This is a genomic window from Sphingobacterium sp. SYP-B4668, from assembly GCF_027627455.1.
In the GTDB taxonomy this organism is placed as follows: Bacteria; Bacteroidota; Bacteroidia; order Sphingobacteriales; family Sphingobacteriaceae; genus Sphingobacterium.
Genome location: NZ_CP115483.1, coordinates 2,998,915 through 3,460,287 on the forward strand (window position 1 = coordinate 2,998,915; position 461,373 = coordinate 3,460,287).

At 41.2% G+C, this 461,373-nt stretch carries 362 protein-coding genes, 1 tRNA gene and 2 pseudogenes (2 of these 365 cut by a window edge); 132 read left to right on the forward strand and 233 right to left on the reverse strand.

All coding sequences use genetic code 11. The features are described from left to right. The 4 genes from OQ289_RS12485 to OQ289_RS12500 form a co-directional block, all read left to right on the forward strand. A protein-coding gene (locus OQ289_RS12485) for a hypothetical protein (protein WP_270087191.1) crosses the window boundary here: on the forward strand, window positions 1-471 show its 3' portion. It extends 231 nt beyond the left edge of the window; only the last 471 of its 702 coding nucleotides appear in the window; the start codon falls outside the window, past its left edge; the stop codon is at window positions 469-471. A gap of 113 nt (window positions 472-584) precedes the next feature. After that, window positions 585-1,001 (forward strand): Rrf2 family transcriptional regulator, encoded by a 417-nt coding sequence (locus OQ289_RS12490; RefSeq protein ID WP_270087192.1) that lies wholly within the window; start codon window positions 585-587, stop codon window positions 999-1,001. 7 nt (window positions 1,002-1,008) lie between these two features. After that, the gene (locus OQ289_RS12495) at window positions 1,009-1,650 is read left to right on the forward strand and encodes an NAD(P)-dependent oxidoreductase (RefSeq protein WP_270087193.1); all 642 of its coding nucleotides are present in this window, start codon (window positions 1,009-1,011) and stop codon (window positions 1,648-1,650) included. Between the two features lie 151 nt (window positions 1,651-1,801). Beyond that, window positions 1,802-3,283, forward strand: a complete 1,482-nt coding sequence (locus OQ289_RS12500; protein WP_033562615.1) for an amino acid permease — start codon at window positions 1,802-1,804, stop codon at window positions 3,281-3,283. Between the two features lie 44 nt (window positions 3,284-3,327). Here the strand turns inward: OQ289_RS12500 and OQ289_RS12505 are convergent, their stop codons facing one another. Further along, entirely contained in the window at window positions 3,328-4,791 is a 1,464-nt protein-coding gene (locus tag OQ289_RS12505) for an aminoacyl-histidine dipeptidase (RefSeq protein ID WP_270087194.1), read from the reverse strand. A 176-nt stretch (window positions 4,792-4,967) separates the two neighbouring features. Between OQ289_RS12505 and OQ289_RS12510 the strand changes: the two genes are divergently transcribed. Beyond that, window positions 4,968-5,564, forward strand: coding sequence for a sugar O-acetyltransferase (locus OQ289_RS12510; protein WP_270087195.1), 597 nt, complete (start codon window positions 4,968-4,970; stop codon window positions 5,562-5,564). 2 nt (window positions 5,565-5,566) lie between these two features. Here OQ289_RS12510 and OQ289_RS12515 read toward each other — a convergent pair whose 3' ends face one another. Then, window positions 5,567-6,136 (reverse strand): 2'-5' RNA ligase family protein, encoded by a 570-nt coding sequence (locus OQ289_RS12515; protein WP_270087196.1) that lies wholly within the window; start codon window positions 6,134-6,136, stop codon window positions 5,567-5,569. A 341-nt stretch (window positions 6,137-6,477) separates the two neighbouring features. Between OQ289_RS12515 and OQ289_RS12520 the strand changes: the two genes are divergently transcribed. The 3 genes from OQ289_RS12520 to OQ289_RS12530 are packed head-to-tail and all read left to right on the forward strand — an operon-like array spanning window position 6,478 to window position 8,766. After that, window positions 6,478-7,347 (forward strand): DUF4846 domain-containing protein, encoded by an 870-nt coding sequence (locus OQ289_RS12520; protein WP_270087197.1) that lies wholly within the window; start codon window positions 6,478-6,480, stop codon window positions 7,345-7,347. Between the two features lie 56 nt (window positions 7,348-7,403). Next, window positions 7,404-8,246, forward strand: coding sequence for a universal stress protein (locus OQ289_RS12525; protein WP_270087198.1), 843 nt, complete (start codon window positions 7,404-7,406; stop codon window positions 8,244-8,246). A gap of 46 nt (window positions 8,247-8,292) precedes the next feature. Beyond that, a complete protein-coding gene (locus tag OQ289_RS12530) occupies window positions 8,293-8,766 on the forward strand; it encodes a copper resistance protein NlpE (RefSeq protein WP_270087199.1) in 474 nt (157 codons plus the stop codon). A 51-nt stretch (window positions 8,767-8,817) separates the two neighbouring features. On the opposite strand, the gene OQ289_RS12535 is transcribed toward OQ289_RS12530, so the two are convergent. The 3 genes from OQ289_RS12535 to OQ289_RS12545 all read right to left on the reverse strand — a co-directional run bounded on the left by OQ289_RS12535 (window position 8,818) and on the right by OQ289_RS12545 (window position 11,222). Then, entirely contained in the window at window positions 8,818-10,290 is a 1,473-nt protein-coding gene (locus OQ289_RS12535; protein WP_270087200.1) for a L,D-transpeptidase family protein, read from the reverse strand. A 122-nt stretch (window positions 10,291-10,412) separates the two neighbouring features. Beyond that, window positions 10,413-10,703, reverse strand: coding sequence for a GNAT family N-acetyltransferase (locus OQ289_RS12540; protein ID WP_033562622.1), 291 nt, complete (start codon window positions 10,701-10,703; stop codon window positions 10,413-10,415). A gap of 165 nt (window positions 10,704-10,868) precedes the next feature. Further along, on the reverse strand, window positions 10,869-11,222 hold the full coding sequence (locus tag OQ289_RS12545; RefSeq protein ID WP_270087201.1) for a single-stranded DNA-binding protein: 354 nt from the start codon (window positions 11,220-11,222) through the stop codon (window positions 10,869-10,871). Window positions 11,223-11,409: 187 nt separating this feature from the next. Here OQ289_RS12545 and OQ289_RS12550 point away from each other — a divergent pair, with 187 nt between their 5' ends. Both OQ289_RS12550 and OQ289_RS12555 read left to right on the forward strand, forming a co-directional pair. Then, window positions 11,410-11,772 carry a hypothetical protein gene (locus OQ289_RS12550; RefSeq protein WP_270087202.1) on the forward strand — a complete coding sequence of 121 codons (363 nt, stop codon included), beginning with the start codon at window positions 11,410-11,412 and terminating at the stop codon, window positions 11,770-11,772. Between the two features lie 126 nt (window positions 11,773-11,898). Continuing rightward, window positions 11,899-12,630, forward strand: coding sequence for a DsbA family oxidoreductase (locus tag OQ289_RS12555; RefSeq protein WP_270087203.1), 732 nt, complete (start codon window positions 11,899-11,901; stop codon window positions 12,628-12,630). A gap of 197 nt (window positions 12,631-12,827) precedes the next feature. Here OQ289_RS12555 and OQ289_RS12560 read toward each other — a convergent pair whose 3' ends face one another. Continuing rightward, entirely contained in the window at window positions 12,828-13,295 is a 468-nt protein-coding gene (locus OQ289_RS12560; RefSeq protein ID WP_270087204.1) for an Lrp/AsnC family transcriptional regulator, read from the reverse strand. A gap of 106 nt (window positions 13,296-13,401) precedes the next feature. Between OQ289_RS12560 and OQ289_RS12565 the strand changes: the two genes are divergently transcribed. After that, window positions 13,402-14,316, forward strand: coding sequence for a DMT family transporter (locus tag OQ289_RS12565; protein ID WP_270087205.1), 915 nt, complete (start codon window positions 13,402-13,404; stop codon window positions 14,314-14,316). Window positions 14,317-14,446: 130 nt separating this feature from the next. Beyond that, complete coding sequence (locus tag OQ289_RS12570; protein ID WP_270087206.1) at window positions 14,447-15,118, forward strand: hypothetical protein; 672 nt, start codon at window positions 14,447-14,449, stop codon at window positions 15,116-15,118. 33 nt (window positions 15,119-15,151) lie between these two features. Here the strand turns inward: OQ289_RS12570 and OQ289_RS12575 are convergent, their stop codons facing one another. Next, on the reverse strand, window positions 15,152-15,973 hold the full coding sequence (locus OQ289_RS12575) for a class I SAM-dependent methyltransferase (protein ID WP_270087207.1): 822 nt from the start codon (window positions 15,971-15,973) through the stop codon (window positions 15,152-15,154). Here OQ289_RS12575 and OQ289_RS12580 point away from each other — a divergent pair. Both OQ289_RS12580 and OQ289_RS12585 read left to right on the forward strand, forming a co-directional pair. Next, window positions 15,959-16,831: a LysR family transcriptional regulator gene (locus tag OQ289_RS12580; protein WP_270087208.1), complete on the forward strand. Its 873-nt coding sequence runs from the start codon at window positions 15,959-15,961 to the stop codon at window positions 16,829-16,831. The two genes, OQ289_RS12575 and OQ289_RS12580, sit on opposite strands and share 15 nt — an antisense overlap. 83 nt (window positions 16,832-16,914) lie before the next feature. Next, entirely contained in the window at window positions 16,915-17,754 is an 840-nt protein-coding gene (locus OQ289_RS12585; RefSeq protein WP_270087209.1) for an MBL fold metallo-hydrolase, read from the forward strand. A gap of 151 nt (window positions 17,755-17,905) precedes the next feature. On the opposite strand, the gene OQ289_RS12590 is transcribed toward OQ289_RS12585, so the two are convergent. The 3 genes from OQ289_RS12590 to rpe all read right to left on the reverse strand — a co-directional run bounded on the left by OQ289_RS12590 (window position 17,906) and on the right by rpe (window position 24,024). Then, complete coding sequence (locus OQ289_RS12590; protein WP_270087210.1) at window positions 17,906-20,173, reverse strand: aconitate hydratase; 2,268 nt, start codon at window positions 20,171-20,173, stop codon at window positions 17,906-17,908. A 50-nt stretch (window positions 20,174-20,223) separates the two neighbouring features. Then, window positions 20,224-22,986 (reverse strand): bifunctional aconitate hydratase 2/2-methylisocitrate dehydratase, encoded by a 2,763-nt coding sequence (locus tag OQ289_RS12595; protein WP_270087211.1) that lies wholly within the window; start codon window positions 22,984-22,986, stop codon window positions 20,224-20,226. A gap of 357 nt (window positions 22,987-23,343) precedes the next feature. Then, window positions 23,344-24,024, reverse strand: a complete 681-nt coding sequence (rpe, locus tag OQ289_RS12600) for a ribulose-phosphate 3-epimerase (RefSeq protein ID WP_270087212.1) — start codon at window positions 24,022-24,024, stop codon at window positions 23,344-23,346. A 165-nt stretch (window positions 24,025-24,189) separates the two neighbouring features. Here rpe and OQ289_RS12605 point away from each other — a divergent pair, with 165 nt between their 5' ends. Beyond that, a complete protein-coding gene (locus OQ289_RS12605) occupies window positions 24,190-26,319 on the forward strand; it encodes an HD family phosphohydrolase (RefSeq protein ID WP_033562633.1) in 2,130 nt (709 codons plus the stop codon). Between the two features lie 125 nt (window positions 26,320-26,444). Then, window positions 26,445-26,531 (forward strand) — tRNA-Ser (locus tag OQ289_RS12610). Between the two features lie 391 nt (window positions 26,532-26,922). Here the strand turns inward: OQ289_RS12610 and OQ289_RS12615 are convergent. Genes OQ289_RS12615 through OQ289_RS12625 form a run of 4 tightly spaced genes read right to left on the reverse strand, consistent with a single transcriptional unit; the run spans window position 26,923 to window position 28,624 of the window. After that, a complete protein-coding gene (locus tag OQ289_RS12615) occupies window positions 26,923-27,843 on the reverse strand; it encodes an IS3 family transposase (protein ID WP_443020440.1) in 921 nt (306 codons plus the stop codon). Then, on the reverse strand, window positions 27,786-28,088 hold the full coding sequence (locus OQ289_RS22165; protein ID WP_443020409.1) for a transposase: 303 nt from the start codon (window positions 28,086-28,088) through the stop codon (window positions 27,786-27,788). Before OQ289_RS22165 ends, OQ289_RS12615 begins: the two co-directional genes overlap by 58 nt. Window positions 28,089-28,140: 52 nt before the next feature. After that, window positions 28,141-28,485 (reverse strand): recombinase family protein, encoded by a 345-nt coding sequence (locus OQ289_RS12620; protein WP_270087214.1) that lies wholly within the window; start codon window positions 28,483-28,485, stop codon window positions 28,141-28,143. Continuing rightward, window positions 28,454-28,624 (reverse strand): hypothetical protein, encoded by a 171-nt coding sequence (locus tag OQ289_RS12625; RefSeq protein ID WP_270087215.1) that lies wholly within the window; start codon window positions 28,622-28,624, stop codon window positions 28,454-28,456. The genes OQ289_RS12620 and OQ289_RS12625 overlap by 32 nt, the downstream gene beginning before the upstream one ends. A 234-nt stretch (window positions 28,625-28,858) precedes the next feature. Here OQ289_RS12625 and OQ289_RS12630 point away from each other — a divergent pair, with 234 nt between their 5' ends. Further along, window positions 28,859-29,065, forward strand: a complete 207-nt coding sequence (locus OQ289_RS12630) for a helix-turn-helix domain-containing protein (protein WP_270087216.1) — start codon at window positions 28,859-28,861, stop codon at window positions 29,063-29,065. A gap of 346 nt (window positions 29,066-29,411) precedes the next feature. Here the strand turns inward: OQ289_RS12630 and OQ289_RS12635 are convergent, their stop codons facing one another. Beyond that, window positions 29,412-29,939, reverse strand: coding sequence for a class I SAM-dependent methyltransferase (locus OQ289_RS12635; protein WP_270087217.1), 528 nt, complete (start codon window positions 29,937-29,939; stop codon window positions 29,412-29,414). A 282-nt stretch (window positions 29,940-30,221) separates the two neighbouring features. Between OQ289_RS12635 and OQ289_RS12640 the strand changes: the two genes are divergently transcribed. Continuing rightward, entirely contained in the window at window positions 30,222-30,665 is a 444-nt protein-coding gene (locus OQ289_RS12640) for a GNAT family N-acetyltransferase (RefSeq protein WP_270087218.1), read from the forward strand. 156 nt (window positions 30,666-30,821) lie between these two features. Here the strand turns inward: OQ289_RS12640 and OQ289_RS12645 are convergent, their stop codons facing one another. After that, window positions 30,822-31,853 carry a serine hydrolase domain-containing protein gene (locus OQ289_RS12645; protein ID WP_270087219.1) on the reverse strand — a complete coding sequence of 344 codons (1,032 nt, stop codon included), beginning with the start codon at window positions 31,851-31,853 and terminating at the stop codon, window positions 30,822-30,824. A 180-nt stretch (window positions 31,854-32,033) separates the two neighbouring features. Continuing rightward, on the reverse strand, window positions 32,034-32,768 hold the full coding sequence (locus OQ289_RS12650; RefSeq protein WP_270087220.1) for a ComF family protein: 735 nt from the start codon (window positions 32,766-32,768) through the stop codon (window positions 32,034-32,036). A 36-nt stretch (window positions 32,769-32,804) separates the two neighbouring features. Between OQ289_RS12650 and OQ289_RS12655 the strand changes: the two genes are divergently transcribed. Next, complete coding sequence (locus OQ289_RS12655; protein WP_270087221.1) at window positions 32,805-32,996, forward strand: hypothetical protein; 192 nt, start codon at window positions 32,805-32,807, stop codon at window positions 32,994-32,996. Between the two features lie 72 nt (window positions 32,997-33,068). On the opposite strand, the gene OQ289_RS12660 is transcribed toward OQ289_RS12655, so the two are convergent. The 5 genes from OQ289_RS12660 to OQ289_RS12680 all read right to left on the reverse strand — a co-directional run bounded on the left by OQ289_RS12660 (window position 33,069) and on the right by OQ289_RS12680 (window position 35,910). Beyond that, window positions 33,069-33,602 (reverse strand): hypothetical protein, encoded by a 534-nt coding sequence (locus OQ289_RS12660; RefSeq protein WP_270087222.1) that lies wholly within the window; start codon window positions 33,600-33,602, stop codon window positions 33,069-33,071. Between the two features lie 88 nt (window positions 33,603-33,690). Next, window positions 33,691-34,035 (reverse strand): YciI family protein, encoded by a 345-nt coding sequence (locus OQ289_RS12665; RefSeq protein WP_270087223.1) that lies wholly within the window; start codon window positions 34,033-34,035, stop codon window positions 33,691-33,693. Between the two features lie 71 nt (window positions 34,036-34,106). Continuing rightward, a complete protein-coding gene (locus OQ289_RS12670; protein ID WP_270087224.1) occupies window positions 34,107-34,943 on the reverse strand; it encodes a sigma-70 family RNA polymerase sigma factor in 837 nt (278 codons plus the stop codon). A gap of 83 nt (window positions 34,944-35,026) precedes the next feature. Then, complete coding sequence (locus tag OQ289_RS12675; protein WP_270087225.1) at window positions 35,027-35,284, reverse strand: hypothetical protein; 258 nt, start codon at window positions 35,282-35,284, stop codon at window positions 35,027-35,029. Between the two features lie 176 nt (window positions 35,285-35,460). Beyond that, entirely contained in the window at window positions 35,461-35,910 is a 450-nt protein-coding gene (locus OQ289_RS12680; RefSeq protein WP_270087226.1) for an Hsp20/alpha crystallin family protein, read from the reverse strand. A gap of 260 nt (window positions 35,911-36,170) precedes the next feature. Between OQ289_RS12680 and OQ289_RS12685 the strand changes: the two genes are divergently transcribed. Beyond that, window positions 36,171-36,380 (forward strand): histone H1, encoded by a 210-nt coding sequence (locus tag OQ289_RS12685; protein ID WP_270087227.1) that lies wholly within the window; start codon window positions 36,171-36,173, stop codon window positions 36,378-36,380. A gap of 273 nt (window positions 36,381-36,653) precedes the next feature. On the opposite strand, the gene OQ289_RS12690 is transcribed toward OQ289_RS12685, so the two are convergent. From OQ289_RS12690 to OQ289_RS12700, 3 genes are all read right to left on the reverse strand, one after another. Beyond that, window positions 36,654-37,082, reverse strand: a complete 429-nt coding sequence (locus tag OQ289_RS12690; protein ID WP_270087228.1) for a putative quinol monooxygenase — start codon at window positions 37,080-37,082, stop codon at window positions 36,654-36,656. Between the two features lie 77 nt (window positions 37,083-37,159). After that, a complete protein-coding gene (locus OQ289_RS12695; protein WP_270087229.1) occupies window positions 37,160-37,816 on the reverse strand; it encodes a histidine phosphatase family protein in 657 nt (218 codons plus the stop codon). A gap of 29 nt (window positions 37,817-37,845) precedes the next feature. Next, window positions 37,846-38,220, reverse strand: coding sequence for a winged helix-turn-helix transcriptional regulator (locus OQ289_RS12700; RefSeq protein WP_270087230.1), 375 nt, complete (start codon window positions 38,218-38,220; stop codon window positions 37,846-37,848). 114 nt (window positions 38,221-38,334) lie between these two features. Here OQ289_RS12700 and OQ289_RS12705 point away from each other — a divergent pair, with 114 nt between their 5' ends. After that, window positions 38,335-39,312: an NmrA/HSCARG family protein gene (locus tag OQ289_RS12705; RefSeq protein ID WP_270087231.1), complete on the forward strand. Its 978-nt coding sequence runs from the start codon at window positions 38,335-38,337 to the stop codon at window positions 39,310-39,312. A 136-nt stretch (window positions 39,313-39,448) separates the two neighbouring features. Here OQ289_RS12705 and OQ289_RS12710 read toward each other — a convergent pair whose 3' ends face one another. Further along, on the reverse strand, window positions 39,449-39,826 hold the full coding sequence (locus OQ289_RS12710) for a hypothetical protein (RefSeq protein WP_270087232.1): 378 nt from the start codon (window positions 39,824-39,826) through the stop codon (window positions 39,449-39,451). 684 nt (window positions 39,827-40,510) lie between these two features. Here OQ289_RS12710 and OQ289_RS12715 point away from each other — a divergent pair. From OQ289_RS12715 to OQ289_RS12730, 4 genes are all read left to right on the forward strand, one after another. After that, on the forward strand, window positions 40,511-41,227 hold the full coding sequence (locus OQ289_RS12715; protein ID WP_270087233.1) for a LytR/AlgR family response regulator transcription factor: 717 nt from the start codon (window positions 40,511-40,513) through the stop codon (window positions 41,225-41,227). Between the two features lie 84 nt (window positions 41,228-41,311). After that, entirely contained in the window at window positions 41,312-41,941 is a 630-nt protein-coding gene (locus tag OQ289_RS12720) for a dioxygenase family protein (protein ID WP_270087234.1), read from the forward strand. After that, entirely contained in the window at window positions 41,934-42,587 is a 654-nt protein-coding gene (locus tag OQ289_RS12725) for a YceI family protein (protein ID WP_270087235.1), read from the forward strand. The genes OQ289_RS12720 and OQ289_RS12725 overlap by 8 nt, the downstream gene beginning before the upstream one ends. Window positions 42,588-42,983: 396 nt before the next feature. Beyond that, a complete protein-coding gene (locus tag OQ289_RS12730) occupies window positions 42,984-43,376 on the forward strand; it encodes a hypothetical protein (protein WP_270087236.1) in 393 nt (130 codons plus the stop codon). 113 nt (window positions 43,377-43,489) lie between these two features. Here the strand turns inward: OQ289_RS12730 and OQ289_RS12735 are convergent. From OQ289_RS12735 to OQ289_RS12775, 9 genes and pseudogenes are all read right to left on the reverse strand, one after another. Beyond that, window positions 43,490-44,323 (reverse strand): annotated as a pseudogene (locus OQ289_RS12735) (TraM recognition domain-containing protein); the annotation flags it as partial. A gap of 166 nt (window positions 44,324-44,489) precedes the next feature. Next, window positions 44,490-45,752: a hypothetical protein gene (locus tag OQ289_RS12740; RefSeq protein ID WP_270087237.1), complete on the reverse strand. Its 1,263-nt coding sequence runs from the start codon at window positions 45,750-45,752 to the stop codon at window positions 44,490-44,492. A gap of 190 nt (window positions 45,753-45,942) precedes the next feature. After that, a complete protein-coding gene (locus tag OQ289_RS12745; RefSeq protein WP_270087238.1) occupies window positions 45,943-46,944 on the reverse strand; it encodes an NADP-dependent oxidoreductase in 1,002 nt (333 codons plus the stop codon). A 14-nt stretch (window positions 46,945-46,958) separates the two neighbouring features. Next, a complete protein-coding gene (locus tag OQ289_RS12750) occupies window positions 46,959-47,765 on the reverse strand; it encodes an SDR family NAD(P)-dependent oxidoreductase (protein ID WP_270087239.1) in 807 nt (268 codons plus the stop codon). 31 nt (window positions 47,766-47,796) lie between these two features. Beyond that, on the reverse strand, window positions 47,797-48,564 hold the full coding sequence (locus tag OQ289_RS12755) for an SDR family oxidoreductase (RefSeq protein WP_270087240.1): 768 nt from the start codon (window positions 48,562-48,564) through the stop codon (window positions 47,797-47,799). Between the two features lie 23 nt (window positions 48,565-48,587). After that, window positions 48,588-49,316 (reverse strand): SDR family oxidoreductase, encoded by a 729-nt coding sequence (locus OQ289_RS12760; RefSeq protein WP_270087241.1) that lies wholly within the window; start codon window positions 49,314-49,316, stop codon window positions 48,588-48,590. A 23-nt stretch (window positions 49,317-49,339) separates the two neighbouring features. Next, entirely contained in the window at window positions 49,340-50,455 is a 1,116-nt protein-coding gene (locus OQ289_RS12765) for an alkene reductase (RefSeq protein WP_270087242.1), read from the reverse strand. A gap of 72 nt (window positions 50,456-50,527) precedes the next feature. Then, window positions 50,528-51,118, reverse strand: a complete 591-nt coding sequence (locus tag OQ289_RS12770; RefSeq protein WP_270087243.1) for a TetR/AcrR family transcriptional regulator — start codon at window positions 51,116-51,118, stop codon at window positions 50,528-50,530. A gap of 733 nt (window positions 51,119-51,851) precedes the next feature. Next, the gene (locus tag OQ289_RS12775) at window positions 51,852-52,304 is read right to left on the reverse strand and encodes a carboxylesterase family protein (protein ID WP_333485541.1); all 453 of its coding nucleotides are present in this window, start codon (window positions 52,302-52,304) and stop codon (window positions 51,852-51,854) included. On the opposite strand from OQ289_RS12775, the gene OQ289_RS12780 reads away from it, so the two are divergent. Further along, complete coding sequence (locus OQ289_RS12780; RefSeq protein ID WP_270087245.1) at window positions 52,214-52,927, forward strand: helix-turn-helix domain-containing protein; 714 nt, start codon at window positions 52,214-52,216, stop codon at window positions 52,925-52,927. The genes OQ289_RS12775 and OQ289_RS12780 overlap by 91 nt on opposite strands. Before the next feature lie 179 nt (window positions 52,928-53,106). Here the strand turns inward: OQ289_RS12780 and OQ289_RS12785 are convergent, their stop codons facing one another. The 11 genes from OQ289_RS12785 to OQ289_RS12835 all read right to left on the reverse strand — a co-directional run bounded on the left by OQ289_RS12785 (window position 53,107) and on the right by OQ289_RS12835 (window position 69,762). After that, window positions 53,107-53,838 (reverse strand): SDR family oxidoreductase, encoded by a 732-nt coding sequence (locus OQ289_RS12785; protein WP_270087246.1) that lies wholly within the window; start codon window positions 53,836-53,838, stop codon window positions 53,107-53,109. Window positions 53,839-53,948: 110 nt separating this feature from the next. Next, window positions 53,949-54,923, reverse strand: a complete 975-nt coding sequence (locus OQ289_RS12790) for a helix-turn-helix domain-containing protein (protein WP_270087247.1) — start codon at window positions 54,921-54,923, stop codon at window positions 53,949-53,951. A gap of 54 nt (window positions 54,924-54,977) precedes the next feature. Then, window positions 54,978-55,277, reverse strand: coding sequence for a helix-turn-helix domain-containing protein (locus tag OQ289_RS12795; protein ID WP_270087248.1), 300 nt, complete (start codon window positions 55,275-55,277; stop codon window positions 54,978-54,980). 1,471 nt (window positions 55,278-56,748) lie between these two features. Continuing rightward, complete coding sequence (gene pepF, locus OQ289_RS12800) at window positions 56,749-58,623, reverse strand: oligoendopeptidase F (protein WP_270087249.1); 1,875 nt, start codon at window positions 58,621-58,623, stop codon at window positions 56,749-56,751. 377 nt (window positions 58,624-59,000) lie between these two features. After that, window positions 59,001-60,269, reverse strand: coding sequence for a hypothetical protein (locus OQ289_RS12805; RefSeq protein ID WP_270087250.1), 1,269 nt, complete (start codon window positions 60,267-60,269; stop codon window positions 59,001-59,003). An 81-nt stretch (window positions 60,270-60,350) separates the two neighbouring features. After that, complete coding sequence (locus OQ289_RS12810) at window positions 60,351-61,247, reverse strand: endonuclease/exonuclease/phosphatase family protein (protein WP_270087251.1); 897 nt, start codon at window positions 61,245-61,247, stop codon at window positions 60,351-60,353. Between the two features lie 45 nt (window positions 61,248-61,292). After that, window positions 61,293-62,717 (reverse strand): SusD/RagB family nutrient-binding outer membrane lipoprotein, encoded by a 1,425-nt coding sequence (locus OQ289_RS12815; RefSeq protein ID WP_270087252.1) that lies wholly within the window; start codon window positions 62,715-62,717, stop codon window positions 61,293-61,295. A gap of 11 nt (window positions 62,718-62,728) precedes the next feature. After that, the gene (locus tag OQ289_RS12820) at window positions 62,729-66,208 is read right to left on the reverse strand and encodes a SusC/RagA family TonB-linked outer membrane protein (protein WP_270087253.1); all 3,480 of its coding nucleotides are present in this window, start codon (window positions 66,206-66,208) and stop codon (window positions 62,729-62,731) included. A 222-nt stretch (window positions 66,209-66,430) separates the two neighbouring features. After that, complete coding sequence (locus OQ289_RS12825; RefSeq protein WP_270087254.1) at window positions 66,431-67,588, reverse strand: FecR family protein; 1,158 nt, start codon at window positions 67,586-67,588, stop codon at window positions 66,431-66,433. Between the two features lie 55 nt (window positions 67,589-67,643). After that, window positions 67,644-68,204, reverse strand: coding sequence for an RNA polymerase sigma factor (locus tag OQ289_RS12830; RefSeq protein WP_270087255.1), 561 nt, complete (start codon window positions 68,202-68,204; stop codon window positions 67,644-67,646). Between the two features lie 304 nt (window positions 68,205-68,508). Beyond that, on the reverse strand, window positions 68,509-69,762 hold the full coding sequence (locus OQ289_RS12835) for a hypothetical protein (RefSeq protein ID WP_270087256.1): 1,254 nt from the start codon (window positions 69,760-69,762) through the stop codon (window positions 68,509-68,511). Between the two features lie 181 nt (window positions 69,763-69,943). On the opposite strand from OQ289_RS12835, the gene OQ289_RS12840 reads away from it, so the two are divergent. Further along, window positions 69,944-71,155, forward strand: coding sequence for a purple acid phosphatase family protein (locus OQ289_RS12840; protein ID WP_270087257.1), 1,212 nt, complete (start codon window positions 69,944-69,946; stop codon window positions 71,153-71,155). 107 nt (window positions 71,156-71,262) lie between these two features. Beyond that, entirely contained in the window at window positions 71,263-71,844 is a 582-nt protein-coding gene (locus OQ289_RS12845; protein WP_270087258.1) for a pentapeptide repeat-containing protein, read from the forward strand. A gap of 67 nt (window positions 71,845-71,911) precedes the next feature. On the opposite strand, the gene ybaK is transcribed toward OQ289_RS12845, so the two are convergent. Continuing rightward, window positions 71,912-72,394, reverse strand: coding sequence for a Cys-tRNA(Pro) deacylase (ybaK, locus tag OQ289_RS12850; protein WP_270087259.1), 483 nt, complete (start codon window positions 72,392-72,394; stop codon window positions 71,912-71,914). 86 nt (window positions 72,395-72,480) lie between these two features. Continuing rightward, on the reverse strand, window positions 72,481-73,557 hold the full coding sequence (locus OQ289_RS12855; protein WP_270087260.1) for a class I fructose-bisphosphate aldolase: 1,077 nt from the start codon (window positions 73,555-73,557) through the stop codon (window positions 72,481-72,483). Window positions 73,558-73,750: 193 nt separating this feature from the next. Here OQ289_RS12855 and OQ289_RS12860 point away from each other — a divergent pair, with 193 nt between their 5' ends. The 3 genes from OQ289_RS12860 to OQ289_RS12870 all read left to right on the forward strand — a co-directional run bounded on the left by OQ289_RS12860 (window position 73,751) and on the right by OQ289_RS12870 (window position 77,966). Next, a complete protein-coding gene (locus OQ289_RS12860) occupies window positions 73,751-74,461 on the forward strand; it encodes a DUF4397 domain-containing protein (RefSeq protein ID WP_270087261.1) in 711 nt (236 codons plus the stop codon). Window positions 74,462-74,727: 266 nt separating this feature from the next. Continuing rightward, window positions 74,728-76,125, forward strand: a complete 1,398-nt coding sequence (locus OQ289_RS12865; protein ID WP_270087262.1) for an alanine/glycine:cation symporter family protein — start codon at window positions 74,728-74,730, stop codon at window positions 76,123-76,125. A gap of 248 nt (window positions 76,126-76,373) precedes the next feature. After that, window positions 76,374-77,966: an ABC-F family ATP-binding cassette domain-containing protein gene (locus OQ289_RS12870; RefSeq protein WP_270087263.1), complete on the forward strand. Its 1,593-nt coding sequence runs from the start codon at window positions 76,374-76,376 to the stop codon at window positions 77,964-77,966. A 78-nt stretch (window positions 77,967-78,044) separates the two neighbouring features. Here the strand turns inward: OQ289_RS12870 and OQ289_RS12875 are convergent, their stop codons facing one another. From OQ289_RS12875 to OQ289_RS12890, 4 genes are all read right to left on the reverse strand, one after another. Next, window positions 78,045-79,490, reverse strand: a complete 1,446-nt coding sequence (locus tag OQ289_RS12875) for a c-type cytochrome domain-containing protein (RefSeq protein ID WP_270087264.1) — start codon at window positions 79,488-79,490, stop codon at window positions 78,045-78,047. Beyond that, on the reverse strand, window positions 79,490-80,371 hold the full coding sequence (locus OQ289_RS12880) for a sugar phosphate isomerase/epimerase family protein (protein ID WP_270087265.1): 882 nt from the start codon (window positions 80,369-80,371) through the stop codon (window positions 79,490-79,492). The genes OQ289_RS12875 and OQ289_RS12880 overlap by 1 nt, the downstream gene beginning before the upstream one ends. 167 nt (window positions 80,372-80,538) lie before the next feature. Beyond that, window positions 80,539-82,038 carry a DUF1501 domain-containing protein gene (locus tag OQ289_RS12885; protein ID WP_270087266.1) on the reverse strand — a complete coding sequence of 500 codons (1,500 nt, stop codon included), beginning with the start codon at window positions 82,036-82,038 and terminating at the stop codon, window positions 80,539-80,541. 7 nt (window positions 82,039-82,045) lie between these two features. Then, window positions 82,046-84,799 carry a DUF1553 domain-containing protein gene (locus tag OQ289_RS12890; protein WP_270087267.1) on the reverse strand — a complete coding sequence of 918 codons (2,754 nt, stop codon included), beginning with the start codon at window positions 84,797-84,799 and terminating at the stop codon, window positions 82,046-82,048. Window positions 84,800-85,244: 445 nt separating this feature from the next. Between OQ289_RS12890 and OQ289_RS12895 the strand changes: the two genes are divergently transcribed. Further along, entirely contained in the window at window positions 85,245-87,488 is a 2,244-nt protein-coding gene (locus OQ289_RS12895; RefSeq protein ID WP_270087268.1) for a glycosyl hydrolase family 95 catalytic domain-containing protein, read from the forward strand. A 318-nt stretch (window positions 87,489-87,806) separates the two neighbouring features. On the opposite strand, the gene OQ289_RS12900 is transcribed toward OQ289_RS12895, so the two are convergent. From OQ289_RS12900 to OQ289_RS12955, 13 genes are all read right to left on the reverse strand, one after another. Beyond that, a complete protein-coding gene (locus OQ289_RS12900; protein ID WP_270087269.1) occupies window positions 87,807-90,059 on the reverse strand; it encodes an alpha-L-fucosidase in 2,253 nt (750 codons plus the stop codon). Window positions 90,060-90,511: 452 nt separating this feature from the next. After that, a complete protein-coding gene (locus OQ289_RS12905) occupies window positions 90,512-91,282 on the reverse strand; it encodes an SDR family NAD(P)-dependent oxidoreductase (protein WP_270087270.1) in 771 nt (256 codons plus the stop codon). 56 nt (window positions 91,283-91,338) lie between these two features. Further along, window positions 91,339-91,557, reverse strand: coding sequence for a glycoside hydrolase family 95-like protein (locus tag OQ289_RS22095; RefSeq protein WP_333485601.1), 219 nt, complete (start codon window positions 91,555-91,557; stop codon window positions 91,339-91,341). Between the two features lie 20 nt (window positions 91,558-91,577). Continuing rightward, window positions 91,578-91,685 (reverse strand): glycosyl hydrolase family 95 catalytic domain-containing protein, encoded by a 108-nt coding sequence (locus OQ289_RS22170; protein ID WP_443020441.1) that lies wholly within the window; start codon window positions 91,683-91,685, stop codon window positions 91,578-91,580. Between the two features lie 195 nt (window positions 91,686-91,880). Beyond that, window positions 91,881-92,321: an L-rhamnose mutarotase gene (locus tag OQ289_RS12915; protein ID WP_270087272.1), complete on the reverse strand. Its 441-nt coding sequence runs from the start codon at window positions 92,319-92,321 to the stop codon at window positions 91,881-91,883. Next, entirely contained in the window at window positions 92,305-93,945 is a 1,641-nt protein-coding gene (locus tag OQ289_RS12920) for a sodium:solute symporter (RefSeq protein ID WP_270087273.1), read from the reverse strand. Before OQ289_RS12920 ends, OQ289_RS12915 begins: the two co-directional genes overlap by 17 nt. Before the next feature lie 11 nt (window positions 93,946-93,956). Then, the gene (locus OQ289_RS12925) at window positions 93,957-95,177 is read right to left on the reverse strand and encodes an enolase C-terminal domain-like protein (protein ID WP_270087274.1); all 1,221 of its coding nucleotides are present in this window, start codon (window positions 95,175-95,177) and stop codon (window positions 93,957-93,959) included. A gap of 266 nt (window positions 95,178-95,443) precedes the next feature. After that, window positions 95,444-96,493, reverse strand: coding sequence for an alpha-L-fucosidase (locus OQ289_RS12930; protein ID WP_270087275.1), 1,050 nt, complete (start codon window positions 96,491-96,493; stop codon window positions 95,444-95,446). A gap of 258 nt (window positions 96,494-96,751) precedes the next feature. Next, entirely contained in the window at window positions 96,752-97,498 is a 747-nt protein-coding gene (gene pstB / locus OQ289_RS12935; protein WP_270087276.1) for a phosphate ABC transporter ATP-binding protein PstB, read from the reverse strand. Next, the gene (pstA, locus tag OQ289_RS12940) at window positions 97,488-98,345 is read right to left on the reverse strand and encodes a phosphate ABC transporter permease PstA (protein WP_033562671.1); all 858 of its coding nucleotides are present in this window, start codon (window positions 98,343-98,345) and stop codon (window positions 97,488-97,490) included. The genes pstB and pstA overlap by 11 nt, the downstream gene beginning before the upstream one ends. Next, window positions 98,335-99,225 carry a phosphate ABC transporter permease subunit PstC gene (pstC, locus tag OQ289_RS12945; RefSeq protein ID WP_033562672.1) on the reverse strand — a complete coding sequence of 297 codons (891 nt, stop codon included), beginning with the start codon at window positions 99,223-99,225 and terminating at the stop codon, window positions 98,335-98,337. Before pstC ends, pstA begins: the two co-directional genes overlap by 11 nt. A 48-nt stretch (window positions 99,226-99,273) precedes the next feature. Then, a complete protein-coding gene (locus tag OQ289_RS12950; protein WP_270087277.1) occupies window positions 99,274-100,125 on the reverse strand; it encodes a PstS family phosphate ABC transporter substrate-binding protein in 852 nt (283 codons plus the stop codon). 326 nt (window positions 100,126-100,451) lie between these two features. Then, a complete protein-coding gene (locus OQ289_RS12955; protein ID WP_270087278.1) occupies window positions 100,452-102,245 on the reverse strand; it encodes an alpha-1,3-galactosidase-related protein in 1,794 nt (597 codons plus the stop codon). 275 nt (window positions 102,246-102,520) lie between these two features. Here OQ289_RS12955 and OQ289_RS12960 point away from each other — a divergent pair, with 275 nt between their 5' ends. After that, on the forward strand, window positions 102,521-103,006 hold the full coding sequence (locus OQ289_RS12960) for a hypothetical protein (protein ID WP_270087279.1): 486 nt from the start codon (window positions 102,521-102,523) through the stop codon (window positions 103,004-103,006). Window positions 103,007-103,207: 201 nt separating this feature from the next. Here OQ289_RS12960 and OQ289_RS12965 read toward each other — a convergent pair whose 3' ends face one another. After that, window positions 103,208-105,880: a beta-galactosidase gene (locus tag OQ289_RS12965; protein ID WP_270087280.1), complete on the reverse strand. Its 2,673-nt coding sequence runs from the start codon at window positions 105,878-105,880 to the stop codon at window positions 103,208-103,210. A gap of 284 nt (window positions 105,881-106,164) precedes the next feature. After that, complete coding sequence (locus OQ289_RS12970; protein WP_270087281.1) at window positions 106,165-107,160, reverse strand: hypothetical protein; 996 nt, start codon at window positions 107,158-107,160, stop codon at window positions 106,165-106,167. On the opposite strand from OQ289_RS12970, the gene OQ289_RS22175 reads away from it, so the two are divergent. Together OQ289_RS22175 and OQ289_RS12975 are read left to right on the forward strand one after the other, a co-directional pair. Beyond that, the gene (locus tag OQ289_RS22175; RefSeq protein WP_443020409.1) at window positions 107,129-107,431 is read left to right on the forward strand and encodes a transposase; all 303 of its coding nucleotides are present in this window, start codon (window positions 107,129-107,131) and stop codon (window positions 107,429-107,431) included. The genes OQ289_RS12970 and OQ289_RS22175 overlap by 32 nt on opposite strands. After that, window positions 107,428-108,294 carry an IS3 family transposase gene (locus OQ289_RS12975; RefSeq protein ID WP_443020442.1) on the forward strand — a complete coding sequence of 289 codons (867 nt, stop codon included), beginning with the start codon at window positions 107,428-107,430 and terminating at the stop codon, window positions 108,292-108,294. The genes OQ289_RS22175 and OQ289_RS12975 overlap by 4 nt, the downstream gene beginning before the upstream one ends. A gap of 15 nt (window positions 108,295-108,309) precedes the next feature. Here OQ289_RS12975 and OQ289_RS12980 read toward each other — a convergent pair whose 3' ends face one another. Both OQ289_RS12980 and OQ289_RS12985 read right to left on the reverse strand, forming a co-directional pair. Then, window positions 108,310-108,444, reverse strand: a complete 135-nt coding sequence (locus tag OQ289_RS12980; protein ID WP_270087282.1) for a hypothetical protein — start codon at window positions 108,442-108,444, stop codon at window positions 108,310-108,312. Between the two features lie 414 nt (window positions 108,445-108,858). Continuing rightward, window positions 108,859-109,611: a hypothetical protein gene (locus tag OQ289_RS12985; protein WP_270087283.1), complete on the reverse strand. Its 753-nt coding sequence runs from the start codon at window positions 109,609-109,611 to the stop codon at window positions 108,859-108,861. A 150-nt stretch (window positions 109,612-109,761) separates the two neighbouring features. Between OQ289_RS12985 and OQ289_RS12990 the strand changes: the two genes are divergently transcribed. Beyond that, window positions 109,762-111,246 carry a hypothetical protein gene (locus tag OQ289_RS12990; protein ID WP_270087284.1) on the forward strand — a complete coding sequence of 495 codons (1,485 nt, stop codon included), beginning with the start codon at window positions 109,762-109,764 and terminating at the stop codon, window positions 111,244-111,246. A 24-nt stretch (window positions 111,247-111,270) separates the two neighbouring features. Further along, on the forward strand, window positions 111,271-111,903 hold the full coding sequence (locus OQ289_RS12995; RefSeq protein ID WP_270087285.1) for a hypothetical protein: 633 nt from the start codon (window positions 111,271-111,273) through the stop codon (window positions 111,901-111,903). Between the two features lie 319 nt (window positions 111,904-112,222). On the opposite strand, the gene OQ289_RS13000 is transcribed toward OQ289_RS12995, so the two are convergent. From OQ289_RS13000 to OQ289_RS13010, 3 genes are all read right to left on the reverse strand, one after another. After that, window positions 112,223-113,317: a DUF695 domain-containing protein gene (locus tag OQ289_RS13000; protein WP_270087286.1), complete on the reverse strand. Its 1,095-nt coding sequence runs from the start codon at window positions 113,315-113,317 to the stop codon at window positions 112,223-112,225. A gap of 632 nt (window positions 113,318-113,949) precedes the next feature. Continuing rightward, window positions 113,950-114,393, reverse strand: a complete 444-nt coding sequence (locus tag OQ289_RS13005) for an RNA polymerase sigma factor (protein ID WP_270087287.1) — start codon at window positions 114,391-114,393, stop codon at window positions 113,950-113,952. Between the two features lie 219 nt (window positions 114,394-114,612). After that, a complete protein-coding gene (locus OQ289_RS13010; protein ID WP_270087288.1) occupies window positions 114,613-114,912 on the reverse strand; it encodes a hypothetical protein in 300 nt (99 codons plus the stop codon). A 410-nt stretch (window positions 114,913-115,322) separates the two neighbouring features. On the opposite strand from OQ289_RS13010, the gene OQ289_RS13015 reads away from it, so the two are divergent. Next, window positions 115,323-116,345: an LLM class flavin-dependent oxidoreductase gene (locus OQ289_RS13015; protein ID WP_270087289.1), complete on the forward strand. Its 1,023-nt coding sequence runs from the start codon at window positions 115,323-115,325 to the stop codon at window positions 116,343-116,345. Window positions 116,346-116,468: 123 nt separating this feature from the next. On the opposite strand, the gene OQ289_RS13020 is transcribed toward OQ289_RS13015, so the two are convergent. Then, window positions 116,469-117,887 carry an aminotransferase-like domain-containing protein gene (locus tag OQ289_RS13020; RefSeq protein ID WP_270087290.1) on the reverse strand — a complete coding sequence of 473 codons (1,419 nt, stop codon included), beginning with the start codon at window positions 117,885-117,887 and terminating at the stop codon, window positions 116,469-116,471. A 110-nt stretch (window positions 117,888-117,997) separates the two neighbouring features. Here OQ289_RS13020 and OQ289_RS13025 point away from each other — a divergent pair, with 110 nt between their 5' ends. Next, window positions 117,998-118,894, forward strand: a complete 897-nt coding sequence (locus OQ289_RS13025) for a DMT family transporter (RefSeq protein WP_270087291.1) — start codon at window positions 117,998-118,000, stop codon at window positions 118,892-118,894. An 83-nt stretch (window positions 118,895-118,977) separates the two neighbouring features. Here OQ289_RS13025 and OQ289_RS13030 read toward each other — a convergent pair whose 3' ends face one another. The 17 genes from OQ289_RS13030 to OQ289_RS13110 form a co-directional block, all read right to left on the reverse strand. Continuing rightward, window positions 118,978-120,894: an alkaline phosphatase gene (locus OQ289_RS13030; protein ID WP_270087292.1), complete on the reverse strand. Its 1,917-nt coding sequence runs from the start codon at window positions 120,892-120,894 to the stop codon at window positions 118,978-118,980. Window positions 120,895-121,002: 108 nt separating this feature from the next. After that, a complete protein-coding gene (locus tag OQ289_RS13035) occupies window positions 121,003-122,574 on the reverse strand; it encodes a RagB/SusD family nutrient uptake outer membrane protein (protein WP_270087293.1) in 1,572 nt (523 codons plus the stop codon). A 14-nt stretch (window positions 122,575-122,588) separates the two neighbouring features. Next, window positions 122,589-125,669: a SusC/RagA family TonB-linked outer membrane protein gene (locus OQ289_RS13040; RefSeq protein ID WP_270087294.1), complete on the reverse strand. Its 3,081-nt coding sequence runs from the start codon at window positions 125,667-125,669 to the stop codon at window positions 122,589-122,591. An 87-nt stretch (window positions 125,670-125,756) separates the two neighbouring features. Continuing rightward, a complete protein-coding gene (locus OQ289_RS13045) occupies window positions 125,757-126,827 on the reverse strand; it encodes a FecR family protein (protein ID WP_270087295.1) in 1,071 nt (356 codons plus the stop codon). Window positions 126,828-126,909: 82 nt separating this feature from the next. Beyond that, complete coding sequence (locus OQ289_RS13050) at window positions 126,910-127,512, reverse strand: RNA polymerase sigma factor (RefSeq protein WP_033562697.1); 603 nt, start codon at window positions 127,510-127,512, stop codon at window positions 126,910-126,912. A 253-nt stretch (window positions 127,513-127,765) separates the two neighbouring features. Continuing rightward, entirely contained in the window at window positions 127,766-128,428 is a 663-nt protein-coding gene (locus tag OQ289_RS13055; RefSeq protein WP_270087296.1) for a 3-keto-disaccharide hydrolase, read from the reverse strand. Between the two features lie 23 nt (window positions 128,429-128,451). After that, window positions 128,452-129,723: a Gfo/Idh/MocA family protein gene (locus tag OQ289_RS13060; RefSeq protein WP_270087297.1), complete on the reverse strand. Its 1,272-nt coding sequence runs from the start codon at window positions 129,721-129,723 to the stop codon at window positions 128,452-128,454. Next, window positions 129,716-130,657, reverse strand: a complete 942-nt coding sequence (locus OQ289_RS13065) for a DUF1735 domain-containing protein (protein WP_270087298.1) — start codon at window positions 130,655-130,657, stop codon at window positions 129,716-129,718. Before OQ289_RS13065 ends, OQ289_RS13060 begins: the two co-directional genes overlap by 8 nt. Before the next feature lie 62 nt (window positions 130,658-130,719). Further along, window positions 130,720-132,558, reverse strand: coding sequence for a RagB/SusD family nutrient uptake outer membrane protein (locus tag OQ289_RS13070; RefSeq protein WP_270087299.1), 1,839 nt, complete (start codon window positions 132,556-132,558; stop codon window positions 130,720-130,722). A gap of 11 nt (window positions 132,559-132,569) precedes the next feature. After that, window positions 132,570-135,875 (reverse strand): TonB-dependent receptor, encoded by a 3,306-nt coding sequence (locus OQ289_RS13075; protein WP_270087300.1) that lies wholly within the window; start codon window positions 135,873-135,875, stop codon window positions 132,570-132,572. Window positions 135,876-136,053: 178 nt separating this feature from the next. Continuing rightward, entirely contained in the window at window positions 136,054-137,229 is a 1,176-nt protein-coding gene (locus OQ289_RS13080; protein ID WP_270087301.1) for a FecR family protein, read from the reverse strand. Between the two features lie 259 nt (window positions 137,230-137,488). Continuing rightward, window positions 137,489-138,403, reverse strand: coding sequence for an NAD(P)/FAD-dependent oxidoreductase (locus tag OQ289_RS13085; RefSeq protein WP_270087302.1), 915 nt, complete (start codon window positions 138,401-138,403; stop codon window positions 137,489-137,491). 150 nt (window positions 138,404-138,553) lie between these two features. Continuing rightward, window positions 138,554-139,141 carry an RNA polymerase sigma factor gene (locus OQ289_RS13090; protein ID WP_270087303.1) on the reverse strand — a complete coding sequence of 196 codons (588 nt, stop codon included), beginning with the start codon at window positions 139,139-139,141 and terminating at the stop codon, window positions 138,554-138,556. Between the two features lie 283 nt (window positions 139,142-139,424). Further along, complete coding sequence (locus OQ289_RS13095; protein ID WP_270087304.1) at window positions 139,425-140,198, reverse strand: carbohydrate-binding family 9-like protein; 774 nt, start codon at window positions 140,196-140,198, stop codon at window positions 139,425-139,427. After that, window positions 140,179-141,597 (reverse strand): family 10 glycosylhydrolase, encoded by a 1,419-nt coding sequence (locus OQ289_RS13100; RefSeq protein ID WP_270087305.1) that lies wholly within the window; start codon window positions 141,595-141,597, stop codon window positions 140,179-140,181. Before OQ289_RS13100 ends, OQ289_RS13095 begins: the two co-directional genes overlap by 20 nt. Before the next feature lie 11 nt (window positions 141,598-141,608). Continuing rightward, window positions 141,609-142,829 carry a DUF5009 domain-containing protein gene (locus OQ289_RS13105; protein WP_270087306.1) on the reverse strand — a complete coding sequence of 407 codons (1,221 nt, stop codon included), beginning with the start codon at window positions 142,827-142,829 and terminating at the stop codon, window positions 141,609-141,611. Window positions 142,830-143,002: 173 nt separating this feature from the next. Beyond that, window positions 143,003-143,653 carry a DUF1349 domain-containing protein gene (locus OQ289_RS13110; protein WP_270087307.1) on the reverse strand — a complete coding sequence of 217 codons (651 nt, stop codon included), beginning with the start codon at window positions 143,651-143,653 and terminating at the stop codon, window positions 143,003-143,005. 96 nt (window positions 143,654-143,749) lie between these two features. Between OQ289_RS13110 and OQ289_RS13115 the strand changes: the two genes are divergently transcribed. Further along, window positions 143,750-144,523, forward strand: coding sequence for a response regulator transcription factor (locus tag OQ289_RS13115; protein ID WP_270087308.1), 774 nt, complete (start codon window positions 143,750-143,752; stop codon window positions 144,521-144,523). A gap of 15 nt (window positions 144,524-144,538) precedes the next feature. Here OQ289_RS13115 and OQ289_RS13120 read toward each other — a convergent pair whose 3' ends face one another. The 5 genes from OQ289_RS13120 to OQ289_RS13140 all read right to left on the reverse strand — a co-directional run bounded on the left by OQ289_RS13120 (window position 144,539) and on the right by OQ289_RS13140 (window position 149,629). Further along, window positions 144,539-145,090: a hypothetical protein gene (locus tag OQ289_RS13120; RefSeq protein ID WP_270087309.1), complete on the reverse strand. Its 552-nt coding sequence runs from the start codon at window positions 145,088-145,090 to the stop codon at window positions 144,539-144,541. A 146-nt stretch (window positions 145,091-145,236) separates the two neighbouring features. Further along, window positions 145,237-145,818 (reverse strand): hypothetical protein, encoded by a 582-nt coding sequence (locus OQ289_RS13125; RefSeq protein WP_270087310.1) that lies wholly within the window; start codon window positions 145,816-145,818, stop codon window positions 145,237-145,239. Next, entirely contained in the window at window positions 145,802-148,282 is a 2,481-nt protein-coding gene (locus OQ289_RS13130; protein WP_270087311.1) for an SEL1-like repeat protein, read from the reverse strand. Before OQ289_RS13130 ends, OQ289_RS13125 begins: the two co-directional genes overlap by 17 nt. A gap of 215 nt (window positions 148,283-148,497) precedes the next feature. Continuing rightward, window positions 148,498-149,019: a hypothetical protein gene (locus tag OQ289_RS13135; protein ID WP_270087312.1), complete on the reverse strand. Its 522-nt coding sequence runs from the start codon at window positions 149,017-149,019 to the stop codon at window positions 148,498-148,500. Window positions 149,020-149,230: 211 nt separating this feature from the next. Beyond that, on the reverse strand, window positions 149,231-149,629 hold the full coding sequence (locus OQ289_RS13140) for an NUDIX hydrolase (RefSeq protein ID WP_270087313.1): 399 nt from the start codon (window positions 149,627-149,629) through the stop codon (window positions 149,231-149,233). A gap of 128 nt (window positions 149,630-149,757) precedes the next feature. Here OQ289_RS13140 and OQ289_RS13145 point away from each other — a divergent pair, with 128 nt between their 5' ends. After that, window positions 149,758-150,141, forward strand: coding sequence for a (deoxy)nucleoside triphosphate pyrophosphohydrolase (locus OQ289_RS13145; protein ID WP_270087314.1), 384 nt, complete (start codon window positions 149,758-149,760; stop codon window positions 150,139-150,141). A 150-nt stretch (window positions 150,142-150,291) separates the two neighbouring features. On the opposite strand, the gene OQ289_RS13150 is transcribed toward OQ289_RS13145, so the two are convergent. From OQ289_RS13150 to OQ289_RS13170, 5 genes are all read right to left on the reverse strand, one after another. After that, on the reverse strand, window positions 150,292-152,616 hold the full coding sequence (locus tag OQ289_RS13150; RefSeq protein WP_270087315.1) for a mechanosensitive ion channel family protein: 2,325 nt from the start codon (window positions 152,614-152,616) through the stop codon (window positions 150,292-150,294). Between the two features lie 324 nt (window positions 152,617-152,940). Further along, entirely contained in the window at window positions 152,941-154,227 is a 1,287-nt protein-coding gene (locus OQ289_RS13155; RefSeq protein WP_270087316.1) for an acetylxylan esterase, read from the reverse strand. Between the two features lie 223 nt (window positions 154,228-154,450). Beyond that, window positions 154,451-156,166, reverse strand: a complete 1,716-nt coding sequence (locus tag OQ289_RS13160) for a RagB/SusD family nutrient uptake outer membrane protein (protein WP_270087317.1) — start codon at window positions 156,164-156,166, stop codon at window positions 154,451-154,453. Window positions 156,167-156,176: 10 nt separating this feature from the next. Beyond that, window positions 156,177-159,329 (reverse strand): SusC/RagA family TonB-linked outer membrane protein, encoded by a 3,153-nt coding sequence (locus tag OQ289_RS13165; protein ID WP_270087318.1) that lies wholly within the window; start codon window positions 159,327-159,329, stop codon window positions 156,177-156,179. Between the two features lie 255 nt (window positions 159,330-159,584). Further along, complete coding sequence (locus OQ289_RS13170; RefSeq protein ID WP_270087319.1) at window positions 159,585-160,787, reverse strand: glycosyl hydrolase family 28 protein; 1,203 nt, start codon at window positions 160,785-160,787, stop codon at window positions 159,585-159,587. Between the two features lie 291 nt (window positions 160,788-161,078). On the opposite strand from OQ289_RS13170, the gene OQ289_RS13175 reads away from it, so the two are divergent. After that, the gene (locus tag OQ289_RS13175; protein ID WP_270087320.1) at window positions 161,079-162,110 is read left to right on the forward strand and encodes a LacI family DNA-binding transcriptional regulator; all 1,032 of its coding nucleotides are present in this window, start codon (window positions 161,079-161,081) and stop codon (window positions 162,108-162,110) included. 23 nt (window positions 162,111-162,133) lie between these two features. Here OQ289_RS13175 and OQ289_RS13180 read toward each other — a convergent pair whose 3' ends face one another. From OQ289_RS13180 to OQ289_RS13190, 3 genes are all read right to left on the reverse strand, one after another. Further along, window positions 162,134-164,416 (reverse strand): FAD-dependent oxidoreductase, encoded by a 2,283-nt coding sequence (locus tag OQ289_RS13180; RefSeq protein WP_270087321.1) that lies wholly within the window; start codon window positions 164,414-164,416, stop codon window positions 162,134-162,136. Window positions 164,417-164,453: 37 nt separating this feature from the next. Continuing rightward, window positions 164,454-166,121: a sodium:solute symporter family protein gene (locus OQ289_RS13185; RefSeq protein ID WP_270087322.1), complete on the reverse strand. Its 1,668-nt coding sequence runs from the start codon at window positions 166,119-166,121 to the stop codon at window positions 164,454-164,456. 554 nt (window positions 166,122-166,675) lie between these two features. Beyond that, entirely contained in the window at window positions 166,676-167,854 is a 1,179-nt protein-coding gene (locus OQ289_RS13190; RefSeq protein WP_270087323.1) for a thiolase family protein, read from the reverse strand. 330 nt (window positions 167,855-168,184) lie between these two features. Between OQ289_RS13190 and OQ289_RS13195 the strand changes: the two genes are divergently transcribed. Together OQ289_RS13195 and OQ289_RS13200 are read left to right on the forward strand one after the other, a co-directional pair. Further along, the gene (locus OQ289_RS13195) at window positions 168,185-169,369 is read left to right on the forward strand and encodes an acyl-CoA dehydrogenase family protein (RefSeq protein WP_270087324.1); all 1,185 of its coding nucleotides are present in this window, start codon (window positions 168,185-168,187) and stop codon (window positions 169,367-169,369) included. A 98-nt stretch (window positions 169,370-169,467) separates the two neighbouring features. Beyond that, complete coding sequence (locus OQ289_RS13200) at window positions 169,468-171,582, forward strand: 3-hydroxyacyl-CoA dehydrogenase NAD-binding domain-containing protein (RefSeq protein ID WP_270087325.1); 2,115 nt, start codon at window positions 169,468-169,470, stop codon at window positions 171,580-171,582. A gap of 5 nt (window positions 171,583-171,587) precedes the next feature. Here the strand turns inward: OQ289_RS13200 and OQ289_RS13205 are convergent, their stop codons facing one another. Genes OQ289_RS13205 through prpB form a run of 3 tightly spaced genes read right to left on the reverse strand, consistent with a single transcriptional unit; the run spans window position 171,588 to window position 175,128 of the window. After that, window positions 171,588-173,039, reverse strand: coding sequence for a bifunctional 2-methylcitrate dehydratase/aconitate hydratase (locus tag OQ289_RS13205; protein WP_270087326.1), 1,452 nt, complete (start codon window positions 173,037-173,039; stop codon window positions 171,588-171,590). A 57-nt stretch (window positions 173,040-173,096) separates the two neighbouring features. Next, the gene (gene prpC / locus OQ289_RS13210; protein WP_270087327.1) at window positions 173,097-174,251 is read right to left on the reverse strand and encodes a bifunctional 2-methylcitrate synthase/citrate synthase; all 1,155 of its coding nucleotides are present in this window, start codon (window positions 174,249-174,251) and stop codon (window positions 173,097-173,099) included. Then, window positions 174,232-175,128: a methylisocitrate lyase gene (gene prpB / locus OQ289_RS13215; protein ID WP_270087328.1), complete on the reverse strand. Its 897-nt coding sequence runs from the start codon at window positions 175,126-175,128 to the stop codon at window positions 174,232-174,234. Before prpB ends, prpC begins: the two co-directional genes overlap by 20 nt. A 384-nt stretch (window positions 175,129-175,512) precedes the next feature. On the opposite strand from prpB, the gene OQ289_RS13220 reads away from it, so the two are divergent. Further along, on the forward strand, window positions 175,513-175,986 hold the full coding sequence (locus OQ289_RS13220) for a GNAT family N-acetyltransferase (RefSeq protein WP_270087329.1): 474 nt from the start codon (window positions 175,513-175,515) through the stop codon (window positions 175,984-175,986). 11 nt (window positions 175,987-175,997) lie between these two features. On the opposite strand, the gene OQ289_RS13225 is transcribed toward OQ289_RS13220, so the two are convergent. Next, window positions 175,998-176,450 carry a VOC family protein gene (locus OQ289_RS13225; protein WP_270087330.1) on the reverse strand — a complete coding sequence of 151 codons (453 nt, stop codon included), beginning with the start codon at window positions 176,448-176,450 and terminating at the stop codon, window positions 175,998-176,000. Window positions 176,451-176,658: 208 nt separating this feature from the next. Between OQ289_RS13225 and OQ289_RS13230 the strand changes: the two genes are divergently transcribed. Next, window positions 176,659-177,090, forward strand: coding sequence for a nuclear transport factor 2 family protein (locus OQ289_RS13230; RefSeq protein ID WP_270087331.1), 432 nt, complete (start codon window positions 176,659-176,661; stop codon window positions 177,088-177,090). 122 nt (window positions 177,091-177,212) lie between these two features. On the opposite strand, the gene OQ289_RS13235 is transcribed toward OQ289_RS13230, so the two are convergent. The 10 genes from OQ289_RS13235 to OQ289_RS13280 all read right to left on the reverse strand — a co-directional run bounded on the left by OQ289_RS13235 (window position 177,213) and on the right by OQ289_RS13280 (window position 189,984). Beyond that, window positions 177,213-178,130, reverse strand: coding sequence for a sugar phosphate isomerase/epimerase family protein (locus OQ289_RS13235; RefSeq protein ID WP_270087332.1), 918 nt, complete (start codon window positions 178,128-178,130; stop codon window positions 177,213-177,215). Between the two features lie 2 nt (window positions 178,131-178,132). Next, window positions 178,133-179,455, reverse strand: coding sequence for a Gfo/Idh/MocA family protein (locus OQ289_RS13240; protein ID WP_033562729.1), 1,323 nt, complete (start codon window positions 179,453-179,455; stop codon window positions 178,133-178,135). Between the two features lie 107 nt (window positions 179,456-179,562). Further along, window positions 179,563-181,077, reverse strand: a complete 1,515-nt coding sequence (locus OQ289_RS13245) for a RagB/SusD family nutrient uptake outer membrane protein (protein WP_270087333.1) — start codon at window positions 181,075-181,077, stop codon at window positions 179,563-179,565. 13 nt (window positions 181,078-181,090) lie between these two features. Further along, window positions 181,091-184,330: a SusC/RagA family TonB-linked outer membrane protein gene (locus tag OQ289_RS13250; RefSeq protein ID WP_270087334.1), complete on the reverse strand. Its 3,240-nt coding sequence runs from the start codon at window positions 184,328-184,330 to the stop codon at window positions 181,091-181,093. A gap of 182 nt (window positions 184,331-184,512) precedes the next feature. Next, a complete protein-coding gene (locus tag OQ289_RS13255; RefSeq protein ID WP_270087335.1) occupies window positions 184,513-185,892 on the reverse strand; it encodes a FecR family protein in 1,380 nt (459 codons plus the stop codon). Window positions 185,893-185,959: 67 nt separating this feature from the next. Beyond that, complete coding sequence (locus OQ289_RS13260; RefSeq protein WP_270087336.1) at window positions 185,960-186,559, reverse strand: RNA polymerase sigma factor; 600 nt, start codon at window positions 186,557-186,559, stop codon at window positions 185,960-185,962. Window positions 186,560-187,049: 490 nt separating this feature from the next. After that, window positions 187,050-187,910: a hypothetical protein gene (locus tag OQ289_RS13265; RefSeq protein WP_270087337.1), complete on the reverse strand. Its 861-nt coding sequence runs from the start codon at window positions 187,908-187,910 to the stop codon at window positions 187,050-187,052. A gap of 59 nt (window positions 187,911-187,969) precedes the next feature. Continuing rightward, on the reverse strand, window positions 187,970-188,347 hold the full coding sequence (locus OQ289_RS13270) for a GntR family transcriptional regulator (protein WP_033562734.1): 378 nt from the start codon (window positions 188,345-188,347) through the stop codon (window positions 187,970-187,972). Window position 188,348: 1 nt separating this feature from the next. Then, window positions 188,349-189,149 (reverse strand): hypothetical protein, encoded by an 801-nt coding sequence (locus tag OQ289_RS13275; RefSeq protein ID WP_270087338.1) that lies wholly within the window; start codon window positions 189,147-189,149, stop codon window positions 188,349-188,351. Then, complete coding sequence (locus OQ289_RS13280; protein ID WP_270087339.1) at window positions 189,142-189,984, reverse strand: ABC transporter ATP-binding protein; 843 nt, start codon at window positions 189,982-189,984, stop codon at window positions 189,142-189,144. Before OQ289_RS13280 ends, OQ289_RS13275 begins: the two co-directional genes overlap by 8 nt. A gap of 204 nt (window positions 189,985-190,188) precedes the next feature. On the opposite strand from OQ289_RS13280, the gene OQ289_RS13285 reads away from it, so the two are divergent. Next, window positions 190,189-191,565, forward strand: coding sequence for a WG repeat-containing protein (locus OQ289_RS13285; protein ID WP_270087340.1), 1,377 nt, complete (start codon window positions 190,189-190,191; stop codon window positions 191,563-191,565). Window positions 191,566-191,745: 180 nt separating this feature from the next. Here the strand turns inward: OQ289_RS13285 and OQ289_RS13290 are convergent, their stop codons facing one another. From OQ289_RS13290 to OQ289_RS13315, 6 genes are all read right to left on the reverse strand, one after another. Beyond that, entirely contained in the window at window positions 191,746-192,174 is a 429-nt protein-coding gene (locus OQ289_RS13290; protein ID WP_270087341.1) for a GNAT family N-acetyltransferase, read from the reverse strand. 58 nt (window positions 192,175-192,232) lie between these two features. Further along, the gene (locus OQ289_RS13295) at window positions 192,233-192,631 is read right to left on the reverse strand and encodes a barstar family protein (RefSeq protein WP_270087343.1); all 399 of its coding nucleotides are present in this window, start codon (window positions 192,629-192,631) and stop codon (window positions 192,233-192,235) included. Window positions 192,632-192,651: 20 nt separating this feature from the next. Next, a complete protein-coding gene (locus OQ289_RS13300; protein ID WP_270087344.1) occupies window positions 192,652-193,125 on the reverse strand; it encodes a DUF6438 domain-containing protein in 474 nt (157 codons plus the stop codon). Window positions 193,126-193,269: 144 nt separating this feature from the next. Continuing rightward, window positions 193,270-194,265, reverse strand: a complete 996-nt coding sequence (locus OQ289_RS13305; RefSeq protein ID WP_270087345.1) for a 2-hydroxyacid dehydrogenase — start codon at window positions 194,263-194,265, stop codon at window positions 193,270-193,272. A gap of 35 nt (window positions 194,266-194,300) precedes the next feature. Beyond that, complete coding sequence (locus OQ289_RS13310; protein WP_270087346.1) at window positions 194,301-194,936, reverse strand: hypothetical protein; 636 nt, start codon at window positions 194,934-194,936, stop codon at window positions 194,301-194,303. Window positions 194,937-195,012: 76 nt separating this feature from the next. Then, window positions 195,013-196,248 (reverse strand): response regulator transcription factor, encoded by a 1,236-nt coding sequence (locus OQ289_RS13315; RefSeq protein WP_270087347.1) that lies wholly within the window; start codon window positions 196,246-196,248, stop codon window positions 195,013-195,015. A gap of 417 nt (window positions 196,249-196,665) precedes the next feature. Between OQ289_RS13315 and OQ289_RS13320 the strand changes: the two genes are divergently transcribed. Then, window positions 196,666-196,887 carry a hypothetical protein gene (locus OQ289_RS13320; RefSeq protein WP_270087348.1) on the forward strand — a complete coding sequence of 74 codons (222 nt, stop codon included), beginning with the start codon at window positions 196,666-196,668 and terminating at the stop codon, window positions 196,885-196,887. Between the two features lie 56 nt (window positions 196,888-196,943). Here the strand turns inward: OQ289_RS13320 and OQ289_RS13325 are convergent, their stop codons facing one another. The 3 genes from OQ289_RS13325 to OQ289_RS13335 all read right to left on the reverse strand — a co-directional run bounded on the left by OQ289_RS13325 (window position 196,944) and on the right by OQ289_RS13335 (window position 200,040). Beyond that, complete coding sequence (locus OQ289_RS13325; protein WP_270087349.1) at window positions 196,944-198,290, reverse strand: anaerobic C4-dicarboxylate transporter family protein; 1,347 nt, start codon at window positions 198,288-198,290, stop codon at window positions 196,944-196,946. Then, window positions 198,287-199,699 (reverse strand): aspartate ammonia-lyase, encoded by a 1,413-nt coding sequence (gene aspA / locus OQ289_RS13330; protein ID WP_270087350.1) that lies wholly within the window; start codon window positions 199,697-199,699, stop codon window positions 198,287-198,289. Before aspA ends, OQ289_RS13325 begins: the two co-directional genes overlap by 4 nt. A 218-nt stretch (window positions 199,700-199,917) precedes the next feature. Then, window positions 199,918-200,040, reverse strand: a complete 123-nt coding sequence (locus tag OQ289_RS13335) for a hypothetical protein (protein ID WP_270087351.1) — start codon at window positions 200,038-200,040, stop codon at window positions 199,918-199,920. Between the two features lie 216 nt (window positions 200,041-200,256). Here OQ289_RS13335 and OQ289_RS13340 point away from each other — a divergent pair, with 216 nt between their 5' ends. The 4 genes from OQ289_RS13340 to OQ289_RS13355 all read left to right on the forward strand — a co-directional run bounded on the left by OQ289_RS13340 (window position 200,257) and on the right by OQ289_RS13355 (window position 202,325). Next, window positions 200,257-200,538 (forward strand): hypothetical protein, encoded by a 282-nt coding sequence (locus OQ289_RS13340; RefSeq protein ID WP_270087352.1) that lies wholly within the window; start codon window positions 200,257-200,259, stop codon window positions 200,536-200,538. Between the two features lie 173 nt (window positions 200,539-200,711). Continuing rightward, window positions 200,712-201,041 (forward strand): ArsR/SmtB family transcription factor, encoded by a 330-nt coding sequence (locus OQ289_RS13345; RefSeq protein ID WP_270087353.1) that lies wholly within the window; start codon window positions 200,712-200,714, stop codon window positions 201,039-201,041. A gap of 155 nt (window positions 201,042-201,196) precedes the next feature. Then, the gene (locus tag OQ289_RS13350; RefSeq protein ID WP_270087354.1) at window positions 201,197-201,664 is read left to right on the forward strand and encodes a DUF6428 family protein; all 468 of its coding nucleotides are present in this window, start codon (window positions 201,197-201,199) and stop codon (window positions 201,662-201,664) included. A gap of 22 nt (window positions 201,665-201,686) precedes the next feature. After that, entirely contained in the window at window positions 201,687-202,325 is a 639-nt protein-coding gene (locus tag OQ289_RS13355) for an arsenate-mycothiol transferase ArsC (RefSeq protein WP_270087355.1), read from the forward strand. A 12-nt stretch (window positions 202,326-202,337) separates the two neighbouring features. Here OQ289_RS13355 and OQ289_RS13360 read toward each other — a convergent pair whose 3' ends face one another. Beyond that, window positions 202,338-202,697: a DUF4180 domain-containing protein gene (locus OQ289_RS13360; protein ID WP_270087356.1), complete on the reverse strand. Its 360-nt coding sequence runs from the start codon at window positions 202,695-202,697 to the stop codon at window positions 202,338-202,340. 327 nt (window positions 202,698-203,024) lie between these two features. On the opposite strand from OQ289_RS13360, the gene murQ reads away from it, so the two are divergent. The 4 genes from murQ to OQ289_RS13380 are packed head-to-tail and all read left to right on the forward strand — an operon-like array spanning window position 203,025 to window position 208,169. Further along, on the forward strand, window positions 203,025-203,843 hold the full coding sequence (gene murQ, locus OQ289_RS13365) for an N-acetylmuramic acid 6-phosphate etherase (protein WP_270087357.1): 819 nt from the start codon (window positions 203,025-203,027) through the stop codon (window positions 203,841-203,843). Between the two features lie 10 nt (window positions 203,844-203,853). Continuing rightward, window positions 203,854-204,468 (forward strand): RNA polymerase sigma-70 factor, encoded by a 615-nt coding sequence (locus OQ289_RS13370; protein WP_270087359.1) that lies wholly within the window; start codon window positions 203,854-203,856, stop codon window positions 204,466-204,468. A gap of 40 nt (window positions 204,469-204,508) precedes the next feature. Next, entirely contained in the window at window positions 204,509-205,531 is a 1,023-nt protein-coding gene (locus OQ289_RS13375; protein WP_270087360.1) for a FecR family protein, read from the forward strand. A gap of 10 nt (window positions 205,532-205,541) precedes the next feature. After that, window positions 205,542-208,169 carry an outer membrane beta-barrel family protein gene (locus tag OQ289_RS13380; RefSeq protein ID WP_270087361.1) on the forward strand — a complete coding sequence of 876 codons (2,628 nt, stop codon included), beginning with the start codon at window positions 205,542-205,544 and terminating at the stop codon, window positions 208,167-208,169. A gap of 51 nt (window positions 208,170-208,220) precedes the next feature. Here the strand turns inward: OQ289_RS13380 and OQ289_RS13385 are convergent, their stop codons facing one another. Continuing rightward, on the reverse strand, window positions 208,221-208,421 hold the full coding sequence (locus OQ289_RS13385) for a hypothetical protein (protein ID WP_270087362.1): 201 nt from the start codon (window positions 208,419-208,421) through the stop codon (window positions 208,221-208,223). A 216-nt stretch (window positions 208,422-208,637) separates the two neighbouring features. On the opposite strand from OQ289_RS13385, the gene OQ289_RS13390 reads away from it, so the two are divergent. From OQ289_RS13390 to OQ289_RS13410, 5 genes are read left to right on the forward strand one after another with little or no spacing between them, the layout of a single operon-like run. Further along, complete coding sequence (locus OQ289_RS13390; protein ID WP_270087363.1) at window positions 208,638-210,113, forward strand: phytoene desaturase family protein; 1,476 nt, start codon at window positions 208,638-208,640, stop codon at window positions 210,111-210,113. A 10-nt stretch (window positions 210,114-210,123) separates the two neighbouring features. Beyond that, a complete protein-coding gene (locus OQ289_RS13395; RefSeq protein WP_270087364.1) occupies window positions 210,124-210,981 on the forward strand; it encodes a phytoene/squalene synthase family protein in 858 nt (285 codons plus the stop codon). A gap of 13 nt (window positions 210,982-210,994) precedes the next feature. Continuing rightward, a complete protein-coding gene (gene idi / locus OQ289_RS13400) occupies window positions 210,995-211,516 on the forward strand; it encodes an isopentenyl-diphosphate Delta-isomerase (protein WP_270087365.1) in 522 nt (173 codons plus the stop codon). An 11-nt stretch (window positions 211,517-211,527) separates the two neighbouring features. After that, entirely contained in the window at window positions 211,528-212,010 is a 483-nt protein-coding gene (locus OQ289_RS13405; RefSeq protein ID WP_270087366.1) for a sterol desaturase family protein, read from the forward strand. After that, complete coding sequence (locus OQ289_RS13410; protein ID WP_270087367.1) at window positions 211,994-213,160, forward strand: lycopene cyclase family protein; 1,167 nt, start codon at window positions 211,994-211,996, stop codon at window positions 213,158-213,160. The genes OQ289_RS13405 and OQ289_RS13410 overlap by 17 nt, the downstream gene beginning before the upstream one ends. Window positions 213,161-213,164: 4 nt before the next feature. Here the strand turns inward: OQ289_RS13410 and OQ289_RS13415 are convergent, their stop codons facing one another. Continuing rightward, entirely contained in the window at window positions 213,165-213,824 is a 660-nt protein-coding gene (locus OQ289_RS13415; protein WP_270087368.1) for a MarR family winged helix-turn-helix transcriptional regulator, read from the reverse strand. A gap of 245 nt (window positions 213,825-214,069) precedes the next feature. On the opposite strand from OQ289_RS13415, the gene OQ289_RS13420 reads away from it, so the two are divergent. Then, the gene (locus OQ289_RS13420) at window positions 214,070-214,855 is read left to right on the forward strand and encodes a phosphatase PAP2 family protein (RefSeq protein WP_270087369.1); all 786 of its coding nucleotides are present in this window, start codon (window positions 214,070-214,072) and stop codon (window positions 214,853-214,855) included. 55 nt (window positions 214,856-214,910) lie between these two features. Here the strand turns inward: OQ289_RS13420 and OQ289_RS13425 are convergent, their stop codons facing one another. The 5 genes from OQ289_RS13425 to OQ289_RS13445 form a co-directional block, all read right to left on the reverse strand. Then, window positions 214,911-215,948, reverse strand: a complete 1,038-nt coding sequence (locus OQ289_RS13425; RefSeq protein ID WP_270087370.1) for a hypothetical protein — start codon at window positions 215,946-215,948, stop codon at window positions 214,911-214,913. A gap of 209 nt (window positions 215,949-216,157) precedes the next feature. Further along, window positions 216,158-218,128, reverse strand: coding sequence for a fibronectin type III domain-containing protein (locus OQ289_RS13430; RefSeq protein ID WP_270087371.1), 1,971 nt, complete (start codon window positions 218,126-218,128; stop codon window positions 216,158-216,160). 10 nt (window positions 218,129-218,138) lie between these two features. Next, entirely contained in the window at window positions 218,139-226,433 is an 8,295-nt protein-coding gene (locus OQ289_RS13435) for a carboxypeptidase-like regulatory domain-containing protein (RefSeq protein WP_270087372.1), read from the reverse strand. A gap of 78 nt (window positions 226,434-226,511) precedes the next feature. After that, entirely contained in the window at window positions 226,512-228,245 is a 1,734-nt protein-coding gene (locus OQ289_RS13440) for a hypothetical protein (protein WP_270087373.1), read from the reverse strand. A gap of 45 nt (window positions 228,246-228,290) precedes the next feature. After that, entirely contained in the window at window positions 228,291-229,871 is a 1,581-nt protein-coding gene (locus OQ289_RS13445) for a hypothetical protein (RefSeq protein ID WP_270087374.1), read from the reverse strand. 558 nt (window positions 229,872-230,429) lie between these two features. Between OQ289_RS13445 and OQ289_RS13450 the strand changes: the two genes are divergently transcribed. After that, entirely contained in the window at window positions 230,430-231,545 is a 1,116-nt protein-coding gene (locus OQ289_RS13450; protein ID WP_270087375.1) for a glycoside hydrolase family 130 protein, read from the forward strand. Window positions 231,546-231,841: 296 nt separating this feature from the next. Here the strand turns inward: OQ289_RS13450 and OQ289_RS13455 are convergent, their stop codons facing one another. From OQ289_RS13455 to OQ289_RS13470, 4 genes are all read right to left on the reverse strand, one after another. Continuing rightward, window positions 231,842-232,006, reverse strand: a complete 165-nt coding sequence (locus OQ289_RS13455) for a hypothetical protein (RefSeq protein ID WP_270087376.1) — start codon at window positions 232,004-232,006, stop codon at window positions 231,842-231,844. Next, a complete protein-coding gene (locus OQ289_RS13460) occupies window positions 231,993-232,274 on the reverse strand; it encodes a hypothetical protein (protein ID WP_270087377.1) in 282 nt (93 codons plus the stop codon). Before OQ289_RS13460 ends, OQ289_RS13455 begins: the two co-directional genes overlap by 14 nt. Window positions 232,275-232,311: 37 nt before the next feature. Then, entirely contained in the window at window positions 232,312-232,719 is a 408-nt protein-coding gene (locus OQ289_RS13465; protein ID WP_270087378.1) for a DUF5675 family protein, read from the reverse strand. A 182-nt stretch (window positions 232,720-232,901) separates the two neighbouring features. Continuing rightward, window positions 232,902-233,657 (reverse strand): hypothetical protein, encoded by a 756-nt coding sequence (locus OQ289_RS13470; protein ID WP_270087379.1) that lies wholly within the window; start codon window positions 233,655-233,657, stop codon window positions 232,902-232,904. Between the two features lie 630 nt (window positions 233,658-234,287). Between OQ289_RS13470 and OQ289_RS13475 the strand changes: the two genes are divergently transcribed. Then, the gene (locus OQ289_RS13475; RefSeq protein WP_270087380.1) at window positions 234,288-234,482 is read left to right on the forward strand and encodes a hypothetical protein; all 195 of its coding nucleotides are present in this window, start codon (window positions 234,288-234,290) and stop codon (window positions 234,480-234,482) included. Window positions 234,483-234,534: 52 nt separating this feature from the next. Here OQ289_RS13475 and OQ289_RS13480 read toward each other — a convergent pair whose 3' ends face one another. Together OQ289_RS13480 and OQ289_RS13485 are read right to left on the reverse strand one after the other, a co-directional pair. Continuing rightward, the gene (locus OQ289_RS13480; protein WP_270087381.1) at window positions 234,535-235,605 is read right to left on the reverse strand and encodes a hypothetical protein; all 1,071 of its coding nucleotides are present in this window, start codon (window positions 235,603-235,605) and stop codon (window positions 234,535-234,537) included. 477 nt (window positions 235,606-236,082) lie between these two features. Beyond that, window positions 236,083-236,850, reverse strand: a complete 768-nt coding sequence (locus OQ289_RS13485; protein WP_270087382.1) for a DUF4382 domain-containing protein — start codon at window positions 236,848-236,850, stop codon at window positions 236,083-236,085. A 235-nt stretch (window positions 236,851-237,085) separates the two neighbouring features. Between OQ289_RS13485 and OQ289_RS13490 the strand changes: the two genes are divergently transcribed. Continuing rightward, on the forward strand, window positions 237,086-237,898 hold the full coding sequence (locus OQ289_RS13490; protein WP_270087383.1) for an AraC family transcriptional regulator: 813 nt from the start codon (window positions 237,086-237,088) through the stop codon (window positions 237,896-237,898). Here the strand turns inward: OQ289_RS13490 and OQ289_RS13495 are convergent. Then, window positions 237,895-240,339 carry a TonB-dependent receptor gene (locus OQ289_RS13495; RefSeq protein WP_270087384.1) on the reverse strand — a complete coding sequence of 815 codons (2,445 nt, stop codon included), beginning with the start codon at window positions 240,337-240,339 and terminating at the stop codon, window positions 237,895-237,897. The two genes, OQ289_RS13490 and OQ289_RS13495, sit on opposite strands and share 4 nt — an antisense overlap. Window positions 240,340-240,579: 240 nt before the next feature. Between OQ289_RS13495 and OQ289_RS13500 the strand changes: the two genes are divergently transcribed. The 7 genes and pseudogenes from OQ289_RS13500 to OQ289_RS13530 all read left to right on the forward strand — a co-directional run bounded on the left by OQ289_RS13500 (window position 240,580) and on the right by OQ289_RS13530 (window position 245,475). Then, window positions 240,580-240,906 carry an ArsR/SmtB family transcription factor gene (locus OQ289_RS13500; protein ID WP_270087385.1) on the forward strand — a complete coding sequence of 109 codons (327 nt, stop codon included), beginning with the start codon at window positions 240,580-240,582 and terminating at the stop codon, window positions 240,904-240,906. A gap of 83 nt (window positions 240,907-240,989) precedes the next feature. Further along, a pseudogene (locus tag OQ289_RS13505) lies at window positions 240,990-241,440 on the forward strand (DUF6428 family protein). A gap of 12 nt (window positions 241,441-241,452) precedes the next feature. Then, entirely contained in the window at window positions 241,453-242,061 is a 609-nt protein-coding gene (locus OQ289_RS13510) for an arsenate-mycothiol transferase ArsC (RefSeq protein ID WP_270087386.1), read from the forward strand. A 7-nt stretch (window positions 242,062-242,068) separates the two neighbouring features. Beyond that, a complete protein-coding gene (gene arsB / locus OQ289_RS13515; protein ID WP_270087387.1) occupies window positions 242,069-243,097 on the forward strand; it encodes an ACR3 family arsenite efflux transporter in 1,029 nt (342 codons plus the stop codon). A gap of 610 nt (window positions 243,098-243,707) precedes the next feature. Continuing rightward, on the forward strand, window positions 243,708-243,887 hold the full coding sequence (locus tag OQ289_RS13520; RefSeq protein ID WP_270087388.1) for a hypothetical protein: 180 nt from the start codon (window positions 243,708-243,710) through the stop codon (window positions 243,885-243,887). A gap of 89 nt (window positions 243,888-243,976) precedes the next feature. Next, window positions 243,977-244,504, forward strand: a complete 528-nt coding sequence (locus tag OQ289_RS13525) for a cyclic nucleotide-binding domain-containing protein (protein WP_270087389.1) — start codon at window positions 243,977-243,979, stop codon at window positions 244,502-244,504. Window positions 244,505-244,836: 332 nt separating this feature from the next. After that, the gene (locus OQ289_RS13530; protein WP_270087390.1) at window positions 244,837-245,475 is read left to right on the forward strand and encodes a MutS-related protein; all 639 of its coding nucleotides are present in this window, start codon (window positions 244,837-244,839) and stop codon (window positions 245,473-245,475) included. On the opposite strand, the gene OQ289_RS13535 is transcribed toward OQ289_RS13530, so the two are convergent. The 5 genes from OQ289_RS13535 to OQ289_RS13555 form a co-directional block, all read right to left on the reverse strand. Beyond that, window positions 245,433-246,068: a hypothetical protein gene (locus tag OQ289_RS13535; protein WP_270087391.1), complete on the reverse strand. Its 636-nt coding sequence runs from the start codon at window positions 246,066-246,068 to the stop codon at window positions 245,433-245,435. The two genes, OQ289_RS13530 and OQ289_RS13535, sit on opposite strands and share 43 nt — an antisense overlap. Before the next feature lie 92 nt (window positions 246,069-246,160). Next, window positions 246,161-246,817, reverse strand: coding sequence for a hypothetical protein (locus tag OQ289_RS13540; protein ID WP_270087392.1), 657 nt, complete (start codon window positions 246,815-246,817; stop codon window positions 246,161-246,163). A 250-nt stretch (window positions 246,818-247,067) separates the two neighbouring features. Next, window positions 247,068-247,898 carry a hypothetical protein gene (locus OQ289_RS13545; RefSeq protein ID WP_270087393.1) on the reverse strand — a complete coding sequence of 277 codons (831 nt, stop codon included), beginning with the start codon at window positions 247,896-247,898 and terminating at the stop codon, window positions 247,068-247,070. Between the two features lie 230 nt (window positions 247,899-248,128). Further along, window positions 248,129-248,944 (reverse strand): hypothetical protein, encoded by an 816-nt coding sequence (locus OQ289_RS13550; RefSeq protein WP_270087394.1) that lies wholly within the window; start codon window positions 248,942-248,944, stop codon window positions 248,129-248,131. A gap of 45 nt (window positions 248,945-248,989) precedes the next feature. Next, window positions 248,990-249,661, reverse strand: coding sequence for a hypothetical protein (locus OQ289_RS13555; RefSeq protein ID WP_270087395.1), 672 nt, complete (start codon window positions 249,659-249,661; stop codon window positions 248,990-248,992). Window positions 249,662-250,312: 651 nt separating this feature from the next. Between OQ289_RS13555 and OQ289_RS13560 the strand changes: the two genes are divergently transcribed. From OQ289_RS13560 to OQ289_RS13600, 9 genes are all read left to right on the forward strand, one after another. Further along, on the forward strand, window positions 250,313-250,633 hold the full coding sequence (locus tag OQ289_RS13560) for a low molecular weight protein tyrosine phosphatase family protein (RefSeq protein ID WP_270087396.1): 321 nt from the start codon (window positions 250,313-250,315) through the stop codon (window positions 250,631-250,633). A gap of 1,104 nt (window positions 250,634-251,737) precedes the next feature. After that, window positions 251,738-253,363, forward strand: a complete 1,626-nt coding sequence (locus OQ289_RS13565) for a vitamin K epoxide reductase family protein (RefSeq protein WP_270087397.1) — start codon at window positions 251,738-251,740, stop codon at window positions 253,361-253,363. Between the two features lie 129 nt (window positions 253,364-253,492). Beyond that, window positions 253,493-253,798: a hypothetical protein gene (locus OQ289_RS13570; RefSeq protein ID WP_270087398.1), complete on the forward strand. Its 306-nt coding sequence runs from the start codon at window positions 253,493-253,495 to the stop codon at window positions 253,796-253,798. A gap of 81 nt (window positions 253,799-253,879) precedes the next feature. Continuing rightward, window positions 253,880-255,343 (forward strand): TlpA family protein disulfide reductase, encoded by a 1,464-nt coding sequence (locus OQ289_RS13575; protein ID WP_270087399.1) that lies wholly within the window; start codon window positions 253,880-253,882, stop codon window positions 255,341-255,343. A 5-nt stretch (window positions 255,344-255,348) separates the two neighbouring features. After that, window positions 255,349-256,833 (forward strand): hypothetical protein, encoded by a 1,485-nt coding sequence (locus tag OQ289_RS13580; protein ID WP_270087400.1) that lies wholly within the window; start codon window positions 255,349-255,351, stop codon window positions 256,831-256,833. A gap of 6 nt (window positions 256,834-256,839) precedes the next feature. Next, window positions 256,840-257,631: a hypothetical protein gene (locus tag OQ289_RS13585; protein ID WP_270087401.1), complete on the forward strand. Its 792-nt coding sequence runs from the start codon at window positions 256,840-256,842 to the stop codon at window positions 257,629-257,631. A 73-nt stretch (window positions 257,632-257,704) separates the two neighbouring features. Beyond that, complete coding sequence (locus OQ289_RS13590) at window positions 257,705-259,891, forward strand: peptidase domain-containing ABC transporter (RefSeq protein ID WP_270087402.1); 2,187 nt, start codon at window positions 257,705-257,707, stop codon at window positions 259,889-259,891. Between the two features lie 4 nt (window positions 259,892-259,895). Then, window positions 259,896-261,176 (forward strand): HlyD family secretion protein, encoded by a 1,281-nt coding sequence (locus OQ289_RS13595; protein WP_270087403.1) that lies wholly within the window; start codon window positions 259,896-259,898, stop codon window positions 261,174-261,176. Between the two features lie 9 nt (window positions 261,177-261,185). Continuing rightward, window positions 261,186-261,956 (forward strand): glycosyltransferase, encoded by a 771-nt coding sequence (locus tag OQ289_RS13600; RefSeq protein WP_270087404.1) that lies wholly within the window; start codon window positions 261,186-261,188, stop codon window positions 261,954-261,956. Window positions 261,957-262,091: 135 nt separating this feature from the next. On the opposite strand, the gene OQ289_RS13605 is transcribed toward OQ289_RS13600, so the two are convergent. The 3 genes from OQ289_RS13605 to OQ289_RS13615 are packed head-to-tail and all read right to left on the reverse strand — an operon-like array spanning window position 262,092 to window position 264,263. Continuing rightward, window positions 262,092-262,673, reverse strand: a complete 582-nt coding sequence (locus OQ289_RS13605) for a hypothetical protein (RefSeq protein ID WP_270087405.1) — start codon at window positions 262,671-262,673, stop codon at window positions 262,092-262,094. 26 nt (window positions 262,674-262,699) lie between these two features. Further along, entirely contained in the window at window positions 262,700-263,902 is a 1,203-nt protein-coding gene (locus OQ289_RS13610) for an erythromycin esterase family protein (RefSeq protein ID WP_270087406.1), read from the reverse strand. Window positions 263,903-263,912: 10 nt separating this feature from the next. After that, complete coding sequence (locus OQ289_RS13615) at window positions 263,913-264,263, reverse strand: hypothetical protein (protein WP_270087407.1); 351 nt, start codon at window positions 264,261-264,263, stop codon at window positions 263,913-263,915. Between the two features lie 137 nt (window positions 264,264-264,400). On the opposite strand from OQ289_RS13615, the gene OQ289_RS13620 reads away from it, so the two are divergent. The 4 genes from OQ289_RS13620 to OQ289_RS13635 all read left to right on the forward strand — a co-directional run bounded on the left by OQ289_RS13620 (window position 264,401) and on the right by OQ289_RS13635 (window position 267,579). Further along, window positions 264,401-264,964 carry a TlpA family protein disulfide reductase gene (locus OQ289_RS13620; protein WP_270087408.1) on the forward strand — a complete coding sequence of 188 codons (564 nt, stop codon included), beginning with the start codon at window positions 264,401-264,403 and terminating at the stop codon, window positions 264,962-264,964. 897 nt (window positions 264,965-265,861) lie between these two features. Further along, on the forward strand, window positions 265,862-266,272 hold the full coding sequence (locus tag OQ289_RS13625) for a hypothetical protein (RefSeq protein ID WP_270087409.1): 411 nt from the start codon (window positions 265,862-265,864) through the stop codon (window positions 266,270-266,272). A gap of 422 nt (window positions 266,273-266,694) precedes the next feature. Further along, window positions 266,695-266,928 (forward strand): PLDc N-terminal domain-containing protein, encoded by a 234-nt coding sequence (locus OQ289_RS13630; protein WP_270087410.1) that lies wholly within the window; start codon window positions 266,695-266,697, stop codon window positions 266,926-266,928. An 84-nt stretch (window positions 266,929-267,012) separates the two neighbouring features. Next, window positions 267,013-267,579, forward strand: a complete 567-nt coding sequence (locus tag OQ289_RS13635; RefSeq protein ID WP_270087411.1) for a dihydrofolate reductase family protein — start codon at window positions 267,013-267,015, stop codon at window positions 267,577-267,579. Between the two features lie 116 nt (window positions 267,580-267,695). Here the strand turns inward: OQ289_RS13635 and OQ289_RS13640 are convergent, their stop codons facing one another. From OQ289_RS13640 to OQ289_RS13690, 11 genes are all read right to left on the reverse strand, one after another. Next, window positions 267,696-267,962 carry a hypothetical protein gene (locus OQ289_RS13640; RefSeq protein ID WP_270087412.1) on the reverse strand — a complete coding sequence of 89 codons (267 nt, stop codon included), beginning with the start codon at window positions 267,960-267,962 and terminating at the stop codon, window positions 267,696-267,698. 123 nt (window positions 267,963-268,085) lie between these two features. Next, complete coding sequence (locus OQ289_RS13645) at window positions 268,086-269,255, reverse strand: glycoside hydrolase family 27 protein (RefSeq protein ID WP_270087413.1); 1,170 nt, start codon at window positions 269,253-269,255, stop codon at window positions 268,086-268,088. A 64-nt stretch (window positions 269,256-269,319) separates the two neighbouring features. Next, window positions 269,320-270,831 carry a RagB/SusD family nutrient uptake outer membrane protein gene (locus OQ289_RS13650; protein WP_270087414.1) on the reverse strand — a complete coding sequence of 504 codons (1,512 nt, stop codon included), beginning with the start codon at window positions 270,829-270,831 and terminating at the stop codon, window positions 269,320-269,322. Between the two features lie 19 nt (window positions 270,832-270,850). After that, entirely contained in the window at window positions 270,851-274,339 is a 3,489-nt protein-coding gene (locus tag OQ289_RS13655; RefSeq protein WP_270087415.1) for a SusC/RagA family TonB-linked outer membrane protein, read from the reverse strand. A 77-nt stretch (window positions 274,340-274,416) separates the two neighbouring features. Further along, window positions 274,417-275,637, reverse strand: coding sequence for a FecR family protein (locus OQ289_RS13660; RefSeq protein WP_270087416.1), 1,221 nt, complete (start codon window positions 275,635-275,637; stop codon window positions 274,417-274,419). A gap of 103 nt (window positions 275,638-275,740) precedes the next feature. After that, a complete protein-coding gene (locus tag OQ289_RS13665; RefSeq protein WP_270087417.1) occupies window positions 275,741-276,343 on the reverse strand; it encodes an RNA polymerase sigma-70 factor in 603 nt (200 codons plus the stop codon). A gap of 304 nt (window positions 276,344-276,647) precedes the next feature. After that, window positions 276,648-278,096: an efflux transporter outer membrane subunit gene (locus tag OQ289_RS13670; protein WP_270087418.1), complete on the reverse strand. Its 1,449-nt coding sequence runs from the start codon at window positions 278,094-278,096 to the stop codon at window positions 276,648-276,650. Between the two features lie 34 nt (window positions 278,097-278,130). Then, the gene (locus OQ289_RS13675; RefSeq protein ID WP_270087419.1) at window positions 278,131-281,295 is read right to left on the reverse strand and encodes an efflux RND transporter permease subunit; all 3,165 of its coding nucleotides are present in this window, start codon (window positions 281,293-281,295) and stop codon (window positions 278,131-278,133) included. A 43-nt stretch (window positions 281,296-281,338) separates the two neighbouring features. Then, window positions 281,339-282,499 (reverse strand): efflux RND transporter periplasmic adaptor subunit, encoded by a 1,161-nt coding sequence (locus tag OQ289_RS13680; protein ID WP_270087420.1) that lies wholly within the window; start codon window positions 282,497-282,499, stop codon window positions 281,339-281,341. Between the two features lie 160 nt (window positions 282,500-282,659). Beyond that, on the reverse strand, window positions 282,660-283,595 hold the full coding sequence (locus OQ289_RS13685) for a helix-turn-helix domain-containing protein (protein ID WP_270087421.1): 936 nt from the start codon (window positions 283,593-283,595) through the stop codon (window positions 282,660-282,662). A gap of 106 nt (window positions 283,596-283,701) precedes the next feature. Next, window positions 283,702-284,388, reverse strand: coding sequence for a TetR/AcrR family transcriptional regulator (locus tag OQ289_RS13690; protein WP_270087422.1), 687 nt, complete (start codon window positions 284,386-284,388; stop codon window positions 283,702-283,704). Between the two features lie 414 nt (window positions 284,389-284,802). Here OQ289_RS13690 and OQ289_RS13695 point away from each other — a divergent pair, with 414 nt between their 5' ends. Continuing rightward, entirely contained in the window at window positions 284,803-285,405 is a 603-nt protein-coding gene (locus tag OQ289_RS13695) for a DUF6624 domain-containing protein (RefSeq protein WP_270087423.1), read from the forward strand. A 423-nt stretch (window positions 285,406-285,828) separates the two neighbouring features. Here OQ289_RS13695 and OQ289_RS13700 read toward each other — a convergent pair whose 3' ends face one another. Genes OQ289_RS13700 through OQ289_RS13710 form a run of 3 tightly spaced genes read right to left on the reverse strand, consistent with a single transcriptional unit; the run spans window position 285,829 to window position 291,938 of the window. Continuing rightward, complete coding sequence (locus tag OQ289_RS13700) at window positions 285,829-288,237, reverse strand: TonB-dependent receptor domain-containing protein (protein WP_270087424.1); 2,409 nt, start codon at window positions 288,235-288,237, stop codon at window positions 285,829-285,831. Between the two features lie 23 nt (window positions 288,238-288,260). Next, complete coding sequence (locus OQ289_RS13705; protein WP_270087425.1) at window positions 288,261-289,457, reverse strand: PepSY-associated TM helix domain-containing protein; 1,197 nt, start codon at window positions 289,455-289,457, stop codon at window positions 288,261-288,263. A gap of 12 nt (window positions 289,458-289,469) precedes the next feature. After that, window positions 289,470-291,938 carry a TonB-dependent siderophore receptor gene (locus OQ289_RS13710; RefSeq protein ID WP_270087426.1) on the reverse strand — a complete coding sequence of 823 codons (2,469 nt, stop codon included), beginning with the start codon at window positions 291,936-291,938 and terminating at the stop codon, window positions 289,470-289,472. A gap of 103 nt (window positions 291,939-292,041) precedes the next feature. On the opposite strand from OQ289_RS13710, the gene OQ289_RS13715 reads away from it, so the two are divergent. Beyond that, window positions 292,042-293,058: a helix-turn-helix domain-containing protein gene (locus OQ289_RS13715; protein WP_270087427.1), complete on the forward strand. Its 1,017-nt coding sequence runs from the start codon at window positions 292,042-292,044 to the stop codon at window positions 293,056-293,058. Between the two features lie 68 nt (window positions 293,059-293,126). On the opposite strand, the gene OQ289_RS13720 is transcribed toward OQ289_RS13715, so the two are convergent. After that, the gene (locus OQ289_RS13720) at window positions 293,127-293,876 is read right to left on the reverse strand and encodes a DeoR/GlpR family DNA-binding transcription regulator (RefSeq protein ID WP_033562811.1); all 750 of its coding nucleotides are present in this window, start codon (window positions 293,874-293,876) and stop codon (window positions 293,127-293,129) included. A 433-nt stretch (window positions 293,877-294,309) separates the two neighbouring features. On the opposite strand from OQ289_RS13720, the gene OQ289_RS13725 reads away from it, so the two are divergent. From OQ289_RS13725 to OQ289_RS13760, 8 genes are all read left to right on the forward strand, one after another. Beyond that, the gene (locus OQ289_RS13725) at window positions 294,310-297,384 is read left to right on the forward strand and encodes a SusC/RagA family TonB-linked outer membrane protein (protein WP_270087428.1); all 3,075 of its coding nucleotides are present in this window, start codon (window positions 294,310-294,312) and stop codon (window positions 297,382-297,384) included. Between the two features lie 56 nt (window positions 297,385-297,440). Continuing rightward, window positions 297,441-299,240: a RagB/SusD family nutrient uptake outer membrane protein gene (locus OQ289_RS13730; protein WP_270087429.1), complete on the forward strand. Its 1,800-nt coding sequence runs from the start codon at window positions 297,441-297,443 to the stop codon at window positions 299,238-299,240. Window positions 299,241-299,282: 42 nt separating this feature from the next. Next, window positions 299,283-300,644 carry a DegT/DnrJ/EryC1/StrS family aminotransferase gene (locus tag OQ289_RS13735; RefSeq protein ID WP_270087430.1) on the forward strand — a complete coding sequence of 454 codons (1,362 nt, stop codon included), beginning with the start codon at window positions 299,283-299,285 and terminating at the stop codon, window positions 300,642-300,644. A gap of 12 nt (window positions 300,645-300,656) precedes the next feature. Next, complete coding sequence (locus tag OQ289_RS13740; RefSeq protein ID WP_270087431.1) at window positions 300,657-301,859, forward strand: BT_3987 domain-containing protein; 1,203 nt, start codon at window positions 300,657-300,659, stop codon at window positions 301,857-301,859. 39 nt (window positions 301,860-301,898) lie between these two features. Continuing rightward, window positions 301,899-302,717 carry an N-acetylmuramic acid 6-phosphate etherase gene (locus OQ289_RS13745; protein WP_270087432.1) on the forward strand — a complete coding sequence of 273 codons (819 nt, stop codon included), beginning with the start codon at window positions 301,899-301,901 and terminating at the stop codon, window positions 302,715-302,717. Window positions 302,718-302,727: 10 nt separating this feature from the next. After that, window positions 302,728-304,473 carry a hypothetical protein gene (locus tag OQ289_RS13750; protein WP_270087433.1) on the forward strand — a complete coding sequence of 582 codons (1,746 nt, stop codon included), beginning with the start codon at window positions 302,728-302,730 and terminating at the stop codon, window positions 304,471-304,473. Between the two features lie 960 nt (window positions 304,474-305,433). Then, entirely contained in the window at window positions 305,434-307,926 is a 2,493-nt protein-coding gene (locus tag OQ289_RS13755; RefSeq protein ID WP_270087434.1) for a DUF1549 domain-containing protein, read from the forward strand. A gap of 23 nt (window positions 307,927-307,949) precedes the next feature. Beyond that, a complete protein-coding gene (locus tag OQ289_RS13760) occupies window positions 307,950-309,374 on the forward strand; it encodes a DUF1501 domain-containing protein (RefSeq protein ID WP_270087435.1) in 1,425 nt (474 codons plus the stop codon). A 100-nt stretch (window positions 309,375-309,474) separates the two neighbouring features. Here OQ289_RS13760 and OQ289_RS13765 read toward each other — a convergent pair whose 3' ends face one another. The 11 genes from OQ289_RS13765 to OQ289_RS13815 form a co-directional block, all read right to left on the reverse strand. Beyond that, on the reverse strand, window positions 309,475-309,852 hold the full coding sequence (locus OQ289_RS13765) for a DUF1801 domain-containing protein (RefSeq protein ID WP_270087436.1): 378 nt from the start codon (window positions 309,850-309,852) through the stop codon (window positions 309,475-309,477). Window positions 309,853-310,110: 258 nt separating this feature from the next. Beyond that, window positions 310,111-311,784 (reverse strand): DUF4998 domain-containing protein, encoded by a 1,674-nt coding sequence (locus tag OQ289_RS13770; protein ID WP_270087437.1) that lies wholly within the window; start codon window positions 311,782-311,784, stop codon window positions 310,111-310,113. A 194-nt stretch (window positions 311,785-311,978) separates the two neighbouring features. Beyond that, window positions 311,979-313,253, reverse strand: a complete 1,275-nt coding sequence (locus OQ289_RS13775) for a DUF4959 domain-containing protein (protein ID WP_270087438.1) — start codon at window positions 313,251-313,253, stop codon at window positions 311,979-311,981. Window positions 313,254-313,293: 40 nt separating this feature from the next. Beyond that, complete coding sequence (locus OQ289_RS13780; RefSeq protein ID WP_270087439.1) at window positions 313,294-315,249, reverse strand: RagB/SusD family nutrient uptake outer membrane protein; 1,956 nt, start codon at window positions 315,247-315,249, stop codon at window positions 313,294-313,296. Window positions 315,250-315,263: 14 nt separating this feature from the next. Next, a complete protein-coding gene (locus tag OQ289_RS13785) occupies window positions 315,264-318,386 on the reverse strand; it encodes a SusC/RagA family TonB-linked outer membrane protein (RefSeq protein WP_270087440.1) in 3,123 nt (1,040 codons plus the stop codon). A gap of 653 nt (window positions 318,387-319,039) precedes the next feature. Beyond that, window positions 319,040-320,215: an FN3 domain-containing metallophosphoesterase family protein gene (locus OQ289_RS13790; protein ID WP_270087441.1), complete on the reverse strand. Its 1,176-nt coding sequence runs from the start codon at window positions 320,213-320,215 to the stop codon at window positions 319,040-319,042. A 507-nt stretch (window positions 320,216-320,722) separates the two neighbouring features. After that, window positions 320,723-321,211 carry a hypothetical protein gene (locus tag OQ289_RS13795; RefSeq protein ID WP_270087442.1) on the reverse strand — a complete coding sequence of 163 codons (489 nt, stop codon included), beginning with the start codon at window positions 321,209-321,211 and terminating at the stop codon, window positions 320,723-320,725. A gap of 103 nt (window positions 321,212-321,314) precedes the next feature. Further along, complete coding sequence (locus OQ289_RS13800) at window positions 321,315-322,763, reverse strand: TlpA family protein disulfide reductase (RefSeq protein WP_270087443.1); 1,449 nt, start codon at window positions 322,761-322,763, stop codon at window positions 321,315-321,317. Window positions 322,764-322,953: 190 nt separating this feature from the next. Beyond that, complete coding sequence (locus OQ289_RS13805; RefSeq protein ID WP_270087444.1) at window positions 322,954-324,384, reverse strand: RagB/SusD family nutrient uptake outer membrane protein; 1,431 nt, start codon at window positions 324,382-324,384, stop codon at window positions 322,954-322,956. Between the two features lie 11 nt (window positions 324,385-324,395). Further along, entirely contained in the window at window positions 324,396-327,644 is a 3,249-nt protein-coding gene (locus OQ289_RS13810) for a SusC/RagA family TonB-linked outer membrane protein (protein ID WP_270087445.1), read from the reverse strand. Window positions 327,645-327,814: 170 nt separating this feature from the next. After that, entirely contained in the window at window positions 327,815-328,834 is a 1,020-nt protein-coding gene (locus tag OQ289_RS13815; protein WP_270087446.1) for a FecR family protein, read from the reverse strand. A 230-nt stretch (window positions 328,835-329,064) separates the two neighbouring features. Between OQ289_RS13815 and OQ289_RS13820 the strand changes: the two genes are divergently transcribed. The 4 genes from OQ289_RS13820 to OQ289_RS13835 all read left to right on the forward strand — a co-directional run bounded on the left by OQ289_RS13820 (window position 329,065) and on the right by OQ289_RS13835 (window position 332,778). Next, window positions 329,065-329,619 (forward strand): RNA polymerase sigma factor, encoded by a 555-nt coding sequence (locus OQ289_RS13820; RefSeq protein ID WP_270087447.1) that lies wholly within the window; start codon window positions 329,065-329,067, stop codon window positions 329,617-329,619. 94 nt (window positions 329,620-329,713) lie between these two features. Further along, window positions 329,714-330,712 (forward strand): hypothetical protein, encoded by a 999-nt coding sequence (locus OQ289_RS13825; protein WP_270087448.1) that lies wholly within the window; start codon window positions 329,714-329,716, stop codon window positions 330,710-330,712. A 321-nt stretch (window positions 330,713-331,033) separates the two neighbouring features. Beyond that, a complete protein-coding gene (locus OQ289_RS13830; RefSeq protein ID WP_270087449.1) occupies window positions 331,034-331,579 on the forward strand; it encodes a dihydrofolate reductase family protein in 546 nt (181 codons plus the stop codon). Window positions 331,580-332,241: 662 nt separating this feature from the next. Beyond that, window positions 332,242-332,778, forward strand: coding sequence for an RNA polymerase sigma-70 factor (locus OQ289_RS13835; protein ID WP_270087450.1), 537 nt, complete (start codon window positions 332,242-332,244; stop codon window positions 332,776-332,778). Window positions 332,779-332,819: 41 nt separating this feature from the next. Here OQ289_RS13835 and OQ289_RS13840 read toward each other — a convergent pair whose 3' ends face one another. The 5 genes from OQ289_RS13840 to OQ289_RS13860 form a co-directional block, all read right to left on the reverse strand. After that, entirely contained in the window at window positions 332,820-333,638 is an 819-nt protein-coding gene (locus OQ289_RS13840) for an endonuclease/exonuclease/phosphatase family protein (RefSeq protein ID WP_270087451.1), read from the reverse strand. Window positions 333,639-333,698: 60 nt separating this feature from the next. Continuing rightward, the gene (locus tag OQ289_RS13845; RefSeq protein WP_270087452.1) at window positions 333,699-334,700 is read right to left on the reverse strand and encodes a BT_3987 domain-containing protein; all 1,002 of its coding nucleotides are present in this window, start codon (window positions 334,698-334,700) and stop codon (window positions 333,699-333,701) included. A 35-nt stretch (window positions 334,701-334,735) separates the two neighbouring features. Next, window positions 334,736-336,601 carry a RagB/SusD family nutrient uptake outer membrane protein gene (locus OQ289_RS13850; protein ID WP_270087453.1) on the reverse strand — a complete coding sequence of 622 codons (1,866 nt, stop codon included), beginning with the start codon at window positions 336,599-336,601 and terminating at the stop codon, window positions 334,736-334,738. A 10-nt stretch (window positions 336,602-336,611) separates the two neighbouring features. Beyond that, window positions 336,612-339,977 (reverse strand): SusC/RagA family TonB-linked outer membrane protein, encoded by a 3,366-nt coding sequence (locus OQ289_RS13855; protein WP_270087454.1) that lies wholly within the window; start codon window positions 339,975-339,977, stop codon window positions 336,612-336,614. Between the two features lie 136 nt (window positions 339,978-340,113). Next, complete coding sequence (locus OQ289_RS13860) at window positions 340,114-341,166, reverse strand: FecR family protein (protein ID WP_270087455.1); 1,053 nt, start codon at window positions 341,164-341,166, stop codon at window positions 340,114-340,116. 440 nt (window positions 341,167-341,606) lie between these two features. Here OQ289_RS13860 and OQ289_RS13865 point away from each other — a divergent pair, with 440 nt between their 5' ends. Both OQ289_RS13865 and OQ289_RS13870 read left to right on the forward strand, forming a co-directional pair. Continuing rightward, window positions 341,607-341,801 (forward strand): cold-shock protein, encoded by a 195-nt coding sequence (locus tag OQ289_RS13865; protein WP_270087456.1) that lies wholly within the window; start codon window positions 341,607-341,609, stop codon window positions 341,799-341,801. A 277-nt stretch (window positions 341,802-342,078) separates the two neighbouring features. Beyond that, window positions 342,079-343,128: a fatty acid desaturase gene (locus tag OQ289_RS13870; RefSeq protein WP_270087457.1), complete on the forward strand. Its 1,050-nt coding sequence runs from the start codon at window positions 342,079-342,081 to the stop codon at window positions 343,126-343,128. 252 nt (window positions 343,129-343,380) lie between these two features. On the opposite strand, the gene OQ289_RS13875 is transcribed toward OQ289_RS13870, so the two are convergent. The 7 genes from OQ289_RS13875 to OQ289_RS13905 all read right to left on the reverse strand — a co-directional run bounded on the left by OQ289_RS13875 (window position 343,381) and on the right by OQ289_RS13905 (window position 353,548). Then, the gene (locus tag OQ289_RS13875; RefSeq protein WP_270087458.1) at window positions 343,381-344,664 is read right to left on the reverse strand and encodes a Gfo/Idh/MocA family protein; all 1,284 of its coding nucleotides are present in this window, start codon (window positions 344,662-344,664) and stop codon (window positions 343,381-343,383) included. 254 nt (window positions 344,665-344,918) lie between these two features. Continuing rightward, window positions 344,919-345,944, reverse strand: coding sequence for a hypothetical protein (locus OQ289_RS13880; protein WP_270087459.1), 1,026 nt, complete (start codon window positions 345,942-345,944; stop codon window positions 344,919-344,921). 34 nt (window positions 345,945-345,978) lie between these two features. Beyond that, window positions 345,979-348,129, reverse strand: coding sequence for a c-type cytochrome domain-containing protein (locus OQ289_RS13885; protein ID WP_270087460.1), 2,151 nt, complete (start codon window positions 348,127-348,129; stop codon window positions 345,979-345,981). A 14-nt stretch (window positions 348,130-348,143) separates the two neighbouring features. Continuing rightward, complete coding sequence (locus OQ289_RS13890) at window positions 348,144-349,622, reverse strand: DUF1501 domain-containing protein (RefSeq protein WP_033562840.1); 1,479 nt, start codon at window positions 349,620-349,622, stop codon at window positions 348,144-348,146. A gap of 41 nt (window positions 349,623-349,663) precedes the next feature. Then, window positions 349,664-352,036, reverse strand: a complete 2,373-nt coding sequence (locus OQ289_RS13895; RefSeq protein ID WP_270087461.1) for a PSD1 and planctomycete cytochrome C domain-containing protein — start codon at window positions 352,034-352,036, stop codon at window positions 349,664-349,666. A 248-nt stretch (window positions 352,037-352,284) separates the two neighbouring features. Continuing rightward, window positions 352,285-352,716, reverse strand: a complete 432-nt coding sequence (locus OQ289_RS13900) for a c-type cytochrome (protein ID WP_270087462.1) — start codon at window positions 352,714-352,716, stop codon at window positions 352,285-352,287. A 373-nt stretch (window positions 352,717-353,089) separates the two neighbouring features. Beyond that, window positions 353,090-353,548, reverse strand: coding sequence for a DoxX family protein (locus OQ289_RS13905; protein ID WP_033562842.1), 459 nt, complete (start codon window positions 353,546-353,548; stop codon window positions 353,090-353,092). Window positions 353,549-353,857: 309 nt separating this feature from the next. On the opposite strand from OQ289_RS13905, the gene OQ289_RS13910 reads away from it, so the two are divergent. After that, window positions 353,858-354,283 (forward strand): SRPBCC family protein, encoded by a 426-nt coding sequence (locus OQ289_RS13910; protein WP_270087464.1) that lies wholly within the window; start codon window positions 353,858-353,860, stop codon window positions 354,281-354,283. A gap of 43 nt (window positions 354,284-354,326) precedes the next feature. Further along, the gene (locus tag OQ289_RS13915; RefSeq protein WP_270087465.1) at window positions 354,327-354,878 is read left to right on the forward strand and encodes a DUF1697 domain-containing protein; all 552 of its coding nucleotides are present in this window, start codon (window positions 354,327-354,329) and stop codon (window positions 354,876-354,878) included. A gap of 105 nt (window positions 354,879-354,983) precedes the next feature. Here OQ289_RS13915 and OQ289_RS13920 read toward each other — a convergent pair whose 3' ends face one another. From OQ289_RS13920 to OQ289_RS13960, 9 genes are all read right to left on the reverse strand, one after another. Continuing rightward, window positions 354,984-360,713: a DUF3320 domain-containing protein gene (locus OQ289_RS13920; protein WP_270087466.1), complete on the reverse strand. Its 5,730-nt coding sequence runs from the start codon at window positions 360,711-360,713 to the stop codon at window positions 354,984-354,986. A gap of 630 nt (window positions 360,714-361,343) precedes the next feature. Next, a complete protein-coding gene (locus OQ289_RS13925) occupies window positions 361,344-362,414 on the reverse strand; it encodes a dihydrodipicolinate synthase family protein (protein WP_270087467.1) in 1,071 nt (356 codons plus the stop codon). After that, complete coding sequence (locus OQ289_RS13930) at window positions 362,414-363,436, reverse strand: NAD-dependent epimerase/dehydratase family protein (protein WP_270087468.1); 1,023 nt, start codon at window positions 363,434-363,436, stop codon at window positions 362,414-362,416. Before OQ289_RS13930 ends, OQ289_RS13925 begins: the two co-directional genes overlap by 1 nt. 1 nt (window position 363,437) lies before the next feature. Next, window positions 363,438-364,640, reverse strand: coding sequence for an Nramp family divalent metal transporter (locus tag OQ289_RS13935; protein WP_270087469.1), 1,203 nt, complete (start codon window positions 364,638-364,640; stop codon window positions 363,438-363,440). Window positions 364,641-364,649: 9 nt separating this feature from the next. Then, window positions 364,650-366,176, reverse strand: coding sequence for a PQQ-dependent sugar dehydrogenase (locus OQ289_RS13940; RefSeq protein WP_270087470.1), 1,527 nt, complete (start codon window positions 366,174-366,176; stop codon window positions 364,650-364,652). A gap of 202 nt (window positions 366,177-366,378) precedes the next feature. Then, the gene (locus OQ289_RS13945; protein WP_270087471.1) at window positions 366,379-368,106 is read right to left on the reverse strand and encodes a RagB/SusD family nutrient uptake outer membrane protein; all 1,728 of its coding nucleotides are present in this window, start codon (window positions 368,104-368,106) and stop codon (window positions 366,379-366,381) included. An 8-nt stretch (window positions 368,107-368,114) separates the two neighbouring features. After that, window positions 368,115-371,291 carry a SusC/RagA family TonB-linked outer membrane protein gene (locus OQ289_RS13950; protein ID WP_270087472.1) on the reverse strand — a complete coding sequence of 1,059 codons (3,177 nt, stop codon included), beginning with the start codon at window positions 371,289-371,291 and terminating at the stop codon, window positions 368,115-368,117. Between the two features lie 555 nt (window positions 371,292-371,846). Beyond that, complete coding sequence (locus tag OQ289_RS13955) at window positions 371,847-372,914, reverse strand: substrate-binding domain-containing protein (RefSeq protein WP_270087473.1); 1,068 nt, start codon at window positions 372,912-372,914, stop codon at window positions 371,847-371,849. A gap of 102 nt (window positions 372,915-373,016) precedes the next feature. Continuing rightward, complete coding sequence (locus tag OQ289_RS13960) at window positions 373,017-373,805, reverse strand: nucleotidyltransferase domain-containing protein (protein WP_270087474.1); 789 nt, start codon at window positions 373,803-373,805, stop codon at window positions 373,017-373,019. Window positions 373,806-374,129: 324 nt separating this feature from the next. On the opposite strand from OQ289_RS13960, the gene OQ289_RS13965 reads away from it, so the two are divergent. Together OQ289_RS13965 and OQ289_RS13970 are read left to right on the forward strand one after the other, a co-directional pair. Beyond that, complete coding sequence (locus OQ289_RS13965; protein WP_270087475.1) at window positions 374,130-374,999, forward strand: cation diffusion facilitator family transporter; 870 nt, start codon at window positions 374,130-374,132, stop codon at window positions 374,997-374,999. Window positions 375,000-375,299: 300 nt separating this feature from the next. Then, a complete protein-coding gene (locus tag OQ289_RS13970) occupies window positions 375,300-376,049 on the forward strand; it encodes a hypothetical protein (protein ID WP_270087476.1) in 750 nt (249 codons plus the stop codon). Between the two features lie 74 nt (window positions 376,050-376,123). Here the strand turns inward: OQ289_RS13970 and OQ289_RS13975 are convergent, their stop codons facing one another. Further along, the gene (locus OQ289_RS13975; RefSeq protein WP_270087477.1) at window positions 376,124-377,080 is read right to left on the reverse strand and encodes an arginase; all 957 of its coding nucleotides are present in this window, start codon (window positions 377,078-377,080) and stop codon (window positions 376,124-376,126) included. Further along, window positions 377,077-378,336, reverse strand: coding sequence for an ornithine--oxo-acid transaminase (rocD, locus tag OQ289_RS13980; RefSeq protein ID WP_270087478.1), 1,260 nt, complete (start codon window positions 378,334-378,336; stop codon window positions 377,077-377,079). The genes OQ289_RS13975 and rocD overlap by 4 nt, the downstream gene beginning before the upstream one ends. A gap of 100 nt (window positions 378,337-378,436) precedes the next feature. Here rocD and OQ289_RS13985 point away from each other — a divergent pair, with 100 nt between their 5' ends. Further along, window positions 378,437-378,913, forward strand: a complete 477-nt coding sequence (locus OQ289_RS13985; protein ID WP_270087479.1) for an Lrp/AsnC family transcriptional regulator — start codon at window positions 378,437-378,439, stop codon at window positions 378,911-378,913. Between the two features lie 37 nt (window positions 378,914-378,950). Here OQ289_RS13985 and OQ289_RS13990 read toward each other — a convergent pair whose 3' ends face one another. Next, on the reverse strand, window positions 378,951-379,268 hold the full coding sequence (locus tag OQ289_RS13990) for an RNA polymerase alpha subunit C-terminal domain-containing protein (RefSeq protein WP_270087480.1): 318 nt from the start codon (window positions 379,266-379,268) through the stop codon (window positions 378,951-378,953). A gap of 367 nt (window positions 379,269-379,635) precedes the next feature. On the opposite strand from OQ289_RS13990, the gene OQ289_RS13995 reads away from it, so the two are divergent. The 5 genes from OQ289_RS13995 to OQ289_RS14015 all read left to right on the forward strand — a co-directional run bounded on the left by OQ289_RS13995 (window position 379,636) and on the right by OQ289_RS14015 (window position 382,601). Further along, window positions 379,636-380,109 (forward strand): RNA polymerase sigma factor, encoded by a 474-nt coding sequence (locus OQ289_RS13995; RefSeq protein WP_270087481.1) that lies wholly within the window; start codon window positions 379,636-379,638, stop codon window positions 380,107-380,109. 5 nt (window positions 380,110-380,114) lie between these two features. Next, window positions 380,115-380,657: a hypothetical protein gene (locus tag OQ289_RS14000; protein ID WP_270087482.1), complete on the forward strand. Its 543-nt coding sequence runs from the start codon at window positions 380,115-380,117 to the stop codon at window positions 380,655-380,657. A 162-nt stretch (window positions 380,658-380,819) separates the two neighbouring features. Beyond that, window positions 380,820-381,524, forward strand: coding sequence for an SMUG2 DNA glycosylase family protein (locus OQ289_RS14005; protein ID WP_270087483.1), 705 nt, complete (start codon window positions 380,820-380,822; stop codon window positions 381,522-381,524). Between the two features lie 64 nt (window positions 381,525-381,588). Continuing rightward, window positions 381,589-382,017, forward strand: coding sequence for a PH domain-containing protein (locus tag OQ289_RS14010; RefSeq protein WP_270087484.1), 429 nt, complete (start codon window positions 381,589-381,591; stop codon window positions 382,015-382,017). Window positions 382,018-382,061: 44 nt separating this feature from the next. After that, window positions 382,062-382,601, forward strand: coding sequence for a GNAT family N-acetyltransferase (locus OQ289_RS14015; RefSeq protein WP_270087485.1), 540 nt, complete (start codon window positions 382,062-382,064; stop codon window positions 382,599-382,601). A gap of 88 nt (window positions 382,602-382,689) precedes the next feature. On the opposite strand, the gene OQ289_RS14020 is transcribed toward OQ289_RS14015, so the two are convergent. From OQ289_RS14020 to OQ289_RS14030, 3 genes are all read right to left on the reverse strand, one after another. Next, a complete protein-coding gene (locus tag OQ289_RS14020) occupies window positions 382,690-385,347 on the reverse strand; it encodes a DUF5916 domain-containing protein (RefSeq protein WP_270087486.1) in 2,658 nt (885 codons plus the stop codon). 385 nt (window positions 385,348-385,732) lie between these two features. After that, the gene (locus OQ289_RS14025) at window positions 385,733-389,782 is read right to left on the reverse strand and encodes a glycoside hydrolase family 2 TIM barrel-domain containing protein (protein WP_270087487.1); all 4,050 of its coding nucleotides are present in this window, start codon (window positions 389,780-389,782) and stop codon (window positions 385,733-385,735) included. Window positions 389,783-390,235: 453 nt separating this feature from the next. Next, entirely contained in the window at window positions 390,236-390,685 is a 450-nt protein-coding gene (locus tag OQ289_RS14030) for a GNAT family N-acetyltransferase (RefSeq protein ID WP_270087488.1), read from the reverse strand. Window positions 390,686-390,772: 87 nt separating this feature from the next. On the opposite strand from OQ289_RS14030, the gene pdxR reads away from it, so the two are divergent. Beyond that, window positions 390,773-392,236 carry a MocR-like pyridoxine biosynthesis transcription factor PdxR gene (pdxR, locus tag OQ289_RS14035; RefSeq protein WP_270087489.1) on the forward strand — a complete coding sequence of 488 codons (1,464 nt, stop codon included), beginning with the start codon at window positions 390,773-390,775 and terminating at the stop codon, window positions 392,234-392,236. Between the two features lie 50 nt (window positions 392,237-392,286). Here the strand turns inward: pdxR and OQ289_RS14040 are convergent, their stop codons facing one another. Further along, window positions 392,287-392,679, reverse strand: coding sequence for a VOC family protein (locus OQ289_RS14040; RefSeq protein ID WP_270087490.1), 393 nt, complete (start codon window positions 392,677-392,679; stop codon window positions 392,287-392,289). Window positions 392,680-393,097: 418 nt separating this feature from the next. On the opposite strand from OQ289_RS14040, the gene OQ289_RS14045 reads away from it, so the two are divergent. The 3 genes from OQ289_RS14045 (at window position 393,098) to OQ289_RS14055 (ending at window position 396,700) form a co-directional block, all read left to right on the forward strand. After that, on the forward strand, window positions 393,098-394,117 hold the full coding sequence (locus OQ289_RS14045; RefSeq protein WP_270087491.1) for a zinc-binding alcohol dehydrogenase family protein: 1,020 nt from the start codon (window positions 393,098-393,100) through the stop codon (window positions 394,115-394,117). A gap of 487 nt (window positions 394,118-394,604) precedes the next feature. Continuing rightward, on the forward strand, window positions 394,605-395,948 hold the full coding sequence (locus tag OQ289_RS14050) for a sensor histidine kinase (RefSeq protein WP_270087492.1): 1,344 nt from the start codon (window positions 394,605-394,607) through the stop codon (window positions 395,946-395,948). 62 nt (window positions 395,949-396,010) lie between these two features. Then, window positions 396,011-396,700 carry a LytR/AlgR family response regulator transcription factor gene (locus OQ289_RS14055; protein ID WP_270087493.1) on the forward strand — a complete coding sequence of 230 codons (690 nt, stop codon included), beginning with the start codon at window positions 396,011-396,013 and terminating at the stop codon, window positions 396,698-396,700. 111 nt (window positions 396,701-396,811) lie between these two features. Here the strand turns inward: OQ289_RS14055 and OQ289_RS14060 are convergent, their stop codons facing one another. The 4 genes from OQ289_RS14060 to OQ289_RS14075 form a co-directional block, all read right to left on the reverse strand. After that, window positions 396,812-399,991: a sensor histidine kinase gene (locus OQ289_RS14060; RefSeq protein WP_270087494.1), complete on the reverse strand. Its 3,180-nt coding sequence runs from the start codon at window positions 399,989-399,991 to the stop codon at window positions 396,812-396,814. An 11-nt stretch (window positions 399,992-400,002) separates the two neighbouring features. Further along, window positions 400,003-400,737 (reverse strand): LytR/AlgR family response regulator transcription factor, encoded by a 735-nt coding sequence (locus OQ289_RS14065; protein ID WP_270087495.1) that lies wholly within the window; start codon window positions 400,735-400,737, stop codon window positions 400,003-400,005. Between the two features lie 273 nt (window positions 400,738-401,010). Beyond that, window positions 401,011-401,532: a hypothetical protein gene (locus tag OQ289_RS14070; RefSeq protein WP_270087496.1), complete on the reverse strand. Its 522-nt coding sequence runs from the start codon at window positions 401,530-401,532 to the stop codon at window positions 401,011-401,013. Between the two features lie 26 nt (window positions 401,533-401,558). After that, entirely contained in the window at window positions 401,559-402,140 is a 582-nt protein-coding gene (locus OQ289_RS14075; protein ID WP_270087497.1) for a helix-turn-helix domain-containing protein, read from the reverse strand. A gap of 156 nt (window positions 402,141-402,296) precedes the next feature. On the opposite strand from OQ289_RS14075, the gene OQ289_RS14080 reads away from it, so the two are divergent. Genes OQ289_RS14080 through OQ289_RS14095 form a run of 4 tightly spaced genes read left to right on the forward strand, consistent with a single transcriptional unit; the run spans window position 402,297 to window position 406,391 of the window. Continuing rightward, window positions 402,297-403,376, forward strand: coding sequence for a zinc-binding dehydrogenase (locus OQ289_RS14080; RefSeq protein WP_270087498.1), 1,080 nt, complete (start codon window positions 402,297-402,299; stop codon window positions 403,374-403,376). Window positions 403,377-403,382: 6 nt separating this feature from the next. After that, window positions 403,383-404,636: an MFS transporter gene (locus tag OQ289_RS14085; RefSeq protein WP_270087499.1), complete on the forward strand. Its 1,254-nt coding sequence runs from the start codon at window positions 403,383-403,385 to the stop codon at window positions 404,634-404,636. Further along, window positions 404,629-405,366, forward strand: a complete 738-nt coding sequence (locus OQ289_RS14090; protein WP_270087500.1) for an HAD family hydrolase — start codon at window positions 404,629-404,631, stop codon at window positions 405,364-405,366. Before OQ289_RS14085 ends, OQ289_RS14090 begins: the two co-directional genes overlap by 8 nt. 26 nt (window positions 405,367-405,392) lie before the next feature. Continuing rightward, the gene (locus OQ289_RS14095; RefSeq protein WP_270087501.1) at window positions 405,393-406,391 is read left to right on the forward strand and encodes a metallophosphoesterase family protein; all 999 of its coding nucleotides are present in this window, start codon (window positions 405,393-405,395) and stop codon (window positions 406,389-406,391) included. 65 nt (window positions 406,392-406,456) lie between these two features. Here the strand turns inward: OQ289_RS14095 and OQ289_RS14100 are convergent, their stop codons facing one another. Both OQ289_RS14100 and OQ289_RS14105 read right to left on the reverse strand, forming a co-directional pair. Then, a complete protein-coding gene (locus OQ289_RS14100) occupies window positions 406,457-408,946 on the reverse strand; it encodes a mechanosensitive ion channel family protein (protein WP_270087502.1) in 2,490 nt (829 codons plus the stop codon). Between the two features lie 87 nt (window positions 408,947-409,033). Further along, window positions 409,034-409,768 carry a GntR family transcriptional regulator gene (locus OQ289_RS14105; RefSeq protein WP_270087503.1) on the reverse strand — a complete coding sequence of 245 codons (735 nt, stop codon included), beginning with the start codon at window positions 409,766-409,768 and terminating at the stop codon, window positions 409,034-409,036. A 312-nt stretch (window positions 409,769-410,080) separates the two neighbouring features. On the opposite strand from OQ289_RS14105, the gene OQ289_RS14110 reads away from it, so the two are divergent. From OQ289_RS14110 to OQ289_RS14120, 3 genes are all read left to right on the forward strand, one after another. After that, window positions 410,081-411,361, forward strand: coding sequence for an amylo-alpha-1,6-glucosidase (locus OQ289_RS14110; RefSeq protein WP_270087504.1), 1,281 nt, complete (start codon window positions 410,081-410,083; stop codon window positions 411,359-411,361). 154 nt (window positions 411,362-411,515) lie between these two features. Next, window positions 411,516-412,379 carry an AraC family transcriptional regulator gene (locus OQ289_RS14115; protein WP_270087505.1) on the forward strand — a complete coding sequence of 288 codons (864 nt, stop codon included), beginning with the start codon at window positions 411,516-411,518 and terminating at the stop codon, window positions 412,377-412,379. Between the two features lie 28 nt (window positions 412,380-412,407). Continuing rightward, complete coding sequence (locus OQ289_RS14120; RefSeq protein ID WP_270087506.1) at window positions 412,408-413,316, forward strand: AraC family transcriptional regulator; 909 nt, start codon at window positions 412,408-412,410, stop codon at window positions 413,314-413,316. A 76-nt stretch (window positions 413,317-413,392) separates the two neighbouring features. Here the strand turns inward: OQ289_RS14120 and OQ289_RS14125 are convergent, their stop codons facing one another. Continuing rightward, window positions 413,393-415,054 (reverse strand): glycoside hydrolase family protein, encoded by a 1,662-nt coding sequence (locus OQ289_RS14125; protein ID WP_270087507.1) that lies wholly within the window; start codon window positions 415,052-415,054, stop codon window positions 413,393-413,395. A gap of 437 nt (window positions 415,055-415,491) precedes the next feature. Here OQ289_RS14125 and OQ289_RS14130 point away from each other — a divergent pair, with 437 nt between their 5' ends. Next, complete coding sequence (locus OQ289_RS14130) at window positions 415,492-416,313, forward strand: hypothetical protein (RefSeq protein ID WP_270087508.1); 822 nt, start codon at window positions 415,492-415,494, stop codon at window positions 416,311-416,313. A gap of 410 nt (window positions 416,314-416,723) precedes the next feature. Here OQ289_RS14130 and OQ289_RS14135 read toward each other — a convergent pair whose 3' ends face one another. From OQ289_RS14135 to OQ289_RS14145, 3 genes are all read right to left on the reverse strand, one after another. Further along, window positions 416,724-417,860 carry an NAD(P)-binding domain-containing protein gene (locus OQ289_RS14135; protein ID WP_270087509.1) on the reverse strand — a complete coding sequence of 379 codons (1,137 nt, stop codon included), beginning with the start codon at window positions 417,858-417,860 and terminating at the stop codon, window positions 416,724-416,726. Between the two features lie 12 nt (window positions 417,861-417,872). Beyond that, window positions 417,873-418,823, reverse strand: coding sequence for an AraC family transcriptional regulator (locus tag OQ289_RS14140; protein ID WP_270087510.1), 951 nt, complete (start codon window positions 418,821-418,823; stop codon window positions 417,873-417,875). Between the two features lie 779 nt (window positions 418,824-419,602). After that, window positions 419,603-422,830 carry a sugar-binding domain-containing protein gene (locus tag OQ289_RS14145; protein WP_270087511.1) on the reverse strand — a complete coding sequence of 1,076 codons (3,228 nt, stop codon included), beginning with the start codon at window positions 422,828-422,830 and terminating at the stop codon, window positions 419,603-419,605. 263 nt (window positions 422,831-423,093) lie between these two features. Here OQ289_RS14145 and OQ289_RS14150 point away from each other — a divergent pair, with 263 nt between their 5' ends. From OQ289_RS14150 to OQ289_RS14170, 5 genes are all read left to right on the forward strand, one after another. Beyond that, the gene (locus OQ289_RS14150; RefSeq protein ID WP_270087512.1) at window positions 423,094-424,425 is read left to right on the forward strand and encodes an amidohydrolase family protein; all 1,332 of its coding nucleotides are present in this window, start codon (window positions 423,094-423,096) and stop codon (window positions 424,423-424,425) included. A 402-nt stretch (window positions 424,426-424,827) separates the two neighbouring features. Beyond that, window positions 424,828-427,599, forward strand: coding sequence for a TonB-dependent receptor (locus OQ289_RS14155; protein ID WP_270087513.1), 2,772 nt, complete (start codon window positions 424,828-424,830; stop codon window positions 427,597-427,599). 6 nt (window positions 427,600-427,605) lie between these two features. Then, complete coding sequence (locus tag OQ289_RS14160; RefSeq protein WP_270087514.1) at window positions 427,606-428,826, forward strand: DUF4876 domain-containing protein; 1,221 nt, start codon at window positions 427,606-427,608, stop codon at window positions 428,824-428,826. A gap of 2 nt (window positions 428,827-428,828) precedes the next feature. Next, a complete protein-coding gene (locus OQ289_RS14165) occupies window positions 428,829-430,391 on the forward strand; it encodes a DUF6850 family outer membrane beta-barrel protein (protein WP_270087515.1) in 1,563 nt (520 codons plus the stop codon). Window positions 430,392-430,427: 36 nt separating this feature from the next. Beyond that, window positions 430,428-432,650, forward strand: a complete 2,223-nt coding sequence (locus OQ289_RS14170; protein WP_270087516.1) for a HEAT repeat domain-containing protein — start codon at window positions 430,428-430,430, stop codon at window positions 432,648-432,650. Between the two features lie 65 nt (window positions 432,651-432,715). On the opposite strand, the gene OQ289_RS14175 is transcribed toward OQ289_RS14170, so the two are convergent. Next, a complete protein-coding gene (locus tag OQ289_RS14175; protein WP_270087517.1) occupies window positions 432,716-433,336 on the reverse strand; it encodes a hypothetical protein in 621 nt (206 codons plus the stop codon). 222 nt (window positions 433,337-433,558) lie between these two features. On the opposite strand from OQ289_RS14175, the gene OQ289_RS14180 reads away from it, so the two are divergent. Further along, window positions 433,559-436,042: a S9 family peptidase gene (locus OQ289_RS14180; protein ID WP_270087518.1), complete on the forward strand. Its 2,484-nt coding sequence runs from the start codon at window positions 433,559-433,561 to the stop codon at window positions 436,040-436,042. 69 nt (window positions 436,043-436,111) lie between these two features. Here OQ289_RS14180 and OQ289_RS14185 read toward each other — a convergent pair whose 3' ends face one another. Then, a complete protein-coding gene (locus tag OQ289_RS14185; RefSeq protein ID WP_270087519.1) occupies window positions 436,112-436,609 on the reverse strand; it encodes a thioredoxin family protein in 498 nt (165 codons plus the stop codon). A gap of 285 nt (window positions 436,610-436,894) precedes the next feature. Between OQ289_RS14185 and OQ289_RS14190 the strand changes: the two genes are divergently transcribed. Both OQ289_RS14190 and OQ289_RS14195 read left to right on the forward strand, forming a co-directional pair. Further along, the gene (locus OQ289_RS14190; RefSeq protein ID WP_270087520.1) at window positions 436,895-439,585 is read left to right on the forward strand and encodes an outer membrane beta-barrel protein; all 2,691 of its coding nucleotides are present in this window, start codon (window positions 436,895-436,897) and stop codon (window positions 439,583-439,585) included. Then, window positions 439,578-440,441, forward strand: coding sequence for a GLPGLI family protein (locus tag OQ289_RS14195; protein WP_270087521.1), 864 nt, complete (start codon window positions 439,578-439,580; stop codon window positions 440,439-440,441). The genes OQ289_RS14190 and OQ289_RS14195 overlap by 8 nt, the downstream gene beginning before the upstream one ends. 58 nt (window positions 440,442-440,499) lie before the next feature. Here OQ289_RS14195 and OQ289_RS14200 read toward each other — a convergent pair whose 3' ends face one another. The 10 genes from OQ289_RS14200 to OQ289_RS14245 form a co-directional block, all read right to left on the reverse strand. Then, on the reverse strand, window positions 440,500-441,918 hold the full coding sequence (locus OQ289_RS14200) for a Gfo/Idh/MocA family oxidoreductase (RefSeq protein WP_270087522.1): 1,419 nt from the start codon (window positions 441,916-441,918) through the stop codon (window positions 440,500-440,502). Window positions 441,919-441,956: 38 nt separating this feature from the next. Beyond that, window positions 441,957-443,360 carry a 3-keto-disaccharide hydrolase gene (locus OQ289_RS14205; protein ID WP_270087523.1) on the reverse strand — a complete coding sequence of 468 codons (1,404 nt, stop codon included), beginning with the start codon at window positions 443,358-443,360 and terminating at the stop codon, window positions 441,957-441,959. A gap of 116 nt (window positions 443,361-443,476) precedes the next feature. Beyond that, on the reverse strand, window positions 443,477-444,322 hold the full coding sequence (locus tag OQ289_RS14210) for a sugar phosphate isomerase/epimerase family protein (RefSeq protein WP_270087524.1): 846 nt from the start codon (window positions 444,320-444,322) through the stop codon (window positions 443,477-443,479). Window positions 444,323-444,665: 343 nt separating this feature from the next. Next, window positions 444,666-445,112, reverse strand: a complete 447-nt coding sequence (locus tag OQ289_RS14215) for a DoxX family protein (protein ID WP_270087525.1) — start codon at window positions 445,110-445,112, stop codon at window positions 444,666-444,668. A 360-nt stretch (window positions 445,113-445,472) separates the two neighbouring features. Then, the gene (locus OQ289_RS14220) at window positions 445,473-445,757 is read right to left on the reverse strand and encodes a hypothetical protein (protein ID WP_033562896.1); all 285 of its coding nucleotides are present in this window, start codon (window positions 445,755-445,757) and stop codon (window positions 445,473-445,475) included. Between the two features lie 152 nt (window positions 445,758-445,909). Then, entirely contained in the window at window positions 445,910-447,061 is a 1,152-nt protein-coding gene (galK, locus tag OQ289_RS14225; protein WP_270087526.1) for a galactokinase, read from the reverse strand. Window position 447,062: 1 nt separating this feature from the next. After that, on the reverse strand, window positions 447,063-448,115 hold the full coding sequence (locus tag OQ289_RS14230) for a UDP-glucose--hexose-1-phosphate uridylyltransferase (protein ID WP_270087527.1): 1,053 nt from the start codon (window positions 448,113-448,115) through the stop codon (window positions 447,063-447,065). A 55-nt stretch (window positions 448,116-448,170) separates the two neighbouring features. Then, window positions 448,171-449,832, reverse strand: a complete 1,662-nt coding sequence (locus OQ289_RS14235; protein WP_033562898.1) for a sodium/sugar symporter — start codon at window positions 449,830-449,832, stop codon at window positions 448,171-448,173. Between the two features lie 482 nt (window positions 449,833-450,314). Further along, window positions 450,315-450,683, reverse strand: a complete 369-nt coding sequence (locus OQ289_RS14240; protein WP_270087528.1) for a YkvA family protein — start codon at window positions 450,681-450,683, stop codon at window positions 450,315-450,317. A 360-nt stretch (window positions 450,684-451,043) separates the two neighbouring features. Then, window positions 451,044-451,313, reverse strand: coding sequence for a hypothetical protein (locus OQ289_RS14245; protein WP_033563240.1), 270 nt, complete (start codon window positions 451,311-451,313; stop codon window positions 451,044-451,046). Between the two features lie 195 nt (window positions 451,314-451,508). On the opposite strand from OQ289_RS14245, the gene OQ289_RS14250 reads away from it, so the two are divergent. Next, window positions 451,509-452,246, forward strand: coding sequence for an acyl-[acyl-carrier-protein] thioesterase (locus OQ289_RS14250; protein WP_270087529.1), 738 nt, complete (start codon window positions 451,509-451,511; stop codon window positions 452,244-452,246). A 52-nt stretch (window positions 452,247-452,298) separates the two neighbouring features. Here the strand turns inward: OQ289_RS14250 and OQ289_RS14255 are convergent, their stop codons facing one another. The 8 genes from OQ289_RS14255 to OQ289_RS14290 form a co-directional block, all read right to left on the reverse strand. Next, entirely contained in the window at window positions 452,299-452,931 is a 633-nt protein-coding gene (locus tag OQ289_RS14255) for a gluconate 2-dehydrogenase subunit 3 family protein (RefSeq protein ID WP_270087530.1), read from the reverse strand. 27 nt (window positions 452,932-452,958) lie between these two features. Next, entirely contained in the window at window positions 452,959-454,389 is a 1,431-nt protein-coding gene (locus OQ289_RS14260; protein ID WP_033562902.1) for a Gfo/Idh/MocA family protein, read from the reverse strand. Between the two features lie 21 nt (window positions 454,390-454,410). Continuing rightward, entirely contained in the window at window positions 454,411-456,096 is a 1,686-nt protein-coding gene (locus OQ289_RS14265; protein ID WP_270087531.1) for a GMC oxidoreductase, read from the reverse strand. A gap of 31 nt (window positions 456,097-456,127) precedes the next feature. Continuing rightward, window positions 456,128-457,372 carry an MFS transporter gene (locus OQ289_RS14270; protein WP_270087532.1) on the reverse strand — a complete coding sequence of 415 codons (1,245 nt, stop codon included), beginning with the start codon at window positions 457,370-457,372 and terminating at the stop codon, window positions 456,128-456,130. Window positions 457,373-457,463: 91 nt separating this feature from the next. Then, window positions 457,464-458,405, reverse strand: a complete 942-nt coding sequence (locus OQ289_RS14275) for a hydroxypyruvate isomerase family protein (protein ID WP_270087533.1) — start codon at window positions 458,403-458,405, stop codon at window positions 457,464-457,466. Window positions 458,406-458,409: 4 nt separating this feature from the next. Beyond that, complete coding sequence (locus OQ289_RS14280) at window positions 458,410-459,444, reverse strand: FAD:protein FMN transferase (RefSeq protein ID WP_270087534.1); 1,035 nt, start codon at window positions 459,442-459,444, stop codon at window positions 458,410-458,412. A gap of 9 nt (window positions 459,445-459,453) precedes the next feature. Further along, the gene (locus OQ289_RS14285; protein ID WP_270087535.1) at window positions 459,454-460,770 is read right to left on the reverse strand and encodes a Gfo/Idh/MocA family protein; all 1,317 of its coding nucleotides are present in this window, start codon (window positions 460,768-460,770) and stop codon (window positions 459,454-459,456) included. A 29-nt stretch (window positions 460,771-460,799) separates the two neighbouring features. Then, window positions 460,800-461,373, reverse strand: partial view of a formylglycine-generating enzyme family protein gene (locus OQ289_RS14290; RefSeq protein ID WP_270087536.1) — the 3' portion only. The gene runs 389 nt beyond the window's last position; only the last 574 of its 963 coding nucleotides appear in the window; its start codon lies off the right edge, out of view — the gene reads right to left on this strand; it ends in the stop codon at window positions 460,800-460,802.

Genomic DNA, 461,373 nt, shown 5'->3' on the forward strand with positions numbered 1-461,373 from the left:
GCTTTACCTGGCTACATTACTGACACTATCTTCCTTTACCAAGAAGGAGTCCAACGCGTTTATATGATGCGAGACGATAAAACCATCGTGCTTAGCGAAGCCCTTGTGAGTCGTCTAACAGACTCAAGACTTGACGATGAAATTGTCAAAGCCAAGCGACAAGGGCAGGTAGCAGATGCTAATATTTACAGCGGCGGTATTCGCATATCCCCTTCTCGTCTATTCGGGAAAAAGGCTAAAACAGCTCGCAGTAACCTTGATATTCTTCTACTCGAGAAAAATAATAGAATCATTGACAGAAGATTTTCAGACAAGCTAATTGCTTCTCTTACACCACTAGGAAGTTCCGAAATCCCCTTATTTAGAGAACAGTTTAGACCGTCACTTGAATTCATTCAAACCGTCAATGATGAAACGCTCAAAATATACATCATGGATTCATATGCCAAGTATAAAAAGAATAAAAAGTAAAAATCACATTAACCTTCTATTGTCATAGAAGGTTAATTTTTGAACATTACTGTAACAATTAATATTTCAGTATAAAATATTACATACCTTTGTCCAGCAACAACATTAATCGCATGTTCAACAATCTTAATTTCGCTACGGCAACTCATATCGTGGCTCTTCTCGCACTTAATAAGCACGATTGGACACCTTCTTCTTACATATCGGGCAGTGTAAATGTCAATGCAGTTATCATTCGTAAAGAAATAAAGAAACTTAAGGAGTCAGGATTGATTATCAGTAAAGAAGGTAAAAATGGAGGCGTTAGACTTGCGGACAATATCCATTCTAAAACGCTCGCTGATGTCTATGTAGCCTCTCAACAAGATACCGATACAGGCAAATACAACAATCCCAACCTAAGCTGTGTCGTAGGAAAAAGCATCAATAGCTATTTAAAGAATATTTATGACATAACTGCAAGCCAAACCATTGCCCATCTACGTCACTACCGTATTTCAGATATACAGCTTTTTTTCACACCCAAATAACAAAGACATGAAAGTAACACTAATAGGAGCCACTGGATTCGTAGGATCAAGCATCCTAAAAGAACTAATAGCACGCGGTCACGATGTGACTGCCGTAGCGAGGAACGTAAGTAAAATCGAAAAAACACAAGGGGTCCATCCCGTGGATGCTGACATCATGGACAGCGATGCGCTAAGTAAGCTAATTCAAGGAAGCGACGCTGTCATTTCCGCATACAATGCTGGCTGGAGCAACCCAAATATATACGAAGATTATTCCCGTGGCGCAAAAGCCATCCAAGAGGCAACGCAACAATCTGGAGTGAAAAGATTAATAGTTGTTGGTGGAGCAGGCAGTCTATTAACCGCTGATGGCACGCGTATCGTTGACGGCAGCGGATTCCCGGCTAGTATTAAACCTGGGGCCTTAGCAGCTGCCGATTATTATGATGTGCTTAAAAAAAACACAGCATTGGATTGGACCCTTTTTAGCCCGGCAATCGAATTAAATGATGAAAAAAGTCGTGGAGAATACCGCACAGACCTTGATCACCCAGTCCTAGACAGCAACTCACGTTCTAGACTATCTGTCTCTGATGCAGCAATTGCAATTGTTGATGAATTGGAAAAGCCACAATTTATCCAAAAGCGCTTCACGGCAGGTTATTAAGCCCCAATCAAAAAAATTAAAGCCAGGAAGAAGATTTTCTTCCTTTTTTTGTTTTAAAAATATACTTTTGAAGTAGAATACATAAATGCTAACCAGCACATATTACAAACTATTGGTCAGAACCATTAATCATTTTAAATCAAAAATATAGATGCTATTCAAGAAATCGATTACTAAACTCGTCTCAGAAGCCCATGAAAGCGGCGAGCATACACTGAAACGGACACTATCCAGTACAGGACTCGTTGCGTTAGGTGTTGGCGCTATTATAGGTGCTGGATTATTCTCGCTTACAGGTATGGCCGCTGCCGACAATGCGGGGCCTGCAGTAATGCTATCCTTCATCATTGCTGCTACCGGCTGCGCTTTTGCAGGACTCTGTTACGCTGAATTTGCTTCTATGATCCCAGTGGCAGGGAGCGCATATACCTATTCTTACGCAACCATGGGTGAATTAATGGCCTGGATCATCGGATGGGATCTTGTTTTAGAGTATGCCCTCGCCAGTGCTACGGTAGCGGTAAGTTGGTCCCAATATGTGGCCGAATTGATTCGTATCTTTGGCCTCAATATACCCGACTACCTTCTGCATGGTCCTTGGGAAGGGGGCTATATCAATATCCCTGCAATTATTATCGTATGTTTGCTTTCCTTATTGCTCATAAGAGGTACACAAGAGTCATCCATGGTGAATAACATTTTGGTTATTTTAAAAGTTTCGGTGGTTTTGATTTTTATCGGCTTAGGTTGGGCTTTTATCAATCCAGCTAACCATACCCCTTTCATTCCTGTCAATGAAGGAGAAGAGCTTTTGAAAAGTGGCAAGTTGTCTTGGGGAGAATTCTTCAAAGAAGGGTATTTCGGCAGCTATGGTATATCAGGTGTACTGCGGGCGGCAGGGGTCTTATTTTTTGCATTTGTAGGGTTTGACGCTGTCAGCACTGCCGCTCAAGAAGCTAAGAATCCAAAAAAGGGAATGCCTATTGGAATAATAGGTTCTCTACTCATCTGCACTGTACTATATGTATTATTCGCATATGTGATGACAGGTTTAGCGCATTATTCCGAATTTAAAGGTGATGCCAAACCCGTTGCAACCGCATTCGCCAAGACAGGATATCATTTTCTTAACACTGCACTAATCATTACCATTATCAGTGGATATACATCTGTTATTCTCGTGATGCTATTAGGTCAAAGTCGTGTGTTCTATTCCATGAGTAAGGATGGTTTATTACCAGCCTTCTTTTCCCACCTTTCAAAAAGACAAACACCATGGAAAACAAATGTTATATTCATGGTATTCGTGAGTTTATTTGCTGGATTCGTGCCAGTATCTGACTTGGGCCATATGGTAAGTATCGGCACTTTATTTGCCTTTACATTGGTTTGTATTGGTATTCTTGTACTCAGAAAGACAAACCCAGATATAGAACGCCCTTTCAAGACACCATTGGTGCCGCTCATACCAATATTAGGCATCATTGTATGTGTATTGATGATGGCCTCGCTACCAGTGGAAAGTTGGGAACGCCTTGGCATATGGCTGGGTCTAGGCCTTATCATATATTTTGTATATGGCAAAAAGCACAGCAAGATTAGAAAGGAGTACGAAGAAGGACTCAATAAATAAGTGATAAACAGAAAAGGAGGTGTTAACACCTCCTTTTCTGTTTATCACTTATTCGGAATATTTTCCAAGATTTCCAGTATAAATTTCCAGAATTTCTGAACAGAAGCAATTGAAACGCGTTCCGCAGGTGAGTGTGCACCCAATATCGTCGGTCCGAAAGATATCATATCCATTTTTGGATAATTCCGACCAAGGATACCACATTCTAGCCCGGCATGGCAAGCGACTACTTTTGGTTGCGTGTCATGCTGACGTTCATATATTCGAGTCAGTAAGCTCAAAATCTCGGAATTGGGATTAGGATTCCACCCAGGATAGTCACCGGCAAAGCTCACCTCCGCACCCATCAATTCAAAAGTAGACTTTAGCGCATTCGCTAAATCGTACTTTGCCGACTCAACAGACGATCTAGTTAGGCACTTCACAGCTATCTTACCCTCGCGCACCTCAATATTCGCGATATTATTAGAAGTTTCGACCAGATTATCAAAATCATTACTCATTCTATACACGCCATTCGGCGCAGCATATATTGCCTTAATCAGGTTTTCTTGTATATCCACCGGCAGTACGGTCACTGGGATATGTTCACTATCCTCGATCTGGATCTGTAGACCAGGATCTACCGTCTTATATTCGAGAACTATTGCATTAATCAATACAAGCAGTTCGTCCTTAAATAAATTCACTTTTGTATCGGGCACCATTACTTTTGCAACGCTTTCCCGCGGAATCGCATTCCTAAGACCTCCTCCCTTGATCTCGGATATACGTAATCCATATTTAGCATATGTATCGTAAAGTATCCGGTTCATAATCTTATTGGCATTACCAAGGCCCTTATGTATTTCCATTCCGGAATGACCGCCATTCAATCCCTTTACGGTAATCGTTAGCGGCACATATCCGTTCAATACAGGGTCAGAACTGTACGTTTTGATTGCCGTGACATCAATCCCTCCAGCACAACCAATATCAATCTCATTATCATCCTCAGTATCTAAGTTCAGTAGGATTTCACCATGCAACATCCCTCCTTGTAAACCAAAGGCACCTGTCATCCCCGTCTCTTCGTCTACTGTAAATAAGGCATCAATAGCAGGGTGTGCTATAGTAGTTGATTCAAGAATGGCCATGATAGTCGCTACGCCGAGTCCATTATCCGCACCTAAAGTTGTTCCTTCGGCCTTCACCCAATCACCATCCACAAACATTTTAATCCCCTCATTATCAAAATCAAATACAGTGTCATTATTTTTCTGATGTACCATATCTAAGTGCGACTGCAAAACAATACCCTTTCTATTTTCCATTCCAGCAGACGCAGGCTTCCTAATGACCACATTTCCAGTGTCATCCCTTAAGGTCTCTAGACCTAGAGATTTACCAAAATCCATAATGAATACAATAACTCTTTCCTCCTTCTTCGAAGCCCTTGGCACCGCGTTCAACAGGCCAAAGTTCTTCCAGATCGAAGCTGGTTCCAACATCAATATTTCTTGACTCATAACAATTCAATTTTATGCAAATGTAACGATAATAAATTTCTATATTCGGCTTATAGAATATCCAAGTAGCTACCATGGGACTTACACCAGCGGCTACAATTATCTAATAAATTCGTTATACTCGGGTTTGGAATTGCCAGCTGACGGACGAACATTGACAAACAGATTATACACATATGAAATCTTCAAAGGAATTAATGCTGGCTTCCGACCCCTATCGCGCAATGGGAAATGAGCTATTTTTAGAACGTCAGCATGCCAAAACAGAGTTACATGCATACAACTGCCTCGCTCCTGCCAAAGTACGCGAGCGCAATCAGATTTTGAAAAAACTACTGGGCAGTACTGGATCAAGATTTTTCATAGAGCCCCCATTTCATTGTGATTATGGCTACAACATTCAGCTTGGCGAAAATTTTTATGCAAACTACAATTGTACCATTTTAGATGGCGCCAAAGTCAGCATTGGCGACAATGTAATGTTTGGCCCCAATGTCAACCTTTACACGGCTGGGCATCCTATTCACTTTGAGCCCCGCAATGAGGGGTGGGAATATGCACTACCCATAATCATTGGCGCCAATGTATGGGTAGGTGGCAATACAGTCATCAATCCCGGCATTACAATCGGGGAGAATACTGTCATTGGATCTGGATCGGTTATCACGAAAGATATACCCGCTAACGTCATCGCTGTCGGGAATCCATGCCGTGTTCTGCGTCCAATTACAGACGAAGACAAAAAATATTACTACAAAAACAGACCCTTTTAATCCTAATTAAGCTCCAATCTCGTTTGGATTGCTTGGTTACGAGGTTCGCTTCTAAACTTAAATTCATCTGCAAAACGATACTGACTTGAGCCCTCATCAAAAATCCGAAGCACCACACGATCACAAAAGAAGTTAATGCTAATGCTCTCAAAACGCTCCAACGCAATCGCCAATTTTTCTTGGTTTAGCTTTCGAGCAATACTCATATGAGGATTAGTACTAGCCGAATTTTTGACGTTCAATGAGTTGGCAAAGCGTTTGGTAATATCCCTTAGATAGTCTTTAGAATAAGCCGTTGGCGCAATAAAAAAAGCTCCATTTTGTGGGAAAGCATCATATTTATCCAAATACACAAAATCGGGGCGCTCGGAATCTGCCAATTGTTTGAGTTTACGTTTAATCAAAGTCAGTTCCGCATCCGTCGCATTGAATTCGAGGATCGTAATATGCGCTTCAGAATTCTTACTATTATACCAGCCGATTATGCCAGCTAGGGCATCCTTTAAGTGTCGGACCAACGCCATAGAACGAGAACAAGGCTGGAATACCAGCGAATAATGTTTACTTTCCATATCCAAATAATAATTGATATCATTATAACGCCACTCTTGCTATAATATTTTATTGGACTGTACTTTTACTAGTTTGAAACCGATTTGTTACCTAAAAATGTTGACAAATTTAGCTAAACGGTCTTATTGCACACTATATGATCTGACCGACAAACTCCATTAATTACTTTCCTTGACATTATAAAAATGCTATCTTACCTTAATATTTTAAAACATATAAACTACCCATCTAGCAGCAACTATACATACATGACGACATAAACACCAGACATCATACAAGCACCCATTAACAATAATTGGTTACACGCTCCAATCATCCCTTACTAAGCAAGCATACATATATGAATATACACAAACTAATATTACTGTCCCTTTTATCGATAGGTGCTCCTGTCTTTTCGTCTTGTCAACCCAGATCTACATCAACGCCAGTCCATTCACCATCCAGTAGCAAAGAAATCCCTTCCTCAAAGAGCGCTCACTCCAACGGTTACAACGCTCAATACGTTAACGCGAGTGGGAAAACAGTCGAAGAACGCTTTATTAGTCCAATAGGATACACGCGTAAATCTTTTAACTCGAGTGAATTTGGATATTTTCTTAGGAACCTTCCCCTAAAAGATATGGGTAGTCCTGTTCTATATTACAACGGCAGCGAGAAAGCGTCCAAACAAATATATGTAAGTGTTGTTGATTTACCGATAGGCAAAAGGGATTTGCACCAATGCGCTGATGCAGTCATGCGGCTACGTGCAGACTATCTTTATCAGCAAAAACGGTACAAGGAAATACATTTCAACTTTTTATCAGACTCGAAACCCAGGTACTATCTCAACTACATTAAAGGTGATTATTCGGCCGCCAAATATTGGAAGTATATGGAGTACATATTTGCTTATGCCAATACTTCGTCCCTTCACGATGAGCTTCCTCCTGTCGCCTCTGTCAGAGATGTTCGGATTGGAGATACCTTTGTTCAAAAGGGTTCGCCAATAGGTCACGCCGTAATAGTTATAGATTTGGTTGAAAATGACCAAGGTGAAAAACTAGTATTACTTGCTCAAAGCTATATGCCTGCCCAGGAGATTCAAATTTTGAACAATCCTAGTGACAGCCAGCTCAGTCCTTGGTACAAACTTAATGAGGGCAAGCTCCAAACCCCCGAATGGTCATTTATGAGCAAGAATCTCCGAACATGGAACAATAGATAACATTTTGATTTACAAAGATAATTTGGTATATTGAGAGGGTATCAAAATCAATCATTATGAAGCGAATCCTCTTTCCCACCGATTTTTCAGAAGCTGCTAACAACGCCTTTGTATATGCATTGCATTTAGCTAAGAGTATAAATGCTTCGGTATATGTTCTACATGTTTATGAATTACCTATTTACTCCAGCATGTATGCCGGTCAGTTAGATTATGTCCAAAAACTATATCAAGACCTAGAGCTTGACAAATTTGACAACTACAAAGACAAGGTGCCTCAGTTGCACAACATCGCTAAGCAATATGATCTAGACGATATTGAAATATCATTTATCTTCGAAAAAGGCCTCTTTCAGGACGTTATCAAAACTGTTATAAAAAGAGACGCAATTGATATGATTGTCATGGGTACTACTGGATTAAATTCTGCAAACGGCACGCTCATAGGATCCAATACCGTCAACCTTATTAGATCAGTGTCCCAACCAGTGTTGAGCGTACCCCGTTTAGCGAAGTTTGAAGGAATTAAATCCATTGGATTTACCACCCTATTTAGAGATGCTGACAAGGAGCCTTTAACAGAGTTGTTGAAAATAGCTGATTTTTTTCAGGCACAGGTAAAGCTCTTACACGTACAGACTAAAGAGAATGAATCTATGCCCCAACTTTTGGAAGAATGGAAAGCCATATTTAATCATGAACGCTTATCTTTCCATATCATCAATAGTAAAGACGTAGAAAGTACGGCTTTACAATTTATTATTGACGAAAACATTGATTTTTTGGCGGTTGTCAAACGAAATCGAAATTTCTTCGATCGTCTTTTCAATTCGAGCATGAGTCAAAAATTGGCCTATCATTCGACAATCCCCGTTCTCGTAATTCGGGAAGGAGCATAGAAGTACAGTTTTTGCACTATTTAGATAACATAACATAGATTAGCATATGAAATATTTATTATTGGGCCTTTTGGCCGCCAACATGGTTTTATTTTCATGTCAAAACACCTCGAAGCAGACTTCAAACGCCACTGCAGATTCCAATGGTACAAATGGCACGATCGATTCAATAACGCACACGGGAGTCGATCATGCTCACAACAGTCAGAACGCGTTGGACTGGGATGGCGAGTACGAGGGTACTATCCCATGCGCAGATTGTGAAGGTATCAAAACTAACCTAATCATTCATATGGACAAAACGTACTCTAAAAAGATGGAATATCTGGGGAAAGAATCCGCTATTTTTTCTGAAGAAGGAACGTTTACATGGGACGATAATGGCAGTACCATTACACTCAAACTAAAAGATGGGGTTGAAAAATACAAGGTGGGTGAAGGTCGCATCTGGATGCTCGATCAAGAAGGCAATGCCGTCACCGGCAATTTAGCTGATCACTATATTTTAACGAAACAATAGTCGCTCATCTGACGCTATAAAAAACGGGAAGCTTAGGCATCCCGTTTTTTCTTAAATAGTCTTTGGTAAGTATTTTTTCATCGCTTTCCTCAAGCGTTCGTCATATCCATAGATGTCTGGAGCTTTGTAAAGCTCACCTTCATCATTTAACCATGTGGTATAGTACGTGATATAAACCGGGATATGCTTTTTCATCTTCACCCACCGACTGACGTTCAACGTGTCTACTATTTCAGATGCTATCTGCGCAGCTATTTCTTCGTCATCTATAAGAAAAGAAGCTAAAGCAGCTGGCTTCTCTACGCGTACACATCCATGACTAACTGCGCGATTCTTCGCTGAAAACATGTGCTTGGCAGGTGTGTCATGTAGGTATATTGCATACGGATTTGAAAAAATAAATTTGATGCTACCTAGAGAATTATCTGTTCCCGGGTTCTGCTTAAACCTGAAATTCAGAACAGAATCCGCTGACCAATTCACTGTGCTGGGATCCACGAGTTGTCCCCTTTTGTTATATGCGACCATATTACGCGACTCGAGATAATACGGATTAGCACGCAAACTAGCTATCAATTCCTTCTTGACTATACTGCTGGGGATATTCCAAACCGGATTAACCTGCATTCTATCCAACTGTCCACTCATCACAGGTGTCTCATGGTTACTTCCCCCCTCGCCCCTTTTTGCAAACGGAGCGTAAGTTGTTTCTCCAACACAGATATTCATGACATCCTCCACCTTACTATTAGCAACCATCTTCAGCTTTTGCTCCGGAATATTCACAAACACATATTTTTCAGGAAAATCGGTATTCATCCACCTTAATTTTTCCATCAAAAGATAGATATCCTCACGAGCTTGACTTGATAAGCCTTTCGACACCAATATTTTCTGCAATTTAAGGTAATAGGAATGAGTAGGTTGAATTGAAGGCAGCAATTCGCACATGTCTATACTGTCTAATACTTTGCGCGCATATGAAATTGTCATCCGATTTTGCTTCTCAAAATATCGACCATATAAGCGCTTTGGATTGACAGCTCCATGTTGCAATGCATTCACATAGGTCACATAGCCATCTGCCCCCAATAGATCCAATCTGGCAAGCAGTGGGTATAAATCTTCCACTCTACCTGTTTTGGACGTACTGATATCCTTATACAAGCCCCTTATCTCCTCTGCGTGAAAAGGTTCAGCCGATAGCCCATGTTCGCCAATGGCTGTAAGAAAGGAATATAATGTGTCAATTTTTCCTTGTGAAAGGTTCCGTCCAATAAAGGTCAACCCTTTTGAAGAATCCGCAAATTCGGCCATCCATTTTGGATTATTCAACTCAGTAGCCAATCGCTTTTGCTCGCTTTTAAAGACCGTGAAATAGGCCGTTGTATCAAACTTACTGTAGTTCTTTTGTCCGAACTGCTCCACCAACTCATCCCCGAAGGATTCTACTTTTGGACTACTACACGAATTAAATAGTAAAAGACCACCTAAAATAACTAAACTTAACTGTATTTTGCTCATATCTCTGCTCAAATCACGGCGACGTTATCGCCCGCTGACTTTCTTATCAAATCTGTTGTCAGTTACAATCGTTAAGACAAAAGACATTCCAAAGTTAAAAATTTAAGGTCTTTTTCTACAAACTATTCTTCCGTATCTAATACATCTTGAAAAGCAATTGTCTTTTCGAATATAGAACGTGCAAACGGACATTGAGGAATTATTTTCATCTCATTCCGTCTCGCATAATCAACTACTTCTAAAATCAACTTTTTTCCAATCCCATGTCCAGAAAAATGGTCTCCCACATCCGTACTTTCAATAATAAGCTTGTCCTCACCATCCTCATAATAATGTATCTGTCCACTTTGCTGACCATCTAAGTAGGCTGTAAATACTCCATTTCTGCCATTACTAGTTTGCTTAATATCCATAATGCTTACATATTGATTATTTTAAAAGAATAACAAGTTTTCCATTATTTTGTTTATCCCCAGTCTCCTTAAAATAGATTTAATTGAAAACTGGGGCTGTGCGCTAGCTTTACTTGCAGCTGCCTACCACAGAAGCGTTCTGTTCCGCAGCTGAACTTATATGGTTCAGGTATTTTCCTGCACAATTATTTTATCGATTACCTGAAGTTCCCTAACCTTGATTTCGGCATTTGTTCTTTTTACCCCAGCATTATCCACAAAATCCCTATACGTCAATGCACCTTCGATCAATACATGGGTACCTTTAGTACATTGCAATTCTACAGTTTTAACCAACCTTCCCCATACTACCAAATTGTGCCAATGGACATGATCTGTCCACTCCCCTAATTCATTCTTTGAGAATTGGTGCGTAGCTATACGCAAAGCTGCCATTTTGCTTCCTGTTTTTGTCATTCTAATAATTGGTTCTAAACCTACTCTACCCATCAATTGGATACTGTTTCGCATAGTGTTCATATTACAAATGTTTAAATAGTTAATAATATTTGCTATCTTACTATCGCTTGATCATCTAATCATGACCAGCTTTAAAGCAGTTACACAAAGTTGCCTATCAGACGAATTGACAACTGGTATTTAACCATTTATTTGCGACAATAACCATTTGTAAACGCTTATAGCTCAAATACAACAAACAACCGTTATGGAAATACAGTTGAGACTTTGCCAAGAATGCAAAGAACAAATTAGAGGTCGGTCCGACAAACGATTTTGCGATGATGCCTGTCGTAACAACTACAACAATAAAATCAATAGTGATGCTAACAACTATGTCCGTCAGATCAATACGGTACTAAGGAAAAATCGACGGGTCCTCGAAGAACTACTTGGACAAGAGGATAAAAAAAAGACCAGCCGCGAACTACTCCTGACAAATGGTTTTCAATTCAAATATTCGACTAACCAACACACCACAAATAGAGGATATACCTATTATTTTGTTTATGAATACGGATACCTCCTGCTAGAGCAAGAGCTCGTTTTATTGGTCAGACGTCGCGATTAAAATGTCATCCCAAAATAGCAAAAAATCACTTCAATGTAAGATTATGCAGCTTTTTCGAATTCCTGTGGCCATTAGTATTTCATGGAAGCTAGTTTTAGTAACTTTACCCGATATAAAAGCAATCACATGCAAAATACAGAAAAAAACAGAATGCAGGTCGAGATATGGAGTGACGTGATGTGTCCGTTTTGCTATATCGGAAAACGTAACTTTGAAAACGCCCTCCATACATTTAGCGAACGAGATGATATCGAAATTACTTGGAAAAGCTTTCAATTAGACCCATCTCTTCCTCAAAAAGAAGAACTCAACCACCAACAATACTTGATTGACCGAAAGGGCCTGCCTGCCGACCAAGTTAAATCCATGTTAGATCATGTGACCAACGTAGCGCGAGATGCAGGATTGGATTTTCATTTTGAAAGTGTGGTTACGGTAAATTCGTTCAATGCGCATCGAATTATTCAATTTGCCAAATCCAAAGGTCTGGGCGATACGGCTGAAGAGTCTTTCTTCAACGCATACTTCAAAGATGGTAAAGATATTGCAAATCAGAACACGCTCCTAGAATTAGGAAAGGAAATTGGTTTGACCGACATAGAGATAAAAGAAGCATTGACAAATGATGAGTATGCCTACAAAGTATCACAAGATATACAGGAAGCACAATCCATTGGAGTCAAAGGTGTCCCTTTCTTTGTTTTCGACAGGAAATATGCTATATCTGGAGCACAACCTACCGACGCATTTACTGATACGCTGACCAAGTCATTTACAGAATGGCGTTTACAGCATCCGATTTCATCCTTCGCAGTATCAAATGGCCCCTCCTGTTCGCCAGATGGACATTGTGAATAAGGGCAAATAAGCGAACAAAAAGCAATCTAAAAATAAGCGTTAGATTGCTTTTTCGATACGCCTTAAAGAAAACCCAATTCCCAATATGGATCTTCCCCTCTCAACAGCAGCAAAAGGGAAGTCTTGGAAATACCTTTAATTTTGCAGTTGACGATAGTATGAGTTACTCCAGAATTACAGATATGTTATGCACTTTTTCATCGGTCCAGCGGCACACTTAGTCCACACTTAACAATGTCCATAGCCACAAATGTTTTAAAATTACGGATATTGCTATTGCTGAAAAATAGCCGTCTAGTTAACAGTTCATAGTCATGCATCGTGGTGACTAGCACGATCAATACAAAATCCACTTCACCCGTTACATAGTAACACTGCTGTACTTCTGGAGCATTTTTAAAACTCTCTTTAGCTTCGTCGATTAACTCAATCCGTTCGTTATCCAGTGTCACCTCTACAAATAATGATATTGGACGCCCTACTTTAGCCCGATCTATAACAGCAACATTGGATTGGATTACTCTCGTTTCTTTCAATCGTTTGACTCTTCGTTGCACAGCTGCTGCAGATAAACCAATCTCCTCACCGATATCCCGCTGCGCTCTCATGTTGTCCTTTTGGAGCAAATTCAATATTGCAAGGTCAAATGTATCCAATTCTTCCATTTTCGAGTATTTTACGAAACAAAATTGCAAATATCACTCGAAATAAGATAAAAAAACACATCCATTTTGAATTATTTTTGCGTCGCATCGAGTTATTAATATTAACATGAATCAAACCGGACATTGGAAAGGAATTTCATTAGCCATTTTAGCCGCATTACTGTGGGGTATTTCAGGGTCTTTAGGCCAGTTCCTTATTCAACAAAGAGGCATAGATGTTGAATGGCTTATAGCCATGCGAATGTTGATCTCCGGCGTTGTCCTCTTGTTGATTGCGCTTTGCAGACGAGAGAAAATGTTGCTTAGCATTTGGAAAAGTAGGAAAGACGCCAGTAAACTATTGACGTTTGGTGTGGGAGGAATTCTTACCGTCCAGTATACCTATTTTGCCGCTATACAACATTCCAATGCTGCCGCGGCAACAGTATTACAATACATGGGGCCAGTTTTCATTGCCGTCTACCTAGCGACCAAAAACAAAAAAATCCCTCGCCCCATTGAGCTACTCGCTATTGGTCTTGCTGTATTAGGTACATTCTTATTGGTCACACATGGCGACATCCATAGTCTAAACATCTCCCCTACAGCTTTGATATTTGGTATTGCTTCTGCAGTAGCCCTAGCGATTTACACATTACAACCCATTTCTTTATTGCAAAAATACAACGCTACTGTGGTCATCGGCTGGGGAATGCTTATAGGCGGTATAACGATGTGCTTTATACACATCCCTTGGCAGATTGAGGGTATTTGGGATGCACATACCTACGGTTACACTTTTTTTATAGTGATTCCTGGCACACTAATCGCATTTTATGCATACCTAATCGCGGTAGGACAAATAGGAGGGCAAAAAAGTAGTTTGCTTGCATCTGCTGAGCCACTTTCGGCTACACTTATAGCCGTCTTATGGCTACAGACTCCTTTTGAACTAATGGATTGGATTGGCAGTCTACTCATCGTCTCGACAATTTTCATGCTGAGTGTCACTCCATCATCCAAAAAATCATTATCCGAGTGACAGTCCCAATAGACAAGTCCCTTTAAATCCACATCTATTTCACAGTAAAAATACAAGCCCTTTTGCAAATAATAATTGTATTTTTAAAGCTATATGAATCACAATATCGGCCCTGCAAATTTTTGATGTTATGAAAAATACGTTCTATCTCTTGATTACATTGTTCATATTCGCCTGTGGACAATCAAAAACACCAAACAAAAAAACGGACGCCCCTACATCCAATGATACACTTAGGTTAACATCAGACCTACCCCCTGCCACTCGAAATGTGGAAGAAAAGAAAATCCTGTGGCGTGCAGCGAAATATGATGAAATATCAAAGGATACTGTCGATATGATTGTCATTGATGACAAAGTTGTCGCAAGTCTTTCGGAAGCACAGCGCGCCGCTGTTGGTTACATTGCAACTTTCATAGGCAATGAATGCAGTTGGGATGGCCCATATCGTGACGATCGAAGCAATTTAAAATGTCGAATATTAACAGCACTCAAGCTTGGATATCAATGCTCCGCTCAACATTTGGATTTCTTACGAAAATGGTTTAAGCAAGATCAGACAGTCCTCTCCGAACTGGAAAACTGTCCTACAATACCTGATGGTGCCACTATTCAAGACACGTTCGAAGAGATTATCCTGAAGCAGGACGGAAATCAAATCATCATAAGCGTTAAAGTTACTGGATACAATATGCGAGAAGGTAAAAGTTGGCATTGGAGCGAGATAGATTACTTTCAGGTTCAGGGAAATACTATCGTTTGTTTGAAAAAGGAAAAAAGCGAAGTGGCATTCGCGAATTAGCAAATGCCTACATTGCTTCTTTCTAAAATTTTACTACTTAAAAGCTACAAAAGATGCGAAGCAGAGATGTTTGTGCAAAATATCCACCGATGAAAATCCAACTTTTCGCAATAGATCCAACTGGAAGTCGACGCTTCTAGGACTATCTTCTTTCTCTATATACGCAAATACGTGATCACGATAAGCTTCATCTTTCAAACCAGTCAAATATTCTCCATATTTGACCGTATAAATCAACTCTTGCATCCGAGCTTGGTTATGAGCGACTAGATCAAATATCCAGATGCTTCCACCCGGTTTTAGCCATTTGTAGCAATTTGAAAATGCAGATTCCCAGTCCGCATCATCTCGCAGGTGGTGCAATACAGCAGTAGCAATGATAACATCAAAGCTACATTCCTTTAAATTCGCACTCCTGAAATCGCCCTTTATTTCTCTAATTTCGCCAGAAGTCAACTTTTCAATCCGCTCGCGAGCCTTAGACAACATTGGCTTACTTAAATCAATTAGCGTTACGTTGGCATTAGAATTCGCTTTCATCAAGAGGTTTACGGGATAATTTCCAGCACCACATCCAATATCGAGCACGTCATGTATCTCCGGGTAGACTTGCAAAATCCCATCCGTAATGATATCCATATTGAATTTAGCATCCAACGTAGTTTGCTGACCCGTTTTCAAATTTGCAAATCTCGCAACATCGCGATCGAATCGTTCCTCTATTTCCTTTAATGTTGATTTGTTGTCCATAATCATAGCATCTTTAAAATTCAAAAATATAAAACTCATCAATACTCTAAAAATACTATATTTATCATCAATCAATACAAAATAAGTATCATGGAAATACGACATCTTATTTACTTCAAGACCTTAGCCGAAGAACTGCATTTCGGGAGGGCTGCCCAAAAGCTTTTTATATCGCAGCCTCCATTAAGCCGTCAGATCAAAGATCTGGAAGATGAGTTGAATGTCCTTCTATTTACCCGAAATAATAAAAGAGTGGCGCTAACTCCTGCAGGTCAATACTTTCTATCTGCTTCCGAAAAAATAATCCAACAATTAAACGATGCTAAGATTAAAGCCAAACAAATTCAGGATGCTGTCTCTGGTGAATTCAAACTGGGGTATATCAGTTCAATACCGAAGTATATCCTCGCACATATATTGAAAATTGTAAATGAACAATATCCATTGCTGCGCGTAAGTTTATATGAGGTGTCTACGGTCAAACAGAAAGCGGCTTTGGAAAGCGGGAAGCTTGATTTAGGAATTGTACGGGCACCGCTTTTGTCTGATAAGTTAGCGACAGTACCCCTGCTTAGCGAAAATTTTTGTTTGGCTACTCCTTCACCTTTCATCAATCGTCCGCCGGAGCTTGCCAAGTTACCTTATGTTTCCTATAACAGCCGATATGCTCCAGATTATCATCAACAATTTATAGCTGTTTGTCGCCATTTGGGCTTTGAACCTCAAGTAATTCACGAATGTAATAATATGTCTTCAATCCTTGAGCTGGTTGCACATGGCTTAGGCATCGCCATCGTTCCTGAGTCTGCCCAAGGTCTTCAAGTCCATCCTGGATTACACTTCTTCCCTCTCACAGATGTTCCTTTAGGGACATCTATTTTGTTGGCTTTTGACGAGCAGAGCCAGCACCCTGCTCTGCAATTCTTTATCGACAACATATCTGAACACTATATAAACAAGTAAGATGAAGAAAACAAGAGGTGACAATCATGCTCATAAAACCATGGAAATTTGGGATATTACCTTAATTATCCTAAATTTAGAGTATGCAACTTTACACGATTGATACTGGATTTTTCAAGCTAGATGGAGGTGCCATGTTTGGAGTCGTTCCTAAATCCCTCTGGCAAAAGACCAACCCACCAGATGCCCGCAACCTCTGCACTTGGGCGACCAGATTGCTGCTAATAGAAGACGGTGCACGGCTAATACTCATTGACACTGGCCTAGGCGACAAGCAAGATGCAAAGTTTTTCGGACATTACGACCTACATGGAGATGACACCTTGGACAAATCGCTTGCTAAACATGGTTATGCTAGACAGGATATTACCGATGTATTCCTTACGCACTTGCATTTCGATCATTGCGGAGGTGCTATCGCTCGTCAAGGTGACCGATTGGTACCAGCCTTTACCAATGCCATTTATTGGAGCAATGAACGACATTGGAATTGGGCTACAGTAGATCCCAATCCAAGAGAACGCGCTTCTTTTTTAAAAGAAAACATTCTCCCTATCCAAGAGAGTGGTCAGCTCCGATTCATAGAACAAGGTCAGAAGCTGACCAATCATATTGACATTCGATACACCTTCGGTCATACTGAGGCAATGATGCTTCCTCAAATTACTTATAAAAATAAAACAATTCTTTACATGGCCGATTTGCTTCCTTCTGTAGGGCACATACCCGTGCCCTACGTAATGAGTTACGACGTTCGCCCATTAACAACTATGGATGAGCGAAAGTCATATTGGGAAGAAATAGTCGATCACGAGTACATTCTATTCTTAGAACACGATTCGGTTCACGAATGTTGTACACTTCAACATACCGAAAAGGGAATTCGACTTAAAGACACCTTCTCTTTATCTGAAATATTATAGTCATCAAATATTCGTACGAGAAGAAGCGCACTTTTCCAATCAAAACGCGCTTCTCCTACTAATGGCCTTATCACTTAGTCTTTTGCATAAAAAAGCCCAGTACGCAATGTACCGGGCTATGTTAGAAAGAGGCTTGCGAAGTCCTCTTTATCTAGTTTTTTTGATTTTGACGAATAATATTCAATGCACCCCCTGCCTTGAACCAGTTGATTTGCTGTTCATTATAAGTATGGTTTGCTAAGATTTTATCTTCGCTACCATCAGCATGATGCAATACAATTGTCAAAGGAGTATTAGGCGCAAATGTAGTCAATCCCAAGATATCAATCGTATCGTTCTCTTGGACTTTGTCATAATCTTCTTTATTAGCAAATGTCAACCCCAACATACCTTGTTTTTTCAAGTTTGTTTCATGGATACGAGCAAAAGATTTCACTAATACAGCACGAACGCCCAAATGACGAGGTTCCATAGCGGCGTGTTCACGTGAAGAACCCTCTCCATAGTTTTCATCGCCCACCACGATCGAGCCAATACCTGAGGCTTTATAAGCCCGCTGTGTTGCTGGAACTGCACCGTACTCTCCTGTCAATTGGTTCTTTACCGAATCTGTCTTTTCGTTGAAGAAGTTAACGGCACCAATCAACATGTTGTTTGAAATATTATCCAAATGACCACGATATTTCAACCATGGGCCAGCCATAGAGATATGGTCGGTGGTACATTTACCCTTTGCCTTAATCAACAACTTCAACCCTTTTAGATCTGTTCCCTCCCAAGCTGCAAAAGGTTCCAACAATTGCAAACGATCAGAATCCGGGCTTACGGCAACGACCACATTCGACCCATCTTCAGCTGGAGCTTGATAGCCCGCATCTTCAACCGCAAATCCTCTTTGGGGCAATTCGTCCCCTACAGGTGGGTCTAATTTCACTTCCTCGCCTTTGCTATTCGTAAGAGTGTCAGTCAATGGATTAAAACCTAAATTACCCGAAATTGCAATAGCAGCAACCATCTCTGGTGATGTTACAAACGCAAACGTATTCGGGTTGCCATCTGCACGCTTAGCAAAATTACGGTTGAATGAGTGTACGATTGTATTTTTTTCCTGTTTATCCGCACCGACCCGATCCCACATACCGATACATGGGCCACATGCATTGGTAAAGATTGTTGCATTCAAATCTTCAAATGTTTTCAACAATCCATCACGATCCGCAGTGTAGCGCACTTGCTCTGATCCGGGATTTATACCAAATTCTGCTCTAGTTACCAAACCTTTATCTACTGCCTGCTTTGCAATAGAAGCAGCTCTTGACAAATCTTCGTAGGAGGAGTTCGTACATGACCCAATCAATCCCCACTCTACTGTCAGTGGCCATCCGTTTTTCTGTGCTTCTTCACGCATCCGCGAAATAGGCGTATATAAATCAGGTGTAAATGGACCATTCAAACTTGGTTCCAATTCAGACAAGTTAATTTCAATTACTTGGTCAAAGTATTTTTCTGGTGCAGCATAGACTTCTGGATCAGCCGTCAGATGCTCTTTGATTGTATTGGCAGCATCAGCAACATCTTCACGGTCAGTGGCACGGAGATAACGTTCCATAGATTCATCGTATCCGAATGTAGATGTTGTAGCACCAATTTCAGCCCCCATATTACAAATGGTTCCTTTACCCGTGCAAGACATAGATGTAGCACCTTCGCCAAAATATTCAACAATTGCACCAGTACCACCTTTGACAGTCAAAATACCCGCGACCTTAAGGATTACATCTTTTGGAGACGTCCAACCGCTTAATTTACCCGTTAATTTGACGCCAATCAATTTCGGAAATTTCAGCTCCCATGGCAATCCTGCCATGACGTCACATGCATCAGCTCCGCCGACACCAATTGCAATCATTCCTAAACCACCCGCATTCACGGTGTGAGAGTCGGTACCGATCATCATACCACCAGGGAAAGCATAATTCTCCAATACGACTTGATGGATAATACCAGCCCCGGGTTTCCAGAAGCCAATACCATATTTATTAGAAACGGAGCTTAAGAAATTGAATACCTCTGAGCTTTCCTGCTTTGCACGGTTCAAGTCCTTTTCGGCACCTTCCTTAGCCTGGATCAAGTGGTCGCAATGCACCGTTGAAGGCACGGCAACTTGCGCCCGACCAGCTTGCATAAACTGCAACAATGCCATTTGAGCAGTTGCATCCTGCATAGCAACACGATCCGGAGCAAAGTCAACATAAGAGTTTCCACGCTCGTAAGCCTCTTTGGCATTGCCATCCCAAAGGTGCGCATACAAAATTTTTTCAGATAGCGTCAAAGGCTTATTGACCAATTCACGAGCAGCACGGATGCGCTCATCATATTGGCTATATACCTTTTTTATCATTTCTATATCAAATGCCATATCTCTCAAATTTATGTTATTTAATTACTTTACTCAACTATCAATAAAGTTTATTTTGTCGGAATCGGAGCAAATTTAGTCAGGTTAATACCTTCTACAGCAGCCTTATATTCTTCCATATTAGGAATACGACCTAAAATAGCCGAAAGTACGACTACAGGCGTCGAAGCCAATAAAGACTCTCCCTTTTTGCCATCCCTATCCTCGACCACACGCCCTTGAAACAAACGAGTTGAAGTAGCCATGACAGTATCCCCTTTTGCAGCTTTTTCCTGATTACCCATACACAGGTTACAGCCTGGGCGCTCTAAGTACATAATATTTTCATATTCTGTACGGGCAGCACTCTTTGGTAGGGCATCGCTAAACTCAAATCCCGAATATTTTTGTAGAAATTCCCAATCCCCTTCGTCTTTCAACTCATCTATAATATTGTAAGTAGGCGCAGCAACGACCAACGGCGCCTTAAAAGTAACCGCACCTTGCTGCTGTTCAATATTTTTCAACATTTTTGAAACTATCTTCAAGTCGTCTTTGTGAACCATGCATGACCCCACAAATCCTAGGTCTACCTTTTTATTGCCGCCGTAGTATGACAATTCGCGTATAGTATCATGCGTATAACGCTTGGATACATCAGCATTATTGACATCAGGATCGGCAATCATTGGCTCCTCAATGATATTCAAATCAATAACGACCTCAGCGTAATATTTTGCATTTGTATCTGGAGTCAATGCTGGCTTAACACCAGATTTAATTTCTTCAATACGTCTGTTTGCTTTCTCAATTAAACCCTGTAGCACATTATTTTTATTTTCCATCCCCTTATCAATCATGATTTGGATACGGTTTTTAGCTATCTCTAAAGATTCAATTAACGTGTCGTCTTGTGAAATACAGATGGAAGCTTTTGCTTTCATCTCTGCAGTCCAGTCCGTAAATGTAAATGCCTGATCCGCTAAGAGCGTACCGATATGCACTTCGATGATTCTACCTTGGAAAACGTTTTCACCAGCAAATTGTTGTAGCATTTGTGATTGAGTAGCGTGGACAACGTCACGAAAATCCATATGCTCTTTCATGCTACCTTTGAAAGTAACTTTTACCGATTCAGGAATTGGCATAGAAGCCTCACCTGTCGCTAATGCTAAAGCAACAGTACCAGAGTCAGCACCAAAAGCAACACCTTTGGACATACGTGTATGCGAATCACCACCGATAATAATCGCCCATTCGTCTATCGTAATATCATTCAGCACTTTGTGGATTACATCTGTCATCGAGTGATAAGAACCTTTAGGGTCGCGCGCCGTAATCAATCCAAAGTCATTCATAAATTTCATCAGTTTTGGAATATTAGCTTGCGCTTTTTTATCCCATACCGATGCCGTGTGACATCCAGATTGATAAGCTCCGTCAACGGTTGGAGCGATTACTGTAGCCGCCATTGCTTCCAGCTCTTGCGCAGTCATCAGCCCCGTTGTATCTTGAGAGCCCACAATATTCACTTTTACACGAACGTCCGAACCAGCATGCAATACCTTACCCGGACTTACACCAACAGCATTCTTGTTAAAGATTTTTTCTACTGCGGTCAGTCCTTGCCCCTCGATTGTGATCTCTTTAGCAGGCGCAAATACCGCGGGAGCTTCTACCCCTAGAGTCTGTGCCGCGAAAGTTTGGATTTTTTTACCAAATACGATAGCATAAGAGCCACCTGCTTTGATAAATTCCATTTTTTGAGGAGTAAGTGCTTTCGAAATATCAATTAACTCCTCAGTACCATTGTATAATTTTTTTGTCTTCGTATTGATAGTTAGTACAGTACCTGTAGCAACAGAATATACTTCTTCTAAAATTGGTTCATCTTTTTCATTACGAACAACGTTTCCATTTGCATCGACCTTTTTCACCCAGTTTTTAAGATCGACACCAATACCACCGGTAACATCCACTGTCGTTAAGAAAATTGGCGAGATGCCGTTCGTACCTCCTACGATTGGTGCTATATTGACAAAAGGAACATAAGGGCTAGCTTGCTTACCCGTCCATAACGCTACATTATTGACACCTGACATACGTGATGAACCCACGCCCATCGTTCCCTTTTCAGCAATCAGCATCACACTTTTACCAACGTGCTGCCGCTGCAGGTCCTGAATCTGTTGTTGTGCTTCGGGCGTAATCATACATTTACCATGTAGCTCACGGTCTGAGCGCGAGTGCGCTTGATTACCTGGAGATAGCAAATCTGTCGAAATATCACCCTCGCCTGCTATAAAAGTGACAATCTGAATTTCTTCTGCCACTTCAGGAAGTTTAGTAAAGAATTCCGCTTTTACATAACTTTCTAGAATATCTTTTGCAATAACGTTGCCTTGTTCGAACGCTTCTTTCAAACGAGCTGTATCCGCATCATAAAGGAAAACTTGCGTTTTAAGTACTTCAGCAGCTTGCTGTGCTATAGCACTATCAGTACCCAAAGCTAAATCCAATAATACATCTATAGAAGGTCCACCCTTCATATGAGACAATAACTCAAAAGCAAAATTAGGAGCAATTTCAGCTACAGCCGATTCACCCAAAATGATTTCCTTTAAGAATTGGGCCTTAACCCCTGCTGCTGGAGTTGTACCCGGCAGAGTATTATAAATAAACAACTTTAGAGACTCTGCTCTATTCTCATTGTTCACGTCTTTAATTTGAGCAATTATCTCACTTAGTAATTCTGCTCCGTCAATTGGCTTAGGATGTAACCCTTGGCCTTCTCGTTCTACAACCTCTAGTACGTAATCGTTGTAAATACTCATAGATATCAATATTTCTATTTTAAAGGTAGTGCAAAATAAATATTTATTTTGCACTACCATTTTTGTTATAAATTTAAGCTAACGCTCCATGTGGTGACCTCCACCATCAGCCTTTAATTAGCTCGTTTGTTTCTCGTTTATGTGTTGATTGATTTATCGTAAAACAACTCTTACGATAAGCTGCAAAAATAGGGAAAATCAAACTTTAAACGCATGCATTCCATTTATTTAAGACAATTTGGAATTATTCTAAACAGACCCCTTAGAATCCCATGACGTTTTCTGAAATCTTTAATTTTGCATTCACAAAACTTCAAAAAAAAGAGGTGATTTATTTTACCAAACCACCTCTTCCTTTTATATATTTTGTACGTTTATATCAATATCTTTCAGCGATTTCACTGTCGCTATAGGGTCCTTCGCACTGAACACGAAAGAACCGGCGACCAAAACATCTGCCCCTGCTTTCAACAATCGAGCGGCATTATCTGTGGTAACGCCCCCATCGACTTCAATAAATAACCCATCATTGACACCTTGGGCCATACCTCGGAGTTCCTGAACTTTGGCATAAGTATTTGTGATAAACTTCTGTCCACCAAATCCAGGATTTACCGACATTAGACATACCAAATCCAAATCTGCCAAAACATCTTTTAGAAGTGCTACAGGAGTATGCGGATTTAACGCCACGCCTGCTTTACACCCCAATTCTTTAATTGCAGCAAGTGTCCGATGTAAATGTGTACATGCCTCATAATGAACCGTGATAATATCCGCACCTGAATCTTTACACACCTTCAAATAGCGATCTGGATCCACAATCATCAAATGTACATCTAAAGGCTTTGTAGCATGCTTCGCTATCGCCTGCATCACAGGAAAGCCAAAAGATATATTTGGGACAAACACGCCATCCATGATATCAATATGGAACCAATCGGCTTCACTATTATTGACCATTTGAATATCATCACGAAGATTTGCAAAATCAGCAGCTAGTACAGAAGGTGCTATAAGATGTTTTTGAAGAGACATTAATTTTTATAGTTTTTTGTTTCTGCTGCAAAGATACATAAGTCTATAGGATATCCGAATCCTTAATCTAAAAACTGAACATTCTCCGACAAATCACCGCTTTTGGCAATGGAAACACTCAAATATTAATTACATTTGTTACATAATATCGCTAATTTAACGCTTGTGGCAAGATTAAAAATTAAGTATCAACGAGAACAATTAAAGCAGAATACCTTGGTATTAAAGTACGCAATGGTCCTTACGACGATTGTACTCATCTGTGTTTTTCTACCAAAACAACCCCGTTTTCAATATGAATTCGAAAAGGGGAAAGCATGGAATCACGACAACCTTGTATCTCCTTACAATTTTGCGGTACTTAAGACCCAAGAAGAGCTAAACCAAGACCGTAAAAACATCTTGCACACCGTCCAGCCTATCTATAACTTAAGTGTTAGTACAGCCAAGGAGCAAATCGACCAATTCAATACAGATCTCGCTGAAAAATGGCAGACCAGCCAGATGGACTCTCTTAAAGACAAGATGTCGGACTACCGCGCAATAGGCTCCGAACTACTCAGTCATATATACATGAAGGGAGTCATTTCGCTCAATAATAGATATCAAAGTCGTGAAGGAGCTACCGGAGATGCTTCTGATGCATCCAAACAGTACAATTTCACGCTAGTCAACGATAATGTCGCTACACAAAAAAATACCGTTGACTGCTACACCATCGAGTCTGCATACAATTATATCGAATTGGCTTTGTCAAAATATTCTAAAGTCACACACAAGAAATGGCTACTGGAAACGCTCAAGAACTACATTACTATCAATTACATTTTCAATGAAAATCTTACCAATAAAATTGAGCAAAATGCATTAGCCAATATATCCACTACACGAGGTGTTGTTCAGAAAGGGGAGCTCATAGCAGAGAAAGATAAAATTATTAATAACGAAACTTATCAAAAGCTTGAATCTCTACGTAAGGTTTACGAAGATGAAGCTAAGATCAGTGGTAATCAAAACTATGTCGCCCTTGGACAATTTATGATTATCTCTTTATGCATCACATTATTGATGGTTTTTTTATACTTCTTTCGTAAAGACATTTACTATAACAACAGGCTATTGACCATTATATTCGTCGTCATTATTGCCATGCTAGGTGTTCTTTCTTGGTGTGTAAACCTTAAAATACCAAGCCTTTACTATATACCTTATTGCGGGGTCCCCATTATTATTCGTATTTTATTTGACACGCGCGTAGCCCTCAATATACACCTATTAATGGTCCTCATTGCAGCATTGTTTGTCCCCAATTCCTATGAGTTTGTCTTTTTGCAATTCGTGACCGGCATGGTATCCATCTACAGTATTAAGACGCTTGTCAAGCGTGAGCAGTTTTTAATTTCCAGTTTAATCATTCTAGCTACATATTTAGTTGCCTACATCGGACTTGGGTTAACACGCAATGGTTCCTTTAGCAATATCTATTGGAGCGATATCCTCCCTTTCATTGTCAGTGTAGGCCTAACACTTCTAGCCTATCCGTTGATTTATGCTTTTGAGCGGCTCTTCGGGATAGTATCCGATTTGACATTGATGGAACTCACCAACAGTAACTCCAAGCTACTTCGAGAGTTGTCATTAAAGGCACCTGGTACTTTCCAACATTCGCTTCAAGTAGCTAATCTAGCTGAAGCCGCCATCTACAAAATTGGAGGCAACCCGCTAATGGTAAGAGCGGGCGCTCTTTATCACGATGTTGGAAAGATGACCAATCCCCAATACTTCATTGAAAACCAAATATCTGGGCACAACCCGCATGATGAGCTTACCTCGGAGCAGAGTGCACAGGTCATCATCTCACATGTCCACAAAGGGGTCGAGATTGCCCGTAAAAATCTACTACCCGAAGTAGTCGTTGATTTTATACGGACGCACCACGGAACTACCCGTGTAGACTATTTCTATAATATGTTCATTAAGAATAATCCGGACAAACTGGTAGACGAAGCTTTATTCCGTTACCCCGGTCCAATCCCCTATTCCAAAGAAACAGCAGTTTTAATGATGGCCGATTCGGTTGAAGCTGCCTCTCGAAGTATGAAAGAGCATACAGAGCAATCCATCAATGATCTTGTCGATAAAATTATCGACCACAAAGTAGCACAAAAGCAATTCGTAGATAGCAACATTACGATGAGGGATATCACAGAAGCCGCACGGATTTTTAAGTCCATGCTTAAGAGTATTTACCACGTCCGCATCGATTACGACTTGAGTCGAAAAAAAAGTGATTAACACCGCATAAACAAACAAATTGAGACTCAGAAGCTTATTTAAAAACGTCATCTTTTTTTCAAAAAAAAGAGATTATTGACTTTGCGGAATGAAATATTTGCCTTATGTTTGCATCGTCGAAACAGGGAGAGGTGCCTGAGTGGCCGAAAGGAACAGTTTGCTAAACTGTCGTACTGGAAACGGTACCGCGGGTTCGAATCCCGCCCTCTCCGCTGAGAGGGACTTCTTTAAGAAGTCCCTCTTTTTTTTCGCACAACAGCAATCCCTTTTCCCTCATTATTTGGTAATTATGCGATAATTCATCTTTCAGATGAGGGGTTCGATAGGTGCCTTCCTTATAATACAAACCTCGGTCGAACCCCAGCTTAATGAATGTTCTTTTTTGAGTGGTGTCGCATTGGTTGTAAATACTTTTCAAGTCTGATAGCTTATCTAAATTCTTATGTAGAATCGTTTGGACACCATGACGGTCATTGTGGAGCTTCTCAATTGTACCTTTTAAGAGTCGGATGTTCACATTGATCTTCGCATACCATCTTTCGTAGGTCTCTTGATTAATGGTATTGTCTATCCATGGAATTGCAATAAACAAGTAGAGACATTTTAAGCAGCTTCTGTTTTATTTTTCATCATTTCTTTTTCAGCCTGAACTGGCGTTAGGTAATCGATTGATGAATGTCTTCTTTTTCTATTGTACCATACTTCGATATAATCAAACAGTTCAAGTTTTGCCTGTGCCCTGGTTTTAAATTTTCTGTGGTATACCATTTCTGTTTTTAAGGTTTTGAAGAAGCTTTCTGCAACGGCATTATCCCAACAGTTTCCTTTTCTTGACATACTTTGCAATACTGGCAGACCTTTAAAGCATCTACGGAACTCATTGCTGGCATATTGGATACCTCTGTCACTGTGAAAAATGAGTTCACAGTGCAACGGTCTGTTTTTTATAGCCATTTTCCATGCGTGTACAACAGTTGAACTGGCACTCATACTATTATCCATGCTCCAGCCAATTATTTTTCGATCCGCCAGGTCCATTATTATCGTCAGGTAGAGCCAGCCCTCACTAGTTCTGATATAGGTAATATCACTTACCCATTTCTCACCAATGCCAGTGGTGCTGAAATCCCTCAGCAGCAGGTTTGTGTTTACTGGATAAAGGTGGTTGGAATTGGTGGTAACCCTGTATCTTCGCTTCACTATACTTTTTATACCATTTCTACTCATCAGCTTGGCTATCCGTGGACGTGATACTTTTACACCTTCCGCATTTAATTCCTTGGTTATTCTCGGACTGCCATAACGCCCCTTGCTCATTGAATACACTACTTTGAGCTTATCCAACAGTTCGGCGTTCTGCCGTTGCCAGAAACCTACTGGATCTTTGGACCATTTATAATAGGCACTACTGGTAATCCCAAAAAATAACGACATCTTCTCTACGGGGTAAATTGATTTATGATCAGCTATAAATCTGTATACCTCCCGTCTCCCTTGGAGAAGATGCCTACTACCTTTTTTAATATATCACGTTCCAGTTCGGCATTCTTTAGTGCCTTTTTCAATCTCCTGATTTCCATCTGCTCTTCACTAAGACCTATTATATCCATCATGATCTTACCTCCATTGAAAGCTGGATTATTACGCCATTTACTTAGTCTTGAAGGATCCAAATCCAGCTCAATAGCTGCTTCCTTTACCGAATTCTTTAATCTGGACAATTCAACGGCCATCTTTTTGAATTCATCATCAAATACCCTGTGTTTCATATTAGTCAAATTTAAAATTACATTTCAAATCTGCTCTATAAAATGTCTCTACTCAAAGGTAGCAACTCCACTCGGTAACGCTAACGACTTGTATCTTGAATTTCATCTGGAGCTTCTTCACGTAAATCAAAGCCTCTCCAGCATCCCTACTAAACCTGTCCATTTGATCGACAAGCAGGTATTCTACTTTTTTATGATGCTTGGCCACAAATTCCTGTAGCTTCTGAAAGTCGGGCCGGTCAAATGTTTTGGCACTTTTACCACGGTCTATGAACGTATCGGTCAATTCGACCCTATTATTTTCGATCCATTGGTCGGTATACAATTCTTGTCTCTCAATGGACCCGTTGCTTTGTCCTTTTCTGCTAAATCTTAGATATCTTATCGCTCTTTTCATTTTGGTATTCTTTTAAAGCTGACTCCACCATTATTTCTCCTATTAGATCTAATAACTTTATCATACTTGGATGTATTGCATGCTCATTGGTAGCTGCTTGTTGTTCTAGGCTACCTTCCTCTTCACGTTTCTCCTTCATAACACAAACATTAAAACAACTTAATCCGCTCGAAGAACGGATCTGTAAACAATACGACGATGGGAAGTGAGGAAAAGGAGAAACAAAGTTAATTCCTAACGGTCGTATAAATTGGTGTTGCTTAAATTCTAAAGCTGTATTACGTTATATGCAATATAGTACAACATAATGTACTACGCAAATATATGGACTATTTCTTTTCACTATTTGATATAGTAAAACTATTTTTGGGACATGAGCTTTAAAAACCAAATTGGAGCTGCTTTGAAAGAGGCACGAATGAAAAAAGGAATGACCATGCAGGAGTTGGCCGACAAAATTGGTGTCAAAGGGACCAATACGATAAGCCGGTACGAAAGTGGTAGACTTAACCTTAGTGCGGACCTGATTGAAAAGATCTGTGACGCCATGGGGATAAAACCGCATATAACCTTGAATTGAACCCTTACCTGAAAACTACATCAAAAAGTATTTCCTAGGGAGAAGTTAGGCAACGGTAGATTACGAATACCTAGGAACTTGTCTCTGTATCGTCCAAAGGGCTATTCTGCGACAGGGATTACGATGACACCTAATTGCGTAGGTTTCATCCAGTGAAAGACCCCTATGGTATAGGGGTAAGTACTCCAATTAGCATTAGACCTTTTATTAATGTCCCAATTGCCGAACTTGGCTAAACATCTCAAGTATTCAAACGGCACATTACCCAACCTTGCTTCAAGCCCATAAACACGGCTAGTAGCCTGAATAGCGAATTAAGGATTTTTACGACCCTATCGCTAGTCTTCTAAATAGTCTTTTCGATTAATGCCGCATACATATTGCCATCTCCGAATATGGACTGCTGTTCTCCAAGCTTACTGATCTTAGAATAACCGCAGGTTTCGAACAATTGTTTCAGGCGGACAAAACCTATGGGATAGGGAACCCACTGATTAGCAATTTCAGTATCGTATTCGACAATGACAAATTTCTTATCCAATGACATATACTTCTCCAGTGTAACGATCAGCAAGCGCTTATCTTTCATGTAATGGAACGAATTGGCCATTAGAATACCATTCAGGTTTGAAAAATCAAAATCGGGTTGCTCCAGGTCGGCCATTATAAAGGATACGGAAACGTGCTCCCCCATTAGCTTTGGGAGGTACTGTACCGTTCTGTCCACGGCATAGATATGGCTTCCACTTGGCAGTATATGTGCCAGGGCAGTGGTGAAAACACCGTTCCCACAGCCCAAATCGGCCCATAACTGCGGAACACCGAAATGTGGCACCCCTTTTTCGATCAAATGGATAGCTTCTTGCTGTTTCATATCCTACGGGTCAAATACGCTTAGATTTATAGGTACATCCTAAAAATTTACAGTTCCAAACTTAACAAAATAAATCTGCGATCGCTTACCAAATACCTGACCTATTTCATGAGGTAACCTATATGGAGTTATATAGGCAGGTATATTGACCTTCGTTCGGGCCATATTGGAATGAATGACGGGGCAACGCAACTTACTGAAAAAGCCGATAATTAAATACAGGACCATTAATTTGTATATTCGCTAAACCTATTATAAAAAAGGTGTTCAATAATTGATCAAATGCTAATTAGAGAGGCGAACATTGCCGATATCGGTCAAATTCAAGTCGTGAGAAATGCAGTGAAAGAAAATACCTTATCGGATCCCAACCTGGTAACCGATGAGGATTGTAGGGTATTTATCACAGAAAGAGGCAAAGGCTGGGTTTGTGAGCTAAAGGATCAAATCGTCGGCTTTTCAATTGCGGATCTAGAAGAAAATAATATTTGGGCGCTGTTTGTTCAGCCAGCATTTGACAATCGAGGTATCGGCAGACTATTGCATGATGTGATGGTCGATTGGTACTTTACTAAAACAAAACAAACGGTTTGGCTAGGAACTGCTCCGGGAACACGAGCAGAATCATTTTATAGAAAAGCGGGTTGGAAAGAAGTGGGGGTACATGGAAAAGGTGAAATCAAATTTGAAATGACATTTGAGGACTGGCTTAATTCTGCAAGATAAATCCAATGGCTAAGACCCTGGGAACTGCTTCAGCATTTGGAAGGGATATCGGATTCGGGATGGTCGCCTGGTCTTTTCGCAGAGGTAGCCCAAAGGCTGCTGGGCTTCCGGTTGGGGAGTCGCCTTTACTTCGCGATGGCCTAGGACGTGGACCATTTATTTTACAAAGTATATTCTATTTGCCAGATTTTGTAAGTCAGCGGTGTCTGTGTTACAAAGAATTATTAAGATTTTGTCGAAGTTTTCGTTTAGCATGATTTCGGAATTAAATCCGTCAATACTTCCACTTCTTCTATAAACATTCAATTTATCATCGTAGTAGAAACCAAATGTAGGTTTTCCCGAAAGCCAATCTACATACTCGTTAGTTTGTGGTTTTAGAAGAAAATTATTTTTTGAGTTTTCAGAAATCAGTACATTGTTTTTGATCGAAAGTAAAAGTTTATATAGGTCTTCTGTAGTTGAATACATCCCACCTGCTCCGTAATAATTGGAGATGTATCTTCTATCATTAAAAAGAGGGTCATTTTTTTCTCCTTCTCCGAATGAATAGTTATGATAACCGTACGCTAAATGCTTCGTAATCTCATTCTCATTTACAAATCCTGTATTTTCCAGTTTTAGCGGTATGATAATCAAATCTTCGATTGATTTTGAGAATTTTTTCTTTGTAATATTTTCGATTACTTGAGAAAGTAGCACATAGTCAACATTGTTATAATTGAATTTTACCGTATCGTTTGATGGCTTTTTTGCAAATTCCTTTATGTAACTGTCGAGAGAATATTTATTAACTACGGCTTTTATGGGTTCGTTTTCTAATCCGGAATGATGGGTTAATAAATCTTGTATTGATATGATTTTACAATTTTCGGGGAGTTCAGGAATAAATTTTCCGAGGGTGTCTTTGAAATCGACCAACCCCTTTTCTTGAAGCTGTAAAATAGCGAGTGATGTGAAAAGTTTGGTTATGGATGCTATTGGAAATCGGGTCCTATCATTGATCTCTACATCAAACTGAATATTAGAAAATCCCTTGTTGATTTTTTGTGTTTGTTTTCCCTGAAAAAATAAAATACTTCCATTAAAATGCCCTTTTTCATATTCTTGGTCAATTATTTTTTGAATATCATTTTGACCAAACAGAATTAAAGGAAATACTAAAAATAGTAATAAGGAAAATTTCATATTTTGTTCTTTTACACCTGACTATTGTTAAAATTAATAGCAACCATTAATAATGGTAAATATAGAGAATTTGAAAATGCTTCAAATGGGAACATGATAAATATGAATAGGTAAATCTTACATCTAACGTCCCGGGCATACATCTTCCTATGACCTTGAATTAAAACCCTTTCCTGCAAATTACAGGAAGAACGTATTTTGATTGGAGAAGTCAGGCATGGGTAGGTCGCGGATATCCAGAAGCTTATCCCCGTACCCTTCGGCGGGTTCCTCGGCGGCCGGAAAGTACGATTGCCACCTGCTTCCATAGGGTACATCTGCTGATAAGTCGCTGTTGTATTCCGGGTCGTATACCGTTCGGGCCAAGGCATACACCCTAAAATCGATATCCGGATATTGGTCCAAAAGGGCTTTCCAAACGGCCCTGGCGGTTGCGCCGGTGGTGATGATATCATCTACGAACCAACACGTCCTAAACTGCCTCCGTGTAAACCCGTCCCCTACCTGATATACATCTTGTAAGGTGTTCCACCGCTGCTCCTTTGTCAGGAACTTTAAAGGTTGCGTTTCGCGGACCTTCTTTAGCATTTGGAAGGGATATCGGATGCGGGATGGTCGCCTGGTCTTCTCACATAGGTAGGCCAACGGCTGTTGGGCCTCTGATTTGGGAGTTACCTGCATTTCACGATGGCCTAGTGCGCGGACCATGATATCCTGTAGATCGCTTTCCAGCGGTAGGAAATCATCCAGCAGGTAGCGAAGCCAAAAGTGTATCGCCGTAAAGTTGCCCTGTTTCAATTTTAAGATACTTTCCGAGATTGGGTCGCCCCCCTGCCTCGAGGGAATATAGCCACAAATGTAGTAAACCGGAGCCTTTCGCCCGTCCAGTTCCAGCCATTCATTCGGATTTCTCATCTTACTAAGATATCAAAATGATTTTATAATCCGTATGTGGACCCTATCCGCCATTCGTTCTGTTCGGCACGTTTGGAAAAGATTCTTTATGCACCGCAAACCGGAAGATATTCATGCTGTTCGTCCAAGTATAATATCCTTGGCATTGCGGAAGCCAAGGAAAATGCCAGTGGTCAGTTGAACAAGCAGAATGGGAAAAGTGGTAATAGAGAAGATGGAAACGGATAGTAGAAGGATAAACCGTGATTTAATATAGATAGGTCAATCCAAAGAAGGGAATACCCTTCTTTGGATTTAAGGTTAAAGTTTCAAATCCTTCTTAGCAATAAACGTTATGGTCCCTGCCTGGATGGTATCTCTATTGAAGTTTAACAGGGAAACACCATATTCCATTTTTTCTCCGTCTCCAAACGTCAAGATCTTATCCACATCCTTCGGTAAAAGGAGCTTGTTGATCGGAATAGCTCCTTGTGTAGCATACACCGTGTCGCGCTTTTCCTGTTCAACTCTTTTGATCTCCCATGAAAGTGGACTATTTGCGGCTTTATTGCGATCGTCAAATTTTCCTTCGCAAGTAAACAATGCGAATGAGGTACTGCTTTCCACATCATAGTACAACCTTTGGAGCTTATCTTCAAACTTGAAATACAGCCCGTCTTTATTGACAAAGACCGTATCTGGGAAAATCTTATAAATATCCCCTGCTTTTGCACAAGGATGTTCTACATAAGGCTCCGGTTCTGGCTGGGGTTTTGGAAAGGGATTCTCGCTTTTACACGACACAACTGCTAAAAACAATACGCTTAGAAACGGAATAAATAATTTCTTTTTCATCAATTCAGCAATAACATAATAAATCTATAATCTTCTTGACAAATAAACGAAAATTATATTCGAAATACTACAGGCATGTAGGTATACTTTAATCCCGTTTCAAAACTTCCCTCACTTCGATGCTTCCCCCTACCTGGTCAAAAATGGGATTCGCTTTTGCGATTTCTACCGCCTCCTCAATGGTATCTGCTTTTACCACAAGGTAACCGCTGATAAATTCGTTGATTTCGGTGTGAACGCCATCGGTAACCACGTCGTTGGGCCTTATGGTTTTGGCACTTCCATTATTTGGCAGAAGTGTGTTGCCTTTGTCCACCAATTTGTTTTGTGAAGCAATTCCTGCTAACCAATCCCTACGTTCCTGCATCTGCTGGGGCGAGGGCCTGAAGTCGGACATGTCCTTTAGTCTGAAAATCAATGCAAATTCTTTCATTGTCTAAAAATTTATGTGTTTATAACAAGACAATCCCAACATGCATAACGTGACAATGGATAGAAAGAATTTTAAATGTTCAGCAGTTTATCAGGGTCCACAACCGAAAAAATACGGATGACTTTTCGTTCCGGGTTCAGCTCAAATATTTGGCAATTTATCAAGGTCGTACCTCGGTAAAATAGCAATGCGGGTTGATGGTTGATTTCTTCGATTTTTATATCCAGGTCTTTTTGATAGCATTCAAATACATACGTCATCAGCTTAACCGTATCTTTGATTCCCGAGGTTAATTGTGCTATGGCTTTTAACTTGTTTCCGGCGTCCGCCAGGACCTGCACTTCATCGGATAGCATTTGCTCCAGGCTATTGACGTCACCTTTACGGATTGCTTCCACATATTTTTCTAGTTGCGTGCTGTCTTTGGTGGTCGAAGTAACGACGTCCGGTTTCCGCAGTTTTAATTTCTTCTTAGCCCTTGTGAGCAGTTGTCGGGAATTTTCTACGGAGATGGCCAATATTTCGGCTATATCATCGTGTTCGTAATCGAACGCCTCTTTCAGCAGAAAAACGGCTCTTTCTTTTACGTTTAGTGCATCCAGTAACACAAGCAATGAATAGTTCAGTATTTCCTCCAATTCAATTTTCTGTTCCCCTTGATTGGTCACTATTGGTTCCGGCAGTATGATTTTCTTTTGCCTTTCCCTGTCGTTTTTCTTTTTCTGGTTTATCGCCTGGTTGATTACCGCCTTTACCAGATAGGCCTTTTGATTCGAAATTGAACCGAGGTCTTTTTCATTATAGCGTATCCATACATCCTGAATGACATCTTGGCTATCGTCGATATTACCCAAGATGTTGTAAGCATAAGGAAACAGCTTTTTGTCCAACACTTTCCAATCGTCCATTTTTTGATTTAATAAGGTAGACAAGTCTAAGGATAAAAATGTGACAAGTTTTGAAAAATTTACATTTCTATCCCCGTTTGCCGTTAACTCTCGAGGTTGAAGTACTTGAACGCATCCACGGTTATGATCCTGCAATTGTGTTCCAGCTGTTTCAGCGTACAGACCTTATGCGCCAAAAGCACATCTTTATCTTGATTTCTCTCTATGAGGTCCAGTCGGAGCATCCCAAGGGAAATGGTGTTGGCTTCACCGGAACATCTTACGAAACTTGTCAGGGCAGCATCTTTATCGTTCCCGATATAAAATCGAGCGTATTCCATCGTGTCCCGCCCTACTTTCATGTTTATCGTTATAAAATAAGTTGGTTTCATGATCACAGATCTATTGCAATGATTAATTCCTGAATCCCCTGTAAAGGAAGGGCACATCCAATTAAGTTTGTTCTTGGTCCCTCTATTTAATCTTCCCGTGGTAAATTAAGGAAGCCGTCTCTACAAATAGAGACGGCTTCGACATCTTAAGTAATCTCGATTTGCTTCGGTCCTTTATTTTTCGCTTCTTCCCTTTTGGGAATGGTCAGCATCAAAAGACCGTTCTCGTATTTAGCGACGATACCTTCTTCGTTCACCACCCCTTTGGAGAGCACCAAGCTTCGTTGGAAGGATTGGTAGCTGAATTCCCTTCGTGTGTACCCTTCCTCTTTTTTTTCGTCCACCTGCTCTTTTTGGGATGCGATGGTCAGTGTGTTCCCGTCCAACGAGATCTGGAAGTCTTTTTTATCCATACCCGGGGCGACCAACTCCACCTCGAAGCTTTCGGCCGTTTCCCGAATGTTTACGGCCGGCACCGTTGTGCTGGTTGCCGAGTAATTACTGTTGCCCCAGTTAAAAAGCTCCCGGTCAAAGAAATCGTCCAAAATCGCAGGGATAGCAGGTAACGAGCTTCCCCTTCTTCTCATGAGTGACATAATCAACCTCCTTTTTTAAATAAGTAAAACAATAAATAATGAACTTCAATCGGCTTTTAAAGCCTTTAATTTTTCCAAACCAAAGAATATGCCAAATCCAAATGGCTGAAAAAAAATCAGCTACTCTGAAATTTTGACAGCTATTATTTATTTGCATATAACGCTCGCAAGTGTTCCTTACGCGGATTTCAAGGAGGAGCCCCGCTGAAACCCACTTGACAAACAGCATCGCAACTCCTATATTTGAAAAAACCATAGTTATGAAAAACTATTACAAACTAAAGGATGTCATTTCGATTTTTGAAGACGATGCCGAGAAATTCTTCCAGAGTGGGAATAGTGCTGCCGGTACCCGATTACGGAAGGCCATGCAGGAGGTAAAAGTGCTTTCGCAAGCGCTCCGTTCCGAAGTGTCCGACATCAAAAAGAAAGCAGTCAAGGAGGTCAAGGAGGACCTTATCTTATATTAACATCACACCTAACTTGGAGCGTTCCGGAGTATTGGAACGCTTCTATTGCCGACCGCTTATAAGCCGAGATAAATTATTAAGGAGATTTTGGAAAAATCCGGGTCCCTGCGCAATCCTTACCTCCTTTAAAAGGTGGACATCCCGACATACTATATCTTGCTGGTAAACTCAATTTATCATCCAACTATTTCGGGGACCTTGTTGAGAAAGAAACCTGATTTTCTACCCATGCATACAGGAATCTAAATTAAATAAATCGGGTATACGCGGTCTTTATTGACCTAACTTTTTAAATATTTGGGGCATTGCCTGTCCATCCATAGCATCCATTTCTATCAACTTCAACGATTTAATCATATTGGTAGTTGCCGTTTTGTAATGTTTGAAATGAGGTGTTTGCAAATGTGCTTTGTATGCTTCTTCGTCCGCATAGATTTCCAATATTCTTACGTGTGTTGGATTTTCTTTTTGGAACATCGGATAAATTGAAATGACTCCAGGCTCTAATCTTACGGAAGCTTCCGCTTCTTCCTTGAGAATCGCAGTATATTCATCAAGGTAGTTGGGCTCGATTTCTATTTCCGCAATTCTTATCATCATATTTTCTGCTGGAAAGCTACTTTGGTTTTGTTGCTTCTGGCCACATGACAGACAAAACATCGTGATCAACAAAATCAGATATACATTTCTTTTAATTTTCATGCACTAACTTATTTATACTTCGTTACTAATTTACAATAAAAGCCAGGTAATTGTATTATTGACTTTCTTGACCTTAATCAGGGCTCAAATCGGTCAGCCCTGTTTTTTCCAGAAATACCCGTTAAAAAGGATGTGTCGCTTAATCTTCCGATTTTTCTTTTGCCATCGGTGGATTGATGTAAAAAAGAAACCCCTCCGCTGATACCATATAAATCTATTGCATTCAGCGCTTCTGCGCCAAATCCGAGCCACATCACGTTGAATACGCTTAGTGTGTCCCCATGAGAAACAATGATCATATTTTCCTCTTCATTGTTGACTATCGATTCATAAAAAGGCAATAACCTTTGCCACACATCAAACCTAGATTCGGCATCATCGAAGCATTTGTCATAAATCGTTTTCTCCTCCCTTTGGATATTCTCCTTCAGCCATTGTACCGATTTTCCAATGGCTTTGCCCAGGCTTCTTTCTTTTAACGCATCTGTCAGCCGAGGGACTATATTTAGTTTTTCGCCAATGATATCCGCCGTTTGTTTTGTCCTGATAAGTGGCGATGCATAAATCGAAAAGGTGCGCTCCTGAATTTCTGATATGAGGTGATCTGCAATGTTCCCTGCTTGCTGGACTCCCTTATCCGTCAGTTGCCAGTCTGTCCAAGACCCGATCATCCCGTTCGTATGATGAACGGATTCGGGATGTTGAACGGTAATTATATTCTTGCTTTTGAACATTGTCATTATCCTATTAAATCTTTCTAATACTAAGGGGCCTGTACAAACTCCCCATAATCATCTACGACCTGATTGCCCCATTTTGTGATTGCTTCCAACACAGGGACAAAGCTTTTCCCGAAATCGGTCAAGCTATAGATGACCTTGATAGGCGGCTTTTCCCCATATACTTCCCTTCGTATCAGTCCGTCTTTCTCCAATTGCTTTAATTGGAGGCTCAACGTCATTTCGGTCACCGACGGCATTTCCTTTCGAAGCTCGTTATATCTTTTGGGCCCGTCCTTTAAATGGTATAGAATGACGGCCTTCCATTTTCCGCCTACCAGATCCATTGTCAGGCTTACCGTACAGGGATAGATCTTCCCGTTGAGTTTTACTTGCTCAGCAATACATTCAGTCTTCATCTTACACTTTTATTCGACCTATCCATTTTGATAGTTATTGCAAATTTAAGATACTAAAAATAGTTTTGCAACTATACTAATTATAGTTGATTGGTTTTACTAAATACTAAAGAAATGGAATTTACTTTGAAAGGACTTGAAGCAATGACACAAACGGACAAGCCGCTCATCACCATTGTCGGTGTTTTGGGCAAGCAGGGATTTAGTGTGGCACTTTCGCTACTGGAGAGCGGCCGCTACCGTGTACGCGGCATTACCCGCAGGGTCCATTCACCGGAAGCCCTTAAATTGACCGAACTCGGAGCTGAGCTAATCAATTTACCACTTGACATGGGGCATCAAGAACAGTATGTGAAGGCCTTCCGGGGCTCTGCCGGTGCTTTCTTGATGACACCAAACCTTGCCCCTCCCGCTATCCACGAATTTGAACTAGGCAAGCAACTTGCGGATGCTGCCGTTGAGGCCGGTGTACGGCATATCGTTTTCAGCAGTTTGGAAAACGTGGACAAGATATCAGCGGGGAAATTGTTCGCTCCCCATTTTACGGACAAGGCCAAGGTGGAAGCCTATATCCGCACCCTACCCGTAACTAGCTCGTTCATCTACATGGCTTTCTTCTTCACCAATCTGTTGGAATTCTATACGCCAAAATTAGCAGGCGACGCCCTCGTATTTCCGGTTTATCTGCCTCAACACTTCCGTGCACCATTTGTTGATCCCCTTACCGCCACCGGGCCTGCTGTTTTGGAAATCTTCTCCGACCCGGAGCATTATTCCGGCAAGTCACTCCCTGTGATCGGTGATATGATTTCCCCCCAAGAGATGGTAGATACTTTTACGCGGGTTACCGGAAAAAAGGCGGTCTATAGTTCCGCCTATACCCGCAAAGAAATGCTTGCTCATTTCCCTGAGTTTAGTTCCAACGAGGATTTGGTAAGGGAGCTATTGGGCATGGCTACCTACGCTGTCGAATATGGCTATTTTGGCGCAGACCGTGACCTGGAATGGAGCCGGAACGTAAATCCCCAAAGCCTTACTTGGGAACAGTTTCTTCGGACTACGGGCTGGACAGGCCAAAAACTTCAATATTGAAACAATGATACTTCAAATGGCTTAACGATTCGATAAGCCATTTGAAGTATCATTACAATGTCGGTATTTTTGAAAAAAACTACAAATAGAAACAGAAGATGTTCACGAGTGAAGGTCTTCGGGTATCAATAGCTGCTTAAACCTGAAACATTTTGCCGCTGTTAATCATGGCATCTGTGGATAGCGAGGACTGTACCTGCCCTATCTTTTGTTCTACCTCCGTGTCCTTTTCATTCGTGCTGAGCTGTGCTTCGAGGATATCCCGGATCTCTTCGGAAACCGGTTTCGAAACAGAAATATTACGCATCCCATGCAGGATGTTGGTGGTTGCATCCACCAAGTATAGGTTGATGATATTGCCTTCCGCATTCAGCCAACTGTCCCTAGCCTCCCTATCGCTCACCTTAAAAATATTGATATGCACATCAAAATTCCATGTTGGCAGGTCGATGATGAAAAAAGGAACGGCATGTTTTTCAAAGAGCCCATACCGTAGGGCGCCCTGAAAATCCATTTCAAAAGAGGTGTTTTCCTCCCTGCTTTATTGGGGGGGGGGTGGCGATATCGATAGCCTTGATTATTAGCGAGAGGTTCTATCCTCGGGTTGACACGATCATTATCCCCCGGCTCGTAAAAGCACCTATCCAGCATACTTTCAAAGCATTAGATATCAATTATTAAAAGGCATCTGAAAACCTAAAAAAGAACGGGATAATGCTTGAAAAAGCGACTACCCTAGAAGAGCTTTGGACTATATATGGCGCTGATCCTGAAGAAGTCGTCGATATGATTATGGAATAATTGTTTATCAAGTCTTGCATATTTTCAGATTAAGCATTGCAGGAAGGATGATAATACTTTTGACAAAAAATGTTAAGCAGCAAACAATATTAAAAGGAAGTTTTTTCAGAATTTTGCTTGACAAGTAATGATACTATTGCCCGAATTATAAAATCGATCTTTGAAACTATTTTGGATATTATTGGCCTCATTAATCGTAAATGCTTTTTTATTATATTTGTTTAAGAAGGAAATTGTCGATTGCAAAACAAAGAAAGGTCAAAGATAACAACGTATGCTTTACTCGATTTCAAATACCGAATCCACATCAAGATTTTACCTTGACACAAAGAAATTATTCATAATACTTTCCGGAGTTTTCCTGTTTATTATAGGAATAACAATTATTCAAGACTTCTTGGAATCAAAGAGAAGTGGTTACAACTTCTACCTCAGCGAATCCCTGCTGTTTAAAACCGTTTGGTTATTGTTCGTCCCGATATTAATGACTCTGTACCGAAGATTAAAGAATCAGACACTCAATGGTGTTGCCAAAATTTTCATATTCATTGTTTCACCCCTTGTAGCCCATCTTTTCATTTTACCTTTTGTTACTAAGGTTGTATCTGTATTTTTCTATGACGGGAGATACGACATATTCAAGTTCTTTTCCTATACGATAGCAAACGATTTTTATAAATTGGTCATTGTCTATACGATCTTTGTATTGGGTTACAAGTATATTTCAAACCGGATAGTAAATACATCCATTGCAGAAAGTAAGTTTTTGTTAGACACAATTATCGTCAATAATGGGAAGGATAATGTAACAGTAAGCGTACAAGATATTGTGAAAATCACTTCTGCTACACCTTATATATCCATTCATCTTGAGAATAAGAAATATTTGCACTCGGAAACGTTGAAATCTATTTGTGAACAGTTGGATGCAAATATCTTTGTAAGGATACACAAATCCACCGTAGTAAACATTTCAAAAGTTATTTCGTTCAAATCCCGATTAAATGGCGATTATGATTTGCAATTGGCAAATGGTATTTCTGTTAGGTTAAGTAGAACCTATGCGACTGATTTTAAAAAGCAATTCAATACAGGTCATCGGGTTGGCATATAAACTCATCGGCTGAGACGATTTGATTTTCATACTCTTTTTTATAGCCATAATATTGTCGGTAAATACATTTAAAAACGACAAACTATGGATTTAAAAATTAAAGTTATTCCCTTCTTGCTATTAACGATAATATCGGCATTAACATCTTGTCAGGCACAAAGCACAAAAAAAGTTGGTGGAGCTTGCGAGGGATGCGAAGCAATCTATGAATATGAAAGCAAAATATTATCTTCAATGGACACCCTTCCCGAATTTCAACAAAATGAACCAAAATTGAAAATAACGGGTACCGTTTTTAAACCGGATGGTATAACGCCAGCAGAAAATGTTCTTATTTATATATACCACACGAACAGACAGGGTATTTATGAAACCAAAGGAAATGAAACAGGCTGGGCTGAACGACATGGGTTTATTCGGGGTTGGGTCAAAACGGGAAAAGACGGCCAATATACATTCTATACATTCAGACCTGCCCCATATCCCGATGGTAGCGAATCCGAACACCTTCACATCACGATAAAAGAATCTGACAAAAATGAATACTATCTTGACGAATATCTGTTTGAAGACGACCCATTATTGACTCAAAGCATAAGAAATAGGTTGAAAAACAGGGGTGGTTCAGGAATTGTAAACCCACAGGTTGAAAATAAAATTTTGACCATTAAACGAAATATTATATTAGGTAAAAACATCCCAAATTATGAATAGGATATATTTTTTACCTGTCTTTTTGTTGATGTTTTCTTGTATAGGCAAACATACTTCTGATGCACCAAAAGCGATAGTAAATCCAGTCATTGAAAACAGCGAAGATGTTAAAGCCGACACGCTAAGAATGAATGTTCAAAAATCTGTAATCCACTGGATTGCCACCGAAATGCGCGGGGCACGACGTCGAACAGGTATTTTTTCATTTAAAAATGGTTTTTTTCTAACTAGGAATGATGAATTAGTTGGTGGAAACTTCATAGTGGCTATGGAAACCATTGACGTAACTGATATGCCCACACACGAAATAATTGCTCGAAACAATCTGCTTAACCATCTGAAAAGCGTTGACTTTTTTAATATTGTAGAGTACCCACAATCAGTATTAGAGTTAACCAATATTCAAAAAGTAGGAAGTGACAGTCTTAGAATTTCAGGGAACCTTTCGATAAGAGAGGTTACGAAGAATATAAAATTTTTCGCTTATCAAAAAGATAGCGTTTTTAGAGCAAATTTTACGTTTAATCGGTTTGATTGGAATATTGCCTACGAAGGAAGTTGGGCTGACAAAACCCTTGTGGACAAAGACGTAGAACTGATAATCGAAATAATAACCGAACCCCTCTCTGCACATCAAGGGCAATAATCTGGACTCTTAGTTATCTCTTAAATTGTAGCATCTATTAAATAATCTAAATTTGCTTATGCTAACTTCATTCAAACCCAAATTTGATGTTGATGCAGGTGTTCAATGATGTATTTATATTGGAAGCGAATCAGGTGCAACTCAAGGTACAGCATTTCATCTGCAATCGATTCGGATAATTACTTGTGGGAAAAGTCATTGGAACTGTGGCAACGGGATCTGCTAATTTTAAGAAGGCGATTCAAACAGAAAAACATGGGTTGATACCGCTAAATGCCCTTCAATTATTAGCTTAAAAATAGAATGCAAAAAGTGGTAAATTTACTTTGTCACATAAGTCCATAGAACAATTGTCCAGATAAATTTAAGTATGTTACACATCCTAAAAGAAGGAAGATGAATCAAGATTTAAAAGATATAGTAAGCTTATTTGCAGCGAGTTTATCTCCAATAGTTGCCATTATTGCAATTTATATAGGCGTTAAAAATTACAAATTAGCTAAGAGAAAAAGGAATGATGACTTATTTGACCGTAGGTACAAATTCTTAAAAGACTTTGAAAAAGCATGGAAAACTACTGGCCCAGAAAGCATGGGCGCAGAAAAACCACATCTTGAGTGGGACGAACTCGAGGCTTTTGCTCAAGAAGCATATTACTTGTTTGGAAAGGATATTGCGGACCACATAAGATCTTATGAAGGTAAGAGCTATGGTAGACATTTTTCGTGGGTTCCAGACTTAGAGCTTGCAAAACCATTTAATAAATACCTTTGTTTTGAACGAGAATAAGATTCTTCCTATCGTAATGAAGAAGGCCCTCATTAATTTGACCTTATTTTTTTAACTTAATGGCCACTAGGATTCTAGGGACTGGATTTAAAACAAATTAATTAAGCAATAAATCATTTCCTGACAATCAATCTTTCCAATTCTGGGTTATTCATCATTCGTTGTATCTCGGCATTGACTATTTCTTGTACCTCTTCCCGTATCTGGTTGTAATTACGTTGGACCATTTGGCTGTCTATCTTGCGGATCACGGGGATAGGTTTATACGCTTTTTCCTCGGCGGCTAAAGCGGCATGGTCGTTCTGGATTTTGTTATGAAAGGCTTTAAGGTGGATTAGTTCATCGGGATTGTCGGCTACCATTCCGACGAACTCACCGCTGCTGAGCGCTGATATCTTGGAGGCAGGCACTGCTGATTCCAATTGCTTGGATTTGCTGATGGAGGTGTCGTTCCTGTTGATGGAAAGGCTCTGCCGGTCCTGCATGATCTTTCCGGTCCGGTCGGACAATAGCCTTGCCGTATCACCTGTTACCTGTCCAGATACGATATTCCCAACGATGCCCATTATGACATCGGCCTCTTCCTTACCGTAATCTTTTCGGAGCTGAGATAGGTCCTGGATCCCAAGACAAGTCGCTACTTTGTTGCTCCTTGCCGTGGCGATCAGGCTGTCTATCCCGTTTAGATAGATGGTGGGAAACTCATCAAATACCAGTGAGGACTTGAGCTTTCCTTTTTGGTTCACGAGTTTGATCAACCTGTTTACATACAAGGACAATACCGCTCCATATATCTGTACTTTTTGGGGATTGTTGCCCATGCAGACCAACTTTGGCGCATCCGGATTATTGATATCCAAGGTGAAATCATTGCCGCTCAACACGTAGTATAACTGTGGTGAAGAAAGCCTGGCCATTGCCACTTTAGCTGAGGCTATCTGTCCTTCCCTGCACATTCTATGGTAATTACGAGGTAAAATGTACGCAAATGCGTACATTTTACTTTTTAGGGTAACCCAGATTACAATTATGTAGAACCTATCGAACATAGGTATCCTTCACAGTTCAATTTGAAAGACAACTATGTAAAAGAACTTTGGATGTTTAATGGTTTTATGTCTGACAAACCATCTTACAAGGAAAGTTCCGGTTCTCTGTTAACCGCTGTTTTATACCTAATGCTATTTGAGTCTTAAAATGATGTTTGTCCGGTACAGCTCCGGCTAAAACCTCATAGGGTGTAAATCCATATAACTGAGCATTCGGTATTTGATTATAGCTTCTCACAGCATTTTTCAGTACGATGATCAGCTCATCAGTATTGGCAACCTGCTTTGTATAAAGAAAGCGGTATTTAAGTATTTTATTGGCAGCTTCAACCATGCTGTTGCTTTGGATGATATCAAGCTGTGCAATCAGTTTCTTCCAAAGCAGGCCGGGCTTGTTCATCCACTCTTCCAGCTTTCCTTTGTTTTCCATTCCATCATCAGTTACAAGTGCTCCTTCCCTGTTCATCAGATCATGCTTTTGGAGCACATCTTCTAAAGTTTGTCTGGCTACTTCACTGTTATATTCAGTGGCTACCTTACAGGCAAGGATAGCCCTGCTAAAATTGTCACGGATAACATAGATATAATGCTTGACTCCATTGATGGTTTTGAATATTGTGATATCCTGGTGCAATACCTTCAATGGCGCATCTGTGCGATAAGGAGAGTACTTTCTAGGGTTCTTGACACGCACCCTGGTAATGTTCAACAGCCTGCAATATTTATAAAATGTGCTAAGGCTGCAATGAACCTTTTGATCCCTTAACAGCTGATAATAGATACCACTAAGTGGCCAATGTTCATATTCTTTATTTGAACATCCTGTTTTTATTATTTCCTGTTCTGAAATAGAAAGCTGTTGTGGGTTTTGTTTGCGACAATAGCCTTGCAGGGAATTAACGCAATGTTTCTGCCCACTCCACGCCTTCCATTGCTTGAAGGAAAAAGGAAGGTATCTCCATATCAGTTTTTCGAATCCACTTCCATTACAAGAACGCATGAGCAGTTCGACACCTCTCTTGACTTTCAATACCTGGTTAGATTTAACGGATGACAATGCAGTCAAATCTTTATAGATCGAAACCAAATAGAAAAGAGACTTTACCTGAACCTTCAACTTCGCATTTTCTTTTTCCAACCGAAGCAGATGACCGTTATCTAACCTGTCCTCCTTTAGAGGATAAGGTGTCCAGAAGGATTGAATATTTTTACCTTTCCATCTTTGTTTGGTGGAGCGTGGAATGGTATTGTTAATATCAGATTGTAGTTTACCACTGGCATATTGGAGTTTTAGACCGGAATGATAGCTACGATAAACAGAAGACATGAAGAATTGGAAGATTATTGTTGGGCCGCAAAAGTAAATAGTATATAATAAATCTCATGCAATTGACTTTCATGTACGCAAATGCGTACATTTTGCTCAGAATGCCAATGTAACGTGCACCGCATAGTTTACGCCAATGGATTCAATTTTGGCTTAATCTAAGTCACCACCACTTCACAACTGTTTTATTTTATTTTATTTTGACAACTACCTTTCCTTTCGCCCGCCCACTTTCTATATAGGATAGCGCATCGTTCGTTTCTTTAAATGGGAATACCTTATCCAGTACCGGTTTGATAATACCCGATTCGATCAGTTTTGTAATCTGCTGTAATTGTTTTCCATCCGATTTCATAAAGAGAAAAGAGTAATCCACATCCAGATTTTTTGCTTTTTTTCGGATACCAAAACTAAGGAGCGAGATAATGAGCCTCACAAACCAAGGCGCCTTAACTGCTCTGGCAAAATCTGGTGTTGGCGGACCTGAAATAGAAATGGCCTTTCCGCCCGGCTTTAAGATCCGCAATGATTTTTCAAGTGTCTTTGTATCCTGGCTATTGAGCACCACATCGTAATCTTTCAAAACGGTTTCAAAATCCTGCGTCTTGTAATCGATCAAAACATCCGCTCCAAGGTTTCTGAGCATTTCAAAACTTTTTTCACTGGCAGTGGTAGCGACCGTTGCCTCCAGCTGTTTTGCCAATTGTATGGCAATTGTACCCACACCACCAGAACCAGCCTGAATAAAAATTTTCTGCCCCTTTTTCAGCCCTGCGGTTTCTACCAAAGCCTGCCAAGCGGTTAAAGCGACCAGCGGAATAGATGCTGCTTCTTCCATGGTGATGTTCCGTGGTTTAAATGCCACATCATTTTCGTTGATACTAATGTATTCGGCAAATGTTCCAATATGGAAATCTGTCGGGCGGGCATACACCTCATCGCCCACTTTGAACTGCTTTACACTTTTTCCAACCTGGGTAATTATACCCGCTACATCATGACCTAAAATCAATGGAAATTTGTAGGGAAGGAACAGTTTAAACTCCCCTGACTTGATCTTGGAATCCAACAGGTTTAATCCACTGGCATAAACCTCAACCAGAACTTCGTTGGCTGCCACCTTCGGCACGGGTATTTCAGCAAGCTGAATGCTTTCTTTTTTGCCGTATTTTTTTATTATGAATGCTTTCATATTGGTGCTGGTTTTTATCTTTTAAATTTATTGATATTTTTGATGATTGCGCTTTCAAACGTTTTGAAAGAAAAATACTGTATTGCAGGAAATAAGATAGATCCTTTACCCACTGGATGACTGAATGTTGGGTTTTTGCTTTCAACCAGTTTTAAAAGGGTTTGGATAACGGCGGTAGGCTCTTCTGATTTTGTAAACAGATCCTTCGTATAATCTTCAAGCGTTTTACGATAACTGTCGTAATCAGCTATTTTATTTTCCGCAACCATGGAGTTAGAGACGATATTGGTCTTAAAACCCACGGGCTCGACCATACTTACCTTTATGTTAAATTCATTTAATTCAAATCGCAAAGCCTGGAAATAGCCTTCAAGGGCATGCTTGGTGGCAGCGTAATAAGCACCGCCCGGAAGGCTGATCAATCCCATAATAGAACCTAATGTGATAATCTTGCCAGAAAGTTGTTTTCTGAAATAGGGAAGCAACTCATTGGTAAGTTTTACGGTTCCCCAAAAGTTGGTCTCAAACTGTTGCTTTCCCTGCTCAATGGTAGTTTCTTCAGCCAGTCCCGACAGATAGAAACCCGCATTGTTTATAAGTACATCCAATTTACCGATTTCAGAAAATAGTTGCTTGCCGAAAGATTGGATGGAGCTGTCGTCCGTTATATCTAATGCCAACATTTTGAAGGGTACCTGAGACTGATATTTTTCAGGATTTCGGCTTGTACCGATCACGTTATAGCCACTTTGATATAGCTTGTTTGCTGCCAGAAGTCCAAACCCTGATGAGGCTCCTGTTATTAGAATTGTCTGATTCATGTTATCAGTATTAATGATTTAATCTTTACTTCTATTTCCTTAAAAGTTGATGGCCCTTCTTTGGATTAAGCAATCCAAAGGCAAGTTTTGGGAAAAACCTGTTGATCAGGTTAAATAGTTTTGCGTCGCCCACCCGGATGGTATAACGGTCTTTTTGTAAACCATGTATCAGGCCTTTGACCATTTCTTCTGGAGATATTTTTTTGCCTTCCCTGTCTGCGGTCATTTCTGTAGCGACAAGCGGGGGGATCAGTTCAAATATTTTTACCTTACTGCCAATGATCTTTAAATGTTCACGGAGCGACACCGTATAGGAGGCCAGTGCTGCCTTAGATGACGAATAGGTAGCCTCAATGAGCGATGGGGCCTGGCTCAGTATCGATGTCGTATTGATTATCGCAGCCTCTTCCCTTGACTGGAGCATGCCCATAAAGAAATTGTTTAGCCTGATGACCCCAAGGTAATTGACTTCCATTTCGTATGCAGCACCTTCGGTATGTTTGTCATTTGCAATACCCAAATTAGATGGTGGAACAAGCACGGCAGCATTATTATACAAGATGTCGATACCGCCCAATTCTTTTACTTTATTAAATAGAGATGCTGCGTCTTCTTCATTTCCTGCATCACTTTTTATGACGATGAGAGCAGGGTGCAGTTTTTTAGCCCTATCTAGTTTGGCCTGGGTCCTGCCGGTGATGATTACTTTTGTGCCAATTGCCAAAAATTGTTTTGCAGCTTCCAATCCTATGCCTGATGCTCCGCCTGTAATCAGGATTGTTTTTTCTTTTAAGTTCATAATCTTGAGGTTATACCTATCGATTAATGGGGAATATGTGCTGTAATCGGGTCCATAAGAGCATGGATTTTTTTAGTGTCTCCAACCGGAACTTCAAACTGATTTTTTTCTAAAGCCATAAACAATTCATCCGCTACTTCTGCTGGTGGAATCCCGTTTGCTCCACCAATTTCTGCTGAGAACTCGGTATTGACCAAAGGCGGGTACACTTCATAAACATTCAACTTGTCGTTATCTGCAAAAGTATCCCTCAGGCCTTGGGTATAGCTGTGCAGTGCCGCTTTACTGGCAGAGTAGGTTGGCAGGTATTTATTAGACCTGAACACGGCGATCGAAGAAATATTAACGACAGCGGCCTCTTCCTGTTGTAAAAGTTGCGGCAATAGCAGTGATGTGAAATGAATCACACTGATGTAATTGGTATTGATTTCCTGATAGGCTTTTTCGGCTGCATTGTTATTGCTTTCACTCAAATCGTTCATATAAGCAGCCCCGGCATTGTTTATCACAATATTTACATCCGGATGCTGCACTGCTAATTCTTCGGCAATACGGATACGTTCAGATTCCACTGATAAGTCTCCCTGTATAGCTACGGCATTGTCCAATTCTTTTAAGGCATTCTGTAAGCGTTCTTTGTTGCGTCCATTAATAATTACTTTGTTGCCGGCCTCACTTAGTTTTTTAGCAATAGCCAAACCGATCCCGGCACTTCCTCCGCTGATGAACACGGTATTTCCTGTTGTTTTCATTATATATTTATTTGAGTTGAAAATTAGCTGTGTGATTTATTTAGGATAGGATAATCTGTGTATCCCTTTTCACCAGGCGTATAAAAGGTTGCCTGATCAGGCTGGTTAAGCGGTGCGTCGGTCATGAAGCGTTCTACCAAATCCGAATTTGCAAGGAAGGGAACACCAAAGGATACTAGATTGGCATCATTATCATTCAGGACTTTATTGGCCGTTTCTTTATTAAATCCCCTGTTGATGATGATAGCCCCCTTATACAGTTTACGGAAGTGCCTGGCCACTTCCTGTACCGCATCCGGATTCTCTGAAACATCCGTAAATGGCTCTATCAGGTGGATGTAGGCTAAATCATAGTCGTTCAGCCTGGTTATGATGTAGTCATACAGGGCGATGGTTTCCCCATCTGTCAAGATCCCCATGATGCCATGTAGTGATGGATTTAAGCGAACACCTACACGGTTAATATCAACGACTTCCTTTAGTTCGTCCAGGATCTCAAAGAGAATGCGGGCACGGTTTTCCACTGATCCGCCATATTCATCTTTACGTTTATTGGTATTCTGACTAAAAAACTGCTGTAATAAATAGCCATTTGCGCCATGCAGTTCCACCCCGTCAAACCCGGCTTCAAAAGCATTGACTGCCGCCTGTTTGAAATCACGAATAGTCCTTTTGATGTCTTCAAGGGTCATCGCCTGTGGTTCCTCTGAAGGCTTAAACCCCTCTGCTGTAAATACCTGCTGGTCTGGATTAACCGTTGAAGGTGCCAAAGGTTTTTTACCATTGTGCAGGTCAGGATGCGAATATGCCCCAGTATGCCATAATTGGGCAAAAATGGCACCACCCTCCTGATGCACGGCATTGGTTACAAGCTTCCAGCCTTCTACCTGAGCGGTGGTATAGATTCCTGGTACGTTAACCACACCGATAGCCTCTTCACTGACGAAAGTCCCTTCGGTAATGATCAGTCCTGCGGAAGCTCGTTGCCCGTAATATTTCGCAGTCAGTTCAGTAGCCACATTTTCCGGGTTGTTGGAACGGCTACGTGTCATGGGAGCCATGACCATACGGTTCTTTAATAGTAAGCCGTTTAGGCTGTATGATTCGAAAATCAATTTGTCACTCATGGTATTTTCCATTTAGGTAATTTGTATTTTTCAGTCTGTTATCAAGTTTAAAATATACTTTTTAGTCTATTTTAAACTAAAAAATTATAATGAATATTGGTCAAGTTCTGCTTTGAGATTTTTGATAAGTCCAAACATAGGTTTAATGGTATCCATGGTCCTGCACATCACGATTCCGCCTTCTATGGCTGCTACCATTTTGAAAGCAAAGACGGCAGGATCAAGTTTATCTGAAAACTCCTTATTGTCAATTCCTTCCTGAAGTAGAGCGACAAGCTCTTCCTGACCGGCCCTGAACACTTTGGCAACCTTTTGTTTCATACCGGGATAATTATCGTCGGCTTCAACTGCCGTATTGAATATGGGACATCCGCCCGGGATGTAGCTCTGGATAGGATCTTTGTAAAAATCCATAAAAGCAAATACTTTGTTTTTTGCCGACTTGCCTTTGGAAACAGCAAGCCGCACTTTGTCCGATACCATCCTTAGCGCCAGGTCTATAACCTGTTCGGAAAGGTCTTCTTTGTTTTCAAAATGACCGTAAAGACATCCCTTTGTCAGTTTTGTAGCTGCAAGGACATCATCTATGTTCACACCTGATATCCCTTTCTCATTGTAAAGGGGTACTGCTGTCTCCAGTATAAATTGTTTTGTTTTTTCTGCTTTTGTAAGCATTGCCTATTGAATTAGAATGCAAATATACCAAAAAGTATATTTTAGAACAAAATAAACAATTCCTATGTTGTTATTAAATTACACTTTCCAGACATTTCTGTTAGGCAAATGATTCCCTAAACCCTTCATCGAACACAAAAAAAAGTAACGGGTATCTATAAGGTTGTGGCACCTGGGCTACACCATTGCTGCCGTTAGCCACAGTATAGCTCTTTTTCTATGTTTTATATTATAAAAACTAACAGTAAAAAGTTCCAATGTGACGCAATGTCAAGGATAAAACCTATTTAACAGTATTAATGATATTTTACACTATTCATTTGCTCTAATAATTGGATGAAACTCTCGAAAATCACATGTTTTATAGAATGGTATTCTGATTTTCCGATTGCTTTATTTTGAATTGTATTTGACAGACGGCCTTGTAGATAGAGAGTGGCAAGGCCATGACCTTGCGCCGTGCAAATTCCGTGGTGATTATGAAGCAAAATGTACGCAAATGCGTACATTTTGCTTTTTAGGGTGGCCCAAATTACAATTATGTAGAACCTCTCAGACATAGCTACCCTTCACAGTTCAATTGAAAGGCAACTATGTAAAAAGAACTTTGGATGTTTAATGATTTTATGTCTGACAAACCATCTTACAAGGAAAGTTCTGGTTCCTGTTAATCGCTGTTTTATACCTAATGCTATTCGAGTCCTAAAATGATGTTTATCCGGCCTCGCTCCTGCTAAAACCTCATTTGGTGTAAAACCAAATAGCTGACCACCGCACGTTCTTCTGCACTCCAGGCAGGGACTAAACGCGAAGTCATACCAGAGAATGCGGCCAGGCGCTGGTAGAGGCCATCAGCCAATGGCGTCGCAAGAAGACCGAGGGTGCAAAAAGCGCCGGCACTGTGACCAGAGACAGTGACGTTCTGAGGATCACCACCGAATCGCGAAATATTCTCCTGCACCCATCGGAGTGCAGTTATAATATCCTGCAGGCCGAGGTTTGTGGCATCAGCAAACACACCTCCGTATTGGGAAAGTGAGAGCCAGCCAAATGGACCGAGCCGATAGTTCAACGATACACCAATGACTCTACCGGTTGCGGCGAGGCCTGAGGCATTTGTTGGTAGGCCGTGGCGATATCGTTTGCTCCTTTCCAGGCCAGGTTTGGCGTTGGCAGGAAAATACAAGATTAGAGGGTTATGCTTTAGTGTTTGAAGAAGATTTCCTGCTGTCCTTTTTCAGGGATAGATACTTCTTAAGAAATCTTAGTTATCTACAAGTTCTCCGCTCGTCGCCATTATTAACGGCAAGCGCAGCGCAATTTGAGGCCCTCCTACAACATTTAAAATCATTACAATCAGAAATATTAAAACGTGGTGACTCCAACATAGATGTATTAAGGGCATTATTATATCTTATTTTAAGTCTCTTGCAAAATTGCGATTTGAAACCTTTAAATAACTCAGAAAAAACAAAAGGTGTAGTAATCAACCGATATATAGAATCGTTTACAGCTTTAGTGGAAGCTAACTTTATAAACAAGCGTGATCTTTCATTCTACGCAGATAAGTTATTTATCACCACCAACTATTTAAATAAGATTACAAAGGAGGTTTTAGGAACAACAGCTAAGACTTACATATTGCATAAAACAATTGGCGAGGCTAAAAATTTACTTAACTACAGTAGCATGTCCATTGCTGAAATTAGTGAGAAACTCAATATTGAAACTCCGTCTTATTTTGTACGTATGTTTCGAAAAAGTACAGGCATGACTCCGAAAGAATTTAGAAATAATTCTAATTCTTGAAGAAGCAGACTAATTAGCAACATTTCAATGTAGTTGCTTTAATACTCTTTAAAAGTTAAAAGACAGTAGTTTTTATAGAAACTGCTTATTTACCGTTATATTTTCGCCATATTTAAGATATAACAAATATTCCGGTAAATAAACAGCCTAACATCGAGCAGTTTGATATGTATTCCAAATTACCACGGCAATACCTCGCCGGATTGAGAAAAAGTTCCTGTTGGTCCATTGTTATCAAGCAAAGCTAATGCAACGCCTGTTTTTGCACCTTCTTCCGTTGTAAGCGGCGCCTGATCTGATCCAATGGATGTTTTAACCCATCCCGGACTTGCAGCGTTTACTTTGATATTAGTTTCCTTAAGTGCATTGGCAAGAAATACGGTAAACTGATTGAGTGCCGTTTTCGAAGCGCTATAAGCGTAAGGTTTCAACTGATACAACCAGTGACTTTCATCAAGATGAGCACCAAATGATCCGGAAACACTGCTGATGTTTACAATACGTCCCGCATCACTTTTTTTAACTAACGGCAACAATGCCTGGGTAAGTTCGACTGTCCCAAAGTAATTGATATCAAAGGTGTCACGAAGTGTTTTCATAGGTACCGATTCCACATTATTGCCGAACCAAGCACTGTCAAGAAATACTGCGGCGTTATTGATCAAGATATCCAATTGACCAAATTCATTTTCGATATAAGTTTTGGCATTTTCAATATCTTGAGAATTACTGATATCCAATTTAATGAATGTTACATCCAAAGATTCCCCGCGAAGAACTTTTTCAGCATTCTTGCCCTCTTCTTCATTTCTCGCACCTAAAAGGACTTTAATATGTTGTCCAGCGAGTTGTCTTACTGTTTCAAAACCTATACCCTTGTTACCACCTGTTACTAATGCTAGCTTTGTCATTTTTTTATATTAAAATTTATAAAACAAAGGTCGCACTAATGATAGTTCGAATTATAGCGTAATTAAAACCAATCCTTACCAAAATCAAACTTCTAGCTTATTTAGTTTTTTTAATACTCCTCTTTTTTTAGTTTTCTATAATCTGTAGGAGCTATTTTAGTATGCTTTTTGAAAAATGTATTAAAATGGGAAGGCTCTTCAAAGCCTAACGAATTTGCAATCTGTGCAATATTCCAATTGGTCAACTTCAGTAGAATTTTTGCTTCCTGCTCAATCCTTGAATTAATGATATCGCTAACGGTTCTTCCTTTTGACAGCTTCACCTGGCGATTCAGATAATTGGGATGCAGCGATAAATGTGCTGCGAATTCGCCGGCAGTTTTCAGTTTAATAACATCTTGAGGATTGTCGATGGGAAACTGTGCTTCCAATAATCTTATAAATGAGCAGGCTATCTCTTCAGTGGTATTGTTTTTCTTGATATAGGACGCTACAGGATCAAGCTTTTGGGCGTTAAAAATAAGTTCAAGAAGGTAGTTGCGTTGTAAACTTTCTTTATAATTACCATTGTCGAGCTTTTCATCGAAAATCTTGGCATAGATGGCTCTAAAGTTTTCAGTTTGGTTATCGGTTAGTGAATAAATGTTTTGTCTACCTGGTTTGTATATTGGAAATTCCAGCAAACGGTAGCCGCAGTTATTCTTAGTGATAAAATCTTCCTTAAAAACACAACTTATGCCTTTGTTAACTCCATTTGATGTATGAATACCAAACGGAATTTTGGAAGTTGTAAAAAGTAGTGTATTGCCAGTTGCCTCAATAGTTTTATCTTCAAATTCAAGGTTATATTTTCCTTGTAATAAGGTAGCTGTGTAGAATGTTTTTCGGGAATAATTGAAGGAAAAAAAATGATCGTTATCTACTTTACTTAAATCGAGGATTTCAAAATTTTCAACAAAATTCGTCGGGTTTTCTGAAGTATGATTCCCCGTATTTTTCAGTGCTAGAGTTTTGTCTGATTTAAGTTGCATAAGCTGATTTGTTCGTGCTAATTTAACTAAAAGAATCTGTTTATCTACGATCATCAATATGTGATGTTGGCGACAGTTATTTTATCTTGTAAGCCTTGCGAAGGTAGGTCAGTTAAATGACTGTCTAAATACCAATGGCGTCTGGTTCATTTTGTTTTTAAATACTTTGCTGAATGATTGCGGATATTCAAAACCTAATCGATATGCGATTTCACTTACGGATAATTTTGTTGTCGATAAGAGTTCTTTTGCCAATCCTAATTCCTCTACCAAGTCATTACAAATGCAAGCATTCTGCTTGATGATGTATTGCAGGATTGCGATACGAGCAGGATGAGCCAATGCTTTTAACGATGTGGCTAAGCTATTTTGCTGTACTGTAAATATTTCGGTTTTCGTTACTCCCATTTAAAGTTCAATTTTATATCGCAATATTACAATTAATGTTTAAATCATACAATAGTTTTGAAAAAATATCCAAGGACATAGCATACATTAATTTTATTTTTTTCAATGCTACATATTTTTTATAATGCTTACAACCGCAAGGTAGACCAACCGTTTATAGGGTAAGGATTATATTTCACTTTTAGTATTTACTACAAAACCATAAAATAATACCTTGAAGTTGCTGCCAATGCTAGATGATGAAAAAACTCATCACAACTTTCATATTGGCATTAAGAATACCATTGAAGGGACAAATTCATTGTTAAGTTGACTTTTGTTATTCCGCCATAACCTAGTTCATATAGAGCTAGCCTATTACAATAGCCTAACGAAGTTGCTACTCTTTTTGATCTCAAATATTTCCTTAATGTTAGGCAATATTTATTCTTTCATCAATCTCCCTGAAAAGCTCTAAAAGTTTAATCAAATGTTAGATAGCCCCGACGGGTCCGCTGAAATGGCTAATCATCGAGCATAAGTCAGTTTCTTGGATAGCCGAATCTTTGCAGTTTTGATTGTCAGGTCCTACATTTATAGTCCAAATTTTGGTTTATAAAATCAAATCCAAAAATTTCAAAAGTGGTATAAGGGGTTCGATTGCAATCCTGCTCTCTCCGCACAAGACTAAAAAGAGTTCAATGAAAATTGGACTCTTTTTTTGTTTACACTATCTTCAACTCCGTAGAGCACTATCTCAAATGCAGTAATCAAAGGATGAGAACGCGTAGGGTTCGATTCTATAAGTTAGGTATTGCTTTTCCGATGGATACCTATTATGTCTAATAATTCTTATTTCCCCAAATACTCAGGTCAGTCAAGAGATATTGATTTTTGATAAAAAAAGATATTTTTTGATTGGATATATGAAGTCTTTATGTAAAATAGTTTGTCTATTTGCTTATGTAAAAAATTAAAGCGTAGACTGTTTAACTTTTTTTCATTCTTCTAATAAGACGGTCTGCTTTTTAGTGCTATTATCATTTTTGATAGGAAGCCGTAAAAAGGAGGATTCATTGAATTCTGAGATTTAATTTATGACAAGCAAAAAATGAATAAATTCAAGATAAATACAAGAGCTGTATTTTATACCGTACTTCTTATCGCGTTTGGTAACCTAGGTCTATTATTTGCCCAAAATTGGGTTGTTAGATCACTTTGTTTTTTATTAAATATGAGTCTCTGTGTGATAATTTATTATGACACAGAATATAGAAATAAATATATCCCTTTTATCTCAAATAGGTTTATTATTGGAATATTTCTTCTGTTATTAACGTTACTAGTCTATTCTGCTCTTATGTAAGGGCAGAATAGAAGCCTAAGTTTTGTTTTTAAGATTGAATCAGGAACGGTAAAAGGTAATAGTAAAAGTGGTAACTATTTACCTTATCAAAATCTGAATGGACAATGATAAAATATCAAAATTCATCTATTTTTTCAAACGGGTTAAAATAGCTTCCATTTCAGCCATTACTTTATTAATCTTGGTAATAGTCAAATCAAACGGTTCTGATGTATTCATATCCACACCTGCATCCGCGAGTAGTGCTACGGGATATTTCGTATTTCCGGCAGATAGAAAATCCAGGTATCTCCTACGATCGTCATCTGTGCCCTTCAACACCTTTTCAGAAAGAGCAGTAGAAGCCGTAAAAGATGTTGCATATTGATACACGTAAAAATTGTAGTAGAAATGTGGGATATAAGACCATTCAGACTTCACATAATCATCAACAACACATACGTTCTTATCATGTCCATAATAACGTCTGGTCAATTCTAGGTACATGTTGTCAAAATCCTCGCCGGTAAGGGCTTCCCCTTTTCCAACTCTTTCATGAATCATCTTTTCAAATTCAGCAAACTGCGTCTGACGGAATAATGTTCCCTTTGCCCCCTCAAGATAATTCCCAAGAATAGCAAGTCGGGTATTGTCGTCTTTAATTTGCTTCAGGATATAGTCATTCAGCAGCTCTTCATTGAAGGTAGAAGCTACTTCCGCAACAAATATGGAGTAGTCTGCGTTGACAAAAGCTTGTTTTTTGTTGGTCAAATAGCTATGCATCGTGTGTCCTAGCTCATGGGTCAAGGTAGACATGTCAGTATACTTGCCATTATAATTCATCAAGATATATGGATGTACATCATAAGCTGACCCATTAGAATAAGCGCCCGATTGCTTTCCTTCGTTGGGATACATGTCAATCCATCTTTCATTAAATGCTTTGTTAGAAACAGTCACATAATCCGCTCCCAAAGGCCTTAGCGACTTTAAAATATTATCAACAGCTTCCTCAACAGTATACGACAAATCCACTTGCTGCACTAAAGGCGCATACATATCATAATAATGAAGCGTATCTACTCCCATCATCCGCTTACGCAAATTTAAATACCTATGGAAGGTTTCTAAATTTGCATTCACATTTTTCACGAGATTAGTATACACGTCAGTCGAAATATTGCCAGCGTCCAAAGCACTTTCCAGTGTACTATTATAATTACGTGCCTTTGTATTAAACAAAGCTGCATTGATATTTCCATAAAGTTGCGCTCCGAATGTGCGTTGAAAATCATTCAATCTTTTGAAATAACTCTCAAAAACACGACGTCTGACCTCCCTATTATCGCTACCTCTATAGAGACTGAAATTTGGTGGGTTAAGTTTTACTTGTTTACCGTCCAGTTCAATTTCTGCATGAGGAAATTCTGCATTAAAAAATGTACTAAAGATATTTTCAGCATTTCCCGACATTAATGAAGAGTATGCTAAAACTCTCTCAACTTCCTCAGACCCTCTATGCGCCCGTTTGCGAAGTAAGTCATTGAGGTAAAATTCATAGATTTGCAGTCCCTTTTCCTTTGTGATAAAGGAATTGAGTTGGTTTCCTTCCAGTGTCAATAATTCGGGGCCCATAAAAGACGTTAATGCCCCAAACGCTGAGAAAAGTTGCTGCATTTCTTGCTTCATTCCCGCATACTTAGTAACTCGAGTATCCTGGTCTGACTTCATCGCAGCATAGGATGATAACCGTACCATTTCCTTAACAAGCTTACTATTTAATTCCAACGCTTCTAAAAGTGTAGATGCAGATTGCGTAAGCTTACCCTTGTATTGCGTCAGCATTTGCATATCTTTTTGGATACGATCTTTCTCTCCTTTCCAGTTTTCATCTGATCCATATAAATCGGATAAATTCCACTTGTATTTGTCAGGAACTTCATCCCGAACTTTCATTTGGCTGACAGCCACAGACGTAGATAACAACATCATCGCGGTTACTAATTGTGTTTTCTTTAGCATACTGTATTAATATAGAGAGTTGGACCTAAGTTACAAAAAAGACTTAGCAATTTGACTTACACATATTTATCCCCTGGAGCAATAAATAGCATCTGGTATCATCCGTTTTTTCTTGCGTCCTATCGCCGCCAGGGATAGCTTATGTTATCTTGTCGCATTTATCGTCATACACATTGCCCTGACTATCTTCAAAGGCAACTCCTCGCTTTTTAATCCAATACACAATAGAATAACTCTTTCCACAATCCAGATACAAGCCAGTATTTAGACAACAAAGTGCCGTATAATAAACCCTATAAAACTAATGATTATTTCGGTTCAAAAAACTGTCCCATTTACGATTCTTAAGCAAGCTTTATATATAATATCCAAGCGCTTCATTTTGGTAAAAAGACCTCAAATATAGGTAACCAATTGTCCAAACGAAAAGCAGTTGAACCAGCAGTATACGTTATGTGATCACCCTGACTATCGCGGATATTGCCCCTAGAACCAATGACACGTCCCGTATTTTCTCCGTTTATTGCATAGGTCAAGCGGTCTCCTTCTTGAAGTTCTTCAGCGCAGGTGATAATAATTTGATCGTTGTCATTTACATTGACCCTCGTGATTCCAAGCGTTCGCTGTTGTCTATAAATATTAAATCCGTAGTGGTCTATAGCTTTCACCCAATTAGTATCTATAACAAGTGGTCCGACTGGAACATCCATTTCCAAAATAATTTTTCTTCCTTTGTAGCTTATTTTTTGAGCATGGAGTGGCTTCCAATCCTCTTTATCAATCAGCACCTTTTTTGCCGCTAAACCGTAATAAGCGCCCAGTAGTCTAGCGTATACAGCCGTCAGATGAACGTTATCCACATTATATTCAAAAGGATACATTGGCGTGGCCATATAAAACTTATTGTTTCCAATAGCCTTTTCGTATTGAGCTATCGCTATCTGCAGATTGCGTTCCTTAGGTTCTTCCTTTGTGATAAGATAATATCGATTATGAGACGCCGTTTGATACATGATGCAGGCAACATCGTTATGTTGACCAGTAATCTGCCTTACATCCGTATTAATTTGCTGATATAGACTATCTAGTAGCAAGGAATAGGTCTTTCTATCCATCATCCGAAAAATATCTTCCTCGCCTTGGGTCCAAGTAAAACAGGGTACATTAAAGCTTTTTCCCAAGGAGTCACTCAACACCTTTCCCCTTCTCACTCCGCGAAGCAAAGATGTATAATACGCTGGTTCTTCCTGATTCTTTTGAAGCACCCGAATGGATTTCCCGCCCCATCCTGGGTTTCGGAATACATAGCTTGGCGTGATACCATTCAACTTTCCAAAACCCTGCTCCATCATCATATCGGCCATCCCACTCGTCGGAGTTTCTTCCTTCTCATGTTCGACTAAGGGCACAAATCGTTGCATACTGTTATCATCTTCCCCTTTTCTAAATCGAAGTCCATTGTTAAACATTAATGTATTAGGATAACCCAAACCAGTTGCATTGATACGTATCCCATCTGTAGATCCCAGCGACAAAGATTGTCCATAGCAAATAATATGATTGATATCAGCTGGAAAGTTCTGCGCAGCCGAATCCGTTAAGACAAACATGGCACACACAATTTGAATAATAAATAATGGTTTCATTTGAAAACATTCATATTTGAGAGAAAGTACATACAAGTCATTTCTAGCAACTTGTACTAGAAATGACTGCATGAACTACCTTTAAAAAATTACATCACAAGATACGGGCAGATGATCGGAAGGATACCGATTAGCGCCGTATTGATCGGCATATACCTCATAATTTTTGGCGCTGATATTCTTGCTCAAAAAAATATAGTCAATACGCCCTTTGGGGAGGCCCTGGAAATTACCGCCCCCCAAATTGGTATCTTCATAACCTTTCCTTCCATTCTCGCTCACCTGATAAGCATCTTGAAGCACATCCTTAATCGCCCTTATTTGGCTAGTCTCGGCGGTGGAATTAAAATCACCAGTACACAACACCGGCGAATTACCTGCGATAGCTTTGATTTTCGCAGCCATCAAAGGTCCGGATTCGCGTTTTGCAGTTTCATATCGCCAATAAAAATGTGCATTAAAAAAGAAAAAAGTGCGGCCCGTTTTTCGGTCCCTCATCTTTGCCCACTGACATATTCGCCTGTCTGTAGCATCCCATCCGATACTAGGTACGTCCGGTGTTTCACTTAGCCAAAAGACTCCTTGATCCATTACTTCAAATAAATCTTTTTTATACAAGATAGAGCAGGTATGTAAATCCCCCGTGCCGCCATAGGCCTTTGAAATGTACGCATAACCAGGTAACAGCTCTTTTAACTGAACCATTTGGTTCACGTCTCCCTCTTGGGTACCAAACAGCTCTAGTCGATGCTGCAATATCAATTTTGCCAAAGCTTCCTTTCGCTGTTCCCAACCATTTCCTGTTTTTTTATCAGCATCGGCATCATACCGAATATTATACGTGCCAGCTCTAAAACTGATCTTATTATTGTTTTCTTGGACAGACAGTTCCTTTTTACTGTGGCAAGCAGTCAATAGTATCAGGGTCAGCCCACCTACTATCTTGCCTATGCTAGTGATTGTTAGTTTTAGTTTCATTTTCATCAATGTGTTTTCTTGTGATTGTTTCTTTACTTTTATCATCTATTTTTTTGCCCACCATAGTTTATGATTAATATCGTCTTCTCCCATCCGATCTATAGCTTGTTTATAGTTTGTTGGGTTGTAGACTTTCTGAATTCCAGGATACATCAATCGCGCAGGCATCTTACCCGAATTCAACATACTACTTGTTGTCGGAAGGATTGGATATCCCGTCCTTCTGTATTCCGACCACTGTTGATAATCTGTAAAATATAGCGCGAGGTACTTATGCAGTATGATCCGCTCAAGGCTACCGTCATATATGACTAACGGCTGTTCAAAGTAATCGACAGGCAACGCCGCATTTGTCCAAGTTGATACCGCAGCGATAATACCTGCTTTATATGCTTTTTCTGGTTCGGGAAGATACCCCCTTTGACCGAGCTCCGCTTTGATAAAACAAACCTCCGAATAGGTCAAGATGGGGATAATCATCGGCACCACCACTTGTGCATTATTCATATAGGAAGGCGAATAGGGAAACGACTGCTCGTCATAGCCACTTGGAATTCCTTTATAACCGATGTCCTGTCCCTGTTCTTTCGCTGCAGTCACATAAATAGGTCTTCTTGGGTCATTTAACGTGTTGAGGATATCGATAAAATAGGCGCCAACAGCATGTTGTGTACTAAAATCCAATGCTCTAGACCAAGGAGATACATTGGGAGCGACACCAGTGACCCGAAAGATGACCGACTCCTCTTGTTTCTCAACTATAGGATATTTGACAGGGTCGTTAACCATCGTCTGCATCTTCTTATAAGCACTCGCATCAACATTACTTGTGCGCAACAACAAGCGCAAATACAACGAGTTGGTAAATTTTTGCCATAGCTTACTGTTATTTCCAAATAATAAATCGGTACCATAAGCCATTGCGACCTTGTGATCATAAAGACCATTGGCCAACTCCAAATCCTCTAGGAGTTGGGTATAAATGACCTTTTGATCATCATAAGCAGCTTGCAAAATGCCTTCGTCTGCTCTTGATGCCTCTGTAAAGGGCACGTCTCCAAAATTATCTACTAAGTTTGAGTAAATCCATGCTCGTAAAGTCAAAGCAATAGCTCGATAATTTGAAGCATTATCCCGTTCGGCAGCAGCAAGCATCTCTTGTACGTTCTTGGCCCATTTGTAGGAAGCATTCCACTGAGAAAGGCCAGTATTCTCCAATATTTCGTAGCGTTGCACCCCACCGTAATATTGTGGGTACGTCAGTTGCACCTGCATCAATTCCGAATTAATATCGTAGCTATTCCGAATATTATTGGATGACATATTGTATAACGTCTCGTTCAGCAATGTGCCCGGGCTTATCTGGTTAATCAGGTTGGGATTGGTATTGATCTCTTCAAATCCTGATTTACAGGATTGCCCCATACTAACGATGCAGGCTACAAAGATTATTGTATAAATATTTTTCATGCGAGTCTTTCTTAAAATTCCACTTTTAAATTAAATCCATAAGACGCTGTATACGGCATAGGGGTGATTTCCAGTCCTGGCACAAATACAGCTCCATTTTTGGTACCTGCCTCAGGGTCAAACATTGGGTAGTTATCAAATACTGCTAGATTTCTCCCGAAAATACCAAGTGACAATCCACTTAGGCGATATCTCTCAATCATTTTCTTTGGAACTTGATAGCCTATACTCAATTCCCGGAGTTTCATGTAACTTCCACTAAACATGCCTGCTTCAGTAGCCTGATGATATTCGGTGTAGTACGTCTGTGTATTTACTTTCGTTGTATTAGGCGTATACGTGCCGTCTTGATTCTGCATTACACCATCACCGATGATAAAACCTTCGTCACGCCCCGGTAGTGTATTGCTAAGAGTTCCCGCCCAAGATGCCCTATTATACGTCCCTGAGAATATCCTCCCGCCCACTTGTCCGTCAAGGGTGAAGCTTAATCGCACCCCTTTGTACAAAAAGGTATTCGTCAAGCCACCCTTCCAATCCGGGGACGAATTGCCTATATATTCAGGTGTAGTTCCTCTAGCTGGGACACCATTTTTATAGATTATATTTCCATCAGGATCGCGCAAGAATTTGGTTCCCCACACATCTGTGGTACTACCGCCTACTGTTGCAATCAAGTAGGCTTGCCAAACTTGTGTTAACGTCTGTTTTTCCAAATTGTCAGATAAGGTCAATATCGTATTGTCATTAGTCGACCAATTCACGATTACCTTCCAATCAAAATCCTTCCTTTGGATGGGATTCGCATTAATAATCAACTCCCAACCTTTGTTTTGTACCTTCCCAGCATTGATTACTCGGCTACCATAGCCTCCAACTATATCAGAAGGTAGTGATAGAATCTGATTTTTCGTCACCGATTTGTAGTAAGTCAGGTCAAATCCCAATCTATTTTTAAATAATTTCAAATCTGCTCCTGTTTCCCAACTAGCCGTAATTTCGGGCTTTAGGTCTGCATTGAAAAGTGCTCCTGGCACCACCGCCGAGCTAGGGAATCCGCTTTGGCTATAATACCTTTCCGTCTGATAAGGATCTGCATCCGCCCCTACACGCGCAAACGACGCTCGGTATTTCAAATAACTGATTGGCTTCGGTAAAGCCAACATATCGGACAAAATAAAACTAGAACTGATAGATGGATAGAAATACGAGTTGTTATTAGACGGCAAGGAGCTAGACCAGTCGTTTCGAGCTGTCGCATCCAAAAAAACACGATCCTTCCAAGAGATTGACCCCATTCCATATAAGCTATTAATTTGCTTTTCGGAGTCATTCGTATTCGTCAATGGATTATTCACACCATTCGCCAAAGCAAATACCGTAGGCACAATCAATGCATCTACTGAGGTCATAACATTACGTAAGTTGTAGTTCATACGACTCCCTCCTCCCATAATGCTATATTTATAGTCTTCTGCAAATGTATTTCTATAGGTCGTCAAAAAGTCCATATTGATTTCCTGACTCGCTACATCCTGTCTACCATAGTATCCTTTAGGATGTTTTTTAGACGAATAGCCTCTCTGTGTTTCCCGCAATTGAGTTAATGAATTTAAGGACACCCTACCCGTGACATCCCAATTATCAGTCAACTTGACATCCACCTTCGCATTCCCCACTAACTGATTACTTGTTAATGGATTTTTATCGATTTGTAAAATGTAATAAGGATTGCTGGACCACTGCGAAAATGGGTTTAGTTGTTCCAAATTTTCTTTATCCAATTGCCAAATCGGTTTATACCAATTAATATCCACATTAGGCATCAAAAACATTAGAAAGTAACCCAAGGACCCATTGCTAATTCCAAATGCAGGAAGATTTTCACTTGTGCGATTATTATAGTTCATCGCAGTTGCCACTTTAATCCGTTCACTAATCTGATAGTTACCATTAAAAGACACCGTATTTTTCTTGTATCCTGAATAGGGAGTGATATATGCATTGTCCGTGTGCGAAATACTGAGGCGCATAGAACCTTTCGAATCTCCCCCTTGGAAGGAAACAGCATTTTCATAGGTCGTCCCTGTACGGAAGAAATCCTTCATATTATTTTTATAAGGTTTCCATAAGGTACGTTCCTTGCCCTGCGTCTGCGTGACAGGGTCATATTGAAAATAGTACTGGCCATTAAATTTGGGACCAAAAGCCTCGGGTGTATTGGTACTTGGTCCATCCTCCGAATTGCCAAACGAATAGTATTGATTGCCATTAGCATCCCTAACCGATGTTGACCCCGCACCGTATTCATATTGATAATCAGGCCAATTGGTCACAACATCCAGATTCAGCACCGAATTGTAGGCCACACCGAGCCTTTGATTTTTCTTTCCCGATTTGGTCGTGATAATCAATGCTCCATTTGCAGCACGCGAACCATACAAGGCCGCAGCCGAAGGTCCTTTTAGTACCGAGACACTTTCAATATCTTCCTGACGAAGCTCGGAAATCGCATTTCCATAATCCACAGGTGCCTCTGTGCCATATGCTGCACCTACATTTCCAGCATATGGAGTGGTCTCTTGATTCATCGGCACGCCATCCACGACAATCAATGCATAATTACTGCTCGGATCTAAAGAAGTAGCCCCACGCAATTGAATGCTTTGGGAATTAATAGGTCCAGTTCCACCTGAAATAATATTCAATCCAGCGACTTTTCCTTTAAGCCCCTCCGACCAATTAGGAGATGCCGCAGTTGACAACTGTTCCGCGTTGACGGTTTGTTGTGCAAACCCCAAAGCTTTCTCTTCCCGCTTTATTCCCAAGGCAGTAACCACCACTTCATCAATATTGTGGTCTAACCTCTTCAATACAATTTCAACAAAAGTTTTAGTCCCGACCTGTACGTGTTGGGTTTCGTACCCCACATACGAAATCTGCAGCATATCACCTTCGTTGGCTTGAATCTTGAATCGTCCGTCATCCAACGTTTGGGTATCCATCTTCTTTCCCTGCCTCGTGATGCTCACTCCCAATATCCCCATTCCATTTTCGTCTTTCACCAATCCCGTTACTTCCTGCTGCTGACTCGTGGTTTCACTGGAAGATCTGTCTTTAGCAATAGATTTTTGGCTATTGACAGTCTCCATTTTTTGAATTAGTATGCTTTTCTGAGAGAGTACATAAGTCAAGTGACTTGTCGACAGCACCCGCTCTAAAAAGAGTCCAAGAGGCATATTATTGGCTTCAATAGACACTTTTGCAGCATTCGCAACTATTTTATCATTATATAGAATTGTAAAACCTGTTTGGTCTTTTACCTTTTTTAGCACTTTGGTCAAGGCCATATTATTAGCCTTTAAGGTTATAGTCTGAGGATGTGAATGGGCCCAAAGTAGATTGGAGCCTATCAACAGAAAAATACAGAGCAGATTGCCCCTCCATATTTTCACACTTCTTTTTCCTAAAGTAGTATGGTTAGATTTCATAAATTTAAGCGTTACATATCTAACCTTACATGCACAGATGAGCTATTTGTATTTAAGTAATAGATTATCTAGCTTTGTAAAGTTCATTTTAAACTATCTGTTTATTATCGCAAGTAGTCGCAGATCTAATCTGAACTAGAGCCTGGGTGATGCGGCAAACATCACTCTTGGCTTATTATTGTTGATTATCTTCTCTTCTTCACATTTCTATGCTATTTAATATTAGTGAATGATTAATTGTCCATTTCTATACTCCACGTGAATCCCCGACCCTTTCAAGAATTGCAACATTAGATCAAAGTCTACATTTCGATTGACCTCTCCTGTAAAAGTTTCATTAGGTATGCTGCCCTTGTACACCACCTCAACATTGTACCAGCGCGATATCTGTTTTAGCACGTCGCCAAAGGCTGCCTGTTGAAAACTAAAAAGCCCATTGCGCCATGCTGCCGCCTCTTCTAGATTGGCATTTCTCTTGGTCAAATGTTTGTTCTCTCCCAACAACGACTCCTCGCCAGGGCTCAGTATTAATTGATTCAGGTTATCACTGTCTTTTACCCGCACACTACCTTCGAATAAAGTTGTCATTATCTGTTGGTCGTCAGGGTAACACTTTACATTGAAATGTGTTCCCAGTACAGTAATATCTTGTTTTGCACTATGAACGATAAATGGTTTTTTCCGATTCGAAGATACCTCAAAGTAAGCCTCACCTTCAAGAGTCACCTGACGAACATCACCTTTAAATTGTTTCGGAAAACTGATCTTGCTATTCGAATTCATCCACACCTTAGTCCCATCAGATAGCACCAATGTATAATTGTTACCCTTTGGGATAATTAGGGAGATTGTCTGAGCCGATGCTAATCGGTTGCTATCAATAGCAAGATCACCCAAAAGTTGTCCATTAACGTCAAAATTAATTCCTGTTGTTGCTGCTATTTCCTGCTCCATTCCATTATCAGTCACCAGTAAAGCGCCTATTTTTCCAGGCTGTGGCTTTGGCATTTGCAAGTCGATTTGAACTTGTTGCGCCACCGTATCTTCTACCGACAAGTATTTGTAGCTCCAGAAACCCATCACCGCAAGTAGGCAGGCCGCAGCAGATATAGCTAATAATCGACGTTTCCGAATACCACGGACGTTACTACTTGTGGATTTGCTTAGAACAGTATCAAAAGTTAATCCCCGACTCGCCTTTTGGTAGGCATGGAGCTCGCCTACAAGGTTTGAGTTACTATCTGGAGCAAATTCCTCATAAAGAATTTGATTGGCTGGATCGGCTCTTGCCCATTCCTCCAAAAATATTTGCTCTTCATCCGTAAGTTGATGTTGATGATACTTTGCAAGCAATATCCCTATGTATTCCAATTTGTCCATATCCATATTTCTATAAGTAAAAACTGGGCTGGGCAAACAATCTTACATTGAAAAATTAAAAAAGCCAATCTTTTTTTTGGAGCAGCTTCTTTCTCAAATTTTGAATAGCTCTTGAGTAGTTCACATAGACCGCATTGGGCAACATGTTCAATTTCCTGGAGATTTCCTTTGGTTCTTGTTCTTCAAAGTGGCTCATTTGAATAATTTTCCGTTGGATGGGCGAGAGATTTTCTATTTCCTTGTTCAATATGGCCAAGGCTTCCGATCGGATTAAGGACTGATAGACTTTGGGGTCTTCTATGAGTGAATCTTCGAAAATCTGATCGGTCGCCCTCATTTTGCTTCCATGAAACGACTTCAAGTATGTCAAACAGGAATTTTTTGTAGCGACAAAGAGAAAGGCTTTTATTTTTTGCTCACTTTCGAAATCACGACGACGTCCCCATAGCTTAACAAAGCTATCTGATACAATTTCTTCAGCAGTTTCGGCATTATTTTTCAAGATATCTTGCGCAAAATAACACAATTGGCTCTTGTAGCGATTGAAATATGTTTCAAAAGCCATAGTATTTCCATCTTTAAATGCTGATAATGTCCAATCTTCGATTTTACCCATCACAATGAATAAGCTAAAGCCAAAACTAAAGGAATTAAGAGATTAAGTCAAATTAAGTTTTTGTTAATTCAGGTCGCTAATTAGCCAGCAAATTGCTGCCTCTATTTAGGATATGTATTATTTCCTCAGGTTTAAAGGTAACCATATTTTGGCAAACAAAAAATAAAAGACTGCTTTATCTACTATCTTGCTCCTCCACATACGTCTCAAACAAGAGAAAGTACACCCTAGAAACTTAATTTATGTAACCGATTGTGCTGACCTGTAATTGACATGCCACTACACGATATCAAATCACGGTCCGTTATCTATTATATGGATACTCCTGTATCCAGTTAAACCCCCGCTTCATTAGTTCCAATTCCTCTGAATGGAGCTTGGTTAGCTTCACTAGCTCCATTTTACCATCCCATACCTTCTTCAGGATAATATCACCCGATGGCATGATTTCATAATCTAATGTAAAATGATTCAATGAAACGGTTTTCTCGTCAGTGTCTATCTTTGCCTCTTCATATTTTGCTTGATAATATCTATCCCGAATAGTTACACGTCCGTCATTCTCAAAAATAAGGAAAGACCAATCATTTGGAATAGTCGCCCTTTTCTGAATGTCATTATCTATTTGGTAAATACCATACAGCGGACTCTTCTTCATGTAGTGATCGATCATCTTCTGCCTCGTTGACAATCCTACGACTTGCTGTATGCCAAATATTGCAAGGATGGCAATCTTAAAAATCAAGACACCTCTTTCTTTCCAAATTTTATCCATTTTGGGTTTTCTCGGTACGGGTAGCTGTCCATACTTACCTTGTAGAAATAGGGCTACGAACGTCTTCATGTAAGGCAGTAGTAAAAAAAGAGACAGTAAAAACAAAGCGGTAGAAATCATCTTAACAGGGACATCATAAAAATAATTGATGGTCATGATATTGACTGACGTTGCTAGCGTAATACAGGCGCCCAATACCATAGTTCGTCGGAACAGCAATAGTACCGCCAATATTTCCACGATGCCCATAAAAATATTATACCCTTTAGAAAAGCCAAGGAATGTCCAAGCTAAGCCCATTGGTGAAAATTCTCCCAAAGGTCTCATCAATTTGCTCAAGCTAGGAGGCGGCATCTGACCATGTACAAGCTTAATAACGCCGTAATTCATTAACATAAATGCGACGTAAAAACGAATGACAACAGTTAACCAGTAGTAACATGTATCGTAGCTCTTTCGCTTGCTATCCGATATAGTCCATACGATACAACCCAAAAAAGCAACAGCCACAAGGATGAAAAGTGTAATCCAATCGTATGTAGTATCTCCACTCCCATTTGTGAAGATGCTATAGTCATAGCTATGTCTTAAAATATGCTGCGCAAACCAAGGGGTAAACTGATGCATTACGTACAAGATTGGTTTACCTATAATATTAAACAGTGGAAAAGCGCCATTATTCATGATTAGAATAAACAGCGTAATTAATATAAATGCAAATCGAAAGGCTATTTTGTCAATTAAAGACCAAGTCGTCGGTTGTTCAGTATGCATGCTCATCATGATATAGCTTTAGTCATTCGGACTTCAATTTACTAAAAAAATCGAATCTTCGTTATGTCATTCCTTCTTCTGACATTCGTCCTATAGTCACCTTAGAGCATTTCACTATAATATTCTCTTTACAAGGAAAATTTAACGGGTTAAAAAACTAAATTTGAAGCTAGACCTTATCCTACTCAAAATGAAAGAAAACTTATCTAAGGCCAATAGAAGATCTTTTCTAAAAAGCAGCCTTACGCTTGGAGGCCTAGTCCTGTTAAAGCCTGCACAGGCCGTTTCTGAATCTATTAGTAATCCGGATCAAGCTTTTTCAATTCTGACAGGCCCCTATTTGCAGACCAATTTTGGAAACAGCATCTCTATACTCTGGATTACCAACAAAGATGCTTCCAGTTGGGTTGAGTTTGGCCCTACAGCTGATAACCTCTCCCAAAAGGCCTACGGCAAAAGTGAGTTAGGCTTAAAACCTGCTAGTCGAATCAACTGTGTCAAGCTCACCGACCTTACTCCCGGACAAACATATTATTACCGGATTGTATCCAAAGAAATCAAGGACTTCCAGCCTTATAAATTGACATATGGAGAGACAATTTATGGAGACACCACTCACTTTACCAACCTTGATACTGCCCAAAAGGACGTTTCTTTCGTGATGCTCAATGATATCCACGATCGGCCAAAATCCATTTCTCATCTCCTTAGTCTCGACAAAGACAGCAAGCGTGATTTCATATTTTTCAACGGCGATATATTTGATTATCAGACAGATGAAAAACAAATCATTAACAACATGCTACAGCCCTGTGTAGACTATTTCGCCAAGACCACTCCATTCCTATATGTACGCGGCAATCACGAGACCAGAGGTAAGTTCGCTCGTGACTTTGCTAACTATTTCGATCAGGTGGGGTATTCATCCTTTACACTAGGTCCTGTACATTTTATCATCCTCGACACGGGTGAGGACAAACTGGATAGTCATCCGGTATATGCTGGCATAGTTGATTTTGACCAGTACCGGGTCCAACAAGCCGCTTGGTTAGAAAAAGAAATCCAAAAAAAGGCATTTAAAAATGCAGCCTTCCGTATTGTCATGATGCATATACCTCCGCGTTATTCGGGTGATGAGCATGGGGCCGTACACTGCACTCAATTGTTTGATCCTCTATTCAACAGAGGTAAGGTCGACCTAGTCCTTAGTGGCCATACTCATCGCTATAAACTACACGAACCGGATAAAACTGCTAATCACTACCCCATTGTCATCGGTGGTGGACCCAAGGATGGTGCCAGAACCCTGACAAAAATCAAAGCAACACTTAAAGAAATACAACTCAATATGGTCGATGACTCAGGAAAAGAGTTAATCAATTATATCGTGAAGAAAAAATAAACGCCAGTTCACATATCTTTCGGTAGATTGCCCTGGCTATTTTTTTCATTGTTTCTTCTTATCTTGGCGCATTCAAGCAAGTAAGAAGAAACAATTGAATGTACCGTATGGAAGCAGAGAATTACCAGCGAGATCTAAAATATGAAAGGCAACAATTTACAATCGTATCGTTGGAAAAAGGAGAATATGAAAGTTGCATCTTTAACGGTTGCGATTTCAACGCATTGAATCTTTCCAACTATAAATTTGTAGACTGTATATTCAATTCTTGCAACCTCAGTCTTTGCGAACTTCAACAGACCGCCTTCAGGGATGTTGAGTTCAAGGATTGCAAACTCATGGGACTTCGCTTTGACCAAACCAACACCTTTGGTCTCTCCTTTACATTCGAGGCTTGTATACTCGATCATTCCATTTTTTTTGGGCTCAAGCTTAAAAATACAGCTTACCGAAATTGTCGCTTACACGAGGTTGACTTCACCGAATGTGATTTAACGGCTTCCTCTTTTGAAAACTGTGATCTACAACGCGCTATTTTCATGCAATGTAACCTTCAGAAGGCAGACTTTAGGACCTCCTTTAATTACGTCCTCGATCCAGAGCTCAATCGCATTAAGAAAGCTAAGTTTTCACTTCTCGGCGTTCCAGGACTGCTATACAAATATGATATACATATCGACCAGTCCTAGACATGATCAATACCGATAAGTCGTTAGTTTCTTTGACACGGTAATTTCGAAGAGGAAAAGAAGGTTATTAAAACGAAGTTATTATCACATCCACAAATTTCCCCTGTACTACAGACAGCAAATCCGTTGGGTCAAGGATAATCTGTAGCCCTCTTTTTCCGGCGCTGATACTGATTTTATCTTCCAATTGGGCCACCTCCTCCAAATAAGTTGGAAATAGCTTTTTCATCCCAATTGGTGAACATCCCCCCCTAATGTATCCAGTCACCGCTAGGATATCCTTTACAGGTATCATTTCGCAACTTTTATTTCCAGAGGCCTTCGCTATTTTCTTGAGGTCAAGGTGTTCGTTGCCCGGAATAACCGCGACCAAATATCCACTGTTACTACCTTTCAGCACTAGTGTTTTATAAAGCGACCCCGGCGACACCCCTATTGCTTCCGCTACATGATCTGCAGATAGATCCTCTTCATTAACCTCATACTCACGAAGATCATACCCCACTTTGTATTGGTCCAATATACGCACCGCATTCGTTTTAGTAGACATATTACATTTGACTTAAATAGTCAAACTTATATAAAATGCTTTACATTCACCAATACGGAACCAAAAAACACCGCTTCTCCTTACTGCTATGCCACTGTCACCTCATCCGAGAGATATACGTCCTGTATCATATGGAGCAGCTGAACCCCCTCATTCATTGGGCGCTGGAAAGCCTTTCGTCCAGATATCAGCCCCGTCCCTCCGGCTCGCTTATTGATGACCGCAGTACGGACAGCATCTTGAAAATCATGTTCCCCTGAAGCGCCGCCTGAGTTGATTAGTCCAGCGCGCCCAGCGAAGCAATTTAACACTTGATAGCGACACAGGTCTATCGGGTGATCTGAACTCAACTCGGTATACATCCTGGGATCGAGCTTGCCATAACTGCTATTCCCCATATTTAAGGCCTGATACCCCCCGTTAAGTTCGGGCAGCTTTTGCTTGATAATATCTGCTTGGATGGTCACGCCAAGATGGTTAGCTTGTCCAGTCAAATCGACGGCAAGATGATAATCTTTACCCCCTGTCTTAAATGCGTCATTGCGAATATAACACCACAATACCGTCGCCATCCCCAGCCGATGCGCTTCGTCAAAAGCCTGTGCGATTTCTACTATTTGACGCCCAGACTCTGCCGAGCCAAAATAGATAGTAGCGCCCACAGCTACAGCCCCTAGATTCCACGCTTCCCTGACCGTACCATACATGATTTGATCGCTCCGGTTCGGGTAAGTCAATAATTCGTTATGATTTATCTTGACGATCAAGGGGATTTTATGAGCAAATTTACGAGATACCGCTCCCAACACACCGTAAGTAGTGGCCACTGCATTACACCCCCCCTCCATAGCTAAACGCACGATGTTTTCAGGGTCAAAATACAAGGGATTAGCAGCAAAAGAAGCACCGGCACTATGCTCAATCCCCTGATCTATCGGCAAGATGGACAAATACCCAGTCCCACCTAGCCGTCCATGTCCAAATAATTGCCCTAGACTTCGCAACACCTGCGGATTACGATCGGTAATGCCGTATACCTCATCGATAAAAGTAGGTGAGGGTAAATGCAATAAATCTTTAGACACATATTCACTTTTATAAGTCAATAAATCCTCGGCATCGTGGCCCAAATAGGAAAGTAATCCTTCAGTAATATTCTTCATTTCGACAGCTTTCTATCATAACGATTCAGTCTCTCAAATGTTTTGATATTTTAAATAGCGTCCGCAAAAGCAAAGAGCAATGCTAAAAAAAACGGAGGGTAGCTGTAGCCTTTTGAAAAAAAGCATCGTTTACACCAAAAGAAAATGGAATGTCAATGCATTCAATTCAATGGAAAACTAAAACTTTAAGAAAATGAAAAAAAATAAATTTTACCTATTATTCTGCTTAGCGATGGGAAGCCTTTTGCTGAGTAGCTGTTTAAAAGATGACGATGATTACGTAGCCCCACCAGCTGGTGTATTAACCATGGTAAATGGTTATATCGATGCCCAATCTGTGATGTATTACACCCAAGTTGGCACTATTCCTCCAATAAAATTCAGAGAATATGCTAGCACGCAATTATTTGCAGGAGATAGGCGTGTTGCCGTCACAGGATCGGCTAGCCCTGCTACACTAGCAGACACCACTTTCAGTGTCAAAGCAGACTCCGTCTATACTTCGTTTCTATATGGCAATAAAGATAAGGTCAAGCATGCTATCGTCCTCAATAAAAAAATGTCTACTAATGCCGCGGCAGAAAAACCTGCAGGTGTCCGCTTCCTAAATCTTGCAGACGTGGGTGGCAAAGTATCTCTTCAGTTTGGAGATGCCGAGATTGTAGCACCTTTCAAGGATAGACCTGTCGAAACCCAAGTCACCGCTACGGCCAATCAAACATTTATTGCGCAGCCCAATGGCACCTTTACGCTGAAGATCAAAGATGAAGCCGGCACAGTATTGGCCACACGTGAGGGTCTGAAATTTGAAAGTGAAAAGCATTACACCATCATTCTAATTGGTAAAAAAGACGATGCGACTACTCCGCTATATATCGGTCAAGTAGTTGAATTTGCCAACTAATTCCGATTTTTCCTTTCTAATACAATATTAAAAGTCGTACAGAGCAGCCACTGTGCGACTTTTTTTTATGACATGTGACATCTTCCCAACCGTTCCTATTGCGTGCGATGACATACGTTTAGGTTTCAAATTCAACATTCCCCCATTCTCTACCAAAATCCAATAGCCCAATTTTCATATGATTGTATCGGTTTTTAATTTCAAACCTTTATCTTTACCTTCTAGCTATCAGCGTACAGATTTTGTATAAACCTTAACAGCATTTGATGGAAGATATATTAAAGCAAATCAACGACTTGGTTTGGAGTAATGCCCTTATTTACCTTTGCCTAATTTCTGGTATCTATTTCTCAGTCCGTTTTGGATTTCCTCAAATTCGTCTCATAGGCAATATGTGGAAGCTCTTATTCAGTGGTGGAGCCTCAGATAAGGGCATATCTTCCTTTCAAGCGTTCTCACTTGCCATCTCTGGACGTGTCGGCACTGGCAATATCGCAGGTGTGGCTACTGCAATTGCCATGGGTGGCCCTGGTGCCGTATTTTGGATGTGGGTGATTGCATTTGTAGGGAGCGCGTCGGCTATCGTAGAGGCTGCATTAGGACAATTATATAAAGAAGTCAAAGATGGACAGTACCGCGGCGGACCTGCATTCTACATCCAAAAAGGATTAAAAATGAAAGGATATGCACTTGTATTTGCAGCTGTCACGGTACTGAGTACAGGTTTCCTCCTTCCGAGTGTGCAAAGCAATAGCATCGCTATAGCGATGAACAATGCCTTCGATATTCCGGTATCTTATACTGGAATAGGCCTCTGTATAATTCTCGGAATCATCATAATAGGAGGTGTCAAGCGAATAAGCAGAGCCGCTGAGTTTATCGTGCCCTTTATGGCAGGCGGCTATATTTTGATGGCTTTGATTATCATTGCGCTAAACTATCAACAGATTCCCGATGTTTTCAAACTCATCATTACTTCAGCATTAAATATGGAATCCACCTTTGGGGGGGTCGTTGGAATGGCCATTGCCTGGGGGGTCAAGAGAGGAATATATAGTAATGAGGCTGGTCAAGGTACGGCTCCCCATGCAGCAGCAGCAGCAGAAGTCTCTCATCCAATGAAACAAGGCTTAGTACAAGGATTCTCTGTCTATGTAGATACCTTGTTTGTATGTACAGCGACGGCGTTAATGATTCTTTTTACCGGAATGTACAACGTAGTCAATCCCGAAGGAGGCTTTATCGTTGAACACATTCCTGGCGTAGCGATGGGAGCTGACTATACCCAATATGCAGTCGGTAAGCATTTCCCCAGTATAGGAAGTGGTTTTGTTGCCATCTCCCTTTTATTCTTCGCATTTACCACGATTATGGCTTATTACTACATCGCCGAAACCAACATGACCTACCTGCAGGGAAAATTGAAAAGCCAAATCTTCATTTGGGTATTGCGAGCGCTTATCCTTATCGCTACTTACTTCGGCACAGTCAAGACCGCTGAGTCCGCATGGACGTTAGGAGACATTGGTGTAGGACTAATGGCATGGCTCAATTTAATAGCCATATTACTCTTGCACAATAAAGCCATCATGTTATTCAAAGACTACGAAAGACAGCGTAAGGCAGGGATTGACCCCGTATACCACTATGAAGATACACCTTAACTTCCCAAGATGCTCGCTATGGGTAGAGATAATATAAAAAAATCTTACCTTTGTAACTAATTCTATAAAACAGACAAGTATGTAATACCCGATTTCTTTATAAAAAGACCTATAGCAGTCCTATAAACGGACAGCACTTTTTATTTCCTTTCTGCAACCTATGCCCGCATAGTGCTAGAAGAAGGATTGATAAATTCACTTCAACCTACAGTTGCAGAAATATATTTATCTCATTAAAGAAATCAATCATGTTAAATTTACAACACCTCACGTATATACACGCCGATAAGAGTCTCTTATTGGATGACATTTCACTTCATATTCACAAACACGATAAGGCAGCCCTCATTGGCAACAATGGATCTGGAAAATCTACGTTACTTAGGTTGATTGCTGGTAAGCTTCAGCCCAATCAAGGAAACATACAGATTGACGGACATCTTTACTATGTCCCTCAACACTATGGTCAATTTGACAATCACACAATAGCCGAAGCACTAGGTGTGGCTGACAAACTCCAAGCCCTCCACGAAATCCTCAATGGAGAAGTAAACGAGTCTAACTATCACATCCTTGATGATGACTGGTCACTTGAAGAACGTATACAAAAAGCCTTGACATACTGGCAACTTGATCACATTCAGCTAAATCAACAGATGAACCAGCTTAGTGGCGGCCAGAAGACCAAAGTTTTCCTTGCCGGCATAGAGATTCGTCAACCCGATTTAATCTTAATGGATGAGCCGAGTAATCATCTTGATGCTACCGGTCGACAATTGCTTTATAATTTCATACGACAGACATCCTGCACTTTACTAATTGTCAGCCATGATCGAGTGCTGCTCAACCTGCTGACGACTACGTACGAACTAAGCCCAAGTGGCATTACTACATACGGCGGTGACTATGACTTCTATCGCGGACAGAAAGAAATCGAACGGCAAGCCTTTGAAAATGACATCAAAAATAAGGAGAAAGCACTTCGTAAAGCAAAAGACATCGAACGCGATACTATCGAAAGACAACAAAAGTTAGATTCGCGTGGTAAAAAGAAGCAAGAGAAAGCTGGCCTTCCCACCATCGTCATGAATACCTTGCGCAACAGTGCTGAACGAAGTACAGCGAAGACCAAAGCAGTACACCAAGAGAAAGTAGGTAACATTTCCAAGGAACTCCAGCAGTTGAGAAAAGATTTACCTGATGCCGATAAGATGAAACTTGGATTTGACAAATCGTCCTTACACTCGGGCAAAGTACTAGTCGATGCGCAAGAAATCAATTTTGGATATGACAAGAACCATATGCTCTGGAAGGAACCACTCACGATCAAAATATTCAGTGGAGATAGAACGAGCATAAAAGGCGGCAACGGATCCGGCAAAACTACCCTCATTAGGCTCCTGTTAAATCACCTAAAGCCCCAAATCGGACATTTATATAACGCCATACAAGAAGCCGTCTATATCGACCAAGACTATTCGGTAATCGCCGACGGCTGGTCCATTTATGAGCAAGCGCAACAGTTCAATACGACAGCATTACAAGAGCATGAGGTAAAAATTAGGCTAACACGATTTCTTTTTGACAAGGACTCCTGGGACAAATCCTGTTCGGCGCTAAGCGGAGGAGAGAAAATGCGGTTATTACTCTGTTGCCTTACCATTCGAGCTAAAGCGCCAGATGTCATGATTCTTGATGAACCGACCAACAATCTGGATATCCAGAATATCGAAATCCTCACCTCAGCCATTCGCGACTACCAGGGGACACTTCTTGTTGTTTCGCACGATTGGCATTTTTTGGAGCAAATTGGCATAGATTCAGCGATTCACCTTGAATGAATTTCATTATATAAATCGTTGAATCAAATAATTTACCAGCTACAAGACTGTACATGACAGTTCTGTAGCTGGTAAAAATTATTGATAATGAATCGTATCCGTAGGTAACGCTGGTAGTGTGTATTTTCCTGTATCCACTTGTGCCTTCGAAAGCTTTCTTTTTATCTCCCCTACACCCGTAGCGGTGACACCTGTTTGATAGGCATAGATTTGCTTCATCGTAGGGATACCTTCCAAACTTACAACCCCCCTATCAGTTATGTTCACTCCAAATAAATTAATGTATGCCAGCCTCTTATGCCCAGAAAGATACTGCAACCCTGCATCCGATATTTTCGTATGTTCTAAATGTAATTTCGTTAACACCGGCAACGCTGAAATCTCCTTAAGCGCCGCATCTGTGATTGCGGTATTGCCCAATTTCAACTGAATGATATTATCCTTTAATTTAAGTAAGTCGGCCATATCTTTATCTGTGAATTCGGGATAGTTAACTGCATTTACTAACACATAGTCATTATCCTTAGCTAATGGAATGATTTTTATACCCTTAGCCTGCAGTTGTTGTACTAATTCATCAGGTAATGTCGGCGCTTCAGGCAGACCCGCCAAATCCGATTCCGTAGCTGTTTCGCCAGCACCTTCTTCCAACTTTTTTAAAATAGCCGCAATCTGTTCAGGTTGTTGTATTTCCTTCGCCTTCTTCTTGAAATCGGCTCCACCTTCTATCCACCATCCAATTAATTTGATCTGTTCGGGAGTAATAGGCGTTCGTCCCTTTGGTGGCATACGCCCCTCGTGTCCTTCTGGAAGAATCAAGCGCGCATAGAGTTCACTTTTCTTTAAATCGCCAGCAGCCAAAACCTTCCCATTTTCACCCCCTTTTAATACGCTCTCCATATCATGCAAGGCCAGCCCCCCTTCTTTCTTTTTATCTCCATGACAGCTTTGGCACCTCTGGGTGAGTATTGGCTGGATGATCCCTTCATACACCACCGCCTCCTGCGCATCTTCTAATAAAGGTGGTTCATCTACGATCAGTTTAATACCTATCGCATCTTTAATTGCTGTAGGTAATGCATCTTTCAAATACCCTCTACCATGTGTCAATGTACCACCGAAATGTCCAGTAAAACCAAGCAGTACCACCACAAGGGAAAGAAAAACAAAGCGATAAGATTTAAGCCTAACCCATTTTCCGCTTTCAGGCTCCCCATTTCGATACAGCAAATAAGTGATGACACTCACTATCGCTACGGCTATTCCCAACCATTGATGAAATCCCAATACTTCATCCTCATATCCACCGTTACGGGATAGAAGATATCCTGTGATACTTGCAAATATCGCGGCAACTGCTCCGAACAATAGCGCGAAAGAAATCGCGGGTATAATATTGCTGTAGCGTGGATACCGTCCAAAGACGGCCATTACAAACGCAATCACCAACATACCTATCGGTAAGTGTACAAATAGTGGATGCCAACGACCTATAAAACCTAATAATTCTTCTAAGAAACCCATTATTGCTGATATCTAGCTTTTAGCAAGTTCAACATGTAGACATTGATACTCCACTGATCCGCTACAGGTTGTTGTGTATACGGCAAGGTAGGTAGATAGCCCGAGGGGCCAAATTCTGTCGTGATAGTCAGCTCCTTAAGTCCCTTTGCTTTCCTATTCTTGATAACTTCATCCCACCATGCAAGATGCTGATCGACTGTAGCTTCCCATTCAGGAGCTGCAGGATCGTTGACTTGAGGGCCTTGTGGATGTCCAATACGGGCGTGGATATGGCCAGTTCGCGATAATGCAAGCGCAACCGTCTCCTTTTGATCGGAAAGCAACGATTCATGTACATTACACCAATGTGAGATATCCAGAGCCAAGCTCAGATGCGGAATTTTCTCTAGGAATTCTCTTGTAATATGCGCTGCAAAGCTAAAACGGCCACGATGGGTCTCGTGCGTGACTGGGACCTTGTATTTTTTAGCGATTACTTCCGTTGCATCTATCAGTTTCTTGTTTTGTTCAAATGTAAAATAGTCCTTACCAGTATGGCAATTAATAAAATCGGGCTTATACTGTGCCGCCTGTTCCACATTTTGCACAAAACTCGTATAATATTGATCAAAGGTTGCACCTCCACCACCACTTAAAAAGCCAAAGGCTAAGCCATGCTTCTTAAATGCAGCAAACATCTCCTCCTTTTCTGTTTCTGAACCGGGTAGCCAGGTTTCCAAACCATCGAAACCAGCCTGCTTCACTCTCTGACAGTACGAGTCCCAAGTCTCGTGCATCCCCCAATTCGTACAGTAAAATTTAATCTTAAAATCTTGTTGCTGTTGAGCACTTAAACCAGAAGTGATCAATACTAAAGCCATTAATAGGTATATAATTTTCATTGAAATAAGTTTCTTTTTAAAGCAAATGAAGCGACAACCACATGTGCATATCGCCCGTATCTTCATACCACGCCCCCTTAGGTCACACACACCAGTGTGCTAAACACATAGCTCGCTGATGTCTTCGATTCCGAAATCTCTGATTTCCATCGTTTTCCCACCTTCTTTTAGACGACAGCACTGATTAAATTCCCCTCCACATCCGTGAGCCGGAATGGTCGTCCCTGAAATTCATACGTAAATTTCTCATGGTTGAATCCTAAGAGATGTAGCATTGTCGCATGCACATCATGAACGGAAGCTCGTCCACTCACGGCCGAAAATCCAATATCATCAGTCTCGCCATAGCTCACCCCTTTTTTCACCCCACCACCTGCCATCCATATCGTATAAGCATCCGTATGATGATCCCTACCTAAAAAGGGCATATCGCTATTATCTCTATTTTCTTGCATAGGCGTCCGTCCAAATTCGCCACCCCACACCACCAATGTCTCATCCAATAATCCACGTTGCTTCAAATCCATAATTAATGCTGTCATCGGTCGGTCGATTTGGCGACATTTATTCCGAAACCCAAGGTCAATAGAATCTGCAGCATTGGTTCCATGACTATCCCATCCCCAATCAAATAGCTGTACAAAACGCACCCCCTTTTCGACTAATTTACGAGCCAATAGACAATTGTTAGCAAACGATTCCTTTCCGGGCTCCGTGCCATACAATTCGTGTATGTATTCCGGTTCGCTCGCGATATCCATTACTTCTGGGACAGCCACCTGCATTTTGTAGGCCATTTCGTATTGCGCAATCCGTGACAGTGTCTCCGGATCTTTATAGGTGCTATATTCTTCCTTATTCACCGCATTAATGGCATCAATGGTATGACGTTTCAAATCCCTTCCCATCCCCTCGGGATCAGCGATATACAATACCGGGTCACCTTTTGAGCGACACTGCACTCCTTGGTATACCGAAGGAAGAAATCCGCTTCCCCACACACTCTTCCCCGCATCAGGTGTCTTGCCTCCAGATGTCAATACCACGAAACCAGGGAGGTTGCTGTTCTCTGAGCCTAGCCCATACGTGACCCATGACCCAATACTCGGCCTACCTAATCGGGCGCTACCTGTATGCATAAAGAGCTGTGCGGGGCCATGATTAAACTGATCTGTATGTACAGCCTTTAAAAAACTTACATCATCCGCTACTTGACTAAAATGCGGTAAGTGGTCTGAAATCCAAGCTCCGCTCTGTCCGTATTGCTTGAAAGTAGCCTGAGGTCCCAGCATTTTAGGTACCCCCCGTATAAATGCAAACTTCTTACCTGCAAGAATAGATTCCGGGCAGGGTTGGTTGTGTAGCTTTTGTAGAGCCGGTTTATAGTCAAACAACTCTAACTGAGACGGAGCGCCCGCCATATGTAAATAAATTACACTTTTCGCCTTGGCTGGAAAGTGGGGAGATTTAGGAATGAGCGGATTAAGGGCATTAAGATCAAAGTCTCCCGCTTTCGATGCACCATTGGCGCCGCCACAACTCGCCAAAAAACTACCTAACGCTATACTTCCAATACCAGCAACGCATTCCTTCAAAAAATGTCTACGTGTTACAGCCTGCAATTGATGCTGTTGTGCTTCTTGTACTAATCTATCAAGATCCTTCATGATACCTTTAAGATTTGGTTAAAAATTCGTCTAAATTCAATAACGCATTCGCTACGACCATATAAGCCGCTTTCGAGGCCAATTGCTTTTGGGAATCCGTCTCACTCAACCCCATGAACTTTGCAGCTTCCTTAGGTTGCTTGCTAAAGTTAGTCAGGGCCTCCTGATATAATTTCTCTAAGGCCAACACCTTATCCTTGCTTGGTGCTTTAAACATTGTCCTCTTATATCCTGCTGTTATGATGTCAGTTGTATTTCCCTTTCCATCCTGTTCCATCACTTGAGCAAGATTTTTTGCAGCCTCTAGATAGACCGGATCGTTGAGTGTTGTCAACGCTTGTAAAGGAGTATTCGTTCGAATGCGATCCACCAAACATACCTCGCGGCTACTAGCATCGAACGAGATAAAAGATGGGTAAGGGCTCGTTCGCTTGAGAAATGTATACACCCCTCTACGGTATTGATCTTCGCCTTCGCTCTTCGTCCATGACTCTCCGCTATATACCGTCATCCATACACCATCCGGCTGATAAGGCATCACACTTGGCCCATACATCTTTGAACTCAACAAACCGCTCACCGCCAATGTCTGATCTCGAATCTGCTCCGCCGAAAGTCGGAATCTCGGTCCACGGGTTAGGTAATGATTCTCCGGGTCTTTTGCTACTTCGCTGTTATTAAGACTTGAAGATTGCTTATACGTGGAAGACATCACCATTTCCTTAATCAGCTTTTTCATGCTCCAGTTCATATCATGCATAAATCCAAGCGCCAGATAATCCAGCAGTTCGCGATGTATCGGTGGTATACTCTGTGTCCCCATGTCTCCTAAGGGCTCCACTAGACCACGTCCGTAGAGCTGTGCCCATACTCGGTTTACAAGCGTTCTTGCCGTTAAAGGATTTTCTTTGCTTGTCAACCACTGGCTGAAACCTAACCTGTTACGAGGTGCGTCCTTTGGAAAGTCATTGAGCACCTCCGGAACCATCGGCTGTACCTCTTTACCATGTACCATCCAATTGCCTCGCTCAAAAACGTAGGTAGTCCTTGCCATTTCCTTTGGACTCTCGACCATCACCGGCACACTCTCTGGGTTAGCGTTGACCAAGTGTAAGAATGTTTCTTGCATTTTCATATAGTCAGATTCAGTAGCGCCTGGAAAACCTTCTCTAAATGCAAACCATTCGATCATACACACCGGCTGGTCTGCTGGTAATGTTGGGTTCCTAAATAGCAAGAACAAATCATCTACCCCCTTTTCCTCCTTGATTGGCACATTTATCACCTTACGCCCTTGCGTGATAGCCAAGTCTACAGATGCTAGAACAGGTCCGCTTAAGCTCCCCTTTCTAATTTCCAGTTTTCCTCCCGGACTAGACGTCCAATAATTAACAAAAAATTGTTGCTTACCATCCAACGTAATATTCTTCAACCGGGCGCTACCTCCATTCCGCACACCCAGCCACTTCGTATCATAGAGAGCACCATTGACCAACTGATCGCTATAGTGTGCATGTATCTTTGGCTCCAATGTATGCAGAAACAGGTCTGCCGATTTAGTCAGATGTTTATTCCCATACTTAGCGATCCAATTTTTTATGCTATCAACCTTTTGTTCCTCCTCAGCTTTATAAAACCGTAATCTTGGATGATCTCCAGCGGTATCCTCATCACGGGTATTATTAAAGAAGGCTACCGATTTATAATATTCTTCGAACTTGAATGGGTCATAAGTATGACTGTGGCACTGTACACATTCGAAGGTTGTACTCAACCACACTTGGTAAGTCGTATTGACCCTATCTAGCACAGCAGCTACTCTAAATTCCTCGCTGTCCGTCCCTCCTTCATCATTATTCATGGTATTGCGATGAAATGCAGTAGCCACCAGCTGATCCTTTGTCGGGTCGGGCAATAAGTCCCCAGCCAATTGTTCTATTGTAAACTGGTCATAAGGCATATCCTTGTTGAAGGCCTTAATTACCCAATCCCTATAGGTCCATATTTGACGCGACCCATCTTTTTCATAGCCTTTTGTATCCGCATACCTTGCCATATCCAACCACCATGAAGCCCATTTTTCTCCATATGTGGTCGAAGCCATCAGACTATCCACCCGTATCTCGTAAGCATTATCGCGGTCATCCGCCAAAAATGCCTGCACTTCGGACAGCGTCGGTGGAATTCCTACCAAATCAAGGTATACTCGGCGCAATAACGTTTCTTTGTCCGCTTCCTCAGCCGCACTAAGTCCATTTTGTTTTTGCTTATCTTGAACGAAATAATCAATATCATTTGAGATTCCAGAAGGTTTAAGCCCAAATAGGCCCCAAAAAGAAAAGGACTTCGGTACCTCTACCTCCTTTGGTAGGACATAAGCCCAATGTTCTCCCCATTTCGCACCCTCATTGATCCATTGCTTTAAGACGTTGATTTCATCATCGCTCAGCTTTGCTGCATTATAAGGCATTCGAAGTTCAGGATCCTCGATTGTCAATCTTTTTATAAATTCACTGTTTTCGGCATCCCCAGCAATGATAGCCGGATGACCCGATTCATTTTTCTCAAAAGCCTCATTTTCAAACAGCAAACTAAATCCACCACTCTTCTTTACCCCACCGTGGCAGGTGATGCAATGCTTATTCAAAATTGGTTTTACATCCGCGCTAAAGTCTATCCGCTCTTCCTTTTTAAAAGCAAATATCCCCACAGTGACGACTACGGCTAGCAAAATTCCAAATACAATAATTTTCTTAATCATTTCAATTTATAAATGGTTTTTTAGAATTTCTATTCTAATTCTTTTAGGATATGATGTTAACAAAACTAAGTCATTAGGCTTTACAAATCCATGCACTAAAACATCAAAAAGATGCATTATTTCCTCATTCCTCAATTGCTTCCAATTGCATTATATGAAATATCTATGTAGCACCTGCTGCACCAACACGAATGAATATAGTTTGTAGGAGATTCTTCTTATGGAATTCCTACAATCTAAAAATAGCCATCTTTTTAAAGATAAGCTACAACTAAAATGACTAATATTGACACTATATTAACTCAAATTCATGTATTACCTTATGTGCTCTCAAACTGTTACAGGTTATCAACGGCCCAACTTGCTAATTTTGTTTCAATAATGGATAATAAACATCCAAACTACCGTCATCCCTTTTGGTACTTTTGAGTACTAAAATAACTAAATGATGAAACCATACTTATACGCTTTATTATGGATCGCTACTTCTTGCACTGTATATGCGCAACCAACAGCTACTCATAATCTCAAATTTGACCACCTAGCAACACGGTGGGACGAGGCTATTCCGCTGGGCAATGGAATGCTCGGCGCCCTCATCTGGCAAAAAGATAATACGCTCCGTTTATCTTTAGATAGAGCTGACCTCTGGGACGAACGTCAGGCTTTCGCACTTGAACAACATGACTTTAAATGGGTACAACAAAAACTACATAGCGGGCAATATCCGGAAGTTCAAAAATGGGGTGATAATCCCTATGGGGACTATCCATACCCCACTAAGCTACCAGCAGCGGCCATGTCATTCAACCTTACGGCCCTTGGTAAAGTCGTTTCCAATGTCTTGGATATACAAACAGCCATCAATACTATCCAATTTGACAATGGCACCACGTTCAGCAGCTATATCCATGCTACCAAACCAATAGGGTATTTTGAAATCAATGGTAATCGCGCACAGGAGGCCCTTCCACAGTTGCTTCCCCATCAGTATGCCCTTGCTTCAGAGAGTGGAAAAGAAGTATCTGTAGTCGATGGCCAAAGCCTTTCCCGCTTGGGGTATAAACAAGGACAAATCAACAAATCCGCACAACGTCAGCTGATTCATCAACCCACATATGAAAATCGATTCTATGAAGTGCTCCTAGAATGGAAGGTTATATCCCCTACCAAACTTATCGGTATGTGGACGGTAGCCAATAATGAGCAGGCTAGTCTTAATACAGAAATGCATGCGAAGACCACCCATGCATTTAGAGATAGTCACTTAGCCTGGTGGAAGGCTTACTGGAAGCAGTCCTCCGTACAACTACCAGATGATCTGCTTGAGCGCCAATACTATCTCGAGATGTACAAGCTTGGGGCAGTTTCCAGAAAGGGAGCGCCAGCCATTACCCTGCAAGCCGTATGGACCGCTGATAACGGGGGGCTCCCCCCGTGGAAAGGTGACTTTCACAACGATCTGAATACACAGCTCAGTTACTGGCCAGCTTACACGGGAAATAGACTTACTGAAGCTGAAACCTTTACAGATTGGTTGTGGAAGATTCGGCCAGCTAATATGGCTTACACCAAGCATTACTTCGGGGTTGAAGGATTAAATATCCCCGGCGTATTGACCCTAAATGGGATTCCAATGGGTGGATGGATCCAGTATGCGCTCTCCCCAACTGTAAGTGCCTGGACAGCCCACCATTTCTATATGCAATGGAAATACAGTATGGATAGGAAATTTCTGAAGGAGCGAGCTTTACCCTATATCATTGAATCAGCCACCTATCTGCGCAACATTACGGAAATTAGGGACGGAAAACGTTATCTTCCCCTGAGTGCTAGTCCGGAGTATAATGACAATAGTCCCAATGCTTGGTTCAAGGATTGGACCAATTTCGATTTAGCGCTCGCCCATTTCCTATTTGAAGCCGCCGCCGAAGTAAGCGAGGCTAGTGGACTGACCAAAGATGCCAGTACATGGCGGGCGATCCGCACCGAACTGCCCGCATACGCTAAAAATGAAACGGGATTATTGGTTGCAGTCGATGTTCCGATGGAGCACTCCCACCGCCATATGTCCCCTTATATGGCTATCTATCCACTAGTCCTATTGGACATCAACAAAGTAGAAGATAAAGAACAAATCAGGAACTCCATGCGTCACCTCGAGAAGCTCGGCACCCGAGCTTGGGTAGGTTACTCCTTCAGTTGGATGGCCTGTCTACACGCTCGAGCGAAGGAAGCCGATCAGGCTGTCCTCAATCTCCAAAAATTTGCCAACAACTTCTGTTCAACCAACTCTTTTCATGTCAACGGCGATCAGAAAGGAGGGCAATATTCGGGCTTTACATACAGACCTTTCACCCTAGAAGGCAATTTTGCCTTCGCTCAGGGCATCCATGAATTACTACTTCAAAGCAAGCACGGCTATGTTGAGCTCTTTCCCGCTCTTCCAAGTACATGGCAAGACGTATCCTTTACTGATTTGCGTGCCGAAGGTGGTTTCTTGATCAGCGCAAGCAAAAAAAGTGGCACCGTAGCCAAGATAACCATTGTGGCCGAGCAAGCCGGCACACTACACCTACGCTATGCCCACCCCCTTAAAACCAGCTCTGGTAAAAAAATAGGGCAAGAGGGTGATACGTACCTCATCCCACTAAAAGCCGGCGAGAAAGTCGAATTACAACAACTTTAAAAAAGCCCCCCTGATACTGAACATGTATCGGGGGTCTTTTTGGCTAACTCTCTTTTCAAATCGTATCGTTTTACTTCGGCATTATCTTCTGAACGGCAGTAAGCAATGCTTCTGCCCATTTAGTGTACCCCCTGAGAGATATACCGTCGCTGGAGAATCCTCTAGTGACACTGTACCATCCGCCCGGATAAAGGCATGGGTTTGTAGTGCATAGATACAAGCCCCATTCCCAGTTGCAGCCAGTAAATAAAAAACCAATAAACATCTATATATACATATGATATTTATTGGCTTACATTCGCTAAAAAAAGTATTGGCTTATTCTATAAAGTCAAGCTCTGCAATCGTCAAAACCTTTCCTCCACCGGTTATTTCGGTAGACTCTATTCGAACATATCGTGCTTGTACTTTTTTGGAGAACCGGTGTGTCCGCTTTGTCGGATCATTGATTAGATTCCCGAATTCAAAGCGCTCGACTTCTTCCCAATTTTTCCCGTCACTACTGACTTTCACAATCCCTTTGGCCATCATTCCCTTTCCATTCTCCTTTTGTGGGGTATAAGCAAATGAACTTAGACCATATTGTTGGCCCAAATCAATCGATATGTGCTGCCCCGCGCCCGTTTCATTGGACTGCCAGTAAGTATTTGGTTGAGCATCTACAGCCATCTTAGCGCTGTGCTTGGCTGTTTCGCTGCTCACCTCCAAAATCCGCCAATCTCGTTTAGCTATACCTAAAGTTTCCTCCGCGAGCGCACCGACCAACTTATCTACGTTTATTGCTACGGCCTTTATTTGTCCACCCTTTACGGCTATGGGTTGCGTATATACCGTAGATGCTGCAGTAGGCTGGCTGCCATCCAAGGTGTAGTATATCTGGAAGTTGGTGTTCAGGTTTTTAAGAATATCCTCCCCATGAGGTTTCCATCCAAATTCGCTCTTCTGAGGAGCAATAGAGACCAAACCTTCCAGACTGCGGCTAAATGCCAATTGTGGAGGTCTTCCTGGTGCGTAGTGTGCCGATACGTTGCTGATTGTAGGCGTGGCTCTCGTCTCGATCACTCGTAAACGCACCTTGTCCGTTGTCACTTCTGGAAATCGTAAAATACGTTTATATCCCACATTCGTCGCTGTAGCAACTTCTTTCCACTGTCCCTCTATCCAAGCATCAAGCGCATGCTTTTCTATACGCTCACCATGTGTACTGATTGCTTCCTGAACGACAAATCGATTCAATTTAACAGGTTGGCTCCATGTATAAGTCAATGCAGGATTGTCGCCTGTCAATAGCGTAAAGGATTCCATATTATTATCCAAGGTTTCCTTGGCTCCTTTCGCACCTTTCATCAGGTTACGTCCATATGTTTCTTGGATACGGCTTCCGACTTCATGCAACACGCGCACATCTTCCGGAGAGAATTTTCCGTCGCGATTGGGTGGAATGTTCAACAGAAAAGTCGAATTACCACCTACAGATCGTTCATAAATATCAAATACATCGTCTGTGCTTCTGACCTTTTGGTGTGTATCATCCCGATAAAACCATCCTTCCCTGATAGACGTATTTGTTTCGGCCTGCTGGTAATGTAGGTATTTAGCTTTTAAAACCTTTTCTCGACTTCCCAAATCGTCGTCAGTCAAGTCTATGAAATTCTGTAGTCCCGCCGGATCATCTTCATAGGGGATCACATTCCATTCCGTGCTCCTTGTTCCTCCAGCCTCGTTGCCACACCAACGAATATCTTCCTTTCCAAAAATTACCGCTTCAGGCGCTAGTTTTTTGATTAGCTCACGCCAAGCGGCATAGTTATACTTCTGCCCGCCCTTGGTCTTTGGGTGAGCCCCATCAAACCAGACCTCATGCACTGGGCCATATTCGGTCAATAGCTCAAACAATTGATTTAAAAAGTACTCATTATAGTCATCCACTTCAAACTTGAATTTCGTTTTGTTCTTGAATGGGCGTCCCGCTATCGCACGAGGAATCGTACGTTCGGTATACTTGCTTAGGTTGCCATACAGTCCGTCTGCGCTTTCAATCTGGAATAAATCAGCTGGCGAAAGATAGACCCCTAGCTTGAGGCCGTATTTTTGACAAGAAGCTGCTAACTCTTTCAATATATCTCCTTTTCCCTCTTTAAACCCAGTAGACATAATGCCGTGTGTGGTATATCTACTTTGCCAAAGGACAAATCCATCGTGATGCTTTACTGTAATGATTACTTTTTTCATGCCTGCAGCCTTCATCGCTTCACACCACTGATCTGTATCGAGGCTTTTAAGCTCAAAAATCCGAGGGTCTTCCATTCCATTGCCCCATTCCATTCTCGTGAACGTATTTGGGCCAATATGGATGAACGCAATAAACTCATTCTTCAAAGCCTGATATTGATTCGCTGTTGGGACCACATGCACCGCTTTGTTTAAAATTTCTTTCGGGGTATCCCCAGCATTAATCTGATAGGTATTCTTGACAGGTATCTTAGCGATACCCTCCTGCGCATTTCCATATACCGAGACGAGCCCCAGCATGGAGGTCAAAAGGAAAGATTTATGTATGTTAATATTCATCTGATTGGTTTATATAGTTCACTGTCAAAAAAGACGAAACTCATTTCAATAGCGCAATTTACCAGCAAACCTCCAAAAAGAAGACCGCAATATTAACCTATACTAAGCCAATATTACCATTTAATCTAAGTGCCTGTATCAAATTAAAAAATGGCATTTTACCACATTAAATATTTATACGATTATGAAGAAATATGCTTCCATTTACTCATGAGCATCCTTCTCGCAACGGGATGTCAATCGAGATCAATGACTCACCGAACAGCTAACGAAGAAATTACGCCCGTCGATAAACAAATGGTAGCAAATGTTAATCTATCCGGTATGCCCAGCATCGGATTTACACGCTACCCCACCTAGCCAGAGGGATTTTCAAAGGGGGGAGGTCAGCTGTACGTTTACCAGGATGGGAGCGATTGGACTTGGGTTGGTGGACGTATGCCCTTTATTGTTTAAAAATTACGTCTATATCCCAACTCGGCACCACCGCTAACTGGTAGATTGACCCCTGTTATAAATCTGGCTTTATCTGACAGTAAGAATACACAGGCATCTGCTATGACATCTCCCGCTGGGCAGTAGCCCAATACGTGAATGTCTTTTAAGAAATCGAAGACCTTCTCCGCATCGGGTTGTTCATGTGCCCATGTATGGAGCATCGGTGTCATCACCGCTGCCGGTAATACAGCATTCACTCGTATACCATCCAGCGCATAATCCAACGCCATAGACTTCGTCAGTGCATTCACAGCTCCTTTGGTTGCCGAATATGCCGCATGGTTCTCTTGTCCTATTTCCCCTACTAGACTACTGGTATGCAGAATACTTCCTTTGGACGCTTTCAAATGCGGTACACCATGACGAGCCGTCAACAGTATACTTTTGATATTTACCGACATAAGAAAATCCCACTCCTCATCGGTAGTTGTATGTAAGGGTTTAGAAGGAGAGCCTATCCCAGCATTGTTGTGGATAGCATCCAATCGACCGAACCTCGTAATAGTCCTTTCTATGCTTTCTCGAACATCTGCATCTCTTGTTACGTCGCAACAAATCCCCAGGTGATCGTCACCAATTATGTTCATGGTCTCTGCTACCGAATCATTGTCTAATCCAATTACAACAACACAAGCCCCAGCCGCAACGTATGCCTGTGTACAAGCCAGTCCTATACCAGCCGTCCCTCCGGTAATCAAGATTACCTTATCTTTTAATTCCTCCATCGGTTTAGATTTACCTTACTCATTAAGTATTCTTTTTGACATGCGCTTCAACAAAGCTATAGCAATTTCTTAACATCTACCCGCCTTCCTGCTGCAAGACGCACTTCGATAATACGGTCTTTATATTTTATCTTACATGTCGTATCGTACTTGGCCTTCACAAATGCCGATTGCAGCTGACCGTCATTCCATTCCATATCCACTATAATCGCTCCTCTAGCGACCAATCCCGAGATTTCACCTTCTGCCCAATTTGTGGTAACGCCGGCAACAATTCTATAAAATCTTCATGACTTTACAAAAGCATTTCTGCCATTCCAGCGATCACCCCGAAATTACCATCTATCTGAAACGGAGGGCAAGCGTCAAACTTATTGTAATACGTTGCCGCCACCACCATCATACTTGGTATCCATAGCTGCCGTAAGCAGCAATTGTTTGTTGAGCATAGCCAAAGCACGATTGCCATTGTGCACCCTTGTCCAATTGTTTTATATATGCTTCATCAACTTTATTTTTGCTGTCATGCTTTTCATTTATTCTATTCTTTGACATTTACCTCCCCTACACAAATTGAATCGCTAGTATATATACCGTATCAATCCGTATGGAATACTTCTTCCATATCCGACCACATTGCACCTTTCGCCGCTGCATCTGGTAGGGGTATCTGGCAAGGATCCGTCTCTTTCCACCAACGCTGCGTCTCCGGGTCATCTCCCATCTTTTTCATATCCGCTTCAAAATTATCCCCCGCATACTCGAAATAGCTAAAAAGATAGTTCTTCCCGTCTATCTTTTTGAGATAGATGGAATAATTCTGGATGTTGCAATCCTTTATTCGTTTCAATACGGCAGGCCATGCAGCAGCATGTAGCTGCTTATAGGTTTCTATTTTATCTTCCTTAAGTTCCGTCACTGATGCATACCTTTTTATCCTACCTGAGGATTTCGAATCTAGGCAAGCTATACACAACATAGCTATGGTAAGGCCCAACAGGAGAAAGCCTAAGACGAACTTTTTATTTAAATATTCCATATAATACAACAACTATAAACAACAGTAAACCAGATAATAATTTATAATTTCCAATTCCCTTCCAAGCAGTCCCTTGCAATGGCTCCAGTGGACTCTTCCAATACAGTTCTCTACTGACGGCCGTGTGCCTTGCCGGATATACATAGGAGCATACAAACTGTATTACCACGCATGCCAAAAACAAATAGAAAGCCATCACCATAAAAGGTATCTGTCCTATCCAGGTCGTTGGCAATAACTTATTGATTACAAACACAATCACGCCCAAAGCCGAACCGATCCAAAGCGTCCATTTCGCAGATTCGGCGGATGCCTTTTTCCAAAAGACACCCAAGAGGAATACACAGGTGATTGGCGGCGCAATATGGGCAATCACATCGTTGATACCATTGAAGATACTTTCATATTTATCCAATAAGGGTAATAGCGCCAGTGAGAAGGCCATCGCGACCACCGCCGAAATCTTGCCCGCTCTTATCAGTTGCATATCCGTAGCAGCCGGACGTTTTTGCTTATAAATATCATAGCTGACCATCGTTGATATCGAATTAAGGGCACCCGATATCTGACTCATTAGGCCCGAGAGCAAAGCGGCAACCAACACCCCGATCAGTCCTGAGGGCAGCAATTGCGTAATCATCAACGTGTAAATACCTTTAGAATTGACATTTCCAACAGCATCCACACCTAGACTTGTCAAGTCCAACTGCCCCGATTTAAACAATGTATAGGCAAATAGCCCTGGAAGTACAAAAATAAACACCGGGAGAATTTTGATAAAGCCACAGAAAAGCGCCCCCACCCGACCGTGATTTTCGTCCTTGGCACCTAATACCCGTTGCACGATTGTTTGATCCGCGCACCAGTACCAAATCCCCAGTATAGGATAGCCCAAAACCACCGCATACCACGGCATACCACTACTATCACCATCCGGACGCAGCATAGACAAGCGCTCCAGCTGCCCCTCATCCACCAATACATCCCGCATCGATGTCCATCCGCCCATCTTATCATATGCGGCAAAGCTGATGATAAATGCCCCGGCCAATAAAACGATTGTTTGAATAGATTCGGTGATCACCACTGCACGTAATCCTCCAAGTATCGTATATATTCCAGTAATGACACATATTACCATAATGCTCAAATACATATCAAACCCAAATAGGGTCTTCAACACGATTCCCCCAGCCAACATGGAGAATGCGATATGGATGACGATCGCCGATACAATAGAAATCATAGTCAACCACTCCCGACTCGCTTTGTCATACCTACGTTCTAAAAAATCGGGTAAAGTTGACACTCCCGACTTGAGATAAAAAGGCACAAAAAACAGGGCCAGCAAGATAAGCGTAAAAGCTGCCATCCATTCGAAGTTACCATTCAAAAGCCCTGTATCGAAGCCACTCTGTGCCAAACTCACTAAGTGTACCGTCGAAATATTGGTCGCAAAGAGAGCAAGACCAATAGCCGGCCATTTCAGGGATTTACCCGCTAAGAAGTAATCGCTGGCAGCACCTGCTTTTGCTTTCTTTTGACTCCAGCCAGCCCATATCCCCACTGCCAAAATGAGCAGAATATATGAGACCGAAATCGTCAAGTCTATAGATCCTAACATACCTCAACGTTTTAAAGTAAATCACAACTACTTCCCACTTCCATTGGCGTCTTATACACTCCTCCTTCAATCTGCACTGGGTGTACAAAATGCGATTTTAGATGTGGGATATGCTCCAAGAATAACGCTTCATGTCCCATCGATATATGGTTGAACAACACCAAATGCTGATGCAATTGCCCCATATCCCCTACATGAGGCACCACCGGAATGTTGTATTTGCGACATAACAGACTTACCGCTATAAACTCACTTACCCCACCGACACGCACTGCATCTACCTGAACAAACCCCGCAGCATTTAGTTGTAAGTAATTCTTAAATAGTATTCTATTGGGCACATGCTCTCCCATCGCGACCTTAATGGGTGCAATCCTCTCAGCAAGTGTCTTATGGGCTAGGATATCATCCGGATGGGTAGGTTCCTCTATCCAATATGGATTCATCGTCTTTAATTCGTCGCAAATAGACAATGCTTGTGGAAGTGTCCACTGTTGATTGGCATCCAACATCACTGTCGCGCCATCTCCGGCCACTTCTCTTACAATGTGAGCCCGCTTAATATCTCGTAGCGGATCGAAGCTACCGACCTTAAGTTTCATCGCGTTGAATCCATTATCTATCGCTCTGCGACAGTTTTCGCGAACTTGCTCATCCGAATAATTGAACCACCCTACAGAAGTATCATAGCCCGTATACCCACGGCCCAGGATTCCCATACGACTATCTTTGGTCGCCAAATTGGTTTCCAATAAAGCAATTGCCTGTTGAGCTGTCAACTCATCTTCCAAATAGGATAGATCTAATGTGTTGACGATTTCGGTAGCCGTCAGGTCAGTCAGCAGTTTCCAAAGGGGTACTTGTCGTGTTTTGGCCCATAGGTCGTAGCAAGCATTCGTCACCGAAGCTAATGCCAAATGTACGATACCTTTGTGCGGCCCTAGCCATCTAAACTGTTGTTCATTGCTTAATGCATTGAATATATGCCCAAAATCAGCCATTATTTCTTCTATTCCTTTCCCTACTAAGCGTTCCACATAAAAGGCCGCTGCCTTACAGACTAAGTCATTCCCCGCTCCGATCGTAAAGGCCAACCCTGTGCCAACTCTCCCCCTGTCATCCATTAATTTGGTTACCGCGTAAGAATAAATCGGGTCTTTATGCACAGCATCGCTTCCCGCTCCCGTGTTTAACGGAAATCGCTTATCCTCGATATCGTATCTTTTTATCATCTATGTATTGAGCTTTTTTTTATTTGGTTATCTATTTTTATCTCAATTTATTCTTTATTCATATTTAGGAAACAGGAAGTCAAGGACTCCCTGTTTTCACCAACTATTTGACCTTGCGGTCCACCTTAATTATCAAGCACTTCAATTCTATTAGATTTACTGCCACTCACTAGCACAAGCTTTTCGTCGCGTACACAAAACCCCTTCCCATCCTTGGATACATGAGTATATCTTTGGTAATCAATTGAAGGGCTATTCGTAATCTGCTACAGCGCAAGGTTTTCTTTCAGCTTCTTCAATACTTCAACATCCGAATCTTTGACACGGCCTTCGCGGTTGGGCCCTACGTTCAAGATCAAAATATTATCCTGAGCCGTAGCTTTCTTATACATATCAGCCAGCTCAGATACGGGACGAGGTGTATTGTCTTCGGTATGGTAAAACCATTTTTTGCCCAGTACTACTGTCGTTTCAAAAGGCATGTAATACACCTTTCCTTGACTGACGAATAGCTTAGGGTCTGGATTTTTTGGTAAATATGGGTCACCCAAACGGAAATCGCTTGGATAGTATCGTAGTGGAAAATATTCTTCTTGATCATTGGGTAACACGGGGTGCTGATCTATATTTTTTGGAGAGCCAATGGTCCAATTCACCCCGACTTGGCATTGGGGTGCGCGCGCTTTCACATTGGAATAAATCTGTTGTATCGGCCAGCGGTAGTTTTCCTTTTCCCAACCTCCATCTAACCAAAGCTCCACAACTCTTGTATGTTTCTGTGCTACATCAATCATTTCATTAATTTGCTCCAGCATATATTTGTTGTAGGCAGCATCGGCTTTTACGTCTTTAACATTTCCATTTTCCTTCCTATCCCATAATGAGTAATATAAACCCAATTTTATACCCTGCTTTTCACATTCCTTTGCTACAGCCTCCACGACATTGGTCTTATTACTCGAATTGGCCACATCATACTCCGTGTACTTGCTGTCCCACAAACAAAAGCCATCATGGTGCTTGGCAACCAAAATGATGTACTTCATCCCCGAATTCTTGGCAGTCGCCACCCATTGCTTGGCATCGATGATAGTCGGGGCATAGGAGGATGCCGGTTTAGAGCCGTCTGTCCACTCCTCATTATGGAAGGTATTGATACCAAAATGCACGAACATACCGTATTTCCGTTGAATCTGTTCCAATTGGTACTTGCTGGGTTGTGTAGAAGATACCGGCACATGTACTTTAGACTGTCCAAAGGCAGTGATATGGATGGCCAGTAGCATCATGCTGAGCACGCTAATCTTTTTTATCATAATATAAGTAGTTAGTAGGTATTTTTGTAACTTGATCCTAATCAAGCATCTGTATCAACAAATATAATGCAGATCATATATTTGCATACAGACTAAATTAGCAGATGATGAGCTTATATTGACTTTCTTAAGGGTATCATTACGCTAGCGGCGATAAATACATTCTTATCCTCTAAAAAAACAATAGCCGCTAAGGAGTCCCCAGCGGCTATATATCTGACTAGCACTATTCTATTTTTTTGAAACTAACGACTAAGCCTATCCAAAACTCCCTTTAATATAATTCAAGGTCATTTCTTCTTTGGGATGATTGAATATTTGCTCAGTCGGTCCCTCCTCCTTCACCTCTCCCAGATACATAAAGACGGTTTTGTCGGCAATACGCTGTGCCTGTTGCATATTATGCGTCACGATTACGATTGTATATTTTTCTTTCAGATGCGAAATCAGTTCCTCTATCTTCAACGTACTCACTGGATCCAGGGCCGAGCACGGCTCATCCATCAAAATCACCTCTGGTCGGAGCGCCACAGCTCTCGCTATACACAATCGTTGTTGTTGACCACCAGAGAGTCTGGTAGCAGGCATTTTCAAATCATTTTTGACTTCTTCCCAGAGAAATGCTTCCCTTAAGGCCTTTTCAATAACGTCCTTACCGTGGGGCAAGTTATTGATTTTTAATCCGTAGGCGATATTCTCATAGATGCTTTTCGGAAACGGATTAGCCTTTTGGAAAACCATCCCTATACGTTTTCTGATTTCGGTCACGGGCACCGACTTGTCGTATAGATCCAAGTCTTCCAGTTTAAGACTACCGGTAATCTTGGCATCAGGTGAAAGATCATGCATACGGTTGAAGCTCCGCAGCAATGTACTCTTGCCACAACCAGAAGGTCCTATCAAAGCCGTAATCTGATTCTCAGCAAAAGAAACATTGATATTTTTCAAGACTTCTTTTTGACCAAAACTAATCTGTAGATTTTCTGCGGATAACTTAATTTTCATTTTTTCTGTATTTGTAACGTATATAGAAAGCCGTCAAATTCAATAAGAAGACAACAATAATTAACACTAATGCCGTACCGTAGGCGATAGGACGCACCATCTCAATAGATTGATGCTGAGTAGAGAGCATGTATAGGTGATACGGAAGGGCCATGAATTCATTGTCTATTGCTCCCCCCATACCATTGATATAAAAAGCAGCACCTGTAAAGAGAATCGGTGCCGTTTCACCTGCTGCTCTGGAAAGGGTCAACACCACGCCTGTCAATATTCCCGACATTGCCGAAGGCAAGACCACATCCTTGATGGTTTCAAATTTGGTGGCGCCCACGGCCAGAGCCGCTTCTCGTGTACTGGCCGGAATACGCATCAATGCTTCTTCGGTAGTTGTGATGATATAAGGCAGAGACAATAAGCCCAATGTCAATCCCGCAGACAACATAGAGGTGTCAAACTGCAACGCTTGCACAAACAGCGCCAAGCCAAACAAACCATAGATGATGGAGGGTACACCCGAAAGGTTACGAATAGCTGCACGGATCGTACGCGTCAACCAATTGTCCTCCGCATATTCATTCAAATAAATGGCACAGCATACCCCAAATGGAATCGAAAAAAGTGCCGTTAGCAAGGTCAACAATACTGTTCCCAAAATTGGGGTTAAGATACCACCTTTGGTCATTCCTTCTCTCGGCACATCCACGATAAATTCCCAAGATAAGGAGCTTGCACCCTTGGAGATGATTTCCCAAAGGATAATGACCAAGAAAAGGCACACTAATCCTGTGCTCAATAAGAGCGTACCCCATTCAATTATGGATGTAAATTTAAACTTCTTACGCTGCATGATATTTCCTAAAACGATTAATAAAATACTCCCCTACCAAATTGGCGATCAACGTCATGCAGAATAATACAGTAGCAATCGCGTATAAGGCAAAATAATGGGTCGTTTTATAAGGTACCTCTCCCATCTCGATGGCTATAGTTGCTGTCATTGTCTTGACCGAATCAAACATTCCCTCGGGGAGCAAAGCTGCATTCCCAGTAGCCATGAGTACGGTCATCGTCTCCCCGATGGCCCGTCCCACTCCCAACATTACTGCTGCAATAATACCTGGTGCTGCAGCCGGAATGACCACAAAACATAAAGTCTGCCACTTGGTAGCCCCCACACCGTAACTCGCCTCTTTATAGGTTTTTGGCACCGCATGAATGGCATCTTCAGCTACGGTAATTATCGTTGGCAAAGCCATAACAGCTAATAGTATTGCTCCGTTAAGTGCATTCAACCCATTCGGTAGCCCCACCAAATTTGCAATACCCGGACCTACCAATACAATACCTAGAAAACCAATTACTACAGAGGGGATTGCCGCTAGCATCTCAATAGTAGGTTTCAAGATTGTCTTCAATTTAGGGCTCGCATATTCGGAGATGAATGCCGCTGTACCAATCCCTAAAGGAATGGCAATCACCATCGCACCAATAGTAACCAATGTCGTACTCAGAATTAAAGGTAACAGACCATACTTGGGATTCTTACCCGTGGGGTTCCATTCCATCCCAGTAATAAAATCCAATGGACGCACATCTGAGAAGAAAGAAAGGGAATTGTAGATTAGCATCGCCAATATCCCCCCCAATGCGGCCAACACCAAAAGTCCGGTAACTTTAAAAATATATTTAAAGGCCACATCCAAAGATAATCGAGTCTTATATTTCATAGTTTTTGTATTCGCTTTATAGGGTATAGTATAGTGTATGACACTACGTTATCTTTCTTTGATATAATAACCATGCTCTTTGATCATCTGCTTGCCCTTCTCACTTCGTTCGAAATCGATGAATGGCTTGACCTTCTCCCATGAACTGGCCAAGATAAATTGGTATAATGGGCGCTGGAAAAAATATTGACTATTATTTATCGCCTGCAGATCATTTGGCGAATAGGCTACACTGGTAGGTGTTTCTTTAATCTTGACGATGCGAACGCCCTGCTTGGCTTCCGGATCGTCAGCCACATAGCCCGCTCCGATATAACCGACGCCTGATTTATCGGCTTTGACCCCTTCGATGATTTGCGCGTTGCCAGTCATCTCTTTTGCGGCTGCAGAAAATTCAATCTTAAGCTTTTTCTTCACAAAGGAATAGGTTCCTGAGCTGCTTTGGCGCCCATAGATATTGATGGGCATATTGACGGAGGTCAATTCATTCCAATTCTTGATGGTCCCATCTAAAATTTGCCCTAAGGTCTTCAGGTCGACTTCATTGAGCGGCAAGTCTTTATGTACGATAAAAGCCGTGGCATCCTCAGCAAAGATGACGGTTTTAAGATCGATGTTCTTGTCTTTGAATTGTTGGACCTCTTCTCCGGATAGTGGTCGGGAGGAATTTGCAATGTCTGCCTGTCCGTTCAACAAAGAAGTAATCCCTAATCCAGATCCGCCACCCGATATCGCGATGTTGAAACTGGGATCGATTTCTGTAAACTTCTCGGCCAGATTGACGGCCAAATTCACTTCGGTGTCCGACCCTTTCATTTTAATGGAATGGTCTTTAGATGTACATCCGTACGCAAAAAGCAGTACGACAACCCCGAAGTAGGTAATACGATAATTCCTCATGTGTTTCATCGCTACAAAAGTGCTGCTTTATTGTAAAGACAACTTTACCCTAATGTTAACATAGTATTAAGAACCACTTTATATGTTAGAATTGTGTAAAAAAGAGGTTAATCATGCATCTGTTAACAATGGATAGGTGACATCTACACATCACAAGTGTAAAACACGACTATACATTTTTTGTTTTCCCGTCGAATATGACTTGCAGGATTCAAGTAGAAATAGATTGGAAATGCTGTCCCTGCTACTGACCAAAAGATGCCTTATTAAGCAAGGCAACCTTTCTTTAGACATCTCTTCATCAAGCAAACTCCTATGCATCGTTACTATTTCAGCAGATTGACTTTTTTTCCATCCATTTTATTATCGACGACCTCGGCGTTCACTACACGCTCGAACAGCACCCGCCTTTTGTTACGATGGAAAGCTGGATATTGTTGGTTTGTTTTTATTCTGTTGCGCTTGAATGTAATCCCATCGACCGATTTGGCATACAGGATAGGCGTGTCAAAGGTCTCGAATTCATTATTTTCAATGCGGATACCCGAGTGGAAATACTGTATTTGATTAGCCAAATCGGGAATTTCGGGATAGATGGAGATTACGGCTGACGTAAATTGATACATACTCGTCAACGCATTGACAAATTTGTTGTTGCGGATTATGATATCCCGGCACGATCCGGTTTCGTACCAACCGTTGCTATCACCACACAGCAATATCGCACACCCAGAGGTATGGTCAAATAAATTGTATGCTACCAATGTGGGCTTTGGCGTGCTGAACAGTGCTCCCCTAGCCCTATTGTTGCGCACGGTATTACCGGTAAAGACTACTGACGGGGTCCAAGTTAGATTCTCTATTCCGACATCCACCCTGTCTGGATTGATATCGTTGCCCAAGGCCTTTACAAATCGAATCTTAAATTCCTTTATAGGCGTGTCATCATGATCGCGCATAGGCGTAATCGATTGGATACTGTTCTGCTCGGTCCACAATTCCATGGTCTTTGATTTTATAAACTGTACGCTATCCCCCGTATATCCCCAATCAAATCCAAAAGACTGCCTGTGCATATAGCTCGCCAATACCGTTCGATCGTCCAAGCGTTTAATCATCTTGAGATAGGTTCCATGGATATTAATGGCATCGTCCATCATTCCTTCGTACAGCCCATTCTTAGAGACAAGACGTCCTTTGCAGCCCGAAAAGTGGGTTGCATCCGCTTGTGTTGTAAAGTATCGCGGATCCTTCTGCCCTCGTAAACATACACTAAATCCATCCATATCTATATTTTCGGTCAGTTGGGCCAATAATCCCATTCCCTCCGCATAGTGTACCTTTACATTTTCAAAGCTTATATTCTCCCCCTTATGTACAAATATTCCTGGTGCCGGTCTATATCCACCCCGCATCGCGATGACTGTGCCGGGGATGAGTTGTGGATTTTTCCAGTGATGGGCTTTAATACGCCCGGGGGCTATTTCACTAACACCTTTGGTCCCTACCTGTAGGTCCCCGCTGTTGTACACAATACGTTTGGTATCACCCTCAAAGGCTATCCCAGAGGTCGGCCTCATCTCCCAACCTTCGCCGCTATTGTAAAAGGTGCTGTCTTGTATCTTGTAGGTCACCCATGGTGCCGTTTCGAATATAATAGTACCATTGATGCTGTCATTTTCAATAATCTTAACCTGCGCTATCTGTGGCTTTTCAAAATCGATGCTTAGATCTTTAATTTTCACCTGCTTATTGGCAATCATCGCAATAGGAAGCATGCGCCCATGGAATATCAAATCGGCCCCTTGTCCGTCCAGGGTCATCTGTTCAAAGTCTTCCAATGGAATACCGACTGTCTTGGGATTGTCCTGATCATGGTTCGAAATGTAATATTCTCGCTTCACAGCACCATCCGGATGAAAGTCATATCGCCCTTTCTTGAATAGTATAACGACCGGCTGTCCATCCGCTTCTGCTTTGATTTTCTGGAGAGCGGCAATCAGCAAGGGCGTATTGTTTATACCCGTATTTGGCACCACTCCATAATTTTCCAATTTATAACTTTTTGCTTCATCTTGCGCCATCAATCCACCTGATAAGCACAGTGTTAAAAGTATCAATAGTATATTTTTTTTGAGCATCTTAATATAAAGTAGTAGGTATTTGTTTCAAAATCTTGTTTATTTGTCCTGGTCTACGGATTTGTAAATATAAGGATTGCTATAGGCAACTTTTGACGCTATATTAACGTTTGGAGACGCTATATTATCCTTTTTCCACCCCAATTGAATTTATCCACTCTCATTTCCAATTTATTCCCCTATCGATTGCATTTTATAACAATTTGGTGTGTCTTTTGCTATATCTGTATAGATAACATTCAATTGACGTCATTATGAATATATTAAAAAGCATGGCATTATCGGGAGTAGCCTTTTTAGCACTCGCGAGCTGTAACGAACAGACCACTAAATCCAGTGAACAGCGGGCAGAAAAGAACGCCATAGCACCACTAGTAGTAGCTGGCAGCTATGTCACCCCCGATTATGAAAAACGTAATGAGGGGTATGATTGGGTAGGCATCTCGGTGACCAGTACAGATAGCAGCACCATTGCTATACAAGTCCGGTCTAGAGGGGACAAGAAAAAACCAACCTGTACCCTGGATGCAAATGCCAGTAAAATAGAGGAGGGTCTGTACCAAGCTACATTACAGGGCAAGCAAGTGTTGTTTACATTCAACACTACTTCCGTAACGGTATCGGCAGCAAATCCAGATGATTCGGCCATCCTTAATTTTTATTGTTCGGGTGGTGCAAGCCTAGCAGGCACCTACAGCAAAACACCAGGTGCGCTGGATTCTACACAAGTGACGAAATAGTATTTAGTATTTAGTATTTAGTATTTAGTATTTAGGTGGAACAAGAGTGGGTCGAATTAGTTTTTGCCCACTCTTGTTTTTTTGATATTACTCTCTTTTTCTTCACTTTCTGATTGTTCCTTTTCTCGAAAAAGGAGCGCAACATTTTCTACTGAATATGCGACCACTCCCTGACACACTTACTACATTATAAATAATTCGTTATTCTACCCTATATGTATAGTCCTTCACCACGTTTAGCTTTTGTATGGCTGGGTGCTGGCCTTTTATGCGATCAACATTATCCTCCAAAAAGATATTATCGGTCGATGGACCGAAGCCTTTAATACGAAGAGTTAAGGGATTCCCCTGGAGTTGCTCTTTATGCCGTGATACCCCCAGTACCCATGGGGTACCGTCGTTGTAGCAATCGGTAGATGGCTCAGGACCAATATAAGCAGTAGCGACGTCTCCATAAAAACTTACTTCCAAACGCACTTCGTTATCCAAGTCCGCTAGGTCGGGCAAGCTAAATTCAAATAACCCTAACCGTTCTTCAGCTGCATATGCTGCGGGCTTAGCTTTGCCCTCCAACTTTTGTACCGGCTGCTGTCCGTCGCTCAACCATGTATCGTCGGTGTTCCAGACCTTACGCACCCCATTTTTATACAAAATCTCTATTTCTGCCACGACATTGGGGGATCCACCTTCGGATTCAAATCGAATTGTATTACTCCCCGACAGCAATTGTCCCTTTACATCCCCTTTACTATACTCTCCTAAAGAGCTCAACTGCACTTCCTTATCGTTCCACAAAACACTTACCTTCATATCTGATCTGCACCGCAGCGTTGCTTCCACCACCTCGGATAGCGAAGTTCCATCAAATGTCTTGCTAATAGATTTACCTTGAGTGGCCTGTATCCAGGTCGCATGGTGCATGGGGCTAAGTGTCACGTATGAGGTCTTAGGTGTTTTTTCCTTTTGGCTATGGTAGTTCATCTCTACAAATCTTTTTTTGTCACGCGCATGATAAAGCGCAATATGTTGCGTCGGCAGCTCTGCTGTAATCTGGATCTTATTATCATTGACTACCAAAGAAGAAGTTGTAAGGGCTACAAACTCCTGACTATCTTGTTGTCCCTTCCAAATGTGATCTGACTGTTCCTGTGTCAGGGTCACCAATAAAATTTGTTGTCCGTCCTCTTTCGTAATCGTGACAACCGATTCTTTTCCTGGAACGACATCCGATATGAAATAACCGTCTTTCTCCTTTGTCACTTTCGCTTCATGAGCCGTCACAGTCTTCACACCTTTTGCCTCAATCAGGTACTCTGTAGCTATTGCATCATCTTCAAAAAAGAAATAAGTCTTCACCTTACCTTCCTGATGTGTGGTGATGGGTTGTGCCGTGCCATATTTCAAGGTTACACCCTTCATGTCTAAGTTAAACGGCCATAAAAAGTAAGATTTATTGACGATAGACACCGGTTTACGTGGGAAGGTCAAATCTTCGTTTTTGAGCTTTAGCTTGAACTGCACCCCATCATATTGTGGTCTGTCGTATCGATACAGATGGTTCGAAACAAAAAGATAGCCCGCTTGGCCATCCGACCGAACAGACCACTGCAGATTGTTCCTATCCTTATTACTGATCGGAAGATATGCCAACATTGGCGCTAATTTCGAACCGAAGTCATTCATGAAATAGTTCAACTTTTTGGTTTCTTTCATCACGACACCCAGTGTCCCAAATTCGCGGATAGGTGCTTGATAGTCGTAGCCGAAATATGGACCTGTACCGTACGTATCCTTTTCCCCCTTAGGGTTGGTCCCCCCTACATACATGTAGTAGCCCATGAGATTTACCCCCGTTCCTAAGCGTAGATTGATATTCTCTCCCGCCATCCCCTCCGGTACGACCGCTCTCCTTCGGTAGAATGTTGGCGCTCCGACTCCAATCTCGCAGGTAAAGAATGGTGAATCGCTTTTGGACCCGTCAAAAGACTCGACGCCCCCCTCAATCTTGATGATATCCGTCCCAATATTATCAGAAAGCCTATTGTAGGTAAAGTATTCAAAGTTAGTCGCTTCAGTCATTTTTCCATGATTGGTCACCCAGGGCGTCTCGATATAAAAGCCAGCATAGGGCACTATTTCCCCTTTTGGGTATTCGCTATCCATCCAATGCGTCATGGTGTAAAGAGGCACATCAAGCCCCACCTCAAGTGCCATTTTCTTAAGGTTCATTAGATGAGAGATGACCAATCCTTGCTTGACAAATTCGTTCTCCAGCTGTACCGCCATGATTGGCCCCCCATCCTTATACAACAACCCTTGCACTTGGTTATAGACACTTTCATACCATTTACGCGAATAGTTTAAGTAAATTGGGTCATTACTCCTGGTTACAAGTGCTTTATTATCAACAATCCACTGTGGAAGAGCACCGTTCCTTATCTCCGCGTTACAATAAGGACCAATACGAATGTGCACCTTTAAGTCCAGCTCTGCACATAATTTTATAAAATGTCTCAAGTCATGATTACCCTTCCAGTTTTGCTGACCTTCGACCTCTTCATGTAGGCTCCACATCACATAGGTGGAGACCATGTTGACTCCAGAAGCTTTCATCTTCAATAGCGCATCCCACCAAAAGCGACGGTCCATACGCACATAGTGAAATTCGCCCATGACCGGAAGGACAGGTTTCCCTGCTTCCTCCATGTAGATATTATTGATCCGAATTTCCTTACCCTTGGGACCGAAACTTTGCTTATTCAAATAACTTAATGGATGGGCATTCACATTTTTTAAATCCATCTGATATTGTGCCATTGCCACCAAGCTAGACAGAAGAGCCATCAGTGTGAGTGTGATGTATCTGTATTTCATTGTTGTTAAATAAATATTAGTTGCTTATTTACGTCTTGATTTATTTCATGTAGCGACTGATTTGCCTCAATCTTTCCTGGTGTTATCGTAGTTTCAAATCGGCTACCACAGGAAAATGATCTGAAGGGAATAACCCGCGGTATGTATCTGTCAGAATAGCATACCTTTTTACCTGAGCTAATTTTATAAAATCTCTTCTTCTTGAATTCATAATGACGATCATGTCTTTCGCATCTACCGCTCCCATTGGCAGAACAATCCTCCAAGGGGTGTAGCTAAGTTGATTAATCCTTAGGTTTGATGAGGTATGGAATTCCCCCTTCCATTCTCAGTTGAAATGTTCCATTCACGATATTAACCTCTCCTACTGCCTGTAAGCCAACCGCATCCACCTTGTAGAGGGTTACAGTATGCACACCATCCCACTCCTTCGGCAATTTTCTTTTCAGCAATTGTGCTTTATTGCTATATAGACCTATCTGCTTCTCCTCTTGCCATACGATTGGGAAGAAAACGGTGTTATGATTCCGCAGGAGTAAATCCTGCTGACGTACTGTACTATCCCCCATGCTCACCTCCACATTATGGTCGTAATACGCGACCCTACTCTTACCCTTGCCATCTACCCTCAATCGGGTTAATCGATTTAAAAAAGCATATTGGAGAAAATTGAGGTAAAAATCCCTATTGAAATCAGATATCCATTCATTCTGAACGATAGCAGCTGGTTTTCTTGGGAAGATATTCTCACCGTACATACTTGTTCCAAACAGAAATTCAAGATCAAATTCGCTCTGTTTCAAATCCGGATTAAGATGTCCACCCGTTACCAATCTTGCAGGGTCGTTCATATAGTCCTGTTGAGTACGTCTATTAAAATGCCAGTAGTAAGGCACCCGTCCCCGCATGTAGTCCATCACCCATTCCGTTGTGGGGTCTATCCCCTTGCTTAGCCAGTAATCGGCTACTTTTTTTTGGTATTCAATCTCGAGCGTCTTGCTTTCGCCATGGCCTTCACTTTCTCGTGCTATCCACGCATCTAGGTGTATTGTCCCACCATCCCGAAGCACCGGAGCAATGGACAATAACGAATCTATACGCTTCTGCGCCCATCCACTTTCCCACTCTCTTTTGTAATTGATATGATAAGCCTTCCGATTGTTATAATTGCCAATAACTGGAGTTGCTACCTTTGAGTAGAGACATTTTATAGAGCAGATTTGAAATGTAATTTTAAATTTGACTAATATGAAACACAGGGTATTTGATGATGAATTCAAAAAGATGGCCGTTGAATTGTCCAGATTAAAGAATTCGGTAAAGGAAGCAGCTATTGAGCTGGATTTGGATCCTTCAAGACTAAGTAAATGGCGTAATAATCCAGCTTTCAATGGAGGTAAGATCATGATGGATATAATAGGTCTTAGTGAAGAGCAGATGGAAATCAGGAGATTGAAAAAGGCACTAAAGAATGCCGAACTGGAACGTGATATATTAAAAAAGGTAGTAGGCATCTTCTCCAAGGGAGACGGGAGGTATACAGATTTATAGCTGATCATAAATCAATTTACCCCGTAGAGAAGATGTCGTTATTTTTTGGGATTACCAGTAGTGCCTATTATAAATGGTCCAAAGATCCAGTAGGTTTCTGGCAACGGCAGAACGCCGAACTGTTGGATAAGCTCAAAGTAGTGTATTCAATGAGCAAGGGGCGTTATGGCAGTCCGAGAATAACCAAGGAATTAAATGCGGAAGGTGTAAAAGTATCACGTCCACGGATAGCCAAGCTGATGAGTAGAAATGGTATAAAAAGTATAGTGAAGCGAAGATACAGGGTTACCACCAATTCCAACCACCTTTATCCAGTAAACACAAACCTGCTGCTGAGGGATTTCAGCACCACTGGCATTGGTGAGAAATGGGTAAGTGATATTACCTATATCAGAACTAGTGAGGGCTGGCTCTACCTGACGATAATAATGGACCTGGCGGATCGAAAAATAATTGGCTGGAGCATGGATAATAGTATGAGTGCCAGTTCAACTGTTGTACACGCATGGAAAATGGCTATAAAAAACAGACCGTTGCACTGTGAACTCATTTTTCACAGTGACAGAGGTATCCAATATGCCAGCAATGAGTTCCGTAGATGCTTTAAAGGTCTGCCAGTATTGCAAAGTATGTCAAGAAAAGGAAACTGTTGGGATAATGCCGTTGCAGAAAGCTTCTTCAAAACCTTAAAAACAGAAATGGTATACCACAGAAAATTTAAAACCAGGGCACAGGCAAAACTTGAACTGTTTGATTATATCGAAGTATGGTACAATAGAAAAAGAAGACATTCATCAATCGATTACCTAACGCCAGTTCAGGCTGAAAAAGAAATGATGAAAAATAAAACAGAAGCTGCTTAAAATGTCTCTACTTGTTTATTGCAATTCCACTTCGACAGAGACTCCATCCAGGGCAATCATCACCACTCTTTTGGCCTTTGGACCTGCAGCAAAAGACAGTAAGACATTGCATAGCACGGCCACGATTGTAATTGTTAATCCTTTTCTCATTTGTATTTTACTTAAATAGATTTGTTATTCACGATCATAATGGTTTTCATGCGCTACAACCCTCCCAACTAGTACAAGGATATCCTTTTGCTAGTTTAGCTCTTCACGCAACTCAAAAATATAAACATAATTTTAATATTTGTAAACTTATATATTAATTTTACATAATCATTCAAAATGCACCTACCCAACCTATGTAATAATTTAGAGAGACTAAACCACAACATCTAGACATGAGAGTCTTGTGTACGGAGAAATGCGATTTGCGTAATGAGCTTCAGATAACGAATCGTAACTTCCTTGAATAAAACCCATTAAACCCTTCTAAGAGACTTCAAGATCCCGCTCGCAACAATATTGCTCAAGTCAAAACAATGTCGCAAATCGCCTGTAAATGCGTTAATATCAAAAGTATTATCCTATCTCCTTTTGCAGGATGTCTTTACTTTCATTGCAAGAAGGTACGACGAAGCAATCTTTGATCTTAGTCTCTGCAACGGAAGCCTCTCTATCCTCCGGCACCCAAGATAGCGCAGTATGCCCCTTGATACCCACCTTATCCACAATCCACCTACCAGCAGCTCGTAGATGTCCAGTACCTCTTTGGTAGCTCTTTAGTACCTTCTTGGTGAATCTGCAGTACCTTCTTGGTGAATCTGCAGTACCTTTTCCGTGAACTAACTGTACACTATCAGTGCACCCTTGGTGAACTATCACTAAACTCAACCAATACTTACCGGAGGCTTGTTGCAGGTTCAAACCAGTGTATAGATAGTCTATAGAAAGGTTCATCCTATAGCCATTGCAGGCTTGAGCTAGGCTTATCCTATAGGCATTGCAGGCTCGAGGTAGGCTCATCCTATAATCATCGTAGGCTTGAGCAAGGCTCACTCCTACTTTTGCTATCTTTTTCGGACATTCTTTGGAAGCTGTTCGCCCCCGCTTCGGAGCTTTATTACCTTCCGACCACCTTGTTACTACCTTATCCTCACCTTTTTCGTGGTGAAGAGGTAATGATTTGGTTATGCAGAGGTTAAGCTGAGGTGGTGGAGCACCGAACAATGGACGAACAAAGGGCGAAGTTGATGGGGCGTCATCTAGAGACGAAGCCCTCCATACTTGACCGATATCATGATTTTGTTCTCTAAAAGAGGTGACTCTGTCCATAATTGTCTTTCTATATGTAAAGTCTGACACCCTGCGTAGAAGACCGATTGATGAAAAATATATTCTTCAAAAATATAGCCGATAATAGGGATTGACTAGTTCTTCAAATCTATCTATCATTGACGAGTATGATGAAAGAGATTTTGAAACATGAAAACAACAGCATTTAGTATCCTTATGGTATTAGCTTCAGCTACGGCTTGCACACAAGAAAATAAAGATAATCCTCCGCCAGTTCCTTCAAAAATGAAGACTATAAATAGTATCCCATTCTTAACGAACCAGACTTCCTATATCTATGTGGATAAAGAGAGTTTGAAGCCTATCACGAACCAAAACTTCCGAAGTGCATCCCTATATACCGCTACTGGGTTTGCAGTTGTTGAAAATAAAAAAAATGAATATGCGATTATAGATGAAAATGGAAAAATAGTATTGGATTTTTCAGCATACAACATCAATTTAAATGTTGTAAACGGGCTTACCTTTTATAAAAAGGAAATTGAACACGAAAAGAAAATGCCTATCTGGAAGTGGCATTGGAATATTCTAGGAGGCGGTATCAAAAAAGAACAAACCTACCATAAAGTCGAGATTGGCGTGTTGGAAACCAAGCAAATCATCCTCCGTAAGGATGTTCCATACCAGGACGATAATTACTATATAAATTTCACTTCTATAGATGAAAATCACGTGTTTTGGAACGGAATGGTTTATGAAATCAAAAAAAACCGCTTAAACAAAGTCGAAAACAATGTTGCCGAATTGCTCGAAAACAAACGCTTTATCAAAGCTTCAAATGAAACTTTTTCCATATATGAGTTGACTCAAAAAAAGGCTATACACACCGGACTAAAAGGTTCTGAAACCCTTTCTATACAATTGGGAAAGGAAAGCATATTACTCAATGAAATCAATAAGGAACGATATGCCCCGGAAGTTCCTAAACTATTAGTGGACAGCAAAACGAATGATGTTTATCCGTATCCACAATACGAAAAGGTATTTCCCAAGGAAATTATAAAAGCAACTTCATCGCAAATCGATTTCATTAAAAATACCTCTTTGGTGTATTCCATAACCAATTCGCCTTATTTTCTATTAGGTGTTTTTAATTACGATCATGCTATTTGGGCATTTGATTGGCTGTATGTAGATACCAAAGGAAATGTGGTGGATTCCATTGACAGCTATAATTTTAAAGTGCTGGATCGGGTGGGGAACTTGGTTTGGCCAGACAGGAAGATGATTTTTCCCGATAGATTCATAGACAATAATTGGAAAATCGGAAAAATAAGCTTTTATGAAGGGATGGGTGATTTATACTTTGTCCGAATGGAAGGCGAAAAACAAACGAAAACTATGGGCCTGTGGAACAGTAACACAAAGACTTGGGAGATAAAGCCTGAATATCGTACGATATCAATATTGGATACTGATAAACAGATATATGCTCTTCAAAAAGAGGAAAATGACCTATATACACTCTATGATAACAAGAATAAAAGAAGTATCGGATCTAAGTCTTATCAATCCATAAACTCGGATGGCCTAGTGCATGTTAAATTAAATTCGGGGCAAATTATTTATTATTATATCGATATTTACTCTGGAAAAGAATACAAAGAGAATTAAGCAATAAATTCAAACTACTATAAAATGATTTTTAGAAAGCTATTGCCGGCCGCTGCTTGTTTGCTAAGTGTATCATCTTTTGCGCAAATACGAACAGAAGTCTATTTTTCTTCAGATAATAAATACCATGAGATTATCGAAGATGTTGGCAATCCATTGCCAGGAAGTCCGGTGATGATCATCAAATCTTTTGTCCCTAACTATGGAAGCTATATCTGGTTCTTGAACGATAGCAAAGCTACAAACCTGGCTTATTTGGACGAACAGCCAAAGGATCTACACTCGGGTATTTTTGTGGAGGATCACGGCGGATTGATTCAAAAGATGACCTTTAAAGACTTTGCCGGTGGTTTGGTTCAACCTAAATATCTCCTTAATTTCTGTGAAATCGACGATGCAAACAAGGACGGTTTTCCGGAGTTCTATCTTACCTATTTTGAAGAGTCGGACGGATTGGATGCCAAGCCGTTGAAAGTTATCGTGTACACAGGTCTAGGTAAAAAAGCATTTACAAAATCAAAAATTACGGGTTGGATTCCGTTTCAGGAGGAGGATGAGTATCGTGAAGTGCAAGATGCCAATTTCAAATTATTACCAAAAGAAATAAGGCTGAGAGCTAAAAAAACGTTGAAAGATGCCAAAAACGGAATGAATTAGAGGAACTACATAACTTAGCGGTATTCGTACGCAACTGGCCCAGACAGTATGAAGGGAGGACTACTATCGACTCGCGGACACGGACCCAAGCTTTCACCAAATACAATAAAACGACTGAGATAAAAGGGGCGTTGGCCGAGAAAAAACCTGTATCGACCTAAATCGTCTAAGATACACCGCTAGAATCATGTAAGTTAGCGCAAAATAAAATGGTGAAGCTAGGTCGATAACGGGAATTAAACTCCCTACGGCCGTAGAAAAGTAACCTACCCTTATCCTTTATTTAAAAACAACTATAATCGCTAACGATTCTGCTCTGCTACACATGGGGATAAAACCGCTCGAGCGACCTCCAATACTTATCCTTAAATATGTCATAGGATAGCTCAAGCGTTGATGCGTACTTTTCTACCATGGCATCCATTACTTTGGATGGTATCCGAAAATCTTTACAGGCAAAATATATCGCTCTTGAATTGTTAGCGGTCTCCCTTCCTAGGTTCAAATAGCCATCATAGTCTTTAAGCATCGTCATCAATTCGTCTTCGAATCCATTCAACATCTCACCAGTAGCGGTATCGGGCAATCCACTGGCAGGGTGCCCATGATATCCAATTTCAACATTCAACATCCAGGGATGGGAGGCTTTGGCATCCCATTGAATCAATGTACTGTTGATAATTGCCAATAAAGGCATACCGTTGTCAAGGCTAGCTTCGAGGGCTGCATAACTATCCTCTTCGGTATTATATCTTGTCCCCTCGTACTTCTCCACAAACTCTTTTTCCCTCCATATCAAAAAATCTTTAAGCTTGTCTATGGGAATCAATTCCAGTCCCGCCTGCGGGGCAATAATTTCCAAGTTATCTATAGCGGTAATGGCGTTGAGTTCGCCTAGATAATTATCTAAAAACACGTATACACCTGTCTCGATAATGGAACTGTCATCCGCATTATAATGATTGTAAATGATACGGATATCAATCTCATCAGGATAGTACGCATCAGAGATTGGAGCAAAGAACAGATTATCTTTCTCAAAGGTATAATCTTCAATCCTGACACCTATATTGTCAATTTCTCCACCAGGCTTCATAGCTGTAAAAATCCAGCCTGTAATGTCAGGCGCGCTATTGACAAGCTCTTCAACAAAAACAACGTTCTTGATGATCCCATCCGGCGTAAAGACCAACTCTACTCTACCATCGGAGGTCATACCGGTCAAAAAATAAAAACCCTCTCTTAACTCGCTGAGCTTATTGGCGAGAGGTGTAAAGAATACGTTCTCAATATTATCATTATTTTTTACAGCAGCGGCAAAAGTCTGTTCATGTACCTTGAACCATTGCCAAAAATCATCATGGGAAGCAACTTGCTCTTCCTTATTACGAGATATGTTCTTTAGAAAATCCATGTGTTTCAATTTCTTAGTTGGCCACCAGTTAGTCAATGATGGCATTTTAAATCTAAGGAAAATTTCAATACAAAATTAGCATTCAAAATTCTTTTGTTTGTTACAGCAGATAAGCGCTATAAAATAGTATTGCATATAACAACGGTGTATCTGATGTTTTGCCAGCTTATTATCTCCTCTCTTTAAAATATAATCAATTACTTAAATCGTCATTTTTAATACCACGCTTATTCTTTCGAAGCTCTTCTTTCAATCGACCAAAGCGGTAATTTAAGCTTATGCTATATCGTCTATGGTAGGATTGATTATGGGTTGTCTGAAGAAAATCTGGACCAATGACCTGCTCATTGACAAACTATATTTAGAGGAAGTATGGGATTGACTATTTTTTTAAGGTATTCATTGGGAAACCTAGCTTTTAGCATTATCAAAAGAGGCTAACACCAAGGTATGACTTTAATGAGCCAGCTAAGCAAAGTCATTCAAAAATGAAGAAAGAAGTTTGGGAAGAAGAAGCGTGCTGACTAGCTGGTGGCTGGTAAAAAAGTTACGAAAGAACAAATAAGCAAGCGCTGTTTTTCCTTTTAATAAGGCACATGAACCAAAACTAGATCGGATTAATTTAGTAAAAACTAGGGCGTTGAATTCAAATTATCGGAATCGTCACTATTTTTCAGATATATAATCCTACCTTTTTGGAACGGCATGACGGTGGGGTCTTGAGAGGCATCATCAGGCAAATCTTTATAATCTTTTTGTGTATCCCCATTCTCATCGTCAATAGACTTGTTCTTAGAGCGAACGAGTATCCTCTTAAGAATCCGACATTTGACTTCCGCAGCGAGATAGGATGGTAGTGGCGTGGAAATTTCCAATTTATCCCGTTGGAGCCACATGTTTACGAATATCTGCTGGACGATATTTTCTGCCTCCTCAAGACTACCCAGCTTATTTGCCGCTGCAACGAACAGTGTTTTCCAATAGCGGTTGTAAATTTCAGCTAATGCCTCGTTGCTATTGATTTTGAGCATATGGATGAGTGTATCATCCGAAAGTTGATCTGCCATTTGGTTCATAATCCTAAGGTGTACAATACACTAGCTACAAGCGCAGCCAAGCGATAAATATAATCCCACACTTAAAGGTTCCTTTTCATGTGTATATCCCTAGTTGATTTGGCCACATTTTTAGCGAAAAACATTTTTACTCCAAAAGCCAAGTCAGTCAGCCTCCAGTGGTGCAGCAACTAATTTCAAAGGGAGGTATCAAATCGATTACGAAATCAACTATATATATTATCCCTGCTCTCCATCAGTTAATTCTGTATAGGCTGCAAACACTCCTGTATCTCCAGAATACAAAATATTGTCTAAAAAACGATCAAAATACCCAACCGATTCGGAATCACGTCTTAATACTTGTTCTTTCAGAAAAATCCACTCAGACAAAAAATAGGGTGTTTGGTGATAGAAATCCTGATCTTTGATAACTTGATCGACCATTTCGTAAGCTATTGATATGTCTAGTGCATCACTTTCCTGCATAACCTTCGCCTGCACGTCTTTGAGAAAGCTGTAAATTTGAAATTTTTCCATAACCCCGCACCTATTATTAAATATTTATTTGCAATCATTACCCTAGCATTGGAAATGTTGCTTTATCTCATTGATGACAAAATTACTAGAAAATATCTTTACAACCTACGACAAGGATACCAGAAATAGTATGTGGAGGAACGAAATATAAGTGTCTGGATTTATTTACATCTAGCGGACAATCGGGAGACGCGATAAGCGACAAACTTTGGTAAATTTGGGCTAGACAAGGTCTAATTTCCAAGAGAAGTTATTGACGCGTAATGAAAAAGATAGCGCGCATGCGCAACATGTAATAAAACGAGGACAACGGACTTTAAAAACCAAGTTCTTTCGCTCAGGAAAAAAGCAGGTGGTGTGTGTTCGTTTATATCAATGAAAATAGACTGTGATAAACTAATTAAATACGGATGAAAAAAATAGGATTTTTATCTTTTGGTCATTGGGCAAACCATCCCACTTATAATACGCGTACTGCGAGTGATACATTGCTTCAGTCTATCGACTTGGCAATGGCTGCGGAGGAAATTGGCATCGATGGTGCATATTTTCGTGTTCATCATTTTGCCAACCAATTGGCTTCTCCATTTCCATTGCTATCGGCAATCGGAGCTAAAACGCGTAAAATTGAAATTGGAACAGGGGTGATTGATATGCGCTATGAAAACCCAATGTATATGATAGAGGATGCTGGATCGGCTGATTTAATATCAGAAGGACGATTACAATTGGGAATTAGTAGGGGCTCACCGGAGCAGGTGATAGATGGTTGGCGGTATTTTGGCTATGAACCAGCGGAAGGTGAGACAGACGCGGACATGGGACGAAGAAAGGCTATGGAATTTTTAAAGAGACTGGAAGGTGGAGGATTCGCCCAACCGAACCCTTATCCAATGTTTCCTAATCCTCCAGGCTTATTACGATTGGAACCACATTCTGAAAGCTTGAGAGATCGTATATGGTGGGGTGCTGCCTCGAATGCAACTGCGGTGTGGGCTGCGCAAAACAGGATGCATCTGCAAAGCTCAACACTGAAATATGATGAAAATGGAAAGCCATTTCATGTACAGCAGGCTGAACAAATCAGGTTGTATAAGGAGGCTTGGAAAGAGGCTGGACATATACTGGAACCAAGGGTATCGGTAAGTCGATCTATATTTGCATTAGTAAACGACCAGGACCGCTACTATTTTGGACAGGAAGCAGAACGGGACGATAAAATCGGTATGATTGAAAAGGACAAACGTGCCATATTTGGCAGAAGCTATGCTGCTGAACCGGACCAACTAATCGAAGAATTAGCCCAGGATGAAGCTATACAGGAAGCAGACACGGTACTACTAACTATCCCAAACACATTAGGTGTAGATTATAACGTACATGTGCTTTCGGCTATTCTGGAACATGTGGCTCCGGGGTTGGGTTGGCGTTAATGTGTCCTATCTTGAACAAATTAGATCCTGCTAGGGCTGATGGTGCACAGCGCGGCCATTAACATATAGTCCATTAACGGACATTATTGGGAACGTGACAAAAGCCCCGTCCTATTTGAAAAATTAAGCTTGCAATGCCTTGACAAGGTTACCGATAGTCTGGAGCTTAAGTCTGAGCTTTTCCGACCAGGGCAGACCAATGCAGAGACGCATACAGTTGTCAAATTGATTTTGGAGTGTAAACATACGCCCGGGACCGAAACTAATTTGTTGTTTCATGGCTAAATCATAGAGTATTGCAGTATCGATTTCTTTGGGCAACTCTAACCACAATGCTAATCCCCCCTGAGGGCGACTGATTTTTGTACCTTCAGGAAAATACGCTGCTATAGCCTGAACATATTGTTGCGCATTTTCCTGAAGCGTGCGGCGCAGCTGTCTCAAATGATGTTCATATCGACCTGTTCTGAGAAAATTACCAACGGCTTCATGTACGATAGATGTCGAAGAAATCGTGTGAACAAGCTTAAGCTTTAATAGCTTTTCCATATATCTGCCAGGTGCTACCCATCCTACTCGAAAACCAGGAGCCAATGTTTTCGAGATCGAACTGCACCAGAGCACATTGCCATCCTTATCAAATGATTTGCAGCATTTAGGACGGTGCTCACCAAAATAAAGGTCACCATATACATCATCCTCTATAAGTGGGATTTGATGTGTTGCCAGCAAAGTCACCACGCGTGCTTTACTTTCATCAGGCATACAACTTCCTAAGGGGGTGTTGAAATTGGGAACTAAGAGACAAATATCAATCAGGTGGACCAACTCTTCCAAAGCATCTATGTCTATCCCCGTAACAGGATGTGTGGGTAGCTCCAATACTTTAAGCCCTAGACTAATGGCTAATTGCAAAATTCCTGGATAACACGGACTCTCAATAGCAACTGTATCTCCGGATTTACCAATGGCCATCAAACAAAATGACAGAGCATCCATCCCGCCGCTGGTGGTAATTAAATCACTTTCATGTAGATTGCCACCCCATCCCATTGACCGCTGGGCAACCATCCGCCGTAACTTAACATTCCCCTCCAGCGCTTCATAATTAGTGCCCCCTCCTTCGAGGTTGCGTGTAGCCAATACAAGCTCCTTTTTTAATTTCGCCAAAGGTAACAATTCTTGTGCGGGAGCGCCAATAGAAAAAAGTGTAAGAGCTGGATTGCCAATACTCCGATAGACCTTATCTATCAATGCATTGGGTTCACGATGCTTAGCAACTAAAGATGGTTGGCTGACCTCGGGGAGGGGAAGTCTTGACAATGGTGAGTAGGTCACAAAGTAACCAGACTGTGGCTTTGAGGAGATGAGTGATTGCGCTTCGAGCTCTAAGAAAACTCGTTTAGCTGTATTCATCCCAATTCCTTGTTCTTTACAAAGCATCCTAACGGAGGGGAGCTTTTCTCCTGGTATCAATACGCCATTCTTGATTTGACTAGCAAATCGACTTGCAATTTCGTGATATAAAAACTCCTTTCCCATTGGAAGATTATGAAAAGTTAAAGTGGAATTACAACTGTGACCATCGAAATATACAAAACTGATACTGTATTCAATAAGAATATGCTCTTAATTTTACAAAAAAATAAGATATGATTAGTAAAACTCTAGCTGCACCCCGCACTGAATTATTCAGTAGTGGTTGGGTTAATGGATTTATTGGTGTACTGATATTTAGTGGCTCTATGCCCGCAACGAAAGTGGCAATAATGGATTTCAATCCCTTATTTGTAACTGGCGCGCGCGCTACCATAGCCGGTCTCCTGGCACTAATAGCACTCATATTTTTACGGGAAAAATTACCAAACCGCGCCCAAATTTCAAGTTTAATGGTGGTTGCTCTGGGTGTGGTAGTAGGATTTCCTCTACTATCGGCCTTGGCACTACAGTATATGACATCGGCTCACTCATTGGTTTTCGTAGGTGTGCTACCGCTGGCTACTGCGGTGTTCGGTGTTATAAGAGGAGGTGAGCGTCCTAATATCGCTTTCTGGATATTTTCCATAATTGGAAGTGTATTGGTTATTTTGTATGCTGTTGCCCAAGACATTGAAATTTCACCGATTGGAGACCTGTTATTGCTTCTGGCAATAGTATTGTGTGCCCTTGGCTATGCAGAAGGTGCTCGATTATCGAAAACCCTGGGCGGATGGCAAGTAATTTCGTGGGCTTTGATTATTTCTCTACCAGTGATGGTCCCTTTGTTATTTTTATGGGCACCAGCGACATACGCTGATATAGGAGTATCCGCTTGGATAGGACTTGTATACGTTTCTTTGTTCAGTATGTTTATTGGCTTTATATTCTGGTACAAAGGGTTAGCACAGGGTGGGATTGCAGCTGTCGGGCAATTGCAATTGCTTCAACCCTTTTTTGGATTGGCCTTAGCAGCTACACTGCTAGATGAGCAGGTAAGCTTGGGCATGCTGGGAATTACAACCGGCGTCATCTTGTGTGTGGTAGGTTCGAAACGGTTTGCCAAAAAATAACTTTTAAAATAGATATTAAGAAGACTTCTACATACAGTAATCTTCTTAATATCTAAGTGTCCAACACCTATTACATAGTTCTATTAATCACTGGCTTCTAAAACCGCGACAATCTTGTTGAAAAGTTCTGTATTTTGATAGTATCCTGTAAAATACTGGGCGCGGGGACCATAGGCCATTACGGGAATCATCATGGCGCTGTGATCATTGGATGCGAAATGTGCTTGGAGCTTTCCTTTTTCAATGTCAGCATGCAACAGAGAGAGTGCGCCTGTTTCATGATCCGCTGTCACAATGACCAAGGTCTCTCCATTTTTATCTGCAAATCGCAACGCCGCTCCTACCGCTTGGTCAAAATCCAACGTTTCGGTCACAACATAGTCCAAGTCACGCGCATGCCCACCATAATCAATTTGGGCTCCTTCAGCCATTATGAAAAAACCTGCCCCTACACTATCCATCTTGTCGATACTGGATGTCAATAGGCTTCGTAGAATATCTTTTCGACCGTCTTTAATAGCAGTCATATCCTGTTCACTGAAATAACCAATGAGTTTATCAGAGGTGGAGCGCTGAAACTGCTGCACATTACTAACTACCTGATAATTGGCCTGATTCAATTTATGCTCCAAGGCATGCCTTCTAATGGAGTCGCGATAGGGTGTGGGTAATTCTCCAGCTATGATTTTAACGACATCGTTGTCCAAAAGTTCCTCCGTAATGGCTATCGACGCATTTCGATCGGTATGGGATGCATAGAATGCTGCAGGCGTTGCATCTGAAGCATCTCCTGTCGACAACACGGCACTGACTTTACCTACCTTGGCCAATACCTCTGGTAATCTAGGTAATCGATTCCCGATTGTATCTACACTAATGGTGCCATTGTATGACTTCTGCCCGGTGGCAATGGCTGACCCGCCAGCACCTGAATCGGTATTCCCTGGACTGAGGGAGGTGGTCTGCGAAAAGCCGATATACTTCAGTTGTGTCATATTCAAATGTCCTTTATTGGCCACCATGGTGGCTTGAATATGTCCCAACCCCATGCCGTCTCCAATTAAGAGGATAACATTTTTAGGTATACGATTGCTGCCATCAGGAATATAAGTGGGAAGGTAAACGTCATTGATTGACTTACCTTCTACCCTAGCAGCGTCCAAATCATCTAGGTAAGTCTTGAGTACGTCAGGATGATCGGTATTCAACCAGGTGATGCCCATTTTTTCCAATATAATCCAGGTATTGGGACTTTCTGGGGCTCCCCAGAGACGAAAGGGTTTGTGCCATAGACGAGCCCTGGCAGCTTGTTGCTCAATATGGGCCATCTCCTCCCTCGTTGGAACCCCTTTCCCATTCCATTTGGTATAGTTACGTAAATTGTCACTCATCATAGCAATACGTTGAAGCTGAACGTCACTATATTCCAATTCAAACCGTCCATCAAAAAAAATGTAATCGGGATAATTTTGAAAGGAGGAAGGTTGAGGCATATCTCCACTAATAACAATACGGATAGCATGCTTATTAAGTGCGGGATCAAACATAAAACGATAGGGCTCCAATAGTGCAATCAATTTGGGCAGCAATATCCGATGGTCCTCTTTGAAATCCAAAACGAGTTGTAGATTTTTGGTGCTATCGGCAAATGGTTGCTGACCGTGCCGGGTAAACAGATTTGCTAATGGCTTTATATAAAGCTGGTCAAGTGTCCTTCCTTGCATGATATCTTTGGCGTCATGCGCGACATACAGACTATCGTCGCGAAGGAACAAATCAGCTTCAATGGATTCCATCCCTGCATAATAGGCCCGTAGGAGCGGGATATCCTGCTCGTAATCATTGTGACTGTGTCCACGGACGGCGATGGAGTGTCGATGATTGTGCGCGCCGTACATCAATCTGTCGAAACGCCCCTCTGGAACCTGCGCCGGTTGTGCTAGTAGATTTGAAGCTGCTCCCGTTAACACTAATGCTAAAAATAGCTTAACAAACGTCATTTTTTTAGTTCTTTCTTTGGCAAAAAATTACAGGCTAGATTCCTATGTCGGAATTGCCTAGCCTGTCTTTGTTATCATTGTTCTTTAACAATTATCGTCCCCGGGCTATTACCAGCCTTCATTTTGACTAATCCCAGAATTGCTAACATCTGGCGGCGGAATAGGCCAAACATGGTGAATGGCAGGATTGAATGTCCGTCCGGGCCATACTTGGACGATAGTATAGGTAGAAGTAGGATCGTTTTTCACAGCGTGCTGCCTTCCAGTAGCCGGTTTTGCGTAGGCAGTCTGCGCATCACCCCAACGTACTAAATCACTGTGTCTATCGGTATATTCAGCAGCAAACTCCGATCGGCGCTCTCTTTTTAGATCGACCATAGTCGCTCCCGTGAGGTCAGGTAGCCCTGCGCGCTTACGCACTAAATTGATTTCGACATCACCACTCTTTCCTTGCTTAATTTGTGCCTCAGCTTTCATCAAGAGGATATCTGCGTACCTCACCAAAGGAACATTTAAGTCAGAAGTCGGATAATCACCACTCGGGTTGAGATGCTGATCCTTGGGAAATCTAAAAGGTTGCATGTACTTCTTGAACTGAAACCCAGTCTGCGAGTTGGAAGAGTAATATTGGGTCACATTTCCAAATAAGGTGTAGGTATCATTGAATTCCAATATAGTTGCTTTCTTGCGATTGTCACCTGTCTCAAAGGAGTTGTACAACTCCAATGTCGGATGAAAATATCCCCAGCCATTATACAATCCATATCCCGTATTTTCAAATAATACACCTGGCAAAATAGAGCCTTGAATTTTGTTAGATACTACAGAAAAAATGTATTCTGAGGAATAATTATTTTCAATGTAAAATACACTTGCAAAATCGACGTCGGGTTTACCTGTATTGATCAATTTACGTCCCGAACCGGAATTGGTAACCATATCACAATATTTAGCGACCTCTGCCCATTTGCTATCCTCGTAGCGTGCCCATTGAAGGTTTGCTTTGGCCAAATAGGCATATGCCGCATCTTTGTGCGCCCTTCCTAGATCTTCATTCCCGTAACTTGTTACAAGCGGCAACAACTCTGCAGCGCGTAAAAGATCGGCTTCAATCTGGACAAAATTTTCTTTGACATGTGAGGGTCGAGTGAATTTCGTCTCATTCATGTTGACTTCTGTCACGATTGGGACACCCGCTCGCTGATCTCCATAATATTGTGCTAAATAAAAGTAGGCATAGCCCCGCATAAAATAGGCCTGACCTAAAACACTATTTTTAATCTCATCCTTAATCGCCATATTGGGCACCTTCAGCAAAATGGTATTGGCACGTTGTATAATTTGATAGAATTTTTTGTACATGCTGTTTATACGGCTCTCCCCTCCTGTGGCTGTAAAATTTCGAACTGCGGCTGACCCCGCATCTGTACGCCCTGTCACCATATCATCGGAGGCGTTGATAAACCAAAACAACCCCCGTCCAAACATATTATCATCATTGAAATGGGTATAAAGGCCATTGGCTGCAAAAACCGCATCTGTTTCAGTCTTCCAAAAATTCTCGTTGGTAATGGTACCTTTGGGTGTGAGGTCCGTAAAATCTTTACTACAGGATAGCATAGCCATACTCAATCCTAATAGTGCTAAGGTAATATTTCTATATCTTTTAATAACTTTCATGATCTTCGCGTTTTTTAAAAATTAACATTGAGTCCTATGGTATAGGTCTTGGCTAAAGGATAATTTGCTACATCTAACCCGATTCGACCAACTTCAGGATCGATTCCAGAATAGGAAGTAAATGTAAATGGATTCTCTGCAGAAAAATAGACACGGGATTGTAGCTTCGTCCAGAATTTAGGGAGATTGTAACCTACCGTGATATTCTTTATTCGGAAATAGTCCCCGCTTTCTAAGTACCAATCGGACGCTGTACCATAATTAGCATTAGGATCCTGACGGGAGAGTGCTGGGATATCGCTACTTACATTGTTAGGTGTCCAAGCATCCAGAACTCTTTTATCCAGATTGTAGCCTTGGAGACTAGCATTATAGGCAGAAAACTTATAACCGTTAAAAATCTTGCTCCCCGATATACCGTAAGTGAGCACGTTTAGATCAAAATTCTTGTACTCTAGATTAAGGGAGAAGCCGTAGGTAAACTTAGGAACTGCACTTCCCATAAAGACTTTATCGTCTTCACTAATCTTTCCGTCACCATTGGTATCTTCAAATCTAAGGTCTCCGGGACGAGCTCTTGTTTGTATAAGCTTCCCATTTAGACTGTGGGCCTGTACCTCAGCTTCGGATGCAAAAATCCCACTATTGGGAATCAGGTAATAAGAGTATAATGCCTCCCCAGGTTTAGATCGATAAGGCAACAATACACTTCTTACATGATCTTCGTGAGGGATGAAATCATTCGAATAACCAGAAATATTAAGCAATTCATTTCGGTTGATAGCGATGTTGGCATTGAAACCAAGTTTCCAGTTGCCGATTCTATCATTATATTTTCCCGAAAACTCAAATCCTTTATTCATGACGTCTCCCACATTGGTCGTTGCTCCCTGTTCCATACCAATATGTGGATCAGGATCATTGATCATAATCATTCCGATGGTCTTCTTGCGGTAGTAGTCCGCTGTTAAATTAAACTTGTTCAGCAAGGTAACATCGAGTCCAACATCTAGGGACTCAGAAGTTTCCCAGATTAAATCGGGGTTTGCTTGTTTAGCAATAGCAAAGTGTCTAACCAACAAATCACCTGACCCCATAGGTGTCACTGTACCGCTATTCAAGGGTAAGTTATAAGCATAATGATTTACAGATTGTATATTACCAATTTGACCCCAGGAGGCCCTTACTTTTAAATCGTTAATAATGGAGGTGTTAAAAAAAGGTTCGGCAGAAATCTTCCAAGCGGCAGAAACTGAAGGGAACACATCGGAACGGTGTTTTTCTACTAATCTAGAAGTCCGGTCTTGGCGGATACTACCACTTAGAAAATAACGTCCAGCATAATTATAGTTGACCCGTGCAATAGCCGAAGTCAATGCGTCTTCGTAAACGTCACTGGTTGGTAGCTTAGGGGTAGACCCAGCATTACCGATATATTGGAACCACTCATCTTCGCGCTCAAATCCCATTCCTTCAATATAGTAATACTCATATTTAGTAGATTGAGCGGAGTATACGGCTACGGCATCCAGTTGATGCTCGCCAAAGCGCTTGGTATAATTCAACTGTTGATCCCAGATCCAACGGTCGGTACGAGACTCGGAATGCTCCAAATAATTATTAGCATCTGAACGCCCAACCTCAGGTATCCTGGGGTAGAAGCTTTTGAAAGAATAGCGATTGATATCAACAGCAAAATTTGATTTAAACGTCAACCCATCTACTATCGTTACCTTAGCAAAGGCATTACCATTGAGGTTGAGTGTTGGATTTTTTACATTCGGACGCAAGAGTAAGGCTACTGGATTATAGGTGTCGCCGTATGCTGAAGAAAAAAGTTCAGCTAATTCAAATGGCACTGTTCCATGGAATGCCCCCTGATCATCATACACAGGCGCAGCTGGGTTCATATAAATGGCATTGATAATGGAACCACTATAACTGCTTGAGGTATTGGTACCTTGGGCGGCTGTATGATTCACATAAAAATTTTGTCCCAATGTCAAACGGTCAAAAAAGTCGAACTCTGACTTCAATCGATAAGCAAAGCGCTTGTAACCGGTATTGAGTAACAATCCCTCTTTGTCGTGATAACCAAAAGAAGAGCTATACCTAGACTTATCAGATCCTCCAGATACTTGCACGTTGGCATTCAAAATATTTGCTGTTCGAAAAATCTCATCCATCCAATTGGTACGGGTGGTCTGTCCCCATGGATTAGAAGCAGGGTTGTGAGCACTTTCTAGTGCTACCCCATCTCGAGCCGACGCATCATTATAGGCTTGAGCATATTGCTTAGCGTCTAAAGCTGACGGTAGATTGCTCGCATTCTGCCAACCTCTATACAGATCTACATTTAATTTTGGAGCACCAGACTTACCGCTTTTAGTGGTAATAACGATGACTCCTGAGGCCGCCTGTGCCCCGTAGATGGCTGCTGATGCTGCATCTTTCAAGATGTCCATACTTTCAATATCATTGGGATTAATCGGGCCGCCGTAGTAAGGCACACCATCCACGACGTACAGAGGCGATTCAGAATTCAAAGTCCCCATACCGCGTATCATAACCGTTGGCATTGCCGCTGGATCTCCACCCGCGGACATGACCGTGACACCGGCTACATTCCCCTGCATAAGCTCGGATATATTGGTCAATGGACGAGCGACATTTTCAGCAATATTGGGTAAGGAGCTAACTGCGGTGGTCAAATCGCCCCTTTTTTGCTCACCGTAACCAATAACGACAACCTCTTCCAAAGCAGCAGATTGCTCTTTCAATGTAATCAATACCGAATTACTATCTCCTGCCCTGATTGTTTTTATGTTCTCTTGATGAGATTCGTACCCCATCATACTGACGCGAATACGATATTGGACACCGCTATTCAGATCCCGAAGTACAAAAACTCCTTTTTGATCGGTCGATGCATTGGTGACTATGGAACCACCGGCATCCAGTAGTGTGACTGTGGCTCCGACTATCAAAGAACCACTTTGGTCCATGATGGTACCACGCAACTGTCCAGCGGACTGAGCCCAAGATTGGAGGGCCACAAAGACAGATAGAACTGTCAATAGTAATCTTACCTTCATAAGCATTGTTTTGTTTTTCATTTCATTCGGTTCGTTAATTAATAGCTATTGTTATTCGTGAGGCATTTTGATGTGAACAGGAAATAATCACTGGCTCGTCTGTTGTATGTTCTTGACGATAATCGTGTCATTGTCATACGTATAGGTCAATTCATTCATCTGACATACGATGGAAAGCATCACGTCTACTGTATAATGCTTCTCCAGCTTACCGGTAAAAGATAACCCCGTTAGCGCAGCATGCTCAATGTTGATAGTAGCACCCTTTAAGCGCGCTATCGTAGCAAAAACCTCCGTTAATGGGGTTTGTTCAAATTGTATGCCCTGCTGCACAGGCTCAACATTGACTCTGTTCTTACTAATTACAGGGGTTTTCTTGACTTTGTCAATCAAGCTATTCAGCAATGACGTGGATTTACGCTGATTATCTATCAATAATTCTTGTCCTGGCTCCAAGATTTGATCCTGGAAGGCAAATAAACTACTTTCGGTAGATTTGACCACGATTTTACCAGAGAGGAGTTTAACGGATAATACATTTTTTAAATGACCATTCACGGTAAACTCCGTACCTAATGCGGTCGTCGTGTATCCGTTGGCTAAAACAATAAATGGGCGTAATGTATCGTGTGCGACAGTAAACCTCGCCATTCCGACCAAGGATAGCTTTCGATCGATAACTCCATAGTCTTCCATATACGACACGCTACTGTGGGGATAGACCGCAATTCGCGAGCCATCGGGCATTTTAAACATAAGCGTATCGATACCGTCGTTGACAAGATTTCGTTCAAGTGTATGGGTGTTTGCAAGTCCTAATCCAAGTTCAGAAGGAGACTGTACAGACATCATTAGATAACCAACCACTGAAACTCCCACGATAAATGAGGCCGCGATAGACCAGCCAACTAATGAACTTCGGCGAGCGGGCAACGACTTGACAACACCCATCTTTTCGTGAATGCTTAAAAGTATATTGTCATAGTCTTCTTGCGTATGTAATTGCACATCTGCCGAGCTATTTGCAAAATCCTGATGGAGTTCATCAACCAACAGCTCATCTGGGTTCTCCAGCTGTGATAACAGCTGATGTCTTCCTTCCTTGGAGAGCTTTCCCTTCCAAAACCGATTGATTATATTAAGAATGCGGTGCTTCATCAAAGATAAATACACCAAGCTTCCGAAAAAGGGATGCTTTTTATGTTAATAAATTATAAACAAATTGATAATCTATAGAGGCCTATAGATTCATTAAGAAAAATGTGAGCACCAATGTACGCTCCACATAGGCTGGATATTGTCTAGCAATATACTCTCTAATACTTTTATTGGATTGTTTGAGGTAGTCGTTTACAGACTGAGGGCTCAATCCCAAAAAATCGGCGACATCTTCTCGAGACCGACCTTCATAACGGCACATCTTGAACACTTCACGTTTTCGCCTAGGCAGCTCATCAACAGCTTCCTCTAAAATCTGCATTTGTGTGGCAAATATTTCTTCCTCAATAGCAGTATCGTCTTCTACACACAATCCCTCCGGGTAGTCGGCAACGTAAGCCAAGGATTCCTTAAGTCTGCTTCTTAAAATGTTGAGTGATTTATTATAACTGACCACAAATAACCAACCACCCACAGGACGATCTACTTTGATTTTATAACGATTCTGCCAAAGCGCAAGGAATACATCTTGTAATACTTCGGTCGCAAGCTCACGATTATCCACCAACTTAAGAATATTAGCAAATACTGGTTTATGGTACCGTTGATAGAGCAAGTTGAAGGCTTTAACGTCACCTTCAGCCATTGCTAAGATTTCATCTATTTCTGTTAGTGCGTTTTTCATCTCATACGATCTATTGGTTGACCTATACTCGTAAAGGTCTCTGAAAAGACTCTTGGCAAATCTATTTAAAAAACAAGCAGCTTAATCCTTTTAGGAGGTTATCAAATTGTTAAGAATATTGGTTACTTATCGTAAATATACAAAAATGATACAGGTTACAAAATATAATCGCCAAGGTCATATGCAGGACCTTGGCGATTAATCATTAGATTTTAATTCTATTATTATAAGCTATGTTTGATATTTTGTGGCTTTAAAGTGGTTTAATTCTGATGTTACGAAATTTTACCACTGTACCATGTCCGAGAAAAGCAATGTGCCCCGATTGATTGAATACTGCAGGTGAATAACTTTCTTTGGGCAGCTCTTTAACGGCATCCATAAGATTGGTCTTCAAAATCACCTTGCCATTGACGATAATGGTAATGGCATTGCCTTTGGCAATTACTTCTTGGGTATTCCACTCGCCAGGTGACTTCAATGCTCCTCGTTTGGCTGGGGCGATTCCGTAAACAGACCCGTGATACTGATAAGGCTTTAAATCCTTGTACTGTGCATCCTCATTGTCTAATATCTGCAACTCCATACCGCTATAGCCCTTATCATTGTCTACGATATCATGTCGAATGCCCAACCCATTATTTGCGCCTGGCGTCAACAAAAAATCAAATTTCAAGACAAAATCTTTGTATGTGTTTTTACTGTACAGATTACCCCCGATTTCCTGCGAGGGTTTCATAACGATGCAACCGTCTTCTAGGACATACTCCTTTGTATTACCAACCCAAGCGTCCATATTGGTTCCATCGAAAAGTTGGATGAATCCTTTTTCAGTCTTAACATTTTGCGCTTGTATGCTGCCCATAACCAAAGATATACCGCAGACAAACACCCATTTCATTCTATCTAATTTCATTTCTTTACATATTAGTAATAAGATTAAACTACTTTACTTTTTAATTGACTCTCAAAGCTCATCAATGCGGCTGTAGAGGCATGGACTCCAAATGCAACATCGGCGACATTCTTTTGGCCGCTTCGAACTGCATCAAAAAAGTCTTTAAAATGCAAATAATGTGCATCTACATAATTTGTTTGTGCAGAGAAGTGATATTCCTTGTCTGAAACCTTGGAGATGGCTCCGAAACCGGGAATTACATTCAATCTAGCTTCCAGTTTATCAAGTGTGGCAGGGTTTAAGAGCTTCACTTCTACCGTATCCCATGTCACACGCATGCTTCCATTGTTGCCGATGATTTGAAAATTGGTACTGCCCCAATCATTAGAAACACCATCAAGCACATTAGCTCCCAAGGACATTTTAAAATGCTGGGTTTTGCTATCATTTTCATAATCAAACAATGAGTAAATAACATCAGGTGTATCTCGGCTACCATCCTTATAATACAGTATGTCTCCATCCGCATATACTCTTTTGGGTCGAGAACTGCCTGTAATATAGTGGACACTGGCAATAACATGAACAAAAAGATCGCCTGCCAAGCCTGTACCATAGTCACTCCAATTGCGCCATGCAAAAAAACGTTGTGCATCAAAGGGGTGCTTGGGAGCATCTCCTAAGAACCGATCCCACCAAATATTTTCCTTGGTAGCACCAACAGGTGGTCTAAATCCATGAAGAGGTGATGGTGGCGCTGAAAATCGAGCGTCTACAAAGTTAATAGGTCCAATGAGTCCACTTTCTACTATTTCCTTTGCTATGCGTGTCCCTACTGCGGATACTCCTTGAGTGCCCATTTGAAAAATCTTACCGCTAAGTTGCTGCGCTTTAATCAACGCTGTCGCTTCAGACCTTTTATGCACGATTGGCTTTTCGCAATATACATGCTTCCCGTTTCGAAGGGCCTCGATTGCGATTTTCTGATGCCAATGGTCAGGTGTAGCAATAATAACTGCATCTATCCCATCGGATCTAAGCAACTTGATATAGTCATTTTCTAGCTGAATATGATTTCCCCATTGTTGTTTTGCGTCTTCCAAACGATTGTTAAATATGTCGCATACGGCAACCAATTCAACTCCGGATATACGAAGTGCGGTATTCGTATCGGCAGTTCCCATCCCTCCTTTTCCAATCAATGCCAATCTAATCGGAGAATCTACAGTTTTAAAATATTTAAAGAAATCGGGATGCACGGTCAAACTGGTTCCTCCAATGGCTATATTATTGATAAATGTTCGTCTATTCATATTTAAAACGGGCTAAAATAACATTACGATCTGGATGAATTTTGTTGGCCGATACTTGTGTAATTTGCAAGGGAAGTATGTACATACCGTATCGTGCCTTTCCTGAATTATCTACCAACTTATCCTTGAGTATCTGGAAGTGAATGTCTGTATAATCAGCTCGATAAGCTATGGTCCAATCATGATTGAGCTCATAGCTAGCTTCTGGTAGTAAAACATAATCCTCTTTGTACTCAGGACTCGTTCTATATATCACATTGTATTCCTCAATCAAGGTCTGATAATCTTTTGCCAGTTCAACTTTAAAATTAACATTTGCTAAATTGGAATAATTTACCTCCACCTTGGAATAATAATACAGCATGGGTAAACTGGAGGCTGTAATCTTGTAATCATTTTCCGAAACACCTGATTTTGTAAATTGGATATAGGGCTCAACAAGGGTCGGAATTATAATGGCCTGCATTATTGATTTTTCATCTGGATTTGGATTTAAAAGGGTCACCTCGCAGGGTATAGCCAAGATAGCCGTTGGATCCTTCGCTTTTTCAGCCTTAAATTTTTCTCCATCCAAAAGTAACTCAAATGCTTTTTGATAATCATCCGCTCCCATATCCATTGTACTACTCTTTAAGCTATAGGTAGCGGGATCTAGTAATTTATATTCCTTTTGTTGGGCTGCGTTGTAGGCTGTCAACAATTCTGGCTTAATATCAAGGTCCAATTTCGCTATTCGCCCTAGGACACCTGATTTGACTACCTCGATAGGAATCGTCGGTTGATCAACATTATATACATTAACCGACTGGACACCCTCCTTTAAGAGGTATACCTTATCCTCGACCATGTTGTTTAACATGGTGTCCTCACATCCAGCCAAGAGGCTCAAGGCAAAGACTCCCAGTAGCTTCATCTTTATTTTCTTTATATTCATTTTGGTCTCTTTGTTTAATTTTTAGCTGTTGGTATACATACTCCTATGTTATTAGGGAGAATCTACCATCCATAATTCTGAGTGATGTTCTGCATCTCGCTGAGCTGGTCTTGGTTTAAGGGAAAGAAGTAGTGCTTAGGTTGGAACACGCGTCCCTGTGTATATATTCCTGTTGTACGGGTCCAAGAACCTTCATAGGTCGTTGAAGCAAGATTTCGGGTATAAAACGGTTCATTAAGTTCTTTTTCGGCAGTCATCCAAGTACGCAAATCGTGGTATCGATTGCCTTCAAAGGCCAATTCGACCATTCTTTCCTTTCGCAGTAATTCGCGCAGCAGATCCTTATTTCCAAGCACCTCTGGATAAGCAGTTTCCAATTTGGATAATCCACTTCGCTGCCGAACCAAATTGACAAATTTCAATGCTTCGGCTTCGTTACGATCAGTTTTTTCATTGCATGCCTCAGCATAGTTCAAGTAAATCTCAGCCAAACGGTAATAAGGCCAAGAAAACTGTCCCCATTGCCCCTGCTCTATATCATTTGTGGGGTCGCTCATTCGGCGCCATAGATAACCACTTTTGACACAATCGCCAGTCCCCGTATAAGAAGAAGTCCCACCGGTATGGAAAGTCACCAATTTCTGTCCATGGAGGGTATTGATCCAATTCATACCATTGGCCAATATGGATGCATAGAATCGTGCATCTCGTCCCACGTAACTGTTATGCGCTTTGATGGCGGCAAAGTTGTCCAGAGGATGTACAAAATTTTCAGTAAAACCGGTCTCTGCATATCCAGATTTGTCATCAATAATCGGTTCACCATTGGCTTTATATCCAGTGATGGGATAACGTCCACTAGCCGACATTGGATAAGTATCTACCAACTTGAGGGAAGGTGAATATCCACCATACCCCTCTTTCACCACACGTGGAGGAGCTGCTCGGACATTGTAGCCATATCCATCTGTCACCCATCGGCCCCATATGATTTCGGAGTTCCATTTACTAAAGAATACCCCCATGTAGGACTTTATGGCTTTTCGAAAAGGGTCAGATTCAGTATTATCTACATATAAAGCGTACTGATTGAGGTCGATAATATCTTTAGCTGCTTTTGCAGCCAATTCCCATTTGTTGGCATCTGCTGTTTGTGGAAACAAAAATTCCCCATTTTTATTTTTAAACCCCACATATAATTTTGTTCCATTAAATAATGGTCTAGCCATATACAGCAATAACTCCGATTTAGCTGCCATCGCAGCACCTTTAGTAATGCGGCCATACCAAGCTTGATCGGTTATTTGAGCAGGAAGGATTTGTATCGTCTTGTCGAATTCGGAAACGATAAAGTCGACATTTACCTGTAAAGGGTGCCGATCAACGTCATCCGAACGAAGCAAGGGATCGACTTCAGTATCCCCACCGATAAATACGGGGCCGTACCGTCTTAGAAGACAGTAGTAGAAATAGGCACGTAAGAAACGAGCTTCAGCCTTCATGATATCTTTGGATTGTTGGCTGATTTCTACATTTTTGTCCACGTTGTTCATAAAGATAGTGGCCTGTCGTATCCCCTTATAATTATGTGCCCAAATATGGTAATCTCCAGTTGTAGGATTCCACGAACCATTATTAATATTAATCCAAGGAACCCAAGCCAGCCAAGAAAATAGAGCTTCGTCACTCAAAGGTACCATACCGCCTTCCCCTCCAATCATATCATTCTCACTGGGCAAATATCCATAAACCTGTGCTAGATAGGATTCGGTCGTTTGTCGCTTATTGAACACTTCTTCTAGAGTCATTTGGTTTTGAAGTTCGACTTCTAAATACTTGTCGCAGGAACCCATTAAGATAAGGGTCAACATGCAACATATCGTATGTATGAATTTATTCATCTCTTTATTGATTATAATATGATATTCAATCCAAAATTAAACACGCGCATCTGCGGATATATACCGCCATAAGATGTACTCAACTCTGGGTCCCAAAGCTTAAACTTACTGAAAGTAAGGACATTGAGCCCTTGTGTATATAGTCGAACAGTGGAGAGCTTGACTCGCTCTGTAAACCGTTTAGGAATAGTGTACCCAACCTCCAAATTCTTCAACCTAAGAAAACTCATGTCTCTTTGCCAAAAAGTAGAAGCTTTACCATTATTAGTACTACCAGTCATCGAAAGTCGAGGGTATTCCGCATTGGGGTTGGGGTTGGAAGTAGTCCACCTATTATCTGCTACATCGGAGTAAATCTGTCCATACACCAAAATATTACCACTCTGTCCATAAAGCGGCCCTCCGCCTATGATACGCGTCACGTTGGACACTCCGTGAAAGAATGCGGATACATCAATGCCTTTCCAAGAAACACTGGCACCAAATCCGTAATTGATTTCAGGAATATCTGTATCGCCAATAGCAATATAGTCGTCTTCAGTAATTACACCGTCTCCATTGATATCCTTATACTTGATATCACCTGGACGAAGTGTTCCAAATTGTGCGGGACTATTCGCAATGTCGGCATATGATTCAAACAATCCGAGCGCCACCAATCCTCTTTGCTGATTATAACGTTGTCCGACTTCATTCCGATAGCGCCAAACCTTGTCGGGCTTATCATCGTATAGTTTCTTATTTCGATTATATGTAAAATTTCCACGTCCTTGAAATAAAAATTCTCCGCTTTGATGGCTAAATTCCAATGAAGCATCTACACCCTTATTCTCCATTTTACCTAAATTTACATATTGCTTTACATTCACCCCGACTACGGAAGGAACACTTTCTTGTAAAATGTATATGCCGTCTCTTTTCTCGGAAAAATAATCAGCATTGATGGTCAACTTATTAAACATACCTAATTCGATACCAATATTTCTTTTGAGTGCGCTTTCCCAGGATACGTTCGGATTTCCAGGATGTCCCGTTGCGATTCCATCACGCCATTGTTGTCCAGTACTCCCAAAGTGATAGCCTCCTGTTGATGCCATCTCGGAATTGTAAGCAAAACGTCTATCACCTCCAATTTGATCGCTTCCAATCTCTCCCATAGACCCTCTGATCTTTAGCAAATTGACTGTTGATAGAAGGGGTTCAAAGAACCGCTCATTGCTGATGATATACCCCAGCGCTAGAGATGGAAAAAAGCCGAATCGTTTAGTAGGAGCAAAGTTTTCAGAACCGTTATAGCCAAAGTTACCCTCGATAAAATATCGATCCATAAAGGAGTAGGTAACGCGCGAAGCTATCCCCATATTCCTATAGGGGAAAGCTGCAATATAATCTCCGGGAAAACTATTGGTGCGTTGTCTCATAGAGAATAAAAACAGCCCGCCAACACGGTGCCTTTCAGCAAAGAGATTTTCGTAAGTCAAAGAGGATTCAAAATTAATCGTCCTTTCACCTCTATTTGAACGTCCTAATGACAGATAATCACTTCCATCCGCATTCTTGTGTAAAATCAGATTACCTTCACTGTCTCTTCCTGTTGCGTAATAAGTCGCTGGATTTTTACGTTTGTCTAACGTTGAACCGTTGAAGGCATCCCATGAGAACTTGACGTTTGCTTTCAATCCTTTAGTGACAAGGTTGGAAAAATCCTGTGTCAACCCGACTAAAGACTGGGCATTGTTCCAAAAATCTTCAGAGAAACCGGTGCTATTAAGTGCATAATAAGGATTTTGCCCCACTGATGGCTGTGCATGAGTACCATCTGAATATTGGGTCGGAATGGCAATCGGTGTAGTATGCAAGACCATCTCATACATGGTCGCCATGTCTACACCCAACCGATTTTTGGTCTCGTACTGGTTGGAGAGGTTCAGATTCAGCTCCGTAGAAGACGAAAGTTTAATATCGAGATTGGATCGAAAGTTAATTTTGTCATAGTTGACAGATGGATCATAGTTGGGAGATTTTTGAGGTTTAAATATCCCATCCTCGGAGAGATAAGAACCTGACACGTAATATTTAATAAAATCACCCCCGCCAGTCACATTAACATTCAGGCGATCATTGGTCGTATTATTTTTAAAAATTTCATGCATCCAATCAACATTGGGATAGATATCAAGGTCGACCTTATTGACATATAAATCTTTTATCTCCTGAGGAAAGGGCATTGTGGAAGAGCTCTCAAAGTTGATGTCGTTATAATAATCTATCCATTGGGATGCAGACGCAAGCTTGGGCAAACTTGTAGGTCGCAAGACGCCACGTTCTACCCGCGCATTTATAATTGGTTTACTCATTTTTTTACCACGCTTGGTCGTGACGAGTACAATACCGTTGGCACCTCTAACGCCGTATACTGCTGTAGCCGTAGCGTCTTTTAAAATCGAAAAGGATTCAACATCTTCTGGATCCACTAAATCTAACGGCCGTTCGATTCCATCGACCAAAATTAGGGGTCTATTATTAGCTCCGAAACTACTGACACCTCTAATCCAGAATGCCGCTCCAGTACCAGGTTCGCCAGACCCTTGCACTGATACTATCCCAGCCATCTGTCCAGCTAAGCTACTGCTGATTTTGGTCACGGGCACTTTTAGTTTATTTGGAGGTAGGGTCGTAATAGCGCCAATAATACTCGCCTTACGCTGTGTTCCGAAAGCAACGACAACTGCTTCGTCCAAATCATTGACACTTGCTTGCAGACTTACATTAATCTCATCAGTAGCAGCAATCCTTACTTCTTGAGCAGTAAAACCCACCAATGAAAACAATAATGTTTTATGGTCTTGGTCTATTTCGAGCTTATAGTGACCGTCCCTGTCTGTAGTGGTACCTATAGTGCTCCCTTTAACTGTGACAGTAACGCCCTCCAAAGCCTCCCCTCCCGGGCCTCTAACCTGCCCAGAAATACTTCTTTTCTGTTGAATCGAAGTCGCTAAGGCAATGGTTTTTGAAGGCAGTTCTTTCCGTTGTTTGATAAACACCGTATTCATCTTCAATTCATAGGTCAAACCGCTTTCTGAAAGCAATTCGTTTAAGACTTCTCTAAAGTCCTTCTTACTTGCCCGGACACTTAATCTTTTATTCTTCTTAATTAAGTTACCATTATACAGGAAGTCGTATGATGTCTGACGTTGAATCTCATCAAGAATATCGATTAGAGCTCCATTTTTTATATTCAACGTCACTTCCTGGCCATACGTTGATGCCTTAACTTGCATCATCGTCAATATGAGTATTGCTATTAATACTTTCATCCACATCAGTGCTTTTATTAAGATTTTTCGTCTAAACAAGCAATTATTATTAATCCTTTTATACATTTGTACTCGTTTGGTGTTAATTGTTTCACAATCAATTAGTCATTCATGCACTAAACATTTTCTGTCGGGAGTGTTGGTAGCACTTCCGACTTGTTTATTTTCATAAAAAAGTTTACATAACAAGGACCCTCCCATCCTGAATTTTAAATTTACAATTTGAGATTTCTTCTAGTTGCCGCAAAAAATCGGATAACTTATTGGTTCGTTTTACCATACCGACTATAGGGGCTGAGGATGTGGTTTGAATAGAAAAACCTTTGATATCATACCAACCTTGAATTTTGAGTAACACGGTCTCCATATCATCGTCACTGAATCTAAAATAACCTTCTCGCCAAGCCAATACTTCTTTAATATCAGCCTCACTCACTGTAATCTGCTGACTCCGAGTGTCGGACTGAGACTGCATACCAGGCAGAAGGGTTTGCTTAGTAGCTCCGTTGCTGACAGTCACTTTACCCTGTACCAATGTGGTGATAATCTTAGTATTATATAAATCAGGTGCAATATTAAATTGAGTACCCAAAACCTGTATATCAGTATTTTGAGCGTGAACTACGAAGGGTCTACTGGCATCGTGGGAGACTTCGAGATAGGCTTCTCCATGAAGTGTCACCTCACGTATATTTTGATGGAATTGAGAAGGATAGGTAATACTAGCTCCCGAATTGAGGTATACTTTAGTACCTTCTGCTAACTCAAGTATAGATGCTGTGCCTTTGGGGCTAAGAAAGGTGTGCTGCACTTTTTCACTTCCCCCTAGGTCATTAATCTTATACAATACATGTCCAGTACTGTCCTTCTTAATGTGTATACCTCCTTCACGCAAGGTCTTCAGTTCGGTCTCAGCCACGGTATATTGCTTACCGTCTCCTAGCGTCAGGACAGGTCGACTTTCATCAGGTAATACAATCTCATTCTTAAATTGTTGATGTGTATCGTTGGAGAATAATCTTAAAAGAAAAGTAACAGAAAGGAAACATACTACAAGAGCTGCCACGGCTAAGCCCAGCTGCCTTACCCCTATTCGCCGAGTATTTAAATTGCTTTGCGTATTGATCTGGTGCTTTTGAATGCGATCGGACAAGGAACTTAACACTTTACTTTTATTGAAAAGCCCATCTCCTGTTTTACTATCTTGATGCTGAAGTGCTAAATCATCAACTATGGAAAAGACGATCGACTCATCACAGTCTTCTAGTAAGCTTAATAAATGATGTAATTCATCTCTGGAAATGTTATTTTCCGCATATTTAATCAAAAGAGATTTAAGCGTTTCGTTCTGCATAATTTGGTCTTTGGATATGGACGGTGCCGCGAATAACTCCTCCATTTAAGACAGTACACCGAAAGCGAAAAAAAAGACTAGTCAAAATCACTATTTTTTTATCAAAACTCCACACAAAACAATAAACAATTGATAATCAGCAAATAAAAAAAGGAGAGAATTTAAATTCTCTCCTTTTTTATGCAAATTAAGGACGATTCTATATTAAACGATAAGTAATATGACTAATCTGGCACAAATGGTACTAAAAAAAGTCAAACTATGAGAACCTTTCTTGGGTGAGCTCCATATTTGCCATAGCTCCAGCTATATTACCGCTACTCACGGCATTGGCCACAGAACGCATCATATTAGTACTGTCTCCACACGCAAAAATTCCTGGAATCGTTGTCTTCTGATGGGCATCTACTTTTATGTATCCTTGCTCATTAAGTTCACATCCCATCGATTCTGGGATTAAGCATTGCTGCTCAAAGGGAACGGCTGCATAAATGGCATCAAAAGGTAGCAGTGCATCATTTTCGAAGAGCAAATGGGTCGCTTTTCCGTCTTGATGGATAACTTTTGTAATTTTGGATTGAAAAATGTCGATTTTGTGCTTTTTAAACCTATTCATCTGCTCAGCGCTAAATTCAGCTTGTCCAGACGTCAATATAATCAATTGATCTGTCAAATTATGTACTAAGGAGGCCAAGTGAGCAGCTCTCTCTCCATTCGCGATAAGACCTGTACTCTTGTTGCGAAATTCGTATCCATGACAATAGGGACAATGGATAACTGATATACCCCAACATTCGGCAAAGCCCTGAATGTGTGGCATTTTATCGAGTATACCAGTTGCAAAAAGCAATTTACTGGAATTAAATATTTTTCCAGAAGCAGTCTCTATTTCAAAACCAAAATCAACGGACCTACCACTCGTTACCAAATCGTCACGAAAACTAACAGTGCTATACTGTTGCACCTGTTCCTTAGCAAGCCTAGCAATCTCAAGAGGTGTGTTACCGTCTTGGGTTAGGAAATTATGGGAATGTGGAGTTTGTCGATTACAGGGCTGCCCGCTATCGATTACAAGTACGTTTTTGAGTGAACGTCCCAAAGCCATTGCTGCAGAAAGACCCGCATAGCTTCCTCCGATAATAATTACGTCGAATTCAGTGTTGTGTACCATCATTAATTACCCCTATTAAATAGCCAAAAAAGCAGTCTCTAGCGCACGGAAAGATTTCCTTTCCTCTCGTGTGACACAAAGGTATAGAAAAGAAAATAAAAAGCAACCAAGTTGCAAATAGATATATTAATTTGACTTAAAAATGAGGAACGGTTACCTTTTCAAGAAAAAATACATAACCAAAATATGTAAAAGGTCTCGATTTATTGGGTTTTTACGCATATGTTTCAGTGCTTGCGCCATATGGTTCTTGACCGTATTTTTGGAAAGATTGAGCTTTTCAGCAATCTGTTGATGAGAAAGCCCGTCCAGCTTACTCAAGGTGAATACAATTTGTTGTTGAGTAGGGAGTTGGGAAACATAGGACTCAAGTTCTAGCGACAACTCTTTTCGGTCCAACATTTTATCTGCCTCTTCTGCATAAAGATCAATATGACAGAGCAATCTTTCAAAAGCAGATTTCGAGCGTTTTAAGCTTCTCAATTTATTAAGTGCTTCTCGCTTTGCTAGGACATACAAATAAGGCCAAAGCTCAGAATTATGATCTACAACAGCTCTTTGAATCCATAATTTAAAAAAAACTTCCTGAACAACGTCTTCACTCCATCCTGTATCTTTCAACAGAAAAAAGGATAGATCAAAGACACGATCAGCATATCTACTATACAGCGTACCTAAAGCAGACTCATTATCCAGATTCATCTCGATAATCAACTCGCGGTCCGCCTTCGCATTATTCATATTCAAATGTAAGTTAGGTTTAGGTAGTGCAATCCAAACGGCTGAATTGTGTATCGACAATCCCCATCAAGCCTAACAAGTTTAAGACATTTTTTGATTAAGAACGAATAATTTGAAAGAATTTAACACAAATACTGTTTTGTTATTTTTCAACCAGCTGGGCACCATGCGTCACAACTAGCGAGTTTAGGAGAAATAGACTTATGGTATTTAACAATTGTGTATACGAATTGCATCCTAATCAAATGATGTCAAAAAGGAAGGCCAGATGTGTTTCGACATTTCAATCGTATCCAAATTGCAAGTATCCAAAGAAGGAAGGTGCGTGAAATTGGGGCTCCTGTAAAGCTATAGGACTCCAAGAGATGAAATGTGGAACCGCTAATTTATCTCCGCATTTATAAAAATTGGCCTTGACAACTTTACCATCTAATCGTTCAATTGTATGTTTAAAGAATGTCGAATAGGGTATGACCGCGGCAAGCTCCCAGTTCACCGGTCCTTTCCTTTCTTCGAAGGGCTGCGTCCCCAGAGAGGACCAGCGCTTTACGTTTGCCAATACATTTGGTCCTGCAAATGTTCTATTTCCTGGTGTTCCACTCTCAATTAAGAGCTTTCCAATACAATTGAACTCCAAATTGTAGTATAGATCATTTGACGAATCTGGTTGGATAAAAAATTCAACACAGGAATCCTCCCATACAGGGCCATTGTCTAAACTTGTCTTTGCTCGAACACTCTGTTCGACTACCTTAAAATGTAGTAGTATACCAAAGTCGCTATAAGCAATCCTAAATTTCACATCGGGTCGATAGGGATAGTCGGGCCAATTAACATTGGATATTTGATGGTATTCTAAATGGGTTTCATCAAAAACTCTAGGAATCATTGATGGGTCTGCTAAGTGCAAATCCAGTTTGTCTACGATCAGCTTTTTTGGTAGTTGTTGGGCCTCGGCATGGAGTCCCAACAAACAAATCAGATTAACCCAAAAGGACAATTTCTGTTTTTTTCTTAGTAATGTCATCCCTTCCTTTCTATGATCTTTTCGTGCCATCGTTATTTACAAGCACAGGATCGACATTCCACCCTGACAATATACCACCGTAGAAATAAAAAGTCACCCAAAACTGTTTGTTACTTACTTGTTCGGTAACAATATAACGATGGGTTACATCATAAGTCTCTACTGCCGTAAATTCTGAAAGAGCAATTTTCGGCAAGTTATCGTTCACTTGAGAGTTGGCAATAAGTTGTTGGATTCGGGTTTGAATCAAACGCATGACTCCTTCTTTCTTGAAGGGATCGATTTCGAGCTTCTTATTTCCAAGAACAGGCATCATCCCATTATTCGCGGCTCGTTTTGCTCGCGCACTGTCCGTGTAGGCTCTAAATTGTTGCTTGATTTTTGGATCTCGTAAGGTCTTGACGGTAAAAATCGATATTCCCTGTGCGCCATTGTCCAATGCAGCATCCATAGCAGCAAACATCTCCGGCCCATCTATGGCCATCAATCCACAATATAAGGTTGTTCTTTCATTTTTGTCTTTGACGTTCTCCATGGTACAATCTTCGATGAAGCTCTTATCTTCGGTATAGAAACTACTATACACCATTGGAAATACAATATCCAGATTCCATTTTCCCCAATCCTGACGGACCATCCTGGAGGCCATCTTCGGGGTAGGAAATGGTGAAGCTGCCATCTTTTTTCCATGTTTGTGCACAACTTCTGCAATCATATTTGCAACCTCTGTTATCTGATCGCATCTAAATTGCCTCCATTTCAAATCCGTTGATGGGTCCTTTTGCGCTCTAGGATCATAACCATGCTGTTCCTTGAACATCCGTATTGCTTCTGGATGGTATCCATAATCCCAAGCAGCATATTCCCGATCTTGGACAATATCATATTTAGGCCATAAGGTGGTTGGCAAGACCACATCTACATATCTGTGATAGTCAATAGCAATCCCTTGGAGTCCTTCTACCTTACAATAGGAGGCTATCTTTTCTTTGATATACTCACGCACTTCAGGTAATACCGGAGACAAAAATTTATAATACCCCACATAAGCTGTAGTATCTGCTAGACTTTTTCCATTTCTATTCACGCTGAACCATTCGGGGTGCTCTTTTAATATTTTCTCACGATCATGCTCTAAGTTCATCGTCCACAACCAAGCGTATACTGCTATTCCATATTTCTGAGCAATAGGAATTGCTACTCGATAATCATCAGGAGTGGGTGCATTCAACATTACGCCGTCAATCCCTAACTCTTGCATTTCACGACAAATGGAATCAAAATTATTACCGGGTTTATAATCCAACCAGGTCCAAAACATCGGATATTCTTGAGAAGGGGATTCCTTTTTTAGATTGCATGACGTAAATAAAAAAGCGAAAACCAATAACACGACAAAGCACTTTGTTGATAGGGTTCGAATGATCATGATGTGTTTGTTTAGATTTTAAGTTTAATATTATATTTCTCGAGCAGGCCAGCTGTAAAAATAACGAACCAAGAAAAAATCAAACAGTTGAGCAGACCAATTGCTCCGTGAGCTAAACTTTGGGGCAATGTCAGACTGCCTAGTGAGGCGATAGCGTAGAAAACATAGGGGATTAAATAGGTGGTTAACGTGGCAGTACCAGCTGGTTTAATATAACTAAACCATCCCGTCCATTTCCTAGCGACTAGTAGGTCCATGAGGACGTAAAGCAATATAGCAATAGCTACAACATAAAAAAACCAGGGAGGGGTGGCACCAATCTTAGATATAATCCAATAGTTATGCGCCACAAATCCAATTATAGCAGAAAGTAGTGCCGTTACAGACAATATGATCCATACCCGAGGTTTTGGCTTATCAACGAAACGAGCTAAGGATACGGATAACATCACCCCTGCCATAGTAAAAGCCGGTAATACTCCATTTCCAATGTGGAAAAGTGAAATAAATCCATCTATAAAATTGCCTTGAGGCAAATTGAATATGCTCAAACCGCCAAGCTCTTGACGCATTGGCGTCCTAAAAAATGCGACAGCCAACAAAAAAAACAAGGCCGCCCAAAGATACCGCACCTGGCTTCTACCTAATACATATATGATAGAACAACACGCATACGCAAACCCAATCATTCCCAAAATACCCCATTTAGCACCAAATATAGCACCATCAGAACTACGAAATGTAATCGCTAAATAACATAGAATAGAAACTCCTATCCCCTTGATTAGGAGAATAGCATATTTATTTTTGAAATTGACTTTTGTATAGTCATTCCAGACAGCCAAGAACCCGAGAACCATCAAAATCCAATACACTCCAATGGGATACGGCACAGATACAGCCAAGCGGGACTCAGAGTTGCCGATAAACGCCCCCATCATCAATAGCGCAAAGGTACGTCCAAATATATGTGTCAATGTCGATTCTATACTTAGTCCTTTCGCAATTCGACGCTCTATAGCATAAGGAATAGATAATCCAACAGCAAAAAGAAAACAAGGAAACACCACATCGGCAAGTCCCATAAAATCTTCTCCATACGCAGCATGTTCTAAGACATGAGGCACATCACTAATCTTCCAGAAATCATTCACAAAAATCATAACAAACATGGTAAAAGCCCGTAACATGTCAATGGCTAGATTCCGTTGTTTATAAAATGTATTGTCCATGGCGATCATAATTCAGTAGCTGTATAATCAAAAACATCAAATGTTCTGCGATACGTATATATTCTTCAGGTTTATAATAAAAGAATACCGGAAAGTGCAAATTGACATTGCGGCTTTCCGGTACAATATAATAAAAATTTAAAAAGTAATCTTATAAATCAAAATCCACTTGATCAATCTGTATTTTCTTTTAACCACTTTAATCTCCTTTGGTCAGGAAGGTGTCGTACTGAGAAATGTTCAAATTTTGCCTCAAAACCATTTCCATCTGGACAGGCCGCCATCATTCCAACCATCACAGGCGTATTATCTTGTAAGTATGCATTGCGCATCATGATATAGTTGATATCGTCAAAGGAATAAAACACTTCAACAGCGTCCAAACGTCTAACGGCTTTTATCCATACAAAAGGGATGGGCTTTTCTAAGCTAATAATACTCCAATCACTAGTTTGATGGGTGACTACCGTACTCAAATTGAACTTTCCATCCACAAACTCGATTCCAGCTTTGATGTAATTTTCCTTATCAATGCGTAGCATGAGGCCCATTTGATCAAAGCGGGCCTTATAACCGCCCGTTATTTTGACTTTAACCTCAAACTCACCACCATATGTGGTGTAGTAAAACGGTGCATCATCAACGGTGAACCCATAATGTGAAATACGCCAATAGTCACTTTGGGGTGTTACAAACATGCTGAGGACATTATCTTTTACTTCCCATTTTGTTGGTTGATTAAACCACTGTAACTTCTCCAGATTTTGAGCCTTCGCAATTTGGAGGCAGGTCATTACGAGGAGACCTAATATTAATTTTTTCATTTTATTGTATTGAAAATAACCATGTGATTTTTACATTAACAAAGGTATATTAGCACCTATTAACAATCAATACTGATAAATAACCATTTTTATGGTATGAAAAATATCGCAAACATTCTAAATAATAAACTTCTAAAGCAGATTTTCGATAACCCTTCTGACTCGACAACACAGCTTTCACAATGTCAATATATTGCCCAGCTGTATGCGCATGTGGAGAATGCGATTGCAGTGCTCAGTGATTTGAAAAGCAATAAGAGCTATATATACAACGGCGGAATAGCGGCGACCTTGGGAATATCAGAAGATGTAAGCACTACAAAAATTGATTCAATATGGGAAGAAGAAATTCTAAATCGAATCCATCCAGACGACTTAATACACAAGCATATGCTGGAACTGCAGTATTTTCATTTTCTAAAAACCATACCTATTGCTGACCGCTATCACTACCATGTGGTCAGCAATTTGCGCATGCGCAATCAATCCAATCAATATGTGACTGTACTTCACCGTATGCTTTATATACGTAATTTACCAAATGGCAGTATATGGCTTGCCTTGTGCTTATATAATTTTTCGCTCTCAGCCGCGCAGACAACGCTCTATGAAGGATATATTGTCAACACGATCACTGGACAGGTAATCAAGTCTGAAAAACAAGAGAATGGTAATCTCTTATCGAAAAGAGAGATGGAAATCCTGCAGCTTATTAAAAATGGGAAAAAAAGTAGGGAAATCGCCAATATTTTATCGATTAGCTTGAACACAGTCAATCGACATCGGCAAAACATTCTTGAAAAACTACGAGTTGGCAATTCAATAGAGGCTTGTCGTATTGCAACTACGCTTCATTGGCTACCGTCTTAGCATATTTTCCAAGACTTAGATCAGGGTAAAATCTTCTATTTTTTTGGCCGCATACCTTAAAGTATGTGCTGTGTCTCCAGGCTTACGACTCGCTATCAACGCTTGGCCTAAATCTAGTCTGTAAGTCTTCAAACAGGATTTGATACTTGATATAGCCTTATCTTCATCTACGACATTGCAAAATATATTGAGTTTCTTATTTCCAATATCATGTCCGTCCACCTCCCCCAGTCCATACCATCCTAAATGCTGATTTAGATATTCCGAAGCTTTTTCTTTCAGCCAAAGGTCACGCTTACTGCCCATCGCACTCTTCAACGGATATTGTACAACGACAGAAACCAATTTCTCAACAGGAAAATGCGCATAATCTTCGGCCAAGGCCCTATTTTCAAAATCGTGAAATAAACTTTCCAATTCAGAGAAATGATTGAGCTTAACAGATTCAATCTTACCTTGATATCCAACTTTTCCATGATGTACGAAACAGCAAGATTTGGATTCATCAAACCAAATTTCCCTGTATATCAATTGGTTACAAAGGTTTTGCTTATAAAGCTTTATCATATCCACAATATTTTCTTAAAAGATAGCCGAAATAACAAATAAAATATCGTAAAATAGAACTAGACGGTCATTGTTTCGAAATCCCTATAGGTAGTGTGTGTAAAATTTAATTCAAGAAAACAAATGGTGATTATCGTTTTATATTATCAGTGACCCTTCCACATAATCTGCGCGTGAAACAGAATGGTCTTATCCACCAAATTATAGTCGTTATCATAAATCGGATTATAGAAAACCACGTATAATGGTCTATTTATATTTTGCAAAGCAACCTGTTCTTTGCTCTCGAGAACATCAAGCTTTGCTACACTTCTTTTGGCAATCCATTGGGATGCTGTTCCTTTCGCATCCTTATCGAAGCGATGATCACCTGGATTACTATAATACCAATAGCTAGGGGCATCGTTACTAATACACATAATCTGTTCAGGATTGAATAGCGCATCGGCCATTCCAGTATTTTCGAACCAAGTGACCTCTAGATCCGCTTTTTGTATTGCAGATAGATACACATCTTCATCGAAAGTCGCTCCAATCAAAAAACCTTCTAGCTGATTAGCCGTTATCAAAAATGTAAAGGGAGACTTTTGAAGTTGGTATCTATTTTCTTCAGCAGCTACCTTTTTCTGCCCTTGTAGAATCGATACGGTCAACTGCTGTCCATGTACCAATAAATTACTTCCAACAAGTACTAGGGCTATTGTCATCTCTTTAATCGATCTCTTCATTTCTTTTTTCTTCATTTAGTTCCATATCGTGCTCCTTGGCAAATGTCGACCATTGCTCATATTTTGTTTGATCGGCATAAGTTGGATGAGTTTTGTAGTAAAAAAGCAACCGTTCTAAGGCATAAAAATATCGAGCATAGGCCATCGATTTCTCATAAAAGTCAATTGCCTTTTTAGCATTATGCTTTACCCCATATCCATGATCATAAAGAATACCGTAGTAAATATGTGCATAGGTCTCCTCATAGTCCTTCCTTAAGTAACGTTGTAGCGTTGTGTAATCTTCCTTCTTGTAATAAATCTCGGACATATTCTCTAAACTGGAATAACCTTTTTTTTCAGATTTTTTGTAATATTCGAGAGCCCTATCATAATCCTGGTCAACGTGATTGCCATAAAAATATAAATCGCCAAGATTGCAAAGTGCTAAACCACTGCCTAAGGTTGCGGCTTTTTCATACGCGATTATGGCGCGCGCTGTATCTTGGGAGTAGCCTATTCCATTTTGATATAAATACCCAATATCATTCCATGCGTTTGGATAGTCCTGTAAGGCTGCCTCCTCATAGTGCTGCACGCCTAAAGGTATGTCCTCAAACTCTGGATCCGTCGTATAAATACTCCCCAATTCAAAGGCCATGCGTGCATTACCACGTTGAGCGCCGATAGTATAATGTTGGATGGCGGACCTCACATCCCCCGCTTTGGCATGTGCCCTACCTTTTTGATATAATGTGTCGTCATCAAAATATGTCTCAAATCCGTTTCCCATCCGTTGGGTCCATTGCTTATAGTAATCTAGGAAGTAACGTTGATCTTCCTTTCTTAGATTATGTGCATTTTCATGCAATGCCCCCATCTGTCCATCCTTGACTTCACAAAGCTGCCTATTGTTATCCAACACCCACATTTTATCGTTGGAAAATAGGCATAGTAACTGTGAGCTATAATCCATTGGCTGGCATATAAAATCATATTTGTCGCTTAAGACCTTCATTTTTTGATCAAAATATTGCATACCGTCTACAAGGGTGATACGCAGTAACTCAAGGTGACAGTGCTCTATTTTCCTATGTTGCTGAGATATTGGAACCAACCATCGGTCTTGTAAAGCATGATATACGCCGTAGGCTCCCCCTTCGACAATAACGAACACATCGGGCATATAATTACATAAGGCGTCTATATTCACTTTTTCTATCTCATGACCAGCCAATCTGTCTTGCTCCTGTTGAACATCATATAGATACCACCGCTTCTGCTTTATATAGGCAATACTATTATAATCAGGTAACACAACAATACGATCGATTTCTTCTGCTAAGGTGGTGCCGTTAGGACTTAATATACTTATTTTCTGTTGGTATTTGTTAGGTGATACCCAATAATATCCTGCCGAAATCGGATGCAAGACATCTTCTAGGTATGCGCCTAGATAAACACCGTCCAGATTGTAATATCGCCTTTTGCTAGTTCCTCCATCTCTAGTTAGGATTAAATCGGGATATTCGAATTCAAATGGAAATTCAGAATCTTCTCCAATTACCTGCTCATTTTTAACATTCAATAGGCAATAATTTCCACTTCTTTTCACATTAAAAAGACCTCCGTATAACTTGGCTTGCTCGTCATGTTGAGCAGGAATACTCCATTTGCCACTATCGATATGGAGCACTCCCCATTGACTGTCTTGCAACGCTTCACCATATAATTGTCCATCAATCCTAAAAGCATCACAAGCGTCGTGATACTGACAAGGAACAACCTCCACCCCATTGTCATTGAGATAGCCATAGCGTCCATCTTTTTGTACGACCGCTATTCCGTCTGCCGTAAACTCATAAATATTTTCATATGTAGGTGGGACTAGCACATTGCCTTTGCTATCTTTTACTCCCCATAAATCGTCTTGTTCAAATATTTCAGCGCTGCTTTCTTTGTATGCGTCTTCATTCCAATATCCCAATCCGTAGTCAATCCAATCCTTTTGTAAGATTTCCAAAAATGATGCATATCCAGATTTCAAGACAATGTCGTTCAACAGATTAATATCTCTAGAAGACATAGCTAGATTATAAAACTTAGTTTTCTCCACAATTTCCTCTACCCAGTCTTTCGCCTGATCCCGGTGCCTTTCATCATTCATATTGAACACGTCCGTAGCATCCATCATTAGGGTATTAAAGGGAAGATTTTCCAAAAATCCGAACATCTTACTAATGGCCGCCTCATACTTCTCTTGATGATGAAGCTGATAGGTATCTCCAAGGAGATTATAGAACGTTCTTAATCTGCTTATGCCTTCTTCCTTGTCAAAATATAGTAGGGTGCCCCTATTCCTTGGATTACCTGAGAACAAAGGAATTAACAATTCTGGTATCGCATAATTCCATTCGCCAAGGTAATGGGGAAAATTGTCTTTACTCTTATAATCTATATTGTAAGTATAAATTCGATGTGCCATGGGTATCGTTTTGTACGTGTAAAATAAAGCAAAAATAACAGTATGGACTATCCCTGCTATCCGCTATTTTTCACGAATGGCTCGCTCTTGTCCCAGGGAATATACATGTAGATATGAGCCCATCTATAGCGAAGGATTGCGCATCTCCAATTAAAGATTAATCACACAAGGTTATTGTAAGGGATACCTCACCTTTCGACTCCACGCCCGCATTATCATCGATTTCCCTCCCATAGCCGCATTGCCTTTTCTTCTACTGTAAGCCATGTCCCATTTTTCTGCTTTCCAAATAGGCTTCGAAAATCATAAGAATCAAAATTAAGCTGCAGTAATGGGTGGTAATATTGATCCATATACTGCGAAAAACGTTGTGCAAAGGTCTGATCCGTCCAATCCTGATCATACAATTCGAAATGGCCTATGCGGTGTAAGATTTCACTTAGCTCGTCAAAGGAAATATCATCTACTTTAACTGCGTCTGGCAGTGCTATGCGAAAGACAAATACCTCTATACCCTCCTCTTCCCACCATTCGATAATGTTGTAGGGTGTCATATCCTTGCCTGTAAGCTCTTGAAGATGGCTTACAACATTTTGATAACCTATGGAATGAGGATCTCCATAATTATCTACCAGGTGGTTATAATCTTGGATTAACTGCAAAATTTTAGGATAACGTTCTTCCGCAATCTCCAAATTAGGAGTTAATATAAGTCGCAAAATATTGTTCGAGTTCATAGGTATTATGTTATGAGGGATAAAAACGAACGTCCTGTGCTCTTACAATTTACAGAAATGAATATATCAATTCGTCGTAAATTAAATAAAAAAAAGCAATTTTTTCAAATCCCTGCTTCCCATTATATGTAGAAAGTTGGTCACTGTAATAGACGATCTAATGTGCTATCGCGTTTCTTTCAAAAGTCAACTGAAATTGCTTTATAATTGGTTATAGAATGAGGGTCTTAGCTTGCAAAAAATTAAAAATCACTCTATCAACAGGTGAAATTATATTAAAATGCGTGGAGTCCAGGTAACCAATTTCTGCAATCTCCGAAGCGGCTATCAATTCACCTGTATATTCCGCTAGATAGCAGCTCATCTTAACATTGACGTTCTCATCATGGTTTGCGGCTTGTGCTTCAAAAGCTCCTATGTATTGCAAAGAGGAAATTGTTAAGTCCACTGTTAACTCCTCCTTTATTTCACGAGTCAGTGCTTCTACATCGTTTTCCAACAGTTCCCGTTTGCCTCCCGGAAGAAACCAAATTTCGGAATCCTTTGAGCGTGTGCTCAACACTTTACCATCCTTTATGAATATCCACGCAAGCTTATCGATAGTTTTCATCTATTTGTTTTTGGGCATACTAAATATAAACAATAATACGACAATATCCGAGTGTGTCATCAAAACAATATCACATGTAGCCAAGGAGCGAAATCGATTCTAAATGCAAAAGCATTATCTTTACAGATATGCTACAAGTCACTTGCGCAATTATCGAACATGAAGGCAAAATATTAATCTGTCAACGTTCATCAAAGATGACACTTCCCTTGAAATGGGAGTTCCCTGGCGGAAAAATAGAACCAGGAGAAAGTAAAAAAGTATGTCTTAGGCGAGAAATTGAGGAAGAATTAGGGATACAAATCTACATCCAAGAGGAACTGAGCCCAGTGGAGCACCACTATCCTAATTTTTCATTGACCCTCTATCCATTTCGATGTGAGTTATGCAAAGGACAGCCTGTGGCTATGGAACACGCGCAAGCCATATGGATTCAAAAATCAGAGCTTGACAACTTTGATTGGGCTGAAGCTGACTTGCCCATTATAAAAGAATATCAGCAGCACCGTTAACATAGTGATAATCGATACTGCTCTCTTATGTACTAAAGTCAAATATACCCCACTCACTCATACTCAAAATCGGACCGTAGATATCTTCCTATCTAAAAAAATAACGTGCACGTGAATTTCTAATAAGGGCATATACTACACAGTACAGGCCTACGGATTGGGGGGCTGATTGTTATTAATGATTGTTTTTGGTGACGATATGCTATAGAAATTCAACTGCTCTGCTTCAAATTTTTGGTACAATGCTTTCAATACATCGTTTCTAAAGGGACCGGCATTGGCTGCAGCATTTATCCAACAGCCTAAATTAAGATACACCATGTCTTCGCTGACATCTTGAACACTTACATTAGTCCCTAAATGCTTCAGACAGTATATACTACTTTCCATTGCTTGAGTAGTCCATTGTATGGCTTGGGCCAGATCCACCTTCCGATCGACTTGTATCGTAAAGCTAGTCCTACTATATTCTTGTGACAGTGTCCAGTTAACAAGCCTCCCAGAAAGCAAATCACCGTTAGGAATAATGACATCTGCTCCATCGCCGGTTTGTAATACGCTGGCTCTAATTCCTATTTCCTTCACGCGGCCCTTCTTATCCGCTAATTCTATCTGATCTCCGACACGAAACGGCTTGTCGAAAACCAGAATAATACCAGATACGAAATTATTGATTATATTCTGCATGCCAAGTCCTATACCAACACTTAAAGCGCCGATTACAACGGTAAGTTTATCCAAACTCATGCCCAAAGCTGAAACCGCAAAAAAGAAACCAATGAGGATAATTCCCAATCTAAACAGGGGAAAAAGTGTCATTTTTTGATTGTAGTCCTTATTTAATTTCCCATCTTGCCCTCCTAAAATGAGTAAGCTAATGTTCTTTTGAAGCCAATTGGTTAAAAACAAAAGCAATATAGCGATAAGCATGTTACCGACAGTGAAGGATATACTCCCTATTTTGCGAACTTTATTAAAGAAATCATCGCTTTTATCCAATAGACGTTCGATAAACTGAAGATTATTGGCAAAAACAATTATTGCCAAAAGAACGCAAACCAATCGAAGGATATCTCCGAGGACCTTAAGGGTTCGCTCTTCATTAAACCGACTCCAAAAACCACCCGATTCACGATCTTTTTTAAATTGATTTCGAACGTCGTGCGTAATCATTGTTGAAAAAAACTGCAAAGTAAATGATTGAACGAAACCAACTGCACAGGCAATGCTAAAACTTCTGGCCAAATTAACATATCCCAATGTGTTAGAGATAATGGCCAATACGCTCAGACAAGTGAATATTACATAAATAAATGAACTTATATATCCTGGAGCCTCTGGCGATTTTATCTGCCTTTTGGTGTATGTCACTAAAAATAAAGCTACCAGATTGAATAGAATACAAATACCACGCAAAAATAAACCATCGTTGACAATCAAATTGGCTACTACTATTAAAATATAGAACAAGAATAGCGCGGCCAGTATTTTGCGCTGTCCTTTGGGAATTCGATCTAATAGCAAGAGGCTAAAAATAACCATGATCATCAATTGGGAAGCTTGAATGAGAAATGTGGGAGTCACAAATTGCACAAGTGGCAGCAACGTTAGTAATAGGATAATCCCTTTTCCCAAAAGACGACATACTCGCCAAACATTATGAATTTTAAACGTTTGAGCAGTAGAAGTCTGTTTTCTGTTTCGGAATTCAAGAGTAAAAATCCAATACAAATATCCTACAGTCAGCACAATCAACAAAATACGAGATCCCCAATCCGTCTGATTGACATAACGATTTAAGGATTTAGTACTGGCATAGTTTTGCTTGATGCTGTTGACGATGTCATTCCGAGTCACAGTTTGAGTATGAGCCCTCCAAAGCGAACTCTTTGTCTTGATGGCTCCTGTCTCATCCCCTTGATCTGATGTGACGATAGCATCACTTAGACTCAAAAGCACTCGAGGAGATTCGGACAACATCGTCTTTACTTTCTTTTCGATTTCTAATAGCGAGTCTAATTTGGTGGTGAGTTCCTTTTCAGCATGTATTAGATAGCTATTGATTTGGATAGAAGTAGCAGCATACGGGTATTTAATTTTTAAGTTCAGAAACTTGTCTCTGGTATTGCTTACCCCATCCTTATAATTGTTAATCGTATGTTCAAGGGATTTAAGTCGAACAATTTCATCTGTCGCCTCACGTCGCCATTGCTGCAACGTATCCGAGGGCACACTGGCTGAAGAATTTGTATATTTTTTATGGTTTTCCGCTATCCTAGAAATGACATCACCAATATCTTTGGCTTTGATATTGGTGATGTAGCTTATGTTCAAATCTTTTAGTCCAGTCCGTAATGAATCCAAGCTTCTTGATATCGAATCGCTTACGTTCAGGCCACTGGCAATGGAGTCTTGTGCTACGCTTGTTCCGATACTACATATTAGAAAAGCAAAAAAGGAAAACAACTTCTTCATTATCAAATTATTCATGCAAACAAAAATAATCTTTTAAATAGATGGAATTCACTACTGCTTTCAAAATAAAACATTTTAATCTTCTCGACTCCCATCAGCCCTACGAACAATCTTTGGAAAAAAGGCTTCTACCAGTATCCGCTAGGTCTTCTTGCGCAGCCATTACAGTATGAATGTCTTTATAAGCCTCCAAGTGTTGTTCCTTTACACTGCGCTATGACCATTTGGGACAATATAGATACGTTTATAGTGGTGTAACAACAAGAGAGCTCCGTAAAAAAATTTAGGAGCTCCTCTGTTGAATAAAAAAGATTGAGGTTAGACTTATCTGGTTTGTTGTAGAAATCTACTTATCCACTCCATTGATTTGGTCCGTTGTTCGGGATAAGTATAATGGCCTGTATCCTCTGCAATAAAATATTCTTTGGGACCAGAAATGGTATTTAACGCAGCATATACTGTCGTGGGCGGACAGACTAAATCATTATATCCAAATCCATAGTAACCCGGGACCTGAATGTGACGTGCAAAATTAACAACATCATAGTATAACGAAGTTTTGATTTTTTCTGGTGTATTATTGATTTCCTTGTTGAACATATGCGGCCATCCTCCCGCCCGTCCATGCAAATATCCTGTCATATCGCACAATGCTGGATAAAATGAGACCAATCCCTTTACTCTCTTGTCCAACGATGCCGTCACAATAGACAATGCTCCGCCCTGGCTTCCACCATATGCAATAAGATTGGTACCATCGAACTCTGGCAGTGTAAAGATAAAATCGATTGCTCTCACACACCCCAAGTAGACACGTTTGTAATAGTACTGATCTCTATTTTCTAAGTTGATTGTATTGTAATTCTTCAGGGCTCCTTCAGCAAGATTCCAATAAACCTCGTTAGGAAGGTTGACAGGTATTCCATGGATACCAATTTCTAGTACAATATAGCCCTTGCTGGCATTCTCGACATCTCCGTTATATGCTCTTACTCCGGCACCCGGCACTTTCAGAATTGCTGGATATTTGCCTTCCCCCTTTGGTACCGTGAGCATACCATATACTCTAGAACCACTTTCAAAATTCTGCACGTTAACATGATAAACATTTACCTTTTCCGTACACTTCTCAGGTAGTAGTGTCATCTTAACATCTAATGGTATCGCCGACATCTTCGATTTTTCCTGATTCCAGAATTGTTCAAAATCATCCGGAAGCTGGGCAACGGGTGCTATCTTTTCAGGTTCGAACCCAACGGTAGCAAGACCCTTATATTCATTGCCTTCATACGTTGCGTTTACTTGACAACGTAGAAATCCCGCCTTTTTAAGCGTTCCGCCCTTAACTGTAATGACACCATTTTTTGCCGACAGGACTTCGGAACGGGACGGCTTCATCATATCCTCAGAGATATCATATCTGATTTCCACGTCTTTCACAGGCACGTTATTTTTGAGCACTGTAATATTAAAGGTTGCTTCGTCCCCTAATTTGTACAGATAATCCGCATTCTGAGGGGCAACTAATACTTCCACTAGCTGCTTAGCGGGCTGTCCAAGCAACTGATGCGAGAAACAAAGGAGAAAAAATAGAAAAAATAGGTTTTTCATAATTATGATGGGTTTTTATTATCCGTTGATATCCTAAATATTTGATTAGGCTTGAGCTAGGTATTGTCCATAGGCATATTGAAATATTGCCCTATCGTATAGTCTATTAAAGGATGTACGAATACAATAATTCAGGTTGAATCTCCAACCCTTACAGTTGGAGATTACGGATATAAAGATATATTATTTTCCTGAATTGAGAAGTTAAGCTGAGCTGTCTTCGTTAATATCCTGGATTTTGCGTCAAATTAGGACTGATCTCTACTTCTGAACTTGGAATAGGCCACAGATATTGTCGATCATCCCATATTCGCTGTGACAATACCGCAATTTGCCCAGCACGTTCCATAGCCGAAAAATCAGGTATACCGTCCTCATCGATAAGAGGCGTTGTTGGCCAAAACCATAAACCTTTAGATGTCACATTAGCAATCAAATCAGATGCGGGATATAAAATACCATAATTCTTCGTATTGAGAGCTTTCCCTGCTATCCTCCAACGAATCAAATCCATATATCGTAGAGATTCGTTTGCAAGTTCCATACGTCTCTCTGTACGAATCAACTGTCTCAATTTGACTTGTCCCAGATTGGCAAGAGCTGGATAACGTCCTGTTTCAGAAACTTGTACACCATAGCCCCGTGCCCGGACCATATTCATAGCATTCACTACCGAAGCGTCTATCTCATTCAATTCAATTTTCGCTTCTGCATACATCAAGAGCACATCCGCATAACGCATCACGACATAGTCCCTTTCAACCTGTTTACCATTCTCGATCCATCTCTCGTCAATTCCTTTTTTCCAGTTCAATGCATTAAATGATGCATATTGATTTATTGCCCGATTATCATTATTATCTTGCAATTTCCCTGTCTTATGGTTCATTACTTTTCGGACTTCAGGATGAGGATTATAGTCGAAATTCACATGTACAGTACCGAATTCTACGATAGTTTTAGCGCATCGAGGATCTCTATTTTTAAATGGATTTTTGGAATCGAATAATGGGGATTCATCAATAGGTAGTCCATCGGTACACAAATAGGAAGCGAATAAATCCCAAGATGGATTTGCCGATCCGTATCCTCCCGGATTACGAGTTAATTCGTTGTTGACTATCCATTGATCCAAAATTACGGAATTCGCTATTGAACGTGGAAGAGTAAAAATATTCTCTTTAGTATTACTTTTTGTACTAGCCAAAAATAGAGATGAAAAATCTGGATGTAGCTCATAGACATTCAGATCCATACAGTTTTTTGCAGATATTGCCGCAACTTTCCAATCACCGATATACAACGCAAACCGCGCCTTCATCGCGTATGCAGCACCTTTTGTAAAGTGTTGCGCCGCCTTACCATAGGACACGGGAAGAGATTCAATAGCCTTGTCAAAATCAGCATATATCCGAGGAATCAGCTCGCTCTTAGACTCCCTACCTTTTTGAAACGCTTCTTCAATGGTGATATATTGGTCAATGTAAGGTACATCTCCATAGTAGGTAATCAATTCGGCATACTTACACGCTCTTGCAAAATATGCTTCCGCTTTATACTGGTTGATTTTAGTCGCAGATACTCCAGCTGCCTCTGCTTGATGGATTTTCTCCAAAAGGGTATTAGCCCTAGCAATCAATTTATAATTTTGCTCCCATAGTCTATAGACTTCCCAGCGATCACCATTCAAAGTACCGTAGAGGATGTCCATACGGTGGGTATTGCGATATGTAAAGTTGTCGGTCCATTGCTCTGAAGATTCAAGTGGATCCCGCCAATATCCTAACAGATAAAACTCATTGACAGCCATGTCTAACTCTTCTTCTGTCGTATACCAAGACTCGCTATTTCCCTGCGTCAGAGGTTTCAAATCCATATCCTTACACGACGTAAAAGTTATAATCAGACCTGCAATAAGTATTTTTAATTTATAATTCATGATGACGTTTTTAAAAGTTTACAGATAGACCAAAAATCAAAGAGGTCGTAATCGGGTATGCACTGACACCCATCTCCGGGTCCCAACCTTGAGGGAACTTACTTAAACTGAATAGGTCAGATGCACTGGCATACACCCGCAGTTTATGAATACTTGCTTTCTGTGTCAATGTTTTTGGCAAGGTATACCCCAATGTGACATTCTTCAAACGGAAATAGCTACCATTGAATAACCAAAAATTTGACATTGCCATATTACTTTCCACATTGGCGCGAGTCAATCTTGGATATTTCGCATTAGCATTCTCTTCTTCTGTATTAAAAGAACTCCAGTAATTTCCGTCCAAAATCGCTGGGCTATTGCCATAGTTTCCTCTCAATGGTTCAATCATCTCACGTTCTAGGCGAACATTCTGCTTGCCAATGCCATTAAATGCCGCTGAAAGGTCAAAAGCACGATAACCTAAAAACAAGGTCCCTCCATATTGAAATCTAGGGAGTGAGTTTCCTAACGGTACTCGGTCATATTCCGGGGAGATGATTCCATCCGGCACACCGTCAGGACCTGATATATCTTGATATTTGACATCTCCTATCTTCACTTGATTGTTCAACTTTGCAGAGTTGTCCAAATCTTCTTGTGAACGATATATGCCATCACTGACATAACCATACCACTCGTTGAATCCCACACCAGTAACTTTAATCTTATTGTCAGCTATGATTTTACTGTTTTTTAAATCATCTATTGTCGATTTAAAATCCGACAGATTGGCGGAGATACCGTATGTCCAATCGCCTTTCTTGTCGTTCCAGCCCAATTCAAGGTCAAATCCTTTGGTTGACATTTTCCCGGCATTAGTACTTGGATTCCCATATCCCATAATTGCTGGTATTTTAGTATCCAAAAGCATATCTTTCGTTGTTTTCCAGTAATAATCTGCTGTCATACGAAGCCTATTATTCAAGAAAGCGACATCCAATCCGATGTCTGTGGAAGTCGTCGTCTCCCAAGTGATATTGCTCACCGCGAAAGTTCTTTGTGATGCTGTCGTGGATGAGATAAGCTCACCGTCTTGGTAAAACAAGGAATTTCCAAAATTCATCAGTGCCATATAAGGAAAGTAATTGCTTCCGATACGTTCATTGCCGATGGACCCCCATGATGCGCGGACTTTCAAAAAAGAAAGCCAATCAATATTTGCATTCTTTAAAAAATTCTCTTCAGAAGCTACCCAACCTGCTGAGAAGGATGGAAAAGTTCCCCATCTCCATAATTTTGAAAATCTCGAAGAACCATCGCGTCTTATATTAGCTTGAAAGAGATACTTACTATTATAGCTATAAATCAATCGCCCGAAGAAAGAATTATAAGTGTATTCACTACCGTCACCATTGTTGTCCCTGAAATCTTCAGGTCCAGTATTCAGATAGGGATATTGGGTAAGGATATATTGATCGCGAGAGGCTGTCAGGCCTTCATTTTTCTCATAGTAATTTTCGAATCCTCCCATCACTGTGAAACTATGCTGCTGAATGGTCTTCATATAATTTGCGATAAATTGAGAAGTTACATTATAGTCATCGTTACGCGTTTCGGTCAGCTTATTGGTACTATATGGTGTGGCTGCATCCTCCAACCAGCCACCGAATGCCGAAGGGTCATTTGCAAGTGTGTAAAAGGCTTTCTTTTGAAATTTTTTGAATTTGTTGAAATTGATTATTGGTGCCACAATCCCTGATACAGTCAATCCATCGATAGGTTTGAAGTCCAGAGAAGCCTTTCCTCCAACTTGTGTATACCACTTATCTTCGTCTCCCCCCATCTGTAACAGACCGTAAGGATTACCGCCAGATTTACCTTCCGCAATCCGCCCATCATCCCATGTCGCGGCATAAATAGCTGGGGTCATCCGCATCGCATTGAAGGGACTATATATAGGCGCGTGGTGTTTAGATCGCTTTACGTTAAAATCCAACGTCGCGCCCAATTTCTTGCCTATCGTCATATCATTATTCACCCGCAAAGTGTAGCGTTGGAAGTACCTATCCGAATATAATCCATCTACATTGTCATATGCCAAGGAGGCCTTCGTCCGAACAGCTTGATTACCGCCCGATATGTGTATGGCATGTGTTTGACGGGGAGCCGAGCCTTTTAAGATAATATCTCTCCAATCGGTCACCGGATAAGTATTAGGGTCAGTAACATTATAATTTAACCAGTTTTTGACTTGATCTTCACTATAGGTTTGAAAAAAACCTCCAGCGGGATTATCGTTGTATCGCAACTCATTGGCCATTTCTAAATAACGTGTCACCCCTACTACTTCAGGTTGCGTCGTTGGGATATCTAGTCCATATTCCCCGTTATAAGTCAAGGTGAGGTCCCCTTGCTTTGCGCGCTTGGTGGTCACCAATATCACGCCAGCAGCAGCTCGCGATCCATATATGGACGCCGATGCGGCATCTTTCAATACAGATATATTTTCGACATCATTGGGATTTACCTGATCTATATCTCCTGGGACTCCATCTACAATCACCAATGGATTAGAATTTCCAATTGTTGTCACACCACGGATATGTAAGCTAGATGCAGCAGCACCCGGAGCGCTGTTGTTACGCCTGACCATCAGGCCCGCCACTGCGCCCTGTAGAGCAGAAGATAATTGCGTAGTCTTCCGGCTTGCAACATCTTCGCCACTCACCGACCCGACCGCACCTGTCAAATCTTTCTTTTTGACTGTCCCATACCCGATTACAACCACTTCATCAAGACCAAATGTATCCTCTTCCATCACCACATTCAGTCCACTCTGTGTATTCACTGTAATTTCCTGAGTTACATACCCTATATATGAAAACACGAGGACCGCGCCCTTATCTACATTGATTTTGTAGTTCCCTTGATCATCACTCACCACCGCCACATTACTCCCCTTTTGAGAGACAGATACACCGCTGAGCGGCTGATTGGTGGCATCCACAATCTTCCCACTTATTTCCTGCAATGTCGCCGATTTTGGAAATAAAAGAGACACGGCTTTTGAACTCATTGTCGCTCGAGTGCTAATCATCTCTGTCTTAGCCCATGTATGTTTACAGAAGATTGTGATGATCAGAAATATAGAAATCTGCTTTAAAAACATTTCTTTTCTCATGTTAATATATTATATTTATATAGATTTTATTTTCAGAATAAACAAAAGCATCCTACTTCTGACCCCAATCAGAATTGACAATGTTACATCTGAAAAATTAAATTGTGTTAGTAATACGGAGTTAGCTTTTGCAGAGTCGGCTCCGTTTTTTTTTGTTGATGGCTAGGTCTTCATATCATGTTCGATTTTTGTAGATAATTAGTTTGTTTTAGTATTTTAGATAGCACTCGATAATCCTTTTATAAAGGATATGACTTAGAGAGATAGGCGCTTCACGTAATCAACCACAACTGAATCGCTATTTTCTATATCGATAGCAGCCTCATTGCCATAATATATAATATCTCTAAAACTAGCATTCCGGATTCCCTTTGCCAGTACAGGTTGATGACACACTACATTTCGGACAAACAGTCCGCTTATATTAGTAGCATATTCGACATTGAGTCCACGAAAAGATGTCGGATGAATAACCATATTTTCAATAAAAACATTTTGAATTTTCAATTTTCCAATGGGCATAATACGAATTGCACGATGTGAAATCGAATAAAAATCTTGCCAATTTTGAAGGTATATATTTGCAATATCGTCTGCCTCTCCTCCATAAATAGAACCACTGACCACATTTACATTTTCCTCTCCAGCACCTACCCCTGTATCTGTCAGTCCAATATTGATAAAATCATCTCCACTTCTACCTCTACAATTGTCAATAATGATATTCTTACAGCCGAAGCGTACCCCCATACCGTCTTGATTTAAGATTTGTCGATCGATTCCCGCGATACTTACGGATTGTCGAACATCATATGTCATATTCTTCACCAAACCATTAGAGGCCCTTTCTAATACCAGCCCATGTGCATGATAGTCTTTCATTTTTATACCACTCACCTCAAATCCATCCACGTGCGCCAGTATAATGCCATGATTTCTCCATCCTCCCTTTTGGTTCTCGTTAGGTTTGCCAGCATCACTACCGTAAGACTGGCCAGCTTTTGGAAACAAGGACAATGATTTGTTATGATCACCTGTAGCTCTAGGATTGCTCGCACCTTCCAATAACACATTCCCTACACCAACTATTTTGATGTTTTGCAGCGGTCGGATATCAGCAATTCCAAGTCCGGAATTTGCAGACCTTATAAAATTATCACGACATCTATCTGAGAGTTTTATTGTGCAATTGTTGAGTTCCAGCTCCATATTGCTGGGCAATAATATGGCCTCATCTATCAGCCAGATATTTGTATTGGTCACAATGTCATGCCTAGGAATAACAACCTTTCCTGTGGTAGCTATTGCATCCTGGATAGCTTGTTGTATACGTTGGCCCTGTGTACCGTGACTATACATATTCGGTGATATATATTGTTTTTCCTGTGCCGTGACAATAGCCGCGCAAAAGTTAATTAATATAGTGGATAGTATAAGTGCATATAATTTCATGTTCATTTTGGCGTAGCTTATGTCTATAATATTTAAAAACGTATTCATACTTTATTCTTCTAGAAATGGCAATTACTTGATTACTGTGGATTTATAATTGGTACTTGAAAACTAACACAGCATCACTAAAATAGAGGTTTCAAGGCTAACTTTCAAAGGATCTGTCGTATAAATCGTCGGAAACGTTTCCGATAATTTGCGTATATCATTAGTGATTTGAATATGTTAAAAACACTACCTTTACCAACATAAAGAATAACCTCTTGTTAAAAAAATATCCACTCACAAATCCTTGCAATGGCTAAAAGAAGAGTTACTATAAAAGAACTGGCAGCAGAACTTAAGATCTCGACCTCTACTGTGTCTCGAGCACTTTCCGATAAATGGGATGTCAATCCCGAAACGCGGAAAGCTGTATTGGAACTCGCCGAGCGATGGAACTATTGTCCAAATCCTATATCCTTGAGTCTGAAGCAACAACAGACCATGACAATTGGCGTAGTGATACCAGAGTTTATGACGACTTTTTTCCCGGAAGTAATCATCGGTATACAGAATACGTTAGAGGCAGAGGGGTATACCATACTGATCAGTCAGTCAGATGAATCATACGAAAAAGAACTTAAAAACATTAAAAATCTAGAGGACAGACTAGTAGACGGTCTGATAATTTCCCTGACACAAGATACCGTCAATACGGACTATTTACAGAAAATATTAGATCGAAATATTCCACTCGTCCTCTTCAACAGAGTATCTGATCGCATAGATGCTCCTAAAGTAATTATCGATGATTACAAGTGGGCTCTTGAATCTGTCGAGCACCTTATCAAACAAGGTTACAAACGTATCATACACCTAGGTGGACCTGATAATCTAGATTTGTCCCAACAACGCAAGAAAGGCTATATCGACGCACTGATAAAACACCAAATGCCTGTTGACGAAGATTTAATCATTACAAGTGGCTTAATGATGGAAAAAGGAGTTATAGCAGCTCATCAAATTTTGGAAATGAAAGATATGCCTGATGCTATATTTGCGATTAATGATCCTGTTGCCATTGGAGCCATGAAAACCCTACAAAAGAATGGAATTCGTATACCTGAAGATATGGGGGTGGTCGGATTTTCAGAATCCAAGATGGCGATGATTGTCGAACCTAACTTAACGAGTGTTGAACAACCCACATTCGAAATGGGAAAGATTGCTGCTGAACTGCTGCTAGAACAACTCAAAAACAAAAAAGATGAAGCTGTACTCAATAAGTGTATTACACTGAATGCCAAGCTAAATATAAGAGCCTCATCACTTCGCTCACCGGAGTGATGAGACTCTTCTTCTGAAATCGACTAGCTGATATAAATATCAAATAGACTAAGGGGTATATGTTTGGATTCTGTTTTAAACACGATGGTCATCGCATTCATTTCTACCGGCACTTCAAATGTTATTTTATTAATTGTCTGATAGTTACCTACGGCAGAATAAATCAAATTTTGATGTCCGTCATAAATCTGATATTCTTGAACACAAAATGGAATCACCTTTTCAGGATGGCCCATCTGTACGGACTCGAGCGCATGATCATAATCCGTATCAAAGTAAAGTATAACCTGCTCAACTAACTGTTTCGTTTCCCAATCAAGTTGAATTTGAGCATTTTTGACCTCCTTTGCTGACACCCAAGCATTCGCTTGATTAGTTGGACGAATAAAACCGTTGCACAGATTGTCGATACCGAAAGACTCCAAAGCAGGGCTTATGCGCATGGCAATATTATTGCCTTTTGGTCTACGAATAGGGCACCAAAATTCAAATGACTCCACTCCACTATTCTCTGGAGGAGTCTGTTTACCATAGTTATTAACGTCGGGATTAGTTTTATTAAAAACAGTCAGTATTCCTGTACTTCTCCATTCGCTCGTTCGAATTTTTACATTTGAATTTTTCAAAAACGTTACAAAGCCATATTGATTCAAGGGCACTCCGTTTTCAAATGTCACAGATACCTGCTGCAGACCCTTTGCTATAGCTAGTGATACCACAGAAGCTGTACAATCGGGGGTGTAGTTTGTAGGACTGCTTGAATATCGAAGTTCGGTTTCTAGCGTTGTATCCACTAGACAATCCACTTCAAATGTAAATGTATAACTTTGCTTACCTACCAACGGAAGCATTTGGGCTGCCGAAAAATCAAGCGTGAACCAATCTCCATCAAAAGGAATTTCCTCAAGGACCAATGTGCTCGAGGCTGTAATATGAGCAATTGCGGCCTTATTATATTGCTGATCGATTGCAACTCGAGGAATACTCTGACCAGCAAGATTAATCGTTTGTTGCAAGGCTTTAATCTCCAATGGGGCTAAGAGGTCCGCAGGTAACAGTGATTTTTCGATGCACTGTGCGGCAGCAAATCCAACAGCTTGTCCTCCAAATGCTGCAGTAGCCATCACTCGGGAGGATCCGTGCGCTACATGTGAAGTACTCATGCAACGTCCTGCGTAAAATAGGTTCCGAATCTCCTTACTCACGTGACAGCTATAAGGAATCTCATATACACCTTTTGAATGATACTGAATACAACCTCCCGTCTTACTGTAGACACCATCTGCAGGGTGAAGGTCAATAGCCCATCCTCCAAAAGCTATCGTGTCTGGATGTTGTCGCTGCTCGATAATGTCCTGCTGTATAAGTGTATGATATCCCAAAAAACGTCGACTCTCGCGTTTTCCAGGAATTACGCCGACCCATTCCAAGGTCATGTTCTCTGCTTCTGGAAAATTTCCAGAATTTTTAATATAATCCCATACACCATACACCACACTCCACAATTCCCATTTAATTTCTTCCGTATCGTGAATAGTATCTAGTCTTCCCCCATATTCCAACCACCAAAATTTACATCCGGACTCTTGGGTTTGGATATTTCCATATCTCGGTATTTTTGTGATGTCCTTTAGCGCGTAGGATGGGGCTTCATATACAACCGGTTTTCCCATATCTTTACTATAAAAATATATAGAGTGTCCCAGCAATTCACCATATTCATCATGATCGGGAGCAAATAGCTCACCATATTCTGCCTTTTCCTCTGCACCCATTTTGTAACTAGCGCCCGACATATAAGCCACGATGCCATCTCCTGATGCATCACAAAATAAGACGGAATCGATATCATAAAAAGTTGAATTTTGACTACAAAATCCATATATGCTCTTGATGCTATCCGCGGAAGACTTTTCCAATCGGTAAACGGCCGTATTCAGCAAAAGGGTTATATTAGCCTCATTACGCACTTTTTCTAGTAGAATCGTATCAAAGATGACCGGATTACCTTCTTTATTTTTATAGAGATTCTCTATTAGTATTTCGTCAATGATCCCCCCTTCTCTAGACCATCTATTATTATTACCCATATGTGAGGTAGCACCTAATACCCATAGTCTGACTTCACTAGAGGCATTACCTCCCAATACCGGCCTGTCTTGCACTAGCACCACCTTAACACCAGTCCTAGCTGCTGCAATAGCAGCGCATACACCTGATAATCCTCCTCCTACGACGGTAAAGTCCGCATGTATTCGCTCCGTTTTTAAGGCACGTAAATCCTTTGCAAATGATTCTTGTATCATATTGTCAATTAAAATTTATATGTTAGGTCTTGATTTGTTAGTTCTTCATTCCACGCTTCATAAGCAAAAACCCGAGAAGAGCGAATATCGTTCCTGTCGTCACGATTAATGTACGGCCACTATCAGCGAATCCACCGAGTATGCTTACTGTTATACCGGTAAAGAGAATACCGATTCCGATAACTTTTAGACTAAATTTGTTATCCTCCCCTACACGTCGTTCTTCTTCTACTGTCATTTGTCCAATACGCTCATGATTACTGTTCTCCCACTTCAAATAGGAAGCATACATAGGTGATATTTTATGGGCACAATAGTAGTAAATTTCAAACGCAGCCAAACACACTATTGGAAATACCACACCCAAAATCATCTCTTCTGCTCTATCCAACGATAATCCCAAAAGAGGGGTAATAAATTTAAAAATGCCATTGACTACCAAGCTCAGGATGGTCGTGCTGATGGTGGATACACCGGTCTGCCTTTTGGAAAACAAAGACCATATTGTTGGCAAATAGAGGGGTACACCCGTAAGAGCCGCCAAGCTGATAACAACATTTACCACCCCTCCCATTAATGGAATTAACATGGCGATTAGGATGGTTAATATTCCAAATCCTATCGTGGATAGCGTGGCCGTACGCATCAACACCTTATCTGAGCTATTAGGTCGAAATCTTCTAAAAATATCGTTTGTAAATACTCCTGCAGCAATATTTAATTTAGAATTCAAGGCACTAGTCGTAGCGAAAATCATCCCCCCTATCATCAATCCCATCAATCCTGTAGGCAACACTTCCTTACAAATTAAAAGATAGGCACCCTCCGCTTCTGTGCCGATTAATGACGGATTACTCAATTTGTAAATCATCGGCGGCAACATCCAGAGAATAGGACTCACTATATACAACAAGCCAAATAGCCAACCTACTTTTTTAGCATCCGTCCCCGTCTTTACACAGGTATAGCGTTGTACATACGCCCAGTTACCGCCCAAGAATATCGTATTATAGATAGCAAAAGCAATGATAAAACCAATCGTATACTCTCCGCTCAATAGATTAAAAAATGCATCAGGCGCTGAATGGATGAAATTGGAAACACCCTCTATTTTATCAAATGATAGCGGAATTACAATAATAACTGCTGCAGTCAAGATTACGAACTGTAGAATGTCTGTCGATACGACGGCCCAAAGCCCGCCAAGCGAGACATAAAGAATACACAGCGCGCCCAACAAAAAAATACAGGTATTGAGTGACAGTCCTGTAGATACTTCCACAATCTTGGCTACTGGATACAGGAACGATGCCGTCAGAAAAAGCGAGATCAATAAAAAGAGGTAGGTATATGTCTTTTGGGTCTTGACGCCTAGCCGCTCATTAATATACTCGGCAGCAGTCAAAGCGCCGGTTTTATGCCATCTAGGTGCTATAATAGTCCCCACGACGAAGCCCGCGATAGCCATTGTCCATTGAATAGTCACGGACACCCATCCCTGCTGATAGGCGATGGAGCCCCACACCACAAAGGTTCCGGCAGAAAAGAACCCCATAAACAAAGACAATCCACTCATTTGCCATGGCATAGCACCTCCCCCCGCAAAGAATGATTTCATGTTCTTGCCTTTCTTCATAAAAGAAAGTCCAACAACAACAATTCCAACAGAAAATAATATGAGCGTAATGATATCTAATGTATTCACAAATAGTTTTTTTTGGACTTATAATAGGTATTCCGTGCAGACTCCAAAAACAATGGGCTTAAAGCCCATTGAATTGACTGAACAAAACAAATATATACTTTTATGAAGGCAGCTTCAAGCATATCCAGCATTAAATCATCGGTAACGATTGCGGTATCGATACCGATATGAATTACCTATACCAAAAGCTCGTGAAAGCCCCCCAACACATTATCAAACGTGCCAAATTGAAAATTACCCATCTAGTCTTGGGGACACAAAAATCAACTGACAGACGAGCAAGATAATCAAGATTTCGCTCAAAATGGAACACCTCCCCTTCGCGATTACGGTATCAGCGATATGGTATTCACCTACATTACAGACTAAAAATATTTTCAGCCCATTTGTCAATGTATCTATCTTACCATTAATAGCTTATTTAGATTGGGCAACGAGCATTGAGACGCTGATAATAAGGAAAATAGGGGTTATAATTCTTATGATGAAATAGTATTTAGACAAAAATATAAGCAACAGATGATGAAAAAAAATATTACTGATCGCTTTTCCAACTATACTCTTCTTAGAATCACGGCAGAGGCCCCACCGCCGCCATTACATATTGCTGCTAGACCATACGTGCCTCCTTCCTGATTGAGTACACTAGAAAGTGTTACCAATATTCGAGCGCCAGAGCATCCCAGTGGGTGCCCCAGTGACACCGCACCGCCATAGACATTTATCTTGCTCAACGATATATCCAAAATCTTGGCATTTGCTAAAGCCACCACAGAGAATGCTTCATTAAACTCAAAATAGTCGATATCGGATATTGATAGGCCAGCTTTCTTCAAGACCTTATTAGAGGCCACACTAGGAGTCGTCGTAAACCATTCGGGCGCTTGCTCAGCATCCGCATAGGCTATTATCTCAGCAAGCGGAGTCAAGGATAGCGCATTCATTTTTTCTTCACTGACCAATATCAATACCGCAGCGCCATCGCTGATGGTAGACGCGTTGGCTGCAGTGATCGTACCATCCTTCTTAAAGGCTGATTTTAGAGTAGGAATTTTATCCACATTAACCTGACTATATTCCTCGTCCTGCCCAACTATCAGCTCACCCCGCTTTGTTTCTATTGTCATCGGAAATACTTCGTTTGCAAATTTACCTCGCTCCCAAGCCTCTCGACTTCGGGTATAAGAGGCAATCGCATACGCATCCTGCTCCTGACGGGTAATGGCATATTTAGCCGCACACAATTCACCAAAAGCTCCCATAGCTTCCTGACTGTAGGCATCAGTAAGGCCATCTTTTTGCAAGCCATCCACGAATGACTGGTTTCCATATTTGGCCCCCCAGCGCACTGCTGGTGCATAGTAGGGAGCCTGACTCATGCTCTCCATCCCCCCTGCCAGCACCAGATCTGCATCTCCTAGCAAGATGGACTGCATAGCCAACCCTACCGCCTTCATTCCACTAGCACATACTTTATTGATAGTTGTGGCAGGCACGCTATCTGGAAGTCCCGAGAATTTGGCTACCTGTCGTGCCGGAGCCTGCCCAATATTCGCCTGCAATACACATCCCATCAATATTTCATCCACTTCTTCGGCGGCAACACCAGCCTGAGACATCGCGGCTACTGCCGCACTCGCTCCCAGTCTAGTCGCTGAAAGACCGGATAATGCCCCCCCAAAACTACCTATGGCTGTACGTTGCGCTGCTACGATAAATACTCTTTTTGACATGATTATCTCCTTCGTTTATAATAGTAGCCAAGTATTCAACTCATCCTCTTCACTACACCGACTACCATGAGAAGACCTGACTCATTATTTAAGTTTATTTCATAAAGGTATAAAAAAGTCCCGATATGGCTTTTTTGAAAATTGGACAGCCTCTGGCAAAACAGGATATGGAAACATTCCCTCGAAAACACTGATATTAAAGCAGTTTAGAAAAAATTAAATACTAAAGAATTGTAAACAAATCTAGTTTTTACTTAATTTCGTATCAATACCTTTAAAGATATCCAATCCATCAAAGGCGTACTATTTAGCCAATAATACTTATAGCATATGCAGGCAACACAATTGACAGCTGAGCACCAAATATTTCGCGAGACCTTACGACTATTTATACATAAAGAAATCCTCCCCCACATCGACCGATGGGAAAAGGAAGGACAGATAGATCGTACTATCTGGAAAAAAATGGGAGAGATGGGTTTCCTAGGCCTTAATTATCCAGCGGAATATGGTGGATTAAATGTAGACTTTTACTATTCAATGATTCTTTGTGAAGAGCTCTCGCACTGTTATTCTGGAGGATTTACCATTTCGGCACTCGTTATTCAATATATGTCCGCTCCATATCTATTCAAGCATGCCTCGGAGACGCTCAAGCGCCAATATTTGTCAGGTGTTATCGCTGGTGAGCTCGTTAGCGCCGTCGCTATTACAGAGCCTGGCGCTGGTTCGGATATCCAGCATATCAAGACTACCGCTGTACGTGAAGGAGATTACTACCTAGTCAATGGCTCCAAGACATTTATTACCAATGGCTATTATGGCGATTTCTTGATCACTGCTGTCAAAACCGACCCCAGCAAGAAAAGTAAAGGCATTAGTTTGTTGCTGATAGACCGACATAGTCATGGTATAAGCGCCAATAAGATAAACAAGATGGGCTGGCATGCATCTGACACCGCCGAGCTCGGCTTCGATCAGGTGAAGGTGCCCATTACCCATCTCATCGGCGAAGAAGGTGCCGGATTTAAATATCTAATGGGAGGGCTACAGCTTGAACGCCTCACCGCAGCTATTCACAGTCTATCTACTGCAGATTCGGCACTAAAATACACGTTGGAGTATATCGACAAGCGCGAGGCCTTTGGTAAGAAGCTCCGAGATTTCCAAACCGTAAGACACCGTATCGCGCAAATGGTCGCTGATTTAGAAACGACAAGAGCCTTTGTTTATCATTGCTGTGACTTACAAGAACGTGATGAATATGCTGTCCAAGAGTGCTCCATAGCCAAGCTGCAAACAAGCGAATTAGCCATTCGAGTCGTCAACCAGTGTTTACAGCTCTTCGGAGGATATGGCTTCACAGAAGATTATAAAATTGCTCGGCTATACCGCGATATTAGGGTCGGTACCATCATCGCTGGCACCTCCGAGATTATGCTCGAAATAATTGCTAAAACGACTATTGACAAAATAACCTACACCACGCGACAGCAGTCCAACATGAATACATAAAAACGAATTTCTAAATCTGTGCTACTAGTCGACATCGAGCTATCACCAATAACAATATAGTTCCTAGGTATTTTGGTTCTTTTTTTAACTCATGCATTATGCCCCACGCCACACATCAAGACTTTAATCACTTCGACATACAGCAAGGTTCTCAGGGTATTGTAACCCTTGCACGCCGTATTCAAGGCATGCAAGAGCAAACAAATTATATGGACATCCTCGAGCAGTTTGCCGATATATGTACCAATATCCTGATCCAGCCTCATATCAAAGGGCTAATATATACCTCCCCATTATTACCGCATGAGGCGGATTATAAAGAAATCTACAACAGTACCCTTGATGTTGCCCACTTTGAAAAACGTCTATCTACACTCCTGTATAAAGCCCTGGACCTGCACAAAATCGGCAAGCCAATTATCGGAATCATTCAAGGGGCTTGTTCAGGTGTAGCATTATCTTTAACGCTTTGGGCCTCCCATCGTATTGCCGTCGCTAACGCAACCTTAGGATTTTTGGATTCAAAATATGGTTTATTCCCAGGCTTTGGGGGCACCGTAATGACTTCTTATATTGCAGGAGCTCTAAATACAATTCCATTGCTCACCCAATCCAAGGTTATTTCCGCACAAGATGCCATCCGGATAGGCATTGTTGATAAGATTGCAGCCAGCACAGATGAGGCAGCATTATTTGCAAGAGACTTAATACAGAACGCCACGCCTCAAATGATTTCAATCGGACAACTCGCGGAAGCTGACAGAGAAGCTATAGAGAACAGCATCCGTGCGCTAAAAAAACGATGGAACGGTTTGAATCCTGGGATAGCGTATGGTTTAGAACTCACTCAAAATACGCTCGATCTATCGTTGGAAGATACACTAATTCAAGAAATAAAACGATACATCGAAGTTTGGAGGCATCCAGAGGTAATCAGTATGTTGCGTACGCAATACTATGGTGTGCGAGAGGCTTCCCAACAATTGACGACGCTCCCGCCCTCCTTAGACTACAAACCTCGTAAGATAGGCGTGCTAGGTGCTGGAATGATGGGTTCAGGAATAGCATATGAAGCCGCTCGCTCAAAAATGGAGGTTATCCTCAAAGATACCACACTCAAGCAAGCTCAATTAGGGAAAATGCACGCAGACAGCCTCTGTAGGAAACTCATCGAACAAGGGCATATGGATGAGCGCAGCTGTCAAGAGCTCCTATCACGCATACATCCTACCCAGGATGACCAGGATCTAAAGGAAGCCGACCTAATTATTGAAGCTGTATACGAAGATAAAAAACTGAAAGCGGAAGTCACTTTATCAGCTATGCCACTCCTTCACAACAATGGCTTTTTTGCTTCTAATACGACCTCACTTCCCATTACAGAGCTAGCTTCTGTTACAGCTTCGCCACAGCATTTCATTGGTATGCATTTTTTTTCACCAGTAGATCGGATGGCATTGGTCGAAATCATAAGAGGCAAATATACGAGTGATGAAACAGAAGCCAAAGCCTTGTACATTGCACGCTTACTGCATAAAATTCCAATAGTAGTGAATGATGGCCCGGGCTTCTATACTTCTCGCATTTTTTTCAACTACCTGTTGGAAGGAATCATTATGCTTTTGGAGGGGATTCCTGCATCTCAGATTGAGCAGGAAGCTCGTTTGGCGGGATTTGCAATAGGTCCTTTGGCGGTACTTGATGAAATTTCGCTAGCACTCATGTTGCATGTATACGATCAATTTCCATCCCTACACGCCACCCAGCAACGTTGCTACGATTATCTCAACAACCTCATTGCATCAGGGCGCAATGGCCGCAAGTCCGGAAAAGGCTTTTACGACTACAGTATTGAATCTGGAGTAAAGACAATATGGCAAGATAGCTCCATATTCACGTCTCATCATATCCCTTCAGGCGACATCATCCAAAAAAGGCTATTGCATATCGTTGCCATAGACGCCTATAGATGTCTAGAAAACAACATTTTACAACATCCAATTGATGGAGATATTGGATCAATTCTTGGTATTGGTTATCCCGCACACACCGGTGGAGTATTCAGTCATATTGACCAAGTAGGCCTTAAATCATTTGTAAAAGAATGCAGCATATTCGCACCGCATGGCGAACAATGGGAAATCCCCACCTCACTGATAACACTAGCAGACAGGGATTTCAAATTTTATAGCAACTTCGACTCGAACTGGTAAAAGATTTACTTCATCATCAGATCCACCAATTGGTGAATATCGGTTTGGACAAAAGTATCGTAATCAAGAGTTGCCTCGATAATTTGCTTCTGCTGATTCTCGGAAAATACTCGAGCTAAATTACGTTTATACTTCTCAAGCAGCTTGGGTATACCTTCTTCCCTACGACGGGGATGTCCTATCGGATACGCTACCAACACTTCTGAAAGGACCACTCCGTCATTCAGCTCAACGGTCAATCCATTGGCAATTGCCCTTTTTTGTGGATCATGATAATCTTTTGTAAACTGCTCATCTTCGACACAAAATATCTTGTCTCGCAAACTATCTATTCTGCCGTCCGAAGCTATATGATCTTCATAATCTTCAGCCGTCAATCGACCGAAGATGAGCGGTATGGCAGCCATATATTGTATACAGTGGTCTCGGTCAGCAGGATTGTGCAATGGGCCTCTTTTGTCGATGATACGAATGGCGGCCTCATGTGTACGAATGGTGACCCGAGCAATATCATCACTTGTCTTTCCTATATCGGCGAGTTGGGTGTGCAACAACATTGCAGCCTCAGCAGCGGTCTGTGCATGGAATTCTGCCGGAAAAGAAATTTTGAATAATATATTCTCCATAACATACGAGCCATAAGGACGCTGGAACTTAAATGCCTGTCCTTTAAAAGACACATCGTAAAATCCCCATGTCGGCGCCGTTAATACCGAAGGGTACCCCATCTCTCCAGTCTGCGCGATAAGAGCAAGTCTTACTGCACGAGCGGTCGCATCCCCAGCAGCCCATGATTTCCGACTTCCTGTATTTGGTGAATGTCGGTAGGTGCGCAAGGATTGTCCATCCACGAATGCCAAAGACACCGCATTGATCAGTTCTTCTCTTCCTAACCCGAGTAACTTACCAACCACTGCCGTAGATGCAACTTTTACTAAGATAACGTGATCCAATCCAACTTTATTAAACGAATTCTCTAAGGCCAAAACCCCTTGAATCTCATGCGCCAAAATCATCGCTTCCAACACGACATGTGCCTTGAGCGGACTTTCTCCTTTTGCTACCTGGGTACGACTTAGCCAATCCGCAGTTGCTAAAATCCCACCTAAATTGTCCGACGGATGTCCCCATTCTGCAGCCAACCAAGTATCGTTGAAGTCTAACCAACGAACTAGGGTACCAATGTTAAATGCTGCCTGTATAGGATCCATCTGGTAAGAGGTTCCTGGTACTTTCGCGCCATTCGGCACCACGGTTCCATGCACGATTGGACCTAACAATTTGGTACAAGCTGGATATGTCAACGCTTCAAATCCACAACCCAATGTATCTAAAAAACAATAGAAGGCAGTTCTCCTAGCCACATTGCTTTCGACCTTATAATTCAATACGTAGTCGACAATATCCGTCAGCACGTGATCGGGCTGCGGCCTTTCATTCAATATCAGTGAAGCCATTTTTGTATAAAGGATATATGTTATTAGTATTACTTATTATTCATTTCAATGAAGTACCTACCTATCGGCCAAAGGAACAAATGGTCTATTTTCAGGACCTATATAATGGGCACTTGGTCGGATAATCTTCCCATCCTGCCGTTGTTCAAAAACATGGGCTGACCATCCTGTAATTCTGGACATCACAAATAACGGCGTAAACATCTCTGTCGGGATTCCCATAAGGTGATAGGAAACTGCAGAATACCAATCAAGATTAGGAAACATTTTTTTCTCCTGCCACATAACAGCCTCCAATCGTTCCGCTATGCTATACAATGTCATATCACCTGCCTCTTTGGACAACTCATATGCAATACGCTTGATTACCTCATTCCTAGGGTCAGCAATGGTATAGACAGGATGTCCAAAGCCAATGATTACTTCTTTACTTTCCAATCTTTTTCGAATATCAGCCTCCGCATCATCTGCATTTGCGTATCGGCTTTGAATCTCGAAAGCCACCTCGTTCGCCCCACCATGTTTGGGACCCCGTAAGGCCCCGATAGCCCCAGCGATACACGAGTACATATCCGATCCCGTTCCAGCAATTACGCGTGCCGTAAATGTCGAAGCATTAAACTCATGTTCAGCGTACAAATTTAGGGATACTTGCATAGCGCGTATCCAGGATGGAGGTGGAGGTGTCCCATGCAATAAATGCAAAAAATGCCCCCCCAGTGTCCCGTCATCAGTTTCTACAGCTATTTCTCTGCCATTTTGACTAAAATGGTGCCAGTACAGCAGTGCAGAAGCCATAGAGGCCATCAGCCGATTGGCAATATCACGTGCACCAGCCAAAGGATGGCTATCCTTCTCGGGTTGCAAGCTACCAAAAACAGATACATAAGTGCGAAGGACATCCATCGCATGTGCTGTGGTCGGCAATTGCTTTAATACTTTTTGTATAGCGATAGGAAGTCCACGTTGACTAATTAGCTGGGTTTGATAAGTACCCAGTTGAGCGCGAGTAGGAAGATTACCATAAATAAGCAAGTATGCTACTTCTTCAAAAGTAGCCCGATCCGCAATATCTAAAATATCATATCCTCTATAATGGAGATCGTTCCCACTTTTACCAACCGTGCTCAAGGCGGTATTTCCAGCTTCGACCCCAGAAAGCGCTACACTTTTCTTGGGTTTAAAACCTAATTCATTTGAGTCTTTCATCATGCTTGATATTGAACAATTCATCTAATCGATTCTCATATTTATGATAGTCGATACTTTTATAAAGCTCTTCGCGTGTCTGCATACTGTCCACCACCGCAGCCTGTGTGCCATCTTGGCGTATATGATGATATACATTAGCCGCTGCTTTATTAGCAGCACGGAATGCTGACAAAGGATACAGAATTATGGAAACCTCAGCTATTTTCAACTCCTCCACTGTAAAAAGTGGTGTCTGTCCAAATTCCGTGATGTTGGCTAATATAGGAAGTCCTGTCACCTCACTGAATCGTGTATAATCTTCCAAGTGATGTATCGCTTCGGCAAAAATAAAGTCAGCGCCAGCTTCTTTATAAGCAACAGCTCTTTCCAATGCCCGCTCTATCCCTTCTGATCCCAAAGCATCTGTCCGCGCACCAATTACAAAATTGGGATCTACTCGAGCGTCAACAGCTGCCTTAATACGATCCACCATCTCCAGTTTCGACACCAGTTCTTTTCCAGGACGATGTCCACATCGCTTTGCCCCCACCTGATCTTCCATATGTACCGCCGCAGCGCCTAATTTAATAAGAGATTGGATGGTACGTGCGATGTTGAAAGCTGAGGGGCCAAATCCGGTATCGATATCGACCATCAACGGCAATGGACATACATTCGTAATCCGGTCTACTTCAATCATCACATCCTGAAGTGATGTGATACCAAGGTCTGGAATGCCCAGTGAACCCGCGGCCACACCGCCTCCAGAAAGATAAATAGCTTGAAATCCGGCTTGTTGAGCCAATAATGCGTGATTAGCATTAATAGCCCCCACGATTTGTAGGGGTCTCTCTTTCTTTATTGCTTCCCTAAAGAGAAGTCCTGGCGAATTCATCATATAATTGGATATTGATAAAAAACGATAAACAACACAATCGGACAGGTGTCATTTACCTTACAGTTTCTGCTCGAAACACCCCACATAATCAGCAGTTAAACTACTGAATTACATGCTGTATCCTTAAAGATACAAATAATATATCAGGATCAATCATTCTTAAAAAGTTGGCAAATAAAATCCATTCCCATACAAAAAAAAACAAAAAGTAACCCTGGCGGCATTACACTTTGGCACAGCATTTGTATATATCATAATTCATAATTTAGGTTTATAATTGGTTAGTTAAAATATCCTGGAGCTCCCCGCTTCAGGATATTTTTTTTATGTGCTGCTATACCCCAAATTACTTACCTTTACTACTAAAAGCGGATTTTAACGCACATGGACGATACCACATTACATATAGGCGAGTACCATCAACTGAAAGAAATGCAGACCCTCTTCGTTGAGACCATTCATGCCATATGTAACAACGACTACACCCCTCAACAGATAGCGGCTTGGACTGCGGGTATTGAAAACCAATCGCGATGGGAAGATCGTCTCTTAAATCAATTTGTAGTTGTTGCCAAAAAAGAAAATTTGATTGTAGGCTTCTGTACCTTCGATAAAAAGGAATATTTAGATATGCTTTTTGTTCACAAAGATTTTCAACGACAAGGCATCGCCAATCTGCTCTATCAAAAAATCGAACAAGAGGCTATTCGACGACATGGCGTCAAACTCATGGTCGATGCCAGTATCACTGCACGCCCGTTTTTCGAAAAAATGGGCTTTTTCGTAGTAACGGAGCAAACTGTGATCAGAAAAGGTGTAACACTCACGAACTATGAAATGACAAAAATGCTGCAATAGAGGCAAGCCTCTTACGCATGCTCGATTGCTAACCATTGCTCATAGGACACTACCCCTAGCTCTGGTCTAGCCTCCCCTTCCAAAATCGATATAAATTCCAACTGATTACCGTCGGGATCATTAAAATAAAGAGCCAATGCCGGCATCCAAGCAAATACCATAGGCCTTTCCTGACCGTCCTTCAAAAAGTTGTAGGGTTGCAGATTCCGCTGTTTTAGAAAACTCACACCCCGATGCAAAATATCCTCCTTATCACAATTAAAAGCAAAATGTCTAGTCTGAAGATTATCCTTCTGTTCCCAAAGACCCAGCATTGCTTGTTTAGCCTCTCCTATCCATAAGAATGCTATCCTTCTATCTTCATCCAAATGAGACAATTTCAACCCCAAGACATCTGTATAAAATTCTATAGCAGTCTCTAACTGCCTAACCTGAATATGTGTTTCGTATAGCCCCTTTATCATGTGTTATCTATTTTATTTAACAAAGTAACATCGTCCTATAATGGCAATCTACAAAAATGAAAGTTATCGTCGCATATTCACCGTCCAAAATTCGGCCTTTACCGAGTTTTTTCTGGCACTAGTCTGTTTATCGTTTACGCAGAAGGGCTAACTACCTACCTTTGAATCAAACATTAAGGAATAACTAAACACAAAGAAATTAAATATCATGAAAAAATTAATCACACCCTTCGCTACTGCTCTAATGATGATTGTCTCGTTCAGTTCATTTGCCAAAACAACAAACAGCAATCCGTCAACAAATCTAAGTTCTAAAGCTACGATAAAAGCCTATTTAGAAGCCCATACATTGTCCAACCTATCGAGCAATCCACAACTATTTGCTTCAGACTTTGAATATCAGACAGCAGCCAAGCCTAATGAAAAATTCAACAAAAAACAATACAGTGATTTCTTAAAAAACACGAAAGGTCTGCAGTATGATTGCATGACCACCTATGAAATCATGGATGAGAACACCAATATATCGGTCGCTAAGGCAACTATGACTTTCCCAAATTTCAAACGGGTAGATTATATTACGCTTACGCGCGGCCAGAACAGTTGGCAGGTGAGTAAAGTGGTCACCACATATCCCTAAGACAAGGATTTTCTGTTTTAACCTAAAGCTTACCTCTACAAGTAGGCTTTTTTGATTTCTGTATTGATCTTATTAAAAAACACTTGCAGGGACAATTAATATCCCTGCAAGTGATAAGTGATTTAAAGACTTACAATTTGATCCAGCTGAGTAGAAATAGCTTTAAGGTGATTCCGGTCTCCACCTCCAACTTCCACCGTCAACCAGCCTCCTTTGTAATCCACCTCGCGTACCGTTTTCATGACGTTAGCCCAATTGATATCGCCTTTTAACAGGTCTACGTTAAATCCCTTCCAAAGTCCTTCATCATTCATCTTTTGTCGACTGAACTCCTTTGCATGCAACTTAAAGATCCGCTTGTTCAAGACCTCAATCCAATGTTCTGGCCATCCATATCGCAAAATATTACCGATATCAAAATACCAGCCAATTAATGGGTGATCGATTTCATCTACAAACATTTTTGCTTCAATCGGACTCAAGATAAAATTGTTCCAAACATTCTCCAATCCTATTTTCATGCCTGTTTTCTCCACATGTGGAATAAGTTTCCGGACCGAATCCAGTGCATTTTTATAAGCCACACCATAGGAGACTTTCTCGTTCACAACACCAGGCACCACCAACACCGTGTCCCCACCCAACTCTTTCACTTCTTGCAAAGATTTCGCAACAGAATCAATCGTAAATTGACGTATCGAAGCATCTGGATCAGAGAGCGGTTTGGACCAATGGTCTTTATTGACAACACTCGGGATTTCAATACCTGACGCTATTTTTGCCTTTAAGAGCTCCTGGACAGTGATGGCTACAGGACTATTAAACTCAATACCATCATATCCCAGGTCCTTGACCAATTTGAACTTGTCCACTAAAGACAGTTCTTCCTTAATCATGTCATAGCCAAGCCCTTTTTTCAATCGTTTAGGAGCGGTGCTCATATTAGAAGAAACTATTCCCGAAGCACCAACCATTGGAGCAGCTACTGTGGCTCCCGCTATAAGCGCCGCCGATTTAATAAAATTCTTTCTATTCATCATTCTTATATCTTCGTATCTATACCAGGTATTGACACCGGCAGTTCATATTTCAAATCCCATGATACATTCTCTGGGAATAATACTTCGTTAGAAGCCAAAGCCGCATCTAGTGTCACCGTCTGCCCAGTATAGGCAGCCATTCGACCAGCTAGCGCTACTAGATTAGACTTCACCATCCATTCGCCATCATTCTTCGGCTTTTTGTTTCGGATAGAAGCAAATAACTCATCATGCTCCTGCTGGTACATGCTCCGAGAGTTAGACTTTTTATAGGCATTCTCGTCCGTAAATTTGGTTTCGTCCTCATACTTCCAAGGCCTTTTACCGGAGATACTGTGCACTCCTGTCCGACAATCTACGGTGCATTTCCCTTCATTTCCGACCAACTCTACCGCATATGAAGGTGCTGTATTATTCTGTTGCCGAGAGGAGAAGTATCCTTTTACGCCGTTTTCATACTCATACACCAGCGCAAAATGATCATACACATTTCCAAACTTTTTGTCCACTCTTTTCTGCCGTCCCCCCGAACCAGTCACACTAATTGGGAGTTGGTCTCCCATGGCCCATTGTAGCATATCCAGACTGTGAATAGCTTGTTCTATAATATGATCGCCTGAAAGCCAGTTATAATACAGCCAGTTTCGTAATTGATATTCAAAATCGGTCCATTTGGGTTGCCGTTCTTTGTACCAAAGTTCTCCCGTATTATACGTACAATCTGCAGCAACAACCTGACCAATTTGACCGTTCAATACTTTTCCGAAAGCCTCTCTTTTTGGGAGATGATAGCGCCAACAAAATCCAGCGACCAATGCCAAGTTTTTATCTTTGGCTTTCTTGGAGGATGCTATCACCCTTCGCAGCCCTGGAGCGTCCACCGCAAAGGGTTTCTCACAGAATATATGTTTTCCAGCATTAACCGCTGCCTCTAAGTGGGCCGGACGAAATGCAGGCGGAGCCGCCAATAATACGACATCAACATCTAAAGCCAGCAACCGTTGATAAGCGTCCAAACCCACAAATCTATTTTCTTTGGACACCTGTACTTTTTCGCCCATCTTCTCCTTCAAGGTCTTATAAGATTCTTCGATGTGATCATCAAAGGCATCTGCCATCGCATGTAAGATGACGTTCGGATCAGCGTTCAATGCTTCCATTGCAGCTGCCGTCCCTCTTCCTCCACAACCGATCAAACCGACCTTCAACGTACCTGTATTCAATGACCAAATGGACTCTGATGCCAATACATAATTATTGGCAACAATGCCTGCAACGGTCGTAAGACCTGCAGTTTTTAAAAATTTCCTTCTAGAAATACTCATATTAGTTATAATTGTTTGTTGTTCATGTCACTACTCGTTCCTATCTACCAAGACCACAAGTTTTGCAACTCGTGTCACCAAGCTCCATTCGTGGTCCGACCTCCTATTTAAGGATTTTGGATGAGTTTACTATTTCTATTTATTTCTGCCTGAGGAATATAGAATACCACTCGATTATCCGTTGGTAAGATTTTCTGGTACAGATCGGTAGTAGGTGTATTACTCAACGAATGCGTTCCTGGATAATTACGTTCCATCGGGCGGTTGTTTCGGTACAAGTCATAAGCCCTATGTCCTTCAAAAGCCAGCTCTAGATACCGTTCTTCCAATACTACATCTAAGGCTGATTTACCGAGCTCCTGAATCTTACTTTCTGTATACAAGGCTGCTCCACTCAATCCAGCTCGCTCCCGCAACTTGTTAACATCTGTCAGTGCTGCATCCACATTCCCCCTCTTGGCTTCTGCCTCGGCTCTTATCAGGTACACTTCCCCCAATCGCAAGTACACTGGCGAGCTCAGGTTAATCTGGCCTTCTTGAAGCGAATATTTATTAACGTAATACATAGGTGTTACAGGTGTAAGTTTTTGGTTATACTGAAGCTTCCCATCTGCAATATAAGGAGTTACGAATGTATTTCGCAAATCTTCTGGATATTTAGTTAAAAAATCATAGTATTTTTTTGATGCGTAGATTTCAGCCCATCCACTTACCCCTTGTCCCAGCGGGTTTCCCGAGACATCACCACTAAAATACATAGATCCTATGGATGACATGCTCCTGTCTTCCACTTTAGTATGTCGTATACAAAAAATCGTTTCGCGATTACTTTCCGGCAACGTTCTAAAATACCCCGAGTATTCACTTCCCTGTAAAAGTGTGTATCGATTAGCATTAATGACTAAATCCGCATATTTAACAGCATTAGTATTATCTTCTTTGTATAAATATACTCTAGCCAACAGCGCATAGGCCACTTCCTTGGATGCAAAAGCATTACTTTTAGCGACGGTCATCATTTCTGCCGCCTTGAGCAGATCTGCTATTACAAAATCATATACCTCTTTTACCGTGTTCCTGCTAAGAGAGGTTGCTTCTTCGTCCGTCAGCCCTTCCCTTAGAATAGGAATCCCAGGATTATCACCATTTTTCTGTGGATATGGTCGACCGAAAATTCGAACGAGATTAAAATGCATCATTGCTCTCAAAAACAAATTTTCGCCTTTAAGCTGAAGCAATCCCGCAGAAGCATCATCCGGTACAAATTCAATAATCTTGTTTGCTGCTGCTATCACTTTATAGGCTTGAGACCAAAAATTAGTACAATGATCTGAGGTGTTGATATGCGTATATCGGTACGCTCTTGTCAAATCATCTCCTGAAGATTGACCTTGGGCCACTGCATCGCCAGGATATTCCATTATAAAATGTCCGCTACGGACATATGAAGCATTTTTGAGCACAGCATAAGTCCCGATAGTAGCGGTACCCACATCGGCTTCATTTGTCAACGCGGATTCTTCATCGATAAATTCGGTTGGATCATAATATTTTTGGCAAGAAAAAAGCAATACAATTAAAGCTATTGAAGCCACTTTTGTATATAGTGAGGATAGTTTCATGTCGATTGTTAGATTAGAATGTTAGGTTTAGACCAAAAAGAAGCTTTCTACTGATAGGATACTTAAAACTGGATACCCCTGAAGCTAGATCCACTTGACTGAGCGACACTTCTGGATCGGGACCAGAAAACTTGGTTGCCGTCCATAGGTTATCAGCACTTACAAATACATGTACTCTTGCCACTCGCAGTTGTGTAAGAAATTTTGGAGGTAAGTTATAACCAAGGCGCAGATTTCTAAGACGTATGTAACTACCATCTTCCAAATATCTTGAAGACGATTGGTTCGAGTCTTTATTTCCACCTACTACAGGCTTGGGGTGTGTAGCCACATCACCTTCTTTTTCCCAGCGGTTCCAACCATCCTGCAGTACCATTGAGTTGAATGCCTCGTATAGACCATCATTGTCGAAAGAGACACGAGTCTCATTGTAGACATAGTTACCATACACAAAGTTGAAAAATGCCGACAAAGAGAAGTCTTTGTATTTGAAGGTATTGCTTAGTCCCCCTGTAAACTTGGGTGCTGCTGATGTGCCGGTAAATTGACGTGAATCTGAAGATGCGGCCTCGCTATACACATTGGTAGTCGTAATTGTTCGATTGCCATTCCCATCTATGGTGACTTTCTCCCAAAGCGGATCTCCATTTTTCGGGTCTACTCCCGACCATATCGGGAAGTTAAAGGCATCCATATCATATCCGACAGCAATAGGCTGTCTCGCACCGGAATTAAATACGTCTGCGCCGTCACTAAGTTCCAATACTTTGTTCTTGTTGAATGCCATGTTGAATCCTGTTTCCCAAGAAAAACTTTCCTTAGTAAAATTTTGCGAGGTGATGTTAAATTCGACGCCACGATTTCGCACGGAGCCAGCGTTTACCCATACATAGCTATAGCCTGTCGTGGCCGCCAATGGCTTCCTGTATAGAAGTTCGCTCGCTTTTTTCTCGTACACATCCAGGCTGATTGCAACACGATTCCAAAGGGTTAGATCTGCACCTATATTTGCAGATTTTATTTTCTCCCAACTCAGATCGGGGTTTCCTTTTTGGAAAGGAGCTGCCCCTGGCAGTCCTGTATAACTCGCTTCTTGAGTGATGCTATAAAGTCCGAGAGCTGCAAAATTTGAAATTCCATCCGCATTTCCGACCGTTCCGTAGCTTCCTCGTATTTTTGCGAATGAAAAAACACGGTTGTCTTTCATAAAATTTTCATTACTCAAAATCCAAGAGGCACCAAATTGCACAAAATTAGCAGTAGGATTGTTACGCCCAAATTTGGAAGAAAACTCATTCACAAAAGATCCGATTAAAAAATATCGATTGTCATAGCTATAATCCGCTTGGGCAAGGTATTTCCTAAATCCTACCTGCTCCCGGGCACCTTTTGGGCTCTGTAAGACCTCTGTCGCCACCGACATCACGTCCCTTCCTGCCGGCAATCCCTTTCCTGAGGTCTCGGCTGATTCAGATGTCGTCGTTTCAACCTCTGCAACTCCTAAGAGTACAAGACTATTCCTTCCGAAATCCTCGGCATACCGCACACGATTGGAAGTCAAAAATCTATTAGCGCGGCTTGTGCCATTATATAATTCACCAATATTCGCCCCCCCTTGCTTCGTTCTTCTATCAAAGTATCGGGCAAATGTGCCATTCGAGAGTTGGGTACGATTATAACTTGATACCGTCACTTTGTTACTCAATTTATAATCTAGATTCAAATCCCCACTTGCTTCCCAGCTATCATTTTTGTTATAATTGTATTGCAGCGAATGCAAGAAATTCTCCTTCTCCCTACCTAACCAATTGGGATAGAAACGTCCATCTATAGGTGCACCGCTCACGTCAAATGCAGGATCGAACGGCAAATTGATGTATGCATCATACATGGTGTTACTATTCTCCAGGTTATTCTTATTCATCCTTCCGTTTATGAAGACCGAAGCCTTTAACCTGTCTGTAATCTGGGCACTTAGATTATTTCTAAAATTGTATCCTGTATGGCCTGTCCCCTTCAACGTCCCCTCCTCTCGATAATACACACCTGATGTATAATACTGCACCTTCTCCGAGCCACCCGATACTGATAGATTATGATTATTTACATAGCCGGTCCCAAAAGCCAAATCCCACCAATTGGTATTATTGTCCAGCACCGAAGGATCCCGATTATAAAATGTCTTTTGAAAGTCGTACAACTCCTGCGAATTCATCATCCGAAAATTGCCTGTTGTCGGATTTCCAAAACCAAATGAGTTATTAAACTCCACTTTAGTCTTACCAGCTTTCCCCATTTTGGTATTTACGATAATAACTCCATTTGCAGCCCTAGATCCATATAGACCAGTTGCAGCCACATCTTTCAAAATAGATACAGATTCTATATCGGCAGGATTATACGAACCGCCTATGTTCCCATCCACCACGATCAGTGGAGAAGTACTCGCCGAAATCGTCCCTGCACCACGAATAAGGACTCGGGGTTCACTTGACGGATCTCCAGAAGCTGTAGACACGACTACCCCTGGAGCCTTTCCTTGTAACATACTAGACAAGTCATTGGCTGTCACATCCTTCAACTTTTCTTCGGAAATATTACTGATCGAGCTGGATAAATACCTCATTTTTTGAGAAGAATACCCAACCACAACCACTTCGTCCAAATTATCGATATGTGCGTCCAAGACTACGTCTATACGCCGTTGGCTTCCTATTTCTATCTCTTGCTCCTTATACCCTACCACTGAAAACACCAATATTTTCACAGGGTCTGATACACTAAGAGAATAATTGCCATCACTATCGGTAGACGTTCCTATATTAGTCCCCTTGGCCAAGACTGTCACACCAGAGATTGGCAGATTATTTTCATCCACAACCCTACCTGTTAGTACGCGTTGCTGAATTCTACTTTCTATTCTATTCTTATCTGTTACTTGGGTTCTACCAGATTTGTTGATTTCCCTAATTAGCACCGTATTTTTATCAACTTCAAAATAGAAAGGGCTACCTTCCAATACATTCTTCAATGCATCTCCAAAAGGTAATCCTTTTGCTTTTATAGATATCCGTTTTTTACTTTTATCTATCGATGCACTATTATACAATAGGTCATATCCGACTTGCTTTTGAATCTCCTCCAATACATCACCTAGTGGCGCATTTTTAAAATTGAGGGAAACCTTTTGTGCATGGGATGAAGCATGCACTTGGGCAAGCATTACCATTAAGAAAAACGCTATTATCTTCATTATTATAAAGCATTTAATCAAGGTCTTTCGCACACTCGCGCGATTATTTAAATAGATTTTATACATTTGTGGTTGTTTGGTTGATAAAAGTTTACTTATTAACATCAATTAAATTGTATCACTAAACATTTCGATCGGGAGTGTTGCGAGCACTTCCGATTTACTCTTGCTATCCTTTATTTTCACTTCATAACGATTACCCTCCTATCTATAATTTTAAATTTGTAATTGGATATTTTTTCAAGTTGACTCAATAGCTCAGACAATTTACGTGTACGCAATACTGTGCCACTAAATCTGTCGGCCGTACTTCCTTCTACCCGATATTCCTTGATATCATACCAGGTCTTTATTTTTTCCATCACATCAAAGATGTCGTCATCTTTAAAGCGAAAGTATCCTTGTTTCCATGCCAGTATGTCTCTCGCGTCCACATTATACTTTTCTATTTCTCCGCTGTATTTATTCGAAGCAGCTTGCATGCCCGGTTTTATTCGAATTTCCCCATTGCTAGTGCCCACCACTACTTCCCCACTCATAAGCGTGGTCAAGACCTTTTCCCTTTTTAGATTTGTCGCCACGTTAAATACTGTTCCCAGTACTTTTATCTTTGTATTCTCTGCAAATACGACAAATGGTCGGCTTGCATGATGGGTCACCTCGAAGTATGCTTCGCCGACTACCTTTACAGTACGTCGCTTATTTTCGAATCGAGAAGGATAAGTAAGTTTAGTATCCGAATTTAAGGTTACCCGGCTACCGTCTGATAATACCAGTCGAGATAGGCTTCCTTTCGGCGAGTAGAATGTCTGACGAGTTGTCTTTCCTCCCGCTACAGCATTCATTTTGAAGAGTAAATCGCCATTGGGTAGCTTCACGATTTCGACCCCTCGCTTAGCGAGTAACGCAGCATCGGTACGTAGAAGAGCGTATGATACGCCATCCTCAAAACTAATAACTGCCTCGTTACGATCAGGCAATTTCACCTCCTCTACGGGAGTGTAAGCCACCATAATATCCCGTCTATAGAGATTAACAAAAAAACTACCTACAACTGCTATTGACACCAAGGCAGCAGCCACTGTCATCCATCGTTTCAAGGGTATGGAGACACTCTTGTTCCTTTGCGAGGGGTCTATTGGTCCTTGACTCTTTTTGACTTCCGTATATTGGCCATGTCTATCCTCCAAGACCTTCGTTAGCAATGGACTATCGACTGTATGTTCCCGATTATCAGGCAGTAGCGTATGTATACCATAGTCTAGAATACCTTTACGAAGCTCCGCTAGCTCCTCATTTCCCAGATTATCTTCTAGATATTTTGATAAAAGGCCTTTTAGTCGGATTTTGGTTAATGCATCCCGTACTCGATTTGCAATTTCTTGATAATGCAAAGGAATGTCAGAGAGTTCTTCCTCTTCTAGTTCTTTAAGTATACATGCCTTTATAGGGTCACCATCTTCTTTCGCGAAGTGATCCAACAGCGTATTCAACTCCTCTTTACTGGCTAGCCCAACTAGATACTTCTCAAAAATCCGATTCAATGGTTCGTTTGGTTTCAATTTTATTCAGGTTTTATAAGCTATTACGTATAAGGCTTACAAAGTACCTACTCCAAACTAAAAAAAATCAAATCCATTTAAGAAGGAACAAACTGACCAATACAATATGGTGTTGATAGAACGGTAGTTCCTGTTTCAGGAGATTATTTGCTTTTGTAATGTGATTATTGACGGTAGACCTACTGATGTTCATTTGACTACAGATTTCTTTGTAGCTTTTTCCTTCCAATTTAAAGAGAACAAATACCTTTTGACATTGAGGCGGTAGTTTTGCGATAGCCTTCATTAACTGTTCTTCCGCTTGCTTGAATACAAGCTCCTCTTCGATATGGGCATAATCTTCTGTGTAGCCCTGGACAAACTCAGACCGATGCCGCTCATCTAGAGCAACCTTTCTAAAATGATCGTAAACAATGTTCTGCGCTACTGAAAAGAGAAAAGACCGAAAGGATAGCTCTGGGTTGATATGCTCTCTTTTCTCCCAAATCTTTAAAAAGAGTTCCTGCAATACTTCTTCCGCAATCTGTTCAGATTTCACTAATCGAACTATACGTCCCAAGATACGCAAGCTATACCGTTGATAGATACTATTGAAAGCCTCATAATCCCCCTCTTTTAGAAGCAATAACAATTGTTTTTCATCTGGATCGGCATACAATTTTTTCACGAACGAGGCGGTTTAACTCTTATCTGTTAATATGAGTAGAGTTTATGATTTAGGTACCGAACCAAATATAATAGGAAATTTCAGTAAAGCAAAAAATAAAACTAATCGTATCCCAAGAGACCAACCCTCTTTTTGCTCCCTTTAAAAATGACCAGCCCCATACTCCAAATGTAAGTACACCATTCGCATCCTTCTGGATTGGGAATATATCTGAACGATCAAGAATATATATAAAAATTACTCACTGATTATCAATAACATACAAATAACATATAATTTTATTACCCCACAACAAAACAAAGTACTTAGATCAGCGTTATTATATGTACAGAAAGGTTATTTATTAGTTTTACATCAAAGGTGTAAAGTATAAGGAATAGCTTTAAAATAGAAAGCCCAGGATGTAAAAATCTTGGGCTTTTGCTTTTTTATACACGAAGCCGCGAGTGTGAAGCTCCTGTTGAGAGTCTATCCGCTCACGGGAGCTTCACTATTTTTGAACAAACATCTTGATATACCGCATGGACATATCCGTCTTCGTCTCATCCGATAAGGTTCCAGAGAGCTTTTTCACCTCTGTATCGCCAATATTGATAGTACAAACACCTGTTGTAAGAACATGTAGGGTATCCATCGTTACCACTCGTTCAGATTGATCGCTAATAAAGATTAAATTCGAATTATTAGCCCTAAGTTCCACCTTCCCGAAATGTTGCTTCCCTAACTGCACGGAGCTACTGTCTAGGTCAAGCGTCAGCTCTTGGACGCCACCGGCCCTCTCTTCTTTTCCGTCCCCAGGGGCATATATGGGAAATTCTGATTTCACCGCATTTACAGACAGCTTATTCACCTTGAATTCATCCCCTATGTGAAACCGCGACACATCATTCAAATAGATTTGGAAGGTATCCATTTCCGCGACAAAACTCCCTAAACCTATGTTAGTCAATGATAATGCTGCTATTGAAGGTGAAAAGATAGATATTGTAGCCATATGGCGGTCATGTATATTCTTCACATACAATTCAAGGTCACCTGCATTATCGATTGTATGTTCCACCGCCCCTTCCCATTCTTTGCTTACTTTAATGGCAAATTTGTCTGCCTTCACCAATCGAAGATTTACCAATACGTTCCCATCTCCCTTAATCTTAACCTGATTAAAGGCCATCAGCGGGATTGTGGTCATATACGTGTCCTTTGTTTGTAGACTGGTGGTTTCATCATGTGTTAGTGTTGTATATTCGGTGGCGTCCACACGATTCATTTTTGCAACTACATACATCATGCTTACCGGGACGATTAGCAGTGCCACTGCCATCGCTATTAATAATTTATTGCTTGATTTCATTCTGTTCTTTTTCTTGGTAACCGATAGTTGCTTCCCAAAATTTGAAAGCAGCTGTTTCGTTATCTATTATTAAAATGTTCTCCGACAAATGACTTATACATTTGTGTAAGCTCCTCCAACCCAATATCCAATAGGTATATGTTTCTAAATACATTCGGTAGTTCTTCATTTATGAAGATGGACTTTCGATAATCCTTTACCTGTTTAACGGCATCCGCCCCTAAGAAAAATCCTACGCCCCGTTTGTTTGCTAAGATTCCTTTTTGTTGCAACAAATCATAAGTCCGCGCAACTGTATTAGGGTTGACCTCCAGTTTCACGGCCATATCGCGCACAGAAGGAACTTTATCTTCCTGCTTCCATTTCTCCAACAAGATGTGCTCACACACGTATTCAGCTATTTGTAAATATATCGCCTTATTACTATTAAAATCCATCTTATACCTCCTGTTCCTTTAAACGTAGGTAGCTCACACTCCAGAAAAATAGTGTCAACACCACCCCCACTGCACATACTGCCTTTAAGACATTCACCTCCTGTTGCCAAAATCCACCTCCTACCCATATGGTGTCTCTCGTGACCCGCTCCATTATAAAAACGACAATACCAATCCAACAACCAATGAACACTAGCAGGCTGATTGCCGTCTTGATATAATGAAAATTGCGAAATGCGAGCGATCCCAAGAGAAAAAGACTATTAAATAGAAAAGGCAAGAAAACAAAATATCCAAATTGCTTTGGCAGTTCGCTCTTAAACAGATAAGCAAGGTTGTCGATTACCACTAATGTACCCTCCGCATTTGTATACGTGGTCGTGGAGGTTGTGATTCCGCGAAGATAGGAGACAAAAGATAGGTCTATTATATAGAACACCAAGATATAAGATGCAAACGCCAATAATACCGTATACACTATACTGACCAAAAATTTTTCCAATTTCGAAGCTGGAATTAGGAGTTCGATTATTGCCTTCGGTTTTTGACCCATATCCGAGAAATAGTTACTGGCCATCATCGTCAGGAACAATAGGCCTAGCAACAAAAATAAAGGAATTCTAAAGTTCAAAGTTTGCGTCCAATTTGCCATATGCTCAAGTGCATCGGAGACCGCAAAAGCATAGAAAGCAATTATTATTCCCACGACTACTGCCAATGAGATGAGGTATATTTTTCCAAAATTTATCCATTGCCTTCTAACCAAAAGATAAAATCTGTTGAAATCAAATGTATTATTCATGATGTGTTGTATTTAAAAGAGAAGTGATGCTGCTCTTTTTGGACAAAACAGCGTTAAAAAATAATTCCATATCGAGTCTAGAGTCCTCTTGATTGCTATTGATAGCAATGGTATTGAATCCACCGAGCCCCTCCTCTACATACAGCGCATTGCTATCCACCTCCTTGACTTTTTTGAACATCAATCTGTTGGTAATCTCCTCAATAGACGCACTCAAGGCTACCTTCTGTTCATCTAACAAAATGACGGTATCTATCAGATTATCCAAATCACGGACTTGATGGGTAGATATGATGATGCAACAATCATCCGTCATCGCTGAAGCCATTATCTTCCTGAACTGTGCCTTTGATGGAATATCGAGACCGTTAGTCGGTTCGTCCATAATAATCAGCCGTGCTTTAGTCGCCAATCCAAAAGCGATGATGTACTTTTTCTTTTGGCCATAGCTCATTTCAGACAACTTTTGTTGCACAGGTATTTCGAATTCTGTCAGCAACTCGTGCAGATACTGATGGTCAAAATAAGGGTAGAATGGAGCATTTACACTCACATAGCTTGATGACCTGACAGATGGCAGATGAAATTCTTCCGGAATAAAACTAATCTGTCGCAACAATGCAGGTTCACGTTTTCGCGGATCGTACCCCAATACCTCCAGCGAACCTGACCACGGATACACGAGGCCAGAAATGTTTTTCAACAACGTGGATTTACCGGCTCCATTTTTACCAAGTAGACCATAAATATGCCCCTCTTCCAGCTGCATACTCACATCCTTAAATAAAGGCTTTGCTTTATTATAATTAAAATTTAGGTTTTTAATAGTTATCATACTAGTGTACTATTTAAATAATACACTAATATAGTAACATATTTCGTACTCTCTATAATTTCTTTAAAAAAAATCATCGTTATTATTTCAAGCTGTACTTCAAGCATATACAGCAACGTGATTCGTATCCCTAAAAATAACCGGTTTCGGGGATATCATAGCTGCTTTACAATACCCATATTTGCATCAGCAATCAAAATAAGAATGAAGAGGATTACACTTACACTAACTGCACTGCTGATGTCCTGCGTAGCGACATACGCTCAAAACAAAATGTTCAAAATCGAGTATGGACCTGCGCTACCTGCAGAAGTAGCAGCCGAGCATCCGGATGAGATCCCTGAAACCCTATTTGAGGGGTGGGTCAACAAAGACTTAATTCGCTTTTATACCCACGGCGAGTCTCCTACCATACAGTTGACTAAAAAAGCTACTGGTCAATCCACCATACTCTACCCTTCACAAGAACTATACTACACACTTATTGGCGAAAATGAAGCCGTGGCCAATGCTGCTACCGAGGATATGGAATTGGAGTATATCCCAGGCAAGCAAAAAAACATTGCCGGATATATCTGTAAGCTTGCTCAATTTGACTTGGGCAGCGATGAAGACACAGACGCACCATCTATTTTAGAGTTTTGGTACACGGAAGCCATTCCCACCATCTATTGGGGTGACTATGACTTTTTGAGGCAATTACCGGGTGCAGTACTGGAGATGAGTATAGGAGGCACAGGTATTATTGCAAATAAAATCAGTCAAGATGAATTAAAAAATGAAGAGTTTGAGATTCCAGTAGACTATACCGAGGCGCAACCCGCGGCGGACATTGCAGACGATGTTACTGAACTGACCGAGGGGATTCACTCCTATTACAATGATGACAACACCCTAGTTGGACTTCGTGATGCTGACGACAATATCATTACCGAAGCCATCTTTACCTCCATCGCAGTTTTTGATGGAGAGACAGGTATCGCCAGTGACGGTAGTTACAACTATGGCACGATAGACAAAAAGGGCAAGACCATTATTCCATTCAACTACAGTTACCTCGCATTTGACGAGAATTCGCAACAATATCTCTTTGGTAAAGGTGACTTTTTTGGACTTATGGATATAAATGGCCAAGAAATTATCCAGCCTAAGTATGAAATGGTATCCTTTATCAAAAACGGATACGCGAGCTTTCAACAGAATGAAAAGAACGGCTTATTAGACGCGCAAGGAAAAGAAGTCGTACCCGCTCAGTATTCTTATATTGCCGACCACAACGCCAGTCACTTTATTGTTGTAGACGGAGAGTCCTACAGCTTACACACCATTAAAGGCCAGAAATCCCTTATCTCCGGTTTACAGCACATATCTACTACAGATGAGCCCAATATCTTTCTGGCCTTGAAAGGCGACAAATATGGCTATTTAGACCAGCATGGCAAAGTCCTAATCCCGTTCAAATATGGTTATGCTTCTATATTCACCAATGGTGTAGCCACCGTTTCCCTCGACGATGATTTAGAAGACATGTTCATGATTGACACCAAAGGCCAACCTGTAGCTGCTACCGAAGTCGAATAATCGCTCAGAACAAAAAATCAATATTTCTAAAACAAATTTGATTTTTGACCGTTATACTAGTACAAAAAGGTTATTTGCAGACTTTACACATGTTATATAAAGTTCGGCGAATAATTTTAAACAATAGAAAGCCCAAGACTTAAAAATCTTGGGCTTTTGCTTTATACGATGATTCGACTTCTAGTACTCCAATTCCACTTCCATTCTGACGTACGCTATCGTCCTTTTCACAAACGGACTTCCTACAGACTTCATTCCAAACTTTTCGTAAAATGAACTCGCCTCTACCCGCGCATTACACCACACGACCTGCCCTCCCATGTGACGGCAAAAATCGAATACAGCATCCAACAATTCAGTCCCTATACCCATCTGTTGAAAGGCAGATGATACCGCAAATTTCCGGAATTGAAAATCATCCCCCACTCGAAATACAGATATCACACCTATGATTTCCGATCCAACGTAGGCTGCAAAGTGCGTACCTTCATAATCATCATCAAGCTGCACATCCTTTAAGGATCCATCTGGATACAGCACCTCCAACCTTACTTTCCAGGTACGGGGCGCTGCGACCTGCTCAATCCATATTTCCTTTAATTCCTCCATAAGATAGTCGTATCTTTTGAATTTTACACCTGGTCCACACCAATCCTCCAGATGTCGGTCACTTTAGTTCCAAAACCAACTTCGGGTGTTCCCCAATGATGTCCACGATTATTTCAAAATAGGTCAATCCATTTCCTCTGCCTAGTTCCTCAAGCTTCTCTTTGAATAGTGCAATATTGTAAGTCGGGCCTAGGTTCAATTTCTCCAGATAATATTGCTCCGTAGCCGCATAGCCAAGTGCTTCCTTACTCTTCTCAGCAGCCACCCAAATCAAGTGAGGCTTATCAACGCCCTTTAATGCTCCAAACCCTCCATATAATAAGTCATTAAAGGCATCCAAACTGTTGCCTATTTTCCAATCTTCACCCTGCATGAATACCCTATTGATTTCATCATAGAACGATGCTATATCTTGAATACGATGCCCATCAATCACAAAGGCATGATGCTTAGTCATATATTAAAAGCTATATTTCACTACTTTAAAGGCTCCCACTTCAAGCGATACAGCAATTCATCCATATGTGCATAGAATGTTGACAATTCAGGCGTTCCTCTATTCCCATAGTCATTTATTTTCTTGCTCGCCCCCCCTTCATAGACGACAGCTGTATTCACAGACGGCAGATCAGTGACATTACGGCTTCCATAACTATCCTCCAAAGAGCTAAATTTCATATCCTGTAACATCTTGAAAACCGTATGGAGCTCCTTCGGACTCACCGAGGCGATATACTTACCTTGAAGTTTGTTTTTTAAATGATTCTTTGCGTCCAGGGTTGCTTTACCATCCTTTTCTATTGATAGGGTATATATCGGACAAAAACCGAAGCACGGTGTCCTTGACATCGTCACCGCACTTATTTCATGCACACTATCACCCTTTACATTTTTATAGTTTTTACACGAAAACAATAAAAAACAAGCGATTACCAATCCTAAATACTTCATAGTTATTTTTTAAGATCAAATGCACCAAAAACACTGCCAAACCCACTTCTAGGCAGCTATGCTTTTTTTCATGATGAACATCGATTGCAATTCCGAGATTGACCTTTCACGAATAGCCCTCATCCATTCGGCAGAAGGCATTTTTTACAGCAATGCGTTCGGCGTAGACACGGATTGTCCATTCCCCAATTCGCGCACATTCAGAAGTGTTGTTTCCGCAATTTGTGTCAGTGCCTCCTCTGTAAAAAAGGCCTGATGAGCTGTAATCAACACATTTGGAAAGCTCATAAGTCGCTGCAAAACATCATCTTCTATGATAGTCCCGGAGAGATCCTTGAAGAATATTTTCTCCTCTTGCTCATATACATCTATTCCCAATGCACCTATTTTTTTTGTCTTAAGCCCCTCGATAACAGCATTCGTATTTATCAATGCCCCCCTGCTTGTATTAATTAGCGTCACCCCATTCTTCATCTGCTTCAAGGCAACTTCATTAATGAGATAACGATTCTCTGGTGTCAATGGGCAATGCAGCGAAATGATATCCGACTCCGCATACACTTCTTCCAAACTGGTATAGGTCACACCTTGAGCTGACAAGTGTTCATCAATATACAAGTCATAGGCTAAGATGCGACACCCAAACCCCAGCGCTATCTTACAGAAAGCCTTTCCGATCTGCCCTGTACCGATCACTCCTATAGTCTTACCATAGAGATTAAATCCCAATAATCCCTGTAACGAAAAGTTCTGCTCACGTACCCGATTATAAGCCTTGTGCGTCTTCCGATTGAGCGTCAACAACATGGCAAATGCATGTTCAGCCACCGCTTCCGGTGAGTAGGCTGGTACCCTACACACAGACAGGCCATATTCATGGGCTGCCTCTAAGTCTACATTATTGAACCCTGCACATCTCAAAGCAATAATTTTCACGCCTTTAGCCGCCAGTATCGCTATAACTTCACGTGTCACTTTATCGTTCACAAACACGCATACCGCATCTACATTATCCACCACATTCACGATGTGGGGCCCCAGATGAGTATCATAGAATTCAAAAGAAAATAGACCATCGGTATTGACCAATTGAAAAAAATCACGGTCATAAGGTTGAGTTGAAAAAAAAGCTATTCGCATTGTATCCTAATAAATTTTGGTTATAAGCTATCCCTCTATTTCAGGGGTAGCTCCTGCACAAGTACTTGATATCCGTTGTATCCCATTGTTCCTTTCCATTTACCATTCACGACAATGTGCTTACCCGTATTCTTATCTACAAAATCAGCTTTGAACGAACAGGTCAGTAAGTATCTATCCACATATCTCTCCAAAATCAACTTCGAATAGGGTTTAACTTTTAAAGTAAGGACGGATGATCCACCCGTTTTGTAAGGTGCTTCTTCAAGTTCCGAAGACATCCGGAATTTAGTATTTTGATATATCGGATTACCCTTTATTTCCAAGTCTTTAGGAACATTTACCTCATACTTCTCTATAGGTAGATCAGGAGGCACATACCCTACGGTGTCATCCACAAAAAATTGGGAGGTCAGGAGCAGTTCATCAAAGCTCTCTTCATATTGCAGCTCACTGAGGGTATTTCCAAAATTTGGGAGTTCATTGCCTGTCAACTTAATAGTCACCGTGTCAATTCCATCGCCCTTCGCCATATAATAGCTCAAGTCCTTCAACTCATAGTCACTATCTACAACCTCCTTAAAATCATCTACCTCATCTTTCGAACATGCGTAAAATAATACTGATATCAAGGCAATAAAAATAGGAATATGGTTAATTTTCCAGGTCATGGCATGTATCGGTTAAATAAGTCAACGTTTAAATTTAAAGAAAATATTCTAAAAACGTGACAAATTCGGTGATATTTTATTGAAAAACAAAATTAGACTTAAGCTCCGAGCGACTATCTATTTCCAAAATTTCGTATATCAATTTAAGATGATATTTCACCGTGTTCTCCGAAATATGAAGTGCCACCCCTATTTCTTTATTTGTTTTGTCCTGATTCACAAGTTCAATAATTTCGCGTTGTCGCTTCGTCAGCACATGGTTTTCCAGCTTCGCCTTTGGCTCGCCTTGTTCATTCAACCCTTGCGTCATATTTTGCAATGTAATGCGCATTCTCGCATTTTCATTTTCAACCAATACCCTTTTCTGTACACTCGTCTTATGCAGCTTCCACAGTGTGACCAACAGTAAAGCCAATATTACAGCAAGACTTATCAGATAGTATCGAAAATTCCGCTCGCTGCTCAACTCCAAGCCCTGTCTTTGCTGTAGCAGCTCATTCTCTAGGATATTTAACTTGCCAGCTTGATTATTTGCATCGTACTTAGTCCTTGCTTTACTCACACGTTTCTGCGCATACAATGCATGTTCATAATCTTTTTTAGATTCGTAGTAGCGTGTGATGGTCTCTTCCATGATAATAATATAGATATCCATGTGATACTTGTTCGCATAGGACATCCCTTTTTCGTAAGCTTCCATCACTTTTTCAGGAGCATTAATTTCCCCATACAATGCCACCTTCACTCTGTAGATATTTGGCAAATGCTTCGGATTATGCTCTTTAATCAACGCAATCGCCTGATCTAAATAGCGATCGGCTTTCTCATATTCTTTATCTCGCATAGCTCTAATCGCCAGTATCGTCACGAAAGTAGCTTGCGTCTCTTCATCAAGTAGGTGTAGCTTCTCTTGATTCACCATCTTAAATAGCCGATCAAACTCCTGCTCTTTCTGTAGGTCGAAATAGACAAACAGTTGCTCCATCAGCACGCGCATTTCAGCCTCCTCCCGATGCTGGCTTACAGCTGCCTGCTTCAAGGCCAAATCCAGATTACTCAATGCTCCAGAATAGTTATATAGACGCTTGTAAGTGAGCGACTTTTGCAAGTACGCGTGATACTTGTCGTAAGCTGTGGATACCTCACTATTGATTATATCCTCCAATCGAAGGATGGATGCCTCATATTGGTGGCGATCGTTCAATTCCGAAATCTCACCATGCAACTCCACTGGATTAAGCGTTTGCGCATGCACAGCCCCAATAATCATGAATACAACAACAGCACTAATTAATCTATACAATTCTATCATATCAGTTTGATAACCTTCACATTTTGCCCGCCATTTTTCTTTGCAACACACCTCGACTGGTCTCCTTCTTTTAAATAGGCAACTCCAAAAATAAGTTTTTTATTAAGAAAATATAAAATTATTAAACATTACAGTGCAAATTTGCCAACCTACTCTTTACTGCATGTATGTCCAAGCACTCAAGTCCCCGCAAGGCAAAACATCTTAAACAACTGTCGAACAACACATTAAACAACACCCACCCTTAAAAAGGTGGTTTACTACCCCTTTTTAATACCCAGCACTACCCGACTACTACCCGCGCATTGTTAGGATTGTCTACAAAATTAATCGATTTTTGCAGTAACCGTATTGAGAGATTAACATCCTACACGGAAGTCAATCATCAAGATTTACAAGACCCAATAATTTCCTAGCATGAAAAAGATATTTGAACTTGTTATTTATGAAGAGGGCCAGCTACGTAAAGAACGATATGTATTAGAAGGCGAAAGCTTAAATTCGCCATATCCATCGCCCGCAGACAAAGGCATCGCTTCTGCAATGGCATTTCTCCAAAAACATCGATCCAGGTCCAATATATCTGCTTTGCCTACACGATCGAGGACAAAGCATACGAATAGGCTGGCCGAGGTATAAAAAAAAAGACACCCGTTAATAACAGGTGCCTCCGTAAATAATTGACGAATAACAAACTATAGCAATAGGTCACTTAATACAAAACCCACAAAAATGGTGACCGCAATAGCGACTATACCCGGTACTATAAAACTGTGATTGACCACGAATTTTCCAATTTTGGTACTCCCTGTACGATCAAAATCAATGGCAGCCAGCAAAGTCGGATACCCTGGAAGTAAAAAATCGCCATTCACTGCCGGAAACATAGCCAATAGATGCGGACTCGAAATACCCAACGCTACACCCATCGGCATAATCGTACGCGTTGTAGCAGCCTGGCTAAAAGTCAGTGCTCCCATCAAGAATAGTGCGATCGCAAATGTCCAGGGATATACCGTTACTATATCCTTAAAAGTATGTTCGATTACGGCCTCATTGGCCAACATGAAGGTTGCACTCATCCACACCACCCCCAAGATCGAGACCACCGCCGTAGCCATCGAGGTAAACAAGCTCATTTTAGCTACCTCAGCTGTAGAAGTCTTGGTGACCAACATGATACAAGCCGAAGCCGACAGTGTAATCATAATAATCATGGTTGTCAGGTTGACGGTGCCATTAGCTCCCACACTGAAGCTTGGTTCACCTCCCACGTAGGGAACCAGGCTCGGAAATGCGCCAAAAAGCACAATCAATAGAATAGCCGCCCCGAAGATAGCCACCGCCATTTTAGCCCCTGGTTTTGGTTGATATTTCACCCTACCTACCCCTACATCCGTGGGGTCCATCGATCTTGCGAATTCAGGATCTTTCATCTTTTCCAAGAAAATAGGGTCTTTATCCAATTCCACTCCCTTTTTACGTACAGCAAGTATACTCGCCAGTATACCAATCATGGCTGCTGGTATACAGATCAGCATAATATGGATAGAGGCCGATGAATACGCCAATATTGCAGCCAAAGAAGCGCTAGCCGCACTCATCGGGCTGCCTGTAATAGCTAGATGAGACGCGATTACCGATACAGAGAGTGGGCGCTCCGGCCTTACGCGCTGTTTAGCCGATACTTCGGCAATAATAGGTAGCAACGAATATACGATATGGGCTGTCCCGGCAAATAGACATAGAAAATAAGTTGTAAATGGCGCGATGAATGTAATTTGGCTTGGATTTTTACGGATAATACGTTCAGCAATACTGACCAGATAATCCAACCCACCAGCCGCCTGTAGCGTAGCTGCCGTTGTCACAATGGCAAGAATAATCAAGAGCACAGCTATTGGAGGTTCCGCAGGGGTCATCTTGAACACGAGTACAAAAATCATCAATCCCACCATTCCCATTACTCCGAGCCCAATTCCTTTCATTCGCGATCCAATCAAAATCATCGCCAACAAAATCGCTAATTGGACAAATATCATTGCGCAATAAATTTAGGATGAATCAGGTTTTCGATTGAGTAAACCTCTTCCCACTTGGCCTGACTGATCAATTTACGTTCGATTACAACAATCTCATATATGGATTTCCCTGTTTTTAAGGCCTCTTTTGCAATAGACGAGCACTCCTCATAGCCCAAAATTGGGTTTAATTGGGTGACAATACCAATGCTTTGCATCACCATATTTTTGCTATGTTCGACATTTGCCGTAATCCCAACAATACACTTGTCTTTAAGAGTACGGCAAGCCTTTGTCAGATACTGTAAAGACGTAAACAGTGCCATTCCAATTACCGGTTCCATTACATTGAGCTGCAATTGACCAGCTTCTGCAGCCATCGTGACCGTCAGATCTGCTCCTATCACATAGTAGCAGGTCTGGTTCATCACCTCTGGTATTACCGGATTCACCTTTCCAGGCATAATAGAAGAGCCAGGTTGCATCGCCGGTAAATTTATTTCATTAAGGCCGCAACGTGGACCACTACTCAATAGCCGCAAATCATTACAGATTTTGCTGAGCTTTATAGCATTACGCTTGAGTGTGCCACTAAGCTGGACTAAGGCACCGGTATCATAAGTCGCTTCAATCAAATCTGCCGCCAGCACCACCGGCACCTGGCTAATATCGGCTAAATACTTGACACACAGCTGGGCATATCCCTCAGGCGCATTGACCCCCGTACCAATAGCCGTTGCCCCCATATTTACTTCCGTGATCAATTGCGAGGCTTCTCGAATACGCATCACATCTTCTCCCAATGTGGTCGCAAATGCATTGAACTCCTGCTCCAAAGTCATGGGTACAGCATCCTGCAATTGTGTACGGCCCATCTTTAAAATACCTTCAAATTCTTTCCCTTTTTTATAAAAAGCAACCTGCAATTCTTCCAACGCAAGTGAATAGGAGGCTATCTTAAGATATATTGCAATTCGAAAAGCAGATGGATAGGCATCATTGGTACTTTGCGACAGGTTAACGTCATTATTCGGATGTAGATACTTGTATTCTCCTTTTTGATGCCCCAAGTATTCCAATCCCAGATTCGCGATTACTTCGTTTGCATTCATATTGGTAGAAGTCCCCGCTCCCCCCTGTATCAGATCGCTTACAAACTGGTCTACAAATTCACCCGCAATCAATCTATCACAAGCATAAGCAATAGCTTCGGCTTTCTTGGCATCCAGGATTCCCAAATCCCGATTCGCCAATGCTGCGGCCTTCTTGACATAGCCAAACGCTTTTATAAATAGAGGTTCACTGCCGATCGATATACCCGTTATATCAAAATTCTCCTTAGCGCGCATTGTCTGCACACCGTAATAGCAGTCGTTGCTAATCTCCTTTTCTCCTAAAAAATCATGTTCAATTCTAAAAGATGTCATCATATTTTTATTTAGTGGTTATACTAGTTCATCCATCGATACCTTAAAGAAATCCTGTACGTAGGTCTCTTCTCTAACAGCTATCTAGGATAAGTCCTTGACATTAGACCTTTCAGCGACGGTGGAGCAAAGAATTAGAGCAATTCGTCTACACCAAGGCACCTCTTGTCATTTATGGTGCAAGATAATGAAATAATAGACACCTCCATCCAACTACTCAATTACTCCCGTATTACTTCATCCAAGTACCGTATTCCAAAATCTAAAATCACCCGCTCAATAGGGTTAAGATTAACCTTATCCATTCCCTTTTTTAAGTCCCATCCCTCAGCACATTTTGCCATTTGCTGCAAGTTTTCATTAAGTTATGCTAGACATGGATTTGATTATTTAATTTATTTTCAGTATATTACAAAATTACTAAAGCATATACTAAGACAGCATACCAGTAGTGAAAACTCAAGCTGTTCATTAAAAGCTATCTCAGAGTGGTGGTTCCGATATATCGTATAGCGGACAAGCTATTCATTATTCATTATTTAAAATCATATCATTTCATTATGAAGAACAACGTTATGGTCAACTATCCAAAAGCGACCTCCAGTCCCGTAAATGTATCCTACAGCATCAGCAAGCAGGGCAATCTTAAAACAATCACCTGTGCCGTGGCCAATACCGAGGCCGTTCCCGCTTGGTTGGAATTGCGAAAATTTGAGCTCATAGGGATTAAGTCCAACGAGACTTATGACCTTCTATTTGAACAACGTAAGTATGAGAAAAATTTAGATACCATATTGTTTATGGATAAGGTATTTGAGAAAATAATTGCTTCGGCCAACTAGTCTTCTCCCTTTCCGTCAGATACATTTGTCCCCCACCGTCTAATTGAATCATCACGGCAAAGTCACAAATAACTATCTTCAATACAATTTCATCCACCTCCTCTTTTTTTTTAAAAAAATAGTAGAATAGAAAATATATTAATCGTAATATTGCAATATAATAATCGATCACTATGGGCATCACCAAAACCGAGATATTCAATGAACAGCAAAATAGGCTTGCAGTTACCCTTAAAGCGTTGGCACATCCTGCTCGCATTGCCATCATACAATATATCCTCAAGCAGGATGCCTGTATCTGTAACGATCTCGTTGAAGAATTAGGTCTGGCGCAGGCAACCATTTCACAACACCTCCGCGAGCTGAAGAACATCGGCATCATCAAGGGAAGCATAGCGGGTACCAGCGTATGCTACTGTATCGATGAGACCGTTTGGTTTCAAATCAAGAGAGAATTAAATGAATTTTTTGGCGATAAGGTCAGTACGAACACCTGTTGTTAGTCGATAGGGATGATTACTACTTCACTAAACAACTCGTCTCGATTTATTTAGCTTGTCGTCAACTTATAGGAGACAGCTTTTATTAGGATTACTGATCATATTTTTTTCGAACCAATACATCGCAATATTGCATTATACAAATAAATAAAGACACCATGAAATTATCCGAAATCAAACAATTACTGCCCCTTTTGGACAATGTTGCCTTTCAACTAGAAGACGGCACATACGTACCTGAGCATTTCCATGTCACCGAAGTAGGTATGATTATCAAAAGTTTCATAGACTGTGGCGGAATCATTCGCCAGGAGAAAGCCGTTAATTTCCAACTATGGAATGCAGATGACTACGAGCATAGACTCAAGCCTGGTAAACTGCTTGCTATCATTGAACTCTCCGAACAGAAGCTTGGTATAGAAGATGCGGACATTGAGGTCGAATATCAAAGCAACACCATCGGCAAATACGACCTGGAGTTCAACGGTAGCCACTTCATCTTACGAAATAAGACGACGGCCTGCTTGGCTCAAGACGCTTGCGGCATCCCCCCCTCCAAGACACAGGCTGAACTTTCCATCCTTCCAAGCACTGGCAGCTGCACCCCGGGCTCTGGATGTTGCTAATCTGATTATACAATAGCAAAAGATGTTTCCTCAACTAAATCAAACCATCAGCAAAATACTTCACATGTCTATTGCTGATGGTCGAAAAGAAATGCTACGTCCCTTGGCCGATTACATCCAGTACCAACTCGATAGTAATCAAGATGCGCGCATCCATTTCATTTGCACCCACAATTCCAGACGTAGTCAGTTCGCGCAGATTTGGGCTCAAACCGCAGCACAGTATTACGGCGTCCCTGCCGTATACTGTTATTCAGGTGGCACTGAAGAGACCGTATTGTTTTCAGCGGTCAGAGACACGCTAAGTGTCCAAGGCTTTGAAATACACATGCTGGCACACGGGGCCAATCCAATTCATTACATCAAATCTGACCCCAATACCGCCCCCATCATTGGATTCTCCAAAAAGTACGACCACCCTTTCAACCCTTTGTCTCACTTCGCTGCCGTAATGACCTGCTCCGCAGCAGATGCTGGCTGCCCCTTCGTTGTTGGAGCTGATGGTCGATTTCCCATCACTTTCGAAGACCCCAAAGTTTCGGATGACACTGCTCAGCAATCAACAGTCTATCAAAACTGTAGCCAACAGATTGCCGCCGAAATGTTTTACATATTTTCACAGATTATACCCGTACCATGCAGCCCTGGCTCCCATTCTTAGGTCGTTATCGTATTAGTTGGACTTACTCCCCCAAGCCTCTTCTATAGATTCGACAAAATAGATTTGGCCTTGCTTATTGCTTTCGTAAATAAAATCCCGCAAAGCCTGACTTTCAAATTTGGCAAAATCCCCTACGATAGCCAATTGAATACCGTACTGAGCAAATTTTTGTAAAATATCACCTGCTATTTTGGTTTTTAGGTCAAAGAAGCCCGGCGTTACCTGCTCTTCTTTGACCATCACCTTATACACATCCAGGTATCCCGTATTACCGATGATATCCAAGGCATCATCGACGTTGGATAGGACAATGCCGTCCGCAACTACCTCCACCATTTTTACCCCATTGATCTCTTTTATTTGTAAATCCATTTGCTTATTTTCCTTTAATTAAATTCCTTTTTTTCGAAGACCGACTTTCCCCTACCTCTCCATTTAGCAATATTTCATTTCGCCCCCCGTCTTCCCCCATCCTAACCAATCACTTTCTATTTTTAATCCTGATGCCCTAAAAATAGACAACAAATCACACAATCAAGAGTTTCATGCCCTCTTTTTCCATTCGTATACACAGCACCACCCTATTCTCTCAAGAATATATTCACACCTGTTTTCACAAATCGCTCCTATTTTTAAAAAAAATAAGTGTCTCGGTAAGTAGTTGGGCAATTTCTATTGTCTATACTAAAAACACGATATATGATGGGATACACAGAACAAGACTCGGCCTACACCAATTTAGAGAACAAGTCTACCGAAGAATTACTTTTAGGAATAAATGAAGTCGATCAGCAGATCGCTGCTATCGTCCAAGGTTGTATCCCCGCTCTTATTCCACTCGTCGATTCCATTGTGCAGGGAATTAAACAAGGCGGGCGCCTCATCTATATCGGAGCAGGTAGTAGTGGGCGCTTGGGAGTGTTGGATGCCTCCGAATGTCCACCAACATTCGGAGTTCCTTACAGCATGGTGCACGGTTTGATTGCCGGTGGAGATGACGCGATTCGATACGCCGTCGAAAATGCGGAGGATAATCTAGAAGCTGGTTGGACTACCCTCCAACAGATGCAGCTTCACCCGCAAGATGTTATCGTCGGCATTTCAGCCTCGGGTACCACGCCCTATGTGCATAGCACTTTAGCGCATGCCAGAGCTTTCAATTTGACAACCGGATGCATCGTATGTAATCTTCAAAGTTCCATTGCCCAGGTGGCAGACTTTCCGGTAGAGATGAATACCGGTCCAGAGTTCTTAACAGGTTCTACCCGAATGAAAGCAGGAACTGCTCAAAAAATGGTTTTGAATATGCTAAGTACCTCCGTAATGATTAAATTGGGAAAAGTTTATGGCAATAAGATGATAGACATGCGAATTGCCAATGACAAATTGAGAGAGCGAGCGATTCGCATGCTGGTACAGGAGACTTCCTGTTCCGAAGCCATTGCCACATCCCTGCTCTCCAAATACAAAAGTGTACGTGCAGTGCTCGAAAACTTAAAAACAGAATCAACATCATAAATTCAGATAGATGAATGACCAATCCCATGTGCTCACCCAGCTATTGCATGCCATTGCTGATGAAGATAAGGACGCATTCAACCGCCTCCATCAGCTCTATTTCATTCGCCTCAGACGATTTGCATACTCTTTCCTCAAGCAAGAAGAGCTTGCAGAGGAGATTACCGCCGATCTTTTTATACACATTTGGCTAAAAAAAGAGACGTTGACCAGAATCGAGCACCCTCAAATCTATCTTTACACAGCCATCAAGAATCAATGTCTGAATGCCTTAAAAAAGAACAGTAATCGGAAGAATGAACCAATCACGGAGCGAGACCATGATAGAGCAACGATGAGTGATACACCCATCCAACAATTAGAAAACAAGGAATTGATGTTGTATCTAGATGCCATCATTTCAACACTACCTGAGCAGAGACGACTTATATTTAGGCTCGTAAAAGATGAAGGTATGAAACACAAAGACGTGGCTTCTCTACTCGATATATCGGTAAGAACTGTCGAAAATCAGCTCTATAAAGCGATTAAGTATCTCGCCGAAAAGGTGGAGATGTACCTACAGAAAAGCCCCTATCCCGAATTAAAAAACAACAGGCAGCAGCTCCTTTCTCTCTTATTCTAAACACAACGGAAACCACAGAGCCGTACAAACTGACACGACAATGGACAAAAGTGATTTTTTAAAGATGCTGACCAAGAAATTGACAACTGGCCTATCTCGACAGGAGCAGGTTGACTACGATATCTATTTGCAGCAGCACAGTGACTATAATCAAGTAGAGCAGATTATTCAGCAATACTACACCAATACCTTTTCGGCAGAGGAGCCAAGTGCTCAACAACGTCACCTTGAAGACATCTGGTTGAAACTAGATTCTCCTACCCTAACGACGCAAAAGCCAAATCCTCCTTTGATTAAGTCTCGGTGGATGGCCCTATTCGGCGTAGCCGCAGCTTGTTGCCTTATCCTCGGTATAGGCTACTATTTACTCCAAGGATCCAAACCCTTAAATCCAGTAGATCAAATACTATCTGAGTCCATAGTTTCTACCAATCAAAAGCTACTTGTCCCCATGATAGATGGCAGTGTCGTGACCTTAGATCCCGACTCCCGACTCGACTACAATGAAGCTTTTGGCGTAGAAAAGAGGCAAGCCAAATTAAGTGGATCCGCCCATTTCAACGTCATGAGCAATGCCGACATCCCACTTCACATCCAAGTAGCAGACTACCTCGTCACCGTAAAAGGTACATCCTTTTACATTCGTGAAGACAAAGCCAACGACGGGTACGAGCTAATACTCTTCCACGGAAAAGTCGAACTCGCGACTCGGCATGAGCCAGCAAAAGTACGCAAGATACGTCCCAATCAAAGCGTTCGATGGGGCAAGGATACCCAAGATATTGCCCAGCTGATTATTACTGACCTCGATTCCCAAGTGATTATTCAGAAGCAAGAGCGACTCCAAGACTCCATTGTATTTCAAAAACAGAAGTTCGAAGATTTAGTAATAAAGCTATCTGACATCTATAAAGTAAAATTTATAATCGAGAATGAACAGCTGCGCAAAAAGCGCTTTAGCGGAATGATTCGAAAAGTCCCACTTCAGGAACTGATGCACATACTAGAAACGGCCTACCCTTTCGAGTATAAAATTCAAGATAGCATTGTCATTATTCGATAATACAGCCAACATGAAACAAGTCAAGCTACTCGCTTTATTTTTACTCACCGTCATGGCTGTCCAGGCTCAGGAAAAGACTATCCAATTGGTGAAAGGCAGGTTTCCCTTAAAGGCGATTTTTAACCTTGTTCAGCAAGAACAACCCATCACATTATTCTACAGTGATGATATTGTTCGTGACGACATGCATTACACCGTCACCAAGGATAGGATGTCAATAGAGTCCTTGCTACAGGAGGCTCTTCCTCCATTAAAACTCGCGTATAAAAAGATAGCGGACAATATGATTATCGTACACGCCCAGATTAACGATCAGCGAGGGAAGCATGACAGGCTCACCGGAACGATAGTTGATGATTATGGGCATCCCGTTACGTTTGCCACCATCAGACTTCTTCTCGGCGATCAGTTGTTGGCACTCTCCAATACCATAGAAGATGGTAGCTACAGCATTCGAAAGACACTCCAACAGGGTACCACCTATCAAATACAAATCAATTCGCTTAGCCACAAGAGCTTCTCTCATACTTTTCAGTATCCAGATACAGCGGCTATCAGCCGGATAGTGTTACAGCAGCAAGCCAAACGCTTACAAACAGTCCATGTGACTGCACAAGTACCCCCATTCTCCAGGATTGCCGACCGTCTTATAGTCAATGTAGAAGGCACCATGCTTGAAAGTGGATTATCCACGTTAGAAATCCTTCAACAGTCGCCTGGCCTTTGGGTAGACGCCAACGGGAATATCAAAATACGTGGTAACCAGAGCGTAAGGGTGATGATCAACGATATCCTTCAGCGTATGTCCAGCGAGCAATTGGCTGAATACCTTCGTTCTTTACCTTCTGAAAACATAAAGAAAATAGAGATCATCCCCAATCCTGGTGCAGAATACGAGGCCGAAGGTACGGGTGGCATTGTCCGTATTATTTTGAAAAAAAATATCAACGATGGATTTAAAGCCAATTTGTTGGCCCGTTATCTACAGCAACGGCGTGATCCTTATTTAAATACCGGTGCCATACTTGATTTTAAAAAGAACAAATTCTACATCACAGCGGTTGGAGCTTATCTCAAGGACAATCGCAGTATTATTTCAAATTACGATGTATCCTATCCCGATCAAAGCAATTATCTCAGCAGCACGGATAGGACTCGGTATCTCGACTCCTACAACAGTCGGATTACAGCTTCTTATGACATTACCGACAATCAAAATGTAAGCATACAGACCCTATGGATAGGTAATACCATCGATCAGGTTTTCAACACCCAGAATACACACCTCCTTAGCAATCAAACGTTAAGAAAGCAGACCGCCAATAACTGGGATACCCGCCAGAATATGCTCAATTCTACTCTCAACTACAATATCAGCTTGGATAGCGTCGGCACGTCGGTGAAGGTAATAGCCGATTACCTATCCAATAAGCATCGCGAATCAAATGATTATACCATGCGCTCCGTAGATACCGACGAAACCGAGCGCTATATCAACCTTTCACCCAGTCTAACCGAGATATACAGCCTTCAAAGTGATTTCACGCGCTATTACAGCAGTACACCATTCAACTGGATCGCCGGTGCCAAATTTGTGGGCACCAATCGATACAACGAAGTGCTCCGCAACAATAATATAGATGGGCAATGGATTAAAGACCCACGCTTGAGCAATGAATTTCAATATCGAGAAAATCTGTTTATGGCATACGGAGCCATCAATTACAAACGCTACAAGACCAGCGTCAAAATAGGTCTAAGAGCTGAGCAGACCTATATCAATGCCCTTTCCATCACTAACGGGGACCGAATCAACCAATCTTATATCAGTCTATTTCCCTCGATATACCTACTTCAAGAAGTTGGGGCAAAAAAACATTCTTTATATTTAAACTATGCCAAGCGGTTGCGAAGACCTTCGTTCAAGGATCTTAATCCTTACACCCTACAGATTGACGACTTCATCCTATTGGAAGGAAATGCAGGATTGACACCAGAGTATATCCATAAGTTAGAAACGGGTTTCAGTCTAAAGAACGGATTGACGGCCGATGTTTACTTCGCCTACACAAAAGACAAGATTGCCTTATTCATGGAATCCATCAATAACAAGACATTAGCCTATCAATCTCACAATTTTAATTCCAGCATAGACTACGGCGCTTCGCTATTTATTCCTTGGAACGTCAAAAAGTGGTGGTCTATACAAAGTAGTTTGGCTTGGTACAGGACTCGGTTTGAGTATGACAACGTTGACCTCTCCCAACAGATTGTTCAGGCAAATTTGTCTCAGACATTCAAATTCAAAGATATTATGGATGCCAGTATCTATCTCGATTACATAAGTCCTACCTACTTGGCCAATACCAAATATGCCGATCAATTCTATTCTAGCCTCCGGATATCTAAAAGTCTGTTGAGCAAGAAAGCCAAGATCACACTTATGTTGAATGATATATTCAATACCGCTCGGGAACATGAGATTACCGCTCATCAAGGCACGACGGCCTACTTCTATCAAAAACGCCCTACCCAGACTTTCGGCATGTCTATCAGTTATAGCATCTCAAAAGGCAAGAAGTTTGAAAACAAAAAAATAGAACAGAGCAATACCGACGAAAAAAACAGGACCAATTAGTGGCCATTTTGGCCACTAATCATCATTTGTACAGTCGATTGCGTCCTTATTCTACCTGTCGCCACTGTGGTATTCTTCATCTGTCACATCCGCTAGACATACAGCCGTCCCCCTTTTCCCTTCCGTGATGGCCACCTGCATGAATTTACTGTTGGCACTTGCTCCATGCCTGTTACCATAAATAAGGCTAGTAAGATCATTTTTATATTTCCCATGTTTTTGCTTCTTAACTAACGTCTTACTTCCGTACAATGCTCTATATATCGCTCTCCAATATGGTTATAGGAATTACGGTTTTGAGTACCACTTTTACTTACCGTATACCATTGCTATATCCTTAAGACCATTTGATGTATATATAATCTATGCAAAAAAACAGTATGATATTAAACTAAAATTTTAAAATAATTTAAAATTAAGTGTTATAATAAACTATATTTGAAAATAAATAGTATTAAAACATACCAAATGAATACATCTATCATCGGAACTGGCATTTCAGGGCTATCAGCAGCTTGCTACTTAGCAAAGTCAGGCCATCAGGTGCACGTTTATGAAAAGAATAGTGATGTAGGTGGCCGTGCGCGACAGTTCAAGAGTGATGGATTTACCTTTGATATGGGCCCCAGTTGGTATTGGATGCCTGATGTCTTCGAGTCCTTCTTTGCCGATTTTGGTTATCAAGTATCCGACTTTTACCAACTCAAGCGCCTAGACCCCTCCTATTCCGTAGTATTTAAGGATACCAGTATAGATATTCCAGCTTCCCTAGCCCAACTGTATACACTTTTTGAAAGTATAGAACCTGGGGCGAGTATGCAGCTCCAAAAATTTCTCAAGCGTGCGAAGCACAAGTATGAGATTGGTATGGGTAAATATGCCTCCTTACCCTCCCTTAGCATTAAAGAATTTCTGCAAATCGATGCACTGATGGCCTTACCTAGATTGGATATATTGTCCAATATGGAACGTCATATCCATACTCACTTCAAGCACCCTTATCTGCGTAAGATTATGGAGTTTCCGGTACTATTCTTGGGAGCTATGCCCGATCGTATACCCGCTATGTACAGTTTGATGAACTATGCCGATGCTTCTTTAGGCACTTGGTACCCAAAGGGTGGCATGTATCGCATCATAGACGCACTGTACACACTGGCCAAGCGGCTGGGAGTGCAGTTTCATCTCAATAGTGAAGTATCGGGATTTGGCATCAATCATAGACAATTATCCAGCATTCAGGTCCAAGGCCAAGCCATAGCCACTGATTTCGTGATTGCTAGCGGTGATTATCAGCATATGGAGAGCCTACTTCCAGATGCCTTACGCAATTATAGTACGTCCTATTGGCATAGCAGGGAGATGTCACCCACCAGCCTCATTTACTATCTGGGTATAGACAAGCGCCTACCATTATCCCATCACACGCTATTCTTTGACAGCGATTTCGACGCTCATGCCAAAGCGCTCTATGAGCAGCCTCGATGGCCCGATCAGCCGATGTTTTATGTATGCGCACCTTCTGTGACCGATCCTTCCGTAGCTCCTGCAGGACATGAAAACCTCTTCATCTTGATTCCGCTTGCTGCAGGCTTAGAAAGTGGCATTGAAGACTACACCCCTCGCTACCTAGATCAAATATTGGCACGTATGGAAACCAGACTTGGCACTGCTATCCGTCCGCATATCTGCTATCAAAAAAGCTATACCATACACGATTTCAAGCGAGACTACCATGCTTATAAAGGGAATGCTTATGGGCTTGCGAATACACTCAAGCAAACCGCTATTGGCAAACCCATGATGCAGAACAAAAAGTTGGAGAATCTTCTATACTGTGGGCAGCTATCCGTCCCCGGTCCAGGAGTACCTCCCGCCCTGCTATCCGGCAAGATTGCCGCAGCACAAGCCGTTAAATACGCCTCTTCACATATCCTTATATAATCTCACTGCTATGGACAACTTCAAGATATTCAACACACTATGTCAACGCTATAGCAAACAGGTGACTGAATTGTATAGCTCTTCCTTTAGCAGGGCTATCTGTGTACTACATCCCGACCTTCATGCACCCATCTATGGGATTTATGGATTTGTGCGTATTGCCGATGAAATCGTAGATACCTTTCACGATTATGACAAAAAGAAGCTACTCAACGATTTCAAAAGAGACACTTTTGAAGCCATCAACAGTGGTCTCAGCACCAATCCTGTATTGCATAGCTTTCAAGCTGTCGTTCAGCAATACGATATTCCACAAGCATACATCATTTCTTTCTTTGACAGTATGTATGCCGATTTGGATAAGACTTATTGGAAAAACCAAGAAGAGCTGGACACTTATATCTACGGTTCTGCCGAAGTAGTGGGTTTGATGTGCCTTTCCGTATTCTGTAATGGTGACCAGGAGCAAGTACAGCGCCTTACCCCTTCTGCCCGAGCGTTGGGTGCCGCCTTTCAAAAAGTCAATTTCCTACGAGACCTCCGCCAAGATGCTTATGACCTAGGGAGGCGGTACTTCCATGATATCAATCTGGAGCAATTCGACCACCAGACCAAGTTCAAAATCGAGCAACAAATCGCACAAGACTTTGATTCGGCTTACGGTGGAGTGATGCAATTGCCCAACAAGGCGCGATATGGCGTATTGTTAGCCTACCGCTACTATTGGTGTCTATTCAACAAAATCCGTCGCCTGCCACCCGAGGAGGTCATCAACACCCGTATCCGCATATCCGACTACAAAAAATTATACTTGCTCATGCACACTGGCTTAAGAAGCCAGTTTAGCATGCAGCGCACACATCCTTAATAGCTATTACCTTATGTCACTCACACACGATCTGATTCTTGTCAATGCCGAAGATGTCCAAATCGGGACCAGCAACAAAGCAGATGCTCATTACAATGGCACCCTTCACCGTGCATTTTCCATTTTGATTTTTGACACCAAGGGCCGTATGCTCTTACAGCGCCGTGCCCAGCACAAATACCATAGCCCTGGGTTATGGACCAATGCCTGTTGTAGCCACCCAGCACCGGGTGAAGACACCGAGTCAGCGGCACATCGGCGGCTTTGGGAAGAACTCCGCTTTGATTGCCCCCTTACTTTTCAGTATCATTTTACCTACCGGGCCCTACTTGACAATGGACTCATCGAGCACGAGCTTGACCACGTTTACACCGGTGTATATGAAGGCCCTATATCGCCCAATCCCGACGAGGTAGATAGCTACGCGTATATTGAGGTGGCCCAGCTTGCTCAATATATCAAGGCCTATCCCGATTGCTACACGGTATGGTTCAAGCTTATATTTGAGCGTTATCTCCAATACCCTCACCTCTAAATCCTATCACTATGCATTGGTTACTTGGTATATCCATTACGATTGTCACTTTCTGCACGATGGAGGGCATTACTTGGCTCACCCATCGCTACATTATGCACGGATTCCTCTGGTACCTCCATAAAGATCACCACCAGCCCCACAATAGTAAGCTGGAGCGAAATGATTGGTTTGCCTTTATATTTGCGGTGCCCTGTATTATCCTCTTCTACTACGGTGGTGTCCAAGGTCATACCTGGCTCACCTATATCGCTATGGGTATATTGCTGTACGGAATTGCCTATTTCTTAGTCCATGATGTTATCATCCATCAACGCATTAAGTGGTTGCGCAATTCCAAAAATAGCTATATTAGGGCTATGCGTTGGGGGCACAAGATGCACCACAAATATCTAGACGCAGCTCCTGGCGAATCTTTCGGATTCTTATGGGTCGAAAAAAAATATAGAGACAAAATCAAAGCAGACGATTCCAAGTATGGCAAAAAGGGATAATTATTTCGATTATATTATTGTGGGAGCAGGTCTTTCCGGCATCAGTCTTGCCCACCGTCTGATTCCGCACCTGCAAAATACCGGTAAAAGGTTGTTGCTGCTGGACCGGGGGTTAGATTCTTATCCCGAGCGTACATGGTCATTTTGGGAAGCAGCTGATAGTATACCAAGCAGCTTGATCGAAGCCAACTGGCTGCAGATACGTATTCTAGACGAAACTGTCAATATCCAGACGCCAACAGCTCCATACCACTACAAATCCATTCGCTCCACACGTTGGCGAGCACATTATCTGCAGATTATTGCCGCGCAGACACAGATTACAATTATTGAAGAAGCAGTGCTTGATATTCAGCAAACCTTAGACGAGGTCAGCGTCCATACGGCCACTAGCTCCTACCAAACCCTCCATCTGTTTGACAGCCGCTTTGCTCCAGTACTTGACATTCCCGATTATGTCACCACCCTTTGGCAACAGTTTTATGGGTGCTACATCCGCACGAAATATGCAGCATTGGACCCAAATACTGCCGTTCTGATGGATTTTAGAGCCTCGCAACAGGAGCATATTGCCTTTTTCTATATGCTCCCATCTGATAGTCATACTGCTTTGGTCGAATACACCTTATTCACTGACCGACCGAAAGAATTTTCATACTTCAAGCGTCAGCTATCCGACTACCTTGATCAGCACTTTGGACATGGAAATTATGAAATTATTCGTGAAGAAGAGGGCAATATTCCGATGAGTAGCTACCGGTTCCCAAGGCGCGACGGTCGCATCTTTTATATTGGCACCGCTGGGGGATGTACCAAGCCCTCCACTGGCTACACCTTCTACTACGTACAGCAACAGATTCATGAATTAGGAAGATTGATTGAAAAAGGTTATCTGAATACTTACGGGCGATATTCTTGGCCAATGCGTCGATTCCATTTTTACGATAGCATACTCTTGCAGATCCTGTCTGAGCAGCCCCATATTGGACATACCATCTTTGTCCGTCTCTTCCGTCGTAATCCCACTTCTAGGATCTTTAAGTTCCTCAACAATGATACTACTTTATGGGAAGAAATCAAGCTCTTCAGCACCCTGCCTATTGGACTTTTCAGTCGGTATGCTATGCGCATCCTCTTCAAGCATAGATAAGAATCTATCGGTTGCCTTGGTTCGGCATAAAGTCTTCGAGCGTATGCTTGCCTTTCTGCCCGTATAGGTCGTGGTGATGGTGATCCAGCTTAGCCATAAGATGTGTCAATAACTGGCGCTCTGTATTGTTGAGTGTGCCTGAGACTACATCGCCCACCCGTTTCATCTTGGGCAGTATATCGATAAGGACACGCCTTCCCAGGGGTGATATTGCAATGGGCTTAGAACGCTTATCACCCGTCTTTTCAGCTTCCACGATGAGCCCCATGCGCATCAGCCTCTTGATAACCTCATTGCCCGATGCTTTTTCCATGATATTCTTACGGATCAGCTCCGACTGCGGAAGCTTGTCATAGGTAAAGAGCACCATTAAGTAAGTAAACTCTTCAGGAGTCTGCAAAGGTGTATCCTCAAAGGCCAATTTGATGTAATTCTTGGCATATCGGTATAACATCACCAACAATTTACCCACATCTTCGGTTGGCCTATCACGTTCCATGACAGGCGTATAATCCCCGCCTATCTTTCGCATTTGTGAATTTTTCGCCGTCTGATTGACCTTCATAAAAGCCACAAAGCCTTCATAAGTAGCATCGTCGGGGTAGTTGGCACAATATAGATCTAACTCTTCTATTACTTCTACCAACAATTTTTTGGGAATCATGGTCATTGTCTGTGTATTGAATACCGTACAAAAGTAACAAATAGAATGTAAACACTCCCACTCGCCAACCGATTTATACGCTTACTTTCGGGCTCGGTGTATAGCTTTACTATATGTATACTTAACTTTTCCACTCTGCATGCACAAGGTAGCTATTCGGTTAAGATATTTTTTTAAAAATTCCACTTTCGAAGGTAAATTTGACTTCATTTTTATACCTTCATATCCAGCTAACATATCCTCGTATGAATCCTACAAAAACAATCCATCTTCTCAGGTACATCTGTGCATTTGGATATTTGCTTTGTTGTCTAAGTATGGTTCATGCGCAACAGGCAATATCTGCTTGTCAAGATAGTAGCATTACCCCCGTCCCTTTTCTCCAACGTATCCCATACAAACAGTTAGTACTCCCAGTAGGTCTGATGACCTATGGAATCATAGCCCTAGAAAGCCATTTCCTCATCGGCCAGAACCAAGAAATCCGAAACGAGCTACAAGAAAATATAGACCGCAAATTTACAGTGGATGATTTTAGTCAATACGCAAGCACAGCAAGCGTCTTCATTCTAGATATGGCCGGTGTCAAAGCCAAACATAACCTAAAACAGCGCTTCTTTACAACTGCAGTATCACACGCCATTATGGCTGCCACTGTTATGAGCGTCAAAAATACGGGCACGGTATGGCGCCCCGATAGCTCCGCCAACAACTCTTTTCCTTCTGGACACACTGCTACAGCTTTTATTGGCGCAGAATTGCTTTGGCAAGAATATAGAAATCAATCTATCTGGTATGGAATAGCGGGTTATACAGTCGCGGCCGGGACAGGTTTTTTCCGTATGTACAACAATAAACACTGGCTATCTGACGTGGCCATGGGAGCCGGAATAGGCATCTTAAGCACTAAAATAGCTTACTGGTTGCTTCCTTTAGTAGACTACAAATTTAAAGGAAAAAGCAGGGACTATATTCTCTTGCCTAGCTATAATGGTCGACAGATAAGTCTGGTTGGGAGTTTAACCTTTTAGTGTTCTGTAGTTTAGCTAAACTTTCTACTTGAAGATGCTGTTCTCGAAAAACCATTTAATGCCTATTATCACAATTAATAGGTACTTCGCTATACCTTTTATCGACATACATAATCGAAGGACAACCAAATGAATGATACTCAAACCCAAAAACAACTGCAGGTTTGTCTTTAAATAGGTATCCCACCCATTGTTCACCCGAACTTGCGTCAACCGTATCTGCAAAATTTAACGGGGCCAGCGAACTTCCCTCGCTTTCTCGGAATATTTTTTCGACTAGAATTCGTTTACCCTTAGCCGCAATAAAATGGCGTATTTCTACTCTATTTTCGACCAAAACATCCCGGATAAAAAAAGTGACAGTATCGCTTTTGAATTGGTAATAATTGCTTGTTTTAAGTACGTGACTATATTCGTTTTTTAGCGACTTTTTCGGAAAGTCTCTTTCCTCTATTTTCTCCCATTTTACAAGCTGTAGTTTTGCCTGTACGAATGGATTTTTTTTGCCGATATATACCAATACGTTATTGTAATAGCGCTCTTTTGATTTATGAAGCACCGCATGACCGACCTCGAAGCCAATCATATAATCCCAAGGAGATATATCCTCTCCCTCAGAAGCGTAGGGTGTAAGATGTGCCACTGCTTTAAGCTCCTTTACCGGAATTTTTGTAAAGTCGCCGGATTGATAGTCGTACATAAACATCGTATCCCGTTCACTGAGATTTGTGCCGGTTAACACCCTTTGCCTAGAGGCGGAGTCCAGTTCAAAGAATTTTAAATCATCAAAAGGAATACTTTTCTGATTGGTCATATACTTAGTCTGCATCGCCAGTGTATCTTGATAAAGATCAGACAAAGATACAAATGCTTCTATATTCCTATCAACCCCTACCGTGGTCACACGGAAGATGTTCAGGTCATTTTCTTTTAACTCAAATCGACTTGTTTGCAGTACTGCGTAGCTTTCTGTTAAAGGATGCATGGAGGTGCTAGGTTTCTCCGCACTGCGGCCCATGGCAGGATTTGGCGGATTACTCGTTAGCAGGATTGCTAAAGCAAGCACAGGCGGTATCGATATTTTTACTTTCATTTTTTGCTGTTCGTCAACAATTGTTGTCCAATTTTCATGCTAACCTTTTCACAGGTATTATTTTGATAACTGGATACAAGTTAGCAAAACATTGTAAATGTTAAGAAACGGATTTCGATGACAACCAGCGCCATCAAGTATCCACATAAGCTTACCTGATGCTATGCGCGATGTTCTACCTTTTGTTCGCGTTGTACGTATAGATAATATCATTCAGCATAAAAAACCTCCAGACTTTTCTCGCTTTCCACATCTTGCATATCGACAGCCGTCACGTAGTAGTAGTACGTATTTCCTTCTTCAATCGCACTATCCAGGTACTCCAATTGATCTCCAGCCAGCGTTTTCAGCAATTGGGGATTACTATTGCCTACACTCCTATATATATTATAGCCTTTCATGGCCTGCGCACTGGTATCCCATTGCAACAAGACCTTTGATGCTTCAGCAGTATATAGTCGTACGCGCAATGGCGCCAACGGCTTTTCGTTCAGTTTCTCTATCCGAATCGGGTTGCTCAAGGCACTCATTCGGGTCGAATCCATCACCGATTGTATTGCATAGTCATATACGCCCGCTTGGTACATGGTATCTACAAATTCATTGGCCACCACTTTTGCAAAGGGTACTGTTGGAAATGCGGCATCATCTTTTGATTTTCGATAGACATTATAATAGTCAAGGGCGCCAACAGTCTTCTCCATGTCGTACCAAGTAATAGATACATGTGCTTTGTCCATCCAGATATACCGCAACTGCCGAGGTGCTTCGACCTGCACTGTTGAGCCTTTAGGAATGGATAGTTGCACCACTTCCGATAATGGACTCAGTGATTGGGTATGTGATACGGCTGTCACTGCATAATAGCCGATTACCTCCCCTTTATTTGCGGAGCTGTCTTGATATCGGTAGGATTGTTCGGTTGCATTGTAGGGGATAAAATTGCTCACTTGACTCAATTTTCCGTTAGGATCAAAGCTCCTGTAGATGTAAAAGCCTGCCACTTGGATACTATCCACATGTTGCCAGCTTAGTGTGGGCAAGTCACCCTCCATATATGCTTGGACTTGCGTTGGAGGCAAGATGTTGACGATACCCGTTGCAAGCCCCGAAACCCGAGCCGTTGGAAAGGAGACGGTCGACTCCCCTTGCATGACCATCTGGTAATAATAGTTTTTCCCGCCCCTTACCGTTTCATCTACATAAAGGGTATCGGTCACCGGAATAGTAGCAAGCAACTGATAGTTTGTATCGTAATTATCACTTCGGTAGAGCAAGATATTCTGTAATGCGTAGCGTTGATCCAGCGCATCCCAATATACCTTTATCCCCCCATCTACAGCCGCCGTCTGCACATTGAAGCCACGGTTCACATTCCGAAATCCGCCAACTTGCAGCGTGACGGTATCCGAGCTGGTTCCTAGGTTACCAAAAAAATCCTTCCCAATAAGGTAGTATTCATAGCGCACCGATTGTAATGCCGTCGTATCTTGTAGAAAGTAGATAATCGAATCATTTTGTACGTTGCCATTCATCCCTCGCGTACTATACACCGCTTTGAAATCGGTGTTTGTCCCCCGTACTCGCCGATGGATTTCAAATAATGGCGCAGCTTGCTCTAAGGCAGATTGAAAGCGAAGGATTGGAAATGCTTCTCCAGGATCTATCTCTATACTTTTTATCGGGGCAAAATCCGGTTCAGACAGCGTGTAGGTCATCGTAGCATTGAATTCATCCCCATTAGTTGCCATTATTTTATAACTATAATTTTGGCCCATCACCGCTGTCGTGTCCATGATCCCGAGCCCAAATCCGATTCGAATCTGGGGAATCTGCACGGACAGGAACTGCTGCTGCTTCACGGGATCCTCCCAAGCTTGCCACAATTTCAAAGATAAGCTATCCGATAGGGAGCCCGATTCAGGGAATAAAAATAGTTGATCCTTTATCCGTTGTTGCACCGTATTTAAGGATAGAAGGGCACTCACACGATGAATCGCAGCAAATTCCTTTTCATCAGGGCCTTTACGTAATAGCAAATATCCCTGCTTTGCCATTTCCAAATCGTTGACATCGATATAAATTCCTTTCGGGGTGCCTATCATGGTCACTTTCCCTTGTTGGGCATATAAGTGGACACCGAAAAAAAAGAAGCTTAGAAGCCATACTATACGTTCCATACTCTTGTCGTTAATAATCAAAATCTGGATCTTTGCTACAAGACCCGCCGTTTCTAGTAAATTCAAATTCAACACCTTTATTGCAGCTTGATCCCGCGCATAGAGACAGTTTGCCCATCACGCCGATATCAATGCTTTCATCTACAAAGGCACACCACACCCTGGCCGCTATATTGGCCGAAAAACATCCCATTACCTGGAAACTTGGATCGCCTCCGGTATTGGTAAATTTAGCCTTCACCCCTACCTCTGCATCCACCGAGCCACTTACACCACATACTCCCCCTAGGACGGCCATCCGAGCATAGGCATGTGCAAATAACATAGCCCCAACGCCTATCTCTTGGTTGGCCTTGTTAAAGCTTCCATAGATACGGGCATCAAAGCCCGCACCGAAGCCTACCTCAAAATCGGCCACCACAAAATTGACGGCAAAATGGGTTTCCGGAATGATATCCTTTCTTCCTGTAAACAAGAAACCATGGAATCCATTTTCCTTAAATATTCGAGGTAGCTTCTTGACATAAGATTGGCTCGTAAATTTGGCTTCCATTTGCGGAGTCACCATATTATGGTCACCTATACCAATACCCACCGCCAATGGGAAGATGAGCGGAACAGGAGCCAATACATCTGCTCCCGCAAAGAAATACCACCCCTCTTTCTCGAAGAGCATTTCAAGCTCGACCTTACTTAAGATGACGGCCCCTGCCACCAATCTAGGCATACTAAGCGAGCCAAACATACGTCCAGTCTTGAAGTCATAATCAAATTTAGCTCCCGATAGCCCACCTTCATTTTGAGCCATACCATCGGCCAAATTGTCAACCGGTAATTCTTCTTGTAGGGCTTTGACTGCCTGCATAGCCACTTGTTTGGTTTTTTGCTTCGCTACATCAACGATATCAATGCCTACGGCACCGCGCAACACACCGTTGAGCTGTAAGAAACCACCGATTGGATTACCATCTATCATCGAATTGATAGCGTTCATGCCACTACCAGCCAAACGCATTTTGGCGGCAATCTGATCATAATATTGTTTCCCGCTCTCACCCAGTTTCATCACCTCGTTGTAGGTATTGTTGGCTGTCTTGAGGTTATTTTCAATAAACTCCCGCGCTTGGCGTACCGTCTCTTCTTTCATCACCTCATCCAAGAGCTGAGCCGCGTATTCCTCCCCTTGTTTACGATAATCACCTATCACGATTTCGGCCTGTTTCTTAACATCTGCTGCGGCTTGTGATAAGACTTGTTCTGCAAAGGCTTTGGCTTCTCCTGCTGCCTGTGCTCCAGCTTGACTTGCAGCTCCCTGCACCCCCGAAGTGACCATGCTCACTAAATTGGCTTTGATGCTGATATCTGTACCGGGCATCTGTATCATTCCCGCAATACCTAATCCGCGCCCGCCAAAAAGCTGTCCTCCGGCAGTAGTGGTCGTCTTGAAACGTGTACCCCCATCTCCTGTAAAAGAGAAACTCAATGGCGCAATAGACAGTACCGGAGCCCCTGACTCACTTGCCGAATAGCTGATCGACCCGTTGATATTGTCCAACAGTTTAGGCAAATGCAGATTGACCGTACCATTCATCGTCAGCCCCTCAGGTTTACTAAAGAACGAACCTGGGGTAAAAGAAAGCTGGCTTTGTAGGGTAATCGGCGTTGCATTTTGACTAAAGCCAAATACTTCTTCATCGTTGCTCAATACCGATACATATCCAATCCGTATACGATCTCCTTGGCGTGTCATTCCTGGAAGTTTTTCTAAAAATGCAGCTTCACCATTGTCATTACGTAAGGTAAATTTAAAGTGCCCTTTTCCTGGAATATTTCCCACGTCAGCGTCATAGGTAAAGACTACTTCCGTACCTTGATTCAGATGGAGCGGTATGCTGGCTTTGCCACCTACGGTTAATTTCTGAACAACATTGTCCGTCTTGTCAAAGATAAGTTCACCTGGGACAATAGACATCTTCGGCATATTCAAGTCGGTCTTACCTGTCAATATTTTATTGTTCTTCAGCACTATACCCCCAGAGTTGGGTGCCAATGCCCATGATTTACTCTGTACTTTCCATTTTTCCAATTGAAATTCCAACGGCTCATCACTGCTGACCGGCAACATCTTATCTTTCGTGATGACTGCTTTACCCGCATCCAGACGCAAAGGTATCCCCCCTTGTATTTTGGTATTTAAAGTCAAGAACAGGTGGATACTGTCATTTTGCACATAAGACTCTCTTGCAGCAGCTACCCCACTCTCCCCATCGAAACCTAAATATTTAAATTGTATCGCTTTGCCCTGATCCTTACTAATAGCATATTTTCGTCCCTTGATATCTTCCTTCGAATGGAATACCTCAATATTCATCTTATCCGGACCTCCACCCGCATATTTGCCCAAATAGAAATCCTGATTACTAATGGTCATATAGCTTGTTGGGAAGTTGAACGAATTGTCGACCAACCGTAGCCTTCCTTGAATTGAACCCGTGGTATCATTTTCACCCCTATGCACGCGGATATATTGATCAAATCCGAGCAGTTGGGCTTTGAAAGAGGTAAAAGCTGACAAGCGTACGTCTTTTTCTACCAAATCGATTTGCTCCGCCACAGGCACCCCCTTAGGCATCTGTGCAGCATTGACATTGCTCGATTTCTTAAAAGCAACATTCTTAAAGGTCAAACTCACTTCCCGACCGGCAAACTTATCGTTCTTAAAATCCGAATGCTCTGGTAGATTGACAAGATCCCCGGATACGAGGTAGCTTCCATCTTGTCGTTGTTCCAATTTGCTCACCCGAGCGTTAAATCCATAAAGCTGGCTGATGTCAATATCCTTTAATTCAGCGATTTTGAAATCCAGTACCTGCTCCCGTGCATCTTTTTCCAAAATGATGGATTTACTTTCACCGACAAACGTTCGGTGCTGTTGATAATAACTCGCAGCAACCTTTATTTTGATCGAATTAGCCGGCAGCAATCGGCTCACCGATCGAGGTTCAGGAACTAAAATAGCATAGTTACCATTGGCGTCGGTCACCGCTTCACTCTCGGAATTCGCACCAGCACCTTGCTCCAAATAGACTTGCGCCCCTCGCAGGGCTGTTCCATCTTCCGCGAGCGTGACCTGACCCCTCAGGATACTGGCCCGGTCCACTGCCACCACCACTGTACGCTGTACCTGATCATCTATGCTATTCACATTATTGAGACTTGTCGGCATAAAAGAAATTGCCGTTGGCATGACAATTGGGCTATTCGAATTGTCGTTATTGCCATCCCGCTTACCGCTATATTTCGCGATATCGTTGGTCACGAATACATTGAAATTGGTCTTCGAATTATTAACAAATTCAAACTGAGCCTCTCCACGCATATTGGTCCGTCGGAAATCATCACCAGCCCCTTCAATATAGACCTTGGCGTTACTGACAAGTGAGCCATCCTTTGTCTTGACCACAACGTTGATCCGATGCTTTCTACGAGTCAATTTGAAATCGCCAAGATTCGTATTAGGCTCCGTTGCATTGACTGCAGCGGTCAGCGGCATATAAGCGGGGTCATAAGGCATGATAATAATAGAATCAGGCCTAGCGGGAAGGTCTATTTCAAAGCGTTGGTAAGGCAAGATAAACTGCGTCGGAGTAAACCTAAGCGATTGTTCCAACTGCTGATTGCCAACCACCGGGACATTCTTATCGACAGCAACGCTATTGGCTGCTCCCTGAGCCGTACCCGAATAGACAAAATTGACCGTATTGCCATATTTCACTTTAGACTGCGTGGCTGCTTCTACTATTCCCGCATTCAAATCGGCTTTGCTGGTTATGAAAAGCGTCGTATTGATTTGTCCCTTCTCATTCTTAGCGGATTGTATCTTACTGCCAGTCGTTCCAAACACTATTTCTTGCTTATTCTGTACCGCTTTGTCTACCAATGTTTGAAAATTAGTAAGTGCCAATTGATTTGATGGCCTATTGCCAGCGGCCACCGCCGCCGTCTTGTTGCCCACTCCTTCCGTATCTACCCATCTTCCATTCACTTTGAGCTTTACCCTAGCAGTCACTGGCGCACCATCTTCACTATCCATCACATATCCAAATGCCCCCCTTCCCAACGGTTTCAAATCGAAATTCCGTACGATCTGTCGGCCTGACAAGCCTGCTGATAAGCTTCCGATATCCACCTCTTGCTTCTCATAACCTGGAGCGTACAGTATTTTCACCGTGTTAGTGGTCTGTGTAGACACTGTTCCCGTATTGATTGTCTCCGGATTGAAATATTCGATCCGCTTTTCTAGTGTAGGGAATACGTAATAACCATTATCATCCGTCGTGGACACTTCCTCAAACAGGAAATTGTAGCGTTGGTTGTTGTAAGACTTGCCATTTAGGATAATACTTGCTTTCACTTGGACGCCCTTGACCCCTAGGGTGGTAAAATTATCCGTCACCCGCCCTCTGATCAATGTAGACTTCGGAATTATCCTAAATTTATACTCGACCACATCGTCTGGATTAAAATCCTTGTTAAATAGAATTTCCGCTCCAGGTATAAATCCTTCTATCCCCTGGGGCCCATCAGCCGCGACCCGACGATTGGTCCATACGTGGGTTTTGCTAAGGAAGTAATCTTTGTAGAAAGCCACATCATTTTCCCTTCCTCGTTCATCTGCTTCCAAAATATAGCTCAACGAGCCCGATGCAGATATCGATGCGGCACGAAGCACATCTTTAAATTCGATATAACCCCCATCGTTGCTGACATCCCCTTCCCGCATCAGCACATTTTTATACTGATTATCAATGGACGGGTTATTTGTCGGGATGACCACGCCATTGCTGAGCATTGTGCCAGAATAGTTGGCGCCGATATTGGCCGTATAGCTGACATTATTCGTCGCGATTCTATTAACAATTGTGGTTGCCCCGCTTGAAATAACGGGTGCAGCTGAATTATTATAACCTGAATTAGGGGTAGAGGCGTTGATATTCTTTTTGGTATTCTTATCCAATCCCGGTATAAAAGGCATGTAGCGATGGTCCTTATTATTCAGGTCGTAATAGAGGTTGACCGGCACATTCGGGAATGAAATTGCCGTCTGTGGCTGTTCAGCTCGGTCGACACGCTGCACTTGAACCCGGATATTTTGGGTCTTTACAAAAGAAGTATAGGTCCCAATATCCTTGCTTTCCCAAGGTTGCACCACAATGGCTTCGTCTGGCGCACAATAAAAGGATACATCAGGTACCAACCGATAGACTCTCCTGAACCTGCCGTCCCTGGAACTCGCCAGATCACCATGACCTATAGTCACCGACCCATTGACGTATTGCCCAGCCATATCGGCATTAGGAAAATCAAATTCAAAGTTCCCTTCCTGGTCCGTCATCACCGTTTGTAACACTTTATAATTGTCCTGTACGCTGTTTCCACCGCCGTAAATAGCTGTGCCTTGGCCTACGACTTCTGTTTTTGCAAAATTGGTGTATCCATACGTGGCCAATTGCGTGCCCACGTTGCTATAATAGTTTCCAATCGGAGACAATATATTTGCCGCCCCACCTATTAGCCCTCTATTTTGCGAATCTCCTCCACGCAATATAGGGTCAATCCCAAAAGAAGGGTCACTATCTGCTGCCGAGGGTCCACCTGCTAATCGCACTTCCTGATGGGTATCCGACATCGCATTAGCTGAATACCTAGATTCTACAAAATCATAAGTGACGACCAATTTTAGGGGCATATTTGCATAGGCTTGCTTAGGCACACCTGCTCTATTTTTATAAGCATATTTCAAATTTCCAGTCAATTTGGTCCGTGGTGGGACATGCAGTTCTTTTTCTAAAGTTAGAAAAGCCTCCTCAGGCACAGCATTATATCGATAATCCGTCCATTTATCCTTGCTCAGGGCATTTTTTGTGATACCATTACCGTAGAGAGAGCCTCCTTTAGAGATGTTGTCGGCAAGATTCAATCCAGCCTTATTCTGATTGGCGTTTACTATCTGTCCGCTTTTCTTACTATTGACTGTATTTGTCAACGCATTAGTCGTTGATGTATTAGCCACCCCCATCAGGTTATTAGTCGTTACTGCTTTCAGCTTTAGATCAGTCGCTTGTTGATTAGCGGCGGCCGTTACTAATACCTTTCCTCCAACATAATTGACCATCTCCAGATGATTCAGTTTGAGGTTACTATTTGTACTTCCACTGTTAGCTCCCACTGCTTCTGCCACAACTTTGAAAGGAACCTCACGCAGTACCGTACTACCATCCATCAATACAATCTTGTAATTATAGCCATCCGAGGGCAGGTTTTTAAATAAGGAATTGAAAATCACATATCCCTCATTCCCATTCTTTTTGTTATTCATCTGCGGCGTTGTACGCTCTGCTATCAGCATCTTATCCCCTTGTATCGCCTGTTCATACTGGCTTTCGCTCAATATATCCCCCTCGTATCTAGGAATGCCGTATTGGGCATTCTCTTTGTTAACCTTTTCCCGGTAGATCTTAATCTTGGCATTTTCTACATAATCCCCTTTGAGGTTGTTAAAGATTTCACGCACATTGACCTTTAAACTATAGGCGTTAGCATCCAACGTGATTTGATTCATCTGCTGCACACCACCTGCTTTTAAAGAAAACAATTCGCTACTCGCCTTAAAATGAGGATTGAGTACCGCTATTTTATAATACACGCCCACTTTACCTTTCATATTGTCGAGATCATGCTGCCTATTAGGAGGCAGCATGGACACCTGCTGCCCACCCATATTTACCTCCCATTTATCCGTTGGGATCACGCCACTACTATCTGCTGAAGTGAAAAAACAGGGCATTTCAAAATTTCCATCCTTATCGGTCATCACGTACTGTCCGCCAAAGACCTCTTCTTTATTGAAATAGTTGGCGACAGCACCAGTCAATTCGGTCATCTGTGGTACGCCATTAGCATCCTCTCCAACATTAGCATATACTTTTGACAAATAGACCTTTTGATTCGCAATTGGGAATACATTTCCTTCAGTATCATCCTTAAATTGGTAGACCAATCGACCTTTGATCTTGGTCGTATCCCGGTATATCTTGGCATCAAAGAGGAAATCCACCCGTTGGCTCTTTCCTTGATTTTCGAAAATCTGTTGTTGGGTCGGATCGCTCGCGATGACCTCAACTTGGTATTGCTCACCTTTCGTGAGCATGGGCATCTTCACAAAATCATACAAAAGCTCGTTGTTGCCGACAATCTTGGTAGAATACATCGGCAACGTTAAAGGAGCGCCCTTCTTGGATATATTAGATGTCTTAGCTTTATAGAAATTGATGGTATATTCTGTTGTGGGTGCAGCCGCTATTATCGGATTCCAAACCACTTTAAACTGTCCCTGGCCGTTAAATGTACTCTGGTGTTCGGGGCTTACAATTATTGGGGCGTTTACCATATTCCCAGCATACCTAAAAGAAGTGACCTCTGACCACCCTCTATTTCTAAAATTAGATTTCCCTGTGGGATCGGTAGCTTGCACCCCCATCACATATTGTCGCCCAGGAATGAGCGCTGGATGAGCAGGACCATACAGCAGCATATTCGTCCCAATTGTTTCTTCAAATAAAGGTCTGCTGGATAGGAATGCGTCGTTAGGATTACGTGCTGCGATGACCTCTACAATCCGTAGCTTATACTGGATAAATGGAGATGATCCCGGAGGTGTAGTCCACGTGATTGGTAAAGCCTGCACACCCTTTACATCGACATTCTGTTCGTTGAACGGACTCAAAATACGGGGCGGCTCTAAATCTGAAATCCGGAAGCTGGTACAGCCTAGTGGCTGTTCAGGACTGATTGGCTCCAGGCTGTTATAGTTTAAGGCCCGAATACACAAGGTATAATTACCTTCCAAAAGTCCTACCCCTCGAGTCATATCCGCACGGCTGATGCCCGTATATTCTATTTTGTTGATGTCAAATAGAGCTGCAATATCATTTCCATTCAAATTGACCGTCTGCCCAGCAGGAATGAGAATGGGCCGCGGACTACGGTAACCGGGCTTGACCCAAGCCGCAATACCATTGTCACCTGTTACCCTGGCCGTAAGCTGTATGGACAGCTCGGTCGTGGAGATATTGGTCACCGTCACCACCATCAACTCGGGATGCGAAGAATAATCCGCAATACGATTCAAATATGGGGGCAACACGTGTGATGTAATCTGTATCTGTGCTTGCGCGGCACAAAGCATCAGCAAAAATCCTATTAGGGTCAATACGTTTCGTCTGATAAATGCGATCCTTTTCATTTTTTTATTTTATTTGCGCGTGTCTGAGTAAGTGATATCACTACGCTCGTTACACTCGGTTAATAATGAGCGTTAGCTTCATAATCCAAAATTCAGTTGATAAGCAATTTCTGCACGGGTCTCGGTAAATGATGGGCTTCCACCCGTTACAGCAGATCCAGGGTTGTTGTTCGTAAAATAGACCATTGTTCGAATGCTTTGCAATTTGCTAATGGCATACGTCAGATTTAAAGAACCATTGAAAATATCGCTCTTATTACCATTGTTGTTGCCCAACATATACCCTAGATTCGTATTCGCACTGAGCTTGTTCTTGGCCATCAAATAGGTGCCCCCCACCGATATCCCCTTATAACTATTTTGATTCCCAATGGATTTGAGATTGGTATAGCTCATACTGGAATTAAAGCTTAGTTTTCGGAGCGGAAAAGACAATGTATAATTCAATAGATATTGACTAGAATTGATATCTCTACTTGGTGCAGTCTCTGTATCGAAATAGCTGTTATAATCGTCCATGCTATTGAAATTGGCCGAAAGCAGTATCATTTGTACCTTGGTGGGGCTTGATAGGGTGAATCGAGGCATAATACCCAGTGTACGGGTCGTCTGTACGATCTTGAGCGAATCGGCAAAGCGTAGGGTATTGGGTCGTTGATTATTAGAAAAATTGCTAAAGTTGACGTCTATCCCCAGCTGTTTGGTGAGCTCGGTGGTCAGCATGGCCGTACCGATAATACGTTTGGAGGTAGCTTCTTTCTGAAGCCGCACATTATCCTGTTCTATCCCGAAGCTTCCGTTAAAACGAAATTTACCGGAAGGATGACTATAATTGGGGATAATGGTTAGATTTTCGACATCATTGGTAAAGTAATAGGCCCCCATGGAGGTAAACCCTGGTTCTACGCGCCGGTAATTTACTTTAAGGCCATAGTTTTTTGCTTGATAACCGACACCGGCATTAAAGGCCAAAAACCATTCGGAAGTCCCATTGATTTGCAACATATTCCCCAGCTTCCGGAGTGTTTTATCTTCGATAGAATCAAGAGACAAGGTCGAATTGAGATCACGGGTCAATAAGCTGATTGCACCATCACTTTCGATATACAACTGCTTGAACACCGTAAAGCGACCGTCGTAACCGAGTACGGAATTCGCTGCAGGAGTTACTTTACGATTCGGAGTGCCTACTGGGGCCGCAATAGACGTACTGTCATCTTTAGCATGAAGGACGTTCAGATCGAAAAAGTTGGCGTTGGTCCCATATCCCAGCTTTATGGCCAACCCCTTCCGGGTAAACGAATAAGGCACCAAGGACATAGACGCCGTATCGATTACCGTCGCTCGATTCAATCGGCCATACATCAGTCCAAATCGCAGTTTACCCGGACGGAGCTCCACTCCACCACCTAATATGGTATGACCGGCGAGCGTATAAGGTGAAAAATTGACGTTACGATATCCTCCATGCAGCGTAATCCATTTGTAGGTTGGACTGAGTCCAAATTGATTGAAGGGCTGCTGGAACGAGCTTTGCTTTTTACTTAATGTAAAGCTGAAAGGAACACTCCATCCATATAGTGAAATAGTGGGGCTTCCGCTGATCAGATAATTGGCAGCCTCCATGCGATCGGCAATGCCTGATGCATGGTAAAACATTCCTCTCAATTCCAGACTACCATCGAATCGAAAGGGTTTTTGCTCGCTTATATTGCTGAGTTCTTGGGCCGCTACTGACCCCATACCGACAAGGCAGCAAACCCAGATTACCAAACGAAATATCCAGCTAGTCATATGAATTCTAATTTTCATTTTTTATGAACTTAATACGTCCTACCCATATGTAAACTTAGACTGCTAATCCGGTATGTTGTACATGACTTTAAGCTGCTTGTAGTCCTTAGGCAATGCTCGGGCTCCTTGGTAAGCCCCTTTGTTTCCAGGAATAATGACGAAGCGGAATTCTAAATTCTCTTCCACTTCCTTTACTCCAATATCAAAGCCCGTATTTGATATTAAAATTCTAAACAATCCACTACTTGGATCCAAATGGTAGCTGTAGTCTACCCAATTGTAGAGCCGTCCCTTACAATTTAGTTGGCTAATGAATGCGCCCTTTTCTCCTGCATCCTCACGTACATACACCATTACAGCCGCCTCATCGAGGAGCTTTGGATTATCTTTGAATTCTTGGACATACAGACTTCCACTGATATCTCCCGAACTTGATGACTGATACGTTTGCTCAAGTATGTTCCAATTGCTGTAGATCACATCTGTTTGCGGTCCTGCGGGACCTCTCAAGTTCATGATTGGACTGCCCCAGCCCGTAGCGGTCTTTGGTCCGTACAAATTGCCGGTGGAGATACTGATGTAGTAATCGCCGACTCTCCCTAAGGTATCCTGAGGTGTCGCAAATCCATTATAGATCTTGGACCCTGCAGCTCCATTGCTACCATTGCTACCATTGGTCCCAGCGGTGCCTGTTGCGCCTTTTAGATTAACTGGTGTTCCCCAACTAGTGGCCGTCTTCGGTCCATAAAAATCACTCGTATTGGTTCGGAAATAAAAATCACCAATTCTTCCCAATGTCAAATCAGGGATAGTTGTACCACTCCATATTTGAGATCCCGGTGCCCCGTCTTGTCCATTGGTTCCCTTAAGGTTGGTGGCATTGCCCCAGCCCGCGGCGGTCTTTGGGCCATAGAAGTCACCCGTATTGCTACGAAAATAGAAGTCGCCTACCTTGCCCACTGTCGTGGGAGGTACCGTTGTACCGGCTAAGATACTGGCCCCATCAGTTCCATTCGTACCGTCGGCCCCTTTGGCACCAAGGAGGCTAATGGAAGTCCCCCATCCGGCATCTGTCTTGGGGCCATACAGTTGTGCGGTAGAGGTCCTGAAATAATAATCGCCATTCACCCCGATACTTGCCGCAGGTATAGCCGTACCGTTATAGATCTTGGTACCATCGATCCCATTAGCACCTTTTAGATTGATCGCATTCCCCCATCCGGAGGTCGTTTTGGGTCCGTATAAATCGGTATTACTGAGGTTGAGGTAATAGTCGCCAACTTGCCCTTGGTTGCTTGTAGGTGCTACGGTACCATTCAGTATCTTCGACCCTGCAGTTCCCGGTGCGCCCGGGGCACCGGTTGGGCCTGTTGCACCGACCGCTCCGGTGGCACCGCGAAGATTGACCGGGTCACCCCAGCCTGTCGTGGTTTTGGGACCATAAAAATCACTGCTTCCCAAATGGAAATAAAAGTCGCCTGCAATGCCCAACGTCGCCTCAGGACTGGTAGTACCTGTATAGATTTTTGTTCCACTAAGACCTTCAAAACCTTGCGGTCCCACATCCCCTTCCTTGGTACAGGAAAGCAAGAAAAGGAACATCAAATGGAACAAAAAAAATCGCTTACTCGATAACGTTTTCATATGTATATGATTTATTCTTTAATGGACATATGGCATACCCATGGGTGTTTGTTTTTCACTAAGCATGAGCATTTCATATAGTTAAAATTTATGTTACTTAATTGATCGAGAATACCATGGTCAGTATCCGCTAGAACAAATAGAATAAATTAATCAACGTGATTTTTGGGGAATGAGTGAATGAGGGGTTAAAATGAGTGAGTTAGGTGTATCTATGAGTAAGTGATTTGCGATAGCGCAACAGTATATGATTTAGGAAAACTTCCAACAGATTATCGCCAATGATGTGAAAGCAAAGGAAAAATGAAGCTAAGTAGCTACTTTACATAATCAAAATTTGAGGAATAAGATTTTATCTTTCTAAAGTTTCCCGTATCTTAACCTACAAATTAAGCGTGCAATACCATTTAACCCTATTCCCATGCAAAAAAATTTGACTTTGGAAAGCGAAAGCAAGCTATCCGCTATTGACTGCAAAACAACCAATAGGTATAAATTACCATAACATAGCGATACAGCCAACATAACACAATTTTTGATTTAGAAATAAACAACAATATGAACCGATTCCGCCTACTTCTACTCTTTCTATCCGCCACACTGTATTCATCAGCCCAACAAATACACTACGACTGGCCTCTCGGCCCTTTCATCAGGCCTGAGGGTGTGAATCCCGTGATTTCACCGGATTCGACAAGCACTTTCTTTGATCCGATGAGCCGACAAAATATCGCCTGGGAAGCCGGTGACATTTTCAATCCCGCTGCTGTGGTGAAGGACGGTCGTATATACGTCCTGTATCGAGGAGAGGACAAATCCGGAATGGGTATCGGCAAACGTACCTCCCGTATCGGGATTGCCGAAAGTAAAGACGGTATTCACATGAAGCGGGAAAAGAAACCTGTATTTTATCCAGACGAAGACGCACAGAAAGAAAATGAATGGCCGGGCGGTTGTGAGGACCCACGTATCGCCGTTACAGCGGACGGTCTATATGTCATGCTCTATACCCAATGGAACCGGAAGGTTGCACGCCTCGCCGTAGCCACCTCCCGAAACTTAAAAAACTGGACCAAGCATGGTCCTGCTTTCCAAACAGCACATAACGGTAGATTCAAAGATCTATTCTGCAAGTCGGGTTCTGTCGTTACCAAACTAGATAATGACAAGCAGATCATCACGAAGGTCAATGGGAAGTATATGATGTACTGGGGCGAGCGCTATATGAATATTGCCACATCGGACGACCTCATCAATTGGATACCCACCTTAAATGAGAAGGGCGATCTGGATTTGGTAGTCACACCACGCCGAGGCTATTTTGACAGCGATTTAACCGAATGCGGCCCTCCGGCCATCATAACCGACGATGGTATTTTAGTGTTGTACAACGGTAAAAATAGAGGCGGCGAAGGTAGAGATACCAACTATACAGCCAATACCTATGCCGCAGGACAGGTCCTATTCGACCTCAACACTCCTTCGAGGGTCATCGGTCGGCTTGACAAACCTTTCTTTGTACCCACCGAGTCTTTTGAAAAAAGCGGACAGTATCCGGATGGTACGGTGTTCATCCAAGGGCTTGCCTATTTTAAAAACAAATGGTTTTTGTACTACGGATGTGCCGATAGCCAAGTAGGCGTTGCGGTATATGATCCTAAAATCAAAAACTGAAATTAATGAAAAACCCTTTTCACCAAAATCGATACTAAACTTTAAAAACATTATCCGTCTATAAGTCTTTCGTGTTTCCCAGCATTTCATCAATCATGGATTTTGCCTCTTGTAATGATATTAGACACTGATCATAAAGGATATAGATATTTCGTTCCAATTGTCGCACCGCCGGTTTTGATCGGATGCTTCCTTCAAAATCAATGGTCGTCGACAAAACCATTCAAGGCCATGCGTAGCACGATGTCCAGCGATACCAAAAGCATGAGCCACAGCTTATCTGTGGCCCATGCTTATTATCTTTTGACCCACTTGGCCAGTAGGTAGCTCACGATGAAGCTCACACCCGCGCCAACGCTTGCCAAGATAACCGTGTGTAGGATATCTGCCAGTGATAGGTTAATATAGATTGAGCACAATGTACCTCCTATCGTGCCTATATGTACATCACTGACTTTCATCCTTTACCTCCTCTTTCTGATCCACAGGACTCCGACCATGAGCATAGCAGACTTCATCCCTTTCTTCACACGCTTCGCTCTTATACTTTGTAGCGGTGCTTTGTAAATCGTTCTCCTCTTGTGGTTTTTCGTCCTTCACCAGCTGTTCGATAATTCCTAGCCCGAGCGCTATGTATTTAATGATATCCAATGCCTTCCCAGGCAATTTGATAGGCGCCGCCAGTACCACCTGTACCGCTCGGCTCCATATTTCGATTATTTTTTTCATACCTTGTTGAGTAGTGCGCATTGTATAAGGAGATACCCTATCCCTTGATCTGTATAAATACCTCGACCCCTTGATCCCATAAGCTATACACCAGTGCTTTGAGCCTAGCTAGCGCAGTAGCACTTCCTTCGCCACTGCCCTCACCCGTGAGTCTCATCACAGGAGCAATACAGCCCTGTAGTTGTCCTTTTGCGTCGTTGGCTTTATGGATTAAGATGCCTTCTCGCTTCAGTACATTCGGAATACCGATCTGCTCTCCGTGCTTACTATAGATACGCTTTACCAATTTATACCGGCCTTCGGGGATGCAGCTGAGTCTTTTCGTATTGTTGCGCCAAGGCAGCTCTATGGTATGGCATATTGTATCTCCTTGAAAATAAATTGTTCCGTTGGTTCCTTGCTCTCCATATTTCCGTTGGAGGATCAGGGTATGTTGATTGTTCATTAGCCATTAGCTATTGGGAGCTAGGGGTTAGATTGGTGTAGTGCCTATAGCGATTGTTTTTACCTTTCATCTTTTAACTGATCACTAATCACGCTTCACCAGTCACTAATCACCAGTCACTAATCACCAGTCACTGATTACACCTCCTGCCCCCTAACTCCCGAATTAAACCCTATACAGCACTATGGAAGATCCACCTCCACGATGGTCATGGCATTGTACGGATTGTTTTTCAGTGGATAGAACTCATCGTTGACCTCTTGGTACATAGAGATGCCCACCACCATGTACACCACCTTTGCAGGATCCACGACCAATGCAGCTTGTATGGTTTCGGCGGTGTGCACACCTATCAAGGGGATATAATCCGACTTGACCACTACAGGACGAGGTGGCACCTCTTCGGCACTGAGCTCGGCCACTGCCAGCGTCACTAACATATGGGTAGCTCCGGGCAGCAACATCACATCATTCTGTGGATTGAATTGTGGGATGCTTAGTGTTGCCTCCCCTGCGGTACGATCATAGGCAACCGCTAGCTCCTCACCCAATAGCATTTTGAGACTACTTGTCTGGTTGAACTCAAACCCTTTGAGTAGACCGCTATTGGTCTCTAAAAATACTCGAGCACCACGTCCATTGACCAAATCGGCCTTCTGAATCCTGTGGACCAGGGACGTCAACCTGTTGCGCATGGTACTATCGCCAAATATGCGCAGCAGATTGTTTAGCTGTAAGCGCAAGAGCTTGGCTGTGCCCGCTGCAGTTCCAAATTCGGCCATATTCTCGCGTGTCCGCTGAAAATTTGGATCCGACTGGATCCGTGCCTTGTCTACTCCGCCCTTCATGCGTACTTCGTAGCCTCTGGAGCGATGTTTGCTAAAAGAAAGGTCCCCGACCTTCCCTCTAACTTTGATTAAACTTTCTTGTTTTGCCATGATATTAAGTATTTGATGACAACACAAAGATGGAAAGGCCAAAAAGGACCTTTGTCCAAAATGGCCGAATATGACCAAGATGGCATCAAGTGGCATGATATGGCATAATAGCTCTGAAAATGGGTATAGTCAAAAGGAACCTGACTCCCCACAAGGCTTCTCCATCCTGGACGAAAAGATACTGCGAGTGTACGGTTAGTTCACCATTAGTTCACGGGGAGTGTACTGAAAAGGCACTAAAGAGGTACTAAGAAGCCACCGGAGATATACTAACGAGCTACTGGGACCACTGGCTTAGTAGTGGATATATGGTCCTTATCATACGGCTTATCAGCAGTGGACATGTGAAGGGATATAGCCGAAGATGTGGCATCTAAAAAAAGGAAATAAAACACATTACATAAACAACATCAATCAACTGTATAACACATATTTAAAACAAATTGTGCACGCTATTCGTTAGAGCATAATTATTCACTTTCTTTCGTACAGGGTTGATCATAGCCGTGCTTGAAGTAGCCGTATGGACAGGGAGGTATCTTGCTGACAAGAGAATCATGGTATCATCCTGGATTGTCTACGGTAGGGCATTGCTTTGCCCTCGAGACAGTCCAATAGCAGCAAGCTATCATGTCCAAAAAACATCGTCTATGTGTCAATGCCAAAGATGTAGCGGCTATACTCGATCTTAGCACACGCCAAGCACAGCGCAAGTACCAACAAGCCAAAGATGCCCATGGCAAGGCCAAGCATCAACACCTTACCGTCCGTGAGTTTGCCACTTATTATGGCCTACCGCTGGAAGAGGTCCTAGAGCGTCTATAGCTTACCACCGACGTATCGGGCTGGCTGGCCCACCCCGATACTCATTCCGGACTCAATCTTTCAATACCGCCACCCATTCTTGACGTAGACCTACCAACTTATCATACGTATCCATGGGCAATATATAGCGTTCGCGCTCCTGTCCATATAGCACCACCATATACTTGTCCTCCTCCCTCAGTAATTCTCGTACGGCCATATGTTGTATCAGGTGCCACCTCCCTACCCGAAAGAATGCATGTGGCCAACGCTTTTCTCCCTTCGCGAGCGAATCCATATCGACCGTACCCTCGCGTCCATCCAATAGCTTCACGTTCACCATTTTCACTTTGGACGAACCTTCCTTGAGGTAGAAATAAGCGATTTGCACCATCCTCACCCACTCTTTGTCAGCACCTATCATCACTTCTACCTCTTCACTGACTTGGAGCACGCCCGCTTTCAGTCGTTTTCCATCGGCGCATACTTGCTCATGGCATGCCCGCAGTTGCTGCTTTCGTCCCGACAACTGCGCCAATTTATCTACATAGAGCTGCTCCATATTATCCTTATCCATTTGTAGATGAGCGAGCTGTAGCTGTAGCCCGTCACTTTGGTCTACGGCCTCTTGGATGTGACGCTCCTGCTGTTGCAGCTTTTTGGTCAAGACCACGATGCGCTTGCCGGCATATGCCCGTAGCCGCCGCTCCTTCCGGACAGCATAATATACCTGCACCATGATCATACAAAAGAGGACCACGACATAGTCTCGCTCAAAATAGTCAGTAGACTGGAGATCGATACCGAACACGACGAAATAGGCCCTATACACCACTTTCAATGCAATAGCCCCCAACCCTACGACCAGCACCACGAATTGCAGCAAGTACCGAAGCAGCTCATGTCGCAAAAAATATGCTTGGATATCCAACAGGCATACCACACAAGCAATGGTACATATCGCAACAAATAAGAGCACGAAGCTTAATAGCCAAGTCACAAGGTGGGAAATCGATGTCAAACTCCAAGAGAAGGACTCTGCAGTCGTGTAAAAAGTAACCAAAAGGGCGGAAAGGGCAGAAAACAACATCATCATCCATACGTTTCCATACCACGATTTCCTGAAAAGTCGAAGTGTAGCCATTATTAGATTAAGAATTGATTTAACCCCTAAGTTAACAAATTACTTTGAAATAAAGAATCGTATTTCCTATATCTATGCTATGGAGTTTCCTCAACGTCCTTTTGTTGCGCCTGAGTCAACAAACTCTCTCGATTGCATGTGGTCTTTCTTTGTTGATTCCAATTATTGGTCTATGGATTTCAACCTTACTCTACGTGCGATTTTTTCAGATATCTGGCTTACTATATCCCTCTGAAACGGTAAGTTTTTATAAATCATAGATGACGATTCGGCTATAACCGTTAGGAAATCACTTTCGTTTCATAGCCAATGGGGATAACCTGTACTGTAAGTTATTCGGTCAGCATTAGCCCAACACCAATTTATAAACATATAGAAAAGTCGAACGTCTATAAATCAACGACTTTGCATTTTCAAAAAATATAAAAAGGGACTGTCTTATGACAGCCCCGATATACACGCTATTGTTAAACTTTCTTAGTCCAAGGAGATAGTCCCTAAATCTTTAACGCTTCCTTTTACCACTTCTACATTTTCAATTGTTTTATCCAAAAAGTCAGAAGCCGATGGCTGAATTAATATTTTATACTTACCTTCTGTGATTCCAGGGAAATAAAAGTTACCAAGAGGATTAGCCAATGTACCAACTGTGTCAGTACCATTTATTGCAAATACATGTGCTAACGATGTCGCAGGCGTAATCATTCCGGTTATTGCTCCGGATGTAGCTACCGGAATAGCTCTTATTACCGGCTTAAGGACATATGCGCCGTTGCCTGTTTGATGGATAGATTTGGAAGCGTCAAAATCGAGCAAAAGTGTATATGCTACATTGGGTATCAAGTCCTCTTGAATTTTAATTTTAACTCCAGAAGATTGTCCACTGGGTGTTTTTAGGGGATATGCGATATTATCCACCCAAATCTGGTTACCTTCGTCTTCAAGTTTTAGTCTGATTTCTTGTATTCTACCAGCTGGGACATCTGCCCCAGCAATTACCGTGTCTCGTCCCATTGTGAATTTCAAAATGTCAAACGGATTACCATCTATATCGATGGTTTTATTGCCTCCGCTCGTTCGGATTTCTATTTCGTCTATATTAAGATGTATTGCATCATAATAACCGGGCGCATCCGTCATTTTAATCGTGAGCGGTGTGGTTTTGGCAGCAGGACTTTCGTCCGTACTACAGCTACTTAGCAACAATAGCGACGCTATAATAGCAGTAATAGGATATTTTTTCATTGTTAGTGTGATATAGCTAGTAAACAACAAATGCTGTGCCACTCCTTCTAAAAAGATTATTAGAATTATTGCGCCGAAATATGAAAATAGCTTAACGATTAGGAGTAGTGACGAAGTGCTACGCATGAGGCGAATACAAGGATGGTCGGGATAGCAAGACCTCCAAACGTTGCACGCAATTATTTATTAAGGACCATTAGCAACAATTGATTGAGTTTACTATACTTGCTAAATAATGAAACCTAGAAAAAAAATTGAAGTAAAGGACAAGCTAGAAGCTCAAAAGCTTATCAAGGTTGTTGAATTTGACCCGTCCAAGCACATTACAAAACCTCATAAACATAATGGCTATTTGGAACTCGTATTCCTATCTGCCACTTCTGGTAAGCATGTAATAGACGGAAAAGAGGCTACTATCAAAACACCATGTCTGCTAATTATCAGAAAAAACAATGTACATCATTGGGAATTGGTGAATCCCGTAAAAGGGTTTGTCATTTTGATAAAGGATCTATTTGTTAAACAAAGTCTAGACTTCGAAATCAGTAGATTGGTAGATGAAATCAGCCAATTGGACACGATATACTTTAAAGAGGCCGAGACAATTGAAAATATATTGGAAATATTGGCGACCGAGCACAATAGAACTTGTCAGGAGGGCCTGTTTAAAGCAATTTTGGCAAAAGCTTTGGAACATGTCGATAAGGCAAAGCAGGCCAAGCCAAGCCAGCAAAACCTATATGATCGATTTTGCGAACTCCTTAATGAAGATGACAGAATTGTCAACAACGTGGCCTTCTATGCTTCTAAATTGAACACCAGCCCGCAGAACTTGAGCGCGACTTGCAAGAAGAACACAAATCTGACAGCGTCGGAGATATTGGCCAGATACATCATCAAAGAAGCAAAGAGGCTCCTTTTCTATACAACGAATTCGATATCCGAAGTGGCATTCGAACTTGGCTTTTCGGATAAATCAAATTTTTCCAAATATTTCAAACGGTACACCGGCATCACGCCCTCTGAATTTAAAAAAACAGGAATCTAAAATTCCTTTTCTCCAAATTCACTCTTGGGCAGCTTCAATAGCTGATTAAGCTTGTGCAAGTTAACATTCAAATTGACTAGGAACACGTTCTTTTCATAAATATAATTTGTCGTGGTATGGAAATCATTGGAGAATGTCGTAATCCGCTGCTCGTTCACACCCCAATCCCCAAGTTCAATAAACTGCCACTGTAACTGGGCCGTAAGAGCTCCTTTCAGGAAAACCCTACTTAGATTAAAGTGAGGAAGCACAAATCTAGAATCCGCCCCCTGTACGGTGGGTCGCTCAGAAAGGTAATTAATCTGTAATCCAGTACTCCAGTATTTAAGAAAGTCGGCCTGGACACCCCCATTGAGCGAATATACCCAATCTTGATTTGTTCTTGTGTGTTGGTCGTTCAAAACCTGTCCTGAGACGGTGTAATGATATAAATTAAATCCCCCATTGACCTTCAACCAAGGCAGCACTTTACCCTCGCCACCCAATTCCATCCCGTAACGAGATGCTTCATCAGCATTGGTGAAGACCCGATGGAGGATCGTATCGGCGTATACGGAATTTACCCTCTGGATAGGATTCTTGGTATGCTGATAATAGGCATTCAAAAAAATACTTCCCGATTTCAGCTTCTTAACCAATCCGGTTTCCGCATTGACCGTAAATTCGGGCAATAGCTCAGGATCTCCCTGTTCAAGTGTCTCCGAGTGCTCACGCTCAGGAATCGGATTCAGCTCAAAATTGTTGGTGCGCTGCACACGTCTAGCAGCCGCTACTTTCCATGACCAACCTGTGCCCAAATCATGCATCAAGCTCAAGCTGGGATATAGTTGATGGATAGCATATGGATATTTTTGATCGGTATCAAGCAAAAATAAATCCCGTTGATAGTACTCATACCGTAGCCCCAATGCGAGCTGCGTACGGACGAATTTACGATCATATTGTGTGAAAAGCGCATGCACGCGATTGGTAGCATCCATTCTACCACTAAATTCCGGAACTACTTGCAGACTATTGGCGCCAGCATCAGCGGCGTAGTATTGAAAATTTCCTTTCTGATTGTCACTTCTGAGTTGGTAGCCAGTCAATAACGTTGCATCAGGTAATTTCCACTGGTGCTGCAGGGACAGCCTCAATCCTCGAAGTGGATTGGTATAGATGTTATGTGTCCATTGTGTAGTGTCACCCATATTACCAATATTGGCATTCTTAGTAGATCCATAGATATTGGCATACTCATAGATAGCGCCTAACTGCAAAGAGTGAGCGGAATCAATCTTATACTGATAAGAAAAATCGATGAGGTAAAATTCGCCTTGCTTATTTTGAAGGTTGGGATTGAAGTAGTCAACGCTTGAAATTTCGGAACCGGTAGAGGGCTGGATACTCCTATTATTATAGTAAATATCAGCAACTCGATCTTGGAATTTTCTTGAAGTGAGTAGGCCTAGATTAACGGAATGGGCCTCTGATATATGATAGGCGGTATTCAACCGAAGTCCAAAATTGTATTTATCAAAACTCCGCTCTCCTTGGGATGGAAAAAAGGTCTGCTTATCACCGATGATCGTGTTGACCTCTCCCTCTCTGAACCCCGCGTTGTCATTTCGCAGATAGTTGGCCGAGCCATTAAATTCCAGTCGATCCTTTCTATACTGGAAAGCAACATCTCCACCATAACGCTTTTGTGATTCGCGATTCTGATAATCCTTGACACTGGGCAATCCACCTTGAAGATTGAGTACCCATGCAAATCCATCGGCAGTAGATTGTTTGGTCTTCAGATTGATGATACCACCTTTACCATCCGGATCGAACTGTGCCGTTGGACTGGTGATGTACTCTACCTCTGATACATCATTGGCAGCTATCTGGCTTAATATAGTGGCCGCATCCAGTAAGGAAGGCTTGCCATTGATCAATACAATGACCCCTGTATTGCCACGCATGCTGATGTTCCCATTAGCATCTACGGCTGCTGAAGGTAAATTCTTGACAATATCCAAAGCGGTACCTCCAACTGCATTTTTATATTGGCTTGCTTGATAGGATTGCCTATCACTGCTGTGCCTCTGCCCTCCTACAACGGCAGTGACCGTAGCTTGCTCTAGCGTATCAATGACGTTCGCAATAAAGATAGCGCCCAGGTCAATTGGCTTTTGTCCATTGATGTCGACCCGCATCTTCTTTTGGTGATATCCAATGAATTTGATCGTCAACGTGTATTGGCCATGCGTTAGATTGTTAAATACAAAGGAGCCGCGTCCATCTGTCATCATACCGACAACGATTGTGTTGTTAGTATCCAATAGACCAATACTTGCATAAGGTATTGGACTCGATGATGTAGCATCCATTACCACGCCTAAAATCTTTGAGTTCTGGGCACGTGCAAACTGGACTGTCCATAAAAAGAGGAATACAATGAAATATCTATTCACGTTGGATTAAATTTTTCCAAAAATAGAAAAGAAAAAAAGGGAGCGTATGCGCTTAGCCAATTATACCCTAGTATTTTCAAATAGACTACGCTTGTAGTCGACACTCCAGATGTCAAAAAATCAACTTTAAAGCGAATACCACTTCCCATAAACTCACTCTGCAGTTGCATTTTTATTTAAAAATATTTCAAAAAACAAAATATCAATCGTAATATTGCGATTTAAATAACGTCAATACTAATGGGAGCTACAAAGACAATACACTTTACCGATCAACAAAATCATATAGCCACCATTGCAAAAGCACTTGATCACCCTGCTCGGATTGCTATAATAGAATATTTATTAAAAGTCAATACGTGTATTTGCAGCGATATTGTAGACGAGTTACCTTTGGCACAGTCTACTATTTCACAGCATTTGAAAGAATTAAAAAATGCCGGTTTAATAAAAAGAAACATCGAAGGCACTTCAATTTGTTACTGTATAGACGAAAAAACATTCGGCATACTAAAAGCGTATTTTGGTAATATCATCCTATCCGTAAATAATCAAAAGTGTAGTTAACATATGGAATTTATTTCCCTATCTCGAGCATCAATTTTTCTCATAAACATCGTAATATAACGATAAATTAATATATAAATAATATGAAATTATCAGAAATCAAACACATCCTTCCAACATTTAGAAAATGTTGAATTCCAATTAGAAGATGGAACTTTTGTACCCGAACATTTCCACGTCACCGAAGTGGGTCAGATCAATAAAATTTTTATTGACTGCGGTGGTATTACGCGTACTGAAAACACAGTAAACTTTCAGTTGTGGAATGCGGATGATTATGAGCACAGATTAAAACCTGGTAAGCTTTTAGATATCATCGCGCTATCAGAAGCAAAACTTAATATCGGAGATCACGAGATTGAGGTAGAATATCAAAGCGGAACGATTGGAAAATACGGGTTAGGTTTCAATGGCCAGAATTTCATATTAACAGACAAAACGACAGCATGTTTAGCTCAAGATGCCTGTGGCATTCTTAATCCATTAAAAGTGGTAGAATCGAATACATGTACCCCAGGCTCCGGCTGTTGCTAATCAAATATCACGATGAATGCAAAACTAGTAAATACAATTTCGGATATACTTTCATTAGAAATCGATCAAGATCGCAAAACTATTTTGCAGCCTTTGGTTGACTATGTCCAAGGCAAAGTTACAGATGGATTAGCTATCAATATCAATTTCATTTGTACGCACAATTCTAGAAGAAGTCACCTGTCCCAAGTTTGGGCACAAATAGCTGCTGCACATTATAAAATACCAAGGGTAATTTGCTATTCGGGTGGTACCGAAGAAACGGCGATGTTTCCTAAAATTGCAGAAACATTTGTAGATCAGGGCATAGAAGTAATGAAAATTTGCGAAGGATCCAATCCAATATATGCGCTAAAATATGATCACAATACATTACCGATCATCGGTTTTTCTAAAAAATATGATTCACCGTTCAACCCCGAATCAAATTTTGCTGCTATCATGACATGCTCCCAAGCGGACGGCGGTTGCCCCTTTATCCCTGGAGCAGAAAAACGTATACCGATTACTTTTGAAGATCCAAAAATTTCAGACAATACAAATCAACAAGACCAGATATATAGCAGTAGAAGTTTAGAGATTGCTTCCGAAATGTTTTATGTCTTTTCTCAAATTAAATAGAAAAAAGATGGAAGTAAAAATGAAGTTTCTGGACAGGTATCTTACCCTTTGGATCTTCCTAGCCATGGGAATTGGAGTACTTATAGGGAATGTATTTCCTGGTATTTCCGATGTAATGGATAATATGTCGATAGGTGCTACTAATATCCCATTGGCAATTGGATTAATAGTTATGATGTATCCTCCTTTGGCTAAAGTAAACTATAACTTACTGCCCTTGGCATTCAAAGATAAGAAGGTACTTAGTTTATCCCTTATCCTGAACTGGCTTGTGGGACCCATCCTCATGTTTATATTGGCAGTGATATTTTTAAGAAATGAACCCGATTATATGGTCGGACTAATTCTTATTGGTCTCGCTAGATGTATAGCCATGGTGATTGTATGGAATGACCTAGCTAAGGGGAATAGAGAATATGCAGCGCTCTTGATTGCTTTAAACAGTATATTTCAGATATTATTTTACAGCCTATTTGTTTGGTTGTTTATCAATATACTGCCATCTTACTTTGGATTTGCCGAATATGCGGTTTCAATAGAGATGAGCGGGGTCATCAAAAGCGTACTCATTTATTTAGGGATTCCATTTTTAGCAGGATTTTTAAGCCATAGATTTCTCTCTAAAATAAAAGGTGAAAATTGGTACAATCGTACGTTTATACCTTTTATTTCCCCATTCACTTTATATGCACTACTATTCACCATTGTCCTGATGTTTAGCTTAAAAGGCGAGCAGATAGTACAGTTGCCGATGCAGGTCGTTAAAGTCGCAGTACCATTGGTCATTTATTTTGTCTTGATGTTCTTTATCAGTTTCCTCATGAATAGATCTATGCATGTAGACTACGATAAGAATGCGGCTATATCCTTTACAGCTACCGGAAATAATTTCGAATTAGCAATTGCGGTAGCCATTGCAGTTTTTGGAATACATTCACCGCAAGCATTTGTGGGAGTAATTGGTCCCTTGATAGAAGTACCGGTTCTAATTCTTTTAGTGCGGACTAGTTTATGGCTCAAGAAAAAATACTATTAGCGTCTATCATTTCTATACAGGCTATCTCTAGTGCGGAGATAGCCTTATTCTGTGATGACCGTTAACGCATCTTTCCTAAATTTTGCATTGTGACAAATAGGTAGCATCTATTCAATGATTCCGACCTACACCATTTAAATAGTGTTCTACTATTAGTAGAACTGTTTTAAGAAGACGCTCCTAATGAATCACTACAAATTGGCCATGAAATAATCTGCTATTATCATTTGCAAACGCCGTCAGTGTATTATTATTGACGCCAGCATCAATCACAACTTTAATGACACGTATTTTGAAATAATCTCAAAATCTAATCTTTATTCTCCGCTAGCTCCGCCGAAATCCTTTTGCCCTTGGTCTGTCTCTGACCTGCGTTCAACACACTGTAAAGCCCATTTTCAGTCTCCTTCGTCGATTTCAAATTCGTCTTCACCGATTTCGTCTGTCACTTTACGCCCTTTTTTAGAATATCGGGACTACTTTAGCTTTTCGATCGAACCGATTATATAGTTAAATTTTAAACGGGCTAGGCAAGGTATCTATAGGTTATTGCAAAAGCATGCAGCGATGACCGGACACCTCCTAGAACCCACGAATCAAATTAAAGAAAATGAAAAAATACCCTTTTACAGCAAGCGGAGTCAAGCAATGGCTCCAGCTATTGTATAGCGCTCCAATAGACCTGCAATCCAGCGCAGCCCCCATACCTGACGCTGACCTGAGCGAACAATTGGCCACTAGGACATTGGATGCTTACTTGACAATCCGCATTTTTTATCAGCTTAAATAGGACTTAGGATCACCATAATGCCCCGCCATGGACCATACCTCCTACATGGCGGCGGCTATTGGCATATTTTATAAAATTGCATACTTCATATGAGCGCATACCAAACCGATTTATATCATTATTTATCACAGCTCTATCCGCTATGGCAGCAAAAATCCCCTTTGTTATTGGATTATTTTGAGCATCGTGTTTTCGAAACGGGCGAATTTGTAGATGTGTATCCCGGCGACCTTTATATCGTGAATAAGGGTACGGTGGGCAAATATTATAAGAAGACTCCGAAACGTTATATTTTGCGACACGAATTGATTATGGTCCCATCCGAGCGATCCGGCTTTAATTTTAAAGCCCTAGAATCCTGCCACCTGTGGATGTTGTCCCAGCAGAAACTACACGATATCTTGTCGCGATATCCACAGAGCCACGTACTTCAGCAACTATTGCTAAGCAAGCAGCAGCAATCCTTGGATTTCCGCACGCAACTATTGGAACTGCCAAAAGCCGATCGTTTGTCCTTTTTCAGAAAGCAGTATTCGACTGTCATCCCGTTAATCTCACGTACAGAGCTCGCGCAATTTCTCCATATCAGTGGCGAATATTTAAGAAGATTGTTTTGAAAAAAGGTGCTACCATCCGCTAGAAAAAAGCGCGGATCTCCTTAAGAAATCTTGAAATTCCATCCCGGTCCTTCTTCCAAAGTTGGGGAGCTTTATAAATATGCAAGATTAGTAGAACATATCAATGGTCAGAAATTTAACAGCGATATCTTGAACTCACTATTTAACGAGAGTAAAGATGCGGAAAAAAATATAAACTATTTGGCGAGGACATTGAGCTTGTTCGACCAACGCCTAAATGACCTAGTGGCAATAATATTGAATGGCATTTTTTTATCTAATCTCCATGTATTGCGGCACTAGACTCGTGGAAAGAGAAATATCGAGATAAAATGACCCATTGGCTTGAAAGCCTACTTACGATGGACGAACTTAATTCTTTTGCAAACTATGCCTACAACAACCCTGAATATTCATACCCAACATTCAATGAAACCACATTTCTTGAAGCAGAAAACTTGGGGCACCCCCTTATTTTTAACAAAACACGTGTAAGGAATTACCTAAGGGCTTCGGCAATAGAAAAGGTTATTGTGCTAACAGGAGCAAACATGTCTGGGAAAAGTACATTTCTTAGAACAATAGGAATCAATCTAGTACTCGCATATTCGGGAGCACCTGTCTATGCGACAAAACTAACATGTAGCAATGGATTGAAGCTATACACCAGTATGCGTGTGACTGATTCGTTAGCACAAGACACTTCATACTTCTACGTCGAACTAAAACGACTATCAGCAATCGTCCATAGCCTGCGGGACGGAGCAAAAATATTAATCTTATTGGACGAGATATTAAAAGGTACAAATTCGGAGGATAAGTTACAGGGATCCATAGGTTTGATAGAAGAATTCCTGCAGCACGATTGTCTATGTGTAATTGCTACACATGGCCTTTCTCTGGGGGAACTGGAGAACAAATTTAGGGGTCAGGTAAACACCGATTTCCTACCCAGCGCTAATGCCAGATGAGCAAGTCGACGCTCCTTGTCAACATTGGCTTCAAATACCAATGCAGAATCAACTACTGTTCTCGGCCTCTCTGCGGCAAAACGGTCTGCGATCTCGGCAGCTAGTACGCTAATATCCCCGTCATACTTTGCTGGACCACCCACTGTCCAATCCGGATTAAAACCGTTTACTCCAAGTTGCGTCCACTCCCCACGGCAAAAAACAGAGTCGCCATTGTAAGTGATTCTAGTCAAAGTAATCGTTTCGCCATTTTCAGACCATGGAATCTCATCGATCTTCTCTGGACTAAAATACTGTATCTTACCGTATTTACCTGTTAAATAATACCAATCTCCTGCCAATGTCAAATCAAAATGTCTTCTATCTTTTATCGGGGTTATTTGATTCAGAAACACAATATACGGTTCCTTCTCCTTATACGTAATCTCTATAGACTCCAAAGAGTCATGCTTGCTTAAGAAATAACGGTTTGTCGTATCGGGCATTGAAATCTCAAAAGACCAACGCCCGGGCCTAATCTGGTTTTTTCTTGTTTGTGAAAACAGGTCCATGCAATAAAGCAAACTTGCCAGCAATACAAATATACATTTCATTTGAAATCGATTAATTAGTTAAAACTTCAATGTGGCAACAGCTAAATCTTAATTACTTACCATAAGCTCAATTTGTCACTTCATAACCAATGCTAACGTCCGATAAAACTCCGTAATTTCTTAGCATTTTCAACAGTAACGGAACCATCAGGTTCGAGCTTGACGAAAATCCTGAACATTACGTCGAGCTTGCCTCTATCAACAAACGCCGGATTCCAGTCAGCCTGCGTATTATCGGTTTCATTTCTGGTCTCCTTGCCCAATAATTCCTCCGCTACCACATCTGAAAAAGTCGATTGCTTCCCAAACACTAACGCCAAGTCTTTGAGATAACCATACTTGGTCATGGTTCCTTGATAAACCAAAACGGAATCCACCGCACCTAAGCGCTTTACTTGCTTAAGCCGATTGACAATCCGCTCACCTAGTGGCATGATAGAACTTTTATAATGCGCCTGCGAACCCACGGCCCAATCAGAAGCATCCATTTTAAATTCGTCGATGAGACTAAAACTGAACGACACCGAGTCCCTGTAGACGGCAGCTTCAGTTATATTCAACCAACTAGAAATGCCGCCTCTTAAACGAATCGACTCAATACCCGCTTTCGCTGATTTAAAATGAACCGTACCATATTTTTCCTTAAGCAGATAAGCGTCACCTCTAAACGTCAGATCGTAAATTTCAAAAACCTCATTCTTATAATCAAAACTAAGGAATATCAATGAAGGCTCAGTACCAATATACATTGCGCTAACAAATTTTACAGCTTTGTTCTTTTCAAAAAAAACATTGTTTGAGGTATCCGGAATAGTGACTTTGACAAGATAACCCAAGCTATCAACGGGTTTCGTGCATCCGAACACACTTGCATGAACCGACAGCACCGTAAATACAATTAAAAAAAATCCTTTCATTTCACCTGTTTTGAATAATAGCGGTTAACATAGTTAACAAAAAACAAATTATCATATAACCTATCAAATCACCAGAATATGGCTAGCCCTCCGCAAACGTCCGCAACCTACTTGGTGTTCCAATAGTGACGGTGCCATCCGAATTAAGCCTTACAAAAATCCTGAATCTAAAGCTATAAAGCCGAACGCCACTATCGGTATGAGCAGGAGACCATTCAGCCTGTGGAAGCCTTGATGCGCCTTCTTCGTCCTTGTTCAATAAGACTTTCATAGCTATATCGGAAAATACCGATTTCCTACCCAGCGCTAATACTAGATGAGCAAGTCGACGCTCCTTGCCAATCTTGGCTTCAAATACCAATGCAGAATCAACTACTGTTCTCGGCCTCTCTGCGGCAAAACGGTCTGCGATCTCTGCAGCAAGTGCGCTAATATCCCCGTCATACTTTGCTGGACCACCCACTGTCCAATCCGGATTAAAACCTTTTACTCCAGGCTGCGTCCACTCCCCATGGCAAAAAACAGAGTCGCCATTATAAGTGATGCCAGTCAAAGTAATCGTTTTGCCATTTTCAGGCCATGGAATCTCATCGATCTCCTTTGGACTAAAATACTGTATCTTGCCGTATTTACCTGTTAAATAATACCAATCTCCTGCTAATGTCAAATCAAAATGTTTTCTATCCCTGACCGGGGTTATTTGTCTCATAAACACCATATACGGTTCCTTCTCCTTATAAACGATCGTTATAGTCTCTAAGGAATCATGCTTGCTTAAGAAATAACGGTTTGCCGTATCCGGCATTGAAACCTCAATAGACCAACGTCCAGGGGAAATCTGGATTTCTCTTGTTTGTGAAAACAGGTCCATGCAATAAAGCAAACTTGCCAGCAATACAAATATACATTTCATTTGAAATCGACTAATTAGTTAAAACTTCAATGTGGCAACAGCTAAATCTTGGGGCACAGTTAGTTTCCAAAACGTAACTACCCTGCGCGTCTGTCGCACCCTGCGCTGTATAGGTATCTCCTGCTGGGTCATAGAGAGCGGCATGATATGGTCCGTCAGGAACTATTATTGTCCACCTTAGTCATGGCGATTTTAAAAACACCATAGAACAACTAGTTCGAAAATCTGACTCAATAGAATAGTTGATGTCGATTTTCCACATCTTTAATTTTCAGTATCCGCCCCCTACCTGTAGCAGACACGGTTAGATTACGATCCTCGCCAAAACGAACACATATATCCACAAGACTTGGTAACGGCCTTCCATCTTTAATCATCGGTCGCCACTCCTTTTCTTGACTTTTCATAATTTTTATTATAAGATCCGAAAAATCGCTTGCTGACCCAACGACCAGTTCTAGTTGTTCCAAATTTCCATCAATACCAACAATACCCTGAAAAATCAACAGGCTATCAGCTTCAAGGCCAAAATTACCCGTTTGGGAAGATGCAATTAGACGGTCTCTAAACACGCCAATGTCTCCTTTATACCTCGCATTTAAGAACGGAGGATGTATGAATCGGTAAGTTACCGAATCGTCTCGAATAACCGCATTTGGTCTGTAACCTGGCTGGCTCATAAAACTATCCAAATAGTTGACCTCTGACTTCGGGAGTATGGGAAGCTCTTTTATGTTATAGAATTGCTTCAGTATGTAAAGATCCCCTTCGAATGCGAGATCAAAATATTCGACGCCTCTCTGCCAATCCCTACCTTTTGACAGGTCAGACGAAAACCAAGTCATAAAGGATGGACTTCCATTACTAAACTCCAGCGCAATGGAATCCAGTAATGGAAAACGCCGAAAAATCTCTTTGTAAGTGACATTTGGATATGTCTTGGAAACATCAATTTCGTTCTCTACACTTTTTTGAGCACCAGCGGAACCAACTGGTACAAATAGGCTAAAAACGAAAACGACCAAAGCAACAAAAAAACTCTCCATAATCTACTTTTATAATTCGTACACTTATACTATATCATTTTGAGGCTACTCGGATTGTCGTAAGTCCCCTTGATAGGTATACATTTGTAACAAGGGCTTCAAATACTTATTTAATCGCTTCTTAGCTTTATCGGTATACAACAGATAAAAGCTGATGTGCCCGTTATCCTTTTTCTGGACGGTATGCATATAAAAATTTTCATATCTGCCTTGATATCGATCCCTTACATCATCCATTGGGAAGGAAATATAAAAAGCGGAATCTGCATTGAATTTCTTCCTAGCATCAGAATCGGAGTAATAATGTAAGTAATCTTCCTTGGCTTTGAATTGATTTTCAAAGAAGAATGTCTTGAAAATATGCTTTTGTAGATTCAAATGGATGTTATTTACATTAGAGATATTATTGGGAAATAATTTGTTGATGTTAGAGGCTCGCTGTTCTGTCATCTTCTCATAAATTGTTAGGAACACAATACATTCACCATCATCAGAGGTTAGGTTATAAGAGCTGCATGTAATGATATCGCCTAGTTTATAATAAATATCGAAACATTCTGGCTTTCTGTGCTCCGTAAATCCTTTTGGTTTATGGTATTTGATACGCATGTCTGCAAGTCTCCTTGTCGCAGTTTCATCAAAAAAAGAAGTATCCTTTTGCGCGAGCGAAGTCCCTGCAAAAAGAATAATCGCTAAAATCGAAATCAAAAATTTCATAAATTCTTAGGTTAACTGCCACTATTCAAAATCATGTCGAGTTCCATCCGAATAATCCAACACATTCCATACGTCATCCCAACTCGGAGGACGCGCGGTCTGAACGACCTAGCACGCTAAGTAACTCTTCAGAGATGATCGGAAAAATATTTGCTACCCCATGCAACTCCCTCAGTTGCAATCTTTTTCATGATATTATTTTATTGGATATAATTGATAAATAAAGTTAATCAGTTAATTTTATAAAAACAAATAGGAAAATAGAGGTGGTAAACGTATTGATGAGTTTTACCGTATTAGGGACATAGCCCAATGGTGCTCATAGAAAAGGAAAATGTCAAAAGACGAAATCTAGACTGAACAACACTAAAGAAATGGAACATAAAAAAGAAATTTACGCGAGCATTAATGCTTCTCATTCCATTGGTGATATGGCTATCCATAGTGGAATGAATAACTGAGCAAAGCGAGTTCATGAATGCCGCTTAAAACTACACGCGATGAATAAATTTGAAGCTTCATCACCTTTAAAAACAAATCGGGGGAACCGAACGAAGTGAGCTCACGGATACCTTAAAATACCAAATTTAACTACGTAAACGAGCTCATGGATATAAACGAAAAAAAACACGCCTCAATAATTATATACAGATGAAAAATGTACTATTTATTTGTAGCAGAAACAAGTGGAGAAGCCGAACTGCAGAAACTCTATATAAGAATAGTCGTCATTTTAACGTAAAGTCGGCAGGAACAGAAAACTCTGCACGAATCAAGGTCAATGCTAAATTAATTTTATGGGCCGATTTAGTCTTTGTGATGGAAGCACACCATAAAGAAAAACTAATGCTCAACTTTCCAAATGAAACAAATGCAAAGGAAATCGTCGTTTTGGAAATACCTGATGTATATCGGTATATGGACAAGGAGCTGATTGAGGAGATAGAAAGCAGTGTAGAGGGCTATTTATAACCACTCTTTAATACAGCCAGCAAGCACAGCTAAGGCCTTAGGTTAGTAACGCAACAATTAAGGATTTACAATTTCTAAGCTATACCTATCCGACTTGTATTATCAGGCCAAATTTTAGCTAGCTTGCTGCCCTTAGAAAATCAAAATCTTAATACCATTTTACAGGAAGCCGTAGTAACACGCTATCTAGATCCGGAAATTTAAGGTAAACCTGTCTATGCTCCGACATTAAACTATAGATGGAATATTTAAACTGTATGTTCAGTATGGAATCGGATTCAGAACCTCTAACAATAGACTTTTGATTAGGTTGAAGGTTTCCCCATAAAAATGCTTACCTGCATATATTACCGAAAGTCATATGATTCGTCCATATCTCTTAACTCTACATCGAACACCAGCCTATCACCGGATCCATCATTCACTTTGATGGATTTTATACGAAAAGGTACATCTTTTAGGTAGCCCCTTGATAGGTATACATTTGTGACAGGCGCTTCAAATACTTACTTAATCGCTTCTTAGCTTTATCGGTATACAACAGATAAAAGCTGATGTACCCGTTATCCTTTTTCTGAGCGGTATGCATATAAAAATTTTCATATTTGCCTTGATATTAATCCCTCACATCATCCATTGGGAAGGAAATATAAAAAGCGGAATCTGCATTGAACTTCTTCCTAGTGAAGCCTTCCCGTTTTTCAAACATTGATTAAATATAAAAATACACTTTTAATGTTTCCATTTTCTCCTTTTAACATGACATAAAAAACAATAATTCCTTTTTTTAATCTTTAATACGACAACAGTACTGGAAATCATATACTTCCATTTTTTAACATGGAGCTGTCATTTTCATCTCCTCACCATAATCTATAATAAATTACCACACCCCGGTAAATACTACTTCATGCATATCTTCGAGAACAAAAAAGACATCAAATAAATGCGACTATTGGGATGTGAAATTAAAAATATGTCACCACTTGTAATTAAATGTTTAATACAAAAATTTACAATAAATATTAAAAACAAGAAAAATTTATTGTTATTTAAGATTTATTTTACATAATTTTAAAGTAAACCAAATTATAGCTTTTTGTTATGATAGAAGCACTTTTTCCAAAGAAAGAATCTAACATACAACGTGTTATTGATTATTTCTTGACAATAAGCCAAGTAAATCACACTTCGCTTCATCTCAAAGAAGCTATTGAGGGTCATGTGGAGAGTCCCTCGATGCTTTCGATTAAAGATATTTTGTTTGAGTATGGAATAGATGCTGTTGCTATACGCAAGAGTAACTATTCATATGAAGATTTTGAAACACCTTTTATTTGCTCTTTTCAACAACAGGATTGGAGCAAGCCTGCTTTTACAGTTGTAATTGCAAATGAAGACGATAAAATAAGTTACCTAGATCCCATAGGTAATACTGTAAAAACCATTGCTCTAACTGATTTTGAGGCCATGGATAAAGAGATCATTCTGCTCCTAGATACCCAACAGAAAAAAGAGGAATTAAATTATAGACAAAATCAAAGTAAAGAGCGGAGTCAAAATATTATTGCCCAGATACCTATATATGCTTTTATACTTGTGCTGCTATCGAGTCTAGGGTTTATGCTTTTGAGGGCAGATAGCTTACATTGGATCACTCCGTTTTTCTTGATTAGCTCTACTATAGGGCTGTTAATCTCATTATTACTCGTATGGCATGAGGTGGATGCGCACAATCCCTTTATCAAGGAAGTATGTGGTGGACATGGACGCAAAATGAATTGCGATGCTGTACTATCATCTAGTGGAGCAACATTTTTAGGCATAAGCTGGGCTGTATGGGGTTTTGCCTATTTTGCTGCTTTCTTTTTAACCATAGTATTATTTTCGCTAGAGTTTTCATATAGCTCTCTCTGGTCCGTATTTTCTGTAGCAGCTATAATGTACCTTCCTTTTTCTTTGTACTATCAATATAGAGTAGTGAAACAATGGTGCCCATTGTGTCTATTGGTCTTGAGCGTGCTGTTGGTGAATGCTGCAGTTTCAATTTACACCTTAAGCACTAGTGGTAGCATATTCTTTGATTGGCCCTCTGTACTACATATTGGTGTGATTGGTTTAATATTTCTACTGTTGACATACTACGCCATACCTATTTTGAAACAAGCGAGAGAAAGTAAAAGTTATGCTAAACGGTGGAAAAAGCTACGATACAATCGGGATATCTTCCAGGCGCTTCTCACTAAATCAGAAAAAATAACTGTTTCAACAGAAGGATTAGGTATTGTAATTGGAAATCCCAATGCTAGTACCGAAATCGTAAAAGTATGTAATCCATACTGCGGGCCTTGTGCAAAGGCTCATCCAGAATTAGAGCATATTATAAAAAACAATACTGATTTAAAGATACGTATCATCTTTACCGCTTCCGGAGAGAATGATGATATAAGAACCGCCCCTGTGCAGCATCTATTGGCTATACAAGAAAAAGAAGGAGAAAGAATTGCACAGCAAGCGTTAGACGATTGGTATCTTTCAGAGCAAAAAGACTATGAAGTATTCGCTAAAAAATATCCAATGAACGGGGAATTGAAACTACAAAAAAACAAAATAGATGCGATGTATGATTGGTGTAATGAAATGAAGATACGTGCTACACCGACTATATATATAAACGGCTATGAGCTACCTGACAGCTATAGGATTAGTGAATTAAAGAATTTTTTCTAGACGTAGAAAATATGCCTGAGCCAGTTCGAAATGTACTCAGGCAAAGAGGGCTCAACTTCTCTCTAACTTAACTAGCCAAGTAATCTGAGTGAGCAGATTGCAAATGTAAACAATTTATATTTTGTAAAGATGAAAAAGATTTCATTAAAAAACCTGAATTTGAAAGAGGTAGAACAACTATCTCGCGAGCAATTGAAAAATGTATTGGGCGGTTGGACAGAAGGATCTAGTACAGATGAAGGAACGGATCTACCGGGAGATTGTACAAGTGATGCTGACTGTCCTTCAGACAAGAAATGTGACACAAAGCTAGGTAAATGTTATAACAACAGTACTGGTTACGCTGTACCTTGCCCTACTTCTGATGGTAAATGTGTGACACGTGATGGCGAAGATGGCACATGTGATACTGTGTGGCCCTATGGTTGCCGATAAGTAGAGTATTAACCTATGCCTATAGGGTGCTTTTGTACCTTGTAGGCTTGGTTTATGGATCCTTGATTAATGCTTATAACTATGAGATTTATTTTCCAATTAATTATCTTGATTATTCCCATTTTCTCATATGGTCAACTTGATCAATATGCCCAAAGTGGTCATACCTCACTTACCGTCAAATTTTCTGGAGATTTCCCTGAGGATAAACCAATTTCTACACCATTATTCTCAGGGCAATTTTTCTTCAATAAGCCAATTACATTTACCCAGATTAATGACTCAACTTTATTTCTATCGTTCTATACTTTCGGTCCAACTCAGTATTATTTTATATATAATAAGGAATATCAACGATCGATATTGTTGCCGAACCATTCTGATGTTATAAATATACACTATAAGGATTCTACCCATTACCTATTGAATTATCAAGGAACTTTCGCTAAACTTTTTGCACACTCGAAGATAAGTGGTGAAATGCGAATTAAAGCATTTTATGATGGTGGTTATTTTTCAAAATTTAATCCTGGGAAATACCAAACAGCTAATAATTTTAGAGACTCGGTTTTACAGAAATTTCAAGATATGATATCAGATGTTGCAAATGATACGGATTATGACCTTTTGAAAAAGCTTTTTAAGTACGATTCAGAAATCGATATTAAAAAATTCTACCTGTTTGACAATTATACCCGTAATGCATACGAAGAAGTAAAAACTGGTTCAGACACCATTAAAATCCCCCTTAAAAGAGACGTTTCTTTTTATGACAAAATGAATATTAGCGACTTAACTAAAATAGAAAGGTTGATTTCACCTAGCTATCATTTGCTACAAGATGTTAGAAATGACACCTTATTAAACTTCCCAAATATTCTAAAAAGGGGCCCTCAGGTTTATTATGATAAGCTAAAGGCCATTTTTGAAAAGGAAAACAATGATGATCTTTTTTACCAAATCATGATTGCCGGTGCGTACATCGATCAACTACGCAGTGGTGTGAAATTATCTGAAGAACAGAAGTTTGATATTTTTAATTTTTTTGAAAACAAGCACATAAGCAATTATGTTCTTCAGCAAAACGAGCTTACAACAAACACAACATCGCAAAATCTAAACAAATACTATCTTTCTTTTGAGAAGGAAAAGGAAAATGTTTTGCCTGATATTCTGAACCGCTACAAAGGTAAAATCGTGATAATAGATTTTTGGGCAACGTGGTGCGGCCCTTGTAGAGAAGCATTTGATAAAGCAAAAAAAGTAAAAGAAAAATTTTTAGAAGAAGATGACGTGGTATTCGTGTATATAACGGGAGAAAGCTCGGATCGTGACACTTGGCAAAACTATGTAAATTCTCTTGGGGGAGAGCACTATTATGTACATGACCATCAGTTCTCATATATCACGAAACAACACAATATAAAATTCTTACCGAGCTATCTACTTTTTGATAAAAAGGGAGAATTAGTAGAAAAAAGTTTAGGAGAATATATGGGAAACGAGAAGTTAATAAAATGGATTGAAGAGGGATTAAAGAAATAATCAACATGTTATATATATCCGCACAACCAGATCAACTTTATTTCATATGGCAATTGGAAATTCAATTGCGCAACTTGTTTTCTTTAGGGATTCTGAAGGAAAATATCCAAGTGATAGTCGGTTATCATAAAGAAAACGGAATAAATCCTTTATTTCAGAAATTTATAGATGACAATAAGCATTTAGCACAGTTTTATACTTATCCTGATTTACGAAAAAACAGTAGGTATACTTCTTCGATACGACCAAACATCTTAAAGCAGCATTTTAAGAAATTCCCTCTATTGTCTACAAGAACCGTTATGTATCACGATTCTGATATTTTATTTTCACGTATTCCAAAGATAGACAATGTCGAAAAAAACGATATCTGTTATGTATCAGACACTCGAAGTTATTTGGATATGCGGTACATAAGGCGCACCGCATCAGAAGAATTATTGGACGAGATGCTTAAGATCGTAGGCATTAGCAAAGCAAAAGTTGTTCAAGAAGATGAACAAACCGGTGGTGCGCAATATGTCCTTAAAGGAATTACGGCCCCTTTTTGGGAAAAAGTTGAACGAGATTCTGAAAATCTATACGTAGCAATGACAGCGTATAACCTAAAGATTTGGGAGAACACCTACCCATGGAACAAGGAATATCGAAGTCAAAAAAGAGGGATTCAAGCATGGTGCGCGGATATGTGGGCAGTTCTTTGGAACCTCTGGCTATGTGGCAAAAAAGTAGAAATTCACAACGAATTAATATTCTCGTGGCCCATCAGCCCTATTGAACATTGGGACGTATTTTCTATTCAGCATTATTCTGGAAATATTGAAAACAAAATGAAGGATTTCAAAAAAAATGAGTACATCAATTATTTCCCGTGGTATGACGAACAATTAAATAGTATTCCTGATTCTACTTGTAGCTTTAAGATTGTAGAAATAATCAAAAACCGAAGACAGGAATTGGATGGAATGCGTAAAAAGTATTCAAAAATGGAGGTATTGTTGTATTGTGATGAGCAAGAGCAAATAACCAATACCGGGTCGAAGTCTTTTATACAAAAGAATTTTGATATTGATGTTGGATATTGTCTACATCCAACAGACAATGAGACCAATAGTGATGGAATGTTGTTTAACCATGACCGTATGCTGTTTATACCGGCAGATATAGTTTTATCCAATGATACTTTGGAAAATATTTTCGATACGATCCAATTGAGTGATGCGGACTGGGTTTATCCATTGACTGATTTACATAAGGTCGATGCCTTATTCACAGAAACATTTTCGAAGGTTTTGGATATTTCGCTACTGGAAATGAATGTAGGGAAGATGAATACTACCAACACAGACAAATTGATATTCACGCTACGTCCGTCTGGAAATTACGACCAAGACTTGGAAAGATATAGTGATATCATTCGATACAGGAACTTCGATAATCATCAAGTTCTAGATATAAATAGTCTCATTTTTTCATTAACATATATATAATCCTGTATGTTGACCGTTTATGACATCTTGAAAATAAATCTGATCAAATCAGAAAATGAGAAAAGCACTTCACTACTAGATGATTGGGCAGACCAAGTTGTCGCGTCCGGAAATCACGAATTTGATAGAGGCTTGTTGGGGTTAGGGTGGTTGATTAATTTTTTAATCCATGAACAGATTATCGAAGGCGACGCGGACGAAATTTTGGAAGATATGGACGATACTATCTATAAATTGACAATTAAGGAGGTATTAAATAGCGAGGTAAATGTCCATAATATGTTGGAATTCGTTACCTACTATCAGCAACGCCTAATTTATACGTCTTCTGCACATTTCTACAGACGATTTACACATCATGAGTGCATGAAGTTATTGGTAGACAAGTTAAACGCCTACTTGATAAAAGCGGATTTATCTAACCAGTGCCTATCTGAAATTACAGATATCATGCAAAAATACAGCTTCTTACTAAAAACATGTTTAAATGAAAAACTGCTTGAAGCAGTATTTTATAAAGTTTTTGAAGAGTTGATAACATATTATGAAAATGACTTGAATGAGATAGATCAATCAAATGTACTGAAACTAGGCATAGCAGCTAAACAATACGGAAATCCATTTTGGGAAAAATGTTTGTCGGACATTCTGGCTCGTCATGAAGGATTTCACACAAACGACACTTTTCTAAAAAGGCTTTATAACGATTTTCCTCATATTGATTCTGATTATTTAAAACTGGAATTGGGAGAAAAGGAGTTATTCTACCTTATAACGAATGTCGTAAGAAAATGTTGATCAAGGTGGGATGGGTTTACTTTTTCGTAAGTGATTTAAACTATGCTAATTGAACCAGATTTTTAAAAAGTTTATGCTACAACGTTTTCCTCATTATATGCAAATGGATCAAATGGATTGCGGTGCCACCTGTCTACGCGTAGTATTCAAGTACTATGGACAGTTGGTCTCTATTCATAAGATTCGAAAATTCACGCAAACGACCAAAAACGGTGTCAACCTACTTGGAATCTCAGAAGCTGCAGAGAAATTGGGTTTCCGGACGTATGGGGTGCGTTTAAGTCTAGAGCAGCTACAAGAAGTGGAATTACCTTGCATCTTACATTGGAATCAAAACCACTTTGTAGTATTGTATAAGGTAAAAAAGGGGAAGTATTACGTTTCAGATCCAGCATTAGGATTGGTTAGCTATGAGGAAAAGGAATTTACAAAAAATTGGTATTCGACCAAAGAGCTTTATGCAGGATTATCATTGGTCCTAAGTCCAGGGCCTGATTTTTATCAATTGGATGATGACGAACCCAAATTATCCTTGCAATGGCGTAAAATATTCACTTATTTCTATAAGTACAAGCGTCTATTCGGTCAGTTAATATTGGGAATGGTCCTGGGGACGATTTTGCAATTGATTACTCCCTTTTTGACGCAATCCGTAGTAGACATTGGGATCAATACCAAGAATATCTCGTTCATCAATATGATATTGATAGCTCAATTGATGTTGTTTATCGGTAGTACATCGGTTTCCTTTATTAGGTCCTGGATCATGCTCCACATCAGTACTAGGATTAATATTTCGATTTTGACGGACTTGTTGATCAAGGTGATGAAGCTGCCCATGAGTTTTTTTGACTTGAAAACTCATGGGGACTTGATGCAGCGGATGTCTGATCAGCAGCGTATAGAGTCGTTCTTGACAGGTAGTACCTTGAATACGCTGTTTTCATTGGTCAATATGTTGATTTTCGGGACGCTACTGATTGTCTACAATAAAACCATTTTCATAGTATTCCTGATAGCTACAGTTTTGTATACGATATGGATCTTGATCTTTATGAAGTATAGAAGAGAGTTGGACGAAAAGCGTTTTAAAATCTCTTCCGAGAACCAGACGTATATGGTAGAGATGATACAAAGTGTAAAGGATATCAAACTTAACAATGCACAAAAACAAAAACGATGGGGTTGGGAAGCTTTACAAGCTAAATTATTCAAATTTAGGGTTGATAGTCTAGCTTTGTCACAGTACCAATCGATCGGCTCGATGGCAATAAGTCAAGCTCAAGGGATCTTAATAACCTATATCTCCGCAAAGGCGGTTATCGATGGCGAAATTACTTTTGGAGGGATGATGGCGATACAATATATTGTTGGTATGGTTTCCAACCCGGTCATGCAATTATTAGGTTTTCTCCAATCTTATCAAGATGCTAAAATTAGTCTAGAACGTCTGAATGAAATATACGAAGCGGAGGAAGAAGAAAATTTACACAACGATTATTTGAACCAATTACCAGAAAGTAAAACGATTGAAGTCCGTAATATCACTTTTCGCTATTTTGGAGCTGGGAATGAACCGATATTTAACAAGTTGAATCTTACTTTTCCGGAAGGAAAAACTACCGCTATCGTTGGAACAAGTGGAAGTGGCAAAACGACCATATTAAAACTCCTTCTCCGATTCTATGAAACCGAAGGCGGAGAAATTTTGGTAGGTGGCAAAAACATCAATCAGCTTTCCTTTTCAGTTTGGCGAGATAGCTGCGGCTCTGTGTTACAAGATAATTATATATATGCAGACACCATTGAACGAAATATAGCTATTAATGACGAAAACCCAGATGAAACTCTATTGAAAAGGGCTATCGAAATAGCAAACCTCGATGATTTTATCGCTGAACAACCATTTGGGCTAGCGACAAAGATTGGAACAGCAGGAAAAGGAATAAGCCAAGGACAAAGACAGCGATTGATGATCGCCAGAGCTGTCTATAAAGAACCATCTTTTATCTTCTTGGATGAAGCAACCAATTCGTTAGATGCTAATAATGAGAAAACTATTGTAGAGAATCTGAACAAATTTTTTAGAGACAGAACGGTGGTAGTGGTGGCTCACCGATTAAGTACGGTAAAAAATGCAGATAATATTATCGTTCTTGAAAAAGGAGAAGTAATAGAGCAGGGATCACACAAGGAGTTAACAGAAAAAAAAGGAAATTACTACGAATTAGTAAAAAATCAATTGGAGTTAGGAAATTAACAGAATGGCAAAGCAACGATTTATAGAAGAAGAGTCGATCCACTCGGAAGATTTGCAAGAGATTATTGCAAAACCACCTTCGTGGTTACTTAGGCGCGGAATTTCATTTATTTTGTTAACGATTGTTCTTATCTTAGGGTTGTCTGTATTTATCCGTTACCCTGAAATAGTTACTACCTCCCTGAAGTTTAACACAGCAAATGCACCGAAGGTATTGGTGAGTAAAGTGAGTGGTAATTTGACAAAGCTTTTAGTAAAAGATGGGGCTTTGGTAGGTAAATCAACGGATATTGCCTATTTGGAAAGTATAGCCGATCACGAGCAGGTAATCCATATACTGGACCAGCTCAAACTTATCCGTAATGGGGATAGTATTGCTGTTTCATTGGACCAATTGGTTGAACCTAAAGAGTTAGAACTTGGAGAGCTACAAAGTAGCTACCAGAATTTCTATCTGGCCTACTTGAATTATAAGGCAGTTGCTAAAGAAGGTATTTTCAAAAGACGCAAAAGCTATGTACAACAAGAAATGTCAAATGTGAATGCGCAAAATGAACAACTCAAAGAATCATATCGATTACAAAAGGAAGAACTAGCCCTAGCCGAAGAAGAGTACCAGCGCTATAAACAATTAGCGGATAAAAGGATAATTAGTCCCTTGGAATTGCAACAGAGGGAAGCAATCCTATTATCTAAACGCCAGGCTATTCCTCAAATGGAAAATATACTCATCAATAACAGAGGCAATTTATTGTCCAAGAACAAGGAGTTAATAGAGCTGGATAATCAAATGTTTGAGGAAGAGAAGATGTTCGCACAAGCTTTGAATAGCTTTATTAGTGAGGCTGAAAACTGGAAGAAGCAATATGTGATCACCTCATTGACTTCCGGGAAGTTGATCTATACCAGTTTTTATCAAGAGAATCAACTGGTAAAGTCCGGGGAAGAATTGTTCTATATTTATACCAGCCAAGAAGATTATTATGGTGAATTAAATATTCCTCAAGCGATGTCTTCCAAAGTAAAAGAGAAGCAAAAAGTACTACTTAGAGTAAATGGATACCCCCATCAAGAATATGGATATGTGCGGGGTGAGATTGATTACTTATCCGATATCCCTATTCGCGATAGTTTATTTTTCGCTAAAGTAGCATTACATCGCACACCTCAGGACAGCAGTATAAAACTAAAGCCTGGTCTTATGGCAGAAGCTGATATTATTACGGAAGATCAATCGGTTTTTAGACGCATGTGGAATAATTTGACTAAATCATTGAAGATTTAACCTATAAATATGGAAAATTTAAATAAAATTATTCAAAGTTTTTGGCACGGGGAGACTTTATCGCAAGTAGAACGATTATGTATCGATTCATTCATCGCTAATGGACATGAGTTCCATCTATATACCTACAACGCAAATTTAAAAGGGGTCCCCGAGAAATGTTTATTAATGGACGCCAATGAAATAATTTCAAGTGATAGAATTTTTTTAGATTCTAGAGGTACTATTGCTACATTTTCTGATTACTTCAGGGTTAAAATGCTTTATTTAAGAGGAGGTTGGTGGGTTGATATGGATATTGTTTGTTTAAAATACTTTGATTTTGAACAGACTCATATTTTTTCATCAGAATACGTAAACGGAGAAATTTTTGCTAATATAGGATGTATCAAAAGTCCAAAAGGCTCCGCATTTTTATTAAATTATATCGCTGCACTAGAGCTGACTTTAGAAAAAAAAACAACGATACCTTGGGGAACTTTCGGCCCCACGTTAATGAATAATTTATTAAAACTTTACGACACGACAGGATTTCTTCAAGAACCAGAAGTTTTTATTATGCCCAAATTAATCTACTCTGACAACAAACAACTTATGTTTTATCGATTATTTAATCACCTGAAGATAGAAGAAATTAGTGAAAAATTAGAAAATAGCTATTCGATTCACTTATACAATGAACTTTGGCGATTAAATGCGATTGATAAATCACAACGCTTCAGAGAAGGTAGTCTATTGGATTATTTACAGAAGAGAGTATCTCACTCCGCAAATGATTAAATAGCCTATTATGATTCAAATCTTGACAAAAAACTGTCTCACTCTGCTTCATGCAGAACATGTTCCAACCGGTCTACACGAAGCTATAAATTAATATAAAAGTCGGTATTTTCATCTCAAGTGATTCCAAGCTCTTTAAGGGGTTATTTTAAGTTTACTGCCAACCAATGTCCCATCGATGAATATTTGAAAATCATCGAACCACGCTTTTCCTTTTCCATCCATATGAAAAGCAAAGCTGACCGATTGCACCTGTGCGGTTAACGGAAGCTCTATTTCAACCATTTTCCAATCGCTGGTACCCTTAGGACTTTGGTCGTTCGAATTCAATTCATGTATGGGGCCATTTTCGCCATTAAGCCTCATTCCAACAGCTGCGACTCCGTCTACGAGATTTTCTGTCTTAATATAAGCAGCTATTTTAATGTTTTTTTTTGACTTTAGAGAAGAGGCGATAAAAATCGATGATGCTCCTGCAATACCTCTATCCAAAACCGTATCCGAGGGCATTTCTATCGAAAATGAACATCGTCCAGTGTGTGAAATCGCAGTGTCCAATTTCATCTGGTATTTTTGTTTGGTGTTCCCAAATTCCCATCCGATGAGCCTACCGTTGGGATCCAGTTGCTCGAACCCTAGATTGCGAACTATCTCCTGTCCAATACAGGACAAATTGCCTGTTACTAGAATTGCAAGAATAAAATAGATTTTATACATGATTCAGTCTTATAAAATTGGTGTTGTTAGTTAAAAAAATAGGTGGATGTTAATTGACGGAATATAAACAGCAAATCAAACATAGGTCTTTCTTGACTAACTGGAATCGGGGCTGGAACTTCTTTGGCTATTGCCAAAATCGACGGTGTATATCCCTTTAATAATTTAACATCATATTTAGCATCAAAAAACCTCTTTTTCAGAAAAAGCTCCCTTGCTTTATCAGAGCTCCCAAACTTTACGGTATTAAATTCCATGGTCTTATATTCAACAAGAGGTAGCGCAGAGCTGTCGGCAAAATCCGTGATTATGTTAAAATACTTATTTTTCAATTTATGATGAAGCATATGGCCCACTGTCGGACGAGCATGACCACCTATGACAAGGCTGGATTGAATATCTGCATTTAAAATATCTGCATTTGAACTTATATAAATTGATTTTTGAGCCAATTTATCAAATATGCACCGGCTTACAAATGATACATAGTCGATATACTGACTCAACGGCAGCTGTTGATCGATCGTCCTTCGGTTGGGTAGATGATCATTGAAGTCAAGATCTTTGATACACATATTAAGTAGCTCCTTATTTAGATCAGAGATGTTCAATTGGAGCTGATCATTTACCCAAGATTTTATATCAGAAAAAGCAATCGAGTCTGGAACGGGGCTATCCGTCCACTTTTTACTCAATCGCTCACCGGCTTTGCTATCGATTTCAAAAATATACTGTGATAGAAAATAAGATGGCGGGATTGAAATTGAGGGTGCTACGCCATACACATTGACCTTCTTACTGGGATTTGCAATGTTGTAATCTTTAAGCCATACAAATATTTTTTCGAATTCCCTATTTCTATATATTGCCCTTGAAAAGGTCTTTCTAACCCACGATTCCATTACAGACACATCGCTATCTGACTGGGACTGTAGGAATGCATTTAATGGACGTATAGTCCAATCATCCATGTGCAACAAAATATTTCTGTATCCCTTTTTTTCTACCAAATAGATAACCAAATCCCGGGTCAATGCCTTAGGTTCATTGGCAAACTCTCCAACATCCCCGACTCCAACTAATAACCTATCTTCCAGGTTATATCCAGATAATACTTTGTCTATTTCAAAGAAGGAATCTTGAAAGGAAGCAAACGTATTTTCAAGCTGTGCATTGGCACTGGTTCCAATTAAAAAGAAACAAACAAGATGAATTAAGATCTTCTTCATAACAAGGTAATTAATCACTTTTTGAGTATATGTTGTTAAAGACAACCAGCGCATCAAACATACTGGAGTCGGTTGAAAAGAGGACCTGAGTACCGTATGCATCAATTAAATTAAGACCGGCCCCATTTGTATGGACGGAAGATAAATCCTCCCTAAAATAGACTCCTTCAGGCTTACCATTGTCTTTTATGATTATTTTTGCCAATGATTCAGGATAGGATTTAAAGATTTTTTCTGAAAAGCGAGATTTGGAACTAGTGGTCGAATCGCTAACGAGTACCTCGGCAACTGCATAGTTAGCGAAATCAGTGGCCACGACATAGTAGCGCTCTTTACTATAGTGATTCAGATAATGGCCCATAACTTTTAAATCACCTTTAAGGATATATCTTAGAAAAAGACCCTCATACCTATCTAAACATACTAAAATCAGTATTTGAAAAAGAGGGACAATATGATAAAAGAAAATTTTACGAGATCATGATCGCTGGGGCCTATATGGATCACATAAATGCGGGAGCAGTAGTGAATGAAAAACAAAAACTGGACGTGGTCAATTTCTTTGAAAACAAGCACTACAGCAACTATATCCTTTATAGCAGTGAAATGAATGCAAAGAATGTGCAATCCAACACCAACAAGTACCATCTCCCCTTCGAAAAAGACAAAGAGTCTGTTTTCAATGAAATCCTATCTCGATACAAAGATAAGGTGGTAATCGTTGATTTTTGGGCGACCTGGTGCGGTCCTTGTCTCCAGGCTTTTGGTAAGATCAAAAAAGTAAAAGAGCACTTTTCAAAAAAAGATGATGTCGTATTTGTATACTTAACGGATGTAAGTTCTGATTATAACCAATGGAATCAATATGCGGACTATATAGGTGGAGAACATTATTATCTACATGGAAATCAGAGTTCAATTATAAACAAAAGCTTTGGTATCCAATACATTCCGAGCTATCTGATATTTGATAAAAAGGGCAACCTACAGCATAAGAGCCTTGGAGCGTACATGGGGGATGAGAAACTGAAGGAGTGGATCGAGGATGCTCTGCAAAAGTAAAGATAGAAATAAAATACTGCTGTATCCTATCACAATGCCCTGTTGTATAATTGAGTTCCCTCAAACGAAGTAAATGCTTTAGATAGGGGTGACAAACAAGTGTTATATAGAGACGAAGGCCAGTTTTAAAAGCTAGCCTTCGTCTATTCCCGTAGGCTAGCTTTTAAAACCGATAGGTCAAACTGGCCAGAAAGTTGGCAGGACGTTGTGGCCTGCATAGTAACCATCGCTGACCCAGTATTGCACATCCAACAAATTGTTCCCTTTGACACTCACACGGAAATTTGGATAATTGTAGTAAACTGTCAAACTACAGGGAGCCATAAAAACAAATAGGAAAACGAGATGCATAATCCGAATGAGTTTTATGATTCTTTGCGCATATAAAACTTCCTGACTGACATCTTCAGCGTCGGAATGGGATTTTGGATAGAGGTAACATCTTTTCCATTACGTGCTACATAATAAGTTGAGCGGAAAAAAAGCCATAATCGAAAATAGGATTAAAACGGTGTACGTCAGCGTATCAATTATCGAAGTGCTACAGATAAGTACATGGCAAGAGAATAGACGTATCAAGCGAGATTTGTCATAAAAAAATTCCTCTTGACGGGCGACAAGAGGAATCCTTATTTTAAACCAGCACGGACGTGCTTCATTCTAAATTCAATTAAAGTTAGCAAACTTTTTTTTCGAAAACAACGTATTTGTCTAAAAATCTTCACAAGTGCTTAGCCGCTTATCGTGCGTATTAGCTTACCCATTATCCTAGATTCTTGAGGCTCTCTGACCTCGTTTTATCATTTATAAGATGTATTTTGTATGCTGTTAATGAAATTGTGGGTCGAGACGGAGTAAAGGGAATAGTTTTTGTGAATACTTAAAATAAAAACAGAAATGAACTTAGCGCTATATTCCTTACTTATCTTCAACTTATTTTTCACCCAGCCCAGTATAATCGACGGCTATGCCCAGCAAAAAAATGTGCTACATAAGAAATGGCAGATTATATCAGAAGAAACCACTTATTTAAATCCAGACTACAGTAGGTACGATGGTTTTAAAGGTAGGACAGATTATTCAAAGTCTGAAAATGATACGATACACTTTCTGCCTGCAGGCAAATTTAATTCTTTTGAGGGCAATGGCACCTATACCGTCTCGAAGGATTCTTTACACATGGTGATGGATAAGGAATCTTCTTTCGCATATCGAGTAACAGATTCTACACTTACACTAAGTCAAGATTATAAAACAACAAACTATCTAAAAAGGATAACGCTAAATTTGAAGGCAACAGAAATCTAAAATCTCAAACTTTCCGGAAGCATATGGGAGATTTGTTTTCTAAAGTACCCCCTTTTTTTAAACAGGCATAGGAAAAACAGAGCACACAAAAACAAAGGGAATGACTAAGCGGGATTTATACTTTTATTGGAAAACTACCCTATTTCAGCTTTTCGACTTCTTCTTTCTCGACCCTCCTTCTTTAGATGGCTATACGTCGCCGTATTCAATAAGGTTTGGATTGAAGCTATAATAAAAAGCTCCTATACTCAAAAAATGATTATATTAGAGGTAGATTTAATCGACAGCATTAGATTGCCGACCACCGCTACTGTGAACAAAAAAAGTAAGGCTAGACACTATTCGATGTTAACACGCTTGACAGGTGTTTAAGGGAATCTAAGAGAAGATTAGGGAAATATTTAACCAATAAATCTTGAATTATGAACCTATTGATAGTCGGTATTGGAACACAAGAGCTCGTTCTGCTACTTTTGATACTCCCTATAACCATACTCTACTTTTATTGCTTATTTCATGCGGCGACTAATCGCGGAATATCGGGAATGCATCGATTGCTGTGGTTCTTTGTCATCCTGAGCATACCGTTTTTGGGCAGTATGGCATACTGGTTCATGGGACGTGGACCTGAAGCGGGTTTTAATACGGGTCGTTAAGATGGACCGGATTAGGGCTGTAAAGAATGGGGGGAGTATGATAGAATCTGGAAAGCACCTAAGAATAGACTGGAATTAAATAATATGAGAAGAATAACTGCGGCTATCAATATGACACTTGACGGAATTTGCAATCATACAGCAGGAATTCCAGATGAGGAGATACATCGCCATTATACAGGACTATTAGAACAAGGAGCTGCCATTCTTTATGGCAGGACAACGTACCAACTGATGGAATTTTGGCGAACTTTGTTGGAAAACCCTTCAGATGAAAAATCAATGAATGACTTTGCCGCGGCCATAAACAAAATTCCAAAAATTGTCTTTTCTCGAACGCTAGACGATGTGGAATGGGAAAGTGCAACTGTTGCAAAACGTGATTTGGAGGAGGAAGTCTTGGAACTCAAGGGGCAATCAGGAAAAGATATTTTAGTAGGCAGCAGGAGCCTAATAATACAGCTAATGAATCTGAATTTGATTGATGAATACCAATTTTGTATCCATCCTGTTGTAGCTGGTAGTGGCCTACCTTTGTTTGAAAATATCAATGACAGGAATGTTTTCAAACTGATCAAGACAAAAACATTTGGTAATGGCGCTGTGACTCTTTACTATGCACCGACCAATCAAAAAGCCACGAAAGCTTAGCAATCGGCAGATAAGAATATCTTGCAAGCAATAAAAAAGCCTATAGCTGCTCAAAAGTAATGAGATTGTGAAAGCCGTACTCAAAAATACTAACAGACGGCTCACAGACAACTAGCTTAGTCTTCTTCTAAGTAAACACTATGGACGACAAACCTAATATTTTTACTAGGCAATAACATATCCTCTACGTCCTCCGACACTATTGGATAAAGTGTATCCTGCCCTCCCCCATCTAAAAGTTCGGAGTCAGGAATCAACTCAAAAAAAGTGACACCTTCAACTTCAGACAACTCTTCTACCTTAATGTAAGAGACATCTTGGGCTATCCAGATTGACAAAATTTCTTTCGTGAATAATTGGTAGGTATTTGCTTCTGTTGACATAAGGCGCAAATTAGCAAAAAAATATTGCGCATTACAAAATATCTTTCCATTGGCACTGCTCTACCAGCTAGCAGCGAAACGTTGTACATGGATACTCAGCAACATCATCAACTAAAATTCTTCTTAAATATCCACAAGTAATACCACAACTCCATGAGGGGGAATAGCAAAGGTTCTTTGGACCCCCATTCTTCCCAAAGAGCGATGCTGCCAAAGATCCCTGATTTTACTTTTGGGAGATACCCCTACCGAAGAGGCTGTTAGTATATACTCTATTGGATGATCTTCACGATTGAGAATAGCGATGGCTTTCTTCTTTTTGTTAAAGAGTAATTTCTCCCAAACTTCTACCTCGCCTTCTTTCAAAATGCTACGCGCCTGATAAAAAGCCTTGTCTTGATTTAAGGCAATGAGCTCCTCATTGGTCAAGATACCTATTGTCTGCTTTGACATAGTACGCAGATCGTTACCGGCCATTAATGGAGAATTGAGCATGCACCACATTGAAAAGTGGGATTTATCTTCTTCATAGGTCATCCCTCTGCCGACCTGTAACATATCCATATCATTGTAGTGCCCAGGTGAAGCATAACGATATAAATCTCGATTGATATCGATAATACCTAATACAGATTTAAAACTATTGTGAATATCCTGAGAGATGCGCCAAGAATCAACCATATGAATCGCCCATTCGCCGGGAAACTGCCAACGACAAAGATTGAACCCGGCATCGGGCTTAACAGCTTTAATCGCGTGTACAATCTTGCTGTATTGCTCTTGGTCGTCAAGCTTCATCTCCTGCCCTCCACACCAATCTACTTTGATAAAATCAAAGTTCCATTCGTTGAAAAACAAGTGAGCATCCTGCTTCTCGTGGCCGTACATGCCCACGCCTATGCCTTTGGGGTCTTGGTCCCAGATGGACCCGCAGGTATTCTTCCCTCCTTCGGAATAAAGCCCCGCCTTGAGTCCGCGACTGTGGATGTAGTCCGCAACAGCTCCCATACCATTCGGAAATTTGGTGCTATCGACAAAAAGCTTACCATCCGGACCACGACCACCAAAAAAGCCATCATCAACATTGATATACCGATAACCAGCTTTATACAGACCAGATGTAATCAATGCATCAGTCTGCTCTTTGATCAATTGTTCATTGATATTAATCCGAAAACTATTCCAGCTGCTCCACCCCATAATGGGTGCCTTTACCTCTTGTGCATGGCTATAGCTGAAACATAGCATTAGCAACAACAGCATGTAGTGGGCGAAATAACATTTATTGTTCATTTGAAAACGATATAAGATAAAAAGAATAAAGGACATCCAAAATGAATGTCCTTTAAGGCTTGCGCTAGTTGTAACCTGGATTTTGCTTGATGACACCATTAGATTCATTGATGGCGGTACGTGGTAATGGGTACAAAATCAAATGATCATCGACATTGGTATATCCGTCATTCTTAGCACGCTGGATATACTGCCCCCAGCGAATCAAGTCGTCACGACGGACACCTTCGGCCCATAATTCAAACAAACGCTCATTCTGGACGGCTACGCGAAATCCAGACTGATCTAGGCCAGAGAGAGCAGGCAACTTGCCATGTATACTCCTGACATCATTAATGAAAGCATAGGCTTCGGAAGACGGGCCATTTAGCTCATTCAAGGCCTCGGCCATCAATAGCTCAACATCCGCATAACGCATCACAACGATGTCAACGGCACTGACTTCAACACTGGTCTTGGCCGGGTCAGGACCATATTTCATCATCACAGCACCAATATCCCCTCCGGCACGGGCATCGCGTAATACAACCTGTCCATCTTTGCGCGTCGGGTATTTTTGCATTAATAATTTCAAACGGTAATCATCCTGATCAAACTTATCGTATGTCTTCCAAGGCATGCGATAGCCACCCCAGGCCGTATCAAATCCATCGTTGGAAACTTCGTAATAATCGGTCGGGAGGTAATGGGGGCGATAGATATTGCCGTTGGTGGGGGAAGTGGCATTGCAAACAATAGCCAAGATAATCTCAGAATTACCCCCCTTATTATTAATATTGAAGTTGTCTTCATAATTGGCTGCCAAAGAAAACCCAATAGATTTGACTTGATTACCGGCATCGACAGCATCCTGCCAACGCTTCTCTTGCATATACAATTTCATCAAGCTAGTCAGACATGCGGCTTTTGAAAAACGACCATAATCGGCACCGGTAAATCTGTCGGGCAAGACGGAAATTGCTTCTGTAAAATCTTTTTCAATTAATGCGACCATATCCGCTGTGCTAGGGCGAGGCAGTGCCGCTGAAGCAGGTGTATTGAGAATCGCTGGATCCAACACTACCGGTACGGGACCATAGTATAAGTACAAGATCTGCATAAAATACCCTCGCAATGCTTTCAACTCACCAATGTATCGTTTCTTCAGGATATCATCCATAGCGATCGCTTCAATCTGCGGAATAACTCCGGTAATCTTGGAAATATACCGAACCAAAGACCCATAGTGCCGAGTAATGGAACCAAAATCGGGATCGAAGTTCAACGCATTCAAGCGTGTCCAACTACCGCCGTCATCCCAATAACAAACAGCCTCATCAGTGGTCTGGCTGGCTTGTGTGGCATAACCCGCTTGTGCAGCACTCCAACCATTCCACAACGCCCCTTGCATCATACCTGAATACATAGCGGTGACCGCTGCATTGGCATCATCTGCTGATTTGGGATAATTTTCATTGTTAAGTTCTTGGTTATTTTTATAGGCAAGATCCTTCTCGCATGCAGCCAAAATTGGAATCGTAGCTAATGACAAAATTGCCAATCGTAACCATCTTTTTGTTCTTATAGATTTTTTCATTGTAGTCGACATAATATGATTAGAAACTAACATTTACACCCAATACATAGCTCTTGGCCAAAGGGTAATAATTATTCTGATTTAACTCTGGATCCAAACCTGGATATTTGGTGATGGTGAACGGATTTTGGACGTCAAAGGATAATCGGAGGCCTTTGACCACCTGCTGCCCCGCCAACCATTCGGTAGGACAACTGTAACCTAGTGTTATATTGCGACAACGGAGAAAATTAGCATTGACCATCCAGTAGCTCGAATTATTTTGATAGGCGGCATACTTGGCATCGGATAGCCCTGTCGGGAAACTACCTGTAGGATTTTCAAAGGTCCATCTTTCCAAACTAATGGGCATGGTATTCCATCCATAGGTACCCATATTGGCCGCTAAACTGGCAATCCTGAAATTGCGATTGGGACCATAAGGACTCCATGCTTTCATAATGGCTCCTGAGAAAAATACCTGGAGATCAAAATCCTTAAAAGTAAATGTATTGCCAAAACCGAAGTTAAATTTAGGATCGAGATTAGCCAATAAAGTCTGATCGGCAGCGGTAATGCGACCATCGGGTGCAGCCAAATTGCCATTTTGGTCGTAGCTAGCTAAATCAGACAGCATCAGGCTACCAGGAAGCATATCTGCCATGTGAGCAGGGGCGCCGCCCTGACCATCATAAATACCAGAAGAAAGGTAACCAAATGCAGCATTATAAACCGCATCTCGACCAGTAGGTACGACATATCTTGCCAATGTGGCCATAGTCTGCGGAGCTCGCTCCTTCCAGTAGCTCAAATAATGAGAGAAATTGATGGTTGAAGACCAAGTAAAGCTTTTGTCGCCAGAGCGATCGATAATGTTCTTGGTCTGTAGCGCAATCTCGTACCCATCAGTCTGTGTCTTGCCAGCATTGACAGTACGTACATTAATCTCATAGGTACCGGGAGTAGTGACATTGAAAAGAAGGCCGCTGATGGTTTTGCTAAAGTAATCTACAGACCCGGTAATACGATCATTAAACAAACCAAAGTCTAATCCAGCATTTATCTCGCTGGCGGTCTCCCAACTAAGATCAGGATTATTCAACCGAGCAATTCCAAAACCGGTAGATGGAGATGCTCCATCACCAAATAGATAGGAGTAATTGCCCTCCGAGTAGCTTGTGCTGTAGGCCAACTGGGCCGCACTTTGAATATCACTATTACCAGTCTGTCCGTAAGAGAGACGCCACTTTAGGAAATTAATGGGATTGCTATCGGCCTGCATAAACGCTTCATCCGACATCACCCAATTGGCCGCTATGCCAGGGAAATACCCCCATTTCTTATTTTCAGCAAAATTGGACGCTCCATCTCGTCGCAAGGAGGCCTGTAAAGTATACTTATTTTTAAAGGTATAGATACCTCGCGCGAAGTAGGAAGCGATGGTCTTTTCGCCGGATTCGGACCCTACGGACGGCTTAGGGCTTTGGCCTGTTCCTAAATTGTGATGATACAAGGCATCTGTAGGAAAATTCTGATTGCCAGCGCTCAAACCTTTCGTATTAAATTGATTGAAGGAATACCCCAACAACGCGCCAAGCCGGTGATCTCCGGAAATGGTCTTGTCATAATTTAAAGTATATTCCAGTAATTTAATATTGGCCTCATTTTGCGAAATCTGTGCGTTGCCATTGGTCTTGGCTCCACCTAAATAAGTGCGAGGTAAATAGAGCTCTCGTCCACTGGTCGAACGATCAAAGCTGTACATCCCTTTGGCTGTAAGCCCATCCACGACCTCCCAAGATAGGTAAGCATTGGTCAAGAGTCTAAAATTCTTGACATCGTTCAATACGGTCTCATAAGACAATGGGTTAGGGATATTGGCATACCTAGGATTGAGGGGAAAGGTACCGTCAGGATTGACCAGGTCCATGTTGCCCGGATGATATAGAGCTGCAGTAAGGATCCCTCCATTCTCGAATGCTCCACCGGTACCGGTAGCTTTGATAACTCCATCGGACATGGTCGCACTAATACCTGTCTTAATTTTGTCGGTAATATGCTGATCAAAATTTGCTCTAAAATTATAGCGGCGCATACCGGTAGCAATCAAGATACCTTTTTGATCAAAATAGTTGCCCGACACAAAGTATTTGGTCTTATCTGTGCCACCAGCTAACGACACATTGTGTTGGGTGGTGTAGCCATTTCGCGAAATAGCGTCCATTGCATTCTGCTTGGTAGGTGTATTCTTGATTTCGTCATCGGAATATCTAGGGCTGAATGCAGGTAAGGTGGAAGCGTCTACCTGACCATAATAGGGTCCTATTTTATTAGCAAGCATCCAACGTTCCAGGTCGATCATATTGACCTGCTGCATATAGGTGCGGGTATCGAGTACTTCGTACATCTTTGCTGGACTTTGGAAACCATATGACCCTGTATAGTTAATCTTAGGTGTACCTGACTGACCACGTTTGGTGGTAATCAATATCACACCTGCACCGGCTCTAGCTCCGTAGATAGATGCAGACGCTGCGTCTTTAAGTACTTCTATGGATTCAATATCATTGGAATTGATAAAATTCAACGGACTGATATCTTGATTGCTCTGCGTACTCACCGACGCACTAGGCGTACTCGCACCTCCATTAATGGGCACTCCATCCACAACGTACAACACGCCAGCACTGGCATTGGATGGATTGCTACGAATCTTTACACTCGAATTGGCTCCTGGTTGACCTGTTCCTTGTAACACCTGTAGGCCCGCGGCCTTCCCCTGCAACGATTGGGTAAAGTTGGAAGAGGTAGAAACAGCTGATAAATCAGAGCCTTTGACAGAGGCCACTGCACCGGACACGTTCCTACGATTGACCTTACCGTAACCGATAACGACCAACTCCTCTAACTGCTGGGGCTGCTGCTGAAGGACAACAGTGTTTAAGAGAGCGGAATTACCAGCTGATATCTCTGAAATTTCATACCCAACCGCCCGAAATACAATGATTTCGTGAGCTGCAGCTTCTAAGGTATAATCGCCATTTGCGTCAGATGAAGTCCCCCTAGCCGTCCCTTTGACCATAATACTCACTCCAGGTAGAGGGGCACCTTGAGCATCTTTTACTTGACCAGAAATAATCTTCTGTGATGCGGAAACCTTATTCAGGGCGATGGTCTTTCCCTTTATCGTATACTGAAAAGGTATCTTCATTGCCAGTTCTTTCAGCATCGATTCAACAGATTTATTTTTGAGGGAGAAATCATATACCTGCACACCTTTGATATCTGTGGACTTATAGAAGAACACATAACCAGTATGCCGCTCGATATCTTTTAAGAGATGGCCAAGTTCAACAGGTTGGCTATCGTATCTTACGGTTTGGGAGAATGCATGTACATTGGCGCTGCACAACGCAGGTCCCATAAGGGCAAGGCTGCATTTGACGGCAAAGATAACGTTGGCTTTGCGTTTCCAAAATTCGGGATAGCCCCCATTGGAAACACACTTAAATAGAGAAAAGTGTTTCATAACAATATGAAGTTTAAAATTAGTTTATAAATAATTGGGGCACTCGCCACTAACAGTTATTCGATTGGTATCATTGTCTAATGATTGGTTATAATAGTGACGTTCCTATGATTGTCTATCTTGTATTTGATATCTGTACCTCCTAGTATCTCCATAGCCTGTCCAAAGTTCAACTCCTTTCCGATCTTTCCTGAGAATTTACCAGTAGGCATGGGACCTTCGTAGTTGACCTGAAGATCATACCAACGTCCCAACTCGAGCATGACTGTCCGTATGTCGGCATCGGTAAAAGCGAAATAATTATCTTTCCATGCGACTTCTTCTTTTAGGTTCTCACTTGGATTGACTATAATCTCACCAGCAACCCCAGCAACGGCACGATCCCCTGGTTTTAGGACTTTGGATTGAGTAGAATTGACTAACTTGACCTTGCCTTCAAATAGAGTGGTCACAAAGCCCTTATCCTCAGGATATGAAGAGATATTGAACTTAGTACCTAATACCTGGACTTTGGTACTACTTCCGATGACATTGACCGAGAAAGGACGATGTGAATCTTTACTGACTTCAAAATAGGCCTCACCCGTCACAAACACATCTCTGGACTGTCCACTAAATGCGATGGGGAATGTAAGCTTGCTGCCCGCATTGAGCCATACCTGTGTCCCATCGCTAAGTCTAAGACGATATCGCCTTCCATTAGGTGTCTCAACGGTGTGATACAAGGGTGCGGCGCTCCTGAGTTCTTGAGCGATGACGTAAGTAGCACTCGACCTATCGTACTTGACATAAGCCCCCTCACCCATCAGCTTAATCTGAGGCGTCCCCAATATCGTATCTAAATTAATCTCTTCGCCATTGCCCAAATGTAACCGTCCTCCCTCGCCTCCAGGTTGAATATCATTGACAATACTTGTAAAGGAGTTAGACTCATCGGGGCTAAGATCCCTATCGTGGGTATACCAGTATAGCCCAAGAAACAGGAGACAAACGGCTGCTGCAGACCAGGCCCACTTTTTCAAAACTGGATGTATCTGACGAACGGGAATCTCTCGGCCTGATGAGGGTGAGATACGACGATCCAGAGACAAAATACGTTCAATCCTTTGCTCCGAAACGGCTTGGGTAGTGACCTCAGTAGAGTCATCGGAATAAAAAGCTATGAAATCAGCAAATGCTTCTTCCAATACCATGGGATCAACTGTTGACAGCAGATGTTCGAGCTCAATCCACTCTGCATCAGTCAACTGCTGCTGATAATATTGTTTGAGCAAATATAAAATCTGTTCTTTTTGCATAGTTTATAAATTGGGTACGGAGAGCAATAGCATACGTAATATCCCTCCGTTACATAGAAGAATATACTTTTGAATACTACTACTATTGATATGTGTGATTTTTTTAAATAATTTTTAAAAGGAGCAAGATTGTAGTAGAAACAAGGTAACCGTTGTCAGAAAGGTCTTGTCGAATCTGCTTTAGTGCTGAAGTGAGTGTGTTGTAGACTGTATTTGGGGAAATATTAAGGTCTGCAGCGATTTCTGCTGAAGTCAAGCCCTGCTCCCGACTCAGCAAATAAATTTTTCGACGTTGGTCAGGCATCTTATCAATGGATTGTTGTATAATGTGCTTAAGCTCATCAAACTCCATCAACCGAGGGATGTGTACCGACTCCATCTGATTGGAATCATATAGCTCCTTCAAACGAAGGGCTTTGTTGTGACTGTGTACTTCCTTACGCAAAAAGGTAAGCCCTTCGTTGCTAACCACCTTATAAATCCAAGACTGAAAATTATTGATTTCGTAGATGCGATCCCTATTCAACCATAATCTCAAAAAAGCTTCTTGAAGGATATCGGCTCCTTTGGACGGATCAGCGGCTGTAAATTTTGTCAAAAATTGATTCAACTTAATGTGATACCGATTGTAGAGCATAGCGAATGCCTGCTCATCACCCTGAGAGATGGCTAACAATAAGTCTTGCTCGGATAAGTCTTTTACCATGGAGATATGAACGTCTGCTTATAGCACTGTCGCCTTCAAAAATACATATTCGGAACGAAGTACAGCCCGTCATTTCAAAAAAATCAAAAAAGATAAAATTTACCTACAGACAGAAGTAGGATTAGAATGGATTGATCCAATAAAAAATGTGTTCCGGTAAGGATAGATGCTGGAGGAAAAAAAATGGGTTTAAGGATATAAGCATAGAGGGAATATTTGAACCTCCAACACTAAATAAAGGAAAACCGGTAGAAAAGCATACAATCTACCGGTCTTCACTACACACATATAAACGACAAATCGTCTATTTCTTTACTCCTCCCCCAAGTGCTCTATAGAGATTAACTTCTGCTATCAGTTTCTGTTGTCGGATAGTGGCATAATTCAGCTCCGATTGCAATTTACTCTGTTGTGCAGCGATAACTTCTAAATAAGTGGCCATGTCGTTCTTGAAAAGAATCATGGCATTTTTGACCATATCACCACTGCGGTCTATCAAGGCGGTAGAGACAATTTGTTGATCTTGCAAGGATTCGATCTCGACCAGGATATTGGACACTTCGCCCACTGCCTGCAACACGCTCTCCTTAAATTGAAACTCGGCTTGCGCTGTTGCCAACTGCGCCTGGTTATACGCCGTCTTCAATTGTCGCCCCTGTAAAATGGGTTGTGTAAGAGATCCTGTCAACATACCAAAAAGCGAACCGGGAATACTGAACCAATTGCTGGCCTTAAATGCATTGAGTCCTCCCTGAGCAGTAATATTCAACGATGGATACATACTGACCTTAGCGACATGGGCAACCGCCACCGAACGGCGCAACTCCAATTCGCTACTCCTGACGTCGGGTCTTAGACTCAACAACTCCACGGGTATACCTGTATTGAACTGTTCCATCTGATGGATATCAAGTAGATTGGCTCGGCGATCGATATTGCCAGGCATGCGCCCTGTTAAGGCCAATAGGGCATTTTCCTGAACTACGACCTGTTGCTTAAGGACAGGGAGCGATTGCACCAATTGATCTCGAACGCTTTCCTGCTGCTGTAAGGCTAGCGTATTAGTCATTCCTAAATCACGCTGAACACGTGTCATATGAATCGTACTGTCCACCAAAACAAGATTCCGACGGGTAATGTCCACTTGTAGATCAAGCATCAACAGTCTATAGTAGCCCTGCGCGACACTCGCTACCAATCGTGTACGAACTGCATTTGCTGCTTCTTGTGTCTGCAGATATTGCGCCAATGCGGCCTCTTTTCGTCCACTGATCTTACCCCAGATGTCGGCTTCCCAAGATATATTGAGAGCAGTAGAGTAGTCTTCCATATAGCTTTTGCCCATGAACTGAGCCGCCATCATACCATTCATACTGTTGTCAGAAGGACGAGTAAGAGTAGCTCCACCTGCTGTCGCAGTGACAATGGGAAGATATCCCCATTTGGCCTGCTTTATTGCCTCCGTAGCCATATCGATCTGCTTGAGTGCTATCTGGAGGTTGTTATTATTGATTAGGCTGCTATCGATCAAATCCAACAAGACTGGATCCGTAAAAAAATCACGATAAGACAGCTTCGCCAAATTGCTATCTGCATTCATAACAATAGCATTAGAATCTATCCGATACTGGGATGGCAGCTCCACCTTGCTCGGCACATATCTTCCTGTAGAACAAGCGGCTAATATAGCTACCATCCCTGTAGCCAATGCCCAAAGCCTCGTTCTTTTATTTATATTTATATGGTTATTCATTTCCTGTCGATGATATTAATAATTTACAAATGCATTAACTGGTCAGCTCCGTTTCTTCATATTCCCAATCTTTTTCGGATACGGCTTTACCTGAAACCCGCTCTTGCAAATATTGGAACACGACAAACAGTACGGGGGTAATAAAAATTCCGAACACCGTACCGGCCAACATACCAAATACAGCAGCGTAACCTATGGAGTGATTACCTATTGCTGAAGGGCCTACCGCAAATAGAAGGGGTAGTAATCCGGCAATAAATGCCAACGAAGTCATTAAAATAGGACGCAAACGTGCTTTGGCTCCTTCGACGGCGGAAGCAACGAGTGACTTCCCTGCACGACGGCGCTGTATTGCAAACTCAACGATCAAGATCGCATTCTTGGCCAATAGGCCGATAAGCATGACCAACGCGACCTGCACATAGATATTGTTGGACAAATCAGCCAGGGTTATACCTAAAAATACGCCCAGTAGACCGGTAGGGACTCCAATCAGTACGGAAAGCGGCAAAAGATAACTTTCGTACTGTGCGGACAGCAAGAAATAAACAAAAACGATACAGAGACCAAAAATAAAGACAGTTTGTCCAGCAGAAGATCGCTCTTCGCGAGCCATTCCCTTCCAATCATGGGAAAACCCGTTGGGAAGTTGGGAGGCAGACACTTGGTCTATTGCTTCCATCGCTTGCCCTGTACTATATCCAGGACTTGGCATCACGGTCAGGTTGATGGCATTGAAGAGATTAAAATGTTCGACGGTCTCCGGCCCCGAGACGGCTTTCAAGGTGACGATACCATTGATGGGAACCATCTGCCCCATCTGATTTTTAATCTGGATACCGTCCAGTGACGCGGGATCTGCCCGGAACTCTGGTGCTGCTTGCATAACTACACGATAGTATTTGCCAAAACGGTTAAAATCAGAGGCCTGCATACTTCCATAGTATCCTTGCATCACGGCCATCAAGTCGGATACATTAACGCCAAATTGCCTCGCTTTGACCTCATCTACTTCCAATTCATACTGCGGGTAGGAGGCGTTGAAAGTGGTAAAAGCAAAACTGATCTCAGGACGCTGCATCAAGGCTCCTACAAAGGCATTGGATATACTATTGAAATTTTCCAACGAACCAGCCGTACGGTCCTGCAATACTACTTCCAGTCCGGATGTATTTCCAAACCCTGGAACTGTAGGCATCCCTACAACAAAAAATGAAGCATCTTTATTCCCCATCAACGAGCCCTGCAACTGGCCAGTGATTTGTTCGATGTCGCGCACTTCTCCTCGCTCTTTAAGGGGCTTCAATCGGACCATTATGGCACCAGCAGACGATGAAGTGCTGAAACTCATCATGTTCAATCCAGATAAAGATATGACACTCTCTACAGCAGGGTGTTTCCGGATTTCAGCTTCTGCTTCTTTTATCGTATGCTGTGTTCTATCCAACGATGCACCAGGAGGCATAGTCACCATCGTCATCAAGAAACTCTGATCTTCATCAGGGATAAAACCAGTGGGTGTAGTCTTAAACATCCACAGGAATAAGCCAATCAATATCGCTAGCCCGCTAAAGGCTACTACCTTACGCTTGATGAGGAATAACACGGACTTTCCATATCGGAATGTCATTTTATCAAATGCAGCATTAAACCCGATGAAGAAACGTTCCTTAAAATTGAGCTTCTTGTGCTCATGTCCGCCATCATGGGACTTCAGTAATATAGCACATAGTGCTGGGCTCAAGGTAAGGGCGTTGACTGCCGATATAACGATCGCTATGGCTAGTGTGAGGGCAAATTGTTGATAAAATACACCTGTGGGTCCTTCCATAAAGGCGATAGGTACAAACACTGCGGACATGACCAATGTAATGGATATAATAGCTCCGGTAATCTCACTCATTGCCGACATGGTAGCGGCACGAGCATTAAGCTTGCGTCGTTCCATTTTGGCGTGTACGGCCTCGACCACAACAATCGCATCATCTACCACAATACCTATTGCAAGCACCAAGGCAAACAGGGTCAGCAAATTGATTGAAAAGCCGAATAGTTGCATAAAAAAGAATGTACCCACAATAGACACCGGCACTGCTATAGCAGGGATCAATGTAGACCTAAAATCCTGTAAGAAGATAAATACCACGATGAAAACCAATATGAATGCTTCTAACAAGGTCATGAGCACCTGACTGATGGACTGATCCAATGATTCCTTCGAACTGTAAGGTACGGTATACTTAATGTTGCCGGGGAAAGAGGTCGCAAGCTCTTCCAAGCGCTTGTTCATCGCAACTTCTACGGCATTGGCATTTGATCCGGCAGATTGGAAGAGGGCTACCATAATAGCGGGCTTACGGTTGTAGGCGGTTGATACTGTATTGGTATACGAACCAAACTCAACACGTGCGACATCTTTCAGACGAAGGAAAGATCCGTCACTGTTGGATCTAATAATCATCGTCTCATAGTCCTGTGGTTCAATAGCCTTACCTTTATATCGGATGACATACTCGATTGCCTCTTTGGAACTTTCCCCAAAGCGTCCGGGCGCAGCTTCGATATTCTGTCCTTGGACGGCCGCCCCGATCTCCTGTGGTGTAATGTTATAAGCGGCCATCTGATGCGGGTCCAACCAGATACGCATCGAATAATCCTTGTTGCCGAATACCTGCGCATCTCCTACACCAGGTATACGCTTCAGCTCTGGGACAATATTAATCTTAGCATAATTTTCCAGAAACAATTCATCTGAAGCACCATCATCGGAATATAAGGTGACCATCGCTACGATACTATTCTGACGCTTCATTGTGCTGACACCGATTTGGTTGACCTCAGCGGGCAACATACTCGTAGCTTGTGATACCCGATTCTGTACATTGACAGCCGCCTGATCGGGGTCTGTCCCTAACTTAAAGACCACAGTAATCATCAAACTGCCATCATTACTGGAAGTTGAAGTAAGATAGTCCATATTTTCCACACCGTTGATAGCATTCTCTAACGGGGGCGCTACAGCCTTGGCAATGACCTCTGCGCTGGCCCCAGGATAGTTGGCGATGACCGATACACTTGGAGGAGCAATCTCTGGAAACTTGGTAATCGGCAGTGAAAGCATCCCCACTACCCCGAGAATCACCAGCAGAATAGAGATAACTGTGGCCAAGACCGGCCTTTTTATAATATTTTTTAACATAATTGACTATTTCGTGATATTCTCAATACTTTGAACTAAGGGTCTATTCGGCAGATGTACTGTCTGAGCTGTCTGTTATATCCGATTTTTCTTTGATTGGCGTACCTGCTTGCAGATAGCCGAGACCATTGGCGACGATTTTCTCGCCGGCCTGTATACCCTCCGTAACAATGTAATTTCCATTTGTCTTTCCGCTAACCACGAGTGGCTGCTGCACTGCCTTCCCCTCCTTGTCGGATGTGAATACATAGATTTTGTCCTGGATGGCTATCGTCGATGATATAGGGACGAGTACGGCTTGCTCATAATGCTGCTCCATCAATACCCGCCCCGTACTACCTGTCCGTAATTCGTTACCAGGATTGTCAAATACCGCACGTAGAGTAATCGAACCTGTATTTTTGTCAAATTGCCCTTCTACGGCATTAATCTTGCCTTGTTGGGAATAGATTTTACCTGTGGCAGTCTTCAACTGGACAGCTGCCGCATGTCGAAGCTTAGTCTCGATCGTGTTGCCGGCCAATCGATCTTGAAAAATCGAAAAATCCTTTTCGCTCATACTGAAATAAGCATATACTTGACGCGTATCGGATAAGATCGTGAGCGGACTCACGATCGAAGGACCGATTAAACTTCCGAGTCTATAGGGTATCCGTCCGATGTAACCACTCACGGGCGCTGTAATGTTACAAAAACCGATGTTGATCCTTGCTGATTGCTCCGCTGCCTTTGCTTGCTCCAATGCCGCCGAAGTGGCTTCATAGGTAGCCTCAGCTTGTGAGACTTGAAGATTTGAAACAATATTATTCTCGACGAGTTCGCGCTTTCTATCCAAGTCTATTTTCATGTTTACCAAATTAGCCTTAGCTGCCAAAACCGAAGCCTTAGCATTGTTGTACTGCTGCACATATACTTGGTCATCGATCTTAAACAGTGTCTGCCCTTTTTGAACATAGGCTCCCTCATCCACCATGATCTTTTGTATATAACCCGATACCTGCGCACGAATTTCAACGTTTAGAATACCCTCGATCGCACTCGAATATTCTCGAGCAACTATGGCGTTGTCGGCAGCTATCGTAAGCATATTAACTTCAACGGGCTGACCAATCTGTTGCCCTTTATCATCGGCAGCGCTACAACCAAAAAGGAAAACTGCGCTGATCCCCATCAGCGAACTCTTAACAATGGAAACTTGATTCATTTTAATCATACTATTACAACCTAAACTTTATATTAAGAATGGCTCACAAATATCGATTTGATTATTTTGGTTAAAAAGTCAAGAAAACTCAATATATTGTCAATAAGACTCCAAAAAAGAGAAAAAAGGAAGAAAAAAGGAATGAAAATCTCTAAGAAGGTTATTTTGCGGTGCGTACGCTCTGACGATAAGCCAAAGGTGAAAGGCCAACATGTCGCTTAAAGAATTTACTAAAAGTTGGCATATCGACATAGTTGAGCTCATCGACGATTGCCGTCATGGTATAGTTAAAAATATTGAGTAAGGTGATGGCTTCGGCAATCACGAGTTGATTGACGATTTGAGCAGGCGTCATACCGGTAACCTCTTTGACCACACGACTCAGATATTTTCTAGAAATAAACAAATCTGCAGCGTAAGACTCGATCGATTTATTCTCTTTAAATCTTTCGATTGCCAGATTGATGAAATCAAAGGCGACCTGGTGCTGTCTATCTTGAATAGGTCCCTCGTTCTGCACGCGCAGCTTGAGTGCGGCACCTATCTCGTATGTCATCAGCTTGAGTGTGGTATTCACGATCTCACTATGAAACTCTTTGGCTTCTCCTGGACTATTTAGCTGTCCTAGATGCTTTATATACATCACCAAACGGTCTTGAACATCGCGATCTACAGACAACTGGCTCATCTTACCTGTCAGCACGGACTCCAACAGATTAACTCCATGCAAATTTACACCTATCTTTTTTGAGAAATCAACACTTATAAGAAAGCAGACCACATCAATATCGGAGGAAACTTCCAAAAACTCTACCACATTAGAGGGTGAACCGAGATAAATATCTCCCTGCTGCAATATATATTCACTAAAATTATTACGCAAACGCAATATTCCCTGAGTTACGATCGTGATAGCAAAACAATCCATCCGAATCGGAATATTGCAAAACACATCATCCGAATTCTCATGATTGAGCGTAGACACTTTAAATCCATTAAATTTCTGTTTTCTAATGTCGCTGGCAATCATATCTTCCAAAGAAAGAAAAAATACCGATTTCATCGCATTCTCTAATTTGACGAGAGTTCTTATCATTAATACTCGGTTAGCAATTTACGCACAATGCGCGTCTCTATCAAAACCAATCACAAAAAAATCAACACACAACATATCAATAGGTAAGCATATTCTTTCTAAATACTTAGTGCCCTACATCGCCGCTTCGGGGCATAGCTTCAGGCGTCATCCCCTTTATCATCAAGGCTATTACGCATTTCTGCTTCTCCAAAATCTCATTCGAAGTGGAGACATCGGGTAATCCTGAAATAATTTCGCCCAAGGTATACTTCATCTCTACTCCCTCTGCCATCTCCAAAATCAACTTTCCCATGGCCTCTGCTTCCATAGCCAACAGTTCGTCTTTCTCTATGCCAATTTTAATTACGGAACAGAAAGTATCGACATTGCCCAGATAGAGATTGTTAGCGGTAGAACCCTCCCCCTCATGTGCTACCTGCCAATGTACCATATCTAGGTAAATACTATGGTAACTATCCATAAAATGCCTTCGGTGCTCCAACAGTTGGAATAAAATGGATAATACACCATCATGGGTACGACCTATGATTAAACGCTCAATCTGTCTAAAATCATTTTCAAGGGTTCTTAACACTTCTTTTATAAGAAGCTGTTTGTCTCGAAAATAGTAACGTAGGTTGACTTTAGAAATCTGTAAATCCTTTGCAATTTCCGTCATCGTGGTCTTATATAATCCAAAATGCGAAAATCTTCTGATAGCGACTTGTACAATGGTGTCTTTTAATTTCTGTTCAACTCCAAAATGCTTATTCTCTTGCGCCAACGGGCGCTTGGGATATTCTCTTTCCATTCTCATTACCTATAATTAATCACGCTCCAGTGGTACCTTTCTATTATCACCTACACCCTTTCTAATTTTTAAATCGCTGCCCATGGCTGAAATCACCAAGCAACTTGGCTACGCTTAACACGCCAAGGACCAACACCTTGCAATAGCGATATCCAAAAGTCCATACCCAAATACAAATATCATTTTGAATACGTTAACAAAAAAGCCTATAAAGCCTATTATGTTGTCAAAAAGACACCAAAAGACGAATGCCATTGGTTTAGTATAATCAACATCTGTAACTTTGATAGTCAAGCATGATATACTTTTTAGTAAGCATTTCGATCTATTTCAAATAGTAGAGAAACAAAGGAGTATGTTAACAGCCGATAACATAAGGACAAATATTTGCGTGAAGGCATAACGACATCAAAAATGAAACATGAAGATATTGCTAGAAAAATAGTTAAGCTTAAGAATGCTGATACTGCACTCAGGACCAAACTTGTTCGAAGCGGGCAACTTGGCAATGGATATCATGAAGAAATGAGGGAGTTACATAATAAAAATGCTAAAGCATTAAACGATATAATAGACAAAATTGGGTATCCGACAATAGACAAAGTTGGCAAGGAGGCGAACGAAGCTGCTTGGCTTGTCATCCAGCATTCAATTGGACAGCCAAAATTCATGAAAAAATGCTTGCAACTGCTAACAGAGGCTGTTAATCATAACGATGCAGATAAAAAAAACGTAGCCTATCTCACTGATCGAATAGCTGTATTTGAAGGTAAGCCGCAACGCTATGGAACCCAATTTGAGTGGGACAAAAACGGAAATCTAAGCCCAAATCATTTGGACGATTTGAACAACGTAAATGAAAGGAGAAAATCCATCGGGCTTAACACGCTCGAGGAACAAACAGAAATCATAAGAAAACAGGCAAAAAGTGAAAATCAGCAACCACCGACAGATTTTGAAAAAAGAAATCAGGAAATGGACGAATGGAGGAAATTAGTGGGCTGGAGAGATATCTAAGGGATATCACCTCAAGATTTAAATCGCCATTTTTTATTCTTCAAAACACTATTTGAATCGTGACGTCTGACACCTTGAATAAATAATCAGGGAGAAAAAGGATACTAAAATCTTCATACTCGAGCCCGTAGATATAATCGCTAGCATTGGGATTTGGGACATTGTCCAGGAAGATATCGAGATAAGCATCGTTTTCTTCTTCAGTGTGCCTCTCAGCATCCCTAATTTTATTGACTAATTCTATCAACGCGACCCTGCTTAATTTTTCCGTAGGTACTTGATATTGTAGCTATTTGAATATAAAAAATTTTATTGAACAAATATTGTGTAAGTGAATGCTACCCGTCCAACCGAGTGAACTATATCACCCGATTGAACATCCTTTCAGCACATTGACCTTAAAAAACAGAAACGAGCTTGAACTTATAGACCTCTAACCCGTTGTTGCTCTTGGTTGGACTTCGCTTTCGAATGACTATCACTAGACCTGCCAAAGCTGTATGTAAGACTAATGCGCCACAATCGGCTATCGAGGTTGATGCGTTGGTCCATGTACACGTTACCAACGGTGGATGTGGTATGATAGCGACGAGTCCTAAACAAATCGTCTATCGCAAATTTGACATTCAACTTATCATCGTACAATTTTTTCATCAAGCCAACGGAGACGAATCCGCTCGCCTTCTGCCTAAAGACTCCATCACTCTGTGGACTTTCGTAAGAGCCCGTCCACTCGACCGACCATTTTTTTGGTATACGATAAGTATGGGTGGTCTGTGCTGTATATGACCATAGTCTATTGTAGATACGCTCATTGCGAAAAGTTCCAAAATAACGATTTTCGAAGGTGTTGACATTCCATTGCGTACTCCAAAATGCAAAGGGTGAAAATGAATAATGTACATTAATCCCATAATTTTGAAATCCCTTAATATTATGAATGCTACGGATAGTCGTGTTCTCTTCCGGTAATTGGGTCAACACAGAGGTCATCGCATCGTGCACATCAGTATAGTAAACCGAGAAGAGGAGATTTCGGTGCAAAGTATAGTTGAGCTCGTATGCATTAGCCAACTCGGGTTGTAAGAGAGGATTACCCTCCCAATATACATAGGCGTCAACGTAGTATCGAAAAGGGTTTAGATTTTCGTAGTCGGGACGATTGATGCGACGACTATATGAAAATTGAAATTGGTGATTAGCATGTGGCTGGAAACGAAGGGAGACACTCGGAAATAGCTGTATATAATGCTTGCTGAATGTCGTACCGTCTGTCCGCAAATCACCATCAGCCTTTGTACGCTCTGTACGCAAACCGGCGATAAATCCCCAACGATCAAGATTGAGGTTAAAATTAAGATAAGCGGCGTGAATCTGTTCTTTGTAAACGAAATGATTACTATTCTGTGAATCATGAACCCATATATGATGATCAAGGGTATCGGATAGACTATTATTGTCTGACTTCATCCAACTGCTTTTCCAACCGATTTCGGCACTCAACGCTCCATTGATCTGATGCAAATAATCCGCCTTGGCAACCTGCAAATGGGTAGTTGATGGTGTAGCATTCTGCCTAGCTGCAAGATAAGGATTATACTGTCCCAATGGAAGGATGGTCGATAGGAGTAGCTGATCGGCTTTGTAACTGGAATATAGGATATCCCAATCAGCACTCAATTGATGCTTATCCTTTATCTTCTGTATATAACTGAATCCGACATTATGCGCCTGCCATCGACTGTCATTGGTGTTGTCCGTCAATGTATGGGTCAGTCGTTCATCATCCATACGGTATATGTCGTTGTACCCCTGGCTAAAATTTTGATACGTGCCGAAGCTACCTGTCCAAAGTACGCCTACACTCATCTGCTCATTGGGTGTATATTCAAGTCCCGCCCTACCCTGTTGAGTAGTAAGTGGTTCATCGGTCTTGGAATATTGCAGTGACTTGCGCGCGTCAGCGGCATCCCCGTCAGCATAAAATCTATCGAAGTTACGATACTCTTCCTCTCCTCGATAGGCATGCTCAAAACTGCCTTGCCACCTCCATTGCCCAACTTGGCCACCGAGATTGGCTCCACCTCCATAACGGGCTTTTCGACCACTGCCCCCAAAAGCTTGTACACTACCGGACAAAGGTGTTGGTGCAGGCTGCTTCATTACAATATTAATGAGACCTCCCACCCCTTTGGCATCAAATTTTGCAGAGGGATTGGTAATCAGCTCAATACTTTTAATCGATTCTGACGAAGTGCCTTTTAAAATATTGGCCAGCTCTTTCGATGACAGGTAGGAAAGTTTGCCGTTGAGTAAAATACCAATATCTGACTTGCCTCGCATTTGGATATTACCATCTTCATCGACCCTGACGGATGGTGCTCGTTGCAACAATTCTAAAGCAGTCATACCACTAGCTAAAATGCTACTCTCTACATTAATGACAGTGCGATCGCTCTTCTGCTCGATGAGTCGACGAGTCCCTTGAACCGTAACTTCACCCAAAGTCTGCAGCGCATCTACCAAAAAGATAGTATCCAGAGCTATTTGCTCTCCAGACTTCAAATCGAACCTATGCGTATATCGTTCATATCCCAAATGATAGACTTCTAATTGATAAGTGCCAGTGGGTAAGGTGTGCTTAAAAAATCCGTCGTCATCTGTATACATCTTATAGGTGCCTATAGAATCTATAGTGTGTATAGTTATATTGGCTTTAGGAATGACTTGCTGGGATGTGTTGAATACGAAACCTTGTATCCTTGTTTGTGCACTAACGGTAACGGCACAAAAAAATAGGGCAAAAAAAGTGATATATAGAGAATAGGACATAAAATCTTTAAAATAGAATAAACTTACGAGATGGATATAGTGGACTTGGGCTTTCTTTTACTTTTCTTTTTATGACGCCCCCACCAGATCAAAAATCCGGTAATGGGTAAAGATGTAGCAACAATGCCTGCGAGAAAGGTAGACAACTTACCAATCTGTCCCCACCACTGCCCCATGTGCAATTGCCAAATAGCATTTTCGACCTTTTCATGTACCAACTGAGGCTTAGGGACAACTTGTTGCATACCTGTGTAACGATCAAATACCATCAGTTGTTGATTCTCCGTGCTTTTGAGACCGGCAACACCCAATCGAAAAACGTAGACACCTGTGTGCTCGAAATTATAGACCCAGATAGCTGCATTTTGTTGCTTTGGATGCTCTGCTAGCGCTCGTCTGGCCAAACGAGTGATATCGACAGAGACCTTATCTGGCTCTACCTGTCCGACAACTTCTTCAAGATGCTCCTCCCCTCCACCAAAGGCGGTACTAATGATATCTCCTAAGGAATGAAAGAAAATAATAATTCCAGTAAGACTCAAAATGAAACATAATAAGAGGGAGTAAAAGCCATATACATTATGCAAGTCATAATTTATCCTTTTGAAACGCGCTTTCCACCTTACTGTAAAACTATCCTGAACGGTCTTCTTATTCCAACGCTTGGGCCACCATAGGACAAGTCCAGTGATACAGCTCACAAAGAAGATAACAGTCGCGATAAGGACTACCCAACTCCCAAAAGGACCGGCCAAAAGTGCTGAGTGTAGATGTGCTGTAATGTAAAAAAAATGGGGCAGGGTATCCATCTTGAGCACTTCCGCAGTGTAGGGGTCTACATATACAAATGTCAATTGATGTGTCTCTCCGTGAAAAGCTCGGACGCGAATGCTTCGGTGCGGATCATTAAAGTAAACAATCTCTGAAAGCTCCAACTGCGGATCTGTAGCTTGTATAGACTCAATCAATCTATCTGAACTAACAGGCTGGTGCTGCACCTCTACATAGCGTGCATCACCGGCACTCCATTCCAATATTTCATCACAATAAACGATAAGTGTACCTGTAAGACAGACGAATACAACTATGATTCCTGAAATAATACTTGGCCAAAGATGTAACCAAGCGTTAAGACGGGAAAACCAACCTTTACCAATTTTCTTTGGAGGCATTTGTTGTGAAGTAGAGGTCTTAGGCGCTTTCTTGGGTATGTAGGTCATAGCTAAATAAGCTTAAAACTTAAAGGAAATATTTGCCAAAAATTCAAAAGGCTTCTGTGGCTTGGCGTATACATCCCAATACTTAATGTTGCCAATATTGTTGAACTTCAGGCCCAACCTGTACTTGGGCTGATCATAAAAAGCAGTGGCATTAACTACGGTATAGGATGGGATGGTAAAATCATCTTCAAAATCCATCAACACACTACCAACATAGTTCATCCCGGCCCCGAATCCTAATCCTTTAATGCGATTATCCAGAAATTTGTAAGATGTCCAAAAATTAGCAACATGCTTTGGAGACCAAGCCTCACGTAATCCCTGGGAATAATCCTCACTTTTGACAAATTTATTGTCATTATATCCATAACCTGCCACAATATTCCAACCGCGAACGGGATTAGCAATCACATCGACTTCAACCCCCTTCGAGCTAAACTCTCCATCCTGAGTATATACAAAGTCTATTACCTCACGAAGGCGATCCTTGACACGAATATCGTAATAGGATATGGTGGAGCTCAACAATCCGTCGAAAAGATCAATCTTGGTACCAAATTCAAATTGGTTGGCCTGTTCGGGTTTCCATTTTTTAGTAATTACATCCGAATCTAAATTGCTAGGGTCGCTAAGCCCCTGTGACGCTGCTACGTTGGTAAAACCATTCATATAGTTGGCAAATATGGATACTTGATCCTTGACGGGTTGGAACACAATCCCAATCTTCGGGGAAAAATTGACTTGATTGTAGCCTTCTTCTTTACTATGGGAGGGCCCGACCTCCTTTTGTTCGATATTGCCCTGCTCATCTTTGATAAGTGGCTGACCGGGTGAATACGACAGCCGTGCTCCTTGATGGAAACGGTTGACTCGCCCACTCAACATCAGGAAAAAGCGATCCGAGATATTCGTAACATTAGAAAAATATGCGCTGATAACATTATACTTGCTGTTGTCTATGCCATCGCCATAGCTACGTTTTCCTCTTGAATTCTCTATCTCAGAGCGTGTCAAAGGCTTCCAAGATGGATCTTTCACACTGACGGTATCATAAATAGCGAAATAAGGCACCATATAGAGATTCTTATCGGTGTAAAGCGTAGCATCAAGTCCTAATAGCACCTTATTCTCCAAGGAACCCAATGTATAGTTACCATTAAAATTTTGCTGGATGACGGAAAAATTGAGATTATAGTCGTCAAAAATACGATAGCGTCGCTCTATACGCTCATCGTCGACTACCATGGGAACCATAAAAATAGACCCCTTGTCTCCGCTGTTGTTATAGAGATAGGAAGTACGGGAACTCCAGTTTTCGGATAATTGATGCTCAATCTCGGTGCCGATATTAATATTGGTTCTATTTGTCGCAACATCATTAGACGTCAACGAGCGATCATGCGGCATACCATACTCCTTGAGGTTGTTAAAGCTAAGCTTGTGCGTATTGCGGAGATAGGCCACCAATGGCTTAGTCGTATTATAGAGATCGGCGTCAAACCGAACGGTGGTCTTATCGCCCGCCTTGAACGCGAGACTCGTCGCAAATCCCAAGGCTGTAACCTTTCCTTCATTTTGAAAGCCATTATTGGTCGTACCCATGATATTAAAACGTCCCAATGCGGTACGATCATCATTCAAGGGGGTATTAATATCTGCCGTAAGCCGATTCATACCGAAGCTACCTGTTGTATAATTGACCTCACCTCGGAAAGACTCAAATGGCCGCTTGGTAACATTATTGATAATACCCCCATAAGAGGTGGCCTGCGCACCAAACAATGCCGCAGAAGGCCCCTTAATAACCTCCACTTTTTCTAGGTTGAAGATTTCGGAGACTGCTCTGGAATTGATAGGCAACCCATTGCGGACCATATTAGAATTGCCTGTACCGGTGTTGGAAAATCCCCGAAGGGTAATACCATTGCCATTGTCATTAACACCATTCGTCACAATAGCTCCTGGAACTTGTGATAGGGCACTAATGTAATCCGTAGCAGCAATCTCTTGCATAAAGTCTTTAGTTATTACTGAGTAGGCTTGTGGATTTTCAAGATTAGCTAAGGGCATCCGAGCAATATCATCAGCTTCCCTACGTGCAAATTTATTCTTCTGGATATCAGACACGACAACCTCACGAAGCTGATTCGATGTCGACTGGACCACAATCTGTGATAGGTTCAAATCCTGATGGGCCGTGACCTGGATGACTTGTTCGACAACGGTATAGTTGGCAAAGCTGATCATTAATAGATATTGTCCTTCAGGAACCTGCATATTGAAATGTCCACGCTCGTCCACGCGGGCACCATAATTTGTGCCTTTCAATTTGACACTGGCATATGCAAGAGGTTTACCATCTGTAGTGACAACCTCTCCGACGACCTTTCCTCGACTTTGGGCCATTCCGATAATGGGCATGAACACAAGAAATAAAGTAATCGTCAATAGACGACAAGAGGTTATTAGTTGATATAGCATTTTTATTTTATTTAGAACTATTATAAATAATGATGCAAAAGTATTAGCTTTGTTATGTTAGAAATAACACATAAGGGATTATAAAAATCAAAGAAGGGATAAAATGGAAAGTCTGACTTTACAACAGTTTTACGGTGATGCATTGCTGAAAGCCCTATTTTTAACTCCTCCCTTGCAAGAATCTTACAAGGGATTTCAGATCAGACCACTTTCTAATCATGTGGTAGAAGGAATAATGCGGTATTGTCACTGTGAACAATTTGTAGTGTGTTACCAAGAGTGGACCGTCAAAAAACCGTTCAATCTTTTGGTAGAGCATCCCGAGCATATGGTCAAATTTCAATTTGAAATAGAAGGATCGTCTTTTTTTACGAATATAGAGGGCAAGCAAATTCCTATACCAAATGGACATCAACAATTCATCTATCTTCCAACAACAAAAGGGAGCCTTTACTATCCGGTATCCCGCAAAGTCCTGGATATCCACATCGAATTCGACTTTCTGCTGTCTGTTTTAAGGGGGCAAGGATTTACCCAAACACAATTAAAAGAGCACTTTTTGGTGAATAGCTGGACATTCTTTAGAAAGGCTATCCCTATTAGTTTGGATCAGGAAAACCTAATAGGCGACCTCCTATCCCATTCCTATCAAGGCACTTTTGCAAAAGACTACATTCGTTGCAAGGCCATAGAAATCATGCTTTCGGTTTTTTCGAAAGGAACAGAATCTTTGGGATACACTTCATGGAAAAGCGAGGACCTCCATATTCTACAGGAGATAAAATTGTATTTAGATCGTAGTTTTGGAGAAGATCTGCAGCTCAAAAACATTTGCCGATCATTTGGCATCAATGACTTCAAGCTCAAAAAGGCGTTTAAAGAGCGTTACGGAGATACTGTATTCGGTTATATCCGAAAAGCTAGGATGAAGCATGCACTTTACCTCTTATTGAATAGCGAGATGGGTATAAAAGAAATCTCGTATGCTTGCGGATTTAAATACCCGCATCACTTCAGCCAATTGTTTTATCAACACTACAATTATCGACCTCGGGAAATCAGATCAAAGAATACTACAGAGCTTTATCGTTCGATATCGACCAAATCCCTCGCAGTCTAAAAGACTTATATATTGCTTTATTAGTATTTAGGCTAGGTTCGCCTGCTTCATAAAAATTCATCGTCTATTTACAGCAGGGTGATATTTTTTTGGGCATAAGCAGCTAAGAAACCGTCTTTAGCGTCCAATTCGGTCACTAAATAATGTATCTGGTTGGCGGAGCAGATATTAAGCCATTTGGAGCTGTTCAATTTTTCGGAAATGCTAATAACCGCGACTTTCTTTGCGGATCGGATCAATGCCATCTTCACTTGGACCACTTCCCAATCCATATCGGTCAATCCGTCTTCGGCTGAAAAAGCATTGGCTCCGAGTATGCAAAGATCAGCTTTGACACCCGCAAGTTGGTTGACTACACTCGCGCCGATATGCAGGTTTGCGTTTTTAGTCAGCTTACCTCCAATACTAATTACATCTAAATTGTCGTGATCAGATAGCGTGATGGCAACTTGAGGACTTATCGTAATAATCGTGACCTTCAAATTGCTAGGAATCACCTTTGCTAGCTCTAATATCGTCGTACCGCCTTCGGTGAGAATCACCATATTATTCTTCAATAGCGTTAGCGTCTTTTTTGCTATTAACTTCTTGGCATCCAGCGCATACACTAGATTTTCAATATTGAACGGCTTGACAAAGGATTTACTAACAGCACCGCCATGAACACGAATGATTTTCTCCTGATCAGCCAGTTCCTTGAGATCCCTTCTAACCGTATCATCCGACACATTCAACTGCTCACTTAAATCAACAGATAACACTTTGTTATGTAAATCGATTTCCCGCAAAATCATTGCTTGCCTTTTTTCTTTCTTCATGAATTGTAAATATCGATTGAACTCCTCTATTATAATTGCATTGCTTTCAAGCAAAGATATTAATTTTTATACAATTGGGCTCATTACATTATGCGCTATTTTTGCGGTTTTAAAGAAATAACGCAAATAAAGCCATCACTAATCTTCCGGTTTTCAAATCGTATATCATAAGGTGAAAAATTCAATTAAACTTAATTTAAACACAATTAAAAGACCTTTAACGTAGATTAATTCGAGACATAAATTAATTTCAGCAAAAAATATCCGTATTTATTTGCGGTTTTTATTTGCATAAATAAATTAAAAACCATAATATTGCTCAAAGCACGCACAAATCCAGATTATGAAATAACCAGCCGCATGCTTGAATGACATACACCTAATTGATGATTTTAAGACTAACAAGCAATTCAATACCCAACAACTAACCAATATGAAGCAATTATTTTATAAATGGAGACTATTGAAGCAGAATAGAGCAAACGTATCTATTTACGTTTGCTTGTTGATGCTCTTACTATTTCATCAAGCGTCATTTGCTCAATTAAAAGACATCTCAGGAAGAGTGACGGATATTGCAAATAAAGGAATCAATGGAGCCTCTGTATCCGTCAAAAATAAAAACGTCACAACTATTACAGATAGCGAGGGCAATTTTGTGATTTCGGCCTCCCCTATTGACACCTTAACCTTTCGTTATATCGGCTTTCAAGCCCAAGAAATACTCATAGGTAATCGAACCTCCCTGACTATTGTGATGATTTCTACAGAAAGTGTATTGGAGGAGGTTGCTGTAGTTGGTTTCGGAACCCAACGGAAGGTAACCGTGACAGGAGCGATATCAACCATTTCCGTACGAGAGATGCAGAAGGTCTCAACACCTGCACTTTCGAATGCTATCGCAGGAAAACTTCCTGGAATAATAACTAGGCAAGCCAGTGGCGAACCGGGCTATGATGCAGCACAGGTATTTATAAGGGGGCTTTCAACTTTTGGAAACAATGCTCCTCTAGTCCTTATCGATGGTGTAGAAAGGGATATGAATCAAATAAACGCACAAGAAATCGAAAGCTTCACCATACTCAAAGATGCATCTGCGACGGCGGTCTATGGTGTAAGGGGGGCGAATGGCGTTATCTTAATCAATACAAAAAGGGGCACAATTGGAAAACCTGCAATCAATTTCAGAACGGAATACGCTGGACTAAAAGCCCTAAGACTGCCCAATTATATCAATGGGGGCGAATATGCTTCCCTGATGAATGAAGCTCGTATTTTTGCTGGGGAAGACCCCAGATGGAGTGAAGACGAAATCAAAAAATATTACGACGGCTCAGACCCATATTTGTATCCAAACTCAAACTGGACTGATGCCGTTTTAAAAAGAGATACATGGCAGACGATTAACAACTTGAGCGTCGCTGGAGGTGGTGAATCCATACAATATTATACTAATGTGGGCTATACCCTACAAAATGGAATTTATAAACAGGACCCGAATAATAAGTTCAATACCAATGCCAATATAAAAAGGTACAACTTCAGGAGCAACGTGGATTTAAAGCTATCGGAGGCGCTGACGATGCAACTTGGGATTGGAGGAATCATTCAAAACGGCAATTATCCAGGTTCATCTGCTAGCGCCATTTTTGGTAATATGCGGGTGATCTCACCAATTGCGTATCCCATATTAAATCCAGACGGCACACCTGGAGGAGCATCTACCTATGTAGGCGGAAATCCTTGGGGACTTGCTACCCAATCGGGCTATACAACACAAGACCGTAGCACACTACAAGGCACGTTTGGTACGCGATGGGACCTTTCTAAATTGGTTACCCCTGGACTTTCGCTAAGAGGTCTATTTTCCTATGACAGATTAGCACAGACAGACAATTCTAGAATTAAAACCTTTGAGGTCAAACGCTATTTGGGCAAAGATCCAGATACGGGTGAAGATTTATACAGTGTCCCATTCCGAGAGGAGCAACCTTTAGGATATGGGACAAACAACAATAGCAACAGAGCTATTTATATGGAAACCCAAATCAATCTAGAACGCTCTTTTAACGAGCACCTAGTTAGTGGAATGCTTCTGTACAACCAACGTGATTATGTAGCATTGACCGCAGGAAGTTCTATTTTGAATCTCCCCTACAGAAGGCAAGGAATAGCAGGCCGAGCGACCTATAGCTTCAAGGACCGATATTTAGCAGAAGTAAATTTTGGATACAACGGGTCTGAGAATTTTCCAAAAGGCCGCAGATTTGGATTTTTCCCAGCATACTCTGCGGGTTGGGTGATTTCCAACGAAAATTTTTGGGACGTATCGATTATCAACAATTTTAAAATAAGAGCCTCTAGTGGCAAGGTCGGCAATGACCAGATAGGTCAAAGATTCTTATTTCTAAATACAATCAATACTTCTGGTCAATCTTACTATTTCGGCGCCGACCAACAATTATTTCATGGTATGGAAGAAAATCAGATTGGAAACCCAAACATCAGTTGGGAACGCTCAACAAAGAATAACATTGGTGTAGACCTAGGATTTTTTAACGATAAGATAACGCTCCAAATCGACGCCTTCAATGAAACAAGGACTGGTATTTTGCTGCAGCGACAAACGGTACCTTCTGTTGCCGGTTTTTTTCCATGGTCAATTCCCTACGCTAATATTGCAGCTATAAAAAATAAAGGAATCGATGGCTTGATCGAAGCCAGAAACTCAACCAGTGGAGGCTTCTTATATTCCTTACGAGGAAATTTCACATTTGCTAAAAATGAAGTTATAGAAAATGACGAACCTGTTCGTCGCTTTTCCTACCTATCGGGAAAAGGACTTCCACTTGGGCAGTCATTTGCCTTTATTTCCGAAGGATTGTTTGAAAGTGAGGAAGAAATTGCCGCATGGCCGAGACAAACTTTTTCAACACCTAGACCGGGAGATGTAAAGTATAAGGATATCAATGGAGATGGAATAATTGACGCTTTTGACCAAATACCGGTAGGTTTTCCGCGATTACCTCAAATATCTTTTGGATTCGGCGGAACTGTAGGTTATAAGAACATTGATTTCAGTATATATTTTACAGGGGCCGCGAGAACCAGCGTTTTTATGTCGGGGTTGTCAATGTGGCCATTTTATGATGGACTGGGGGTAAACAATGTAATGCGGGAATATTATGATAATCGATGGACGCCCGAAAATAAGGACGCCCAATACCCAGCGATTGATGTGGGAAACAATCCAAATAATTTTTTGAATTCGACCACTTGGATGAAAAATGGAAACTATCTCAGAATTCGAAATGTTGAAATAGGATACAGTCTTCCAAGCAAAGCTGCAAATAGACTAGGCTTAACGTCACTACGATTATTTCTGAACGGCATGAATCTATATACATGGGACCACATAAAAGTAATGGACCCCGAGTCTAACGACGGAACTGGAGGATACCCCCTGCAACGGTCCATAAATGTAGGCTTACAAGTGGACTTTAGATAAAAAAACAGGATTGTCAAAAACAATTACCTAATGAATTCATTTTTAACATCTTTTGTATGAAAAAACTTATTGGCAGACTACTAATTCTGCAATTTATATGGATCACTTCTTGTCAAAAAGATTTCTTAGAAAAGGGTCCTGAGGAAGATATCACGATAGAAGAAGCATTTCTACAAAGAAAATATGCAGAAGCTTTCCTCACCGATATTTATGCCGGAATTCCGAACGAAATCTATTTCACGGACATGGCGGATATCAACCCCTTTGTCATCGCTTCAGATGAATTGACCGTTCCCTGGCCGGAAAAATTCTCAAAGCTCATGAACCGTGGATCATGGAACTCCTATAATGTCGCAGGTCAAATCTGGAAGAACATGTATGAAGGGATCAGAAAAGCAAATATATTTTTGAAACATATCGAGAAAACACCGCTTGATGCCACATTTACGGAAAACGACAAACGTAGATGGATAGGAGAAGCTGTTTTTTTGAGAGCCTTTTATCATTTCATGTTAATGCGGATATATGGTCCAGTACCGATTATGGATTATGACGTCAAACTTGACGACGATTTTTCACAAATAAAACGCAAACCACTGGACGAATGCGTTACGTTTGTTGTCAAAGAATGTGATGCAGCAATCGACCTACTCCCCATGAAGGTGATCGACTCTCGACAGTTAGGAAGACCCACTGCAGCAGCGGCCTTAGCACTTAAGGCACGTGTACTTCTGTATCACGCAAGCCCACTATGGAACGGAAATCCCGACTATTCGAATTTTGCGGATAAAGATGGGACAAAGCTTTTTTCTGCCACACACGACAGCGAACGATGGAAGATTGCAGCGGAAGCAAATAAACAATGTATTGCATTATCAGAAGCGGCTGGATATGGCTTATTTAGGGCAGCGTCCAACAATCCTGTTGATAATTACCAACAACTATTTATTGAACGTAATAATAGAGAAGTCTTGTTTGCACGCAACTCAGGCTTAGACGGCTGGATGGAGAAATGCGCTTTTCCAGGTAGCTTGGGTGGATGGAATGGATGGAACCCAACCCAGGTCCACATTGATTCGTATGAAATGGCCAGTGGCGCAATACCCATTATTGGTTATCAAGCAAACGGAACACCTATTATAAATGCAGCTTCAGAATATATCGAAACTGGGTATGCACAAGAAGATGAACCAAATGGAAAATGGCTAAAAGGAGTCAGAAATATGTATGTCAATAGAGACCCCCGTTTCTATGCAACCATCAATTTTAATGGAGCTCTTTTTTTAAACAAGAAATTGGAGTTTTGGCAGACTGGAGCTGACGGACGCGGAAATGCAGGAAGGGATTACAATACAACGGGGTACCTACTGAAAAAATTCATGGATCCAACTGTGAGTATTACACAAGGGAGATTTTCGTTAAAGACTTGGATATTCTTTAGACTAGGGGAATTCTATCTTAACTATGCTGAGGCACTAAACGAAGCCGAGGGCCCTGTAACGGATGTCTACATGTATATAAATAAGATACGTGACAGAGCAGGGATGCCTGCCCTCCCCGACGGTTTAAACAAAGAGCAGATGCGGGCTCGAATCAGGAATGAAAGACGTATAGAACTGGCATTTGAGACACATCGCTATTTTGACTGTCATCGCTGGAAAATAGCCCATCTAACAGATAAGGGACCTTTCTATGGAATGAATGTTAGTGCAGGGACACATTTACAGGACGAAGTTTTTTATAAACGAACACTTACCGAAACACGTGTTTTTCAAAATCCGACACACTATTTATTTCCGATACCACAAAGCGAAATCGACAAGAACCCTAGTTTCGTACAAAACCCTGGATGGTAGACACCAGTCCTTACTAAATCTAATCACTATAACAACTATAAAATGAACAAGAATCAAAACAATAACATGAACACGAGCAGAAGGGAATTTTTAGAAAAAGTCGCCATATTGGGAACAGGCGTGGCTGTGGGTATTCCAAATTTTTCATTTGCAAACGACGGCAAACCCGCCATTTTGGGTGGCGCGAAATCACATAGCGGAAATTTCTCAAGTTGGCCCATATTTACCGAGCTGGAAGAGCAAGGATTGACAGGGGTATTAAAAAGCGGTCAGTGGGGCCGACTTGGAGGAACCGTCATGTCCCAATTCGAAAGTGAATATGCCAAATTATGGGGCGCCAAGCATTGCTTGGGGGTGTCCAGTGGTACAAGTGCATTGTATACAATTTTTGGAGCTCTGGATGTAGGACCAGGTGATGAGGTAATCATGCCTGTATACACATTTATTGCAACTTATAATGTAGCCGTTCTAAATTACGCTTTACCCATCTTCGTGGATACGGATATTGAAAGCTTTCAGATTGACTCGACTAAAGTGGAATCAGCAATTACCAAGCAAACAAAGGTCTTGATGCCTGTACATATCGGTGGATCGCCAGCAAATATCGACCACCTACTTGAAATTTCCCAAAAACATAAAATCCCCTTAATTGAAGATGCTTGTCAAGCACATCTAGCGGAGTGGAAAGGCAAGAAAGTAGGAAATTATGGACTAGCAGGGGCTTTCAGCTTCCAAGCGTCCAAAAACTTAAATTGTGCTGAGGGTGGGGCAATAATCACGAATGATGCTAATTTTTCAAAAACATGCTATGGCTTTCATAATCAGGGTCAAGGTGGAAGTACTACGTCCTTTGGCACCGGATCAGGAACGAGGGGAACAAACCTAAGGTTAACAGAATTTCAAGGAAGCCTACTTCTTGCTCAAATGAGCCGATTACAAGAACAAGCTTCTCGACGCGATGAAAATGCAAAATACCTCAATAAGCTGCTAAAAGAGATCGGAGGTGTAGAGCCAGCTAAGCTCTATGATGGCACTACGCGTAGCGCATATCACTTATACATGTTTAGATATTTTAAAGAACAATTCGCAGGCCTAAGCCGGGACAAATTTATCGAAGCATTGCAAGCAGAAGGCATACCTTGCGCAGCCGGTTATGGTCAAATGAATAAGGACGAATATGTCACCAGCCTCGCCAAAAACCAACATTACGTTAAAATCTATGGAGAGAAAACGATGAAAGAATGGTTGGAACGCAATGCCTGTCCGCAAAATGACAAATTGACAACAGAGCAGTCCGTTTGGTTTTTCCAAAACATGCTATTGGGAAGTCGGGATGACATGGATAAAATTGGATTAGCGATCAAAAAAATAAAAAAGCATGCTTCTGCTATAGCGAAACTTTAAACTTTATCCACCATGATGAAAAGGTTCCTAATAACATTTGTTCCACTAATCTTCGCTGCAAACATAACATCTTGCAATAAAGAAGTTAGCGTGAATCTGGATATTCCGGAAGCTGAAAAGTACGGCAATGTATACATGCCTCAAGCTAATCAAAATCCGATTTTGAAACAAATAAGCCTGACTGATAAAGTTCACGATTTAAGTATTAGCGCTTTCTTAGGAGGCCCTCACAAAGCTGATCGTTCAATCGTGATTAATTTCGACGTCAATCAAAAAGCAGTGGAAGAATTCAACCTACTGCACGACCAATCGTATGAGATACTGCCTACGGAAAGCTATACGTTTGAAAAAAAGCAGGCAGTGATTCCCTCAGGGTCTTCAAAAACGGAACAGATAAAAATACAGATAATGGGAAAAGGCATCCTTGAACCCTTCACCTCCTATCTTCTACCCGTGACCATCACCTCTACAGATGCGTCGATCAAAGAATCTTTAAATACTGTTTACTTCGAAGTCGTAGGGTCCTATGCCCCGGGAGAAGTGCCTCGAGAGAAAGTTCTATCTCTTGGAGATTATACCGGGGGGGTACTATTTAGTTTTAAAGATGGAAAACTAATCAGCAAGTCTCCAGATGGAAACCTGGCATTATATGCATCAGGAGAAGATGGTCTTTACAAAAAAGGCAATCAAATAGGAACTGGATTTAATGCCTTTACAAACCTATTCTATTTCCAACCCAATCGCATTGTAGGCTTAAATATAGATGTGGTTCAATATCTGGTAAACGATACCGGCGAATTAGGAGCTAATCGAACCATCGGATGGGGGTGGAACATTTTTAAACACGTCATTCCCTATCAGGAATTCTTGATAGGTGTACGCCCCGAAGGGCTAACTACTAGTTATCCATATAATGATGCAGGTGATTTGGATGGTGGTAACATTAGAGATATAGCCACGGATTGGAATCGCTATAAACAAATTATAGCCTATCATCATTCTTTGCTAGCTATACAGCCAGATGGCACATTGTGGCATATCCCAATGTCTGCTAGCGGGATACCGGACACTAGGCAACAAGTTGGGACAGGCTGGGATATGTACAAATCAGTGATTGTCTCAGGTACCGATTTATTAGCACTGGACTCCTCTGGAGATGTCTGGAGATATAGATTTAATCCGAAGGGATTTTGGCCCTTAAAGCCCGCAGAATAGGAGAATATATAACATACTTAAAAAAATAATACAGAATATATGGACCGTATAACAGAACAGTCTTCTTTACATAGAGATTTAGAGAAAAAATCAATAGATGAATTGATTTCTGCTATAAATAATGAAGATAAAACAGTCGCATTTGCAATAGAGAAAGCATTGCCGCAGGTTAGCAGATTGATTGCCGCTATTGTTGAAAAATTACAAATGGGCGGACGCATGTTTTATATCGGCGCAGGAAGCGGAGGCAGATTGTCTGTGTTGGACGTTATTGAACTACCTACGACTTATGGAATACCCAAGGGCGTACTAAATGTCATACTAGCAGGTGGTGTCGACCATTTGGCAGAAGCACTAGAGGAAAAAGAAGATGACACAGTTGCTGGATGGACCGCGCTACAGAACCATCAAATCAGTGATCATGACATCGTGGTCGGAGTATCAGCCAGTGGCACTACCCCATTTGTACTTGAAGCACTAAGGATGTGTAAAGCCGCAAAAATTACGACTGGCTGTATCGTCAGTAATCCCGAATCACCAATTGCCTCTCAGAGCGATTATGCTGTCGAAGTTTTCACGGGACCCGAATTTATCACCGGAAGCACAAGAATGAAATGTGGCACCGCCCAAAAGATGCTCTTTGACATAATCAGTACAACTACGATGATTAGACTAGGTCGAGTGGAAGATAATAACATGGTACATGTGGCACTGATTAATGATAAAATTACCGATCGAGCAGTAAGAATGCTAATGAAAACATCGGGTATCGCAGACTACAATCATGCAAAATCACTACTGTTGATGCATGGAAGTGTTAAAAAAGCACAGGATGTATTGATAAAAAAGCAAATTTAATTCAAATAAGATGCGCATAAAGATTCCTATACTTTTGATTATTTTGACATTATTCATTTTGCCGAAACGCTCAGCTGCCCAAAACACGTATCGAGTAGGTAGTGCCCAACGGAGTATCGATCCTCCTGCATCGATTTTTTCTGTCTCGTTGGCAGGCTATGGCGCGCCTAGAGAAGGTCGCTTTAGTCTCGAATGGGTTAAGCAAGAGCATCCTGCTCGACACAACCACCTTTTTCGCGCACAAAAAGTTCCCACTCTTATTAAAACTAGAAAAGTAAGAGCCTTTGAAATTCAAAACAAAGAAATCATCATCGCAGATGAAGAGGGAGTGGTATGGAAGTCGCCAAAAGGTAAAAATTTGTTGTGGCAGAAACTAGGATCGGCAAATGCGATAATAGACCTCGCCGCGAGTGACACACACCTATACGCCTTGACAAGCAAGAACGAGATTTTGCAGTATCAAACAGAGGGAGAATGGCTAAGAATAGCCATACAGAATGGGCTTACTTACAAACAAGATATCAAACAAATTTCTATTTCCAACAATCTTTTATACGGCATTGATGCATCGGGGACAGTTTTTCTAGCTCAACATAGAACTGACAACAACCTCACTGTGCACGCTTTATCTATCAATGATGAAAAAAAAGAACATGTTGTCCTAACCGCGCTCGATTTATGCGGATTTGATGACTTCTTTATACGTGAAGTGAAAAAGGACATTGAAAAAAAATATAGTATTCCTGCATCCGCTATCTTAATCAATGCCTCTCACACGCATTTTGCACCAGTATCTCAGAACTGGACAACTTGGGGGCATCATTGCCAAAAACCAGATAGCACCTATCTATATGGCACCGTAAAACCTGCTATTATAGCTTCTATTGGCGCGGCTATAAAATCCGAAGCAAAAGCCAATATCTATTTTGGCAGAGGCACCGCAACAATCGGGGCAAATAGGAGTTTAAAACAAGATCCTATTCCATATGACAATGAAGTAGACGTTATTAAAGTAGAATATGGAAATAAGTCTAGAAATGACATCTTGTTCATGCACGGCTGTCATCCCGTATTTAACAACCAAGGTGAAGAAGGGGTAACAATCAGTGCAAACTATCCTGCTATTGCCCGCAATCTCCTAAACCAAGACCCTACCATAAACAACAGCATGTTTATGCAAGGATGTGCTGGCGATATTAACCCCGTTGACTCAGACCATAGGATTACTGGGAAAAAGCTGGCAAATGCTGTCCAGCAGATATTGGACAGCAACTTAACACCTATAACCGGTAGTATTCACTATCATATGGACACCATAAATTTTGCAGTAAAGCCATGGCCTATCGAAGACTTGATTTCTTTTAGACAACAAAACAGCGCTCATGAAGGTGATGTAGCAGCCGAAAAAAATGTGCGCTGGTCAAATCTGATGTTAGAACACTTGCGAAAGGGTACCATGCCCAAACAAATGCCGGTATATGTACAAACAGTCAATATCGGAAACTGGAAATTGGTGGGGCTGTCAAGAGAAGTGGTTACAGAGTACAGCATTGGCATAAAAAAAATCTGGCCCGGTCAATTGGTAAGCGTAGCGGGATACTCCAATGATGTATCAAGTTACCTACCTACACGTAGACATATCCATGCTGGAGTATACGAAGGAAACGATTCTTTCTTCTGGTATGGTCAACCGAATATTTTTCCAGAAAATGTCTATGAAACCATTATAGAAGCTATTCAAACTAAAAACCGTTAAACAAGTTCCTTATCCTATACACAACAATTTATTCAAATTGCCTACGCCGCTAAATAACCTTCATCCATATCCAAAAACTTTTGCTTTTTAAATCTCAAATTTTGTGATCGTATTTCCATCCAGATGGCTGTTGATAATATCAAGCTTTAAAATGGGATATGGAGAGGGCTATTGCTTATGACTGCGAGATTATATGGATCTTATGCTCAAAATGGAAAAAGTTAGCGTTGAGAAAGGAAGTAACGATAGAATGTTTTAATCTGCATACAATTTCGCTTCTTATAAACAGTTACATTATATAAACTACACTAGTATCTGATTATAAATGCTATTTTCTAATAAAGAAAACACATTCGTTTTGATATTACGAATATTGCAATGCCCTTTATGAGCGCAAGAGTACTTTAAGAATCTCTTCCAAAATATACCCTATTTTAATAAACGCGTCGATTGAATTAGAGTAGTTGGTACAAAAATCAATATGTACAAAAAGAGCAGAACAATACACACAACATTTTGAAATTAAATACATTATAATATAGTCAAAACATTGAACATGCCTATACGCACCTGATTTACCAAGTCATCTTTCAACGAAAAGTCCAACCCCTATTTTTTCCTCGGCTAAGATACATCTAATGGCTGCCCCCCTCTATTCTTCAACTAGGAATACTGTGCTGTTGTCTCTGCTAATATCTCTTTCAAAAAAGTCATACGCTAAATTTTCATTCAGAATCATCATATAGCTATAGCACACATAAATAACACTAATCACCAATATTACAATTGAATATATATAAATCAAATCAAAACACAAGGTACTCCACATTGTACCCCCATATGTAGCTAAATCCTATTACTACAGGATAGTACAGGATACCTCCCCTCTAAAGAAGATGTATATTTAATATCCTGATGCTAACGAGAGTAACTACACGTTGTATAGGATATAAACAAATTATGGGCAAACTCAAGGTTAATTTATCAAAGGGCTTAGTTTTACTTTTGATTTTTACATCTATTTTCTTCTTAACGACATTGGGTGTTGAAGAGGCTTCATCCACGAACAGTGCTGCGGAGACGGAAGTCTTTTGGCTATGGAAATTTATGGGTCGTCTGCATCCCCTTATTGTTCATTTTCCAGTATCTCTCATCGTGATTGCAGGGTTCATGGAATTACTAAGTTTAAAAAAATACAACTCTAACCTTCGTGCCGGCATACATGTACTTTTAGTAGTCGGTACTGTCAGCGCTATACTATCTGTCGTATTCGGGTGGCTACTCGCTAATCTAGAGAACTATTCTGGTGATATATTGGCACTCCATCAATGGATGGGAATCGGGACGGCTATACTCAGCTGCCTAATCCTACTCCTCATAAATGCCATACAAAAAAAATCAAAGCGAGGCCTCATCATAGTCTATCGGGCGGTGCTATTGGTTACTATACTCGGTATCACCATAACCGGACATCTAGGCGCATCCATAACCCATGGAGCAGACTTCCTAAGCAGTGTCACACCTTGGGCAACGAGCACTGAAGAGAATGCACCTGCAGGTATCAACGATATCGATGTAGCTTCTTTTGCCAAGAATGTAGATAGTCTAACAATGGAGGAACAAGTGAGGCTAAACATTGGTGTGCGTACCATTTTGGCACATAATTGTTATAAATGCCATAGTGCCGACAAGATCGAAGGAGAATTACGTCTGGATAATAAAGAAATGCTATTTAAAGGTGGCGAGTCAGGTCCTATAGTCATACCTGGTAACCTACAAAGCAGTGAACTTTTCAGACGTATATCGCTCCCTGTTGATCATAAGGATGCTATGCCTGGCAAAGGTAAATCGCTATCGAAAAAAGACATAGATCTACTTGCCTTTTGGATAAATAAAGGTGCTCCTTGGCCTGATCAAGCTGCAGCTGGAATATTCCCTAAAGCAGCCTTGGAGCCAAGAAAGCCCAAAATCCCTGCTACAACAGGCGAGCTGCACAATCCAATTGACCTCTTTACAAACGAATATTTCAAAGAAAACAAAATCGACTGGAAAAATACAGTAGATGATCGCACCTACCTGCGTCGGGCCTATCTAGACATTGTAGGTTTGCTACCAACACCTGAAAAAATTGATGCATTCGTAAAAGATACCCGAATAGATAAGAGGAGCCTCCTAGTTGATGAGCTTCTCCATGAAGACAAACAGTATGCTGCTCATTGGCTTACGTTCTGGAATGATTTGCTTCGTAACGATTACACTGGGACGGGTTACATTACAAATGGACGCTTTTCTATATCCGACTGGCTCTACAAATCATTAGCGGCCAATAAGCCTTACAAACAAATGGTACAAGAACTATTGAATCCAACCGAAGCTTCCAAAGGTTTTGTGGAGGGAATACAATGGCGTGGCGATATCAACTCAAGTCAGACGGTACCGATGCAGGCCGCACAGAATGTATCACAGGCCTTATTAGGATTGAACCTGAAATGCGCTTCATGCCACGATAGTTTTATCAGTGATTGGAAACTCGATGATGCCTACTCTTTCGCCAATGTTTTTTCAGAGGAATCGCTGGAAGTAAATCGATGCGATGTGCCTACTGGCAAGTTTGTAGACCCAAAGTTATTATGGGAAGAATTGGGGACCATTTCCAAAAAAGCGTCAAAAAAGGAAAAAGCAGAGGAAATGGCGAAAACACTTACGAAAGATGAAAACGGACGTCTGTATCGTACGATTGTCAATAGAATATGGGCACAGCTAATGGGTCGAGGTATAGTAGCACCGACGGACGAGATGGACAATAAACCTTGGAGCCAAGATTTATTGGATTGGCTTGCGGTAGATTTTGTAGAGAGCGGCTACGATATGAAGAGATTAATCAAACTGGTCGTTAGTTCAAAAGTGTATCAGCTACCTGCTGTAACCATAGATGACGTAGCAAAAATAAATGCAGCAGATTATAAATTCACAGGGATACTCCGTCGTAAAATGACAGCTGAGCAGTTTGCCGATGCCGTAAGTAGTACCATATCACCTATGTATACACTCGACAGACTGAAGTATACTCCCTCGGCAGAAACTCATCATCTCAGCTACGCACGTGCTTCCCTTGTCGAAAATGACGATTTTCTCTCCGCAATGGGCAGACCAAGTCGAGATAACGTAGTTAGCGTTCGAGAAAATCAATCGAATCTTTTGCAAGCAATGGAGCTGACAAATGGCATAAAACTGAATGAAACCCTGCAAAAAGGAGCACGAAACTGGTTGAAACAATACAGCAATAGCGAACAAATCATCTCAAATGTCTACCTGCGTACCCTAGGCCGTAAACCTAGTCAGAAAGAACTCCAAATTGCTAAAAAAATGTTTGGTACCCATCCTGAAGAAAGCACCGTCCAGGACTTTCTGTGGGCAGTGATACTATTACCGGAGTTCCAACTCATTAATTGATACTTAGCCAAAAAGAACTAAAAATGAAAAACAAGTGGAATAGAAGAGATTTTTTAAAAACTGTCAGTACTGCTACTATGGGTGCTTTTGCGGCAGGTGCTCCACTTTCGGGATTGCTGTCGTCATGTCATTCTACCAAACCACGGAGCAGTGCCGATACCGTTATTTTACTGTGGATGGCGGGCGGTATGGCCCATACGGATACATTCGACCCTAAAGCATATACGCCGTTCACAAAAGGTATGGATTCTAACGGTGTATTGAGTACGTTCAAACCCGTGCCTACGATTTTAGATGGCATCAATTTTTCAGAGGGATTAGAGTCCATCGGGCAGGTGATGGACAGAGGCACATTAATTCGATCCTATATGGCCGCCGATTTGGGACATATCCTCCATGCTAGGCATCAATATCATTGGCACACGTGCTATGAGCCACCACAAACAGTAGCAGCTCCCCATATAGGATCTTGGATAGCGCGCGAATTGGGACCTAAAAACCCGGTAATACCTGCTTTCATCAACATCGGCCAGCGATTGACTCTCGGCGAGGGTGAAGAGCTAAAAGCATTTCATACAGCTGGCTTTTTAGGAAGCGAGTTTGGCCCGTTTATGATCGCCGATCCAACTGCGGGCCTAGATGCCGTCAAACCGCCGGCAGGCATGTCTTTCGAACGCTTCGAACGTCGCAACCAATTATACAATGACCTCATCAGTGGTAGCGCTTTTGGAGAATTTGGAAGTGACTATCAGAAAGAATCTTTACGTAGATCAATGGAACAATCCTATATGTTGCTAAAATCCCCCGAAGCGAAAGCTTTTGACCTACATAGCGAGCCAAAAGAAAGCTACGACAACTACAACACGGGAAAATTCGGATTGGGTTGCTTAATGGCCAAGCGACTAACACAGCAAGGTGCACGTTTTATCTCCGTCACTACCGAATACGTACCATTTGAAGGTTGGGATACACACGAAAATGGACACACACGGGCCGCCGAAATGAAAAAACAAATTGATAAACCAATAGCACAGCTTATAAAAGATTTAGAACAGTCTGGTCATCTGGATCGTACATTGATAATTGTAGCAAGCGAGTTCAGTAGAGACATGATGCTAGAAGGTAGACCTGGAGCCGAGGTCTTGGAACAAGTACAACAACCCGATATTATAACCGATATCAAACACTATGGGATGCACCGACATTTCACGGATGGCTGCTCTATTTTGATGTTTGGGGGCGGTATCAAAAAGGGCTATGCATATGGAAAGACTGCTGACGAACGTCCCTGCAAAACGATAGAAAAACCCATACGGATAGAACAAATACATCAAACAATATATCACGCCTTGGGGATAAATCAGGAAGCTCACGCCATCATTGAAGGGCGACCGTTTTACACTACACCAGATGGGGTGCACAAAGCTGAATTGGACTTACTAAGTTAACAAATGAGCAACATGTTTCAAGAAACGACATCTATTGACTATAGCCGTCACGTACCAACAAATAGGAAAGAATACTATCAAGAAAAATTGGCAGAAGCACCTACTTTTTCATCTTCACGACTCCCCTCCTGTACAAATCCAAGGCCTGTTGCAATATACTTTCAATAGTTTGAAGAGGGAGGTCTGTATAAGGATTAACCCTAAAAATCTTCATTCTGGACCGCCCTCCTATTTCAAGATGTGGGTGATCGAGATGCGTACCCTCAACCATAAGAATATAGGGTTCATCACTCTTTTTTTCGGTCCATAAATAGCAAAATATATTATTTTTAAAACAAAAGCAAGGCATTCCCCATTTCAATGTTTCGGTAATTTCCGGGTTTTGTGTAAGAATAATATGTCGCAAAGCTAACAAACAACTCTTACTAGGTTCTCCTTTAGTCAAATAATAACTATATGGTGTGTCTGACGTCAACATGTTCTAGTTTTACAGATAATACACGATTTAGAATGAGTATTCCTTCTAATCACTAGAAATATAAACCCATCACTACCAAATTACAAAATATAGCAAAACTATTTTCTAGAATTATTTATTAATTTTCATTGCTAGTATTACAAAAGCCCAAATCACGAACGTTCGTGATTTGGGCTTTTACTATCTTGACAAGACACAGTCCCTGTTTCCGAGCTCCATTAACACAACAGGTCCTGTCCTCGACTGCTTTAGATTTTCTTATTTTGAGAACCTAAAATTAGAAAAATAATAAACAATATCTGCCGGTGGGCTAAATGTCAATGAGGGTTCACCACCAACATTGATAACAAAAACCCGTGTATGCTTATCAACCATTGTCGATAAATCAATCGTAATGTCCTTCCACTTCTCCAAGTCAGCATCTGGAATCTTATATGCATTTTTGTCTGTATTCCACAATTCTTGCCCAAAAGAACTTTCAGATGTAAAAGCCCACATATAATTCATAAAACGAGGCCACAAGCCTTGATAAGGACTGTAGATACCTTGGAAATTAGATTTAGCAGGCGCGTAAACTTTGAATTTGAGATATCTATATTCAGCAATATTAAAGCGGTATTCCTTTGGAAGTGAAAAAACAAACGATGCACTTCGTCCCTTTAAAGTCGTTTTGATAGGGTTGACAATATCAGTTCCAGTAGGATAAGTCGTGGCTGGATTGACAACGTCCATTGCCCAACCTGTAGCATCCTGAACCTTCCCATCCAGGAAGAAATTCATAGGAATCAAGGACTCACTCGGCATCGTCACCCACTCTACAATATTCTTTCCATCGTATCGTTTCAATAAATGATCAATACCTAAGGAATTAGGGACATATTTAATCTTTTTGATAAGTCCCAAATCCAGCAAGTCCATCATAGTCTGAGCGTTGGCATCCGAAATCTGAGATACATGCCGTATAAACGGCAAATAACTTCCCCCTCCAATCGTCGTCACTATTCCATTTCTATTATAGTTTAAAGTCTTCAGGTTAAACAAAGTGCCGCCCGTCAAATCCAGTTCCTCAATATTACCAAAATAGAATAAATCTTGTAAAGTATTGGTATGTACCGGAAAGGTCAACTTTTTGAAATTCGATACGCCGTCCGAAGTGAAGGTTGTTACACCATTGGCCGCTAAGATATCCCTTTCCGCCGGATTGAATGCGGTTGCGCTCGTTGGCATATTGATATTTAAGGATTGGACAAATACGATTGAATCCAGAATCTCCTTCCCACTTACTTTTGGCCGCACATTGTACGACAATTTAAGTGTAAAAGGCTCTCCTGCATTTAAGTTTGCCGCAAATATCCGAGGACTAGTACTCCTTGTCCCAGTAATCTTTTTGTCGTCTTTATCCAAATATTCAAAATCAAGACTCTTATAAGTGAGCAATATAGATGACAATGCGCTCGTCCAATCCACTACAATCGCATTCGGAGATGTCAGAATCCGTGGCGAAGCAATAACTAGATTTTTAACATCGCTAGCTGTATACGGGATTACTGCTATCTGCTGGGCAACCGACTTGTTTTCATATTCATCCTCGGTATACACCTTTATTCTATACAGCTTAGACTGCTTAAGCCCCGTGATATTCACCCATGAGACCAATGAGTCAATGACAATTTTTTGATCATCATATTCAATAACAGTCTTAGTTGATTTGCCCATATTAATCTGAGCTGAAGGAATACGTCCCGCCTTCATCAGGTCGAGCTCCACGCGCTCATAGCCTATTTTACTGACAATCGTATCATATTTTGCTGGATATATGACCTCCTCTGCATATGGCTCAATATTGTCATACATTCCTTTGCAAGCAAAGGTGCAGACAATAGCAGCAAGCAGAAATGAAAAGCCGCTGATTTTTCTAATCCTTTTTTTCATCTTTTATTTTATTTATGAGTGTATGATTATTGACGAATATTTAGTCTTGATAATATCATTAATCTTATTACACTCGGTTCAATTGTATAAATGAACTTTCTTTAACTCCTTATTTTATGGATGGGAATAAGGTATGTAAACAGTATTGAAATCATGTATTAAACTTATTTACATCTCATTTTCATCCAGAATGGTTAATTACTTTTTCGACCAAAAAGTGTTATTTCGGACAGACAGTTTGCATCCTCCAATGTATAGTTCCCATTAAAACTCTTTACAGCCTCGTACCTAAACCATCGCGTTTTCTTGGTATACTTAGGGTCATCTGGATACATGTATGCCATGTCCCCTGCCTCTCCTTTCTTGACAAACTCTAATTCGCTAAGTCCTTGGGGAACTAATATTTTGTGCTGAGATACAGGTTCCCAAGTATCAGTCGCATCATCCCAGATATACATATTGTAAATCCCGACATTTTCATTTCGATAATACTGTCCCCTAGAAATATTTGCAAGTCCACCTGAATGTCGCTGAACGGTAATGATTCGGCTCAGTTCATAATAATCCCCCAAATCAATAATAAAATTCCATGGCATATTGCCATCTGCAATCCTTCCTGTTCGACCCCGGCTATTAGTATGCATAAAATTGAGGTTGTCACCCCTATCAATGATGTCGTCGATAACATATCTAGAGCGTCCTTCCAGCCCCTGGCCAAATCCCATCGGAATGCCCCCAATTGAATCGTTGGCATTGGGTAGCAACCAAGCATTTTTCGGGATTTTGATATCCTCGAATAGAGAGAGGCTGCCTTTGTCAATAGTCTCTGTAACATTGCCATAGATATCTTCTACTCGTACTTTAACACCCACCTTTTCAGTTGAAGGCAATACCAAATCGTTAACGAATCGGCGATCGGTAGCTAGATTGGAAGAAAAGACAGTGGTAAGATTTCGGCTTACGCCATCCTGATTAAATGTAAAGTCCACATATACATTGATATTCTGTTGCAATTCATTTTCCCAATCCAAGAAAAAGGAACTAAATCCAGGTTTCACAGTAATAGAATTGGCGACTCTACTGAAAGCAGGCTCTAAAGGTTTGACCTTTACTTCCAGAGGTTCTGAGCGATTTCCCGCTCTGTCAACCGCAAATAGCTGCACACTATACTCGTCTGTACTCGGGAGCCCATAGACATCCAAGGAATCTACAAAGTACGAAGCTGCAAATGTAAAAGATTTGCCCTTCGGATTTGTGTACACCGCCTCCACACTCATCAAATCCTCATCCTTGGGCATATTGTAAAAAAACCTGGCACCACCATATAGTGGTGTAAATTTTCTTAACTCAATTTTTCCCGGAGGTGTGCCGTCATCGCTATTAGGTTTGAATCGATCACCTTCTTTGCACGAAAATAGAGACATCAAACCAAGAGCTATATATAAGTAATTAAAAAATATGCATTTCATCTTTATGTGATTAAATAGTGATTATCAGAAAACAAAACCGTTACCAACCTGGGTTTTGAATTAATTTCCCATTTGTGTTCATTTCATTCAAGCCGATAGGCCACAAGCAGTCCGTTATGGTAAATCTTCTTTCTTGCTTCACCTCTAGTACAAAAAATGTAGACCCGGTGGTGCCAGTATGTGTCCATCCCCATACTGGAGATGAGAATGATGATGGCGCGCGTTTATGTCGCAACATGTCCCAAAAATGAATCCCCTCGAATGCAAATTCAATGCTTCGCTCTTGTAGGATAATATCACGCAGTCCTTCTTTTGTCTTATGCTTGTTAACAGATTTAGTCAATGATGCATCAGACCAGACGGCATCGATATTTGGAATTCCAGCCCTATCCCGCACACGATCTATCAGACTATATACTTCTTGTGAAGGTCCCGAATACTCATTCAGTGCTTCTGCCTTCATCAAATACAAATCAGCCATCCGAATAATCGGATAAGGAAATTTGATAGTCCTTTGCCAAGCTCCTGACTGAGATTCAGGATGTACAAATTTCTGCGTGCCAATTCCAGTTGCGAGAAAATCCGTAGTGTGCTGGGAAGAATTGTAACCTCCATGGGAATTGCCATAAAACATAGTGTTGATACGCACTGTATGGGCTCGCCAGTATCCAGCAGTGATACCGAGATTGGCATAAAATCGAGGTTCCCGATTCATGTACAGCTTTATCGTCTCCGCACCGGGTTGCATGTAGCCATTCCAATGTTCGTAATCAGCATCCAATGCACCAGGTGTCCTGATGATTTCGTGCTTATTGTTAAAGTCATATGTTAAATCCTCATCTATCGGCAGACCATTTTCGGTATAATAGCGCTCCGCCATCTGATAGGTAGCCGCCATCCATTGCCAAGAATACGCAGGTGTATTGACCACACCATCGCCATAGCCCTCTGGAAGTCGAATATTAGAAGAGTGGGCCAGCTCTCCCTCTGCATAGTAATTCAGATTCGAATTGCCCCAAATCAGTTCCTTATTCCAGGGATCGACGACAAGCATCCGCAAGTCATATAACTTCTGCATTCTATCCTTATTTGCCGTAAATGCCGGTCTATCGTAAGTAAAAGGTTCCTTTTCATAGTGGTACAATGCCAATCCATTCGTTTCGCACAAAGCAATCGCTTCGTTGAGCGCATCAATAGCTGCCTTCCACTTTTCCTTATCCTCCGTCATCGAAAAAAATGGTTGCCCATCTTTATCCATAAAATCACCAAAATACTCTTGATTACCGTTAAAGAAGGGGCTTGCTCTGAAGACCAATACTCTCGCTTTAATAGACTTGGCTACAAGTTGATCAATCTGTCCGAGATTATTAGAAGTAGCCCGCTCTGCAAGATTAGGAATGGCCTCATTCATTAAAGCTAGCGCATAGTCGAAACAATCTTCTACCTTTGACCGACTAAGGAATAGTTCTTCTTTTGTAGATTCCGGAGACGCTGTTGTTAGTGGCAGCACAATTGGTCCATAGCGTTGCACCAATAGAAATACAAAATACCCCTTTAAGAATTTGACCTGCGCTTTCCAATCAGCCTTTTCTTGATCGATCATGTCTTTTACCTTATCAATATTGGCCAGAAAAATATCAGTCTGGCGTATTGCTTCATAAAGTGGCTTACCACCTTCAGTACCTGACCAATAACCTAGTTGAGGAGATGTCTGCGATTGCAACCCTCGCATGATACGAATAGCCCGAAGATTGGAAACAGTGCTATTCAAATCCAGTCGGCCAATCCACTCATCCCCCAACATCCAAGAGGTAACGTGAGTCCGCTCATCATTAGGCAAATAGCTGTACACTTTTGCTAGCGCATTATAGGCATCCTCCTTCAGATTAAATATGTCTTCAAGCTTTAGCGTATTGTCAGGCACTACATCCAGGAACTTGGTACAAGATCCTAAGAAGACTACTGTCGCTATTAATATATATCTTATCTTTTTCATTTTTTTATCCTTTATTAATACGCTAATTGAATTCCTACATTAAATCTCTTGTTTGGAGGGTATCCCAATCCATTTCTTCCCACTTCTGGATCCCAAAGTTTGAATGGGCTGAAGACAAAGAGATTTTCCCCGCTGAAATAAATACGGCTTCCCTTACCAAATCCGAATCGTTTCAAATTTTTGGGACTGAAACCCAGCTCTAATGACTTAAGCCTAATGAATGATCCATCCCGCAGCCACCAAGAGGATTGGCGAACATTGTTTGCGATTGGTTCCGTAGACAAGCGCGGCCAAAAAGCGTGGATATTAGGATTGGTCTCACTCCAATAGTCTTCTGCTATAATTGATAGCGCATTTCTACGGTTGGCAAAAGGGGCTATACCATAAGAGCCAGTACTAGGATTGGATTCTGCTGTGGAGTTAATAAAGAAGGATACATTCTTATTTCCCTGAAAGAAGAAGGAAAAATCAAACTCCTTATACCCCATAGACATTCCGAAACCATACTGAATCTCCGGTACAGTAGGATATCCCATCGAAATTCTATCGTTATCATTGACGATCCCATCTCCATTGATATCCTTGTATTTGATATCACCAGCCATATATTCTCCAAAATCTTGCTTTGGAGAATTCTGTATTTCATATTCATCAACAAAAAGTCTTTCGGCTACAAGCCCCCATTGTTGGTTGAGGTTATGCCCAATCCGCTTCAAATAGGTATCAGAATAGTCTTTTTCATCAAGTTCAAGATATTTGTTTACAGCGTAGGTGAAATTTGCCCTTCCAGAGAGCCAAAAATCAGTTCCGAAGAACTTTTGATAGTCCAATGAACCATCAAATCCCTGCGAACTTACCTTTCCAACGTTACCACTTATACTCGCCTCCAAACCTGCAGAAGAAGGGAAATTCTCTCTTCTCATATAAATCTTACTTCTGACATCTTTAAAGAAATCTCCTTGAAACTTCAATGACTCTCCTAAGAAATTCATTTCCAGACCTAAGTTCCATTTCTCAGATTGCTCCCAAGTAATATCCGGATTCGCATAGCGATTTACCGTATAGCCGTTGTATGAATTCATAAAACTGGTGCCCCAGCGATAGCCCGCTCCGCCTAGTGAGATATCAGATAAATAGAAAAACCTACCTGATCTACCATCGATAGCATCGTTACCAACCAATCCCCATGTACCGCGCAATTTCAAGGTACTAATCGCCGGTTTGAGTGGCTCAAAGAAACTTTCATTCGAAATCAACCACCCTCCTCCGGCTGAAGGGAAAAATCCATATCTCCGTTGTCCCGTGAATTTTTCGGACCCGTTGAATCCATAAGCAAACTCTGCAAAATATTTATTGCTAAAATCATATGTCAAACGTCCCGAATTACCCATATTCCGCTCAGGTAATGTCTCGTAAATAGATTGACTATTTCCCGCAGTCAAGACCTTCTCTTCCATCATACCGACCGTCATAGCTCCCAAATTATGGTCACCAAAGCTTCTATTCCAATTCAATCGGGCTTCAAAGTAGTAATGGCCATTGGCATCTCTTCCAGGGATTACATCCCCAAGATACGCCTGTCCGGTAGTTGGATTTAATGCATACAGACTATACTCTCCCGTAATCTGATTGTAGTTCTCCAAATCGTAGTAATAAGGGGAATAACTTCGTGTTGCCGAGTATTTGCTCCAGGTACTCACAGAAGCCTTTCCTTGAATTTTTAAACCTTCCGTAAGAAATCCTAAATCCTGCGAAAGAGTGGCCTGCGCAATAATACTACTTTCATTCCGATCTTCATAGCCACGTACCATTTCGGCATATGGATTGGCCTTCAGTGCTCCTCCCGCATAAGTATTACCGAACAAGATGTGTTCAGTAAACTCGTTTTTCGCATCTGGCGCATAATACGCAGGGAAATCAACGGGATTGCTATTCATCACCATTCTAAAGATATTGCTGGCAGATTGAAATGGCCCGTTGTATCGTTCAAATCGTCCCGTTATCCTGGTGTCGAGCGTGGTGGTCTTGGTTAATTTGAAAATCACATTAGACCGTATAAAAAATCGATTAATATTAATATTGTTATTAAAATTGTTCTTATCGTCCACTTTCAAAAGACCAGTTTCCTTATCAAAACCACCTGATACGTAATATGTTGCCACTTGCCCTCCCCCATTAATATTGATATTAGCCTTGGTATTAGTGGTATAGTTTTTCAGCAAGGTATTATACCAATCAATATTGGGGTAGATCATGGGATTCTCACCATCAATCGTGGATTGGATTTTCTGTTGCGAATAGTAAGGCCCTAGAATAGGATCGCGAGTTAATCGAGCTTGATTGTACAGTTGCATATATTGAACACCGTCTACCATGTCAATCATTCGTGTAGGCGATGCTATGTTAACATCTACTCTAGCATTTAGAGACACTGGGCCCTCTCGTCCGCCTTTCGTGGTCACCATGATAATACCGTTGGCACCTCTCGCTCCGTACAATACCGTTGCTGACGCATCCTTCAATATAGAGAAACTCTCGATATCATCTGGCTGCATCCGGGCCAAATTGTCTGTAGTAGATTCGAAACCGTCGATAAGAATCAAAGGCGACGTTTGATACCCAAAGGTTGTCACCCCTCTAATAAAGAATTGAGCATTGTCAGCCCCCGGCTCGCCTGAGGTCTGATAAGAAATAACTCCTGGTATTCTACCCGCAAAAGCACTTGTAAGATTGGATGCTGGAACCCTTAGGTCAGAAGCTTTTACCGTGGTAATTGCGCCAACAACACTAGATTTCTTCTGCGTTCCAAATGCGACAACGGTCACTTCTTCTAGGCTACTTCCATCATCGTACATGAGAATTTCAATAATGTTGCGCGCATCTACAACATAATCTACCGGTGTTTTACCGACAAAACTGAATTTCAAATTATCCCCAACACTGGCCTGGAGTTGGAATTCGCCGTTCGCATTACTTGATGTCACTGAAATGTTGTCCCTGAATACAGAAACTCCTTCAATCGGCTCTCCGTTAGTAGCATTTTTGACAACACCAGTAACTTGCTTTTGAGCGAGCGAAAAAAGAGGAATAGTAACAAACAACAAAAGAAGCCACAACTTTTCTTTGGTTTTTTCCATAGGTTTAGGTATAAGAATTAATAATTGGTTATTCTAAGCTGATGGGTTATTTCTGTGCTGCGCGAATAAAGAAACCAATAAAATTTACAATAGACCTTAAAATACTTTAATAAAGTAAAAAATCGGTGATATCGGGTCTAAAAAATAATAAGTGGTTTGAAAATAGTATAGTGTCCTGTTAATATCAGCTTAATCGTTATACCAAATGACGGTTTAAAAATTTGCAAAAAATTACCAATTTGTATCATTTTCTTAACAAATCGTATCAAATTATTATTACAAAAGGGTTAGCGCGCGGTCTTAAAAAAGGTTGGCTTATCTATGCAAATTCCTTTAACGGTAACTACCATGACATCAAACAGTGCTTAATCAACTGAAAAAGAAAGGAAAACACTTTTAAATGGAGGTTATAAAAATCCGTATCCGCTTAATACTCCCATTGCATATCTCCTTATTTGTCGGATTTTCATTTTTATCAATTAGCAGCTGCGTACAAAGGAAAATACAACGGGTTGGAAAGGGTATTGGGTATACCAAAATAGCTACTCGGGAGACGAGCAGCTATTGTAATTTACTTAAATCTAAAAATCATTTGATGACGCCCTTTATGAGGAAAGGGCAACATAAACGGTAATCATCCCACCACGATCCTTTCAATTAAGGGGCTTGAGATTGACTTGATCCACCAATTTGCCCTGCTGATCCAATATCTTAAAGGTCCCTTCTGTATCTGTCAAGTCTACCCGCAACACATTATTATTGGAATTGACGATAATCGGAAATTTAACCATTGCGGAGGTTGGCTTGATTATATGTCGATGCAAGTGGCCAGATAGCATGATCTGTGTTCCCGCATCATTCAATATTGGAACAAATTTTTCGAGAATATCCTGCTCACCGTGCCAACCTCCAAAGGGGGGCATATGACAAATTACGATTTTATATTTCGCATCCCTAAATGAAGGGTCTTGTACGGCTTGCTTTAACCACTCGGCCTGCTCGGTACGATAATTATCCATTTCGACGATACCACTATATTCAATATCTGTATCGGGCTTATCTTCACCACAATCCAACACAATAACACCTGTATGGCCATGCCTGAATTGATAATACAACTTTCCGGTAGGTGTTGGGAAATAACGAGGGTATTCAATTGCAAATGGTCCGCGCGTTTCATGATTTCCTCGGGCATAAAACATGGGTTTTTCACTCGCAAATTTTTGGATAGCTAAGTCCATGAACCCAGTATACATCTGCTCCTCACTAAGCAGATTATCCACCATATCCCCATTAAAAATCACAAAATCACTAGTCTTCATATCGCCCAAGTCTAACAGTTTGTCCAATACTTCATTGCGACCATGAATATCATTGACCACGGTAAAATGAGTTGAGCTTGCATTTCCTAACGTTCGAAAGGCAAGTGGTGCTTTCTTATAGACATCACTCGCAACTACTTTGCCATATTGTACATTGACCCCTTCATGCTTCAATACCTCCTGACTGTAGACGCGATAACGATAACGCGTACCAGGTTTAAGATGACTCAAGGTCACCTGATGCAGTGTGCCGACCTTTTTAAACCCATAGGCAGATGCAAAAAACTTAGGTCGCTCTTTATGGTAGAAATGGCTTGAATCATCGGGAGCCAACTCCACCCAACCTGTGGCCGGCTTATTACTGGTCCAAATGATAGAGACCGATTGCTCGGTAAGCCCCTGTATAAAGGGCATGTGAGACAATTTAATAGACTCCTGTGCATTGACTTGAACACAAGTGAGTACTATCCAGTAGAGGACGTAGTATTTTAATTTACTATGTTTCATTATCATAAATTTTATTTATATATATTAGACAGCATCGAACCTTATTTCCGGAGTTTAAAGCAGCTTATTTTGTTTGCTTCAACTCCTAAAAGATCAGAAAAAGGAATTAATAAAAAAGAGAATTTGTCAAGCAAAAATCTCTGTTGGAAAACAACTTCATCAACTAAAATTTAAAGTAATCAAACTATCCTCTGCCACAGTAATCCTCCGACATCCTTCAATACAATACTGGGTTAACTTTGGTTAAAGAAACGAAATTGATGCTAAATCTATATAAATATAATAGGATATCAAAATGAAACTGCGAGCTTGGCTTTGCAGCGCAAATTCGAGGTCGGTACAAATGATAGCAATCTCAATCAATCTGACAGAAGCATCCAAAACACCAATGCATGTCCCGTCATTGAAAGAGATACTAAATGTATACTTCACTACCGTATACAACACAAAAAAAAGCCTCCCAAATACACAGGAGGCTTTCCATATACACTAAAAAACAAGTAATCCCTAACTATTCGACCCCTCCATCATTTCTGGTTTTTCTTCAATCTGCTTGCGCTTCATACGTTCACCATCTTTCTTCCCTCTGAATCGACCTTCCGTGCGCCTTCCCTTGCGGTCAGCGTATTTTTCATTCATAATTTTTTGTTGATCAGGTGTCAACAGCTTGATGAATCGCTCGCGATCGGATTTGATTTCCTTACGTCGTGCTACCCTCCGCTGCTTCTCCAACTCTCCTCTTTCTTTATTCTTTTTTGCCTGATTCAAATTGTACGCATAGACTTCTTTACGTTGCTTGTCTGTCAACTTTAAAGCCTTGTCCAGTCTTTCTGTATGCGCGGTGGCAATCTCTTCTGGAGATTTATTTTCAAGCCGTTCATGAACTGCTTTGCCACGGTGTCTCATTTCCTTCTTCGATAAGGGAGTATGCTCTTGAGCGGAGGCCAGGAGTCCCAATCCTAAGAACAAAGCCGCGAATGATGCCATTTTTTTCATATTATCCTGATTTTAATAAATGCTTTTTTATTAATCCTATTTACTACAATAGATAGCAGAACAATGACAACGTTTAATCTACATTAGTTAAATTAGTGTTAAACTACAGCGGAAGTTTGTCGAATATATCTCGTATCCGCTTATCAGAAGGCCTTGGCGCATTAGCATCCACTATACGACCTTGGTCATCCAACAGGATAAATCTTGGTATCTGTAGAATATTAAATGCCTTCGCCATCTGCTTATTGTTGGCTTCATCCAACCATACCTGCACACCTTCGAGTTTTTCATTTTTCACGAAGTCCACCCATTTCTGTCGGTCTTTTTGTCGATCGGTGGAAATACTGACAAAAACGATATTCTTATCCATGTAATCATGTTCAAGCTTTTTCAAAGACGGGATTTCCGCTATACAAGGACCACACCATGTAGCCCACAAATCAATATAGATATACTTTCCCCGCCAACTCTCGAAGGACAGCGTTGTACCTGTTGTCTCCTGCAATATCACGGACGGCGCCGGATTGCCCTCTAGCATTCCTTCCATAGGCTGGTACTTTACTTTCACCTTCTTTGCCAAATCCGGATAAGGCGATTTAGTTCCAAATTTCTCATACAACTTTCGCTTAAAATTGGACTGCAGTGCAAAGGCATAATACTCATAAAGTGCCCGATCGGAAATCCGATCTGCTACAAAATCGAAATAGTCACCTTTCGATCCCTTCTGTTTGAACGATTCTTTCAAATAGTAATCTAAAAAATAAAAATAAGCAATTCCCTTATCCATTTTTGTATCATCGATTTTAACTGACTGCAGGAAGTCATAATACCCATCTCCAGGCCCAAAACTGTCATTACGATAAGTACGGCGCATGTTTGGATACAACATCTTTGCCATGATAGCATCTGCATAAATGGTCCACTCCGACACATGCCGTAGGTGCGTACTTACCTTATGCTCTTTAACATACTTCTTAAAAAATTCCATTCGCTGACCTTCCCGCTCTTTTACATACACCTCGTATTGTACAGGATCGAATTGCACGTACGCAAAATAATTTTTTAGGTGCTTGTCCTTATACTGATTGAACTGCCAATCTTCCGCATTGAGGTAATAACTATCTGTATTATTCCTTCCAGTGATACGTAAGCTATTTTGGATATCTCCCAGCGTTAACTGCACGTCCTGTTTTGCTTTCGGCATGAGATAGAGAAATACCATCTCCGGGCGCTTGGTATTGGTTGTCATTGTTGTATCTTGGCCGTCGCCCTTTTTCAAGGTAAACTGCTCTTCTACTGGAGTAGACCCCAACATCAAGAAGGCTCGGGTTGGACCCGTTATCGACAGTTCGAATCGAAACTTCCCGTCTTCATCTATCTCCACATCTTGTGACTGCTGCGCACTGAGCAATGCATATTCCTGATAGCTGACAGTAGCTTTACCTCCAGTCCAACCTGTAATCTTTCCTGTCACAATGGTCTCTCTATTCGCGGCATATACAGCTACACAAAAGAAAATCATGGATACCAGTGTTGTTATTTTTCTATACATGGTATTATCAAATTAAAAACATTATATACTATAAAGCAGGTCTAAAAGGCCAGCTTGATTTCATAAAACACGCCATTGCTTTCTTAATTTTAGCTAGCAATGACGTATTTTCAATCTTCAGACCGTGTTATTTTTCCGTATACCTTGTACATCCTTAGGCCGCTTGGACTTTAAGTGTACGTGCTCCTCCCTAATTCTGAGTTAGATTAGGATTTAGATTAATAGCCGACGTCGGTATCGGAAGATAAATTGCTTTCGATTGCCAGCTAGGTTTCAAAGCAGGTAAAATATCGTCTGCTCTTGTCTTACCTGCAGTACCCGTTTCACTTGGCCATCTCCGCAAGTCGTACCAACGATGTCCCCATTCACCAAATAGTTCAACACGACGCTCTTGTTCGAATGCCTTCCGCACCGCTGCATCATTCGCTCCCAATGAGAGTGCCTCTAATCCTGCTCGCTCGCGTATGGTATTGATATCACCTTGGGCCTCACTGTATTTTTTAAGATTATAGCGCGCTTCAGCACGAATCAAGTACTGCTCACCCAAACGCAACACCATTGTATACTCAGCTGTAGGAGTTACCCCAAAGCGAACTTTATATTTATGTGGAAATTTATGGGTTACGCCAGCGGCTGTTGTAATCTTACCTACCCATTGTTCGTCCCGCTCGTCACCGCTTTCAAAGGCATCATACAGATAGTTGGGTACCATACGAAATAAAACCGACCCGTTGACCAAATTGGCAGGGATTAATAAGAACCCTTCCCAAGTATTACGTCCTCCACCGGTATTCACAGCTTGGATTTGCCAGATGGCTTCCGTATTGTTTTTTTTGAAGATATCTTTTAATTCTCCGGTAGGCAATAGCTCGTAATGGGGGTTATTGATAACCACTGTAGCCTCCTGCTCCGCTAAATCCCACTGTTTGTTATACAGATATGCTCTGGCTAGTAAGGCAGATGCCGCACCTTTATTGGGTCGGATGCGTTCGCCTCCAGCGTCTACTTTTTCAGCATTGGGATACTTATCAAATAATTTAGCCTTTGCATCCTTGAGATCCTCAATGATGGAGGCGTATACCTCCGCCTGAGGGGTACGCGGCTTTACATTGTTTTCATTTACGTCGATTCCCAATATCAAGGGCACATCCCCAAAATTGTTGACCAAATAGAAATAACAGAAAGCCCGAATAAACTTAGCTTCTCCAATCAGTTGGTTCTTCACATTGACCGCTAGCCCTGCTGAAGCTTCCAGTCCAGCTATACACATATTGGCTTGTGCAATATATTGGTAAGGTTGCGTCCAAAGGGTACTCACATATTGATTGGAAGGCAATACCCCATTGTTCTTGAACTCATCAAAAGGTGCCGAGGCTATCGCATATGCAAATTCGTCGGCCTCCATAGCTGGGAGAATCATGGACAGAACATTAGCAAACTGATAGTTAAGTTGATTCATTCGTGAATATACCCCAGTTACCGATGCCGTTGCAATCTTGTCATCGGAAAAAGCCAATGCTGCAGGAGTTTCATCTCGAGGCTCTCCTACATCTAAATAGCTTTCACAAGCCGTAAGAGATAATCCCAATACACCAATCGTTATATATTTCAATATTTTCATGTCTAATCAAATTAATAAGTAAAACGAATACCTACCGTGTAATTCTTCAAAGGTGGCAAAGCCCGGCCTTTTGTCTCTGGATCAAAACCATCGTACTTCGTAAACGTCAGCAAGTTGTGTCCCTGGGCGTACAAACTTATACGCTGGGTCTTGAGTGCCGAGAGCAAAGAGGTAAAGTCGTAACTCACCATCACGTTCTTCAACCGAATATAAGAAGCATCTCCCCATAGCGCATCAGAGTGCCTGTAATAGGTATTGTAGCTCGAATAAGCTGGATCAGTAGAGTTTTGGGCGGCGCGAGGTATATCCGTAATATCGCCTGGTTGTCTCCATCGATCGCGCATAGACACATCAAAATTGGTCATACTGCCCAACGCTACGGGCGCCGAATAACCAAAATTCAACTGCTCACCTTCCTGCTTCACAAATTGCAGTAAAAAACTTACATTCAGATTTTTATAGGTAAAACTATTGTTCAATCCACCAAAAAACTTAGGCAGTCGGGTCCCCAACACATACATATCATCTAAGTCAGCACTCAATTCGCCATCCCCGTTTAGATCGGCAAATTGTGCTATGCCAGTTTGCGGATCTACACCCGTAAATTTGTAACCAAACACAATGTCCATCGGATATCCAATTGAGTATCGACCTTTATCGCTTCCTGATTCCAATCCCGGATAAGACACCAATTCACTTTTGGAAACGGTCAGATTAGCTGAAGTACTCCACTCAAAGTCTTGGTTTTTCACATTTACGGAACTCAGTTCAAATTCCCAACCTCTATTTTCAACCACGCCTGGCAAATTAGCAGTATATCCTTCAAAACCAGTCTGTGGTGAAAGCAGATATAAAATCAATTGATTGTCCGATTTATTTAAATAACGATTAACATTTAAGGTCATCCTATTATCCAAGAAACCGAGCTCTACTCCGAATTCTAGTTTACGTGTCGTTTCCCAACTGTACAAAGGATTAGCTACACGGGTAGGGTATAATCCCGACACCCCTCCATATGCATAAGCGGGTGCACTCCAGGTATCCATAAAGCCGTAATTTCCAATCTGGTCGTTGCCCGTTACGCCCCAGCTACTGCGTAGTTTACCAAAGCTTAGGAAAGGTAATCCCTCTTTGACAAACGTCTCTTGTGAAAACACCCATGCACCACCTATAGAGCCAAAATTACCCACGCGGCGATCCGGTCCGAAACGCGACGAGCCGTCACGCCTAAAGGTACCGTTCAAAATGTATTTATTTTCCCAGTTATAAGTCGCACGAGCAAAGCCAGCCTGATATCTATACTTAGAGTAGCGTAATCCATTCGAGCGAATATCCACTGCTGCATGAATATTGCTCAATTGGGTATCCGAACTAAAGCCCTCTCCTATGAAATAAGTACCATCATTGACATTCTGTTGCCAAGTGGCTCCTGCCAAGAGCTCAAGGGTACCCTTGCTCAGTTGTAGACTATATCGAGCTTGAGGCTCGATGCTATAACTGCTATTAGTACCATTGCCCAAGTAAGACATAGCCACTGAGCCCTGGTCCGGTTTGAAGCTAGTGCTCGGATACATCTGAATCTGATTTAAGGTAGCGTAATTATATCCCAAAGTGGCCGAGAGGTGCAAATCTTGAATCGGGCTGTACCGTAATGTTGCACTGCTTAATAATGTCTTGTTGCGGGTTTCGTGTTTACGCTGCAGCAATCCATACGGATTTTGGGTATTTCCATACCAATAAAGCGTCCCGTCCGGATTATAAATGGGTTGATTCGGCGACAGGTTGTAATATTGGCTGAGGTCCGTCGCCAGGGCATTGTTAAGATCGCCCGTAAAATTGGCGGTGGCACTTGCCGAAAATTTACCATCTGCCGAATTATGATTGACACTCAGCATACCCGCTCCTTTTTTATAACCTTGATCGCCTGGTTGTACCGTATTTTCACTACGGATGGTTCCGCTCATCATGAAATTGGTCGACTCCGATCCGCCAGTAATCGAAACATTGGCCTCCGTCAATTTGGAGCTTCCGCCAAATAGTTCCTTTTGCCAGTTTTGGTCGGTATTCGGATCCCACTCGCTCAAATCGGGAACATCTGCACCTATAACTACGTTTGAATTTTTAAAAGCTTCTCTTCGCAATTCCAGGTATTCTGCGGTACTTAGCATATCTACCATATTCGTGACTTTCCCTCCACCCGTGTATGCATTGAAATTAACGCGAGTATTTCCGGTCTTTCCTTTTTTAGTGGTAATCAAAATAACACCGTTCGCACCACGGGAGCCGTAGATAGCCGTAGCATCCGCATCCTTCAGTACATCGATTCGCTCGATATCGCCCGGATTGATTCCCGCTATTGGACTTTGCTGTCCATTATCCCCGGAAAACATATTTAGTGATTCCGAAATGAACGGTACTCCATCCACGATATACAAGGGGGAATTATTAGCAGCAATCGAGTTCAGACCACGCAACCGAACGTTGAACGAAGAACCCGGCAAGCCATTGCTTGAACTGATATCCAAACCAGCGATACGACCTTGCAAAGCTTCTAATGGATTGTTAACGGGTGCACGAGATATCTCTTCACTCGTGATACTCGATGTAGATCCCGTACTCACCCGCTTGCTACTGGTACCATAGGCAATCACAGTCACTACATCTAGGTTTCCAAAATCCTGCTCCAGCATAATCTCAGACACACTGGCCGTCAGTTGGATTTCCTTTGTTTTATACCCCACGTACGAAATTACCAATGTAGGCAGTCCACCCACCGCCACGGAAAATGCACCGCTTTGGTCTGTGGAAGTCACCCGATTAGTCCCCTTTATACGGATAGTTACACCAGCTAGAGGCTTTCCATTCTCATCTAGGATACGGACTTGACGCTCTTGTTGTACTGCAGTCTTCAATGTTTCAGGTTGTCCAACTTTTGTATTTGACTCGCCCTTACGTTTAATAATAACCGTCTTGCCCACTTGTTGGTACGCTAGCCCTGTATTCCCCAATAGGTCTTCGAGTATCTTGGCTACATTGGTGCTGCTCTTGCCCACCTCTGCTTGTTTGTAATTATTGATGTCATTACTTACATATGTAAATCGAATTTCAGTCTGCTTTTGCAGCTGCTTCAAGGCCTCTTTCAAGGTAATCGTACCCGAAGGCAGTGAAGCCTTTATCTCTGCGAGATTCTGAGCCGATGACTCCGCTGCCACCACCGTAGCAAACCAAGTCAATAATAGGGCTAGTGAGGATATTTTCATTAATAATCTCCTATTGCACTCTTTTAGTTTTAAATGCATAATTTTGATAATGATTTAGTATTCCGTAATCAGTTTATTAGATCGATAAGCCATCCTCGGGGTCCAGCCAGGATGGCTCTACTTATTTTCGTATTTCTTAGTACATAGGCGTTGTTAGCGTTAGGGTTAGGTTAAAAAATCACATAATTATTATTACTCTTTTTAAAGTCGGTATCCGTCAATGTCGTCAATATCCCCAGCACTGCTGTCGGTTCCATATTCTTTTCGACAGATAGTGTTATCATCTTCTTATCCAAATCTTTTCGTTGCAATTGGATTGAGATTCCAAAATGTCTTTCCAGGTCTGTCACTATCGTCGCAATCTCCTCATCTTCGTAATCCAAATAGCCCACCGTCCAACTACCCGCCACTTTACTCTGTAATGTCCTCTCTCTTATTGATTCTGTGACTAGACTTTCTAGGACAGGTACACGCAATTCCTCGCCTTTTGTCAAGGTGGCCAATCTTCTATCCTGCTTGGTCACCATCACCTTGCCTGTCTTGACCGTCACCAAAATATCCTTCATCTCAGGGTAGGCTTTCACATTAAACTTGGTACCTAGCACCTTGGTGCTCACATCGCCTGTATGCACAATAAAAGGCCAGTCTTCCGCTCGTTCGATTTCAAAATAGGCCTCCCCCACCAGCGTCACCTCCCGCGCTTGTCCTTTTTTGAATTCTTGTGGATATTCCAATCTAGAAGACGAGTTGATCCATACTTTGCTCCCATCCGCCAACGTCAATACCTTATTTTCATCGCCTGCAACCTGTTTGATGACCAGTACCTGCTCTTTGGGCTCATAAGTTCGTCTCCGTTGTCCGTAGAAAAAACCAACCAACAACAACGCCGCAGCACTGGCTACCGCCGCATATAATCGCCATCTTCGCCCCTTTTCCTTGACATTTGTTTCTACAGGTATGCCAGATTGACCAGTAGCCCAATCCTGGAGATCTAGCAATTGACCATCGCCATTGACATACGTCAAGGAGGGATCCTGCTGTTTCAAGTTATCATACAGTTCCTTAATCAGCTCTGCTATTTCCGTATCGTATTTGGCCGATTGGATGACAGCAAATAGCTCATCCAATTCTTCACGACTCGATTTGTTGTAAAAATATTGCTTCAGTAAATAGTTAATTCGTGCTTTCATACATCAATCTATTATATAAAGACGTAGCTCACGCAGATGTGTCCTATTCCCTTTTAAAAAAAATATCGTTCTCTTTTCCAAGTAAAATATCTACTAGATGAGCGCACACGATTGCAATTCATCAGTATTTTAGTTAAATTTGTAATACTCAATACAATCCCTAACCCTGACGTGAAAGCGAGTTTACATGCAAATGTGTAGATTTTGCCAACCATATTTTTTATTAAGAGATGAAGAGAAAAGATGTAGAAGGCAGACATTTCGATAAGCAATCAGAAGACGATTCGCTGCGCCTACTCTTTAACGACCTCTTCGTTTCCTACGAAAAATCCCTTTTCAAATTGGCTTTGAACTTGTGTAAAGATCCGCAGGTAGCCCATGACATCGTGCATGATGTCTTTATGAAATTGTGGGAAATCCGGTTTCAGTTGCGCGAAATTAAATCCGTCGAATCTTACCTCTTTATACTAACCCGTAATAAGGTCATGGATTACCTCCGAAAGGTATCCTCAGATGCCAAACTCAAACAAGCCATCTGGGATTCTATGCAAAATATTGTCGTTCATCCTACCGCGATAGAGGACAAAGAATTCCGCGAACAACTCCAATTAGCTATCGAACAACTTCCTCCGCAGCGCAAAGCAATTTACCTAATGCGAGATGAAGGTCACAACTATGAAGAGATTGCAGCCGAGCTCAATATCTCACGCCATACCGTCAAAAATCAAATCAGCTCTGCTTTAAAGTCCATCCGCAAGCTCATTGAAAATTTTCATTTATTTTGAATTTGAAAATCGAAAAAATAGACGCATGAATATCGTTTTCATTTGTGTAGATTGGTTCCAAAATTAAATCAGAATAAATCCTCCGCCACCAATCATGAAAATCAAGCAAGACCGAAAAGCTATTCTAAAAAAATACACAAATGATATCCTTATTCCATTGGACTTTCATGATCGACTAGCTCCTGCAGTGATGGGATTGTCCCAATTCTTATTTGACCTCGTAGAGATGGACACTAACGATAGGGAGACACAGCAACATCATATTACCCAAAATGGCAATGCCATCGGTCCATTATGGGCTGCGCTATGCAGTCGGGAGGTACTTCGTACACAGCGCTTTCTAAAAGGGCTACACGAAGCTATTCAAACCTTGCTAAATGGGAGGGAAATACCAGTACAAGTACTTTATGCAGGTACCGGACCTTTTGCTACATTGGCTATTCCCTTGATGACACAGTATACGCCATCACAACTGCAATTTACACTATTGGAGATCAACCCAATAAGTTTTGTAAAAATGCAAGAGTGTATATCCGAGCTAGGGCTCGAATCATATATAGCGGCCTATCACTGCTGTGATGCTAGCACGTGGGCAGTAGAGAATAAGCAGATAGACATTGTCGTGAGCGAGACAATGTATAATGGCCTATATCGAGAACCACAAGTCAGCATCATGCTCAACTTACTTTCGCAGCTTCCGCCTACTTGTATTGCCATCCCAAAGCTGATTCAGATAGATCTAGTCGCCCAAGAACATCATTCCCTCCCCTTACAATCCCTTTCATCACTCATGACACTCGACCGCAAATATATGGACGATATTATTAGGCACTCGGGGCAGGCTCGATGGCAATTTCCATCAGTACGCGTAAAGATACCCAACAATCCAAAAGTCAAACTTTTTCTTCAAACCAACATACAGATATATGGCAACCAAAAGCTTGGGTTAAATGATTCAAGCTTAAATCTATTACGACAATTTAAAATACCTGCGACCTGTTTGGGACACAACATCAATATTCAATATCAAATCAGTGAAATTCCCCAATTTGTATTCTCGAATGACATCCATTTAGAACCAACTATACAATAATCTAGAGGACATCTAACCTACATTCTTATGAAGCACCAAGAGATATCGCCCGCCCCAAAACTAACTCCTTATCCATTCTTTTTGGGAATGAATGGGGCTTCTATGATCAGGCACACCTCGCCAATGAGGTCAAGCACCACACTGGGCTTACACCTTCCCAATCTTGACTTTGTCGCATTCTTCCAAAAGATGTACAAATACAGAACCTATTTTTGTCAAAATCATTTTAAATAAACCTCGAGATATTAATAATTTGGGTATACATAACAAATATTATCAACTCGAGCTCTAATTAACAACAGATAACAAAATAAAAATAGGATGAAAAAAGTAATTTTGAATTTAGCGGTGACTCTAGACGGATTCATCGAAGGTAGCAATGGCGAGGTGGATTGGTGTATAATGGATGAGGATATGGACTTCAATGCTTTTATCGAAAGTATAGATACCATGTTTTACGGAAGGGTGAGCTATGATAGTTGGGGAAATTTTCAACCCGAGGGGGATACAAGTCCGACTGAGCTTGCTATGTGGCAAGCCATACACTCCAAAAATAAATATGTTTTCTCCAGTCAAAATAGACAAGATGAAAATGCAACATTCATCAATACAAACATTGCAGACACCATCGCCCAAATCAAACAGCAAGCAGGTAAGGACATCTGGCTATATGGCGGGGCCAACCTTATCAAGACATTTATTCAATTGGCCCTTATTGACGTGTACAAGATATCCGTACACCCTGTAGTCTTAGGCGAAGGTAAGCCACTATTTGAAGACATACAAAAACGGATTGGACTAAAACTAATGGGCACCAGAATTTTTAAATCTGGAGTTATAGAGCTCACCTACGAACCTGAAAATTAAAAATCTAGCACAGCCTTCCGATATCATTCGAAAGCTGTGCCGGTTAGTACACCAGATCTCTGCTGATATACCCTTTTTTGTAGATATCCTGAGAGCGACAGCATTTCGATAGGCATTTGCCTCGCTGGGTGAGATGTTTTCAGTAATCTTTCTCGAGATTACTAATATCCATTTATATAGTGCTCACAAACTGCAGATACTTTGAAAAGTAAAAATATCCACTTAAGTCACTAAACTAATTATTGTAAGAAATCAAAATCACCCTTCTATAGAGAATTTTAGACAAGCTTAACGCCATTTGGTTTGCTGATATTTGTTACATAGCTAGCCCCTGACATTAAATATTTTATTCACTTAATAAGTATGAAAAACATCTCTTTTCAGAGTCTACGAGAAAGAAGTAAAAAGAAAGTAAAGAAAAGAAGACGAAAGCAATGTGATATTTGAAAAGGTATTTGTATAGCCAATCATTTTCGATTATATTTGATTGACCATTGTATCAACTTGACTCGAAACACAACTTATTCTTTTATTAAACTGGACTTAACTCCGATTTAATAACAAGACCTTACCTTTATAAAGACTAATTGCTTAGTATGCCGGACAATACCCTAATATATCAAACTAATATACATTTACGAAACGGAGATCATGACTCTTTTATGGACGTGTACAATCAGTATGCGAAGATGTTATATCATTTTTTAAAAAAATATATTCAAGATCCCCATACTGTCGATGACATGGTACACGATACATTTTTTAATCTGTGGCGATCTAGAGAACGTATTGAATTGACACGACCTATTCAAAACTATCTATTCCGAATTGCGCGGAATGTAGTCTACGACGAACTAAAGAAGCAGATACGACAATCAGATGCGATGCTTACCTTAAAGTACGAAGGCGAGCTAAAGGCTACAGCGTATAGCGTTGATAACGCTATACTTGAAAATGAATACGATGCAATTTATGATTTAGCAATCAACAGACTTCCACCGCAACGCAAAAAAATATTCAGAATGCACCGAGAGGAAGGACTAAGTCATAAGGAAATTGCAGAATTTCTGGATATATCTCCCAACACAGTAAAAGAACATATGTCTTTAGCCATGAAATCCATCAAAGATTACATTGCTAAAGACCATGATATGATACTAAAACTTTGGATTGTCTACATCCTCATTGGCAGATCTTAGCCTTCCTTGCTTTACCTCTCGATAACATATGCATAAGACGATTAATTGACTGTAAATGTTGCCACCACCGGGAAATGATCGGACTCTTTGTTGGCCCAGTTATATACACTATATAGTTTGGTCGAGAATGCAGTCAGTGGAGCGTACATAATATAGTCAATTGTGCGGTTTGGATTATCCGTTGGAAAGGTAAACTGACTACAATTACTATTGAGGCACCCCAAAGCAAAATGAGTACGTAATATGTTAATTGGATTAGATGTCGGTAATGCATTAAAATCTGACCCCACAATAACTGGTCTATCAAAGGATTTAGCCAGTGCCACAAAATCACTAGCCTGTTTTACACGATTTCTTTCGTCACCAAGGTGGTCAAAATGGGTGCTTATGAAGTAAAAATTCTTGTCAGACTTTTCGACTAGCACTCGTGCAACTGATCGCCTTTCACCTCCTAAAGCTGGGTCCACTTCCAAATTAAATGCTTTTTTCTCTTTTACGGGCAGTTTGGACAACACAGCATCTCCATACTCTCCCCCGTAAACATCAATCGCTTTCGCAAAGAAGTAATCCATCCCTGTCAAAGCAGCTAATTCTTTAGCAACATCACCATTTTTTGCGTTTCGGGTAGTAAACTTATCCACTTCTTGCAAGGCAACTAAATCAGGATCAGCCCTTTTAATAACTTCTGCAATCTGCGTTAAATCTGGAATTCCTCCGCTTCTCGCCCCATAAATATTGTATGTCATGACCTTCACTGTGATATCTTCTTCTTTAGGAGGTTCAACTTGAGGCTCGTGAGTTGAGCTCTTGCCACAAGAATAAAGAATGAGTATAAGTATAAGTGCTTTTGTAATTTTCATATGATATTAATTTTTAACAGAGGCTGTAGTTTGCCAACTACAGCCTCAAAGTTATTGATTTTAGAAAGCAACCAATTCTGCAATAGCTGTAGTGTCTCCATTGCCTGCACTGCTCAACACCGTCACTTTAAAGTAACGGCACACAAGGCTCTTCTCAAAATACATCGTAGCAGAAGTATCCTCAGAAGATGCAGCAATTGAATAGAGTCCTGCATCACGCCATGATGTCCCATCATCGCTGACTTCTACACGAACATTCTTAGGAAATAGATAAGCGTTACTAGCACCTCGTCGACCAAACAATGTAATCCCATGAAGCAGGTGTTCCATATGCATATCGATGGTTACATAATGCGGATGAGGGGGACGCCAATTGTTTACTCTTCTATATGTCGAAAGCCAACAAGTCGATACATCGCCATCGATACAATAGGGAGCCCTACCTCCAATTGCGTCATAATCATCATCGGAAAAATCATGGACAGTCCAACCTGTCAAAGGAATCGGTACAAATGGGTTCGTTTCATAAAAACCATTCACTATAAAATAAGTTGTTTCCAATCCGTCTGCAACAGGAATGTTTGGTTGCACACTATTAATATGAATAGGGATAAGGTAGCTCTTCGTACCTGCTAGTTTCAAGGCATTTATCTCTAAAGCTGTTGAATTACTACCAGCATGCCCAGCCGCAATTGTCACGCTAGGTGAAGTCATCCTATAACTGTCCTGAGGAGGCAACTCATAGTTAGTATTATTCTGTTCATTGTAAGCCGTAATCATAGCTTGATCGATCTGAAAACCTACCTCTATATTTTGAGTAGCCAAGTCAAGTCCGCCATATCCCGCCCCAAAAGGCATACTCACCCATTCATCTTTAATGGGCAGAGATTTATTAACGACCCCGTTACTCGCCAATTGCATAAATACTTTTGAATACGATTGGGAATTTTCAATCGGATATTCCGGCTTTTTACAACTTCCTAAAAAAATAAGGATTGCCAAACAAAGAAGGCCCAGCGCCTTTGCGGCATCCATGATATGTTGATTGATATTAAACTGCATAAATGTAATTATTAGTATTTTACGATATCCTTTCATTACCACCCTGGGTTTTGCACAAGATTTATATTTCTCTGTATCTCCGTTTGTGGAATGGGAAAGAAATAGAAGCTTTTACGGAATACCCTGTTTTCGAAACGGGTCCGCTTAAAGAACGCTAAATCCGTATTAGAGGTTCCGCCCTCTGCATTCATCCCATAAAATGGCCCAGAATCTGTCTGTTCGGCAATTTTCCAACGACGGGTATCAAAATACCTCAAATGCTCCATCGTCAGCTCAATTCTACGCTCTGTACGAATGTGCGCGCGCATATCACTTTGATTTAAGCCTGCAGCTAATGCCGGAATTCCTCCACGTTCGCGAATCTGATTTAAGTATTTCAAAATATCTGGATGATCAGGGGTAGCCTCATTCAACGCCTCCACATAGTTCAACAAAATTTCAGCATATCGCATCATAACATATGGTCTTGCGACATTATTCTGTGTTGGATGATAAGTCGGAGAGATATTTTTACGAAACAAATAACCAGTCTCTGTATAATCATGTGAGCCTCCTTTACCAGATTCACCTGTATAATAGAGACCTACCTCTCTGACACCAAGGCTAGATGTTGTATTAATCCAATCACTGCCACTATAAGTTATCGTTGCATAAAACCTTGGTTCACGGTTAACGTACATATTGAAGGTATTCTTTTGACGTGTAGCACCAGGAGCCATGAAATTAACAAAGCCTATTTCAGAATAACCGCTTGCAGAATTGATAACTGGATTTCCATCTGCAGTATAACTTGTAATTGGAGCCTCACCGTTGGCCATCCTGTAGGTGTCTATCAATTGTTGTGTGGGTCCCATTGAAGCATATCCCCCTGCCAAACGAGGAGTACTTGAACGCTGATAGCTTCCTAAAGAATTACTGTTGCGGGCCAATATCCACTCGATATTCCAAGAATCTAAAAAGACATCCCGGTAAGACAGGAAAGCATCAATACTACCATTGGTCTTTAATTTCTTGTAAAGACCAAGTTTACCAGACGACTCCGCATAATCGATAACAGTCTTAGCCGCTTCGGCAGCCTTAGTCCATTTAGAGACTTCAGCTGTCGCATTAAAAAGAGCTGTGCCATCTACATTCGTGAACCCTCTATAATCCGGATTTCCGTTTACCAATGGACTTGCAGCATACAGGAGTACTTTGCTCTTAATAGCTCTACATAATACTTTGCTAGCTCTTCCCATATCATTTTCCAATACATTATCTCCGTAATAATGTTCGACATCCAAGTCAGCCTCTGCTTGATTCAGCTCAGATACAATATAATCTACACACTCATCATAAGAACTTCTAGCTTTTTGCATCGTAGGATCTGTCAGCGGAAGATCTGGATTGATTTCTTCGTCACCAATAATTATGAAAGGACCATATTGTTTTAAAATCTCAGCATAGAAAAATGCCCGTAAAAATCGTGCTTCAGCCTTACGTCTTTTAATAAGGGCAAGTCCTTCCCTCTCCTTCATAATCTCCACATTACCATCAATATTATTCATAAATGTGGTCGCTGTACGGATTCCTTTATAATAATGGTCCCAAAAATTCCAATAATTGGATGATGCATTCCAGTTACCAAGATTTACCCGAAAAGGATTATTTCGCTGCGATACGTCATTGTCATCAGAAAGTACATCCCAAGGAGTGTCGTTGGTACGATGAGATTCGTCGCGTATGTGGTTGTAGGTATTCGCTAACCAAGATTCGGACAGGTCTCTGCGATTAAAGACTTCTTCCAAAGTCAATCGATCATCGGGTACCTGATCTAAAAAATCCTTGTAACAAGAGATATTTAAGGTGAGAATCGTTGCTATAAACAATGATTTTGTTAAAAAACTATATTTGAATTTCATAATTAGCATATTAAAAATTAACATTCAATCCCAGAGAGTATGTCTTGACATTAGGATAACGTGTACCACGCCCGTCTCCTAATTCCACATCCCAAAATTTAAAAGGACTCCAGGTAAATAAATTATACCCTGCAAAAAAGATATTAGCATTCGATATTTTCACAGGTTGAAGTAGATTAGAAGGTAGTTGGTAGGTCAGCTGGAGATCTTTCAAACGAATATATCGTCCGTTCTTGACCCACCAAGTACTGGTAGCATAGTTGCTATTGGGGCTTCCATCAGATAATCTAGGATAAAAAGCATCCTGACGAGGATTGTCAATAGTCCAACGATCTTCAATATTACTCAACAGATTACCTCTACTCATCGAGACCGAAAATGGCATCATACCTTCGCCGTTCATTAAGACATCCACATTGCCTACCCCCTGGAATAAAGTCGACAGCGAAAAGCTCTTGTAGCTGAAAGAGAAACCTAAGCCATATACCAATTCTGGAATAGTACCATATCCCATAGGCATGCGATCAAAATCATCTATCTTGCCATCACCGTTCACATCTTGAAATTTAATATCTCCTGGTTTAACAATACCAGGATGCAGTGGTCCATTGTTAATCTCATCTTCAGATTCAAAAAGTCCAAGTGCCACAAGCCCCCAGCGTTGACTTAGTTTTTTTCCTTTTGCATCTAACCATGGATATAAGGGGGCTGGTTGGTCATTCTCGACTACCTTATTTCTATTGTAGGTGACGTTTCCAAGAATTTGAAAAGAAAAGTCGGTAAACTTTTTATTCCAGGTCAAAGAAGCATCAAATCCTTTGTTATCAATAATCCCTAGGTTTCCGAATGGTGCACTCTGTAATCCTACATAACTAGGCACATTTCCTCTTCTTAGAAAGATTCCTTCCCTTCGTTCCTTAAAAAAATCCAACTGAAAGTTCAATTCATTATTTACAGTCTGTAAATCCAAGCCAAGATTGCTCTTCAGCGAAGTTTCCCAAGTCACATTCACACCATACTCTCCGATGTTGTATCCATCAAAAGTATTTCCTCTATCTTTTCCAAAGCTGTATCCAGTCCCTGGCTTAATCGTGGAAATATAGGCAAACCTGAGTTCGGAATCTCCACTTAGAATTTTACTGCTCCCGACTTTACCATGTGAAAAACGAATCTTAGCTAGTTGAAACTTATCTTTGAGACCTTCAAAAAACTTCTCTTCGCTTAGCACCCATGCTACCCCCATAGAAGGAAAGAAGCCGAATCGATTTTGAGGAGCAAAGTTTTCTGATCCATTATATCCAAAATTTACCTCGGCAAAATATCTGTCGTCATAACTATACGTTCCCCGACCTGAAACTCCTAAAAAGCGATAAGGAAGAGAGGTAATCAAATCACCTGCTTGTGAATTCAACATATCGCTTTTGTTAAAGAGCACCATACCTGTTGTCGTATGTTTTCCAAAATCACGTTTATAATTAAGGGCCCCTTCAAGATATATAGTACGCTCCCCCTGACTACTTCTTGCAAACTTAAGGAAGCGTTCTCCAACATAAGTTTGTTCGTATTGCATCTCTCCATTTTCGTCTCGACCAATGGCTAAAAAGGAGTCTGGTCTCTTCGTACGGCGCATGCTAGTATAATTATAAACGTCAAAAGAAAACATAGCGGTGGCCGAAAGCCCCTTTGTGATAAATGGCAAATCCTGTGTGGCGCGAAGATTGGAGAACAACTGGTTTCTCCATTGGTTGGCATATCCCGTTTGCGTCAAGTGGGCGTATGGATTAACTAATCCTCCTGATCGTTGATCAGGAATAGTTCCATTTTCAAAAACAATAGGATGAATCACTGGAGTGACTATCCAAGCATTCGCAAAAATATCACCCTGACCTGTAGCCGGGTAATTTGCATTAGCCAAATGTCCTTGAACACCCAACTCTATTTTTGTAAGTGTAGAAGGCTGTAAGGTTAGATTGGAAGTCAAGTTATATCGCTTGTAACCGACCTGCTGATTATAATTGACCAAGTCATCTTGCTTATACAATCCCACCTCATCAAAATAACTCAGACCTACGTAATAAGTGGCACGGTCGGAGCCTCCATTTATATTGAGGTTACCCCTTCTCTGATGACCAAATTTATTGAACAGAGCTCCCATCCAGTCAACATTCGGATATAGATAAGGATCCTCTCCACTAGCTGTTTTCTGAATTCGCTCGTCACTATAAATAGGTGCTGCTCCCCTGTTCGTCAACGCTTCATTAGACATATGCATATAGGTCACTCCGTCAGCAAATTCAGGAAGTTTGGTAAACTGAGTAAGCCCCTCATAATACCTAAAATTGAATTTTGGACGACCGGAACTCCCTCGCTTTGTCTTAATAATTACAACACCATTTGCCCCACGAACGCCATATACTGCAGTAGACGCAGCATCTTTGAGCACTGTAAAGCTTTCAATATCCTCTGGGTCTACATTTTGCATATTCCGGGGTGTCCCATCTACCAATACCAAGGGAGCACTTAATCCCTGACTGAAAGTCGAAATCCCCCTTATCCAAATCCCCGCATCATCAAACCCTGGCTCTCCCGTCCGTTGCACCGCTACAACACCAGCAATACGACCTGCTAATGCATTGGTCAAATTGGCAACGGGCACTTGCAGACTTTTGGCTTCCACAGTAGATTGGGCCCCCACCAGACTTATTTTCTTCTGGGTACCAAAGCCTACTACTACAACTTCATCCAGTCCCGCGGCCGTTTCTTCTAGTATCACTTCAAGAGATCGTTGATTTGTCAACTGGATTTCCGTTGGTCTGTACCCTACACTTTGGAAGACTAATGTTGAAGAAACCGGCACTGCTAAGATAAACTTACCATTGATATCGGTTGTCGTTCCTACACTAGGTTTGTCCTTCAAGATTACGGTAACTCCAGCCAAAGATTCACCTGAAGAGTTGACAACAATTCCTGTCACTTCTTGTTGTTGGACTACTGCCTCATTCCTTAAAGGTTGCTTCTTTAGAATCCTGACAAAATCATGCCTTACTTCAAAGGTCATGTTATGCGCATTTAACAGGTCTTGAAGAATAGATTCTGCCGACTTTCGCCCTTTATATTTTACACGTACATCCAAGTATTTTTCATCATTATTATATGCTAATGGAATATAGAATTTGGTCTGTAACTGTTCGAAAGCCGATCGCAGGCTAACATTATCAAAATTGACATTTATGGTCTTTTTTAGCTCTTTTTGACCGTAGCTTTCATTGCTAGCCATGACGATACAGGTCGTAAGAAGAAGACACCCAAGCATACATGAGATACGCATAATCCGTGGGAGGTTAGGAAAATAATAAATACGTCTTTTTTTTTGCATCTTTGCAATAATTAATAAAGGTTAAAACTTTGTTATTGAGCATGCTGTATATCAATAAGTTTCTCAGGCCAACTGATTTCAGCATCTTAGAAAAACCAGGAGTGCCTAGCACTTCTGGACTTTTTAGGCATTTAAACTACTTTTTCATAATCTGCCATATTTTATTCTTTTCATCTCTAATTAATTTAGCATCACATAGCTCAGCTAGCGTCGTGACAACCTGCTTCAAATTCTTATCTCTAAACGTGATTGTAATTTTTGAGTTGGAAATATTTGAGGAGAGCCATATGGAGTCCCCGTAAAATCGATACGCTTTTTTAGCCACTTGAGATAAGGATTCGTTCAGATGGACCAATTCATTGTCATGCCAGTTCTTACTATTAAAATCAAAGACGGATAATCTATTGTTTACCAATATCGCCTTTTGCCCTTTTGTTAGAATGACATTGTCGTTTGCATACGTGTCAATGAGTGTTTGAAATTGAGATAAATCACTGAAGTTATCAGACGATGACTGTAGATTATTCTCGGATACTGCATAAACATTCACTTTTCCAGAATTAACCTCAATAGCATTCTCAATATCAGTATCTATATTAAAGGAAGTGCCCACAACCTTGGTCACAAAGTCTTGCGAAATAATATAAAATGGTTTTTCGGTGCTCTTGGCAATCTTAAAAAAAGCTTCTCCTTTAAGCTTCACCATTCGTATGTTTTCTAATTTCTCGCTAGAATAATGAATCGTAGAATTTCCATTTAACAGAATAGAACTTCCATCATCTAAAGTAATTTGTTTTCGTTCACCATAGGCTGTCTTAACGTGCTTCCAGGAGATACCCGCACTAGTTGTTTGGTAGAAATAGCTTAGGTAAATGAATCCGACAATCGCAACAATACTGGCTACCGTCAAATACCTATATAATAGATGACGTCGACTTCGTGATATAGCCATTGCTTTATCTTTTTCAATACTGGACAGGAGTCTCTTACCCACGTCTTCTTTCCGGGGATAAGCCTCTAGTCGATCGGAGACTTTCAAAAATTCGTCGAATGATTCCTTAGTCGCAACAAACAGCTCTTTCGCATACTCCCTATTTTCAAGTAAGTACCTTAATCGTTCTAACTCAGCAGAAGTGATATTCTTTGATTCTAATTTGCCAATCAACTTTGACAGTTCTTCCTGTATCATATCTTACTAATACGCCAAAGATCAATGATGGTAGGGGTGCGAAATAAAAAAAACACATATCACACTAAATCACAGCAAGTTATTTTTTATTTCCAAAATACGAGACATCATTGATGCTAAAAATTCATCATAAATAAAATGAATTAAATTATTTGATTTTCAATATATTATACTTACATTTGACATAGAATCAGGCTCTGTGTTCACTGATCTAACACATTTAAGTTCATCTTTCTTGCGTTGGACTTCGCTTTTCCAGCTGCCATTTTTGTTATCCAATAAAGTGCGCAGTACCCTTTGAGCTTGAAAGCTTTCAAACGTCAAGAATACAAACTCCCTTTCCTTGCTAGCAAATTGATTAACTAATGTACCACAGTAGCCATATAATGGCAGCAACATTAGGATAGAAGTAAACAATTTTTTATAAAAACAATTATACAATGCAAGAAGGAACAGTAAAATTCTTTAACGTTACCAAGGGTTTCGGTTTTATTACACCAGCAGATGGCGGACAAGATATATTTGTACATTCAACGGGCCTAACAGAAGACATCCGTGAAAATGACAATGTAATCTTCGAAGTAGAAAATGGTAAAAAAGGCATCAATGCCACCAATGTACGCGTAGCTAGATAATTAAGCTTTAAGAATTTATATAAACTCTTAATACTAGAGATGTTTTAAATAACTTTGGGTATTTAAGACATCTCTTTAGTACCCAATCTATTTCGATTCCTTACGAATAACATATCGGCCAAAGCACCGTGAATTGGGTTCATAGGCTAATCAAGTAAGTTTTCAATTTCCTATTTTTAAAGACAGATTGCAAAGGATTTTTCTTGTTGCTCTTTACTGATTTTAGTATCATTGCATTTGGATCGTGAATGACTCCAATCTAAACTAAAAAATTATTATGTCATTTTTAGACTATGTGCTCCAACCACCCTCCTATGGATGGCAAGACGCTACGGGTAAGCTTATCAAACCCAGCAAAAGCGAAATAATCCGTGAGTTCTTCAAACGACTAAATGTCTTGAAGGATCGTCGCAATTGGCTTCCTTTTTTCAGCTGGTTAAAGGTTATCTGCCTCATTCCTTTTTTCTTTATTTTCTTGTTAAACTACTTAAGTTGGTGGACGCTCGTTGCAACTTTTATATACAGTATGGTCATCATGGGTACACATGGCACCATATGGCACCATCGCTACTGCACACATGGAGCTTACAAATTCAGAAATGCATTTTGGAGGTTTTTCACCCAAAACCTCACTATCAATGTCATTCCTGAGGAGATATACGTTATCTCTCATCACGTACATCACGCCAAATCCGACCAACCTGGCGATCCCTATAATGCACAAGCTGGATTTCTATACTGTTTTCTAGCAGATGTCAATCATCAACCTATTGCTAAAGATCTTACAGAGGCTGATTATAACCGCGTGAAGTCACTGATGTCGCATACGGGAGTACCGCCTAATTCATATCCCCAATACAAAAAATGGGGTTCATATGTAAATCCGACCTACGCAATTGCCTCTTGGATACTAAATTGGGCCTTCTGGTATACAGCATTTTACTTGATGGGAGGCCATGCGCTTGCATGCAGTCTGTTCGGAGCCGCAGCATTTTGGGCTGTGGGAGTACGGACCTTCAATTATGAAGGGCATGCAAAAGGAAAAGATAAACAACAAGCAGGAACGGACTACAGCGTTAAAGATAAATCCATCAATCAAATATGGCCTGGTATCGTAGCTGGCGAATGGCATAATAATCATCACTTGTTCCCCAAAAGTGCTAGAAGTGGCTTTAAACCTCACCAAGTCGACTTGGCTTGGTATTACATCAAATTGATGAATAAACTTGGGGCTGTCACGAGCTATAGAGATGACAAAAAGCTATTCTATGAGCGTTATCATAACCCGTATCTTCAATCAAAGAAAAGCGAACTAGATACTCCATAATAATATCGATACAGTTACCGATATTATGGGGAGACAACATTTTACTGTCCCCAAAAAAATCAAGTTATTTTTTTTGTATTTCGCAGAACAAGCTTTACAGAAAACAGGCAAACATGTTTAACTCCTTACAGCTCGGTAGTGAGTTCATGAATTGTGTATACTTCAGAACAACTACCAATGATTGCCGAAATGATTAAAGAGGCTACACTTCATCAAATGAAATATAGCCTCTCTTCATAATCCTCCAGCCCACTAAAAAGCATTGAAGTCCCAATCTCCACGATAAGGTCTACTTCGCATCAGATTCGCAAATTCATTATCAAATTCTTCCTTCTTAGGATCCCATTTTAAATCTCGTTGTAATTCATAGGCAATATTGACGGCATTGCAAACCGTACTCGTCCGGTGCCCTATCTCCACATCGCAGATAGGCTGCGAGCGCTTTTTGATGGCATCAATCCAATCTTGGTAATGGTTGTCACTGAAGTATACCCGCTTGTCACGAGCTGTAAATTTCAAGGATGCCAGCCCCTCTTTAGTACTTCGTATGAAGGAACGACTTACCTCGATGATGCCATCTGTCCCAATAAATTGTATAGCATTGTGCTCTCCCCAATTGGTATGATTGACCTTAACGCCATTTTTATAAGTATACGAGAGTCCGCTCTGTGCAAGAGGCATCTTAGGAGGTGAAAACAATACTGGCCCACTACCGTCCATATCCAATGCCCATTGTACGATGTCAAACATATGCGCTCCCCAGTCCGTCACATAACCTCCCCCAAAATCCCTATACCAGCGCCAACCTCCCCAACTAGGATCTTCCAATTCTGGAGCTAAAATAGGATGATAGCCTCGATACTGCGAAGGCCCTACCCACATATCCCAATTTAGAGTTTTAGGTGCTACAAGTGAAGGCAGGTCACATTGCTTCACTGGTTCACCAATCTGTACATTGATTTCCTTTATCTGACCTATGTAACCATTACGTATCAACTCCACTGCTTGCCTAAAATTAAAAGAAGAGCGTTGCATACTTCCCGTCTGAAACACCCGCTTATATTTTCGACTAGCATTAACCATTGCCCTACCCTCTGCGATCGTAAGAGCTAAGGGTTTTTCGCAATAGATATCTTTGCCAGCTTTGGCTGCATCGACAGCAATCTGAGCGTGCCAATGATCGGGTGTAGCGATAACAACAGCATCGACATCTCTATTCTCCAACAATTCACGATATATTCCATAACCCTTCAATTGGACCGATGGTTTCTTCAAATTGGCTTGCGCCTTATTCGTTTCCGAAATAAAATTAGCCAATTTCCGAGTATCCACATCGCAAACCGCTTGTATCAGCACCTCCTTACAATTGGACAGTCCATTCATCAGTCCATATGATTGCTTTCCGACGCCGATAAATCCTAAATTAATCCGATCGCTTGGAGCTATAAAATTAGTTCCGCCCAATACAGATCGCGGGACGATAGAAAAGGCCAAGCCAGCCTTCACGCTTTTGTCGATAAAATCTCTTCTGTTCATATTTAGTATTTGATTTATAGCAATTGGTTCCCTTCAGCCTAACTACTTCACCTCGGGTATATACCTAAGGAAATGAAGACGCTCATATTCTTAGTCATATTGCCGTCAATATATCGAAAAAAAACGCATTGAGCAACCTGCTGTCACCTGCTACGGAAAAAACAGTCTACTATTTCGCAAAAGTCGCATACAGCCAAAAATAACAAAGTTCTCCGATTTTTATCGTCCGAGAAATCAAATCCCATAGTAAATCATTATACTCGTGTCAGCTTATACGGAAACACCTTCCCTGAAGCCCACTGAGCAACATATACATTATCATCATCATCCACGCAGACATCATGTGGGTGAGCAAATATTGCTGCTTCTTGCTGCATCTTCTGTAATACTCCATTTATATAACTAGGCTTGGTTCCCCCTACATTACTAATGACCTTGTTATGCTTGTCTAAAATAGTTACAAAACCAGAATCAGCTATATCCATCCCTGGTGAGCGCAAGACAGCTGCATAAATATGGTCTCCCTTGATTACCGGCCTACACACACACGCCCCAGGTAGTTGGATTTTATCAATCAATTTTCCAGAAGTCTCAAATCGCTTAAAACAATTGCGTGTCCGATCTGTAATCAACAACGTATTCCGCCCATTTCGCCGATCAAAGCATATACCGTGGGCATTATCTAAGTGTATATCTCCTTCTCCACGACCACCAAAATGATTCAACAATTCGCCTTTACTATTGTAATGTAAGATGTGCTGCTTACCATATCCATCAGCAATGAAGATGTCGCCATTGTTGTCAACAGCCGTCTCGGTGGGAACAAAATCAGCCGATTTACTATACAATCCACTATCCATCGGAGCATCAATAGTCAACAAAATATCTCCTGCCATTGTCGTCTTATATACCTGATGCTTCTCTGTATCGGTGATGTACAGAAAATCGGTGCCATTTTCATGATGCAAAGTCAGACCGTGTCCGCCAGGAAAAGTATGTCCCCAGCTATCTATAACCCTACCATCTTTATTTAATACCAGAATATTATTCTTGACCTCATTGGTTAAGAGGATAATCCGCCCTTTGCTGTCCTGGACCATTTCGTGGCAGTCGTTGACACCCACGCTGGGGCTATGCTGCGTGACCCAAGACTTGTCCAGGCTATACCGCATATTATTGTGCCCATAGATTGTTGCTTGGGGCTTAGCAAACAAATCATGCATAATCATAAAGCTACTGCTTATCACTGCAGATTTTTGGAGGAAGGCTCTTCTTTTCATATATATTTTGGACTTATAGAATATTTTAAAATGTTTATTTAATAACGATTTCGTCCACAAACAGCCACGGAGGAAATCCACCTCCAGGATACCCTTCTGGTATCTTAGCATGATGTTGGACCTTCAGATGGATAAATCCAATAGTTTGATTTGGGATGGGACAATTAATTATTCTAGTAGCACGCGCGTGCTCAATTTTATCCAAAGGAATACGCACTTTGTTCAATAGGCGCACGTGTAGGGAATCTACCCCACCCCACACCTCTACAAACTCAGGAGGATAAATATGTTGGTTATATTGCTGCTTGATACTGATAGCAAGCGTATCCATTCGAGCAGGAGCGTCAAAAGAAAACTTAGCCGATAGTGCGGTCTCCTGAAATCCCATCCACTTACCGTCAGCATGATTGTTGCCTCCACTCTCCAAGTCAAAAAAGGTTTGCTCTTTACGTGCTTTGAATAAATGATGCGGCTTATGGTCCAAGCTAATCCGCTGTGGTGTAATCGGTGCATTATAAAAATACTGCTTAGCTTCAGCACTCGGAAGCCATCCGTCTTTAATAGCCTTTACCCGCAGCGATACATCCTTTTGTATCACAAATGCCGATTTATAGATAAGTGCAGTAGCACTATCAGGATTGCTGCCATCAAGTGTGTAGCGTATCTCGACCCCTGCAATAGGATGACTTAGCGACACCTCTACTTGCTTTTTGAAAAAACCACGAGCAGGTGAAATCTTTGGAACAGTCAATTCCAGTTTGAGATTATCATCACCTTTGGACCCGCCATCAATACGGAGAATCGGAAATTCCTTCCGAACACCCTCCAAGTCAGCCTCTTTAAGTGCTGTATTCCAAACATAAAGTTTGCGAAGAGTGGGTATCTTCGCTATTTCTTTTAGGCCATCGACCGTTATCCCCGTCCCAATTACGCTCACACTCTTCAAATTAGGCAACACCGACAGTAACATAATATCCGTATTCTGCAACTTCGTATTATTTAAATTTAATGTCCGTAGATTTTTGAAATTTTTCAATATTTCCAAGTCAGCCCTCTTCACAGGCATAGAACTCAGATTGATAGAGACAACTTGTTCTGATAGGGGGAGTAGCTCTCGCAACGACTCCTCTGTGTAAAAATCCTTTCCGTAAAAATTAACATTCAACGCAGGTGAGCCGGCATCCAGCGGATTAATAATCCGATAAGGTGTCGTTAGTTTTTCAATAAGCGCATCATCAGCCGCCCCGAAATCATAGCTCTCGGTGGTTTGAAATCCATAGATAGTCTTTATTGCTTGATACAGCGTATCTTGCTCTCGAAAAGCAGACAAAGGGACATTAAATTTGGCTCCACTGGTCACCCAAGCTTTCAAAAGCATAATTTCATCAGCACTAAGCTGAGGCTTACCTTTTGGAGGCATACGATGTTGATGGTCGAGATCTAGTAATATACGCTCGATCATCATACTGTTAAGCGGATTGCCAGCTATAAATGCTTTGCCATTTTTTCCTCCTTTCAAGATAGCGGCACTATCGGTCAATATCAGTCCGCCTTTGGGTTTATTACTGTTATGACAGCTTACACATTTGGCTTGTAAGACCGGTAAGATTGCATCTTCAAATACAATAGCTCCCTCGACATCCAATGCTTTGGACGCACTACCCATCAGAGGTCCAGTGATAAAGTTTTCACCATGAGTCAATTCCGCGCCAAAATGACCGACAAGCAATAGCAATAGCAAAGAAATATTCATACCCACTACAAATCCCCGATGATATCGATCAGCCTGCCTGTATCGCGCATACGCCACCAACGCTAAGGTAAGCAGAGACAGCGCTACTCCCGTATATTTATGCCAATCATAAGTATTCCCTTCATAACCGCCCTCCTGAGAAAGTAGTAATCCCATGATTACCGTGATAGCTAACAAAAGCGCACTACCATATACCATCGCGTCAATGACGGATTTAAAAGATGGTATCTGCTGCTCAAGCCTTCGCCTAAATAGAAGAAGCACCCACGATATAATAAGTAGGACAATCGGAAAATGCAACACCAAGGGATGCATCCGGCCTACGACCTGTAAATAGACCGGTACTTTGATACTATCTTCAAAGAAGAGAAAAAAAATGATAAAGCTATTGAGGCCTATCAAAATATTGAAATGGATATTTTTGATTGTCATGTAGCTACACTCGTTTAAGCCAAGATATCTTTAATCACGTTTCCGGCAACATCCGTCAAGCGGTACCTTCGTCCGAGATGCTTGTAGGTCAACTTTTCATGATCCAATCCTAACAATTGTAATATTGTGGCGTGAAAATCATGCACATGAACAGGGTTTTTGACAATGTTGTAGCCTAGCTCATCCGTTTCACCGTAAACGATTCCTGGCTTCACACCACCACCAGCCATCCAAATACTAAAGCATCGAGGGTGGTGGTCACGTCCATAGTTATCAACGGTGAGCCCTCCTTGACAGTAGTTTGTGCGGCCAAATTCACCTCCCCAAATAACTAGTGTCTCGTCAAGCAATCCTCGCTGCTTAAGATCAGTAATCAATGCCGCTGAAGCCTGATCCACGTCTTTCGCTTGGGTTGCCATCTCACCAGGCAAACCACCATGCTGATCCCAACCTTGATGATACAGTTGCACAAAACGTACACCGTTTTCAGAAAGCTTTCGCGCCAACAAACAGTTGGCCGCATAAGTACCGGGCACTAGGCATTCCGGACCGTACATCTTAACGATATGATCAGGTTCCTTGGACAAATCGGTAGTCTCCGGAACAGAAGTTTGCATGCGATAAGCCATTTCATACTGTTGCACTTTGGCCGTAATCTCAGGGTCACCGAAAGTCTCGTGCTGTATATTGTTGAGTGCAGCCAATTTATCCAACAGCTTCCTTCTACTCATTTTATCAGTGCCCTCCGGATTGTTGAGGTACAAAACTGGATCGGGACCTCCCATAAATTGTACACCTTGGTGTACTGAATCCAAAAAACCATTTGTCCAAAGCTTAGAGTAAACGCCTTGCCCGTTTCCCTTACCTTTGGAAACCAATACACAAAAGCCGGGTAAATTCTGATTTTCACTCCCCAGACCATAACTTAACCATGCACCCATACTGGCCCGACTACCTTGCTGCGAACCTGTTTGAAAGAAAGTAATAGCAGGGTCGTGATTGATAGCATCCGTATGCATAGATTTAATGATACATAGGTCATCAACCACTTTGGCCATATGAGGGAAAAGACTGCTTACCCACGCTCTACTCTGACCGTATTGAGCAAAGTCAAAATAAGACCCCACCAATGGGAAGTTAGCTTGATCGGCAGTCATACCGGTAAGCCGTTGGCTTCCCCTTATTGAAGCAGGTAAATCCTGACCTATCATTTCTCTCAATTTGGGTTTATAATCAAATGATTCTAATTGCGATACACCTCCCGATTGAAACAGATAAATGACCCTTTTGGCTTTGGGAGCAAAATGTGGCAAAGCCTTTTCGAATGCCTCTTGACTACCGCCCGTACCAGAAAACAAATCCGGTATCAACAAAGAGCCAAGCGCTACACTACCTATTCCAACACTCAGGCTCGATAAAAATTGTCTACGATTTTGAAAGAGCTGCGCCTCTTTCACCTCCTTATCTAAGTTGGGATCTACCTTTCGTTTCATATCAAAGTCTTTAATTTAAGTGAATCATACCAATCCACTCTCTATCCTTTTGTAAGTGTCTCTTCTAAATTGTATATAGCGTGTATGACCGACATCAAGGCTGCAAGCTTTACCTGAGGTATGCTGGTATCCAATGGCGTTTCTCCAACTTTCAAAAAGGCCTCGGCATCAGCCTTCTTTCTTGTAAATCGATCTAACTCTTCTTGATAATATTGCTCTAAAAGCGTCAGTTCCTTTTGGGTTGCATCCCGACAGAGGACACGTCTAAAGGCATTGCGAATATGCTCGCTTTGAGCTTTGTTGGGAGCTTCATTAATAAGACGCGTCGAAAATACTCGAGCCGCCTCTAGTATAGCGGGATCATTCAACATGACCAACGCCTGTAATGGCGTATTGGTACGTTGGCGCTGAACTTCGCAAGCATCACGATTGCTCGCATCAAAAATCAACATACTAGGAGGTGGCAAGGTCAGCTTAAAAAACACATATAATCCACGCCGATAAAGTGCGTCACCATGATCCTGTACATACTGAGCCAATGCCCCTCTCCCAGAACTGCTCACCTCCCAGATACCATCGGGCTGATATGGCTTGACACTAGGCCCACCAATAGTCCGATTCAGGAGTCCACTACTGGCCAATACCTGATCACGTATCATTTGAGCCGGTAGGCGGATGCGACTAGAACGGGCAAACAAACTATTGTCAGGATCCTGTTCCAAGTGCTGCTTGCTAATTTGGGATGACTGCTTGTAAGTTTCGCTACTGACGAGCTGCTTCACCAAGCGCTTTATATTCCACCCATGCTGCTGAAAATCTACAGCTAACCAATCCAACAACTCTGGATGTGTTGGTAAATCTCCTTGATTACCAAAATCGGCAACGGAAGGTACGAGCCCACGTCCAAAAACCAAAGCCCAAATCTGATTGACAAATACACGAGCGGTCAAAGGATTCTTATCGCTAAATGTCCATTGGGCCAAGCCAAGTCTATTAGGAATATACTTCGTACTGTCAAAGGGTAGTATCGCCTCGGGGGTCTGTGGATATACACGTTCTTTGGGTGAATCATATACTCCTCTATCCAAAACATAAGTAGGACGTACACTATCTCGCTCGCCCATTACGGATACCGAAACCTCTTCCCCCCCATCCCATTTGTTAATAAAGTTAAGTATACCCTTCAAATCGTCTTGGTTAATGGTAATCCTTGGCGTCTTAGATGGTCCCGAATTGACTAAGCCCTCTAGACCCTTCTCCAAAGAATTGTTGAAAAAGGCATACATTCCGTAATAATTTTTTTGGGTAAACGGATCATACTTATGATCGTGGCATTGAGCGCATTCCATCGTAATCCCCAAGATGCCCTTGGCGTACGTGTTCGTCTTGTCCAGACCATATGCAACTCGATACTCTTCTTCGACTACTCCACCCTCTTCGGTAATCTTGTGATTCCGATTAAATGCAGTCGCTAAGATTTGTTCCTTTGTAGGATTAGGCAGCAAATCACCTGCCAACTGCCAGGTGACAAATTGATTATAAGGCATATTGCTATTGAAAGCATGAATTACCCAATCGCGCCATGGCCATTGGGTCCGGATATCATCATCCTGATAACCATAGGAATCAGCATATCGTGCTACATCCATCCAATGCAGTGCCATAAGCTCACCATAAGCAGGAGTGGCAAGTAGTTCGTCTATTAGACGATCATAGGATTTATCGGTCGTATCTTTTAAAAAGCGCTCCATGATACGCTCTTCTGGAGGTAACCCAGTAAGGTCTAGACTTACCCTACGCAGCAATCTATTACGATCGGCCCTGGAGTTTGGCTGGAACCCCGCTTTCAACATTTTGTCTAGAATAAACTGGTCAATCTCATTACTGCCCCATTTTACCTTATCCTGCTGCGGGATTTTTGACTTCTGAGGAGACGTAAAGGCCCAATGTGATTTATAAACAGCCCCCTGCTCAATCCAACGCTCAATTAGACTAATTTCATGCTTGGTTAATGTAAGATTAGACGCAACTGGAGGCATTCGTATAGCCTCATCTTCAGCTGTCATCCTAAGGTAGGCTTCACTCAAATGTGGCTTTCCTGGTACAATGGCATGTTTTCCTGGACTTTCGACCAAAGCTTGATAGGCACCCTCTTCCGTATCCAACCGCAGACCACCTTCTCGTGTATTATTGTCAGGGCCGTGACACGCAAAGCATTTGTCCGATAATATTGGTTTGATATCAAAGTTGTAATCCACAAATTTGGGCAATACAAATTTTCCCCCATCGGCAACGGCCGAACTATCTCCTGACCGACACATCGTCAAAAGAGACACGAGCAAACCTGCGCTTCCAAAAACCAAGCAAATCACGACCAAAAAGCGCTTAGAAATTTGTTTTTTTCTAGACATCATAATATAGCAGCCAAAAATATATCGATATATACCATGCACACATTTTGCTGTCTGCAAAGACTATAACAATCAGTAATTTATAAAAGGTATCACAACTTGCTAAGGTCGGCAGCTCTGGGGTATAGAAACTGTCACCTCAACACTATTTCACATATTCAAATGTACACACATTTGAACAAATATAATAATAAAAAAACACTTTGTAACAGACAACGCTGCCATTCTTGTTTTATCTATGATTTTACTATCTATTCCGATGGAATTGACAGTATATAGGCAACCATCGCTTCGGCTTGTTCAACAGGCAGCTTTCTATGGGGACTCATCACGGCATTGCCCCACGCACCGCTTCCACCATGAATGACGCGCTGTGCTAATACCCTAATAAAAGTGCGTGTCCTCGGATATCGTAATCCAATATCCTGAAAGGAAGGGCCCATAGTTTTCTTCGACTCACGATGACAACTATAGCAGTCCGAATAAGACAACAACACCTTACCTCGCTGTATGGTCTCAGCTGCGATTTCTTCATCTTCCCCCGCAATAGCTCGAATATAAGTCCGTCGCCTATCCCCCATTTCGCTATCCGCAATCTCTTGTGTGGCAGTGCTTCCTCTACAGCCAGATATCAACACAACAGCTACAATCCAGAGCCATTTATTATCCAACGTTATCTTCATTACACACGGTCCACTCCAAATAACGCAGCAAGGTCAAATTCTGACTCACACCCTGCATACCATATACATAAACTAATGGTATAGGTGCTTAAAAAAACACCCCGTATCAGACATAAAGCGCACATTTGTCAGAATCAATTGGTTACAATAGTAAGTTAAACATTATTTATTGACAATGGAAACCAGCTTTCTTAAATATTCCAACCACTACAGCAATGTTACACATATTCCCTAAGCTTAGTACCCAAAGCACTCTTTCAACGCCTGTCTGATCAACGCACAAGATTCAATTAGCGTACCCTAAAATTCAAAAATGGAATGTATCGAACCATTTTGGGATATCGAAAAGCGCAAACAGACCATCATCCAGACTCTATTTCAAATAAAGTCCGAAATACCAAGTCCACGCAATCAAGAGGAGCTGCATAGGTAGTCTCTGCGCATAAAGATAATTCATACCTGGCCCTGTATAATCGGCTTTGAATATATTTATCATTTTTTTAGATGAATTGACATTGGCGACAAACACGACCACAAAAAACACGATTAATAGAATAGCAGTGAGTGCACGCAATTTCGGAATCATCAGCCCAATTCCAGCTGCAATCTCCAATACACCCGTAAAATACACGAAAAACATCTTGGCAGGGAAGTAATCGGGCATCATCATAGCCATTCCCTTTTGGAATCGGAAATGTGACATGCCCGTAAAAATAATGAACACTGCCATTCCAAAATTACCAGCGAATAAAAAGTCCCAAAAACCCAACACGAGCTTCGTCCCCACTAACGCCAAGGAAAAAGCAATAAAAAGAACATATAACAATTTCATATTTTTTCTATTTTTTGCACTAAAAATTATTCAAACAACATTAACAAGGTTTATCAAATCTTTAACAAGTAGTTCGCTAAATTGTTAGAAAAAACTTAAACACTAGCGATCACCCATTGTGGTCACCGTCTAGAATTATCATCATATTCAAAATACACCCCTTCAATTCATATCCAGATAGTATCATTGCATAACAGTCCATGATGATGACACTAATTTCCCTATCCACACTAGACAATTACTTTTAGCATTAAAATACATATCGTATTTTAGTGGAAAGAATATCGTCGAAATATATCTGAAAACAAAATGGAAAAACAGGACATTGTTATAGAATGTATTTTCAACACCACCAGACAAGAGGTGTGGCGCGCTATTACACAAAAAGAAAGAATGCAAAAATGGTATTTTGACCTTCCGGAGTTTAGACCAGAGGTAGGCTTCAAGTTTACCTTTTTTGGAGGTAATCCCAATGACACCCAGTACAAGCATGTATGCAAGATTATAGAAGCCATTCCTGAACGAAAATTGAAATACAGTTGGGAATATGAAGGCTATCGTGGGACCTCATTGGTCACATTTGAGCTCTTTGATGAAAAAGACGATACCCGATTGAAATTAACGCATTCGGGAGTAGATGCCTTTCCTCAAGAAAATGATTTGTCTTTCCATAACTTTGAAGCAGGATGGGATTATATCATCAATACCTCTTTAAAAGATTTTTTGGAAACTTAGAGGTGTAAAGCCGTCAAATGAGATATTAAATAAAGCACAAATAATGAAAAAATCAGTCGTTAACTTACCTCCTATTTATTGCGCATTTCTACGTGGGGTGAATGTGAAGGGTACTACGATGAAAATGGCAGAGGTCAGTGCTGTTTTTGGAAAAGCAGGGATGGAAGCTATCACTACCGTCCTAGCGTCGGGCAATGTTCTCTTTTCTTCCAATCAGCCCAAGGAGGTATCAAAGACTGTATTGGAAACAGCGCTGTCACAGCATTTTGACTATCCTGCATTCTTATTCGTAAAAGATAAGCAACAGCTAGCAACGATTGTGGCTAAAAATCCATTCATAGCCTCGCCTGATTTTCACATTTATATATTCATAGGCATCGAGGGGCTTCAACATTCTTTGATGCAGGAGTTTGAACAATTGGAAAAGACTGAGGGTGAGGAAGCCTTCGTAATCGACGAAAATTTTTACTGGAAGGTACCAAAAGGCAATACCCTGGATTCTAAATTTGGCAAAATCCTAGGAAGAAAGAACCTTAGAGACACTTTCACCTCTCGCAATATGAACACGATTGAAAAAATCTTTCAGAAGATGTAACCTATAAGTATAGAACAAATTTTAAGTCGAATGGCAGAAAAAACAATTAAATCTTTTGAAATCACTTCATTTGGATGATATCGTATTCCATTGGCACGTACTTATCTAAGCCAACAAAATTCTACCGTCCAAAAATTTCACTTTACCATCATCAATCAATCGGTTCAGCGTAAAACTAATAACCGACTCTATCTGGATGCCTACCTTATTAAATCCAAAGACTTTACCCATCGCTCTTATCAACTCATCCTTGCTGATGCTCAAGTTTTGTTGCAGAAACTCCATTACAGCCACTTCAATTTCTTCTGGCGCAATATCTTCTATATTGCGCTTTTCGATGCTATTGTCTCGATAATAGTCAATTGTATCTGACAAGCCTGTTCCATCATAGTAGAATAATTGATAAGAGTATCGTGTAGTGACATCAGACAAATCGGTTACGATTTCGTTCAAATAAGCGACCAATTTAGCCCCCGCACGTTGAGTATTCCATAGTCGCAGGACCTTACGAAAAAGATTAGGTTGACTAATAGGTGACTCCGTTCGGATAAATGTGGCCAACTGAGTTCTTATCACTCTCCAATTCTCCTCATGGTAAATAGATTCTGAACTCGCATCGGAAACAGGAGAAAGCTCAGCTTCCTTGTAAGGCACTTGTCGTACAACTTGATGAACCTCCGCAGATACAGGCATAATACTGTTTGCAAGCTTAGCATCAATGGGTGCTTGTATTATTGCTGCTCTGTCCAACTCCTCTACAAACGGGCGCTCCACCAGTTGCTGTATACGTCGATCTATCTGTGTTACCACATAGGCCTTATTTTTCAACCAATCCAATGTCCAAATTCGGAATATATTCCAGCCCAATGATTGCAAAACGTCCGGAATCAGCAGTTCACGATCATTGGTGGTCTCCGTCTGTATATAATTTTTACCATCAACAATAATACCTAAGATATACCTATTGGGATTACGCGGATCTACCACCCCTATATCAACTCGGTATCCCGAAGTCCCAATTGCTGTCTTGACGGTCAAGCCATGCTGAGTAAGGTAGTCTGCGATAGCGTCTACCAATTCGTATTTTACGCGATGAACTTCCACCATTTGCGAATTTTCCAGATGGCCATGCTCCGCAAAATGCAAAAAATTCTTCAGTCCTTTGACGCCTTCCGCTTTGGTACGGGCCAAATCTATTTGATCGGCCTTAAGTGATGAAAACACTTTCATCTCATATCGGGCACGTGTGACCGCAACATTCAGCCTTCTCCATCCCCCATCTCTATTCAAGGGGCCAAAATTCATCGACACTTTTCCATTGGCATCAGGTCCATATCCGATGGAAAACAAAATAACATCACGTTCATCACCCTGCACATTTTCTAGGTTTTTTATAAATATAGGTTCCTCGCCTTCATTCGCAATTTCCTCTAAATTGGGGTAATCTACAAAAAGATTCTGCAACAAATCCTCAATCAGGCTCTGTTGCGTTTGGCTAAACGTAACAACCCCAATAGACTTGTCCGGTTTATGTTCTAAGTGATTTTTAATATATGCAACAATGGTTTCCGCCTCCATTTTATTGGTACGTGAATTTCCTTTATCGTAGTGCCCAGATACCCATTGCAGCGTCACCTTTTTATCCAAATCATCTGCAGAAGGAAAAGTCAATAACTTGCTCTCATAGAAATGATGATTACTAAAAGAGATTAAGCTCTCATGTTTACTGCGATAATGTCTCAACAAGTATTTGGACGGGATAGACAACGCCAACGTATCATCCAAAATACTTTCTAAATCCTCAAGTTCTAAATGCTCTTCGTCCTGCTTCGCTGTCACGAAAAATGACGTAGGTGGCATCTGCTTGGGATCACCGACAATAATAGCTTGACGTGCCCGCGCTAGTGCACTGACAGCTTCTGATGTAGGTAGTTGGGAAGCTTCATCAAAGATGACTAAGTCGAAATGGTCCTGGGTTACATCAAAGTACTGAGCTACTGAAATGGGACTCATCAGCATACAAGGCTTAAGTCGAGGTAGTAATGTCGGTATGAGATCAAATAATCTTCGGATACTCGTCCCCCGACCTTTGTTACGAATATTTCGCTGCAAAATACCTATCTCTGAGCTGTGCATTGCTTCCTGTGCAAGGTTTGGGATGCTATTGCTCAACTGAAGGATTAATTGATCTTTTGTGAGCCCTACAAACTGATGGTACAAGCTCTTGTACTGCTCTAGCATGGAGGTATATACCTCAGCGTCAAAATTATTAAGAACCTCTTCCTTCTCTAGGGCTGTCACAAAAACATTGAAATGTACGACAGACTCCAATTCGCTTTCGAGCACGTTTTTGTCAACAACTCGCTCTTCCAGCAGTTTTATAAACCACGACAGATTGATTTCATCAGCCTTTTGCTTGTAATGGTTGTAACGAATCCAATCATCCAACCCCTCCAATTCTTGGAGCACAGTATCCAGCATTTTATCTTCTGGAATCGTAGTCAAGAACTCTCTTAAAATTCTAAAATATTTGATAAATTCACGAATAGTATCTAACGCAGCATTTACATCGTTTCTCCATGTTTTCTGGACACTCAAATCCTTAAACCAATCCGTCCATTTTTGAAAATACAATTGCTGTGCACACTCATCCAGTTCATAGTAGATGGCAAGATCCGCGTTCAACTGTGCAAGGTTATACCCATTAGTATATCTATAAGATGTAGTTCTTCTCTCCATCTCAGCAAAAGGCACAGATTGCAAATCCGATACTATCGCTCGATAGTTATCTAAATCCTGGAACAAATCCCACACTTGCGAATCATGTCCCACTCCGGTAGTGCAAAATCCATTCAAATATTGCTTGACTTTCCGTTTTTTTAACCATCTAGGCAAAAACCAGGCATGTTGGGCTTGATTCCACAAGGACTCCACCGCGGTAGTATCTGCATCAAGTATACGCCTACTATAGCTGGCAAGCAGTCTATCCTCCACCTGCTGTTTTCGGCTTTGCTGCTCCATCCAAAGGGCCATCACATTACGTTGTGCATGACTAGACAATACAGTAGTCAGCTCCATAGGTAATGATAAATCCTTCAATCCCGTTAGAAATTGAACCAATTCTGAAAAATCGATTTGAAAATCTGGAGGAAGATTCAACTGTAGACTTTCGTTCACCTCTTCTAAATGCCTCTTCGCCGCCAAATAGGCTGTAATAGAACTCGAAATATGAGCTTTATGAGAAAAAGCCTGATTTTTAAGATTAATCATACGCAGCGGATGCTCCGCAGGGTCAGGTATTTTTCGACTCAAGCTCGCAAAAGCAACCGACCAATCTTTCCATTGATGCCATGTGGTTGTATCCAGCTTAGTTACATCCATCGGCATAATCCATTTTTGAGTCATAGCAACCTCGTGGCTATCCAGATAAGAAATCGATTCGTACAGCGTCCATCCAATAGGATAGGTTTGATGTAATGCATCAATATACTTCCGGATCGCCGCCTTCCGCTCATCTATACGGGTTGCTTCTTCTTGGAAATCAACTCGGCTTTGATATTTCGGTAAGTCCAACGTCCGCGCCAACTGGTTGATGACATCTGATTTTTTAGATTTATTGGAATGAATCTCCAAACAAAATGGTCCCAAGCCAATTTTTTCGAGACGCTTATGAACAACATCCAAGGCGGCTTTCTTAGCCGCAACAAACAGTACCTTTTTATTATTGGCTAATGCATTGGCAATGATATTAGTGATGGTCTGTGATTTCCCAGTCCCCGGTGGACCATGTAAAACGAATGTCTGATTAGCATGTGCATGCTTAATTGCTGCTAGTTGTGAATAATCGGTAGCAATTGGCAAATTCAAATGAGACGAGGGAAGCTTTTCTAAATCCTCATGTGATTCCCGGATGTCAAATGCACGATTCAGCTTGCCTTCAATTAGGCTACTGACAATGACACTTCGCTGTATCTGTTCGGCATTTCTAGAAATATCTTGCCATAAAATGAGTTTATTGAATGAAAAGTTACCCAATACAACCTGCTCCAAAACATCCCAGCCGGCAAGGTTTAAGATAGCGCGACGTAATATCGCAAAGACCTTGGATACATCAATTCCAGAATCGTCCATTGGCAGCGTCTCAAGGCTATCTAAATTGAGCTGGTATTCTTGTTTAAGATACTCAAGCAACGTAATATTAAACATCGTTTCCTCCTCTCTACTCCGCAGATAATATTTAGCGTTAACAGACTTCCGAGAGAGCTCCACCGGCACCAAGAGTAGAGGAGCATAGCGTGCCTGTTCTTTACTTTTGGTATCATACCATTTTAAAAGGCCCAATCCCATATAGAGGGTACTTCTGCCATTCTCCTCTTCAGCAATCTTAGCGTTTCTAAATAAATGGGTAACAATATGGCCTAAATCTTCCTGGTGATAGTGTGTCAATAATCGGTTATAACCAAACTCCTCCTCTGCCAATTTATACATAGGTTCCGAAGTGTGCAAAGGTGGAGCGTACAAATTGTAGCGCTTTAGGACAGGTTGGTTGTTATTCGGTTGGATTGTAAAGGCCTTATTGTTGGCTAGTGCATCTTCCAAACTGTTGATATTTACATCTAGGAGCTGCAGCATACTCTTGGTAAATCGAAGGTTTAGCAAATTGTTCCGTAAAGATAAATCGAGCAGTTTCCTTTCCCATACTTTCTGTTTGCTCAAATTACTATAATCGGTAAGCTCCAAGTTATCGTATTGCTGTCCAAGTGCATAATCGTGATTTATAGTCACATCGTCGGCATACATATCCATCCCACTGGCACTGTCGAGAAAGGAAATGCCTTTAGTCAAAGACAGAGGTGTCACCCCCCATGCCCGCGCACTTTTGACATCTATAGACAACAGAAAGGCGTCCACATCCAAAATCTGCATTTCAGCTAGATCCATGGCTTTTTTTAAGGAAAAGCTTGTCCCCTTGCAAAGCTGGGTAGATTCAATTAAGCAGATTTCGCGAATCCCAGACGCCATGCGTTTCGAAATTGCTGCTTGATCAAAGTTAATCATACTATCTAATCGCTGATTATCTAACCACACACCCACGAAAGCATGTCCTTTTGTGATGATAAGAATCGGATTGAGGTCAATAGCCTCCAAACAGGCGACAAAAAGCAAAGAGATATCAATGCAATTGCCAAATCTTGTTTTCAATACCTGATCAGCCAAACGAATACGCTGTCCCTCCGTCTCAAAACTTGCGGGCATCGCACTATATACGATATCGAGGTGTTGTATAGCTTGGTATATAGCGTCTACCATTTGCAACACGCGGTCTTTGCTCCCAGATTGATATCCCTCAAAAGAAACCAACACATTACTCTGTTCCAATATCCTGACTGCAGCAGTCTTGATTTGATAGACGGTATCATCATTGGGCATAGCATAGCTAAGCAATAACTCAGGATGCACCTGTAGGCCACCAAAATAATCAATTGGGAAAATCGTGATTGAAAATGTCGTTTCATATAACACGGCATGCCCCGCAACTATAGATACGGAAATAGTATCAGTATCCTTTTCTTTCAAATCTCTCAAAAATGCCAGATTATACTTAAAAGGAAAACGATTAATTAGGTGGCTATCTTCCTTCCTAATCAAATCCACTAAGCATGAGTACGCTTCGAAAATACCAAGAGAAGAAGAAATCTTGACATCAACATGGTGATAATCTACAGTATTACTTTTGATTACGATTTTTTCAAGGAATGGAAGACTATGGAGACAAAAGCTATAATTGAAATAGAGATGATGTTGTATGATAACCTGCATCGAAGAATCTGACATGACCATTTTACGTTACGCTAAAAGATAATGATTTAAAGATAATCATTAAAAATATAACTTTACTATTATTTAAAAACGAGATTTCTTTTCCCGTAACAAATTATATAACGCACGGAGTACCAAATCTGATGCCACCTTTTTGCAAGGCTTCTAGACACTTAAAAAACAATTACTGTGTAGCGTAGTTGGTTTCTAATCGTCTAACTATCAAACTTAATACATTATGAAAGACCAACTATTATGCTATCGATAACCTTGTTATTCAGTGCGTGCAAAGAAAAAGATATAGCATTAGCTCCCTCAGACTGTTTAGCAAATCTGAAAAAATTGTATAATAAAGAATTGAAATGCACAGAGAAGAACAAGATAGAAGTAAATTTATATAATGGTATATATGATGGGGCTTTGGTCCATTTTCCCATGATAATATGTTCCAGCTGTGACTATATGCCACCCAAAGAAGGTCACACCTGTGATAATAAAAAAAATAGTGTTTGAAGATTTTATCGATGTCAGAGATATCAAACAAGTATAGTTGCACCGCAAAATTTACAATGCAAGGGTACCTACAAACAGATTTTGACCAATACAGTAGGTATTGTACAATACCTACTGTATTGGTCCTTGCATTTAACTTTGGGATTCGTATCGTTCTAAAAACTCCCTAACAAAATCATCATCATGGAGTAAAGGATAATCATTGTGTATACGAGTCAGCTCCCCTGACTGTCCGTCAGAAAGTACTTCATGCGGATTTAGGCACCAAACACCCTTCATCAGACCTTGTCTGACCAAAACCTCGTGTATTCCTGGTATACAGCCTTCAAAATCATTTGCGACATCAAACAAAGCTGCATTAGCATCTGTCGTTTGGCTACCCACGATCTGAAGATGTCGCCATTTTTCAGGGGTGGGTTGCATCTTAAATTCTTTGACCAGTTGCAACAGTTCTACCGCCTTGGACGTCCAAACTGCCCAGTGCCCCAATAGCCCCCCCCTAAACTGTACCTCCTTTGCAGATCCATTGACTTCGAATCTATAGATAGACAATAAATCGGCAACAATGTTGTCATCATTACCTGTATATAATGCTATTTGCTCTCCTCTCGGAGAGTTAGCTATTGCTCTTACCACATCCAAGGTTTGGTAGCGATTAAAAGAGGCGCACTTGATAGCTTCCACATTTTCGATGTTGACGAATTTCGTCCAAAAATCATAAGAGAATATACGCCCACCCACCGAAGGTTGTAGATAGAAGCCGAATACGGGAATAATCTGTGCGACGGCTTCTGTGCGTCTTAAAATTTCGTTTTCTGTCAACTCTTGTAGCCCCCCCATACTCAACAGTCCCATGTCATATCCATAGGCAATGGCCAATTTGGCTTCAGCAATCGCTTGCTCTGTTGACCCAACTATACCTGCTATCCTAATAAAAGGCCTTGTCAATTTAGCTTTGTCTATCTCTTCTGCTGAGATCTTTAATAATCTTTCAAACAGATCGTATTGAGGTAGTCTTATTTCAAACTGTGTCGAATGAACCCCCACAGCCACTCCACCCGCACCACTTTCAATATAGTAATTAGTCAACAGACGTTGTCCGTTTTCATCCAATAATCTATCCTCATTCAGACAGAGCGGGTGGGCAGGAAACACCGTACCTGCAAATAAAAGTTCTCGTTTCTGAGTTTCTAATCTTTTCATTAAAATTGTCCCCTTCTTTCCTGAAAGTGCGTGTCTTTCCCAAATTCATCTCCTTTATGGAGTATCCATTGCGCAGTAATCTCAATAATTGACAAAATCGTAACATTCGGATATCCAAACAATCGATGACACTCCGCCGCATTGTTCAACAAGGCAGTAGCCTCAGGTTCGTTTTCAAATTGCGGTTCTTTTCCCAAGACCTCACCTAATTTTTCGGCAACCCACCTAATAGATAACACTTCTGGGCCTGTTACATTCAACACTTTGGCTGGGCTTTCACAATGCAATAACGAGCGAATGGCGATTTCATTGGCATCATGTTGCCAAATAACGTTGACATTATTTGTACGCAGATCAATGGGTTGCTGGTGGTAGACTTTTTTAGCTATTTCGCGAATGATACCATATCGAAAGTCTACCGCATAATTTAATCGGTAAATCAACACAGGCGTTGCATTTCTTTTACTGAAATAGGAAAACATCCGCTCTCGTCCCAATGTACTCTGCGCATACTCTCCAATTGGCTCAGGAGCCCCTCCTTCATCGACGCCACCGGATGTAACTGGTACAAAAGGCAATACGTTCCCGGAAGAAAATGCCACAATCCGAGAGTCCTTAAATGCCTCTGCGACTCGCCCTGGCAAATATGTATTCATCGCCCAGGTGAAGTCTTCTTTACCAGTAGCTCCAAATTTGAATCCTACCAAAAAAATCACATTTTTTACCTTAGGTAGACTCCTTAAGGCCTCATCATCCAACAAATCACACGCGATGGTTTCTACTCCCCATCTATGTAAGTCCTCCCTACATTGGTTATCCGAAAAGCGAGAGACACCGATGACCTTGCTCGTGCTACCGATTTGCCGAAGTCCATCTTTCAGGAGTTTGGCCATACTCGGCCCCATTTTTCCACCAACTCCCAACAACATAAAATCTCCATCTATCTCCGATAAATCTGCTAAAAGCGATACAGATGGTTTTGTATATTGTTCTTCTAAATTCTTTAAAATCTGATTTTCCATATTATTTCAAAAACATGTCGTATACATTACTAAGCATCAAAATAAAAATAACTACCAGTCCCATCAGGCCTGCAGTTTTATAAAAAGTATTGTTAGCGTGCTCACCCATTATTTTCTTGTTATTAGCAATCACCAATATTGAAATACCGATAAAGGGCACTAAAAATATAGTTACACTCTGTGCTAAGACAATCAGCTCCAAGGGTAGCTTACCAAACGATATCGAAACTATACACCCCAATATCATGACCACTGAAATCAAGATTTTCACCCGTTTGGAACTTAAGCTGCTGCCATAACCAAGCGCATCCCCTAACAACGCGCCCCCCACCGTTGCGTTTCCTACCAGTGAAGAAAAGGAGGCACCAAACAGACCAATAAAAAAAAGGGAGCTTGCATAGGTGCCAAATAATGGTTCCAAAGCCGTCCCCATTTCTGCCGCACTTCCTACGTGTATCCCTTTAGGAAATAATACTGCCGCAGCACACACCAACACCGAAGCGCTCATGAATCCCAAAATACCCACACCTATAAAAGCGCCTCTTGTAGAAGAAGGTACAGTGACGGATCCGGCACCTACTTTCTTGCGTTCCTGTATAAGATAGGTCTGATAAAAAGCACCAACTAGCGAGAAACAAGAGGCCGTAAATGCAATTATCAATCCTAGCGAGTCATCGGGAATGGAGGGGACGAATCCAGATAGCAGGGAGCCAAATTGTATATCAGCTAAAAATAAGGTAGCCACAAAACAGAACAGCATTAGCAACACCAACCCTATCATCAGTTTCTCCATCACCTTATAGAAGGACGGTAGAAATAGGAGTGTAATAGCGATAGCCGTAAAAGTCATTATCCATATCTCCTTAGGAGTACCTGTGGCCTCACCTATCGCTATACCGACGCCAATGCTATTACCCGCTTGAAATGAGGTTGCTACCAGAAATATACCGATACCGATAGCAATCCCTATTCTCTTGTCAAAGTATTCTTTTATAAGTGTTAACAAAGACTTCTCCTGTATGGTACCTATTCGCGAGCACATAGCGGTGTATACGCCCATAAAAAATAAGGCTACGATTACAATCCACATTAGATTGTATTCGTAGTCAGCTCCCATCTTGGACGTGATTGTCATTTTACTCGGGCCGAAAACCAAAGCAGCAGTGATTATCCCTGGTCCTAATATGTTCAACAGTTTTCTCATTGTACAATCTTATTTATGCGTTGTCATTCTAATATCTTTCACCATAGCACTGTCTATTGAGCCCAAGTTATTTCCGAAATGCGTTCTAATATAGGTTGCTATCGTGGCAACATCAGCATCGGACAGAAAGCCGAATGCAGGCATTTCTTCATCATATTCCTCTCCATTGATTACATTTTTCCCCTTTAATCCCTTCAATAAGACCGTGACCAATTTGTGGGCATCTGTTATAGTAGGTGTCTGAATCAGCGGCGGAAAGGAATTTCTCACCCCTTTACCATCATTTTTATGACACGAAGCACAGTATGACTGATATAGCACCTTTCCATCACTTATCTTTTTATTTTCTGGTTCATAAGCCATCAAGAATTCCTTCGGTACAAAATCGATTACAGCCAATTTTAAGATACGATCATCTCCTTTTTGCGGAAATCCATTTTGCGGATTCCAATCGCGATTGCTAGTTGCGATATAGATATTCCCTGTATCATCTATTGTCACAGCTCGAATCCGTCCATAATGATTCTTAAAATATACTTTTTCATCGGCAATTACCTGCTGCTCAGCATCTAATTTTAAAACTCGAAAACTTTGGTTTTTCAGTGTTGTCAGCAGCAAACTATTGCTCCATTCTGGGATGGCCTGAGAACCATAGTAGGAAATAGCAGCGGGAGCGATCACTGGGGTCCAGGCTTTGATGGGCTCTGTTCGCGAACTGTGCCGAGCGATTTCCTTCTCTGCATCCGTATCGTGAAATCCTTCGATCTCCTTCCATCCGTAATTATGCAAAGGCTTGACTAGATTAATCTCGTCCTCTATCGCATCCCCATGTTCAGAAGTCATCAGATGTCCCTTGGAGGTCATTGCCATCCCCTGTATATTACGAAAACCCCATGCATAAACGTACGAATTCGATATAGGATTATCGGACGGGATAAGCCCTTCATCCGTCATTCGAAGTACTTTTCCGTTTAAATTTGTTGAATCTTGTGAATTGGTATTGGAGTGCGCATCACCAGTAGCCCAATATAGTAATCGCTCTTTATCGAAGAGTAATCTGGACCCATTGTGCCCCAATGCGCCACCAATCTTCAACAACACCTTTGATTCGACAATTTTCCCTTCTACATACCTCAATTTAGCAAGTTCACTAAAATAATGTTCACCATCTTTGATGGTATAGCAGACATATAGATACGGTTTTTTATCAAAATCAGGATGCAGAGCTAACCCCAATAGGCCCATCGATCGCTTTTGAAAAACATGAGGAACCGTATAAATAATCGTTCGTTTATTCGTGGCTAAGTTCAATTCTGAAATCTGCCCCTTTATCTCCGTAAAGAATATAGATTTGGTCGTCGGATTAAACTGCAAATCCCAGGGCACCTCCAAGCTGTCGGTCAATTGTGAGACGCCCAAATACGTCGTATCAGAAACCTTCAAAAAATCGATATATTCCTCGCGAGGTATATGCTGACAGGCAGAGACCATGAGCACAACACAGGAGACCAAAACGCAATATAATTGCTTCTTCATTTTTTTGTTTTCATAATTTCTATAAAAAGCATTAATAACAGTTAGGTATGTATGCCCAAAGGTCTTTCCCATTTCCAAAATAGATTTTATCATATTTACCCAATACCATTAGTTACTTCTTTAATTTGCGAGATTCTGTCGGTTTTAATATAGGAATTAGATAACATATTAGTCAAGCCGAAGAATACCATTCCATTTCAAACTACCATCCAGGATTTTGAGTGAGATTTCCTTCATTCAATCTAATCTCACTTTCTGGAATGGAATTTAGGTAATCTCGATTTAACTTAAATCCATATCCTGCAGGAACTGCTTTTTGAAAGGGATCTAGAAACCCATCGCTATCCACAGGGAAAGGATTCTGCTTAACTTGACTGGCAAGGAAACCTTTAGGTCTTTTGCCTACTATCAACTCATCCGCAGCTGCCCAACGCGCGATATCATCCCATCGAAATCCCTCACCTACCAATTCGACCCTCCGCTCTCTCCTGATTTCATTTATTGCTGAGGATAGCAATGGAAAATCCCATTTGCTATCTGTAGTGATATTCGACAAATCCAAATTTGGCATTCCCACCCTATTTCTCAAAAGATTAATAGTTCGATTTACATCTTCTTGTTTGAGTCCCCCTAATTCAGCTTTGGCCTCTACATTGTTCAACAGGACTTCCGCATACCGAAATAAGATTGATGGCGTTTCTTCATATTGCTGCACATGATAGATAACCTGTGGATCATATCCCTTTTGAATGACATAACCCGTAGGTGCATTCAGGTCAGTCTTTGAGTTTAAGGTATTGTAGATCTCTGACCATAATTGGGTAGCACCATTTGCTCCTATTTTCCATACCTGGTCTGGAGTTGCCACAGTCTGTTTCAACCTTGAATCGCGATTCTCAAACTCTTGGTTGATATTTGTATATCCTTTGAATAAGGCATTGCCCGAGATAGGCTTCCCATCCGTACAAAGATAACTGTCAGCCAAACCCTTAGATAGTGACCTTCCTAGCGGCTGAGACATTCTAAAATTCCGATCATTCGTAAAATCATTGTCTCCGCGCGAAAGCTCATTATCATATCTCCTCCAAAAAAGCACCTCCACATTTGCCGAGTAGTCACGCTTGGTAAAGAGATCCCGATAATCAATTTGGCCATTCCCGGTAGTGTAAACGCCATACAAACCTGATTTCATAATTTCTTCACTAGCGTCTACAGCCTTTTGAAAGTACTTATTAGGATTGGCATTGGAGACTTTAAATTCATCGGCACTGTGATATTTCTGCCACGAGCCCTCATACAACGCAATTCGACTCTGCATCAACAATGCGATCCAACGATTGATACGACTATAGCCATTCGTGCGGTCGGCAGTGAGATACATCGCAGCTGTATCCAGACAACCTAATATACGATCGGCAACGACGTTTCGTGGTGTACGGCCATTGTACAATTCCGGTGAGCTTGTTCCTAAATCTTTATCCAACCATTGGATATCACCATACGATTTCAATAAGTTAAAATAAGTTACAGCTTTAAAATAATAGGCCTCACCAACATACTGCTTATAAGTATTGAAATCATGCTTCCCTTCTATCTTTTTGTAATTTGACAAAAAATAGTTCAAGCTTCTCACTTTTGTAAAATCGATTGTCCCGCTGGTAACCACTGTACGCGTACCTTGCAAGCGAAGATCTACGGTAGAAGCCACCATATCATCACTATTATAATCATTGCCGTGATTCTGGTATTTTGGAAAGTATGCATTGCTATAAAACTGATTCATATAAATCTCCAAATCCAATGGTTTTTCAAAATACATATCAGATATCACCTCATCAAGTGGCTGTCTGTCCAAAAAATCATCATTACAAGACACTATTATCATCGCTGATGCTACCAATAGACCAGCCGTTTTTATAAAATTTTTCATAATCTTGTTTATTTCAATGTTAGATTAAGACCAAAGGATATAATTTTATTCATCGGATATATGACACCACTTGTCAAATACCCCCCCTCTCTACTATCCGAAGCAATAGCCGTCTCGGGGTCAAATACCTTAGGTAAACTAGAGAAAGTCAAGAGGTTTTCGCCGGAGAAATACACACGTGCCTTACTGAATACCTTACCACCGATACTTTGCGGAAAAGTGTAACCTACCTGTACGTTTTTTAAACGGATATAAGAGGCATTTAGGAGGTAACGTGTTTGGGTAAGCTTATTTTTTTCGGTCTCCGCCGTAAAATAGGGTTTAGGAAGGTATGCGTCTATATTTGGTCCCAAAATATTGGTCTCATCAGCAGGCCGCCAATAATCGAGTCCTGGCGAGTTTTTGTACAATCCAGAATTGGCCCAAGCATTAGTCAACCCCCAGAACAAAGGAGTAGAAGACTCGGGAGCAAAATCCCGTTTTCCAACCCCCTGCCAAAACATATTGAAATCAACACCTTTCCAACTTGCACCAGCCGTCACTCCAATATTATATCTTGGAAGTGAATTACCGATTACTTTCAAATCGCCATGATCACTCAAGGTCCCGGCGCCATCGTTGATAATTCCATCTCCATTTAAATCAGTATACTTGATATCACCCGGCCCCCAATTGCTATGGTATTTAGATTGATCGGCCATTTTCTCTCCTGCTACCTGCATAATCCCTGCAGTTTCAAATCCCCATATCTCCCCATACCGCTTACCTTCGTACCACGTGTCAATCCTTCCTGTTTCATTCAAATACTCCAAGATTGTCGTTTTACTATCCCCTAAGGACACTTTTAAATTGTAACTAATACCATTTGAGAACCTATCATTCCACGATGCGACCAATTCAAATCCCTTGGTAGATAACTTAGCATTGTTGGTCACTGGGGTGGCGGCACCTAGTAGATAAGGCAACTCTATCGCTTTACCAAACATATTGCTGGTAGTACGGTTGTACCAATCAAATGTAATTCCCAATCTAGAATCCAATAGCTGTACATCAGTCCCCAAATTGAGTGTTGTAACCGTTTCCCACGTTATTTTATCACTGATTAAGATAGGCACCTGCCCGTACTGAGGGCGTGATTCGTTGATAATCCAATCCAACTCGGGTCTTATCGGAATCCTCGAATAATATAAATCATTGCCTACATTCTGATTCCCCAAAGATCCATAGGAAGCCCTGATTTTCAAATTATTTACATGGTCTTTTATCGGTTCCCAAAAGTCTTCTTTGGAAACAACATACCCTATCGATGCAGAAGGAAAAAAGCCGAATCTATTTTCTTTTGGAAACCTTGACGAACCATTGTAACGAGCCGCCAGTTCTACTAGATATTTTTCTTGATAATTGTAATTCACCCGACCGAAACCGCCACGAGTAGCCCAATGGCTCATATTATCAGAAGCGACAATCCCGCCCAACGAGGTTACGATAGAGGGATTGTCATCCACCACGGGCGAGGTCCCAGTAGCATTCAATCCAGTATATAGGTTTTCTTCTTGTTCATACCCCAAGAGAACTTTGAAATAATGATTGTCCCATTGAGATTCATACGACGTAATAGCATTCAACACCTTATATACATACTCGTAATATCCTGCTGTATAGGAAGATTGAGGTTTCCCGATGTTACCAAATGCGCCTGTCCCCAGCTCTACCATCACAGGCTTCGGATTTTGACTGGTTTTGGTATTCTTGATGTTGTAACTATAAGTAAGTGCTGTTTTCCATCCTTTGATTGGCTCTACTTCTGCACTTAAGTTTGCAAGAAAATCAGCATTCTTCTTTTTATCTCGACCAGAATCCTCTAAAAGTCGGACCAAAGGGCTTTGAACAGTACCGTTAATATTATAATGAGGCATCATAGGTGCAAACATTAGCATCTCCCTAAAAGTATGTTCCCGCCCCACTGTAGTTTCTCCCATAGGAAAATCTGTGGATGTAGACGCCCATTTCAGACTTGACCCCAATCTCAACCAATCTGTGATTTGGGTAGATACATTGGACATTAGGTTGTAGCGTTTGAAATAGTCATGCCCAAAAGCGTATGTTCCATTTTGCTTGGTATATCCAGATGAAAGGAAGTACTGCGTCCGCTCGCCTCCACCTGTGACATTTACATTATGTTTTTGGCTGAAGGCATTTTTCCCCATTAAAATGTGTGGCCAATCATTATTAGCGTTTCCATTTCTTCTTCCTGCCCAAATGTTGTCTATTGGACGCTCTGGATCATATTCATATGGAAAAGTACCATCTAAGTATCCTTTGATGCGCTCCATCTGCTCATCGCTATATATGGCTGTAAGGCCGGCATTTGCATTGGCTTGGTTATACGCAGTCGCCCAAGTATATGAATCGATAAAACTAGGCAACCGAAGTGGTGACGACAAGGACAGATTATTACTATAGTCCAACTTTGTCCCTTCGAGCTTAGAACCCTTTTTCGTCGTGATCAAAATAACACCAAATGGTGCGCGCGACCCATAAACTGCTGCTGCTGAAGCATCTTTCAATACAGAAATACTTTCTACTGTTTCCGGGTCAATTCCAGCTAGATCCATCTCTACTCCATCAACCAGTATCAAGGGACTACTATTCCCATTAATAGATCCTACCCCCCGTATATTCCAACCGCTTGCAGCTCCTGGCTCTCCCCCCCGCATCCCCATCTCTATATTCACGTTAGGTGATGCACCTTTGATCAAATCCGCCACATTATTTGCGGGCCTATCTTTCAGGCGATCGCCAGAGATGACATCAATCGAAGCTGTCAAGTTGCCTTTCTTTTGAGTTCCATAACCAACGACCACCACCTCTTCTAAATCTCGTGAAGCATCGTTTAACACCACCTGAATTTCCCGCTTACCATCAAGCGCTGCCAAATAGGTCGAAAAACCTACAGAACTAAATTGTAGCGTATCTGTTAGTGCACTGACTTCAATCCTAAAAGCTCCTTTGGAATCGGTCTGTGTTTTCGTATCATTCCCCCTCACTCCAACACTAACACCCGCCAAAGGCATACCTTTTGTGGTCTTTACTGTTCCATTAACAGTGTTTTTTTGCTGAGCATGGATCGCAACCCCATAAAATATGAGGACGACGAATACCATTATCGATCGAATTGGTATCATAATATATGATTTAATTAAATATTTGGTTGTCAGTTTATAATATTTTCTCGTCTTAAAATGTGCATATTGTATACAGCCATTCCTCGTCATGCACCAACCTCGAACCGTCTATAGTTTGGGGCATTTCACACCATGCAATATTTCAATTAAGCAACATCCGTCTTCCAGTGTATTATCTATGAATGCCCTCAACCCCCACTCTTCAGACAATCAGATTTTTAGACTTATCCAATATTTACGTTAACGTTACCGTAAATAGCTAAAACCCATCCGGATCACCGATATATCTATACGAATTCAACATATTTCATATCCCCTTTCAATTGCTAACTAAAACAAACCTAGAAAAAGCGTTAACGTTACCGAAATGATGTTAAAAAAAAGAACCATCACGATTCAACTTTCCAAAATGCAAGAATTTATATTTTAAAATCAAATAACTGTATTTGTCTCATCATCTACGTTTTTCAAAAAAAAGCACTCGACAATCGCTAGGTTTCGGTCTATAACATTTGCAAGATAAAAATTAGATGTATACAATGCAAAATTATTTTTTCAATTTTCATAAAAAAGATAATTTTCAATTGTCAAGATATCTATTGGCATAGGTTTGAATTCCACCATCTCCTCTTTTAGCAAAAAGTATTTGTATAAATAATTCAATGCCAGGTATCCTTGTTTATCCGGCCGCTGACATATCAAAAAATCAATTACCCCCTTTGCTAGATATTCCACATTTGCACCCAAAAAATCAAAACCGATTATATGCGGCTTGGTCAATTCTGTATTTTCATAAAAGAATTGTCCCACCAACGATACCCTCGAGTTTGTAATAAAAATCAAGTCAGGTTTGATATCCGTATGATAGCGGAGAAGTTTAGGTGCGATTTCATCATAGTCATTATAAGGAATATCTTTTATCGTTATATCGTAGGCCCTATCCAGTGATTGCAAATAATTACGATAACCCTCTATCTTGGTATTTAGATAGGTGTAGTTTTTTACCCCTTTTGCAATGTTCAGAATTAAGAGTCGAGCTTTGTTTTGAACCAAATATGAGGTCAAATTTCCAGCTAAACGTCCTGTACTATTCAAATCCGGGCCGATGTATCCCAACGAGGAATGACCTGGTATATCCGAATTAATAAAAATCGTCTCAATACGCTGTTGCTTACATAAGCTAACAAATTCTATTGTCTCCTTAATAAATATGGGCGCAATCACCACGGCATTAAATTTTTTTTGCAGCACCTTGGCCGATAATTTCAAAAAAGTAGCTGCATCTTCTTGGTCGTATAAAAAAACTTCGCTGTTAATTCCAAAAGTTGCAAATTCCTTAACACCTTTATCGATTCCCTTTAAACAGAGCTCCCAATATCCAGTCTGTAAAGAAGTCCTCGGTATCAAAATTGCAAAACTGAGATTATTTTTGACCGACAAAGAGCGAGCATACAAATTAGGTTGATAATTATGCTCTTTGATTATCTCCTTTATCTTTTCTCTCGTCTTATCCGATACATCCTTACGATTGTTGAGTACGCGATCTACGGTCGCAATAGAGACATTGGCAAGCTTAGCAATTTCCTTGATACCAAATCGCTGGTTCTCATTCTGTTCACTCATACGTTAAAAATTAATGGTATATATTCAAAGATAATGCATACCCAAATAAAAAAACAAAATTTATCTATGCACAATAACAAGTCGGCCAGACCAAGGGATGCATTAATCGGACCTGCTATTAATATTTTCAAAGTACCGCATGACTTGCAGCTCCGTTTCCACTTGCAATATAATTGTATGATCGAAAAGAACCAATCGCAGGTCGCGATACAGTCTAACAGCATTTTGAAGGCCCTGCAGTAAGGCGCTTCTATCATACTGTGCTATTGTGAGCTTTAAATCTTCCAAATCCTGACTCACCAATTCCATTTCAACTTTTCTCACCCCTCTTGGCAAGCTGTTATTCTTTACATGAAGCAGAGGTCCTAGTGTACTCATTCTCAAAAATCCCATAAAATCCAATGCTTCGAAATACTCCCCACGACCAATCTTAAGCAGTGCGTAATGTACCCAAATCCAAAAACGATCTTCTATCCATTGATAGTTTGGATATGGAAAGACCGATTCGGATTTAAGCAAAGCTGATTGAAGCTGCTGGTTTCTGTCAAAAAGTATGACCGGCGTTTCAACTCGATTGTAGCATTCATCTAATGTGACAAATTTGATATCTACATGCAGAAGAGGACGATCATACAGACATATCAATAGTCTAGGCTCGCCCACATGCTCACCGGTAAACCCCGACAAGAACCTCCCCAATCGCCGAGCATAGGCTATCATCTCTTTTGGATTATCGGTAATCTTTTCCCGTGTGACGATGATTAAATCCAAATCTGAAAATTCGTCCATCTGTCCAGACAGCCATGACCCACCCACCGCGAGTCCGATTATCTGCTCGTCTTTCTCCAGAATATGTTTTGCGTTATTTGCAAATTCAGTCTGTATCGTCATTGTAATATTGATTTAGGCAATGTCCTATATTCCTGCACTACGCTACCAGTCTATTGCCAGATTCAAGATAAGCATTCTTTCTCATTAGAACCTACCATATGGCCAAAAATATAGTACAGTCTGTTGATTAGCATTATAGCACTATTCAAGCACCCAATGCTTAACTTTTACAATTAAGAGTTCTATATTTGTAAAATCTGGGAGTTTCAGATACCCATACGAAAATGCTGCATCATCCTACGTATTTTCAAAATGGTTGGCGTGCGAGCAGAATTTGGCGATAAGGTAAATTGCCATTTCGCCCAAGGAAAAAGATAAAGAACAATGACCGGTGAAGACAAAGCAATCAAGACAATTTATTTCAGCATAGTCGGTAATACAGCCTTAGCTTTATTAAAGTGGCTAGCCGGATTCTTTGGCAATTCATATGCGTTGATTGCAGATGCCATAGAATCTACTGTCGATATACTTTCTTCGTTCCTTGTACTTCTAGGACTCAAATACGCCAAACGACCAGCCGATGACAACCATCCATATGGACACGGTCGCGTCGAACCCTTGATTACCTTTATTGTCGTAGGTTTTCTGATTATCTCAGCCACGATAATCGCATATGAAAGCATCCAAAATATCGGAACACCACATGACCTTCCCAAACCTTGGACATTGGCCGTACTGGCGGGTATTATTATCTGGAAAGAGATTTCTTTCCGTGTGGTCATGAAAAAAAGCAAAGAAACAGGAAGCTCTTCGCTGAAAGCCGATGCTTGGCACCATAGAAGTGATGCCATAACATCTGTCGCGGCCTTCATAGGTATCTCTATAGCACTTTTTCTAGGCCAAGGATATGAAAGTGCAGATGATTTTGCCGCTCTACTTGCAGCTGGATTTATTCTATATAACTGTTACCACATCTTTAGACCCGCCTTGGGCGAAATCATGGACGAAAATGTATATCAAGACCTTATTGATGAAATCAAGAGGAAGGCCTTACTCGTCGACGGTGTGATAGACACCGAGAAATGCTTTGTGCGCAAGTCTGGGACCACTTACCATGTAGATCTGCACGCCATTGTCAATGGTGATATTTCTGTGAGAGATGGGCACCGCATCGCTCACGAGCTAAAGGATACTTTGATTTCCAAACTTCCCCAACTCGGGCACGTACTGATCCATATTGAGCCAAAAGGATAATAAACGCAGTATACTGGGTAAATATGTGTAAACATATGTTATCTAGTATACAAAAGCTACACCTAACCACCTCAAAATCAAGCGACACACCTTCCATCCCCCAAAAGAGAGTAAGGAATCATCCAATAAAATACGTACATACATAGATTATTTTTCCTAAATTAGAGCCAACTATGAAAAACTGTCCCCACAAGCGGGACCCATAACCTATTGAAGTGATGATTCTGTCCTATTGGGTAAAACCGATGGCGGAAGCAACGCTCCTATAGTGTTTATCTACTATTAAAATGGCATCTTAAAATGGAACAAAGGCCAACTGCCCGTTTTATTGATTTTGACAATGGAGAATCCATTGCCCATTCGTTGCGTACTATATATGCGAAGGAGATCGTGCATGATATCGGCAAGGGAAAGATCAATGAACTATATCAATTTGCCAAAAAAGCATTATTGACCGACAAAGCCGAATACTATTGCTCGCAATATCATATATCCATGCTTTACAATTATGAAAAAGATCAAATCTATGCAAAAGGAATTAGGTCACTGAAGGATTCTATAGATGATATCTGGTATAAAATTGCATTGACTGCCCAGAAAATAGGATTTGAAAATTTAAAAATTCTTAAAGAACTGGCCTGTCAAGATCAGCTATATATACTTCGAACTACATCCAATCAGGGCCTGTACTCCTATCTAATGAAAGAATCTGCAGAGCAAATGATCGTAGACCAACTATCTACACCCTACACCCGCCTGCCACATATTGTACGCACTATTATACAAATAGGCTATGACCACCAAATTCACGGCATCGAACAATTAGAAAACGCCTTAATACGAAAGTCGAAACCCTATATTATTAAATTCTATACTAAGATAAGCCCCGAAACGGCGTTGGCTGCTATCAAAATTGGCTTACAATATCTCCTGAATTACATTCAGGATCCAAACGAGAATCAGAGGCTAATCAAGTCTACCAACGTACTCCTAGATACCGATAAAAGTATGGTCATGCCAAGCAAAATATGCTATGTCAAAAAAATATAGTGGAGTAGAAGCACCCCTCATTATGTGAACATATCCGCTTCTGAATGCATTATATTAACTTCTTCCTTTAGCTTTTATGCTCTCTCCAGTAAAGGAGTTACTTGCTCCAAAATGTCAAAAGTGACCTCAGCCATTCTATTACCTCGGTTGTCCAATAAAGGATTAACCTCCACCACCTCCAAACAGACAATCTTAGTAGAGGCCATTAGCCCCTTTAGTAACAGTGTGACTTCCGAAGGGAAAAATCCTCGTGGGACAGGTGTACCCGTTCCTTCAGATATCATCACACTGTCCATGCTGTCCACATCAAATGACACATACAATATGTCGCAGTGGCGCATTTGATTGAATACCTCTTCCACACAACATTTTATTGTTTTATCTCGCACTTCATTCACCCGATAGTTTTTGATGCCCAAACGCGCCATCAAAGCCTCTTCAGCGTCTTCGGTATCCCGCACACCAAAATAAACCAAATCTTCAGGTAGTACCTTCACTTCTGGAATACCGATATGTTTTAATTTTTCCCAATATAAGCGAGTATGCTCGTCAACCTCATTTTGTTTGCTATCCAAATTATCCTGCTGCATCACTGATGCAAGTGGCATGCCATGCAGGTTGCCAGAGGGAGTTGTGTAAGGCGAATGGATGTCGGCATGCGCATCTATCCAGACCACTCCCAAACGCTTGTTGGGAAATGCAGCCTTGATGCCCCCTATCGTACCAATTGCCGAAGAATGGTCACCAGAGAATACCAACGGAATGTTATCCTTCAATAAACTATCTTCCACGATAGTAGACACCTGTCTGCACTGTTGATACACCTCTTTGATATGCTTACCAAATGGATTTGCATCTGTCTCATATATCGAATCATTTCGTGTCTGTACATCCACCGAAGGATATTTCTTAAAAAATAGACTTCCCTTATTTATAGCGGCAATCTCAATCGCATCGATTCCCATATCGGAACCTCTAGTTCCAGCACCTATATCCGATCTATTCTTAATCAGTTCTATCGACTTTTTCATACAAATGATTTCAATGATTTTTCGATTAAGCCAAGACTCTCTTCTATTTGTGCTTGATTAATGACCAATGGGGGGGCCAATCGTATTTTGTTTCCATGGGTAGGTTTAGCTAACAGTCCATTCTCCTTGAACTTCAGGCATACGTTCCAGGCAAGATCATCATCCTCGCTACAATCCATTTCGATGGCAGTAAGTAGCCCCTTGCCCCTGACCTCCTTAATCAGACCCAATCTGCGAGCTATATCCTCAAGTCCGGCCCGGAAAATCTCGCCCATTTTTTTGCTATTTGCAGCTAGCCCCTCATCCAATACCACCTGTAGAGCTTCAACCGCCACTGCACAAGCCAATGGATTACCGCCATAGGTCGAACCATGTTCACCTGGCTTGATCGTCAGCATGATTTCATCATCTGCCAACACCGCAGATACGGGCAGTACACCTCCAGACAGCGCCTTCCCTAAAATCAAGATATCAGCCTTACTTCCGTGTTCCTTTGCCGACACATCATATGAAGCCAATAAGCTTCCTGTTCGTGCTATACCCGTCTGTATCTCATCGACTATGAGCAAGACATTATTTATTGTGCACAACTCACGTATTGCTCGAAGATATCCTTCATCTGGAATAATGATTCCGGCCTCCCCTTGTATTGGCTCCACTATAAATCCAGCAATATTTTTATCGGACGCCAACAACTGCGCAAAGGCTTGCACATCGTTGTATGGCACCTGCACCATCCCGGAAACAAACGGACCAAACCCTTTGGTGCTTGTCTCATCATTTGATGCGGAGATCACTGATATCGTCCGACCGTGAAAATTATCCTTTGCAAACACGATCTTAGCTTGATCAGCGGCTACCCCTTTTACCGTGTACGCCCATTTACGGCACAGTTTAAGGGCAGTCTCCACAGCCTCTACTCCCGAATTCATGACCAATGCTTTGTCATAGCCAAAAAGTTCACACATATACTCTTCAAAATCACCTAGCTTATTGTTATAAAATGCCCTCGAAGTAAGTGTCAATTTAGCGGCCTGTTCATTTAGCGCGCGGATAATACGGGGGTGACAATGCCCTTGATTAACTGCTGAATAAGCCGATAAAAAATCAAAATACTTATTACCCTCCACATCCCAGACAAATACGCCTTCACCCTTTTCCAATACCACCGGCAAAGGATGATAATTATGCGCTCCGTATTGGCTTTCTTTAGCGATAAAAGCCTCGCTCTTTGTCAAATTCGCCTGAGTTCCCATATCTTTAAGTTTTTGTTTACAATCCAAAATTATAAAATATAACGCACAGACCGCAAACTAAAGTAAAATTTGACTCATCAAGTCATTTAAATTAGTAAATTTGAACAACAACAACAACAAACCCTTCCATATGTTAGATGACTTTGACATTCGTATATTAAAAATGTTAGACAAGGATGGCCGTATGGCTTATTCAGCAATCGCCAATGAGATGGGGGTATCCAATACCATGATTCATCAGCGCATTGCTCGAATGGTCGAACAAGGTATCCTAGAAGGTACCAAGCCTATGTTGAATGAGAAGAAGCTAGGCTACGACTGGGGCGCATTTACGAGCCTAAGTCTTGAAAAAGACCATGACTCCCAACGTGTTATCGAAGAACTCAAAAAAATACCAGAAGTCACAGAATGCTATTTTATAACTGGTAACTACACCCTTTATATCAAAATCATTGCGAAGAACCACGAACACATGCGTCAACTGCTATACGAAGAGATAGACAATATTCCAGGCATCGCTAAAACAGACTCCATAATTGAGTTAGGCTGTGCATTCAAGCGCAACATCATATTATAACACCGTCTTTATGCGGTATACAGCATTCTAACAGATGCTATTCCTTATTCTTAGACTGTCCTGTCGGCATGAAGCATAGGCCATGTGCAGCCAATGCTGATCTAAATATAGGTAGAGAGGCTTTGCCTATTCCATGAAGATTCAGAATTTCCTTCTCTGTGAATGTCGATAATTCTTCGAGCGTAATGATTCCATGATGCAAAAGGGCATTCCTCGCGGGATTGCTCAGCAAAGCCAAGAAACCAGCGAACGGCTTCTTACTTTTTTCACAAATAGGACAAGTTGGGCAATCCGAACTTTTATAGAACTGGTGCCCATTGTCACAGATTTTCAAATTTTTGGAAGTCGTCATCATTTTTATAGTTGTCTGCAGGCTATACATACAATTTTACAACAAAAAACCGATTAACGTCCTTCGCATAAGACAAGAAATCAACCAATTAGACTTGCTTAGTCGTAAACGAGACCCCATCAAGGGAAGCACCTACTATTTATAACCAGCTGCTATTACAAGACGGTATACGCAGACATATTGATACTTTTTTCAAAATATTTAATAACCAAGTGTAAGTTTTTCTTTCTTTCAACTACCTATTGGATAAAATAATCCTTTATGGAAGTAGCAAAACCCATGCTTAGGATCGATCCGGTCGAAACTAAGACTCCGAGTGATTCACAATCAATAACTCGCTTCAAATCGTTAACTTTAGTCAAAAATCGATATGGACGAACCTGATTTTTTAATTCTACTACACGAACATCGCGGGATTCTTCATAAAATATGTCGTCTATATCGAGATTCCAAAGAGGACAGAGAAGACCTCTTTCAGGAAATCACGTTCCAACTCTGGAAATCTCGACAAGGATTTAAAAACGAAGCAAAAGCAAGTACCTGGATATATCGTATTGCGCTGAACACAGCAATAGCTACGTTCCGCAAAAAAGCCCATACAATTATCTATCCCCCCGTACTACCAGATACTGCTGAAGAATTGCCATCGGACGAACTGGCACTGCGACAAGAACGTCTGTTCGCAGCCCTGAAACAACTTAATGACGGTGATAAAGCAATAATCACCCTTTACCTCGAAGACCTCAGCTATCAACAGATTGCGCATATTACAGGAATAAGCGAAAACTATGTGGGAGTCAAATTAAATCGGATCAAAACAAAAATTCAAAAACTTTTAGGCTAAACGCTATGGAACTAAACGAACTAAAATCAACATGGAATACCCTAAACAGTCCCGATTTATCAAAGACAGATATACTAAACATGCTATCCGAAAACAAGCATCCCGTGTTAAAGAGTATTCGCAAACAGTTGATTATTGAGCTGGTTGGATGGACTATATTCCTATTGTGTTACTATTCCATGTTCGACGGAAATACAAAACCACTGTGGGTGAATGCATTACTCATTCTTTCCATCTTATTGCCGGCAGGACACAATTTAATGGGCTACAACTTTGCAAAACATCTGATATACGGAGTCAATATCCATCAATCACTTCAAATCTATCTATCAAAAATCAAGGTTTATGCTGCGTCGTCCATTATCACCAGGCAGATTTACCTGACGGGAATTCTCTTATTCTTCGGCTATGGCCTAAACATCGGTCCCAGACAACATCTCGCTTTCGCAATAATCGGACTCGTTTTTTCAGTACAATTGATTATGACGACCAAGATTTGGCGAAAGCGAATAAGAAAACTTAAAGAGTCACTAGCGGCCTTCAATTGACACTCGCCCTACAAATACATTCGGATGGTATTTGAAAAATAGCTATCCAAGGGGTTGTGTATAGCAAAGGCATATAAGCGTAATATTATAAATTTTCTTATCTTAACACTATCCGTACTACAAAGGAGTATGCGGATATTTCAGGAAAGAGCTGATATTCATATGTTAAAGACATTTGCTGACAAAGTCATAGATTTTAATCGAATGCTACACTATTCAGGGCAGTTACCACCGGGATATGAAGTGATGAATCCGTATTTAGATAACCCCGAAACGATGGAGGTCATGCAGCAGTTTTACCAAACTTTTTATGCCGATACTAGACAACGCAAATTCATTGTCGGAATCAACCCGAGCCGTCACGGTGCTGGTGTCACAGGCGTCCCTTTTACGGACACTAAACGATTACTAAGTGCTTGTGGTATCCAAATGCAGTCAGCCCATACGCATGAGATATCGTCGGTCTTTATGTACGACATGATCGCCGAATATGGAGGAGTAAGAGATTTTTACAGCAGTTTCTACATCAATTCGCCATTTCCTCTGGCTATTATACGTCGTACTACGGACGGCAAATGGCTGAATGCCAACTACTATGACGACCCTACGCTCTTCACCTTAGTCAAAGACTTCATGATTGATTCACTACAGCAACACATCGCTTTAGGGCTCGACACATCAGAAGTATTTATCTTGGGTAAGAAAAATGCAGTTTTTATCCAAAAACTCAATAAAGAAGCAGCCCTATTTGATAAATTGACCATCTTGGAGCATCCACGCTACATTCAACAATATAAATCCAAAGACAAACAGTATTATATCAACAAATACATCACCACCCTTCATCCGATGGCATCTGATTCGTGATTACACGCTAGCATTCACTGTCGTCAATTTCAAACCTCCTTCACTGGAACTAACATTTATACACATGATCAAAATATACAAGTCTAAAATCAGTCCATGGCTCGCCATCATCATACTGGGCGCAATCTTTGGTCCTGTCATTCCGATGGCCAGCGACTTCATTTGGACCGCCCTTGTGTACATCATCGTATTTTCGGTTCTCTTTATCCCTACGTTGTTCAACACACACTACATCCTCACTCCCGACCAATTGATTATCAAGAGTGGAATTTTATTCCACAAAAAAATCCCCTTACACAGCATCCGAAAGATAGTCGAGACAGGCAATATGGCCAGTGCCCCCGCCATGTCTTTAGACAGGCTGGAGATTTTCTTCGGCAAATTTGATACCGTACTGGTCTCCCCTAAAGATAAAACGGGTTTTATAGAGGCCGTCACGGCTATCCATCCAGATATCGAAGTCAAGTTCAAGAATATCTCTTACGGAAAATAGAATAGTCACCTATCCGACAAAATATTGGATAACATCATAAAAAAATGAACATACACATCAGACCAGAACGACACGAAGATTTTCAATCTATTTTTAATCTTGTTAAACAAGCATTTGAAGCAGAAGAAATGAGTGACCATACCGAACATCATTTAGTAAACAGACTAAGGTATTCCAGCGCATTTATCCCTGACCTGGCACTTGTTGCTGAAGCGAACGAACAGATTGTGGGATATATTCTACTCACCAAAATCAAGATAATCAGCAAGACCAACGAAGAATTCGAATCGCTAGCGCTGGCCCCTGTTGCAGTATTGCCAGCTTATCAAGGTAAAGGTGTGGGAGCCTTATTAATTCAAAGCGCTCACAAACGCGCATTGGACCTTGGTTTTCAATCCATTATTCTATTAGGGCACGAGCATTATTATCCTCAATTTGGATATCATCCCTTAACGACTTATGGGATCAAACTTCCATTTGAGGTTCCTGAAGAAAATTGTATGGCCATTGAACTGGTAGAAGGCGCATTGACAAATGTAAACGGCATCGTGCAATATCCAAAAGAATTTGGTTTAGCTGAATAAACAAGACACAGCTGCGAGATGACACCGTTATTCCCCGAAAAAGGTTAACATTCGATTAAGTGTACGTAAGCCTACTAAGGATTTTCAGCTACATACTAAACCAATAGTTGACCTTGAGCATAAAAGTATTGCTTGCAGGTAAGCCAAACATGGTGTCCAAATTGCGTCCCCACCCCGTATGGTATACATCGTCCTGATTCGATCTATTATGTTCCCAAACAAGGTATAATGTCGATCCAGGGAGATACTCCCATCGTGCCACCAAATTGGAGCGAAACTCATTGAAACTAAAGTTAGGATCCTTGAACGAAAGCTTACGTCCGCCATTTTCAATAGTATAGCGTCCATCACCGTATGAAATTTCGTCCGGTTCAAATTCGTTGAAACGATCGGCATAGGTACGTGATTCAGGATTGGTCGCTTCTTTAAAACGATCATATTTTGCTACTGAGGTAAATGGTGACCCATAATACTGGATAGAGATGTCAGGAGTAAGATTCAACTGCATATTCAGGGTCATTCCATAGGTCTGTTGCTTCATTCGCCCCATCATGTAAACGGTATTGTCTCCAGAATGTTCTGAAGGCAAGATACTACTTACATACTGTACATTGTCCTTGTTCCAGGCATAGTTGAGCTGTCCCGTAAGACGTACATGATTGCCCAACCTGAATATCATGCTTGGATGGATGGCGTTATAGCCCGTCTCCTCCTCCAAATAATGTCGACCATTATAATCCAGTTTGAAGACGACGCGTTTGGCCCTATCCGTACTCAAGACCACATTAGTTTCAAAGTTAGCATTATACCGCATATCTGGTCCGCCTCTTAGACGACGACTGTCCACGGTATTCCAACTAAAGGTCTCCTTAATATCCATCTCAAAGCGACGCTTGGTACTCAAACTACGCCACCGGATTGCAACATCATTATTGATAGCCTTACCGCCATAGTTCCACATGTTCTTTTGCGTCAGGTTAATTCCTGCAAAACGAAATGGCCCCCATGGATCGGTCTTTCGAAAAGCAATCTCTGATTCATTCAGTTTGTAATCCGATTGGCGCATGTATCCTACATCATTCAAATCAAACCCTGGTGATGACCAACTGAAGGTCTCTGAAAAATTCCACTGTGCGTTCCCCTTTTTACCAACCTTAACATATCCTCCAGTACCGTTCAACACATCTTTATCTGGATCCAGATTTAAGTAGTCGGATCCGGACGCCCTATGGTAGTAGTGTGTTGCATTACGTTTAGTATTCAAGATTGCTTCTGGCGACCCATGTAGACTACTAAACATACCTTTAGCATCTACATAGTACAGTCTATTAGCAAAATATTGCGTAAAATCCACTCCCCCTGTAAACGCATTGCCCACCCGAATATCTTTCAGATGCTCTTCGCTCAGATTTCTATTCACCGAGGTCAGCATTCCTCCCAACAATGTATTCCCTTCCCAGTTTTTCTGCACACGGGCGACAGTGTAGTTGGTGAGTGGCTCTGTCACTTCCCGGTCAAATACCCCATTACGCATCACCCGCGAAGAAGTTTGTGCCGTCACACTTTCCAGAAAACCAATCGTCACCCCATTCCTATTCGTTCCCGTTAACTTCATCGCTCCTATAATCGGAATATTCTTAGGTGTACTTGAATAACTATTAATATTGTCAATACCTAGAGGTTGATAAGACGGCATTGCCCCAATACGTCTTGAATAAAACATCATACCATCCGCATTGTTGTCAAACTCCAAGATGTGTTTTCCTTCCAGAAAGAAGGGTCTCTTCTCATCGTAGAATATTTCATACGCTGATAGGTTCATCACTGATGGATCTAGCTCGACCTGACCATAGTCGGGGTTGATTGTCATATCCAGTGTAAAATCGCTCAACGCAAATTTAGCATCAAGACCTGCATTCGCGTGCCATTTACTTCCCTTTTGAAAGGGACTATTCGGGATACGGGGCTCGCGTACAAACTTGCTCATGGTATACGGCAAGAACTCTATTCCCCTGGCCTTTGGCAAATCGTCCATTCCATGCATTTCACCAAATGAAAATACATGTCCATTATTTTTGATAGGTATGATGCTCCAATTTTGGACTTCATTATTTCGCCTGATGATACGCCGCACATGTAGCCCCCATGTTCCATCTTCATTCTTTTGATTGTAGCGCAGTTGGCTAAAAGGAATACGAAGTTCTGCTGTCCAACTCGAGTCAGCCATATTTATATGGGTACGTCCTTCCCAGACCGTATTCCAACTCAAATTTACAGACAGCTTATCCGTTACTGTCAAATCGGTCTTGTTCCCCCCTAGGTTAATATTAAATTCGGAGGCCACTCGATAATCGTGGTAAGTATCAAAAGCTATGCTGATTAAATCTCCATTACTATTGTCATCCCTATTGCCAATAAAAGCGTTCATTGTCTCTGGGTGTGCATCTTTGCAATATACCCCCACGTATACGTTTTCATTGTCATAAAAGATTTTCATACGTGTCCACGAAGCAGTATATACCCTCTCGAAAGGTATCACTTGTGAAAATTTTTCAGACCATTGTCCAAGATGGTCCCACATATCCTCATCCAGCTGCCCATCTATTTTAGGTTGTTGTCCTTCCAATTTTGTGACCACATATGTCCTTTTGTAGGCACTGTCAAAAGAAACCACCTCTTTCCTATCCTCTTGAGCCCAACAAAGGCCCTGAATCATCCAGAAAGCTAGGAAATAATAGTATTTCATAAATTATTCAGCTATTTTATTACAGGTTTAGTATTATAATGGTCAAATTATTAACGCAATTGCAGCAAGGTAAATAAAATAAAATAGTTAAGGTGATTCCTACTTCGACGTAATAGTTTTTTTACGAAATCAATTGCTCCTTTCAAGAGCAATCCGTACATGTTTATTCAACACATCATTTTTTCATTTTTTATGCAAATCGATGCCACTTTGAAAAATCAAATGCACCACATTTTCTGTATAAGATATACATTTAGATCGTGTTGAGTCAATCCATAAATCATTTCACTATCATTCAAGTCGACTTTAAATGGGGACTTATCCATAAAAAAAGAGCCAAAAGCATACGCTTCGACTCTTTTTAGCACACTTTTAATCAGGCTACCTATTCTGCCATCACTACAAACTCTGCTCCGGAGGCATAGTCTTGTCCGTTTTGCGAGCTCAAGGCTGTAAAACGTATATAACGTGCTTCCACCGGTTTGTTCAGCAGCACGGTTTTCAGCTTACCACCACGTTCAAATTCACCTTCTACGACTGCATCACTCCAAGTCTTACCATCCAGACTTACCTGCAGACGATATCCTTTAACCTGTCCATTAGGTCCATCTTGTCGCGGCAAGTACGTGAAGCCTTTTATTTTCTTCACAGCACCTGCATCAAAGTCGACCCAATGCGGATACTGTGCAACTGTCACGGAGTACATGGTATGCCATATCGTTGATGGATCACCATCCACCAAATGTTGTGCGTTGCCTTCACCGGTTTCTTGGCTCGAAGCTGATACTACCTCCATCACGATGCTCTCTATTTTAGCGAATTTGGTGGAGACCTTCAACTTTTCGTTACCCAGATACCAAGCAGTCACTATACCACCCTCTCTTAAATCAAACGGCTGGGTATAAGGCTTTGCCCCTTCAAATCCCTTTTGCACCATCAGCTTAGCGTTCACTTGTTCAGATGCGATAGTGACTTCACCATTTCGATTACGGGTGATACCTATCGGCATTTCCCCCCCCACGCTTACCAAGGCTTGGTTTTGCTCATTCTGCTCCTTTACAGGACGTATAATGAAACCAAAGCTATGTCCAGCTGCTTTCACTCTGTCTTGCTCCAGCGGAGGCCCCTGTCCACAGCTATTACCGCCAAGACCTGTCACACCAGCCATCAGATAAAGATGTGTTCCGGTACTCTTAGGCAGTTGATGGGTGTGGGGGGCCAAGGTCGTCTCCAATTCACTCCAAGGCAATGCCGAGGCTGCAAAATAATCCTTAGCAACAAATATGACACCTGCTCCCTTTCCATCAGTCAAAGCACTCCACCTCACCTCTTCTCGATTCCCAGTAGACTGCGGTTTGGGCCATGCAAAATATTGCTCAGAAACCGTGCTGGTATAGTGCTGTATAAATTGTCCCGTCTTCCGATCTGCATAGTTGTTAATCGGTCCCCGGCCATAGTAACTGTATTGTTCGTATTCAGCAGGCAACTGCATGGCAAACCCTAAATGGGGCAATACCAAGCTACTGTTATTAGAAGTGATGCTACTTTCCAACTCGATAGAACCATCTTTGTACACCGTCCAAATGTAGTTGCTGACAAACTTAAAGTCTTGATCCGTAAATGGCTTATCGGTATGCTCTTGCAAAGTATAGGTACCTGAACTACCTCCTCGTATAGTTGCGCCATTCGGCGCTTGCGATTCTACGTTGTATGACAGCACATAGGCCCCATCGGCGCGTGTATACACACTTGCTCCATAGGCCTTATGCTTCAAATTATGTAACCCCTTTTCAAACCACTGCTGATAAGCCCAGTTGTCATTGTCCAAGGGAGCCCGTAGCGCGTCCAAACGAGGTCCTTCCCCATCTCGAATTACAACTTTCCCATCATAAGCCAAATGGAACAGCGTACCCGTAAGATTATCAAATTTGGCGATAAAGCCCTCGCCCTTGACCACCTTTAAATCGCCCTCCTGCGAGATATCCAATGCTGCCCCCTTTGCAATCGCGGCAATAGAAGGTCGAGGTGAAGCTCCCTTAACGAGCAACTGCTCTTCCATCTGCACCTCTCCTTTATCTGCCCACGGCCGTACCTCTTTAAGCACAAACTGTATTTTTATAAAATACTCCGACTGCAAATCCAACTTGGTAAAGTCATAGGGTATTTCCAATATCTGCTTGGTACGTGGAGCGATAGAAGGTGTTATTGTCCGGTACGAACTTCCTCGATCCACTTGATCACCGTCTTTCCACAAGGACCAGTGTATATCATATTCATCCAACGTACTGAAATAATTCTTATTAAATACCTCTATTTTTCCTGTCGAGATATCCAGCGCTTTGATGCCTACATTCTGATACACTTTACGTACTTCATAGTACGCTGGTTTCGGGGTTAAGTCTGAAAAAATCAAACCATTCATCACAAATGTTCCATCATTAGGCTTATCTCCAAAATCACCGCCGTACGCCGCATAACGTTCACCCGTGTTTTTGTCATACGCATACATCGATTGGTCTATCCAATCCCATATTGCTCCTCCCATGAAAAAATTAGTCGATTCGATAGCCTCCCAATAGTCAATCAAATTGCCCGTAGCATTTCCCATAGAATGCGCATATTCAGATATATGAAACGGATACTTCAACTTATACTTTCCTTTTACCGCCTCTTTGACCCAATTTATAGAGGGATACTGATTAGACCCTATATCTACAATACTGTTATTACGCTCATACTGAACAGGTCTAGATAAATCGACTTTTTTTATTGCCTGATATGCCGCTACAAAATTTTGACCAGGTCCGGCTTCATTGCCCAATGACCAGATTACAATTGATGGATGATTGATGGTTGCATGGACCATCTCCAGATTGCGAGCTACGTGTGCATTTTTCCATTCCACAGGATGCGATAGAGAGGCTTCTCCATAATAGTACTCATGGCTTTCTATATTTGCTTCATCTTCCAGGTATATTCCATACTTATCACATAGATAATACCAATAAGGGTCATCTGGATAGTGAGAATTGCGCACATGGTTGATATTTGCACGCTTCATCAGAAAGATTTCATTTTCCATCTGTTCGTGCGATACGACCTTTCCTTTCTCGGGATTCGTCTCATGACGGTTCACGCCTTTCAATTTGACAGGCTTACCATTTATGTAGAAATACCGCCCTGCCAATCCGAACTCATCTTCTGCCGCTGGGGTATCCTTAAGCTCCACCTCTCTAAATCCGACATAGTTTGATACCACATCTATCAGACGCCCTTTCCCGTCCAATAGCTCGGTTACAAGGGTATACCGATATGGGGTCTCTGCAGACCATTTATTCGGATTGTCCATTTTCAGCACCTGCTCCACAACACCCGTTCCAGACTGCTTAATCTCGGATACCGAGCGCGACAAATTTATGCTCTCCACCCGCACACTTTCGTCACTATACAATTTGTTTGCATACAACGTATACCGAATCTTGTATCCTTTGATAATCTTGGACATACCGTTCGACACCTCTGCTGTGACTTTAAGTGTTGCATCCTGATAATTTGCATCCAAATCCGGAATAGCAACTAGGTTACGGATCTGTACTTTGGGCTTAGCCGATAGCGATACTGTCCTAAATATCCCTGGCAACCGAAACATATCTTGGGCCTCCAAGAAAGAAGCATCCGAATTGCGATAAACTTCTACAGCAACTGTATTGTCACCCTTCGAATTCAAATATTTGGTAATATCAAATGCAGCAAGATTTCTGGAATTTTTGGAGAATCCCACATATTTACCATTTATCCACAGGTAGAAAAAGGAATCTACACCATCAAAATTAATATAGATATCTTTCCCTTTCCAGTCCTTCGGCACTACAAAAGAGCGACGATAGGAACCGACCTCATTCCTATATACATACGTTGTCCAGTTTTGTGGAGGTGTACGCATTACCCCTCCACGCCAGTCGTCTACCTTCACCTGATGTTGAAAAATGACGGGTTGATTCACATAGATGGGTACACCATACTTCAGTGAGCCGTCTTTTTGTATCCCCAGTATATTCCAACTCATAGGTACGGGTACATCGTCCCATGTAGACACATCAAATGCGGGGTCGAAAAATTCTTTCGTTCTTTCATCAGGGGTCTTTACCCAATTGAATTTCCAAGTGCCGTTAAGGGACTGCCAATTGCTCGAATGCTCGGGTAGCACGTGACGAGCAGATTCGACATCGTTAAAAGAAAAGTGATAAGCGTGTGGCAACTCCTTATTTAATGAAAGCTGCTCAGGAGATTCCCACTCTTTACCAGTAGGTGCCAGTGGACTATCGTAGGAAAATCCCGCTATCCGACTAGTCACCGGTACTTGTTGTGCCAATAACTGTGCAGGTAGAGCTAGTAAAAATAATATCCTATATCTTGACGCAATAAATCTGTTCATAGCTAAAATGTTGTAAGATTGACGACAAAATTAGAATCCTCAGGGTCAAATGCAAGCAGTGCTAGAACTCAAAAGAGGCTTTTATGGGAAATTGTTACGTATACCTCTTCATCAATCGATTGCGCATTTTTTCCTTTTTTTTGAAGCGGCTATTAGATTTCATTCTACCTTAACAATATGCAGTTACGATTGGCATCTTGCCAGTTAGTCAAGCTCCCCTCCTGTACAATTTCGCCATCTGACCATCACAAACAACCTGTATTTCTACTTTCCAAATAAGACGTCTTCTTATTTTATACTTGACGACACTTTTCATCTACTTCTTTCAATAATCGCAGCTATTTAAAAGATATAATCGTACTGACCTCGTAACGGCTACCAAGTCAGTTCACGATTTTGATTTAAATTACTTTATAGCGGATCTTTATAAATTTCCAGACCACATTCTGTAGTTTATTCACACCACCAATGGTAATAGTTGTGGTGTCCATCATATTCAAATCCACACCGCGGATACAGGGTATTGCCGATTTCGTTTGTTTTCTCGGTCTCCAACAGGAGACCACAAGCTCCAGTCTCTTCGCACCAACGCTTACTACGATCTATCAGTGCCACAGAAAGTCCGCGTCCTCTGTAATCAGGATGCACAAACAAATCACTCAACAGCCATTGTTTCTGCAGCTTAGTATAATGAAATAGTCTATAGAGCTGAACAAACCCAACAACCTGTCCTTCAACAAGAACCAAAAATATATCCGATTCCCCGTTCAATATACGTTCTCGTAAAAATGCTTTGCCTCGCTCAAAGTCAGATACCTGACGGTAGAATACCCTGTAAAGGTCAAATAACTGCGCAGCTTCGTTCAAGTCTTCCAAAGTAGCTTTCTTAATCTTGTAATTCATATCCGATATTTATTTTGATTTCCTTACAAAAATATAGGCTATATGGACTATATTTACGACCCAGATACAACATAAGAGGTAGTCCACATGTTTCCATATTCAAGCTTAATCCAAATCGACAAGGACAGTAAAGTTCCGGTCTATAGGCAGATTGCCATCACCATTATCAACGCTATCACGAATGGCGTATTGAAATCTGGCACCCCCTTACTCAGCAGTCGGGCTATGGCCGAAGCTCTCGGTGTCCACCGGAAGACTGTCATTGCAGCTTACGAAGAGTTGAGTGCGCAAGAGTGGATCAGTACGTTTCCGCGCAAAGGAGTATTTGTGTCGCAGCACATCCCGCAGCTTAGACCTAAAAAGTGGAGTCAAGATGAGCCCCTATATGCATATGCGCATGACATGCACATCCCCTTCAAGACACTTGGTACACTAGCACAACAAATGGGTATCAGCAAACCCAACCTAGTAATCGATGATGGACGTCCAGATATCCGAATATCACCTCTGGACGAACTGCTCAAAACTTATCGCTGGCTCCTGACGCAAAAATGGTATACCCAAGATCGCGAACATAGTGCTCCCCAAGGGAGTCTTCGATTACGACAAGCACTGGTCCCTTACCTTTCTGAGAGCCGAGGTCTACAGCTTAGTACCGACCATATACTCATCACACATGGAGCACAGTTAAGTATATATATAGCCTCTTATCTACTTTTGGATGCAGGGGCATGTGTTCTTGTGGGCCGTCCAAACTACCCCATGGCCAATCAAGTATTCCGCAATTGCGGTGCACAGATACTTGAGGTCGCAGTGGATAACGATGGTATCGATACGGATGAGATTGAACGCCTATGTCTGAAAAGGAAGATAAATGTAGTGTATGTAATCCCACATCATCACTATCCCTCTACAGTGACACTAAGCTCCGAGAGACGACTTCAATTGTTAGAACTGTCCAAACGTTTTTCATTTGCCATCATCGAGGATGATTACGATTATGACTACCACTATGCCTCCTCTCCTTATCTACCATTAGCCAGCGCCCAGCACGGCGGCAATATTATCTATATCGGTTCCTTTTCCAAGGTATTAGACCCTTCGATTCGCGTCGGATTTATGGTCGCCTCACAAAACTTTATCCAGCAAGCCACACTCTTGCGCAAGACAATAGATGTAAGTGGAGATATCTATCTGCAAGATGCGCTAGCCAAGCTCGTTAAAGAAGGTGAAATCAAGCGTCATTTGAAAAGGGCTAAGAAAATATATCATCAAAGGCGTGATCTCTTAGACCAATTGATGCATCAGCAGCTTAGCCCTTACATTAACTACATTGTACCTTCTGGGGGGATGGCTATCTGGGTCAAATTGCGCAGCGACCTTTCAATCCAGACCCTAGCTCGGCTGGCTGCTACCCATCGTCTCCAAATCAATGATATTGATGAACAAGAGCATGCTTTTCGATTTGGCTTTGCTTCATTAAATGATCAAGATATAAAGGCGGCGGTACACATCCTAGCCTTATGCTTTGCTCAAATGTCTCCAGATTAAGCAATCACAATTACCCACTAAAGCTTCGGCACCTCCCGTCATCATTAGCGTTAATGCATAGGAGAACAGATTTCAATCAAGAATCCATTTACATCCCGCACATATGCGACTGTCTGCCCCCAAGGTTTCTGAGTAGGTTGCTCTACAATAGTGCCATTGTGTTCCCATACCTTATCGATTAAATCTTCTACTTGATCGGTAACGATTCCCAGTTCAATCCCAAACGGCCGATCAGCGATGTTACTTGCCCTATACCCGGCACTTAGATTATTCTGGGCCAAGCTATGGCTAGCAAATGCTATCGTAGTATCCCCGGTGTCCAACTCGGCATAGTCCTTTTCAGGTGTAACAAACTTGCGGACAAATCCAAAGACCTGTTCATAAAACTGAATACTACGTGTCACATCTGGTACGTACAAAATCGTATAGGCAAACTTTATCATGGTTTATTGTTAAATTGTTTATTCAATATGCTGTCGATTGTCAAATTTATCCAAAGTACTTTCCTTCTATGGCCTGCAAAGCATAGATCCATCTATCCCATCCAAATAGTGCATGAGGAGCAAGCTTGAATCTCAGAAATACAACAAGGGGCCAACTGCCTTATCCTTGAATCCTTTCCAAAAGATATGTTTTACTCACGAATGGGTCAGTGTTGAGCTTCAGTGGTCTATGTTCCGCCATAACTAGCACAAATATACCGCTGACTGATGACAACTGTGTGTCAGCAGGGCTGACCTGATATCCAAAAAAAGATAGATAGGGTACCCCACTATGAAAAGGTAATATTGATGTAATATCTGCAAAAAAAGAGCTAGGTATTACATTCCCATACGCCTACTTTTATATCAAAAATAGAGCATGAAAGCAATTGTACTGCGGGCACCAAAAATACTTGAAGAGATCGAACTTCCATACCCAGCACCACCAGCCGAAGATGAAGTATTACTTAAAGTAATAAGAGTATCCATATGTGGGACAGACCTACACGCATACAATGGGAATCAGCCTTTTTTCAGCTATCCTCGGATTTTGGGACATGAAATTGCAGCCAGTGTCGTCCAAGTGGGACGCCAGGTAACACATGTACAGGTAGGTGACCTCTGTACGATAGAGCCTTATCGCAACCAAGTAATCGATCAAGCTGTACGTCGTGGGAAGACCAACTGCGGAAAGCAAATGACCGTATTCGGCGTACATGAGGATGGGGCTATGCGCGAGTATTTTACGTATAAAGCAGCTAATGTACATCCTGTTGTCGGGTTGGAACTAGACCAACTCTCGCTTATAGAACCCTTAGCAATCGCTTCCCATGCCCTTGAACGTGCGGATATTCAAACGGATGACACTGTGCTCATCATCGGCGCAGGCCCAATTGGGTATGGGATTGTAGCCATTGCACGTTTACTAGGTGTCAAGATAGCCGTATTAGAAGTTAGCCCACACCGGGCTTCAATTATTAAGCATCATTTTCCTGAGGTTCATGTACTCTTGCATTCCGACACCATCCATCAGGATTTGGAGACAATCTTCGAAGGAGAGTTGCCCACCATTATCCTAGATGCCACAGGGAACCGGCAATCCATGGAGAGCACCTTCGAATATGCCGCTCCAGGAGGCAGCATCATATTTGTTGGTCTATTTATGGGACAGCTCGTATTTGATGACCCTACATTCCATCGCAAAGAACTTACACTGAAGGCCAGTCGCAATGCCCGTTCTAAAGATTTCGTCAAGATCATCGGATTATTGAAGGCAGGCGACTTAAAGCTAGAAGGTTACATAAGCCACCATATCCGATTTGACGATCTTACTACCGAATTCAACAAGCTATATGACCCAGATGAGCACGTGATGAAAGCCATTGTTACATTTGACTAGTACCCTGTTGAATCACATACCATCCTACACCCCTTAGGTGGTATTTGAATGCTCCATAGCACTTTTAGCTATTGTATAACCTATATCCTTACAATATCCACCTGCGAAATCACTAGCCAGCTTAGGTTTGATGGTATTCATTATTTTTGCATGCGCTCAACCAATGCTTTTTGTATTTTAGCAAGATGATACCATGGCCAATAGCCAATAGGAAGCTGCGCAGATACTATCTTTAGGAATCTAGTGATTCCCATTAGCGGATTCCATCCCATAATGATGACCATTCGTCACATTTAATTCAGAAAATGAGCAGACGAGCCTATTCTTGTATTGTCATTATTAGGGAATGGGGTGTGAAAAGAAAAAACACCCAACGCTAATGTGCAGTCAAATAGCAGTATCAACACTATTAACAAATCAAAATATGAGAAGCATAAAATTCCAAAGAATAGAACTAATTGTCTTTACAAGCATATACCTTTTCTTCATGTTATTAATATACAGGAGAACGAGTGAGGGAGACAATGCACTCTTTTTTCAGTCCATAGGAGCGATTATATTTACATCAGTGATATGCTTTGTATACTATATCAGTCCACGGCTATTCGGTCGGCACAAAATAGATTGGGGAGTAGGCGCTACCTTGTTACTCTTTATCGTCGCCTGGGTATTACTCGCTGGGTCCTTTTCCAATACCAATAGACACAATGGCCCATGGACAGACAATCTATTTGATTCACCTGCACTGCCAGTCGCTCTAGTCATGTTTCTCTCTCTTTTTGCCTATGAAGGAATCAAAGCCTGGATTTCCTTTTTCCAAAAAAAAGAACAGACACTACTTCGAAAAATTGCAAAAGAAGCATTCATCGTAGTAGCTATCAGCGCATTGCTAACCTTCCTCTCCTTAGGCCTGTCTCCGAATGTAGCTTATATCTGTTTAGCAATTCCTTACGGATATTGCGTGTATGCACTTCAGTACTACCAGCTATTAAAACATCTGGAAAATGGCAAATTGAACACCCCGCTATATGCCATTATTTCCATTATCACTGCCACACTACTTTTTATCCCCTTTGCAACCCTGATCAGGCTAGCCTCACATTCATGGGGAAATGAGATAGTGGTTCTAGGGATATGTATGAATGCCATAATCATTCCATTAACCTATCTCCTGTATTTCAATCAACGAAAACAATCACTCCAAATGGTCCATCTCCGTCAAGAGCTAGGCCAGACTTCCGCGGACCTGAAACTCCTGCAATCACAAATAAATCCACATTTTTTGTTCAACGTGATGAACACCATATACGGCATCGCACTACAGGAGAATGCAGAGAGAACTGCCGAAGGGGTGCAAAAGTTGGGAGATATGATGCGATTCATGCTCCATGAGAATCAACAAGATTCTATTTTGTTGTCTAGAGAAGTAGAATACTTGAAAGAATACATCGACCTCCAGTCCCTGCGCACTGCTCCTGTCGACACGGTACAGATTAGTTACGAAATTCCGGAAATCCTAGAAGGATACCATATATCCCCCATGCTGTTGATACCTTTCGTAGAAAATGCATTCAAGCATGGAATAAGTCTTAACAAGCCCTCTTGGATCCGGATCAACTTAAGTGTAAGCGATGGTGTACTAAAATTCAGTGTTTACAACAGTATCCATCGACTTCAAGACCACGACCCCGAAAGTGAACACTCTGGACTTGGTCTCGAGAATGTCAAACATAGATTGAACCTAATGTATGCTAAGCAACATCATCTCCATATTGAAGAGACGGTCGTTGAATTCTTTACCTTCTTAACCTTGCAGATAGGCAAAAGATAAGTTCGACCTCAAGATTTCCTGAAGATTGACTATATTGATGACAGATTGAGTAAAATATAACTATGATAAGTGCTATTGCTATAGATGACGAACCGATTGCATTGGATATTGTGGACCACTATGCGCAAAAGGTGCCATTTCTATCCTTAGAGAAGAAATTTTCAAATGCTTTAGAAGCAATAGGATATCTAAACGAAAGGCCTATAGATTTACTCTTTTTGGATATCAAGATGCCAGATATCTCGGGAATTGATTTTTTTAAAAGCCTCAAGACAAAACCTCTTTTGATTTTTACAACGGCTTATTCAGAACACGCTGTAACGGGGTTTGAACTTGAGGCTATAGATTATTTATTAAAACCCTTTTCTTTTCCCAGGTTCTTGAAAGCCTGCAACAAAGCGAGTAATTTAGTACGGCCCACCGCCGTTACAAATCATATCTTCGTAAAAGATGGTGTTGACATGGTACGCGTGGATTTCGATGAAATCTTGTATTTAGAAGGTACCGGAAATTATGTAAGTTTTGTACTGAAAAGCAAAAAAATCCTAGTACGCATGACCTTCAAAGAATCCTTAGAACTGTTGCCACCACACGATTTTATCCAAATTCATCGCTCATATATCGTCAATATCAAGCTGATAGATAAACTCGAAAGGCATTTAATCTCAATCTCAGGACATCGTATTCCGGTAAGTGGAGCTTATCTTTCCGATACAAAAGAGCGATTGAAATCCCCTCCAATCACCAGATAGCATCTCCTCCAAAGTGAGCCGAACTGTTTGACAAGAATAAGCTAATCCCCATCGCCGTTCCCATACCTTGATGAATACGCTGGAAATTGACTGCTGCTCCCCTATTCAGGCTCAATCTACCGACGGAAGTACGATTACAACTTTCACGGTATAATCCGCTTCTTCCGGCGCTTTGTCCACTGTGATTCCTGCGATTTCCGTAGATAGCTTGCTATTAATCATCCGAAGTCTGTTTTCCACACCCTTCAGTCCAAACGAAGTCGCTTTATAGCTTGAATGACTTGTGTCACCTGATTCAAAACCAATGCCGTTGTCCAGTATTTCAATAATTATTTTCTGCTCAACTTCAGATACACGAATTAAGATTTTTCCTTGCTCATCTAATCTATGTCTGATTCCATGATGTACAGCGTTCTCTACAATAGGTTGTATCAACATAGAAGGGATTTTTTTACTGTTCATTTTCAACCCACTATCGATTTTGATCTGATACGTAAACATGTGATCAAAGCGATCTTGCTCAAGTTCTAAATAAAGCTTTACCAGCTGCAATTCTGAGGTAATAGATACAATGGAAAATTGAGAATTCTCCAGAACGATACGACTCAGAGAAGCAAATTTATGGATCAGTTTACTCGCGCTTTCCGCATCATTCTCTACCACATAGGCCTCTATGGAATTCAGCACGTTAAAGATAAAATGGGGGTTCATTTGCGAGCGTATTGCTTTCAGCTCGCTCTCATATAGTTTTTCTCGAAATTCCGTTTCCAACTTTTCCTGCTTTTCAAATTCCAATACTTCTGCCTGTTCCTTTATCTTTCGTTCGTTGCGCTGCAATTCCTGCTGTAAAGTGACAGTGAATTTTTTTTGCAATCTATTGATTTTCTTTTGCTGACCAATCCGGTATACAAAAAACAAGATGACAACCAGGAATATCGATCCGATTACCGTAACCTTGAACCACAGACTCTGAAACCAGTTCAATTTAACAGATAGCGGTATCACAACGGCATGCTTAGACCAATTCCCTTCTTGGTCGCCCACTCTTAGGTGGAAGGTATATTGTCCCCCAGGCACATTCGTATAAATAGCCTGTTGATAGTCATCTGATGCGATCCACTCTTTGTCTACACCCTCCAGTTTATAGCTATACCTTAGTCTAGTGGTTTTAGGTACTTGCGGGGAAGAAAAATGGAAAGAAAAAGTATTTTCGTTAGGAGCCAACATGATGTCGTCCGCAAATAGTCTGTATGACTGATCGTGATTCATAACCTTAAAAGCACTCACTATTGGTTTTACTTCCCGCAAATCATCCTCTTCTACCAAGGTCAACAATCCTTTTACCAATCCTTTGTTGGTCATCCATATCACCGTCTCCTTGTCAAAATAATAGTTGCTTGTCACGAATCTATTGGGAGGAAATAATCCATCTCCTGGATTCAACTGAAAAAAAGCACCGTCTTTGGGATTGAAAATCATGACTCCATCACTCGTCTTCATCCAAATACGATTCTTACCATCCTCTTCCAAACTGGTTGCATATGTCCACGGGAATCGATTTTTATCTCTCTTTTTCTCAAAAGATACCTTTCCAAGCCGATCGATTATCAGTCCCACCCCTTGGTCACTAGTGCTATACCAAAAATTTTTACTGGAATCCAACAGAAATGAAAAGACCGTATTGGAAGAAATGCTATTTTCCGTTTTTTGATACGTGTGATTTATAAATTCCATACGTTTCTTGTCCTTTATCTGAACAGCTCCAAATCCATCCATTCCCAACCAAATAGCTCCAGAACCATCTTTAGAAACGGTAATAACTTTATGGTCTACCAGGCCATTCTTTCTATTATAGAGCACTATCTCTTTTGTATCAAACGTATATCGATACAATCCCGAATTCCACGATCCGATCCACAAGACCGGTACCCCCGAAAGAGTATCGATTAGCACGCTATTGCAATCGGCCTTTTCAAAACCAAACGTTGGCCCCACGATTTCCAAGGGTTTTATACCCGGTTCGGTTGAATCGAAAAGATACACCCCCTTATCAAAGGTCGAGAGGTATATCTTCTGACCAAAAGCGCGTATTTGACTGATATGCAACCCCTCCAACGAATACGTCGAGATTCGACTTCCAAAATCCGCTGACAACATCCCGATGTGCTTAGCCGTTCGATACCATACCGATTCGCCGACCTTGAAGAGCTCTAAGATTGGATCGTCAACTTCCACAAGCAGTTCCTTGATAGCATTCAGTTTGTCAGCATAGTAAAATAGTCCGCGATTGGAACATAAATAGTAGCCATTCGCGACCGGAATTATAGTATTGATACGCATATCGACCAATTCATTGGGCAAGATATCTCGCGGAGATATGTGCACTATCCTCTTATTCCGTACGTCATAACTGTAAAGCCCATCTTTGACATGTGCGGCCAGTATCTTATGTTGCGTGGGGATATAGGCGATATCTGTTACAAAATTAGCATACGGTGTATGATTGGCAAGGGTACCAAATATATCACGACTTACGATTTGCTGAAGACTATGATCTATGCGAATCAAATCTTGATCATAATAAGCCACATATGTAGCATCATCTATGAAACAAAATCCGGTTGCGCTATTTTCACCATCTTTTTTCAAATCATAATGGCTAATCTTTTTTGATAGGGGATCGTATGCATATACCCCACTGTATCGTGTACCCACCCAAATGATACCCTTGCGGTCTTCACGAATACTGAATATGGTTTCCTGACCAATAGTGTTTCCGAGTTTTACGATATTGATTTGCTTACTTTTGGTATCTAGGACCTGTAAATCTGTCTCTTGCCCACCAAAATAGACTTTACTACCGGAATAATGTACTGCATAAAGTTCATGCTTTTCCAATTCACCACCGGCGACTTTAGCGCCATATTGGGTCACCGCATCTTTCATAGCTTTGGTCCGATCATAGCAGAGCAGACCTTGATTATAAGTTGCCATCCAGATTTTGTTGTCTTGGTCTATGCTAATTCGACTTAGATCATTTGTAAAATTAGACTCTCCTTCGTTAAGATCAACAGCGAAAAAGTGTGCACCATCGTAATAACAAAGTCCCTTATTCGTGGCAATCCAAAGCAACCCCGATTTATCTACAACAGCATCTCTGACGACATTACTTGGCAAACCGTCCTGAATGGTAAAGTGCAAATAGTTAAATATTCTTTCCTGCCCAAAAGTTGCAAGTGGAGCAATTACGCACATGAAAAAAATATAGCTGACCCTATATATACGCTTCATGGGCACAACGGTTAACTTCCAAACAATCGGTTCAGTAGAAATTGCTTCTTCGAAGCTGATACTTCTACTTCAGAGCCATCAATCAACTCGATACTCCCACCCTCGCCTTTCTTATAACGTGTCACGAAATGTAAATTGACAATAACACTTCGATTCACGCGAACAAATCCGTCCGCTTCCAAGAGGCTCTCAAATTCTTTTAGGGTTTTGGAAACAATTATTTTGGATAGATTGGACAAATTGAAGACCGAGTAATTACTCATGGCTTCAACTTTAATGATTTCTTCTTTTTTGACAAAATATATACCTTCCACCGTTGGCAATGCCAATCGCGTACCGGTCCCTTCCCGATTCATGACATTCATCTTAACAAGCTCTGCCTTGGACGCAAGTTTCTTGACCAGTTTATTGAGCGCACACGCTAGTTCATCGGGATCTACAGGCTTGAGCAAATAATCTAAAGCATTGGCTCGAAGGGCATCCAATGTATAAACATTGTAAGCTGTTACAAAAATAACGTCAAATTCAAATTGACCCAAGGCCTCTAAAAACTGAAATCCATTCATGACAGGCATTTCCACATCAAGGAAAAGTACATCGGGTTTAATTTTTTGAATTTCGGCCAAGGCTAGTGGAGCATCATTAAAAATACGCTCCACAGTGATTACGTCTGCAAAAGCATTTAGTTTATGTTGTAAAAGCGAGCTGCCTTTTACCTCATCATCTAATATGACTGCTTTTATCATAATCGGTTCTAATTAATTGTCTCCATTTTTATCCTAGCTTGGGATAAACATGCTCATCATAAAGCTACTATACTTTTTTCACTTATTAAAGGACCAATGAGTGGATCGGAGGAACTAATGAGTCAATTGAGCCAAATCAATAGCGAATGAGCAGACAATACCATTCCGTCGCCTCTAATAGTTCGCTGAGTATAGGGCAAGCCAACGCTCACAAATTATATTTTGATATTGATATGTCTCCAGAAAGGGAATATGGAGAGTAGCGAAGACCAACTAGGTCTTCAACTTCTTCAAGGCATCCAAGTATTTTCGCTTCACCCCGTTGTCTTCCTCCTCTTCGCAACATTTTTCTATTACGAGCTGTAGCTCGCTATAGTTGGCCGTTTTTAACTTCAAGATTTCCGCAAGTGCATAAGCGGTGGCCCATCGCACGACTGTGCCTGCATTAGTGGTATTTTGTAAAAGATTAGCGATACTCCTCTCGACTTGTTCGGGAAATAGTTGAGCAATGTTTCCAATTACTTTTGCACTTTCCCATTTTATTCTCGGCTCAGTGTCTGTCAGCGTTCTTGTCACATATGCAAGTAGGTGTTCATTCGCTAATGTGGGGCGCTTTTTGGTCGCATCTGCTATTGATTCAATACAGGTTGCTTTGTCAGCGCCGTGCTGATGCTCAGCAAAAGACACTAACTCTTCTAAAGACAATTCATTGTTCAGCAACCATTCGCCAAGCATCGATACTTTTGCTTTGGTCTTGATACTCTTATCTTCAAACACTTGTTCAATCTTTCCCATTATGAGATCGCTCGCTCAGCCTTCCGCTAAGCTTTTTCCTGTTCAAAGAAATAGATAATCAACATACGCGCAATCTTGCTACCGATATTCCTAGGCGTATGAGATTGACGACCATCAAATAAAATAGAATCTCCCTCGTGAAGCTGTACTTTCTTGTCTTGGAAAATGTATTCTACTTCGCCAGCTAATATATACTTATATTCGAAGGCCTCTGTCGTGACCATTGGACGAGTCGCATCCGGTTCCAGCTCCAATAAGACAACATCCATAGTCGAACTGGCAATAGACGTCGTGAAAATCCGTTGATAGGAAAAACCAACCGCATGTTCCTTTTCAAATTTTTCATATTCCTCTTTCCGACATACGATGATTGGATCAAGGTCACCCTCAGAAGTAAAGCCTTTGAAAAAATCGTTCAGGTTGATTCCAAGCGAATTGATAATGTTAATCAATACCAATAAGGAGGGAACGGTACGGTTATTTTCAATCTGCGAGAGCAGACCTTTGCTCACCCCTGCCCTTTCGCCCAATTCATGCAGCGTGATGCCCTGTCCCTTCCGAATCTCCCGTATACGGCTGCTTATTTTAAATATTGTGTTACTTTTCATACTATATATGCTCAAACTTAAAAAAATAAAATCAATATAGAAGTGACATATATCAGGAAGCGCATAGTTAATGATAATTTAACAGTTACGAAATACAGTATTTATAAACTTTGTTTAGCATTGTAAAACAATTTAGATTATATTTACGCAACAATTATGGCAAAGCAAGGGACATTCCTGGTTTTTGATAAACCAAATTCGCCTCTCCAATCTGTATCGGGTGAGATACCTGCGCTGGAAAGTGGCGAACTACTCGTTAAAATCGATTATACCACACTCTGTGGCAGCGACTTACACACTTACTGCGGACTTCGACAAGAAGCCTGCCCTACGATCCTTGGACATGAAATAGTGGGTACAGTTGTCGACATCCACGTAGGTTCCATTTTGCCCGATGCTACGGGGCAAACACTTAAAATTGGAGATCGTATCACTTGGACCGTATTTGCCAGCGACCCCAATACTGCTAGTTATCATGCAGACACACCACAAAAAAATGACAACCTATATAAATATGGTCATCGCCAGATTACTGACCGAGACACATTCCATGGCGGACTAGCCACCCATATCATCCTACGACCATATACTTATATACACATCCTTCCCAAAGAACTACCTGCACCAATTGCCGCAACCATCAACTGTGCCATTGCGACATCTGCTGGTGCTATTCGCTTGGCCGGTACTATTCAAGGAAAGCGCGTGTTGATTTCTGGGATGGGACTACTCGGCCTAGTCTGTACGGCAATGTGCAAAGAAATGGGCGCCGCGGCAATCATCGTTACCGATATCGATAGTAAACGTCTCACACTGGCGGAAGAATTTGGGGCTACCGCGACCATCCATTCTCGCACATCGCCTGACGCTCTACCTAGTTCACAGGATATCGATTGTTTTATTGATATGAGTGGTGCTCCTGACGCTATGGAGGCCGGTGTAGCCCAACTTGGAATCAACGGAGTAGCCGTATTTGTTGGGGCTGTATTCAAACAACGCAAGCTACAAATCGATGCTGAGCAAATAATCAGGCGTATACTGACCATCAAAGGCCTCCACAATTATAACTACGAGGATTTTTCAGTAGCAGTAGACTTTATTATCAGCAATTGGCAGAAATATCCATTCTTACGACTTGTCGAGAAAGAATTTGCATTGGACCAAGTCAATGAAGCATTCGAATATGCAATAGCACAAAAACCAGTACGTGTGGGCATTCATATGGACATCAAATAGACCAAGATGCACCTTCAACGAAACTTCAGAAGAGAACAATGGAAAATGCTATTCATCACCATGTTCTGCTATTTATTCTTTTATACGGGGCGGCATAATTTTGGGTGGGCAGCAAAAGGGATGTCTGCCGAGCTGGGCATCAGTTATGAGCAGATCGGATGGATCAGCTTTTCCATGTTAATGGGATATGCCATAGGTCAATTGATTAACGGAAATCTGGCAGATAGACTCAGCCCCAAAATCATGATTTTGGCGGGTGGCTTCCTTTCTATCATATGCAATCTCGCAATTAGCTATGCCAGCAGTTACATCACTATTCTTGTGCTATGGACCTTAAATGGCTATTTTCAATCCATGGCCTGGGGCTCCGGCAGTAGACTTATCTCCAATTGGTGGGAGGCCCACGAGCGGGGCAAGGCCTTCGGATTTTATACCATGGCTGCGGGGAGCTCCTCTGTCCTGACTTTCTTCATGGCCCTATTGCTTGTACAACAGGAACAAAGCTGGCGTACACTCTTCAGATATCCAATTCTTTTCCTACTTTTTGCGCTCATCCTATTCTTGATTATTGCCCGTAGCCATCCCGCGTTAAAGGGCTTCACACTGCAAGAAAAAGATACGCGTCAGGACATAATTGCCAAACTAAGTTGGAAAGAAGCTTACCTCCAAGTATTTGGAAATAAGAACTTCGTGACAGCATCATTTGCAATAGGATTTCAAAGCATGGCTCGATATGGTCTCATCTTTTGGGTACCCATCCATTTTTTGGGCAATAATTACAAAGAATCCAGCGGCAACCTATGGCTCACACTATTTATCCCTATCGGAATGGCGTTTGGGGCAATTTCCTTCGGGTACATCTCCGATTTGTTATTCAATAAAAATCGAAGTAAATCGATTAGCACCGGGATGCTGTGCAGTTGCGCGATAGCCTTGTTAATCTACTTTATTCCAACGCCACACCATATACTCGCAGCTATCCTCATGTTTGCTTCTGGATTTTTCGTGTATGGTCCGCAGGCCAATTTCTGGACGTTGAGTCCCGATCTTTTAGGGAACAAATTAGTCGGTACCGGCATTGGGGTGATGAATATGTTTGCCTATGTATTTGCAGCTGTCGGGGAGCCTATATTTGGAAAAATCATAGACTACACTGGCAATACCGCCAATATCTTTCTTGTTGTAGCCGTTATTTGCGCTTTGTGCGCCACAATAATATCTTTTGTAAAACCACAGACACCTATTAACAATCATGAGTAAAATAAAATTAGCCATATTCGATATGGCAGGAACGACCGTTCAGGACCACAATGAAGTAGAAAAATGCTTTTTTGAAGCTATAAAAGCGACAAATATCGAAATATCCACCGAAAAGATCAATAGTATGATGGGGTGGTCAAAGATATTGGTCTTTCAGACGATCTGGAAAGACGAAATTGGCGAAGACCACCCTGCTTATCAGGCCAAGGTTGAGGAATCTTATCAGATATTCTGCAATACACTAGAGCAACATTATGAAACGATAGGCGCCAAACCCTACGATGGGGTACTAGATGTTTTTGAATATTGCAGACAGCAGGATATCAAAATTGCACTGACTACGGGATTCTATCGTAAGGTGACGGACATCATTCTGCAAAAACTAGGCTGGGATAGGGACTTAGACAGTCAATACTTATGTATCCCCAATACAGGCTCGAATATCATCAATTGTTCGATATCCAGTAGCGACGTTGTACATGGCAGACCAGCGCCAGACATGATTCAACTGGCGATGCGCAAATTGGACATCTCGGATAGCAAATCAGTCATCAACCTGGGGGACACACCATCAGATCTACAATCTGCCAATAGCGCCCATGTCCTCTATTCCGTAGGCTCGCTTTATGGAACGCACAGAGAGCATGAGTTGAATAATTATCCGCACGACCAATTGATTACAGCTCCTATAGCATTCATCGATGTCATTAAGCAATTCCAAGAAATCTAGTATCTTAAATTATAAAAGACTAAATTATGATGAATAGAAAATCGTTTCTAAAGATTGGGGGACTAGGTATCTCTAGTCTTGTTATACACAATGTCCAAGGTTCTTCCTCTCTGGAAGATCTGACTCAGGAGAATAACAAAGCGCGCGACATCACATTTGGTGTCATCACAGATCTGCACTATGACCTGATGCATGACAGTGACCGTCGGGCGCAATTATTCATAGATGCTATGATTAAGGAACAACCGGACTTTATTATACAGTTAGGAGACTTCTGTGTGCCTAAACCCCAAAATAAACCGTTGATGGACGTTTGGAATAAATTTAACGGCGATAAACACCATGTGCTAGGTAATCATGATACCGATGGTGGATTTTCGAAAGAACAAGCCTTGGCATTTTGGGGTGCTGCAAAGCCTTATTATTCTTTTGATAAAAATGGCTTCCACTTCGTTATTTTGGACGGCAATGAAAAGAGTGAAACCCAAAAAATAGAAGGATACCCTCGGTCCATCACCAAAAGCCAACTTAACTGGTTAAAAAAGGATTTGCAGAGCACCGCATTGCACACGATTATCTTCTGTCATCAGGGGCTTGAAAATACTTTAGGTGGACTGGACAATGGCATGGAAGTACGGTATCTATTGGAACAGGTCAATCAAGAAGCCGGTTTCAACAAGGTGGTATTGGTATTGACGGGCCATCATCATATGAACTATCACAATGAAATCAATGGCATTCATTATGTACAAATCAATAGTTCATCTTATTACTGGGCTGGTGAGGATTTCAAGAGCACAGCCTTTTCTGATGAATTTTACAAAAAGCATGGTATCCTGCGCTATACGCTCGTCTATGAAAACCCAATATGGGCTGTTGTATCTCTGGATCACAAAAAGAATATCCATATCCAAGGGATGAAGACCGAAATGGCAGGTATCCCCTTGGCAAATACCGGAATCGATATATACAAAGATGTCTATCCCATTACATCACAAATCGACTCTAGAAAATTAAAATATTAGTTTAACAAAAAAAGGGGTACTGCATCCGCGGCCCCTTCTCCTTGTTGTTCTGAACGTTTATATAGTTAATCTCCTACCTCATTACGTTTCTCGTCGCCCTCTTTCTCGTTTCTTTTATCCTCTGTAGTACGAATCAAAAGCTCACGCTGAGGAAAAGGTATAACAATGTCATTCTTCTGTAGCCTACGATGAATCTCTTCCATTATATCACTTCGAATTTGTCCTGCATCCTTTAAACTTCTCACCCAAAAGTACATATTAATATCTATACTGCTATCGCCAAATCTATTGTATTGAACCGTAGGTTCGGGGTATTTCAAAATACGTTCTTCATCTATGAGTAAAGATAATAACAGTACTCTGGCTTTTGCCAGATCGGTCTCATAGGCTACGCCAATTGTGATGTTCATCCGCTTCTTTTGTCCGCCCTGTGTCCAATTCACAACATGTGAATTGAGCAAATCACCATTGGGCAGCACCAAATCTGCACCATCCAACGTTGAAATAACACTACTGCGAAAACCTATAGATTTGATCATTCCACCTTGTCCAGCTACTTCCACCAAATCACCAACATTGACAGGCTTTTCAAATGCAATAATCAATCCACTCACTAAATTATTAACCAATGTCTGCAATCCAAAACCAATACCGACTCCCAACGCTCCTATCACTATAGTAATCTTATCCATGGGTATTCCCACCGCAGCAAAGGCTAAAAAGAGCCCAACAACGACAATTGTAATTCGAATTAGGAGAATCCAGCTGCCCACTCGAAATCTCTTTTGCACCTGCTCTTTTGGATTTCCTTGCCCATCTGCAGCAAAATACGACACGACCTTGGACACTAAAGTCGTTAAGATCATGATCAGAAAGAAAACAATCAAATTACTGACGGAAAAAGTATACGAACCAAGTGTATGCTCTTCTATAAAAAAGAGCTTAAGCGGTTCAGAAATTTGTCTAAATTCGTAAAAATTTCGACCAAAAAGAATGAACCACCCAACTACTAACAATACATAGAAAAACGCAGGCGCTTTGGTTCCCAATCGATTATAATTAATATAGAACAGCCGACGTTCTTGATGCGTATAAATAGCCGAAGCCAGCTGCAATCCTTCATTAATCAAACGTACCACCCAAAGAAAAAGAATTGCAATAACTACATTCAACACCCCCGCTACCAACAGCGCTTTGGATAAATTATAACGTCCAAAAACATCTGCCATCAAGGCACCAATGGCCATACCGACCATCAAACCAAGGGGATAAAGAATCCACTGTTCTCGAAGCTCAGCATGTCGTCTTTTATTGGCCAACACAATCGCTCCCAATAGTGCTACACTGATAGTTAGCGCCAAGACAATCCAACGCTCCACACGTGACGCTTGCAGTATTAAGTTATCAAAGCATGCAAGCGCAAACAAAATCAATATGAAGACCCAAACCCACCACCAATAGTTGCTGATATACTGTCTAAACACAACGGAAAGCATTATTCCAGCGACCAACCATATCACCGTGCTAAATGCAAATGGGGGTGATACAAATATAAATTGAAATATACTGAGTACAAGGATAGTACCCGAAAGTATTGGATAGCGCACTACTAATATCCGTTTGTGATCCGCATTACCAGCATCATGATTTGACATCGATCTTTTCAATAAAATAATGTATCGGGTAGAGGCGACAATCAATAACATCACCAACAAAAGCTTGCCCCAATTAGACTGCAAATAGAATGCAAGCATCAGCTGCAATTTTAAACCTGAAAAGTATACAATTTCTGAGAAAGGTCTATCAAAAGTATTTTTCTCCCATATATTGACAAATTCTCTTCTGAAACTTCGATCTGCGTTTTGCTTTTGATAGAAATCAATCTCTTCCATATGTGATGTAATCCGGAAGAGCTCTAGATTAATCTGCGTTTGAATATGTTGAATAGCAGCGATATTATTTTTCAATTGATCCATCACGGGAGTAATTTCTATCGCTAGTACCTTAAGTCTTTCTATATACTTAGATAAATCAGCAGAATCGTTTGGAAACTTAAATAGGGATTTATCACTTGACAACGAATCTAAGGTAAATCTAAATTTAATCAATTGAGATTGATAACGATCTACCTTATTTTTCTGAGCAATGGTTCCTTTTGATAATTCAGCTAAGATATTATAAGTAGTGGTTAGGTTGCGCGTGGTTTGGGCGCTCCCGACATGATTGAATACGCCATCACCAGCTTGTTCATGTCGTTTTTGTACACTTTCTAGATAAGAGCTTATAGCCGAAGAATCCAAGCCTGTCTTAAGGAATGATTTGGCATGCTGGGTGGTTCGCTTAATTTCTTCAAGAACGATATTTTGACTTATCAAAGCCCTATCTGCCTCGAATTCTGCCTTGCTTTCTTTAGCAGATTTGATAGCAAACGCCTGCATACGCTCAACAAAACTCTCTTTCGGAACACTGTCTTTGACGTTGAGTTGGGCTATTGCAACCTGACTACAAGCGAGCAAGATAACGACTATCCCCCACCAAAGTTTTGTTGTCTTCATACATAGCTAGATTATGTACATAAAAATAATATATTTTCTAATACAACTCAGCTATTCTATAAAAATAGGGCGCTACTTCTCCATAGTTCAGTAGTCGCGTCTGCTTTCGACGGTGTAGGTAAAGCTATCTGCCCGATAATAGCCCAAATTATATTCGATTGGCCTACCCGACTGATCGAACACAAATCTCTTCCTTGACAAAATCGGTTCGCCCAGCTCAATTTCCAACTTATCGGCTATAAATTTATTTGCAGCCTTTGCATTAATCTCTTCTTGGGATAAATCAGCGACGATATGGTACTCTCGCTCTAGGATTTCGTACAGGGGTCTTTTGAAGTCTTCCTCCCCAGTCAAGCCCACACGTGGGTGAAAATAAGAGATAAAATAGACAAAGGGATCGTCTATCTTCCCGCGTAATCGCTCCAATTTTAAGACCTTTTGACCCTCTTTGATATCAAAAAAATGCTGTACGTTACTGTCAGGAATTACCCAACTTACGTGCAATTCAAAATTCTTGACTTCTATACCTCGATTTTTCATCTCTTGTGAGAAGCTCAACCAATTTTTGGATTTGGAACTAAATTTTGACGTGACCACGCGTGTCCCCACTCCTTTTTTTCGCACCAATAGCTCTTCATAGACTAACTTGTTAATTGCTAAACGTAGTGTAGTCCGCGATATAGCCAATCGCTTAGCGAGTTCCACCTCATTGGGCAGTAATTTACCCTCTATATATTCCGGGGCTTTAATTAGTTCTCGCAACAGCATTTCGGCCTGTAGGTGCAATGGAATTGGGCTCTTATGGTCTATCTGAAGATTCATATTATTCTATTTCTCTAGCTAAAGTAACCATTATTTGCAGAATTAAGAAAATATCCATATGTTTATATGTACATACATTACAACACAAATATAAAGATATCTTCTTGGCATTATGAATATACCTGTTGGTTGGTTCACTAATACGTGTTACAAACGTGTTCAATTCAAACTGGCCCACACGTCGGCCGACACGACCCTTAAGAGCAAGGAGTTAAAAACAATGGGATATTTTTATGAAGATTTGAACAACCAAAATATAACAGAGGTAAATTACTAACACACATACATATGACAAAAATTGCAATGTTATGCATGAGCGGATTATTCCTTTTCGCCTGCGGATCACCCAATAAACAATCAACAGATCAGGTCTGGATGCAACAAATAACAGCAGACTCTTCACTAAACATTGTCAAGGAAAAAGCACTTCAAATCGTAAAATCCGGATTCAATGCCGGCGACGGCTACAGCGAAGTTTGGATTAGAGACTACAATACCTTTATTACCCTAGCCACTAAGGTACACCCCCATCAGACCATCAAAGATCAACTGCTTATCTTCTTCCAATTACAAGAAGCGGATGGCAATATTGCAGACGGCTTCGTCACCAAAGCAAGCATCAAAGGAGGAGCATCCGATTACTATACGATTACCAATCCATTAGCCCCACAATATGCAGGGCACAAAAATACGGTTGAGACCGATCAAGAGACTTCCCTTATCCAAGCAGTATATAAATATGTAAAGGCTACAGATGATACTGGTTTTCTCGACGCGCCGGTAGGCAACTCATCAGTAAAGCAACGTATGTCACAGGCCCTTGACTTCTTGATGAAGCATCGATATAACGAAAAATACGGCTTATTATGGGGAGCCACCACGGCCGACTGGGGAGATGTACAGCCGGAGCATGATTGGGGGGTACATCTTGACGAAAATTCACATCTCGCCATTGATGTCTATGACAATGCGATGTTTTTGATTGCCCTAGATAATTTTATGGAGATAGCCCCCGAACAAGCTGCCACTTGGAAGCCTATTCGGGAGCAAATTGCCGTCAACACCATGAAACATTTGTGGGATACCCAAAATGAAAAATTCATCCCCCATATCTACCTGACAAAATCTCCATTCGATAGCAGTATTGATGAAAACAAAATCTATTACCACGGTGGGACAGCAATAGCAATTGAAGCTAATTTATTGACCAAAGAGCAAATCAAAACATCATTAGACAAGATGATCGCTAATGTCAAAGCATCCGGTGCAGCTACTATCGGCCTTACCCTCTATCCCACCTATCCAGAAGGAGCTTTTAAAAATAAAGGAATGCATCCGTATGGCTATCAAAACGGAGGTGACTGGACATGGTTTGGTGGTCGTATGATACAACAACTGGTCAAGAATGGTTTTGAAAAAGAGGCTTACGAGCAGATGCGTCCTATGCTCGAACGTGTCATTAACAATAACGGCTTCTACGAATGGTATACCCAAGACAATAAGCCAAAAGGCTCCGGGACTTTCAGGGGTGAGGCTGGGGTACTGTATGATGCGATTACATTATTGGAAAATAGCCAACTAGCTAAAAAATAACAAGAAGAAGGTGTCTATACCCCTTATTTAGGCACCTTTTTTACACTTATTTTCCTCGCCCCTTCCAAAAATCACCAAAAAGCTTGCTGTTGCCCAAAACTAATCCTATATTAGCTCTATACAACGACCGATTGTAAAAAAACAATCAATATACATGAAGCCAGTATTTGCAAAAGTTTTGGAAGGATTGGGAACTGATGTTTTTGTGACCCGTGAAATCAACAGACCTTATTTTTCCACAGAGTTCCATTTTCACAAAGAATGCCAGATGACTTACATCGTTAAGAGTGAGGGCCGTCGTATTATTGGAGACAGTCTAGACACCTTTACGAGTGACGAACTCACGTTCATAGGGCCTGATCTCCCACATGTATGGCACAATGACAATCAGGATATGGACATCCACCATACGGCATCTTCTATGTCCCTATTTTTTGACCCAGACAAGCTTGTAGCCGCTTTTTCACCCTTTTTCAACACCTCCAAACTAACGCACTTTTTATCACTTTCCCAAAGAGGAATCTTATTCCAAGGTGAGCAGAAAGAGCAACTCAAAGGAATCCTCTATCAAATGATGCAAGCAGATGGCATTCCCAAAACCATCCTGTTGCTGGAAATTTTTCAAACCATACTAAATACAGATGATTATCATCTCCTATCCAGTTCAGGATATACGAATACCTACTTAGCGAAAGACAACGAAAAAATAGACCGTGTATTTCGCCATGTATTTGATAACTTTTCAAAAGAAATCAATCTAGATGAAGTTTCTAAAATGGCCAATATGACCAAGCATGCTTTTTGTAGATATTTCAAGATCCGTACGCAACGTACTTTTATTCAATTTGTCAATGAAGTGCGGGTAAGCCAAGCTTGCAAGCTCATCAGCGAAGACAAGGATCAGATCGGGAATATTGCTTATGACTGCGGATTTAACAGCCTATCCAATTTCAACAAAATCTTTAAATCTATAAAAGGTAGTACCCCCAGTGAATATAAAAACGGATTGTTAAAATAACTACTTTATGTATCCATAAACCTATTACATGAAACCTATTTTTGCCAAAGTTTTAGAAGGACTGAATCAGGAGCTCTTCATGACCAGACGGTTTGACAAACCCTATTTCTCTACTGAATTTCATTTTCACAGAGAGTGCCAGCTCAATTTTATCATCCGTAGTCAGGGGCGTAGGATTATTGGGGACAACGTCGACATTTTCGAAAGTGGAGAAATTACGCTCTTGGGATCGAACCTCCCTCATGTGTGGCACAATGACAAAGTGAACACCTTGAACAATGAGACTGCATCGTCCATTACCTTATTTTTCGACCCTGACAAATTAGTTGCCCACTTATCCCACTTCTTCAATACGATACAGGTCGAAAACTTTCTGCAAAAGGCTAAAAGAGGTATTATTTTCCAAGGAGAGAGCAAGAAAAAATTGAAAACATTGTTGGTCAAAATTGAACAATCTGATGGTATTCGCAAGACGATCTTACTCCTGGAACTGCTGGATTATATGGTAACCTCCAAAGATTACACCTATCTATCCAGCATAAGCTATGTCAACACGTATTCTGCAAAAGATAACGATAAGATAGACAAGGTCTTTAAACATATATTTGATAATTACGAGTCCGAGGTCAGCCTCGAAGAGGTCGCCAAAATAGCCAATATGACCAAGCAATCTTTTTGTCGGTATTTTAAAGCGCGTACTCAAAAGACTTTTGTCCAATTCGTTAATGAAGTACGGGTAAGCCAAGCCTGTAGACTTATCTCCTCCGAAGATAATCAAATAGGAAATATCGCTTATGATTGTGGCTTCAATAGCCTTTCCAATTTCAATAAAATATTCAAACTCATAAAGGGAATTACTCCTAGGCAATACAAGAATGAGCTCCTCCACCCCACCTCGCGGGCACCTCGATTAGAGAAGCCGCTAGAAGCGCTTTAGGGACCTCCTTCTTAATTAAAAAATCCAGCACATATTACTGCGCTGGATGAATGATAAGTATAAACACATACATAGGTTATTCTACTTTCAAATCAAAACTAAAGGATGATTTCTCCACTCCTCTCACTTTGACAATAAGCTTCAGCGGATGACTTTGTCCAGCTGCCAGATTGCCTTTCCACTTCACCTGTGCCTGTGCGTATGGCGCCAAAGGTGGAATAGCGTGTCTTCCAAGAAATGTTTGTCCCTTTCCATTTAGAGCATAGAGTTCCAGCTCGGCACCTCTTGATTTGACCTGTCCCAAATTATCCACCCGCACCTGCAACATCTGTTTGCCACCCTGCTGTATGACAGTTGGTCTTCGTGCCGACAAGATAGGCTCGTTGTAGGAAATCCAAGGTACTCGTGTATACCCGAACACCATATTTCCAGATTTGGACTTACCGATTATCTTCGGTGCAAACTCATCTTTGGTCAATCCGTGTCCGGTATTCCCAAAGGTGACGATTACCCCATCTTTGGTGCTTTCCATCTTAGTCGCTGGGCTACCCTTGCCAAAGTTGACTTCTGTTGAAGCCCCAAATCTTAGGGTCTGCACATCCAATTCTCTAGCAGGATCAAAATGTGGTTCTTTACGTATCTTCACCTGAATCGATTTGGTTTTGCCATCGGGAAAGGCGGTGTTCACCATTTCCATCAGCATTCCTGGATTTAGGGGGATTGAGATATTTTTCGAACTGTGTCGATCATGGGGTCTATCATCTGCTTTCTGTACATCGATAACCGCAAAATTGGCTTGAAAGGCACGGCCAAAACTATCCTGCAATACTTTTATCCGTTCATATTTAAACCACTCCTCTTTTACGCCATCAGCGTGGATTGAAATGCCAGGTGTATACGCCTCCCCTGGATCGGTCACCCAGTTGACCCCATCTTTTGACCGCTGATAGAATGCAATTCGTCCCAACCAGTCATTTACGATTAGGTGATACTGGATGTGGTCACGCCACACCACCGGATCTTCAAACTCACCTTCTACCGCTGGATACACACGCTTGTCAGTGACCTGTTGATAGGGACTCAACCCTGTTTCACTGAACCATACCCCACCCCCTCTACAAATCATCAGATTGGATCCGTCTTCGCGCTTGGCAAAGGTTAGATTGGACAATCCTTCGATAATTGGTCTATCCCGCTGATCAAATACAAATTTTTCGTACTTCCAAGGACCATTGAAACTATCCGCTATATAATATCCATCAATTACATAAATTACATACTTACCATTCTTAGCTCTAAACAATTCAGGATTGTGCCCCTTTCCGATGGTATCTACTATTTTGAATGGACCTATTGAATTGTCACTTACCGTGTGATACACGATAGAATTAGGCCATTCATCATGCCCTTTTGCCGAATGCTCTGGCCAACCACAGACATATAAATGGTATTTACCATCATCTGCTAATAGGATGTTACCTCCCCAATACGATCTTTCACGATCTTCTATACCATTGTCTACATAGCGCTGTTGCACTCCCTCAGCCCCCCAATCACTTTCGGTTGCCAATTTCCCAACTGGCATCGGAAGAAAGCGATCTTTAAATCGAGCCCCCTCCACCAATTGCATCCACTCCTTAGGCCGCTCTCTTTCCGTAATCTGCGCTATTGACGGTAGTGTAGTACACACGCATAATAGTGCTGTAGTGAACCATCCTAATCTTTTTGACTTTTTCATAATTTGTGTCGTATAAATCAGTATTTACACTGGTTATGTAAAGGTAATCAACATCACTTCCATATATCAAGTTCTATATTAACCAGCTTTGAGTCAATATTACCGCTGCACAAACTATTCATTTAAGCCTCCAGACTCTTGCGCCTTTTACACCTTTGTTCATACTTAAAATACAAGCTATACTATCCTTAGCTAACACTATGCTACCCTAGTCATCTAACTCAAATGCAATTGAAGTGAAATACATGTCAGAATAGTTTTAATAAAGGTCAAAAAAGGTCTGGTTAATGTTATTGGCCAGTGATTGCCGGACAGCCTGCATCTTCCCAAAGCGACGTCTAACCCCCTAGATTAATTCTACTCATCTATTTATTCTTTTCGTTAAACCAAATGGCTATCTTACGGTCATATAGAGAGCTAATTTTAATTTTCAGACTATGCATAAAATTCCTATTATTCTCATATTAGGGCTTTTTTTACAGAGCCTTTCAAGTCCAGAGGCATTCGCTTCGTCCCAAACCTCTGAAATAAATATAGCAGATACGTTGAGTAATGAAATGAAAGATTTCGTCTTGAAATCAAATCTTCTCAATGGTTTAGATAAGAATAGATTGACCTTTGACGCTGACAGCCGCGGCAATGTAATTATCAAGGACCCATTTGGAAGAAAAGCAACCGTGACAAAAGAGCACTCCGGTGATTACGTTATCGACGACGACAGTGGGACCCGAACAACTGTACGCAAGGATTTTTTTGGTGATTATACCATTTCAGACAACAAAGGCAGCCGCACTACCGTAAGTAAGGATTTTTCAGGTGACTATACCATTTCGGACAATAAAGGAAACCGTACTACCGTAAGTAAGGATTTTTCAGGTGACTATACCATTTCGGACAATAAAGGCAATCGCACTATCGTAAGTAAGGATTTTTCAGGTGACTATACCATCTCGGACAATAAAGGCAACCGCAGCACCGTACGTAAGGATTTTTCAGGCGATCAGACTATCTCAGACAACAAAGGCAACCGTACCACCGTAAGCAAGGATTTTTCGGGTGACTATATCATCTCGGACAACAAAGGCAACCGTACCACCGTAAGCAAGGATTTTTCGGGTGACTATACCATCTCGGACAACAAAGGCAACCGAGCATCTATTAAAAAAGATATATTCGGAAATATTACCATCGATGACCCTAAAGGTGTTTTAAATGCTGTCAAGTATAATATTATCGAGACCCTATTTAGCAAAGACTAAATAGGGATGAAAGCGTACACGACAACCGTACACTCCTACAGCTATGGTCAATCGTACCGCCGTTCTCTTTTGGTCGATAGTGCACTATTCCCCTCCTCAGTCGCCATTGCATCTGGTCAACACTTTATAATACAGGAATTTTCATTTCACAATTCAAACCTAAGGAATTGATAATCAAACACAAATATCACCAATCAAGCACGCGAATAGTGCCCCTCACCCCATCTGTTTCCAATCAACTTCGGAACAACTTCGCCCTTCCATCAATCTGTACACAAGATGGCTTCGAATTTTTACCGCTGTGATAGCTTTAAAATTCGAAGCCAATTCGATAAAAACTACCTGAAAGGCAGAAGAAAGGTAGAAGTTAGAGCGAAGAAAGCTAAACGTTAAAGAGAAGAAAGGGGGATTTACAACAGATGAAGGAATTCGATCAGCTCCTTTGCAGCAGCACGTCCGGCACGATTAGCTCCGATAGTGGACGCTGAGGGGCCATATCCTGTAAGATGTATGCGAGGATCTTGTGCCACCTGAGTGGCTAATTTTCCAGACATTTCAATACCATTCTTATCATTCATCAACTTTAAAGGTGCTAGATGATCCAACGAATGACGAAAGCCAGTATTCCAGAAAATAACATCCGCGTCCAATGTGGTTCCATCTGCCCAGCGTACACCGGTTTCAGTAATCTCCTCAAACATAGGTTTTCGTTCCAAAACGCCTTTATCCAACATATCTGCTATCGCTGGGGTGATAGGCAATCCCGTAACCGATACCACCGAATCTGGCGGCAACCCTTCTCGTACTCTTTTTTCGACCAACGCGACTGCTTCACGGCCCAAATCCGGGTTAAACTCATAAGTCCGAAAATCAGGAGGTCTACGGGTCACCCAAGTGGTCTGCGTGACTTTAGATATTTCTCCCAATAACTGCACGGCGGAAATTCCTCCTCCGACAATTATGACGTGCTTGCCTTCAAATTCTTCCGCAGACTTATACTCCCCTGTATGCAATTGACGGCCTTGGAATTTTTCCCATCCCGGATATTTGGGGCAATAAGGTGTTTTCCACGTCCCAGTTGCATTGATCAACCCACGGGCACTGAATTGCACCCCATTGGTTCGAATAATAAACCGCCCGTTACGTTCACTGACTTCACGTACCCGAATAGGGCGGATAACAGGGAGTCCAAAGGTTCTTTCATACGCTTCATAGTATTTTGGAAGGGCAATGTTAGCTTGGAGTTTCTTATCAGTTGTATTCACGACATCAGAAAATCCCATTCCTGGCAAATCGTTAATACCGTTTACAGTGCTCAAGGTCAATGAATCCCATCGGTGTTGCCAAGCTCCACCAGGCCCGAATTCATCATCTAAGACCACAAATCCCTTTCCCGGTTGGATACCGTTTTTTTGTAGATAGTAGGCAGCTGACAAGCCGGCTTGCCCCGCACCAATAACTACGACATCTACTTTATAAAAAATGTCAAGATGAGGTGTACTCCCTTTAGAAGAGTCGTCACCTTCCATGTCTTTCTCAGGGTTCATAGCAATAATCTTTTAAACAAAATGTTCATCCAACTTAAACCTGTTTCGATAGTGAGAAGGGGATATCCCCATATGATCCTTAAACAATCTAGAAAAATAGTATTGGTCTTCAAATCCAAGGTCGCAAGATATCTGGGAGATTCTATTTTCTGAAAATTGTAGCATATGGCAAGCCTTTTGTATTTTCAAATGGTTAAGATACTCAATGGGTGAGTAACCTGTGCGTGCTTTAAAAAGTTTTGAAAAATGAGAGATAGAGAGGTTACTGTTATGGGCTATATCTTGCAAGCTTACTTTGCTGCTGAAATTCGATTTGAGATACAGAATGGAATTGTTGATGATGTCCTCTTTTGCATCGACGTTCCAATTACTAGAAACCTCTCGATGCAGATAGCCACTGAGGTAGTAAGGTAATGTCAGGGCGATACACTCCATAATCTCCCGCCCGTAACCTTTTAACAGTAAAGCATACATCTTCTCAAAAACAGCTCTCATCTCTTCACCAAAAACCAATGAGTTGCGATTGGTCAGCATATTCTTAAAAATCCCGTTGACAATATCAAGGACCTGCATTCCGCCAAAATGAATCCAATAAATGGTCCAGGGGTCATGTGTATCCGCTTGGTACGTATGTGGAGTATGAGCTGGAATGACGACGTAATTATTAGCCTGAATACGGTAGAAGCTCTTTCCAATCCACACCTCCCCCTTTCCGTCTACACAATGGATGAGAATATGCTCTGCACATCCCGTTTCTCGTTGGCGATAGTGATTTTTGGCCTTTGGATAGTAGCCAATATCGCTGATATAGAAATTACCCGAAATTTTAGCGATACTATTCTGCTTCACCACTATTGGTGGCACCACGAGACACAACTCGCCATCAAAACCAACTTTCTTATTTTTAAGTTCCTTCACAGCAAAATAATAAAGAATATAATCCATTCCTACGGAACATATCATGCTTAATTCAAGTTAAAGGCATCTTATCTACATCCCCTCGAAATATTTTAAAGCATATAGCCAAAGGTAAAAAATAATTGCCAAAAATGCATTCCCCCAGTACAGTTGAACATATGATGGTGGTAAGCTATTGGCCATAAACGGATGCCAAAACATTGCCCAGCTAGTGCACGCGTGCCGCGTGTACTACTAACAAACAACGACTAAACACCAAAGAATGCAAAGGAAAGAGAAGCCGACCTTTGCCGTCTTTCGCGTTCACTTAATCGATTTGATATTCCAAAAAACGCATAGTAGTTTGGCCCAAACTGCTAGTAGTTTGGCTCAAACACATAGCAGTTTACGACAAACGCACAACGCTTTTTCATCAAGTCATAGCACTTTTTAGATAAGTCATAGCAGTTTGCAATAAACGCATAGCACTTGTTCATAAAGTCTTGGCACTTGTTCGATATCTATACCCTGTTTGGTTCAACTTACTAGGAGTTTATGACAAACTACTTACAGTTTTTCACCACTATCGGCTCATAAAGGTCATTGCAACAGCGTTATAATCTCCACTTTCGATGACTCGCTATCCAGGCCTCTACCAAATTCCGTTGGAAGAACCAGGCGATTTTATACTACTTTATTAATGTTGACCAATAGGATGACAGGCAATCGGTATTTACAATAAGTAGGATTCAAGAAGTGAAGCACCAATGGATTTAAATCTGATATACATACAAAAAAAGCCCCTGAGAAACAGGGGCTATATATAAAAATCAATAGTTTCTCTATTATTCGACATCTTCAACAAGCGCCAACTTGGATATCATCACGTTAGGCCCCTTGCTTACCTTGGCACGAAGTTTCAAAACCCCATCATTAGAATCTTCACGCATAACGTGTAGCTTTATCCAGGCACCTTCCTTATCATGCTTTCCAATGGTGTAATCTCGGCCTTCGAAGGTAATATCTCCTTCTCGACCATTGCTATTCCAATCATGGAAAAATACATATAAAGATCCAATCATCCCTTGAGGCACCTTAAATTGTACATCCACCTGTTTGCCTTGCCATGCGGAAGAGACTTCGTCCTTCCACACACCATCACACATCACCTGGTATGTGGTACCTTTCTTAGCTTCGGCACGATCCATCTCCAGTTGCCAATCGATATTTTGATTGGTGGCTTTTAACATTTTACCAGCCTCGACGTACAACAATGCTTTGGCAAATTCAGCAGGGATAACACTTTTTAGCGGCTCAATATAAATCAGCATTTTTTTAAGGGAATCTAAGCTGTGCTCATATTCGGGACTAAACCGATTGGACTGCATATAGTGTAACAAACTCGACTTAAGCTGTTGCGCCACGGGATTGTGAACATCACTAAGGTCAAATCCGCTCACCAATAGCCTACCCTCCCCCACCTTCAATTCAAATATCGATGCTAATTTATTATTGCGATGAAAATCATCTATAGGCTGGGCCAGGGGTCTATACGCAGCCGGAAAATCATTGATATAAAACCCTTTGGCATTTTTATAGATGGACTGCCATTGCCAGTCACTATGGAACTCTGTAGGGAAGTCCATAAAAGCAGCATGCTTATCATTAACCAACATGCCAATTGTATTCTTACCCTGTCCAGGGAAAAATGTCAAAGACCAATATAAAGGGTAGTAATTAATGAGGTCGGAGGTTGTTGCATTACCTAGAGCTGAGGCTTGCAATAAGACCTTCCCCCCCTTTGCTAGCACTTGCTGTGCCTGTGTGTCGAAACGATCGGTTATATAAATATCGCCATCAGTCGTCTTAACATCTGGGTAGACCCAAATATCCCAACTGTTGCTATTTGCACGGGTCTCCAATCCCACCTCTACAGTCAACTTAGTCGCTTTTTTAATACTCGATAAAGCCGTTTGGATATTTCCAATGATATCTGCACTTCCAGTGGCAAATGTACGTGTGGCAAATCTACCGCCATCTACCAGACGTCCTTCTTGATCCTTAAGTTTCCAATAAACAGCATCTTGAATGCTTGTAGTACCATAATGAGCTATTTGAATCTTGGCTTGAAAAGCTTCATCGGATTTCCACACATACTTTGGTATCCGTAACAGCATAACGGTTGTATCATGATGCGTCCTAAACTTTTCGGGAGTAGTAATGCCTTTGCTATCATAAAATACGTCCAACCATCCAATCAAAGCCTCACCTTGTCCTTGATAATCCTGCATACTGAGTAATTGAATTCCTGCACAAGAAGGCGTACGCAGAAAAGATTCTATTTCATACTTGTACATGATCTGATTAAGCGCCCCTGAGGCCGCAACAAAAGCAGCATTTTGCTCTACAATCTTATTCTTCCGAGCTGTCTCCATAAACTCTTCAAAATTACGAGCTTTGAGTACTCCTGTATATTTCTTTATTTCGTCCCATTTGGGGTATACGGGCCACTGCCCTATTTCATGTGCTATTACAGGGATGTTGGACTGACGGTATACCGATTCAAAATCCCAATCGGTATGAGCGCCCTTAATGCCTCTAGTAGCACCAACCTTATCTAAATTGTGCGTGGCTACAAATTGATCCATATCGGTAACCCTTCGCGCAGAGGAGACCGAGTAAAGGCGTCTATTATCTTTTTCCTGATAGGGCTTGAGCCAAGATTCCATGGTATCAAAATCTGAATTACCGAGTTCGTTACCAATGGACATAGTTGTAAAAGCAGGATGATTACCGTATGTGGCAAACATTCTATGAATCTCCTTCTTTACAAAGGCATCTGCTGATGGATTATGACCTAGTCCCTGAGGCCTACCTTGGGTGTTCATCTCTTCACGACCTGGATTGTCAACAGCCATCCACCAGTCCAACCAAATGACTTCGGGTTGCATATAGATCCCTAAACGATTAGCTGCCTGAAAGGCCGCCTCTGGCGGACACCAAGAATGGAAACGTACGTGATTCAATCCATACGTTTTATAAATTCTAAAAATCCGTTCCCACTCTTCGACATCAGTAGCCGGGTATCCAGTAATCGGAAAATGCACACAATCTAAATTTCCTCTAAAAAATACAGGCTTACCGTTCACCCATATTTTTGATTTAGATGCAGTCACCTCTCTGAAACCTACTTCTATCTTTTTGGTATCTACAACGCGGCCATCCTGAGCGACTATCTGCATATCTAGCACATAAAGGTTTGGATGGACATCGTCCCAAAGCTTGACATCAGCTGGCATATTGTCTTGCATATTCAAAACTGTCCGTTCACCATCGAGTCTTAGCTGTTTGCTAGCACTGAAGACCTTATCTTTTGTCTTAAAATCGTAGAGATCATAGTGTATAGAGACATTTACCGTCTTTTTACCCTCATTGATCAACGTATCTACTATTTGAAGTGAGGTCGGTGAGATCTTAGTATACACCTGTGGATTGTCTAATCGAATATCATGTTTGGCAATAAGTTCCACTTTACCTACGATTCCATTCCAAATGCTCTGTGTATACTCGGTATACAGATGACCTTTATCTCCAATATTGTGAATCATATCATTATTGACCCGAATTGTTAACCTGTGTTTCCCAACAGAGAGATGTCCAAGATCATGCATATGACTGGAACCCAAAGCGTCGTAGGTCGACATTTCCTGTTCGTCAACATAGACTTTCGACTCCCACATCACTCGCTCTAGATGTAGAAAAATACGTTTACCCTTCCAATCAGCAGGAATGGTAATATCCGTTTGATACCAAGCTGGCCCATAATATTTATAGGTACGCGTCAAGATTCCAAAATCCGGCCCTACAGTCTGGTCTCCATATTGAGCTTGATCTGTCGTTCCTGGAATCGCGATGCCATTGAATAAGTTTTGACGATACCATTGTTCAGAGATGCCTACATTTTTTTCATCCAATCCAAATCTCCACATACCATCAAGTCGATGATGCTGTTGAGCAGACAAGAAAGCAGTGTCGAAGGCTAAGACCAGTAAAAAAACTAAAAAGTGCTTCATATTACTTTATTAATGTTGACCAATAGGATTACATCCAATCGCTATTTACAAAAGTAGGATTCAAGGAGTGAAGCACCAATGGATTTAAATCTGATATACATGCAGAATCTTATGATTACGGAATCTCTGCTGGATAGTCGGTCAAAGGAAAAATCTTAGCAGCGATTACTTTTTTATAAAATTTACAAGTATTAAGATAATTTAAGCAGCAATGGAATCGCATAATCCCCTACATTTGTCATCATCACTTTTATAGAAATCACATGGATCAAGGATCGCTTTCCCGTAAACATTTTATCCGCAATTCATCACTTGCGCTAGCAGGTCTGATGGCTGGCGGACATACTGCGGCCACTGCAGCCACTATTGTCGCACCCGTCGACCAAACTAAAGAAAGAAATTTTATGTTAAAGAATGTCAGACTGGAGACCGGTTTTGAATATGATGGCGAGGAAATCATCGGTACACAAACAGCATTATTCAGTATCGAGATTAGTAATGGTAAGATTAAAGCTATCTTACCCAACACTCCACAATCCGATGCTAAAGATGCTAAAGGGCTGCTGATGTTACCAGCTTTCAGCGATATGCATATCCACTTGGACAAGACCTATTACGGAGGGCCTTGGAAAGCGACTAGAAGACGTAGCGGTGGAGTAAAAGGTATGATTGCGCTTGAACAGCAGATTCTACCGGAACTCTTAAAAACATCGACCCATCGTGCCGAGAAACTGATTGAACTCCTACAGTCAAACGGTTCCAGCTTTGCACGTAGCCACGTCAATATAGACCCCACCTCCAAATTGGACTCGTTGGTCAATCTTCAAAAGGCTTTGGAAAATAAGAAAGACTCCTTTACAGCAGAGCTAGTGGCATTTCCACAACACGGAATCTACTACACCAAATCTGAAAGTCTAATGAAGGAAGCTGCTACGATGGATATCGATTTTATCGGGGGCGTAGATCCTTACTCGCTAGATGGTCAAATCGAAAAAGCGACGGATTTCATCGTTAAACTGGCATTGGATAATCAAAAAGGGATAGACATACATCTTCACGAAAGTGGCGAATCAGGATTGAAAACGGTAGAGTACCTCATTGATAAAGTCAATGAAAACCCGTCGTTAAAAGGAAAGACATTTCTCAGTCACTGCTTTGTACTAGGTCGATTAGAAAAGGCGCAGCAAGAGAAAATCGCAGAGAAGCTTGCTGAAGCTCAAGTTGGAATCGTCTCCACCGTTCCATTCGGAAGCCTCATCATGCCGATTCCAACGCTTCACAAATACGGCGTCAATGTACAGGTAGGGAATGACAGCATCATTGACCATTGGAATACATTTGGCTCGGGAAGTGTACTACAAAAAGCCAATGTAGCTGCTCAACTGTACGGCTACTCCACAGAGTTCGATCTGTCGAGGGCATTGAAATTAGCGACACGCAATGTATTGCCTCTCGATGACCAAGGTAAACAACAGTGGCCCAGAACGGGTGATGACGCGACATTCGTACTCATCGATGCGAGCTGCTCAGCTGAGGCGGTATCCCGTATATCGTCAGTAAAATCACTTGTGCATCAAGGTCAGCTAGTGTACTAGCCACTCGCAACATACTTCTCACACTATAAATATGGCAGGCTTACCTAAGCTGCTATCCCATCGATAATCGGTACGTCAATTGGATAGCAGTGACCGTAAGCCTGCTCCCGTATTCCACATTTCAGACACTCAAATCAAGCAAACTTTTGATATACAACCATATACAGGATAGCAAAAAATCTCCTGTATGCCTGTCATATCGAAAAACACGGAACTGGAGCTAACCAAACGTCAAAAAGCTTGCTTCAGGATAAAGTCAGGGAAATGTAAAGGCATCCAATAAAATAAAATCATTCTATTTAGACTTCTTCTAAATAGAATGATTTGCTTACCTTTGTCGGAAAATCACCCGGAATCTGCACCAACATGCACAACATTACCTTATCCTGAAATACCAGCACAATGAAAAAATCTTTACTTTTCTTTGCGCTTTTATCTTTGCAAACTACCGTCATTCACGAGGTACAAGCGCAGCAAACGCTGTCCTCTCAAGCGAAGATAACGACGCAAAAGCCCAACCTTACCGGAACCGTCAGACACGACACGGATCAAACTCCCCTATTGGGTGCCACCGTTCGCGTAGTGGAACTAGGCCTATTCACCAAAACCGATGCCTCTGGTAAATTCAATTTTTCCAAAATTCCTAATGGCACCTATACCATTACGGTACAATACCTAGGAATGTTGGAAGAAGAGCAAAAAATCACACTTCCCAGTGTCGATCTTCAATTTCTATTGAAAGAGAATAGCATTACGCTAAAAGATGTGGTGGTTATCGCCAAAGAACAGCGAAAAGATGGAGCAACTTCTACGATAATATTCCGAAAAGCCATAGAACATATGCAAGCTACTCATTTAGGGGAAGTCTTGCAGCTATTGCCCGGAGCAATCGTATCCAATCCAAATTTTACCAATCCCAATAAAACGAGCATCAGACAATACACGGGGGAGTATGCATCCCCAGGAGACAACATGAGCTCGATGGGCACATCTATTCTCGTCAATGGTGCCCCCCAATCCAACAACGCTAATTTACAAGCGATGAATACGGTCACATCGGGTGTATTGGCCGGTTTTTCCACGGCAAGTGGTATGGGTACGGATATGCGGCAGCTATCGGCTGATAATATTGAATCAGTAGAGGTAATACGCGGGATTCCATCTGTTGAATATGGAGACTTAACCTCAGGCGCTGTATTGGTCAGTACAAAAGCTGGGATCGAACCCTTACAAGTCAAAGCGAGATTGAATCCAAAATTAACACAATTTTGGGCTGGGCAAGGATTTGATCTAGGGGAGACGAAAGGCAACCTATTTGTAGATTTAGACTTCACAAAAGCTTATGACAAACAGATTACAGCCTATTCGGCCTATGAGCGGATGACTGGATCTATGCAATATACGAATACATTCGGCAAAGCGTTGCCCTTGTATTCCAACACGACTTTCTCCTTTGGGATGAATTTGGATGACAACAAAATTGATCCAGACTATCAAGCTGAGCAAATAATCAACAAAGCCCAAAATTATTCGTACCAATTGTCCACAAATGGTAAATGGAAATTAAACAAACAATTCGCTCGTAATCTTAACTATACATTGTCTGCCAATTACAGTTTACAAAAGGGATATCAGCAAAGATTAACAACTTTAAATGTATCAGCAAACAGCAGCGCAACCGAGGATGTAACCCAACAGGTACCCTATCTTCCATCCACCTTTCTCAATCAGTTATGGATTGAAGGCCAACCGCTCAACATTTTCGCCAAACTCTCGGATGACTTCTACCTGAAAACGGGTGAGGGTACGCATCGCATTCTAATTGGAGCAGACTATCGATTAGATGCTAATTTTGGAGCGGGAAGAACGGTTGACCCCAATAACCCCTATAGGACTGCGGATCCTTTTGGCTTTAGACCTCGATCATATCGAGATATTCCTTCCTTAAATCAGCTAGGCTTATATATAGAGGATCGCTATACTACACAACTCTTCGATCGGGAACTACACGTACAGGCTGGACTAAGATGGGACCAGATACAACCTTTTGGGACATTGTCACAATCGGTATTGGCCCCGCGAATCAACGCTTCGTATGACATCATAAAAGACTTGTCTATTCGGGCTGGATATGGTATCACGGCTAAATCTCCTACTCTACTTTATCTTTATCCAGATAGGGCATATTATGATGCCTTCAGTCTGAATCACTATAAAGAAAATCCCATTGAGGCTATGGCAATCATCAGTACTAGAGTGTTCGAAACAGCTAATCCTGATTTAAAAATTGCACAAACATCGAAAAAGGAAATAGGAATAGACTATACAATAGGCAAAAGACGATTTTCTGTTGTAGGATATTATGAACAAACCAAGAATGGCTATGAGATGAACACAAATCTCAATAGTGTAAAATTTTTCAACATCCCTACGTACTCGGTTATCGAATCGCCAGTAGGCCAACCGCCAGTGCTGAGCCCAACTGTAGGTGAGAGCCTCTTGGTCTCAACATTCAACTCTCCAAGTAATGATCGAAATATTCTAAATAAAGGAATCGAGTTTGACTTTGACTTTGGACGATTCGACAATATCAGGACATCATTTGTCCTCAATGGCGCCTACCTCTCTACCAAGCTCATGACGCAATCACCTTATATACTCTTGCAACATGCGGCTAATACCCCCCTCACCCGAATCGGAGTATTTGAAGCCAGAGGAATGCAACAAGAGCGATTTGTCACCACCCTAAGGGCAATACACAATATTCCAGAATTCCGATTTATCATCACCGCTACTGCCCAGACGATATGGAAAGATCAACATAAGTACGTTAACTATTCAAGCATACCTGTAGGTTATATTCCTGTGGGAGCTGCTGGCAGCACACCTCAGATTACCTATTTTACAGAAGCCGAACGTCAGAATATTACAGAAGCAGACCGGGACATCTATCTCAGCCTGAATGACGGTTATTACAAGACAGAAAGCTGGAAACCACTTTGGCTTTTCAATCTGAAAATGACAAAGGAGTTTGCCAACAATATGGGGTTTTCATTTTATGCAAACAACGTTTTCAACCATCGTCCACTCGAAGCAGGCACACGCTATCCACAGGAGTACGCAAAGCGTAATATCAGCATGTTCTACGGCACAGAAATAACCCTTAAATTCTAATCAGACATGAAATACATTTCCATAAAAAATACATCTGTACTGTTCTTAAGTGGGCTCTTGTTTATATTAACGGCCTGTCGCAAGGACTATTATGACTATACTACGCTAGACTATAACTTCACGGTATATTACCCCGAACACTATAGCAAACAACTTGCAAACGGTGTCAAGGTAATACTCAAAAATACAATAACTGGTGCAAGTAGAGAATACGAATCGGATAGTGAGGGGCATATCAGTGTCTCAGCGATCACCCCTGGTGTATATACAGTGATGGCATCCAAAACAGTCAGCGCCACGGAAGCCGAAGGGCTGGTCGGTATCTCGGCTGAAATCTTCTGTAATGGAAACATCCCTAAACTACTTATTACCGAATCCGCTACGAGTACAATCTCATTGACGGGAAGTGTGGCAGGTGGATTTGTCATCAAAGAGTTCTACTACACAGGTTCAAAAACACCTGGGGGGACTAACTATCTATACGATGGATTCATAGAAATATATAACAACAGTACAGGCTTGCAATATGCGGACAGTTTGGTAGTAGGCAGTACGAAGACTTCAGCCAATTCGGTATATGGATTCTATCCGGACAAAAACTATGTCTACCTCAATCAAGCATGGATGATACCCGGTACAGGGCAGGATTATCCTGTACAACCTGGAGAGTCCATCGTGATTGCCATCACAGCCCTCAACCATAAAAGCGACCCCAATGGCAATCCCAATTCGCCCGCGGATTTAGGGAAGGGAATCGCTGATTTTGAAACTTATTTTAACCCGACAGGCACCAATATACGCGATACCGACAATCCCGAGGTGCCAAATATGCATCATCAGTATTACAGCAGCCCTGCAGGATTTGATTGGAACATTGGTATCAATGGGGCTGGACTAGTTGTCTTTAAGGATTCCAATGTCTCGGCATTCCCCACGATGACGGAACCCAATGTAAGTAGTACCACAAGATATCTTCAGGTACCTGTAGATGCCGTACTTGACGCTGTAGATTGTGTAGGTAATTCCACTATTACCATCGATAAGAAACGGCTACCTGAAACCGTGGATGCTGGACTTACCTATGTAGGTGTAGCCAATTCGGGGAGATCGGTAGTCCGTAAGGTAAAAAGTATGATTGGACAACGGGCAGTGTTAATGGACACCAACAATTCATCTGTAGATTTTGAAGTCAACAATAATCCAACCCCTAGAAAAATAACGAAGTAGACATGAAAAAGAATTTATTAGCAGGCATTTATTTAATATTGGGGCTTGGTCATGTTGCTTCGGCACAAACAACACCAACGTATGAATATTTCAAAATAAAGGAGTCCTTGATTAAAAGTCGAAATTCAGCTCTCTTAGGCTATACTACGCTTCCTTTGGAAGGAGAAAGTCAACTGGGCGCTTACTACCAAGGGGGTGATTTAAGATCGCCTTACGACGCAAAATCTACACAAGGAATTAATTTTTCGACTTCTCGCTATCAACGATTGAATGATTGGACATTTTTTGGAAGTTTTAACTTTCAAACGAACAAAGATAGTGAAGTGGGTCTTACTGCTCATACCAATCCCTATCGCGACAATCCGTATCAATTGATTGACTCGCTATCTGCAGATTGGAAGAAGCAACGATATGCTTTACAGTTGCAGATTGCTACACCGGCTTTTGCAAACGACCGGATGAATGCAGGCTTAAATATACGGTACAACATGTTGACAGGTGCTCGTCAGAAAGATCCAAGGCCACTTGACAATTCCAGCAATCTAGATTTATCACCCAGCATCACGTATAAAATTGATAATCAAAATATACTAGGATTAACAGGACATTATGCTTTTTATAAAGAGGATCTCAATATTGAAACAGTCGGAACAAGCCGCCAATTCAATCTCTATCGCTTATTGGGAGCAGGTGAATATCAGAATAGCGCTCCCTATATCTTAACCTCGGGATACCTCCGGAGCAATGAAGGTCACGCTTTTGGAGGCGCGATAGATTATGTACGTCGCAGCGAAACAAAACAGTGGACCGTAAACTTCGATTACCGTAAAGGTCATGAAGATGTGATCGATGGATCGATTTACATACAACAAGCTGGAAGACATAATTTCGCACAATATCAAGCTGCTTCGTATTTGGACTGGAAAAGAAGTAATCTCGCGCACCAAATTGGGTTGAAATGGATGCTAAAGGATATGGACAATCGAGAATATCATCAGGTGCAAAATCCGGATAGCAAACAATATGAAACCGTGTATTCAAGTATTATGAGCACTATGCTACGGACTCATACTACCCTCTCGTACTTACTCAGTAGGAAAAAAAGCAAGGGTCATATCGATTGGTGGCTAAATGCTGCTGCTACATACCACAGTCTGGACAACAGATACGCCAATCCGAAGAACAAGCAGATTATTGACAAGATAAACATAGTTATCAGCTATGATAAAAATTATGTGCTGCAACAAAAACAAGGATGGTCATTCCAAGTCAAGTCGGCATTTGATTTTCTAGTGGACGATGACTTTCTCTATGTAGATAAGGCCTATTCCACGAACTTTGTAGCCAACGAGGTGTTTGTTCCCATGCATGATTACAACAGCGTCAATACTTGGACCAACGCCGCTCACATCAAATACAACCTAAAGCCATTTGGAAAAAAGGGGAATCAGGTTTATTTAAAAGCCTCTGGGTCAATCAGCCACGCAATGAAGGATAGTGGTATCATTCAAAAAGGCGACAACCGTTACTTTACACAGCTGTCCATTGGAATTAATACATTTTAACCCTACAACTTAAACATATACGTGAACAAAGATATTATGAATAACATTAAGATAAAAAAGGCCATCTTTCTACTGAGTTCTCTAGCAACGGTTGCCTACAGCTATGGTCAAGAAATCATCCGTCCTTCTGTGAAATCAAAGACGAGCTTTGCCATTGTTGTAGATAGCAGGACCTTTGAGAATGCTCGTCCGGAAATCATGGCTTATCGTCAATCTGTCGAAAATGACGGACTAGGCACGTACATCCTATCGCATAACTGGGAAAAACCAGAGCAGGTCCGTGAACAGTTGCAAAAGCTACATACAGGCAATCAACCGATCGAAGGCACTGTGCTCGTGGGTGAGATTCCAATCGTCATGATCAGAGATGCACAGTATCTAACATCTGCCTTTAAAATGAATCAAAAAATCAGATGGGACAAATCATCCGTACCCTCCGATCGCTACTATGATGATTTTGACCTGCAATTGGATTTTCTCAAACAAGATACAGCAATCGGGCGTACCCACTATTTTTATTATAGCCTGAACGGTGCATCTCCACAATACATCGAAATGGACATCTATTCGGCACGTATAAAACCTCCTGTGGAAAATGGTGAAAATGCTACGGAGAAGATTAAGTCCTACCTTCGGAAACTTGTCACCCTTCGGCAGGAAACGAATCCACTCAGTGATATGGTTGCTTCAACTGGACACGGGTACAATTCCAACTCGATAAATTCTTTCTCAGGAGATGTACTCGCCCTCAAATCTCAATTTCCATCGCTCTATCGGCCTGGTAACTCCATCAAATTTTTGAACTTCAGAAATTCTGAGTTTATGAAATTCAATCTACTCCGCGAATTAAAACGAGAAGGATTGGATTTTGCCTTTATGACAGGACATGGAACTCCCACCCTTCAACTCATCAATGGCTATCCGTTGGCTTCTAATCCACAACCTTCAATGGAGAATGTTGGACGATATTTACGCTCCAAGATTAGGTCCGCGCAAGAAGATGGTAGAGATGTTGAAAAAGTAAAAGAGGGATTCAAAACATCTTTGGGCGTATCGGACAAATGGATGGCCGACGCTTTTGAGAAAGCGGTTATTGACTCGGATTCTATCTTCAATGACAATCTCGATGTTCAAATATGGGATATCAAGGACGCAAATATACAAGCTAGATTGGTCTATCTGAATTCTTGCCTGACGGGTTCCTTTCATCTCGACAATTATTTAGCAGGATATTATCCTTTTTCGAACAATCAAAATATTGCTGCCATTGCCAATAGTATAGGTGTATTACAGGATTTATGGCCTGCTGAGCTGATGGGTACCCTCCAACATGGGATGCGATTGGGCAATTGGTTTAAGCATATCGCTTATTTAGAGACTCATGTACTTGGGGACCCAACTTTTCACTTTACGAGTAAAAGAAGTCAAGAGCTAAATGATGCAATCAGCGCAGGCGCGAAGGTGTCTTATTGGAAAAAAATGCGCCAAGAAAATGATGCGGACTTGCAAGCGCTTGCGCTCGTTTATTTACAAAAACTGTTACCCGAAACAGAGATGTCCAAAATCCTAAAGGAGACCTATTTCAACTCTACTTTCGAAACGACTCGCATGCAAGCCTTTTCACTACTTCGTAAATTTGAAAATGAGCAGTATTTTGAAGTCTTGCACGCAGCACGGAATGATTCCTATGAATTCATCAGACGGATGGCAGTGTATGATTTGGGAGAATTTGGAGGAGATGATTTTGCAAAAGATTTGATAGCGTTCTATGTGAGTGACCCTCATTCGGAACGTATAAATTATCGATTGAGAACAAATATGACTTTTTTTAATCCAGAGCTGCTAAAAAGTGAAATTGAAACGCAAGTCCGCCAGAATAAAAGCATCTACAACGCAGACGCGCTCAGTGACCAATTACTGAAGGATATTGACTACAACAAGAGCAAGGTCGATAAAATGAAAATTAATATCCTTGATAAAGAGCTGCCAGAGAAAGAGCGTCTTGCTGAAATCACCACATTGAGACTCTATCGCTATCATCGTCTAGTCCCCGCTGTACTAGCAGTAATAGCCGATGAAGCTGAATCAGAAACTATCAGAATTACAGCATTAGAAGCGATGAGCTGGTTTCCACTCTCCTACCAACGGGAAGCTATATTCAACACATGTGATGAACTCTTAAAAGATGACAAGGTACCAGCTGCTATTAAAAGCCAGGCACTAAAAACAAAACATGTCATGAAAAAAGAGCAAAAATAACCGTAAACAATAAGAGCGGCCTAGTAGGCCGCTCTTATTGTTTTTTTCAAAAGGAGATGGAAATCCTAGTGCCCATGGGAATGCCCCATATCAGCAGGATTGATCATAATATGTGCTTTATAACTTCCCTCGTCCATCAGCCATGGCATCCCTGGCACAGTGGGTTTACTAGCCATTCCCAAATCAGCAGCTTTGGCAAAAGGGACATACAAGACATAGCGACGTTTAGCATCGGCCATCTCGCCCGTTTCCTGATTGAGCTTTTCCAAAGATCCCCAGTACCCGTATAACATCGTTGGATGCTGAGGAATATTTAATTTACCTGCTTTAAATTCTTCTTCACGTATAGCATCTCTTTCTCTACGCTTACCTTGTGCAATAAGCTCTCTGCCCCTAGCCATAAAGGGTTCTAAGCTTTTTGGATATGCGTAAGCGTATAATAAAGGAAGTTTATAATCTGGAGCCAAACAGATATAATCATTTGTTCCCTCCCTCAAAATGACAAATTTGCCTTCGCTATCATAACCATATACTTTAGCACCTTCCCTAAATTCTGTAGGAGCGGCCTGCATGGCTATTTTGATTTGAATGTCTGCTGGCAATACTTCTCTTTTAGCTTTTTGCTGCGCTATTACTTGACTGGCGGCACTAGTAACCAATAATAACAGGATGATGAGTTTCTTCATTTTAATTGTGAAATTTATATAGATTCCTTCTAAACAAAGATAGTGTTTTTAGGTATAAACCTCAGCACAATCCATCCTATATTTACACCCCTATACATGATATGATTTTATTCTGGGAACGTAGATGGGTGTTGTACCATCAAAAATATTACATTGCAAATACGCTCGCTCCGTCTATAATTTTCGATATTTTAGCAAACCCATTTAATCATTAACACTAGCATGCAAAAAATATTACTTTTACTAACAATTGGTCTATTTACCCAAGTCTTTGCACAAGAAAAAAAACAAGAGATAAAGGCGAATTATCAACTGGCATCCAAATTTTCGCCAAAGAAATTACAGAATATGATTTTTTCTACTTCGGTCGTTCCGAATTGGATTAACTACTCCGAAAGATTCTGGTATGAATACAGTACCTCATCTGGAAAAAAATGGTACTTGGTCAATCCACAGACCAAGAGCAAGCAATTGCTCTTTGAAAATGCAGATATGGCATCTCAAATTACAAAAATTGTCAAAAATCCTTTTGATGCGGAGCATTTAGAAATTGTCGGGCTCAAGTTTACAGACGACGAAAAACGCATACGCTTTGAAGTCAATAGTACACGTGATACCGTAAAAAGTAAAGCGGAGATCAAGAAACTCAAAAACAAAACAGATACGATCAAGAAAAAGGTATTTTATTTAGAGTATGATCTTGCATCCAAAAAATTACTGGAGATTCCAGATAGTTTGAAAGAAAAACCAAAACCCTCATGGGCGTCATTTTCCCCTGACACCAGCCGTATCTTCTTCGCGAAGAACTATAACTTGTATTGGATGGACAAAGCCAATTATGAGAAAGCTGTTAAAGATGAAAAGGACAGTACGATAGTGGAACATCAAGTCACGAAAGACGGTGTACAATATTATGCTTGGGGAGGAGACGAATACAGCACCACGACGGGAGATCAAAAAGAGGAAAAGGAAAATGAGAAACGAAAATCAGTCTGGATAAGTTGGTCCCCAAATGGGACACATTTTGCGATGACCCGAAAAGATAACAGGCATTTAAATCCGCTCTGGGTCATCAACAACGTAGCTGATAAAAGACCCACGTTGGAAACCTACAAATACCTCATGCCAGGCGAAACTGATTCAACAGAAGCTGAGCTATATATCTTCAATGCTCAGGCACTTACCGCTAAGCGTATAGACATCGCAGCCTTCAAAAATCAAACGATAGGTGTATACACCAAAAGTAGAGATAAAGCCAGCTACATGGGCAAACATTATATCAACTATTGGTTGGGTGACAACAATACATTCTATTTGACTCGTTCCAGCAGAGATTTAAAACGAATTGATCTTGTTAGCATCTATATCACTGGTCAAGTACGGACACTTCTGGAAGAACGTTCAAACGTATATCAGGATATCAAAAAACCCTATTTTGTAAAAAACGGCAGTCAATTTATCCATTGGTCGCAACGAGATGGATGGGGACATTTTTATCTTTACAACAAGGATGGCAGCTTAGTTCGTCAACTGACCAAAGGCGAATTCAACTGTGAGGATATCACAGGATATGATGCACAGAGTGGTCAATTTACCTTCACGGCCAACGGCAGGGAGAAGGCAGAAGATCCTTACTATCTTCACCACTACTCCTTATCCATCAATGGTGGTGAGCCAACTTTGCTAAACAAAGGAAACTATGACCACCAAGTGGAGACAAGTGAAAATGGCAAATACTTTGTTAATAATTCCTCTCGTGTAAATACGACCCCTACCTCCGATCTTTACAATGCGAGTGGACAGTTGATCATGAAATTGGAAACCGCTGATTTAAGTCAATTGATGGCGGCAGGATACAAGTTTCCAGAACCGTTTTCGGTAAAAGCAGGTGATGGTATCACCGATTTATATGGTGTGATGTATAAGCCTTTTGATTTTGATTCTACACGTACCTACCCCATCATCGAGTATGTGTATCCTGGCCCTCAAACGGAGGCCGTGAATAAAGCATTTGGCAGAAGTATGGACCGTATTGATCGTCTCGCTCAAATGGGATTTATCGTCATCACTGTAGGAAACAGAGGGGGACATCCGGCACGGTCCAAATGGTACCACACCTATGGATACGGCAATCTTAGAGACTATGGTCTAGAGGATAAAAAGGTCGCGGCCGAACAATTGGCCTCCAAATATGCATTCATAGATATCGATCGAGTGGGGATCACAGGTCACTCGGGGGGTGGATTCATGTCTACAGCAGCGCTATTGGTATACCCCGATTTCTTTAAAGTGGCGGTGTCCGGTGCGGGCAACCATGAAAACAACATCTACAACCGCTGGTGGAGCGAACGCCATCATGGGATTCAAGAAAAGATAAGTAGCAAGGGAGACACTACATTTGCCTATCAAATAGAAAAGAATACTGAATTGGCTAAAAACCTAAAAGGAAAATTGCTGATTGCTACTGGCGACATCGACAACAACGTGCATCCAGCTAATTCCATACGAATGGTAGAAGCACTAATCAAAGCTAACAAGCGTTTTGATTTTTTACTCCTTCCAGGACAACGCCATGGGTTTGGAAATATGACCGAATATTTTTTCTGGAAAATGGCGGATTATTTTGCAGAAAATCTGTTACATGACTCGAAAACAAATGACGTGGATCTCCTCGAAATACAACGGGAAATCCCGCTTAAGCGCTAAGCAAAGTTTGTGCAAACAAATCAAACAAGCCCATCTCTTCCTTAGAGATGGGCTTGTTACATATAGGTGTTACAACCACGAGTTGAACAAATCAAGTACCTTTTTCTCGTCATAGCCTTTTCCAGATTCAAGGCTACCGCTGTCATGTACGGAAATAACCTTCCCTTTGCTATCCAATGCAATAAAAAAAGGATAGCCTAGTTTTCCGCCCTCAGGAGCAAATTTATGGAAAACCTCTTCATTCTTATTTTCCTTGGAATAATTCAGGTGGTAATACAAAAAATTGTCATCAAGTAGCTTCTTGACTGCAGCGGTGTGTTGGATATAGTGGTTAAACCGCAAACACCAAATACACCAATTGCCTCCAGCCTGGATGATCAGCTTTTTATTCTCCTTTTGGGCTTTCAACAGTAGACTGTCTATATCCTGCTGTGCATTTGCCTCTGGACTATACGGTTGCTCAAACGTTTCCTTTTCTAAACTTTGCTTTTCCTGTGCCCAAAGCATAACACTTGGCAAGAATAATCCCCATAAAAGTAGTCCTGTTTTTATCGTTTTGGTCATCATACTCCTTTTCAAAAATCTAAACATCCAAATTTATCAATTTCGCCCCACAATTCTTTATTTTGGACGTCACTTTAACAACAGGATGACACATACTGTGTAAATGTTTAAAATAGAAAGCATTACCTTAAATAATCCAATATAAGTAGCGCACACGCGATGTGACAGTTTCAAAAAAAACACATTAATTAGACGAAGTGTAAATTAACGTTAAATTAACAGCAACATTTGCATTACATATATCGCTAGCTGATATTTAGTTGTACTTTAGAGCGATCATTTATATCCATGAAAAGTTTTTTTGTCTTCATACTACTACTACTATCAAACTATGCTTACAGCCAAGTCGCTGTGAGTGGAAAGGTCCTAGACAAAGGCGAGACCAAACCGTTGCTAAATGCTTCGGTAGTCCTGCTTCACATGCCGGACTCCATTTTAAAATCCTATGGTCGAACCGATGAAAACGGCCAGTTTAAATTGGAAAAAGTGGATGCTGGACAATACATGGTATTGGTGACGTACCCCAAATTTGAGCTGTATTCACAAAAAATAGAAGTGACCGAAAGTCCTCTTAAATTGGCGGATATCAATATCAATTCGCAAGCTAATTTACTTGAAGAAGTAGTTATTACACAGAAACTTCCTATTCGAATTAAAGGGGACACTATTGAATACAATGCCGCTAGCTTTGAAACTGAAAAAAATGCCAAACTTGAGGATCTGCTGAGAAGACTACCAGGTCTAAGTGTTTCGGCAGATGGTGCAATAACTGCACACGGCAAAAGCGTTTCGAAAGTCTTGATTGAAGGCGAAGAATTCTTTGGTTACGACCCCAAGATAGCCATTCGAAATGTGCGGGCCGACGCGGTAGACAAAGTCCAAGTATATGACCGCAAATCTGAGGAAGCCGAATTGACAGGTATAGATGATGGTGTCCGCATCAAAACTGTCAATGTAGTCTTGAAGGAGGAGGCACGCAAAGGCGTTTTCGGAAATGCACAGGCGAGTATAGGTACGCGTCAGCTTTTCGATGCCGGAATATTTGCTGCTAAATTCAATAAAAGTGAACGTTTGGGCGTAACGGCTAATTGGAACAACATGGGCACTGGTGGTGGTAACCACATCCGAATGAATAACCAAATAAATGGAAATCCAGAATACAAAAGCATTGGTGCCAATTATGAAAACAACTTATTCAAAAGCAAGCTGAGGATCAATTCGAACTACAACTTGAATAACAATAGCAACGCCAATGAATCCGAGAGCTATAGCACAAGGATCCTTCCTCCAAAGAAGGATGAATCGGCTGAAATCACACAAGAGACAGAACGCTCCTCTCAAAATACTTCGGATAATACAAATCACTCATTTCGTTCGGAATTTAGATACAAAGTGGACTCTATCCAAAACCTGACCCTACAATTAAATGCAGGCAAATCATCAGGACATAATTCCAGCAGCTCGCAGAGTTCAACTTTTCAAAATTCGGCGACGATCAATGATTTTGAAGAAAAGACAAGTTCCTCATCGGACAACCAGAATATGGATGCGCGTATCGATTATAGAAGAAGGTTGAACAATAAAGGACGTAGCCTCAATATACAGTTCAACAATCAATTTGGCAATCGAGAATCCATGTCTCACGTTAACTCCACAACCAATACTTATACTGTAGAGAATGGAAAAACCACAAAAGAAATTGACCAGCAAAGGCAAAACGAAAACAATGACAATCGATTTGGAGGACAGATTAACCTCAGCGATCGCTTCTTCGAGAAGATAAATGTAACGCTTGGCTACAATTTTAACAACAGCAGTAGTAAAGATCTGGTTAATGCTTACAACCTTTCTGCAACGGACGATTTTTCAGTATTGGATACGCTGTACTCAAAAAATGAAAGGAACTCTACGACGAATCATGGAGCAAACGTAAGCCTAGGCTTTTGGAGCGAAAAATTTAACATCAATGTGTCTACTCGAGTTACGAATAGTGAGCAACGTATTCAGGATTCCTATCGAGATATTGATTTAAATAGAAATTTTTGGAACAACAACACGAATATGAACGTGAACTACAAGTTGTCCAATAGCAGAAACATATCTGCAAATTATCAAAACAGCTCTACTATACCAAGCATTGGACAATTACAGCCCTACCAACCTGCTACCAACCCGTTGTTCCAACAAGAGGGAAATCCAAACTTAAAAAGGGCAAGCAATAACAATATGAATATCAACTATAACTCCTTCTCGCTGTTGAAGGCAACTGCTATCAACGCGAATATGAGTGTAGGAATGACCAGCAATCCCATCGTTAACAAAAGTGTGATTGACAGTGTGGGAAAAACAACTTCCACCTTTGTCAATATCGATGACAAGACAAACCTCAATCTCCAAGGTTATGCCTCGATTACCCGTCCATTGTTCAATAATGTCGTCCAATTTGGTCCTTATCTCAACTTAGGATACAACAACAGCTATAATTACTTAAACGGCGAATTCAATGAATCCAAGAGCTTCAATGGATTTGCCGGAATCAACGCTAATAAACAGACATCTACTATAGTGGACTTCAACTTTTCGGCTGGTATGGGATTTCGTGACGAGCGGACTTTACTAAATCAAAAACTGAATAGTACCAGTATCAACTTCAACGCCAATACAGACCTCAAATATTATTTACCCTACAAAATAGCACTCTCTCAAGTTGTCAATTACTCGTACACGGGTAAAACCAAACTGTATTCTAAGGCAATACAACAATTTTACATGAATCTTGAAGTATCAAAAAAATTATTGAAAAGTGAGAGCCTATTGTTAAGTGTAAAAGCATTTGATATCTTCAAAACCTTTAATAACACCAATCGATCATTTGGGGATTCGAATTTTTCAGAAAGTAGGAATCAGGTACTCACCCAATATTTAATGGTCGGCTTAAATTGGGATTTTAATAAAAACTTAGGAAAGAAAAATGATTAGGATACTCATCATACTTAGCGCTGTATTACTGCAAATAGAGGCTGTCGTAGCGCAGCATGCCTACTTCCCTACCCAAGGTACCATCTACTTTGAAAAGGTCACCTACACCAAGGCCCGAATGAAAGAGATGATGAACAAGATGGGCAATCAAAACGATAGAGGAATGCGATACGACATGTCGGGCCATATGTCGGAGATGCCAGAGAGCGTAACCACAAATTTTGTGATGCAATTCGACCAACAGCAGACACTCATGCTTTCGGAGGAAGCCAGTGGTACTGGTTCTACCCAAATGAGAGGTAGAGGTCAAGGAGGACGAGGAGGAGGTCGAAGTGGAAATATGCAGATGGCCGCTCCAATAGTATCCAGAGGTGGCAGAGGTGCCGGACAAAAGACGTTTTATCAAAATTTAAAATCAAAAGAAACATCCATCCAAGTAGAATTAGATGAAAAATACATTTTAAAAGATAGTTTGCAACAAGTGACTTGGCGATTTACCGATGAGTACCGAAATATAGCTGGATATGATTGCAGACGGGTAAACGGAGCAACAACAGACTCGTTATATTTAATTGCATTTTACACTGACCAGATACCTGTAGATGGAGGACCTGTACTGACGGGCGGCCTTCCGGGGATGATTTTGGGACTGGTCATTCCCGAAATGCATATCAATTATTGGGCAACCAAAGTAGACTTTACGAATACGCCGATTACAACTAGTTGGAAAGATAAGAAGGCTAAGGAAATCACGATGACCAATTTTTTCGATTTACTTTCGAAAAGTGTATTCTCAAGGGGAAGGGCGAATAGCCAACAGAGTCGTCGCTCGATTATGGAAAACCTGATATACTAATTAAAATTGATATTCTGACCTCAATAATAGAGTTGAGGTCAGAATATCAATGGACTATCTATACAACATAATACTGCTCCCACCCTTTGCGTGGTGGAGGTCCCATTAACATTGCATTCGCAAATTTATCATTGGTGACCTCTTTCTTGATTGGGTCAAACGTTATCTTGTTGTTCATCTTCTGCGTCATCACACCCAAGCAGAACACTTGGCTTAAAGGGCCCGCTATTTCAAAAGAAGACCGTGTCTTTTCTTGGCCTTTGCAAGCTTTAAGAAAGTTCGCAAAGTGGTTGGAAGGTGAAGCTTGTACCTGTGGCAAGCGGCCCGCTATATCCTTAGCTTTTGATTCTGGAATAATCTGTAATGTACTACCGTGAGATCCTCCTTTGAATGTTAAGTCTTTCGAATAAATAATCTTTCCGGGATTCAATTTAACCGGCTGCAGGGCCCCGTTACTTGGGGGTGGAATATTAGGATCTAATCCAGAAACACCATAACCTTCCGGAATTGGAGGTAGATTGTCCAATCCGTCATACCAGTTGATATCTATAGCAGGCATCCCCTTGCGTTTAGGAAAATGAAATTTCAATGTCGAAGACATTGGAAAGAAAAAGGAATTGTGACCGTCCAATTTAACAGCTTCAACGGATGTAGGAAGTCCCATATCTAGGAATTCGTGAGCGGTATCCAACAAATGTGCTCCCCAGTCTCCCAATGCCCCCATTCCAAAATCAAACCAACAGCGCCACTGCCCGTTGACAAAATCTTTATTGTAATCATGTCCCATCGTCTGCATCTGCCAAAGATCCCAGTCCAACGTTTCAGGTGTATGCTCAGGGAGTGGAAAAGCCTTGATATTGGTATCCCAGCCGTGCCATCTGCGAGGCATATTCATGTGCGCATCGATGCGGGTTACATTCTTGATGATACCTGCATCTTTCCAAGCTTTGAATTGAAAATAATTAGCCTCCGAATGTCCTTGATTTCCCATTTGGGTGACTACCTTATTCTGCTTCTTCGCCTTTTGCATCATCAGCTCTACTTCCCAGAAGGTATGGGCCATGGGCTTTTCAACATAGACGTGTTTTCCTAAATCCAATGCCATCATCGTGATGGCAAAGTGTGCAAAATCAGGTGTACCTACTGATACCGCGTCAATTTGACTACCCATCTTATCAAACATCTGTCTGAAATCCGTGAAGCGTGGTACATCTGGAAATTCTTTCAGTATACCTAATGTATGGGGTGCGCCCATATCCACATCGCATAGGGCGACAATATTGCACAAACCTGTTTTGTAAAGATCTCTAATAATATCAGCAGCTCGATTGCCAACTCCGACACAGGCCAAATTGACTCGTTCATTGGGTTTAGCCAATACAACATGCCCCAACAGGCTATTGGCGACAACGACAGCGCCTCCTGCTACAGCAGATTTTTTAAGGAAACTTCTTCTCGATATATAATGATTCATCATAATAAATTTATACGGGTCATTTTTTAGATTGGTGTATTTTACAACACCTTGATTTTAATGTTTCGATAGGACACATTGTCACCGTGATCTTGCAAAAGGATATGTCCCTTTTTAGCCTCACCAAAAGCTGGCCAATCTTTGTACTTGCTAATCGCGACCAAATCTTTGAAAGCCTGGCTTCCACGTTGATATTCTACCATTTTCTCGCCATTGAGATAATGCACTACTTTATTGTCAGGTGTGACGACCACTCGTCCTCTGTTCCATTCGCCAATTGGTCTACGAGGCCTGGGCTCACGATTGGAAGTAATCAAATCATACAACGATGCCAACGTACGGTTGCCATTTCTGCCCAATTTGGCGTCAGGGTGTTTCTCATCGTCCAACACTTGATATTCCAATCCTATCGCTGATCCATGGGTCTGCTCTTTAAGTGTTACAAAATATTTAACACCACTATTGGCGCCAGGGGTAAGTTTGAATTCAAATGATAAATCGAAAGCACTAAATTGATCTGTGGTCACGATATCACCACCATTGGTTGATTCACCACCATCTGATTTCTGTACACTGATGATACCATCGGCTATCTTCCATCCCTTTTTCGGAAACTCATCAGAACGTGTGCTTCTCCAGTTAGTAGCATCAATTCCGTTAAAAAGCAATTTATAACCGGCATCTTCTTCGGCTTTGGACAGTTTATTAGGTGTCAAGTTGACCACGTAAACATCCTTTGGAAAATCTTTGGTTTTCAAATTTTCAGTCTGGATGTTTACATTCTTGAAAAACACTTGTTTCCCATCCAATGCTTCAGGAATACTATGTACTTGTAGACCGATAAATCCCTTTGCATCTACTGTATCGATCACATAGGCGACGGGAATATCATTGACCCATGTCTTGGTTTCATTGCCTATAGCTTCGATACGAATGTGGTTGTATTCTCCTGGCTTATATGCTGACTTGGCGCGCTCATTCAAATCCAAAGGATACAACCAATTTCTCCGTCCTTCGTCATATATCCCGCCAGTCCAAGCACGTGCACTCGGATCGATCTCCACCTGGCGACCATACACCCTTCCTCGTCCATTGTTGGCGTCCTTATCTATATGGCTGCGTGTCTGTATTCCAGAATTGGTATTATCACCTTCCAATTTGACGTCAAGCTCCAATACAAAATCCCCATACTCTTGTTCGGTAATCAAAAATGAATTGGGTGTACCCTTAGTCATTCGTCCGACGATCGCACCATCTTCAATTTTATAGGGAGCATTCCCTCCCACTGTCTTCCATCCTGTCAGACTCTTTCCATCAAACAAAGGCTTCCATTTCTCTTCATTTTGTCCTTTCGACGTGTTATTACAAGCTGTCAGTAAAAAAATCGAAGCAAGGGTACACCATGTCCATCCTCTACTTGTACTAAAAATTTTCTGCTTTACCATTAATCTATAATTTTGTAAAATATAAATACTTATTTATGTGATTCAAACAACAATTGCAATCTATATGACCAAAAAAGGGTCGATAATCCTTCTTCCTGTTTAATTGGAAGCCTACTTTAACTCGCGTCCAATACACCTCTAAAGTACCCAGCAGATTCGGCAATACCAGCCAAAGGATCTTTCATATCCTTTTCAAACTCCAAACTACAGACACCTGGATATTTAATCTTCTTCAACGCAAGGACAAACTTAGGGATGTCGATCACTCCCCTACCCAATTCACACGTCTTACCGTCTGCACTTGCAGCCGTAACATTTTTCAAATGGATATCAAAGATTCTATGCTTATATCTAACCAAATCTTTAATAGAATCTTGCCCGTCCCTGACATTGTGTCCCATATCAAAGCACATCCCCATTCGAGCGTCCAAGTCCTTAACATGGTTATAGATTACTGTAGCATTGGGATAGATTTTATCTTCTGGGCCATGATTATGGATCGCATATCGGATGTTATATGCTTTTGTTTTTTCGGCTATATACTCCAAATCCTTAATCTCAGGTATGCCAATGACTAAATCAACGCCCACACGCTTTGCATATTCAAATGCACTGTCTATTTCCTCTCTCTTCTTCATATATATAGGCCCCACGGCGTAGCCCTTAACATTAACCGCCGCCAATTGTTTGTGAAAGGCCTCTATCTCCGCTGCCGTACTCTTATAGGGCAGATGAAAGTCTTTAATGCATAGATAATGAACATCCATCCTTTTCATCATCGCTAAAGATTGTTCTAAATTAAAATTGACAAAACTGTATCCTGCTATTCCCAATTTGATGGACTGTTTGCTATCCTTATTCTGCACAGGCGAGGCCCATGCATTGGATATTAGGGATGTTCCGGCATATGCAGCAGATAAGCTGAATAAACTCTTACGGATGAAGTTTCTTCTTGAATTCATGGTAATCTATTTTATTTAACTCGCTAAAAAAGTGGTTTGCAATGTCATACAATTTCCCCTGCTGAAATTAAAATCGACAATTGTCAAATCCTAAGACGTCATCTAATAACAGGAGATGGTTTATACCGATCGGTTTACGCTATAAGTAATCCGGATACACAATAATATCAATTTTCACCCCCATTTTTACGGAAAGTGAGGTATTTATTTACGAAAACGTTTTAGAGTACAAACAGAAAAAAACGGAAAATAGAGATTCCGGAATAAAATATTTAGAGGAGCCAGAAAATACGCATATTGGCCCCTTCAATCTTCTGGGTGAAGATTGAAGGGGCTCTATATACTAAATCTTACGCAAGTACCCGGGCTTGTTCATGGCATTGTCTAAAGAGTATCGGCCAGAGCCGATAACTAGAAATACCAACAACAAGATGAGGACGATTGCCGAAAGCCAAAATTCGGAATTCAAAAAGCTAAACCCGTTTGTGATGTTCACAAAAAATACGGCTCCAATAAGGATGGGTAGTTGAAAAACAACGGCGATTCGTGTTGAAAATCCTAAGGCGATAAAAATACCTCCTACCAAGTGCGCAAATGCAACATAATGTACGGCTGACCAGATAGACAACTGAAAATGTGTCCTTTCAATCAGTCGCGCAACGGAGTCAGTATCCGAGATGAAACTCACCCCCTTTACAAAAATGATGACACCAAGGACAATTCTAACAACATCCAACCACCGAGGATGATGGGTATCTCCCCAATGTTCAATCCTGTGTACTAGATTCATAATGACCTCCTTTTTAATTGGTTATATAAAGTTAACGAAAAAAAACTGGATAAAGTACTTCAAAAATCGTCCTATTTTTCAAAACATCAACGGTGGATACTATTCTCCAAACAGCAAAACATTAAAAAGTCGCATGCATTATTCTTACGGTTAACACACATACGGTACACATAAAGCCATTAAGCTGAAAATGAAAGAAATAAAAAGTAAAAGCCTGAAGCTATCATTTGTGGCGCTATATATGACAAAACAGGGAACTGGTATCCCCTATTCGAATAGAGAGTGAAAGAGCGCGATATACACGGCTATTTGGCAGTAAGGGCAACCCAATCGGATTTGAACAAGCGTAAAGATAAGGTGTTAATCTACCTCAATCAAGAGAAAGTCTTGGACACTATCGTGATTCTCTAACTGGATAATATCCCCCTCGTAGGCGCCAATCAATGAGCGATAGAGACTATTGTCAAAATCCTCCAAAGTAATCTGGAAGTGAAGAATGGTATTACCTTGAAGAGAACGCAATTTAATCTTGGAATTAATGCCAACCAAATCCTTCAGTTGGGACCAATCATTCCTTTCAGAACCTCCACTTGACTGACGGATATCCGCTGATGAATCTGCACGCTGTATTTTCTTAAACCTCATGACCTTATACCTAAATAATCCGATAATGACTTACAATATGTATAAGGCAAAACTAGGAAAATAAAATCTACCAAACAAGTAGATTTTATTTTCCAAATTAATTCCAGCAAGTAGGCTGTGCTTGATTCCCGGAAATCGTATAACTAAGAATCTTAAATAGTAGAGGTCCCGTCTGCTGTCTGTACTTTTATAACAGTTACATCTTTCCCAAATTGCTTCACATACTGATCACTTATCAGCCTCACCAACTCATCGACATATGCAGATTCAACAATATTAATAGTACAACCACCAAAGCCACCTCCCATCATTCGGGAACCCAATACTTGAGGTAGTGGACGGACGATATCCACTAAAAAGTCTAATTCAGGACAACTGACTTCATAGGCTTTGCTCAATCCATCATGGGTATCAAACATATACCGACCCAAGAGGGGAATATCCCCTTCTTGTAGACTCTTGCATGCCAACTGGAGACGTTCGATTTCCTCCACAACAAAGCGAGCTTTAGTATATACTTCTATATCTCGTTCTTTGACATACGCGTCCAACATCGCCACATTTGCATCTCGCAGACTGTCGACTTCTGGATGGTTTACTCGAATCCATTCAACAGCCTGCTCACATTGCTCCCTCCGCGTATTATAGGCTGTAGAGGCCAAAGAATGTTTGACGTTAGAATTGAATAATACGATTGTATACCCATCTAATTTTAAGGGAACATATTCAAACTCCAACGATCTACAATCTAGCTTGATCACGTGGTCTTTTTTTCCGAATGTAGAGGCAAATTGATCCATGATACCACATTTGACGCCTGCATATGTATGCTCCGCCAACTGTCCTATCTTAGGAATTTCCAATCTAGGGATATCCAAGGCAAACAACTCATTCAAGGCCAACGTTGTGGCACATTCGACAGCTGCAGAAGAGGAAAGTCCAGCCCCCAATGGAATATCACCGTCAATGTAAAGGTTAAATCCTTCAACTACATGTCCTCGCTGAACCAATTGATCAACCACACCAAGAATATAGTTGGGCCAATGCTTTTCTGTCGGAGCCCGCTCCGACAATTCAACTTCATATCGTTCTTGATAATCCTCCGCATACAAACAAATGCGTAAATCGGAACGCTTGGACACCGCAACATATACCGCTTTATCAATGGCCGCAGGTAGAACGAACCCTCCGTTATAGTCTGTATGTTCGCCTATGATATTAATCCGCCCTGGTGAACGGACTACTAATGGTGTAGAATGAAAAATAGATTGGAATTTATGTTGGATTGTATCTTTAGTAATCATGTTAAACAGTTTTGTAATGTATCGTCGAGCACGCTCTTAATTGTTGAGCTGCAAATTCGGGTGTAATGTCGCGTTGGGGATTGGCCAACATCTCGTACCCTACCATGAATTTTTTAACCGTTGCGGAACGTAATAATGGTGGATAGAAATGCATGTGCCAATGCCATTCGGGGAAATCTCCACTATTGACCGGAGCCTGATGCATACCGGCGGAATACGGGAACGATGTCTTAAATAGATTGTCATAACGTGTGGTCAGCAACTTCAATATGGAAGCTAGATCGTCCTTCTCTTGTCCGGTGAAATCAGTAATATGCTGAACAGCTCTTTTACTGACCACCATCATTTCGTAAGGCCAAGATGCCCAAAAGGGCACAAGTGAGACAAACGAATCGTTTTCATCAATAATACGCACTTCCTTTTGAAGCTCCGCTTGAAGATATGCCGTCAACAATGTTTTACCATATTTCTCAAAATATGTTTTTTGTCGCAAAGATTCTTTTTGAAGCTCTTCGGGTATGCCATTTTGCGCCCAAATCTGTCCATGTGGATGCGGATTGCTACAGCCCATTATAGCCCCTTTATTTTCAAATATCTGAATGTACTTAATCCAACCATTGCTAGATAAATCGCGATACTCCTGTTGCCAAACGTCCACTACAGCCCTAATGGCGGCTACCTCCATTTCGGGTAAGGTCAAGTCATGACGAGGGGAGAAACTGATGACTTTACAGATTCCTTTTGCCACATCGGCAACAAATAAATCGTCTTCGTTGACAGCCCCATCAGGTGTCTCACTTAATAAAGCAGAGAAATCATTGACAAATACAAAACTTGCTTTATAATCGGGATTGGTATCTCCATCGGCTCTCACATTGGTCGGGCATAAGTAGCACTTCGGGTCATATGCTGGCCTTGAGTCTTGTGGGATATCCTCTACTTGACCCTGCCAAGGTCTCTTACTTCGATGCGGAGAGACCAATACGCGCTCTCCGGTCAATATATTCAATCGGGTATGTGGATCTGAAGCAAGTTCAAATTCAGTATGTTTCATAAGGATGTTAGCGTTTTTTTATTAAGTTCTAGTCTTCAATAGCTAAAAAGTAATCTTACCAAAAAAGAGTGTAAAGAGCTGCTGTGATACCGAGTACAATCAGTGCGCCGACAGCGAAAGAAGTGCTGGTTTTAAACATCTTGGTGTCTATCTCGAGCCCATTAGGTACTACTCCTCTACGATTATCAATGAAACTAATAATCACCATACCTATCACACAGGCGATGAAAACAAATCCAACTCTGTCGATAAACGGAATTTCGTATATACCGCTCGCCGTCTTCACAGAGAACCCTGTGGACGCAAGAAAGGACAAATCAACATATTTTGGAAGAAATTTGAGGATGATAGACATAAGGAAACCTCCGATGGTGGCAAACAAAGCAGCATTGGAAGTTGTTTTTTTCCAGAAAAACCCCAATAAGAACATGGCAAATATCCCTGGTGAAACAAAGCCTGTGTATTCTTGTATATATTGGAATCCGCCCTTTTTATCGATTCCCAAATGAGGAGCAATCAATATAGCCAACACCATAGAAATCACGATGACAATCTTTCCTACGTTAACCAATTTTCTCTCAGATGCGTCCTTATCGAATAGCTTTTTGTATATATCCAAAGTAAATATAGTCGCCACACTATTCGCCTTTCCAGCGAGTGAGGCCACTACAGCTGCTGTTAATGCCGCGAAAGAAAGTCCTTTTAGTCCGGTAGGTAACAAGCTCAATAATACCGGGTAAGCCCTATCAGGGTTTAGTTCGCCATTAGCCAACATCTCCTTTTGAAAAAGCCCGTCATTATACAATACCAATGCTGCAATACCGGGAAGTACCACGATGATAGGCATCAGAAGTTTAAGAACAGCAGCAAATAGCAAACCTCCTCTAGCGGTTTCTAAACTTGCACCCAACGCGCGCTGGGTAATATACTGATTACAGCCCCAATAACTTAAGTTAATCACCCACATACCTCCTATCAATACACTCAGGCCTGGTAAATCTATGTAATTTTCATTTTCAGGCTTCAATATCATGTGGAAGTGATCGGCAGCTTTGTCTTGCACCAAGGCGAATCCGTCCAAAATACCGGAGCCTCCAAAATGGTCAGATACCAGATTTAGTGCTAGATAGGTAGTGGCCAAGCCACCAAGGATCAAGAAGAAAACCTGCACCACATCAGTATATCCAATCACCTTCATCCCACCTAACGTAATAATGATGGCAAAGACCGCTAATCCAATCATACACATGTTAAAATCTAATCCAGAGATACTGGATACAGCCAACGCTCCTAAGAATAAAATAGACGTGAGATTGACGACAATGTATAACAATAGCCAGAATACAGCCATAATCATGGACACAGTGCCATTGTATCTCTGATTGAGAAACTGAGGCATCGTAAATATCTTATTCTTAAGATAGACGGGTAGAAAGAATACGGCTACGACAATAAGCGTGGCGGCTGCCATCCATTCGTAAGTGGCTATAGCCAGACCTATTTTGAAGCCCGAGCCACTCATCCCAATAAATTGCTCTGCCGAAATATTGGAAGCAATCAATGACGCGCCAATGGCCCACCAAGTCAATGACCCCTCGGCCAAAAAGTAATCTTTTGAGCCGCCAGAAGCTGATTTTTTCTTATAGTAAATATATAGACCGTAACCGGCTACAATAATAAAATAGAATAGGAAAACGATATAATCCTGTGTTTGCATAATATATAGATATTCAAAGTTTATAAACTGGTATGGCTTCCTAACTTGAGGTCGATTATAATGTAAAAATACATATCGGTTGAACAGATGCTATTCATTATTTTCCAGCGTCAAGACAATAGGTGTTGCATATTTATATTGGGTCACAAAGCGAGGCAATTGCCTTGTTTGTAAAAATTACACTAAGCTAGAATAATCTTGCGAGAAATCATAGTTATTTTTGGTGGTTTTTGTCTCAATTAGTATCACAATTGTCTCATTATACATGATAAAAATGGTCTCTGGCAGTGGTTCTGATGTTTGTAACCCGATTCTGCGGGGCACGACTTTGGAATATGCCATACAGCTACCCATACATTTTTTCCACAAAAAGGGGGATGCACCGTTCAAAACTTAACATCTTCCAAAGAATTGGACAATAAAAAAAATCATCCTAATGAGAAGAAGGATGATGAATGCACGGCAGTTGGAAGCCACGAGCATCAAGCTGTCACAGGACGCTGTTTAAATAGTTTGTATTTCTTGATTTCCTCAGAGAGCTTGGCTACAGCATAGCCCACGATAGTCACATCATCCAACCAACCTACAACAGGTAGCACGTCTGGCACGGCGTCTAAGGGGGATATAACATACACAATTGTAGCAATGATGACCGACATATTCCACTTATTCATATGATAACGTCCTGCAAATACATCTTTACACATTGCAATGAGGAGTTTGAACTCGTCAACCTTTCCATCTAAATAACTGGCCTTATTCTCAGCCATATCTAAATCTCCAGCATTGATTTTGTGATTCTTGAAGAGTTCGAACAACAGCATCGCCTTATTAAAATACGTCTTTTTCATTTATTTAATAGTGAATGTTAGCTTCCATTGTATTATCGAGTTCGTTGTTACGTACCCAATCATTTACATCTTGATTTGTCTCTACGGTTTTATTCTGAACACAAATTTACAATGAATGGTACTAAGAACCTATCATAGTTTAATCATTTTATCGAAACCAGTACACGAACTCCCGATATCATTTCCCAAAATTAAAATCTTAACGGTTTTCTCCTTTATTTAGAAAGCACAACTATTATTGGGTCAGCAACTGCTTCCAAACTACCTCGGAGCGCGATACTCTGAGTAAACGACATTAGGAACACACGGCTAATAATCAAGGAAGTAGGACAAAAAAAAATGCTGATGACTCAGCACTTTTTAATAAGCTATTTCGATTATCGATTTCAGAGGAATCAATACACCACTCTTTATCTGTAGGTACCGATCGGTCACAGACCATACGGTGGTCTCGATACGTTTTGGTCCGTCTACAGTCTGAAACACAATAGTTGTTTTAGATTTGAATGCATTTCCCAACCGCAATGCTCCCTCAAGTTTATCTTTCAATAGATCGGAATGATCTTCATCGGCAGGTATAATCTTATATTTCGGCAATTCTTCTTTCGCTATTAATTCTCCAATCATCATAGTCATTAGTTTTAAGTATATTTTAAGAACCCTCTCATAAGGTACAAACGAACTTTTTATTTCCTTTTGTATCCGCTAAGCTAAATTTAAATATTGTTTAATAGATAAACAATAGCAATTCGCATTTTTTCGTTTACACGATGTGTTTTGATCAAGAGATTAAGATTTTGTGACATTTCGCTTATCTTTGATTACATGGCAACACAAGAAAGACCTTCGACTTACGAAAAAGACTGGGAAGTGAACTTTACTCACTGTTATGCAAATGGATTGATCAAGTTTTCGGAAATCAGCAATATGCTGCAGATTACAGCGGGAGAGCATGCAATTGCAGCTGGTTTCGGTTTTTTTGAAATGGCCAATAACAACCAAGCGTGGGTGCTAAGCCGAATCCGAATGGAAGTAGAGGAACTCCCAAAATGGCTAGACCATATCACCATCAAGACGTGGATACAGGAGTTTCAGGGTGCCCGCTCAATTCGCAATTTTGAGGTGTGGAGAAAAGGAAAACGCTACCTCACGGCTACGACATATTGGGCGGTAATTAATACACTTAAAAGAACGTCCGAAGACTTGGCAATACCTACAGTCGGATTTGAAACCTACCCCTTACAAATAGCTACCTCGAAACCTTTCTCTCGACTGGATATACAGAGAGATACCGCTGTCGTAAAAAATCATCAAGTGGTATTATCTGATCTGGATATAGTTAAACATGTAAACAATGTCAAATATATGGAATGGTGCCTAGATACCTTAAAACCTGAATTGGTACTAGAGAATAATATCCGAGCACTAGAAATGAATTATCTCCGGGAACTGCGGTATGACGATTGGGTGGAGATATCGAGTTCACATACGGACAATGAAATCTTCTTCAAAATAAAGAAAGATGAAAAAATAAGTTTTCTGATGCAAATCGAACTAAAATAGAAAAAGGGGTGTAAAACCCCTTTTTCTATTATTCATTAGTATGTTCATTTAACTATAACGCCCAAGCGTGTTCACCCTTTTTATAAGGATAGTTACCATCGTATTTACCTGGAATTTTGACGTAGCGAAGTGCCTTTGTAGACCCTAGCTCCGAACTAAAAAATCCTGTAAGTGTCAACTGTTTGAACATTGTGAACCAATGTGGAGGGAGACTCTCTGGAACGCGATACATCTCATTTTGCTTGAGTGCTTCTTTCTCACGTTTCTCCTTTGTCTCTTCGTCCTGTTTTTTATTAAATTCGCCAGCCTCTTTGTCCAGAGTATTGACAAATTTGGTTTGATCTTCTTTGCTCAATTCCTGAAATTTCTTCCCGAAATCTTTTTTAGCGCGATCGTCCACACCATTAATTCCTTCTAAGAAAGCTTTTTGATGTGCTTCATTATAACAGTCCCTAATCATCACCGGAATGAAGTCACCCACTCCTGCTTCTTTCGCACCTGGAGTACTTGTTTTTGGGAGAATTGCTTCCGCAAGGTCACCTAAAAAATCTGTCGATTCTTTTGTAAAAAGCGCCTCCACATCTTTGGATGCAGAACGGCTACAACCTTCCAAGAAAAGATTGGCTCCGATCACGGCTCCCCCCATTATGAAGGCAACCCTTTGTAATGCTTCTCTTCTATTCATATCTTTTTATCGTAGTAAAACGTAAAATTAAAATTTGTAATTTATATCCCAACCTGTACGGTACTGTCTCTTCACAAATTGATTGACAGCATCGAAGTTGGTTACTTTCATTTGATTATTGTCCCACAACAATTTCAAATTACGTCCTGGATATTTACCATCTATTTTCATATCGGCTCCGCGAATGGCCAAATTGGCCATCAATAAAGCTTCAGTCAATGGTCCGGAAATCTCGAAAGGTGCACTGACTTCTTTTTTTCCGTATCCAGCAAGACATGCCTCTACCCATTGTCCGTAATGTCCACTCGCAGCTCCTGGTACTCTTTCGTATTTTTGAGCCACCTGCTCCACTCGGCTTGTCGGTAGCAAGCGAGCATTGTCGCCATATGTATCGGCTAGAATCTTTCCTTTGGTACCGACCAATAAGATACCGTTGCCACCATCGCCAAAGATTTCATTAGCACCCAATTCATCAGGTCTTGGAGGTTGGATACCACCGTCCATCCAATGTAAAGTAACAGGTAGTTTGGTGCGCGTACCTTTAGGGAATGTCAATGTCGCATGACTTGATGGAGGACAGCTTTCTGGGAAATATCCTCTTTTGAACTCATCTACATATACCGTCCCGACACTTGCTTGAACATCTTGAACATATGTCAAACCTAATGTGCTGAAAGGGACCTCCAATAAGTGGCATCCCATATCACCCAAAGCTCCTGTACCGTAATCCCACCAACCTCTCCAGTTGAATGGAACTAATTTTTCGATATAATCTTTTTGAGGAGCTGTCCCTAACCATAGATCCCAATCCAGTTCCTTTGGAATTTCTCCTTTGCCGGTAGGCCAAGGAATACCTGAAGGCCATACAGGTCTATCTGTCCAACAATATACAGTATGTACGTCTCCGATAATACCAGCTTCATACCATTCACGAATCTGTCTAGGTCCATCATTAGATGCTCCTTGATTACCCATTTGGGTGACAACTTTATATTTTTTTGCAGCATCGGTCAATGCGCGAGCTTCCCACACATCATGTGTCAATGGTTTCTGTACGTATACGTGCTTACCCAACTGCATCGCAGCCAACGATTGAATCGCATGATTGTGATCAGGTGTGGATATGGACACAGCGTCAATATGCTTGTGCTCTTTGTCCAACATCTCTCTGTAATCTTTATAATACTTTGCCTTCGGGAATTTCTTAACAGATCCGGCAGCTCTTCTATCATCTACATCACAAAGGTAGGCTATCTCTGCTTTACCACTGGCGTAGAAAGAGGCTATATCACTAGACCCTTTACCGCCAACACCAATACCTGCAATTTGCAATTTATCACTTGGCGCGATAAAACCTGTTCCACCAAGTACATGGCGTGGCACAATCATAAAAGCTGCTGCTGCTGTTGCAGCGGATTTAATAAAGTCTCTTCTAGACTTACTGTTATCGTTGTTCATAATGTTTAGTTTTCGTTTTGGTTATAGGTTACCTTTTTTCAGCTCACTAACTGCAAAATCGACGGCACGAGCTGTTAATGCCATATAAGTAAGAGAAGGGTTGACACAAGCACCCGAAGTCATTGCAGCACCATCTGTAACAAACACATTCTTGGCATCCCAGACTTGGTTATTACCATTTAAAACAGAATTCTTAGGATCGGTACCCATACGTGCAGTACCCATCTCATGAATACCTTGACCAAAGCCATAGACATTGTCATAAGTATACACATCTTTGACGCCAATCGTTTCCAACATATCCTTCATCTCCTCCTGCATGTCTTTACGCATCTTAATCTCGTTATCTCTGATCTCTACATCGAACGAAAGTACAGGTAATCCCCATTTATCTTTTGCTGTCTTATCTAATGTAACCTTATTCTCATGATAAGGCAATATCTCTCCGAAGGCCGTAAAACCAATATTCCAGCCGCCTGGTTCAAGGATAGCATCTTTCCAATCACCACCCACATTCATTTCCGCAACTTCTCCTGACCAACGTCCGCGACTGGCACCACCTTGGTATCCAAAACCACGTACATAATCGCGTTTCTTGGTATCTCCATCGACGTTGACAAAGCGAGGAACGTAAATACCATTGGGTCTTCTACCAAAGGTATACTTATCTTCATAACCTTCAACGGAACCACCTGCACCACAACGGAAATGGTGATCCATCAGATTATGTCCCAATTGACCACTGCTACTTCCCAATCCACCTTCCCATACATCTGTTGCTGAGTTCATCAACACCCATGTAGAATTCAATGCGGAAGCACAGACAAAAATTACTTTTGCGAAGTACTCGTAGGTCTTATTTGTTTCTGCATCCACAATCTCAACACCTTTTGCTTTCTTGGTATCTTTATCGTAGATGATATTTTTTACGATTGAAAATGGTCTTAAGGTAAGGTTACCTGTCTTGACAGCTGCTGGTAAAGTCGCAGATTGGGTACTAAAATATGCCCCAAAGTTACAACCTAACCAACATTGATTTTGATATTGGCAGTTCACACGATCATGATGAGGAACCGTAAGATTTGCAGTTCTTCCCATTATAAAATGACGTTTGCCACCATACTGGCCTTTCAACCGAGCAGCCAAATCCTTTTCCACGATATTCATCTCCATGGCAGGCATAAAATCACCGTCGGGCAATACGTCTAGTCCATCTCTATTACCAGATATACCTGCAAATTTCTCAGCGTAGCTGTACCAAGGCGCAATATCTTTGTAGCGTATAGGCCAATCGGTACCATGTCCATCTTTGGCATTGGCTTCGAAATCTAAATCTGAAAAACGATAACTCTGTCTTCCCCACATAAGGGAACGTCCACCTACGTGGTAACCACGATACCAATCAAATCGTTTGACCTCTGTATACGGGCTTTCTTTTTCGTTGACCCAATAGTCTAGGTTTTTCTCATTCAAGGGATAATCGCGACTCAGTACGGGGTAATCTTTGATCATCTGTTGAGTACGTCCACCCCTATGCGGAAAATCCCAAGAATTCTTATTGGGCGATGGGTAATCTTTGATGTGCTCAATATTACGTCCGCGCTCCAGTACAATTGTTTTGAGACCTTTTTCGGTTAGTTCCTTTGCAGCCCAGCCGCCACTGATTCCAGAACCGATGACAATTGCATCATAAACATTATCTGCCATATCTCTTCTCTTAAATTAGTTATTGTTTATTTTAAATAGTTTCTGTTTCATTCGTGTTTTCGACTTTCTCGTCCTTGAAAAAAATCAAGAAGAAAAAGAAGACTACTACTGCAATAACGGCAGGAATCACCCATACCTTGTTCCAGAATAAGGCGATATCAGTGGATTTAATATCCAAATACATGTCGCTTACGTATCCAGCTACCCAAAATCCAATCAATTGGCCAACACCATATGTGGCAAGTGTGATCAATCCTTGAGCAGCGCTCTTATACTTTACCCCCGCCTTTGCATCGGTATAAATCTGACCGGATACAAAGAAGAAATCATAACATACCCCATGTAGTGCAATACCCAAAATCAGCATGAAAGTCAAATCACCTGCATTGCCATAAGCAAACAAGAGGTAACGTGCTGCCCAAGCAAGCATACCTACTAAAATGGTTTTCTTGAAACCGAAACGAGTAAAGAACACGGGTAACAAGAGTAGGAACAAGACTTCGGAAATCTGTCCTATCGTCATTTTCCCTGTTGGATTTTCAAGGTTAATCTCACTTAGGAAGACGTTGGCATTCTGATAGTAAAAAGCTAATGGAATACAAATCAAAATCGACGAGATAAAGAAAAGCAGGAAATTTCTATCCTTTAACAATTTAACGGCATCTAAGCCCAGAATTTGACTAATAGAGGCCTTTCCATCATTGCTGACTTTCACTGGTGGCGTCTTAGGCAGCATAAAGCTGAATACACCTAACACTAATGAAGCGACTCCAGCCATTAGAAATGTATTTTGAAGCAATCCATCAGCTGCATCCCATTTGAACAGGTAGCTAATTGCCAAACCAGCAACTATCCAGCCTATTGTACCCCAGATACGGATACTTGAAAATTCCTTTTCCGGGTTTTTCATTTGACGGAAAGAAACAGAGTTGACTAAAGAAAGCGTTGGCATATAAAGAAGCATATATCCCAAAACGTAAGGATAAAACTCGCTAACAGACGTTGATTTGTACATTTGGTACATTAAAACCGCCCCCACAATGTGCAACACTCCTAATATTCGTTCTGCATTAAAGAAACGATCGGCTATCATGCCGATAATAAACGGTGCTACAATAGCACCCCAAGATTGCGTAGAAAACACATTGGCGCTCTCCAGCCCTGTTGCATTCAAGCCTTTACTAAGAAAAGTACCCAACGTAACAAACCATGCTCCCCAAATAAAAAATTCGAGAAACATCATAAAAGAAAGTTTAATTCTTATTCCTGTTGTCATAAAAATGGTTTATAGAAAATCGATGTTGATTTAAAACTAAAAGCAATTTATAAAAAAATATTATATTGTACAGAATACACACTTAAAAAAGTTACACAGCAAAGCTGTCTACTTCACGATATGCAGCTAGCAAAGCGTCTTCACCAGCTTTACCACCTTTAGACATACCATGCTCCATACCGACTATACCTTTATATCCTTTGTTGTATAGCCACTTAAATACATTTTTATAATTGACTTCTCCTGTTGTTGGCTCATTACGGCCAGGATTGTCTCCTACCTGTACATAGGCAATCTCGCTCCAGCATTGGTTCATCAAATTAATAAGGTTGCCCTCATTTTTTTGTTGATGATAAGCATCATATAATATCTTACATGATGGACTGCCTACTGCTTTACATATTTCATAAGTCTGGTCGGTATATCTCAAAAACAGGTCGGGTGTGTCACTCAATGGTTCGAGCACCATCGTGATGCCATGCGGTTCAAAGATTTCAGCACCACGCTTCAATCCTTCAATGACATTGGCTGTCTGGACGCCAATTGGAAGACGTCTTTCATAATCCCCGGGTACTACTGTCACCCACTTAGCACCTACACGCTTAGCGATTTCGACAGATTCACGACAGCCTTTCAAGAAGATATCGACATGCTCTTGTTTTCCTGCCGCCAGGGTGTTGGCACCATTCCCACCTTTTGGCACAACAAAAACACCCATAGTCATTCCTAACTTGGCCAAAAGTTCGCCGGCCTTTTTCTGCTCATCTACCGACCTACCAGGCATTCCATTGTCTTCCAGACCGCGAAACCCCAAATCGTGCATATATTTGATTTCATCTAAGAAATTTTTTCCGGCTGAAGTACTAAACATCCCCTGATGTGGAGCATAGTTTAATTTAAAAGTTTCGCCCTTCAATGCGTTCGAGACACTTTCTGACGATTTGGCTTCATTTTCTGAAGCCCGTAACATATTATTAGTGAGTAAAGCTCCTGATAACACAGCAGCACTTTTTAAGAAATTACTTCGTTTCATACTGTTAGTTTAGATTTTGGTTTACGCGAAAGAGTTTATCAAAGCCTTTGGTGTGCGCTTCTTCAATCTCCCCGTTTTGGTTATTATAAATTACATAAATATCAACATTTTTTCTCTTATCCGCAAAAGCTAGTGCTTCTTTCGGGCTCATGGCCATAAAAATATTATCCAATGCATCACCGTCCATAGCACTTGGTGCATAGACCGTAACGCTCACCATATTGGAAAGATAAGAGTATCCTGTGCGAGGATCGATATGATGGGTAATCTTACGACCTTTGTCCATCAAAAATTTCTCAAAATTACCGGCTGTTGTAATTGCTCCTGACGAGACTGTTATAACATCTTGCTTTAAGCTCATTTTGCCGTCATTCATTACAGGTCTTTCGATACCGACCTTCATACTATCTCCATCAGGCTTGACCCCTTGAATCCGTAGTTCTCCGCCTAATTCCACAACAAAACTCTTAATCCCTCTATCCATGAGATATGCGGCAAGAACATCAACAGAGTACCCTTGGGCAATACCATTAAGGTCGATCGTGACGCGAGGATTGGACTTGATAAGACGTCTACCTTTCACTTTCAATTGATGCATTCCAACATCCTTTAATGCATTTTGAATCTGTATGGAATCTGGTAAAGAGGATATACGCTTGGGTCCAAAGCCCCACAATTGGACCAAAGGTGCGACCGTAATATCAAACTGACCTTTGGATAGCTTATGATATTTAAAAGATGCAGCAATCACATTCTTCATATGTACATCCATATCCACTTCTTGGACATCAGATTGATTGAACCTAGAAATAAGTGATTGATTATTATAGATAGACATAGACAAATCAATGTCATTCAATATACTGTCTATCGCAGACTTTTCCATCTGCTTGTCGGAATAATATACGATATGATAGGTAGTACCTTGTGCTCTTCCGTCGATAACTCTCCTTTCAGGACTCACTTTATTTGGCTGTTGGGCACATAACGCCGAACAGCCAATAAAGCAAAAGAATAGAGTTATCCATGAAAATCTCATGAAGACAACTTAGATATAAAGGTTGGTATTCTGCCCTGGAATGGCTTCAGGATATAGGCCGTCTGCATTAGGCAGAATTTTAGGCTTTGCATCCCAAGCGTATGTAGCGGGTTGAAGATCGACAGTGGATTCCAATGCCGCATCCCATTTGATTACTTTGCCCGTGTAACATGCTATACGGCCAATTATACCCGTTAATGTACTATAGGCACCGTACTCAGCATTGTCAAACTTGTATTCTCCTTTAGAGATTGCTTCAAATAGTTCTTTATGTTCTTGTTGATAAGGATTAGGATTTCCTTTAGCATCATGACGATAGATTTCCTTACCATTGGCATCCCAAATGACACCTTGCCCACCAGCTGAAAGATATGTCCTTCCTTTGGTAGCCTGAAATGTCTCGTCCACTCTATTCGCAATACCCTCGAAATGACGACATTGACTATATACAACTGAACCGTCTCCATAAGTCAATTCAACAGCAAAATTATCATAAATCTCACCATAATCTTTTCCTTTGCGATAAGCTTGGCTTCCTGTCCCTTGGATAGATACAGGATATGCACCTTTCACCCAATTTGCAATATCAATGTTGTGCACATGTTGCTCCACGATATGATCACCACACAACCAATTGAAATAATACCAGTTACGCATTTGATATTCCATTTCTGTCATCTCTGGCTTACGTGGTCTCACCCATACACCACCACTATTCCAATAAACCTGTCCAGAAACCACATCACCGATTGCACCATCCTGGATGCGTTTGATTACCTCTCTATAATTCGTCTGGTATCTCCGTTGTAAACCAACTACAACATTCAATTTTTTACGTTTTGCTTCAGCAGCAGCTGCTAACACTCTGCGGATTCCGGGGATATCGGTAGCAACAGGCTTTTCCATAAACACATGTTTACCCTGTTTTACCGCCTCTTCAAAATGTATCGGACGAAATCCTGGAGGCGTGGTCAAAATAACGACGTCAGCATCCTTAATAGCAGATTTGTATCCATCAAATCCAACATATTTGCGACTCTCTGGAATGTCGATCTTATCTTGGAACTTCTCTTTTAAAGTATTATATGTGGAATCCAAATTGTCTTTAAAAGCATCTGCCATTGCTACCAATTTTATATTTTGCCCGGAAGCAAAAGCATCGAAAGCAGCTCCAGTACCACGACCGCCACAGCCAATCAAGGCAACTTTGATAATATCGCTGCCTGCTGCAAAGACATCAGAAATAGGCATAGACCCCAAGGCTGCAGTACCTGCTATCGCAGCACTGGCCTTTAAAAAATCCCTACGTTGAAAATTGTTATTCATTTTATACAAAAAGTTTATTTGGTTGAGTTTTAAAAATCTTTAATTGGGGCTTTATCATAATAAGCCATAATCTCAGCATGAGAAGGAACTGTCTGCGGCCTTACAAGACGTAAACCTACAAAAGGAGCTTCAGGAAACCACCAATTGGATTTCGGAATTTGAGGATCGAGTTGCTTCCAACTTGGATCGGAGGCCATACGAGAAGCCGATCTTAAATCCTTAGCTTCACTATCGAAGGCACCTCCGCGTACACTATGTGGGTAGAGTTTTGTAGGGATATTTACTGGATTGTCCGCTTTCTTTCCCGCAAATTGCTTATAAAATTGAGCATCATACTGATCGTATGTCCACTCGGCAACATTCCCCAACATATCATAGAGTCCCCATTTATTAGGCTTTTTAAGCCCTACCTTTTGCGTTTGTTCGTTGCTATTGGCCTTATACCATGCATATTGATCCAATTGGGCGGCATCATTTCCAAAGTAATAATCATCAGTACTACCTGCACGACTGGCGTACTCCCATTCGGCTTCAGTAGGCAATCTAAAGAAAACTCCGGTCCTGACGTAAAGCCATTTACAGAATTGAATGGCATTGTAATGG

What these genes read in the sequence shown, in the direction of transcription:
- OQ289_RS12490 (WP_270087192.1), top strand. Translation starts at nt 585, where the DNA reads ATGTTCAACAATCTTAATTTCGCTACGGCAACTCATATCGTGGCTCTT.
- OQ289_RS12495 (WP_270087193.1), top strand. Translation starts at nt 1,009, where the DNA reads ATGAAAGTAACACTAATAGGAGCCACTGGATTCGTAGGATCAAGCATC.
- OQ289_RS12500 (WP_033562615.1), top strand. Translation starts at nt 1,802, where the DNA reads ATGCTATTCAAGAAATCGATTACTAAACTCGTCTCAGAAGCCCATGAA.
- OQ289_RS12505 (WP_270087194.1), bottom strand. Translation starts at nt 4,791, where the DNA reads ATGAGTCAAGAAATATTGATGTTGGAACCAGCTTCGATCTGGAAGAAC.
- OQ289_RS12510 (WP_270087195.1), top strand. Translation starts at nt 4,968, where the DNA reads ATGAAATCTTCAAAGGAATTAATGCTGGCTTCCGACCCCTATCGCGCA.
- OQ289_RS12515 (WP_270087196.1), bottom strand. Translation starts at nt 6,136, where the DNA reads ATGGAAAGTAAACATTATTCGCTGGTATTCCAGCCTTGTTCTCGTTCT.
- OQ289_RS12520 (WP_270087197.1), top strand. Translation starts at nt 6,478, where the DNA reads ATGAATATACACAAACTAATATTACTGTCCCTTTTATCGATAGGTGCT.
- OQ289_RS12525 (WP_270087198.1), top strand. Translation starts at nt 7,404, where the DNA reads ATGAAGCGAATCCTCTTTCCCACCGATTTTTCAGAAGCTGCTAACAAC.
- OQ289_RS12530 (WP_270087199.1), top strand. Translation starts at nt 8,293, where the DNA reads ATGAAATATTTATTATTGGGCCTTTTGGCCGCCAACATGGTTTTATTT.
- OQ289_RS12535 (WP_270087200.1), bottom strand. Translation starts at nt 10,290, where the DNA reads ATGAGCAAAATACAGTTAAGTTTAGTTATTTTAGGTGGTCTTTTACTA.
- OQ289_RS12540 (WP_033562622.1), bottom strand. Translation starts at nt 10,703, where the DNA reads ATGGATATTAAGCAAACTAGTAATGGCAGAAATGGAGTATTTACAGCC.
- OQ289_RS12545 (WP_270087201.1), bottom strand. Translation starts at nt 11,222, where the DNA reads ATGAACACTATGCGAAACAGTATCCAATTGATGGGTAGAGTAGGTTTA.
- OQ289_RS12550 (WP_270087202.1), top strand. Translation starts at nt 11,410, where the DNA reads ATGGAAATACAGTTGAGACTTTGCCAAGAATGCAAAGAACAAATTAGA.
- OQ289_RS12555 (WP_270087203.1), top strand. Translation starts at nt 11,899, where the DNA reads ATGCAAAATACAGAAAAAAACAGAATGCAGGTCGAGATATGGAGTGAC.
- OQ289_RS12560 (WP_270087204.1), bottom strand. Translation starts at nt 13,295, where the DNA reads ATGGAAGAATTGGATACATTTGACCTTGCAATATTGAATTTGCTCCAA.
- OQ289_RS12565 (WP_270087205.1), top strand. Translation starts at nt 13,402, where the DNA reads ATGAATCAAACCGGACATTGGAAAGGAATTTCATTAGCCATTTTAGCC.
- OQ289_RS12570 (WP_270087206.1), top strand. Translation starts at nt 14,447, where the DNA reads ATGAAAAATACGTTCTATCTCTTGATTACATTGTTCATATTCGCCTGT.
- OQ289_RS12580 (WP_270087208.1), top strand. Translation starts at nt 15,959, where the DNA reads ATGGAAATACGACATCTTATTTACTTCAAGACCTTAGCCGAAGAACTG.
- OQ289_RS12575 (WP_270087207.1), bottom strand. Translation starts at nt 15,973, where the DNA reads ATGTCGTATTTCCATGATACTTATTTTGTATTGATTGATGATAAATAT.
- OQ289_RS12585 (WP_270087209.1), top strand. Translation starts at nt 16,915, where the DNA reads ATGCAACTTTACACGATTGATACTGGATTTTTCAAGCTAGATGGAGGT.
- OQ289_RS12590 (WP_270087210.1), bottom strand. Translation starts at nt 20,173, where the DNA reads ATGGCATTTGATATAGAAATGATAAAAAAGGTATATAGCCAATATGAT.
- OQ289_RS12595 (WP_270087211.1), bottom strand. Translation starts at nt 22,986, where the DNA reads ATGAGTATTTACAACGATTACGTACTAGAGGTTGTAGAACGAGAAGGC.
- rpe (WP_270087212.1), bottom strand. Translation starts at nt 24,024, where the DNA reads ATGTCTCTTCAAAAACATCTTATAGCACCTTCTGTACTAGCTGCTGAT.
- OQ289_RS22165 (WP_443020409.1), bottom strand. Translation starts at nt 28,088, where the DNA reads ATGAAACACAGGGTATTTGATGATGAATTCAAAAAGATGGCCGTTGAA.
- OQ289_RS12620 (WP_270087214.1), bottom strand. Translation starts at nt 28,485, where the DNA reads ATGAAAAGAGCGATAAGATATCTAAGATTTAGCAGAAAAGGACAAAGC.
- OQ289_RS12625 (WP_270087215.1), bottom strand. Translation starts at nt 28,624, where the DNA reads ATGAAGGAGAAACGTGAAGAGGAAGGTAGCCTAGAACAACAAGCAGCT.
- OQ289_RS12630 (WP_270087216.1), top strand. Translation starts at nt 28,859, where the DNA reads ATGAGCTTTAAAAACCAAATTGGAGCTGCTTTGAAAGAGGCACGAATG.
- OQ289_RS12635 (WP_270087217.1), bottom strand. Translation starts at nt 29,939, where the DNA reads ATGAAACAGCAAGAAGCTATCCATTTGATCGAAAAAGGGGTGCCACAT.
- OQ289_RS12640 (WP_270087218.1), top strand. Translation starts at nt 30,222, where the DNA reads ATGCTAATTAGAGAGGCGAACATTGCCGATATCGGTCAAATTCAAGTC.
- OQ289_RS12645 (WP_270087219.1), bottom strand. Translation starts at nt 31,853, where the DNA reads ATGAAATTTTCCTTATTACTATTTTTAGTATTTCCTTTAATTCTGTTT.
- OQ289_RS12650 (WP_270087220.1), bottom strand. Translation starts at nt 32,768, where the DNA reads ATGAGAAATCCGAATGAATGGCTGGAACTGGACGGGCGAAAGGCTCCG.
- OQ289_RS12660 (WP_270087222.1), bottom strand. Translation starts at nt 33,602, where the DNA reads ATGAAAAAGAAATTATTTATTCCGTTTCTAAGCGTATTGTTTTTAGCA.
- OQ289_RS12665 (WP_270087223.1), bottom strand. Translation starts at nt 34,035, where the DNA reads ATGAAAGAATTTGCATTGATTTTCAGACTAAAGGACATGTCCGACTTC.
- OQ289_RS12670 (WP_270087224.1), bottom strand. Translation starts at nt 34,943, where the DNA reads ATGGACGATTGGAAAGTGTTGGACAAAAAGCTGTTTCCTTATGCTTAC.
- OQ289_RS12675 (WP_270087225.1), bottom strand. Translation starts at nt 35,284, where the DNA reads ATGAAAGTAGGGCGGGACACGATGGAATACGCTCGATTTTATATCGGG.
- OQ289_RS12680 (WP_270087226.1), bottom strand. Translation starts at nt 35,910, where the DNA reads ATGTCACTCATGAGAAGAAGGGGAAGCTCGTTACCTGCTATCCCTGCG.
- OQ289_RS12685 (WP_270087227.1), top strand. Translation starts at nt 36,171, where the DNA reads ATGAAAAACTATTACAAACTAAAGGATGTCATTTCGATTTTTGAAGAC.
- OQ289_RS12690 (WP_270087228.1), bottom strand. Translation starts at nt 37,082, where the DNA reads ATGAAAATTAAAAGAAATGTATATCTGATTTTGTTGATCACGATGTTT.
- OQ289_RS12695 (WP_270087229.1), bottom strand. Translation starts at nt 37,816, where the DNA reads ATGTTCAAAAGCAAGAATATAATTACCGTTCAACATCCCGAATCCGTT.
- OQ289_RS12700 (WP_270087230.1), bottom strand. Translation starts at nt 38,220, where the DNA reads ATGAAGACTGAATGTATTGCTGAGCAAGTAAAACTCAACGGGAAGATC.
- OQ289_RS12705 (WP_270087231.1), top strand. Translation starts at nt 38,335, where the DNA reads ATGGAATTTACTTTGAAAGGACTTGAAGCAATGACACAAACGGACAAG.
- OQ289_RS12710 (WP_270087232.1), bottom strand. Translation starts at nt 39,826, where the DNA reads ATGGATTTTCAGGGCGCCCTACGGTATGGGCTCTTTGAAAAACATGCC.
- OQ289_RS12720 (WP_270087234.1), top strand. Translation starts at nt 41,312, where the DNA reads ATGGATTTAAAAATTAAAGTTATTCCCTTCTTGCTATTAACGATAATA.
- OQ289_RS12725 (WP_270087235.1), top strand. Translation starts at nt 41,934, where the DNA reads ATGAATAGGATATATTTTTTACCTGTCTTTTTGTTGATGTTTTCTTGT.
- OQ289_RS12730 (WP_270087236.1), top strand. Translation starts at nt 42,984, where the DNA reads ATGAATCAAGATTTAAAAGATATAGTAAGCTTATTTGCAGCGAGTTTA.
- OQ289_RS12740 (WP_270087237.1), bottom strand. Translation starts at nt 45,752, where the DNA reads ATGTCTTCTGTTTATCGTAGCTATCATTCCGGTCTAAAACTCCAATAT.
- OQ289_RS12745 (WP_270087238.1), bottom strand. Translation starts at nt 46,944, where the DNA reads ATGAAAGCATTCATAATAAAAAAATACGGCAAAAAAGAAAGCATTCAG.
- OQ289_RS12750 (WP_270087239.1), bottom strand. Translation starts at nt 47,765, where the DNA reads ATGAATCAGACAATTCTAATAACAGGAGCCTCATCAGGGTTTGGACTT.
- OQ289_RS12755 (WP_270087240.1), bottom strand. Translation starts at nt 48,564, where the DNA reads ATGAACTTAAAAGAAAAAACAATCCTGATTACAGGCGGAGCATCAGGC.
- OQ289_RS12760 (WP_270087241.1), bottom strand. Translation starts at nt 49,316, where the DNA reads ATGAAAACAACAGGAAATACCGTGTTCATCAGCGGAGGAAGTGCCGGG.
- OQ289_RS12765 (WP_270087242.1), bottom strand. Translation starts at nt 50,455, where the DNA reads ATGGAAAATACCATGAGTGACAAATTGATTTTCGAATCATACAGCCTA.
- OQ289_RS12770 (WP_270087243.1), bottom strand. Translation starts at nt 51,118, where the DNA reads ATGCTTACAAAAGCAGAAAAAACAAAACAATTTATACTGGAGACAGCA.
- OQ289_RS12785 (WP_270087246.1), bottom strand. Translation starts at nt 53,838, where the DNA reads ATGACAAAGCTAGCATTAGTAACAGGTGGTAACAAGGGTATAGGTTTT.
- OQ289_RS12790 (WP_270087247.1), bottom strand. Translation starts at nt 54,923, where the DNA reads ATGATCGTAGATAAACAGATTCTTTTAGTTAAATTAGCACGAACAAAT.
- OQ289_RS12795 (WP_270087248.1), bottom strand. Translation starts at nt 55,277, where the DNA reads ATGGGAGTAACGAAAACCGAAATATTTACAGTACAGCAAAATAGCTTA.
- pepF (WP_270087249.1), bottom strand. Translation starts at nt 58,623, where the DNA reads ATGCTAAAGAAAACACAATTAGTAACCGCGATGATGTTGTTATCTACG.
- OQ289_RS12805 (WP_270087250.1), bottom strand. Translation starts at nt 60,269, where the DNA reads ATGAAACCATTATTTATTATTCAAATTGTGTGTGCCATGTTTGTCTTA.
- OQ289_RS12810 (WP_270087251.1), bottom strand. Translation starts at nt 61,247, where the DNA reads ATGAAACTAAAACTAACAATCACTAGCATAGGCAAGATAGTAGGTGGG.
- OQ289_RS12815 (WP_270087252.1), bottom strand. Translation starts at nt 62,717, where the DNA reads ATGAAAAATATTTATACAATAATCTTTGTAGCCTGCATCGTTAGTATG.
- OQ289_RS12820 (WP_270087253.1), bottom strand. Translation starts at nt 66,208, where the DNA reads ATGAAATCTAACCATACTACTTTAGGAAAAAGAAGTGTGAAAATATGG.
- OQ289_RS12825 (WP_270087254.1), bottom strand. Translation starts at nt 67,588, where the DNA reads ATGGACAAATTGGAATACATAGGGATATTGCTTGCAAAGTATCATCAA.
- OQ289_RS12830 (WP_270087255.1), bottom strand. Translation starts at nt 68,204, where the DNA reads ATGGGTAAAATCGAAGATTGGACATTATCAGCATTTAAAGATGGAAAT.
- OQ289_RS12835 (WP_270087256.1), bottom strand. Translation starts at nt 69,762, where the DNA reads ATGATGAGCATGCATACTGAACAACCGACGACTTGGTCTTTAATTGAC.
- OQ289_RS12840 (WP_270087257.1), top strand. Translation starts at nt 69,944, where the DNA reads ATGAAAGAAAACTTATCTAAGGCCAATAGAAGATCTTTTCTAAAAAGC.
- OQ289_RS12845 (WP_270087258.1), top strand. Translation starts at nt 71,263, where the DNA reads ATGGAAGCAGAGAATTACCAGCGAGATCTAAAATATGAAAGGCAACAA.
- ybaK (WP_270087259.1), bottom strand. Translation starts at nt 72,394, where the DNA reads ATGTCTACTAAAACGAATGCGGTGCGTATATTGGACCAATACAAAGTG.
- OQ289_RS12855 (WP_270087260.1), bottom strand. Translation starts at nt 73,557, where the DNA reads ATGAAGAATATTACTGAAGGATTACTTTCCTATTTGGGCCACGATGCC.
- OQ289_RS12860 (WP_270087261.1), top strand. Translation starts at nt 73,751, where the DNA reads ATGAAAAAAAATAAATTTTACCTATTATTCTGCTTAGCGATGGGAAGC.
- OQ289_RS12865 (WP_270087262.1), top strand. Translation starts at nt 74,728, where the DNA reads ATGGAAGATATATTAAAGCAAATCAACGACTTGGTTTGGAGTAATGCC.
- OQ289_RS12870 (WP_270087263.1), top strand. Translation starts at nt 76,374, where the DNA reads ATGTTAAATTTACAACACCTCACGTATATACACGCCGATAAGAGTCTC.
- OQ289_RS12875 (WP_270087264.1), bottom strand. Translation starts at nt 79,490, where the DNA reads ATGGGTTTCTTAGAAGAATTATTAGGTTTTATAGGTCGTTGGCATCCA.
- OQ289_RS12880 (WP_270087265.1), bottom strand. Translation starts at nt 80,371, where the DNA reads ATGAAAATTATATACCTATTAATGGCTTTAGTATTGATCACTTCTGGT.
- OQ289_RS12885 (WP_270087266.1), bottom strand. Translation starts at nt 82,038, where the DNA reads ATGAAGGATCTTGATAGATTAGTACAAGAAGCACAACAGCATCAATTG.
- OQ289_RS12890 (WP_270087267.1), bottom strand. Translation starts at nt 84,799, where the DNA reads ATGATTAAGAAAATTATTGTATTTGGAATTTTGCTAGCCGTAGTCGTC.
- OQ289_RS12895 (WP_270087268.1), top strand. Translation starts at nt 85,245, where the DNA reads ATGATGAAACCATACTTATACGCTTTATTATGGATCGCTACTTCTTGC.
- OQ289_RS12900 (WP_270087269.1), bottom strand. Translation starts at nt 90,059, where the DNA reads ATGAATATTAACATACATAAATCTTTCCTTTTGACCTCCATGCTGGGG.
- OQ289_RS12905 (WP_270087270.1), bottom strand. Translation starts at nt 91,282, where the DNA reads ATGGAGGAATTAAAAGATAAGGTAATCTTGATTACCGGAGGGACGGCT.
- OQ289_RS22170 (WP_443020441.1), bottom strand. Translation starts at nt 91,685, where the DNA reads ATGATGGTGGTGGCGGCAACGTATTACAATAAGTTTGACGCTTGCCCT.
- OQ289_RS12915 (WP_270087272.1), bottom strand. Translation starts at nt 92,321, where the DNA reads ATGGAATATTTAAATAAAAAGTTCGTCTTAGGCTTTCTCCTGTTGGGC.
- OQ289_RS12920 (WP_270087273.1), bottom strand. Translation starts at nt 93,945, where the DNA reads ATGTTAGGATCTATAGACTTGACGATTTCGGTCTCATATATTCTGCTC.
- OQ289_RS12925 (WP_270087274.1), bottom strand. Translation starts at nt 95,177, where the DNA reads ATGATAAAAAGATACGATATCGAGGATAAGCGATTTCCGTTAAACACG.
- OQ289_RS12930 (WP_270087275.1), bottom strand. Translation starts at nt 96,493, where the DNA reads ATGATAAAAAAGATTAGCGTGCTCAGCATGATGCTACTGGCCATCCAT.
- pstB (WP_270087276.1), bottom strand. Translation starts at nt 97,498, where the DNA reads ATGAAAATTAAGTTATCCGCAGAAAATCTACAGATTAGTTTTGGTCAA.
- pstA (WP_033562671.1), bottom strand. Translation starts at nt 98,345, where the DNA reads ATGCAGCGTAAGAAGTTTAAATTTACATCCATAATTGAATGGGGTACG.
- pstC (WP_033562672.1), bottom strand. Translation starts at nt 99,225, where the DNA reads ATGAAATATAAGACTCGATTATCTTTGGATGTGGCCTTTAAATATATT.
- OQ289_RS12950 (WP_270087277.1), bottom strand. Translation starts at nt 100,125, where the DNA reads ATGAGGAATTATCGTATTACCTACTTCGGGGTTGTCGTACTGCTTTTT.
- OQ289_RS12960 (WP_270087279.1), top strand. Translation starts at nt 102,521, where the DNA reads ATGAATATATTAAAAAGCATGGCATTATCGGGAGTAGCCTTTTTAGCA.
- OQ289_RS12965 (WP_270087280.1), bottom strand. Translation starts at nt 105,880, where the DNA reads ATGAAATACAGATACATCACACTCACACTGATGGCTCTTCTGTCTAGC.
- OQ289_RS22175 (WP_443020409.1), top strand. Translation starts at nt 107,129, where the DNA reads ATGAAACACAGGGTATTTGATGATGAATTCAAAAAGATGGCCGTTGAA.
- OQ289_RS12980 (WP_270087282.1), bottom strand. Translation starts at nt 108,444, where the DNA reads ATGAGAAAAGGATTAACAATTACAATCGTGGCCGTGCTATGCAATGTC.
- OQ289_RS12985 (WP_270087283.1), bottom strand. Translation starts at nt 109,611, where the DNA reads ATGGACAGAGTCACCTCTTTTAGAGAACAAAATCATGATATCGGTCAA.
- OQ289_RS12990 (WP_270087284.1), top strand. Translation starts at nt 109,762, where the DNA reads ATGAAAACAACAGCATTTAGTATCCTTATGGTATTAGCTTCAGCTACG.
- OQ289_RS12995 (WP_270087285.1), top strand. Translation starts at nt 111,271, where the DNA reads ATGATTTTTAGAAAGCTATTGCCGGCCGCTGCTTGTTTGCTAAGTGTA.
- OQ289_RS13000 (WP_270087286.1), bottom strand. Translation starts at nt 113,317, where the DNA reads ATGGATTTTCTAAAGAACATATCTCGTAATAAGGAAGAGCAAGTTGCT.
- OQ289_RS13005 (WP_270087287.1), bottom strand. Translation starts at nt 114,393, where the DNA reads ATGAACCAAATGGCAGATCAACTTTCGGATGATACACTCATCCATATG.
- OQ289_RS13010 (WP_270087288.1), bottom strand. Translation starts at nt 114,912, where the DNA reads ATGGAAAAATTTCAAATTTACAGCTTTCTCAAAGACGTGCAGGCGAAG.
- OQ289_RS13015 (WP_270087289.1), top strand. Translation starts at nt 115,323, where the DNA reads ATGAAAAAAATAGGATTTTTATCTTTTGGTCATTGGGCAAACCATCCC.
- OQ289_RS13020 (WP_270087290.1), bottom strand. Translation starts at nt 117,887, where the DNA reads ATGGGAAAGGAGTTTTTATATCACGAAATTGCAAGTCGATTTGCTAGT.
- OQ289_RS13025 (WP_270087291.1), top strand. Translation starts at nt 117,998, where the DNA reads ATGATTAGTAAAACTCTAGCTGCACCCCGCACTGAATTATTCAGTAGT.
- OQ289_RS13030 (WP_270087292.1), bottom strand. Translation starts at nt 120,894, where the DNA reads ATGACGTTTGTTAAGCTATTTTTAGCATTAGTGTTAACGGGAGCAGCT.
- OQ289_RS13035 (WP_270087293.1), bottom strand. Translation starts at nt 122,574, where the DNA reads ATGAAAGTTATTAAAAGATATAGAAATATTACCTTAGCACTATTAGGA.
- OQ289_RS13040 (WP_270087294.1), bottom strand. Translation starts at nt 125,669, where the DNA reads ATGAAGGTAAGATTACTATTGACAGTTCTATCTGTCTTTGTGGCCCTC.
- OQ289_RS13045 (WP_270087295.1), bottom strand. Translation starts at nt 126,827, where the DNA reads ATGAAGCACCGCATTCTTAATATAATCAATCGGTTTTGGAAGGGAAAG.
- OQ289_RS13050 (WP_033562697.1), bottom strand. Translation starts at nt 127,512, where the DNA reads ATGAAAAACGCACTAACAGAAATAGATGAAATCTTAGCAATGGCTGAA.
- OQ289_RS13055 (WP_270087296.1), bottom strand. Translation starts at nt 128,428, where the DNA reads ATGAAATTAGATAGAATGAAATGGGTGTTTGTCTGCGGTATATCTTTG.
- OQ289_RS13060 (WP_270087297.1), bottom strand. Translation starts at nt 129,723, where the DNA reads ATGAATAGACGAACATTTATCAATAATATAGCCATTGGAGGAACCAGT.
- OQ289_RS13065 (WP_270087298.1), bottom strand. Translation starts at nt 130,657, where the DNA reads ATGAATATAAAGAAAATAAAGATGAAGCTACTGGGAGTCTTTGCCTTG.
- OQ289_RS13070 (WP_270087299.1), bottom strand. Translation starts at nt 132,558, where the DNA reads ATGAATAAATTCATACATACGATATGTTGCATGTTGACCCTTATCTTA.
- OQ289_RS13075 (WP_270087300.1), bottom strand. Translation starts at nt 135,875, where the DNA reads ATGAAAGTATTAATAGCAATACTCATATTGACGATGATGCAAGTTAAG.
- OQ289_RS13080 (WP_270087301.1), bottom strand. Translation starts at nt 137,229, where the DNA reads ATGCAGAACGAAACGCTTAAATCTCTTTTGATTAAATATGCGGAAAAT.
- OQ289_RS13085 (WP_270087302.1), bottom strand. Translation starts at nt 138,403, where the DNA reads ATGATGGTACACAACACTGAATTCGACGTAATTATTATCGGAGGAAGC.
- OQ289_RS13090 (WP_270087303.1), bottom strand. Translation starts at nt 139,141, where the DNA reads ATGAATAATGCGAAGGCGGACCGCGAGTTGATTATCGAGATGAATCTG.
- OQ289_RS13095 (WP_270087304.1), bottom strand. Translation starts at nt 140,198, where the DNA reads ATGGCACGAAAAGATCATAGAAAGGAAGGGATGACATTACTAAGAAAA.
- OQ289_RS13100 (WP_270087305.1), bottom strand. Translation starts at nt 141,597, where the DNA reads ATGATCATTCGAACCCTATCAACAAAGTGCTTTGTCGTGTTATTGGTT.
- OQ289_RS13105 (WP_270087306.1), bottom strand. Translation starts at nt 142,829, where the DNA reads ATGGACAATACATTTTATAAACAACGGAATCTAGCCATTGACATGTTA.
- OQ289_RS13110 (WP_270087307.1), bottom strand. Translation starts at nt 143,653, where the DNA reads ATGAAAAAATTAATATTAGGTCTCCTCGTAATGACCTGCCTCCAAATT.
- OQ289_RS13115 (WP_270087308.1), top strand. Translation starts at nt 143,750, where the DNA reads ATGAAAAATATCGCAAACATTCTAAATAATAAACTTCTAAAGCAGATT.
- OQ289_RS13120 (WP_270087309.1), bottom strand. Translation starts at nt 145,090, where the DNA reads ATGATAAAGCTTTATAAGCAAAACCTTTGTAACCAATTGATATACAGG.
- OQ289_RS13125 (WP_270087310.1), bottom strand. Translation starts at nt 145,818, where the DNA reads ATGAAGAGATCGATTAAAGAGATGACAATAGCCCTAGTACTTGTTGGA.
- OQ289_RS13130 (WP_270087311.1), bottom strand. Translation starts at nt 148,282, where the DNA reads ATGGCACATCGAATTTATACTTACAATATAGATTATAAGAGTAAAGAC.
- OQ289_RS13135 (WP_270087312.1), bottom strand. Translation starts at nt 149,019, where the DNA reads ATGAACTCGAACAATATTTTGCGACTTATATTAACTCCTAATTTGGAG.
- OQ289_RS13140 (WP_270087313.1), bottom strand. Translation starts at nt 149,629, where the DNA reads ATGAAAACTATCGATAAGCTTGCGTGGATATTCATAAAGGATGGTAAA.
- OQ289_RS13145 (WP_270087314.1), top strand. Translation starts at nt 149,758, where the DNA reads ATGCTACAAGTCACTTGCGCAATTATCGAACATGAAGGCAAAATATTA.
- OQ289_RS13150 (WP_270087315.1), bottom strand. Translation starts at nt 152,616, where the DNA reads ATGAAGAAGTTGTTTTCCTTTTTTGCTTTTCTAATATGTAGTATCGGA.
- OQ289_RS13155 (WP_270087316.1), bottom strand. Translation starts at nt 154,227, where the DNA reads ATGAAAAACCTATTTTTTCTATTTTTTCTCCTTTGTTTCTCGCATCAG.
- OQ289_RS13160 (WP_270087317.1), bottom strand. Translation starts at nt 156,166, where the DNA reads ATGAATTATAAATTAAAAATACTTATTGCAGGTCTGATTATAACTTTT.
- OQ289_RS13165 (WP_270087318.1), bottom strand. Translation starts at nt 159,329, where the DNA reads ATGAGAAAAGAAATGTTTTTAAAGCAGATTTCTATATTTCTGATCATC.
- OQ289_RS13170 (WP_270087319.1), bottom strand. Translation starts at nt 160,787, where the DNA reads ATGAACATGAAATTATATGCACTTATACTATCCACTATATTAATTAAC.
- OQ289_RS13175 (WP_270087320.1), top strand. Translation starts at nt 161,079, where the DNA reads ATGGCTAAAAGAAGAGTTACTATAAAAGAACTGGCAGCAGAACTTAAG.
- OQ289_RS13180 (WP_270087321.1), bottom strand. Translation starts at nt 164,416, where the DNA reads ATGATACAAGAATCATTTGCAAAGGATTTACGTGCCTTAAAAACGGAG.
- OQ289_RS13190 (WP_270087323.1), bottom strand. Translation starts at nt 167,854, where the DNA reads ATGTCAAAAAGAGTATTTATCGTAGCAGCGCAACGTACAGCCATAGGT.
- OQ289_RS13195 (WP_270087324.1), top strand. Translation starts at nt 168,185, where the DNA reads ATGCAGGCAACACAATTGACAGCTGAGCACCAAATATTTCGCGAGACC.
- OQ289_RS13200 (WP_270087325.1), top strand. Translation starts at nt 169,468, where the DNA reads ATGCCCCACGCCACACATCAAGACTTTAATCACTTCGACATACAGCAA.
- OQ289_RS13205 (WP_270087326.1), bottom strand. Translation starts at nt 173,039, where the DNA reads ATGGCTTCACTGATATTGAATGAAAGGCCGCAGCCCGATCACGTGCTG.
- prpC (WP_270087327.1), bottom strand. Translation starts at nt 174,251, where the DNA reads ATGATGAAAGACTCAAATGAATTAGGTTTTAAACCCAAGAAAAGTGTA.
- prpB (WP_270087328.1), bottom strand. Translation starts at nt 175,128, where the DNA reads ATGATGAATTCGCCAGGACTTCTCTTTAGGGAAGCAATAAAGAAAGAG.
- OQ289_RS13220 (WP_270087329.1), top strand. Translation starts at nt 175,513, where the DNA reads ATGGACGATACCACATTACATATAGGCGAGTACCATCAACTGAAAGAA.
- OQ289_RS13225 (WP_270087330.1), bottom strand. Translation starts at nt 176,450, where the DNA reads ATGATAAAGGGGCTATACGAAACACATATTCAGGTTAGGCAGTTAGAG.
- OQ289_RS13230 (WP_270087331.1), top strand. Translation starts at nt 176,659, where the DNA reads ATGAAAAAATTAATCACACCCTTCGCTACTGCTCTAATGATGATTGTC.
- OQ289_RS13235 (WP_270087332.1), bottom strand. Translation starts at nt 178,130, where the DNA reads ATGATGAATAGAAAGAATTTTATTAAATCGGCGGCGCTTATAGCGGGA.
- OQ289_RS13240 (WP_033562729.1), bottom strand. Translation starts at nt 179,455, where the DNA reads ATGAGTATTTCTAGAAGGAAATTTTTAAAAACTGCAGGTCTTACGACC.
- OQ289_RS13245 (WP_270087333.1), bottom strand. Translation starts at nt 181,077, where the DNA reads ATGAAACTATCCTCACTATATACAAAAGTGGCTTCAATAGCTTTAATT.
- OQ289_RS13250 (WP_270087334.1), bottom strand. Translation starts at nt 184,330, where the DNA reads ATGAAGATAATAGCGTTTTTCTTAATGGTAATGCTTGCCCAAGTGCAT.
- OQ289_RS13265 (WP_270087337.1), bottom strand. Translation starts at nt 187,910, where the DNA reads ATGAAATCAAGCAATAAATTATTAATAGCGATGGCAGTGGCACTGCTA.
- OQ289_RS13270 (WP_033562734.1), bottom strand. Translation starts at nt 188,347, where the DNA reads ATGGATTTTAATAGTAATAAGGCGATATATTTACAAATAGCTGAATAC.
- OQ289_RS13275 (WP_270087338.1), bottom strand. Translation starts at nt 189,149, where the DNA reads ATGAATAATACATTTGATTTCAACAGATTTTATCTTTTGGTTAGAAGG.
- OQ289_RS13280 (WP_270087339.1), bottom strand. Translation starts at nt 189,984, where the DNA reads ATGATAACTATTAAAAACCTAAATTTTAATTATAATAAAGCAAAGCCT.
- OQ289_RS13285 (WP_270087340.1), top strand. Translation starts at nt 190,189, where the DNA reads ATGAAGAGGATTACACTTACACTAACTGCACTGCTGATGTCCTGCGTA.
- OQ289_RS13290 (WP_270087341.1), bottom strand. Translation starts at nt 192,174, where the DNA reads ATGGAGGAATTAAAGGAAATATGGATTGAGCAGGTCGCAGCGCCCCGT.
- OQ289_RS13295 (WP_270087343.1), bottom strand. Translation starts at nt 192,631, where the DNA reads ATGACTAAGCATCATGCCTTTGTGATTGATGGGCATCGTATTCAAGAT.
- OQ289_RS13300 (WP_270087344.1), bottom strand. Translation starts at nt 193,125, where the DNA reads ATGAAGTATTTAGGATTGGTAATCGCTTGTTTTTTATTGTTTTCGTGT.
- OQ289_RS13305 (WP_270087345.1), bottom strand. Translation starts at nt 194,265, where the DNA reads ATGCGAATAGCTTTTTTTTCAACTCAACCTTATGACCGTGATTTTTTT.
- OQ289_RS13310 (WP_270087346.1), bottom strand. Translation starts at nt 194,936, where the DNA reads ATGACCTGGAAAATTAACCATATTCCTATTTTTATTGCCTTGATATCA.
- OQ289_RS13315 (WP_270087347.1), bottom strand. Translation starts at nt 196,248, where the DNA reads ATGATAGAATTGTATAGATTAATTAGTGCTGTTGTTGTATTCATGATT.
- OQ289_RS13320 (WP_270087348.1), top strand. Translation starts at nt 196,666, where the DNA reads ATGAAAAAGATATTTGAACTTGTTATTTATGAAGAGGGCCAGCTACGT.
- OQ289_RS13325 (WP_270087349.1), bottom strand. Translation starts at nt 198,290, where the DNA reads ATGATATTTGTCCAATTAGCGATTTTGTTGGCGATGATTTTGATTGGA.
- aspA (WP_270087350.1), bottom strand. Translation starts at nt 199,699, where the DNA reads ATGATGACATCTTTTAGAATTGAACATGATTTTTTAGGAGAAAAGGAG.
- OQ289_RS13335 (WP_270087351.1), bottom strand. Translation starts at nt 200,040, where the DNA reads ATGGCAAAATGTGCTGAGGGATGGGACTTAAAAAAGGGAATGGATAAG.
- OQ289_RS13340 (WP_270087352.1), top strand. Translation starts at nt 200,257, where the DNA reads ATGAAGAACAACGTTATGGTCAACTATCCAAAAGCGACCTCCAGTCCC.
- OQ289_RS13345 (WP_270087353.1), top strand. Translation starts at nt 200,712, where the DNA reads ATGGGCATCACCAAAACCGAGATATTCAATGAACAGCAAAATAGGCTT.
- OQ289_RS13350 (WP_270087354.1), top strand. Translation starts at nt 201,197, where the DNA reads ATGAAATTATCCGAAATCAAACAATTACTGCCCCTTTTGGACAATGTT.
- OQ289_RS13355 (WP_270087355.1), top strand. Translation starts at nt 201,687, where the DNA reads ATGTTTCCTCAACTAAATCAAACCATCAGCAAAATACTTCACATGTCT.
- OQ289_RS13360 (WP_270087356.1), bottom strand. Translation starts at nt 202,697, where the DNA reads ATGGATTTACAAATAAAAGAGATCAATGGGGTAAAAATGGTGGAGGTA.
- murQ (WP_270087357.1), top strand. Translation starts at nt 203,025, where the DNA reads ATGATGGGATACACAGAACAAGACTCGGCCTACACCAATTTAGAGAAC.
- OQ289_RS13370 (WP_270087359.1), top strand. Translation starts at nt 203,854, where the DNA reads ATGAATGACCAATCCCATGTGCTCACCCAGCTATTGCATGCCATTGCT.
- OQ289_RS13375 (WP_270087360.1), top strand. Translation starts at nt 204,509, where the DNA reads ATGGACAAAAGTGATTTTTTAAAGATGCTGACCAAGAAATTGACAACT.
- OQ289_RS13380 (WP_270087361.1), top strand. Translation starts at nt 205,542, where the DNA reads ATGAAACAAGTCAAGCTACTCGCTTTATTTTTACTCACCGTCATGGCT.
- OQ289_RS13390 (WP_270087363.1), top strand. Translation starts at nt 208,638, where the DNA reads ATGAATACATCTATCATCGGAACTGGCATTTCAGGGCTATCAGCAGCT.
- OQ289_RS13395 (WP_270087364.1), top strand. Translation starts at nt 210,124, where the DNA reads ATGGACAACTTCAAGATATTCAACACACTATGTCAACGCTATAGCAAA.
- idi (WP_270087365.1), top strand. Translation starts at nt 210,995, where the DNA reads ATGTCACTCACACACGATCTGATTCTTGTCAATGCCGAAGATGTCCAA.
- OQ289_RS13405 (WP_270087366.1), top strand. Translation starts at nt 211,528, where the DNA reads ATGCATTGGTTACTTGGTATATCCATTACGATTGTCACTTTCTGCACG.
- OQ289_RS13410 (WP_270087367.1), top strand. Translation starts at nt 211,994, where the DNA reads ATGGCAAAAAGGGATAATTATTTCGATTATATTATTGTGGGAGCAGGT.
- OQ289_RS13415 (WP_270087368.1), bottom strand. Translation starts at nt 213,824, where the DNA reads ATGATTCCCAAAAAATTGTTGGTAGAAGTAATAGAAGAGTTAGATCTA.
- OQ289_RS13420 (WP_270087369.1), top strand. Translation starts at nt 214,070, where the DNA reads ATGAATCCTACAAAAACAATCCATCTTCTCAGGTACATCTGTGCATTT.
- OQ289_RS13425 (WP_270087370.1), bottom strand. Translation starts at nt 215,948, where the DNA reads ATGAAAGTAAAAATATCGATACCGCCTGTGCTTGCTTTAGCAATCCTG.
- OQ289_RS13430 (WP_270087371.1), bottom strand. Translation starts at nt 218,128, where the DNA reads ATGGAACGTATAGTATGGCTTCTAAGCTTCTTTTTTTTCGGTGTCCAC.
- OQ289_RS13435 (WP_270087372.1), bottom strand. Translation starts at nt 226,433, where the DNA reads ATGAAAAGGATCGCATTTATCAGACGAAACGTATTGACCCTAATAGGA.
- OQ289_RS13440 (WP_270087373.1), bottom strand. Translation starts at nt 228,245, where the DNA reads ATGAAAATTAGAATTCATATGACTAGCTGGATATTTCGTTTGGTAATC.
- OQ289_RS13445 (WP_270087374.1), bottom strand. Translation starts at nt 229,871, where the DNA reads ATGAAAACGTTATCGAGTAAGCGATTTTTTTTGTTCCATTTGATGTTC.
- OQ289_RS13450 (WP_270087375.1), top strand. Translation starts at nt 230,430, where the DNA reads ATGAACCGATTCCGCCTACTTCTACTCTTTCTATCCGCCACACTGTAT.
- OQ289_RS13455 (WP_270087376.1), bottom strand. Translation starts at nt 232,006, where the DNA reads ATGAAAGTCAGTGATGTACATATAGGCACGATAGGAGGTACATTGTGC.
- OQ289_RS13460 (WP_270087377.1), bottom strand. Translation starts at nt 232,274, where the DNA reads ATGAAAAAAATAATCGAAATATGGAGCCGAGCGGTACAGGTGGTACTG.
- OQ289_RS13465 (WP_270087378.1), bottom strand. Translation starts at nt 232,719, where the DNA reads ATGAACAATCAACATACCCTGATCCTCCAACGGAAATATGGAGAGCAA.
- OQ289_RS13470 (WP_270087379.1), bottom strand. Translation starts at nt 233,657, where the DNA reads ATGGCAAAACAAGAAAGTTTAATCAAAGTTAGAGGGAAGGTCGGGGAC.
- OQ289_RS13475 (WP_270087380.1), top strand. Translation starts at nt 234,288, where the DNA reads ATGTCCAAAAAACATCGTCTATGTGTCAATGCCAAAGATGTAGCGGCT.
- OQ289_RS13480 (WP_270087381.1), bottom strand. Translation starts at nt 235,605, where the DNA reads ATGGCTACACTTCGACTTTTCAGGAAATCGTGGTATGGAAACGTATGG.
- OQ289_RS13485 (WP_270087382.1), bottom strand. Translation starts at nt 236,850, where the DNA reads ATGAAAAAATATCCTATTACTGCTATTATAGCGTCGCTATTGTTGCTA.
- OQ289_RS13490 (WP_270087383.1), top strand. Translation starts at nt 237,086, where the DNA reads ATGAAACCTAGAAAAAAAATTGAAGTAAAGGACAAGCTAGAAGCTCAA.
- OQ289_RS13500 (WP_270087385.1), top strand. Translation starts at nt 240,580, where the DNA reads ATGGGAGCTACAAAGACAATACACTTTACCGATCAACAAAATCATATA.
- OQ289_RS13510 (WP_270087386.1), top strand. Translation starts at nt 241,453, where the DNA reads ATGAATGCAAAACTAGTAAATACAATTTCGGATATACTTTCATTAGAA.
- arsB (WP_270087387.1), top strand. Translation starts at nt 242,069, where the DNA reads ATGGAAGTAAAAATGAAGTTTCTGGACAGGTATCTTACCCTTTGGATC.
- OQ289_RS13520 (WP_270087388.1), top strand. Translation starts at nt 243,708, where the DNA reads ATGAAAAAATACCCTTTTACAGCAAGCGGAGTCAAGCAATGGCTCCAG.
- OQ289_RS13525 (WP_270087389.1), top strand. Translation starts at nt 243,977, where the DNA reads ATGAGCGCATACCAAACCGATTTATATCATTATTTATCACAGCTCTAT.
- OQ289_RS13530 (WP_270087390.1), top strand. Translation starts at nt 244,837, where the DNA reads ATGACCCATTGGCTTGAAAGCCTACTTACGATGGACGAACTTAATTCT.
- OQ289_RS13535 (WP_270087391.1), bottom strand. Translation starts at nt 246,068, where the DNA reads ATGAAATGTATATTTGTATTGCTGGCAAGTTTGCTTTATTGCATGGAC.
- OQ289_RS13540 (WP_270087392.1), bottom strand. Translation starts at nt 246,817, where the DNA reads ATGTATATTGGTACTGAGCCTTCATTGATATTCCTTAGTTTTGATTAT.
- OQ289_RS13545 (WP_270087393.1), bottom strand. Translation starts at nt 247,898, where the DNA reads ATGAAATGTATATTTGTATTGCTGGCAAGTTTGCTTTATTGCATGGAC.
- OQ289_RS13550 (WP_270087394.1), bottom strand. Translation starts at nt 248,944, where the DNA reads ATGGAGAGTTTTTTTGTTGCTTTGGTCGTTTTCGTTTTTAGCCTATTT.
- OQ289_RS13555 (WP_270087395.1), bottom strand. Translation starts at nt 249,661, where the DNA reads ATGAAATTTTTGATTTCGATTTTAGCGATTATTCTTTTTGCAGGGACT.
- OQ289_RS13560 (WP_270087396.1), top strand. Translation starts at nt 250,313, where the DNA reads ATGAAAAATGTACTATTTATTTGTAGCAGAAACAAGTGGAGAAGCCGA.
- OQ289_RS13565 (WP_270087397.1), top strand. Translation starts at nt 251,738, where the DNA reads ATGATAGAAGCACTTTTTCCAAAGAAAGAATCTAACATACAACGTGTT.
- OQ289_RS13570 (WP_270087398.1), top strand. Translation starts at nt 253,493, where the DNA reads ATGAAAAAGATTTCATTAAAAAACCTGAATTTGAAAGAGGTAGAACAA.
- OQ289_RS13575 (WP_270087399.1), top strand. Translation starts at nt 253,880, where the DNA reads ATGAGATTTATTTTCCAATTAATTATCTTGATTATTCCCATTTTCTCA.
- OQ289_RS13580 (WP_270087400.1), top strand. Translation starts at nt 255,349, where the DNA reads ATGTTATATATATCCGCACAACCAGATCAACTTTATTTCATATGGCAA.
- OQ289_RS13585 (WP_270087401.1), top strand. Translation starts at nt 256,840, where the DNA reads ATGTTGACCGTTTATGACATCTTGAAAATAAATCTGATCAAATCAGAA.
- OQ289_RS13590 (WP_270087402.1), top strand. Translation starts at nt 257,705, where the DNA reads ATGCTACAACGTTTTCCTCATTATATGCAAATGGATCAAATGGATTGC.
- OQ289_RS13595 (WP_270087403.1), top strand. Translation starts at nt 259,896, where the DNA reads ATGGCAAAGCAACGATTTATAGAAGAAGAGTCGATCCACTCGGAAGAT.
- OQ289_RS13600 (WP_270087404.1), top strand. Translation starts at nt 261,186, where the DNA reads ATGGAAAATTTAAATAAAATTATTCAAAGTTTTTGGCACGGGGAGACT.
- OQ289_RS13605 (WP_270087405.1), bottom strand. Translation starts at nt 262,673, where the DNA reads ATGTATAAAATCTATTTTATTCTTGCAATTCTAGTAACAGGCAATTTG.
- OQ289_RS13610 (WP_270087406.1), bottom strand. Translation starts at nt 263,902, where the DNA reads ATGAAGAAGATCTTAATTCATCTTGTTTGTTTCTTTTTAATTGGAACC.
- OQ289_RS13615 (WP_270087407.1), bottom strand. Translation starts at nt 264,263, where the DNA reads ATGGGCCATTATCTGAATCACTATAGTAAAGAGCGCTACTATGTCGTG.
- OQ289_RS13620 (WP_270087408.1), top strand. Translation starts at nt 264,401, where the DNA reads ATGGATCACATAAATGCGGGAGCAGTAGTGAATGAAAAACAAAAACTG.
- OQ289_RS13625 (WP_270087409.1), top strand. Translation starts at nt 265,862, where the DNA reads ATGAACTTAGCGCTATATTCCTTACTTATCTTCAACTTATTTTTCACC.
- OQ289_RS13630 (WP_270087410.1), top strand. Translation starts at nt 266,695, where the DNA reads ATGAACCTATTGATAGTCGGTATTGGAACACAAGAGCTCGTTCTGCTA.
- OQ289_RS13635 (WP_270087411.1), top strand. Translation starts at nt 267,013, where the DNA reads ATGAGAAGAATAACTGCGGCTATCAATATGACACTTGACGGAATTTGC.
- OQ289_RS13640 (WP_270087412.1), bottom strand. Translation starts at nt 267,962, where the DNA reads ATGTCAACAGAAGCAAATACCTACCAATTATTCACGAAAGAAATTTTG.
- OQ289_RS13645 (WP_270087413.1), bottom strand. Translation starts at nt 269,255, where the DNA reads ATGAACAATAAATGTTATTTCGCCCACTACATGCTGTTGTTGCTAATG.
- OQ289_RS13650 (WP_270087414.1), bottom strand. Translation starts at nt 270,831, where the DNA reads ATGAAAAAATCTATAAGAACAAAAAGATGGTTACGATTGGCAATTTTG.
- OQ289_RS13655 (WP_270087415.1), bottom strand. Translation starts at nt 274,339, where the DNA reads ATGAAACACTTTTCTCTATTTAAGTGTGTTTCCAATGGGGGCTATCCC.
- OQ289_RS13660 (WP_270087416.1), bottom strand. Translation starts at nt 275,637, where the DNA reads ATGCAAAAAGAACAGATTTTATATTTGCTCAAACAATATTATCAGCAG.
- OQ289_RS13665 (WP_270087417.1), bottom strand. Translation starts at nt 276,343, where the DNA reads ATGGTAAAAGACTTATCCGAGCAAGACTTATTGTTAGCCATCTCTCAG.
- OQ289_RS13670 (WP_270087418.1), bottom strand. Translation starts at nt 278,096, where the DNA reads ATGAATAACCATATAAATATAAATAAAAGAACGAGGCTTTGGGCATTG.
- OQ289_RS13675 (WP_270087419.1), bottom strand. Translation starts at nt 281,295, where the DNA reads ATGTTAAAAAATATTATAAAAAGGCCGGTCTTGGCCACAGTTATCTCT.
- OQ289_RS13680 (WP_270087420.1), bottom strand. Translation starts at nt 282,499, where the DNA reads ATGAATCAAGTTTCCATTGTTAAGAGTTCGCTGATGGGGATCAGCGCA.
- OQ289_RS13685 (WP_270087421.1), bottom strand. Translation starts at nt 283,595, where the DNA reads ATGATAAGAACTCTCGTCAAATTAGAGAATGCGATGAAATCGGTATTT.
- OQ289_RS13690 (WP_270087422.1), bottom strand. Translation starts at nt 284,388, where the DNA reads ATGGAAAGAGAATATCCCAAGCGCCCGTTGGCGCAAGAGAATAAGCAT.
- OQ289_RS13695 (WP_270087423.1), top strand. Translation starts at nt 284,803, where the DNA reads ATGAAACATGAAGATATTGCTAGAAAAATAGTTAAGCTTAAGAATGCT.
- OQ289_RS13700 (WP_270087424.1), bottom strand. Translation starts at nt 288,237, where the DNA reads ATGTCCTATTCTCTATATATCACTTTTTTTGCCCTATTTTTTTGTGCC.
- OQ289_RS13705 (WP_270087425.1), bottom strand. Translation starts at nt 289,457, where the DNA reads ATGACCTACATACCCAAGAAAGCGCCTAAGACCTCTACTTCACAACAA.
- OQ289_RS13710 (WP_270087426.1), bottom strand. Translation starts at nt 291,938, where the DNA reads ATGCTATATCAACTAATAACCTCTTGTCGTCTATTGACGATTACTTTA.
- OQ289_RS13715 (WP_270087427.1), top strand. Translation starts at nt 292,042, where the DNA reads ATGGAAAGTCTGACTTTACAACAGTTTTACGGTGATGCATTGCTGAAA.
- OQ289_RS13720 (WP_033562811.1), bottom strand. Translation starts at nt 293,876, where the DNA reads ATGAAGAAAGAAAAAAGGCAAGCAATGATTTTGCGGGAAATCGATTTA.
- OQ289_RS13725 (WP_270087428.1), top strand. Translation starts at nt 294,310, where the DNA reads ATGAAGCAATTATTTTATAAATGGAGACTATTGAAGCAGAATAGAGCA.
- OQ289_RS13730 (WP_270087429.1), top strand. Translation starts at nt 297,441, where the DNA reads ATGAAAAAACTTATTGGCAGACTACTAATTCTGCAATTTATATGGATC.
- OQ289_RS13735 (WP_270087430.1), top strand. Translation starts at nt 299,283, where the DNA reads ATGAACAAGAATCAAAACAATAACATGAACACGAGCAGAAGGGAATTT.
- OQ289_RS13740 (WP_270087431.1), top strand. Translation starts at nt 300,657, where the DNA reads ATGATGAAAAGGTTCCTAATAACATTTGTTCCACTAATCTTCGCTGCA.
- OQ289_RS13745 (WP_270087432.1), top strand. Translation starts at nt 301,899, where the DNA reads ATGGACCGTATAACAGAACAGTCTTCTTTACATAGAGATTTAGAGAAA.
- OQ289_RS13750 (WP_270087433.1), top strand. Translation starts at nt 302,728, where the DNA reads ATGCGCATAAAGATTCCTATACTTTTGATTATTTTGACATTATTCATT.
- OQ289_RS13755 (WP_270087434.1), top strand. Translation starts at nt 305,434, where the DNA reads ATGGGCAAACTCAAGGTTAATTTATCAAAGGGCTTAGTTTTACTTTTG.
- OQ289_RS13760 (WP_270087435.1), top strand. Translation starts at nt 307,950, where the DNA reads ATGAAAAACAAGTGGAATAGAAGAGATTTTTTAAAAACTGTCAGTACT.
- OQ289_RS13765 (WP_270087436.1), bottom strand. Translation starts at nt 309,852, where the DNA reads ATGTTGACGTCAGACACACCATATAGTTATTATTTGACTAAAGGAGAA.
- OQ289_RS13770 (WP_270087437.1), bottom strand. Translation starts at nt 311,784, where the DNA reads ATGAAAAAAAGGATTAGAAAAATCAGCGGCTTTTCATTTCTGCTTGCT.
- OQ289_RS13775 (WP_270087438.1), bottom strand. Translation starts at nt 313,253, where the DNA reads ATGAAATGCATATTTTTTAATTACTTATATATAGCTCTTGGTTTGATG.
- OQ289_RS13780 (WP_270087439.1), bottom strand. Translation starts at nt 315,249, where the DNA reads ATGAAAAAGATAAGATATATATTAATAGCGACAGTAGTCTTCTTAGGA.
- OQ289_RS13785 (WP_270087440.1), bottom strand. Translation starts at nt 318,386, where the DNA reads ATGGAAAAAACCAAAGAAAAGTTGTGGCTTCTTTTGTTGTTTGTTACT.
- OQ289_RS13790 (WP_270087441.1), bottom strand. Translation starts at nt 320,215, where the DNA reads ATGAAACATAGTAAATTAAAATACTACGTCCTCTACTGGATAGTACTC.
- OQ289_RS13795 (WP_270087442.1), bottom strand. Translation starts at nt 321,211, where the DNA reads ATGAAAAAAATGGCATCATTCGCGGCTTTGTTCTTAGGATTGGGACTC.
- OQ289_RS13800 (WP_270087443.1), bottom strand. Translation starts at nt 322,763, where the DNA reads ATGTATAGAAAAATAACAACACTGGTATCCATGATTTTCTTTTGTGTA.
- OQ289_RS13805 (WP_270087444.1), bottom strand. Translation starts at nt 324,384, where the DNA reads ATGAAAATATTGAAATATATAACGATTGGTGTATTGGGATTATCTCTT.
- OQ289_RS13810 (WP_270087445.1), bottom strand. Translation starts at nt 327,644, where the DNA reads ATGAAAATATCCTCACTAGCCCTATTATTGACTTGGTTTGCTACGGTG.
- OQ289_RS13815 (WP_270087446.1), bottom strand. Translation starts at nt 328,834, where the DNA reads ATGAAAGCACGAATTAACTATTTACTGAAGCAATATTTTTACAACAAA.
- OQ289_RS13820 (WP_270087447.1), top strand. Translation starts at nt 329,065, where the DNA reads ATGAAGAGAAAAGATGTAGAAGGCAGACATTTCGATAAGCAATCAGAA.
- OQ289_RS13825 (WP_270087448.1), top strand. Translation starts at nt 329,714, where the DNA reads ATGAAAATCAAGCAAGACCGAAAAGCTATTCTAAAAAAATACACAAAT.
- OQ289_RS13830 (WP_270087449.1), top strand. Translation starts at nt 331,034, where the DNA reads ATGAAAAAAGTAATTTTGAATTTAGCGGTGACTCTAGACGGATTCATC.
- OQ289_RS13835 (WP_270087450.1), top strand. Translation starts at nt 332,242, where the DNA reads ATGGACGTGTACAATCAGTATGCGAAGATGTTATATCATTTTTTAAAA.
- OQ289_RS13840 (WP_270087451.1), bottom strand. Translation starts at nt 333,638, where the DNA reads ATGAAAATTACAAAAGCACTTATACTTATACTCATTCTTTATTCTTGT.
- OQ289_RS13845 (WP_270087452.1), bottom strand. Translation starts at nt 334,700, where the DNA reads ATGCAGTTTAATATCAATCAACATATCATGGATGCCGCAAAGGCGCTG.
- OQ289_RS13850 (WP_270087453.1), bottom strand. Translation starts at nt 336,601, where the DNA reads ATGAAATTCAAATATAGTTTTTTAACAAAATCATTGTTTATAGCAACG.
- OQ289_RS13855 (WP_270087454.1), bottom strand. Translation starts at nt 339,977, where the DNA reads ATGCAAAAAAAAAGACGTATTTATTATTTTCCTAACCTCCCACGGATT.
- OQ289_RS13860 (WP_270087455.1), bottom strand. Translation starts at nt 341,166, where the DNA reads ATGATACAGGAAGAACTGTCAAAGTTGATTGGCAAATTAGAATCAAAG.
- OQ289_RS13865 (WP_270087456.1), top strand. Translation starts at nt 341,607, where the DNA reads ATGCAAGAAGGAACAGTAAAATTCTTTAACGTTACCAAGGGTTTCGGT.
- OQ289_RS13870 (WP_270087457.1), top strand. Translation starts at nt 342,079, where the DNA reads ATGTCATTTTTAGACTATGTGCTCCAACCACCCTCCTATGGATGGCAA.
- OQ289_RS13875 (WP_270087458.1), bottom strand. Translation starts at nt 344,664, where the DNA reads ATGAACAGAAGAGATTTTATCGACAAAAGCGTGAAGGCTGGCTTGGCC.
- OQ289_RS13880 (WP_270087459.1), bottom strand. Translation starts at nt 345,944, where the DNA reads ATGAAAAGAAGAGCCTTCCTCCAAAAATCTGCAGTGATAAGCAGTAGC.
- OQ289_RS13885 (WP_270087460.1), bottom strand. Translation starts at nt 348,129, where the DNA reads ATGACAATCAAAAATATCCATTTCAATATTTTGATAGGCCTCAATAGC.
- OQ289_RS13890 (WP_033562840.1), bottom strand. Translation starts at nt 349,622, where the DNA reads ATGAAACGAAAGGTAGATCCCAACTTAGATAAGGAGGTGAAAGAGGCG.
- OQ289_RS13895 (WP_270087461.1), bottom strand. Translation starts at nt 352,036, where the DNA reads ATGATGTCTAGAAAAAAACAAATTTCTAAGCGCTTTTTGGTCGTGATT.
- OQ289_RS13900 (WP_270087462.1), bottom strand. Translation starts at nt 352,716, where the DNA reads ATGAAGATAACGTTGGATAATAAATGGCTCTGGATTGTAGCTGTTGTG.
- OQ289_RS13905 (WP_033562842.1), bottom strand. Translation starts at nt 353,548, where the DNA reads ATGAAATTGTTATATGTTCTTTTTATTGCTTTTTCCTTGGCGTTAGTG.
- OQ289_RS13910 (WP_270087464.1), top strand. Translation starts at nt 353,858, where the DNA reads ATGGAAAAACAGGACATTGTTATAGAATGTATTTTCAACACCACCAGA.
- OQ289_RS13915 (WP_270087465.1), top strand. Translation starts at nt 354,327, where the DNA reads ATGAAAAAATCAGTCGTTAACTTACCTCCTATTTATTGCGCATTTCTA.
- OQ289_RS13920 (WP_270087466.1), bottom strand. Translation starts at nt 360,713, where the DNA reads ATGTCAGATTCTTCGATGCAGGTTATCATACAACATCATCTCTATTTC.
- OQ289_RS13925 (WP_270087467.1), bottom strand. Translation starts at nt 362,414, where the DNA reads ATGAAAAGATTAGAAACTCAGAAACGAGAACTTTTATTTGCAGGTACG.
- OQ289_RS13930 (WP_270087468.1), bottom strand. Translation starts at nt 363,436, where the DNA reads ATGGAAAATCAGATTTTAAAGAATTTAGAAGAACAATATACAAAACCA.
- OQ289_RS13935 (WP_270087469.1), bottom strand. Translation starts at nt 364,640, where the DNA reads ATGAGAAAACTGTTGAACATATTAGGACCAGGGATAATCACTGCTGCT.
- OQ289_RS13940 (WP_270087470.1), bottom strand. Translation starts at nt 366,176, where the DNA reads ATGAAGAAGCAATTATATTGCGTTTTGGTCTCCTGTGTTGTGCTCATG.
- OQ289_RS13945 (WP_270087471.1), bottom strand. Translation starts at nt 368,106, where the DNA reads ATGAAAAATTTTATAAAAACGGCTGGTCTATTGGTAGCATCAGCGATG.
- OQ289_RS13950 (WP_270087472.1), bottom strand. Translation starts at nt 371,291, where the DNA reads ATGATACCAATTCGATCGATAATGGTATTCGTCGTCCTCATATTTTAT.
- OQ289_RS13955 (WP_270087473.1), bottom strand. Translation starts at nt 372,914, where the DNA reads ATGAGTGAACAGAATGAGAACCAGCGATTTGGTATCAAGGAAATTGCT.
- OQ289_RS13960 (WP_270087474.1), bottom strand. Translation starts at nt 373,805, where the DNA reads ATGACGATACAGACTGAATTTGCAAATAACGCAAAACATATTCTGGAG.
- OQ289_RS13965 (WP_270087475.1), top strand. Translation starts at nt 374,130, where the DNA reads ATGACCGGTGAAGACAAAGCAATCAAGACAATTTATTTCAGCATAGTC.
- OQ289_RS13970 (WP_270087476.1), top strand. Translation starts at nt 375,300, where the DNA reads ATGGAACAAAGGCCAACTGCCCGTTTTATTGATTTTGACAATGGAGAA.
- OQ289_RS13975 (WP_270087477.1), bottom strand. Translation starts at nt 377,080, where the DNA reads ATGAAAAAGTCGATAGAACTGATTAAGAATAGATCGGATATAGGTGCT.
- rocD (WP_270087478.1), bottom strand. Translation starts at nt 378,336, where the DNA reads ATGGGAACTCAGGCGAATTTGACAAAGAGCGAGGCTTTTATCGCTAAA.
- OQ289_RS13990 (WP_270087480.1), bottom strand. Translation starts at nt 379,268, where the DNA reads ATGATGACGACTTCCAAAAATTTGAAAATCTGTGACAATGGGCACCAG.
- OQ289_RS13995 (WP_270087481.1), top strand. Translation starts at nt 379,636, where the DNA reads ATGGACGAACCTGATTTTTTAATTCTACTACACGAACATCGCGGGATT.
- OQ289_RS14000 (WP_270087482.1), top strand. Translation starts at nt 380,115, where the DNA reads ATGGAACTAAACGAACTAAAATCAACATGGAATACCCTAAACAGTCCC.
- OQ289_RS14005 (WP_270087483.1), top strand. Translation starts at nt 380,820, where the DNA reads ATGTTAAAGACATTTGCTGACAAAGTCATAGATTTTAATCGAATGCTA.
- OQ289_RS14010 (WP_270087484.1), top strand. Translation starts at nt 381,589, where the DNA reads ATGATCAAAATATACAAGTCTAAAATCAGTCCATGGCTCGCCATCATC.
- OQ289_RS14015 (WP_270087485.1), top strand. Translation starts at nt 382,062, where the DNA reads ATGAACATACACATCAGACCAGAACGACACGAAGATTTTCAATCTATT.
- OQ289_RS14020 (WP_270087486.1), bottom strand. Translation starts at nt 385,347, where the DNA reads ATGAAATACTATTATTTCCTAGCTTTCTGGATGATTCAGGGCCTTTGT.
- OQ289_RS14025 (WP_270087487.1), bottom strand. Translation starts at nt 389,782, where the DNA reads ATGAACAGATTTATTGCGTCAAGATATAGGATATTATTTTTACTAGCT.
- OQ289_RS14030 (WP_270087488.1), bottom strand. Translation starts at nt 390,685, where the DNA reads ATGAATTACAAGATTAAGAAAGCTACTTTGGAAGACTTGAACGAAGCT.
- pdxR (WP_270087489.1), top strand. Translation starts at nt 390,773, where the DNA reads ATGTTTCCATATTCAAGCTTAATCCAAATCGACAAGGACAGTAAAGTT.
- OQ289_RS14040 (WP_270087490.1), bottom strand. Translation starts at nt 392,679, where the DNA reads ATGATAAAGTTTGCCTATACGATTTTGTACGTACCAGATGTGACACGT.
- OQ289_RS14045 (WP_270087491.1), top strand. Translation starts at nt 393,098, where the DNA reads ATGAAAGCAATTGTACTGCGGGCACCAAAAATACTTGAAGAGATCGAA.
- OQ289_RS14050 (WP_270087492.1), top strand. Translation starts at nt 394,605, where the DNA reads ATGTTATTAATATACAGGAGAACGAGTGAGGGAGACAATGCACTCTTT.
- OQ289_RS14055 (WP_270087493.1), top strand. Translation starts at nt 396,011, where the DNA reads ATGATAAGTGCTATTGCTATAGATGACGAACCGATTGCATTGGATATT.
- OQ289_RS14060 (WP_270087494.1), bottom strand. Translation starts at nt 399,991, where the DNA reads ATGAAGCGTATATATAGGGTCAGCTATATTTTTTTCATGTGCGTAATT.
- OQ289_RS14065 (WP_270087495.1), bottom strand. Translation starts at nt 400,737, where the DNA reads ATGATAAAAGCAGTCATATTAGATGATGAGGTAAAAGGCAGCTCGCTT.
- OQ289_RS14070 (WP_270087496.1), bottom strand. Translation starts at nt 401,532, where the DNA reads ATGGGAAAGATTGAACAAGTGTTTGAAGATAAGAGTATCAAGACCAAA.
- OQ289_RS14075 (WP_270087497.1), bottom strand. Translation starts at nt 402,140, where the DNA reads ATGAAAAGTAACACAATATTTAAAATAAGCAGCCGTATACGGGAGATT.
- OQ289_RS14080 (WP_270087498.1), top strand. Translation starts at nt 402,297, where the DNA reads ATGGCAAAGCAAGGGACATTCCTGGTTTTTGATAAACCAAATTCGCCT.
- OQ289_RS14085 (WP_270087499.1), top strand. Translation starts at nt 403,383, where the DNA reads ATGCACCTTCAACGAAACTTCAGAAGAGAACAATGGAAAATGCTATTC.
- OQ289_RS14090 (WP_270087500.1), top strand. Translation starts at nt 404,629, where the DNA reads ATGAGTAAAATAAAATTAGCCATATTCGATATGGCAGGAACGACCGTT.
- OQ289_RS14095 (WP_270087501.1), top strand. Translation starts at nt 405,393, where the DNA reads ATGATGAATAGAAAATCGTTTCTAAAGATTGGGGGACTAGGTATCTCT.
- OQ289_RS14100 (WP_270087502.1), bottom strand. Translation starts at nt 408,946, where the DNA reads ATGAAGACAACAAAACTTTGGTGGGGGATAGTCGTTATCTTGCTCGCT.
- OQ289_RS14105 (WP_270087503.1), bottom strand. Translation starts at nt 409,768, where the DNA reads ATGAATCTTCAGATAGACCATAAGAGCCCAATTCCATTGCACCTACAG.
- OQ289_RS14110 (WP_270087504.1), top strand. Translation starts at nt 410,081, where the DNA reads ATGAGCGGATTATTCCTTTTCGCCTGCGGATCACCCAATAAACAATCA.
- OQ289_RS14115 (WP_270087505.1), top strand. Translation starts at nt 411,516, where the DNA reads ATGAAGCCAGTATTTGCAAAAGTTTTGGAAGGATTGGGAACTGATGTT.
- OQ289_RS14120 (WP_270087506.1), top strand. Translation starts at nt 412,408, where the DNA reads ATGAAACCTATTTTTGCCAAAGTTTTAGAAGGACTGAATCAGGAGCTC.
- OQ289_RS14125 (WP_270087507.1), bottom strand. Translation starts at nt 415,054, where the DNA reads ATGAAAAAGTCAAAAAGATTAGGATGGTTCACTACAGCACTATTATGC.
- OQ289_RS14130 (WP_270087508.1), top strand. Translation starts at nt 415,492, where the DNA reads ATGCATAAAATTCCTATTATTCTCATATTAGGGCTTTTTTTACAGAGC.
- OQ289_RS14135 (WP_270087509.1), bottom strand. Translation starts at nt 417,860, where the DNA reads ATGAACCCTGAGAAAGACATGGAAGGTGACGACTCTTCTAAAGGGAGT.
- OQ289_RS14140 (WP_270087510.1), bottom strand. Translation starts at nt 418,823, where the DNA reads ATGATATGTTCCGTAGGAATGGATTATATTCTTTATTATTTTGCTGTG.
- OQ289_RS14145 (WP_270087511.1), bottom strand. Translation starts at nt 422,830, where the DNA reads ATGAAGCACTTTTTAGTTTTTTTACTGGTCTTAGCCTTCGACACTGCT.
- OQ289_RS14150 (WP_270087512.1), top strand. Translation starts at nt 423,094, where the DNA reads ATGGATCAAGGATCGCTTTCCCGTAAACATTTTATCCGCAATTCATCA.
- OQ289_RS14155 (WP_270087513.1), top strand. Translation starts at nt 424,828, where the DNA reads ATGAAAAAATCTTTACTTTTCTTTGCGCTTTTATCTTTGCAAACTACC.
- OQ289_RS14160 (WP_270087514.1), top strand. Translation starts at nt 427,606, where the DNA reads ATGAAATACATTTCCATAAAAAATACATCTGTACTGTTCTTAAGTGGG.
- OQ289_RS14165 (WP_270087515.1), top strand. Translation starts at nt 428,829, where the DNA reads ATGAAAAAGAATTTATTAGCAGGCATTTATTTAATATTGGGGCTTGGT.
- OQ289_RS14170 (WP_270087516.1), top strand. Translation starts at nt 430,428, where the DNA reads ATGAATAACATTAAGATAAAAAAGGCCATCTTTCTACTGAGTTCTCTA.
- OQ289_RS14175 (WP_270087517.1), bottom strand. Translation starts at nt 433,336, where the DNA reads ATGAAGAAACTCATCATCCTGTTATTATTGGTTACTAGTGCCGCCAGT.
- OQ289_RS14180 (WP_270087518.1), top strand. Translation starts at nt 433,559, where the DNA reads ATGCAAAAAATATTACTTTTACTAACAATTGGTCTATTTACCCAAGTC.
- OQ289_RS14185 (WP_270087519.1), bottom strand. Translation starts at nt 436,609, where the DNA reads ATGATGACCAAAACGATAAAAACAGGACTACTTTTATGGGGATTATTC.
- OQ289_RS14190 (WP_270087520.1), top strand. Translation starts at nt 436,895, where the DNA reads ATGAAAAGTTTTTTTGTCTTCATACTACTACTACTATCAAACTATGCT.
- OQ289_RS14195 (WP_270087521.1), top strand. Translation starts at nt 439,578, where the DNA reads ATGATTAGGATACTCATCATACTTAGCGCTGTATTACTGCAAATAGAG.
- OQ289_RS14200 (WP_270087522.1), bottom strand. Translation starts at nt 441,918, where the DNA reads ATGATGAATCATTATATATCGAGAAGAAGTTTCCTTAAAAAATCTGCT.
- OQ289_RS14205 (WP_270087523.1), bottom strand. Translation starts at nt 443,360, where the DNA reads ATGGTAAAGCAGAAAATTTTTAGTACAAGTAGAGGATGGACATGGTGT.
- OQ289_RS14210 (WP_270087524.1), bottom strand. Translation starts at nt 444,322, where the DNA reads ATGAATTCAAGAAGAAACTTCATCCGTAAGAGTTTATTCAGCTTATCT.
- OQ289_RS14215 (WP_270087525.1), bottom strand. Translation starts at nt 445,112, where the DNA reads ATGAATCTAGTACACAGGATTGAACATTGGGGAGATACCCATCATCCT.
- OQ289_RS14220 (WP_033562896.1), bottom strand. Translation starts at nt 445,757, where the DNA reads ATGAGGTTTAAGAAAATACAGCGTGCAGATTCATCAGCGGATATCCGT.
- galK (WP_270087526.1), bottom strand. Translation starts at nt 447,061, where the DNA reads ATGATTACTAAAGATACAATCCAACATAAATTCCAATCTATTTTTCAT.
- OQ289_RS14230 (WP_270087527.1), bottom strand. Translation starts at nt 448,115, where the DNA reads ATGAAACATACTGAATTTGAACTTGCTTCAGATCCACATACCCGATTG.
- OQ289_RS14235 (WP_033562898.1), bottom strand. Translation starts at nt 449,832, where the DNA reads ATGCAAACACAGGATTATATCGTTTTCCTATTCTATTTTATTATTGTA.
- OQ289_RS14240 (WP_270087528.1), bottom strand. Translation starts at nt 450,683, where the DNA reads ATGAAAAAGACGTATTTTAATAAGGCGATGCTGTTGTTCGAACTCTTC.
- OQ289_RS14245 (WP_033563240.1), bottom strand. Translation starts at nt 451,313, where the DNA reads ATGATGATTGGAGAATTAATAGCGAAAGAAGAATTGCCGAAATATAAG.
- OQ289_RS14250 (WP_270087529.1), top strand. Translation starts at nt 451,509, where the DNA reads ATGGCAACACAAGAAAGACCTTCGACTTACGAAAAAGACTGGGAAGTG.
- OQ289_RS14255 (WP_270087530.1), bottom strand. Translation starts at nt 452,931, where the DNA reads ATGAATAGAAGAGAAGCATTACAAAGGGTTGCCTTCATAATGGGGGGA.
- OQ289_RS14260 (WP_033562902.1), bottom strand. Translation starts at nt 454,389, where the DNA reads ATGAACAACGATAACAGTAAGTCTAGAAGAGACTTTATTAAATCCGCT.
- OQ289_RS14265 (WP_270087531.1), bottom strand. Translation starts at nt 456,096, where the DNA reads ATGGCAGATAATGTTTATGATGCAATTGTCATCGGTTCTGGAATCAGT.
- OQ289_RS14270 (WP_270087532.1), bottom strand. Translation starts at nt 457,372, where the DNA reads ATGACAACAGGAATAAGAATTAAACTTTCTTTTATGATGTTTCTCGAA.
- OQ289_RS14275 (WP_270087533.1), bottom strand. Translation starts at nt 458,405, where the DNA reads ATGAAACGAAGTAATTTCTTAAAAAGTGCTGCTGTGTTATCAGGAGCT.
- OQ289_RS14280 (WP_270087534.1), bottom strand. Translation starts at nt 459,444, where the DNA reads ATGAGATTTTCATGGATAACTCTATTCTTTTGCTTTATTGGCTGTTCG.
- OQ289_RS14285 (WP_270087535.1), bottom strand. Translation starts at nt 460,770, where the DNA reads ATGAATAACAATTTTCAACGTAGGGATTTTTTAAAGGCCAGTGCTGCG.